This window comes from Pseudactinotalea suaedae, from assembly GCF_009733815.1.
GTDB lineage: Bacteria > Actinomycetota > Actinomycetes > Actinomycetales > Beutenbergiaceae > Pseudactinotalea > Pseudactinotalea suaedae.
The window spans coordinates 225,611-686,983 of the sequence record NZ_WNXY01000001.1; the positions used below are offsets into that span (position 1 = coordinate 225,611).

General features: G+C 71.7%; 412 protein-coding genes, 6 tRNA genes, 3 rRNA genes, 2 pseudogenes and 1 riboswitch (1 of these 424 running past the window's edge). Of the genes and pseudogenes, 288 read left to right on the plus strand and 135 right to left on the minus strand.

The features are described from left to right. Together nhaA and GPA04_RS01095 are read right to left on the minus strand one after the other, a co-directional pair. On the minus strand, positions 1-97 hold the start of the coding sequence (nhaA, locus tag GPA04_RS01090) for a Na+/H+ antiporter NhaA (protein ID WP_156221457.1). It extends 1,745 nt beyond the left edge of the window; 97 of the gene's 1,842 nt are visible here — the first part of the coding sequence; the start codon lies at positions 95-97; the stop codon falls past the left edge of the window. Between the two features lie 11 nt (positions 98-108). Further along, positions 109-1,200: a DNA polymerase domain-containing protein gene (locus GPA04_RS01095; protein ID WP_156221459.1), complete on the minus strand. Its 1,092-nt coding sequence runs from the start codon at positions 1,198-1,200 to the stop codon at positions 109-111. 51 nt (positions 1,201-1,251) lie between these two features. Between GPA04_RS01095 and GPA04_RS01100 the strand changes: the two genes are divergently transcribed. Next, positions 1,252-3,498 carry a DEAD/DEAH box helicase gene (locus GPA04_RS01100; RefSeq protein ID WP_156221461.1) on the plus strand — a complete coding sequence of 749 codons (2,247 nt, stop codon included), beginning with the start codon at positions 1,252-1,254 and terminating at the stop codon, positions 3,496-3,498. 96 nt (positions 3,499-3,594) lie between these two features. Here GPA04_RS01100 and GPA04_RS01105 read toward each other — a convergent pair whose 3' ends face one another. Continuing rightward, the gene (locus GPA04_RS01105) at positions 3,595-4,683 is read right to left on the minus strand and encodes an aminotransferase-like domain-containing protein (protein ID WP_156221463.1); all 1,089 of its coding nucleotides are present in this window, start codon (positions 4,681-4,683) and stop codon (positions 3,595-3,597) included. 61 nt (positions 4,684-4,744) lie between these two features. Continuing rightward, positions 4,745-5,455: a DedA family protein gene (locus GPA04_RS01110; protein ID WP_241680516.1), complete on the minus strand. Its 711-nt coding sequence runs from the start codon at positions 5,453-5,455 to the stop codon at positions 4,745-4,747. Positions 5,456-5,559: 104 nt separating this feature from the next. On the opposite strand from GPA04_RS01110, the gene GPA04_RS01115 reads away from it, so the two are divergent. The 9 genes from GPA04_RS01115 (at position 5,560) to GPA04_RS01155 (ending at position 15,215) form a co-directional block, all read left to right on the plus strand. Next, positions 5,560-5,718, plus strand: coding sequence for a ribbon-helix-helix domain-containing protein (locus GPA04_RS01115; RefSeq protein WP_156221465.1), 159 nt, complete (start codon positions 5,560-5,562; stop codon positions 5,716-5,718). Continuing rightward, the gene (locus tag GPA04_RS01120; protein ID WP_156221467.1) at positions 5,715-6,497 is read left to right on the plus strand and encodes a VOC family protein; all 783 of its coding nucleotides are present in this window, start codon (positions 5,715-5,717) and stop codon (positions 6,495-6,497) included. Before GPA04_RS01115 ends, GPA04_RS01120 begins: the two co-directional genes overlap by 4 nt. Positions 6,498-6,687: 190 nt before the next feature. Then, on the plus strand, positions 6,688-7,779 hold the full coding sequence (pheS, locus tag GPA04_RS01125; RefSeq protein ID WP_156221469.1) for a phenylalanine--tRNA ligase subunit alpha: 1,092 nt from the start codon (positions 6,688-6,690) through the stop codon (positions 7,777-7,779). After that, positions 7,779-10,376 (plus strand): phenylalanine--tRNA ligase subunit beta, encoded by a 2,598-nt coding sequence (gene pheT / locus GPA04_RS01130; protein WP_156221471.1) that lies wholly within the window; start codon positions 7,779-7,781, stop codon positions 10,374-10,376. Before pheS ends, pheT begins: the two co-directional genes overlap by 1 nt. Positions 10,377-10,473: 97 nt before the next feature. After that, positions 10,474-11,823 carry an acyltransferase family protein gene (locus GPA04_RS01135; protein ID WP_156221473.1) on the plus strand — a complete coding sequence of 450 codons (1,350 nt, stop codon included), beginning with the start codon at positions 10,474-10,476 and terminating at the stop codon, positions 11,821-11,823. Next, positions 11,820-13,109: a sensor histidine kinase gene (locus GPA04_RS01140; RefSeq protein ID WP_156221475.1), complete on the plus strand. Its 1,290-nt coding sequence runs from the start codon at positions 11,820-11,822 to the stop codon at positions 13,107-13,109. The genes GPA04_RS01135 and GPA04_RS01140 overlap by 4 nt, the downstream gene beginning before the upstream one ends. A gap of 32 nt (positions 13,110-13,141) precedes the next feature. After that, positions 13,142-13,789, plus strand: coding sequence for a response regulator transcription factor (locus tag GPA04_RS01145; RefSeq protein ID WP_156221477.1), 648 nt, complete (start codon positions 13,142-13,144; stop codon positions 13,787-13,789). Positions 13,790-13,818: 29 nt separating this feature from the next. Further along, complete coding sequence (locus GPA04_RS01150; protein ID WP_156221479.1) at positions 13,819-14,613, plus strand: maleylpyruvate isomerase family mycothiol-dependent enzyme; 795 nt, start codon at positions 13,819-13,821, stop codon at positions 14,611-14,613. Between the two features lie 77 nt (positions 14,614-14,690). Further along, a complete protein-coding gene (locus GPA04_RS01155; RefSeq protein ID WP_156221481.1) occupies positions 14,691-15,215 on the plus strand; it encodes a flavodoxin domain-containing protein in 525 nt (174 codons plus the stop codon). Here the strand turns inward: GPA04_RS01155 and GPA04_RS01160 are convergent. After that, a complete protein-coding gene (locus GPA04_RS01160; RefSeq protein ID WP_156221484.1) occupies positions 15,182-16,168 on the minus strand; it encodes a quinone oxidoreductase family protein in 987 nt (328 codons plus the stop codon). The genes GPA04_RS01155 and GPA04_RS01160 overlap by 34 nt on opposite strands. Positions 16,169-16,222: 54 nt before the next feature. On the opposite strand from GPA04_RS01160, the gene GPA04_RS01165 reads away from it, so the two are divergent. After that, positions 16,223-17,758, plus strand: coding sequence for a gluconokinase (locus GPA04_RS01165; RefSeq protein WP_156221486.1), 1,536 nt, complete (start codon positions 16,223-16,225; stop codon positions 17,756-17,758). On the opposite strand, the gene def is transcribed toward GPA04_RS01165, so the two are convergent. Then, positions 17,724-18,392, minus strand: coding sequence for a peptide deformylase (gene def, locus GPA04_RS01170; RefSeq protein WP_241680517.1), 669 nt, complete (start codon positions 18,390-18,392; stop codon positions 17,724-17,726). The two genes, GPA04_RS01165 and def, sit on opposite strands and share 35 nt — an antisense overlap. Before the next feature lie 82 nt (positions 18,393-18,474). Between def and argC the strand changes: the two genes are divergently transcribed. The 13 genes from argC to rrf all read left to right on the plus strand — a co-directional run bounded on the left by argC (position 18,475) and on the right by rrf (position 34,561). Beyond that, positions 18,475-19,560 carry an N-acetyl-gamma-glutamyl-phosphate reductase gene (gene argC, locus GPA04_RS01175; protein ID WP_206674076.1) on the plus strand — a complete coding sequence of 362 codons (1,086 nt, stop codon included), beginning with the start codon at positions 18,475-18,477 and terminating at the stop codon, positions 19,558-19,560. A gap of 13 nt (positions 19,561-19,573) precedes the next feature. Beyond that, the gene (gene argJ, locus GPA04_RS01180; protein ID WP_156221490.1) at positions 19,574-20,737 is read left to right on the plus strand and encodes a bifunctional glutamate N-acetyltransferase/amino-acid acetyltransferase ArgJ; all 1,164 of its coding nucleotides are present in this window, start codon (positions 19,574-19,576) and stop codon (positions 20,735-20,737) included. Next, positions 20,734-21,684, plus strand: a complete 951-nt coding sequence (argB, locus tag GPA04_RS01185) for an acetylglutamate kinase (RefSeq protein ID WP_156221492.1) — start codon at positions 20,734-20,736, stop codon at positions 21,682-21,684. Before argJ ends, argB begins: the two co-directional genes overlap by 4 nt. After that, positions 21,681-22,952 (plus strand): acetylornithine transaminase, encoded by a 1,272-nt coding sequence (locus GPA04_RS01190; protein ID WP_156221494.1) that lies wholly within the window; start codon positions 21,681-21,683, stop codon positions 22,950-22,952. The genes argB and GPA04_RS01190 overlap by 4 nt, the downstream gene beginning before the upstream one ends. Continuing rightward, positions 22,949-23,899 carry an ornithine carbamoyltransferase gene (gene argF / locus GPA04_RS01195; protein WP_156221496.1) on the plus strand — a complete coding sequence of 317 codons (951 nt, stop codon included), beginning with the start codon at positions 22,949-22,951 and terminating at the stop codon, positions 23,897-23,899. The genes GPA04_RS01190 and argF overlap by 4 nt, the downstream gene beginning before the upstream one ends. 64 nt (positions 23,900-23,963) lie before the next feature. Then, positions 23,964-24,497 (plus strand): arginine repressor, encoded by a 534-nt coding sequence (locus GPA04_RS01200; protein ID WP_156221498.1) that lies wholly within the window; start codon positions 23,964-23,966, stop codon positions 24,495-24,497. Then, positions 24,494-25,924 carry an argininosuccinate lyase gene (gene argH, locus GPA04_RS01205; protein ID WP_156221500.1) on the plus strand — a complete coding sequence of 477 codons (1,431 nt, stop codon included), beginning with the start codon at positions 24,494-24,496 and terminating at the stop codon, positions 25,922-25,924. The genes GPA04_RS01200 and argH overlap by 4 nt, the downstream gene beginning before the upstream one ends. After that, complete coding sequence (locus GPA04_RS01210) at positions 25,924-26,544, plus strand: uridine kinase family protein (RefSeq protein WP_241680518.1); 621 nt, start codon at positions 25,924-25,926, stop codon at positions 26,542-26,544. The genes argH and GPA04_RS01210 overlap by 1 nt, the downstream gene beginning before the upstream one ends. Beyond that, complete coding sequence (locus tag GPA04_RS01215) at positions 26,535-27,170, plus strand: DNA-3-methyladenine glycosylase (protein WP_156221502.1); 636 nt, start codon at positions 26,535-26,537, stop codon at positions 27,168-27,170. Before GPA04_RS01210 ends, GPA04_RS01215 begins: the two co-directional genes overlap by 10 nt. A gap of 57 nt (positions 27,171-27,227) precedes the next feature. Continuing rightward, positions 27,228-28,493: a tyrosine--tRNA ligase gene (gene tyrS / locus GPA04_RS01220; protein ID WP_156221503.1), complete on the plus strand. Its 1,266-nt coding sequence runs from the start codon at positions 27,228-27,230 to the stop codon at positions 28,491-28,493. 818 nt (positions 28,494-29,311) lie between these two features. Next, positions 29,312-30,837 (plus strand): 16S ribosomal RNA (locus tag GPA04_RS01225). 409 nt (positions 30,838-31,246) lie between these two features. Beyond that, a 23S ribosomal RNA gene (locus GPA04_RS01230) occupies positions 31,247-34,367 on the plus strand. A gap of 77 nt (positions 34,368-34,444) precedes the next feature. Next, positions 34,445-34,561, plus strand: a 5S ribosomal RNA gene (rrf, locus tag GPA04_RS01235). The 16S, 23S and 5S rRNA genes sit together here, the layout of an rRNA operon. 447 nt (positions 34,562-35,008) lie before the next feature. On the opposite strand, the gene GPA04_RS01240 is transcribed toward rrf, so the two are convergent. Beyond that, positions 35,009-35,239, minus strand: coding sequence for a hypothetical protein (locus tag GPA04_RS01240; RefSeq protein WP_156221505.1), 231 nt, complete (start codon positions 35,237-35,239; stop codon positions 35,009-35,011). A gap of 651 nt (positions 35,240-35,890) precedes the next feature. Here GPA04_RS01240 and GPA04_RS01245 point away from each other — a divergent pair. The 13 genes from GPA04_RS01245 to GPA04_RS01305 are packed head-to-tail and all read left to right on the plus strand — an operon-like array spanning position 35,891 to position 49,248. Further along, positions 35,891-36,430 (plus strand): hypothetical protein, encoded by a 540-nt coding sequence (locus GPA04_RS01245; protein ID WP_156221507.1) that lies wholly within the window; start codon positions 35,891-35,893, stop codon positions 36,428-36,430. Next, the gene (locus GPA04_RS01250; protein ID WP_156221516.1) at positions 36,427-37,506 is read left to right on the plus strand and encodes an HAD-IIA family hydrolase; all 1,080 of its coding nucleotides are present in this window, start codon (positions 36,427-36,429) and stop codon (positions 37,504-37,506) included. Before GPA04_RS01245 ends, GPA04_RS01250 begins: the two co-directional genes overlap by 4 nt. 24 nt (positions 37,507-37,530) lie before the next feature. Then, entirely contained in the window at positions 37,531-37,680 is a 150-nt protein-coding gene (locus GPA04_RS01255) for a hypothetical protein (RefSeq protein ID WP_156221518.1), read from the plus strand. After that, positions 37,680-38,504, plus strand: coding sequence for a TlyA family RNA methyltransferase (locus GPA04_RS01260; RefSeq protein ID WP_156221527.1), 825 nt, complete (start codon positions 37,680-37,682; stop codon positions 38,502-38,504). Before GPA04_RS01255 ends, GPA04_RS01260 begins: the two co-directional genes overlap by 1 nt. Beyond that, complete coding sequence (locus GPA04_RS01265) at positions 38,501-39,340, plus strand: NAD kinase (protein WP_156221529.1); 840 nt, start codon at positions 38,501-38,503, stop codon at positions 39,338-39,340. Before GPA04_RS01260 ends, GPA04_RS01265 begins: the two co-directional genes overlap by 4 nt. Further along, positions 39,337-41,058 carry a DNA repair protein RecN gene (recN, locus tag GPA04_RS01270; protein WP_156221531.1) on the plus strand — a complete coding sequence of 574 codons (1,722 nt, stop codon included), beginning with the start codon at positions 39,337-39,339 and terminating at the stop codon, positions 41,056-41,058. Before GPA04_RS01265 ends, recN begins: the two co-directional genes overlap by 4 nt. Before the next feature lie 5 nt (positions 41,059-41,063). Beyond that, positions 41,064-42,257 (plus strand): putative cytokinetic ring protein SteA, encoded by a 1,194-nt coding sequence (gene steA, locus GPA04_RS01275; RefSeq protein ID WP_156221533.1) that lies wholly within the window; start codon positions 41,064-41,066, stop codon positions 42,255-42,257. A gap of 40 nt (positions 42,258-42,297) precedes the next feature. Next, a complete protein-coding gene (locus GPA04_RS01280; RefSeq protein ID WP_156221535.1) occupies positions 42,298-43,356 on the plus strand; it encodes a copper transporter in 1,059 nt (352 codons plus the stop codon). Continuing rightward, positions 43,353-44,189 carry a hypothetical protein gene (locus tag GPA04_RS01285; protein WP_156221537.1) on the plus strand — a complete coding sequence of 279 codons (837 nt, stop codon included), beginning with the start codon at positions 43,353-43,355 and terminating at the stop codon, positions 44,187-44,189. The genes GPA04_RS01280 and GPA04_RS01285 overlap by 4 nt, the downstream gene beginning before the upstream one ends. Further along, complete coding sequence (gene murJ / locus GPA04_RS01290; RefSeq protein WP_162458488.1) at positions 44,186-45,829, plus strand: murein biosynthesis integral membrane protein MurJ; 1,644 nt, start codon at positions 44,186-44,188, stop codon at positions 45,827-45,829. Before GPA04_RS01285 ends, murJ begins: the two co-directional genes overlap by 4 nt. Continuing rightward, a complete protein-coding gene (locus GPA04_RS01295; protein WP_156221541.1) occupies positions 45,822-46,913 on the plus strand; it encodes a glycosyltransferase family 4 protein in 1,092 nt (363 codons plus the stop codon). Before murJ ends, GPA04_RS01295 begins: the two co-directional genes overlap by 8 nt. 6 nt (positions 46,914-46,919) lie before the next feature. After that, positions 46,920-48,638 carry a CTP synthase gene (pyrG, locus tag GPA04_RS01300; protein ID WP_156221543.1) on the plus strand — a complete coding sequence of 573 codons (1,719 nt, stop codon included), beginning with the start codon at positions 46,920-46,922 and terminating at the stop codon, positions 48,636-48,638. Continuing rightward, positions 48,631-49,248: an NUDIX domain-containing protein gene (locus tag GPA04_RS01305; protein WP_156221545.1), complete on the plus strand. Its 618-nt coding sequence runs from the start codon at positions 48,631-48,633 to the stop codon at positions 49,246-49,248. The genes pyrG and GPA04_RS01305 overlap by 8 nt, the downstream gene beginning before the upstream one ends. On the opposite strand, the gene GPA04_RS01310 is transcribed toward GPA04_RS01305, so the two are convergent. Beyond that, positions 49,194-50,213, minus strand: coding sequence for a COX15/CtaA family protein (locus tag GPA04_RS01310; RefSeq protein ID WP_162458489.1), 1,020 nt, complete (start codon positions 50,211-50,213; stop codon positions 49,194-49,196). The genes GPA04_RS01305 and GPA04_RS01310 overlap by 55 nt on opposite strands. A gap of 174 nt (positions 50,214-50,387) precedes the next feature. On the opposite strand from GPA04_RS01310, the gene GPA04_RS01315 reads away from it, so the two are divergent. The 8 genes from GPA04_RS01315 to GPA04_RS01350 all read left to right on the plus strand — a co-directional run bounded on the left by GPA04_RS01315 (position 50,388) and on the right by GPA04_RS01350 (position 57,095). Further along, positions 50,388-51,089: a helix-turn-helix transcriptional regulator gene (locus GPA04_RS01315; protein ID WP_156221549.1), complete on the plus strand. Its 702-nt coding sequence runs from the start codon at positions 50,388-50,390 to the stop codon at positions 51,087-51,089. A gap of 68 nt (positions 51,090-51,157) precedes the next feature. Then, the gene (sufB, locus tag GPA04_RS01320; RefSeq protein WP_156222345.1) at positions 51,158-52,564 is read left to right on the plus strand and encodes a Fe-S cluster assembly protein SufB; all 1,407 of its coding nucleotides are present in this window, start codon (positions 51,158-51,160) and stop codon (positions 52,562-52,564) included. After that, positions 52,564-53,805: a Fe-S cluster assembly protein SufD gene (gene sufD, locus GPA04_RS01325; RefSeq protein WP_156221551.1), complete on the plus strand. Its 1,242-nt coding sequence runs from the start codon at positions 52,564-52,566 to the stop codon at positions 53,803-53,805. Before sufB ends, sufD begins: the two co-directional genes overlap by 1 nt. Further along, positions 53,802-54,140 carry a non-heme iron oxygenase ferredoxin subunit gene (locus GPA04_RS01330; protein ID WP_156221553.1) on the plus strand — a complete coding sequence of 113 codons (339 nt, stop codon included), beginning with the start codon at positions 53,802-53,804 and terminating at the stop codon, positions 54,138-54,140. The genes sufD and GPA04_RS01330 overlap by 4 nt, the downstream gene beginning before the upstream one ends. A 14-nt stretch (positions 54,141-54,154) precedes the next feature. After that, the gene (gene sufC / locus GPA04_RS01335) at positions 54,155-54,910 is read left to right on the plus strand and encodes a Fe-S cluster assembly ATPase SufC (protein WP_156221555.1); all 756 of its coding nucleotides are present in this window, start codon (positions 54,155-54,157) and stop codon (positions 54,908-54,910) included. A gap of 1 nt (position 54,911) precedes the next feature. After that, positions 54,912-56,240, plus strand: coding sequence for a SufS family cysteine desulfurase (locus GPA04_RS01340; protein WP_156221557.1), 1,329 nt, complete (start codon positions 54,912-54,914; stop codon positions 56,238-56,240). Beyond that, the gene (gene sufU / locus GPA04_RS01345; RefSeq protein ID WP_241680519.1) at positions 56,237-56,719 is read left to right on the plus strand and encodes a Fe-S cluster assembly sulfur transfer protein SufU; all 483 of its coding nucleotides are present in this window, start codon (positions 56,237-56,239) and stop codon (positions 56,717-56,719) included. Before GPA04_RS01340 ends, sufU begins: the two co-directional genes overlap by 4 nt. 4 nt (positions 56,720-56,723) lie before the next feature. After that, on the plus strand, positions 56,724-57,095 hold the full coding sequence (locus GPA04_RS01350; protein ID WP_156221559.1) for a metal-sulfur cluster assembly factor: 372 nt from the start codon (positions 56,724-56,726) through the stop codon (positions 57,093-57,095). 232 nt (positions 57,096-57,327) lie between these two features. Here GPA04_RS01350 and GPA04_RS01355 read toward each other — a convergent pair whose 3' ends face one another. Together GPA04_RS01355 and ypfJ are read right to left on the minus strand one after the other, a co-directional pair. Continuing rightward, positions 57,328-58,107, minus strand: coding sequence for a DUF4282 domain-containing protein (locus GPA04_RS01355; RefSeq protein ID WP_156221561.1), 780 nt, complete (start codon positions 58,105-58,107; stop codon positions 57,328-57,330). 44 nt (positions 58,108-58,151) lie between these two features. Next, entirely contained in the window at positions 58,152-59,030 is an 879-nt protein-coding gene (ypfJ, locus tag GPA04_RS01360) for a KPN_02809 family neutral zinc metallopeptidase (RefSeq protein ID WP_156221564.1), read from the minus strand. A gap of 83 nt (positions 59,031-59,113) precedes the next feature. Here ypfJ and GPA04_RS01365 point away from each other — a divergent pair, with 83 nt between their 5' ends. After that, positions 59,114-60,712 (plus strand): ABC-F family ATP-binding cassette domain-containing protein, encoded by a 1,599-nt coding sequence (locus GPA04_RS01365; RefSeq protein ID WP_156221566.1) that lies wholly within the window; start codon positions 59,114-59,116, stop codon positions 60,710-60,712. On the opposite strand, the gene GPA04_RS01370 is transcribed toward GPA04_RS01365, so the two are convergent. Genes GPA04_RS01370 through GPA04_RS01380 form a run of 3 tightly spaced genes read right to left on the minus strand, consistent with a single transcriptional unit; the run spans position 60,685 to position 62,044 of the window. After that, positions 60,685-61,563 (minus strand): SURF1 family protein, encoded by an 879-nt coding sequence (locus GPA04_RS01370; protein WP_156221568.1) that lies wholly within the window; start codon positions 61,561-61,563, stop codon positions 60,685-60,687. The two genes, GPA04_RS01365 and GPA04_RS01370, sit on opposite strands and share 28 nt — an antisense overlap. Further along, on the minus strand, positions 61,560-61,763 hold the full coding sequence (locus GPA04_RS01375; protein WP_156221570.1) for a hypothetical protein: 204 nt from the start codon (positions 61,761-61,763) through the stop codon (positions 61,560-61,562). Before GPA04_RS01375 ends, GPA04_RS01370 begins: the two co-directional genes overlap by 4 nt. Next, on the minus strand, positions 61,760-62,044 hold the full coding sequence (locus tag GPA04_RS01380; protein ID WP_156221572.1) for a DUF3099 domain-containing protein: 285 nt from the start codon (positions 62,042-62,044) through the stop codon (positions 61,760-61,762). Before GPA04_RS01380 ends, GPA04_RS01375 begins: the two co-directional genes overlap by 4 nt. A 97-nt stretch (positions 62,045-62,141) precedes the next feature. Between GPA04_RS01380 and fabG the strand changes: the two genes are divergently transcribed. The 3 genes from fabG to GPA04_RS01395 are packed head-to-tail and all read left to right on the plus strand — an operon-like array spanning position 62,142 to position 64,200. Then, on the plus strand, positions 62,142-62,879 hold the full coding sequence (gene fabG, locus GPA04_RS01385; protein WP_194238918.1) for a 3-oxoacyl-ACP reductase FabG: 738 nt from the start codon (positions 62,142-62,144) through the stop codon (positions 62,877-62,879). A gap of 32 nt (positions 62,880-62,911) precedes the next feature. Continuing rightward, complete coding sequence (fabI, locus tag GPA04_RS01390) at positions 62,912-63,679, plus strand: enoyl-ACP reductase FabI (protein ID WP_156221574.1); 768 nt, start codon at positions 62,912-62,914, stop codon at positions 63,677-63,679. After that, the gene (locus tag GPA04_RS01395) at positions 63,679-64,200 is read left to right on the plus strand and encodes a SixA phosphatase family protein (RefSeq protein ID WP_156221576.1); all 522 of its coding nucleotides are present in this window, start codon (positions 63,679-63,681) and stop codon (positions 64,198-64,200) included. The genes fabI and GPA04_RS01395 overlap by 1 nt, the downstream gene beginning before the upstream one ends. Before the next feature lie 18 nt (positions 64,201-64,218). Here the strand turns inward: GPA04_RS01395 and serB are convergent, their stop codons facing one another. Both serB and glgC read right to left on the minus strand, forming a co-directional pair. After that, positions 64,219-64,857 (minus strand): phosphoserine phosphatase SerB, encoded by a 639-nt coding sequence (gene serB, locus GPA04_RS01400; protein ID WP_277754263.1) that lies wholly within the window; start codon positions 64,855-64,857, stop codon positions 64,219-64,221. Next, positions 64,854-66,098 carry a glucose-1-phosphate adenylyltransferase gene (gene glgC / locus GPA04_RS01405; RefSeq protein ID WP_156221578.1) on the minus strand — a complete coding sequence of 415 codons (1,245 nt, stop codon included), beginning with the start codon at positions 66,096-66,098 and terminating at the stop codon, positions 64,854-64,856. The genes serB and glgC overlap by 4 nt, the downstream gene beginning before the upstream one ends. A gap of 71 nt (positions 66,099-66,169) precedes the next feature. Here glgC and glgA point away from each other — a divergent pair, with 71 nt between their 5' ends. Next, entirely contained in the window at positions 66,170-67,366 is a 1,197-nt protein-coding gene (gene glgA / locus GPA04_RS01410; protein WP_156221580.1) for a glycogen synthase, read from the plus strand. Between the two features lie 80 nt (positions 67,367-67,446). Here the strand turns inward: glgA and GPA04_RS01415 are convergent, their stop codons facing one another. Continuing rightward, on the minus strand, positions 67,447-68,205 hold the full coding sequence (locus GPA04_RS01415; protein WP_156221582.1) for an Rv1486c family protein: 759 nt from the start codon (positions 68,203-68,205) through the stop codon (positions 67,447-67,449). A gap of 42 nt (positions 68,206-68,247) precedes the next feature. On the opposite strand from GPA04_RS01415, the gene GPA04_RS01420 reads away from it, so the two are divergent. The 5 genes from GPA04_RS01420 (at position 68,248) to GPA04_RS01440 (ending at position 72,977) form a co-directional block, all read left to right on the plus strand. After that, on the plus strand, positions 68,248-69,045 hold the full coding sequence (locus GPA04_RS01420) for an ABC transporter ATP-binding protein (RefSeq protein ID WP_156221583.1): 798 nt from the start codon (positions 68,248-68,250) through the stop codon (positions 69,043-69,045). A gap of 62 nt (positions 69,046-69,107) precedes the next feature. Beyond that, positions 69,108-69,584 carry an NfeD family protein gene (locus tag GPA04_RS01425; protein WP_156221585.1) on the plus strand — a complete coding sequence of 159 codons (477 nt, stop codon included), beginning with the start codon at positions 69,108-69,110 and terminating at the stop codon, positions 69,582-69,584. 53 nt (positions 69,585-69,637) lie between these two features. Further along, positions 69,638-70,804 carry an SPFH domain-containing protein gene (locus tag GPA04_RS01430; RefSeq protein ID WP_156221587.1) on the plus strand — a complete coding sequence of 389 codons (1,167 nt, stop codon included), beginning with the start codon at positions 69,638-69,640 and terminating at the stop codon, positions 70,802-70,804. Positions 70,805-70,944: 140 nt separating this feature from the next. Further along, on the plus strand, positions 70,945-72,117 hold the full coding sequence (locus GPA04_RS01435) for a glycosyltransferase family 4 protein (protein WP_156221589.1): 1,173 nt from the start codon (positions 70,945-70,947) through the stop codon (positions 72,115-72,117). A 41-nt stretch (positions 72,118-72,158) separates the two neighbouring features. Next, on the plus strand, positions 72,159-72,977 hold the full coding sequence (locus GPA04_RS01440) for a TrmH family RNA methyltransferase (protein WP_156221591.1): 819 nt from the start codon (positions 72,159-72,161) through the stop codon (positions 72,975-72,977). A gap of 1 nt (position 72,978) precedes the next feature. Here GPA04_RS01440 and GPA04_RS01445 read toward each other — a convergent pair whose 3' ends face one another. After that, a complete protein-coding gene (locus GPA04_RS01445; protein WP_156221593.1) occupies positions 72,979-73,362 on the minus strand; it encodes a VOC family protein in 384 nt (127 codons plus the stop codon). A gap of 66 nt (positions 73,363-73,428) precedes the next feature. Between GPA04_RS01445 and GPA04_RS01450 the strand changes: the two genes are divergently transcribed. Together GPA04_RS01450 and GPA04_RS01455 are read left to right on the plus strand one after the other, a co-directional pair. Beyond that, entirely contained in the window at positions 73,429-74,403 is a 975-nt protein-coding gene (locus GPA04_RS01450) for a 5'-3' exonuclease (RefSeq protein WP_241680520.1), read from the plus strand. Positions 74,404-74,413: 10 nt separating this feature from the next. Next, positions 74,414-75,028 (plus strand): GyrI-like domain-containing protein, encoded by a 615-nt coding sequence (locus tag GPA04_RS01455; protein ID WP_156221595.1) that lies wholly within the window; start codon positions 74,414-74,416, stop codon positions 75,026-75,028. Here GPA04_RS01455 and GPA04_RS01460 read toward each other — a convergent pair whose 3' ends face one another. Further along, positions 75,029-75,586, minus strand: a complete 558-nt coding sequence (locus GPA04_RS01460) for a YbaK/EbsC family protein (RefSeq protein ID WP_156221597.1) — start codon at positions 75,584-75,586, stop codon at positions 75,029-75,031. A 166-nt stretch (positions 75,587-75,752) separates the two neighbouring features. Between GPA04_RS01460 and imuA' the strand changes: the two genes are divergently transcribed. Together imuA' and GPA04_RS01470 are read left to right on the plus strand one after the other, a co-directional pair. Beyond that, positions 75,753-76,577: a DnaE2-dependent mutagenesis accessory factor ImuA' gene (imuA', locus tag GPA04_RS01465; protein ID WP_156221599.1), complete on the plus strand. Its 825-nt coding sequence runs from the start codon at positions 75,753-75,755 to the stop codon at positions 76,575-76,577. Next, entirely contained in the window at positions 76,577-78,193 is a 1,617-nt protein-coding gene (locus GPA04_RS01470; RefSeq protein ID WP_156221601.1) for a DNA polymerase Y family protein, read from the plus strand. Before imuA' ends, GPA04_RS01470 begins: the two co-directional genes overlap by 1 nt. Positions 78,194-78,277: 84 nt before the next feature. Here the strand turns inward: GPA04_RS01470 and GPA04_RS01475 are convergent, their stop codons facing one another. Then, complete coding sequence (locus GPA04_RS01475; protein WP_206674077.1) at positions 78,278-78,967, minus strand: phosphotransferase; 690 nt, start codon at positions 78,965-78,967, stop codon at positions 78,278-78,280. Between the two features lie 136 nt (positions 78,968-79,103). Here GPA04_RS01475 and GPA04_RS21605 point away from each other — a divergent pair, with 136 nt between their 5' ends. Further along, positions 79,104-81,143 carry an HNH endonuclease signature motif containing protein gene (locus GPA04_RS21605; RefSeq protein ID WP_194238919.1) on the plus strand — a complete coding sequence of 680 codons (2,040 nt, stop codon included), beginning with the start codon at positions 79,104-79,106 and terminating at the stop codon, positions 81,141-81,143. Between the two features lie 381 nt (positions 81,144-81,524). Here the strand turns inward: GPA04_RS21605 and GPA04_RS21270 are convergent, their stop codons facing one another. Genes GPA04_RS21270 through GPA04_RS01495 form a run of 4 tightly spaced genes read right to left on the minus strand, consistent with a single transcriptional unit; the run spans position 81,525 to position 85,197 of the window. Continuing rightward, a complete protein-coding gene (locus GPA04_RS21270; RefSeq protein ID WP_241680521.1) occupies positions 81,525-82,145 on the minus strand; it encodes an ATP-binding domain-containing protein in 621 nt (206 codons plus the stop codon). Further along, a complete protein-coding gene (locus GPA04_RS21275; protein WP_241680522.1) occupies positions 82,139-83,209 on the minus strand; it encodes a nuclease-related domain-containing protein in 1,071 nt (356 codons plus the stop codon). Before GPA04_RS21275 ends, GPA04_RS21270 begins: the two co-directional genes overlap by 7 nt. Before the next feature lie 45 nt (positions 83,210-83,254). Next, the gene (locus GPA04_RS01490; RefSeq protein ID WP_156221607.1) at positions 83,255-84,427 is read right to left on the minus strand and encodes a winged helix DNA-binding domain-containing protein; all 1,173 of its coding nucleotides are present in this window, start codon (positions 84,425-84,427) and stop codon (positions 83,255-83,257) included. Next, positions 84,424-85,197, minus strand: a complete 774-nt coding sequence (locus GPA04_RS01495) for a DUF1345 domain-containing protein (RefSeq protein WP_156221609.1) — start codon at positions 85,195-85,197, stop codon at positions 84,424-84,426. The genes GPA04_RS01490 and GPA04_RS01495 overlap by 4 nt, the downstream gene beginning before the upstream one ends. A gap of 74 nt (positions 85,198-85,271) precedes the next feature. Between GPA04_RS01495 and GPA04_RS01500 the strand changes: the two genes are divergently transcribed. The 3 genes from GPA04_RS01500 to GPA04_RS01510 all read left to right on the plus strand — a co-directional run bounded on the left by GPA04_RS01500 (position 85,272) and on the right by GPA04_RS01510 (position 87,499). After that, on the plus strand, positions 85,272-86,186 hold the full coding sequence (locus GPA04_RS01500) for a siderophore-interacting protein (RefSeq protein WP_156221612.1): 915 nt from the start codon (positions 85,272-85,274) through the stop codon (positions 86,184-86,186). Between the two features lie 102 nt (positions 86,187-86,288). Continuing rightward, positions 86,289-86,879: a ClpP family protease gene (locus GPA04_RS01505; protein ID WP_156221613.1), complete on the plus strand. Its 591-nt coding sequence runs from the start codon at positions 86,289-86,291 to the stop codon at positions 86,877-86,879. Further along, on the plus strand, positions 86,879-87,499 hold the full coding sequence (locus tag GPA04_RS01510; protein WP_241680523.1) for a ClpP family protease: 621 nt from the start codon (positions 86,879-86,881) through the stop codon (positions 87,497-87,499). The genes GPA04_RS01505 and GPA04_RS01510 overlap by 1 nt, the downstream gene beginning before the upstream one ends. A gap of 3 nt (positions 87,500-87,502) precedes the next feature. Here the strand turns inward: GPA04_RS01510 and GPA04_RS01515 are convergent, their stop codons facing one another. The 4 genes from GPA04_RS01515 to GPA04_RS01530 form a co-directional block, all read right to left on the minus strand. Further along, the gene (locus GPA04_RS01515) at positions 87,503-87,823 is read right to left on the minus strand and encodes a helix-turn-helix domain-containing protein (protein WP_156221615.1); all 321 of its coding nucleotides are present in this window, start codon (positions 87,821-87,823) and stop codon (positions 87,503-87,505) included. Between the two features lie 87 nt (positions 87,824-87,910). After that, the gene (locus tag GPA04_RS01520; RefSeq protein WP_156221618.1) at positions 87,911-88,981 is read right to left on the minus strand and encodes a Gfo/Idh/MocA family oxidoreductase; all 1,071 of its coding nucleotides are present in this window, start codon (positions 88,979-88,981) and stop codon (positions 87,911-87,913) included. 31 nt (positions 88,982-89,012) lie between these two features. Further along, a complete protein-coding gene (locus GPA04_RS01525) occupies positions 89,013-90,191 on the minus strand; it encodes a multidrug effflux MFS transporter (protein WP_162458490.1) in 1,179 nt (392 codons plus the stop codon). 67 nt (positions 90,192-90,258) lie between these two features. Then, complete coding sequence (locus GPA04_RS01530) at positions 90,259-91,578, minus strand: ADP-ribosylglycohydrolase family protein (RefSeq protein WP_206674078.1); 1,320 nt, start codon at positions 91,576-91,578, stop codon at positions 90,259-90,261. A gap of 164 nt (positions 91,579-91,742) precedes the next feature. On the opposite strand from GPA04_RS01530, the gene GPA04_RS01535 reads away from it, so the two are divergent. Further along, complete coding sequence (locus GPA04_RS01535; RefSeq protein ID WP_162458491.1) at positions 91,743-92,462, plus strand: FadR/GntR family transcriptional regulator; 720 nt, start codon at positions 91,743-91,745, stop codon at positions 92,460-92,462. A gap of 6 nt (positions 92,463-92,468) precedes the next feature. Here the strand turns inward: GPA04_RS01535 and GPA04_RS01540 are convergent, their stop codons facing one another. The 3 genes from GPA04_RS01540 to GPA04_RS01550 all read right to left on the minus strand — a co-directional run bounded on the left by GPA04_RS01540 (position 92,469) and on the right by GPA04_RS01550 (position 96,367). Beyond that, positions 92,469-94,541: a Gfo/Idh/MocA family oxidoreductase gene (locus GPA04_RS01540; protein ID WP_156221624.1), complete on the minus strand. Its 2,073-nt coding sequence runs from the start codon at positions 94,539-94,541 to the stop codon at positions 92,469-92,471. A 78-nt stretch (positions 94,542-94,619) separates the two neighbouring features. Further along, entirely contained in the window at positions 94,620-95,477 is an 858-nt protein-coding gene (locus tag GPA04_RS01545; protein WP_156221626.1) for a phytanoyl-CoA dioxygenase family protein, read from the minus strand. Between the two features lie 86 nt (positions 95,478-95,563). Then, on the minus strand, positions 95,564-96,367 hold the full coding sequence (locus GPA04_RS01550) for a helix-turn-helix transcriptional regulator (protein ID WP_156221628.1): 804 nt from the start codon (positions 96,365-96,367) through the stop codon (positions 95,564-95,566). 11 nt (positions 96,368-96,378) lie between these two features. Here GPA04_RS01550 and GPA04_RS01555 point away from each other — a divergent pair, with 11 nt between their 5' ends. The 7 genes from GPA04_RS01555 (at position 96,379) to GPA04_RS01585 (ending at position 104,487) form a co-directional block, all read left to right on the plus strand. Then, a complete protein-coding gene (locus GPA04_RS01555; RefSeq protein ID WP_156221630.1) occupies positions 96,379-97,893 on the plus strand; it encodes an enolase-like domain-containing protein in 1,515 nt (504 codons plus the stop codon). A gap of 65 nt (positions 97,894-97,958) precedes the next feature. Further along, on the plus strand, positions 97,959-99,014 hold the full coding sequence (locus GPA04_RS01560; RefSeq protein WP_156221632.1) for a dihydrodipicolinate synthase family protein: 1,056 nt from the start codon (positions 97,959-97,961) through the stop codon (positions 99,012-99,014). Between the two features lie 34 nt (positions 99,015-99,048). Continuing rightward, positions 99,049-100,098, plus strand: a complete 1,050-nt coding sequence (locus tag GPA04_RS01565; protein WP_156221634.1) for an NAD-dependent epimerase/dehydratase family protein — start codon at positions 99,049-99,051, stop codon at positions 100,096-100,098. Then, a complete protein-coding gene (locus tag GPA04_RS01570; protein WP_241680524.1) occupies positions 100,098-101,276 on the plus strand; it encodes a CaiB/BaiF CoA transferase family protein in 1,179 nt (392 codons plus the stop codon). The genes GPA04_RS01565 and GPA04_RS01570 overlap by 1 nt, the downstream gene beginning before the upstream one ends. Continuing rightward, the gene (locus GPA04_RS01575; protein ID WP_156221636.1) at positions 101,273-102,064 is read left to right on the plus strand and encodes an enoyl-CoA hydratase/isomerase family protein; all 792 of its coding nucleotides are present in this window, start codon (positions 101,273-101,275) and stop codon (positions 102,062-102,064) included. Before GPA04_RS01570 ends, GPA04_RS01575 begins: the two co-directional genes overlap by 4 nt. Before the next feature lie 3 nt (positions 102,065-102,067). Beyond that, positions 102,068-103,450: an FAD-dependent oxidoreductase gene (locus GPA04_RS01580; RefSeq protein WP_156221638.1), complete on the plus strand. Its 1,383-nt coding sequence runs from the start codon at positions 102,068-102,070 to the stop codon at positions 103,448-103,450. A gap of 23 nt (positions 103,451-103,473) precedes the next feature. Then, positions 103,474-104,487 carry a LacI family DNA-binding transcriptional regulator gene (locus GPA04_RS01585; RefSeq protein ID WP_156221640.1) on the plus strand — a complete coding sequence of 338 codons (1,014 nt, stop codon included), beginning with the start codon at positions 103,474-103,476 and terminating at the stop codon, positions 104,485-104,487. Here the strand turns inward: GPA04_RS01585 and GPA04_RS01590 are convergent. The 11 genes from GPA04_RS01590 to GPA04_RS01640 form a co-directional block, all read right to left on the minus strand. Continuing rightward, positions 104,459-105,370, minus strand: a complete 912-nt coding sequence (locus GPA04_RS01590) for a DUF6807 family protein (RefSeq protein WP_156221642.1) — start codon at positions 105,368-105,370, stop codon at positions 104,459-104,461. The genes GPA04_RS01585 and GPA04_RS01590 overlap by 29 nt on opposite strands. After that, the gene (locus GPA04_RS01595) at positions 105,370-106,464 is read right to left on the minus strand and encodes a Gfo/Idh/MocA family protein (protein ID WP_162458492.1); all 1,095 of its coding nucleotides are present in this window, start codon (positions 106,462-106,464) and stop codon (positions 105,370-105,372) included. The genes GPA04_RS01590 and GPA04_RS01595 overlap by 1 nt, the downstream gene beginning before the upstream one ends. Positions 106,465-106,466: 2 nt before the next feature. Beyond that, positions 106,467-108,335, minus strand: a complete 1,869-nt coding sequence (locus GPA04_RS01600; RefSeq protein WP_156221646.1) for a hypothetical protein — start codon at positions 108,333-108,335, stop codon at positions 106,467-106,469. Further along, complete coding sequence (locus GPA04_RS01605; RefSeq protein WP_156221648.1) at positions 108,332-109,279, minus strand: beta propeller repeat protein; 948 nt, start codon at positions 109,277-109,279, stop codon at positions 108,332-108,334. Before GPA04_RS01605 ends, GPA04_RS01600 begins: the two co-directional genes overlap by 4 nt. Further along, the gene (locus tag GPA04_RS01610; RefSeq protein WP_156221650.1) at positions 109,276-111,408 is read right to left on the minus strand and encodes a heparinase II/III domain-containing protein; all 2,133 of its coding nucleotides are present in this window, start codon (positions 111,406-111,408) and stop codon (positions 109,276-109,278) included. Before GPA04_RS01610 ends, GPA04_RS01605 begins: the two co-directional genes overlap by 4 nt. A 77-nt stretch (positions 111,409-111,485) precedes the next feature. After that, positions 111,486-113,129: an extracellular solute-binding protein gene (locus GPA04_RS01615; RefSeq protein WP_156221652.1), complete on the minus strand. Its 1,644-nt coding sequence runs from the start codon at positions 113,127-113,129 to the stop codon at positions 111,486-111,488. Positions 113,130-113,223: 94 nt separating this feature from the next. Next, positions 113,224-114,069 (minus strand): carbohydrate ABC transporter permease, encoded by an 846-nt coding sequence (locus GPA04_RS01620; RefSeq protein WP_241680525.1) that lies wholly within the window; start codon positions 114,067-114,069, stop codon positions 113,224-113,226. A gap of 82 nt (positions 114,070-114,151) precedes the next feature. Next, positions 114,152-115,171: an ABC transporter permease gene (locus tag GPA04_RS01625; RefSeq protein ID WP_156221656.1), complete on the minus strand. Its 1,020-nt coding sequence runs from the start codon at positions 115,169-115,171 to the stop codon at positions 114,152-114,154. Positions 115,172-115,278: 107 nt separating this feature from the next. Further along, complete coding sequence (locus tag GPA04_RS01630) at positions 115,279-117,663, minus strand: alpha-L-rhamnosidase (protein WP_156221658.1); 2,385 nt, start codon at positions 117,661-117,663, stop codon at positions 115,279-115,281. A 57-nt stretch (positions 117,664-117,720) separates the two neighbouring features. Then, positions 117,721-118,425: a PIG-L deacetylase family protein gene (locus GPA04_RS01635; RefSeq protein WP_156221660.1), complete on the minus strand. Its 705-nt coding sequence runs from the start codon at positions 118,423-118,425 to the stop codon at positions 117,721-117,723. After that, a complete protein-coding gene (locus tag GPA04_RS01640; RefSeq protein ID WP_156221662.1) occupies positions 118,422-119,591 on the minus strand; it encodes a mandelate racemase/muconate lactonizing enzyme family protein in 1,170 nt (389 codons plus the stop codon). Before GPA04_RS01640 ends, GPA04_RS01635 begins: the two co-directional genes overlap by 4 nt. Before the next feature lie 129 nt (positions 119,592-119,720). Between GPA04_RS01640 and GPA04_RS01645 the strand changes: the two genes are divergently transcribed. Genes GPA04_RS01645 through GPA04_RS01680 form a run of 8 tightly spaced genes read left to right on the plus strand, consistent with a single transcriptional unit; the run spans position 119,721 to position 129,840 of the window. Continuing rightward, positions 119,721-120,701 (plus strand): carbohydrate ABC transporter permease, encoded by a 981-nt coding sequence (locus tag GPA04_RS01645; RefSeq protein ID WP_241680526.1) that lies wholly within the window; start codon positions 119,721-119,723, stop codon positions 120,699-120,701. Beyond that, a complete protein-coding gene (locus GPA04_RS01650; protein ID WP_156221666.1) occupies positions 120,698-121,567 on the plus strand; it encodes a carbohydrate ABC transporter permease in 870 nt (289 codons plus the stop codon). The genes GPA04_RS01645 and GPA04_RS01650 overlap by 4 nt, the downstream gene beginning before the upstream one ends. A 22-nt stretch (positions 121,568-121,589) precedes the next feature. Further along, positions 121,590-123,716 carry a DUF6259 domain-containing protein gene (locus GPA04_RS01655; RefSeq protein WP_156221668.1) on the plus strand — a complete coding sequence of 709 codons (2,127 nt, stop codon included), beginning with the start codon at positions 121,590-121,592 and terminating at the stop codon, positions 123,714-123,716. After that, positions 123,703-125,886: a DUF6259 domain-containing protein gene (locus GPA04_RS01660; protein WP_156221670.1), complete on the plus strand. Its 2,184-nt coding sequence runs from the start codon at positions 123,703-123,705 to the stop codon at positions 125,884-125,886. The genes GPA04_RS01655 and GPA04_RS01660 overlap by 14 nt, the downstream gene beginning before the upstream one ends. 11 nt (positions 125,887-125,897) lie before the next feature. Next, the gene (locus GPA04_RS01665) at positions 125,898-127,268 is read left to right on the plus strand and encodes an ABC transporter substrate-binding protein (protein ID WP_156221672.1); all 1,371 of its coding nucleotides are present in this window, start codon (positions 125,898-125,900) and stop codon (positions 127,266-127,268) included. 34 nt (positions 127,269-127,302) lie between these two features. Continuing rightward, positions 127,303-128,448, plus strand: coding sequence for a mandelate racemase/muconate lactonizing enzyme family protein (locus tag GPA04_RS01670; protein WP_156221674.1), 1,146 nt, complete (start codon positions 127,303-127,305; stop codon positions 128,446-128,448). Further along, the gene (locus tag GPA04_RS01675; RefSeq protein WP_156221676.1) at positions 128,445-129,101 is read left to right on the plus strand and encodes an RraA family protein; all 657 of its coding nucleotides are present in this window, start codon (positions 128,445-128,447) and stop codon (positions 129,099-129,101) included. The genes GPA04_RS01670 and GPA04_RS01675 overlap by 4 nt, the downstream gene beginning before the upstream one ends. Before the next feature lie 49 nt (positions 129,102-129,150). After that, a complete protein-coding gene (locus GPA04_RS01680) occupies positions 129,151-129,840 on the plus strand; it encodes a GntR family transcriptional regulator (protein ID WP_162458493.1) in 690 nt (229 codons plus the stop codon). Positions 129,841-129,860: 20 nt separating this feature from the next. Here the strand turns inward: GPA04_RS01680 and GPA04_RS01685 are convergent, their stop codons facing one another. Together GPA04_RS01685 and GPA04_RS01690 are read right to left on the minus strand one after the other, a co-directional pair. Continuing rightward, positions 129,861-130,724 carry an aldose epimerase family protein gene (locus tag GPA04_RS01685; RefSeq protein WP_156221680.1) on the minus strand — a complete coding sequence of 288 codons (864 nt, stop codon included), beginning with the start codon at positions 130,722-130,724 and terminating at the stop codon, positions 129,861-129,863. Continuing rightward, positions 130,721-131,752 (minus strand): zinc-dependent alcohol dehydrogenase, encoded by a 1,032-nt coding sequence (locus tag GPA04_RS01690; RefSeq protein WP_162458494.1) that lies wholly within the window; start codon positions 131,750-131,752, stop codon positions 130,721-130,723. Before GPA04_RS01690 ends, GPA04_RS01685 begins: the two co-directional genes overlap by 4 nt. Before the next feature lie 57 nt (positions 131,753-131,809). On the opposite strand from GPA04_RS01690, the gene GPA04_RS01695 reads away from it, so the two are divergent. Genes GPA04_RS01695 through GPA04_RS01715 form a run of 5 tightly spaced genes read left to right on the plus strand, consistent with a single transcriptional unit; the run spans position 131,810 to position 138,420 of the window. Continuing rightward, positions 131,810-132,733: a C-terminal binding protein gene (locus tag GPA04_RS01695; protein WP_156221684.1), complete on the plus strand. Its 924-nt coding sequence runs from the start codon at positions 131,810-131,812 to the stop codon at positions 132,731-132,733. A gap of 55 nt (positions 132,734-132,788) precedes the next feature. Continuing rightward, a complete protein-coding gene (locus GPA04_RS01700) occupies positions 132,789-133,565 on the plus strand; it encodes an MBL fold metallo-hydrolase (RefSeq protein WP_156221686.1) in 777 nt (258 codons plus the stop codon). Continuing rightward, entirely contained in the window at positions 133,562-134,344 is a 783-nt protein-coding gene (locus GPA04_RS01705; protein WP_156221688.1) for an SDR family oxidoreductase, read from the plus strand. Before GPA04_RS01700 ends, GPA04_RS01705 begins: the two co-directional genes overlap by 4 nt. Continuing rightward, complete coding sequence (locus tag GPA04_RS01710) at positions 134,344-135,096, plus strand: SDR family NAD(P)-dependent oxidoreductase (RefSeq protein ID WP_156221690.1); 753 nt, start codon at positions 134,344-134,346, stop codon at positions 135,094-135,096. The genes GPA04_RS01705 and GPA04_RS01710 overlap by 1 nt, the downstream gene beginning before the upstream one ends. Positions 135,097-135,138: 42 nt before the next feature. Next, positions 135,139-138,420, plus strand: a complete 3,282-nt coding sequence (locus tag GPA04_RS01715; protein ID WP_156221692.1) for an error-prone DNA polymerase — start codon at positions 135,139-135,141, stop codon at positions 138,418-138,420. On the opposite strand, the gene GPA04_RS01720 is transcribed toward GPA04_RS01715, so the two are convergent. The 9 genes from GPA04_RS01720 to GPA04_RS01760 form a co-directional block, all read right to left on the minus strand. After that, entirely contained in the window at positions 138,380-138,889 is a 510-nt protein-coding gene (locus tag GPA04_RS01720; protein WP_156221694.1) for a hypothetical protein, read from the minus strand. The two genes, GPA04_RS01715 and GPA04_RS01720, sit on opposite strands and share 41 nt — an antisense overlap. Positions 138,890-138,894: 5 nt before the next feature. Continuing rightward, positions 138,895-139,986: a 3-deoxy-7-phosphoheptulonate synthase gene (locus GPA04_RS01725; protein ID WP_156221696.1), complete on the minus strand. Its 1,092-nt coding sequence runs from the start codon at positions 139,984-139,986 to the stop codon at positions 138,895-138,897. A gap of 163 nt (positions 139,987-140,149) precedes the next feature. Further along, a complete protein-coding gene (locus tag GPA04_RS01730) occupies positions 140,150-140,803 on the minus strand; it encodes a spermidine synthase (RefSeq protein ID WP_156221698.1) in 654 nt (217 codons plus the stop codon). 4 nt (positions 140,804-140,807) lie between these two features. Further along, complete coding sequence (locus GPA04_RS01735; protein ID WP_241680527.1) at positions 140,808-142,112, minus strand: AI-2E family transporter; 1,305 nt, start codon at positions 142,110-142,112, stop codon at positions 140,808-140,810. 44 nt (positions 142,113-142,156) lie between these two features. Next, on the minus strand, positions 142,157-143,119 hold the full coding sequence (locus GPA04_RS01740; RefSeq protein WP_162458495.1) for an aminoglycoside phosphotransferase family protein: 963 nt from the start codon (positions 143,117-143,119) through the stop codon (positions 142,157-142,159). Between the two features lie 10 nt (positions 143,120-143,129). Next, positions 143,130-143,603, minus strand: a complete 474-nt coding sequence (locus tag GPA04_RS01745; RefSeq protein WP_156221702.1) for a tRNA (cytidine(34)-2'-O)-methyltransferase — start codon at positions 143,601-143,603, stop codon at positions 143,130-143,132. 20 nt (positions 143,604-143,623) lie between these two features. Further along, the gene (locus GPA04_RS01750) at positions 143,624-144,781 is read right to left on the minus strand and encodes an AAA family ATPase (RefSeq protein WP_156221704.1); all 1,158 of its coding nucleotides are present in this window, start codon (positions 144,779-144,781) and stop codon (positions 143,624-143,626) included. Positions 144,782-144,863: 82 nt separating this feature from the next. After that, entirely contained in the window at positions 144,864-147,428 is a 2,565-nt protein-coding gene (locus tag GPA04_RS01755; protein WP_241680528.1) for a polysaccharide lyase family 8 super-sandwich domain-containing protein, read from the minus strand. Next, a complete protein-coding gene (locus tag GPA04_RS01760) occupies positions 147,425-148,690 on the minus strand; it encodes a YihY/virulence factor BrkB family protein (RefSeq protein WP_162458496.1) in 1,266 nt (421 codons plus the stop codon). The genes GPA04_RS01755 and GPA04_RS01760 overlap by 4 nt, the downstream gene beginning before the upstream one ends. 111 nt (positions 148,691-148,801) lie before the next feature. On the opposite strand from GPA04_RS01760, the gene GPA04_RS01765 reads away from it, so the two are divergent. The 4 genes from GPA04_RS01765 (at position 148,802) to GPA04_RS01780 (ending at position 152,592) form a co-directional block, all read left to right on the plus strand. Next, positions 148,802-150,373, plus strand: coding sequence for a molybdopterin-dependent oxidoreductase (locus tag GPA04_RS01765; protein WP_156221708.1), 1,572 nt, complete (start codon positions 148,802-148,804; stop codon positions 150,371-150,373). Between the two features lie 78 nt (positions 150,374-150,451). Continuing rightward, a complete protein-coding gene (locus GPA04_RS01770) occupies positions 150,452-151,111 on the plus strand; it encodes a fasciclin domain-containing protein (RefSeq protein WP_206674079.1) in 660 nt (219 codons plus the stop codon). Positions 151,112-151,150: 39 nt separating this feature from the next. Continuing rightward, complete coding sequence (sigK, locus tag GPA04_RS01775) at positions 151,151-151,771, plus strand: ECF RNA polymerase sigma factor SigK (RefSeq protein WP_156221711.1); 621 nt, start codon at positions 151,151-151,153, stop codon at positions 151,769-151,771. Continuing rightward, a complete protein-coding gene (locus tag GPA04_RS01780) occupies positions 151,768-152,592 on the plus strand; it encodes an anti-sigma factor (RefSeq protein WP_156221713.1) in 825 nt (274 codons plus the stop codon). The genes sigK and GPA04_RS01780 overlap by 4 nt, the downstream gene beginning before the upstream one ends. A gap of 25 nt (positions 152,593-152,617) precedes the next feature. Here the strand turns inward: GPA04_RS01780 and GPA04_RS01785 are convergent, their stop codons facing one another. The 3 genes from GPA04_RS01785 to GPA04_RS01795 all read right to left on the minus strand — a co-directional run bounded on the left by GPA04_RS01785 (position 152,618) and on the right by GPA04_RS01795 (position 155,655). Next, on the minus strand, positions 152,618-153,928 hold the full coding sequence (locus tag GPA04_RS01785; protein WP_156221715.1) for a coiled-coil domain-containing protein: 1,311 nt from the start codon (positions 153,926-153,928) through the stop codon (positions 152,618-152,620). Positions 153,929-154,015: 87 nt separating this feature from the next. Continuing rightward, entirely contained in the window at positions 154,016-155,161 is a 1,146-nt protein-coding gene (locus GPA04_RS01790; RefSeq protein ID WP_241680529.1) for an ADP-ribosylglycohydrolase family protein, read from the minus strand. 338 nt (positions 155,162-155,499) lie between these two features. Further along, a complete protein-coding gene (locus GPA04_RS01795) occupies positions 155,500-155,655 on the minus strand; it encodes a hypothetical protein (protein WP_156221717.1) in 156 nt (51 codons plus the stop codon). 116 nt (positions 155,656-155,771) lie between these two features. On the opposite strand from GPA04_RS01795, the gene GPA04_RS01800 reads away from it, so the two are divergent. Both GPA04_RS01800 and GPA04_RS01805 read left to right on the plus strand, forming a co-directional pair. Beyond that, positions 155,772-158,699: an AfsR/SARP family transcriptional regulator gene (locus tag GPA04_RS01800; protein WP_156221719.1), complete on the plus strand. Its 2,928-nt coding sequence runs from the start codon at positions 155,772-155,774 to the stop codon at positions 158,697-158,699. A gap of 78 nt (positions 158,700-158,777) precedes the next feature. Beyond that, entirely contained in the window at positions 158,778-160,064 is a 1,287-nt protein-coding gene (locus GPA04_RS01805; protein ID WP_156221721.1) for a S1 family peptidase, read from the plus strand. Positions 160,065-160,348: 284 nt separating this feature from the next. On the opposite strand, the gene GPA04_RS01810 is transcribed toward GPA04_RS01805, so the two are convergent. Both GPA04_RS01810 and GPA04_RS21420 read right to left on the minus strand, forming a co-directional pair. Beyond that, positions 160,349-160,433, minus strand: a tRNA-Leu gene (locus GPA04_RS01810). Positions 160,434-160,567: 134 nt separating this feature from the next. Further along, entirely contained in the window at positions 160,568-163,396 is a 2,829-nt protein-coding gene (locus GPA04_RS21420; RefSeq protein ID WP_156221723.1) for a S8 family serine peptidase, read from the minus strand. A gap of 356 nt (positions 163,397-163,752) precedes the next feature. On the opposite strand from GPA04_RS21420, the gene GPA04_RS01820 reads away from it, so the two are divergent. Continuing rightward, the gene (locus GPA04_RS01820; protein ID WP_156221725.1) at positions 163,753-165,822 is read left to right on the plus strand and encodes a M3 family metallopeptidase; all 2,070 of its coding nucleotides are present in this window, start codon (positions 163,753-163,755) and stop codon (positions 165,820-165,822) included. After that, complete coding sequence (locus tag GPA04_RS01825; protein ID WP_156221727.1) at positions 165,819-167,135, plus strand: M20/M25/M40 family metallo-hydrolase; 1,317 nt, start codon at positions 165,819-165,821, stop codon at positions 167,133-167,135. The genes GPA04_RS01820 and GPA04_RS01825 overlap by 4 nt, the downstream gene beginning before the upstream one ends. 15 nt (positions 167,136-167,150) lie before the next feature. Here the strand turns inward: GPA04_RS01825 and GPA04_RS01830 are convergent, their stop codons facing one another. Next, positions 167,151-167,363, minus strand: a complete 213-nt coding sequence (locus GPA04_RS01830; protein ID WP_156221729.1) for a DUF5703 family protein — start codon at positions 167,361-167,363, stop codon at positions 167,151-167,153. 55 nt (positions 167,364-167,418) lie between these two features. Between GPA04_RS01830 and GPA04_RS01835 the strand changes: the two genes are divergently transcribed. Beyond that, entirely contained in the window at positions 167,419-167,712 is a 294-nt protein-coding gene (locus GPA04_RS01835; protein ID WP_156221731.1) for a DNA primase, read from the plus strand. Positions 167,713-167,715: 3 nt separating this feature from the next. On the opposite strand, the gene GPA04_RS01840 is transcribed toward GPA04_RS01835, so the two are convergent. After that, positions 167,716-168,654 (minus strand): aldo/keto reductase, encoded by a 939-nt coding sequence (locus GPA04_RS01840; RefSeq protein WP_156221733.1) that lies wholly within the window; start codon positions 168,652-168,654, stop codon positions 167,716-167,718. On the opposite strand from GPA04_RS01840, the gene GPA04_RS01845 reads away from it, so the two are divergent. Then, positions 168,653-169,525, plus strand: coding sequence for an undecaprenyl-diphosphate phosphatase (locus tag GPA04_RS01845; protein WP_436277894.1), 873 nt, complete (start codon positions 168,653-168,655; stop codon positions 169,523-169,525). The genes GPA04_RS01840 and GPA04_RS01845 overlap by 2 nt on opposite strands. Before the next feature lie 43 nt (positions 169,526-169,568). Further along, positions 169,569-170,780 carry a cysteine--1-D-myo-inosityl 2-amino-2-deoxy-alpha-D-glucopyranoside ligase gene (gene mshC / locus GPA04_RS01850; RefSeq protein WP_156221737.1) on the plus strand — a complete coding sequence of 404 codons (1,212 nt, stop codon included), beginning with the start codon at positions 169,569-169,571 and terminating at the stop codon, positions 170,778-170,780. A gap of 143 nt (positions 170,781-170,923) precedes the next feature. Here the strand turns inward: mshC and GPA04_RS01855 are convergent, their stop codons facing one another. Next, positions 170,924-171,736, minus strand: coding sequence for a PAC2 family protein (locus GPA04_RS01855; RefSeq protein ID WP_156222369.1), 813 nt, complete (start codon positions 171,734-171,736; stop codon positions 170,924-170,926). Between the two features lie 123 nt (positions 171,737-171,859). Between GPA04_RS01855 and GPA04_RS01860 the strand changes: the two genes are divergently transcribed. The 11 genes from GPA04_RS01860 (at position 171,860) to hisF (ending at position 183,112) form a co-directional block, all read left to right on the plus strand. Further along, positions 171,860-172,537 (plus strand): HAD family hydrolase, encoded by a 678-nt coding sequence (locus GPA04_RS01860; protein WP_241680530.1) that lies wholly within the window; start codon positions 171,860-171,862, stop codon positions 172,535-172,537. Beyond that, positions 172,530-173,627, plus strand: coding sequence for a site-2 protease family protein (locus GPA04_RS01865; protein ID WP_156221740.1), 1,098 nt, complete (start codon positions 172,530-172,532; stop codon positions 173,625-173,627). Before GPA04_RS01860 ends, GPA04_RS01865 begins: the two co-directional genes overlap by 8 nt. Before the next feature lie 73 nt (positions 173,628-173,700). Beyond that, a complete protein-coding gene (locus tag GPA04_RS01870) occupies positions 173,701-174,711 on the plus strand; it encodes a tRNA (adenine-N1)-methyltransferase (protein ID WP_156222373.1) in 1,011 nt (336 codons plus the stop codon). Positions 174,712-174,726: 15 nt separating this feature from the next. Beyond that, complete coding sequence (gene arc, locus GPA04_RS01875) at positions 174,727-176,400, plus strand: proteasome ATPase (protein WP_156221749.1); 1,674 nt, start codon at positions 174,727-174,729, stop codon at positions 176,398-176,400. Positions 176,401-176,523: 123 nt separating this feature from the next. Next, the gene (dop, locus tag GPA04_RS01880; protein ID WP_156221751.1) at positions 176,524-178,128 is read left to right on the plus strand and encodes a depupylase/deamidase Dop; all 1,605 of its coding nucleotides are present in this window, start codon (positions 176,524-176,526) and stop codon (positions 178,126-178,128) included. Positions 178,129-178,219: 91 nt separating this feature from the next. Further along, complete coding sequence (locus GPA04_RS01885; RefSeq protein ID WP_156221753.1) at positions 178,220-178,411, plus strand: ubiquitin-like protein Pup; 192 nt, start codon at positions 178,220-178,222, stop codon at positions 178,409-178,411. Between the two features lie 58 nt (positions 178,412-178,469). Continuing rightward, positions 178,470-179,312 (plus strand): proteasome subunit beta, encoded by an 843-nt coding sequence (prcB, locus tag GPA04_RS01890; protein ID WP_156221755.1) that lies wholly within the window; start codon positions 178,470-178,472, stop codon positions 179,310-179,312. Continuing rightward, positions 179,309-180,007 (plus strand): proteasome subunit alpha, encoded by a 699-nt coding sequence (gene prcA, locus GPA04_RS01895; RefSeq protein WP_156221758.1) that lies wholly within the window; start codon positions 179,309-179,311, stop codon positions 180,005-180,007. Before prcB ends, prcA begins: the two co-directional genes overlap by 4 nt. Further along, a complete protein-coding gene (pafA, locus tag GPA04_RS01900; RefSeq protein ID WP_156221760.1) occupies positions 180,004-181,413 on the plus strand; it encodes a Pup--protein ligase in 1,410 nt (469 codons plus the stop codon). Before prcA ends, pafA begins: the two co-directional genes overlap by 4 nt. Positions 181,414-181,445: 32 nt before the next feature. Then, positions 181,446-182,342 carry an FKBP-type peptidyl-prolyl cis-trans isomerase gene (locus tag GPA04_RS01905; protein ID WP_156221762.1) on the plus strand — a complete coding sequence of 299 codons (897 nt, stop codon included), beginning with the start codon at positions 181,446-181,448 and terminating at the stop codon, positions 182,340-182,342. Further along, positions 182,339-183,112 carry an imidazole glycerol phosphate synthase subunit HisF gene (gene hisF / locus GPA04_RS01910; protein ID WP_156221764.1) on the plus strand — a complete coding sequence of 258 codons (774 nt, stop codon included), beginning with the start codon at positions 182,339-182,341 and terminating at the stop codon, positions 183,110-183,112. Before GPA04_RS01905 ends, hisF begins: the two co-directional genes overlap by 4 nt. Before the next feature lie 10 nt (positions 183,113-183,122). Here the strand turns inward: hisF and GPA04_RS01915 are convergent, their stop codons facing one another. Further along, positions 183,123-183,746 (minus strand): TIGR03085 family metal-binding protein, encoded by a 624-nt coding sequence (locus GPA04_RS01915; protein ID WP_156221766.1) that lies wholly within the window; start codon positions 183,744-183,746, stop codon positions 183,123-183,125. A 24-nt stretch (positions 183,747-183,770) separates the two neighbouring features. On the opposite strand from GPA04_RS01915, the gene GPA04_RS01920 reads away from it, so the two are divergent. The 21 genes from GPA04_RS01920 to GPA04_RS02020 all read left to right on the plus strand — a co-directional run bounded on the left by GPA04_RS01920 (position 183,771) and on the right by GPA04_RS02020 (position 208,645). Then, positions 183,771-185,558 carry an ABC transporter ATP-binding protein gene (locus tag GPA04_RS01920; protein ID WP_241680531.1) on the plus strand — a complete coding sequence of 596 codons (1,788 nt, stop codon included), beginning with the start codon at positions 183,771-183,773 and terminating at the stop codon, positions 185,556-185,558. Positions 185,559-185,677: 119 nt separating this feature from the next. Continuing rightward, entirely contained in the window at positions 185,678-187,471 is a 1,794-nt protein-coding gene (locus GPA04_RS01925; protein ID WP_241680532.1) for an ABC transporter ATP-binding protein, read from the plus strand. A gap of 28 nt (positions 187,472-187,499) precedes the next feature. After that, positions 187,500-187,868, plus strand: a complete 369-nt coding sequence (hisI, locus tag GPA04_RS01930; protein ID WP_156221770.1) for a phosphoribosyl-AMP cyclohydrolase — start codon at positions 187,500-187,502, stop codon at positions 187,866-187,868. 2 nt (positions 187,869-187,870) lie between these two features. Further along, complete coding sequence (locus tag GPA04_RS01935; RefSeq protein WP_156222377.1) at positions 187,871-189,463, plus strand: anthranilate synthase component I; 1,593 nt, start codon at positions 187,871-187,873, stop codon at positions 189,461-189,463. Next, entirely contained in the window at positions 189,460-190,053 is a 594-nt protein-coding gene (locus GPA04_RS01940; protein ID WP_156221772.1) for a Trp biosynthesis-associated membrane protein, read from the plus strand. The genes GPA04_RS01935 and GPA04_RS01940 overlap by 4 nt, the downstream gene beginning before the upstream one ends. Positions 190,054-190,069: 16 nt before the next feature. Continuing rightward, complete coding sequence (locus GPA04_RS01945; RefSeq protein WP_241680533.1) at positions 190,070-190,381, plus strand: HGxxPAAW family protein; 312 nt, start codon at positions 190,070-190,072, stop codon at positions 190,379-190,381. 3 nt (positions 190,382-190,384) lie between these two features. Further along, a complete protein-coding gene (locus GPA04_RS01950) occupies positions 190,385-190,978 on the plus strand; it encodes a DUF4190 domain-containing protein (RefSeq protein WP_156221774.1) in 594 nt (197 codons plus the stop codon). Further along, on the plus strand, positions 190,975-191,385 hold the full coding sequence (locus GPA04_RS01955; RefSeq protein ID WP_156221777.1) for a DUF2752 domain-containing protein: 411 nt from the start codon (positions 190,975-190,977) through the stop codon (positions 191,383-191,385). Before GPA04_RS01950 ends, GPA04_RS01955 begins: the two co-directional genes overlap by 4 nt. Positions 191,386-191,520: 135 nt before the next feature. Further along, positions 191,521-192,333 (plus strand): indole-3-glycerol phosphate synthase TrpC, encoded by an 813-nt coding sequence (gene trpC / locus GPA04_RS01960; protein WP_156221779.1) that lies wholly within the window; start codon positions 191,521-191,523, stop codon positions 192,331-192,333. After that, positions 192,330-193,628 (plus strand): tryptophan synthase subunit beta, encoded by a 1,299-nt coding sequence (gene trpB, locus GPA04_RS01965; RefSeq protein WP_194238920.1) that lies wholly within the window; start codon positions 192,330-192,332, stop codon positions 193,626-193,628. Before trpC ends, trpB begins: the two co-directional genes overlap by 4 nt. Continuing rightward, complete coding sequence (gene trpA / locus GPA04_RS01970; protein ID WP_156221781.1) at positions 193,625-194,440, plus strand: tryptophan synthase subunit alpha; 816 nt, start codon at positions 193,625-193,627, stop codon at positions 194,438-194,440. The genes trpB and trpA overlap by 4 nt, the downstream gene beginning before the upstream one ends. Further along, positions 194,437-195,447: a prolipoprotein diacylglyceryl transferase gene (gene lgt, locus GPA04_RS01975; protein ID WP_156221783.1), complete on the plus strand. Its 1,011-nt coding sequence runs from the start codon at positions 194,437-194,439 to the stop codon at positions 195,445-195,447. The genes trpA and lgt overlap by 4 nt, the downstream gene beginning before the upstream one ends. A gap of 110 nt (positions 195,448-195,557) precedes the next feature. Next, positions 195,558-200,132, plus strand: coding sequence for a glutamate synthase large subunit (gene gltB / locus GPA04_RS01980; protein ID WP_156221785.1), 4,575 nt, complete (start codon positions 195,558-195,560; stop codon positions 200,130-200,132). Beyond that, positions 200,125-201,594 (plus strand): glutamate synthase subunit beta, encoded by a 1,470-nt coding sequence (locus GPA04_RS01985; protein WP_156221787.1) that lies wholly within the window; start codon positions 200,125-200,127, stop codon positions 201,592-201,594. The genes gltB and GPA04_RS01985 overlap by 8 nt, the downstream gene beginning before the upstream one ends. Positions 201,595-201,637: 43 nt before the next feature. Beyond that, entirely contained in the window at positions 201,638-203,062 is a 1,425-nt protein-coding gene (pyk, locus tag GPA04_RS01990) for a pyruvate kinase (protein ID WP_156221789.1), read from the plus strand. Positions 203,063-203,139: 77 nt separating this feature from the next. Next, positions 203,140-203,817 (plus strand): hypothetical protein, encoded by a 678-nt coding sequence (locus GPA04_RS01995; protein ID WP_156221791.1) that lies wholly within the window; start codon positions 203,140-203,142, stop codon positions 203,815-203,817. Further along, positions 203,810-204,508, plus strand: coding sequence for a hypothetical protein (locus GPA04_RS02000; RefSeq protein WP_156221793.1), 699 nt, complete (start codon positions 203,810-203,812; stop codon positions 204,506-204,508). Before GPA04_RS01995 ends, GPA04_RS02000 begins: the two co-directional genes overlap by 8 nt. Then, a complete protein-coding gene (locus GPA04_RS02005; protein WP_156221795.1) occupies positions 204,501-205,196 on the plus strand; it encodes a hypothetical protein in 696 nt (231 codons plus the stop codon). Before GPA04_RS02000 ends, GPA04_RS02005 begins: the two co-directional genes overlap by 8 nt. A 77-nt stretch (positions 205,197-205,273) precedes the next feature. Then, the gene (locus GPA04_RS02010) at positions 205,274-206,080 is read left to right on the plus strand and encodes a siderophore-interacting protein (RefSeq protein ID WP_156221797.1); all 807 of its coding nucleotides are present in this window, start codon (positions 205,274-205,276) and stop codon (positions 206,078-206,080) included. Between the two features lie 53 nt (positions 206,081-206,133). Beyond that, positions 206,134-207,561, plus strand: a complete 1,428-nt coding sequence (locus GPA04_RS02015; protein ID WP_156221799.1) for a coiled-coil domain-containing protein — start codon at positions 206,134-206,136, stop codon at positions 207,559-207,561. Beyond that, entirely contained in the window at positions 207,554-208,645 is a 1,092-nt protein-coding gene (locus tag GPA04_RS02020; protein ID WP_156221801.1) for a DivIVA domain-containing protein, read from the plus strand. Before GPA04_RS02015 ends, GPA04_RS02020 begins: the two co-directional genes overlap by 8 nt. A 10-nt stretch (positions 208,646-208,655) precedes the next feature. Here the strand turns inward: GPA04_RS02020 and GPA04_RS02025 are convergent, their stop codons facing one another. Together GPA04_RS02025 and GPA04_RS02030 are read right to left on the minus strand one after the other, a co-directional pair. Continuing rightward, positions 208,656-209,363, minus strand: coding sequence for a glycerophosphodiester phosphodiesterase (locus GPA04_RS02025; RefSeq protein ID WP_162458497.1), 708 nt, complete (start codon positions 209,361-209,363; stop codon positions 208,656-208,658). A gap of 199 nt (positions 209,364-209,562) precedes the next feature. Beyond that, positions 209,563-209,636, minus strand: a tRNA-Leu gene (locus GPA04_RS02030). A 140-nt stretch (positions 209,637-209,776) separates the two neighbouring features. Here GPA04_RS02030 and GPA04_RS02035 point away from each other — a divergent pair. The 5 genes from GPA04_RS02035 to GPA04_RS02055 all read left to right on the plus strand — a co-directional run bounded on the left by GPA04_RS02035 (position 209,777) and on the right by GPA04_RS02055 (position 214,741). Then, a complete protein-coding gene (locus GPA04_RS02035; RefSeq protein ID WP_156221805.1) occupies positions 209,777-210,460 on the plus strand; it encodes an ANTAR domain-containing response regulator in 684 nt (227 codons plus the stop codon). A gap of 123 nt (positions 210,461-210,583) precedes the next feature. Continuing rightward, a complete protein-coding gene (locus GPA04_RS02040; protein WP_156221807.1) occupies positions 210,584-211,159 on the plus strand; it encodes a GNAT family N-acetyltransferase in 576 nt (191 codons plus the stop codon). Between the two features lie 350 nt (positions 211,160-211,509). Continuing rightward, positions 211,510-212,790, plus strand: a complete 1,281-nt coding sequence (locus tag GPA04_RS02045; protein WP_156221809.1) for a quaternary amine ABC transporter ATP-binding protein — start codon at positions 211,510-211,512, stop codon at positions 212,788-212,790. Further along, positions 212,787-213,746, plus strand: a complete 960-nt coding sequence (locus tag GPA04_RS02050; protein WP_156221811.1) for an ABC transporter permease — start codon at positions 212,787-212,789, stop codon at positions 213,744-213,746. The genes GPA04_RS02045 and GPA04_RS02050 overlap by 4 nt, the downstream gene beginning before the upstream one ends. A 50-nt stretch (positions 213,747-213,796) precedes the next feature. Next, positions 213,797-214,741, plus strand: a complete 945-nt coding sequence (locus tag GPA04_RS02055) for a glycine betaine ABC transporter substrate-binding protein (protein ID WP_194238921.1) — start codon at positions 213,797-213,799, stop codon at positions 214,739-214,741. 70 nt (positions 214,742-214,811) lie between these two features. Here the strand turns inward: GPA04_RS02055 and GPA04_RS02060 are convergent, their stop codons facing one another. Further along, the gene (locus GPA04_RS02060) at positions 214,812-215,246 is read right to left on the minus strand and encodes a hotdog fold thioesterase (protein ID WP_156221813.1); all 435 of its coding nucleotides are present in this window, start codon (positions 215,244-215,246) and stop codon (positions 214,812-214,814) included. Positions 215,247-215,312: 66 nt separating this feature from the next. Here GPA04_RS02060 and polA point away from each other — a divergent pair, with 66 nt between their 5' ends. Further along, positions 215,313-217,934, plus strand: coding sequence for a DNA polymerase I (gene polA / locus GPA04_RS02065; RefSeq protein ID WP_241680568.1), 2,622 nt, complete (start codon positions 215,313-215,315; stop codon positions 217,932-217,934). 2 nt (positions 217,935-217,936) lie between these two features. Here the strand turns inward: polA and GPA04_RS02070 are convergent, their stop codons facing one another. After that, the gene (locus tag GPA04_RS02070) at positions 217,937-218,770 is read right to left on the minus strand and encodes a class I SAM-dependent methyltransferase (protein ID WP_241680534.1); all 834 of its coding nucleotides are present in this window, start codon (positions 218,768-218,770) and stop codon (positions 217,937-217,939) included. Positions 218,771-218,845: 75 nt separating this feature from the next. Here GPA04_RS02070 and GPA04_RS02075 point away from each other — a divergent pair, with 75 nt between their 5' ends. From GPA04_RS02075 to coaE, 7 genes are all read left to right on the plus strand, one after another. Next, positions 218,846-219,211 (plus strand): hypothetical protein, encoded by a 366-nt coding sequence (locus GPA04_RS02075; protein ID WP_156221819.1) that lies wholly within the window; start codon positions 218,846-218,848, stop codon positions 219,209-219,211. A gap of 26 nt (positions 219,212-219,237) precedes the next feature. Beyond that, the gene (locus tag GPA04_RS02080) at positions 219,238-220,029 is read left to right on the plus strand and encodes an alpha/beta fold hydrolase (protein ID WP_156221821.1); all 792 of its coding nucleotides are present in this window, start codon (positions 219,238-219,240) and stop codon (positions 220,027-220,029) included. Further along, positions 220,026-220,313: a hypothetical protein gene (locus GPA04_RS02085; RefSeq protein ID WP_156221823.1), complete on the plus strand. Its 288-nt coding sequence runs from the start codon at positions 220,026-220,028 to the stop codon at positions 220,311-220,313. Before GPA04_RS02080 ends, GPA04_RS02085 begins: the two co-directional genes overlap by 4 nt. Positions 220,314-220,531: 218 nt before the next feature. Continuing rightward, the gene (gene rpsA / locus GPA04_RS02090; protein WP_156221825.1) at positions 220,532-222,013 is read left to right on the plus strand and encodes a 30S ribosomal protein S1; all 1,482 of its coding nucleotides are present in this window, start codon (positions 220,532-220,534) and stop codon (positions 222,011-222,013) included. 147 nt (positions 222,014-222,160) lie between these two features. Beyond that, positions 222,161-222,787, plus strand: a complete 627-nt coding sequence (locus GPA04_RS02095; protein ID WP_156221827.1) for a pyroglutamyl-peptidase I — start codon at positions 222,161-222,163, stop codon at positions 222,785-222,787. Positions 222,788-222,897: 110 nt separating this feature from the next. After that, positions 222,898-224,562: a phosphoenolpyruvate--protein phosphotransferase gene (gene ptsP / locus GPA04_RS02100; protein ID WP_156221829.1), complete on the plus strand. Its 1,665-nt coding sequence runs from the start codon at positions 222,898-222,900 to the stop codon at positions 224,560-224,562. Positions 224,563-224,626: 64 nt separating this feature from the next. After that, positions 224,627-225,556 (plus strand): dephospho-CoA kinase, encoded by a 930-nt coding sequence (gene coaE, locus GPA04_RS02105; protein WP_156221831.1) that lies wholly within the window; start codon positions 224,627-224,629, stop codon positions 225,554-225,556. 9 nt (positions 225,557-225,565) lie between these two features. Here coaE and GPA04_RS02110 read toward each other — a convergent pair whose 3' ends face one another. The 3 genes from GPA04_RS02110 to GPA04_RS02120 form a co-directional block, all read right to left on the minus strand. Continuing rightward, positions 225,566-225,991 (minus strand): OsmC family peroxiredoxin, encoded by a 426-nt coding sequence (locus GPA04_RS02110; protein WP_156221833.1) that lies wholly within the window; start codon positions 225,989-225,991, stop codon positions 225,566-225,568. Positions 225,992-226,053: 62 nt separating this feature from the next. Further along, positions 226,054-226,728, minus strand: a complete 675-nt coding sequence (locus GPA04_RS02115; protein WP_156221835.1) for an alpha/beta hydrolase — start codon at positions 226,726-226,728, stop codon at positions 226,054-226,056. Between the two features lie 48 nt (positions 226,729-226,776). Further along, a complete protein-coding gene (locus GPA04_RS02120) occupies positions 226,777-227,154 on the minus strand; it encodes a nuclear transport factor 2 family protein (protein ID WP_156221837.1) in 378 nt (125 codons plus the stop codon). A gap of 99 nt (positions 227,155-227,253) precedes the next feature. On the opposite strand from GPA04_RS02120, the gene uvrB reads away from it, so the two are divergent. Beyond that, complete coding sequence (gene uvrB, locus GPA04_RS02125; RefSeq protein ID WP_156221839.1) at positions 227,254-229,353, plus strand: excinuclease ABC subunit UvrB; 2,100 nt, start codon at positions 227,254-227,256, stop codon at positions 229,351-229,353. Here uvrB and GPA04_RS02130 read toward each other — a convergent pair. Next, positions 229,339-230,331, minus strand: coding sequence for an N-acetylglucosamine kinase (locus GPA04_RS02130; protein ID WP_162458498.1), 993 nt, complete (start codon positions 230,329-230,331; stop codon positions 229,339-229,341). The genes uvrB and GPA04_RS02130 overlap by 15 nt on opposite strands. Before the next feature lie 90 nt (positions 230,332-230,421). On the opposite strand from GPA04_RS02130, the gene GPA04_RS02135 reads away from it, so the two are divergent. The 8 genes from GPA04_RS02135 to GPA04_RS02170 all read left to right on the plus strand — a co-directional run bounded on the left by GPA04_RS02135 (position 230,422) and on the right by GPA04_RS02170 (position 238,074). Beyond that, complete coding sequence (locus tag GPA04_RS02135) at positions 230,422-231,333, plus strand: MurR/RpiR family transcriptional regulator (protein ID WP_241680535.1); 912 nt, start codon at positions 230,422-230,424, stop codon at positions 231,331-231,333. Beyond that, the gene (locus tag GPA04_RS02140) at positions 231,330-232,103 is read left to right on the plus strand and encodes a sugar isomerase domain-containing protein (RefSeq protein ID WP_156221844.1); all 774 of its coding nucleotides are present in this window, start codon (positions 231,330-231,332) and stop codon (positions 232,101-232,103) included. Before GPA04_RS02135 ends, GPA04_RS02140 begins: the two co-directional genes overlap by 4 nt. 59 nt (positions 232,104-232,162) lie before the next feature. Continuing rightward, positions 232,163-233,584 (plus strand): N-acetylglucosamine/diacetylchitobiose ABC transporter substrate-binding protein, encoded by a 1,422-nt coding sequence (gene ngcE, locus GPA04_RS02145; protein ID WP_156221846.1) that lies wholly within the window; start codon positions 232,163-232,165, stop codon positions 233,582-233,584. Next, positions 233,581-234,558: a carbohydrate ABC transporter permease gene (locus tag GPA04_RS02150; protein ID WP_156221848.1), complete on the plus strand. Its 978-nt coding sequence runs from the start codon at positions 233,581-233,583 to the stop codon at positions 234,556-234,558. The genes ngcE and GPA04_RS02150 overlap by 4 nt, the downstream gene beginning before the upstream one ends. After that, on the plus strand, positions 234,558-235,430 hold the full coding sequence (locus tag GPA04_RS02155; protein WP_156221850.1) for a carbohydrate ABC transporter permease: 873 nt from the start codon (positions 234,558-234,560) through the stop codon (positions 235,428-235,430). The genes GPA04_RS02150 and GPA04_RS02155 overlap by 1 nt, the downstream gene beginning before the upstream one ends. A gap of 156 nt (positions 235,431-235,586) precedes the next feature. After that, positions 235,587-236,384, plus strand: coding sequence for an isocitrate lyase/PEP mutase family protein (locus GPA04_RS02160; protein WP_156221852.1), 798 nt, complete (start codon positions 235,587-235,589; stop codon positions 236,382-236,384). 8 nt (positions 236,385-236,392) lie between these two features. Next, positions 236,393-236,752 (plus strand): TraR/DksA family transcriptional regulator, encoded by a 360-nt coding sequence (locus GPA04_RS02165; protein ID WP_156221854.1) that lies wholly within the window; start codon positions 236,393-236,395, stop codon positions 236,750-236,752. Between the two features lie 212 nt (positions 236,753-236,964). Further along, the gene (locus GPA04_RS02170) at positions 236,965-238,074 is read left to right on the plus strand and encodes a TerC family protein (protein ID WP_156221855.1); all 1,110 of its coding nucleotides are present in this window, start codon (positions 236,965-236,967) and stop codon (positions 238,072-238,074) included. A gap of 33 nt (positions 238,075-238,107) precedes the next feature. Here the strand turns inward: GPA04_RS02170 and GPA04_RS02175 are convergent, their stop codons facing one another. Beyond that, positions 238,108-238,767 carry an MBL fold metallo-hydrolase gene (locus GPA04_RS02175; protein WP_156221857.1) on the minus strand — a complete coding sequence of 220 codons (660 nt, stop codon included), beginning with the start codon at positions 238,765-238,767 and terminating at the stop codon, positions 238,108-238,110. Positions 238,768-238,894: 127 nt separating this feature from the next. On the opposite strand from GPA04_RS02175, the gene uvrA reads away from it, so the two are divergent. Then, positions 238,895-241,849: an excinuclease ABC subunit UvrA gene (gene uvrA / locus GPA04_RS02180; protein ID WP_436277895.1), complete on the plus strand. Its 2,955-nt coding sequence runs from the start codon at positions 238,895-238,897 to the stop codon at positions 241,847-241,849. Positions 241,850-241,904: 55 nt separating this feature from the next. On the opposite strand, the gene GPA04_RS02185 is transcribed toward uvrA, so the two are convergent. Continuing rightward, positions 241,905-242,387: an OsmC family protein gene (locus GPA04_RS02185; protein WP_156221859.1), complete on the minus strand. Its 483-nt coding sequence runs from the start codon at positions 242,385-242,387 to the stop codon at positions 241,905-241,907. A gap of 77 nt (positions 242,388-242,464) precedes the next feature. On the opposite strand from GPA04_RS02185, the gene uvrC reads away from it, so the two are divergent. From uvrC to GPA04_RS02235, 10 genes are all read left to right on the plus strand, one after another. Next, positions 242,465-244,474 (plus strand): excinuclease ABC subunit UvrC, encoded by a 2,010-nt coding sequence (gene uvrC / locus GPA04_RS02190; protein ID WP_156221861.1) that lies wholly within the window; start codon positions 242,465-242,467, stop codon positions 244,472-244,474. Further along, complete coding sequence (rapZ, locus tag GPA04_RS02195; RefSeq protein ID WP_156221863.1) at positions 244,467-245,432, plus strand: RNase adapter RapZ; 966 nt, start codon at positions 244,467-244,469, stop codon at positions 245,430-245,432. Before uvrC ends, rapZ begins: the two co-directional genes overlap by 8 nt. Beyond that, positions 245,429-246,436: a gluconeogenesis factor YvcK family protein gene (locus GPA04_RS02200; RefSeq protein WP_241680536.1), complete on the plus strand. Its 1,008-nt coding sequence runs from the start codon at positions 245,429-245,431 to the stop codon at positions 246,434-246,436. The genes rapZ and GPA04_RS02200 overlap by 4 nt, the downstream gene beginning before the upstream one ends. 17 nt (positions 246,437-246,453) lie before the next feature. After that, the gene (gene whiA / locus GPA04_RS02205; RefSeq protein ID WP_156221866.1) at positions 246,454-247,437 is read left to right on the plus strand and encodes a DNA-binding protein WhiA; all 984 of its coding nucleotides are present in this window, start codon (positions 246,454-246,456) and stop codon (positions 247,435-247,437) included. 204 nt (positions 247,438-247,641) lie between these two features. Further along, positions 247,642-248,646, plus strand: coding sequence for a type I glyceraldehyde-3-phosphate dehydrogenase (gene gap, locus GPA04_RS02210; RefSeq protein WP_156221868.1), 1,005 nt, complete (start codon positions 247,642-247,644; stop codon positions 248,644-248,646). 116 nt (positions 248,647-248,762) lie between these two features. Next, complete coding sequence (locus tag GPA04_RS02215; protein WP_156221870.1) at positions 248,763-249,965, plus strand: phosphoglycerate kinase; 1,203 nt, start codon at positions 248,763-248,765, stop codon at positions 249,963-249,965. A 5-nt stretch (positions 249,966-249,970) separates the two neighbouring features. Further along, positions 249,971-250,786: a triose-phosphate isomerase gene (gene tpiA / locus GPA04_RS02220; RefSeq protein WP_156221872.1), complete on the plus strand. Its 816-nt coding sequence runs from the start codon at positions 249,971-249,973 to the stop codon at positions 250,784-250,786. A 101-nt stretch (positions 250,787-250,887) separates the two neighbouring features. Next, a complete protein-coding gene (secG, locus tag GPA04_RS02225) occupies positions 250,888-251,133 on the plus strand; it encodes a preprotein translocase subunit SecG (RefSeq protein ID WP_156221874.1) in 246 nt (81 codons plus the stop codon). A 30-nt stretch (positions 251,134-251,163) separates the two neighbouring features. Continuing rightward, the gene (locus GPA04_RS02230) at positions 251,164-251,511 is read left to right on the plus strand and encodes an RNA polymerase-binding protein RbpA (RefSeq protein WP_156221876.1); all 348 of its coding nucleotides are present in this window, start codon (positions 251,164-251,166) and stop codon (positions 251,509-251,511) included. Positions 251,512-251,566: 55 nt separating this feature from the next. Next, positions 251,567-252,301: a DUF6882 domain-containing protein gene (locus tag GPA04_RS02235; RefSeq protein ID WP_156221878.1), complete on the plus strand. Its 735-nt coding sequence runs from the start codon at positions 251,567-251,569 to the stop codon at positions 252,299-252,301. Between the two features lie 36 nt (positions 252,302-252,337). Here GPA04_RS02235 and pgl read toward each other — a convergent pair whose 3' ends face one another. From pgl to tkt, 5 genes are read right to left on the minus strand one after another with little or no spacing between them, the layout of a single operon-like run. Further along, positions 252,338-253,126, minus strand: a complete 789-nt coding sequence (pgl, locus tag GPA04_RS02240) for a 6-phosphogluconolactonase (protein WP_156221880.1) — start codon at positions 253,124-253,126, stop codon at positions 252,338-252,340. Further along, complete coding sequence (locus tag GPA04_RS02245; RefSeq protein WP_156221881.1) at positions 253,123-254,049, minus strand: glucose-6-phosphate dehydrogenase assembly protein OpcA; 927 nt, start codon at positions 254,047-254,049, stop codon at positions 253,123-253,125. The genes pgl and GPA04_RS02245 overlap by 4 nt, the downstream gene beginning before the upstream one ends. Then, the gene (gene zwf / locus GPA04_RS02250) at positions 254,046-255,584 is read right to left on the minus strand and encodes a glucose-6-phosphate dehydrogenase (RefSeq protein WP_156221883.1); all 1,539 of its coding nucleotides are present in this window, start codon (positions 255,582-255,584) and stop codon (positions 254,046-254,048) included. Before zwf ends, GPA04_RS02245 begins: the two co-directional genes overlap by 4 nt. After that, entirely contained in the window at positions 255,584-256,705 is a 1,122-nt protein-coding gene (gene tal / locus GPA04_RS02255; RefSeq protein WP_156221885.1) for a transaldolase, read from the minus strand. The genes zwf and tal overlap by 1 nt, the downstream gene beginning before the upstream one ends. A gap of 11 nt (positions 256,706-256,716) precedes the next feature. After that, positions 256,717-258,921, minus strand: a complete 2,205-nt coding sequence (gene tkt, locus GPA04_RS02260; protein WP_156221887.1) for a transketolase — start codon at positions 258,919-258,921, stop codon at positions 256,717-256,719. 333 nt (positions 258,922-259,254) lie between these two features. On the opposite strand from tkt, the gene GPA04_RS02265 reads away from it, so the two are divergent. From GPA04_RS02265 to GPA04_RS02310, 10 genes are read left to right on the plus strand one after another with little or no spacing between them, the layout of a single operon-like run. Continuing rightward, complete coding sequence (locus tag GPA04_RS02265) at positions 259,255-260,109, plus strand: heme o synthase (protein ID WP_436277896.1); 855 nt, start codon at positions 259,255-259,257, stop codon at positions 260,107-260,109. A 2-nt stretch (positions 260,110-260,111) separates the two neighbouring features. Further along, positions 260,112-261,035: a site-specific tyrosine recombinase XerD gene (gene xerD, locus GPA04_RS02270; RefSeq protein WP_156221889.1), complete on the plus strand. Its 924-nt coding sequence runs from the start codon at positions 260,112-260,114 to the stop codon at positions 261,033-261,035. Between the two features lie 10 nt (positions 261,036-261,045). Beyond that, positions 261,046-261,894: a ParA family protein gene (locus GPA04_RS02275; RefSeq protein WP_156221891.1), complete on the plus strand. Its 849-nt coding sequence runs from the start codon at positions 261,046-261,048 to the stop codon at positions 261,892-261,894. Next, positions 261,878-262,795 carry a segregation and condensation protein A gene (locus GPA04_RS02280; protein ID WP_156221893.1) on the plus strand — a complete coding sequence of 306 codons (918 nt, stop codon included), beginning with the start codon at positions 261,878-261,880 and terminating at the stop codon, positions 262,793-262,795. Before GPA04_RS02275 ends, GPA04_RS02280 begins: the two co-directional genes overlap by 17 nt. Further along, a complete protein-coding gene (gene scpB, locus GPA04_RS02285; protein WP_156221895.1) occupies positions 262,792-263,472 on the plus strand; it encodes an SMC-Scp complex subunit ScpB in 681 nt (226 codons plus the stop codon). The genes GPA04_RS02280 and scpB overlap by 4 nt, the downstream gene beginning before the upstream one ends. Positions 263,473-263,482: 10 nt before the next feature. Continuing rightward, positions 263,483-264,223, plus strand: coding sequence for a pseudouridine synthase (locus GPA04_RS02290; protein ID WP_156221897.1), 741 nt, complete (start codon positions 263,483-263,485; stop codon positions 264,221-264,223). Positions 264,224-264,257: 34 nt separating this feature from the next. Then, positions 264,258-264,944, plus strand: coding sequence for an MSMEG_4193 family putative phosphomutase (locus GPA04_RS02295; RefSeq protein ID WP_156221899.1), 687 nt, complete (start codon positions 264,258-264,260; stop codon positions 264,942-264,944). Between the two features lie 9 nt (positions 264,945-264,953). After that, a complete protein-coding gene (locus GPA04_RS02300; protein ID WP_156221901.1) occupies positions 264,954-265,502 on the plus strand; it encodes a DUF3090 domain-containing protein in 549 nt (182 codons plus the stop codon). Beyond that, entirely contained in the window at positions 265,499-266,284 is a 786-nt protein-coding gene (locus GPA04_RS02305) for an SCO1664 family protein (protein ID WP_241680538.1), read from the plus strand. Before GPA04_RS02300 ends, GPA04_RS02305 begins: the two co-directional genes overlap by 4 nt. 34 nt (positions 266,285-266,318) lie before the next feature. Continuing rightward, complete coding sequence (locus GPA04_RS02310) at positions 266,319-267,329, plus strand: DUF2332 domain-containing protein (RefSeq protein WP_156221905.1); 1,011 nt, start codon at positions 266,319-266,321, stop codon at positions 267,327-267,329. Positions 267,330-267,345: 16 nt separating this feature from the next. On the opposite strand, the gene sepH is transcribed toward GPA04_RS02310, so the two are convergent. Beyond that, a complete protein-coding gene (gene sepH, locus GPA04_RS02315; protein ID WP_156221907.1) occupies positions 267,346-268,545 on the minus strand; it encodes a septation protein SepH in 1,200 nt (399 codons plus the stop codon). A 278-nt stretch (positions 268,546-268,823) separates the two neighbouring features. Here sepH and GPA04_RS02320 point away from each other — a divergent pair, with 278 nt between their 5' ends. After that, on the plus strand, positions 268,824-269,123 hold the full coding sequence (locus GPA04_RS02320; protein ID WP_156221908.1) for a DUF4193 domain-containing protein: 300 nt from the start codon (positions 268,824-268,826) through the stop codon (positions 269,121-269,123). Here GPA04_RS02320 and GPA04_RS02325 read toward each other — a convergent pair. Next, on the minus strand, positions 269,078-269,578 hold the full coding sequence (locus GPA04_RS02325) for a DUF3093 domain-containing protein (protein ID WP_156221910.1): 501 nt from the start codon (positions 269,576-269,578) through the stop codon (positions 269,078-269,080). The two genes, GPA04_RS02320 and GPA04_RS02325, sit on opposite strands and share 46 nt — an antisense overlap. 78 nt (positions 269,579-269,656) lie before the next feature. Between GPA04_RS02325 and dut the strand changes: the two genes are divergently transcribed. The 4 genes and pseudogenes from dut to GPA04_RS02345 form a co-directional block, all read left to right on the plus strand. After that, on the plus strand, positions 269,657-270,133 hold the full coding sequence (dut, locus tag GPA04_RS02330; protein WP_156222391.1) for a dUTP diphosphatase: 477 nt from the start codon (positions 269,657-269,659) through the stop codon (positions 270,131-270,133). Further along, positions 270,130-270,837, plus strand: coding sequence for a DUF3710 domain-containing protein (locus tag GPA04_RS02335; RefSeq protein ID WP_156221912.1), 708 nt, complete (start codon positions 270,130-270,132; stop codon positions 270,835-270,837). Before dut ends, GPA04_RS02335 begins: the two co-directional genes overlap by 4 nt. A gap of 3 nt (positions 270,838-270,840) precedes the next feature. Next, positions 270,841-271,215 carry an OB-fold nucleic acid binding domain-containing protein gene (locus tag GPA04_RS02340; RefSeq protein WP_156221914.1) on the plus strand — a complete coding sequence of 125 codons (375 nt, stop codon included), beginning with the start codon at positions 270,841-270,843 and terminating at the stop codon, positions 271,213-271,215. Between the two features lie 98 nt (positions 271,216-271,313). After that, positions 271,314-271,781: pseudogene (locus tag GPA04_RS02345) on the plus strand (DUF3159 domain-containing protein); the annotation flags it as partial. 4 nt (positions 271,782-271,785) lie between these two features. Here the strand turns inward: GPA04_RS02345 and GPA04_RS02350 are convergent. Both GPA04_RS02350 and GPA04_RS02355 read right to left on the minus strand, forming a co-directional pair. Then, positions 271,786-272,520, minus strand: coding sequence for a potassium channel family protein (locus GPA04_RS02350; protein ID WP_156221916.1), 735 nt, complete (start codon positions 272,518-272,520; stop codon positions 271,786-271,788). 7 nt (positions 272,521-272,527) lie between these two features. After that, positions 272,528-273,181, minus strand: a complete 654-nt coding sequence (locus GPA04_RS02355; RefSeq protein ID WP_156222393.1) for a potassium channel family protein — start codon at positions 273,179-273,181, stop codon at positions 272,528-272,530. 71 nt (positions 273,182-273,252) lie between these two features. Between GPA04_RS02355 and GPA04_RS02360 the strand changes: the two genes are divergently transcribed. The 5 genes from GPA04_RS02360 (at position 273,253) to GPA04_RS02380 (ending at position 283,738) form a co-directional block, all read left to right on the plus strand. Further along, positions 273,253-275,295, plus strand: a complete 2,043-nt coding sequence (locus GPA04_RS02360) for an APC family permease (RefSeq protein ID WP_156221918.1) — start codon at positions 273,253-273,255, stop codon at positions 275,293-275,295. Beyond that, positions 275,285-276,496 carry a class I SAM-dependent RNA methyltransferase gene (locus GPA04_RS02365; RefSeq protein WP_156221919.1) on the plus strand — a complete coding sequence of 404 codons (1,212 nt, stop codon included), beginning with the start codon at positions 275,285-275,287 and terminating at the stop codon, positions 276,494-276,496. Before GPA04_RS02360 ends, GPA04_RS02365 begins: the two co-directional genes overlap by 11 nt. A 407-nt stretch (positions 276,497-276,903) precedes the next feature. Next, the gene (locus GPA04_RS02370; RefSeq protein ID WP_156221921.1) at positions 276,904-279,318 is read left to right on the plus strand and encodes an HAD-IC family P-type ATPase; all 2,415 of its coding nucleotides are present in this window, start codon (positions 276,904-276,906) and stop codon (positions 279,316-279,318) included. Positions 279,319-279,494: 176 nt separating this feature from the next. Continuing rightward, positions 279,495-282,320, plus strand: a complete 2,826-nt coding sequence (locus GPA04_RS02375; RefSeq protein WP_156221924.1) for an aconitate hydratase — start codon at positions 279,495-279,497, stop codon at positions 282,318-282,320. A 56-nt stretch (positions 282,321-282,376) separates the two neighbouring features. Then, on the plus strand, positions 282,377-283,738 hold the full coding sequence (locus GPA04_RS02380; protein WP_156221926.1) for an MFS transporter: 1,362 nt from the start codon (positions 282,377-282,379) through the stop codon (positions 283,736-283,738). Here the strand turns inward: GPA04_RS02380 and GPA04_RS02385 are convergent. The 4 genes from GPA04_RS02385 to GPA04_RS02400 are packed head-to-tail and all read right to left on the minus strand — an operon-like array spanning position 283,731 to position 289,134. After that, positions 283,731-284,729 carry a zinc-binding dehydrogenase gene (locus GPA04_RS02385; protein ID WP_156221928.1) on the minus strand — a complete coding sequence of 333 codons (999 nt, stop codon included), beginning with the start codon at positions 284,727-284,729 and terminating at the stop codon, positions 283,731-283,733. The two genes, GPA04_RS02380 and GPA04_RS02385, sit on opposite strands and share 8 nt — an antisense overlap. Positions 284,730-284,759: 30 nt before the next feature. Continuing rightward, on the minus strand, positions 284,760-285,689 hold the full coding sequence (locus GPA04_RS02390; RefSeq protein ID WP_156221930.1) for a TIGR01777 family oxidoreductase: 930 nt from the start codon (positions 285,687-285,689) through the stop codon (positions 284,760-284,762). Further along, positions 285,686-287,677 carry a S9 family peptidase gene (locus GPA04_RS02395; protein ID WP_206674081.1) on the minus strand — a complete coding sequence of 664 codons (1,992 nt, stop codon included), beginning with the start codon at positions 287,675-287,677 and terminating at the stop codon, positions 285,686-285,688. The genes GPA04_RS02390 and GPA04_RS02395 overlap by 4 nt, the downstream gene beginning before the upstream one ends. Then, positions 287,674-289,134, minus strand: a complete 1,461-nt coding sequence (locus tag GPA04_RS02400) for a GuaB1 family IMP dehydrogenase-related protein (protein ID WP_156221932.1) — start codon at positions 289,132-289,134, stop codon at positions 287,674-287,676. The genes GPA04_RS02395 and GPA04_RS02400 overlap by 4 nt, the downstream gene beginning before the upstream one ends. 67 nt (positions 289,135-289,201) lie before the next feature. Here GPA04_RS02400 and GPA04_RS02405 point away from each other — a divergent pair, with 67 nt between their 5' ends. After that, positions 289,202-291,310 carry an acyltransferase family protein gene (locus GPA04_RS02405; protein WP_162458499.1) on the plus strand — a complete coding sequence of 703 codons (2,109 nt, stop codon included), beginning with the start codon at positions 289,202-289,204 and terminating at the stop codon, positions 291,308-291,310. A 9-nt stretch (positions 291,311-291,319) separates the two neighbouring features. Here GPA04_RS02405 and GPA04_RS02410 read toward each other — a convergent pair whose 3' ends face one another. From GPA04_RS02410 to GPA04_RS02425, 4 genes are read right to left on the minus strand one after another with little or no spacing between them, the layout of a single operon-like run. Next, positions 291,320-292,174: a carbohydrate ABC transporter permease gene (locus GPA04_RS02410; protein WP_156221937.1), complete on the minus strand. Its 855-nt coding sequence runs from the start codon at positions 292,172-292,174 to the stop codon at positions 291,320-291,322. Between the two features lies 1 nt (position 292,175). Then, complete coding sequence (locus tag GPA04_RS02415) at positions 292,176-293,303, minus strand: carbohydrate ABC transporter permease (RefSeq protein WP_156221939.1); 1,128 nt, start codon at positions 293,301-293,303, stop codon at positions 292,176-292,178. A gap of 5 nt (positions 293,304-293,308) precedes the next feature. Further along, positions 293,309-294,580 (minus strand): extracellular solute-binding protein, encoded by a 1,272-nt coding sequence (locus GPA04_RS02420; RefSeq protein ID WP_156221941.1) that lies wholly within the window; start codon positions 294,578-294,580, stop codon positions 293,309-293,311. Continuing rightward, the gene (locus tag GPA04_RS02425; RefSeq protein WP_156221943.1) at positions 294,577-295,626 is read right to left on the minus strand and encodes a LacI family DNA-binding transcriptional regulator; all 1,050 of its coding nucleotides are present in this window, start codon (positions 295,624-295,626) and stop codon (positions 294,577-294,579) included. The genes GPA04_RS02420 and GPA04_RS02425 overlap by 4 nt, the downstream gene beginning before the upstream one ends. 106 nt (positions 295,627-295,732) lie before the next feature. Between GPA04_RS02425 and GPA04_RS02430 the strand changes: the two genes are divergently transcribed. The 3 genes from GPA04_RS02430 to GPA04_RS02440 all read left to right on the plus strand — a co-directional run bounded on the left by GPA04_RS02430 (position 295,733) and on the right by GPA04_RS02440 (position 301,076). Then, positions 295,733-297,772, plus strand: a complete 2,040-nt coding sequence (locus GPA04_RS02430) for a glycogen debranching N-terminal domain-containing protein (RefSeq protein ID WP_156221945.1) — start codon at positions 295,733-295,735, stop codon at positions 297,770-297,772. Between the two features lie 109 nt (positions 297,773-297,881). Beyond that, complete coding sequence (dxs, locus tag GPA04_RS02435; protein WP_156221947.1) at positions 297,882-299,774, plus strand: 1-deoxy-D-xylulose-5-phosphate synthase; 1,893 nt, start codon at positions 297,882-297,884, stop codon at positions 299,772-299,774. A gap of 27 nt (positions 299,775-299,801) precedes the next feature. Beyond that, on the plus strand, positions 299,802-301,076 hold the full coding sequence (locus GPA04_RS02440) for an MFS transporter (RefSeq protein WP_156221949.1): 1,275 nt from the start codon (positions 299,802-299,804) through the stop codon (positions 301,074-301,076). Between the two features lie 12 nt (positions 301,077-301,088). On the opposite strand, the gene GPA04_RS02445 is transcribed toward GPA04_RS02440, so the two are convergent. Genes GPA04_RS02445 through GPA04_RS02460 form a run of 4 tightly spaced genes read right to left on the minus strand, consistent with a single transcriptional unit; the run spans position 301,089 to position 306,294 of the window. Next, positions 301,089-303,167, minus strand: a complete 2,079-nt coding sequence (locus tag GPA04_RS02445) for a 3-hydroxyacyl-CoA dehydrogenase NAD-binding domain-containing protein (protein ID WP_156221951.1) — start codon at positions 303,165-303,167, stop codon at positions 301,089-301,091. Continuing rightward, entirely contained in the window at positions 303,164-304,372 is a 1,209-nt protein-coding gene (locus GPA04_RS02450) for a thiolase family protein (RefSeq protein ID WP_156221953.1), read from the minus strand. The genes GPA04_RS02445 and GPA04_RS02450 overlap by 4 nt, the downstream gene beginning before the upstream one ends. Before the next feature lie 30 nt (positions 304,373-304,402). After that, positions 304,403-305,692, minus strand: a complete 1,290-nt coding sequence (locus GPA04_RS02455; RefSeq protein ID WP_156221955.1) for an HRDC domain-containing protein — start codon at positions 305,690-305,692, stop codon at positions 304,403-304,405. Further along, entirely contained in the window at positions 305,689-306,294 is a 606-nt protein-coding gene (locus tag GPA04_RS02460; RefSeq protein WP_156221958.1) for a DUF3000 domain-containing protein, read from the minus strand. Before GPA04_RS02460 ends, GPA04_RS02455 begins: the two co-directional genes overlap by 4 nt. A gap of 89 nt (positions 306,295-306,383) precedes the next feature. Here GPA04_RS02460 and GPA04_RS02465 point away from each other — a divergent pair, with 89 nt between their 5' ends. Further along, positions 306,384-307,628 carry a carboxylate--amine ligase gene (locus GPA04_RS02465; RefSeq protein ID WP_156221960.1) on the plus strand — a complete coding sequence of 415 codons (1,245 nt, stop codon included), beginning with the start codon at positions 306,384-306,386 and terminating at the stop codon, positions 307,626-307,628. A gap of 6 nt (positions 307,629-307,634) precedes the next feature. Here GPA04_RS02465 and GPA04_RS02470 read toward each other — a convergent pair whose 3' ends face one another. The 6 genes from GPA04_RS02470 to GPA04_RS02495 all read right to left on the minus strand — a co-directional run bounded on the left by GPA04_RS02470 (position 307,635) and on the right by GPA04_RS02495 (position 311,502). Continuing rightward, a complete protein-coding gene (locus GPA04_RS02470; protein WP_156221962.1) occupies positions 307,635-308,114 on the minus strand; it encodes a hypothetical protein in 480 nt (159 codons plus the stop codon). Positions 308,115-308,156: 42 nt separating this feature from the next. After that, on the minus strand, positions 308,157-309,449 hold the full coding sequence (gene codB / locus GPA04_RS02475) for a cytosine permease (protein ID WP_156221964.1): 1,293 nt from the start codon (positions 309,447-309,449) through the stop codon (positions 308,157-308,159). Beyond that, the gene (locus tag GPA04_RS02480; protein WP_277754269.1) at positions 309,446-309,904 is read right to left on the minus strand and encodes a nucleoside deaminase; all 459 of its coding nucleotides are present in this window, start codon (positions 309,902-309,904) and stop codon (positions 309,446-309,448) included. Before GPA04_RS02480 ends, codB begins: the two co-directional genes overlap by 4 nt. 64 nt (positions 309,905-309,968) lie before the next feature. Then, positions 309,969-310,901: a GNAT family N-acetyltransferase gene (locus tag GPA04_RS02485; RefSeq protein WP_156221966.1), complete on the minus strand. Its 933-nt coding sequence runs from the start codon at positions 310,899-310,901 to the stop codon at positions 309,969-309,971. Next, positions 310,901-311,068 (minus strand): hypothetical protein, encoded by a 168-nt coding sequence (locus GPA04_RS02490; RefSeq protein ID WP_156221968.1) that lies wholly within the window; start codon positions 311,066-311,068, stop codon positions 310,901-310,903. Before GPA04_RS02490 ends, GPA04_RS02485 begins: the two co-directional genes overlap by 1 nt. Further along, on the minus strand, positions 311,065-311,502 hold the full coding sequence (locus tag GPA04_RS02495) for an HIT family protein (RefSeq protein ID WP_156221970.1): 438 nt from the start codon (positions 311,500-311,502) through the stop codon (positions 311,065-311,067). Before GPA04_RS02495 ends, GPA04_RS02490 begins: the two co-directional genes overlap by 4 nt. Before the next feature lie 36 nt (positions 311,503-311,538). On the opposite strand from GPA04_RS02495, the gene GPA04_RS02500 reads away from it, so the two are divergent. Together GPA04_RS02500 and GPA04_RS02505 are read left to right on the plus strand one after the other, a co-directional pair. Beyond that, a complete protein-coding gene (locus GPA04_RS02500; RefSeq protein ID WP_156221972.1) occupies positions 311,539-312,093 on the plus strand; it encodes a DUF1697 domain-containing protein in 555 nt (184 codons plus the stop codon). Next, on the plus strand, positions 312,090-313,193 hold the full coding sequence (locus GPA04_RS02505) for a DNA glycosylase AlkZ-like family protein (RefSeq protein ID WP_156221974.1): 1,104 nt from the start codon (positions 312,090-312,092) through the stop codon (positions 313,191-313,193). The genes GPA04_RS02500 and GPA04_RS02505 overlap by 4 nt, the downstream gene beginning before the upstream one ends. A gap of 3 nt (positions 313,194-313,196) precedes the next feature. Here the strand turns inward: GPA04_RS02505 and treZ are convergent, their stop codons facing one another. Next, positions 313,197-314,954: a malto-oligosyltrehalose trehalohydrolase gene (gene treZ, locus GPA04_RS02510; RefSeq protein WP_156221976.1), complete on the minus strand. Its 1,758-nt coding sequence runs from the start codon at positions 314,952-314,954 to the stop codon at positions 313,197-313,199. Positions 314,955-314,992: 38 nt separating this feature from the next. Between treZ and GPA04_RS02515 the strand changes: the two genes are divergently transcribed. Continuing rightward, positions 314,993-315,994, plus strand: a complete 1,002-nt coding sequence (locus GPA04_RS02515; protein WP_156221978.1) for a phosphotransferase enzyme family protein — start codon at positions 314,993-314,995, stop codon at positions 315,992-315,994. Between the two features lie 220 nt (positions 315,995-316,214). On the opposite strand, the gene GPA04_RS02520 is transcribed toward GPA04_RS02515, so the two are convergent. Both GPA04_RS02520 and GPA04_RS02525 read right to left on the minus strand, forming a co-directional pair. Beyond that, the gene (locus GPA04_RS02520; RefSeq protein ID WP_156221980.1) at positions 316,215-318,020 is read right to left on the minus strand and encodes an HNH endonuclease signature motif containing protein; all 1,806 of its coding nucleotides are present in this window, start codon (positions 318,018-318,020) and stop codon (positions 316,215-316,217) included. Positions 318,021-318,123: 103 nt separating this feature from the next. Beyond that, positions 318,124-318,609, minus strand: coding sequence for a GNAT family acetyltransferase (locus GPA04_RS02525; RefSeq protein ID WP_156221982.1), 486 nt, complete (start codon positions 318,607-318,609; stop codon positions 318,124-318,126). A gap of 74 nt (positions 318,610-318,683) precedes the next feature. Between GPA04_RS02525 and GPA04_RS02530 the strand changes: the two genes are divergently transcribed. Beyond that, on the plus strand, positions 318,684-319,310 hold the full coding sequence (locus tag GPA04_RS02530) for a hemerythrin domain-containing protein (RefSeq protein ID WP_241680540.1): 627 nt from the start codon (positions 318,684-318,686) through the stop codon (positions 319,308-319,310). Between the two features lie 109 nt (positions 319,311-319,419). Here GPA04_RS02530 and GPA04_RS02535 read toward each other — a convergent pair whose 3' ends face one another. Genes GPA04_RS02535 through GPA04_RS02555 form a run of 5 tightly spaced genes read right to left on the minus strand, consistent with a single transcriptional unit; the run spans position 319,420 to position 328,056 of the window. After that, a complete protein-coding gene (locus GPA04_RS02535; protein ID WP_156221986.1) occupies positions 319,420-320,271 on the minus strand; it encodes a phosphotransferase family protein in 852 nt (283 codons plus the stop codon). Between the two features lie 10 nt (positions 320,272-320,281). Then, complete coding sequence (gene treY / locus GPA04_RS02540) at positions 320,282-322,744, minus strand: malto-oligosyltrehalose synthase (RefSeq protein ID WP_156221988.1); 2,463 nt, start codon at positions 322,742-322,744, stop codon at positions 320,282-320,284. A 1-nt stretch (position 322,745) separates the two neighbouring features. Further along, on the minus strand, positions 322,746-325,022 hold the full coding sequence (gene glgX, locus GPA04_RS02545; protein WP_156221990.1) for a glycogen debranching protein GlgX: 2,277 nt from the start codon (positions 325,020-325,022) through the stop codon (positions 322,746-322,748). Between the two features lie 16 nt (positions 325,023-325,038). Beyond that, positions 325,039-325,929, minus strand: a complete 891-nt coding sequence (fdhD, locus tag GPA04_RS02550; RefSeq protein ID WP_156221992.1) for a formate dehydrogenase accessory sulfurtransferase FdhD — start codon at positions 325,927-325,929, stop codon at positions 325,039-325,041. Between the two features lie 18 nt (positions 325,930-325,947). Next, positions 325,948-328,056, minus strand: coding sequence for a HelD family protein (locus GPA04_RS02555; protein ID WP_156221994.1), 2,109 nt, complete (start codon positions 328,054-328,056; stop codon positions 325,948-325,950). A gap of 122 nt (positions 328,057-328,178) precedes the next feature. Between GPA04_RS02555 and GPA04_RS02560 the strand changes: the two genes are divergently transcribed. Further along, positions 328,179-330,479, plus strand: a complete 2,301-nt coding sequence (locus GPA04_RS02560) for an FdhF/YdeP family oxidoreductase (protein ID WP_156221996.1) — start codon at positions 328,179-328,181, stop codon at positions 330,477-330,479. A 19-nt stretch (positions 330,480-330,498) separates the two neighbouring features. On the opposite strand, the gene GPA04_RS02565 is transcribed toward GPA04_RS02560, so the two are convergent. The 4 genes from GPA04_RS02565 to GPA04_RS02580 all read right to left on the minus strand — a co-directional run bounded on the left by GPA04_RS02565 (position 330,499) and on the right by GPA04_RS02580 (position 333,000). Continuing rightward, positions 330,499-332,694: a DEAD/DEAH box helicase gene (locus GPA04_RS02565; protein ID WP_156221998.1), complete on the minus strand. Its 2,196-nt coding sequence runs from the start codon at positions 332,692-332,694 to the stop codon at positions 330,499-330,501. Between the two features lie 57 nt (positions 332,695-332,751). Next, positions 332,752-332,823 (minus strand) — tRNA-Val (locus GPA04_RS02570). Between the two features lie 5 nt (positions 332,824-332,828). Continuing rightward, positions 332,829-332,899, minus strand: a tRNA-Cys gene (locus GPA04_RS02575). A 29-nt stretch (positions 332,900-332,928) separates the two neighbouring features. Next, positions 332,929-333,000 (minus strand) — tRNA-Gly (locus tag GPA04_RS02580). 143 nt (positions 333,001-333,143) lie between these two features. On the opposite strand from GPA04_RS02580, the gene GPA04_RS02585 reads away from it, so the two are divergent. Both GPA04_RS02585 and GPA04_RS02590 read left to right on the plus strand, forming a co-directional pair. Then, positions 333,144-334,190 (plus strand): chorismate-binding protein, encoded by a 1,047-nt coding sequence (locus tag GPA04_RS02585; protein ID WP_241680542.1) that lies wholly within the window; start codon positions 333,144-333,146, stop codon positions 334,188-334,190. Positions 334,191-334,208: 18 nt separating this feature from the next. Further along, complete coding sequence (locus tag GPA04_RS02590; RefSeq protein WP_156222000.1) at positions 334,209-335,054, plus strand: aminotransferase class IV; 846 nt, start codon at positions 334,209-334,211, stop codon at positions 335,052-335,054. Between the two features lie 40 nt (positions 335,055-335,094). Here the strand turns inward: GPA04_RS02590 and GPA04_RS02595 are convergent, their stop codons facing one another. Then, on the minus strand, positions 335,095-335,826 hold the full coding sequence (locus GPA04_RS02595; RefSeq protein WP_156222002.1) for a dienelactone hydrolase family protein: 732 nt from the start codon (positions 335,824-335,826) through the stop codon (positions 335,095-335,097). 198 nt (positions 335,827-336,024) lie between these two features. Further along, positions 336,025-336,996: a phosphotransferase enzyme family protein gene (locus GPA04_RS02600; RefSeq protein ID WP_156222004.1), complete on the minus strand. Its 972-nt coding sequence runs from the start codon at positions 336,994-336,996 to the stop codon at positions 336,025-336,027. A 100-nt stretch (positions 336,997-337,096) separates the two neighbouring features. Here GPA04_RS02600 and GPA04_RS02605 point away from each other — a divergent pair. The 21 genes from GPA04_RS02605 to GPA04_RS02705 all read left to right on the plus strand — a co-directional run bounded on the left by GPA04_RS02605 (position 337,097) and on the right by GPA04_RS02705 (position 357,875). Further along, positions 337,097-337,171, plus strand: a tRNA-Val gene (locus GPA04_RS02605). A gap of 95 nt (positions 337,172-337,266) precedes the next feature. Further along, complete coding sequence (locus GPA04_RS02610; RefSeq protein WP_156222006.1) at positions 337,267-338,319, plus strand: zinc-binding dehydrogenase; 1,053 nt, start codon at positions 337,267-337,269, stop codon at positions 338,317-338,319. 10 nt (positions 338,320-338,329) lie between these two features. Beyond that, positions 338,330-338,827 carry a GNAT family N-acetyltransferase gene (locus GPA04_RS02615; RefSeq protein ID WP_206674083.1) on the plus strand — a complete coding sequence of 166 codons (498 nt, stop codon included), beginning with the start codon at positions 338,330-338,332 and terminating at the stop codon, positions 338,825-338,827. Between the two features lie 88 nt (positions 338,828-338,915). Then, a complete protein-coding gene (thrS, locus tag GPA04_RS02620; RefSeq protein WP_156222008.1) occupies positions 338,916-340,934 on the plus strand; it encodes a threonine--tRNA ligase in 2,019 nt (672 codons plus the stop codon). Next, a complete protein-coding gene (locus GPA04_RS02625; protein WP_241680543.1) occupies positions 340,931-341,497 on the plus strand; it encodes an HIT family protein in 567 nt (188 codons plus the stop codon). The genes thrS and GPA04_RS02625 overlap by 4 nt, the downstream gene beginning before the upstream one ends. 2 nt (positions 341,498-341,499) lie before the next feature. Continuing rightward, positions 341,500-342,135 (plus strand): phosphatidylinositol phosphate synthase, encoded by a 636-nt coding sequence (gene pgsA / locus GPA04_RS02630; protein WP_156222010.1) that lies wholly within the window; start codon positions 341,500-341,502, stop codon positions 342,133-342,135. Further along, positions 342,132-343,094, plus strand: a complete 963-nt coding sequence (locus tag GPA04_RS02635) for a phosphatidylinositol mannoside acyltransferase (protein ID WP_156222012.1) — start codon at positions 342,132-342,134, stop codon at positions 343,092-343,094. Before pgsA ends, GPA04_RS02635 begins: the two co-directional genes overlap by 4 nt. Continuing rightward, on the plus strand, positions 343,091-344,254 hold the full coding sequence (locus GPA04_RS02640; RefSeq protein ID WP_241680544.1) for a glycosyltransferase family 4 protein: 1,164 nt from the start codon (positions 343,091-343,093) through the stop codon (positions 344,252-344,254). Before GPA04_RS02635 ends, GPA04_RS02640 begins: the two co-directional genes overlap by 4 nt. Positions 344,255-344,264: 10 nt before the next feature. Further along, a complete protein-coding gene (locus tag GPA04_RS02645; RefSeq protein ID WP_156222014.1) occupies positions 344,265-344,831 on the plus strand; it encodes a hypothetical protein in 567 nt (188 codons plus the stop codon). Between the two features lie 43 nt (positions 344,832-344,874). After that, complete coding sequence (locus tag GPA04_RS02650) at positions 344,875-346,143, plus strand: PrsW family intramembrane metalloprotease (protein ID WP_156222016.1); 1,269 nt, start codon at positions 344,875-344,877, stop codon at positions 346,141-346,143. 57 nt (positions 346,144-346,200) lie between these two features. After that, positions 346,201-347,109 carry a pyridoxal 5'-phosphate synthase lyase subunit PdxS gene (pdxS, locus tag GPA04_RS02655; protein WP_156222018.1) on the plus strand — a complete coding sequence of 303 codons (909 nt, stop codon included), beginning with the start codon at positions 346,201-346,203 and terminating at the stop codon, positions 347,107-347,109. Beyond that, complete coding sequence (locus GPA04_RS02660) at positions 347,106-347,675, plus strand: NUDIX hydrolase (RefSeq protein WP_241680545.1); 570 nt, start codon at positions 347,106-347,108, stop codon at positions 347,673-347,675. The genes pdxS and GPA04_RS02660 overlap by 4 nt, the downstream gene beginning before the upstream one ends. Then, positions 347,672-348,292: a pyridoxal 5'-phosphate synthase glutaminase subunit PdxT gene (gene pdxT, locus GPA04_RS02665; RefSeq protein WP_156222022.1), complete on the plus strand. Its 621-nt coding sequence runs from the start codon at positions 347,672-347,674 to the stop codon at positions 348,290-348,292. The genes GPA04_RS02660 and pdxT overlap by 4 nt, the downstream gene beginning before the upstream one ends. A gap of 55 nt (positions 348,293-348,347) precedes the next feature. After that, complete coding sequence (locus tag GPA04_RS02670) at positions 348,348-349,118, plus strand: YebC/PmpR family DNA-binding transcriptional regulator (protein WP_156222024.1); 771 nt, start codon at positions 348,348-348,350, stop codon at positions 349,116-349,118. Positions 349,119-349,510: 392 nt separating this feature from the next. Further along, the gene (gene ruvC / locus GPA04_RS02675) at positions 349,511-350,101 is read left to right on the plus strand and encodes a crossover junction endodeoxyribonuclease RuvC (protein WP_156222407.1); all 591 of its coding nucleotides are present in this window, start codon (positions 349,511-349,513) and stop codon (positions 350,099-350,101) included. Between the two features lie 71 nt (positions 350,102-350,172). Next, complete coding sequence (ruvA, locus tag GPA04_RS02680; protein ID WP_156222026.1) at positions 350,173-350,781, plus strand: Holliday junction branch migration protein RuvA; 609 nt, start codon at positions 350,173-350,175, stop codon at positions 350,779-350,781. Continuing rightward, a complete protein-coding gene (gene ruvB / locus GPA04_RS02685) occupies positions 350,774-351,835 on the plus strand; it encodes a Holliday junction branch migration DNA helicase RuvB (RefSeq protein WP_156222028.1) in 1,062 nt (353 codons plus the stop codon). Before ruvA ends, ruvB begins: the two co-directional genes overlap by 8 nt. Before the next feature lie 75 nt (positions 351,836-351,910). Further along, positions 351,911-352,306, plus strand: coding sequence for a preprotein translocase subunit YajC (yajC, locus tag GPA04_RS02690; protein WP_156222030.1), 396 nt, complete (start codon positions 351,911-351,913; stop codon positions 352,304-352,306). A gap of 43 nt (positions 352,307-352,349) precedes the next feature. Further along, entirely contained in the window at positions 352,350-354,398 is a 2,049-nt protein-coding gene (gene secD, locus GPA04_RS02695; RefSeq protein ID WP_156222032.1) for a protein translocase subunit SecD, read from the plus strand. Further along, positions 354,398-355,501: a protein translocase subunit SecF gene (secF, locus tag GPA04_RS02700; protein ID WP_156222034.1), complete on the plus strand. Its 1,104-nt coding sequence runs from the start codon at positions 354,398-354,400 to the stop codon at positions 355,499-355,501. Before secD ends, secF begins: the two co-directional genes overlap by 1 nt. A 25-nt stretch (positions 355,502-355,526) precedes the next feature. After that, complete coding sequence (locus GPA04_RS02705; protein WP_156222036.1) at positions 355,527-357,875, plus strand: RelA/SpoT family protein; 2,349 nt, start codon at positions 355,527-355,529, stop codon at positions 357,873-357,875. A gap of 28 nt (positions 357,876-357,903) precedes the next feature. On the opposite strand, the gene GPA04_RS02710 is transcribed toward GPA04_RS02705, so the two are convergent. Both GPA04_RS02710 and GPA04_RS02715 read right to left on the minus strand, forming a co-directional pair. Further along, positions 357,904-359,541, minus strand: coding sequence for a DUF349 domain-containing protein (locus GPA04_RS02710; RefSeq protein ID WP_241680546.1), 1,638 nt, complete (start codon positions 359,539-359,541; stop codon positions 357,904-357,906). Beyond that, entirely contained in the window at positions 359,538-360,326 is a 789-nt protein-coding gene (locus GPA04_RS02715; RefSeq protein WP_156222038.1) for a peptidylprolyl isomerase, read from the minus strand. Before GPA04_RS02715 ends, GPA04_RS02710 begins: the two co-directional genes overlap by 4 nt. Before the next feature lie 213 nt (positions 360,327-360,539). Here GPA04_RS02715 and hisS point away from each other — a divergent pair, with 213 nt between their 5' ends. Next, on the plus strand, positions 360,540-361,889 hold the full coding sequence (gene hisS / locus GPA04_RS02720) for a histidine--tRNA ligase (RefSeq protein ID WP_156222040.1): 1,350 nt from the start codon (positions 360,540-360,542) through the stop codon (positions 361,887-361,889). Here the strand turns inward: hisS and GPA04_RS02725 are convergent. Then, positions 361,886-363,664, minus strand: a complete 1,779-nt coding sequence (locus GPA04_RS02725) for a DEAD/DEAH box helicase (protein WP_241680547.1) — start codon at positions 363,662-363,664, stop codon at positions 361,886-361,888. The two genes, hisS and GPA04_RS02725, sit on opposite strands and share 4 nt — an antisense overlap. Positions 363,665-363,821: 157 nt before the next feature. Further along, entirely contained in the window at positions 363,822-364,532 is a 711-nt protein-coding gene (locus GPA04_RS02730) for an aspartate/glutamate racemase family protein (protein WP_156222043.1), read from the minus strand. A gap of 82 nt (positions 364,533-364,614) precedes the next feature. Between GPA04_RS02730 and GPA04_RS02735 the strand changes: the two genes are divergently transcribed. The 5 genes from GPA04_RS02735 to GPA04_RS02755 all read left to right on the plus strand — a co-directional run bounded on the left by GPA04_RS02735 (position 364,615) and on the right by GPA04_RS02755 (position 371,510). Then, positions 364,615-365,514: a LysR family transcriptional regulator gene (locus GPA04_RS02735; RefSeq protein ID WP_156222045.1), complete on the plus strand. Its 900-nt coding sequence runs from the start codon at positions 364,615-364,617 to the stop codon at positions 365,512-365,514. An 8-nt stretch (positions 365,515-365,522) separates the two neighbouring features. Further along, a complete protein-coding gene (locus GPA04_RS02740; RefSeq protein WP_162458500.1) occupies positions 365,523-367,211 on the plus strand; it encodes a GTPase domain-containing protein in 1,689 nt (562 codons plus the stop codon). Then, positions 367,208-368,905 carry a GTPase gene (locus GPA04_RS02745; protein WP_156222049.1) on the plus strand — a complete coding sequence of 566 codons (1,698 nt, stop codon included), beginning with the start codon at positions 367,208-367,210 and terminating at the stop codon, positions 368,903-368,905. Before GPA04_RS02740 ends, GPA04_RS02745 begins: the two co-directional genes overlap by 4 nt. A gap of 80 nt (positions 368,906-368,985) precedes the next feature. Further along, positions 368,986-370,800, plus strand: a complete 1,815-nt coding sequence (gene aspS / locus GPA04_RS02750) for an aspartate--tRNA ligase (protein ID WP_156222051.1) — start codon at positions 368,986-368,988, stop codon at positions 370,798-370,800. Then, on the plus strand, positions 370,797-371,510 hold the full coding sequence (locus GPA04_RS02755; RefSeq protein ID WP_206674084.1) for a GNAT family N-acetyltransferase: 714 nt from the start codon (positions 370,797-370,799) through the stop codon (positions 371,508-371,510). The genes aspS and GPA04_RS02755 overlap by 4 nt, the downstream gene beginning before the upstream one ends. Positions 371,511-371,579: 69 nt before the next feature. Here GPA04_RS02755 and GPA04_RS02760 read toward each other — a convergent pair whose 3' ends face one another. Beyond that, entirely contained in the window at positions 371,580-373,847 is a 2,268-nt protein-coding gene (locus GPA04_RS02760) for an MMPL family transporter (RefSeq protein WP_241680548.1), read from the minus strand. Positions 373,848-373,898: 51 nt separating this feature from the next. Between GPA04_RS02760 and ligD the strand changes: the two genes are divergently transcribed. Together ligD and GPA04_RS02770 are read left to right on the plus strand one after the other, a co-directional pair. Further along, positions 373,899-374,855 (plus strand): non-homologous end-joining DNA ligase, encoded by a 957-nt coding sequence (gene ligD, locus GPA04_RS02765; protein WP_156222054.1) that lies wholly within the window; start codon positions 373,899-373,901, stop codon positions 374,853-374,855. Positions 374,856-374,939: 84 nt separating this feature from the next. Then, positions 374,940-375,305, plus strand: coding sequence for a VOC family protein (locus tag GPA04_RS02770; protein WP_156222055.1), 366 nt, complete (start codon positions 374,940-374,942; stop codon positions 375,303-375,305). 30 nt (positions 375,306-375,335) lie between these two features. On the opposite strand, the gene GPA04_RS02775 is transcribed toward GPA04_RS02770, so the two are convergent. The 3 genes from GPA04_RS02775 to GPA04_RS02785 are packed head-to-tail and all read right to left on the minus strand — an operon-like array spanning position 375,336 to position 377,975. After that, positions 375,336-376,019: a DUF4166 domain-containing protein gene (locus tag GPA04_RS02775; RefSeq protein WP_156222057.1), complete on the minus strand. Its 684-nt coding sequence runs from the start codon at positions 376,017-376,019 to the stop codon at positions 375,336-375,338. After that, positions 376,016-376,777, minus strand: coding sequence for a hypothetical protein (locus GPA04_RS02780; RefSeq protein ID WP_206674085.1), 762 nt, complete (start codon positions 376,775-376,777; stop codon positions 376,016-376,018). Before GPA04_RS02780 ends, GPA04_RS02775 begins: the two co-directional genes overlap by 4 nt. A gap of 4 nt (positions 376,778-376,781) precedes the next feature. After that, a complete protein-coding gene (locus GPA04_RS02785; RefSeq protein ID WP_156222059.1) occupies positions 376,782-377,975 on the minus strand; it encodes an MFS transporter in 1,194 nt (397 codons plus the stop codon). A gap of 61 nt (positions 377,976-378,036) precedes the next feature. Here GPA04_RS02785 and GPA04_RS02790 point away from each other — a divergent pair, with 61 nt between their 5' ends. The 37 genes and pseudogenes from GPA04_RS02790 to GPA04_RS02965 all read left to right on the plus strand — a co-directional run bounded on the left by GPA04_RS02790 (position 378,037) and on the right by GPA04_RS02965 (position 415,237). Next, complete coding sequence (locus GPA04_RS02790) at positions 378,037-379,395, plus strand: replication-associated recombination protein A (protein WP_156222061.1); 1,359 nt, start codon at positions 378,037-378,039, stop codon at positions 379,393-379,395. Between the two features lie 68 nt (positions 379,396-379,463). Then, positions 379,464-379,763 (plus strand): hypothetical protein, encoded by a 300-nt coding sequence (locus tag GPA04_RS02795; protein ID WP_156222063.1) that lies wholly within the window; start codon positions 379,464-379,466, stop codon positions 379,761-379,763. A 167-nt stretch (positions 379,764-379,930) separates the two neighbouring features. Beyond that, positions 379,931-380,560 carry a 30S ribosomal protein S4 gene (gene rpsD, locus GPA04_RS02800; protein WP_156222066.1) on the plus strand — a complete coding sequence of 210 codons (630 nt, stop codon included), beginning with the start codon at positions 379,931-379,933 and terminating at the stop codon, positions 380,558-380,560. 140 nt (positions 380,561-380,700) lie between these two features. Continuing rightward, positions 380,701-381,069, plus strand: coding sequence for a DUF948 domain-containing protein (locus tag GPA04_RS02805; protein ID WP_156222068.1), 369 nt, complete (start codon positions 380,701-380,703; stop codon positions 381,067-381,069). Next, positions 381,066-381,410, plus strand: a complete 345-nt coding sequence (locus GPA04_RS02810) for a hypothetical protein (protein WP_156222070.1) — start codon at positions 381,066-381,068, stop codon at positions 381,408-381,410. Before GPA04_RS02805 ends, GPA04_RS02810 begins: the two co-directional genes overlap by 4 nt. A 5-nt stretch (positions 381,411-381,415) precedes the next feature. Then, positions 381,416-384,106, plus strand: a complete 2,691-nt coding sequence (gene alaS / locus GPA04_RS02815) for an alanine--tRNA ligase (RefSeq protein WP_156222072.1) — start codon at positions 381,416-381,418, stop codon at positions 384,104-384,106. Then, a complete protein-coding gene (ruvX, locus tag GPA04_RS02820) occupies positions 384,099-384,599 on the plus strand; it encodes a Holliday junction resolvase RuvX (RefSeq protein ID WP_206674086.1) in 501 nt (166 codons plus the stop codon). The genes alaS and ruvX overlap by 8 nt, the downstream gene beginning before the upstream one ends. Further along, entirely contained in the window at positions 384,596-385,756 is a 1,161-nt protein-coding gene (gene mltG, locus GPA04_RS02825; RefSeq protein WP_156222074.1) for an endolytic transglycosylase MltG, read from the plus strand. The genes ruvX and mltG (GPA04_RS02825) overlap by 4 nt, the downstream gene beginning before the upstream one ends. 2 nt (positions 385,757-385,758) lie before the next feature. Then, positions 385,759-386,910 carry an endolytic transglycosylase MltG gene (gene mltG, locus GPA04_RS02830; RefSeq protein ID WP_156222076.1) on the plus strand — a complete coding sequence of 384 codons (1,152 nt, stop codon included), beginning with the start codon at positions 385,759-385,761 and terminating at the stop codon, positions 386,908-386,910. 1 nt (position 386,911) lies between these two features. Further along, a complete protein-coding gene (locus tag GPA04_RS02835; protein ID WP_156222078.1) occupies positions 386,912-387,775 on the plus strand; it encodes a shikimate dehydrogenase in 864 nt (287 codons plus the stop codon). Beyond that, positions 387,772-388,419: a prepilin peptidase gene (locus GPA04_RS02840; protein WP_156222080.1), complete on the plus strand. Its 648-nt coding sequence runs from the start codon at positions 387,772-387,774 to the stop codon at positions 388,417-388,419. The genes GPA04_RS02835 and GPA04_RS02840 overlap by 4 nt, the downstream gene beginning before the upstream one ends. A 42-nt stretch (positions 388,420-388,461) precedes the next feature. After that, positions 388,462-389,679, plus strand: coding sequence for a chorismate synthase (gene aroC / locus GPA04_RS02845; protein WP_156222082.1), 1,218 nt, complete (start codon positions 388,462-388,464; stop codon positions 389,677-389,679). Beyond that, positions 389,676-390,206, plus strand: coding sequence for a shikimate kinase (locus GPA04_RS02850; protein ID WP_156222084.1), 531 nt, complete (start codon positions 389,676-389,678; stop codon positions 390,204-390,206). Before aroC ends, GPA04_RS02850 begins: the two co-directional genes overlap by 4 nt. Further along, the gene (gene aroB, locus GPA04_RS02855; protein WP_156222086.1) at positions 390,203-391,279 is read left to right on the plus strand and encodes a 3-dehydroquinate synthase; all 1,077 of its coding nucleotides are present in this window, start codon (positions 390,203-390,205) and stop codon (positions 391,277-391,279) included. The genes GPA04_RS02850 and aroB overlap by 4 nt, the downstream gene beginning before the upstream one ends. A 4-nt stretch (positions 391,280-391,283) precedes the next feature. Beyond that, on the plus strand, positions 391,284-391,730 hold the full coding sequence (locus tag GPA04_RS02860; protein WP_156222087.1) for a type II 3-dehydroquinate dehydratase: 447 nt from the start codon (positions 391,284-391,286) through the stop codon (positions 391,728-391,730). Between the two features lie 59 nt (positions 391,731-391,789). Further along, complete coding sequence (gene efp / locus GPA04_RS02865) at positions 391,790-392,347, plus strand: elongation factor P (protein ID WP_156222089.1); 558 nt, start codon at positions 391,790-391,792, stop codon at positions 392,345-392,347. Between the two features lie 33 nt (positions 392,348-392,380). Continuing rightward, positions 392,381-392,821: a transcription antitermination factor NusB gene (nusB, locus tag GPA04_RS02870; protein WP_156222091.1), complete on the plus strand. Its 441-nt coding sequence runs from the start codon at positions 392,381-392,383 to the stop codon at positions 392,819-392,821. A 49-nt stretch (positions 392,822-392,870) separates the two neighbouring features. Then, entirely contained in the window at positions 392,871-394,226 is a 1,356-nt protein-coding gene (locus GPA04_RS02875; RefSeq protein WP_241680549.1) for an MFS transporter, read from the plus strand. 125 nt (positions 394,227-394,351) lie between these two features. Next, the gene (locus tag GPA04_RS02880; RefSeq protein WP_156222094.1) at positions 394,352-395,635 is read left to right on the plus strand and encodes a zinc-ribbon domain-containing protein; all 1,284 of its coding nucleotides are present in this window, start codon (positions 394,352-394,354) and stop codon (positions 395,633-395,635) included. Then, on the plus strand, positions 395,632-396,702 hold the full coding sequence (locus tag GPA04_RS21125; RefSeq protein ID WP_156222096.1) for a PT domain-containing protein: 1,071 nt from the start codon (positions 395,632-395,634) through the stop codon (positions 396,700-396,702). The genes GPA04_RS02880 and GPA04_RS21125 overlap by 4 nt, the downstream gene beginning before the upstream one ends. A 72-nt stretch (positions 396,703-396,774) precedes the next feature. Then, positions 396,775-398,160, plus strand: coding sequence for a pyridoxal phosphate-dependent decarboxylase family protein (locus GPA04_RS02890; protein WP_156222098.1), 1,386 nt, complete (start codon positions 396,775-396,777; stop codon positions 398,158-398,160). Positions 398,161-398,213: 53 nt separating this feature from the next. After that, positions 398,214-399,392 (plus strand): hypothetical protein, encoded by a 1,179-nt coding sequence (locus GPA04_RS02895; RefSeq protein ID WP_156222100.1) that lies wholly within the window; start codon positions 398,214-398,216, stop codon positions 399,390-399,392. A gap of 63 nt (positions 399,393-399,455) precedes the next feature. Then, positions 399,456-400,043 carry a bifunctional pyr operon transcriptional regulator/uracil phosphoribosyltransferase PyrR gene (gene pyrR, locus GPA04_RS02900; RefSeq protein WP_156222102.1) on the plus strand — a complete coding sequence of 196 codons (588 nt, stop codon included), beginning with the start codon at positions 399,456-399,458 and terminating at the stop codon, positions 400,041-400,043. Beyond that, positions 400,043-401,014, plus strand: a complete 972-nt coding sequence (locus tag GPA04_RS02905) for an aspartate carbamoyltransferase catalytic subunit (RefSeq protein WP_156222104.1) — start codon at positions 400,043-400,045, stop codon at positions 401,012-401,014. The genes pyrR and GPA04_RS02905 overlap by 1 nt, the downstream gene beginning before the upstream one ends. After that, complete coding sequence (locus GPA04_RS02910; protein ID WP_156222106.1) at positions 401,014-402,393, plus strand: dihydroorotase; 1,380 nt, start codon at positions 401,014-401,016, stop codon at positions 402,391-402,393. Before GPA04_RS02905 ends, GPA04_RS02910 begins: the two co-directional genes overlap by 1 nt. Further along, positions 402,390-402,854, plus strand: coding sequence for a PH-like domain-containing protein (locus tag GPA04_RS02915; protein WP_156222108.1), 465 nt, complete (start codon positions 402,390-402,392; stop codon positions 402,852-402,854). Before GPA04_RS02910 ends, GPA04_RS02915 begins: the two co-directional genes overlap by 4 nt. Continuing rightward, on the plus strand, positions 402,854-404,035 hold the full coding sequence (carA, locus tag GPA04_RS02920; protein WP_156222110.1) for a glutamine-hydrolyzing carbamoyl-phosphate synthase small subunit: 1,182 nt from the start codon (positions 402,854-402,856) through the stop codon (positions 404,033-404,035). Before GPA04_RS02915 ends, carA begins: the two co-directional genes overlap by 1 nt. Beyond that, positions 404,035-407,376: a carbamoyl-phosphate synthase large subunit gene (gene carB / locus GPA04_RS02925; protein ID WP_156222112.1), complete on the plus strand. Its 3,342-nt coding sequence runs from the start codon at positions 404,035-404,037 to the stop codon at positions 407,374-407,376. Before carA ends, carB begins: the two co-directional genes overlap by 1 nt. After that, positions 407,373-408,242, plus strand: a complete 870-nt coding sequence (pyrF, locus tag GPA04_RS02930) for an orotidine-5'-phosphate decarboxylase (RefSeq protein ID WP_156222114.1) — start codon at positions 407,373-407,375, stop codon at positions 408,240-408,242. The genes carB and pyrF overlap by 4 nt, the downstream gene beginning before the upstream one ends. Before the next feature lie 99 nt (positions 408,243-408,341). Further along, complete coding sequence (gene mihF / locus GPA04_RS02935; RefSeq protein WP_156222115.1) at positions 408,342-408,653, plus strand: integration host factor, actinobacterial type; 312 nt, start codon at positions 408,342-408,344, stop codon at positions 408,651-408,653. Further along, positions 408,646-409,239 (plus strand): guanylate kinase, encoded by a 594-nt coding sequence (gene gmk, locus GPA04_RS02940; RefSeq protein ID WP_156222117.1) that lies wholly within the window; start codon positions 408,646-408,648, stop codon positions 409,237-409,239. Before mihF ends, gmk begins: the two co-directional genes overlap by 8 nt. A 92-nt stretch (positions 409,240-409,331) precedes the next feature. After that, positions 409,332-409,595, plus strand: a complete 264-nt coding sequence (gene rpoZ, locus GPA04_RS02945; protein WP_156222119.1) for a DNA-directed RNA polymerase subunit omega — start codon at positions 409,332-409,334, stop codon at positions 409,593-409,595. Positions 409,596-409,621: 26 nt separating this feature from the next. Beyond that, a complete protein-coding gene (gene coaBC, locus GPA04_RS02950) occupies positions 409,622-410,881 on the plus strand; it encodes a bifunctional phosphopantothenoylcysteine decarboxylase/phosphopantothenate--cysteine ligase CoaBC (RefSeq protein WP_156222121.1) in 1,260 nt (419 codons plus the stop codon). Next, positions 410,878-412,083 (plus strand): methionine adenosyltransferase, encoded by a 1,206-nt coding sequence (gene metK, locus GPA04_RS02955; RefSeq protein WP_156222122.1) that lies wholly within the window; start codon positions 410,878-410,880, stop codon positions 412,081-412,083. Before coaBC ends, metK begins: the two co-directional genes overlap by 4 nt. Positions 412,084-412,093: 10 nt before the next feature. After that, on the plus strand, positions 412,094-414,112 hold the full coding sequence (locus GPA04_RS02960; RefSeq protein WP_156222125.1) for a primosomal protein N': 2,019 nt from the start codon (positions 412,094-412,096) through the stop codon (positions 414,110-414,112). A gap of 252 nt (positions 414,113-414,364) precedes the next feature. Beyond that, positions 414,365-414,457 (plus strand): annotated as a pseudogene (locus GPA04_RS21480) (hypothetical protein); the annotation flags it as partial. Between the two features lie 141 nt (positions 414,458-414,598). Continuing rightward, a complete protein-coding gene (locus GPA04_RS02965; RefSeq protein ID WP_241680550.1) occupies positions 414,599-415,237 on the plus strand; it encodes a DUF559 domain-containing protein in 639 nt (212 codons plus the stop codon). Between the two features lie 113 nt (positions 415,238-415,350). Here GPA04_RS02965 and GPA04_RS02970 read toward each other — a convergent pair whose 3' ends face one another. The 6 genes from GPA04_RS02970 to GPA04_RS02995 all read right to left on the minus strand — a co-directional run bounded on the left by GPA04_RS02970 (position 415,351) and on the right by GPA04_RS02995 (position 424,059). Continuing rightward, complete coding sequence (locus GPA04_RS02970) at positions 415,351-417,339, minus strand: beta-galactosidase (RefSeq protein WP_156222129.1); 1,989 nt, start codon at positions 417,337-417,339, stop codon at positions 415,351-415,353. Continuing rightward, positions 417,336-418,052 (minus strand): YesL family protein, encoded by a 717-nt coding sequence (locus GPA04_RS02975; RefSeq protein ID WP_156222131.1) that lies wholly within the window; start codon positions 418,050-418,052, stop codon positions 417,336-417,338. The genes GPA04_RS02970 and GPA04_RS02975 overlap by 4 nt, the downstream gene beginning before the upstream one ends. A 21-nt stretch (positions 418,053-418,073) precedes the next feature. After that, entirely contained in the window at positions 418,074-419,759 is a 1,686-nt protein-coding gene (locus GPA04_RS02980; protein WP_156222133.1) for an ABC transporter substrate-binding protein, read from the minus strand. Positions 419,760-419,822: 63 nt separating this feature from the next. Then, a complete protein-coding gene (locus tag GPA04_RS02985; protein ID WP_436277897.1) occupies positions 419,823-420,749 on the minus strand; it encodes a carbohydrate ABC transporter permease in 927 nt (308 codons plus the stop codon). After that, positions 420,743-421,744: an ABC transporter permease gene (locus GPA04_RS02990; RefSeq protein WP_156222135.1), complete on the minus strand. Its 1,002-nt coding sequence runs from the start codon at positions 421,742-421,744 to the stop codon at positions 420,743-420,745. The genes GPA04_RS02985 and GPA04_RS02990 overlap by 7 nt, the downstream gene beginning before the upstream one ends. Then, positions 421,741-424,059, minus strand: coding sequence for a beta-xylosidase/alpha-l-arabinosidase (locus GPA04_RS02995; protein WP_156222137.1), 2,319 nt, complete (start codon positions 424,057-424,059; stop codon positions 421,741-421,743). The genes GPA04_RS02990 and GPA04_RS02995 overlap by 4 nt, the downstream gene beginning before the upstream one ends. A 207-nt stretch (positions 424,060-424,266) precedes the next feature. Here GPA04_RS02995 and GPA04_RS03000 point away from each other — a divergent pair, with 207 nt between their 5' ends. From GPA04_RS03000 to GPA04_RS03025, 6 genes are read left to right on the plus strand one after another with little or no spacing between them, the layout of a single operon-like run. Continuing rightward, positions 424,267-425,289, plus strand: coding sequence for a LacI family DNA-binding transcriptional regulator (locus GPA04_RS03000; RefSeq protein ID WP_156222138.1), 1,023 nt, complete (start codon positions 424,267-424,269; stop codon positions 425,287-425,289). Between the two features lie 27 nt (positions 425,290-425,316). Continuing rightward, positions 425,317-425,964: an HAD family hydrolase gene (locus tag GPA04_RS03005; RefSeq protein ID WP_156222140.1), complete on the plus strand. Its 648-nt coding sequence runs from the start codon at positions 425,317-425,319 to the stop codon at positions 425,962-425,964. Positions 425,965-425,974: 10 nt separating this feature from the next. Continuing rightward, entirely contained in the window at positions 425,975-426,928 is a 954-nt protein-coding gene (fmt, locus tag GPA04_RS03010) for a methionyl-tRNA formyltransferase (RefSeq protein ID WP_156222142.1), read from the plus strand. Next, positions 426,921-428,390: an RsmB/NOP family class I SAM-dependent RNA methyltransferase gene (locus GPA04_RS03015; RefSeq protein WP_156222165.1), complete on the plus strand. Its 1,470-nt coding sequence runs from the start codon at positions 426,921-426,923 to the stop codon at positions 428,388-428,390. Before fmt ends, GPA04_RS03015 begins: the two co-directional genes overlap by 8 nt. 23 nt (positions 428,391-428,413) lie before the next feature. Beyond that, entirely contained in the window at positions 428,414-429,088 is a 675-nt protein-coding gene (gene rpe / locus GPA04_RS03020; protein WP_206674087.1) for a ribulose-phosphate 3-epimerase, read from the plus strand. Beyond that, entirely contained in the window at positions 429,085-429,960 is an 876-nt protein-coding gene (locus GPA04_RS03025; protein WP_156222167.1) for an oxygenase MpaB family protein, read from the plus strand. Before rpe ends, GPA04_RS03025 begins: the two co-directional genes overlap by 4 nt. Positions 429,961-430,015: 55 nt before the next feature. Here GPA04_RS03025 and GPA04_RS21290 read toward each other — a convergent pair whose 3' ends face one another. Beyond that, the gene (locus GPA04_RS21290; RefSeq protein ID WP_194238922.1) at positions 430,016-431,782 is read right to left on the minus strand and encodes a hypothetical protein; all 1,767 of its coding nucleotides are present in this window, start codon (positions 431,780-431,782) and stop codon (positions 430,016-430,018) included. Positions 431,783-431,863: 81 nt separating this feature from the next. Further along, positions 431,864-433,051, minus strand: coding sequence for a hypothetical protein (locus tag GPA04_RS03035; RefSeq protein WP_156222169.1), 1,188 nt, complete (start codon positions 433,049-433,051; stop codon positions 431,864-431,866). A 158-nt stretch (positions 433,052-433,209) separates the two neighbouring features. Next, positions 433,210-433,353: riboswitch (FMN riboswitch) on the plus strand. A gap of 91 nt (positions 433,354-433,444) precedes the next feature. On the opposite strand from GPA04_RS03035, the gene GPA04_RS03040 reads away from it, so the two are divergent. From GPA04_RS03040 to GPA04_RS03060, 5 genes are read left to right on the plus strand one after another with little or no spacing between them, the layout of a single operon-like run. Next, complete coding sequence (locus tag GPA04_RS03040; RefSeq protein ID WP_156222171.1) at positions 433,445-434,206, plus strand: ABC transporter permease; 762 nt, start codon at positions 433,445-433,447, stop codon at positions 434,204-434,206. Next, positions 434,197-435,201: an ABC transporter substrate-binding protein gene (locus GPA04_RS03045; RefSeq protein WP_156222173.1), complete on the plus strand. Its 1,005-nt coding sequence runs from the start codon at positions 434,197-434,199 to the stop codon at positions 435,199-435,201. Before GPA04_RS03040 ends, GPA04_RS03045 begins: the two co-directional genes overlap by 10 nt. 38 nt (positions 435,202-435,239) lie before the next feature. Continuing rightward, positions 435,240-435,503, plus strand: a complete 264-nt coding sequence (locus tag GPA04_RS03050) for a phosphoribosyl-ATP diphosphatase (protein WP_156222175.1) — start codon at positions 435,240-435,242, stop codon at positions 435,501-435,503. A gap of 17 nt (positions 435,504-435,520) precedes the next feature. Further along, positions 435,521-436,363, plus strand: coding sequence for an ATP phosphoribosyltransferase (gene hisG, locus GPA04_RS03055; protein WP_156222177.1), 843 nt, complete (start codon positions 435,521-435,523; stop codon positions 436,361-436,363). A gap of 6 nt (positions 436,364-436,369) precedes the next feature. Further along, positions 436,370-436,822, plus strand: coding sequence for a PH domain-containing protein (locus tag GPA04_RS03060; RefSeq protein WP_156222179.1), 453 nt, complete (start codon positions 436,370-436,372; stop codon positions 436,820-436,822). Positions 436,823-436,837: 15 nt separating this feature from the next. Here the strand turns inward: GPA04_RS03060 and GPA04_RS03065 are convergent, their stop codons facing one another. Further along, positions 436,838-437,173, minus strand: coding sequence for a GroES family chaperonin (locus GPA04_RS03065; protein ID WP_241680551.1), 336 nt, complete (start codon positions 437,171-437,173; stop codon positions 436,838-436,840). An 11-nt stretch (positions 437,174-437,184) separates the two neighbouring features. Then, on the minus strand, positions 437,185-438,252 hold the full coding sequence (locus tag GPA04_RS03070; RefSeq protein WP_206674088.1) for a DUF3866 family protein: 1,068 nt from the start codon (positions 438,250-438,252) through the stop codon (positions 437,185-437,187). Between the two features lie 136 nt (positions 438,253-438,388). Here GPA04_RS03070 and GPA04_RS03075 point away from each other — a divergent pair, with 136 nt between their 5' ends. From GPA04_RS03075 to GPA04_RS03115, 9 genes are all read left to right on the plus strand, one after another. Further along, the gene (locus GPA04_RS03075; RefSeq protein ID WP_156222185.1) at positions 438,389-439,354 is read left to right on the plus strand and encodes a helix-turn-helix transcriptional regulator; all 966 of its coding nucleotides are present in this window, start codon (positions 438,389-438,391) and stop codon (positions 439,352-439,354) included. After that, positions 439,351-440,322, plus strand: a complete 972-nt coding sequence (locus GPA04_RS03080) for a helix-turn-helix transcriptional regulator (protein ID WP_156222187.1) — start codon at positions 439,351-439,353, stop codon at positions 440,320-440,322. Before GPA04_RS03075 ends, GPA04_RS03080 begins: the two co-directional genes overlap by 4 nt. A 25-nt stretch (positions 440,323-440,347) precedes the next feature. Then, positions 440,348-440,689: a hypothetical protein gene (locus GPA04_RS03085; protein ID WP_156222189.1), complete on the plus strand. Its 342-nt coding sequence runs from the start codon at positions 440,348-440,350 to the stop codon at positions 440,687-440,689. A gap of 98 nt (positions 440,690-440,787) precedes the next feature. Next, the gene (gene tatA, locus GPA04_RS03090; RefSeq protein WP_156222191.1) at positions 440,788-441,084 is read left to right on the plus strand and encodes a Sec-independent protein translocase subunit TatA; all 297 of its coding nucleotides are present in this window, start codon (positions 440,788-440,790) and stop codon (positions 441,082-441,084) included. A gap of 6 nt (positions 441,085-441,090) precedes the next feature. Next, a complete protein-coding gene (gene tatC / locus GPA04_RS03095; RefSeq protein ID WP_241680552.1) occupies positions 441,091-441,981 on the plus strand; it encodes a twin-arginine translocase subunit TatC in 891 nt (296 codons plus the stop codon). 7 nt (positions 441,982-441,988) lie between these two features. Beyond that, positions 441,989-442,915: a diacylglycerol/lipid kinase family protein gene (locus tag GPA04_RS03100; protein ID WP_156222193.1), complete on the plus strand. Its 927-nt coding sequence runs from the start codon at positions 441,989-441,991 to the stop codon at positions 442,913-442,915. Positions 442,916-442,919: 4 nt separating this feature from the next. Further along, positions 442,920-445,685, plus strand: coding sequence for a DEAD/DEAH box helicase (locus GPA04_RS03105; RefSeq protein ID WP_156222195.1), 2,766 nt, complete (start codon positions 442,920-442,922; stop codon positions 445,683-445,685). Between the two features lie 745 nt (positions 445,686-446,430). Further along, positions 446,431-447,999, plus strand: coding sequence for an apolipoprotein N-acyltransferase (gene lnt, locus GPA04_RS03110; RefSeq protein WP_241680553.1), 1,569 nt, complete (start codon positions 446,431-446,433; stop codon positions 447,997-447,999). Continuing rightward, complete coding sequence (locus GPA04_RS03115; protein ID WP_156222197.1) at positions 447,996-448,763, plus strand: polyprenol monophosphomannose synthase; 768 nt, start codon at positions 447,996-447,998, stop codon at positions 448,761-448,763. The genes lnt and GPA04_RS03115 overlap by 4 nt, the downstream gene beginning before the upstream one ends. Here the strand turns inward: GPA04_RS03115 and GPA04_RS03120 are convergent. Further along, on the minus strand, positions 448,739-449,086 hold the full coding sequence (locus GPA04_RS03120) for an RNA polymerase-binding protein RbpA (protein WP_156222199.1): 348 nt from the start codon (positions 449,084-449,086) through the stop codon (positions 448,739-448,741). The genes GPA04_RS03115 and GPA04_RS03120 overlap by 25 nt on opposite strands. 175 nt (positions 449,087-449,261) lie before the next feature. Here GPA04_RS03120 and GPA04_RS03125 point away from each other — a divergent pair, with 175 nt between their 5' ends. Further along, entirely contained in the window at positions 449,262-450,206 is a 945-nt protein-coding gene (locus tag GPA04_RS03125) for an aldo/keto reductase (protein ID WP_156222432.1), read from the plus strand. Here the strand turns inward: GPA04_RS03125 and GPA04_RS03130 are convergent. Both GPA04_RS03130 and GPA04_RS03135 read right to left on the minus strand, forming a co-directional pair. Continuing rightward, a complete protein-coding gene (locus GPA04_RS03130; protein ID WP_156222201.1) occupies positions 450,190-451,173 on the minus strand; it encodes a helix-turn-helix transcriptional regulator in 984 nt (327 codons plus the stop codon). The two genes, GPA04_RS03125 and GPA04_RS03130, sit on opposite strands and share 17 nt — an antisense overlap. A gap of 45 nt (positions 451,174-451,218) precedes the next feature. Beyond that, the gene (locus GPA04_RS03135; RefSeq protein WP_156222203.1) at positions 451,219-451,776 is read right to left on the minus strand and encodes a mycothiol transferase; all 558 of its coding nucleotides are present in this window, start codon (positions 451,774-451,776) and stop codon (positions 451,219-451,221) included. 67 nt (positions 451,777-451,843) lie between these two features. Between GPA04_RS03135 and GPA04_RS03140 the strand changes: the two genes are divergently transcribed. The 8 genes from GPA04_RS03140 (at position 451,844) to GPA04_RS03175 (ending at position 458,196) form a co-directional block, all read left to right on the plus strand. After that, entirely contained in the window at positions 451,844-452,284 is a 441-nt protein-coding gene (locus GPA04_RS03140) for a helix-turn-helix transcriptional regulator (RefSeq protein ID WP_156222205.1), read from the plus strand. Between the two features lie 10 nt (positions 452,285-452,294). Beyond that, positions 452,295-452,702: a VOC family protein gene (locus tag GPA04_RS03145; protein WP_156222207.1), complete on the plus strand. Its 408-nt coding sequence runs from the start codon at positions 452,295-452,297 to the stop codon at positions 452,700-452,702. Then, the gene (locus GPA04_RS03150) at positions 452,699-453,172 is read left to right on the plus strand and encodes a pyridoxamine 5'-phosphate oxidase family protein (RefSeq protein WP_156222209.1); all 474 of its coding nucleotides are present in this window, start codon (positions 452,699-452,701) and stop codon (positions 453,170-453,172) included. The genes GPA04_RS03145 and GPA04_RS03150 overlap by 4 nt, the downstream gene beginning before the upstream one ends. After that, positions 453,169-455,565, plus strand: a complete 2,397-nt coding sequence (locus GPA04_RS03155) for an ATP-binding cassette domain-containing protein (RefSeq protein WP_156222211.1) — start codon at positions 453,169-453,171, stop codon at positions 455,563-455,565. Before GPA04_RS03150 ends, GPA04_RS03155 begins: the two co-directional genes overlap by 4 nt. A gap of 10 nt (positions 455,566-455,575) precedes the next feature. Further along, positions 455,576-456,097 carry a glycine cleavage system transcriptional repressor gene (locus tag GPA04_RS03160; RefSeq protein ID WP_156222213.1) on the plus strand — a complete coding sequence of 174 codons (522 nt, stop codon included), beginning with the start codon at positions 455,576-455,578 and terminating at the stop codon, positions 456,095-456,097. After that, positions 456,094-456,564 carry a hypothetical protein gene (locus tag GPA04_RS03165; protein WP_156222215.1) on the plus strand — a complete coding sequence of 157 codons (471 nt, stop codon included), beginning with the start codon at positions 456,094-456,096 and terminating at the stop codon, positions 456,562-456,564. The genes GPA04_RS03160 and GPA04_RS03165 overlap by 4 nt, the downstream gene beginning before the upstream one ends. A 74-nt stretch (positions 456,565-456,638) precedes the next feature. Then, a complete protein-coding gene (locus GPA04_RS03170) occupies positions 456,639-457,463 on the plus strand; it encodes an NAD-dependent epimerase/dehydratase family protein (protein WP_156222218.1) in 825 nt (274 codons plus the stop codon). Between the two features lie 130 nt (positions 457,464-457,593). After that, positions 457,594-458,196, plus strand: a complete 603-nt coding sequence (locus tag GPA04_RS03175) for a hypothetical protein (protein WP_156222220.1) — start codon at positions 457,594-457,596, stop codon at positions 458,194-458,196. 442 nt (positions 458,197-458,638) lie between these two features. Here GPA04_RS03175 and GPA04_RS03180 read toward each other — a convergent pair whose 3' ends face one another. Further along, entirely contained in the window at positions 458,639-459,202 is a 564-nt protein-coding gene (locus tag GPA04_RS03180) for a dihydrofolate reductase family protein (RefSeq protein WP_156222222.1), read from the minus strand. Between the two features lie 187 nt (positions 459,203-459,389). On the opposite strand from GPA04_RS03180, the gene GPA04_RS03185 reads away from it, so the two are divergent. Continuing rightward, positions 459,390-460,289, plus strand: coding sequence for a PfkB family carbohydrate kinase (locus tag GPA04_RS03185; protein WP_156222224.1), 900 nt, complete (start codon positions 459,390-459,392; stop codon positions 460,287-460,289). Positions 460,290-460,326: 37 nt separating this feature from the next. Here the strand turns inward: GPA04_RS03185 and GPA04_RS03190 are convergent, their stop codons facing one another. Further along, positions 460,327-461,340, minus strand: coding sequence for an acyltransferase family protein (locus GPA04_RS03190; RefSeq protein WP_156222225.1), 1,014 nt, complete (start codon positions 461,338-461,340; stop codon positions 460,327-460,329). Between the last annotated feature and the right edge of the window lie 33 nt (positions 461,341-461,373).

The following is a 461,373-nucleotide window of genomic DNA, read 5'->3' on the forward strand; positions in this document are numbered from 1 at the left end:
CGATCAGCGCGAACCCCGCGAGCAGCAGCGCGGCCCCGGTCTCGGTGCGCAGGCGATCGATCAGTGCGGTGAGCCAGTCGGGACGGTTCTCGTGCACGCGCGGCGGTCCTAGTCCTCGATCCGGTTGCCGTCGGCGTCCCAGTGAGCCGCGACCTTCTTGCTCGGCTGCACCCGTGGAGGCTCGCCGGGCATCTTCGGGTAGTCCGGTGGAAAGTTCAGCTCGCCTCCCGGGAGGCTCTCCCAGAGGTCGAGCAACGGCTCCAACGCGTGGGCCACGTCGTCCATTCCGGCCCACGGGTCGCCGTCCGCCATCCGGTCCGGGACGGTCAGGATGTTGAGGTCGCGCGGGTCGCTCTCCTCGGCGAGCTGCTCCCACGTGAGCGGCGTGCTGACCGGCGCGCCCGGCTTGGCCCGCAGGCTCCACGCGCTCGCGATCGTGCGGTCACGGTTGTTCTGGTTGAAGTCGACGAAGATCCTGCTGCCCCGCTCCTCCTTCCACCACGCGACGGTGACGCCGTCGTCGCGGCGCTCCAGCTCGCGGCCGAACCCGATCGCTGCGTGACGGACGTCCTCGAAGGTGTAGCGCGGCTCGATCCGCACGTAGATGTGGATGCCGCGGTTGCCGCTGGTCTTGACGTACCCGCGCATCCCCAGCTCCTCCAGCAGCTCGCGCGCCACCGCGGCCACCCGCTGCGCGTCGGCGAAGTCGGTGCCCGGCTGCGGGTCGAGGTCGAGGCGGAGCTCGTCGGGGTGGTCGACGTCGGGGCGCCGCACCGGCCAGGGGTGGAAGGTCAGCGTGCCCATCTGGGCCGCCCACACCAGGGCCGCGGGCTCGGTGGGGCACAGCTCGTCGGCCGGGCGGCCGCTGGGGAACGTGATCCGCGCGGTCTCGATGAAGTCCGGCGCACCCTTCGGGAGCCGCTTCTGGTAGAAGCCGTCCGCGTCGCGATCCTGCGGTCCGACGGCCAGCCGCATGCCCTCGCGCCAGCCGCTCGGCCAGCGCTCCATCGCGGTGGGCCGTTCGCCGATCGAGCGCATGAACGCCTCACCCATGGTGGCGACGTACTGGCACACCTCGAGCTTGGTGATGGCAGGCGTGCGGTCGGTGGGCTCGTAGATCACCCGGTCCGGGCTGGTGACCCGCACGTCACGATCGCCGTCGGGTCCCGTGACGGTGAGCACCTGCGCTTGCGAGGCCATGAAGCGGAGCCTAGTGAACACAGTCCCACGACGCTCCTGCATGATGGGCCGATGGCGACCGCCCACGGACGCAGCCCCCACCGGAAGGCCGCCGCCACCCTCGCGCAGGCGCGGGCCGTCGTCGCCGCGGCCGACGAGGTCGCTCGGCTCGCGGACGAGCTCGCGGCCGCGCCCGAGCGGGCGCGGGAGCAGGTACGCGCCGCGTTCGTGGACTCGCGCGAGGAGCGGGTGCTCGCCCAGCTCGACGGCGTCCCCGTCGGGTCCCTTCGCGACGTCACCCGGGAGCGGCTCAGGATCGGGACGTTGTCGTCCGCCGGGGTGGCCGGCGTCGGCGAGGTGATCCGGCTCGGCCAGCGGGGCCTGGAGGCGCTCGACGGCATCGGCCCGCAGACCGCCACCCATCTGCTGGCCGCGGCGGAGCAGGTGGCGGCGGCCATGCGGACCTCGATCCGGTTCCGCATCGAGATGGACCCCAGCGACCCGATCGCCACCCGGTTGCTGCAGACCCTCTACACGCTCGACCAGGCGACCGCCGCGACCGAGCGTCACACCGAGACGATCGTGCGGGTCCGCTCCGGCCACGACCGGGTGCGCGAGCACGCGGGAGAGCTGACCGGGCGGTTCCGGCGGCTGCTCTCCTGGGGTGAGCGCCGCCGTCGGGCTGAGACCGCCGTCCAGACGCTCGCCGGTCTCACCGACCTCGCGAGGCAGGTCGGGCTCGTCGAGGACGCCACCCTGGTGACCGGGCTGCTCGAGGTGCCGATGCACCCGATCGAGGTCTGGGAGGACTTCCGGGTCCGGTCGATCGCGTACTACGCGCTGCTCGAGACGGTCGCACCGACGCAGCGCGACCACTCGGCGGCCGAGGGCCACCTGCCCGCCGGGCTCGTGGAACGGGTGGAGCGACAGCCGCTGGACACCTCGCTGCTGACGGCCTCGCTGCGCGGCTACCAGGCGTTCGGGGCGAGGTTCGCGCTCGCCCAGCGGCGGGTGGTGATCGGTGACGAGATGGGACTCGGGAAGACCGTGCAGGCGATCGCGACGATCGCGCACCTGGTGGCGCAGGGCGCGCGGCACGCGCTCGTGGTGTGCCCCGCGAGCGTGCTGGCCGGCTGGGTCCGGGAGGTGAGCGCGCACTCGAGCCTCGCCGTGCACCTGGTGCACGGTGCGGACCGCGAGGAGGCGGCCCTCCGCTGGCGCGAGGAGGGCGGCGTCGCCGTGGTCTCCTACACGGGGCTGTGGTGGCACGAGCGCGACATGGGCACGCCCGAGGTGCTGGTGGTCGACGAGGCGCACTACGTCAAGAACCCGCGGACCAACCGGGCGCGCGCCGTCGAGCGGCTCGCGGCACGGGTGCCCCATGTGCTGTTCCTGACCGGGACGGTGATGGAGAACCGGGTCGAGGAGTTCGGGAACCTGGTCTCCTACCTGCAGCCGGAGCTCGCCCACCAACTGCACGAGAGCGCCGCCGCGCTGCGTCTGGCCGATGCGGCGGCGTTCCGCCGCACCGTCGCGCCCGTGTACCTGCGCCGCAACGCCGAGGACGTCCTCGAGGAGCTGCCGGAGCTGGTGCAGGTCGAGGAGTGGGAGGAGTTCACGGAGGCCGACGGCGCCGCGTACCGTCGCGCGGTCGCGTCCGGTTCCTTCATGGGGATGCGCCGGGCGGCCTTCGCCGTGGAGCGGCCCGGCCAGTCCTCCAAGGTCGAGCGGCTGGTCGAGATCGTGTCCGAGGCTGTCGAGAACCATCGCAAGGTGGTGGTGTTCTCGTTCTTCCGGGATGTCATCGACATGGTGGTGCGGGCGCTCGGCGAGATGGCGATCGGGCCGCTGACCGGCTCGGTGCCGCCCGAGCAGCGGCAGCGGGTCATCGATGCGTTCACGACGTCGGAGCGTGCGCTCGCGCTCGTGTGCCAGATCGACGTCGGGGGAGTGGGCATCAACCTGCAGGCCGGCTCGATCGTGATCCTGTGCGAGCCGCAGACCAAGCCCACCACGGAGGCGCAGGCGATCGCGCGCGCCCACCGGATGGGGCAGGTCGAGACGGTGCAGGTGCACCGGCTGCTCGTGGTCGACACCGTGGACGAGCACCTGATGCGCATCCTCGACACCAAGCGGCAGCTCTTCGACGCCTACGCCCGCCGGTCGGCCCTCGCCGAGGAGGTGGCCGGCGCCGTCGACGTCTCCGAGGCCGAGCTCGCACGTCGGATCGTCGACGCCGAGCAGACACGGCTGCTCGTCGACCCGCACGTCCTCTCGACCGAGGACGCCCCGGTCGAGGACCAGCCCGCGAGCGGTTGAGGTGACCCGCAGAGGTCGTCCACGACGCCCCCGGAAAGCGCTATGGGGTGATCTGAGGCCACCAGGTGGACCGAGATCACCCCACAGCGACCAGCCTCAGAGCGAGCGGTAGGCCTCCGCGAGGCGGGTGACGCCCTCGGAGATCTGTGACGTGGTGACCCCGGAGTAGGCCAGCCGCAGGTGGTGCCTGGCGTCGTCGAGGAGGAAGTCGCTGCCCTTGACGACGGCGAGGCCGCGCTGGGCGCAGGCGTCGAACAGCGCGTCGCCGTCGGTGCCCTCGGGGAAGGTCAGCCACAGGAAGTAGCCGCCCTCGGGGTCGACGAACTCCACCTCGGGCAGCTCGGCCCGCAGCCCCTCGGACAGCACGCGGGCTCGCTCGGCGAGCGCGGCCTTGACCGTCTCGATCGAGGTCTCGTAGGAGCCGCCGCGCACGAAGGCGTTGACGATCGACTGGCTGACCATGCTCGGCGAGATGTAGGTGCTGGTGGCCAGCGCGGCGACCTTGCCGATCAGCTCGGTGGAACCGACCAGGTAGCCGACGCGGATGCCGGGGCACACGGTCTTGGAGAACGAGCTCGCGTAGACGACCTCGCCGTCGGACTGCTCGAACATCGTGGGCAGCCGGTCGCCGGTGAAGCGCAGCTCCACGTACGGGTCGTCCTCGAAGATCGTGAAGCCACGCTCGCGCGCCAGCGCGACCAGCTGCGTGCGCTTGTCGGCGGACAACGAGTAGCCGGCCGGGTTGTGGAAGTTCGGGATGAGGTGCGCGAGCGTCGGGGTGACACCCGAGTCGAGGACGGCACGGACGCCGTCGACCGACACGCCGTCGGGCTCGATGTCGACCGCGTGCAGGTCTGCACCGAGCGAGCGGAGCGAGCCGAGGGTGCGGTCGTAGGAGGGGCGTTCCACGATCACCGCGTCGCCGGCGCCCACGAGGGTGCTGAAGAGGAACGCGTCGGCCTGCATCGACCCGTTGGTCACCAGCACCTGGTTCTCGGCGACCCCGTGCCGCTCGGCGATCCAGGAGCGCAGCGGCAGGTAGCCCACCGACGTGCCGTAGGCGAACGACCCGGCGGGGTCGTCGGTGAACGCGCGGTCCGCGGCGGACTTCAGGCCCTCGACGTCGATGATGTCGAGCGACGGGGCGCCACGGGCGAACGAGATCGGTGCGGGTTCAGCGGCCATGGGGAACAGCCTAGGGAACCCGGCTCATGCGTGCGCTGTGGCGTCCACCACGCGGATCCCCTCAGACCTCCGGCTGCGAGCGGGCCTCACCCTCGCGTCGACGGCGGGCGTTGCGCCGCAGCCGGACGGCCACGAACCACACGATCAGCAGCCCGATGACCACGAGCACGGCGTTGGAGATGATCCCCGACCACTGCTCGAGCGTGGGCTTGATCAACGGACCGAACGCGAACCCGAGCCCGATCCAGATCGCGTTCCACACGAGCGACCCGACGAAGGTGTAGAGGCTGAAGCGGGCGAGCGGCATCCGCTCGATACCGGCCGGGATCGAGATGAAGGAGCGCACGAGCGGGATGCACCGGCCGCCGAGCACCGCGATCGCGCCGTACCGGTTGAAGAATGACTCGGCCTTGTCGAAGTCCTCGCCGTCCATGAGGGGCAGCCGGTCGATGATCCGCCGGGTCCGGTCCCGCCCGAGCGCTGCTCCGATCGCGTACCAGCCCCAGGCGCCGACCAGGCCACCGATCGTCGCGGCGATCACGGCGCCGATGACGTTCATGCGGCCGTCGTAGGCCAGGAAGCCCGCCCCGGGGAGCACGGCCTCCGAGGGCATCGGGGGAAAGAACGTCTCGATGAGGAGTGCGATGCCGACGCCGACCTCGCCCAGGGTCTCCATCAGGGAGAGCACCCATCCGATGAAGCCCTCGTATCCGGCGTCGGGGTCGACCTCGGCGCTCGTCATGGCGGCGAGCGGGTCGGCAGTCGTGCGCATGGGGCCACACGCTACGGGGCGGCGGAGGTGTTGCCCACGAGGCTGGCCGCCCGCTGCCGTGGGGGACATCCCGATGCCGCTTGCTAGGCTGCTAGCATCACGGCATGGTGGCCAAGGCCCAGTTCAACGTCTATCTGCCCCCGGAGCTCGTGCGGGGGATCAAGCACCGCGCCATCGACGAGGGCGTCAGCCTCTCGGCGCTGGTCGAGAAGGTGCTGACCGGGTATCTCGCGAGCACCACGGCGAACGAGGACGAGCGATGAGGGTCGTGATCCGTCCGATCCGGTACACGTCGGCGATCGCGGACACGCGCGCATGGGCGATCGCGCTCGGGATGACCCCGCTGGTCGAGACCGAGGACTGGCAGGTGCTGGCCGCAGGTGCAGGGCGGCTCGCACTCCACCGCGTGCCCGCGGGGAACCCGCTCGACGGCGTCACCACGCTGGCGGTCGAGACCGACGATCTCGATGCGCTCGAGCACCGCTGGCGCGGTGCGGGACTGCGCACCCGTCGCACCGAGGAGGGCGGGATCCCGCTGGTCTTCGCGAGCACCCCGTTCGACGGCGAGATCGCGGCCGGTGAGCTCTCTCCCGGTCCGGTCGAGCCGCCGCGTGAGGCCGAGCTCGTGATGATGCCGATGCTCACCACCCCCGACGTGCCCGCCGCGACCGACTGGTTCACCGCCGGCGGGCTCCCGGGCCTGCGACGTCGTATCAGCAGCGAGCGCGGCGGCTGGACCGATCTCGAGATGGAGGGCGGCGGGGGACTGGTCGCCATCCACGCGACCGGCAACCTGGAGGCGGACCCGCCGGCCACCGCCCCGGTGGACCCGCGCTCGGGGACCCGGGAGGTGGCGGTCTGGTGCTCGTTCGAGCATCCCGACGTCGACGCGTTGCTCGAGCGTGTCCGCGCGGCAGGCCTCGACGACGCACGCGTGCACGACGAGGCGTACAACCGCACCCTGATCACGGTGGCACCCGATGGCGACCAGGTGTGGGTCAACGGGGAGATGGCCGACCTGTACGGCTACCGGCGCGGCTGACCGGACGGCGGATCGGCGGGACTGCCGCCGGACCGGGCGCATCTGGCAGACTGACCTCATGCACGCGATGCGATTTAGCAGGCCCGCTCCGGGCCTGCGCGTGCGCTGATCACAGACACCGGCTCTCACGCGTGTCGGCCCGAGCGGGCTCTCCGTCACTGTGCCCCCGCTCGATCCCAGGAAGGTTCGCATGTCCGACAGCCATGACCACGCAGGAGCCCCGGTCCCGTCACCGCTGGACGCCGACGGCGTCGCGGCAGCACTCGAGGCGGCGCTCGCCGCCGTCGGTGGCGCGGCCGATCTCGACGACCTCAAGCAGGTCCGTATCGCCCACACGGGTGAGCGCAGCCCGCTGGCGCTGGCCAACCGCGCCATCGGCGGGCTCGCAGCCGCCGACAAGGCCACGGCAGGCAAGCTGGTCGGCCAGGCCCGCGGCCGGCTGAACGGCGCGATCGCCGCTCGCCAGTCGCAGCTCGAGGCGCAGCGCGACGCCGCGGTGCTGCTGACGGAGGCGGTCGACCTGACCGCGCCCGTGCAGCGTTCTCGTGCCGGCGCGCGGCACCCGCTCGACACCCTGATGGACCGCATCGCCGACTTCTTCACCTCGATGGGGTGGGAGATCGCCGAAGGCCCCGAGGTCGAGCACGAGTGGTTCAACTTCGACGCCCTCAACTTCAAGCCGGACCACCCGGCCCGGCAGATGCAGGACACGTTCTACGTGCAGGGCGACGGCTCGGACGAGGACGCCGACAGCGCCCATCTCGTCCTGCGCACCCACACCTCCCCGGTCCAGGCACGGACGCTGCTGGAGCGCGGGGTCCCGGTCTACATCGCCTGCCCCGGCAAGGTGTTCCGCACCGACGAGCTCGACGCCACCCACACGCCGGTGTTCCACCAGGTGGAGGGGCTCGCCGTGGACAAGGGTCTGACGATGGCCCACCTGACCGGGACGCTGGACCACTTCGCGCGTGCGATGTTCGGTCCGGAGGCGAAGACCCGGCTGCGCCCGAGCTACTTCCCCTTCACCGAGCCCAGCGCCGAGATGGATCTGTGGTTCCCGCAGAAGAAGGGTGGACCGGGCTGGATCGAGTGGGGTGGCTGCGGCATGGTCAACCCCAACGTGCTGCGCGCGTGCGGGATCGACCCCGAGATCTACACCGGGTTCGCGTTCGGCATGGGCATCGAGCGCACGCTGATGCTGCAGCACGGCATCGAGGACATGCACGACATGGTCGAGGCCGACGCGCGTTTCTCCCTCGGTCTCGCAGGAGGTCAGATCTGATGCCGTACGTCCCCATCGAGTGGTTGCGCGAGCACGTCGAGGTCCCTGAGGGCACGACGGCGGAGGGCCTCGCGTCCGACCTCGTCCGGGTGGGTCTGGAGGAGGAGGCGATCGATCGCTCCGCCGCCGTCACCGGCCCGCTGGTCGTCGGTCGCGTTCTCGAGGTCACCCCCGAGCCGCAGAAGAACGGCAAGACGATCAACTGGTGCCGGGTCGACGTCGGGCCCGAGCACAACGAGCACGACGAGGCCACGGGCCGCGGCAGCAGAGGCATCGTGTGCGGCGCCCACAACTTCGGCGTCGGCGACTCGGTCGTCGTCGCGCTCCCGGGTGCGGTGCTGCCCGGCGACTTCGCGATCGCGGCCCGCAAGACCTACGGGCACGTGAGCGACGGCATGATCTGCAGCCAGAGCGAGCTCGGTCTGGGCGAGGACCACTCCGGCATCATCGTGCTCGACGACCCACCCGCACCCGGCACCGACGCGATCGCGCTGCTCGGGCTGGGCGAGGAGGTCCTCGAGATCAACGTCACGCCCGACCGCGGCTACTGCTTCTCGATGCGCGGCGTCGCGCGCGAGTACGCGCACTCCACGGGTGCACCGTTCACCGACCGTGCGCTCGAGCTGGGTGCCAGGGTGCCGGTGCCGACCGACTCCGGTTTCGCCGTCGAGATCTCCGACGACGCGCCGATCCGGGGCAACGCCGGAGCCGACCGGTTCGTCGCGCGCATCGTGCGCGGCGTGGACGCGACCGCAGCCTCGCCCGCGTGGCTGAGCAAGCGGCTGCGCCAGGCCGGCATGCGGCCGATCTCGCTCGCCGTCGACGTCACGAACTACGTGATGCTCGACCTCGGGCAGCCGCTGCACGCCTACGACCTGGGCACCCTGCACGCCCCGATCGTGGTGCGGCGGGCGAAGCCGGGGGAGCGGATGACGACGCTCGACGACGTCGACCGTTCCCTCGACGTCGAGGACCTGCTGATCACCGACTCGCCCGAGGGCAACCTCGGATCGCGACCGATCGGGATCGCCGGTGTGATGGGTGGTCTGGACACCGAGGTGGGCGAGCAGACCACGGACATCCTCATCGAGGCCGCCCACTTCGACCCGATCTCGATCGCCCGCACCGCACGGCGGCACAAGCTGCCGAGCGAGGCGTCCAAGCGGTTCGAGCGCGGCGTCGACAACCGGCTGCAGGCGGTGGCCGCGCAGCGGGTGGTCGACCTGCTCGTCGAGCTGGGCGGCGGCACGGCCGACGAGAGCGCCGTCACCGATGTCGACCGCACGAGCGCGCCGTCGGCGATCGGTTTCGACCCGCAGCAGGCCAGCCGGCTGGTCGGGGTGCGGTACAGCAACCAGGAGGTCGTCGAGACCCTCCGCAGCCTGGGTGCCACAGTCGAGGAGCCGGCGGAGGAGAACGGCGAGAGCACCGGCAGGCACGCCGCGAGCACCGGGCGGGTGCTGGTGATCCCGCCGAGCTGGCGGCCCGACCTCACCGAGCCTGCCGACCTGGTCGAGGAGGTCGTGCGGCTGCGCGGCTACGACGCGGTGCCGTCGGTGCTGCCCGCCGCCCCCGCCGGCCGCGGCCTGACCGTGCGTCAGCTGCGGCGCCGTCGGGTGGCGGACCTGCTCGCCGACTCCGGCCTGGTCCAGGTGCTGACGTACCCGTTCATCCCCGAGGGCCGCCACGACCAGCTCGGGCTGCCCGCGGAGGACCCGCGGCGCCAGGCGATCCGGCTCGTCAACCCGCTCGCCCAGGACGCGCCGTTCCTGCGGACCTCGCTGCTGCACACGCTCCTGGAGGCCGCCGTCCGCAACGTCGGGCGCGGGATGACGGACGTCGCGATCTACGAGATCGGCTCGGTCACGCGGCCGGCCGGCCCGCTCGGCTCCTCGCCGCTGCCGCCGCCCGCCGCGCTGCCCGACCCGGTCACGCTGGAGCAGATCCGCGCCGCCGTGCCGCCGCAGCCGCTGCGGCTCGCCGCGGTGCTCGTGGGTGCGGCATCGGCGGCGGGCCCGGGCGCCGAGGCGCGTGCCTACGACGCGGCCGACGCCGTCGCCCTCGTGCGCGACGTCGCCCGCGCGGTCGGTGCCGACATCCGTGTCGGCAACGACCCGCAGCACGCCCCGTGGCACCCCGGCCGGTGCGCGCGCATCAGCACGGCCGACGGCGTCCTGGTGGGTCACGCCGGTGAGCTTGCACCGCGGGTGGTCACCGAGCTCGGGCTGCCGGCCCGCGCCGTCGCGCTCGAGATCGATCTCGACGTGCTCCTCGCGGCCGCCCCCGAGACACCCCGCCAGGTCGCGGGCCTCTCGACGGCCCCGGCGGCCAAGGAGGACATCGCGCTCGTGGTGCCGGTCGACGTCCCCGCGGGTGACGTCCTCGACCTGGTGACCGAGGCGGCCGGTGCGCTCGCCGAGGAGGTCCGCCTCTTCGACGTCTACACGGGCGCGAACCTGCCCGAGGGCACCCGGTCGCTCGCGTTCGCGCTCCGGCTGCGTGGCGAGCGCACGCTCACCGGTGAGGACACCGCGGCGGTGCGGGACGCCGTCGTCACGGCGGCCGCGGCGAGGTTCGGCGCGACCCTGCGCGGCTGAGGCGTGGATGACCCCGCTCCCGGGTAGGGACATCCCCACCGCACGTTGACCGGCAGGCGCCCTGGGGCGGTCGCGGCGTTCTCGCGAGGCTGGGGTCATGGTCACGATCGCACCCGCCCGCCCCGTCCTGGGCGCGCCCGCAGCACCCGCCCAACCGCTCGCTGCGAGGGCGGGTGCGCCACCGCGCGACCGGTTCCTCGACCTGGTCCGCATCGCCGCGATGGTGCTGGTGGTCGCCCAGCACTGGCTGATGCCGATCCTGGCGGTCGACGGCGGAGCGATCGTTCTCGAACGAGCGAACGTCCTCGAGAGCGTGTGGCCGGCGACGTGGGTGACGCAGGTGATGCCGCTGGTGTTCTTCGCCTCCGGTGCGGCGACCGTGCTGAGCCTGCGAGGCGGTGCCACGGCGGACCGGGGCTGGGTCTCGAGGCGGCTGGTGCGGCTGGTCGGCGGTGTCATCGTGCTCGCCGGCGTGTGGCTGCCGTTGCCCGCGGTGCTGCTGGCCTCCGGGCTCGACCCGGAGGTGGTCAGCACGGGCGGTCGGCTGATCGGTGGGCTGCTGTGGTTCCTGGTGGTGCTGGTGATCCTCACCGCGTTGACCCCGGCGCTGCTGCGGCTGGCCGACCGCTTCCGAGGCGCTGAGGTCGGCGTGCTCGCGGTGGCCGCGGTCGCCGTGGACGTGCTGCGGTTCGGGCTCGGATGGTCCTACGTCGGCTATCTCAACGCGGTGTTCGTGTGGGCGGCGGTGTACGTGATCGGCATCCACCACGCCCGCGGCCGCATGGGCCGGCTGCGGGGCGGCCGTGCGGCCCTGGTCGGCGTGCTCGGGTTCGGTGTGCTCGGCGCCGCCGTGGCGCTCGGTCCGTACCCGCCCGCGATGATCGGGCTGCCCGGCACCGCGGTCTCGAACATGAACCCGCCCTCGGCGGCGCTGCTGGCGCTCGCGATCGGCCAGATCGCGGTGCTGCTCGCGGCGCGAGGGACGCTGACGCGACTGGCGAACCGGCCGCGTGTGGCCCGGTTCGTCGACACCTGGGCGCCACGCACGATGGCCGTGTACCTGTGGCACACGCCGGCCGTCGTGCTGGTCGCGGCGACCGTGGTCGGGCTGGGCCTGCCGGGCTTCGCGGTCGGCAGCACCGGCTGGTGGCTGAGCGTGCCGGTGTGGGTCGCGGCCGCCGCGGCGGTGCTGACGCTGTGCGTCGGCCTGTTCGGATCGATCGCGCTGCGCAGCGGCGACGACGTGGCGCCTGCCCGGCTGGTGGCCGGCGGCGTGCTGGTCGGTGCCGGGGTGCTGGTGCTCACGGTCGCGGGCTTCGACCCGGCCCGGTTGTCCGATCTCCTCGGGCCGTTGCTCGGCACCTGGGCGCTGGTGTCCGGCGCGCTGCTGCTGGGCGCCCGGCCGGCTGGCGCGGGGATGCTCCGAGCAGGCAGGGTGGTCCGATGAGCACCGACGAGACGCGGCAGCCTCGGCGCGGGTTGCGCGCCGCCTACGCGCGGTCGGCCCGCGACACCGGGTTCCTGCTCACCCAGCTGCCGGTCGCGATCGCCGGCTTCGTGCTGCTCGTGCTCGCGCTGAGCCTCGGCATCCCGCTGAGCATCCTCGTGATCGGGATCGCGGTGCTCGCGGGCTTCCTGGCCGCCGTGAACGGGATCGGGGAGTTCACACGCGAGCGGCTGCGTCGGCTCGGCCACCACCTCGAGGAGGGGAGCCGCCCGGCCCCGCCCACGACGGGGTCGTGGCTGCGCCGCTCGGTGCGTCGGCTTCGCCACGGCCAGAGCTGGATGGACATGCTCCGGGCCTTGCTGGACTTCCCGCTCTCGATCACCACGTTCGTGCTCGCGATCGTGTGGTGGGTCGTGGGCGCCTCCGGCATCGTCTACTGGTTCTGGAGCCGCTACCTGCCCGACGAGCCCGACATGCGCGGCCTCGCCTGGTTGCTCGGCCTCGACGGCGTGGTCGCCGAGTGGCTGCTGCACCTCGTGCTCGGGTTCCTCATGCTGCTGACCGCGCCGTGGGTGATCCGCGGCCTGGTCGCGGTCCATGTGGGTCTGGAGCGGTTCGCGCTGCTCGCCAGCCGCCCGGCCAGGCTGCGGACGAGGATCGATGACCTGACCGCGAGCCGAGCCGCCGTCGTCGACTCCGAGGCGCACTCGCTGCGACGCATCGAGAGAGACCTCCACGACGGCCCGCAGCAACGGCTGGTCCGCACCACGATGGACGTGCAGACCGCGTTGCGGCGGATCGATGCCGGCGACCCCGAGGCCGCCAGGGAGCACCTGCAGTCGGCGCTCGACCAGGTCGAGTCGGGCCTGGGTGAGCTGCGCACGCTCTCGCGCGGGATCGCGCCGCCGGTCCTCGCGGACCGCGGGCTGGCGGCCGCGATCGGCTCGCTCGCCGGCCAGAGCCCGATCCGGACACAGACCGACGTGGCGATCCCGGCCGAGCGGCGGCTGGCGCTGGCGCGCGAGACGGCGGCCTACTTCGTGGTCTCGGAGGCGCTCGCCAACGCGGGCAAGCACAGCGGCGCGACGCTCGTCCAGATCCACGTCGACGAGACGAGCGCGGGCACGCTGCGGGTCCGGGTCAGCGACAACGGTCGCGGTGGCGCCCACCTCGGCAAGGGGCACGGCCTGATCGGGCTGGTCGACCGCCTCCGGGGTGTCGACGGCACCCTCGAGGTCATCAGCCCGGAGGGCGGCGGCACCACGGTCCACGCCCTGATCCCGTGACCGAGCCCGTGAGGCCGTACGCTTCCATCTCGATGCGTGTCGTGCTGGCGGAGGACTCCCTGCTGCTGCGGGAAGGACTCGTCCGGCTGCTCGCGGAGGCCGGCTGCGAGGTCGTCGCGGCGGTCGAGGACGGCGAGGCGGCGGTGGCCGCCGTGGCCGAGCACCGACCCGATGTCGCGGTCCTGGACGTGCGCATGCCGCCGACCTTCACCGACGAGGGGTTGCGCGCCGCCGTCACGATTCGGGCGGACTTCCCGCAGACGGCGGTGCTCGTGCTCTCGCAGTACGTGGAGCAGTCCTATGCCTCGGACCTGTTGGCGACCGGGGCGGGCGTGGGGTACCTCCTGAAGGATCGTGTGGCGAAGCTGGACGACCTGGCGGACGCGCTGCGCCGACTGGTCGACGGCGGCACGGTCCTGGATCCCGTGGTGGTGTCCCAGCTGTTCTCCGGCCGCCGTGCCCGGCCGCTGCAGCGCCTGACCGAGCGTGAGCGCGAGGTGCTGGAGCTGATGGCACAGGGCCGCACGAACGCCGCGATCGGTCGGGCGCTGGTGATCACGCCGAAGTCGGTGGAGAAGCACATCAGCTCGATCCTCGACAAGCTCGACCTGCCGCCGTCGGAGGACGACCACCGCCGGGTGCTGGCCGTCATCACGTGGCTCGACGACCCGCAGACGTAGCTGTCGGAGACGGTGGGTAGCCTCGGGCGATGGACAGGATCCAGGTGATCGCCCAGGAGTCGGACCGGCTGGCGGAGGTCCTCGCGCAGACCGACCCCGCGGCCCGCGTGCCCACGTGTCCGGACTGGGATGCGGCGGCTCTGCTCTGGCACGTCACGGGCGTGCACCGGTTCTGGGCCGACGTGCTCGCGCAGGACCCGCAGACCGAGGCCGAGGTCGGCGCGCTGGAGCAGGGCGGCTCCGAGCCACCCGGCTCGATCGCCGAGATCGTGCCGCTGCGCGCGGCCGCCACCGCCGATCTGCTGGCCCAGCTGCGCACGCTGCCCGATGACGCACCGCGCTGGTCGTGGTGGGAGCCGGACCAGACCGTGGGCTTCACCCGGCGGATGCAGACCTACGAGGCCACGATGCACCGCATCGACGCCGAGCTCACGGCCGGGGTGCCGGTCGGCCCGGTCGCCGCGGGTGTCGCGGCGGGAGCGATCGACCACTGCGTCGACGTCCTGTGGGCGTGGAAGCCCGACTGGGCGGAGGAGGAACAGCTCGCGATCGTCGAGCTGGTCGCCACCGACACCGATCAGCGCTGGCTGGTCGAGATCGGCCACTGGTTCGGTACCGGGCCGGAGTCCGGCAACGCGTTCGACATGGCGATGGCGGTCCGCGCCGGCGAGGGCGCCACCGGAGCGGCCACGATCTCCGGCCCGGCCGCTCAGCTGAGCCGGTGGGCCTGGGGCAGGCATCCCGAGGCCGGCGCGATCGCGATCGAGGGCACCGCCGACGCGCGCACCGCGATCGCGCGTCTCATCGAGCAGGGGATCCAATAGCCGAGCTCCTCGTCGCCCGGTCCGGTCCGGGACCTCGGTCCCAGACTCGGCGTCTCAAGGTCGTCGATGCTGGTCGCATGCGAGTTCTGGTGATCACGGCGTCCAAGCACGGCAGCACGCGACAGGTCGGCGAGGTGATCGCCGCACGCATCGGCGCGGGCGGCCACGACGTGCTCACGCGCGACGCCGAGCTGGTGGGCGAGGCGGACCTGGTGCTGGCCGAGGCCGTGGTGCTCGGCTCGGCGATCTACGGCGCTCGGCCGCTGTCGTCGGCGACGGCGCTGGCCACGCGTCTCGCCGAGGAGGTCACGGGACCGGTGTGGCTGTTCGCCGTCGGCCTCAAGAGCGTGACCCGCGACCCGTTGCGGCCGGCCGCCACCCGACCCAACCACGGCGGCTTCCGCTCCGGTGCGGTCCCGGTGTTCGGCGGTGTCGTCGACGACGCAGGTCTCAGCAGGGCCGAGCGCGCGCTGATCGGTGCCCTGGGGGCGAGCGGGCGCGACGCGCGCGACCTCGAGCTGGTCGGCGCCTGGGCCGATGCGGTCGCGCTGCAGGTCACGGCGGCCGCTCAGGGCAGCAGCAGCACCTTGCCGGTGGTCTGACGGCCCTCGAGCGCGCGGTGCGCGTGCTCGGCGTCGGCGAGCGGGAAGGTGGCACCGACACGGAGGTCGACGACGCCCTCGGTCACCCAGGCGGAGACCTGTGACCAGCGTCGTGCTCGCTCGTCCGGGTCGGACACGTAGTGGAACATCGTCGGGCGGGTCAGGAACACCGAGCCGGCACGGTTGAGCCGCTGCGGGTCGAACGGGGGCACCGGTCCGCTGGCCCCGCCGAACAGCACGAGCGTGCCGCGGGTGCGCAGCGACGCCAGGCTGCCGTCGAAGGTGCTCTTGCCGACGCCGTCGTAGACCACGTGCACGCCGGCACCACCGGTCAGGTCACGGACGGTCGCGGGCAGCTCGGTGGTGATGTCGTCGAAGCCGTCGTATCGGATCACGTCGGCGGCACCGGCCTCGCGGGAGAGTGCCTCCTTCTCCGCGGTGGAGACGGTCGTGATGACGCGTGCGCCCCGGTGCGCCGCGACCTGGGTCAGCAGCAGTCCGATGCCGCCGGCGCCCGCGGTCAGCAGGACGTCCTGCCCGGGCCGCAGGTCGAAGGCGCCGTCGACCAGCATGCTCACCGTGAGGCCCTGGAGCGGCAGCGCCGCGGCCGTCCGCAGGTCGAGCCCCGCCGGGATCGGGAGCGCCTGCGCCGCCTCGAGGAGCACTCGCTCGGCGTAGGAGCCGGTCACCGACGAGGTCCACGCGACCTGGTCACCCACCCGGAGCGCGGTCACGTCGGCCGCGACGGCGACCACCTCGCCGGCACCCTCGCCCCCCGGGCGGAACGGGTGCTCGACGGGATAGACGCCGCTGCGCTGGTAGGTCTCGATGAAGTTGAGGCCGATCGCTGCCGGCGCCACCACCACCTGCCCGGGGCCGGGCTCCGGCTCGGCCACCTCGACCACCTGCAGCTGCTCGGGCCCGCCGGCCTCCGAGACCTCGATCGCACGCATGGCGCCACGATAGCGACGGCGGGCGCTCGGCCGCCCGATTGCTAGCCTCGGGGCGTGCCCGTCAGCCCTGCCGATCTCGTCCTTGCCGTCGACGTCGGCACCACGGCCACCAAGGTCACCGCGTTCGCGGTCGACGGGACGCCGGTCGCGGCGGCCGAGCACGGCTACCCGCTGCACGCCCCCCAGCCCGGCCACGCCGAGCAGGACCCCGAGGAGATCCTCGGCGCCGCGGTGACCGCGCTGGCCGACGTCGTGGCCCAGGTCGGCGCGGTGCGCGTGGCCGGACTGGCGTTCAGCGCCGCGATGCACACCCTGATGGCGCTCGACGGCGAGGGTCGCCCGCTCACGGCGCTCACCTCGTGGGCCGACACCCGGGCCGAGCCGCAGGCGGACCGGCTGCGGGCGGACCCGAGCGGGCTCGCGCTGCACCGGCGGACCGGGACGCCGGTGCACTCGATGTCGCCGCTGCCACGGCTGCTGTGGTTCGCCGAGCACGAGCCCGGGCTCTGCGCACGGGCGAGCCGCTGGTGCGGCATCAAGGAGTACTTGCTGCTGCGGTTGTGCGGCGCGTGGGTCATGGACCACTCGATCGCGTCCGCGGCCGGCCTGATGAACCTCGAGGCGCTCGACTGGGACCAGGAGGCGCTGCAGCTCGCGACGATCGAGCCGACGCAGCTGCCCGCGCTGGTGCCCACCACGCACGTGGAGACGCTGACGGCCGCGGCCGCTCGAGACCTCGGGCTGCCCGCGGGCACGCCCGTCGTCGTCGGCGGCGGCGACGGACCGCTGGCCAACCTGGGTGTCGGCGCCGTCCGGCCCGGGATGGCAGCCTGCTCGCTCGGCACCTCGGGGGCGCTGCGGGTGGTCGTCGACCGCCCCGCCGTCGACCCGCAGGGACGCGTGTTCTGCTACGCGCTGGCGCCCGGGCTCTGGGTGGTGGGTGGTGCCATCAACAACGGTGGCATCGTGATGCGCTGGGCCCTGGAGTCGCTGGCCCCGGATCTCGGACCGGGTGCCGAGGAGGACCTGCTGGCGCTCGCCGCGCAGGTGCCGCCCGGGAGCAGCGGGCTGCTGATGGTGCCGTCGCTGCTGAGCGAGCGCGCACCGCGCTGGACCTCCCTCGCCCGCGGCAGCTACGTGGGGCTCACGCGCGAGCACCGCCGCGAGCACATGGTCCGCGCCGCGATCGAGGGCGTCGCGCTCCAGCTCGCGCTCGTGCTGGAGTCGATGCGCGCCACCGGCCTCGAGGTGCGTGAGGTCCGGGCGACCGGGGGAGTGATGCGCAGCGAGCTGTGGCAGCAGCTGCTGGCCGACGCGTTCGACATGCCGATCGACCTGCCGCAGGGGCAGCAGGGATCGGGCTACGGCGCCGCGATCCTCGGCATGGCGGCGCTGGGCCTCATCGACACGATCGCGGACGCCGCCACGCCGCCGGTGGTCCGGTCGGTGCCGCCGGCGCCGGACGCGGCCGCCGTCTATGCGGCGCTCCGGCCGATCTTCAGCGGTCTCGACGACGCGCTGGCCCCGACGTTCGCCGCCCTCCGGCGGGCCGACCTCAGCGCGCGAGCGGTGGTTCGGCCGGGTACGTGACGGGCTCCAGTCCCATCTGCTCGGCCAGCCTGGTGCGACGCCTGACGACCTTGTCGCGGAGCTCGAGCATCTCGGCGAGGACCCGCTTGCGCTCACGCTTGGCGAGCAGGTCGATGTAGAGGCGGCCGTTGGTGTGGTCGGTCTCGTGCTGCAGGCAGCGTGCGAAGTAGCCGCTGCCCTCGAGGCGCAGCGGCGTGCCCTCGATGTCGAAGCCCGTCACCACCACGCCGCTGGGCCGGTAGAGCTCGGCGCCCGGTCCGGGCACCGACAGGCAGCCCTCCTCGTGCTCGTTGGTGCCGGCCTCGAGCAGCACCTCGACCACCGGGTTGCAGATGTGGCCCACGTGCCGGCTGTCGTTGTCGGAGTCGGGAAGGTCGTAGACGAACAGCCGCAGATCGACGCCCACCTGGTTCGCGGCCAGCCCCACGCCCTCGGCGACCGCCATGGTGGCGAACATGTCGTCCACCAGCGTGCGCAGCTCGTCGCTGCCGAACATCTCCTCGGGGACCTCGGCGTTGCGCCGGTGCAGCACATCCTCACCGACCTCGGTCACGCGCAGGACCTTGCCACGCTCGGTCTCCGGAGGGACTTCGGGGTAGTCGGCGGTCTCGACACCCTGGACGAACGTTCGCATGCCGAACATCTTTCCAGCCCGGCGAGCAGGTGATGAACACTGGTTGCGCACGGGCGGCCAGGGCGTATGTATAGTTATGCGGGTGCCTGTAAGTGTTGCGATCGCCGGCTCCTCCGGCTATGCCGGCGGCGAGGTGCTCCGGCTGCTGCTCGACCATCCCGAGGTCACGGTGGGCGCGCTCACCGCGTTCACCAACGCCGGGGAGTCGGTGCTCGCGGCGCATCCGCACCTGGCTGCCCATCCTTCTCTCGCGGGCCGCACCTTCACCAGCACCTCGGCCGCCGAGCTCGCCGGGCACGACGTCGTCGTGCTGGCGCTGCCGCACGGCGCCTCGGGCGCGATCGCGGCCGAGCTCGAGGCGATCTCCGGCGCCACCGGCCCGCTCCTTCTCGACTGCGGTGCCGACCACCGTCTCGTCGACCCTGCCGCCTGGCAGGAGTACTACGGCTCCGAGCACGCCGGGACGTGGACCTACGGCCTGCCCGAGCTGATCGTCGCCGATCAGCCCGACGCGGCGATCACCAGGCAGCGCGAGCGGCTCACCGGTGCGACCCGGATCGCGGTGCCCGGCTGCAACGTCACCGCCGTCACGCTCGGCATGCAGCCCGGAGTCGCGGCCGGGCTGGTCGATCCCACCGACCTGGTCGCTGTGCTCGCCGTCGGCTACTCGGGCGCCGGCAAGGCCGCCAAGACGCACCTGCTCGCCTCCGAGGCCTCCGGCAGCGCGGTGCCCTACGCCGTGGGCGGCAGCCACCGGCACATCCCCGAGATCGCGCAGAACCTCACCGTGGCCGGTGCCGCCGGGGTGCGGATCTCCTTCACGCCGGTGCTGGTGCCGATGTCGCGAGGGATCCTCGCCACGACGACGGCGCCGCTCGCCGAGGGCGTCGACCCCGCCTCGGTGCGCGGGGCATGGGAGGCGTTCTACGAGGACGAGCCCTTCGTGCACGTCCTTCCCGAGGGGCAGTGGCCCACGAGCGGCGCGACGACGGGCGCCAACTCGGCGCTGGTCCAGGTCGCCCTCGACGCCAAAGCCGGCCGGGTGGTGACCGTCTGCGCGCTCGACAACCTCGTCAAGGGCACCGCCGGTGCGGCGATCCAGTCGATGAACCTCGCCCTCGGCCTTCCTGAGACCCTGGGACTGCCGACGACGGCGATCGCCCCGTGAGAGGACCACATCCGTGACCGTCACCTCCCCCCGCGGCTTCCGCGCCGCCGGGGTCACCGCGGGCCTCAAGGCCTCGGGCAGGCCTGACCTCGCGCTCGTGGTCAACGACGGACCCGACCACGTCGCCGCAGCCGTGTTCACGACCAACCGCGTGGTCGGTCACCCGGTCATCTGGTCGCGCCAGGCGGTCTCGGACGGCGTCGCGCACGCCGTCGTCCTCAACTCCGGCGGCGCCAACGTCTGCACGGGACCGGAGGGCTTCCTCGACACCCACCGCACGGCGGAGGCCGTGGCGGAGGCGCTCCAGGTGTCCGCGGCCGACGTGCTCGTCGCCTCGACCGGTCTGATCGGGGAACGGCTCCCCATCCAGGCGCTGCTCACCGGTGTCGCCCCGCTGGTCGAGGCCCTGTCGCCCGACGGCGGTGGCGCCGCCGCGGAGGCGATCATGACCACCGACACCGTGCCCAAGCAGGCGCACGTCGAACGTGCGGGCTGGTCGGTCGGCGGCATCGCCAAGGGTGCCGGCATGCTCGCACCCGCGCTGGCGACGATGCTGGTGGTGCTGACCACCGACGCGCAGGTCGACGCCGCGACGGCCGACCGTGCGCTCCGAGCCGCCACCCGGGTCACCTTCGACCGCGTGGACTCCGACGGCGCGATGTCGACCTCCGACACCGTGGTGCTGCTCGCCTCCGGCGCGAGCGGCGTCACGCCGACTGCGCAGGAGCTCACCGACGCCGTCACCGAGGTCTGCGCCGAGCTCGCGCGGGCGCTGGTCGCCGACGCCGAGGGCGCCTCGCACGACATCGCGGTCGAGGTGAGGCGAGCGGACAGTGAGGAGGCCGCCGTCGCGGTGGCGCGCGCCGTCACCCGCTCGGCGCTGGTCAAGACCGCGATCTTCGGCAACGACCCGAACTGGGGACGCATCCTCGCCCAGGTCGGCACCGTCCCGGTCGAGGTGGCCGCGTTCGAGGCCGACGCCATCGACGTCACCATCAACGGCGTCATGGTCTGCCGGGCGGGCGGTGCGCACGAGCCGCGCGACGCCGTCGACCTCGCGGGCAGCCGCGAGGTGCGCATCCTCATCGATCTGCACGCCGGGGACCACTCCGCGACCGTGTGGACCAACGACCTCACGCACGACTACGTCCACGAGAACAGCGCCTACTCCACATGAGCGAACCGACCGGCACCGTGCCCGACGACTTCTACTTCAACACCGAGACCGACCTCTTCCCGCACCAGAAGGCGGAGGTGATGATCCAGGCCCTGCCGTGGCTCGAGCGGTTCGCCGGTGCGATCGTCGTGGTCAAGTTCGGTGGCAACGCGATGATCGACGCCGAGCTGGAGCGCGCGTTCGCCGAGGACATCCGGTTCTTCCGCTACGCCGGGCTCAAGCCCGTGGTCGTGCACGGCGGTGGCCCGCAGATCAGCGAGATGCTCAAGCGCCTCGACATCGCGAGCGAGTTCCGTGGCGGGCTGCGCGTCACCACACCCGAGTCGATGGACATCGTCCGGATGGTGCTGACCGGCCAGGTGCAGCGCAAGCTGGTCAACCTGCTCAACTCCACCGAGGCCCTCGCCGTCGGGATGTCCGGCGAGGACGCCGGCCTCCTCGGTGCCCGGCGCCGCACCGCGCTCGTGGACGGCGAGCAGGTCGACGTCGGGCTCGTGGGTGACGTGGTGCGGGTCAACGCGCACGTGCTCCAGGGGATCCTCGACGCCGGCCGCATCCCGGTGGTCTCGACCATCGCGCCCGACGTCGACAACCCCGGCGACGTCCTCAACGTCAACGCGGACACGGCGGCGGCCGCGATCGCCGTCGCGCTGCGCGCCAAGAAGCTCGTGGTGCTCACCGACGTCGAGGGCCTCTATCTCGACTGGCCGGACCGGTCCTCGCTGGTGCGCAGGATCGTCGCCGCCGACCTCGAGCAGCTGCTGCCGAGCCTGGAGGCCGGCATGGTCCCCAAGATGGAGGCCTGCCTGCGTGCGGTCCGCGGCGGCGTGCCGCGCGCGCACATCGTCGACGGTCGTCAGCCCCACTCGCTGCTGCTGGAGATCTTCACCAGCGACGGTGTCGGCACCATGGTCAGCCCCGAGCAGCCCGAAGGCAGCGAGTCATGACGGAGATCCTCACCAGCACCGGGGCGGGCTCGGAGATGGTCTGGGAAGCACGCTACGCGGGCGCCCTGATGAACACCTTCGGACCGCCGCAGCGCGTGCTCGTGCGCGGCGAGGGCTGCTACGTGTGGGACGCCGACGGCACCCGCTACCTGGACCTGCTCGGCGGGATCGCCGTCAACACCCTCGGGCACGCCCACCCCACGCTGACCGGCGCGATCGGCGCCCAGCTCAACACGCTCGGGCACATCTCGAACTTCTTCGCCTCGCCGACCCAGATCGCGCTCGCCGAGCGGCTGCTGGAGCTGGTCGTGCCCGACGGTGCGCCCGATGGATCGCGCGTGTTCTTCACCAACTCCGGCACGGAGGCGCTCGAGGCTGCCGTCAAGCTCGCCCGCAAGCACGGCGGTGCGCAGCGGCCCCGGATCCTCGCGCTGGAGGGGGCGTTCCACGGCCGCTCGCTCGGCGCGCTGTCGCTGACGCACAAGGCCGCGTACAAGGACCCGTTCGGGCAGCTGCCGGTGGATGTGGCGCACCTGGCGTTCGGCGACGTCGCCGCCCTGGAGCGGGCGTTCGAGGAGCAGGGGAGCGCGATCGCCGCCCTCGTGCTCGAACCCGTGCAGGGCGAGGCCGGCGTGCGGCCGCTGCCTCCCGGCTACCTCCGGCGTGCCCGCGAGCTGACCACCGAGCACGGGGCGCTGCTGATCCTCGACGAGGTGCAGTCCGGCATGGGTCGCACCGGCATGTGGATGGCCCATCACCAGCCCGACGTCGGTGGCGGAGTCGACGCGGTCGTCCCCGACGTCGTGGCCCTCGCGAAGGGGCTGGGCGGCGGCTTCCCGATCGGGGCGCTCGTCGCGATCGGTGACGGGCCGGCGACCACGCTGACCCCGGGCACCCACGGCACGACGTTCGGTGGCAACCCGGTGGCGGCGGCGGCGGGGCTCGCGACGATCCACGTGATCGAGCGTGACGGCCTGCTCGGCGCCGTCACCGAACGTGGCCAGTACCTGCGCTCGGCGATCGAGGCGCTGGGCCACCCGCTCGTGAGCGGCGCCCGCGGTCTCGGGCTGCTGATCGCGATCGAGCTGACCGCCGCGATCTCGGCGGAGGTCGCCACGGCGCTGATGGCGGCCGGCTACATCGTCAACGCCGTCACGCCCACGGCGATCCGGCTCGCCCCGCCCTACATCCTGAGCCAGGCGCAGGCGGAGGCGTTCGTCGCCGACCTGCCCGCGATCCTCGACTCGACCTCGGAGGTGCCCCTGTGACCCGCGAACCGCTCCGACACTTCCTCGCCGACGACGATCTCAGCTCGGCGGAGCAGCGCGAGGTGCTCGAGCTGGCGGCGGCGCTCAAGGCCGACCGCTTCGCCGCGCGCCCGCTGGCCGGCCCGCGCTCGGTCGCGATCATCTTCGACAAGCCCACGCTGCGGACCCAGGTCTCGTTCACGGCGGGGGTGAGCGAGCTCGGTGGCTACCCGATGCTGGTCGATGGCGGTCTCGCCAAGATCGGCGTGCGGGAGTCGGTCGCCGACGTCGCGCGCGTGCTGGGCCGGCAGGTCGCGGCGATCGTCTGGCGCACCTACGAGCAGGCCAAGATCGAGGAGATGGCCGCGCACGCCGGGGTCCCGGTGGTCAACGCCCTCACCGACGACTACCACCCGTGCCAGGGCCTCGCCGACCTGCTGACGATCGCCGAGCACACCGGTGGGTTCGCCGCGCAGGGGCCGGCCCTCGCCGGCCGCTCGCTGGCCTACGTCGGCGACGGCGCGAACAACATGGCGCACACGTACCTGCTCGCCGGGGCGCGCGCGGGCATGGACGTCCGGATCGGCGCACCCGAGGGCTACCAGCCCGACCCGGCGATCGTCGCGCGCGCCGAGGCGATCGCGGCCGCGACCGGCGGCCGGATCACGCTGACGACCGACCCGGGCACCGCCGTCGAGGCCGCGAGCGCGGTCGTCACCGACACCTGGGTGTCGATGGGCCACGAGGCCCAGGCCACCGAGCGTGAGACCCCGTTCCTGCCCTACCAGGTGAACGCGCCGCTGGTCGCGCTCGCCGCACCCGGCGCCCCGGTGCTCCACTGCCTGCCCGCCTACCGCGGCAAGGAGATCACCGCCGACGTCATCGACGGCCCCCAGTCCGTGGTCTGGGACGAGGCGGAGAACCGCCTCCACGCGCAGAAGGCGATCCTCACGTGGTTGCTCGGATGAGCTCGCACCACGGCGCTCTCCTGCTCTGCTGCGCTCGTCGCGACGGCTGCGCGGGGACGCCGCGATGAGTGCGCCTGCGACCAAGCCGGCCCGGCACGCGCTGATCCGGCGGGTGGTCGCGAACCACGCGATCCACTCCCAGGCGGACCTGCTCGACACGCTGGCGGCCGAGGGTGTCAGCGTCACCCAGGCGACGCTCTCGCGCGACCTGGAGGAGCTGCGCGCGCACAAGGTGCGCACCGCCGACGGCTCGCTGCAGTACGCGCTGCCGTCCGAGGGCACCACGGCGACGCCGGCGAGCGGGGCGGGTGCCGAGCAGCTCGCGGCCCGGCTGACGCGGCTGTGCGGTGAGCTGTTGGTCCGCGCCGACGCCTCCGCGAACATCGTGGTGCTCCGGACCCCGCCCGGCGCGGCCCAGTTCCTGGCCTCGGCGATCGACGAGTCCGTGCTTCCCTCGGTGCTGGGCACGATCGCCGGGGACGACACCGTGCTGGTGGTCACGGCCGACGTCGACGGCGGTGCGAGCACCGCGGCGCGGTTCCTCGAGCTCGCTCAGGGCGGCCGCGGCCAGGCAGACGACCAAGGAGAACCCGCATGACCGACCAGACCCCCGCACCCGAGCGCGTCAGCCTGTGGGGTGGCCGGTTCGCCGGCGGACCCGCCGACGCGCTGGCGGCGCTGAGCGCCTCGACGCACTTCGACTGGCGGCTCGCCCGCCACGACATCGCCGGGTCCCGTGCCCACGCACGCGTGCTGCACGGCGCCGAGCTGCTCACCGACGACGAGCTCGCGGGCATGCTGGCGGCGCTGGAGCAGCTCGACCGGGACGTGAGCTCGGGCGCGTTCGTCGCCGATGCGGCGGACGAGGACGTGCACACCGCGCTGGAGCGCGGTCTGATCGAGCGCGCGGGAGCCGAGCTGGGCGGCAAGCTGCGCGCCGGGCGGTCACGCAACGACCAGATCGCGACGCTCGTGCGGATGTACCTGCGGGAGGAGACGCGGCTGCTGATCGGGCTGGTGCTGGACGTCGTCGACGCGCTCTGCGACCAGGCGGCTGCGCACCCCGAGGCCCCGATGCCGGGGCGTACCCACCTGCAGCACGCGCAGCCGGTGCTGCTCGCGCACAGCCTGCTGGCGCACGCCTGGCCCTTGCTGCGCGACGTCGACCGGTTGCGGGACTGGGATGCACGGGCGGCCCTCTCGCCCTACGGCTCGGGCGCGCTGGCCGGGTCCTCGCTGGGGCTCGACCCGGCGGCCGTCGCCGCCGAGCTCGGGTTCGACGGTCCGGTGCCCAACTCGATCGACGGCACCGCGGCGCGCGATGTCGTCGCGGAGTTCTCCTTCGTCGCCGCGATGATCGGGGTCGACCTGTCCCGGCTCGCCGAAGAGGTCATCCTGTGGGCGACGCGGGAGTTCTCCTTCGTCACGCTCGACGACGCCTACTCGACCGGGTCGAGCATCATGCCGCAGAAGAAGAACCCGGACGTGGCCGAGCTGACCCGCGGCAAGGCCGGCCGGCTGATCGGTGACCTGACCGGTCTCCTCGCCACCCTCAAGGGCCTCCCGCTGGCCTACAACCGCGACCTGCAGGAGGACAAGGAGCCGGTCTTCGACGCTGTCGACACGCTGTCGCTGGTGCTGCCCGCCGTCGCCGGGATGGTCGCGACGCTGCGGTTCCACGAGGAGAGGATGTCCGCCCTGGCAGGTCAGGGCTTCTCCCTCGCCACGGACATCGCCGAGTGGCTGGTGCGGCAGGGTGTCCCGTTCCGGGTCGCCCACGAGGTCGCCGGCTCCTGCGTGCGCGCGTGCGAGGAGCACGACCCCCAGATCGAGCTGCACGAGCTGAGCGACGCCGAGCTGGCAGGGATCCACCCGGCCCTGACGCCGCAGGTCCGCGAGGTCCTCACGGTTGCCGGCTCGCTCGCCTCCCGTGACGCGGTCGGTGGCACCGCGCCGGTGCGGGTGGCCGAGCAGCTCGCAGCCGCACGTGCGGTCGTGGCGCGCGAGCGCGACGCGCTCGGTTGATGACGGTCGGTCCCGACGGCGACCGCGACCCGGTCGTGGTGCGCGCCGCCGAGGCGGTGCTCGCCCATGCGTTGCGCAGCGGTGCGTCGTGCGGCGACGTCGCCGTCGTGATCATCGACGGGCCGGCGGGGTCCGGGAAGACGACCGTGGCGGCCCGGGTCGAGGACGCGGCGCGAGCCCGAGGCCTGAGCTGCGCAGTCGTCCACATGGACGACCTGTACGAGGGCTGGGAGGGCATGCGCCGGGGCGGCGAGGCGGCCACCCGGGTGCTGCGTGCGCTGGCGTCGGGTGAGCCGGCGAGCTATCGGCGCTACCACTGGGTCGCCGAGCGCTACGTCGAGACGGTGCCCGTGCCGCCGGTCGACCTCCTCGTCATCGAGGGCGTGGGGAGCGCGCGGCTGGAGCACCTGGACCTCGTCAGCACGCTGGTGTGGGTCGAGGAGCCCGACCCGCAGGAGCGGTTGCGCCGCGGTATCGCCCGCGACGGTGCTCAGGTCGAGACGCACTGGCGGCGGTGGATGGTCGAGGAGGCCGAGCTCTTCGCCGAGGTCGGCACCCGCGAGCGCGCCGATGTCCACCTCGACGGGCTCGGCACCCTCACCGAGAGCGCGTGCTCGTGATCGACCTGAACCGCCGCGCTCTCGCGGTCGCGCCCGATCTGCTGGGCGCGCGGCTGACCTCGACGATCGGTGGCGAGCAGGTCACGGTCCGGGTCGTGGAGGTGGAGGCGTACGAAGGCACCGACGACCCCGCCTCGCACGCCTACCGCGGCGAACGCCCCCGCAACCGGGTGATGTTCGGGCCTGCCGGGCACCTGTACGTGTACCGGCACCTGGGTCTGCACCACTGCGCGAACGTCGTGGTGGGTCCTGCGGGGACGGCCTCGGCCGTGCTGCTGCGCGGGGCCGAGGTGGTCGAGGGCGTCGACGTCGCCTGGCGCCGGCGCCTGGCCGGCGGTGTGTGCCGCACCGAGCGCGACCTCGCGCGCGGACCTGCCCGGCTCGCCGTCGTCCTGGGGCTGACCCGAGAGCACGACGGCGTCACGCTCGGCCACGAGCCAGGCGCTGCTCAGCTCTGGCTCGAGCCGGCGACGTCGAGGACGGAGCAGGTCGCCACCGGTCCCCGCGTCGGCATCGCCGGCGCCGGTGAGGACGCCGCCTCGTGGCCGTGGCGGTTCTGGCTGGCCGGGCACCCGTGCGTCTCGGGCTCGGTGCGGGCCGCGGGAGGCGGTACGGGCCGCCGATAGGCTCGGCCCTGGGCATGGTGCCCACCGGGCGAACGCCCGTGACCGCAAGGAACACACGTGACCGAGATCCTCGACGAGCTCCGCTGGCGCGGGCTCATCGCCCAGTCCACTGACGCGGAGGCGCTGGCCGACGCACTGGCGGCGGGATCGGTCACCTATTACTGCGGCTTCGACCCCACCGGTCCGAGCCTGCACCACGGGCACCTGGTGCAGCTGATCCTGATGCGGCACCTGCAGCGCGCCGGCCATCGACCGCTCGCCCTCGTCGGGGGTGCCACGGGCATGATCGGCGACCCGCGGATGTCGGGCGAGCGCACGCTCAACGACAAGGAGACCGTCGCCGGCTGGACCGAGCGGTTGCGGGCGCAGATCGAGCCCTTCCTGGAGTTCGAGGGACCCAACGCCGCGGTGATGGTGAACAACCTGGACTGGACCGCCGAGCTCAGCGCCATCGACCTGCTGCGCGACATCGGCAAGCACTACCGCCTGGGCACGATGCTCGCCAAGGACACGGTGGCGCGGCGGCTGGAGTCGGAGGAGGGCATCTCCTTCACCGAGTTCAGCTACCAGCTGCTGCAGGGCAACGACTACCTGGAGCTGTTCCGACGCCACGGCTGCACCCTGCAGACCGGTGGCAACGACCAGTGGGGCAACCTGCTCTCCGGCGTCGAGCTGATCCGCAAGAGCGAAGGCGTCGGCGTGCACGTGCTGACCACCCCGCTGATCACCAAGGCCGACGGCACCAAGTTCGGCAAGACCGAGGGCGGTGCGGTCTGGCTCGCGCCCGACATGATGAGCCCGTACGCGTTCTTCCAGTTCTGGCTCAACACCGCCGACGACGACGTGGCCCGGTACCTCAGGGTGCTCACGTTCCTGTCGCGGGAACGGATCGAGGAGCTGGAGGCAGCGGTCGCGGAGCGGCCGCAGGCTCGCGAGGCGCAGCGGGTGCTGGCCGAGGAGGTCACGACCCTGGTGCACGGGCCCGAGGCCTACCAGCGGGTGGAGGCGGCGTCGGCGGCGCTGTTCGGGAGGGGCGACCTGCGCGACCTCGACGAGTCGACCCTGGCCGACGCCGTGGCGGAGGTACCCCGGGGACAGGTCCTGCCGGGGGAGTCCACGATCGTCGACGCGTTGCTGGCGACGGGGCTCTGCTCGAGCAGGAACGAGGCGCGTCGTGCCGTGGCTGATGGGGGCGCCTACCTGAACAACAACAAGGTCACCGATCCCGAGAAGGTTCTCGAGACCGGCGACCTGCTGGCCGGTGGGGTCGCCCTCGTCCGGCGAGGCCGGCGCAACCTCGCGGTCGCGACCACCCGGGCCTGACCACCGCCACGGTCCGGACCGCCGGAGCGGGCGGGGGCTCGTCACCCGGCACCACGGCACAGCAGCACAGCAGCACCGCAGCACGGCGCTCAACGGCGCCCGAGATGTCCCTGAGTGTGACCCAGGTCGCACAGGACGTTTCGGGCGCCGTCGCCGTTCCAGGGCCCGCACGGCGGGCACGCGAACCGGGCCGTGTGAGGGCGTCGCGGACGTTGTCGCAGGTCAGAGGCCTGCAGCAGGTCGAGTCGGCCCGGTCTGGACGCGGCGACACGCCCGAGATGAGGGCGATTTGACCGTACGGGGCGATGCCCGTAATGTTTCACCTCGTTGCGCCCCACAGGGGAGGAACGGACGGCCTCAGTCTTGAGGCCCGGCCGGTCCCCGAAGTGGAACAACGATCGGATCCACAAGGTCCAGGATCGAGCCCATGAGGCACGACCAGGACCCGGACAGGATCCCAGCCTTGGAGCTGAGCTTCAGCTCGAAGACAAGGCGGACGATACCAGCAGAGCTGGAGAAGCCGCCGAGTTGACGAGCGGGATGCGGATGATCTAAGGTAGAGAGGTTGCCCCAGCAAAGGCCTAGCGGCCGGCGGTGGTGCGCGTCCGCTCCTTGAGAACTCAACAGTGTGTCAAAAATCGATGCCAAATAAACCCTGACGGGTTTGGCTCGGACCGGCAGCATGCCGGCGAGAACCAGATTCCTGAAGGATTACATTGGACGAATGGAAACGCCAAGTTTCTGTTCTGCCAAGATCGAAACCGGCTCTTCGGAGTCGCTTCGTAATGTCGAACTGCCTTCGGGCAGCTCAATGAACATCAACGGAGAGTTTGATCCTGGCTCAGGACGAACGCTGGCGGCGTGCTTAAAACATGCAAGTCGAACGGTGACACTCCGAGCTTGCTCGGAGTTGATCAGTGGCGAACGGGTGAGTAACACGTGAGTAACCTGCCCTGGACTCTGGAATAACCTCGGGAAACCGAAGCTAATACCGGATACGAGACGTACAGGCATCTGTAACGTCTGGAAAGATTTATCGGTCCAGGATGGACTCGCGGCCTATCAGCTTGTTGGCGGGGTAACGGCCCACCAAGGCGACGACGGGTAGCCGGCCTGAGAGGGTGACCGGCCACACTGGGACTGAGACACGGCCCAGACTCCTACGGGAGGCAGCAGTTGGGAATATTGCACAATGGGCGCAAGCCTGATGCAGCGACGCCGCGTGAGGGATGACGGCCTTCGGGTTGTAAACCTCTTTCAGCAGGGAAGAAGCGAAAGTGACGGTACCTGCAGAAGAAGCACCGGCTAACTACGTGCCAGCAGCCGCGGTAATACGTAGGGTGCAAGCGTTGTCCGGAATTATTGGGCGTAAAGAGCTCGTAGGCGGTTTGTCGCGTCTGCTGTGAAATCCCGAGGCTCAACCTCGGGCCTGCAGTGGGTACGGGCAAACTAGAGTGTGGTAGGGGAGACTGGAATTCCTGGTGTAGCGGTGGAATGCGCAGATATCAGGAGGAACACCGATGGCGAAGGCAGGTCTCTGGGCCACTACTGACGCTGAGGAGCGAAAGCATGGGGAGCGAACAGGATTAGATACCCTGGTAGTCCATGCCGTAAACGTTGGGAACTAGGTGTGGGGCTCGTTCCACGAGTTCCGTGCCGCAGCAAACGCATTAAGTTCCCCGCCTGGGGAGTACGGCCGCAAGGCTAAAACTCAAAGGAATTGACGGGGGCCCGCACAAGCGGCGGAGCATGCTGATTAATTCGATGCAACGCGAAGAACCTTACCAAGGCTTGACATATACCGAAAACTCATGGAGACATGGGGTCCGCAAGGGCGGTATACAGGTGGTGCATGGTTGTCGTCAGCTCGTGTCGTGAGATGTTGGGTTAAGTCCCGCAACGAGCGCAACCCTCGTCCTATGTTGCCAGCGCGTAATGGCGGGGACTCATAGGAGACTGCCGGGGTCAACTCGGAGGAAGGTGGGGATGAGGTCAAATCATCATGCCCCTTATGTCTTGGGCTTCAAGCATGCTACAATGGCCGGTACAAAGGGCTGCGATACCGCAAGGTGGAGCGAATCCCAAAAAGCCGGTCTCAGTTCGGATTGGGGTCTGCAACTCGACCCCATGAAGTCGGAGTCGCTAGTAATCGCAGATCAGCAACGCTGCGGTGAATACGTTCTCGGGCCTTGTACACACCGCCCGTCACGTCATGAAAGTCGGTAACACCCGAAGCCAGTGGCCCAACCCGTAAGGGAGGGAGCTGTCGAAGGTGGGATTGGCGATTGGGACGAAGTCGTAACAAGGTAGCCGTACCGGAAGGTGCGGCTGGATCACCTCCTTTCTAAGGAGCAACTGGCGCTGGGTGGCTCTCGAGCCGGCAGCGTCCAGGCCCACTACTCAGGCGAATGTTCTGAGGTGGAGCTCATGGGTGGAACATCGATTAGTTGGCGGCGCGTGACCGCGTCGGTTCAGTACTACCCCTCGGGGTATGGAACAGCCGGACGGCGCGCATCGCCTGACACACTGTTGGGTCCTGAGGGAACGGGCTTCGCCCCGCACCTCGGGTCCACGCCTCTGGAGCCGCTCGATGAGTGGTGACAGAGAGGCCGACCAGCTCGGCCGGCGTGGATGCGAACTACTTCGGTCCGTCACGACCAGTCGAACCGCCCCGGTCGGGGTAGGCGCTGGTACGCACGGAACCGCCCGTAGCTTGAGAACTGCACAGTGGACGCGAGCATCTTTGATTTTTGTGGCAAGTTAATAAGAGCAATCGGTGGATGCCTTGGCATCAGGAGCCGAAGAAGGACGTAGCAGCCTGCGATAAGCCTCGGGGAGTCGGCAAGCGGACCGTGATCCGAGGATTTCCGAATGGGGAAACCCAGCTAGAGTCATGTCTAGTTACCCTCGTCTGAACACATAGGGCGAGTGGAGGGAACGTGGGGAAGTGAAACATCTCAGTACCCACAGGAAGAGATATTCCGTGAGTAGTGGCGAGCGAAAGCGGAACAGGCCAAACCATATGCGTGTGATAGCCGGCAGGCGTTGCGCATGTGGGGTTGTGGGACTCATTAGTTTCTACTGCCGTGGAAGCAGAGAGTCAGAAAGTCTCGTGATAGTCGAACGGCATTGAAAGGCCGAGCACAGAGGGTGCCACTCCCGTAGACGAAATCGCGTGACCTCTCAATGAGGATCCCAAGTAGCACGGGGCCCGAGAAATCCCGTGTGAATCCGCCAAGACCACTTGGTAAGCCTAAATACTACCTGATGACCGATAGCGGACAAGTACCGTGAGGGAAAGGTGAAAAGTACCCCGGGAGGGGAGTGAAATAGTACCTGAAACCGATTGCTTACAACCCGTCGGAGCCTCCATAGCAGGGGTGACGGCGTGCCTTTTGAAGAATGAGCCTGCGAGTTAGTGGTACGTGGCGAGGTTAACCCGTGAGGGGAAGCCGTAGCGAAAGCGAGTCCGAACAGGGCGAATCAGTCGCGTGCTCTAGACCCGAAGCGGAGTGATCTATCCATGGCCAGGTTGAAGCGCGGGTAAGACCGCGTGGAGGACCGAACCGACCTAGGTTGAAAACTGGGCGGATGAGCTGTGGATAGGGGTGAAAGGCCAATCAAACTCCGTGATAGCTGGTTCTCCCCGAAATGCATTTAGGTGCAGCGTCACGTGTTTCTTACCGGAGGTAGAGCTACTGGATGGCCAATGGGCCCTACAAGGTTACTGACGTCAACCAAACTCCGAATGCCGGTAAGTGAGAGCGTGGCAGTGAGACTGCGGGCGATAAGGTTCGTAGTCGAGAGGGAAACAGCCCAGACCACCAACTAAGGCCCCAAAGCGTATGCTAAGTGGAAAAGGATGTGAAGTTGCACAGACAACCAGGAGGTTGGCTTAGAAGCAGCCACCCTTGAAAGAGTGCGTAATAGCTCACTGGTCAAGTGATTTTGCGCCGACAATGTAACGGGGCTCAAGCATACCGCCGAAGTTGTGGCATTCATATATTTGCTAGGTCGCCGGCCTTGAGCTGGTGATCCAGGCGTATGGATGGGTAGGGGAGCGTCGTGTGGCGAGTGAAGCGGCGGAGTGATCCAGCCGTGGACGCCACACGAGTGAGAATGCAGGCATGAGTAGCGAATGACGGGTGAGAAACCCGTCCGCCGAATGACCAAGGGTTCCAGGGCCAGGCTAATCCGCCCTGGGTAAGTCGGGACCTAAGGCGAGGCCGACAGGCGTAGTCGATGGACAACGGGTTGATATTCCCGTACCGGCGAAGAACCGCCCATACCGAATCCGGTGATGCTAAGCGCCTGAAGCTTCCATGGTCTCCTTCGGGAGGCACCGGAAGTGGAACGCGCGACCCGAACCGGTAGTAGGTAAGCGTATTAACAGGGGTGACGCAAGAAGGTAGCCCAGCGTGTCTTATGGCTTGGCACGTCCAAGGCTGTAGGGCGAGGTGTAGGCAAATCCGCACCTCATGAAGCCTGAGAGCTGATGGTGACAGCGAATGCTGGATGATTGGGTGATCCTATGCTGCCAAGAAAAGCCCCGGCGCGAGGTTCTAGCCGCCCGTACCCTAAACCGACTCAGGTGGTCAGGTAGAGAATACTAAGGCGATCGAGAGAATCGTGGTTAAGGAACTCGGCAAAATGCCCCCGTAACTTCGGGAGAAGGGGGGCCTGAGGCGTGAACACACTTGCTGTGGGAGCGTTTGAAGGCCGCAGAGACCAGGGAGAAGCGACTGTTTACTAAAAACACAGGTCCGTGCGAAGTTGCAAAACGATGTATACGGACTGACGCCTGCCCAGTGCTGGAAGGTTAAGAGGACGGGTTAGCCGTAAGGCGAAGCTCAGAATTTAAGCCCCAGTAAACGGCGGTGGTAACTATAACCATCCTAAGGTAGCGAAATTCCTTGTCGGGTAAGTTCCGACCTGCACGAATGGCGTAACGACTTCTCCGCTGTCTCAACCGCGAACTCGGCGAAATTGCATTACGAGTAAAGATGCTCGTTACGCGCAGCAGGACGGAAAGACCCCGGGACCTTTACTATAGCTTGGTATTGGTATTCGGTACGGCTTGTGTAGGATAGGTGGGAGACTGTGAAGCGGGCACGCCAGTGTCTGTGGAGTCAACGTTGAAATACCACTCTGGTCGTTCTGAATATCTAACCTCGGTCCGTAATCCGGATCAGGGACATTGCCTGGTGGGTAGTTTAACTGGGGCGGTTGCCTCCTAAAATGTAACGGAGGCGCTCAAAGGTTCCCTCAACCTGGTTGGTAATCAGGTTTCGAGTGTAAGTGCACAAGGGAGCTTGACTGTGAGACTGACAAGTCGAGCAGGGACGAAAGTCGGAACTAGTGACCCGATGGTGGCTCGTGGAAGCGCCATCGCTCAACGGATAAAAGGTACCCCGGGGATAACAGGCTGATCTTGCCCAAGAGTCCATATCGACGGCATGGTTTGGCACCTCGATGTCGGCTCGTCGCATCCTGGGGCTGGAGTCGGTCCCAAGGGTTGGGCTGTTCGCCCATTAAAGCGGTACGCGAGCTGGGTTTAGAACGTCGTGAGACAGTTCGGTCCCTATCCGCTGCGCGCGTTGGAAATTTGAGAAGGGCTGTCCTTAGTACGAGAGGACCGGGACGGACTAACCTCTGGTGTGCCAGTTGTCCTGCCAAGGGCACGGCTGGTTGGCTACGTTGGGAAGGGATAACCGCTGAAAGCATCTAAGCGGGAAGCCTGCTTCAAGATGAGATTTCCATGGGGCTTGCCCCGAGAGGCTCCCAGTAGACTACTGGGTTGATAGGCCGGATGTGGAAGTGGGGACTAAAGACCCATGAAGCTGACCGGTACTAATATGCCGATGACTTACCACATACATACTTCTGAGTATGCTGCGTCCACTGTGCGGTTCCCGAGATACGGTCGGAAACCGATGACATCTCCATAGAGTTACGGCGGCCATAGCGAGGGGGAAACGCCCGGCTCCATTCCGAACCCGGAAGCTAAGCCCCTCTGCGCCGATGGTACTGCGTGGGAGACTGCGTGGGAGAGTAGGTCACCGCCGGACATCCTTTCGACAAAGGCCGCCCCTTCCGGGGCGGCCTTTGTTGTTTGTCTAGGCTGTTCTTGGCGCGATCCAGCGCCGCCCGAGTCGAGGAGTCCACGCGTGCCGTCCGAATCAGAAGAAGCTCCGCGCTCGCGCGAGCAGCGGAACGACCGCAACGACCGCCCCGCGCGTCGTGAGACCCGCGACGGCGCGGGAGGCAAGCAACGCCCTGCGCAAGGCGCGCCCCGATCGGGGTCGCCGCGCAGCGGCAAGGCGGAAGGCCGTGCGTATGGTGCCGGCGCTCCGCGTCAGGACCGCGGTGCGCGCCCGGATCGCCAGGACCCGCGCAACGACGGCCCCGCCCGCGGCGGCACCAGCTCGCCATGGGGCGGGCGCCCCGCGCGTGCTGACGGCGGCAGCTCATCCCGGGGTGATCGGCCCGAGCGCCGGGATGCCGGCGGCAGCGCCTCACGTGGTGAGCGTTCGTACCGGGGTGATCGGCCCGAGCGCCGTGACTCCGGCGGTGGCGCTTCCCGTGGTGAGCGTCCGTACCGCGGCGATCGGCCCGAGCGCCGGGACTCCGGCGGTGGCGCTTCCCGTGGTGAGCGTTCGTACCGGGGTGATCGGCCCGAGCGCCGTGACTCCGGCGGTGGCGCTTCCCGTGGTGAGCGTCCGTACCGCGGCGATCGGCCCGAGCACCGTGACGCCGGTGGTGGCGCCTCACGTGGTGCGCGCCCGTACCAGAATGACCGGCCCGAGCAGCGTGACGTCGGCGACCGTCCGGATCGCTCTGGCGGAGCACGCCCGGATCGTCGTGACGACGCCACGGGCGGTTCTCGCCCCTATCGCGGCGACAGCCCAGATCGACGCACGGGCGGGGCGCGACCTCCTCGCGCCGACGGCCCGGACCGCAGGGGCTCCGGTCAACGGCCCGACCGCGGCGACCGCCCTGCGCGCCGCGACGCTGGTGACCGTCCCTACCGGGGCGCGGGTGAGCGCACGGAGCGTCGTGACGGGCCCGGTGCGCCACGTGGTGACCGTCCGTACCGTGGCGGCAGCGACCGCCCGGACAGCCGTGGTTCCGGAGATCGCCCGTACCGCGGCAGCGGCGACCGTCAGGACCGCGGCGAGGCCCGGGGCGGGAGCCCCCGAGGTGGTGCTCGCCCCGATGACCGCAGCGGCGGATCGTTCGAACGCGACGACTACCTGCGTCGCCCTCCGCGTCCGGACCGCCCGCCGGAGCCCGAGGTCCCGGAGGACCTGGCTCCGCAGGAGCTCGACCGCCAGGCTCGTACCCGCCTGCGGACGCTCTCGAAGGAGAACTCCGACCGTGTCGCCCAGCACCTCGTGATGGCCGGCCGACTGATCGACGAGGACCCCGAGCTCGCCTACGAGCACGCCCAGGCAGCCGCCCGGCGGGCCGGACGCGTCGACGTGGTCCGCGAGGCGGCCGCGCTCACCGCTTATGCCACCGGCCGCTTCGGCGAGGCGTTGCGTGAGTTCCGGACCGTGCGTCGCCTCTCAGGCGTGGACGCGCACCGTGCGCTGGAGGCCGACTGCGAACGCGGTCTCGGGCGTCCGGACCGCGCCCTCGCGCTCATCGCGGAGGCACCTCCCCAGCTCTCGCCCGACGAGCGAGCCGAGCTGGCCATCGTCGAGGCGGGCGCCCGCACCGACCTCGGAGAGCTCGAGGCCGCCCTGTCGGTCCTGGACCACGTGCGCAGCACGGCGCTCGCGGCCGAGACCGTCGAACGCATCGACGAGGTGCGTCACGACGTCCTCGTGGCGCTCGGCCGGGCCGAACCACGTGAAGAGCCTGGCGCTGATGACGAGGACGACGAGCCCGACGAGGACGTGCTGGAGATCGACGATCTGAGCGAGGACGCATGACCGGGCTCCTGCTCCCGCTCGAGCAAGCACCTGCCGTCGCCTTCGACGTCGCCCTGCTCGACCTGGACGGCGTGGTTTACCGCGGACCCACCGCGGTCCCGCACGCACCGGAGGCGATCGCCGCAGCCCGTGCGAGCGGGCTCGGCGCGATGTACGTCACCAACAACGCCAACCGCCCGCCGTCCACTGTCGCAGACCATCTCACCGAGATCGGCGTCCCCGCCGCACCGGAGGACGTCACGACCGCCGCGCAGGCGGCCGCAGGCCTCGTGGCCGCGGAGCACCCGCGCGGCACCCGCGTGCTCGTCGTCGGCGGCACCGGGCTCCGGCAGGCCGTCGAGGCCGAGGGGCTCGTGGTCGTCGATTCCGCCGACGACGAGCCCGCGGTCGTCGTGCAGGGCTTCGCACCCGACGTCGGGTGGACTCAGCTCACCGAGGCGCTGCTGGCGATCAACGCGGGCGCCGAGCACATCGCCAGCAATCTCGACGCCACGCTGCCCATGGAGCGGGGCGTGGCGATCGGCAACGGCTCGCTCGTCGCCGCCGTCGTCAACGCGACCGGACGGGCTCCGCGGTCGACCGGCAAGCCGCAGCCCGCGATCTTCCAGCAGGCCGCCGCCCGTGCCGGCGCGCAGCGCCCCATCGTCGTCGGTGACAGGCTCGACACGGACCTCGAGGGCGCACGCGCCGCGGGATACCCGGGTATGCACGTCCTGACCGGCGTCGACCTCGGGGGAGCGCTGCTCACGTGCGTCCCGGCACAGCGCCCCACGCAGTTGGCGCACGACCTGCGCGGCCTGCTCGAGCCGCACCCCGCCGTCGAGCCGGACGGCGACTGGTGGCGCTGTCGTGAGGCGGCCGCCAGGTTCGACCACGACACCGGCTCGGTGATCGTGCGCCGTGGTGCGGCGGACCTCGTCCTGGCCGACGACGTGGAGATCGACCTCGACGAGCTGCGAGCGGCGTGCGTCGCGGCATGGGCGGCGGCGGACGACGCCGGTCGACCCACGCTGCTCGCGGCACGTCCCCAGATCCGCGTCCGTCCGCCTGCGGAGGATGTCGGCGCGATAGCGTGACCTGAGGCGCCCGGAAGGAACGACATGTCGCAGGAGCAGGTCCACACCGACGAGGTCGACGCTGCCCTGGCGGCGCTCGAGCAGCTCGACGACTCGATTCCCCTGGCAGCGCACGCGGATGCGTTCGAGCGCGCTCACGAGATGCTGCAGCGCCGTCTGGAGGACGCGCAGTAGTGGTCCGTCGTGTCCGCCTCGACGCCGAGCTCGTCCGTCGTGGACTCGCTCGGTCCCGCCAGCACGCCGGCGAGCTGATCGCTGCCGGCCGGGTGAGCGTCAGCGGCACGGTCGCGAGCAAGCCCGCCACCCAGGTCGACACCTCGCGGCCGGTGCTGGTCCGTGAGGATCCCGACGAGCCCGGCTACGCGAGCCGTGGCGGTCACAAGCTCGCCGGCGCCCTCGACGGCCTGGGCGACGCGGCTCCACGCGTCAGCGGCCGCCGCGCCCTCGATGCCGGTGCGTCCACGGGCGGCTTCACCGACGTGCTGCTGCGCCGCGGTGCCGCGCACGTCGTCGCTGTCGACGTCGGATACGGACAGCTGGTGTGGGAGCTGCAGAACGACCCGCGCGTCACCGTCATGGACCGCACCAACGTGCGGACCCTGGACCGGGACGCGATCGATCCCCCCGTCGAGCTGGTCGTGGGGGACCTGTCGTTCATCTCGCTGGGGCTCGTGCTGCCCGCTCTCGCCGGTGTGACCACGGCCGATGCCGATCTGCTGCTGATGGTGAAGCCGCAGTTCGAGGTCGGCAAGGAGCGGCTCGGTGCCGGTGGTGTCGTCCGCGACCCGGAGCTGCACGTCGATGCCGTGCTCGGTGTCGTTGCGGCCGCCGAGGCGCTCGGGCTGGGCCTGCACGCCTCGGTCGCCAGCCCGCTGCCGGGCCCCAGCGGCAACGTCGAGTACTTCATCCACCTGCGCCACGAGCCCGGGGTCGCCGACCCCGAGGCCGTGGTCCGTCACGCGGTCGCTCTCGGCCCGGCTGAGGGGGCTGCGTCATGACACGCCGGATCCTGCTCCAGGTCCATCCGACCCGCCCGGAGGCCCAGGAGGCCGCCGCGCTGATCGGCGCCGAGCTGCGCCGCAACGGCATCACCCCGATCTCCGAGGACGAGATCGACGGCGACGACGTCGAGCTGAGCATCGTGCTCGGAGGGGACGGCACCATCCTGCGTGCCGCCGAGGTGACCCGCGGCCGGCGCACCCCGCTCGTCGGTGTCAACCTCGGGCACGTCGGGTTCCTGGCGGAGTCCGAGGTCGAGGAGGCGGCCGACGTCGTGCGCCGCGCCGTGTCGCGCGACTACACCGTCGAGGAACGCATGACGCTGGACGTCACCGTCACGCTCCCCGACGGCACCGTGCACTCCAGCTGGGCGATCAACGAGGCGAGCGTCGAGAGGGACGACCGTTCCCGCATGCTCGAGGTCGCCGTCGGCATCGACGGCCGCGGCCTGTCGACCTTCGGGTGCGACGGCGTCGTGCTGGCCACCCCGACCGGTTCGACCGCCTACGCCTTCTCGGCGGGGGGACCGGTGGTGTGGCCGGACGTCGAGGCGATGCTGGTGGTGCCGATCAGCGCGCACGCCCTGTTCGCCCGACCGCTCGTGGTGGCGCCGACCTCGACGATGGCCGTCGAGGTGCTCGCGCGCAGCTTCTCCGGCGCGCAGGTCTGGTGCGACGGCCGGCGCCGCATCGACGCGCCGCCCGGCTCGCAGATCGAGGTCGTGCGCGGTGCCGAGCCGGTGCGCCTGGCGCGGCTGCACACAGCACCCTTCACCGACCGGCTGGTCCGCAAGTTCGACCTCCCGGTCTCCGGGTGGCGGGGCGGTGGCTCGTGATCCGCGAGCTCCGCCTCACCGATCTCGGCGTGATCGCCGACGCGACGATCGTGCTCGGCGAGGGGCTCACGGCCATCACGGGTGAGACCGGTGCCGGCAAGACGATGCTGCTGACCGGTCTCGGGCTCCTGCTCGGCGGCCGCGCCGATCCCGCGACCGTGCGTCCCCAGGCCAAGCAGGCCGCCGTCGAGGGCCGGCTGGTGCCGACTCCCGCCGCGCTCCGCATCGCGGAGGATGCCGGGGCCATGCTCGACGACGGCGAGCTCGTCGTGGTCCGGACCGTCGCCGCCGAGGGCCGGTCCCGGGCACACCTGGGCGGCCGCTCGGTGCCGATGGGCGTGCTCGCCGAGATCGGCGCGGAGATGGTCACGGTGCACGGCCAGTCGGACCAGGTCCGGCTGCGCGCGCCCGCCCACCAGCGTGCGGCGCTCGACTCCTACGCGGGCGACGAGCAGACGGCAGCGCTCGCGGAGCTGGTGCGCGCGCACGAGCGACGCCGCGAGCTCGACCTCGAGCTCGAGCGCTGGGACTCCGAGGTGGCCGCACGAGCCGCCGAGCTGCAACGGCTCGAGGCGGCGCTCGAGCGCATCGACGCGGTGCAACCGGTCGCCGGTGAGCTGGAGGACCTGCGCAGCGAGACCGAACGGCTCGACAACGTCGAGCTGCTGCTCGAGGCCGCGGCAGCAGCCCGTTCGGCTCTCGACGGTGACGACGACGGCAGCACCGCCGGCGCGATGCTCGCGCTCGACGCCGCCCGCCGCGCGCTCGAGAGCGGGGCGGAGCACGATGCGACCCTGCGGGAGTGGGCGCTTCGCGTGGGGGAGGCGATCCACCTGCTCAACGACGTGGTCGCCGAGACCGGCTCGTACGTGGCCTCCCTGGAGGTCGACCCGCAGCGACTGGCCGCGGTGCACGAGCGCCGCGCCGCCCTCACCGACCTGGTCCGCAGCTACGGCGGCGCAGCGGACGAGCCCGACCCGGTGCTGCCGGTGCTCGCGTTCGCCGAGCAGGCACGCGCCCGTGTCCTCGAGCTCACCGCGCCCGGCTCCGGTCGGGAGGCGCTGGAGCGGCGTGCCGCCGAGGCACGCGCGGCGGAGGAGGCCGCAGCCGCGGTGGTGACCGAGAACCGTCGCCGCGCGGCCGAGGGGCTCTGCGTCCAGGTCGACGCCGAGCTCGACGGGCTGGCGATGCGCGGCGCTCGGCTGCACGTCGAGCTGATCGGTCGGGCCGAGATCGGACCGACCGGGGCCGAGGACGTCGAGCTCCGGCTGCAGCCCCACCCGGACGCGCCCGCACGCCCGATCGCCAAGGGTGCCTCGGGCGGCGAGCTGTCCCGCATCATGCTGGCCCTCGAGGTCGCGCTCGCCGGCCGCCGTGCCGAGGCCGGGACGCTGCCGGTGTTCGTGTTCGACGAGGTCGACTCCGGCGTCGGCGGACGTGCGGCGACCGAGGTCGGCAGGAGGCTCGCCGATCTCGCCCAGCACACCCAGGTCGTCGTCGTCACCCACCTGGCCCAGGTGGCGGCCTTCGCCGACACGCACCTGGTGGTCAGCAAGGGCAGCGACGGCGACCGCGTCGCCACCACTGTGCACGAGGTGGCGGGCGAGGACCGCGAGGGGGAGCTCGCGAGGATGCTCTCAGGAGAGGAGTCGGAGACCGCGCGCAGGCACGCAGCAGAGCTCCTGCAGCGGCCCGAACGCGCCGACGTGCGACGATAGCGGCGATGCGCCCGCTGCTGAATCGCCGTCAGCGCGCCCGGGAGGAGGAGGACTCCGCTCTCGGGCGAGTCCGCGTCGACCCCTCCACGAAGACGCTGACCAAGCGGCTCCACGCCGGCGACATCGCCGTGATCGACCACCTCGACATCGACCGGGTCTCCGCGGAGGCGCTCGTGCGGGTCGGTCCGGCCGCCGTGCTGAACGCCGCTCGCTCGATCTCGGGCCGGTACCCGAACCTCGGCCCGGACATCCTCGTCTCCGCGGGCATCCCGCTGATCGACGACCTCGGCCCCCAGGTGATGGAGCTGGCCGAGGGGACGCGTGTCCGCATCGACGAAGGCACCGTCTACACGGCCGAGGGGTCGGTGATCGCCGAGGGCACCCGCCAGACCGAGGACACGATCGCCAGGGACATGGCGAAGGCGCGGGAAGGGCTGTCCGAGCAGATCGAGGCCTTCGCCGCGAACACGATGGACTACATCCGGCACGAGCGTGAGCTCCTCCTGGACGGCGTCGGGGTCCCCGACATCCGCACCGAGATCGCCGGCCGGCACGTGCTGATCGTGGTCCGCGGGTACTCCTACAAGGAGGACCTCGCCATGCTCAAGCCCTACATCCGGGAGTACCGGCCGCTGCTGATCGGCGTCGACGGCGGAGCGGACGCGATCCTCGATGCCGGCCTCAGGCTGGACATGATCGTCGGCGACATGGACTCGGTGTCCGACAAGGCGCTCACCTCGGGTGCCGAGATCGTGGTGCACGCCTATCGCGACGGTCGCGCCCCCGGGCACGACCGCGTGGAGCAGCTCGGGGTGGAGTCCGTGGTGTTCCCGGCCACCGGGACCAGCGAGGACGTCGCCATGCTCCTCGCCGACGACAAGGGCGCCGAGCTCATCGTCGCCGTCGGCACCCACGAGACCCTCGTCGAGTTCCTCGACAAGGGCCGCAGCGGCATGGCCTCGACCTTCCTCACCCGGCTGCGGGTGGGCGGCAAGCTCATCGACGCCAAGGGCGTCTCGCGGCTGTACGAGCACCGTGTCTCGAGCGTGCAGGTCGGCCTGCTGGTGCTGGCGGGCGCCGCTGCGATCATGACGGCGCTCGCGGTGACGCCGGCCGGTCGAGCGCTCTTCGCCGTCGTGCTGGCACGTCTCGACGACCTGCTGTCCTGGTTCCGTAGCCTCGTCGAGGCGATCTTCTGACGGCGGTGCTCGCGCCGCCGCCACAACCGTACGAGGGCCCATGATCGACTTCCGCTATCACATCGTCTCGCTGATCGCCGTGTTCCTGGCGCTCGCGGTCGGTGTCGTGCTCGGCGCCGGCCCCCTCCAGGGGTCCATCGGTGACCAGCTGACCGAGCAGATCGAGAACCTCCGTCAGGAGAAGGAAGACCTCCGCGTGGAGCTCGAGCGGTCGCAGGCGCTCTCGGGTGACCTCGCGGTGTTCGTCGACGGCACCTCGCAGCAGCTGCTGGCCGGCGCGCTGGCCGACGTCGACGTCGCGGTCATCGAGACCGCGGGTGCCGCGGGCGCCGTCACCGGAGCGCTGCTCGACCGGATCGAGCAGGCCGGCGGCACCGTCGTCGGCCACGTGGCGCTGACGCCGCGCTGGACCGACGCGGCCGACGCGCCCGTGCGCGACGAGACCGCCGAGATGGTGGTCGAGCAGATGGCCGCGCCGCCCCCCGCCGAGACCGCGAACTCCCAGGTGCTCGGCATGGCGCTCGGGCAGGCGCTCACCCAGCGCGACCCGCTGAGCAGCGAGAGCTTCACCACCGGTGCGCTCGAGCTCTACACGACGTTCCGTGACGCCGACCTCGTCGGTGAGGTCGTCGCGCCGACGGGCCCCGCGGACGTGGTGCTGGTGGTCGCTCCGGCCGCGGTCCCGGGTGCCGAGCCGGACGCGTCCGTGCAGGGGATCAACGTCGACACCGTCACCGGCCTGGCCGGCACCGACACGGTCGTGGCCGGGACCGACACCGAGGAGTCCGACCTCCTCGACGCGATCCGCGGGGACGCCGAGGCCGCGGAGGCCGTGAGCACGGTCGACAGCGCCGATCTGATCAGCGGCCAGGTCACCGCACCGCTCGTGCTCGCCGCGCTCGCTCGCGGCGCTGCCGTCGACCACTACGGCACCGGGGAGAGCACCAGTGCTGTGATCCCCACGCTGCCACCCCTCGACGACCCCGACGACGGGACCGGGACCGGAGCCGACACCTCGACCGAGGACGCCACCGAGGAGACGGCCGAGAGCACCACCGAGGAGACGACCGAGAGCACCACCGAGGAGACGACGCCATGAACCGAGTCGCCGTCGGCCTGCTGGCGGCCGCCGTGACCGCGGGCACTGCAGCGGTGCTCCGCTCCCGCCCACCGGCGGGTCCGGCGCGCTGGAAGCGGACCAACTTCCGTGGCCGGGAGGTCGACCTGCTCGGTGGCGTCGCAGCCGCGGGAGGTGCGGTGGCCGGTGCGGTCTCGGCGGGCGGCGCAGCCGGCGCCGGTGCCGCGCTCGTGGCCGCGACGGGAGGCGTGCTCGGCGCCATCGACGACGCGGACACCACCTCGGCGTCGAAGGGGCTGCGCGGCCACCTGGCCGCGCTGCGCGACGGTGAGGTCACCACAGGACTGCTCAAGCTGGTCGGGATCTCGACGTCCGCGCTCGCCGCGGCCGGGATCGCCACCGGCTTCGGACGACGAGGAGGCTCCGCGGGCAGCGTGCCGGCACGCGCCGCCGACGTCGCCGCCTCGGGCGTGCTGATCGCCGGCACGGCCAACCTCGTCAACCTCTTCGACCTGCGCCCCGGGCGTGCGCTCAAGCTCGTCGGCCTGGTCTGCGCGCCGCTGACCGCGGTGCCCGGTGCGACCGGCCGCGTCGCCGCCGCGGGCCTCGGCACGCTGGCCGCGGCCTGGGAGTCGGACCTCGCCGAGGAGACGATGCTCGGTGACGCCGGTGCCAACGCGCTGGGAGCGATCGCGGGGACAGCGCTCGCGCTGGCGCCGGTGGCGCGGGTGCGGTACGTGGCGACCGGGGTCGTCGTCGCGCTCGTGCTGCTGAGCGAGAAGATCAGCTTCTCCCGCGTCATCGGCGCGACCGGATGGTTGCGCGCGATCGACGACTGGCAGCGGGCAGAGTGACCCTGAGAGGGCTGCGCAACCGACCCGTCCTGGCGGGTGTCGCGGGCGCCGCCGGTGTGATCGCCGTGCTGACGGTGCTCTCGCGGCTGCTCGGCTTCGGTCGCTGGATGGCGCAGTCGGCCACGGTGGGGCCGACCGCCACCGGTGACGCCTACGCGGCAGCCAACCTGCTGCCGAACGTCCTCTACGAGGTCGTCGCGGGTGGTGCGCTCGCGGGTGTGGTGGTGCCGCTGCTCGCCGCCCCCATCGCGAAGAAGCTGCGCGACCAGGTCGACGACGTCGCGTCCGCGCTGCTGACGTGGGCGCTGCTGGTCCTCGTGCCGGTCGGGCTCGCGGTCGCGCTGCTCGCACGCCCGATCGCGCAGCTGCTGCCGGTGCCGGGCGGTGCGGACGCCGCCGCCATCGACGACGTCACGACGTACTTCCTCATCGTGTTCTCGCCGCAGGTGCCGCTGTACGGCATCGGGGTGGTGCTCACCGGCGTGCTGCAGGCGCACCGACGGTTCCTCGCGCCGGCGATCGCGCCGATCGCCTCGACGCTCGTGGTGATCGTCAGCTACGTCCTGTTCGGACAGCTCGCCCAGGGCCTGCAGGAGGATCCGGGTGGGTTGTCCGACGCCGCGCTCGCCGCCCTCGCCTGGGGCACGACCGCGGGCGTGGCCGCGCTCAGCCTCCCGCTGCTGCTCGTGGTGCGCCGGGCCGGCGTGCGGCTGCGGCCGCGGCTGACGTTCCCGCCGGGGGTCGCCAGGCGTCTGCGCAGCCTCGCCGCGGCCGGCATCGGCGGCGTCCTGGCGCAGCAGATCGCCGCCGTGGTGGTGATGCTGCTGGCGCGCCGCGGTGGCGTGGCCGGCACGTTCAACGTCTTCCAGTACACGCAGGCGGTGTACCTGCTCCCGTACGCCGTGCTCGCCGTCCCGCTGGTGACGGTCTTCCAGCCGCGTCTGGCCGAGCTGTCCGACGGCGGTGTGGGGACCGGTCTGGCGCGTCTGGCCGAGCGGTCCACCCGGACGGTGCTCGCCGCCGGCCTGTTCGGTGCCGGCCTGCTGGCGGCGGTGGCTCCCGCGGCGCACGAGGCGTTCGGCGTGCTGTCCGCCGGTTCCGGGCCCGACCCGGTGCCCGGCATGGGCACAGCCCTGACGTGGATGGCGCCCGGCGTCGTGGGTCTGGGTCTGCTGCTGCACGCGGGCCGGATGCTGCTGGCCCTGGACCGCACCCGTGCGACGGTGGTCGCCACCGCGACGGCCTGGCTGGCGACCGCCCTCGCCGCCGCCGTGGCGGTGCGGCTGCTGGCGCCGGAGGGCAACGACGGTGTCGCCACCCTCACGGGGCTGTCGCTGGCCCACAGCGTGGGCATGACGCTGGGTGGGCTCGTGGTGCTGCTGATCCTGCGGCGCATCATGCCCGCTGGCTTCCTCCGCGGCTTCGTGCGCACCCTGGCGGTGGGGACCGGTACGGCGGTCGCCGGGGGGCTGGTCGGCCGCCTCGGCGTGGACGCCGTCCTCCAGCTCGGCGAGGACTCGCTCGTGGTGGCGGTGATGGCGGCCCTGCTCGGCGCCGTCGTGGTGACGTTGACGACGTTCCTCGGCATCCGGACCTTCGATCGTGCGATCCTGGCGAGCGTGAGAAGCGCACATGGGTGAACCGACCGCAGCCGAGCAGCTGCGCGTGCTGCAGGTGGCGGGCAGCGCCAGCGGCGGCACCCGGAGCCACGTGCGTGAGCTCGCGGCCGGTCTGGCGCTCGACCACCGGGTGGTCCTCGCTGCGCCCGGGGACGTCGCTCGGCCCTGGATACCCGGGGTGCGCTCGCGGCTGGTGGAGATCACCGATCGGCCTCGCCCGCAGGACGCGGCCGCGGTCTCGAAGCTGCGCGAGCTCGGCCGCCGCGCCGACGTGGTGCACGCCCACGGCTTGCGCGCCGGTGCCCTGGCCGCGCTCGCGCTCACCGGTCTCTCGACGCCGCTGGTCGTGACCCTGCACAACCTGCCGGTCGGCGGTCCGGCGGTGCAGGCGATGGCGGCCGGGCTCGAACGGCTCGTCGCAGGACGGGCTGCCGCGGTGCTGGCGGTCTCCGGGGACGTCGTCGACCACATGCGGGGCATGGGAGGCAAACGGGTCGAACGGGCCCTGATCCCCGCGCCGGTGCGGGTGTCGGCCCCGCTGGACCGCGCGGCCCTGGAGATCGGGGACGCGCCGCTGGTCGTCACGGTGGCCCGGCTCGCGCCGCAGAAGGGCCTCGACCTGCTCCTCGACGCGGCCGGGCTGCTCGATGACCGGGTACCGGGCGTGATCTGGGTCGTCGCGGGGGACGGGCCACGCCACGACGAGCTGCACCGGGTCATCGAGGACGAGGCCCTGCCGGTGCGGCTGCTGGGCAGGCGGGAGGACGTCCCCGCGCTGCTGGGTGCTGCCGACGTGGTCGTCAGCACGGCCGAGTGGGAGGGGCAGCCGGTGTGGCTGCAGGAGGCGCTGCACGTCGGCGCGCCGATCGTCGCCACCGATGTGGGGGGCACCCGCGAGGTGACCGGCGCCGCCGCACGCCTGGTCCCCTACGGTGACGCAGACCTCCTCGTGGCGCAGATCGCGGCCGTGCTGCGGGAGCCGCGCGTGCAGGAGGGGCTGCGCGTCGCTGCCCGGGAACGTGCCGCTGAGCTGCCTCGCGCGCACGACGCGTTGGCACAAGTCCTCGGGGTGTACCGATCGGTGCTCCCGTCCCTGCTAGTGTGAAAGCCCGTGGTCACCTCTTCTGAGCGGCGCCCCGGCCGCCACAGCCCCCGGCACATCTTCGTCACCGGCGGTGTGGCCTCGTCCCTGGGCAAAGGCCTGACGGCCTCGAGCCTCGGTCATCTGCTCCGCGCACGCGGGCTGCGGGTGACGATGCAGAAGCTCGACCCGTACCTCAACGTGGATCCCGGGACGATGAACCCGTTCCAGCACGGCGAGGTCTTCGTCACCGAGGACGGCGCCGAGACCGACCTCGACATCGGTCACTACGAGCGGTTCCTCGACGTGAACCTCGACGCGGGCGCGAACGTGACGACCGGCGTCGTCTACTCGTCCGTGATCGCCAAGGAGCGGCGGGGGGAGTACCTCGGCGACACCGTCCAGGTCATCCCGCACATCACCGACGAGATCAAGGCGCGCATGCGCGCCCAGGCGACCCCCGCCGTCGGCAGGGCGCCGGACGTGATCATCACCGAGGTCGGCGGCACGGTCGGCGACATCGAGAGCCAGCCGTTCCTCGAGGCCGCCCGCCAGGTGCGCCAGGACGTCGGGCGCGACAACGTGTTCTTCGTCCACGTCTCGCTGGTGCCCTACCTCGGCCCGAGCGGTGAGCTCAAGACCAAGCCGACGCAGCACTCGGTCGCCGCGCTGCGCAGCATCGGCATCCAGCCCGACGCGATCGTCTGCCGCGCCGACCGGGACATCCCCGAGTCGGTCAAGGCCAAGATCGCCGCCATGTGCGACGTCGACCGCGACGCGGTCATCACGTGCGTGGACGCACCGAGCATCTACGACATCCCCAAGGTGCTGCACACCGAGGGCCTCGACGCCTACGTGATCCGCCGCCTCGACCTGCCGTTCCGCGACGTCGAGTGGGACACCTGGCACACGCTGCTGGAGCGGGTGCATCACCCCGCCGACGAGGTCGAGATCGCCCTGGTCGGCAAGTACATCGACCTGCCGGACGCCTACCTCTCGGTCACCGAGGCGCTGCGCGCGGGCGGGTTCGCGACCAACACGCGCGTCAAGATCCGCTGGGTCCCCTCCGACGACTGCGACACCGAGCAGGGTGCCCGCAAGGCGCTGGCCGGAGTCGACGGCGTCCTGATCCCGGGTGGCTTCGGGGTGCGCGGCATCGAGGGCAAGCTGGGTGCGTTGCGCTGGGCCCGCGAGCAGCAGGTCCCCACGCTGGGCATCTGCCTGGGTCTGCAGTGCATGGTGATCGAGTTCGCGCGCAACGTGCTCGGGCTCACCAAGGCGTCCTCGACCGAGTTCGACCCGGAGACACCGGACCCGCTGGTGGCGACCATGGCCGAGCAGCTTGCGATCGTCGGCGGCGACGGCGACATGGGCGGCACGATGCGGCTCGGCCGTTACGAGGCCGTCCTGGAGCCCGGCTCGCTGGTCGCCGAGACCTACGGCGCCGAAAAGGTCAGCGAGCGCCACCGGCACCGCTACGAGGTCAACAACAGCTACCGCGACGACCTCGAGGCCGCGGGCCTGAAGATCTCCGGCCGGTCGCCCGACTCCTCGCTGGTGGAGTTCGTCGAGCTCGATCGCGAGCAGCACCCGTACTACGTGTCCACGCAGGCGCACCCGGAGTTCAAGTCGCGCCCCACGCGTGCGCACCCGCTGTTCCGCGGGCTGGTGGGTGCCGCCCTCGACCGGCAGCGCGAGTCCCGCCTGCTCGAGGTGCCGCCGCCCGCGCACGAGCGCACCGATGACTGAGTCGCCGCGCGACGAGGCGGCGGCGCTGCCGATCACGGCGTCCGACGTGCTGCACGCCGGCAGGGTGTTCGACCTCGTGACCGAGGACGTCGACCTGGGCGGGGGTGGCACGGTCACGCGCGAGTTCGTGCGGCACCCGGGCGCGGTCGCGATCGTCGCGCTCGACGACCACGAGCGGGTGCTCTTGATCCGGCAGTACCGACACCCGGTGCGCTCCTACCTGTGGGAGGTCCCGGCGGGGCTGCTGGACGTGCCGGGGGAGCCGCTGGTCGGCGCCGCCCGGCGCGAGCTGGCCGAGGAGGCCGACCTCACCGCCGGCTCCTGGCACACCCTGGCCGACTACTACACCAGCCCCGGAGGGTCCGACGAGAGGCTACGGGTGTTCCTGGCGCGCGACCTCGACGAGGTGCCGGCGGACTCGCGGTTCGAGCGCGCCGAGGAAGAGCTCGACATGCCGAGCACCTGGGTGCCGCTCGCCGAGGCCGTCGCCCTGGTCCAGTCGGGCGCGCTGCACAACCCGAGCGCCGTCGTCGGGATCCTGGCGGCCTCCGCCGCTCAGGCCGGCGGCTGGGCGGGGCTGCGCCCCGCCGACGCGCCCTGGGCGCCCTGACCGACCGGAGCAGCCTCGACCTGGTGCTCGCGCAGCGTCAGCATCGTGCGTGTGGTCGCGACGATGAGGAGCGCGGCACCCAGCATGTGGGCGCCGACGAGGATCTCGGGCAGCCCGGTGAAGAACTGCACGTAGCCGATGACGCCCTGCAGCAGCGTGACGAGGAGCAGGACCAGGGTCCAGCGGCGCACGTCCGGCAGGGCCGGCCGCGCCCGCACCGCCGCGACGATGGTGGCGGCGAGCGCGGCGAGGAACACCCAGACGGCGACCGCGTGCGCGCGAGCGACCAGATAGGGGTCGACGGCGAACCGGTAGCCGATCTCGTCGTCGCCCGAGTGCGGGCCTGCCCCGGTGACCACCACCCCGAGGACCACGACGACGCCGGCGAGCACCGCCGTCGTCCACGCCAGCCGACGCAACCAGGGTGAGCCGACCGGCTGGGTGGGGGAGTCGGGCTCGAACCAGGTGACGGCGAGCACGGTGGACAGCACCAGCAGCGCGGCCGAGATCAGGAAGTGCGAGCCGACGACCGCCGGGTGCAGATCCATCCACACCGAGACGCCGCCGATCAGCCCCTGCAGCACCACGACGGCGATGACCGCGTAGGACATCGTGCGCAGGCGCCGGGAGCGGCCCAGCCGGCGCACCGCGAGCGTCATCAGCACGGCGAGCGAGATGCCCACCAGACCCAGCAGCACCCCGACCAACCGGTTGCCGTACTCGACGAAGACGTGGAACTCCAGCTCCTCGTGGAAGACCGGCGTGAAGCTGCCGGGCTCGCACTGCGGCCACGTGGAGCAACCGAGGCCCGATCCGGTCAGCCGGACGGCGCCGCCGGTGACGATGATCAGCACCTGTCCGATGAGGTTCGCCAGCACCGCGACGCCGGTCCAGCGGTGCAGCGGGGTGCTCGACGGGCGGCGCAGATCGCCGGCGGAGGTGCGGTGGTCGACGGCTGCGGGCACGGCTCTACGGTAGCCCGCGGACGCGCCCGGACCGGTCAGGGAACGGCACGCGTGACGTAGCCCACTTAGGCCCGCCTTGCTTGCGAGAACTAATTAGGCAACGGACAATGTTGTGTAAATACCAGGGCATGCGTGAACCGCGCTGCCCGGTGACCTGAGGCGAGAGGAGGAGCGATGACGACGCCCGTGCCCCACGCCGAGATCGACGAGATCACCGACGACGCCACCACGCGCGACCGTGTGCTGCGCCTGATCGTCGAGCTCGGCCCGATCAGCGCCGCCGAGCTGGCCCGCCGGCTCAACCTGACATCCGCCGCCGTGCGGCGCCACCTGACCACGCTCCAGGGCGAGGGCCAGGTCGAGGCGCGTGACGACGTCCCGCTCGCCAAGCGTGGCCGTGGCCGCCCGGCCCGCAAGTACGTCGGCGCCGCGTCGGCGCACGCGCAGCTCGGCACCGCGTACGCGCAGGCGGCGCTCGCCGCGTTGGCGCAGATCAAGAACCAGCTCGGCGAGGACGGCATCGAAGCCTTCGCCGAGGCGCGCTCGGACGAGATGATCGCCCGGTACGCCCCGGCGATGTCCGAGGCCGGCGACGACCTCAGCGCTCGAGCCGAGACGCTCGCTCACCTGCTCGCTGCGGATGGCTACGCTGCGACAGCCCGACCGGTACCTGGCGGCATCGCCGTCCAGGTCTGTCAGGGCCACTGCCCCGTGCTGCACGTCGCGGAGGCTCACCACCAGCTGTGCGAGGCGGAGACCCGTGCGTTCTCCGAGCTCCTCGGTGTGCACGTGCAGCGGTTGGCCACCCTGGCCAGCGGCAAGCACGTCTGCACCACGCACATTCCCGTGAAGATCCCGATTCGGAAGGATGCCTGATGGCTATCGAGCCCCAGACGATTCCAGATGTCAGGCCAGGCACAACGGCTGACGAGCTGCCGACGCAGATGTCTCAGGAGGAGACGATCGCGTCGATCGGCAACTACAACTTCGGTTGGCACGACACCGACACCTTCGGTGCCACCGCTCAGCGCGGCCTGTCCGAGGAGGTGGTGCGCAACATCTCCACGCTCAAGAACGAGTCGGAGTGGATGCTGAACCTGCGCCTCAAGGCGCTGAAGATGTTCGAGCGCAAGCCGATGCCGAGCTGGGGCGCCGACCTCAGCGGTATCGACTTCGACAACATCAAGTACTTCGTGCGCACCACGGAGAAGCAGGCCGCCAGCTGGGAGGACCTGCCCGAGGACATCAAGAACACCTACGACCGGCTCGGTATCCCGGAGGCGGAGAAGCAGCGTCTCGTGGCGGGCGTCGCCGCCCAGTACGAGTCCGAGGTGGTCTACCACCAGATCAACGAGGAGCTCGAGAAGCAGGGTGTCATCTTCATGGACACCGACACCGGTCTGCGTGAGCACCCGGAGCTGTTCGAGGAGTACTTCGGCACCGTGATCCCCGGCGGCGACAACAAGTTCGCCGCGCTCAACTCCGCGGTGTGGTCGGGTGGCTCGTTCGTCTACGTGCCCCCGGGCGTCCACGTCGAGATCCCGCTGCAGGCCTACTTCCGGATCAACACCGAGAACATGGGCCAGTTCGAGCGCACGCTGATCATCGCCGACGAGGGCTCCTACGTGCACTACGTCGAGGGCTGCACCGCCCCGATCTACTCCAGCGACTCGCTGCACTCGGCGGTCGTGGAGATCGTCGTCAAGAAGAACGCCCGCGTGCGGTACACGACCATCCAGAACTGGTCGAACAACGTCTACAACCTCGTGACCAAGCGCTCCACCGTCGCCGAGGGCGGCACCATGGAGTGGATCGACGGCAACATCGGTTCCAAGGTGACGATGAAGTACCCGGCGGTCTACCTCATGGGTGAGCACGCACGCGGCGAGACGCTCTCGATCGCGTTCGCCGGCGAGGGCCAGCACCAGGACACCGGCTCGAAGATGGTGCACATGGCGCCGAAGACGTCGAGCTCGATCGTGTCCAAGTCGGTCGCCCGCGGCGGTGGCCGTGCGTCCTACCGCGGCCTGGTCCAGGTGCTCGAGGGTGCCGAGGGCAGCAAGTCGAACGTGCTCTGCGACGCCCTGCTCGTCGACACGATCTCCCGGTCCGACACCTACCCCTACGTCGACGTCCGCGAGGACGACGTCGAGATGGGCCACGAGGCCACGGTCTCGAAGGTGAGTGCCGACCAGCTGTTCTACCTCATGTCCCGAGGCATGACCGAGACCGAGGCGATGGCCATGATCGTGCGCGGGTTCGTCGAGCCCATCGCGCGCGAGCTGCCCATGGAGTACGCCCTCGAGCTCAACCGCCTCATCGAGCTCCAGATGGAAGGTGCCGTCGGCTGATGACCGCCGAAGCAACGCAACCCACGACCACCTCGACCGACCACTCGAGGGCCACAGCCGACGAGGCCCACAGCCACGGCCCCCAGCCTGCGGCCCCCGGCGCCAGCTACGCCGACCGGTTCGCCTCGGCCGACCCCGCGGCGTTCGAGGTCCCCACCGGCCGCGAGGAGGAGTGGCGGTTCACGCCGCTGCGCCGCCTGCGCGGCCTGCTCGAGGACGCGCCGCTGGGTGCCGGCGGCATCCGCGTGGACATCCAGGCAACCGAGGGCTTCACGGCCGAGCAGCGGCCCGTGGAGGCCAGCGACCGCGGCGCCTCGGGCTACGTGCCGATCGACCGCGTCAGCGCCCGCGTCTGGGCGGCGACGGCGGTGGCCACGGTGATCGACGTGCCCGCCGAGGCGGAGATCGCCGAGCCGATCGTCATCACCGTCACCGGTGAGGGCGGGCAGACCGCGACCGCGGGGCACACCCTGATCCGGGTCGGTCCGCACGCTCGTGCGACGGTCGTGACGTTCTTCGAGGGCAGCGCGACGCTGGCCGAGAACGTCGAGATCGTCGTCGGCGACGGCGCCTCCCTGACCGTGGTGACCTACCAGGACTGGGCGCGCGACGCCGTCCACCACAGCAACGCCCACGCGGTGATCGGGCGTGACGCCGAGCTCAAGCACGTCTCGGTCTCGTTCGGCGGCGACCTCGTGCGTCACGACACCACGGCGGTCTACGACGGCCCCGGCGGCTCGGTCGAGCTGCTCGGTCTGTACTTCGCCGACGCCGGCCAGCACATCGAGCACCGGCTCTTCGTCGACCACAACGAGCCCCAGACCCGCAGCAACGTGCTCTACAAGGGCGCGCTGCAGGGCCAGGACGCGCACTCGGTCTGGATCGGCAACGTGCTGATCCGCCAGGAGGCCGAGGGCATCGACACCTACGAGCTCAACCGCAACCTGCTGCTCACCGACGGTGCGCGCGCCGACTCGGTGCCGAACCTGGAGATCGAGACCGGTGAGATCGAGGGTGCCGGTCACGCCTCGGCGACCGGTCGCTTCGACGACGAGCAGCTCTTCTACCTGCGCTCGCGCGGCATCCCGGAGGCAGCGGCACGTCGCCTCGTGCTGCGCGGCTTCTTCGCCGACATGATCAACAAGATCGGCGTCCCCGTGGTGGCGGAGCGGATGCTCGCTGCCATCGAGGTCGAGCTCGAGGTCGCGATGGCGGGCGAGCTCGAGTCGGAGTCCGCATGACCGCGCAGGTCGTCGCCGAGCGCGACGATCTCGAGCCTGGCGAGACCTTGAGACTCGAGCTCGACGCCGCCGACGGCTCGCTGGTCGAGGTCGCGCTCGTGCGCGCCGAGGACGGCGAGTACTACGCGATCGGCGACGTGTGCACGCACGGCCAGGTCTCCCTCTCCGAGGGGGAGGTCGACGGCACCTCGATCGAGTGCTGGCTGCACGGCTCCACCTTCGATTTGAAGACCGGGCAGCCGGAGAGCCTGCCCGCGATCCGGCCGGTCCCCACCTACCCCGTCTCCTACGACGGCGACCAGGTGCTCATTGACATTGATCGCATCGTTCCGTGAAAGAAGACCTCCCTATGTCGAACCTGACCATCTCCGACCTGCACGTCACCGTGGAGACCCCCGAGGGTCCCAAGCAGATCCTGCGCGGCGTCGACCTGTCGATCAACAGCGGTGAGACCCACGCCATCATGGGCCCCAACGGCTCCGGCAAGTCCACCCTGGCCTACTCGATCGCCGGCCACCCCAAGTACGAGGTCACCTCGGGCTCGGTGAAGCTCGACGGCGAAGAGGTGCTCGAGATGAGCGTGGACGAGCGCGCCCGCGCCGGCCTGTTCCTCGCGATGCAGTACCCCGTCGAGGTCCCGGGTGTCTCGGTCTCCAACTTCCTGCGCACCGCGAAGACCGCGATCGACGGCAAGGCGCCCGCGCTGCGCTCGTGGGTCGGCGACGTCCGCGGCGCCATGGACGCCCTGCGGATCGATCAGACCTTCGCCGAGCGCAACGTCAACGAGGGCTTCTCCGGCGGCGAGAAGAAGCGCCACGAGATCCTCCAGATGGAGCTGCTCCGGCCGATCTTCGCGATCCTGGACGAGACCGACTCGGGCCTGGACGTCGACGCGCTGCGGATCGTCTCCGAGGGCGTCAACCGCGTCAAGGAGGCCACCGACGTCGGCGTCATGCTGATCACGCACTACACGCGGATCCTGCGCTACATCAAGCCGGACTTCGTGCACGTGTTCGTCGACGGCAAGATCGCCGAGCAGGGCGGGCCCGAGCTCGCCGAGCAGCTCGAGGCCGAGGGCTACGACCGGTTCCTCGTCAAGGCCTGAGATGGCCCCAGTCACGGGCACGACGGCCACCGCCGTCGACACCGGAGGTCACACGCTGACCGCCGCCGAGCTGGCGGCGGTCCGCGCGGACTTCCCGCTGCTCGAACGGACCGTGCGTGACGGCCGGCCGCTCGTCTACCTCGACACCGCGGCGACGTCGCAGAAGCCCCAGTGCGTCCTGGACGCCGAGCAGGACTTCTACGAGCGGCGCAACGCCGCGGTGCACCGCGGCGCGCACGCGCTCGCCGAGGAGGCCACCGAGGCCTACGAGGCCGCACGGGCCGCCGTCGCCGACCTCGTCGGGGTCGACGCCGGTGAGATCGTCTGGACGAAGAACGCCACCGAGGGCATCAACCTCGTGGCCTACGCCATCTCGAACGCGACCCTGGGTCGAGGCGGCGCGGCCGCTGAGCGGCTGCGGCTGCGCGCCGGCGACGAGATCGTGGTCACCGAGGCCGAGCACCACGCGAACCTGGTGCCGTGGCAGGAGCTCTGCGCTCGCACCGGCGCCACGCTGCGCTGGCTGGGCCTGACCGACGACGGCCGCATCGATCTCGACACCCTGCCCGTCATCAACGAGCGGACCCGGGTGGTCGCGTTCACGCACGCCTCGAACGTCACCGGGGCGATCAGCCCGGTCGGACCGATCGTCGCGGCTGCCCGCGCGGTCGGCGCGCTCGTGGTGCTCGACGCCTGCCAGTCGGTCCCGCACCTGCCGGTCGACCTGCGCGCGCTCGACGTCGACTTCGCCGCGTTCTCCGGGCACAAGATGCTCGGCCCCACGGGCGTCGGCACGCTGTACGGGCGCCGCGAGCTGCTCGAGGCGATGCCACCGGTGCTGACCGGCGGCTCGATGGTCGAGGTCGTCACGATGGCCGAGACCACGTACATGCCGCCGCCGCAGCGGTTCGAGGCCGGCACGCAGATGGTCGCCCAGACGATCGGGCTCCACGCCGCCGTCGGGTACCTCGCCGAGCTCGGGCTGGACGGGGTCGCCGCCCACGAGGCCGAGCTGGGGGAGCGGATGCTCGCCGGGATCGCGGAGATCCCGGACGTGCGCGTGCTCGGGCCCGCCGACGGCGCGGACCGGCTCGCGACCGTGGCGTTCGCCGTCGAGGGAGTGCACCCGCACGACGTCGGCCAGTTCCTCGACGACGCCGGTATCGCGGTGCGGGTGGGTCACCACTGCGCGCAGCCGCTGCACCGCCGCCTCGGGGTGGCGAGCTCGGCGCGCGCCTCGGCCGGGATCTACACGACGCCCGACGACGTCGACGCGTTCCTGGCCACCCTCGCCCGGGTGCGTCCGTTCTTCGTGGAGGGTCGAGCATGAGCTCGACGAGCAGCGGTGCGATGGAGCAGCTGTACCAGCAGCTGATCCTGGACCACGCGCGGGAGCGGCACGGGTACGGGCTGCGGGATGCCGCCGACCCGAGCCGGGTGGGGGAGTCGTTCCAGGTCAACCCCACGTGCGGTGACGAGGTACGGCTCCGCGTGGAGCTCAGCCCGGACAGCGGCGCCGTGTCCGACCTGTCGTGGGAGGGCATCGGCTGCTCGATCTCGCAGGCCTCCACCTCGGTGCTGAGCGACCTGGTGATCGGGGCGCAGGTCAGCGACGTGGTCGCGACCTCGGACCGGTTCTCGGAGCTGATGCAGAGCCGCGGTGCGGGCCTGGGCGAGGAGGCCGAGGACGCGCTCGGCGACGCTGCGGCGTTCGCGGGAGTCTCGAAGTACCCGGCGCGCGTCAAGTGCGCGCTGCTGGGATGGATGGCGCTGCGTGATGCGTTGATCAAGGTGAGCAAGGGAGAATGAGGACATGAGCGAGAACACCGAGGCCCCCGTGGTCGGGGCCGCCCCGTCCGAGCCCGCCACCACGGCGGTGGCGGACGTCTCCGACGTCGAGGAGGCGCTGCGCGACGTCATCGACCCCGAGCTCGGCATCAACGTCGTGGACCTCGGGCTCGTGTACGGCGTCCACATGGAGCCCGACGGCGAGGCGGTCATCGACATGACGCTCACCTCGGCCGCGTGCCCGCTGACCGACGTCATCGAGGACCAGGCGGCCAGCGCCCTCGAGGGGCTGACGAACGGTCAGCGCATCAACTGGGTCTGGATGCCGCCGTGGGGCCCGGATAAGATCACCGAGGACGGCCGCCAGCAGCTCCGCGCGCTCGGCTTCAACGTCTGAGGCACGGCCGGGCCGACGTTCGCCGGACCGGCGGGAAGAACTCGTCGCCGGTCAGGGCGGCAACCGGTTGCCCGGGCCGTGCCGTCGCGATGGGCGACGACTTCTGCCCGCGCGGTCGGCGCGGCGGACCGACCGGGCGCGGCGTCAAACCGACCAGGCGCGCCGCACCGACCCACAGACCGACGCCCCGACCGTCAGACCGAGGCACCGACCGCCCTGGGACCGAGCCGTGCTACCCGTTCGTGTCGGCGTCGCTGCGCTCACGCAGCACGCGCACGTCGGTCGCGGTCCGGACGCTGGCGAGAGCCTGCTCCAGGCCGACCCGCAGCAGCAGGATGAAGAGCAGGCCGGGGATCCAGCCGAGGATCAGCGCGAGGATCCCGAGGATCGGTCCCGGTCCGTCGCTGCCGAAGCTGCTCGTGGCCGCTCCTGCCGCGAACCCGGCGATGACGTAGAGCAGCCACACCAGCACCGTCAGCACCACGCCGATGATGTAGACGACCTTGACGATGCCGGGCGTCGCGTAGGAGCCGAACGAGAAGTCGAACGCCGCCTTCAGCGGGTTCGCATCCCGCGGTGACTGCTGGCCGCCGCCCCAGGGAGCTGCGGGCGGCTGCTGGCTGAAGCCGCCGCCCTGCGGGTACCCCTGCTGCTGCTGGCCGTAGCCACCGGGGCTCTGCTGGCTCTGCTGTCCCCACGGTTGCTGCTGGGCCGGCGGATTCTGCTGGCCGAAGCTCTGCGTGGGCTGACCGAAGGGCTGGGTCTGCGGGGACTGCTGCGGCGCGCCGTAACCGGCGGGCGGCTGCTGCGGCGCGGACGCACCACCGAAGCCCGGCGGCGCGAACGGCGGCTGCCCGGGCTGCCCGGCCTGCTCCGAGGGCTGCTGTCCTTGCGGCGCAGCGGAAGCAGCACCACCGCCGGACCGGTTCGTGTCCTCGACGTCGCCCTCGTTGGCGGGCTGGCGCATGCGGGTCTGGAACTCGTCGGGCTCCGGCGGCACGTTGGTGGTCATGGGTCGATCATGGCAAACAATCGCCGTGACCGATACGCAACGAGCTAGACGTCCGCTCCCGCGGCAAAGGTGTCGCACGCGTCAGGGCCGTTCTCGTACCCCTGCAGGAACCACTGCTGCCGCGACTCCGAGCTGCCGTGGGTCCACTGCTCGGGGTTGACGCTGCCGCCCTGCGAGGACTGGATGTGGTCGTCGCCGACCGTGGCCGCGGCGTCCATCGCGCTCGCGAGCTGCTCCTGCGTGAACGGCTCCAGGAGCTGCACCCCCGACGCGTCCTCGGTGGACTGCGCGTTCTGCGCCCAGGCACCCGCGAAGCAGTCCGCCTGGAGCTCCAGACGCACCCCGTCGGAGGTCGGCCCGGTGTCGGACCGGTCGATCCGGTCCATCGTGCCGGAGAGGTTCTGGATGTGGTGACCCCACTCGTGGGCGACGACGTACATCTCGGCGAGCGGGCCGCCGTCGGCTCCCAGCTCTCCGGTGAGCACCTCGAAGAACGCGGTGTCCAGGTAGATGCTCTGGTCCGGCGGGCAGTAGAACGGGCCCATGGCGCTCGACGCCGCCCCGCACCCGGTCTGCCACCTCCCGCTCTGCAGGGACATCCCGGGCGAGGCGTACTGGCCACCGAGGCGGGGGAAGGCATCGACCCAGTAGTCGTCGAGCGAGGTGTAGGCACCGACCATGCGGCAGTCCACGTCGGCGTTGGCGTCGGCCCCGGTCTCGCAGCCCTCGATCGTGCTCTCCTCGCCGCCGGATCCGGCCGCGGGTTCGGTGGCCGGTGCGAGACCGGTGAGGTCGACACCGAACAGCTGCGAGACCAGGAACAGGATCAGCAGCGTGCCGCCACCGACCGCGACGCCGGTGCCGCCGCGGCCGCCGCGCCTGACCTTGCTGGAGTCCAGTCGCGCGCGGTCGTTGAAGGTCATGGCGGCAGGGTAGACCGGGGACCGACCGGCGAGGCGGGAAATCGTGTCAGCCGCTCCGTCAGGGTCACCTAGACTTGTTCCACGTGATCACGGCACGGGACCTCGAGCTGCGCATCGGCGCGCGCCAGCTGCTCCAGCCGAGCACGTTCCGGATCGACTCCGGCATGCGAATCGGCCTGGTGGGTCGCAACGGTGCCGGCAAGACCACGCTGACCAAGGTGCTGGCCGGGGAGGGGCAGGCGAGCGCCGGCACACTCACCCGCACCGGGTCGGTCGGCTACCTGCCGCAGGACCCCCGTACCGGCGACCTGGACGTGCTCGCACGCGACCGGGTGCTCTCGGCTCGTTCGCTCGACGACGTGCTGCGCCGGATCCGGGTGGCCGAGGAGCAGATGGCCAGCGAGGACGAGGCCGTCCGCGAGAAGGCGATGGACCGCTACACCCGGCTCGACGCCGAGTTCGCCGCGCAGGGCGGCTGGGCCGCCGAGAGCGAGGCCGCGCGGATCACCTCGAACCTCGGGCTGCCGACACGCGTGCTCGACCAGCCGCTGCGCACCCTGTCCGGTGGCCAGCGGCGGCGCGTCGAGCTCGCCCGGATCTTGTTCAGCGACGCCGAGACGCTGCTGCTCGACGAGCCGACCAACCACCTCGACGCCGACTCGATCGTGTGGCTGCGCGACTACCTGGCGAGCTATCACGGCGGCTTCGTGGTCATCAGCCACGACACCGACCTGCTGCGCGCGACCGTCAACATGGTGTTCCACCTCGACGCGAACCGTTCCGAGCTCGACATCTACAACCTCGGCTGGGACGCCTACCTCGCGCAGCGTGAGACGGACGAGCGGCGCCGCAAGCGCGAGCGCGCCAACGCCGAGAAGAAGGCGTCGACGTTGATGGCGCAGGCCGAGAAGATGCGCGCCAAGGCCACCAAGGCCGTCGCCGCGCAGAACATGATCCGGCGCGCCGAGCGGATGCTGGCGGGGCTGGAGGGCGAGCGCGTGGTCGACCGCGTGGCCAAGCTGCGGTTCCCGGATCCCGCGCCGTGCGGCAAGACGCCGCTGCAGGCCCGTGGGCTGAGCAAGAGCTACGGGTCGCAGGAGGTGTTCACCGACGTCGACCTCGCGATCGATCGGGGCAGCAAGGTCGTGGTGCTCGGGCTCAACGGCGCCGGCAAGACGACGCTGCTGCGGATCCTCGGTGGTGTCGAGGCCTCGGACACCGGTGAGATCCTCCCCGGTCACGGCCTCAAGATCGGCTACTACGCGCAGGAGCACGAGACCCTCGACATGTCCCGCACCGTCGTCGAGAACCTGCGCACCGCGGCGCCGGACCTCACCGACACCCAGGTCCGTGGCGTGCTCGGCTCGTTCCTGTTCTCCGGGGACGACGCCGAGAAGCCCGCCCGCGTGCTCTCCGGCGGTGAGAAGACCCGGCTCGCGCTGGCGGTCCTCGTGGTCTCGGCCGCGAACGTGCTGCTGCTCGACGAGCCGACCAACAACCTCGACCCGGCCAGCCGGGAGGAGATCCTGGGTGCCCTGCGCGGCTTCAGCGGCGCCGTCGTGCTGGTGACGCACGACGAGGGCGCGGTCGAGGCGCTGCAGCCCGAGCGGGTGCTGCTGCTCCCGGACGGCGACGAGGACCTCTGGAACGCCTCCTACACCGAGCTGGTGTCGCTGGCCTGAGCGGCTTGCGCGGCGTCGATCTCGGCGTCCTCGACGTCGGCATCGGTGCGTCGGCGCCGGCGCCGCCGGGCGGCGCCCGGCACCCCGGCCTCGCGGTCCAGCGCGGCGCGCTCGCGCCGTGCCATCACGCCGAAGCCGACGAAGGCGAGCAGCCCGAACGTCCACCACTGCATCGCATAGGACAGGTTGGAGCGGTAGTTCGGCGACGGCACAGGGATCGGGGTGGGCGGGTTGGCCGTCGTCGGGCTCTCGCTGACCACCCAGGCGTAGCTGTTCGAGACCAGCGTGCCGGACACCCCGTCGGGTGCGGCGGCGTCCAGGACCTGACCGGGATCGATCACGAACACCTGACCCGAGACGGGGTCGCGCGTGCTGGCCGCCTCCGCTGGGCGCAGCCGGAGCACCAGGTCGATCTCGCCGGAGGGGAGCTCGAGACGATCGGCCGGGTCGCGGAAGGCATCGGTCGGGTAGGAGCCGCGGTCGACCACCAGCAGCCACTTCTCAGCCTCGGGACCCTCGACGGCGAGGACAGCGAGCGCGTGGTCGGCCGGGCCGCGCTCGACGCCGCGCTGGGGCAGGACGACAGGCGCGCCGACGTAGCGGCCGGTGACGGTGACGGCGCGCCACTCCAGGTCGTCACCGACCTCGGTCGTCGTGGCGGGGAGCAGGTCGGTCAGCGGCACCGGAGCCTGCGTGCTGTTCGTCTCGACGCGGGCGATCGCCTCGGCCCGGTACTCGTGGCGGCTGAGCTGCCAGAACCCCAGGGTCACGCAGATCGCCGCGATCACGACCGTGAGCACGGCGATGCCGAGCCAGCGGCGCGTGCGCAGGAAGGTGTAGCCGCGGCTCATCCGGGCGGCAGCTCGGACGTGGGGATCGTGTCGCGCAGGAAGGACCGGGCGGCCAGGAAGTTCTCGAGGTGCTGACGGTGGTCGTCGCAGGCGAGCCACACCTTGCGGCGCTCCGCGGTGTGCAGCTTCGGGTTGTTCCACCGGAGCGCCCATTGGGCCTGTGCTCGGCAGCCCTTGGAGCTGCAGACGAGGTCGGTCACGGCGCGTCGCGCTCCTGGGGTGCCGCCGGCAGCGCACGTTCGTCGATGTAGGAGGAGGGTGCGGACCTGCGCTCCGAACCGGCGTTGGCGATGATCACGGCGAACATCGGCAGGATCACGGCCGCAGCGACCAGGGCCCAGCGCAACCAGCCGTCGGCGAAGAACGCCCCGACGAACGCGGCGATCCGGATCCCCATCATGATGAGGTAGGTGCGCGTGCGGTCGTGGCTCTGGGCGCTCTGGCTTCGCCCCGCCGAGGTGATCGCATGGACTTCCGTCACCTGGACCACATTACGCCTGCTCGAGCGTCCGCCTATCCTGACCAGCGGGCCAAGACCGGGTGAAACCGGGCAACCGAAGACCTGGGAGGAAGCACACGTGACCGACGCCTCAGCAGCAGGCACCCCGCACGAGGCGCGCGTCGTCGTCGTCACCGGGGCGACCCGGGGGATCGGGCGAGCGATCGCCGAGCGGTTCGTCGCCGCGGGTGAGAAGGTCGCCACGATCTATCGGGGTGGCGACCTGCCCGAGGGTGTCTTCGGCGCGGTCGCGGACCTGCGCGACAGCGCCGCCGTCGACGCCGCCTTCGGTGAGATCGAGGCCGAGCTCGGTCCGGTGCAGGTGCTGGTCGCCAACGCGGGCGTCACGAAGGACACGCTCCTGATGCGGATGTCCGACGAGGACTTCGCCGAGGTCCTGGACGTCAACCTGACCGGCACCTTCCGCTGCGTGCGGCGCGTCACCAAGGGCATGGTCCGGGCACGCTACGGTCGGATCGTGCTCATCTCCTCCGTCGTCGGCCTGTACGGGTCGCCCGGACAGGTGAACTACGCGGCCTCCAAGTCCGCGCTCGTCGGTATGGCGCGGTCCGTCACGCGTGAGCTGGGTGGGCGCGGCATCACCTGCAACGTCGTCTCACCCGGGTACATCGACACCGCGATGACGGCGGAGCTCCCCGAGGCCACGAAGGACAAGTACAAGGCGGCCATCCCGGCCGGCCGGTTCGCCCAGCCCGGGGAGGTGGCGGCCGCGGTGGAGTTCGTCGCGTCCGATGCCGCCGCCTACATCAGCGGTGCCGTCATCCCTGTCGACGGCGGCCTCGGCATGGGTCACTGAGGACCCGGACACCCAACAAGAAGGAGACCCGAGTGGGCCTGCTCGAAGGCAAGCGCATCCTCGTCACCGGCGTGCTCGTGGAGAGCTCGTTCGCGTTCCACGTCGCCCGGCTGGCGCAGCAGGAGGGCGCGACCGTGGTGCTGACCAGCTTCGGCAAGGCCTACCGGCTCACGCAGGTGATCTCCCGGCGGCTGCCCGTCGAGGCGCCCGTGGTCCACCTGGACGTGAACTCCGCCGAGGACCTCGACGCGCTCGCCGAGCGCGTCAAGGAGCACGTGGACGGGCTCGACGGCGTGGTGCACTCGATCGGGTTCGCGCCGCAGAGCGTCATGGGCGGCAACTTCCTCGCCGGGGAGTGGGAGGACGTCGCGGTCGCGCTCCAGACGTCGGCCTACTCGCTCAAGGCTCTCGCGGTCGCGGCGAGGCCGTTGATGCACGCGGGTTCCTCGGTCGTGGGGCTGACGTTCGACGCTCGCTACGCGTGGCCGGTCTACGACTGGATGGGTGTGGCGAAGGCGGCGTTCGAGGCGACCAGCCGCTACCTGGCGCGCGACCTCGGCCCGGACGGCATCCGCTGCAACCTCGTCTCCGCCGGCCCGGTGCGCAGCACCGCCGCCAAGTCGATCCCCGGCTTCGAGAAGATGGAGAGCGTCTGGTCCGAGCGCGCGCCGCTCGGCTGGGACGTCAACGACCCGGAGCCGAGCGCGCGGGCGGTCGTGGCGCTGCTGAGCGACTGGTTCCCCGCGACCACGGGTGAGGTCGTGCACGTCGACGGCGGCGTGCACGCGATGGGGCAGTAGTGACCGGGGCGGGTGCGCGCACGCTCGTGCTGCTGCGGCACGCCAAGGCCGGCGCCAGGGATGCGCCGGACCACGAGCGCGAGCTCGCCGCCGCGGGCCGGGCGCAGGCTCCGCTGGTCGCGGGTCGCCTGCGTGCCCAGGGCTGGTCGCCGCAGGTGGTGCTGTGCTCGACCGCGACGCGCACCCGGCAGACCTGGGAGCTCGTGGCAGGCGAGCTGCCCGAGCCGACCACGGACGTCCGCTACCTCGACGTCCTCTACGGCGCCGACCTCGGTGACGTCCTGGCCGAGATCGGGGAGGTTCCGGACGAGATCACCGATGTCCTCGTCGTCGGGCACGAGCCCACGATGTCGGCGACGGCGGCCCATCTGGCCGGGCCGGACTCGGACCCTTCCGCACTCGCGCTCGTGCGGGTCGGGGTACCGACGGCGGCCCTGTCGTTCCTGGAGACCGAGGCCCGCTGGTCCGAGCTGCGTCGCGGAGCCGCCACCCTCACAGCGGTGCTCACCTCGCCCCACTGAGCGCTCCGACGCCAGCCGTCAGAGGTGCCTGAGCACCTCGTCGAGGCGTGGGCCTGGCAGGGCGAGGTCGGCGGCCGCCGCGACCACGGGCTTGGCCGCGAACGCGACCCCGAGACCGGCTGCGGCGATCATGTCGAGGTCGTTCGCGCCGTCGCCGATCGCGATGGTGTCCTCGAGCGGGATCCCGACGGCGGCGGCCAGGTCGATGAGGAACCTCGCCTTGGTGGCCCGATCGACGATCGGGCCGTGGACGCGCCCGGTCAGCTCGCCGTCGGCGGTCTCCAGGCGGTTGGCCTGGACCCGCGCGAGCGGGAGATCGGCCACGAGGGGGTCGATGATCTCGTGGAAGCCGCCCGAGACCAGACCCACGGGCCAGTCCCGCTCGGCGAAGGCGGCGACGAGCTCCGCGGCCCCGGGCGTCAGCTCGACCTGGGCGCGCACGGCGTCGAGGGTCTCGACCGGCAGCCCCGCGAGGGTGGCGACGCGCTCGGTCAGCGACGCCGCGAAGTCGAGCTCGCCCTGCATGGCGCGCTCGGTGATGACCGCGACCCTGTCCTGGCTGCCCGCGTACGCCGCGAGCAGATCGATCTGCTCAGCGGTGATGAAGGTGGAGTCGACGTCCATCACCAGCAGACGCCGACGTGCTGCCTCGGTCACGCCTTGGTGACCCGCGTGCCCTTGGGGACCACCGTGATGCCGGAGTCCGTGACCGTGAAGCCGCGGGAGCGGTCCAGCTCGGGGTCCGTGCCCACGCTCGCGCCCTCCTCGATCACGACGAGCTTGTCGACGATCGCGCGGCACACCTGGGCGTGACGGTGCACGACGACGCCGTCCATCAGCACCGAGCTCTCGACGTCGGCCCACGAGTTCACGCGGACGTCCGGAGACAGCACCGACCCCTTGACGTCACCGCCCGAGACCACCACCCCGGGGGAGATGATCGAGTCGGTCGCCCGGCCCACGCGGTCGCCCACGGCGTGCACGAACTTCGCCGGTGGCAGCCCGGTGTAGCCGGTGTGGACCGGCCAGTCGTCGTTGTACAGGTTGAAGACGGGCTCGACCGCGATGAGGTCCATGTTCGCGTCGTAGTAGGAGTCGAGCGTCCCCACGTCGCGCCAGTAGTCGCGGTCACGGTCGGTCGACCCGGGCACGTCGTTGTGGATGAAGTCGTACAGGCCGGCCTGCCCCTTGTCGACGAAGAAGGGGACGATGTCGCCACCCATGTCGTGCTTGGAGGCGGGGTTCTTGGAGTCCTGCGTGACGGCGTCGATCATCGCGTCGGCGTTCATCACGTAGTTGCCCATCGAGGCCAGCACCTCCTCGGGGGAGTCCGCCAGCCCCTGCGGGTCTTCCGGCTTCTCGAGGAACGCGGCGATCCGCGCGGGGTCGTCGGGGCTGGCAGCGACCACCCCGAACTGGTTCGCCAGCGAGATCGGCTGCCGGATGCCCGCCACGGTGAGCTCGGCGCCGGAGTCGATGTGCGCCTCGACCATCTGGGAGAAGTCCATCCGGTACACGTGGTCCGCCCCGACCACGACGACGATGTCGGGCCGCTCGTCGTGCAGGAGGTTGAGCGACTGGTAGATCGCGTCGGCCGAGCCCAGGAACCAGTTCTTGCCGACACGCTGCTGGGCCGGCACCGGCGCCACGTAGTTGCCCAGCATGCGCGACATCTGCCACGTCTTCGCGATGTGTCTGTCCATCGAGTGCGACTTGTACTGCGTCAGCACGACCACCCGGAGGTAGCCCGCGTTGACCACGTTGGAGAGCGCGAAGTCGACGAGGCGGTAGATGCCACCGAACGGCACGGCGGGCTTGGCCCGATCCTGGGTGAGCGGCATCAGCCGCTTGCCCTCGCCGCCCGCGAGCACGATCGCCAGAACTCGTGGTGCTGCCATAGCGGTCACCCTAGGCTGCACGGAGGGCCCTGGAGCACCAAATCGGTGTTCTGACCAACGAAGGAACGTGAATGCGCGTCGACCTGCTGACCCGGGAGTACCCCCCACACGTGTACGGCGGTGCGGGCGTGCACGTCACCGAGCTCGCACGGGTGCTGCGCGCCCACGCCGACGTGCGGGTGCGGTGCTTCGACGGCCCGCGTGACGGCGAGGAGGGGGTCACCGGGTACAGCGAGCCGGCCGGTCTGAGCGGGGCCAACGCCGCGCTGCGCACGCTCGGTGTCGACCTCGAGATCGCCGCCGACGTGGCCGGCGCCGACGTGCTGCACTCCCACACCTGGTACGCCAACATGGCCGGGCACCTCGGCGGCCTGCTGCACGACGTCCCGCACATCGTGAGCGCGCACAGCCTCGAGCCGCTGCGGCCCTGGAAGGCGGAGCAGCTCGGCGGCGGGTACGCGATCTCGTCCTGGGCGGAGAAGACCGCCTACGAGGGCGCCGCGCGGGTGATCGCGGTCAGCGCCGGCATGCGCGAGGACATCCTGCGCTCCTACCCGAGCCTGGACCCCGACGACGTCGTGGTGGTCCACAACGGCATCGACCTCACCGGGTGGCAGCGCCCCGACGAGGAGGTCGTCGAGCGGGTCGCGCAGCGGTTCGGCGTCGACCGGAGCCGACCGACCGTGATCTTCGTCGGCCGCATCACGCGCCAGAAGGGCCTGCCCTATCTGTTGCGCGCCGTCGAGCAGCTGCCCCCGGACGTGCAGCTGATCATGTGCGCGGGCGCACCCGACACCCCGGAGATCGCCGAGGAGGTCTCGACGGCGTTCCTCGGGTTGCGTGAGCACCGCACCGGGGTGATCTGGATCGAGGAGATGCTGCCGCGCGAGCAGCTCACCGCGCTGCTGGCCGCCTCGACGGCGTTCGTCTGCCCCAGCGTGTACGAGCCCCTCGGCATCGTGAACCTCGAGGCGATGGCGGTGGGGCTCCCGGTCGTGGCGTCCGCCACCGGCGGGATCCCCGAGGTCGTGGTCGACGGCGTGACCGGCACCCTGGTGCCTGTCGAGCAGCTCACCGACGGCACCGGCACGCCGGTGCACCCGGAGACGTACGTGTCCGATCTCGCCGCGGCCCTGACCGCGATGGTCGCCGACCCCGAGCGAGCCCAGCGGCTCGGGCAGGCCGGCCGCCAGCGCGCCGCCGACCACTTCTCGTGGGAGTCGATCGCCGAGCGGACCCTCGAGGTCTACCGCGGCGTCCTGTCCTGACCTGTGCACCGACGATCCGGCGCCTGGCGACGGGCCGGGGCGGGCGGGGTCCGCGAGGTGCGGCGTGGCCGTCCCGGGGGTCAGTGGGCGAAGGTGCTCGCTGCGGACATCGCATGGCGCGAGGCACTGGCGACGTGCCGGAGCGCGGCCTGGCGCTGGTCGGCGGCGAAGAGGGTGACGGCGGCGCCGTCGTCGGCCATCGCGAGCTCGGCGATCGCCTCGAGGCGGGCGGCGCGCACCAGCAGGTCGCTGCGGCGCGGGTCGAGGCGGGGCGGCAGCTGGTGCGAGATCTCCGCCGGGACCGCGGACGAGGCCAGCTCGGCGATCTCCTCGGCGGCGTCGGGCCGCCATCGGGCGACATCCATCGACTCCAGCGCGTCGACCGCGATGACCAGGGCCTCGGCGAGCATCCGCCGGGCGTCGCCGAGGGAGACCGGGACGATGGCGGCCTGCGCGGTGTGCACCTGCCAGCGCACCATCGCGCCCGGTTCGAGGGCGGACCCGAACGCGACCACATCGGGCACGGCCACCAACGCCTGTGCGCCCGCTCCGCCGTCGACCACGACGCACTCGCCCGCGTCCATGGCGGCGATGCCGACCGGACCGGTCAGGCCGACCGGTTCGTGGGGCACCGGCAGCGCGCTGAACACGGTGCCGCTGACGCTGTGCTGCAGGGAGAGGCGATCGAGCAGAGCGCCGAGCGGGGCGTCGTCGTCGGTGCGGTGCGGTTCGTCGGTGCCCGTGATCGCGTCGACGGCCCTCGGGATCCAGGACTCGCCGTCGTCCGCGCAGCCGACCCACAGGGCCGCCACGACACTCCGAGGCAGGGACACGCTCACCGGGTCCCAGGCTAGCGCCGAGTGGGACTAGTTTTGATACCCATGGGAGACGTTCTGGACTTGACCGAGGTGACCGTACGCCGGGGGTCCACGGTGATCCTGGACAAGGTCTCCTGGTCGGTGTCCGAGGGCGAGCGCTGGGTGGTGCTCGGCGCCAACGGTGCCGGCAAGACGACGCTGATGCAGATCGCTGCCGCGCGCATGCACCCCACCTCGGGCACCGCCGACATCCTGGGCGAGCGGATGGGTCGCGTCGACGTGTTCGAGCTGCGGCCGCGGATCGGGCTGGCCAGCGCCGCGCTGGCGGACCGGATCCCGGGCGGCGAGATCGTGCTCGACGTGGTGCTCACGGCCTCCTACGGCGTCACCGGTCGGTGGCGTGAGAGCTACGACCCGATGGACGTGGCTCGCGCACGGGACCTGCTCGCGGCGTTCGGCGTCGAGCGGTTCGCGGACCGGACGTTCGGAACCCTCTCGGAGGGGGAGCGCAAGCGCGTCCAGATCGCCCGGGCCTTGATGACCGACCCCGAGCTGCTGATCCTCGACGAGCCGGCGGCAGGGCTGGACCTCGGCGGGCGCGAGGAGCTGGTCGCGGCGCTGTCGGAGCTCGCGAACTACCCGTTGGCACCGGTGCTGGTGCTGATCACCCACCATGTGGAAGAGGTCCCGCCCGGCTTCACCGACGCCCTGCTGATGCGCGACGGCGGTGTCGTCGCTGCCGGAGCGCTCGACCGGGTGATGACCCCGCAGAACCTCTCCGCCACGTTCGGGCTCGACCTTCTGGTGTCGCGTCATGAGGGCCGGTTCGCCGCACGCGCGATGACCCGTCGGCGTCTTTAGGCGGTCTTTACCTCGGTTCGACCATTAGACTGGGCATCTGGACCTGACGACGGGAGATCCTCATGGGCTGGTTGTGGTGGTTCGGCCTCGCACTGGTGCTGGGCGTCATCGAGCTGTTGACCGTGGACCTGACGTTCCTCATGCTCGCCGGTGGAGCCGCTGCCGGCGGTCTGGCCGGCGCCCTGGGTGCCCCGTTCTGGGTCCAGATCATCGTCGCGGTGATCGTCGCGGTGCTGCTGCTGGTCCTCGTGCGACCGATGGCGGTCGACAAGCTCCGCAAGAGCACCCCGGAGGCGGTCACGAACGTGCGGGCGCACGTGGGCCGCACGGCCACGGTCATCAGCGACGTCACCGAGCGCTCGGGCCGCGTCAAGCTCGAGGGCGAGGTGTGGTCGGCGCGCACCGCGGCGCCGGGCCAGATGCTGGCCGCCGGCACCACAGCCGTGGTGATGAGCATCGACGGCGCGACCGCGATCGTCGCCCCGCAGGTGCAGGACCAGCCCCACCAGCCCTACGGTCAGCCAGGCCCGGGCTACTGACCTTCTGACATTCTCGATTCGACCACGACAGCTACATCAGGGAGAGATCACGCATGGAACCAGGTCAGGTGATTGGAGTCATCGTCCTCATCCTCGTGGCGATCTTCGCCATCGTCGCCATCAGGCGAGCGGTGCGGATCGTTCCGCAGGCTGTGGCGTTGATCGTGGAGCGGCTGGGTCGCTACCAGAACACGCTCTACGCGGGTCTGCACTTCCTGATCCCGTTCATCGACCGCGTGCGTGCCGGCGTCGACCTTCGTGAGCAGGTCGTCTCGTTCGCGCCGCAGCCCGTGATCACCTCCGACAACCTCGTGGTGAGCATCGACACGGTCATCTACTTCCAGGTCACCGACCCGAAGGCGGCGACCTATGAGATCGCCAACTACATCACCGGTATCGAGCAGCTGACGGTCACCACGCTGCGTAACGTGATCGGCTCGATGGACCTCGAGCAGACGCTGACCAGCCGTGACCAGATCAACGGGCAGCTGCGCGGTGTGCTCGACGAGGCGACCGGCCGCTGGGGCATCCGCGTCAACCGTGTCGAGCTGAAGGCGATCGACCCGCCGGCGAGCGTGCAGGGCTCCATGGAGCAGCAGATGCGCGCCGAGCGTGACCGCCGCGCGGCCATCCTCACCGCCGAGGGTGTCAAGCAGTCCCAGATCCTCACGGCCGAGGGTGAGAAGCAGTCCTCGATCCTTCGTGCCGAGGGTCAGGCACAGGCAGCGATCCTGCGGGCGCAGGGTGAGTCGCGCGCGATCCTCCAGGTGTTCGACGCGATCCACCGCGGCGACGCCGACCCCAAGCTGCTGGCCTACCAGTACCTGCAGATGCTGCCGCAGATCGCGAACGGCTCGGCCTCGAAGCTCTGGGTCATCCCGACCGAGTTCACGGCGGCGCTGGGCTCGATCGCCGGTGCGTTCGGCGGCCAGACGCCGCCCCCGGCGTTCTCGGCTCGGGACGGCGAGCGGGAGTCGATGGTCGAGGACGTCGAGGGTCTCGACATCGACCTGCCCGAGACCTCGCTCCAGGATCCCTCCGAGGCGCTCCGCGAGGCGCGTACCCAGGTCGACGAGGCCCAGGCCGAGGCCGGCAGCGCGGGTGATGCCTCCGGCATGCCGTTCTCCCGGTCCGCCGAGGCGGGCCAGACGCCGCAGGGGCAGCCGCCGTCGGCGCCTCCGCCGCAGCAGCCGTGGCAGCAGGGCCCGACTCAGGGCTGAGCGCCGCACAGGTAGGACGGCGTCGACACGCTCGACGCCACACCGACGGGCCTGGGTTCCTTCTGGAGCCCGGGCCCGTCGGTCGCTGCCGACGGTGTCGAGCCAGGGCCGGCAGCAGACGCCCCGGCTAGAGTGGATGCGTGCGGATCGCTGTTGTCGCAGAGTCGTTCCTCCCGCAGGCGAACGGCGTCACGGTCACCGTGATGCGACTCCTCGACTACCTGGCGGAGCGAGGGGACGAGGTGCTCGTGCTCGCGCCCACGCCCGGGCGCGGCAAGGACACCGTCGCCTCGTACGCCGGCGCCGAGGTGCGGCACTTCAAGGCGGTCCCGCTGCCGGGGTACGCCGAGCTCCGGCTCTCCACGCCGCTCGTGCGCACGCTCGAGGAGCACCTGCGCTACTTCTCACCGGACGTGGTGCACCTGGCGGCGCCGTTCGTGCTGGGGTGGCAGGCGATCGGTGCCGCCCAGTCGCTGGGCCTGCCGAGCGTGGCGGTCTACCAGACCGAGGCGCCGACCTACGCGCGGCGCTACAAGGTCAAGCAGCTCGAGCCGCTGCTGTGGAAGCGGGTCACCGACATCCACCGCCGCGCGACCCTGTCGCTGGCACCGAGCACCTACGCGTGCCAGCAGCTGATCGACCGCGGCGTGCACCGCGTCGCCGTGTGGCCGCACGGGGTCGACCGCGAGCTGTTCTCGCCGCGGAACCGGGACGAGGCGCTGCGGATGACCGTGGCCCGCCCGGGCGAGGTCCTGGTGGGGTACGTCGGGCGGCTGGCGCGCGAGAAGCAGGTCGAGGACCTCTCGGGGCTGCAGTCGCTCAAGGGTGTGAGATTGATCGTCGCAGGCGACGGCCCTCGGCGCGACAAGATCGCCAAGGTGCTGAGCAAGGCCACGTTCACGGGCCACCTCGGCGGGACCGACCTCACGCGGCTGCTGGCCAGCCTCGACGTGTTCGTCCACACCGGTGAGATGGACACCTTCGCTCAGACCATCCAGGAGGCGAAGGCCAGCGGGGTCCCGGTGATCGCTCCCGCCCGCGGCGGACCCATCGACCTGATCGAGCACGGCGTCACCGGGTTCCTCTACAAGCCGGGCGACCTCGGCTCCATGCGGCGCCACGTGAAGCAGCTGGTCGACGACCCGGGCCTGCGACAGCTGATGGGGGAGGCCGCGCGCAGCTCGACCGAGAACCGGACCTGGGACGCGGTCAACGAGCAGGTGACCGTGCACTACCGGAACGCGATCCAGTTCGCGGCCGGTGACGTCGTGGCCGGGACGCTGGCACCTCGACGGCGGCTGCTCACCCGGTAGCCGCTCGGCGGGCCGCCGTCGGCCGACTAGGGTGACCACCCGTGCCGATCGTTCGCCTCGAGAACCCCGATGACGAGCGGGTCGCCGACTACACCCGACTGACCGACGTCGTGCTGCGGTCCAAGCACGAGCCGAGCAAGGGCCTCTACATCGCGGAGTCCTCCACCGTGATCCGCCGCGCGATCGCGGCGGGGCACCGGCCGCGGTCCTTCCTGATGGCGCCCCGCTGGCTGGAGAGCCTGCAGGACCTCCTCGAGGAGGTCGGCGCGGGCGAGCACGGCGACATCCCCGTGTACGTCGCCGACGAGCAGATCCTGTCGGAGCTGACCGGGTTCCACCTGCACCGCGGCGCGCTGGCGGCGATGCACCGTCCGGCGCTGGCGCCGGTGTCCGAGGTGGTGGCCGGCGCGCGCCGGGTCGTGATCCTCGAGGACATCGTCGATCACACGAACGTGGGGGCGGCGTTCCGGTCGGCCGCGGCGCTGGGTGTGGACGCGGTGCTGGTGACGCCGCGGTGCGGCGACCCGCTGTACCGGCGCAGCGTCCGTGTCTCGATGGGCACGGTGTTCCAGGTGCCGTGGACCCGGATCGATCCGTGGCCGGGAGGTCTGGAGGAGCTGCGCGCGCTGGGGTTCGCCACCGCCGCCCTCGCGCTCACCGAGGACGCGGTCACGCTCGACGACGTCGCATCGGACCCGCCGCAGCGGCTCGCCTGGGTGCTCGGTACCGAGGGCGACGGGCTGACGCGCGGCGCCGTCGAGGCGGCCGACATGGTCGTGCGCATCCCGATGGCCGGCGGCGTCGACTCTCTCAACGTCGCCGCTGCCGCCGCCGTGGCGTTCTGGGCCACGAAGGTCTGACTCAGCTCGAGGGCGGGTGCTCGGCCACGCAGAACAGGTTGCCCTCCGGGTCCGACAGGGTGGACCACTGCACCCAGGGCACCTCGTCGAGGACGTCCCATCGGTGCGTGGCGCCGAGCGCGACCAACCGAGCGACCTCCTGCTCGCGACTGCCCCACGGGACGGTCAGGTCCATGTGCTGCGACTGACGATCGGGGCGCGGCTCCGAACGGCGCGCGAAGGCCATCGGGACACCACCCGGCTCGCGGGCGGCGACGAACGTGAAGTCGGGATCCTCGCCGCCGATCGTGCCGCCGAGCGCCTCGGCCCAGAACCGGGCGAGCCTGACCGGGTCGTCTGCCTGCACGGTGACGGCGCCGAGGGTGATCGATGTCGAGGTGCTCATGCCCGGAACGCTAGAGCAGGGCACCGACACGGTGCTCGCGTCGGTGCTCGCGGCTAGCGTGTGAGGGTGACCATCCCACCGGATCCTGCACCGCGGCAGCAGCGGCTGCTCCTCCTCGACACCGCATCCTTGTACTTCCGCGCCTTCTTCGGCGTCCCCGACACGATCACGGCTCCTGACGGGACGCCCGTCAACGCCGTCCGGGGGCTCCTCGACTTCATCGCCCGGCTGGCGAGCGAGTACCAGCCGACGCATCTCGTGTGCTGCTGGGACGACGACTGGCGCCCCCAGTGGCGCGTCGACCTCGTGCCCTCCTACAAGCAGCACCGGGTCGAGGAGGTGGTGCCCGGGGCTGCCCCTGACGTCGAGGTCGTGCCGGACCCGCTCGAGGTGCAGATCCCGGTCATCCTCGCCGTCCTGGAGGCGTTGGGCCTGGCCGTGGTGGGGGCACCCGAGGCGGAGGCTGACGACGTCATCGGCACCCTCGCCACCGATGCCGGCATGCCGGTCGACATCGTCACGGGGGACCGGGACCTGTTCCAGCTCGTCGACGACGACGCCGAGGTCCGGGTGCTGTACACGGCGCGAGGGGTGGGCAAGCACGAGAAGGTGACGGACGCCGTCGTGCTGGAGAAGTACGGGGTCCACGCGAACCAGTACGCCGATTTCGCGACGATGCGCGGCGACGCCTCCGACGGGCTTCCCGGAGTGGCCGGGGTCGGCGACAAGACGGCGTCGTCGCTGCTCAGCGCCCATGGTGACCTGGCGAGGATCAGGGCCGCCGCAGCTGATCCGTCTGTCGCGATGGCTGCCGGACTTCGTTCCAAGATCAACGCGGCGTCCGACTACCTGGACGTCGCGCCCGAGGTCGTGGCGGTGCGGCGTCACCTCGACCTGGGGGTGGGACTCGCCGACCTCGTGGTGCCGGGCGGTGACGAGGACCACCCGCTGCCCCGAGCACCCGAGTCGCTGGTCGAGCTGGTCGACAGGTGGGGCCTCGACAGCTCGGTGCAGCGGGTGCTGGCCGCGTTCACCCGGTGAGGAGCCTGCCGTGGAGAAGGTCGACCTGAAGAAGGAGCTCGCCGTCTACACGGCGCGTCGAGGTGAGTTCGAGGTGGTCGAGATCCCCGATCTGCAGTACCTGATGATCGATGGGCATGGCGACCCGAACACCTCGCAGCAGTACGCCGATGCGCTCGCCTCGCTGTACCCGCTGGCCTACAAGCTGAAGTTCTTCAGCAAGCGTGAGCTGGGCCGTGACTACACGGTGATGCCGTTGGAGGCGCTGTGGTGGGCGGAGGACATGGCGGCCTTCACGAGCGGTCGCGACAAGTCGCGGTGGGACTGGACGGCGATGATCCTGGTCCCGGACTGGCTCACCGCTGAGCACGTCGAGATCGCGCGGAAGGCTGCGGCGGCCGGCGATGCGCCGGCGCTGGATCTCGTGCGGCTCGAGACGCTGGTCGAAGGCGTGTGCGTGCAGACCCTGCACGTCGGCTCCTACGACGACGAGGGCCCGGTGCTGCAGGAGATGCATGAAGGATTCATCCCGAGCCAGGGGTTGCAGATGGTCGGCAAGCACCACGAGATCTACCTGAGCGACGCACGTCGCACCGCACCGGAGAAGCTGAAGACGATCCTGCGGCAGCCCGTGGCGCCTGCCTGATCAGCGGCCGAGGTCCTCCACGATCTCCGCGTCCGTGAGGAGGACGAGCGCGCTGCCCGGCAGCACGAGCTTGGAGCCGCGGATCCCGGACCCGATGACGATGTGCTCGGCGTCTGCGAGGGTGGCGTCGACCATCACGCGGTAACGCTCGGGAAGTCCCAACGGGGTGATGCCGCCGTACTCCATGCCGGAGTCGGCGACCGCTGTGTCCATCGGCAGGAACGACGCCTTGCGCACGTCGAGCCGCTTGCGCACGGTCGTGTTGACGTCCGCGCGGGTGGTCGCGCGCACCACGCACGCCGCGACCCGCTCCTCGCCGCCCCGGCTGCCGGCGACGAGCACGCAGTTGCCCGAGATCTCCAGCGTGAGGTCATAGGCCTCGGTCATCGCCGCGGTGTCGGCGAGACCGGGGTCGATCGCGGTCACCAGGACCGCTCGAGCGGCCCGCTCGTTGTCACCGCCCTGCTCGACGGCGGTCCGGAGCCTCGTGCTGACCGGTGCGGCCATGAGGTCGGGCTGATCGAGCGCTGGGGTCCAGTCGAGAGTTCCGAGACGCATGGTTGCCACGGTAGGGCAGGCGGCAGCAGGTGTGCCGTCCCGGACACCGGCTCGTTGACACCGGCGTCGCCTCGGTGTTCCAATAGAACGTCCGTTCGAACATAGGTTCGGGCTCGATGTCAGTGGTCAGCTCTACCGTCGGCGAGACGTAGGCAGGAGGTGTGTGATGCGGGAAGCCGTGCGGCAGGAGAGCGCGAGGGAGCGCGAGCGGAGTCGAGAGGCTCGTCTCGCCGCGGCCCAGCGGGCGTTGGCCACGGCCGAGGCCAGCACGGGGCTGCGGCAGCGGCTCACGGGCGTCACCACGCTCGCGAGCGCGGCGAGCGGACCGGTCCCGCCGCCGTCGAGCACGGTTCCTCCGGAGCTGTTGCTGCCGTTGCCGGCCGGCGTGGAGACGTTGTTGCCCTGGGGTGGGCTGCGGCGAGGGAGCGCGATCCAGGTGTCGGGGTCGAGGTCGGTGCTGCTGGCGCTGGCCGCAGCGGCCGCGAACGCGCCTGGGCTGGACCTCTGGTGCGCGGTGGTGGCGATGCCTGATGTGGGGCTGGCGGCCGCCGCGGAGGCCGGGCTCGACCTGAACCGCACCGTGGTGGTGCCGAAGCCGGGTCCGGACGCCCCCGCGGTGCTGGGTGCCCTGATCGATGGCTTCGATGTCGTGGTCCTCGGCCGCTGCCCCGCACTCACCGACGCGGACCGCCGCAGCGCAGGTCACCGGCTGCGGCACCGGGAGGCGGTGCTGCTGTCCGGTGACGTGTGGCCGGGTGCGCACGCGGTGCTGGAGGTGGGGGAGCGGTCGTGGTTCGGTGTCGGGGCAGGCGATGGCGTGCTGACCGGTCGGGAGGCCACGATCACCGGCTACGCGCGCGGCCTCGGTCAACCGCGTCAGGTCCGGGTCCGGATGGGGGCCGACGGCGACCTGGCGCCGATCGGTGTGGATGCTCGCCTCTCGCAGGGTGAGGGCGAGATCCACGAGCTCGACCTGGCGAGGGCGGGCTGATGAGCGCGTTGGTCGCGGCACCGTTGCCGGAGGAGCCGCCGGCGCGCGACGGGGCCGAGCAGGCCACCCGGCTCGCGGTGCTGTGGGTACCGGACTGGCCGGTGGCGGCCGCGGTGGCGGAGGGTCTGGCGCAGGCCCACGAACCGGTGGCGCTGCACGATGGCCGAGGTCTGGTGGCGGTCTCGGCGCGCGCGAGGGCGGAGGGCGTGCGCCGCGGGATGCGGCGCCGCAGCGCTCAGGGACTGTGCCCGGAGCTGGTGCTGATCAATGCCGATGAGGGGCGTGACGTGCGCGCCTTCGAACCGGTGATGCAGGCGCTGGAGAGCGTCGTCCCGGAGTCGAACCTGCTGCGGCCCGGTGTCGCGGTGCTGCCGGCGCGAGGGGCGAGTCGCTACCTGGGTTCGGAGGACGCGCTGGCGGAGGCGCTCGTGGGGGCGGCGGCCGAGTCCGGTGTGGAGGCCCAGGTCGGCATCGCCGATGGGATGCTGATGGCGATGCTGGCGGCGCGTTCGTCGGAGCAGGTGCCGCTCGGGCGGTCGGCGGAGCGGCTCGCCGGGTGCGACGTGCGGGACCTGGTGCACGTGGCCACCACACGGGACTCGCGCGCCCGGATGGTGGATCTGGTGGACCTGTTCCGGCGGTTGGGACTGGTCACGCTGGGCGATCTGGCGCGGTTGCGGACAGCGCAGGTGGGGCCACGCTTCGGTGCGTGGGGTTTGCAGGCGCACCGGTTGGCACGCGGGTTGGACGCGCAGCCGCCGCGGGTGCGGCGGGCCGAGCCGGACGTGGTGGTGCAGGCCGATCTGGACCCGCCCGCACATCGGATCGACGCGGCAGCGTTCGCCGCGCGGCGGCTGGCGGAAGAGCTGCAGACGGCCATGATGCGGCGCGGTGTGGTGTGCGCACGGCTGCGGGTGCAGGCGCGCACGGAGGATGGCGGGGCGCTGGAGCGCACCTGGCGGCTCGATGGTGGCGCGCTCACCGCCGTCGAGCTCACCGACCGGGTGCGGTGGCAGCTGGAGGGCTGGCTGTCCGGGCGCAGCGGGCAGCGACCCAGCGCACCCGTGACGGCGCTGGAGCTCGCCGCGGAAGAGGTCAGCCCCGCCGCTGTCGCCTCCGACGGCTTGTGGGGTCGGGTGGGGCGCGGGCAGGCGCAGGCGGGGAGGGCGGCGCTGCGGGTGCAAGGGCTGATCGGGGCGGATGCGGTGCTGAGCCCCGTGCTGCAGGGCGGCAGGTCGCCCCGGGACCGGGTGCGGTTGGTGTCGTGGGGTGACGAGCCGGTCGCGCTGCGGGATCCGAAGGCGCCGTGGCCGGGGCAGATTCCCTCGCCGCTCCCTGCGACCGTGCCGACCTCGCCGATGCCGGCCAAGGTCCTCGACGACGACGGCCGCCCCGTCACCGTGGGCGAGCGCGGCGTGCTGCACGGCATGCCGGCGATGGTGGAGGTGAACAAGCGCGCTCGCGAGGTCACCGGCTGGGCCGGTCCGTGGCCGGTCCACGAGCGCTGGTGGGCCGGCGGTCGGCCCCGCACCTATGTGCAGGTCGTGTGCGGTGAGGCCGCGCTGCTCCTTGCCGGTGAAGGCGAGTCGTGGTGGGTGGAGGGCATGTATGACTGAGCGTCCTGACCAGGACAAGGCGCCGCTGCGTGCAAGATGACGACTGAGCGTCCTGACCAGCAAGCACATGGGCGCCGCTGCGTCCTAGCCGATGGCGAGCGAGCGCACCAGCGCGACGGCGTCACCCAGCCGGGCCCGCTCGGCCTCGCTCTGATAGCGGTCGCTTCGACGGAGCTCCTCCACGTCGTCGAGATGGGGCGCGAACGGCGTCGCGGTGCTCCGCGCGAACGAGGCGAGGAGCGCGGTGAGCTGCTCAGGAAGCCGCGCGGTGACGTCGTCGGACGGTGCCGAACCGAGCGCGGAGTCGGCGACGATCTCCGGGTAGGTGGCGACCTGGGCGAGGATCAGCGCGGTCATCGCGACGTCGAGTCCAGGTGCCCCCGTGCGCGCGTTGGGCCAGTCGATGACGACGGGCCCGCGTGAGCTCATCAGCACGTTGAAGGGGTGCAGGTCCAGGTGCAGCAGCGGCTGCCCACCCGGCCACGGGAGCCGGTGCAGATCGTCATGAAGCCGCGCCAGCAGGGCGCCGCCCTCGACCGGGTCGAGGTCGCCCTGGAGCAGCTGGGTGGCCATGGTGGGACCGTCGATGCGCTCCATCACGAGATCGGGTCCCGTCACCGACTCGACAGCAGGCACGGGAAAGCCGAGCCGTGCGAGGTCACGCATGAGGACACCTTCGGCCTCGGCGGAGCGGCCGTCGCGGTAGCGGCGCAGCACGAGCCCGTCGCCGTAGCCGAACACGTCCGCGTCGCGGCCGCCGGCGAGGATCTGCATGTCGATCACGCTATCCCAGCGTGCGGGGACGTCGAGGTGCCGATCGGCACCTCGGCCGTCACCAAGAGGATGGGCCTTCATCGACGGGAAACCGCCGCAGACGGCCGATGTCGGACCTCACCTCTACCGTGGAAACATGTTCGAGCCGGCCGGTGACGAGGTGCCCGCTGAGGGTGCGGCCGCCAGCATGCACGGAGCACCAGGCGCGGATGGCGGCAGCCCGGAGAGCGTCGCGGATGGTTCATCGAGCGAGCCGAACGGACCGAGCGAGCCGAACGGGGTGTGGGCGGAGCACGACTGGACCGATGTGCCGGTGCTTCCTGCGTCCGATGAGCCCCCGCCGGGTTGGCAGCCGGAGCGCGGCTGGCTGGACGATCTCGAGTATCCGCAGCTGGGGCCGGTGTCCTGGCTGGAGCAGCTGCAGCCCTCGGCACACCTGATGCGCGAGCTCGAGGAGCTACCAGCAGACCTGGTGGACTCGGATGAGGATGCCGTCGAGATGGTCGCTCACTGGGCGCGGCTCGAGAGCTACTGCGCCCTGCGCAAGCGGGAGGCGGCCGCAGCGTTGGCGCGCCGCGTCGTGATGTCCGATGGTCTGGCGACGCTGAAGAGTCTGGGGGTCCGGTCCGGTGAGCCGAACATCGCCGGTGACGAGCTCGCGCTCAGGCTCGGCATCGGGCGGCGGGCCGCACAGACGCTCGTGCGCTCCGGCCGGGCGTTCCGTGGGGTGGGGATCCCGACCGCCGAGGCGCTCGCCGCTGGCGAGATCGACGCGACGAAGGCCGATCTGATCGTCGCGGGCGTCGAAGACCTCGAGCCCGACGCCGCGCTCGATGTTCAGTACGAGGTGCTCGCGACGGCACCGCACGTGCCGTCCGGGCGATTGCGACGCGCCCTGGCGACAGCGCGCGCCGCGGTCGACCCGGCGCACTACGAGCAGCGCTGCCAGGCAGCGGCGGCCAAGCGTCGCGTCGATCGTCCGCGCGTGCTCCCCGACGGCATGGCGAGCCTGTACGCCGTCATGCCGGCTGTCGAGACGACGCAGCTGTACCGAGCGATCGATGCCGCTGCTCGATCGGCCAAGACCGTCGGCGATCCGCGCTCGCTCGATCAGCTTCGCGCTGACGCCCTCGCGCTCATGGGCACTGCCGCGATCCAGACCGGGTGGATCGGTGCATGTCGACGTCCGCACGCGGATGGTGCCGAGGCGGCCGGCACCTTGGGCACCGACGATCCGTCCCAAGCCTCCGATGCTGCCGGTCCACCGCGTCCCGTCGATCCTGATCACCGTGACCGTGAGGGGGTTCAGGGCTCTCCACCGCAGGAGGTCACCCCCGAGTGCGTGATGCGCGTCGGCGTGATCGGCGGGGTCTCGGCGCACGTGCGAGTGGTGATCCCGCTGACGACGGCGATGGGCGGCCTCGACAGGGCAGGACCAGGAGCCGACGGAGCGCATCACAACGGAGCTCCTGACAACCGGGCTCCTGACAGCCGGGCTCCTGACAGCCGGGCTCCTGACAGCCGGCCTCCTGACGACCGGCCTCCCGACGACCGGGCTCCTGACGACCGGGCTCCTGACAATCCAGCTCTTGATGATCCGGTGCCTGATGCCCCGGCTGTCGACAACTCAGCTCCAGACAACAACGTGGGCCCTGCCAGTCCAGCTCCTGACGATCCCGCTCCTGACGCCGGAGCTCATGAACCTGCCCAGCTGGAGGGTTACGGCCCCATCCCCGGGTCGGTCGCACGTGCACTGGCGGCTGGTGGACCGTGGGCGCGCATGGTCACCGACCCGCTCGACCGCACCGTGCTCGAGGTCAGCCGCGACGTCTACGAACCGCCACCGGCCATGGCCGCCCTGGTCCGTGCGCGCGAGCCCGAGTGCGTGCATCCCGCGTGCAGCGTGTCGTCGGACGGGTGCGACCTCCACCACAGGATTCCCTGGCCGGTCGGGCTGACCTGCGTCGCCAATCTCGACCCGGGCTGCCGTCGCGACCACGTGCTCCTCACGCATGGCGGATGGAGCTACGTCACCGATGCTGATGGCCGCCGCACCTGGACCACCGCTGCCGGACTCGTCTACGTCGAGGATGCGAACGGCAACCTCACGCGGCGCAAGCCGAAGCGCCCGGGGGAGCCGCGACGCCCCCATGACGACGGCCCACCGCCCTTCTGACCTCGGATGCGCACAAGGCTCAAGGGACGGCGGCCCGGCCCCGCTCGAGGGGCAAGGGGGCCGCGGGGCGGTCCTTGGTGGCCCGCGTCGGGGTGGACGTGGCCTGCGGCGCAGTGCGGAAATCGTCGTGCTCGCCGGGCTTGGCGAATCGCGCGTCCAGCGAACGCAGAGTCTTGCGCGAACTGGTGAGCCCGGGTCCACCAGGCCGGGCTTGAACCGGGTGCTGGTAGGTCGATTGCCGGAACCCGCTCTCTCGCGAGCGCGCCTCTGGGTGGACGTGGTGTCGTGTTGGCGGCTTGGTGAGCCGCAAGTCCGGCGAACGTCTGGCCTCTGCGTGGAACCCGCGAGCCCCGGGGGCCAGGCCGGGCCAGGGACCGGCTTCTAGGTGAGGCCGATACCTAGCCGCTTGGCGACCTCGTCGCCACCCACTGCCCGGATCACCTCGGGCTCGCCGACCACCACGAGCAGGTCGGTCGCCCGTGACATCCCGACGTAGAGGCGCTCCCTGGAGCGTTCGCGTGAGCCGTCGTCGTTGACGCAGAGCACCACGACCCGGCGCTCCAGCCCCTTGCACCCCAGGACGTGGCCGTAGAAGACGTCGTCGGTGTCCCAGAACGTCTGCCAGTACGCCTCTTGGTCGCCGTCGCCGGCGCGTTCGACCTGCACCGGGTGCCGCTTGCCCGTGGTCAGCAGGCACACGTGCTCCTGGGGCCAGTCCTTCTCCAGCAGCCGCTCGACCTCGTCGTCGGCGACGCCGAGGGCGTCGGCCGGGGAGGCCGGCACGAACCGGACCGCCGGCCCCTCACTGCCGCGGGCGCGCATCCGGGACGGCGCCAGCGGTGCGAAAGCGTCGAGGATCTGCCTCGTGTTGCGCAGGTTGTGGTAAAGAACCAGCGGCACCAACGGGACCGGCGGCTCGCCGTACCGGGCGAACAGCCGCTGGTTCTCGTCGGAGTACACGTACAGCCCGCCGCTGTCCTCGTCGCGCAGAGCCTTCAGCACCGGGGTCCACCACGAGTCCGCGAGTCCTGCGCCTCGTCCACCACGATCGAGTCGTACCGCTTGGAGGCGGGCAGCTCCGCGGCGAGCCGCGCCATCTCGACCGGCAGCTCGGTCTCCCAGAAGTCGCTGTCCTGACGTGTGCCGGTGGGAGCACCCCACTGGGTCCCGAACTCGTGGAACGTGCCCACGAAGGCCGGCCGCTCCCTCCAGCTCCACGCCTTCACCACCCGCTTCAGGTGCTGCGCCAGGCCGATCGAGTAGCACAGCAGCGCCACGCGCTCGCCCGATCGGCCGCCGCCCCCGCGGGTCAGCTCCTTCGCCTGCTGCAGCGCCAGCACGGTCTTCCCGGAACCGGCACCGCCGCGGACCTCCACCCGCCGCAGCAGTCGCGTGGCACCCAGCAGCACCGCCTGCTCCATGGTGAGCTGATCGGCCACCGCCGCGCGTTCCTCCGAGTCGGACAGCGGGTCCTCGACCATCACACGCGGCCGGGTCAGGATCTCGGCGACGACGTCCAGGTCGTCGCCGTACGGCAGCTCGGTGCCGGCATGCCGGGTGCGGTCGAGCTGATCGGCGAGCCGGGCCGCCAGCTGGTCCTGATCACCACGGTCGTGCAGCATCCAGCGCTGCAGGTCCGACAGGTCGAAGTCGGGCCCGAACTCGGTGAAGGGCGTCACGACGCCGTGCGCCCAGGGCAGCTGCGGTCGCGAACCCCAGCGGGGATCCATGCGCACCCGGTGCCGCGCCGCGTACATCGCGCTCCGGATCTGCTCCACCGGATCGATCGACGAGATCCGACCCCTGTGGGTCATCGACCAGCCGTGCTCCGCGCGCCACCCGATGCCTGCACCCTTCACCTCGAGCGCGATCACGCCACGGCGGGGGAGCAGCACCAGGAAGTCGATCTCGTGGTTCTTCTCCTCCTCGCTGAGGCGGAGGTTCCCGATCAGGTGGGCATCGTCAGGCAGCTGGGCCCTCAGGCGGTCCCACACCTCCCGTTCGGACGCGGTGCCCAGCTTCGGCTCAGCCGGCCACACCCGCGGACCGCTGCGCTCGTCGTCCATGGATTCCCCTCGCCTCGGTGCCAACCTAGGGGGAGGCGCCGACACTCAGCCGCGTTCGAGCGTCACGTCGGCGATCTCCCACTGCATCACCGCAGCCGCGCTCGCCACGGCGCGCTCCAGATCCGCCGCCGCGGGTGCAGCCACACCCGGGAACGTCGTCACGAGAAACCGTCGCGACCGGCCTGAGCCCTCAGCTCTCCACCACCCGGCGATCCGCCCGTGGTGCAGCAGCGGCGGGAGCACGAGACCGTTCTTCTGGTTCCACAGGATCGCGTGCTGCTCGGGCGTGATGAACCGCTCCCGCGCGCGCGGGTCGTAGCCGCACATCAGCGCGTCGAACTCCGGGAGCAGACGAACCCCGACGTCACCGACCGGGCGACGAACGCCGTCGGCCACGTCCCAGTAGTCCCGGCCGTCAGGGCCGGATCGGACGCTCAGTCGGTGCTCCAGCCGCGCGAGCGCCGCATCGACCTCCCGCAGCCCGACGCCGGCCCACCATGCCACGTCGTGGCGGCTGGCCGGTCCGTGGCTGCGTAGGTGCAGGAGCACGACGGCGGCCATCGCCTCCTCGTGCGTGCTCGCCCTGAGCGCGGCGAGCCTGGCGGTGTCCTCGTGCCCGGCGTCGGCGAGAGCGGCACCCACCCACCGGTACGCCGGTCGGGTCTGTCCGTCCCAGCCTCCGGCGACCGGTCGTCGGATCAACCCGCCGTGCCCGAACGCCAGGTAGCGACCAAGGGGCTGCCCGAGCTGGTCGGTCGGCTGCTCGCCCCGCTGCTCGAGCCAGGAGCGCAGGTGCGCGGCGAGCTCGTCGACCTCGCGCCAGGCCGGTGTCGCGAACTCCTCGATCCCGTCCCAGACCTCCTCCAGGGTGGTCTTCTCGAGCCTCAGGGTGCGCGCCCACATGGCGCGCTGACCCACGCGGGTGGCGCGTTCCAGCGCGACGTGGTGCTCCGCCGTCGAGGTGTGGACGGTGCCGCGGATCGAGCTGCCACGCACGAGCACGTGTCGTTCGTAGGCCTCGGTGAGGGTCGCGGGGGTCACGCCGGGCAACCTGGCCGCGATCCCGAGGAAGGCCGACCGCGCCGTCTGGGTCTGCAGCGGCCCGATCCTGCTCATGAGATCGCTCACGGCAGCGACGCCGCGGCCGCGTACTGGTGGGAACTGCCGCGCCAGGCTCGACCGGCGCAGCTGGTCCCACGTGTAGGCGCGGGTGCTCATCCGCTCGTCAGCAGCAACGAGATGACCATGCCGACGATCACCGTGTTGAAGACGAACGCGATCAGGCTCTGCGACAGCACCTGCCCACGCAGCTCGGTGGTGCGGACACCGACATCGGTGGTCCCGAAGGTCGCCTGGATACCCGCGGCGAGATAGAAGTAGTCGAGCAACCTGTTCGGGCGTTCCCCGGGGAACTCCAGGCCCCCGCGGGTCAGATCCACGCGGGCGTAGTGAACGGCGTAGGTCACGGCCACGCTGAACCACGCCGTGCCGACCATCACCAGCGCGATCACGAACGCCAGCGGCAGCTCGCGCAACGCCGGCCGCATCACCAGGGCCACGACCGCGACCAGCGCGAAGATCGCGATCGACGTCGACCAGCTCGAGGGACCCACGCCCACGACCCAGCGGAACAACGTCCCGTCGCGACGCTTGTCGTACTTGAGCCAGCTCGGGTCGGCCGTGATGGCGACGCGGAAGTCGTCGCCTCGCAGGCCGCGGTACGCGAGCCAGGTCAGCACCATGTGAGCGAGCGTGAACGCCGCCCACACCATCACGGGCAGCAGCAGGGCCGCGCCGGGCAGGTCCTCCCTGGCCAGCTCGCGGAACGGTTCATAGCTGTTGACCAGGACGCGCTGCACCGTGAGCGATGTCACGACGGCGATCAGGACCGTGATGGCGACGCGCCGGTTCTCCGACAGCAACCAGATGGTGCGCGGCAGGTCGGGGGCCTCGGGCTCGCTCTCACCTGCGTCTTCGGATCTCGTCACCCCCGTGAGATTAGTCGGCAGGTGTGACGTACCTCTCTGGCCAAAATTGGTGAGGCAAGGCTAGCCTTATTCCGATGACAGCGACCCTGACCCGTACCGTCCAGCCCTGGCGGCTGTTCCGTACCACGGTCTCACGTGTGCAGCGCCTCAGCTCGAGCTTCCTGCGGATCACGTTCGCCGGTCCCGAGCTCATGGCGCTCGGCGACGACCGAGACGACCAGCGTGTCAAGGTCATCCTGCCCGCGCCCGACGGGTCGCTCGACGTCGGTGACGCCGATGGTCTCAGCTGGTACCAGGAGCTGATGGGCCGGGATGCGGCCAGCCGCAACGCGGTGCGCACCTACACCTCCCGCCACGTGCGTGCCGAGCAGGGCGAGGTCGACGTCGACTTCGTGCTCCACGGCGACGAGGGACCCGCCTCGCGCTGGGCCACGACCGCCACGGTGGGTGACGAGATCATCCTCTGCGGCCCGAACCTCGCGCACGGCGGCCCCTACGGTGGCACCAGCTTCAAGCCGGCACCGGGAACGGACCGGTTCCTCCTGGTCGCCGACGAGACCGCCGTACCGGCTGCGCTCGCGATTCTCGAGGGCCTGCCTGCGCACGCGATGGGCGCTGCCCTGCTCGAGGTCCCGCACGCCGACGACATGCTGCCGGTATCGGCCCCGCCCGGCGTGCAGGTGCGTTGGCTCGCCCGCGAGGACGCCGCCCACGGCGCGTTGCTCGAGCCCGCGGTCGGCAACCTGCTGCAGCTGTGGCTGGGTGACCGCCACGGCGCCGACAGCAGCGAGGTCGAGCTCCCCGTGGACCCCGACGGCTACCTCTGGGACGTGCCCGAGCAGACCGTGAGCGGCGAGTTCTACGCCTGGCTGGCCGGGGAGGCGGGAGTCGTCACCCGGCTGCGCCGGACCCTGGTGCGCGAGCACGGCGTCGACCGTCGCTCGGTCGCCTTCATGGGCTACTGGCGAGCCGGGCGCGCCGAGGGCTGACCTCCTGACCTCACTCTGCCCAGGGCAGATCTGCTGCGGGCAGCATGAGGTGAGATCCGCCGTCGGGCGGGTTCATGGTGGTTCCGACGAGAGGAAACCACCATGGCAAATCTGGACGACAGACTGATCGAGAACCTCATGCAGCACCGCATCCTGGTGCTCGCGCAGCAGGTCGACGACGACATCGCGCGGCGGCTGACCAGCCAGTTGCTGCTGCTCGCGGCGGAGGACCCGCGAGCCGACATCGCGCTGCTGATCAACTCCCCGGGCGGCTCGGTCTCCGCGGGACTGGGGATCTACGACACGATGCGCATGATCGGCAACGACGTGGTGACGGTCGCGACCGGGCTCGCGGCCAGCATGGGGCAGTTCCTGCTCTCGGCCGGCACGCCGGGCAAGCGGTACGCCCAACCCCATGCGAGGGTGCTCATGCACCAGGGGTCGGCAGGGCTGCAGGGCTCGCCGATCGACATCGCCATCCAGGCCGAGAACCTCGAGCACACCAACGCCGTGATGACGGCCCTGACGGCGGAGCACACCGGCCAGAGCGTCGAGACGATCCACCGCGACTCCGACCGCGACCGCTGGTTCACCGCCGAGGAGGCGCTGGCGTACGGGTTCGTGGACGCGATCGCCGACGGACCGGACGTGCTGCGGCTGGCCGCGCGGCGCCGGGCGGGGGTGCTGGCCTGATGTCGACCACCATGACGGCCAGCTACACGATCCCGAGCGTGGTGGAGACCACCGCGCAGGGGCAGCGGGCCTCCGACGTCTACTCGCGGCTGCTGTCGGATCGCATCGTCTTCCTCGGGACCGAGATCGACGACGGGGTCGCGAACACGATCATCGCGCAGCTGATCCATCTCGAGTCGGCCGACCCGGAGCGGGAGATCTCGCTCTACCTCAACTCCCCGGGCGGATCCGTCACGGCGAGCCTGGCGATCTACGACACGATGCAGTTCGTGCGCGCACCGGTCTCGACGATCTGCGTGGGGCAGGCGGCGTCGACGGCGGCGATGCTGCTGGCGGCGGGGGAGCCGGGTCGGCGTGGCATGCTGCCGCACGCGCGGGTGCTGCTGCACCCGCCGGAGGTCGGCGGCCGGGGCACGCTGCCCGACCTCCGGCTGGCCGCCAAAGAAGTGGCACGCACCCGGGCGCAGCTGGAGGAGATCCTCGCGCGGCACACCGGGCGGCCGGTCGAGCAGATCGCCGACGAGGTCAGTCGCGACCTGGTGCTGCCGGCCGAGCAGGCGCGGGCGTACGGCGTCGTCGACGAGGTGATCGGGAGCAGGAAGCTGCTGCCCGCGGTCTGAATCTCAGGCGGCGAGCAGGACCGGACCCGAGGGGCGGGCCGAGGTGGCTGGGCCGGCGGGCGCGCTCATCGGCTCGGTGAGCTCGGCGACCCGGTTCGCCAGGGTGCTCAGATCGAGGTCGAGCGCGCCGAGGGCCGCTTCGAGGATCTCCGACGACGGCTCCTTGCGTCCGCGCTCGACCTCGCTCAGGTACTGGGTCGAGATCCCGGCGGCCGCGGCGACATCTCCCTGGGTACGCTCCTGCGCCAGTCGCTCGCGCCGCAGCTCGTGCCCGACGGCCTCGCGCCAGAGCAAGGACCTCGGGAATGCGATGACGTCACCCATGAGGGAAACCTAGAGCGATCGGGGTGGCCGCGCCCGCGTGTTCGTCAGGGGCGAACGGCATCCGGGGCTCGAGGGGCGGGCAGCTTCCTACGGCGCCCACGACTGCCGGGACGTTTGGACCTTCTCACCCGTCGTGGCGGCCCGCTGGATCATCAGGTCCAGGTACCGGTCCTGTGCCGCCTCGGCGAGCGAGTACGGCGCCGGGCCACCGCGGGCGTAGGAGCCGATGGCCTCCAGGATGCGCGCCATGGCGATCTCGTCCTCCGCGAGGCGGGCCCGCAGGTAGGGGTTGGTGAACGGCCACCGGCCCTCGAAGGTGTATCCGCGCAGGAACATCCCCTCGTGGTTGCCCGGGCCGCCGGCTGCCACTCGCTCGAGGCGAGAGACCATCGGGGTGCGGGCGTCCAGGAAGCGCCGGACGACGGTGTCGCGGAGCTCGCCCGCGGTGCCGCGGATCAGCATGCTGGGCGAGCGCCCCCAGCTGCGGACCTGCTGGTCGTCGAAGTCGACGGCGCCGTGGCGGTCACCGAAGTCGAGCCAGGCCAGCGTGCGAACGCCGTCGACCATCCTGTCCTCGGTCGGATCGCCGTAGCGGCTGGGCCCGAGCCGGACGGGGGAGGGCACCGTGGTCGCGGTGACCTCGGCGTCCTCGAAACCGATCCGCAACGCCCGACGCAGCACGCTGACCCCGTGATAGCCGTGGGAGATCGAGGCCTGCGCCTGGGTGACCGTGCCGAGCAGCCCTTCGCGTGCGATCGAGAGCTGTGCCGACAGCAACGGCTCCAGGTGGTACTGCTCGGCCACCTGGATCCTCAGCCCGTCACGCTCGAGCGCACAGAGCGCCTCGAGCTCGGCGACGTCGACGCCGGGCGGGGTCTCGGCCAGCACGACAGGGCCGCGATCCTTGAGCTCGGCGATCACCTCGGCGCTCGCCGACCCGCGCACCGCCACGACGACGACGTCCACGGCCTCCAGGTCCGCGTCGGCGACCGACCGCCAGGTGGGGACACCGTGCTCAGCGGTGAACTCCGCGGCTCGATCCGGGTCGCGGACCACCGCACCCACGAGCCGTAGCGTGTCAGGGACGGCGGCGATCACCCGCGCGAACGTGTGCGAGCGGTAGCCGGAACCGATGAGCGCGACCTGGGTGGCTGTCATGGAACCATGATGCGGGCACCGGACGGCGTTCTCATCCGGTGCTCCCCAGGTGAGGGCGCACCCGCAGGTGGAACACCAGCGCGCCTGCGAGCACCGCCACGAGCATGACGGAGGCCATCGCGACCACCCCGGTGGATCCGAACATGCCAGCCACCGGCGCGACGACGGCGGCCATCACCAGCGTCGCTGCGCCGGGAAGGGCAGTGGCTGCACCGGCGGCGTCGCCGAGGCGCTCCAGTGACAGGTGGGTGATGTGCGGAGTCATCACGCCAGCGGCCAGGTAGAGCAGGGCGATCGGAATCATGACGCCGAGCAGCCCGAGAGCGCCGGTCATGGCCGACACCCACAGCAGCGTCGTGACCACCACGACGGCCGCCAGGGCCAGACCGACCACGCGTCCACCCGACACCTGCGCGCGGATCCGTGACCCGAGCTGCACACCGACCCAGCCACACAGAGCGTTGATTCCGAAGGCCAGCCCATACTCAGCCTCGGTCAGCCCCCAGACCGACTGAAACACGAACGGAGACGTCGTGATGTAGGTCCAGGCCGCCCCGCCCCAGACGAAGATGGTCACCAGGGTCAGTCCGACGTACCGCCGGTCGCGCAGCACGTACCGGTAGCCGGCGATCACGCGTGATCGGCCGACCGTGCGCCGGCGGACGATCGGCCCCTCGGGCACCCAGAGCACGTAGGCCGCCGATGCCGCGACCGTGAGCGCCCCGATGACCACGAACAGCCCACGCCAGCTCATGACGCTCAGCAGCAGGCCGCCGACCGTCGGAGCCAGCACGGGGACCGCCGCCGTCACCGCGAGCACGTGCCCGATCGCCTTGATGAACGCCGCGCCCTGGTAGAGGTCTCGCACCGTCGCGGTAGCCACCACCACCCCCGCGGCGCACGCCACCCCCTGCACCACGCGTGCCGCCACCAGGACGGTGACGTCGGGGGCCGCCGCGCACACCAGCGCCGTGAGCATCAGCACGGCGTTGGCGATCAGCAGCGGGCGCCGCCGCCCGAAGCGGTCGGTCACCGGACCGAGCACCAGCTGGCCCACGGCGAAACCGATCAACGTACCGGTGAGCGTCGCCTGCACCCAGGTCTCGCTCGCTCCCAGCTCTTGCCCGATCCTCGGGAAGGCCGAGATGTACAGGTCGATCGACAGGGAACCCAGAGCGGCGACCGAGGCGAGGCTGAAGAGCACCCGCATCGCGTGTTCCGGCTGCACCTGCTCGCCGGCGCGGGCAGGAGCGCCCGCACGGGCTGGGGGAGGTTCCTCAGGCGCCATCGTCGGCGACCGCTCTCGTCCGCCGGGCGAGCTCGGTCACGGAGATCTCGTCGTAGCCGAACACCGCGGACCGGACCCGGTCTCCGATCGGCTCCCACCAGTGCGACTCGATCCCGGCGGTGCCGTGCAGGATCCCGGCCACCGAGCCAGATGTCGCCCCGTTGGAGTCCGTGTCGAGCCCGCCCAGCACGGTGAGCGCGATCGATCGAGTGAAACTGCCCTCGCCATGCAGGAGAGCCGCCGCGATCACGGCCACGTTGTTGACCGCATGCACCCAGTGGTACCCCGCCCACCGCTCGTCCACCTCGGTGAGCGTCTCGTCCCACGAGCGCCCGGCGTCGAACGCGCCGACCACGTGATCGAGAGCGACGGCGGTCCGGCTTCCCTGGGGCACGTAGCACCTTGCCTGGTCCAGCGCCTCGCGCGCCGTGGCGGAGGTGAAGGCTGCCGCCACCAGTGCTGCCGCCCACTGCTCGGCGTAGATGCCATTCGCGATGTGTGACACCCGTGCGTCGCGGTAGGCCAGCTCTGCAGCGCGACGAGGGTCGCCCGGGGTGACGTAGCCGAAGACGTCGGCCCGGATCAGCGCGCCGATCCACTCACGGAACGGGTTGTCGGGGATGGCCGAGCCCGGAGGGCGCACGCCGTTGACGAGGTTCTTGTAGGCCTTCCGCTCGGCCGTGTAGGTCTGCTCGTAGGGGAGCAGGTGCAGCCACTGCTTGGCGACGTCGTCGGAGGTGAAGCCCAGGCCGTAGCGCTCCAGCACGTGCAGGTTGAGGATCGTGTAGTCGACGTCGTCGTCGCGGGAGGAACCGTCGATCGAGCCGAGCGTCGTCTCGGCCCAGTTGTCGGCGCGCAGCTCGTACCGCTCCCGCAGGTGCGCGGGCGCGGGGAAGTAGTCGGAGAGCGGCTCGGCGCCTGCGTCCCTCACGTAGTCACGCAGCCGCTCCCGCGTCCAGTACACGCCCTCCTCGACCGGCTTGCCCAACATGTTGCCGATCACCCGACCGCGCCAGCCCGCGAGCAGCCTGTCGTCGTAGTCCTGCGGACGCGGCGAGACCCCCCGGTGATCGGAGGGCCACAGCGCGGCGATCTCCTCCAGGTCGGAGGGCTCGTTCAGCGCGCTCGGTGCGGCCGCGCACTCTGCCTGGGCGCGGTCCAGCAGTGCCCGGAGGGTCTCGTCGTGGGCGCCGCCGGCGCCGCCCTCAGCCTGCGCGAGCGCGGCACGCAACGTCGTGGTGTCGTAACCCGTCTGATCCTGCTGATCGAGCTCGTGGGTGATGAGCACCCGAAGATCGTCGTAGTCCACTGACCCTCCTTGGTCTGCCTCCCGGACCCGGTGGCCGGGCAGCACGATGCCCGACGCTACACAGCGTCAGTGGGCCTGCGCAATCGAATGCGCATCATCAGTATCGCCGAGTTTCGGGGCGCGGTTTGAGGCGGAGGCCGGAGAGCGGCCACTACGATGCGATGGTGGTCGACCGCAGCTCTCTCACCGATCAGACGGCCAGCGCCCTCGTCGACTACATCCGCGGCCACGGACTCGTCGAGGGCGATCCGCTCCCGCCGATCGATCAGATCTCCGCCTCGCTCGGCGTCAGCCGCACGGTGGCCCGCGAGGCGGTCGCCGAGCTCTCCGCGCAGGGGCTGCTGCTCAGGCGGCAGGGCTCAGGGACTACGGTCGCGGTGCCCGGCGCCGCGCAGCTGAGCCGGATCTTCGCCATGCGCTCGCTCGTGACCGATCTGGGCGCGCCGGTCGTGCAGGAGTTCCGCACCGCCATAGAGCTCGCGGCCGTCCGGCTCGCCGCCAGTCGCATCAGCGACGACGAGCTCGACGCGCTCAAGGAGCGGCTGGGCGACCTGGAGTCGGCCCGCGAGCTCGCCGACCTCTTCGACGCGGACGTCGCCTTCCACCAGGCGATCGCCGACGCCAGCGGGAACGACCTGCTCCGGGTGGCGCTGGCATCGCTGACGCCGCTGCTCCACGAGCACCGCAGCGCCACCTGGGACGGATGGAAGCGGCGCGGCCGCGACCTCCGTGAGGGAGTCGCTCAGCATCGGCGCATCTTCGAGGCGCTGCAGCAGCGGGACGTCGACGCCGCGATCACCGCGATGTCCGACCACCTCGACCAGGCGAGTTCCAGCATCGTGGCCCACGGCGAGAGTCGGCGGGGTCCCCGCGCCGGGGACTGACTCCCGTCAGTTGCCGGCGACCTGCTGGAGCTCGGCGGGGTACTCGACGCCGAGATCGCGGCGCGCTGCGTCGAGCACGCGCATGATGTCCATGCTCGCTTCCGGCGTGAGGCACGGGCTGATCCGTTCGCCGGCATCCACCAGGCGCTGCATCTCGACCATCTCGTGGGTGAAGCCGGTGAAAGGGTCGGGCGAGACGAACTCTTCGACGACCTCGTTCGCACGGTTCACCCGGACGAAGGACGACGGCGCGTAGAAGTTGCGCGCGATGTCGATCCGGCCCGCGGTCCCCAGCACGGAGGCGGAGACCGGCCCGGGCGCGTTGCTCGCCGTGTGGGCGATGCCGCAGGCGCCTGCAGCATCGCGCACGACGACGGTCGCCTGCGCGTCGACCCCCGTCGACCTGAGCGAGCCGGTCGCGCTCACGGTGACCGGTGGGCCGAGCAGGTCCAGCACGAAGGCGATCGGGTAGACACCGAGATCGAGCAGGGCGCCGCCGCCGAGGTCGGGATTGTTGATCCGGTGCAGCGGGTCGTCGGTCAGTGCCTGGCTGTGGTCGGCGATCACGGAGACGAGCGCGCCGATGTGTCCCGCGCCGACGATCTCGCGGATGCGCCGCATCATCGGCAGATACCGGCTCCACATGCCGTCGAGCGCGATCAGCCCGCGCGCCGCGGCTCGCTCGTGGATCAGCTCGGCTTCGGCTGCGTTGACGGCGATCGGCTTCTCGACGAGCACGTGCTTGCCGGCGTCGAGCGCGAGGAGGGCGTGCTCGGCGTGCCATGTGTGAGGTGTGGCCACGTAGACGGCATCGACACGGTCGTCCGTCACCAGCTCCTCGTAGGAGCTGTGGACGACGGCGACCCCGTGGCTCGCCGCGTACGCGCGGCCGCGCTCGGGCGAGCGCGAGCCGACCGCCGAGATCGTGATGCCGGCATGCCGGGCGGCGCGGCCGAATGTTCCCGCGACGTACCCCGCCCCGAGGACGCCCCATCGGATCCCTGTGCTCACGTCCGGTCTCCCTGCTCCTGCCGCGCTTCGGCGACGTTCATGTGGTGGCCCAGGGCGTGCCCGGGACCCCTGACGACGGGTGAACACCATGGGAAGGACCTCAGCCACCGGGGGCCCGTCCTCACCGTCGAGGCGTTCCAGCACCCGCGCACCGGCCCGGGCGCCCATCGCGGTGGCGTCGATCGCGACGACCGACACGCCGAGCAGCTCGGTGACGGCGGTGTCGTCGAACGCCCGCACGGCGATTCGTTCCTCCGGGTGCCGGCGCCCGTGCGCGAGCAGCGCATGCAGGACGCCGTCGGCGATCAGGTTGTTGAGCGCGATGACGGAGTCGGGGCGCTCGGACCGTGCCAACATCTCCTCGGTGAGCTGGCTCGCGCGCGCGGCGTCGTGCGCACCCGAGCGGATCCAGCGCGCGTCATGGACCCCCGCGCGCACCAGAGCCGCCTCGCAGGCGGCGAGCCTGGTCTGAGCGGTGGCGGCCTGCGGGATGTCAGCGACGACGGCGATCCTGCGGCACCCCGCGGCAAGCAGGTCCTCGACCAGCATGACGGCGCCCCGCACATCGTCTGCCACCAGCGAGTCGACGGCCAGATGGGCGGCGGGGCGGTCCAGGGCCAGGATCACCGTGCCGAGCTCGGTGTCCGAGCGCAGGTACGACTGGTCGCCACCCGTGGGGACGAGCACGAGAGCCTGCACCCGGCGTCCGATCATGTTCTCGGCGACCGCCCGCTCCAGGGCAGGATCCTCCCCGGTCGAGGCGATCACCAGCTCCAGGCCGCGTCGCCGCAGCACCTGTTCGCAACCGGCGGCGATCTGCGAGTAGAACGGGTTCGCGAGATCGGCGATCGCGAGTCCGACCGATCGCGAGACCGCACCCGAGCGGAGCTCCCGTGCGAGCCTGTTCGGGCGGAAGTGGAGTCGTCGTGCCGCTGCCAGCACCCGCTCGCGCGTGTCCTCCGAGACGTGCGCGCTGTCGGTGAAGACACGGGAGACGCTCTTGGCGCTCACCCCGGCCAGCGCGGCGACGTGCGCCAGCGTCGAACGTGACGGGGCTGGTTCGCGCACGGCGTCCTCGCATCGTGGAACGGATCAGGAGATGTCCACGTTGACACTAGTGTGCGCACACGATTGTTCACCAGTGCGTCAGCACTCGGCGTCGGCGCCTTCTGGCCCGAACACCATCAGCCTCTCGGCATCGGAGGTTCGGACGGCGTCGCGGCGCAGGTAGTGGAACTGCAGCGCGCGCCGCCGCGTGCTCGTGACGTTCGCCGGGGTGCCGTGGTGCAGCAGCCCGTCGAAGAAGAGCGCGGCGCCGGGCGGCAAGGGGACGACGACGTCACGCGCCGTCGGGACCTTGCTGTCGCAGATCTGCCAGTCGCGCCGTCGTACGTGGGGGATGGGGCCCTCGAGGTGCGATCCCGGGATGACGTGCATGCAGCCGTTCGCCGGCGTGGCCTCGTCCAGCGCGATCCAGACCCCGACGATCGGGGTCTCCAGGCTCAGTGCGAAGAACGCCTTGTCCTGGTGCCACGGCTTCTCGCGACCACCGCCTGGAGGCTTGAGCAGCGCCATGTCCTGGAAGAGCACGACGTCGTCGGTGCCCAGGATCGCCCGGACCGGGCCGAGGACCTGCTCGGATGCTGCGACCTGCCGCAGCCGCTCGTCGGCGTGGACGAATCGCTGCAGCTTGCGGACGACGTCGAGCTGCTCGTCGGCCTCGAGCTGGGCCAGGCGCTCGTGCGCGAAGGCCTCCAGCTGGATGTCCACGCCCTCGGGCCGCCTGGCGGCCAGCTCGGCGAGGCCGTGGACGGCGTCCCGCACCTGGGCGGGCGAGATCACATCGGCCATGGCGAGGAACCCGAGATCTCGATACTCGCCGATCATGCGGTGATCCAGTGCGGTGCTCGACGGCAGCAGCGTGGCCGGCGTGTCATCGCGATAGAGCCCGCTGTCGTACTCCCCGCCCTCGTCGTCGGTGCGGGTGTTGGTCATCGTGGTCATGGCGAGTCCTCGTGCCGATGGGGTGATGCCCACACGCTAGGACGGCCGCTGACGCGCGGTCGATGGCGCGAGCGCCCGCAAAGGTGTCACGAGTGACGGAACGAGCGCGGAGATCGACCGAAGCGGGCACTGAACTGCTTGCTCAGCAGCACATGGTCGCCGTAACCGAGCATCTGGGCGATCCTGGTGATCGGGATATCGGTCTCGCCGACGAGCACGCGGGCTCGCTGGAGCCTCGACTCGAGCACGTAGTCGCGGAACGTCATGCCGTGATGGGTGCGGAACAGGGGCGCGAGATCCCGAGCGGTCACCCCGATCGCAGCGGCCACCTCCACGCCCGAGTGCCGCCGCGACGGGTCGGCGTCGACGATCGCGGCTGCGCGCTGCGCCAGTCGTGCGTCGGCCGCCGCGGCTCCGCTCAGCCGCGCGGGCAGCGCGTAGATCGCGGACACGAGCTGCATGAGCAGCGCCCTCGACCGGAGCGTGCGCATCGGTGCGCTTCCCTGCATGGTGCGGACCAGCGCTCCGAGAGCCGACGCCGCCTGGCCGCCCAGCTCGACGTGGTGCACGCGAGCAGGAAGCAGATCGGGCGGTATCACCACCGGACGGCCCGTGTGATCGAGCACCGCGAAGTGGCAGAACGTGACGCTGACCGGGTCGCTCTCGTCCTGCTCGATGCGGCCGTGGTCGCCGGGCCGCAGCAGCAGCAGCGTGCCCGGCGCCAGCTCGACCGGGTGCTCGCCGTCGAGCACGGCCCGGCCGCGACCGCCGCGGACCATCCACACGTCGAAGTCCCGCAGCCGCGGCCGCCACGCCCAGCCGGGCAACGGCTCGTGCAGCCCGCACCGGTCGGAAGGCACGAGTCGGCGCTCGCCGAGCCATCGATCCACACGTTGTGCATGTGTCGTCAACGACGCCGGGTTCACGGGCTCAGTATGCCGACCTGTACGGTCCCGGGGCAGGCGGGCAGACGCCCGTCGTCGCGCAGGCAGAGGAGCCGACCATCTTCGTCATCGACAGGGTTCAGGCGTTCGTCGCACCGGTGGCCACCCGGTTGCCGTTCCGGTACGGCATCGCCGAGATGACCAACGCTCCGCACGTACTGGTCCGCGTGGACCTGCACGACGGCGCCACCACCGTGACCGGCCACGCCAGCGAGCACCTGCCGCCGAAATGGTTCGTCAAGGATGCTGCGCTGCCGTTCCAGGACGAGGTCGTGCAGCTGAGCGAAGCGATCCTCGCGGCGGCGGCGCATGCCCACGGTCTGCGAGCGGAGACGCCGTTCGACCTCGCGCTCGACCTCGATGAACGGCAGCGGGACTGGGCCAGGCGGCTCGGCGTCAGCGGTCTCGTGGCGGGCCTGGGGACCGCACTAATCGAGCGCGCGATCATCGACGCCGCCTGCCGCGGGCTGGGTCGGCCGTTCTGGGACGCGCTGGAGAGCGGGGCGCTGGGTCTCGACGCCGCGCGCGTGCACCCCGAGCTCGTGGGGCGACCACCGCGTCCGGTGCGGCGCGCCGCCCACATCGGCATCCGCCACACCGTCGGACTCGGCGACCCCCTCACGGACGCCGAGATCGTGGACGACCCCGATGACACCCTTCCCGTCAGCGTGCAGGGCGCGGTGCGGCGGCATGGTCTGCAGTGGCTGAAGCTCAAGACCGTGGGCGACATCGAGGCCGATGTCGAGCGGATCCGTCGTGTCGAGGAGATCTGCGCAGCGGAGGGCGTCCGTCCCGCATTCACGATCGACGGCAACGAGTCGATGCGCAGCGGTGACGACCTGGTGACCTGGCTGCAGGGCCTGCGGAACGCCCCGGCACTCGAGGGTGTCCTCGACCGGCTTGTCGCGGTCGAGCAGCCGCTGCACCGTTCGGTCGCGCTGTCGCGCGAGGTCACGCCGGCTCTGGAGCGCGCGGTCCGCATCGCCCCGGTGATCATCGACGAGTCGGACGAGGATCTGCACGCCGTCCGACGCGCGATGGACCTCGGGTACTCGGGTGGCACCTACAAGGGCTGCAAGGGCGTGTTCCGCGGTCTGGCGAACGCGGCGCTGATCGCCGCGCGGGGGGAGCGACGGCGCACTGTGCTGACCGCCGAGGACCTGTGCACGATCCCACCGCTGACCGTCGGCCAGGATCTGGTGGTCTGTGCCGCCATGGGTCTGAGCCACGTCGAGCGCAACGGTCACCACTACTTCGGCCGACTGGCACCGCTGGGCGCCGATGTCGACGAGCAGGCGGTGCTGGCTCACCCCGACGTCTACGCCGTCGAGGCCGGCCGGGTCCGGCTGCAGATCCGTGACGGCGGCGTCTCGCTCCGCACGCTGGGGGCCGCTCCGTTCGGGTACGGCGGGACGATCGACGACACGGGGATGGACACGCTGACCCCGGCGAGAGCAGCCGCACTGGCCTGAGCATGCACAATCGGTTGCGCACCGATGATCTTTCGTGGTTCAATCGCGGCCCGAGGAGGCTGTCGATGACGACGACGATCGAACCCGCGCCAGGGCTGCAGGTGCTGCGTGACGGCGCCGTTCTGCCTGCGCACCCATTGGCGCTGACGGCCGACCGCACGCTGGACGAGCGCCGCCAGCGTGCGCTGACCCGGTACTACCTCGACGCGGGCGCCGGCGGGATCGCGATCGGGGTGCACACCACCCAGTTCGGCATCCGTGCCGCCGGGTTGTACCGCCCCGTCCTGGAGCTGGCGGCGACGACGGCGCGCGAGTGGGCCGAGCGGCCCGTCGCGCTGGTCGCGGGCGTCGCGGGCCAGACGGCGCAGGCGGTCGCCGAGGCGGAGGTGGCGCACGAGCTGGGCTACACCGCCGCGCTTCTCAACATCGCGGCGTGGCGGGACCGTGACGAGGCCGCCGTCCTCGACCACGTGCGAACGGTCGCCGAGGTGCTCCCGCTGGTGGGCTTCGCCCTGCTGCCCGAGGTCGGGGGCTTTCATCTGTCCCGGCAGTTCTGGTACGAGCTGGCGGGTGTCGAGCGCGTCGTCGCGATCAAGATGGCGCCCTTCGACCGCTACCGCACGGTGGACATCGTGCGCGGCGTGTTCGACGCCGGAGCCGAGGACCGCATCACCCTGTACACCGGCAACGACGACCACATCGTGCTCGATCTGCTGCAGCCCTTCCGCTTCCGGCGCGGCGCCGAGACGGTCGACGTGCGTGTGCGCGGTGGTCTGCTGGGTCACTGGAGCGTCTGGACGCGCCGCGCCGTCGAGCTGTTCGAGCTGCTCCGTGCCGACGGCCAAGGAGAGTCCGTGCCACGTGACCTGCTCGCGCTCGACGCCGCCGTCACCGATGCCAACGCCGCCGTCTACGACGCCCGCAACGCCCTTGCCGGCTGCATCCCCGGGTGCCACGAGGTGCTCCGTCGGCAGGGCCTGCTCGAGGGCACCTGGTGCCTCGACGAGCGTGAGCGCCTCTCACCCGGTCAGCTCGAGGAGATCGACCGGGTCTACGAGATCTACCCCGAGCTGACCGACGACGACTTCGTCGCCGCCGGGCTCGACCGCTGGCTCGCCTGAGCCGGCCCGGAACACGAGATTGGACCTCGCCTCGATGAGCCCACGCCTGCTGACCTTCGACGACCTCCCGGCGAGCTTCGCCGACGTCGACGATCTCGAGGAGTTCATGTCCCGGCCCACCGCGGAGACCGTCGCCGAGCTCGCCGCGCTCGAGGGTGACGTCATCGTGCTCGGGGTGGCCGGGAAGATGGGTGTCGGGCTCGCGACCCTGGTCAAGCGCGCGGCACCCGGTAAGCGGGTGGTCGGGGTCGCCCGGTTCAGCGAGGAGGGGGTGCAGCAACGGCTCGAGGATGCGGGCGTCGAGACCATCGTGGCCGACCTGCTGGACCCTGACGCCGTCGAGGCCCTCCCGAAGCTGCCGAACGTGCTCTACATGGCCGGTCTGAAGTTCGACGGCTCCGGTCGTGAGGACCTGCTGTGGGCGATGAACACGCTCGTGCCCTCCTACGTCGGCCGGGCGTTCCGGAACTCACGGATCGTGGCGCTGTCGACCATCCACGTGTACCCGTGGAGCGACCCGCGCCAGGGCGGCGTGGATGAGGAGACGCCTCCGACCGCACGACCGGGGGAGTATGCGAACTCGGTGGTCGGGCGTGAGCGGGTCTTCCAGTACCTGTCGCGCCGCCACGGGACGCCGGGGAGGATCGTGCGCTTCGTGTACGCGATCGACATGCGGTACGGCGTGATGCAGGAGGTCGCGACGTGGGTGCGCGACGGCGTGCCGATCCCGCTCGCGACCGGCAACATCAACGTCCAGTGGCAGGGCGATGCGATCAACGCGTTCGCCCGCCTCCTCACCCGCGTCGAGACGCCCACCACCCCGATCAACATCGGAGGGCCCGAGAACATCTCGATCCGGCGCCTGGCGCAGACGTTCGGTCGGTTGCTCGGCGTCGAGCCGGTCTTCGAGGGCACCGAGAGCGACCTGGCGCTGCTGGTGAACTGCGACCGCGCCCTGGCCGAGCTCGGCAACCCCGTGGTACCGGTCGAGCGGATGACCGCCTGGGTGGCCGACTGGGTGGCGCGGGATCAGCCGACCTACGGCAAGCCCAGCAAGTTCCAGGTCCGGAACGGGATCTTCTGATGGCGTCCATGTTGGAGGGGATCCGCGTCGTCAGCTTCACCCACTTCCTCCAGGGCCCCTCGGCCTGCCAGCTGCTCGCCGACCTCGGTGCGGACGTCATCAAGATCGAGCCCGCCGGCGGTGCGTTCGAGCGGAGCTGGACCGGCCCGGGCCGGTTCCTCGACGGCTACTCGCCCTTCTTCGCGCTCGCGAACCGCAATGTCCGCAGCATCGTCGCCGACCTCAAGCGCCCCGAGGCGCTCGAGGTGGTCCGGCGCCTCATCGAGGGCGCCGACGTGCTCGTCGAGAGCTTCCGACCCGGCACCATGGAGCGGCTGGGGCTGGGATACGAGGAGCTCTCGGCCCGCAACCCTCGGTTGGTGTACACCTCCTTGTCGGGGTACGGCTCCGACGGTCCCTACAAGGACATGCCGGGCCAGGACGTGCTCGTGCAGGCACTCTCCGGACTGGCGGCGGCGACCGGCCGCGCCGACCAGCCGCCGACGCCGGTCGGTGCCTGCGTCGTCGATCAGCACGCCGCCGTGCTCGGCGCGTTCGGGATCCTCGCCGCGCTCCACGGGCGCGAGCGCACCGGCGTGGGCACCAAGGTCGAGTCCAACCTCCTCAACGCTGCGCTGGACCTCCAGATCGAGCCACTGGCGTATCGGCTCAACGGATTCGAGCCGCAGCGATCGAGTACTGGTGTGTCCTCGCCCTTCTACACCGCGCCCTACGGTGTCTTCGCCACCTCCGACGGCTATCTCTGCATCTCGTTGACCAGCCCGGACCGGCTCGCAGCCGTTCTCGAGGACGACTGGTTCACCCAGATCGGCCCGGACGAGGCCTACGACCGGCGCGACGAGCTCAACGCGCGGGTGGCTGATCATCTGCGTGGCCGTAGCAGCGGAGACTGGAGCCAGCACTTCGCCGCCAGCAAGATGTGGTTCGCGCCGGTGCAGGACTACGACCAGGTGCTCGCCGATCCGCAGGTGCTGCACAACGACAGCATCGACTCCTTCCACGACGAGCGGGCCGGCGAGGTGCGGGTGCTCAAGCACCCGGTCCGCTACGGCGGCGTGCGTCCCGGCGTGCGAACCCCGCCCCCCGGGCTCGGGGAGCACACCGAGGCGGTGCTGGCGGAGCTCGGTTACGACGCGGACACGATCGCGGAGCTCCAGGAGCAGGGAGCGATGGCATGACGACTCAGACGGCCGACGGTCTGGTCCAGACCGTGCGCGAGGGCCGGGTGCTCGCGATCGAGCTCGCACGACCCGCGGCGCGCAACGCGATCTCGGCGGCGATGCTGCAGGTGCTGCTCGAGGCCGTCGACGAGGCAGCGGCCGAGGGCGTCGCGGTGGTCACGCTGACGGGAGCCGGCCCGGCGTTCTGCGCGGGTGCCGACATCCGGTCCTACCGGGACGCAGACGCGGACCCCGCCGCGCTACGGGAGTTCACGGCCGCCGCCGGCCGGCTCTGCGACGCGTTGGAGCAGCTGGATGCGGTCGTGGTGGCCGGGGTGCACGGAGCGTGCCTGGGCGGTGGTTTCGAGCTCGCGCTCAGCGCCGACCTCGTCATCGCGGCCGACGACGCCCGGTTCGGTCTGCCCGAGGTCCGTCTCGGGCTGATCCCAGGCTGGGGTGGCACGCAGCGGCTCACGCGTGCCGTCGGACCGAACCTGGCACGATCGATGATCCTGCGGGCGCACCAGATCGACGCCGAGACGGCGCACCGGGTGGGGTTGGTCAGCCAGGTCGTGCCCGCAGCCGCGCTGCGATCGACGATGACAGAGCTCGCGCACGAGCTGGCGTCAGGCCCCACCCGCGCCCTGGTCGCGGCCACACGTGCGATCCGCGCGGCTGCCGCCGTCTCCGCGAGCGGCATGCAGCTCGAGCGTGAGGAGCTGCTGGCCCTCTTCGGGACGAGGGACGGCATGGAGGGCGTCGCTGCCTTCACCGAGCGCCGTCCGCCCAGGTTCGTCGGTGCCTGAACGATGAGCCTGCCGCAGCACACCTCGCCCCACCTCGCCACGTGGCAGCTGGAGCAACGCTTCGCGCCCGACCACGGCCTTCCGGTGCTGGCCGACGTCGACGTGCTCGTCGCCGGCGCCGGTGCCGCGGGAGTGGCGGCAGCGGTCACGGCAGCCGAGTCCGGGTGCAGCGTGGTCGTCGTCGAGCGTTACGGGTTCGCGGGTGGTGCCGCGGTGGCCGGGATGTCGGGGACCATCTGCGGCATGTACCTGGCGTCCCGCGACGCCGACCGCCCGACGGCGGTCGTCGGCGGCTTCACGCGCCGGTTCGCCGACGAGCTGGCACGCCGGGGCGGGCTGACGCCGCCCCAGCGCTACGGGCTGACCTGGACCAGCGCGCACGACCCGCTGATGTGGCGCGAGAGCGCCGACGACCTCATGACCGCTGCCGGGGTACGCATCCTCTACCACTGCGCCGTGGTCGGTGTGATCCTCGACGGCGACCGGTACCTGGGTGTCGTCGTCGACTCGAACGCAGGGCGGGTCGCCATCCACGCACGCTGCACGGTCGACGCGTCCGGGGACGGGTCGGTGGTGGCACGGGCGGGCGGCCGCTATGCCTTCGGGGCGGAGGGTCGGATCCAGAACCCGACCATGTTCTTCCGGCTGGGGAACGTGGACACCGAGAGGTTCTGGGCGGCGTACGGCGAGGACACCATCTGTCCGCCCGAGGTCACCGCCGCGATCGCGAGCGCGCGCGAGCAGGGTGCGGACCTGCCGCGCGAGAAGATCTGGGTCTTCCGCACCACCCGACCGGGTGAGCTGCTCGTCAACGCGACCCGGCTGACGGCGGCCGACGGACGCGTGCTCAACGTCATCGATCCGGAGGACTTCACGATCGCCGAGGTGGCGGGGCGGCGTCAGGTGCGCGAGTACGAGCGCTTCCTGGTGGCAACCCTGCCCGGCTGCGCCGAGGCGTTCGTCGTCGACACCGGTGTGGAGGCCGGGATCCGGCAGACGCGGAGCATCGCTGCACGCGAGACGCTGCGCAACGACGACGTCGTCTCCTGCCGCAAACGTGACGACGGGATCGCGCGCTCACCCTGGCCGATCGAGCTCCACGACGGCACTCGGCCTCGGCTGCACTGGCTGCTCGACGACTGGTACGACGTGCCCTACGCCAGCCTCGTGCCCGAGCGGGGTGAGGGGATCATCGTCGCGGGCCGGTGCCTGGGCGCCGAGCACGAGGCTCTCGCATCGGCGCGCGTGACCGCGCAGTGCTTCGAGTACGGTCACGCGGCCGGCCACGCCGCAGCGATCTCGCTCCGGACCGGAGCGGACCTCGCCGACGTCGACGTCGACGAGATCCGTGCACGCATGACGGAGCGGGGGAGCCTCCTCGCGTGATCGAATCGGTAGCATCTCGGCCCATGGTCCGGCTTCGCGACGTCGCAGCGCGGGCGGGTGTCTCGTTGTCGGTCGCCTCGCGGGCGTTGACGAAGGACGCTGCCGCCCGCATCAGTGACGAGACGCGGGCGCGGGTCGAACAGGCCGCGGCTGAGCTGAACTACGTCCCCGACCACCGTGCGCGTGCGCTGCGGCTGTCGCGCTCGGGCGCCATCGCCCTGGTGGTGCCCGAGGTCAACAACGCCCTGTTCGCTGCGGTGCACGCCGGCGTGCACGCGGTCTGCACCCCGCGGCAGATCTCGGTGCTGCTCGGTCAGATCGACCCCTCCGACCTCGGCCAGGGCGCCGCCCTGTCCAGCCTGATCGGCAACGGGAGGGTCGACGGCGTCGTGCTGCAGCGCTCCGAGCAGTTCTCCGACGATGACGTCAGCGAGGTCATCGACGTCGACGTCCCTGTGATCCTCTTCAACTCCTCGCTGCCCACCCACATCGGTTCGGTCGCGCTGGACGACCGCGCAGCGGTGCAGGTCGCCGTCGAGCACCTGACGTCGCTCGGCCACCGGGACGTCGCCTACATCGGTGGCCCCGCCCGGCACGACGCGGCGTTCCGCCGCCGCGCCGCTTTCGACCAGCTGGCAGCCACCGGCGGCCTGCGTACCCTCCCGGAGTGGGACGTGCCCGGCGGCTGGGACGCACCGGCGGGTCATGCCGCCATGACCGCGCTGCTGCAGGCGAGCACGCGGCCGACGGCAGTGCTGGTCGCGAACATCAATGCCGCCGTCGGGGTGCTCGCCGCCGCCGCGGCCCAGGGCGTCACGGTGCCGCGCGACCTCTCGGTCATCGCCGTCCACGACACCTGGATCGGTGCCTACACCTGCCCGGCGCTGACCACCGTGCTGCTGCCGATGGAGGAGGCCGGGGTGCGTGCGGCGACGATGCTGCTCGACCATCTCGAGGGCGGTGCGCTCGAGGACGTCGTGGTGGCAGCGCCCGCCCCCGCCCTGGTGCTCAGGGACTCGACGGCGCCCCCTCGTTGAGCAGCCGCCTCACGGCATCGGGGCGGTGGTGGCCGTCGAGAAGCGCGAGCCGGTGCTGGAATCGGAGCTCGCCGTCGACCGGGACGGTCAGCCCCTCGTCGTAGGCGACGGCCCAGCAGATCGCGGCGAACGGCTCGAACCGGTGCAGCCAGGAACGGGTGCCGGGCGTCGGGCCGTCCCGGAACGCGGTCCCGATCGTCACCGGTGCGCCGTCGGCCATCCGGCCGTGCACCACCATGGTGTCGGAGCGGCCACCGGACTCGCTGACGTCGGTGCCCTCCTCGCCTATCACCCCCACGAGGGTGAAGCCCTCCTGCAGCCGGAGGAAGAGGCCACCGTAACCGCCGTCGGGCCGACCGTTCTGCGCGGGCGTCTGCAGCGAGACCGCAGCTCCGGTCGCGCTGCGCAGGGTGGTGTCGAGGTCGATCACCAGCGCCGGGTCGTCGGTGAGAGCGACCTGCCACGAGCGTGACTCGCTCAGGAGCGGCTCACCGTTCATGCCGTCCCAGCGCAGCTCCTCGGACACGCCGGCGCGTTCGCCCGCATCGGGTTGCGACCAGCCCAGGTGGGTGATGACGCCGTGGTTGTCGACAGGCTGGTAGCCCTGCTCCGGGCTGAGGTACGTGCCCCCACCCCACAGGTTGTGGTCATCGACACGGGGCATGGCGAACTCCAGCCCGTGGTGCCAGGGGTGGTCCTCCGGTCCGAACCCGGTGACCACCACCCCGGCCGGGGTGCGCAGGGGGTGCACGTGCGGCTTCGGCGTGTCGGCGGCGGCGATGCCGCGACCGGTCGCGAACGTGGCGAGCTCGCCCGCGCCGCCGTGAAGTCGGAGGCTGCCGTCGGCGTCCTGCTGCCAGGTCAGTCCGGTCTGCTTGTGCATCACGCCAGCACCTCCTGGACGGCGCGGCCGTGAAGGGCGGCGTAGAAGGGGTCACCGGCGACGATCTCGCCACGGTCGACGAAACGGCCGGTCGCCGACGACTTGTACAGCGCGGTGATGAGCTCGAGCGTGCGTCGTGACTCTGTTGTGGTGAGCTCTGGCTGACGGCCCTCTCGCCACGCTGCGAGCAGCTCGGCGAGCTGGGCGCGATGCCCGTTGACGCTCATCTCCGCCTCGGCCTCCGGGAACTCCGGGTGCGGCGCGGGGGCGCCGGCCGCGTCGGTTGTGCTGACGCTCCACTCCGACAGCAGCGGGAGGTAGAGCGAGCGCAGCGTCGCGGTCGCTTGCGAGGCGACCACCTGCACGGTGGTGGCCGGCTCGTGGGACAGCACGGTCGTCACGATGCTCCCGATCCCCCCGCCGGGGAACTGGATGGTGGCCACGCTGGCGTCCTCGACCTCGATCGGGCGCTCGAGCGTCCGGGCGACTCCGCTGACACGGTCCCACTCGCCACCCATCAGCCACAGCAGGAGATCGATCGCGTGATAGGCCTGCGTCGTGGTGGAGCCACCGAACTCGGTCGCGTAGCGGCCGCGCCACGGGGCGTCCCAGTACTCGGGGCCGCGGTACCAGGTGGTGTGCGAGATGCCGAGCAGCGGTCGGCCCCAACGGCCGTCGTGCAGATGACGCCGCACCTGTGCCGAGCCGCCCGCGTACCGGAACTGCGACACGGTGACGCACCACCGACCCGTCTCGACCTCGGTCTGCGCGATCCGGTCGGCCTCGGCGAGCGACCCGGTGAGCGGCTTCTCGCAGTACACCCAGGCCCCTGCTCGCATCGACCGCACCGCGCCGTCGGCGTGCAGGTGAGGAGGTGTCGCGAGCACCACGAGGTCGGGGGAGAGCGCGAGGGCCTCGTCGAGGTCGGCGAACGCCGCGCACCCGAACTGCTCGCCGGCGAGGGTGCGTCGCTCGACGTCGGGGTCGACGACGCCGATGAGCTCGCACTCCTCGGGCAGGGCGGCGATCGCCGGGAGGTGGGCGGTGACGCCGATCCCTCCTGCGCCGACGACGACGACACGGGCTCGGGACATGGTCATCCTCTTCTCGGCCCGCGGTCGCGGGCAGGTTCGGTCGGAGCGGGCTGGGGCACGCGCGGTGCTGCCTGCCCGTGGTCGTGGTCCTGGGTGGTGAGCGAGGCGAAGTCCAGCACGCGTTCCAGGTCACCGTGCCGGATGCTCACCCGTCCCGACCCCAGCGTGCTGGTCATGTGGGTGCCCTCGAAGAGCTGCCAGGAGGACGGGTCGTCGGCGGCGCCCTCGATCAGGGTGGCGCGACCGTGCTCGGCCTCGATGCGCCGGTTCCGCAGCGTGGTCATGCGCACCCAGGGGCGGGGCTCGACACCGTGCTCGAAGGCGCAGGCGTCGACCGCGTCGGCGAACGCCTCGAGGCTCTCGTGGTCGGAGGCGCGCGCGACCTGGACCACCGTTCCGGTGCGGCGGTGGCGTGTGACCAGAAGCCGGCTCTCGGTCTCACGCGCCGAGGCGGGATCCCAGGGCGTCGGCCACGTCCGGTGCGGTGCGACGTCGTACGGGGTCAGCACCCGGAGCGCGACGAAGGCGTCCCCACCCCGGCCGACCAGCCACCCGGTCGGTGTCGTCGTGACATCGCGCAGGTCCTTGGACAGGAAGGTGTTGACGTGCGGGTGCGGGGAGTCCTCGGGGATCGCGTACAGGGCGACGACGGTGTCGAGGTCCTGCGAGACCTCCTCGTAGGGGGAGACGCCGATCAGCTTGTCGGGCTCGAGGTAGGAGGGCTTGCCCTCGAACGGGATGCTCAGCGCCATCGGCTCGGGCGGGCTGCTGAAGAACTTCTGCAGGACGGCGCCGCTGTGGTGCGGATGCGTCGAGAACAGCGTGGGGTGCATCCCGCGGGGGTCGGTCTCGTGCCACGTGACGTCCCAGGCGTGGCCCTGGATGGCGTCGGAGAGCCCGCCCTGGGTGGACCCGACGGCGTACTCGGGCCTCAGGTACTGCGTCTTGCAGACCGAGCGGAACTCGACGTCGCTGCCCCTCAGCATCCGCCGCGAGCGGGCGCGGTCGCGCTGCAACCGCTCGGCGGGCGGTGACACCGCGATCCGCCGGATCACCTCCGGAGGACGGTAGGTGTGTGCGAGCTGCGCGAGCGCTGTGCCCCACCAGTCGTCCAGGCTCGAGGGGGGATGCGTGGTCCCGAAGAGCAGCCAGGAGTACAGCGAGGCCATCGCGCTCCACCGCTCGACGACCGAGACGTCGTCGGTCCGGGAGTTCGGACCGCGCAGCACACCGTGCAGGCTGACGGTCGCGAGCTCGGCGAAGAGGAAGTCGAGCATCATGCGGGCCGCGTCGGCGACCTCCGGCTCGCGTGCCCACGCCACCAGCATCAGCAAGGGGACCGCGTACTCGGCGACGTAGTGCGTCGGGTTGTACTCGGACTGCCCCAGTCGCGTCGCGCCATGGATCCAGACCCCGAGCCACTCCTTGGCCTCGGCCATGTTCTCGGCCGAGGTGAGCCCGTTGTTCCAGCTCATCCGGTCGTCGTCGTACTCCTGAGCGGCCAGGTACAGGGACGCGTGGTAGAGCACCCAGTGGTTCTCGGTGTCACCGCGCTGCTGCCGGACGGTCTCCCACGAGCGGGCGATCCGGTCCAGGGTGTCCGGCGCGAGGTGCTGGCGTGCACCGTACGTCAGCATGACGAGCGGCATCATCCAGAACGGCCCGGTACCCGGGTGCTCGAGGTTGGTGATGACCGCCGCGTTGCACGCGTCGACGTCGCGACCTGCGCGCAGCAGCATCGCCACCTCGGCCAGGTTGGCCCCGGCGATGTCGGCGTCGTCGGGGAACCGGCGCGCCGTCGCCTCGACGAGCACTTCGAGTCGATCCTCGTAGCTGGTGCTCGACCAGTCCTGCCGGTCCTGCGTGCTCATGCTGACACCCCGATCACGAAGGCCCGGACCTCGGACCCTGCCATGCCGCCGTGCTCCCAGCTGAGCCCCAGGTCGGTCGAGGTGTGGAGCCCGCTCCCGTAGGTCGCGAGGAACAGCGCACCGCTGCGGGGCTCGACTCCGACCCGATGTGCGCGCACGGGACCGGGGAGGTCGGGCCGGCTCTGTCGCCAGCGCTCGCCGCCGTCCTCGCTCAGCCAGAGCCCGTGGTCGTGGTCGACGACGGCGACCAGACCGCGGTGCACCTCCGCGGTCGTGACGTCGTACAGCGTGCTCGTGGGGCCCGGCAAGGACACCTGCCGCCAGCGCTCACCGGCGTCGTCGGAGCGCCAGAGCCCGTCCTGCTCGGTCGTGGCGAACCAGCGCTCGCGCACCAGGGCGTCCTGGACGACGGCCGTGGTCGTCGCCCTGGTCGGCACCCGCAGCCACCAGCGACGACCGGCGTCGCGGGTGGCGTAGAGACCGGACTCGCAGGCCGCGAAGGCGAACCCCGGTCGATCGCGATCGACCGCCACCGCCTGGGTGTAGCGGCCACGCACCGGCAGCCCGTCCTCACGCCGGGTCCAGGTCCGTCCGCCGTCCGGGGAGTGCCCGATGCCGTCCGGCAGGGCGAGGTAGACCTCGTCGGGTCGGCTCGGGTCGAGCGCCAGACCGCGGGCGTCGGTGAAGCGCCACGAGTTCATGATCCGCCAGCTCGCGCCGCGGTCCTGGCTTCGCCACATGCCGTTCTGCGCGCTCGTCACGACGACAGCAGGGTCGCGAGGATCGATGACGAGGCCGGTGATCGTGGTGTCGTCGGCGCCCCAGTGGCGCCAACGCGTAGCCGCGGCGTCGTAGCGGTAGGTGCCGCTGAGGAACGCCGCCTGGGCGCCGACGACGTAGTGCTGCGTGCGATTGACGCACATGTGGAGCTCGGGCGTGCTCATCGGCCTGCCTTGCTGTGGTCGGGGACCGCGATGTCGACCAGCCAGGGCCGCAGCAGCACCTGCAGAGGGGCGCCGGTCCGCCCACCGTCGCTACGCACCGTGGTCCCCGGCACCTCGTCGCTGCAGCCACGCAGCTCCCAGCACTCGACGCCGTCGCCCAGCGTGACCACGATCCTGCCGTCAGGTACCGTGCTGACGTCCTGGACCGCCCCGCCGGAGTCGATGACGGTGACGAACGTGGTCTCCTCGGCGGCGGCCGACCGGAGCACCATCGTCTGCTCCTCGTCGAGGTGCGCGCCGGGGCACTCGGTCACCAGCGTGCGGCTGCCCGGGGGGTCGAGAGCCCAGAGTCGCGTGGTCACGCCGTCGACGGTCCAGCTGCCCTGCCAGGGTCCCGCCGGCAGCTCACGCACCGAACGAAGGTAGTCGCGCTGGGTGTCGCCGAGAGGCTGCCAGTCGGAGGACTCGAGCGGTGAGGACGCCGTCGTCAGCTCGCCACGCAGCCGCCAGCCCAGGTCGACCCGGGCGCGCGAGGGCACCCGGGTCGAGACGATGTCGACGAGGTAGCCGTGCTGTGACCACAGCACCACCCGCCGCATGCCGGCGTCCTCGTACTCGGGCGGGAAGGGCAGCCGCGGCTCGTGCAGCCAGGAGCCGGCGTCGGCGCGGTCGAGGTCGGACCAGGTCACCCCCGCGTCGAGCACCGCCGCGGCGCCCGGGCGTGCGGCATGGGGCGCGGAGAGCAGCGTCCCAGCCGCGGGCGGCTGCGAGAGCCCGGCGATCGTGGCCGTGTTGTGCGAGAGCGTCTGCCGGATCCACGGGCCCTGCAGCGGGGAGTTGTAGGCGGGGGAGCCCAGGTCCGGTGCCACCCGGACGCCGCGCACGTGGAGGTCGAGCTGCAGCTTGTCAGGATGTCCGTGACCACCGCCGTGCGGGCCGAACTTGAGCAGCAACGAGCGGTCGTCATCGGCGAGCACCGCGTATCCGCTGGCCTCGTGGACGCCGCGGGTCGGCGGCAAGGGGTGCGACCCGTTCAGCAGCTCGGGCGCAGGGCCATGGCTGAGCGCCTCCGGGTCCGTGCGAGGGACACCGGCGCCGTAGAGCGCCCCGAGCAGCGCCAGCACCGAGTCCGAGCTCCAGATCGTCCACGCCAGCTCGTACAGCGGGGTGTACTGGGCCACCCCGTTGGTCTCGGAGATGTCGAACCAGCCGTCGTTGAGCGCCGCCAGGCTGAGATCGGGCCGCAGCATCGTCAGCGGGGTGTCGACCATGGCGCGCACGCGTGCGGAGTCCACGAGAGCCGGGTGCGACCGGCGAAGCGCGCGGCATGCCAGCGCGACGGCGGTCAGCATGTAGAAGTGGTAGTGGGGCGACCCCTCGGACCACCAGCCGTCCTCGCGGATGCCCGCGTCCAGCTGGGCCTGCAGGCCGTACGGCCCCGTGATCGCGGCGGCCACCAGATCGTCACGTCCGGCCACGGCCGCGAGGTTGATCTGGCTCGCGAGGTGCCAGCACTCGATGTTGTGGATCTTGCCCATCAGCTCGCCCGTGACCTGGTCGAGGACCTGGCCGAGCAAGGTGTCGGCGGTCGAGCGCTCGGCGTCGCTCAGCGCCGGGCGCAGGTCGTCGACGAGCCGGGCGAGCTTGATCCCCCAGACCGACTCCTCCAGGGCGGTGCCGTGCACGCGTCCCAGCCCCACGATGCTCCCGTGCGGCTCGATCAGCGGGTAGCGGGCGGCGTACGCCTCCAGCACGTCGACGGCGAGCCGTCGGCAGCGCTCGTCACCGTTCGCCAGCCAGACCTCGGCGCACGCGAGCGCACCCTCGATGGCCTCGTTGCTGAGCCGGCTGCGCCAGGCGGCGTCCATGTGATCGCCCACGACGTTCTCGCCGTCGACGGGGCATCGGTGCTCATCCGGACGCGAGGCGTCGAAGCCCAGCGGCACCGAGTGCGTGGGGCAGTGGTAGTGGTGACCCCAACCGCCGCCCTCGGACGGGGGCAGCAACCGATCCCGGAGGGCGCGCTCGGCGCGGTCGGTGAGGGTGCCCCAGGCTTCGGCGAACGCAGGGTCGGTGTGTCGGGTCGTGAGCCGGTGGATCTCGTCGGGCGTGCGGAGGAGTCGGGGCATGGTCCTGAGGTGTCGGTCCGGTCATGGACGAGCCAGCCGGGTGACGCTGTGGGCGCCACCCGGCTGGTCGGGCGAGATCAGGAGGCGTTCTGCAGCGCCTCGGTGAGCTCGTCGCACATCTGGGTGCCACCGCCGCTGAGGTAGTTCTCGACCGCGCCGTCCCAGTCGCTGACCGGCTTGCGACCCGACACGATGTCGAGGCTGACCGCCAGGATCTCGGCCTCCAGCGCCGGCCCGTCACCGGAGCGGGTCTCGGAGTACAGACCGTACGCCGGGTCGGTCGCCGCGTTCTCGGTGAGCTGCTTCTGGTGCTCCTGCATCCGCTTGACCTCCTCGCCGAGGCCGGTGTAGTAGAGGTGCGCGGGACCGTCGATCAGGTACGCCTGACCCACGGCCGCCTCCGGTGCGGTCGCGGTGTCGGGGACCGGCACGCCGTCCTCCCAGTTGTAGTGGACACCTTCGACGCCGAACTTGCGGAAGAGGAACTCGGTGGTGCCGAACGGTGTCGCGAGGAAGTTCGCGATGTTGAGGATCGTCGGGATGCGCGCCGGGTCGGCGTTCGAGATCGCCGACAGGATGTTGTTGGGCTCGCCCAGCTGAGCCATGCCCTGCCCGTCGCCCTCCCAGTCGGGGATCTGCAGCATGTTGAGGTTGCCGGCCGGGACGCCGAGGCTGAAGAAGAAGCCTAGGAATCCTGAGTAGGTGTCCCACGTCATCGCTGTCTGCCCGGCGACGAGCCACTGCTTGCTCTGGTTGGCGTGCTGACCGATCGCGTCCGGGATCACCAGGCCCGAGGCGTACAGGTCACGCGCCGCCTCCAGCGCCTCCTTCTGCCCCTCGTGCGTGTACGCCGAGGTGAAGGTGCCGTTCTCCTCGATGAAGTAACGCGGGATCGAGAGCATCGAGCGCAGGTAGTCGAGCGGGTTCGCACCGATCGCCCAGCGCGTGCCGTCGGTCTTGGTCAGCTCGACGCACATCGAGCGGAACTCCTCGTAGCTGGAGGGGCTCGCGGGGACGCCGACCTCGTCGAAGATGTCCTGACGGTTGGTCATCACCCACGTGGAGGTCAGGCCGCGCGGGATGGGCAACGTCATGATCTTGCCGTCGAAGATGCAGCCCTTCCACGAGTCCGACGGGATGTTGGCCAAGGCCGGGTAGTCGTTGATCGCGTCGCCGGCCAGGTGCTCGGTGAGGTCGGCCGCGGCGGCGTCGAGCAGCTGGCCCATGCCGGCGTACTGGAACGGGATGGGGAACATGTCCGGCAGGTCCCCGGAGGCCAGCAGCGTGGGGAACTTGGTGGCGTAGTCCGGCGTGAGGGACAGGATCGGCTCGTAGGGGCTGCCGAGCTGCTCCTCCAGCGCCTGCCAGAACCGGTTCTGGTCGCGTCCGGGCACGTTCTCGTGCACGAACGACCACACCTTGAAGGGCTGTCCGTCGCCGGGGGTGTCGCTGAGCATCTGGATCGGCTCGGGGAACGTGGTCGACCCTGAGGTGAACCGACCGACCTCGCCCGGCAGGTCGTAGGTGACACCCTCCCAGGGCGTGTAGGTCGGCATCACCGAGCCGCCGCCCCCGCCGGTGCCGCCGCCACCACCGCCGCCACCACCGCCACCTGTGCTCCCACCGCTGCCGGGCTGGGAGCAGGCGGCGACGGTGGTCGCCGTCAAGGCGCCTGCGAACCCGGCGAGAACGGAGCGACGGCTGATCGAGTGACGCGTCATGAGGGTGAACCTCTCTCTCGGTGGTGTGCCGATGTCAGCGTTGACAGTCGGCGCTAGGGGTGGTCTCAACTGCTGGGGTGAACGGATCTGGGGGTCAGCCCTTGACAGCTCCGGTGAGCATGCCCTTGGCGAAGTTCTTCTGCAGGAAGGGGTAGACGATGAGGATCGGGACGATGGAGATGACGAGGATGGCCATCGCCAGGGACGAGGGCGCAGCCATCTGCTCGATGAGGGAGACGTCGAGCGTGGTGAACTGCGAGTCGTCCACGACGAACGACCGCACGATCATCTGCAGCGGCCACTTGGTCGTGTCGTTGATGTAGATGAGCGCGTTGAAGAAGGCGTTCCAGTAGCCGACGGCGTAGAACAGCCCGATCACGGACAGCGAGGCGCGTGAGAGCGGGAGCACGATCATCGTGAGGATCCGGCGCTCACCCGCACCGTCGATCTTGGCGGCGTCGAAGAGCTCCTCGGGGATGCCCAGGAAGAAGGCGCGCAGCACGATGACGTTGAACCCGCTGACGGCGGTCGGGAGGATCAGCGACCAGATCGAGTCGATGAGTCCGACCTGCTTGACCACCAGGAACGTCGGGATGATGCCGGGGGCGAAGAACAGCGTGACGAGCACCGTCCAGAGCATCGCGCCGCGACCGCGCAGACCCGGTCGGGCCAGGGCGTAGGCGAGCATCGCGGAGGCCGTCAGCGAGATGAGCGTCCCGACGACGGTGACGAAGGCGGAGATCCACATCGCACGCGTGACCGCGCCGCCCTCGAGAACCTGCACATAGGCCTGGAAGGAGAGGGTCTCGGGCCACAGCACGATGCCGCCGCTGGCGTTGACCTGCGAGCGGGGCGCGAGCGAGGTCGAGACGATCGACAGGAACGGGATCAGCACCAGCAGCGAGACGCCCAGGAGCGCGATGCCGTTCATGATGCGCATCGGCATCGACGGTGCCGGTTGGCCGTTGTCCAGGACCGGGCGACGGCGTTGCTGGTTCACGGGCCGCGTGGGCCGGGCTGCGTCAGTGTGAGACACGTCGGTACACACCGTCCTCTCCGAAGATGTGGGCGACCTTGTTGGCCCCGAGCACGATCGCGACCGAGATGATCGACTTCATCAGGCCGACGGCCGCCGCCATGCCCCAGTCGCCACCGATGAGGCCGTTGTTGTAGACGTAGGTGTCGAGGACCTCGGAGGCGTCTCGCCCGACGGCGTTCTGCTGCAGGATGATCTGCTCGAAGCCCACGCTGAGTGCGTTGCCCAGCTTGAGGATCAAGAGCATGATCACGATCCCCTTCAGACCGGGCATCGTGATGTGCCACAGCTGCCGCATCCGGCTCGCGCCGTCCACGGAAGCCGCCTCGTAGAGGTTGCGGTCGATCTGGGCGAGTGCGGCGAAGAACAGGATCGCCGCCCAGCCGGCGTCCTTCCAGATCACCTGGGCGGTCACCAGGCTGATGAACAGGTCCGGGTTCGTCATGATCTCGAGGGGCCTGCCTCCGGTGGCCCGCAGGATGTGGTTGATCACCCCGGCTGCCCCGAAGACCTCCTGGAACACGGCGACGACGATCACCCAGGAGAGGAAGTGCGGCATGTACACGATCGCCTGCACGGTCTGCCGGAGCCGCTGCGACATCATGCTGTTGAGCATCAGCGCGAGCACCAGCGGGGCCGGGAACACCAGCACCACCTGCACGAACGTGATGATCAGGGTGTTGGTCAGTGCCCGGTAGAAGTCCTGGTCGGCCAGCGCATCGGTGAAGTTCTCCCACCCGACCCAGGGGGACTCGAGGATCCCGATGAAAGGCAGGTAGGACTTGAAGGCGATGATGTTGCCCAGCAGCGGCACGTAGTGGAACAGCACCAGCAGGAGCAGCCCCGGGAGCGCGAAGAGGTACAGCACCGAGGATGGTCGCGTGATCGTGCTGGTGCGCTTGCGCGACCGCGCGGGTGGCCTGGTGCCGGCGCTCCACGCCGCGGGCGCGTCGGGGCCGGGGAGCTGTTCCTGCTCCGGTGGGGATGTCGTGCTGGGCGATGTCATCGTTGACCTACTCCTTGGGGACGACGTGATTCAAGCACCGTCTGTCACGAAGCGCAACCGATTGTTCATCGCGCCTGGTCACAGGTCGGTCACAGCCCGATCGACCGTCAGCACCACCCGGGGACAGCAGGAGCCGAGGGCGGTACCCAGCCCGGTGACCAGGGTGCGACGATCTCGTGGTCGCCGGCGGGAAGCTCGAGCAGCGGCCACGGGTCGGGTGAGAGCACGCGGGCGTGACGGGCGTCGATGGCGTCCGGTTCCGTCGTCGGGACGGCCACCCGGCACCCGGCGGGTGAGGTGACCCGGAGCTGGATCGATTCCCCGTCCGTGCGCCAGGCGCTCGCCAGCCGACCGGCCGGGCTGAGCCGCTCCGCGGCGGCCTGCGTCAGGGCGGCACCGGGGTAGGGGCGGATCGTCACGTCGTCCCAGCCGATGACGCCGGGCCGTAGCCCCGCCACGTACTCGTGCAGCCACTCGGCGACCGAGCCGAGCGCGTAGTGGTTGAGCGAGTTCATGAACGGCGTCTGGAACCCGACGTCCTCCCGCCAGCCGTCCCATCGCTCCCAGATGGTCGTCGCGCCGCGGTCGACGGCGTACAGCCACGAGGGGTAGTCGCGCCGCAGCAGCAGCGCGTAGGCCACGTCGAGCGACCCCGTCTCGCTCAGCGCCGGTAGCAGGAACCGGGTGCCGTGGATCCCGGTGGTGAGCGCCGTGCCGTTGCCGGTGACCGCCTCTCGGAGGCGTGCTCCCAGCTCCGCCCGCGTGGGGTCGTCGACCAGCCGGCCCATGATGGCCATGGCCAGCACGGTCTGGCTGCCTCGCCCCGGGCCGCCGGCCAGCAGCGCCTCGGCGAACGGGTCGCGGATGGCGGCGGCGGAGGCGCTCCAGCGCTCGACGTCGTCCGCCCGGTCCAGAGCCCGGGCCGCGGCCGTCATGGCGTCAGCGCAGAGCGCCCAGTGCGCCGTCGCGAACAGCGCCTTGTCCGTCGGGTCGTCGAGGTTCAACCAGTCTCCGTAGCTGCGGCTGAGCGCGCGCGACCGGTAGTGGTCCGGGTTGTTCCGCTCCAGGTGGTCCATGAACGCGGACATCGCGGGATAGTGCGCCTCGAGGGTGGCCCGCGGCCCGCCGTACCGGTGATGGCGCCAGGGCACCAGCACCCCGGCGTCAGCCCAGGCCGGCGCTCCTTCGGCGTCGACGACGACTCGCGGGGCGACGTCGGGAAACGCGCCGTTGGGGTGCTGCCCGTCGCGGACGTCGACGAACCAGGAGGCCAGGTAGTCATCCATGTCCAGGCTGAAGAGCATCGTGGCGCTGATGGCGCTCGCGTCGCCCATCCATCCCAGCCGCTCGTCGCGCTGCGGGCAGTCCGTGGGAGCGCCGACCAGGTTGTTCCGAATGGTGCGGAGCACGTTGTCGTGCAGCGTGTTCACCGTCTGGTCGCTGCAGCTGAAGCTCCCGACGGTGCTCACGCGGGGCCCGATGACCAGGCCGCTGACGTCGTCCGGCGTCACGGTGCCCGGGTACCCCACGATCTCGACGTACCTGAAGCCGTGGAACGTGAACTCGGGATCGAACACCCACTCGGTGTCCGTGATGACCGCGATGTCGTGCGCCAGCGCTGCGCGCAGGTTCTCCGTGTACAGGGTGCCGTCGCCGTTCAGCGCCTCGCCGTGGCGCAGGTGGATGTGGGCACCTGCGGGCCGTGCGGCGCTCGCCGCGGGGATCCTGAGGCGGACGCGGCCGACGATGTTGACGCCGAGGTCGATGAGTGTGGTGCCGGGCGCGATCGTGGTGATCGCCGTAGGCGTGAGGACGTCGGTGACGACGAGGTCCGGCGCGACCTGCGGCTCGAAGCGTGCCGACGGTGGGTCCGTCACCACCGCGGGAACGGCGCCCGGCTGGTCGGCCGCGGGGTCGTGCCAGCCCGCCGGTTCGCGGCGTGGGTCGGTCATCTGGCCGAGCATCGGGTCGGCATGGAGTGTGCCTCCGTCGCTGACCACCCAGCCATCGTCGGTGACGTGGCGGATGACCGCTCCGTCCGCGGTGCGCATCTCGAGCTCGCCGATGACGCTGGTGTGCTCGCCGTAGTGTCGCGCGCGTCGCCCGGCGTCCATCCCGAGGAACCCGGAGAACCAACCGGGTCCGAGCTCGACGGACCAGACCTGGGGCCCGGGTGCGAGGTGGGCGGTGACGTCCACCGTCCGGTAGGTGATCCGGTGGTGGTAGTCGGTCCAGCCGGGGGCGAGCTGGACGTCGTCGACCCGGCGTCCACCCAGACGAGCGACATAGACCCCGCGCGCGCTCATGCGCAGCGTGGCGGACACGAGCTGCTCGGGGATCTCCACGACGCGGCGCAGCAGCAGCGCCGGTTCGCCGGAGATGAGCGCCATCGGGGTGTCCTGCGGTCCCGATCGCGGGTCGAACTCGGGCACGTAGAGCGGGTCTCGCCCGATCCACCGCGCGCTCGGGTCCAGGGGGTGGGGGGAGCTCACGTGAGGGTCCTGTCTGCTAAGTGGGGTGCGACGGTGGTGGGTCGGTTGCTGTCCTGCTCAGGGGAGCAGCCGGTAGTCGGCCACGAAGCCTTGGATCTGGTAGCCGACGAAACCCTCGGCGTAGCGGGTACCGGACTGCAAGCCACGGAGGCGGGACAGCACCATCGAGGCCTCGGCGAAGTCATCCTCGAAGAACTCTCCCATCCACGCGCGCTGGCTCACGTGGGTGTTGATGAGGCTCGCCTTCTGCTCGGCGTGCTCGCTGATGTCGACGTAGGCCTCCGGGTCGAACCGCAGACCGGCGGCGATGTCCCAGAAGAACAACGAGGGCGCCTTGGTGATCGGGGGCACGTCCGACGGATGCAGGTTGCCGCCGAGCGAGAGCATGAGGTCCGCGACCAGCTTGCCCGTGACCGCGTGGTCGGTGCTCATGTCCCAGGGCGGGTTGGTGAGGATCACGTCCGGGTTCGCCCAGCGGATCGCGGAGCGCACCGCACGCCGCGTCTGCGGGGTGTCGTGAAGGCCCTGGTCGTCGAAGCGGAGGAACCGCACCTCCGCGTCGTAACCGCGGGCGGCGACCAGCTGCTCCGCCTCGCGGGTGGCGGCGACCTCGGCGGTGGTGGGGATGACGTTTGAGCCGGCGTTCCCGCTCGTGGTGAGCGCCAGGAAGATCCGGTGCCCGGCTGCCCGGTACCTGAGTAGCGTTCCCGAGCAGAAGCACTCGATGTCGTCGGGGTGCGCGCCGACGGCGAGGATGTTCATGCGTCAGTCCGATCGGGTCGTCCGAGGGTGGTCTGAGGAAACCGCGCCAGCGCATCGGTGTCGAGGGTGATCCCGAGGCCGGAACCGGCGGGGATCGCGAGCATCCCGTCGGGTTCGAGCGACATCGTGCCGTCGAGGAGCTCGGTCATGTAGTCGCCGGAGTCGACGTACTCGATCTGCCGGCAGTGCGGCAGCGCGGAGGCCAGCTGGAGGTCGGCGGCGAGCCCGACGACGTTGTTCCAGCCGTGCGGCACGTACTCGAGACCGGCGTCGTGCGAGGCCCAGCCGATCCGCCGTGCCTCCGACAGCCCGCCCACCTTGGTGGTGTCGGGCTGCACGACGTCGAGGCACCGGTCGGCGATGAGGCGGCGGTAGGACTGGCGGCGCGTCAGCACCTCACCCGTGGCGATGCGGACGGGGGAGTGCATGCGCAGCGTGCGATAGCCGTCGAGGTCGTCCGGGTCCAACGGCTCCTCGAACCAGTAGACGTCGTGGTCGGCGAGCAGCTGCGCGGTCCGGCGCGCCCAGGCGTGCCGGTGGGGCCAGAAGGCGGCGCTCCCCCCGGCGTCGATCATCAGCCGTCCGTCGCCGACGGCGTCCCGCGCCACCCGGACCAACCTCTCGTCGGTCGCGACCGACTCCCACCCGAACGGCTGCCAGCCGAGCTTCACGTCGAGGTAGCCCTTCTCCCGTGCTGCCGTGACGACGTCCCACGTGTGCTCGGCGGTGCCGAAGGGGAGCGAGGCGTAGGGGCGCACCCGGTCCCGGTAGCGACCGCCCATGAGAACGCCGATCGGTTGTCCGCACACTTTGCCCCACAGGTCCCAGAGCGCGATGTTGACGGCGCTGATCACCGTGGTCAGCGCGCCGCCGCGGCCCTGCCAGTACGCACGCTGGTGCAGCTGCTCGGTACGCCGCTCCGGCTCGTCCACGCTGGTGCCGATGAACCACGGGGCGAGCAGCTCCATCGCGGCCGCCGCCAACCCGAGACTGGTGTACGCAGCTCCGTAACCGACCAGCCCGTCACCCGTCTCGAGGACCAGCAGCGTCTGCCGGCTCTCCTGCTCGTGCACGTCGTCACCCCAGGCGGCGCCCGTGTCGCGGCCCTGCAGGCCGATCAGCCGGGCGCCGATGATCGTGACGTCGGAGCCCGTCGCGGTGTCCATGCGGCTGACCGTAGGGAGCCCACCTACAGATTGTCAACCATACGATGTGTGGTGAGTCAGACACCTGATTGTTGACAAACCTGAGGTCCGGGTCTACGTTCGGCGCACCGATCGTCGATGGGAGCGTCCGTGGCCGTTGTCGCAACACCGCCCGAGCGCCGACCCGCGTCCGGACCGGACGGCGCGAGCACCGAGCCGAGGCCTGCGTCCCGGCGAGAGCGGCCGCGCGGGCTGGCACGCATCGAGGCTCGCAACAGCTACCTGTTCATGCTGCCCGCGGTGCTCGGATTCCTGCTCTTCACGCTCGGCCCCATGATCTTCAGCCTCGTCATGAGCTTCATGGACTACGGCGTCATCACCGCGCCGCAGTGGGTCGGCCTCGACAACTGGCGACGGGCGCTGTTCGAGGACCCGCTGGTCTGGCAGTCGCTGCGGGTCACCCTCTACTACGCGGTCGGCTCGGTCGTGCTCACCTCGGTGCTGGCGTTCCTGGTGGCGCTCCTGATGAACCAGCCGATCGTCGGGCAACGCGTGTTCCGCACCATCTACTACATGCCCTCCGTCATCAGCGGCGTGCCGGTCGCGATCCTGTGGACCTGGATCTTCAACCCGACGATCGGCGTGATCAACACCGCGTTGCGCTGGGTCGGCATCGAGGGGCCGCGGTGGCTCACCTCGCCGGAGTGGGTGATCCCCGCACTGATCCTGATGTCGAGCTGGAGCATCGGCGGCGCGATGGTCATCTACCTCGCCGGGTTGCAGGGCGTCCCGAACGAGCTCTACGAGGCCGCGCAGCTGGACGGCGCGGGCGCGGTGCGCCGAACCCTCAGCATCACGCTGCCGATGGTCTCTCCGGTCATCTTCTTCAACCTCGTGATGAGCATCATCGGCTCGCTCCAGGTCTTCACCCAGGCCTATGTGATGACCGAGGGCGGCCCGATCAACTCGAGCCTGTTCGCCGTGCTCTACATCTACCGCAACGCCTTCTTCTACTTCCAGATGGGCTATGGCAGCACGCTCGCCTGGATCCTCTTCCTCGTCATCGGTCTGCTGACACTGCTGGTCTTCCGTTCCCAGCGGATCTGGGTGCACGAGGAGGCGCAGTCGTGACCGACGTGCTGGAACGGCCGCGGGTCACCGGTCGCCGACGCTGGACCGCGGGCAGGGTGGTCGCGCAGCTGATCGTGCTCCTCGGAGCCGCGATCATCCTCGTCCCGTTCCTGTGGATGCTGCGCACCGCGGTCATGCCCCTGGAGGATCTCTTCAGACTTCCCGTCCAGTGGCTGCCGACCACGGTCGAGTGGAGCAACTTCGCCGAGGCGTGGGTGCGTGGCAAGGTCGGTCGCTACGCGCTCAACAGCTTCATCGTCGCCGGGCTGGCCACCCTCGGGACCGTGGTGACCGCCTCAATCAGTGCCTACGGGTTCGCCTACCTGCGCTCGCGGTGGCGCTCGGCGCTCTTCGCGATGGTGCTGAGCGGCCTGATGATCCCCGGCATCGTGACGCTCGTCCCGACCTACGTGATCTTCCGCGAGCTCGGCTGGCTCAACACCTGGATGCCGCTCATCGCACCGTCGTGGTTCGGTGGCGGCGCCTTCAGCGTGTTCCTTCTCCGCCAGTTCTTCCGCACCATCCCGCGGGAGCTGCGCGAGGCGGCCACGCTCGACGGCGCCAGCGAGCTCCGCATCTACGCGCGCGTGATCGCGCCGCTGGCGATGCCGGCGCACGCCGCCGTCGCGATCTTCAGCTTCCTCGGGGTGTGGAACGACCTCTTCGGGCCGCTCATCTACATCAACGACGATGCGTTGCAGCTGCTCCCCGTGGGCCTGGCGGCCTTCCCCAACCCCCAGGGCGTCACGGCGTGGAACCTCATGATGGCCGGCGCCCTGATGGGGATGCTGCCGTGTCTCGTCCTGTTCTTCCTATTCCAGCGCTACTTCATCCAGGGCATCGTGACCTCCGGTCTGCGGGGCTGAGACCGTGAGAGAGCAGAACCTGATGACCGCACCGATCAGGATGGTCAACGAGGTCGTCGCGGTGGACCTCGACGAGCGCGGGGCCGTGCTGCAGCTGACCGATGCGCGGACCGGCAGCCCCGTCCGGGGTTCCGCGGTTCCCGCCGACAGCTGGAAGCTCGTCACCCTGACCGACGGATACCCCGTGCGGCACATCCGGGGACGTGACCAGGTGCCCGACGCCGTCGAGCGCGACGCGGACCAAGTCACCTTCCGCTACGACGCCGTCGAGCACGACGGCGAGCGGCTGGATATCCGGGTGGCGTACACCGTGCAGCTCGTCCAGGACGAGGTCCGGTTCTCGATGGAGATCGGCAACGGCGGCCGGTTCCGCATCCGGGAGGTCTGGTGCCCGGTGCTCACCGGCCTGGACGGCGCCTGGGGGCGAGCGCTCGACGCCCCAGCCGCCGACCTCTCGATGACGACGAGCAACTGGCAGCAGCCCGACGTGCTGCACCAGCCGCTGGCTCGGCAGGAGTTCACCTTCAACGTCGACGTGCTCGCCGAGGTCGCCCACTACCGCTACCCACGGCAGCTGAAGATGCAGTGGCTCGACCTCTCCGGCCCCGACCGCGGGTTGCTGCTCTACGTGCGCGACGCCGGCCTGACGACCACCAGCTTCCGGATCGAGAAGTACCCACCGGAGTTCGGTGACTTCACCGGCGCGCACCACTACCCGGAGGGGACCGAGCGTCACCTCACGGCCGCCGTGCAGCGACTGACCTCGATCGACCCGGGGGAGACCTGGCAGGGAGCACCGGTCGTGCTGCATCCCCACGACGGCGACTGGCACGCCGCCGCCAGCCGCTACCGCGCGTGGGCCAGGTCCGCCTACACGTGGTGCGACCGTCCGGACTGGCTGCAGGGGTTCACGGGCTTCCAGCACCTGCTGGGCAAGACCCACCTCAACGAGACCTACTTCACCTTCGACCGGTTCGCCGAGACGTTCGCGCAGACCCAGCCGCGCGACGGCATCAACGTCCTGATGACCTACGGGCACGAGCACCGCGGCTGCGAGAGCGCCGACTTCGACATCCAGCCGGCTCAGTCGCTGGGCGGCTCGGAGGGCTTCGCCGAGCTGGCGCGGCGGGTGCACGCGCAGGGCGGCCGGGTGATGATCATGACCCATCGGCATGCTGCGCTGGCGACCGACGACCCGGCGACCGCGCTGTTCGCCGACTGGTTCGTGGTGACGCGCGAGGGTATGCCGCGTCAGGAGATCTGGCCCAAGACATCGCTGGAGTCCTACGGCCGCTCCATGCTGCGCACCTACGAGGCGACCGGTCCGATCTGGCAGCGCGTGTGCGCGTTCTCCGACTCCTGGTGGGAGACGTTCCTCGACCAGCTGCTGCAGCTGATCGACCTCGGCCTCGACGGCGTGCAGATGGATCTCATGGTGGACGAGGGGCCGATCTGCTACGCCACCGGTCACGGGCACAAGGCGGGTGCCCCGGAGGAGCAGCTGCGCAAGCTGGGGGAGCGCCTGGCCTGGTTGCGGCAGCGCGTCCAGGAGGTCAACCCGGACTTCACTCTCATGGGTGAGGAGTTCTCCGACTGGCTCTACCAGTACCTCGACGTGTCCTTCAGCCGCTACCCCGAGGCGTACGACGACCGGGGCACCCCGACCGGGGCGCGCATCTTCCGGTACGCGCTGCCTGAGCTGCTCGAGACGTGCTCGGTCGGCGCCTTCGCCTACGACCAGCTCAGCAAGGCGGTGATGACCGGTCGCGGCTTCGGCGTCGAGGTGCTGCTGATCAAGCGACCCATCCTCGACGACCCCGCGTTCCATCGCGCCATCGCCGAGGCCAACGCGCTGCGCATCGGCCTCGCCGACCTGCTGATGAGCGGCGGCTTCCAGGACACCGACGGCCTCAGCATCGAGGGGCGGGTCGAGCACGGCGTCCATCGGAGCGCGGCAGGCGTGGCCGTCGTCGTCGCCAACGTCACCGACCAGCCGCAGAGTTTCACGATCGAGCCGGGACGGCTGCCCGCCGCGCAGCTGCACCGACCGGGTGAGCCGCCGACGTCCTGGTCGAGCGGCCCGGTCGACCTCGAGCCCCACAGCTTCTGTGTCCTCACCATCAGGGAGCACGCCGATGTACCGGCCTGAGCGGATGACGCCGATCGAGATCGACGGCACCCCGGCGCAGCCGCCGGTCACCACGACCCTGCGTGCCGAGGGCATCGCGGTCGACCTCGACCGACGCGGCAGCGTGGTGCAGCTGACGAACCTGGCCAACGGCCGCACGGCGCGCGCCGACCACGAGCTGCCCGAGAGCTGGAAGCTCGTCGTGCAGTCCGACGGCTACCCGATCTGGCACGTGTGGGGATCCGACCAGGTGCCGCGCGAGGTCGTCGTCACCGAGACGACGGCGCGCTACCACTACGACCGGGTGGTGGCACGGGAGTCGGCCACGGCGCCCGCCACCACCTGGGTACCGATCGCCGTCACCTACGAGGTCCTGCTCGACGGCGACGAGGCGAGCTTCCGGCTGCACGTCGGGAACGAGCACAGCCACCGGGTCCGCGAGGTCTGGTGCCCGGTGCTGACGGCGCTGCAGGCCTGGGGGCAACCGGGGGAGGACCGTGCCGACCTGGTCACCAGCAACGCGGCGCAGCCGGACGTGCTGCACCACCGCCTCGCCGACCAGGAGTACATCTTCAACTCCGAGGTGCTGCTGGAGACCGCGCACTACACCTACCCGCGCAAGCTCAAGAGCCAGTGGCTCGACTACAGCGGGCCGGAGGACGGCCTGATGTTCTGGGTCGCCGACACCAGCCTCACCACGACCAGCTTCCGGGTGGAGAAGGCGCCGGCGGAGTTCGGTGACTTCACCGGGGTGCACCATCTGCCACCGGGTACACCGCACTACCTCAACATCGCGATCCAGCGACTGGTCGCGATCGACCAGGGCCAGGAATGGGAGGGCGAGACGACCCGTGTCCGCGCCCACCTCGGCGACTGGCACGCCGCGGCAGACCGCTACCGCTCGTGGGCGCGGGCCACCTTCAGCTGGCCGACCCGGCCCGCGTGGATGGCGGAGTTCACCGGGTTCCAGCACCTGCTCGCGAAGACCCACCTCGACGAGCGCTTCCACACCTTCGACGAGCTCGCCGCGATCATGGAGCAGACCTACCCGGTCGACGGCGTCGACGTGCTGATGGTCTACGGGCACGAGCACCGAGGAGCGGAGAGCGCCGACTCCGACATCCAGCCGGCCGACGACCTCGGCGGCGCGGCGGGCTTCGCGCGGATGTGCGAACGCGTCCACGCCGTCGGGGGCCGCGTCGTCGTGATGACCCATCGGCAGAGCTGCCTCGCCACAGATGACCCGCAAGCAGCACGCTTCGAACCGTGGGTTGTCGTCGACCGCGAGGGCACGCCGCGGCAGGAGGTGTGGCCCAAGACCACGCTGGAGTCGTTCTCCGAGTCCATGCTGCGCACCTACGAGGCAACCGGTCCGATCTGGCAGCGGATCTGCCCCTTCAGCGACGACTGGTGGGAAACCTTCACCGAGGAGCTGCGCAGCCTCGCACGCCTCGGGCTCGACGGCGTCCAGATGGACCTGCTCTGCGACGAGGCGCCGATCTGCTACGCCGACCACCACGGCCACACCCCCGGTGCCCCCGAGGAGCAGCTGCGCCGGCTGGACACCCGGCTGGCGGCCCTGCGCTCGCGGATGCAGGTCGAGTTCCCCGATTTCGTCCTGGCCGGTGAAGAGGTCCCGGACTGGATGCACCAGCACCTCGACTTCGCCTACGGGCGGCACTTCGACCCGCACAGCGCGCGCATCCAGGCGTACACGCTGCCAGAGCTGCTCGAGACCTGCGCCGTGGGAGCTTGGGGGTACGACCAGATCGGGAAGGCCGTGATGACCGCCCGCCCGGTCGACGTCGAGACCTGGTTCCTGCGTCGGCCGGTCTCCGCCGACCCCGCGTTCCACGCCTACCTCGCCGCGGCGCTGAAGCTGCGTCGAGAGCTGGCCGAGCACCTGGATCCCCACGACTTTCGTGACCATCACGGGATCGAGGTGACGGGCGACGTCGAGCACGCCGTCTTCGTCTCGCAGCACGGCACCGCCGTCGTGCTGCACAACAGCGGCGACGAACCGGTCGCGGCGCACCTGCCTGCCTGGGACTCCCGGGACCTGCTCGTGCACGCCCCGCAGTCGCCGCCTGCCCGGGTGCACGGATCCGCACCGATCCTGCTGGCCCCGCACCGGTTCGTCGTCGCACTCCGCGCCGTCTCGGACCATCCCTCCCCCTCGCACCACCAGTGAAAGGTCCTCCGATGGCGAAGAACACACGGCACGCCCTGTCCCGGCGCGGCTTCCTGCTCGGGTCCGGCGCGCTCGCCGGATCCCTGACCTTGGCTGCATGCGGCCCCAACGCCGACCCGCCCGCTGGCGGCGCCTCGTCGGGCTCGGGGGAGCTGGAGTTCCTGTGGCGCAACCTCGAGCCCGAGGAGCCCGTGCTCAAGGAGCTCATCGCCCAGTTCATGTCCGAGAACGAGGGCATCACGGTCAACGAGACCTACGTGCCGATCGACGGCTACGACCAGCGGGTCGACCTGCTGATCGCCGGCGGCACGCCACCCGCCGTCTGGGGATCGCTCTACAACCGCGGGTTGCGCTACTACGCCTCCCGTGACCAGATGACTCCGCTGGACGACTACGTGGCCGACAGCTCGATCGACCTCGGCGACTACACCGAGGCCGCGATCGAGCTCAGCACCTGGGACGGCCAGCTGCTGAGCGTGCCGAACGAGGCGCTCACGGTCGCGCTCGTCTACAACAAGACGATGTTCGAGGAGGCGGGTGTCCCGCTGCCGCCGAAGGACTGGGGCGACAGGTCCTGGACCTGGGACGCGTTCCTGGAGGCCGCGCAGGCGCTCACCCAGGGCACTGACCAGTTCGGGTTCCAGGGCTGGCAGGACCCGCGATACGAGCTCGCGAACTTCGGCGTCAACCTCTGGGACGACGAGGGTGATGTCACGGGCTACCCGACCGAGCTCAACACCAGCCCCGAGCTCATCGAGGCCATCCAGTTCATGGGCGATCTCATCAACCGCCACAAGGTGCAGCCGGACGCCTCCCAGACGGAGGCGCTCGCCAGCCAAGGGCTTCCCGACCTCTTCGTCTCCGGCACGTTCGGCATGAAGGTCACGTTCATGGGCGCGATCGCCACGTACGCGACGATCGAGGACTTCGAGTGGGGCATCGCCGCGATCCCGGCTCCGGTCAGCCTGCCGCGGCGTGGCTACCAGTACCTCGGCAACCTGGCGATCCCGCTCAACCAGCCCGATGAGCAGGCCGCCTTCCGGCTTCTCGAGTTCCTGGCGTCCGCCGAGTCCCAGGCGAGATTCCCGATCGCGGCCCAGAACTGGATGTCGTCCAAGCTGTCGCTGGCCGGGGACTGGACGAGCACGGTCAGCGCCGCGACCGGTGTGCCGGCCGAGGAGCTCGCCGTGTTCCAGGAGTCGCAGGCCGTCAGCAAGCCGGCCTTCGGCGCGTACGCCGTCGAGTGGCAGCAGCTCTGGGACACGGTCTACCAGCCCCAGATCGAGTCGGTCACCCTGGGTCGCGCGACCGCGGCCGAGGCGGTGGCAGCCATGCAGGAACCGTTCGACCGGGTCGTCGCCAACAGTGGCGGCGGGTCCTAGGCAACTTCCTCGACAGGTCGCAGAACGGAGCAGCATGCGCATCACCGGCGTCGTCACCATCCCCCTCGTGGGGCACACACCCGCCTCCGGGTGGGTGCACGAGACCGACCTCGACACCAACATCCAGACGATCGTCGTCGTGACCGACGACGAGGGTCGGCTGGGCTACGGCGGGGTCTACACCAGCCAGGCGCTGGTCGAGGCGGCGCTGGACCTGGTCAGGCCGTGGTTGCTCGGGCGGGACGTCGACTCGCCCGAGCACACCACCGATCACCTGGACACCATGCTGTTCTGGCAGGGTCGCGGAGGCGCGGTCGGCCACGCGCTCTCCGGGCTGGACATCGCGCTCTGGGACCTCTGGGGCAAGATCCAGGGCGTCTCGGTCTCGACCCTGCTGGGTGGCCGCTACCGCGAGCGGGTGCGGCCCTACGCCTCCCTGCTGTTCGACCCGCCCGAGCAGCTCGAGCAGCGGCTCGAGGCCGTGCTGGCGCTCGGCTACCGCGCGATGAAGATCGGCTGGAAGCCCTTCGGCCGCCTCGACCACGCGACCGACGAGGAGCTGGTGCGGACGGCCCGACGGGTCGTCGGGCCCGACATCGAGCTCATGATCGACGCCGGCGCCAGCGAGCAGGCGTGGCCCCACGGCCGGGCCTGGGCCATCCGGACCGCCCGGATGCTCGCCGATCACGACATCGCGTGGTTCGAGGAGGCGCTCCCTCCCGACGACGTCGAGGGGTATCGGTTGCTGCGTGAGGCCTCGCCCGTGCCGATCGCCACCGGGGAGGTCCTCGTCGGCAGGCGCGCGTTCGCGGCCCTGCTCGACCGGAGCGCCGTCGACATCATCCAGCCCGACACCACCAAGTGCGGTGGGCTGTCCGAGGCCCGCAAGATCGGGTGGATGGCGGAGGACGCGGGGGTGCAGATGGTCTCGCACGGCTGGAACAACGCCGTCGGGCTGACCGCCGACCTGCACCTGGCGAGCGCCCGCCCGCTCGGGACGCTCGTGGAGTACGTGACGCCGTCGGCGTACATCGACGGCCTGCTCGCCTCGCCTCCCGCCCTCGATCACGACGGCATGCTCGCGGTGCCCGACGGCCCCGGTCTCGGTGTGGAGCTCGATCCGGAGGCGCTCGCGTTCTACGCGGCCGCATCGCCCTACCCGGGGCTGGTGACCCGATGACGGAGGTTGCCGTGGACCTGGAGATCATCCGCACCGAGCTGGGGTCGGCGGTCGTCGGTGACGTGCTCGACCGGCTCGGGCACCGGCACCGGTTCCTGCCGCCCGAGGTGCAACCGCTGGACCGCTCCATGACGGTCGCCGGCTGGGCGATGCCGGTGCTCATCGGCGATGTCTTCGGCGAGCCTGCCGAGCCCTTCGGACGACTGACCGAGGCGCTCGACGACCTGCACCAGGACGACATCTACCTGGCCCGGAGCGGTCGGCTCGCCTGCGCGGCGTGGGGGGAGCTGCTCACCGCGACGGCACGCGTGCGCGGCGCCGCCGGGGCCGTCATCGACGGCTACCACCGCGACACCCGCGGCGTCCTCGCCCAGTCGTGGCCGGTGTTCTCGCGCGGCGCCTACGCCCAGGACGCCGGGGCGCGCGCCGCGGTGCTGGACTTCCGCGTGCCGATCGAGATCGAGGGCGTGGCGGTGACTCCCGGCGACCTGCTGGTCGGCGATGCCGACGGCGTCGTCGTCGTGCCTGCCGAGGTGGTCCCCGAGGTCGTCGAGGCTGCGCTCGAGAAGGTCCGTGCCGAGCGTGAGGTGCGGCGAGAGATCGAGGCGGGGATGACGAGCACCGAGGCCTACCGACGCTACGGGGTGCTCTGAGATGCCCGGTTCCGAGGTCCGCCGACCGCCTGTGCCTAGACTCACCGGCATGCTGCGCGACTCGGGTGACGGCGCCCTGCCACGCCTGGGTCAGGGTGGCCCCGTCGGTGTCCGAGCACTGCGCGACCAGGTGGCCGCGGTGGTGCGGGAGCAGATCATCAGCGGTGAGCTGCCACCCGGCGTGCGGCTGCGCGAGCAGGAGCTGAGCGACCGGCACCAGGTCAGCCGCGGGCCGCTCCGCGAGGCGCTCCGGCAGCTCGAGGTCGAGGGTCTTGTCCGCTCCGAGCCCTACCGGGGCTCGGTGGTGACCCAGATCGACACCTTGACCGTGCACGAGGTCCTGATGCCGGTCCGGGTGGTGCTCGAGATCTGCGGGTTCCGGCACGCGCGCGCGCACCTCGACGAGGCGGCCGCCGCCGACCTGGGAGCGCACCTGGCGCGGATGGCCGAGGCTGCGCGCCGGGGCGACACGCAGGCCGTGGTCGAGCTCGACGTCGACTTCCACCGTGCCGTCATGCAGCTGTCCGGGATGGCCGAGGCGTCGCGCCTGTGGGAGTCGCTGTCCGGCTCGATCCGCCGCTTCTTTTACACGACGACACAGCACTCGGCGCAGTACCTCAACGACAGCGTCGTCGACCACCAGCGGTTGCTCGACGCGCTGCGGGACGCACCGCCGGAGGAGCTCGAGAGCCTCGTGCGCTCGCACATCCTCGACGTCCCCGGCTACCCGCAGCGCTGAGCCCCCCGGTGCCGCCTCACTCAGGCGGGCGCCACCTCGAGCTCGATCGTCCAGCTCAGCGGCCGCCCGGGGACGAGCTCGGTGGCGCGATGCTGCTCGATGGCGACGTCGAGCGCGTCGACGTACCCCGTCGACGGCTCGATCGCGATGGTCGGCTCGTTGCTGAACGCGGCCGCGTCGAACCAGATCCCGAGATAGGGCGTCTCAGGCCCCATCCGCACGGTGAGACGCCGCGGGCCACGGATCAGGCTCACGCTCGTGGCGGCCCGCTCCGGTGGCACGTTCCACTTCCGGTAGCCGCCTCGGACCACGGTGTCGATCTCCGCCAGGTCAGGCGTGAACGGCACCCGCGGCAACCCGGGCTCGAGGACCTCGACGACCTCCTCGACCGGTTCTCCGAGCTCCACCCTCGCCCCGGGTGGAGCGACCAGCTGCGGGTGGGCGGCCCAGAGGAACGGGACCACATCGGTGAGCGCCTGCGCCTCGTACTCGATCCGCGCGCCGGCGTCGGTCGGCAGCACGCGTCGTCGGAACCGGTAGCCGAGGGACGTCCCGTCGGCCTCGAGCCCGTCGCCACCCGCGCGGAACCGTGCGGTCCACAGGTCGCCGTGGTCCGGTATCGGCCGGCCGCCCACGGTGCAGGGATGGGTCGACGGCGCGCACTCGTCCCAGCCGCACATCTCCGCGTCGACGAAGACGGCGCCGGGTGCCGCCGGCGGTGACAACGCACCTGCCGGCTGGCACAGCCACTCGCCTCCCTCCCGGTCGCGCAGCGAGACGATCTTGCCGCCGCGCTCCGGCGAGATCAGGACCGTCAGCGCGCCGCCGGTGACCGCCTGGACCTGCTCGCCGTGCCAGCTCGCGCGACCCGGGTCGCTGCTCATCGGTGCGCGGCCACGGGCTCGTTCGTGTCCGTGAAACAGATGAGCACCTTGCCCGCGGGCGGCGCGGGGGAGGCGAGCCAGTCGAAGGTCGCCGCGCTCTCCTCGGGGCTGACGACGGTCGAGACGAGCGTGGCCGCCTGCTGGGGTCGCGTCGTCAGCACGTCGACCGCCCGCCGCAGGTCGGTGGGCGTGTAGCAGTAGCTGCCGTGAAGGCTCCGTTCCCCGGTGGTGAGCGCGAAGGCGTCGATCGTCACCTGCTGGCTGTGCAGCCCGATGACCACGGTGCGCGAGCCCCGGCGCGTCGTGCTCAGCGCGGCGGCGTAGGTGGCGGGGTGGCCGACCGCGTCGATCACCAGATCTGTCGGGGCGCCCGCTCCGGTCGAACCGGGGTCGAACGGAAGGGCGCCGAGGTCGGTGCACAGCCGTCTCCGGTCTGCGTTGGGCTCGCTGATGAGGACCCGAGCCTGCGGCTCGAGCACCGACAGCGCGAGCACGACAGACTGCCCGATCGGTCCGCCACCCAGCACGGCGACGACCTCGCCGCGCTGCGGGCGTCCGAGCTCGATGGCGTGCACGGCGACCGCGAGCGGCTCGACGAGCGCGGCCAGGCGCAGCGACAGCGCCGCCGGGAGGGCGACCAGGTTCCCGGCCGGGACGATCACGACGTCGGCGTAGGCACCGGGGGAGGACGGGGTCACCCCGATGACGGACTGGTCGGGGCACTGCTGGGCCTGGCCGCGCAGGCACGCACCGCACGCACCGCATCCGACGAGGGGATTGATCACGACGCGGTCGCCGATGCTCACCCCGACCACGTCCGCCGCGGTGGAGAGCACGACCCCGGACGCCTCGTGGCCCATGACCTGTCCCGATCGCCGTCGTCCGTTGGACCCGGTGTAGCCGTGGATGTCTGTGCCGCAGATGCCGCTGTAGGCGACCGCGACGGCGACGCAGCCGGCGGGCGGGTGCGGCTCCTCCTCGTGATGGAGGGTGAGGCGGCCGAAGTCTTCGAGAACCAGGGATCGCACGCCGTCTCCAACCTGTATGGTGATACTACGAATATACCGTAGTGCGACGGGAGTGACATGGCGGTCGTAGCGATCACCGACACCGATCTGGGAGACGGGTCGATCGAGCGAGAGATCCTCGGGGACCACACCCTCCGGTTGCTGCACGCCCAGCACGCCGACGACATCCGGGAGCAGGCTCAGGACGCCGACGCCCTGCTCGTCCAGTGGTTGCCGGTCGACGCCGCCACCATGGATGCGCTGCCGCGGCTGCGCGCCATCGTCCGCTACGGCATCGGCATGGACAACCTCGACCTGGACGCCGCCGCTGCGCGCTCGATCACGGTCGCCAACGTCCCCGACTACTGCCTGCGCGAGGTCACCGCGCACACGGTCGCGCTCGTGCTGGCGCACGCCCGCCGGCTCCGCCCGCTGACCGACTCGGTGCGAGCGGGCTCCTGGACCGTTGCCGAGATCGACGCGCCGTTCGCCCCTGCCGACGACCCCGTCGGCGTCGTGGGGCTCGGTCGGATCGGGCTCATGGTCGCGCACCAGCTCGCCGCGCTCGGGCACCCGGTGCTCGCGTGGGACCCCTACCTCAGCTCATGGCCGGACGGGGTGGAGCAGGTGAGCGACGTCGTCGAGCTGGCCGGCCGGGTGCACCACCTGACCCTGCACGCCCCGCTGACGCCGGAGTCGGCGGCCATGATCGATGCGCGCGTTCTGACCGCGCTCGGACCTGCGGGCCATCTCGTCAACACCTCGCGCGGCGGGCTCGTGAACGAGAGCGAGCTGCTCGCGTCGCTGGAGTCCGGGGCGCTCGGGTCCGCCTCGCTCGACGTGCTGACCGTCGAGCCGCCCACGGGCGACGTGCTCGGACGGCTGCGCAGTCACCCGCGCGTGCAGATGACGCCGCACGCCGCGTACTACTCGGCGGCGTCGAAGATCAACCTGCAGCGGCGGGCCGCGCAGATCATGGCCGACCTGCTCGCGGCCCGCTGAGACCGACCACCGCGCACCCGCATCGGCCAGACTGGTCGGAAGGAGAGGAGTCCCCATGAGTGCCGTCCACACGGTGCGTCTGCTCGACGTCGGACGGGCGGAGGTGCCCGGCCCCGAGCTGTTCTGGATGAAGGACTTCGACCGCTGGTACGAGCTGTGCTTCCAGGTCGCCGTCGTCGAGGGTCCGCAGAGCCTCGTGCTGGTCAACACCGGGCCGGCGCAGGACCTGGGCCCGATGAACGCGGGCTGGACGTCGTTCCTCGGTGAGCGGGCCGCGATGCGCAGCCGCCCCGGGATGTTCCTGCTCGACCAGCTGGCGGGTCTCGGCATCGCGCCGGACGACGTCACGCACGTGGTCCTGACGCCGCTGCAGCTGTACACGATCTCCAACGTGCTGGCGTTCCCGCGGGCCGAGATCTGCCTGAGCCGCTTGGGCTGGGAGCACTTCCACAACGGTCCGGCGCTGCTGCACGACGCCCGTCGCACCTCGATACCCGACGAGATCCTGGTGCCGCTGGTGACGACGGAACGGCACCGGGTGCGGCTGCTGGGGCGCGAGGACGAGATCGTCCCCGGCGTGCGGAGCTGGTGGTCCCTGACCCATCACCGCGCCTCGCTCAACCTCGACGTCGACACCGAGGCCGGGGTGGTCGCGCTGTCGGACAGCTATTTCTGGCTCCAGAACGTCGTCGAGAACCACCCGATCGGGATCAGCGAGAGCATCTGGGAGGCCTTCAGCACCTACGAGCGGGTGCGCCGGACCGCCGACGTGGTGCTGCCGCTCTACGACCCCGCGAACTTCGAACGCTTCCCGGGTGGAGGGGTGGCATGAGCGAGCGCATCGCGATCGTGACGGGAGGCGCGAACGGGATCGGCCGCGCGATCGCCCTCGAGCTGGCGGCCGCGGGTGGTGTCGTCGCCGTGCTGGACCGCGAGGCCGAGGCCGCTGCCGCGGTCGCCGCCGAGATCGGCGGCCGCAGCATCGCGCTGCCGCTCGACGTCTCCGACAGCGAGGCGTGCCGGTCCACGGTCGCCGAGGTCCACCGGCGCTTCGGCCGCATCGACCACCTCGTGAACTCGGCCGGCAGCTTCATCGCCGCCGGCCAGCACGCCACCGACGCGGACTGGGATCGGATCCTGGCGGTCAACGTGCGCGGCTGCGCCACCATGGTCGCCGCCGTCGCCCCCCTCATGGCTGCCGGCGGCGGTGGCGCGATCGTCAACATCGGAAGCGTGTCCGCCAAGGTCGCGCAGGCGGGCCGCTGGACCTACAACGCGACCAAGGGTGCTATCACCACCCTCACGAAGTGCCAGGCGCTCGATCTCGCTGCCGACGGCATCCGGGTCAACGTCGTGCAGCCCGGATGGGTCTGGACCCGGGAGGTGGAGCGTGCCGCCGGTGGTGACCGGGAGCGCTGGGAGCCGGTGTGGGGCCGCTACGCCATGCTGCGACGACTGGCCGACCCCTGGGAGATCGCCCGACCGACCGCCTTCCTCCTCGGTGAGGGCGCCTCCTTCATCACCGGTGCCGAGATCCCCGTCGACGGTGGCTACCTCGCGCTGGGTCCCGAAGGGCTGGGCGAGACGGCCGCCTTCGCGGGCTCGGACTGATGACGGCGCCCGCGCGTGCCCTCGTCACCGGCGCCGGGTCGGGGATCGGGCGAGCTGTCGCGCTCGCGCTCGCCGATCGCTACGACGTCGTGCTTCTCGATCGCAGCCCCGAGGTGGCCGAGGCCGCCGAGCTGGTCCGCTCGCGAGGTGGCGCCGCCGATGCCGTGCAGGTCGACGTCGGTGACGCCGCGGCGATGACCGCCGCTTTCGCCGAGCTGCTGACCGACCCGCGTCCCTTGCGGTGCGCGGTCGCCTGTGCCGGCGTGCAGCTCATGGATCGCGACGCGCCGGTCGGCGAGCTGCCGCTCGAGGTCTGGGACGCCACGATCCGGACGAACCTCTCCGGGATCTTCCTCACCATGCGTCACGCGCTGCCGGCGATCGTGGCGGCCGGAGGTGGCTCGGTCGTCGTCGTGGGGTCCCCGAACGGCCTCTTCGGCTACGAGCCGTGGTGCACGGCCTACAGCGCCAGCAAGGCCGGCACCCACGGGCTGGCGCGCGCGATGGCGGTTGAGCACGCCAAGGACGGCGTCCGGGTCAACGTCGTCGTGCCCGGGTTCATCGACACGCCGATGAACGCCTCGGTGCTCAACGACGGCGCGGCCACGGCGGCGGCGTCGGCGCAGATCCCGCTCGGTCGCCCGGGCCGGCCGGACGAGGTTGCGGACGCCGTGGCCTTCCTGTGCAGCCCGGCGGCGTCCTACATCACCGGCTCCTACCTGTTCGTCGACGGGGGTCTGACCGCATCCTGAACCGGTTGATGATCGCCGCGGACATCCGTCATACTCGAACGCATGTTCGACGAGTCGAGGGGTGCGACGCACCCGGGGTACGCCGAGCTGCACGCCCACTCGGCGTTCAGCTTCCTCGACGGAGCGAGCCAGCCCGAGGAGCTGGTGGTGGAGGCCGTGGGGCGCGGGCTGTCCGGGCTGGCGCTGACGGACCACGACGGGTTCTACGGCGTCGTGCGCTTCGCGGAGGCTGCGCGCGGCCTCGGGCTGCCCAGCATCTTCGGGTCCGAGCTCACCATGGGCCAGGAGCACCTGCTCGTGCTCGCCCGGGGTCCGGAGGGCTACCGGCGGCTCTCGCGCGCCATCGCGACCGCGCACCTCGCCACCGGTCGCAAGGGCGAGGCGGACTATCGCCTCGATGAGCTGGCCGAGCACGCCGAAGGTCACTGGACCGTGCTCACCGGCTGCCGGCAGGGTGCCGTGCGCCGCGCGCTGGAGCCGACTCCGGGCGCCTGGGACGTCCCCGCAGCGCGCGCCGAGCTGGAGCTGCTGATCGAGGCGTTCGGCAGGCAGAACGTGGTCGTCGAGGTCACCGACCGGGGGTTGCCGCTCGATGCCGCCCGCAGCCAGGTGCTGGTCGATCTCGCGCACGCGGCCGGGGTCACGGCGGTCGCCACCGGGAACGTCCACTGCGCCGCGCCCCGGGACCAGCCGCTCGCCGACACCCTGGCCGCCGTGCACGCCCGCAGCAGCCTCGACCAGCTCGACGGGTGGCTGCCGCCCACCGCGAAGCACATCCGCTCGCCGCAGGAGATGGCGCACGTGCACCGCCGCCACCCGCGGCTGCTCACCGCCAGCCTCGAGATCGCCGAGCAGTGCGCCTTCGACCTCGAGCTCGTCGCCCCCGAGCTGCCGCCGCACCCGGTGCCCGCCGGCCACACCGAGGCCACCTGGCTGCGGCACCTCACCGAGGTCGGCGCGGCCGAGCGCTACGGCCCTCGCCACGCCGAGCGCCAGCCCGGCGCCTACGCGATGATCGAGCACGAGCTCGGCATCATCGAACGGCTCGGCTTCCCCGGCTACTTCCTCATCGTCGGTGAGATCGTCGACTTCTGCCGCCGCAACGGCATCCTCTGCCAGGGCCGGGGCAGCGCGGCCAACTCGGCCGTCTGCTACGCGCTCGGCATCACCGCCGTCGACGCCGTGCAGCACAAGCTCCTCTTCGAACGCTTCCTCTCCGAGGGCCGCCGGGGCTACCCCGACATCGACGTCGACATCGAGTCCCGGCGCCGTGAGGAGGTCATCCAGTTCGTCTACGAACGTTACGGACGCCGGCACGCCGCCCAGGTGGCGAACGTCATCTCCTACCGGCCCCGCTCCGCCGTCCGCGATGCCGCCAAGGCGTTCGGCTACGACATCGGCCAGCAGGACGCCTGGTCGAAGGGCATCGAACGCTGGGGCTCGCTGCGCCCACACGAGCCCCGCCCCGACGGCGAGCAGCCGCCCTCGCCCGAACGCCTCAGCGAGCAGGAGCGGCTGCGCCGTGACGGGCCCTGGACCCCCAGCGCGGAGGTCGATGCCGCCGCGACCGGCGACACCGACGACATCCCGGTCCATGTCGTCGACATGGCCGAGCAGATGCTGCGGCTGCCACGCCACCTCGGCATCCACTCGGGCGGCATGGTGCTGTGCAAGGGCCCGGTGATCGACGTCTGCCCCGTCGAGTGGGCCACCATGCCGGGCCGCACCGTGCTGCAGTGGGACAAGGACGACTGCGCCGACGCCGGACTCGTCAAGTTCGACCTCCTCGGCCTCGGCATGCTGACCGCGCTGCGGCTGGCCTTCACCTGGGTGAAGGAGATCGAGGGGATCGAGGTGGACCTCCACTCGATCCCGCAGGAGGACCCGGCGGTCTACGACCTGCTGTGCGCCGCCGACACGGTGGGCGTGTTCCAGGTGGAGTCCCGCGCCCAGATGGCCACGCTGCCGCGGCTGCGGCCACGCCGGTTCTACGACATCGTCGTCGAGGTCGCGCTCATCCGCCCCGGCCCGATCCAGGGGCAGAGCGTGCACCCCTTCATCAACCGCAAGAACGGGCGTGAGCCCATCACCTACCTGCACCCGCTGCTGGAGCCGGCGCTGGAGAAGACGCTCGGGGTGCCGCTGTTCCAGGAGCAGCTGATGCAGATCGCGATCGACGTCGCCGGCTTCTCACCCGGTGAGGCCGACCAGCTGCGCCGGGCGATGGGCTCCAAGCGTTCGATGGAGCGCATGGAGGCGCTGCACCAGCGCCTGCTCGACGGCATGGCCGAGCGCGGCATCGGGCCCGACATCGGCGAGCAGATCTTCGACAAGCTGAAGGCGTTCGCCGACTTCGGCTTCCCGGAGTCGCACGCCTTCTCGTTCGCCTACCTCGTCTACGCCAGCTCATGGTTGAAGGTCCATCACCCCGAGGCCTTCTACGCCGGTCTGCTCGCCGCCCAGCCGATGGGGTTCTACTCACCGGCCTCGCTCGTCGCGGACGCCACCCGTCGAGGGGTCCGGGTCGAGCGGGCGGACGTCGCCCTCTCGCAGGTCCAGGCCTGCGTCCAGCGAGTTGATGAAGGCACAGGCGGCGGCTCCCTCGTGGTCCGGCTCGGGCTCGCACCGGTGCGGGGCATCGGTGAGAAGAGCGCCGAGCGGCTGGTCGCTGCTCGGGAGCGGGCACCGTTCGCGGATGTCGCCGACCTCTCGCGTCGGGTGGGTCTCTCGGCCGCGCAGCTGGAGTCGCTGGCCACCGCGGGTGCGCTGGCCAGCTTCGACCACACCCGCCGCGAGGCGCTGTGGCTCGCGGGCGCCCTGGCGGGGGAGAGTGGACGGCGTCATGGAGCCTTCGTGCAGGAGCCGCTGCCGTTCACCGCGGTGGGGCTGGAGGTCCCGGAGCTCCCGGTGATGGACCCGCTCACCCAGGCTGTCGCCGATGTGTGGGCCACCGGGCTGTCCACCGACTCCTTCCCCACCCAGTTCCGGCGCGCCGATCTCGACGCTGCCGGGGTGCTGACGATCGCGCAGGTACCGGGAGCAGGACCAGGCGCCCGGGTACGCGTCGCGGGTGTGGTCACCCATCGACAGCGACCGGCGACCGCCCGCGGTGTCACGTTCCTGTCGCTGGAGGACGAGACCGGTCTGCTCAACGTCATCTGCTCGGCCGGGGTGTGGGGCCGCCACCGCAAGGCCGCGCGCGGCAGCGCCGCGCTCGTGATCCGGGGCACCGTCGAGCACGCGGACGGCGTCACGAACCTCATGGCCGAACGGATCGAGCCGCTCAGCCTCCGGGTGCCGAGCCGGTCCCGGGACTTCCAGTGACCGGGCCGGTGGCGAACCAGTCCCGCATCGGGACCAGGTTCGTGATCGGGGCGAACAGGTCGAGCGTGCCGTAGTCCACGACGAACCCGGTCACGCCGCTGCCGGCCATCGACGCCGCCCAGTCGGCGGCAGCGGGCAGCGGCACCGTGAGCACGAGTCCTGCCTCGTCCCCGCTGAGACCGTTCGCCATCCCGGCGGTGCGTGCGCGAGCCGCGGTGGTGAACGCCAGCACGAGCGGGCCCTGCTGGTGCGCGATCGCATACGGGCGCGGGCTCTGCGGCTCGCCGCGCGCGATGAACAGCCAGTGCTTCAGCCCGTAGACGGCGCGCCACACCGCATCCATGGCACCGGCATCCTGCGGGGCCGCGCGCAAGGCCGCGGCGCGGCGGTCGATCTCGGCCACCACCTCCGGCGCGGGATCGATGCTCGAGATCGGCTGGCCGGGCTGCGGGTCGTTCGACGCGGTCATGCGTCTCAGCGTGTCACAGCGGCGGCGAGGTGCTCGAGCACCTCGACCGTGGTGTCCCACCCCAGGCACGCGTCGGTGACGCTCTGCCCGTAGGTGAGCGCCGGGTGCCCGGGCCGCGGGTCGAGGCGCTGGGCACCGCCCACGAGGAAGCTCTCGAGCATCACACCCGCGAGCACGGGCGCACCGGCGGCGCGCTCGGCCGCCACCTGCTCGGCGATCTCGTGCGCCACCACCGCCTGTCGCCGGTGGTCCTTGCCGCTGTTGCCGTGGCTGGCGTCGACCATCACACGCGCGGGCATACCGGCGGCGCGCAGCCGCTCCGCAGCGGCCTGCACGTGAGCGGCCGAGTAGTTCGGTCCGCTGCTCGAGCCGCGCAGGATGACGTGCGTGTCCGGGTTGCCGGACGTGCGCACGAGCGCCGCCCGCCCCTGCGGGTCGATCCCGAGGAACGACTGCGCGGACCCGGCCGCGGTGCACCCGTCGAGAGCTACGTCGAGGCTGCCGTCGGTGCCGTTCTTGAACCCGATCGGCATCGACAGCCCCGAGGCGAGCTGTCGATGGATCTGGCTCTCCGCCGTCCGGGCCCCGATCGCGCCCCAGCTGATCAGGTCCGCGAGGTACTGCGGGCTGATCGGCTCCAGGAACTCGGTCGCGGTGGGCAGCCCGAGGTCGACCACGTCACGCAGGAACTCACGTGCCCGGTGCAGGCCGGTGGCGATGTCGTGGCTGCCGTCCAGGTGCGGGTCGTTGACCAGCCCCTTCCAGCCGATGGTGGTCCGTGGCTTCTCGAAGTAGGTCCGCATCACCACGAGCAGGCGGTCGTCGAGCCGCTGCGCCACGGTGGCCAGCCGGCGCGCGTACTCCAGACCCGCCTCGGTGTCGTGGATCGAGCACGGACCGACGATCACCAGCAACCGGTCGTCGGTCCCGAGCAGGGCGGCGCGCACAGCCTCGCGAGAGCGAGCGACGCGGCGGAGCGCGGTGTCGTCGGCGGGCAGCTGGTCCAGCAGCTCGGCCGGGCTGGGCAGCGGCTCGATCTCGGCGACGTGCAGGTCCGAGGTGCGGGCGGCGGCTCGGGTCAGCGCAGACAGGGACATGGGGTCCTTCCCGGCGGACCCAGCAGAGCCCGCCTGTGGCGGCGGCGGGCAGAAGAGGACGTCTCTGCCCGGTGGCTCTGGGGGTGTCGTGGCGTCAGTGCGCGGTCGGCCCCTCCAGAGCCACCACGAAATAGCGCCAACGACGATCGGTCACGCTGTGAGGCTACCGCGTGGCGGCGTACACCCAGTACTCCTCGTCACGATGTGAGAGCTGTACCGGTACCCGGACAATCCGGACCTGCCCGATCGTGGTGCGCAGCTCCCGCTCGAGGGTGTGCGCCGGATGGGCGCTCCACACCACCAGCATCCCTCCCGGCGCGAGCGCACGGCGGGCGAGTGCGAGCCCACCACGGTCGTACAGCGCGCGGTTGGACAGGTGCACGAGCTGGTCGGGTCCGTTGTCGACGTCGAGAAGCACGACGTCGTAGCTCGCCCGTGCGGCCGCGCCCAGATGGGCGAGGACGTCGGTCACGTGAACGCTCAGGCGTGCGTCCGCGAGCAGGTCCGGTCCGTGCGGGACCGTGCCGTCCGCCAACCAGTCGACGACGGCCTGCTCGATCTCGACCACGTCGACGTGCTCGACGCGCGGGTCCGCCAGCAGCTCGGCGGTGGTGTACCCCAGCCCCAGACCACCGACGAGGACACGGAACGGCCTGGCTGAGCGCTCCAGGGCCACGCGTGCGAGCGCTCGTTCGCTCGTCGTCTGCTCGGTGTCCATGACGAAGACGCCGTTGACACGCAGCTCGAGCACGCCGTCCGCGCGGGTGGACAGGACGAGCTCACCGCGGGCAGAGACCGCCCGTGCCACGGTGCTCATGCCGTCAGTCCTTGCTGGACATCTGGTCGCGGGCAGCGATGACCTTCATCTTGATCGCGGACATCTCGTCGGTGTTCATCGGAGGGTCGAGATGGCGCAGCTTGGCGTACACGGCCCAGATCACGGCGACGATCGGGATGATGATGACGGCGCCCAGGATGCCCGCCACCAGGGTTCCCGACGTCACCGAGAGCGCCACCGCCACCGGGTGCAGCGAGACCTGCTTGCCCATGATCAAGGGCGTCAGCACGTGGCCCTCGAACTGCCCGATCAGCGCGATGCCGATACCCACGACGACCGCGATCAACGGCCCCTGCGTGGCCAGGGCCACAATCATCGCGACGACCATCGCGGCCGGGGCGCCGACCAGCGGGATGAACGCACCGATGAACACCAGCACCGCCAGCGGTGCCGCCAGCGGCACCTGGAGGGCGGTCAGGATGATCGCGGCGAGGATGCCGTCGGCGAGCGCGACCAGGACCGTGCCACGGGCGAACCCGGAGAACGTGTACCAGGCGACCTCACCGCCGATGACCCACGACTCACGCACGCGCGCCGGGAGCTGGTTGATGAACCACTCCCACATCTGTGAGCCGCGCGCGAGGAAGAACACCGTGCAGAACGTCGCGATCGCCAGGATCGCGAACACCTCGAACAGCGAACCTGCCCCCTCGGCCGCTCCGGTCGCGGCCCGGTTGATGAGGTCCTGCTGATTCTCCTCGATCCACTGCTCGCCCTGGGCGATCCACTCCTGGATCTGGTCGCTCGTGACCGTCAGGCCGAAGGGGAGGTGCTCGAGCTGGCTCAGCAGGTCCTGGATCCCGGCGCTGAACTCGACCGACAGGTTCTGCCACTGCCCGCGCACCGACTGCACCACGAACGTGACGATGCCGCCCATGACAAGGATCGAGGCGAGCATCGAGGCCACCACGGCGAGCGGGCGGGGTATCCAGCGGTCGAGCAGGTTGACCAGCGGACGCAGCACCGAGGCGAACACCAGCGCCAGGAACACCGCCACGAACACGAGCTGGATGCGGGCCGTGGCATACACCAGGACCACCACGACCGCGAGGATCACCAGCAGCCGCCACGAGACCCCGGCGGCCCTGCGCATCCAACGCGGAGCGCCGTCGCCGTTCTCCTCCAGGCGCATGTGGCCCTCGGGGAGCCGCCGCACCCGCGGCGCACCACCGCGCGAGGGCGGACGCGTGGTGACCGGGCGCGGGAGGCGCCGCTCGTCGGGCTGCGGGACAGCGGTCGTGCTGGGGGCGGCACGAGACGCGCGACGCAGGATCGCCGGCATCTTCATCTCGTCAGTGTGCCTCAGCGGTCTCGTCCCGGTAACGATCTGGGTCAGGCAGGTCCGAGCGTGTCGGCGATGTCGGCCCAGGTCTGCGCCTCCGCGAGCTGCACGAGAGCAGCCGCCTGTCGCTCGGGTGTCGGCCACGTCTCCAGCTGCCACAGCACCGACTCGACGGTGCGGGCCAGACCCCACAGGGCGACGCGCTGCGGCGGCAGCCCCAGGGCCTGGCTCGACCGGAGCAGCCGCGGGAGCAGCACGGCCTGCGGGTCCGGGTGGCCGAACGGGTCGTCGATCTGGTTCAGCACGGGCCACAGCTCGTAGGCCGGGTCACCGAGCATCGGCTTGGGGTCGATCGCCAGCCAGTGCGGCGTTCCGGGGTCGTCGAGGAGGATGTTCCCGGGGTTGAGGTCGCCGTGCAGCAGCACGGTGGGGGCGTCGTCGCCCGCGAACGCCCGGAGCTGCTCGATCCCGCGGGAGACGATCGCCACCCGGTCTCCCAGCAGCGACATCCAGCGGCTGGCGCGCTCGGAGGCGAGCGTGACCCAGTAGTGAGCGACCTCCCGCAGGATCGGCACGCCCAGGTCGGCGATCGGAGCCCGATGCAGGTTCGCGAGGACGCCGACGCAGGCGTCGATCTGCTGCTCCGGGCTACCCGGGGTGGCGAGCAGGGTCGTGCCGGGATGCGCGCGACGCAGCAGCAGCGCCCAGTCCTCGGCGTCGTGAGCGAGCAGCTCGACGGCGGCCGAGCCGCGCCACATCCCGAGCGCGACCGCCTCGTAGCGGGCCTCCTCGTGCGGAAAGCTGATCTTGAGCACCACGGGCGTGCCGTCGGCCATGGTGGCGGGCGCGGTCCAGGAGGCGGTGCCCACGCCGAACGGCTCACCGACCTGCAGCTGCCACCGGTGCGCGGCCCGCTGCACCAGCGTGGGCACGGTGCTCAGCCACGCGGCGCCCGCCGCGGTCGAGGCGGCACCACCGGGTTGGGTCAGGACAGCGGGGATGTTCACCTGCACGATCACCACGTTATCCGGGCGCGGCGTAGCCGTGCTGTCGCCAGGCCTCGTAGACCGCGAGGGCCGCCGAGTTCGACAGGTTGAGCGAGCGGATACCGGGAAGCATCGGAATCTTGACCCTCTCGGTCACCCGCGTGTCGTCGAGCACGTCATCCGGCAGCCCGTCCGGCTCCGGGCCGAGCAGCAGTGCGTCACCGGGCTGGTAGGCGATCTCGTGGAAGTTCGTGGTGGCTCGGCCCGTGAACGCGTAGACCCGGCCGGTGCCGTGCTCGGCCAGGTGCGTCAGCGTGTCCTCCCAGTCAGGGTGCACGACGACGTTCGCCAGGTCGTGGTAGTCCAGGCCGGCTCGGCGGAGCTTGGCGTCGGTGAGGTCGAAACCCAGGGGCTCGACCAGGTGCAGCGTGCAGCCGGTCGCGGCGACCATCCGGATCGCGTTGCCGGTGTTCGGCGGGATCCTCGGCTCGTAGAAGACGACGTGGAACATGGGGGCGCGCTCCGCTCTCGTTACCGCTTCGGCCAGGACCAGGAGGGGCGGGACAGCATGCCCTGGCCGGCGACCCGGGTCTCGCCGAGCTCCTTGACCAGCTCGATCCGCGTGACGTCGTCGCCCAGGGCGCTCGCGAGCGGTGCGGAGTGCGTGACCAGCACGATCTGGGTGTGCTCGGAGGCCGCGCGCACCATGGCGGCGAGCGGTCCGAGCAGGTCGGGGTGCAGCGAGGTCTCGGGCTCGTTGAGCACGAACAGCTGCGGCGGGCGGGGGCTGAGCAGCGCCGCGGCCAGCAGCAGGAAGCGCAGCGTGCCGTCGGAGAGCTCGTCGGCGCGCAGCGGCCGCAGCATCCCAGGCTGGCGCAGCAGCAGCGTGAACCGGCCGTTCTCCGCCTCGACCTGCAGGCTCGAGCCGTCGAAAGCCGCGTCGACGGCCTCGGCGAGCGTGTCGCCGCGCCCGATCTCGCTGATCGTCGCGATCGCAGCAGCCAGGTCGGAGCCGTCACCGGCCAGCACCGGGGTCCGGGTGCCCACGGCGGTGGCACGCGCGGGGGCGTGGGAGTCGGTGCGGAGGTGGTCGTAGAAGCGCCATCCACGCATCTGCTCGCGCAGTGTCAGCAGCTCGGGCGCTCGGGCGGGGTCGGCGAGCTCGGACAGCATCGAGGAGTAGCTGGGCAACCCGTGGGTCAGGCCTTCCCACCCGGCGTCGGTGCGCGTGGTGACGACCGGCCCGTGCCGCTGGGCCAGCATCGAGGCGGGCCGAGGAGCAGGACCGCTCCAGACGTGCTCGGCCTTGATCTCGGGGTCGAGCTCGAAGCGGGTGGGCACGTCACGCTGGGGCAGTCCGAGATCCATCGCGTAGCCGAGGGAGTCGGATGCGAACCCGATCTGCAGGCGCACCGGACCGGTCCGTCGGGTGCCCTGCACCGGGACCTCACCGCGGCGCATCGAGCCGGAGATCGTCTCGGGTCCGGCCCACAGCGTCGAGGGAAGGCCGCCCTCGCGTGCGAGCGCCGCGACCGCCTCACCACGCGAGGCGTCCGCGAGCAGCCGCAGCGCCCGGTACAGGCTCGACTTGCCGGTGCCGTTCGCGCCGGTGACCACCGTGACCCGGCCCAGCTCCACGACGACGTCACGGAGCGACCGGTAGCCGGAGATCGCGAGCGTGGTGAGCACGGTGGTCAACCTACTGGGGGACACAGACAGCCCAGGGGGCCGGCCAACCCAGGCGCGTGGCGGCCCAGGCTGCGCAGCGCACTCAGCGGCGGCGCAGGCTGATCTCGACCGACCGGCCGTAGAGGCCACGCACGTCGACCGTGAGCTCGGAGCCGCGCTCGTGCCGGGCCTCGCGGCAGCGGCGGTCGCTCGCGACCCGGTACCGGCGCGGCAACCGCAGCCTCACCTGGGAACGCTGCGTCGTCGGGTCCGCGACCGCGACGCTCAGGCCTTCCCGTGTCGGGCGGAGCAGCACGCTGGCCGGGCCCTCGACCGCGACCTCCCGCGACCGGTGCCAGCCTGAGGTGAACGTGTTGATCCCGACGAGCCCGGAGCTGCGGTCGGCCACCGCCTGGATCGTCGTGGAGTTCTCCCGCACGCTCACCGAGGGTCGTGCCGCGAGCGAGGCCTCGTCGGCACCGGGGTGGATCGACCACGCGAAGGTCCCGGGCCGGTCACCGGCGGGCACCCGCGCCGTCAGCGAGAACACCTCGCTCTCGACGCGCGTGTCGGGGTTGCTGGTGCGGACGCTGCGGCGGCTCGCGCTCACGCGGTCCAGTCCCACCTGCACCTGCGGGGCCGTCAGCAGCCGGTACCCGATGCTGTGGTCGCCGTCGCGCTGCAGCAGCCACCTCAGCCGCGCCGACCCGGCGCCCGACCACGGCCGGCCGTCGGTCTGCTCGCCCACGACGACGGCCGCGCCGGTCCGGCGCCGGTCGAGCGTGAGAAGCACGTCGCGTCCCTCCTCGTCGCCGACACCGGCTGCGAGCAGCACCACGCCGTCGTCGAGGAAGAACCAGCTGCGCACCGCGCGGGCGTTGGCCCAGGTGCGCAGGTCCTCGGGCAGCAGCCCACGCTGGGAGTCGCGGTGCGCGACGTCGTCGGAGAGCACCATCGATGCGCTGCCGACGTCCCCCAGCACCGCGCCGCCCGAGTGGGGGTGGGTTCCGGTCGGGAAGTACACGTAGGTGTTCTGCGACTCCGAGGACGACGTGAACTCCAGCGGGTGGTCCGGGTTCTCGTACCAGGCACGGTTGTACAGCTCCGGGACCGTCAGCCTCTCCTCGTCCGGCGCGATGAGTCCAGGGAGACCCTGGGCCGGATGGAGCACGAGGCCGTCGACGCCGTGCACGCTCGCGTGGTCCTGGTCGGTCAGGTACAGCTGGTGGACACCCTCGCCCTGGAACCAGCTCCGGAGGTTCTCCGAGCTCATGTACTCGTACTTGCTGATCCGGTCCGAGGACCGCGAGAGCGTGAAGGTCCACCCCGGCCGGCGGTGCACGCTGCGCTCCATCGCGGCGAAGTGGTGGTGCGCCGTGGCAGCGACGGCGTCGGCACCCACCAGGCCGTCGTCGGCCAGGATCGCCGTCGCGAGCGCGATGCTGGGGGGCGACACCATCCGCGCCGGATCCGTCGCCGAGGTCTCCAGGAGGTGCTTGGCGTAGGGCCGGAGCCACTCGACAGCGGGTGCGTGCTGGGTGAGGGCCACCACGGCCTCCGCGACGGTGGCCACGTCGGTGTACCCGGTCGCGGTGCGCGAGACGGCGCGACCCTTGACGGCCTCCATCATCCATCCCTGCGCGACCAGCGGGGCGAACCCGCGCTGGACCCAGGTCAGCACCGTGTCGACGAGCGCGCCGTCGTCACCCCAGGCGGTGCCGCGCAGCACACCCAGGGTCTGCATGACGCGCGTCAGCAGCGCCCGCCCGTAGGAGCCGGTGTAGGCGACCGAGTGGTGCTGGATGAAGGAGCCGTCGGCGTAGTAGCCGTCGGTGACGCCGTGCTGGAGGTTGTACGGGTCGACGGTCGCGAACACCGTGCGCTGGTCGGTCAGCGCCTTGGAGATCCGTTCGGCATCTCCCGTCAGGGCGCCCTGGAGCACACGGTTGCCGGTGATGTCGGCGAGGTTGGCGCCGGTGTGGAACCGCGAGTCGAGGTCGACGTCGCCGTCCTCGCCGTTGAGCAGGAACGCGTCCATCGCGCTCACGCACCGCTGCACCAGCTCGGGGTCGACCGAGTCGCGCGTGAGCACGAGCGTGCGGGTCACCGTGGTGGGGATGCCGATCTCCCACTGGAACCAGTTGCCGTAGTATCCGGCGTCCACGTCGGCGTAGTGCTCCGACTGCAGCCGCTCGAGCGTGGCGATCGCACGGTTCGTGACCTCGGCGTCGCCGAAGAGCGGCGAGGTCGGGGTGGCGGTCGCGAGCGCGATCTCGGAGACGTAGGTGAACGCGCGCGCGAGGGCGGCCTCGTCGCTGCCGAGGGTCAGGCCCGCGAAGATCTCGTCACCGGTCGCGCGGTCGAGCAGGTCGAGCCGGCTGCGCGCGTTCGCGGTGATCACCTCGACCTTCGCCGCCACCGCGGGCGTCCCGTTGATGTCCGGGGTTCCGGCCAGCAACGTCGTCGCGTTGGCCAGCAACGCCTCGGCGTCCTCGGGTCCCACCGGTGGTGCGGCAGCAGCAGGCAGCGTGACCGCGCCTCCCACGACGGTGGCCAGCCCGACGGCGGGCATGGTGGCGAGCAAGGTTCGGCGCGTGACGCTCACGTGTTCTCTCTCCCCGAGGACGGCGGTCTCCAGCAGGTTAACGAGCGCCTGCGCCAGAGTCATCCAGCAGCTGTCAGCTTGGCGGCGCCATCCGGCGAATCCTCACGCTCCGCATCCAGCTCGGCGTTGACGATCCCGCCGAGCAGCACCGCGATGCTGGCCAGCCAGAGCCACAGCACCCCGGCGAGGACGAGGCTGAGCATCTGCGCGGCGGCCTGCACCACGACGGCGTTGGCGGCGTCGGCCGAGAGGGGGTTCGGGGCGAACGCGCGCACGTAGACCGCGAAGCCCGCGGAGACCGCCAGCAGCCCGGCGGACCCGACCACCGCGCCCGGCAGGCAGGTGAGCCAGTGGTGGTTCGCGTTCGGCGCGTAGCGGTACAGGAACGTCAGGAACAGCATCCCCAGGCCCAGCGCGACCGGCCAGCGCAGCACCTCCCAGGACACCCGGAACACCTCACCCAGCCCGAGCGCCTCGGCCAGCACGTCGCCACCGCCGAGCAACGGCCCGACGACCACGAGAAGCGCGATCGTGAGCAGCGTGACCAGGGCAGCGACCGTGAACACCAGGCCGAGCAGGAACTGGGCCACCACGTTGCGCCTGGCCGTGACCCGGTAGGCGTCGTCGAGGGCGCGCACGGCCGCGCGGAACACCCGGCTCGCGAGGTAGAGCGTGATCAGCAACGCCCCGATCGCCACCGAGGCCCGGCCCTCGTCGAGCAGCCCGTCGACCAGCGGCGCGAGGATGTCGCCGGCGACCTGCTCGGCGAAGATCGTCGTCAGCCCGTCGACGATCGAGGTGCGGATCTCCTCGACCTGCTCGTCCCCGAGCAACCTGCGCAGGAACCCCAGGCTCGAGCCGAGCGCCGTCGAGATGGGGACCAGCGAGATCAATGCGTAGTAGCTCATCTCGGCTGCCAGCCCGGTGACGCGCACGTCGGAGGCGCGCGCCACCGACCGCGCCACGACCGCGACGACGTTCCAGCGACCCACCCGCCACGGCACCGCATCGGCCCCGGCGATCACCCGCTCCCGCATCGAGGCCAGCCGGCTGAGGGCCTCGCTGGAACCCACCCTGGCGGCGAGTCGTCCCAGGATCCAGCCCGTCAGCAGGATCGCCGCAGCTCCCAGCACGAGCGTGACGCCAGCCGCGATCGCCGCCCGCGCCACGCCCGGCGTGGTGTCGGCGAGCGCCACCACGGCCGCGGTGGCGGCCAGCGCCATGAGCGCCGTCGACGCCGGTGGCGGCATCCGCCTCCGCACCCACGGCACCCGCCGCGCCGCCACGGCCCCGGCGAGGGCGACGAGAACGGCCGTGACCAGCATGACGGCCAAGGCTAGTCGCGCCGGGGTCACGGCCACGGTGGGCGGGGGACCCATCCGCTGAGGCGTCGGCTGCGAACCACCGATGTGACAGCAGACCCAGCACACACGCCCGTGCCCCGATGGCTGAGCGCCGGCTTCGGGGTGGTGAGCGCAGCGGCAGGGATCGGCGTGGCGCACGTCGTGGCAGCGCTGACCGTGCCGGCGGCGTCGCCGCTGCTGGCGGTCGGGTCGATCGCGATCGACGCCGCTCCGACGCCGGTCAAGGAGTGGGCGGTGCGGACCTTCGGCACCGCGGACAAGCCGCTGCTGCTGGGTGGCATCGCCGTGGTGCTGGTGCTGGCCACGGCGGCGATCGGGCTCGGCGCTGCCCGGCACCGATGGGTCGGCCTGGTGGGGATGGTTGCGCTCGCCGGCGTCTCGGGGGCGGCAGCCCTGGTCCGCATCCCGGGGCCGCTGGCGGTGCTGCCCGCACTCGTGGCGGCGCTGGTCGCCGCGGGTCTGCTGCTCGTGCTGGCGCGCGTCGGGAGCGGGTCGGGGCGCTCACCGGCGTCGGCGCCGGAACCGCCACCGCCATCACCTCTGGACGGCCCGCACGTGCGATCCGGGCGGTTCCGCCCGGGTCGTCGCGGCGTGCTGCTGGGCGGACCGGCGCTGATCGCCGCCGCCGGTGTCGGAGGAGGCACGCTGCTGTCCTCGCTGCGCACGAGCGACGCGGCGGTGGGGCGCGACCAGGAGCTGCCCGAGCCGGTGAGCGCCGCCGCACCGTTGCCGGACGGCGTCCAGATCGACCTCGACGGCGTCACGCCGTTCGTCACACCGCTCTCGGACTTCTACCGGGTCGACATCGCGTTGAGCACCCCACGCATCGACGCGGCGACCTGGTCGTTGCCGATCGACGGGCTCGTCGAGAGCCCGGTCACGCTCAGCTACGCCGATCTGCTCGAGATGCCGATGGTCGAGCGGTGGATCACCCTCAGCTGCGTCTCCAACCCGGTCGGCGGGCCCTACGTCAGCACGGGTCGTTGGCTGGGTGTCCCGCTGGCCGACCTGCTGGACATGGTGGGCGTGGACGCGGAGGCGGAGCAGCTGTTCGCGCGGGGAGCCGACGGGTTCAGCTGCAGCATCCCGCTCGACGTCGTGCGCGACGGCAGGGACGCCATGCTCGCCATCGGCGTCAACGGCGAGCAGCTCCCGCTCGAGCGCGGCTTCCCCGCGCGGCTGATCGTGCCGGGCCTGTTCGGGTTCGTCTCCGCCGCCAAGTGGCTGACCGGCCTCACGCTCTCCACCTACGACGCCGACGTCGCCTACTGGACCGAGCGCGGGTGGGCGACGGACGCCCCCGCGCTCACCCAGACGCGCATCGACGTGCCACGCGGGCTCGAGACCGTGGCCGCCGGTGAGGTCACGATCGCGGGGATGGCCTGGGCACAGCACCGCGGCATCTCCCGTGTCGAGGTGAGCATCGACCAGGGGCAGTGGCAGGAGGCCGAGCTCGCCGCCGACGCCGGTGACGACCTCTGGCGCGCGTGGAGCCATGTCTGGGAGAGCACCGGGGCCGGCCGCCACGACGTCCAGGTGCGCAGCACCGACCGCACGGGCGAGGTGCAGCCGGAGGAGCGCACGGACCCCTTCCCCGACGGTGCTCGTGGATGGCACTCGATCGCGTTCGTCGTGGAGGAGTGACCAATCCGCTCGCGCCCGCGCTCCGAACACCACCTGTACAGACCAACCCGGTCGCGTGACACCCATGAGGAGAACATCGTGAAGATCCGATCCATCGCCCCAGCACTCCTGCTGGCATCCGCGCTCGCCCTCACTGCCTGCAGCGGTGGCGGAGCCGAGGAGGGCACCGGTGCTCCCGAGGGCACCGACGAGGCCACCACCGAGTCCGACACCGGCATGGGCGAGGAGGAGATGACCGACGACGCAGCCGCGATGTCCGAGCCGTTCGGGCCCGCCTGCGCGGACGTCCCCGCGGACGGCGCGGGCAGCTTCGACGGCATGTCGCAGGACCCGGTGGCCACGGCCGCGAGCAACAACCCGGAGCTGTCGACGCTCGTCGAGCTCGTGGGCCTCGCCGGACTCGGCGACACCCTGAACAACACGGACGACATCACGGTCTTCGCACCGGCGAACGCGGCGTTCGCGGCCCTGCCGGCCGAGACGGTCGAGGCGGTGCAGGCCGACCCCGAGGGGCTGCTGACCACCGTGCTGACCTACCACGTCGTCCCCGGCCGCATCGCTCCGGAGGACCTGGCCGGCACCGTCACCACGCTGCAGGGCGCCGAGCTCACCATCGAGGGTTCCGGTGAGGACTTCATGGTGGGTGCCGACGGCGCCGCGGTCGTGTGCGGCAACGTCCAGACCGCCAACGCCACGGTGTACATCCTCGACGGCGTGCTGATGCCGCCGAGCGAGTGATCGACGCCTAACCTGAGCGCACCTGACCGAAGGGACCAGATGGCGCCCCGATCGACGTCGGCGCCGGGGGAGCGAGAGCCCCTCGGCGCCGACGCGGCACCCGACCACGACCCCACGGCGCGGCTGATCTTCCTGATGCGCCGCAGCGCGCGCGGGGACGAGCAGGCGTTCGCGGAGCTGTACGACCTGACCTCCTCGCGTCTGTACGGACTGGTGATCAGGGTCGTGCGCGACCCCGCGCAGGCTGCCGAGGTCACGCAGGACTGCTACCTGCAGATCTGGCAGAACGCGGCCCGGTTCGACCCGGACCGGGGGAGCGTGCTGGGGTGGATGCTCACCCTGGCGCACCGCCGCGCGGTCGACCGGGTGCGCTCCGCCCAGTCGACCGTGGAGCGCGACCGCCGCTACGCCGTCCAGGAGCTCCAGGAGGTCCCCGACGTCAGCGAGGCTGTCGTCGACCGGCTGGAGGCCGAACGGGTCCGCAAGGCGCTCGGCGGACTGACGACGATGCAGAGGGAGGCGATCGAGCTGGCCTACTACGGCGGCTACACGCACACCGAGGTCGCCGGCCTGCTGGACATCCCGCTCGGCACGGCCAAGACCCGGGTGCGGGACGGACTGATCCGGTTGCGGGACTTCTTCGAGGGTGATCGACGATGAGGATGGACGACGAGTCCGTGCACGCGCTGACGGGCGCCTATGTCCTCGACGCGCTGACCGTGGACGAGCAGGTCGCGTTCGAGCGGCACCTCGCCGCCTGCGAGGACTGCCGTGCGGAGGTCCGCTCGCTGCGCGACGCCGTGGTGCGGCTCCCCGAGGTCAGCGCGATGACACCGCCCCCCGAGCTGCGCGCCTCGGTGCTCGCCGCGATCTCCACGGTGCGCCCGCTGCCGCCGCTGCCCGAGCAGACCGAGCGCGAGGAAGAACCCCTCAGCTCATCGGTGACACCGCCCGACGCCGCCCCCGTGAGCCTCGACCGACGACGGCGCGCGAGGTCGGCGAGGCGCGCTGACCGGTGGCAGCTGGTGGCAGCCGCGGCCTGTGTCGTCGCGCTGGCCGGGGTCCTGTGGGGCGCGTTGCGGATGCCGGACGCCGAGCTCGGCCGTGAGGTCGCCGTCGTCGAGGACGAGGGCCGGACGCAGATGACGGCGCTGCTGGAGGCACCCGATCTGCGGGTCTACGCGGCCGAGGGTGCCGAGGGCATGCGCGGCACGGTGCTGATGTCGGACGAGGTGGGCTCCGCCGTCGTGCTCCTCCAGGACCTTCCGGACCTGGGTGACGACGAGGTGTTCCAGGCGTGGTCGATCGCGGGCGCGGCGCCTGCCGACGCCGGCGTGTTCAGGAGCGGCGACGGCTCGGCCACCGTGGTTCTCGACGGCGACGTGCTGGCGGCCGAGGTCGTCGCGCTCACGATCGAGCCGACGGGCGGGTCGCCCGCACCCACCGGCGACATCCTGATCCAGGTACCGGTCGCGGGCTAGTACGGCGGGTGACGGCCGGCGACGGTCAGTCGAAGTCCATGTCGAAGTCGTCGAGGATGCCGCCGAGCATCATGCCGCCCAGCACACCGCCGAGCACGCCACCGAGGCCGCCGCCCGGTGCGCGGACGGGACCGCCCCAGTCACCGACGCCCGCCTGCCAGGGGTCCTGGTGGGAGGCAGCCACGTCACGCTCGGCCGCAGCGGCGGCCTCGGCGGCCAGGTCGGCGGCCTGCCGCACCTGCGCCAGAGCGGTGTGCGAGTCCGTCACCTCGGTGACGCCGTCGAGCAACCGCTGGGCCTGGGCGAGCCGGGTCCGCGCGTCTGGCCCGACGATGCCCGGGTGGTCGGCGACCAGCGCGCGCGCCAGGGCGACCTGGCGGTCGGCGTCGGCGAGGGCGGCCACCAGATGCGCGCGGAGGCGCTCCTGATCGGGTCGGCTGCGGCGCTCGTGCACCAACGCCTCGAGGGCGCCGTTCGCGGCGCGCAACCTGCTCAGCGTGGTGAACGGGTCGGCAGCCGCGCGTGCCGCGGACGCCTCACCGATGGCGCGTTCCAGGGCGGTGACCGCCTCGGTGATCTCCTCGTCCGGGGTGGCGGCCAGCAGCTGCCGCGCCTCGGTGACATCGGCGCGGGAGTCGGCCAGCACGGCGGCGAGCGTCGACTGGGCGTGCACGGTCTCGACCTCGAAGTCGGTCACCGCGTCGAGCAGGTCGACCGCACGGCGCACGCTGTCGGAGGCCACCTGGATCGCCTTGGTGGCCTCCTCGCCGCGCCCGCCCTCGTGGCGGCGCTCGGCCAGCGCGAGGCTCCGCTCGGCGAACCCGAGCAACGCCTCCGCCTGCTCGGGGTTCTCGGCGACGGCGAGCACCGCCTCCTGGCTGTAGCTGCCGGTCAGGTTCTCGGTGACCGTCCGTGCCTCGGCGATGCGGCCGCGGACGTCGGCGACCTCCGCGCGCAACCGGGCGATGGTCGCCGGCGCCTCGTGCAGAGCGGCGCGGCGGGCCGCGAACGCGCCGACGGGCTGGCGGAGCAGCCGCTCCACCTCGGCGGTGGCGGCAAGCACGGCCGCTTCGAGCTGCTGCCGCTGCTGCGGGGTCTCCTGCACGTCGTCCAGGAGCAGGGCGTGCAGCCGGAAGGCCTCCTGCAGCTGCCGCTGGGCCGCGCTCAGCGCGGACCCGAGCTCACGGGTCGAGGCGTCGCCGAACTCCGCGGTGGCGTACCCGAGCTCGTCGGTGGCGCGGCGCACGGTCTCGTCGGCGCGGACCAGCGCCGCACCCACCTCGGGTGAGACCTCGGCGGGCTGCTCCTGCCGGCGTCCGAAGATGCCACCGAACATCGTGCGCTCCTCACCATCGGGTCAGGGAACTCAGTATGCGTGGTGATGACGACGTCCCGCCGCGCGTGGTCGCCCGTCCGAGCGCATTCACCATCCTGGATAGCGCTCTGTCCACCGGGTGATCGGACCGTGGTCGCCGTGCAGCCTGGCGCCGGCGGTGAGCTCGTAGATCAGGTCGTCGGCCAGGCTGAGGATCGTGCCTCGGCCCTCGACCTCGAACGCCAGCTCGGGGGGCAGCGCCGTCTCACCGTGCAGCGCGCCGAGGATGTTGCCGCAGATCGCGCCGGTGGAGTCGCTGTCACCGGAGTGGGTCACCGCGAGCGCCAACGCATCGAGCATCTCGTCCGGTCCCGGGTGGGCGAGCGCGGCGTAGATCGCCATCGCCAGCGCCTCCTCGGCGACCCAGCCGCCGCCGAGCGAGGTGATCGCGGCTGCGCTCGGCGCCTCCTGGGCAGCCTCGGCGGCGCGCTCGATGGCCAGGACGCACTCCTCGTGGTGGTCCTGCTCGCGGAGCAGCCGCACCGTTGTGTCGACGGCGTCCGGGAGCTCCTGACCGCGCACGATGGCCCCGACGAGGACGGCCAGGGCGCCGGAGGCGAGCTGTCCCGTGGGATGGCCGTGCGTGTATCCGGCAGCCTCGGCGGCCGTCTCGAGCTGCCACGGCAGCGAGTCCCAGACCCACGGCGGCATCAGCCCGAAAGGCGCGCTCCGCATGACACCACCGCAGCCCTTGGAGTCGTTGCGCGCCGGCTCGCCGAACCGCTCGAGCTTGCGCCGCCCGCCGCGCGGACCCTCCAGCGCGGACAGGCACGTGTTGCCCGGCGCTCGGCGCGAGTAGAGCCAGCGCTCGGTGACGAGCCACCCGTCCCGTTCGCCGTCCGGGCCGCTCTGGAGCTGGGTGTCGAGCCAGCGGTCGTAGGCGTGGTGGAGGACGGCGACGGTGAACCCGAGGCCCCTGTCCCGGCGGACCGCCCCACGGATGATGCCCTCGACCGTGAACAGGGTCATCTGCGTGTCGTCGGTGATCCGGCCGTAGGTGTGCGTGCCGTCGACATCCTCGGGCACGTACTGCCGGACACCCGCCGGCCCGCACGCGGCCTGGATCCGCTCGAGGTCCCAGAACTCGACAGGTCCGCCGAGCGCGTCGCCGATCGCACCGCCGAGCAAGCACCCGCGCACCCGCGACCGGTACGCCTCGACCTGATCACGCTCAGGCGCGCTGGCTGTCGTCACGATCGTCCCCCCGTCGCTGAGCGCCACCGACAGATGGAGATCGACGGCGGCCGCACACACCTGAGTCGCGACACCCTGCCGGTGTCGCGACCCACGATATGCGGTGTGTCCGAGGGGACCTGAATCCCCGCGCGTCGATCTCGCGGTCACACCACGCAGGGACGCTCGACCGCGGGCACCGGAGGACCGCCCACGGTCGCGTCACACGAGATCGGCATCCGGACGCATCGGTCTTGACGCACAGCAGCGCAGGGAACGGTGCGTGACCTCGAGCTGGCGCCCGCCATCCCGACCTCGGGCGACGTCAGGCGTGCATGGCGACGCGCCGCACACGACCGTCAGGGCGCGCGGAAACCTGCCTCGACGACGGTCGTGTCGCCGTCGCCGGTGGCCAGCACGTCGGTGGCGACCTGTGCGACCACGCCCGCGTAGAGCAGCAGCAGGGCGAGCACGAGGGCGACGAGGTGGTGGGTGTGGTTGCCGGTGGTGCGCATCGCTTCTCTCCTTGTCTCGGCGGGTCCCGCGACCCGATGACGACCAGGCTGCTCGGAGGCGCTGAAGACGCACTGAAGGTGGGCGCGGGTGAGGCGTCCGCGGCTAGCCTGAGCCCGTGGTACGCGTCCGGCTGCTGGGGCCGGTCGGCGTCGAGGCCGACCGTCCCGTCGCTGTGGGAGGTGGCCGCCAGCTGGCGCTGCTGGCCATGCTCGCGCTGCACACACCGCCGCGCCGGACCGACGAGCAGATCGTCGAAGGCCTCTGGGGAGACGATCCGCCGGCGTCGGCACGCAACGCGGTCCAGGTGTACGTGTCCGGGTTGCGCAAGGCGCTCGCCGGCAGCGAGGTGGAGATCGTCCGTAGCGGGGAGGGCTACGCCCTGGCCGGCGGGCCGCTCGAGGTCGACGCGGTCGCGTTCGAGACCGCCACCGCCCAGGGCCGCGCCGCGCTGCGGGCGGGTGCGGCCGCGTCGGCGGTCGCGCACCTCACGCAGGGCACCTCGCTGTGGGCCGGGGAACCGCTCGACGGCGTCGGCGACCTGCCGTTCGCCGTGCCCGCCCGGCAGCACCTCACGGCCGCGCGTCGGACCGCGACGGTCGAGCTCGCGACCGCGCTGCTGCGCTGCGGCCGCTACGACGACGCCGTCGACCTCGCGGAGCGGCTGCTGGAAGAGCACCCTTTCGACGAGCGCGCCTGGGTCGCCCTGACGACCGGCCACTACTGGGCGGGCCGGCAGGACGAGGCGCTGGCCTCGTGCCGGAGGGCGCGCGACACCCTGGCGGAGGAGCTGGGCGTCGACCCCGGTCCCGCGCTGGCCGCGGTCGAGCAGCAGGTGCTGCGCCACGAGCTGCCGGATCCGGCGGCGGCCCAGGAGCAGCCGGCGGCCTCCGCCGAGGCGCCTGCCGCACCCGTCCCGTTGCCGCCGCTGCCCGACCACGTCGTCGGCCGAGCCGAAGCGCTCGACGACGTAGCCGCCCTGCTCGTCGACGCCCGCCTCGTCACGCTGCTGGGCATCGGAGGCATCGGCAAGACGACGCTCGCCGTCGCGCTCGCGCACCGCCTCCGCGACGAGGGGCGGGAGGTCGCCGTGTGCGAGCTCGGCACCGAGACCCGCGCGGCGTCGGCACTCGAGGCCGTGTGCCGCACCCTCGGGCTGCCGGCGGACGAGGACCCCGTCGACGCGATCGCGGCCGCCGCGCCCGAGGTCCTCGTCCTTGACAACCTCGAGCAGATCGACGGTCTCGCGCCCGCGCTGGACCGGCTGCTCACCGCGGCCCCCTCGGTGAGGGTCGTCGCCACCAGCCGACGGCCGCTCAGGATCGGTGGCGAGCACCAGTTCCGGGTGACACCGCTGACCAGCGCGGGGGCGCTGGGGTCCTCGCCCGCGGAGGCGCTGCTTCGGGCCCGCGCGCGGCGTGTCCGCTCCGGGGTCGACGGTGATCCCGAGGGCGTCCGACGCCTCGTCGAGCTCCTCGACGGGATCCCGCTCGCCATCGAGCTCGCGGTCGCGCGGCTGCGCAGCCAGACCCCCGCGCAGCTGGCCGACCGGCTGTCGAGGCGCCACTCGGCTGTGCTCGACCTTGCCGACGCCTCCGGCCGCCCCGCGCGCCAGGTCTCGCTGCGCGCCGTTCTCGAGTGGGCCACCGAGGCCACCGGCGAGACGGCGCGGACCGCGCTCGCCGCGCTCGCCTGGTCCGACGGCTGGGTGGCGCTCGGGACGCTCGAGAGCGTCCTCGAACGGGCGCACCCCGGAGCCGACATGGTCGACGCCCTCGACGAGCTCGTCGACCACGGGTTGCTCCCGCCCCCGGAGGACGACCGTGCCCGGCTGCCGGTTCCGGTGCGGGAGCTGGTGAGAGCACGGGGCACGACCGACCCGGGCGTCGTCCCCGTCCTCGTGCGACTGGCCGAGGAGTGCGGATCCCAGCTCGCCGGCGCCGGCGCAGCTCGCGCGCTCGAGCGACTGAGCTCGGACGCGGATGCGCTCGTCACCCTCGTCAACCGCGCGGCGGAGACCGGCGCCCACCTCGCCGATGCCGCCCGCGTGCTGATCGACCTGCGCCGCTTCTGGCTGCTGACCTCCAGGCTCCCCGACGTCCGTCGCTGGGTGGCCGGCATCCGCAGTCATGCCGGGCTCGACGACGTCACCGACGCCCGGCTACGCATCCTCGACGGCACGATCGGCCAGTGGTTGGGTCAGCCGGACGCCGGCGGGGTGCTCGAGCAGGCTCTCACCGACAGCGACCAGCTGGGGGTCCGCGCCGACACCCTGAGCGTCGGCGGTTGGTGCAACCTCGCCGCCGACGCAGCCGTCCATGGCCACGCCGAACGTGCTCACACCGCCGTCGTCCGAGCCGGCGCGGAGGCCGAGACCACCGGCGACGCCGACCTCGTCGCGATGACGTACGACCTGCAGGCCTTCGTGGCGAGCCAGCTCGGCGACCACGAGCTGGCGGCGCGGGCGGGTCTGGCCGGTCTCGCACGCGCTCGTGTCTCCGCGGACGACCTCGTGGTGCTCGAGCGACTGACCGGGCTCTCGGAGGCCCTGGCCGAGCTCGGGCGCGACGACGAGGCGCTCACCCTCGCGCGTGAGGCTTTCGACCGGATGGCCACGCTGCCCCCGTCGCCGACGACGACGGCCGCCTTGGCCGTGATCGGCCTCATCGAGACCGAGACCGAGACGGGCGACGTGCTGACCGGTGCCGGGCTGGTCCTCGAGGCGCTGCGTGGCTGCCGGGACCGCTGGCCGTCGGAACCGATGACGGCGTCGCTCCTGCTGGTGCTGTCCGCGGTCCGGGCGCGGCTCGGCGATGACCTGGAGGCGGCACGGCTGCTCGGGGCGTCGCGCGCGGTCGGCGAGCGTGCCGGCGCCGAGCCGAGCCCGCTGGAACAGACCCGCCTCGGTCGTCTCGTGGTGGCGGCGCGCGAGCGGGCGGGCGAGACGTGGCCGCTGCACGTCGCGCGCGGTGCCGCGGACCCCGACCGCGTGATCGCCGAGCTGCTCGCGTCGCTCGAGACGCCGCAGTCGAGGACCGGGGCCTAAGCGGCTCTTAAGCGTGTGTCGGGAGGCTGCTCCGTATCCCGCCGCGACCCGTGGCGGACGGATCTCTGGGAGACTGCCATGACCACCACCGGACTGCGCCCCGTCCTCGGTGCCGCCCTCGCCATCGTCGCCGTCACGGCGACGGCCTCGACTGCTGCCGCCGACACCGTCCCCGACGTCAACACCTCGATCGTGTGGATCGCGACCACGTTCGACGCCGTCGTCGAGGTCCCGTGGGGCGACGGCACCACCACGACCCACGAGACCTCCGCAGTCAGCTACTGCACGGGCTTCTTCGTCAGCGACGAAGGCGAGATCGCGACCGCCGGCCACTGCGTGGAGACCGCGCGCTCGCACGAGGTGTACGCGATCGCCACCGTGCTCGACGCGCTCGCCAACGAGGGCTACGACGTGACAGGGCTGACCGCCGCGGACCTCGAGTGGGACGTGTCGTTCTCCGATCCCACGGTCATGGTCGGTCAGCCGCTCGGCATCCCGGACGGTGTGTTCAGCGGTGAGTCGATGATCGTCGCGCAGCTCGTCGATCACCAGCCCTTCGGGCGTGGCGACAACGCGCTGCTCCGGGTGGCCGACCTCACCGGCACCCAGGCGCTCGCGATCAGCGCCACCACCCCGGTGGTCGGCGACCAGATCGTCTCGATCGGCTTCCCGGGCAGCGTGCAGCGCGTCTCCGACGTGCAGCGGCAGCTGCCGTCCTACAAGACCGGAAGCGTCAGCTCGCGGCAGTACTCCGGGCAGGGCGTCCCGGCGACCGAGATCGACGCCGCGGTGTCGCAGGGCATGTCCGGCGGCCCGACGATCAACCTCACCGGCGAGGTCGTGGGCGTCAACTCCTTCGGCATCACCGGCGAGAGCCAGTCGTTCAACTTCATCACCGACACCGAGACGCTGCGCGACTTCCTCACGCGCAACGGCGTCGACCTCGGCGCCACCGCCGCCCCCGGCGGCAGCGAGCCGACCGGTGACACCGGTGAGGCGGTGCCGGTCCCGCTCGAGGGCGAGGATGCGCCGGCACAGACCTCGGAGGGGAGCACGGCGCCGTTCGTGCTCGCGCTCGCCGGGCTCCTGCTGGCCGCGCTGGTGACGACCGCGGTCGTCCTCGGCCGGTCACGCTCGCACCGCCACCAGCCCGCCGCGCCCTTCGGCCCGACCAGTCAGGGCCTCGGCCACACGCCCGGTCAGGGCTTCCCGACCGGCCAGGCGACGCCGAGCACCACCGCTCCGCAGCCGTTCCCGGGTACCACGCCGTCGTTCCCGGCCCCGGACCAGCCGGGCGCGTGGTGGCCGGCGCCGGTCGAGACGCAGCCGCAGCCGGGTGCCGGCGCGACGACGCGGGTCCCATGACGACAGACCGACCGGCTGCGCCCGGATCGCCCTCGAGCGGTCCGGGCGCAGCCGCGTGCCGGGTTCTCCATGGCGCCGCCGGTCAGGGGTGTGCCGCGCAGCTCGGCCACCGCCTCGGCGACCAGTGGGCCGCGACGCACCGCCCACTCGAGCACGACGGCGGCCCGTGGCTCGGCGGCAGCACGGCGCTGACCTTCTGCGGCCAGTGCGGTCAAGGGCTGGCGCCCTCGCTCAGTGGCGCCACGCGCCTGACGAATACGTGGAGCTCCGCCGGTCCAGTCGAGTGTCCGAGGGGGGACTTGAACCCCCACGCCCGTTAAGGGCACTAGCACCTCAAGCTAGCGCGTCTGCCATTTCCGCCACCCGGACAGGTGGTCGTCCCGGGCTCGTGAGAACCGCAGGACAACGCCGGAAAAGATACCACGCGAACGGGGGTACGCCCGCATGCGACGAGGCCCGCCCGGCAACCTGCCGGGCGGGCCTCGTCACCGTTCACCCAGGGATCAGCAGATCCCGAGGACCTTGCAGATGATCTTCGCCAGGAGCTTGCCGAGCAGCTTGATCAGCTTCTCGAGCGGTGTCTCCTGCGGGTTGCCGTCGCCGTCACGGTCCACCGTGAAGGCAGGCGAGGTGTAGGTCTCCACGTCGTCGGCGTTCTCCCGGTCACCCAGGGCGTTCAGCACCGACAGCACGAGGACGTAGTCGCCATCCGGCACAGCCCGGTCCCGGTCGTTGTGGTTCCGGGTGCCGTCCCAGGTGTAGGGGACGAACACGTTCGGGCCACCGCCGGTGCGACCGACGTGGTCGACGTCCAGGTAGTTGAAGAACCGCGGGTGCACCGGGTCGCCCCGGGTGCCGTCGGGGTTCGCCTTGTAGACGTCGATCCTCAGGTTGGACACCGGAGCGTCCAGGTGGGCGAGGATCGTCGGCACGTCGCCGTCGGCCATCGAGTAGACGGTGCCCGCCTCCACGAGGTCCCACGACCCGTTCATCGTGCAGTCCACCCCGACGACGCGGTCGCACGCCGTCAGCGAGGCCAGCACCGGGAACCCGTAGTCGCCCGGCGTGAGCACCGGCAGCGACTGGTAGTCGCCCGCGAAGCCCGCGTACGGGATCGAGATCCGCTCCTCGCCGCTGATCAGGTAGACGTAGCCGCCGTACTGAGCCAGGTCGAAGTCGGCGGACGGGCTGATCGTCACGTCGAAGGTCTCGGTGTGGCCCGGGTTCACCGTGACCGAGGCCGGGGCCTCGACGGTCGACTCCGCGTAGTAGAAGCCCGGCACGTCGGCAGAGTCGCCGTCGGCAGGGTTCTGACCCGTGGTGATCGCGTCCTCGAACGTGATGTCGTACGTCACCGGTGCGGTGCCGCCGTTGGTCACGCTGACCGAGGTGGTGACCGGTCCGCCCTGGCTCTCACCGAGCGACAGCTTGCTCGGCGAGACCGCGGTGGTGGCGAGGATCGCGTCATCGATGTCGAGCATGCCGGCGCCCTGGTGGTTCACCGGCTCCAGCAGCCCGATCTCGTTGTTCAGCGCCCACAGCGTCGGGTCGGCGCTGTTGAGCAGCGCGTCCCGCACCTGTGCCGGCTCCGAGTCCGCGTGCGCCTGCAGGTACAGGGCTGCTGCACCGGCCACGTGCGGCGCCGCCATCGAGGTACCCGAGTTGGAGCCGTATCCGCCCTGCTCGACCGGGACGGTCGACCAGATCGAGCCACCCGGGGCGCCGATGTCCGGCTTCAGGGACAGGTCAGCGGCCAGCCCGTAGGAGCTGAAGGAGCTGATCAGCCCGCCGGTCGGGTTGGGAGCCTGCGCGGTCTCCTCGGTCCAGACCAGCTCGGCGCCGTCGGCGTCGGTCGCGCTGGCGTGGATCGCCAAACCGTCCTCGAGGTCGATGAAGACGACCGGGATCGTGATCTCGACCTCGCCCTCGACCGTGGGGTTGAGCAGACCGGGGACGTTGTTGTAGATGATCGCCGCTGCCGCGCCGGCCTCCTGGGCGTGGAGCGCCTTCTCGTAGAAGCTGCTGCCGATCACACCCTCCGGGCAGGCGCCTCGCTGGATCAGCACCGCGGTGCCCGTGAGGTCGGCCTCGATGCCCGCGCAGGAACGACCCGCGTCGGTACCAGGGTCGCCGGCCACGGTGATCGGGAGGCTGCCCGACGTGGGCGGCGTCGGCGATCCCGATGCCGGCTGGTAGACGATCAGCTCGTCGTCGACCGAGACCGCGGCACCGGTCAGCGTCGTGTTGTCGTAGGACGCCACGCCGATGACCTTCTCGCCGACGCCCGGGGCGCCGGAGGCGTACAGACCGAGGTCGCCCTCGTTGCCGATCGAGGCGACCATGACGACGCCGGCGTCGACCAGGTTGTCGCTGCCGACCGCCGTCGGGTACTGCGGCCACGAGGAGAACGCCGACCCGATCGACTGGTTGACGACATCCATGCCATCGGCGAGCGCCCGCTCCATCGCGGCGAGCATGATGTCCGACGTGGTCGAGCCCGTGCAGCCGAACACCCGGTAGGCGCCGAGCTGGGCGTCGGGAGCGACACCACGGACGCCACCCTCAGCAGGGTCGCCGCTCGCACCGACGATGCCCGCCACGTGCGTGCCGTGACCCTCGCAGTCGTCAGGGTCGGCATCCGGCTGGGGGACCGGCTGCCAGTCGGGGGAGCTGTCGTCGGCGTTGAAGTCGTCGCCCACGAAGTCGTGACCGGCCACCACCCGGTCGTTGGGGAAGTTGGCCGGGTCGTCGGTGCCGGTGCCGCCCAGATCGGGGTGGTCGTAGTCGATGCCGGTGTCGATCACGCCGACGCGGATGCCCTCACCGGTGAAACCGAGCTCGCTCTGCGCGACGTCCGCACCGGTCATGCCCAGCGCCGTGATCATGTCCGGCACCGTGGGCGGCGGGCTGGTCGGAGCCTGCACCTCGAGCACCGGGTAGATCGCCACGACGTTCTCGGCCGTGCTCAGCGCGGCGGCGTCCTCGTCGCTCGCGTCGACCGCGAGGCCGTTCCACAGCGTGGTGAAGGTCTGTCGGATGTCGACCTCGACCTCGAGCTCCTCCACCGACTCCTCGAACGCGTCCTGGCTGCCCGCGATCGACGCGCTGCTGCCGCCCTGCGTGGTCGGGTCGCCCTCGAGCTGCACGAACCAGGCACCCGTGGGCGAGGTGGCGGCCGGCATGAAGGTGTCGGTGACACCGCTGGCGCCGTGATCGTCGGCACCTCCAAGGTCGGTGACGTCCGCGGTGTCCGCGGTCGCACCGGTCATCGTCGCCAACGAGGCCGCCAGGAGCGCAGCCGCGCTGCCGACGGTGATCGTGGCTCGTCGCACCGGATGGCGACGTCTGTCTCGAGCGACTCGACTCATCAAGGGGTCTCCTCTTCCTGTGGCGGGGCTGGCGTCGTCGGCAAGCACCCCCCAAGAATGTAGGCGACATGTGACAGTCGTGTGAACACGATCACAGAAGCAATTTCGGATCTCGCGACAGGAAAGGTGTCAGCCCCGGCGCCGTGAGGCACCGGGGCTGACCGCGCGACGGTCGTTCGGAGGGGGGCCGACGACTCATCGCAGCGCGGCCTCGAGATCCCGAGGGGGACGGGAAAGTCTCGGCCGCTCGGCATGCTACCCCCTCACCGGTGGCGCCCGCACGCCTCCGACGCTGGTCATCATCGGCCAGAATGGCCGGGATGAACACCTCCTCGCAGACCACCCCACTGCCGCGCCTTCACGCCGGCCTCCCCGACTTCCCGGCGCTGTCGCTGGAGCAGATGCGCAGCGCGGTGCTCGCCGCGATGGCGGACCAGCGAGCGCTCTGGGAGCAGATCGCGACCGAGGACGCAGCGCCCTCGATCGCCTCGACGCTGGAACGCCTGGAACGGGCACGGGGGCCGCTGCGCCACGCCTACTGGCCGCTGTACACGCTCGCGAACTCGGCCGCCGACGACGAGATCCGCGCCGTGGAGACCGAGCTGGCCCCGAAGATGACCGAGCACCGGGACGCCCTCTACCTCGACAAGCGGATCTTCGAGCGGCTGCGCACCCTCAGCGAGACCCTGCCCGAGGACACCGACGCCGAGACCCGATGGCTGCTGCACCGGTACCTGCAGGACTTCGAGCGTGCCGGCATCACCCTCGACGACGAGGCAGCCGGCCGACTGCGCGCGCTCAACTCGGCGATCAGCGCAGCGGAGACCGAGTTCTCCCAGCGCGCCGCTGCCGGCATGGCGGCAGCGGCCGTGCCGGTCACCGACGAGGCCCTGCTCGAGGGCCTCAGCGAGGAGACGGTGTCCGGGCTGCGTCGCTCGGCGGCCGATCGAGGCAGCGACGGCGCACTCGTCACCTTCATCCTCCCCACGGCGCAGCCGCTCGTGACGCAGAGCCCTCACCGGCTGCTGCGCGAGCAGATCCAGCGCTCCTCGCTGGCACGGGGCTGGGGCGCAGACGCCGCCACCGACACCCGCGAGCTCGTGCTGCGGCTGGCCCGGCTGCGTGCCGAGCGCGCCCAGCTGCTCGGCTACCCGCACCACGCGGCCTACGTCGCGGCGGGTGGCACCGCCCAGTCCACCGACGCGGTCAGCGCGATGCTCACCCAGCTGGCCGCACCCGCGGTGCGCAACGCCCGCGCCGAGGCGGCCGAGCTCCAGGCCGCGCTGTCGGCCGATCACCCCGGGGAGAGCCTGCAGGCCTGGGACTGGGGCTACTACGCCGACCGCGTGCGCGCGGAGCGGTACCAGGTCGACCAGGCCGCGCTGCGGCCCTACCTCGAGCTCGAGAACGTCGTCCAGCGCGGCGTCTTCCTCGCAGCCGAGCGGCTCTACGGGCTCACCTTCACCGAGCGGCCCGACCTGCCGGGCTACGCCGACGGCGTGCGCGTCTTCGCGGTCACCCGCCCCGACGGCACGCCCGGTGGGCTGTTCGTGGCCGACTACTACGCGCGTGCGGGCAAGCGCGGCGGTGCGTGGATGCACTCGCTGTCCGAGCAGTCCCACCTCACCGGCGAGCTCCCGGTCGTCGTCAACAACCTCAACATCACCCAGCCGGCCGCCGGCGAGCCGACGCTGCTGACCTGGGACGAGGTGAACACGGCGTTCCACGAGTTCGGCCACGCCCTGCACGGCCTGCTCTCGGACGTCACCTACCCCTCGCTGTCGGGGACGGCGGTGCCGCGCGACTTCGTGGAGTACCCGTCGCAGGTGAACGAGATGTGGGCCACCCACCCCGAGATCCTCGCCAGCTACGCCCGCCACCACCGCACGGGCGAGCCGCTGCCCGAGGCGCTGCTGGACGCGCTGCTCGCCTCGCAGTCCGACGGCGAGGGGTTCCGCACCACCGAGTTCCTCGCCGCCGCGCTGCTCGACCAGGCGTGGCACACCCTCGCCCCCGACGACGTCCCGACCGACGTCGACGACGTCCTCGCCTTCGAGGAGCGCGCCCTGACCGCCGCGGGCGTCGCGCTCGCTGAGGTCCCGCCGCGCTACCGCACCACCTACTTCAACCACGCCTTCGGCGGGGGCTACGACGCCGGCTACTACTCCTACATCTGGAGCGAGGTCCTCGACGCCGACACCGTGGAGTGGTTCGGCACCGAAGCCGCTCGGGACGGTGACGGCGGGCTGAACCGCGAGGCGGGTGACCGGTTCGCCGAGGCGCTGCTCGCGCGCGGCCACTCGCGCGACCCGCTCGAGTCCTACCGCGACCTGCGCGGACGTGACGCCGACATCCAACCCCTGCTCCGCCGTCGAAAGCTGGACTCATGACCGCGCACATCTCCCCGGAGGCCGACGCGGTCCGGATCTGCCGCGAGCTGATCCGGATCGACTCCTCGAACTACGGCGACGACTCCGGACCGGGGGAGCGGGCCGCGGCCGAGAAGGTCATGGAGCTGCTGACCGAGGTCGGCTACGACCCCACCTACGTGGAGTCGCGCCCGACCCGCGGGACGGTGCTGCTGCGCATCCCCGGCGCCGACCCCACCCGGCCGGCCCTGGTGGTGCACGGGCACACCGACGTGGTCCCGGCGCAGGCCAGCGACTGGAAGATGGACCCGTTCGGCGGGGACGAGATGGACGGCATGATCTGGGGCCGCGGCGCCGTGGACATGAAGGACATGGACGCGATGATCCTGGCGGTGCTCCGGGACATGAAGACCAGCGGCTGGCAGCCCTCCCGCGACCTGGTGGTCGCGTTCTTCGCCGACGAGGAGGCCGGCGGCAAGCTCGGTGCGGGCTGGGTCGTCGAGCACCACCCCGAGTGGTTCGAGGGCGCGACCGAGGCGATCAGCGAGGTCGGTGGCTTCAGCATCGAGATCGACGGCCGTCGCACCTACCTGCTGCAGACCGCCGAGAAGGGCATCGCGTGGCTGCGGCTCGTCGCCGACGGCACCGCCGGGCACGGCTCCCAGGTCAACACCGACAACGCCGTGACGAGGCTCGCCGAGGCGGTCGCCCGGATCGGCCGGCACCGCTTCGAGACCTCGCTCGGCACCACCGTGACGGCGTTCCTCACCGGCGTCGCCGACCTCACCGGCAAGCGTTTCGACCCCGACGACCCCAGCACGGTCGACGACCTGGTCGCCGCGCTCGGCCCGATGAGCAAGTTCGTCGGCTCGACCACCGCGAACTACGCCAACCCGACCCAGCTCGACGCCGGCTACAAGGCCAACGTCGTCCCCGGGCAGGCGAGCGCCGCCGTCGACGTCCGGTTCCTGCCCGGGGCCGAGGAGGACGTGATGGCCACGATCCGCGAGCTCGCGGGCGAGGGCGTGCGGGTCGAGGACATCCACCGCGACATCGCGCTCGAGGTGCCGTTCACCGGCGATCTCGTCGACGCCATGGTGGCCTCGCTCGACGCCGAGGACCCGGGTGCGAACGTGCTGCCCTACATGCTCTCCGGCGGCACCGACAACAAGTCGCTCGCACGCCTGGGGATCACCGGGTACGGGTTCGCGCCGCTGCGGCTGCCTCCGGAGCTCGACTTCGCCGGGATGTTCCACGGGGTCGACGAGCGGGTGCCCGTGGAGTCGGTCGAGTTCGGCGTGCGGGTGCTGCGGCGGTTCCTGCAGAGCTGCTGAGCGCCACAGCCGACCTCAGAGGGTGGACCGCACCCGGATGATCCGCCGGCGCAGCCAGACCTTGCGGCTGCCCCCGACGTACAGGCAATGGCGGGCGAGCTCCCACTTGCCGTACTCGGCCTCCTCGGTCAGGAGCCTGCGCACCTCGTTGCGGGTGGTCGTCCGGGGGAGCGTGAGCACCTTGACCTCGTAGGACGACGGCGGGCGCGTGTGGTCGGAACGCGACATGGCGCTCACTGTATAGGGCTGTCACCACCTCTCGCGTAGCGCTACGTTTACGCCCATGGCCACCGATCCGAGTGCAGCGCTCGAGACGCTGATAGCAGCGTTCCGCTCCCACCTTGCCGCGGCCACGGCCGAGCAAGACCCCGATGCCGACACGGTGCTGGACGCCGCCGCGCTGCTCGCCGACGCGTTCGAGACCTACGACGACGCGCTGTACGAGGAGACCGGCGTCGACACGCCGTTCTACCTCGACGACGACTCCGACGAGGACGACGACGAGGACGACTTCGCGGACGACGACGACGCCGACGAGGACGAGGACGACGCCGACGAGGACCTCGAGCAGACCTGACCCTCAGCGGCGCCCGGCAGGCTGGGTGATGTCGTCCAGGGCGTCACGGATCTCGTCGGGCAGGTCCAGGTCGGCCGCAGCCAGCGCGCCGCGCAGCTGAGCGGGCGTACGAGCGCCGACGACGACGCTGCTCACCACGGGCGCGTCGCGCGCCCAGGCCAGGGCGACCTCGACCGGTGCCCGGCTGAGCCCGTCGGCTGCGGTCGCGAGCGCCTCGACGACGCTGCGGGCGTACGCCGTCAGGTACGGCTCGACGAAGCCACGCAGGTGCGGTGAGGCGGCACGGGAGTCGGCCGGGACCGAGTGCCGGTACTTGGCCGACAGCACGCCACGCCCGAGCGGCGACCAGCCGACGACACCGACCCCGAGGGCCTGCGCCGCGTCCATGAGCTCCACCTCGGCCGAGCGGTTGAGCAGGGAGTACTCGGTCTGCGCGCACGCCAGGCCGACGCCGTGCTCGAGCAGCGTGGCGACCTGGGCCACCTGCCAGGCGGCGTGGTTGGCGAGCCCGACGTAGCGGACCTTGCCGGAGGACACGGCGTGCGCGAGCGTGTCCGCGACCTCGGGCACCGGGGTGCCGGGGTCAGGTGCCTGCACGAGCCACACGTCGAGGTGATCGGTGCCGAGCCGCCGCAGCGTCTCCTCCAGCGAGCTGAGCAGCGCTCGCCGCGAGGCGTCGAGCCGCCCGTCGACGACCCCCGACCGGGCCGAGAGCACCACGTCGTCGCGGTGGACCTCGTTCTGCAGCAGCCCGCCGATGATGTCGAGCGCACCGCCGTCGGAGTAGGTGGCGGCGGTGTCCACCAGCGAGCCGCCGGCGTCGAGGAAGATCCTCAGCTGCTCGGCCGCCTCGTGCTCGTCAGTGTCGCGGCCCCAGGTCATCGTGCCCAGCCCCACTGCCGACACGCGCAACCCCGTGCGACCCAACCGCCTCAGCTCCATGGCGATCAGGTTAGTGTTGCCGCCCGTGTCCTTCTTCGACGCGGTGATCCTCGGCCTGATCCAGGGCCTCACGGAATTCCTGCCCATCTCCTCGAGCGCGCACCTGCGGATCGTCGGTGAGCTGCTCGGTGCCGACCCCGGTGCCTCGTTCAGCGCGATCACCCAGATCGGCACCGAGGCAGCGGTGGTGCTGTACTTCCGCCGCGACATCGCCCGCATCATCAGCCACTGGGTCAAGTCGCTGCCGGTCGGCCCCTGGGCCAAGCAGGTGCCCTCCACCGATCCCGACGCCCGCATGGGGTGGTACGTCATCGTCGGCTCGATCCCGATCGTGGTGCTGGGGCTGCTGTTCCAGGACCAGATCGAGCACGCGCTGCGCAACCTGTGGATCACGGCGGCCGTGCTGGCCGGCTTCGCGCTGATCCTGGGCTGGGCGGACAGGGTCGGCGCCAAGACCAAGACGCTGACCGAGCTCACCTGGCGGGACGGCATCCTGTTCGGGCTCGCGCAGGCGCTCGCGCTGATCCCCGGCGTGTCGCGCTCCGGTGGCACGATCACCGCCGGGCTGCTGCTCGGGTACACGCGGGAGGCGGCGGCCCGCTACTCGTTCCTGCTCGCCGTCCCCGCGGTACTGGGCTCGGGGTTCTACCAGCTGTTCAAGAGCGGCTTCAGCGGCGGTGAGGCCGGGCTGCCGGCGACCGTGATCGCCACCCTCGTCGCGTTCGGGGTGGGGTACGTCGTCATCATCGCGTTCCTCAAGATCGTCTCGACCTACTCCTACAAGGGGTTCGTCTGGTACCGGGTCGGGCTGGCCGCGCTGGTCGTCGTGCTGCTGCTCACCGGTGTGCTGCAGGCGATGCCGCCCGCCTAGGCACCCGGTCCAGGGGGCCGTCAGGTCCGGCTACGCTCGTGGCGTGCAGAGCTGGAACGCCCCTGAGGTGCCGACGATCGAGGGTCAGGGCATCGTTCCCCGGGTCCATGACACCGCCTCCGGAGGGCTCCGCGAGCTGTCCGGCGTCGGCGGCCGCGTCGGGATGTACGTGTGCGGCATCACGCCCTACGACTCGACGCACCTGGGTCACGCGGCCACGTACGTCGCCTTCGACACCCTCAACCGGGCCTGGCGCGACGCCGGTCTCGACGTGACCTACGTGCAGAACGTCACCGATGTCGACGACCCGCTGCTCGAGCGGGCCGAGGACACCGGTGTCGACTGGCGCGAGCTGGCCTCCTCGGAGATCGAGAAGTTCCGCGGCGACATGGCGGGCCTGCGGGTGATCCCGCCCGCGCACTACGTCAGCGTGGTGGACTCGGTCGACCTCGTGGTGACCGCGGTGTCGGAGATGCTGCGCACCGGCTCCGCCTACGTCGTGGGCGACGACGTGTACGCCGACCTCGCCGCCGACGCCCTGGTGGGCAGCATCGGCCACCTCGACGACGCGGAGATGGACACCCTCTTCGCCGAGCGCGGCGGCGACCCCGACACACCGGGCAAGCGCCACCCGCGCGACCCGCTGCTGTGGCGCGGACGGCGCGAGGGTGAGCCCTCCTGGCCAGGCGGTGACCTGGGTGAGGGCCGGCCCGGCTGGCACATCGAGTGCGCCGCGATCGCCCGGGACCATCTCGACATCCCGATGACCGTGCAGGGCGGCGGCTACGACCTGGTCTACCCCCACCACGAGATGTCCACCTCGCACCTGCGCGAGGTGACCGGCCGCCAGCACCCCGCCGAGGCGTTCGTGCACACCGGGCTGGTCGGCTACCAGGGTCACAAGATGAGCAAGTCCCGGGGCAACCTGGTGTTCGTCAGCCAGCTCGCTGCCGACGGCATCCCCGCCGACGTCGTGCGCCTCGTGCTGCTCGCCCAGCACTACCGGACCGACTGGGAGTACTCGAGCGCTCAGCTGGGCGCGGCTGCGCGCCGCTGGCAGCGGTGGCAGGACGCCGCGCACCTGGCGCGGGACACCGACGAGTCGGCCACGATCGCCGCGCTGCGCGCCGCGATCGCCGACGACCTCAACACCCCGGCCGCGGTCGCGATCGTGGACGCCTGGGCTGCGCGCCCCGGCCGTGGCCGAGCCGTGATCGCCGCTGTCTCTGCCCTGCTGGGCGTCGAGATCGGCTGACGCCGAACCGGCGCGCGGCTCCAGCGGGTGCAACACATCCGTCGCCACCTGCCGCCATCAGGGCCAGATCGCCGTGATCGGACTATCTGGCGACGGTTTCGTTGCACGAGCGCGCCGACGCCGGCGCCCACACCCGCAGCGGGTCAGCCGTTGTCCCTGCCGCGACGGCGCAGGTAGCGCTCGAACTCGCGCGCGATCGCCTCGCCGCTGGCCTCGGGGAGGTCGGCGGTGTCCTTCGCCTCCTCGAGCTGCTGCACGTACTCGGCGATCTCCGGGTCCTCGGCGGCGAGCTCGTCGACGCCGCGCTGCCAGGCGTCGGCGTCCTCGGCCAGGTCTCCCGTGGGGACCGGCTCGCCCAGCACCTCCTCGAGGCCGGCCAGCAGCGCGAGCGTGGCCTTGGGTGAGGGCGGCTGCGCCACGTAGTGGGGGACGGCGGCCCACACCGACAGCGTGTGCATGCCGCGCTCGGCCGCCAGGTGGCCGAGCACGCCCACGATGCCGGTCGGGCCCTCGTAGTCGCTGCCCTCGATCCCGAGCAGCGCCTGCACCTGCGGGTCGTCGGAGCTGGTCTGCACCGGGATCGGGCGGGTGTGGGGCGCGTCCGCGAGCAGCGCGCCCACCGTCACGACCGTGCCGACCCGCAGCTCCTCGGCAGCGTCCAGCAGCTCGTTGCAGTAGCTGCGCCACCGCATCGACGGCTCGGTGCCCTGGGCGAGCACCACGCTGCGACCCAGCACCGGGCTCAGCGCGATCGAGACCGTGGTCTGGGGCCACTCGAGCGTGCGGCGGCCATCGGCGTCCCTGCTCGAGACCGGGCGGTTGACCTGGAAGTCGTGGTACGGCTCCGGGTCGAGCGCGCGGACCTCGCGCGCCCGCCAGGCCCGCGCCAGGGCGGCGACGGCCGACGACGCGGCGGAGCCGGCGTCGTTCCAGCCCTCGAACGCCGCGATCATCATCGCGGGAGGGAGATCGGGACGCTCTGCGGCGTGACGAGGTGTGGTCACGGCTCCAGCCTAGATCGTGGGAGATATACCCTGAGCAGGCACATCGCCCGGCACCCACCTGGAGCCTGAAATATCGTGACGCTCGCCGCTGTCCTCTGGGACATGGACGGGACCCTTGTCGACTCCGAGCCGTACTGGCTGTCAGCCGAGAAGGAGCTGGTCACCGCGGCAGGGGCGACCTGGAACCCGGCGATCCTGCCGCTCATGATCGGGCAGTCGCTCGAGCACAGTGCCGCGCTGCTGCAGGAGTGGTTCGGCATCACGCTGTCAATCCAGGAGATCGTCGACACCCTGATCGACGCCGTGCTGGACCGGATGGCGACGCTCGGCGTGCCGTGGCGGCCCGGGGCCCGTGAGCTCCTCGTCGAGCTCCACGAGGCCGGTGTGCCGTGCGCGCTCGTGACGATGTCGTGGAAGCGCATGGTCGACGTGGTGCTCGACCAGCTCCCCGACGGCATCTTCGCCACCGTGGTCACCGGCGACGCCGTGACGCGCGGCAAGCCGCACCCCGAGCCCTACCTGACGGCGGCCGCGAACCTGGGCGTCGACGTCGCCTCGTGCGTCGCCATCGAGGACTCGACCCCTGGCGTCGCCTCCGCGGAGGCCGCCGGTGCCCGGGTGCTCGCGGTCGAGGCGCACGTCCCGCTGCCGGCCGCGCCCGGCCGCAGCCGCATGACGACGCTGGCCGGGGTCGGTGCCGCCGATCTGGAGAAGATCGCCGCCGGCGGCGTCGTGGACCTCATCGGTGCGTAGGTCCGGGTTACGGGTCGGCGCGATCCGTGGCGTCCCGATCTACCTCACGCCCGGCTGGGCGCTCATCACCGTCGTCCTCATGGTGGTGTTCACGCCGACCGTGGCCCGCGTGCTCGGCCTCGACCTGGTGCCCGCCGCGCTGGTGGCGGCCGGCATCCCGCTGCTGCTGGCGCTCAGCGTGCTCGCCCACGAGCTCGCGCACGGGCTGACGGCGCAGCGGCTCGGCATCCCCGTCCGGGAGTACGTGCTGTCGTTGTGGGGCGGTCACACCTCGTTCCACGACGAGATCGCCCGGCCCGGCGCGTCCGCCCTGGTGGCCGTCGTGGGGCCCGCCACCAACGGGGTGCTGGCGCTGGTGTTCACCGCGACCAGCTCGGCCACCTCCTCACCGGCGACCTCGCTGGTGCTGTCGGCGGTGGCGTTCACCAACGTGTTCGTGGCGGTCTTCAACGCGATCCCGGCGCTGCCGATGGACGGTGGCCGCCTCCTCGAGGCGCTGGTGTGGAAGGTGCGCGACGACCGCGACCTGGGCACCCTGGTCGCCGCCCGGGTGGGTCAGGTCGTCGCCGTCCTCGTCGGCCTGACCGGCGTGTACCTCGGCGCCCTCACCGGGTCCCAGAACTGGATCACGCTGATCTGGGGTCTGCTGCTCGCCTCGGTGCTCTGGCAGGGCGCTGCCGCCAACGCGCGCCTGGCCACCGCACGCCGCGCCACCCGCGACGTCGACCTGATGGCCTGGGCCGTCCCGGTCGCCGTGCTGGACCAGGACGCGCCGATCCCGGCGCTGCGCGGGGTCGACGGCGGAACGATCGTGCTGCTCTCGGGTCCCGATGGTCGGCCGGTCGCCTGGGTCCAGCCCGCGGCGGTGCAGTCGGTACCGCCGGAGGCGATCGCCACCACGCCGCTGGCGGCCGTGGCTGCGCGACTTCCCGCCGAGGCGCTGCTGCTCACCCACCAGGGCTCGGCCGCGGTGGGTCAGCTCGCCCGCGCTGCCCGGGCGGGCGCGAGGTTCGTGGTGCTGGTCGGGCTGGACGGGCGGGCGCTCGCCGCGGTCGACGTGCTCGACGCCAGCCGGCGGCTGCCGCGCTGAGCGGCGTGGACGTCGGGGCACCGGCTGGTTCCTACACTTGCCCCTCGTGACCACAGCCCCCATCGGTGCCCAGATGCGCCGCGGACCGTTCCGGAACGGCGAGCGCGTCCAGCTCACCGACCCCAAGGGGCGGTTGACCACGATGACGCTCGGCGTCGGCAACACCTTCCACACGCACAAGGGATCGTTCGCCCACGACGAGCTGATCGGCGCGCCCGAGGGCACGGTGATCTCGACGAGCGGGGGAGTGGAGTACCTGGCGCTGCGCCCGCTGCTCGCCGACTACGTGCTCTCGATGCCCCGCGGTGCCGCGGTCATCTACCCCAAGGACGCCGCCCAGATCGTCACGCAGGCCGACATCTACCCCGGCGCCCGGGTGGTCGAGGCGGGCGTGGGGTCCGGCGCGCTGACGCTCTCGCTGCTGCGCGCGGTCGGTGAGGGCGGCTCGCTGCTGAGCATCGAGCGCCGCGAGGACTTCGCCGAGATCGCCCGCGGCAACGTCCAGACCTTCTTCGGCGGCGACCACCCGGCGTGGGAGCTGCGCACCGGTGACCTGCAGGACGTGCTGCCGGGCGCCGTCGAGGCCGGCTCGGTCGACCGGGTGGTGCTCGACATGCTGGCGCCGTGGGAGTGCTTCGAGGCGGTCGAGCACGCGCTCGCCCCCGGCGGTGTGCTGCTGGCCTATCTCGCGACCACCACCCAGCTGTCCCGGTTCGCCGAGGACGCCAAGGACCGCGGCAGCTGGACCGAGCCGGTCGCGTGGGAGTCGATGGTGCGCGGCTGGCACCTCGAGGGCCTGTCGGTGCGCCCGGACCACCGGATGGTCGCCCACACGGGATTCCTGGTGACCACACGCAAGATGGCGCCTGGCGTGAACGCGCCGATCCGCCGTCGTCGGCCCGCCCCGGGGGCCTACAGCGAACCGGTCAACGACTTCGAGACGGCCGACCTCGCCGCCGACGTCGGCGAGCGCGGCGTGTCCGCCAAGAAGGTCCGGCGGGTGCTGCGCGCGCACGAGGCCGATCGCTCCAGGCGGGCCGAGCCCGCCGACGGCGAGACGGCTGCGCCCGACCCGCAGGACTGACCTATCGTTGAGGACATGACGGAGCAGGTCCCAGGCAGGGTCGGTGGCGGTGGCCGCGACGCCGAGAAGCGGCTGGTCGACCTGCAGGCCAAGAACGAGCGGCTCGTCTCCGCCCTGACGGCCGCCCGCACCCAGATGGTCGAGCTGCGCGCCCAGCTCGAGGAGATGACCAGGCCCCCGGGCTCCTACGCGGTGTTCGTGCGCGCGCACGAGGACCGCTCGGTCGACGTGATGTCCTCGGGACGCAAGCTGCGGGTCGGGACCTCGCCGAGCGTCGCGATCGACGAGCTCCGACCGGGGCAGGAGGTCCAGCTCAACGAGGCGATGACCGTGGTCGGCGCCGGCGCGTACGAGCCGGTCGGCGAGCTGGTCACCGTCAAGGAGGTGCTCGACGAGGAGCGGGTGCTCGCCGTCGGGCGGGCCGACGAGGAGCGCGTGCTGCGGCTCTCGGGGCCGCTCGCGCAGGCCGGTGTCCGCGTGGGCGACGCGCTCACGGTGGACACCCGCACCGGATTCACGTTCGAGCGGATCCCGCGCTCCGACGTCGAGGACCTCATGCTCGAGGAGGTGCCCGACGTCGAGTACTCCGACATCGGCGGCCTCGCCGCCCAGATCGAGCAGATCCGCGACGCCGTCGAGCTGCCGTTCCTGCACCCCGACCTGTTCCGCGAGCACGGGCTCAAGCCGCCGAAGGGCCTGCTGCTCTACGGCCCGCCCGGGTGCGGCAAGACGCTGATCGCCAAGGCGGTCGCGACCTCGCTCGCGGCGACCGCGCTCGCGAAGCGGGCCGAGTCCGAGGGCGCCCTCGAGCCCGACACGACCGGCAGGCCGAAGAGCTACTTCCTCAACATCAAGGGCCCTGAGCTCCTGAACAAGTTCGTCGGCGAGACCGAGCGACACATCCGCCTGATCTTCTCCCGTGCGCGGGAGAAGGCCTCCCAGGGCATCCCCGTGGTCGTGTTCTTCGACGAGATGGAGTCGCTCTTCCGCACCCGGGGGACCGGGGTGAGCTCCGACGTCGAGACCACGATCGTGCCCCAGCTGCTCAGCGAGATCGACGGCGTCGAGCGCCTCGAGAACGTCATCGTGATCGGCGCCTCGAACCGTGAGGACATGATCGACCCGGCGATCCTGCGCCCCGGGCGCCTCGACGTGAAGATCAAGATCGAACGGCCCGACGCCGAGTCGGCGCGCGACATCTTCGCCAAGTACCTCACGGCGGACCTGCCGATCCACCCCGACGACCTGGCCGAGCACGACGGCGACCCCCAGGCCGCCGTGGAGGCGATGATCGAGCGCGTGGTCGGGCGGATGTACGCCGAGGACCCCGAGAACCAGTTCCTCGAGGTCACCTATGCCAGCGGGGACAAGGAGGTCCTGTACTTCAAGGACTTCAGCTCCGGCGCGATGATCGCCAACATCGTGGACCGCGCCAAGAAGAACGCGATCAAGGACCTGCTGGCGACCGGTGTGCGCGGCATCCGCGTCGAGCACATGCTCGACGCCTGCCTCGCCGAGTTCCACGAGAACGAGGACCTGCCCAACACCACCAACCCCGACGACTGGGCCCGCGTGTCCGGCAAGAAGGGGGAGCGGATCGTCTTCATCCGCACGATCGTGCAGCACAAGGGCGCCTCGGAGTCCGGCCGCACGATCGAGAACGTCTCCCAGACCGGTCAGTACCTGTAGCGACGCGCTTCGGGGTCGTTCCGGGCCACCCGCTGGACCGCCGTCACCCCAGAGCGCTTTCCCGCGGGCGAGGTGCGTGACCAGGTGCGGACCTCGACCGGGTGCGCACCTAGGGTTGAGCCCGTGACTGTGCGACGCATCATGGGCATCGAGACGGAGTACGGGATCCTCGGGGTCCGCGACCCCGGTGCCAACCCGATGATGCTCAGCGCGCAGGTGGTGACCGCGTACGCGAACGAGGGGGTCGCGGGCGGTGCCCGCGCGCGCTGGGACTACGCCGACGAGGACCCGCTGCGGGACGCGCGGGGCTGGCGGCTGGACCGCAGCGCCGCCCACCCGAGCCAGCTCACCGACGACGAGAGCAGCCCCGCACCGGACGGCGGGTGGAGCGTCACGCAGCGGCAGCGGCCTGCCCCGGACCCCGAGCAGGGTGTCGTCTCCAACGTGATCCTGCCCAACGGTGCCCGGTTCTACGTGGACCACGCCCACCCCGAGTACTCGGGGCCGGAGGTGACCAACCCGCGTGACGCGGTCGTCTGGGACCGCGCTGGCGACGAGATCCTGCTGCGCAGCTCGCGGCTGCTGGCCCAGATCCCCGGCATGCCGGAGGTCGCGCTCTACAAGAACAACGCCGACGGCAAGGGCGCCAGCTACGGCACGCACGAGAACTACCTGATGGACCGTGCGGTGCCGTTCACCGACATCGTGACGATGCTGACGCCGTTCCTGGTGACCCGGCCGGTGTTCGCCGGCGCGGGGCGGGTCGGGCTGGGGCAGCGCGGCGAGCGTGCCGGGTTCCAGCTGACCCAGCGCGCGGACTACCTCGAGGCCGAGGTCGGGCTCGAGACCACGCTGCGGCGACCCATCATCAACACCCGTGACGAGCCGCACGCCGACTCGGAGCGGTTCCGGCGGCTGCACGTGATCGTCGGCGACGCCAACCTGCTCGAGGTGGCGACCTACCTCAAGCTGGGGACCACGGCGCTGGTGCTGTGGCTGCTGGAGCACACCGGGGTGCCGTGGGAGCTGGACTCGCTCGCGCTCGCCGACCCCGTCCGGGCCGCGCACGAGGTCAGCCACGACCTGAGCCTGTCCGCACCCCTGGACCTCGCCGACGGGCGCACCATGACCGCGCTGGCGATCCAGCGCGTGTACGCCGAGACCGTGGCCGCCGCTCTCGAGGAGGGCGCCACCACGGGGGAGGCGCCCGACGGCGTGACCGCCGACGTCGTGCGTCGCTGGATCGACCTGCTCGACCGGCTGGGGACCGACCCCGCCGGCTGCGCACGCGAGGTCGAGTGGCTCGCCAAGCTCCGCGTGCTCGAGGGCATGCGTCGCCGCGACCAGATCGGCTGGGACCACCCGCGCATCGCGGCGCTGGACCTGCAGTGGTCCGACCTGCGCCCCGAGCGGAGCGTCTACCGCAAGCTCGCGGCCGCCGGCGCGGTGGAGCTGCTGGTCACCGAGGCCGAGGTCGAGCGGGCGATCGCGCATGCACCGACCGACACGCGTGCCTACTTCCGTGGCGAGTGCATCCGCCGCTACCCCGAGGCGATCGCCTCGGCCAACTGGGACGCCGTGGTGTTCGACGTCAGCGGCCAGCGCCACCTCCAGCGGGTGCCGATGCCCGACCCGCACCGCGGCACGGTCGACCACGTCGGCGAGCTGCTGGCCAGCCACACCGACGCGGCCTCGCTGCTCGCGGCGTTGTCCGGACCGGCCACGTAGCGGTGCCGCTGCTGCCGCTCGTGAGCGGCAGGAGCAGGCACCACACACACGACTAGGATCGAACCCGAGCACCACACCAGGAGGAGCCAGCGTGTCGTCGCAGCAGTTCGAGAACCGTCAGAACCCCGACCCGCCGGACGACGAGACGCCGCCGCCGCCCAAGGCAGCCGCCGCGTCCGCCAACGAGGCGGAGGTGGACTCCCTGCTCGCGGAGATCGACGACGTCCTCGAGACCAACGCCGAGACCTTCGTGCGTGGCTTCGTGCAGAAGGGCGGCCAGTGATCACCGCTCCGAGCACGTCCGTGCTGCGCCCCTCCGCACGCCTCTGCGGGGACCCCGAGTGAGCGGTGTCGACCCCGGCGGCCGCCTCCCCGCCGCGTTCACCACGCCCGGGAGCGCCTCGTTCACCGAGTTCCTCGCCTCGTACGCGCCCGACCTGCTGCCCGGCCGGCGGCAGGACCTGAGCGGGACCGAGTCGCTCGCGCACGTGAGCCCGCACGCGACCACGATCGTGGCGCTCACCTACGCCGGCGGCATCGTGATGGCCGGTGACCGCCGCGCGACCATGGGCACCCAGATCGCGCACCGTCAGATCGAGAAGGTGTTCCCGGCCGACGACTTCTCCGCGATCGGGATCGCCGGCACCGCCGGCCTCGCGGTCGAGCTGGTGCGGCTGTTCCAGCTCGAGCTTGAGCACTTCGAGAAGATCGAGGGCTCCCGGCTCTCGCTCGAGGGCAAGGCCAACCGGCTCGCCACCATGGTCCGGTCCAACCTCAGCCTCGCGATCCAGGGCCTCGCCGCCATCCCGCTGTTCGGCGGCTACGACCTGCAGCGCCAGATCGGCCGGATCTTCTCCTACGACGTCGTCGGCGGCCGTTACGAGGAGCAGGACCACCACAGCGTCGGCTCCGGCTCGGTGTATGCGCGCGGCTCGCTGAAGAAGCTCTGGAGCCACGGCCTCGACGCCGACGAGGCGGTCCAGGTCGCGCTGCACGCGCTGGTCGACGCCGCCGACGAGGACTCCGCCACCGGTGGTCCCGACGCGATCCGCGGCATCTACCCGATCGTCGCCCGTGTCGACGCCGACGGCTACGAGGCGATCACCGCGGCCGACCTCGCCCGGTACACCGAGGTCATCGCCGCGCGACGCACCGCCAGCCCCGAGCGCGGAGGCGCCTCATGACCTCCTCGTTCTACGTCTCGCCCGAGCAGCTGATGAAGGACCGGGCCGACTTCGCACGCAAGGGCATCGCGCGAGGTCGCTCCGTCGTCGTGCTCGGCTACGAGGGCGGCATCGCGTTCGCGACCGAGAACCCCTCCCGGGCGCTGCACAAGATCAGCGAGATCTACGACCGGATCGCGTTCGCCGCGGTCGGCAAGTACAACGAGTTCGAGAACCTGCGGGTCGCGGGCGTGCGCTACGCCGACATGCGCGGCTACTCCTACGACCGCATCGACGTCACCGCGCGAGGCCTGGCCAACGCCTACGCGCAGACGCTCGGCGCGGTGTTCACGACCGAGTCCAAGCCGCTCGAGGTCGAGCTCGCCGTGACCGAGGTGGGGATCACGCAGGAGCAGGACCAGATCTACCGGCTCTCCTACGACGGCTCCGTCACCGACGAGCCCGGCCGGGTCGTCATGGGCGGTGACGCCGAGCGCCTCGGCGCGATCGTGGACGCCGCCTGGCGGCCGGGGCTGACGCTCACCGAGGCGATGCAGCTCGCGGTCAGCACGCTCGGCACCGCCGAGGACGGCAGCGTCCGCGCCATCGAGGCGAGCGCCCTGGAGGCGGCGGTGCTCGACCGGACCCGCAGCCGCCGTGCGTTCCGGCGCCTCGACGCCGACGCCCTCGCCGCGGTGCTGGCGGACGAGGGGTGATCCGGCGCATCTTCGGGCTCGAGACCGAGTTCGGGGTCACCTGCGCGGCGCCGGAGGGTCGCGGGCTCTCCGCCGAGGAGGTCGCGCGCTACCTGTTCCGCAAGGTCGTCGCCTGGGGGCGCTCGAGCAACGTGTTCCTCGGCAACGGCTCGCGCCTGTACCTCGACGTCGGCTCGCACCCGGAGTACGCGACCGCCGAGTGCGACGACCTCGCCCAGCTCGTCGCGCACGACAAGGCGGGCGAGCGCATCCTGCAGGGGCTGGTCACGGACGCGCAGGCTCGGCTCGACGCCGACGGCGTCCCCGGCAAGATCCACCTGTTCAAGAACAACCTCGACTCCGCGGGCAACTCCTACGGCTGCCACGAGAACTACCTGATCCGCCGGCGCGCCGACTTCGCCCGCACCGCCGAGGTGCTGGTGCCGTTCCTCATCACGCGGCAGATCCTCACCGGTGCCGGGCACGTGCTCGTCACCTCGCGCGGTCCGCAGTACACCTTCTCCCAGCGCGCGGACCACCTCTGGGAGGCCACGAGCTCGGCCACCACCCGGTCGCGCCCGATCATCAACACCCGCGACGAGCCGCACGCCGACGCCGAGGAGTACCGGCGCCTGCACGTGATCTCCGGCGACTCCTCGATGTCGCAGACCACCACGATGCTCAAGGTCGGCATGACCGACCTGGTGCTGCGGATGCTCGAGGCCGGCGCGACGTTCCGTGACTACTCGCTGGAGAACCCGGTCCGGGCGATCCGGGAGATCAGCCACGACCTCACCGGCACGGCGGCCGTGCCGCTGGCGCGGGGGGAGCGGATCAGCGCGCTCCAGATGCAGACCTCCTACCTCGAGCGGGTACGCGACTTCGTGGACGGCTCCGACGAGCACGGGCCGCACGACGCGTGGGTGCTCGACCTGTGGGAGCGGGGCCTTACCGCCCTCGCGTCGGGCGACCTGACGGCCGTGGAGACCGAGCTCGACTGGGTGATCAAGAAGCGGCTGATCGATCGCTACCGCAGCAGCCACGACGTCCCGCTGTCGGACCCGCGGATCCGTCGTCTCGACCTGGCCTACCACGACATCTCCCCGACCGACGGGCTGTTCGCACGGCTGCAGGAGCGCGGCCTCGCGGCCACCGTGGTCGACGAGGCGAGCATCGCGACCGCCGTCGACGTCCCGCCCCAGACGACCCGGGCACGGCTGCGCGGCGACTTCGTCCGCGCCGCCACCGCGCGGCGACGTGACTTCACGGTCGACTGGGTGCACCTCAAGGTCAACGACCAGGCAGGCCGCACGGTGCTGTGCAAGGACCCCTTCCGCAGCGTCGACCCCAGGGTCGACCGGCTGATCGCCGGGCTCGAGTCGGGGGAGCCCACCGGTCCGGTCGGCGAGCCGCTCACGGGTCTCTGACCTCTCATCTGACCCCCGTAGGATCCGAGGCCATGCCCGCGACGCTTCCGCGCCCTGCCCTGCGCGCCCTGGCAGCGCTGCTCGCGCTGCTGGTCGTCGTGGTGCTGGCGGGTTGTCGGCAGGACCCACCGCCGGAGGACCCGACCGACGGCGTCGAGGTCGCCGGTGAGGTCGGCCGGCGCCCGATGGTGAGCCTCGAGGTGCCGTTGCAGATCACCGAGGTGATCACGCGCGAGCTGGTCACCGGCGCCGGTGAGGCGCTCGCGGAGGGGGACGCGGTGATGCTCAGCTACATCGCGTACGACGCGATCACCGGCGAGGTCGTCGAGGACTCCTACGGTGCGCCGCCGCGGATCCTGCTGCTCACCGAGGACGAGGCGGGCACCCTCTACGAGGAGCTGCTGGGCCGTACCGAGGGCACCCGGCTGCTCCGGCTGGAGCCGGGCACGATGACCGTGCCGGACCCGGTGGTCATCGTCTACGACATCCTTCCCACCGAGGCGGTCGGCACCCCGCTGGAGGCGCCGGCGGCGCTGCCGCAGGTGGCGACCGTCGACGACGGCACCCCGACGATCACGCTCCCCGAGAGCTCGCCGCCCAACTCGCTGACCATCGCCCAGCTCGTCCGCGGCGAAGGGCCGCAGGTGCAGGCCGGTGAGTCCGTGACGGTGCGGTACGTGCAGATGGCGTGGTCGACGGGGGAGATCCTCGAGAGCACCTGGGGTCCCGGGTCGGTCCCGGTGACGATCCCGCTGGTCGACCGGATCCCGGGGCTGCAGGACGGCCTGGTCGACGCCGCCGTGGGCTCCCGCGTGCTGCTCGTGGTGCCGCCGGCGCAGGCCGACGGCACCGACACCATGGTGTTCGTCGTCGACGTGCTGGCCGTCACCTCCCAGGCCGAGGCCACTCCGGAAGGATCGGGTTCATGACCGTGGCGATCAGGGTGATCCCCTGCCTCGACGTCGACGGCGGTCGCGTCGTCAAGGGTGTCAACTTCGTCGACCTGGGCGACGTGGGCGACCCCGTCGAGATGGCGCACCTCTACGACACCGAGGGTGCCGACGAGCTCACGTTCCTCGACATCAGCGCCTCCTCCGACGGCCGCGCCACCACCCTGGAGGTGGTCGGCCGGACCGCCGAGGAGGTCTTCGTACCGCTCACGGTGGGGGGTGGCGTGCGCTCGGCCGAGGACGTCGCCACGCTGCTGCGCGCCGGCGCCGACAAGGTCGGTGTCAACACGGCGGCGGTCGAGCGGCCGGCTCTGATCGGGGAGATCAGCCGCCGGTTCGGTGCCCAGGTGCTGGTGCTCTCGGTCGACGCGCGCCGGGTCCGCCCCGGCGACGAGCCGACCCCCTCCGGGTACGAGGTGACGACCCACGGCGGCCGCCGCGGCACCGGGCGGGACGCCATCGAGTGGGTGAGCCACGCCGCCGAGGCCGGCGTGGGCGAGATCCTGCTGAACTCGATCGACACCGACGGCACCAAGGACGGCTTCGACCTGGAGATGATCGCGGCCGTGCGCGCCGCCGTCGACGTGCCGCTCATCGCCAGCGGCGGCGCCGGCAAGGCCGAGCACTTCGTCGCGGCGGTGCGCGCCGGCGCGGACGCCGTGCTCGCCGCGAGCGTGTTCCACTTCGGCTGGATGCGCGTCGGCGAGGTCAAGGACGCACTCCGCGAGGCCGGTTTCCCGGTCCGCTGAGGCCGCGCGGTCAGAACGCGGCGGTGAAGCTGCCGATCGCGGCGTCCGAACCGAGGAGCTCGACGTCGGCGGCGCGCCGGCGGCCCGAGGCCACCAGCGCGAGCTCCACGGGGCTGCCGACGACCGCGACCGAGTCCTCGGCGCGCTTGACCACGCGCCGCCGCCCACCCGGGACCGCCAGCACCACGCCGACGCCCAGGCCACGCATCGTCATCCGGGCCATCTGCGCGACGGCGTCGAACAGCGTGTCGCTGTGCTCGGCCGGCAGCGTGCGCGCCGGGACCGGCCCGGCGCCGCGGCGGACGTCCTCGTGGTGGACCACGTACTCGACCGTGTTCGTCAGCCGGCCCATCGGGCCGTCCATCAGTGCCATCGGGCTCAGCCGCGCGACCGGCGAGGCGAACCGCTCGACCAGCGCCTGGTAGGCGCTGCGGTCCCTCGCCTGCTCGCTCAGCTCGGCGAACACGCTGCCCTCGTCCTCGTTGAACGTGCGCCACGGCTGGTGCCGCCGCAGGTACAGGTGGACGAGCAGGTGCCGGACCTCCCAGCCCTCGCACAGCGTCGGCGCGAGGGCATCCGCCCCCCGCAGCGTCGCCTCGAGGTGCTGCCGCTCGACCAGGTCCCATCGCGTCATGCCGCCACCCTAGGATGGATCGTCGTGTATGCCCTCCCCGGTGGCGCCGTCCGCCGCTCGCTGCTGCTGATCGGCAGGGGTATCCGATCCCAGCCGAAGACCTTCGCCCTCGCGATCGGGGCCAGCGCGCTCTGGGGGCTGGCGTTCGTGGCCGTCGGCTGGCTGCTGGGGCGGCTGACCGACGACGTCGTGGTGCCGGCACTGACCGGTGAGGAGCTCGGCACCAGCAGGATCGTGGGAGCCGGTCTCGTGCTGCTGGGCCTCGCGGTCACCACCGCCGTGACGGTCGCCGGGAGGCGGATCTGGGCCGGCATCGGCGCGGTCGACGTGCAGGCGGGTCACCGCCGCCTCGTCACGCGCCAGTACCTGCGGCTGCCGATGTCCTGGCACCGCTCCCACCCGACCGGTCAGCTGCTCTCCAACGCGAACTCCGACGCCGAGAGCGCCGGCTACGTCTTCATGCCGCTGCCGTTCGCGCTCGGGGTCATCGTCATGGTGATCGGCGCGACGGCGGCGATGTTCGCCTCCGACGTGGTGCTCGGCTTCATCGGGCTGACGGTGCTGCCGCTCGTGCTGGCCGTCAACGCCGTCTACCGACGGTGGATGACGCCGGCGATCACCCAGGTGCAGGCCGAGCGCGCGGAGGTCTCGGACGTCGCGCACGAGAGCTTCGAGGCAGCCACCATCGTCAAGTCCCTCGGCACCGAGCAGATCGAGGAGGACCGCTTCACCGAGGTGACGCACCGGTTGCGGGAGGCGAACGTCCGTGTCGGAAGGATCCGGTCGGTGTTCGACCCGGTGATCGACCTGATGCCCGCGCTGGCCACGCTCGCCGTGCTCGTGGTCGGCGTGCACCGGGTCTCCTCGGGCGACGCGCTCACCGGTGACGTGATCACCGCCTCCTACCTGCTGACGATCCTCACCTTCCCGGTGCGCGCGATCGGGTTCGTGCTCGGCGACCTGCCGCGCTCGCTGGTGGGCCACGACCGCATCTCCCGCGTGATCGATGCGCGCGGCTACCTCGAGCCGGGCGACGTCGACCTGAGCGGTACCGGTGGGCTGCACCTGGAGACCGAGCACGTCCGGCTCGAGGTCGGCCGGGGTGCCGAGGCCCGGCTGCTGCTCCAGGACGTCAGCCTGGTCGTGCCGCCCGGTGGCACCCTCGCCGTGGTCGGCTCGACCGGTGCGGGCAAGTCCACCCTCGTGGACGTGCTGCTGCGCATGACCGACGCCACCGAGGGGGTGGTCCGCTACGACGGTGTCGACGTGCGCGCGCTCTCGGAGGCCTCGCGCACCGCGGCGGCCGCCCTGGTGGCGCAGACGGCGTTCGTGTTCGAGGACACCGTCCGCTCCAACATCACCCTCGCCGACCCCGGCGCCAGCCCCATCACCGACGAGCAGGTCTGGGAGGCGCTGCGGCTGGCGCGCGCCGACGCCTTCATCCGCGAGCTGCCGGGCGGGCTGGACGAGGTCCTGGGGGAGCGCGGCACCTCGCTGTCGGGAGGCCAGCGGCAGCGGATCGCGATCGCCCGCGCCCTGGTGCGGCAGCCGCGGCTGCTCGTGCTCGACGACGCCACCTCCGCCGTCGACCCCCAGGTCGAGCAGGCGATCCTGGCGAACCTGCGTGAGCAGGCGTGCACGGTCGTCGTCATCGCCTACCGCAACGCGACCATCGCGCTCGCCGACCGGGTGCTGCACCTGGAGGCCGGCCGCGTCGTCGACGTGGGCACGCACGCCGAGCTGCTCGCCCGCGACCCCGGCTACGCCGAGATCGTCACCGCCTACGCACGCGACCGGGAGCAGAGGGCATGAGCGCACCAGGGAGTGAGGACCGGAGCGGAGCGAGGACCGGAGCGAGCGTCGGTGCGCGACCGGCGGGACAGAGCGCACCAGGGAGTGAGGACCGGAGCGGAGCGAGGACCGGAGCGAGCGTGAGTGCGCGACCGGCTGGACAGAGCACACGCATCGAGGCCACGTCCGACCTCGGGGTGTTCGGCACGCTCCGCGAGGGGCTGCGGCTGTCGCCGGCGATCACCCGCGGCATCGGCATCACCCTCCTGCTGGCGGTCGTGGCCACGGTCGGCAGGCTCGTGGTGCCGTTCACGGTCCAGCAGGCCACCGACCGGGGCATCGTCGGCGACGCCGACCCGGACCTGGTGCTCCGGATGTGCGCGATCGCCGCGGGCGTGCTGCTGGTCACCGGCGTCGCGACCTCGTGGGTGAACGTGCGGCTGTTCACGGCCACGGAGGCCGGGCTCGCGCAGCTGCGCATCCGCGCGTTCCGGCACGTCCACGACCTCTCGGTGCTCACGCAGAACACCGAGCGGCGCGGGTCGCTGGTCTCGCGCGTGACCAGCGACGTCGACACCATCTCGATGTTCGTGCAGTGGGGCGGGATCATGCTGATCCTGTCGATGCTGCAGATCCTCGGCGCCACCATCGCGATGCTGTTCTACTCCTGGCAGCTCACGCTCGTCGTGTGGCTGGTGTTCCTGCCGATGCTGGTGCTGGCCCCCCGCGGGCAACGGCTCCTCAACGGTGCCTACGGGCAGGTCCGCGCGCGTGTCGGCGGGATGCTCGCGGCGATCTCGGAGGCGGTCGTGGGCGCCCAGACCATCCGCGCCTACGGCTCCGGAGCCCGGGTGCTGGGACGCATCCACCAGGCGATCACCGCGCACCGGGACGCGGCCGTCAAGGCGCAGGTGTACTCCTCGCTGGCGTTCTCCACCGGCACCCTGCTCTCCGGCGTCGCGCTCGCCGCCGTGGTCACGCTCGGCACGATGCTGGGGCTGGCCGGCCAGATCACCGTCGGCGGGCTGCTGGCGTTCCTGTTCCTGGTCCAGATCTTCACCGGGCCGGTGCAGTCGGCCACCGAGGTCCTCAACGAGATGCAGAACGCGGTCGCCGGCTGGCGCCGGGTCATCTCGGTGGTGCACACGCCGATCGACGTCGAGGACCCGGAGCGGCCCGTCGACCTCGGGCCGCGACACCCGGCGTCGATCTCGTTCTCGGGCGTCGGCTTCGCCTACCCGGACGGCCCGCCCGTGCTCCAGGACGTCGATCTCGAGATCCCCGCCGGCTCGCGGGTCGCGATCGTCGGCGAGACCGGGTCCGGCAAGACGACGCTGGCGCGGCTGGTCACCCGGTTCGCCGACCCGCAGCGCGGCACCGTCTGCATCGACGGCGTCGACCTGCGCGACGTCCGGCTCAGCGACCTGCGGGGGCGCGTCGTCGTCGTCCCGCAGGAGGGTTTCCTGTTCACCGGCACGGTCGCGGACAACGTCGGCTACGGACGCCGGCGGGCCTCGCGCGAGCGGATCGAGGAGGCGGTGGCCGAGCTCGGCCTGAGCGCCTGGGTGGCGAGCCTGCCGCAGGGGCTCGACACCGACGTCGGGCAGCGCGGCGAGTCGCTCTCGGCCGGCGAGCGCCAGCTGGTCGCGATCATGCGTGCCTACCTGGCCGACGCGGACGTCCTCGTCCTCGACGAGGCGACCTCCGCCGTCGACCCGGCCACGGAGTCGCGCATCACCAGGGCGCTGGTCGGCCTGACCGCGGGACGCACCTCGATCGCGATCGCCCACCGGCTGTCAACAGCAGAGGCCGCCGACATGGTCGTCGTCGTGGACGCCGGCCGGGTCGTCGAGGTCGGTCCGCACGCCGAGCTGGTCGCGCAGGGCGGCCGGTACGCCCGCCTGCACGCCTCCTGGGTGGTCCAGAGTGGTTGAGCCGCGCACGCGTGGCAGGATCGTCGGCGTGCCGCTCGATGACGCGATCGCCGATCGCCTGCGCCGTGATGACAACGGTCTGGTCTGCGTGGTCGTCCAGGACGACCACGACGACCGCGTGCTGATGGTCGCCTGGATGGACGACGAGGCGCTCAGGAGGACCCTGACGACCGGGCGCGTGACCTACTGGTCCCGCTCGCGCCAGGAGTACTGGCGCAAGGGGGACACCTCCGGTCACCTGCAGCTGGTGCGCAGCGTCGAGATCGACTGCGACGGCGACGCGCTGCTGCTCCGCGTCGAGCAGGTCGGCCCCGCCTGCCACACCGGGACCCGCTCGTGCTTCGACGCCGGCGGTGCGCTGCCCGCGGTGCGCGGCGAGCTCGGGAGCATGGCGTGAGCGTGTCGGACCCCGCAGCGCTGCACGTCGGCTGGGGCGAGCTCTGGCCCGAGCTGCCCGCGTTCACCGCGCTGGCGCGCGAGCGCCGCGTCATCCCCGTGGTCCGGCGGCTGCTGGCCGACGACGTCACCCCCGTCGGGCTGTACCGGCGCCTCACGCAGGGGCGGGTCGGCACGTTCGTGCTCGAGTCCGCCGAGTCCGACGGCACCTGGGGCCAGTGGTCCTTCATCGGGGTCACCGCGCGGGCCGGGCTGGTCTCCCGGCCCGACGGCGACGCGAGCTGGTGGGGCGACGTCCCGTCGTCGGTCCGCACCGAGGGCGACGTGCTCGAGGTGCTCGCCGAGGCGCTCGCGAGCCTGCACACGCCGCAGGTGGCGGGCCTGCCACCGTTGACCGGCGGGTTCGTCGGCGCGCTGGGCTGGGACGTGATCCATCACTGGGAGCCCACGCTGCCGCGACGGGCGCCCTCGGAGCACGAGCAGCCGGACGTCGGCCTGGTGCTGATCGGCGACATGGTCGCCGTGGACCACCGCAACGGCAGCCTGTGGCTGATCGCGAACGCGTTCGTCGAGCCCGCCGCCGGTCGCGACCCCGACGAGGAGCAGCTGCACGAGCTCTACCGCGACGCCGTGGCCCGGATCGAAGCGATGGTCGCCGCGCTCGCGGAGCCCGCCGAGCACGTGCTGGGCGTCCTCGACACCGGTGCGCCCGAGCCCGAGGTCAAGCACCGCACCGCGCACCTGGAGTACACCGACGCCGTGCGCACCTCGAAGCAGGCGATCGTCGACGGCGAGGTGTTCCAGGTCGTCCTCAGCCAGCGGTTCGACGTCGACTGCCCCGCCGACCCGCTCGACGTCTACCGGGTGCTCCGCACGGTCAACCCCAGCCCGTACATGTACCTCGTGCACCTGCCCGGCTCCGCGACCCCGGACGGCGGCGCGAGCAGCTACCACGTGGTCGGGTCCAGCCCGGAGACCCTGGTCAAGGTGGCCGGCAGGCAGGTGACGAGCTTTCCGATCGCCGGATCGCGCCCGCGCGGTGCCAGCCCCGCGGAGGACAAGGAGCTCGCCGAGGAGCTGCTGGTCGACCCCAAGGAACGCGCCGAGCACCTCATGCTCGTGGACCTCGCCCGCAACGATCTCGGCAAGGTCTGCCTGCCGGGGACCGTCGCCGTGGTCGAGCTCATGGAGATCAAGCGGTTCAGCCACATCATGCACATGTCCTCCACGGTCACCGGCGAGCTGCGACCCGAGGCCACCGCGCTGGAGGCGTTCACCGCGACCTTCCCCGCGGGAACCCTCTCAGGAGCACCCAAGCCGCGCGCGATCGCGCTGATCGACGAGCTCGAACCGGCGCGCAGGGGCATCTACGGAGGCGTCGTCGGCTACTTCGACCTCGCCGGCGACATGGACACCGCTATCGCGATCCGCACCGCCGTGATCGCCGACGGCCGCGCCACCGTGCAGGCCGGCGGCGGGTTGGTGGCCGACTCCGACCCCGAGACCGAGTACATCGAGACCCGCAACAAGGCAGCCGCTGCGCTGCGGGCGATCCGGATCGCCTCGACGCTCGCCTCGGCCGGCGCGCCGCGATGAGAGGCAGGCTCGGACGGGGGCGCGCGGTCGCCGTCGTCGTCCTGCTCGGGCTCGCGCTCTTCGGGCTGACGCTGCCCACCTGGGCGAGCGCCCTCGCGCCCACCACGGTCAGCACCGAGGCGGTCGCCGTCGGGGGCGCCGAGGCCGCTCCCGGTGTCGCGAGCGCGGGGCTGGTGGTGCTCGTGTCCGGTCTCGTGCTCGCCCTGGCCGGCAGGGTCGCGCGCGTGCTCGCCGTCGTCGGCGTGATCGCCGGGGGAGCGCTCGCGGGGGTCTCCGCCGCGCTGTTCCTCGCCGATCCCGAGCGTGGCGTGCTCGCCGCGGCCGCCGAGGTCAGCGGGGTGCCGCAGATCGACGGCGAGGTCGCGGTCGCCCCGTGGCCCACGATCGCCCTCGCGGTCGCCGTGGTGGCCGTGCTCGCCGGCGTCGCGCTGCCGTTCCTGGCGGGCTCCTGGCAACGGGTCGGTCGCCGCTACGAACGGGGCTCGCAGGCGGCGGCACCGGCGCCGGGCGGGCAGCCGCGAACACCCCGCGGACAGGCCATGGACGACTGGGACGCACTGAGTCGCGGAGACGATCCCTCTAGCAGGTAACCGGTAGGCTGCTGGCGTGGAGCGTGAGACCGTGATCGTGCGTCAGGTGAATGGTGAGGTCATCGAGGAGCCGGTCGGGCTGCCGAGGATGGCTGCCTACCCGAACGAGGGCAAGACCCTCGCCGCCTGGACCCTCACCTGGGTCGTCAGCATCGGTGGTGTCGTCGTCGCGGTCGGCATGGCGCTGGCGCTGATCCCGCTGCTGATCGCCGGTATCGCTGTCATCGTGCTGGGCATCGTCGCCAGCGCGATCCTGCGTCGGATGGGGCACGGCCAGCCGCGCTCACCCATGGCCCGGCAGGCCCAGGAAGACGACGAGACCGTCTGATCGATGTCCTACGGCTCCGCACCTCCGCCGAGCGGCGGCGTCAACCCCTACGGTGAGCAGCCCGAGGGCGGTTCGTCCTCGAACCCCCGCCCCGGCACCCCGCCACCGGCTCCGGGTGCGCAGCCCTGGCAGACGCCCACCGACGTGCCCGTCTACGGGACGCCGCCCACGGACGCGCCGACGCCTCCGAGCTACGGCACACCGCCCGCAGGACCGGGCTACGGCACCCCGCCTCCGGGTCAGGGCTACCCCGGCCCGGCGGCCGGCTACTCGCCCTACACCGCGGCCGGCGGCTACCCCGGCGCGCCCGGCGCACCCGGGTACGGCGGGTGGATCAGCAGCTCGCTGGACAACGGCAAGGGCACCGGCGCGCTCGTCATGGGGATCCTGAGCATCGTGCTGTGCTTCGGGTCGCTGCTCGGCATCGGTCTGGGCATCGGCGCGATCCTCATGGGTATCCAGGGCCGGAGGGCAGCCGATGCCGGCACGGCCAGCAACCGGGGCGTGGCGACGGCGGGCGTGGTGCTCGGCAGCATCGGTGTCGGCCTCAGCGTGCTCAGCTCGCTCAGCTATCTGACGCAGCTCGCGCAGGTGTGACGACGAGAGCCGGGACCCGTCGCGGTGTCGGTACGCCGCTGCTCGTCGGCGGTGTGCTCGCCGCGGCGACGCTCGTGGTCGCGCTGCGCGACCCGCACGAGGGCGGCTACCCGCTCTGCCCGCTGCTGGCCCTGACCGGCTACGCGTGCGCCGGCTGCGGCGGTCTGCGCGCCGCGCACGACCTGGCCACCGGCGACCTCGTCGGAGCCTGGTCGATGAACCCGCTGCTGACGATCGCGATGCCGGTCGTCGCGGTGCTGTGGCTGGTGTGGCTGGTGCGGGCCGCGACCGACCGGCCCGCCTGGAGCCCACCGACCTGGGTCTGGGTGAGCGCGCTGGGCGTCGCGCTCGCGTTCTCGGTGCTGCGCAACGTGCCCGCGCTCCAGGGCGTGCTCGGCCCCGTCTGAGGCGCCGCCGTCCGCCCTGCGTCGTGCCGCCCGGCCGTGGTACGGCGTCTGCGTGGATCCAACTAGCATGGTCGACGTGGCGAGCATGAGGAGCGAATCAGGCAGGGTAGGCCGGACGGGCAGGGCAGGCACTGTATGACCGTGCTCGAGGACATCGTCGCCGGGGTTCGTGAGGACCTCGCCGGCCGTGAGGCTGCGGTACCGCTCGCCGAGATGCGCTCGCGCGCAGCCGACCAACCGCCCGCACGCGACGCGATCACCGCGCTCCGCAGCGACGACGCCGTCAAGGTCATCGCCGAGGTGAAGCGGTCGAGCCCGTCGAAGGGGCCGCTCGCCGACATCCCCGACCCGGCTGCGCTCGCCCGCGAGTACCAGGCCGGCGGTGCCGCGATGATCAGCGTGCTCACCGAGGAGCGCCGTTTCGGTGGCTCGCTCGCCGACCTGGCCGCCGTGCGTGCCGTCGTCGACGTCCCGGTGCTGCGCAAGGACTTCGTCGTCACGCCGTACCAGGTGTTCGAGGCCCGCGCCCACGGAGCCGACGTGGTGCTGCTGATCGTCGCCGCGCTCGAGCAGCCGGTGCTGACCGGGCTGATCGAGCGGGTCGTCTCGCTCGGGATGACGCCGCTGGTCGAGGCGCACACCGAGGAGGAGGTCGACCGCGCGCTCGAGGCCGGCGCCCGCGTCATCGGCATCAACGCACGCAACCTGCACACGCTCGAGGTCGACCGCGAGACGTTCTCGGTGCTGGCGCCGCGCGTGCCGCCCGGCGTGGTCATCGTGGCCGAGTCCGGCGTCCGCGGTCCTCACGACGTCCTGGACTACGCCCGCTGGGGTGCGCACGCCGTGCTCGTGGGGGAGGCGCTGGTGACCACCGGCGACCCTCGCGGAGCGACCTCCGACATGGTCGCGGCCGGGGCGCACCCGGCGCTGCGGTCCGTGCGCCCGTGACCGCCGAGCACGGCGGCAGCGCGCCGCTGCGGTCGGCGACCGGGCCCTACTTCGGCGAGTTCGGCGGCCGGTTCGTGGCCGAGGCCCTGATCGCGGCGCTCGACGACCTCTCGGTCGCCTGGGACAAGGCCCGCGTGGACCCGACGTTCGCGCTCGAGCTGTCCGCGCTCGCGCGCGACTACACCGGGCGCCCCTCGCCGATCACCGAGGTGCCGCGGTTCGCGCGCAGCGCGGGCGGCGTGCGGGTGGTGCTCAAGCGCGAGGACCTCAATCACACCGGCTCCCACAAGATCAACAACGTGCTCGGTCAGGCGTTGCTGACGAAGCGGATCGGCAAGTCCCGCGTCATCGCCGAGACCGGCGCCGGCCAGCACGGCGTCGCGACCGCGACAGCGGCGGCGCTGTTCGGGCTCGAGTGCACGATCTACATGGGCGAGGAGGACACCCGCCGGCAGGCGCTGAACGTGGCACGGATGCGGCTGCTCGGCGCCGAGGTGGTCCCGGTGACGGCGGGTTCGCGCACCCTGAAGGATGCCATCAACGAGGCGTTCCGCGACTGGGTGACCAACGTGGAGACCACCAACTACGTGTTCGGCACGGTGGCCGGTCCGCATCCGTTCCCCGCCCTGGTGCGCGACCTGCAGAAGGTCATCGGCGAGGAGGCCCGCCAGCAGATGCTGGACCGGTTCGGCGAGCTGCCGACCGCCGTGGTCGCGTGCGTGGGTGGCGGCTCGAACGCGATGGGGATCTTCCACGCGTTCCTCGACGACCCCGATGTCGCGCTGCTCGGCTGCGAGGCGGCCGGCGACGGCGTCGACACCGACCGGCACGCCGCCACGATCTCCAAGGGCAGCCCCGGTGTGCTGCACGGTGCGAAGAGCTACCTGCTGCAGGACGAGGACGGCCAGACGATCGAGTCGCACTCGATCAGCGCCGGGCTCGACTACCCGGGCGTGGGCCCCGAGCACTCCTGGCTCGCCGACCTCGGTCGCGCGACCTATCGCGGCATCTCCGACGCCGAGGCGATGGAGGCGTTCGCGCTGCTCTCGCGCACCGAGGGCATCATCCCGGCGATCGAGTCGGCGCACGCCCTCGCGGGCGCCATGGTGCTCGGCCGCGAGCTCGTCGAGGGCGGCGCCGACCCTCAGGACGTCACGCTGCTGGTCAGCCTGTCGGGACGCGGTGACAAGGACGTCGAGACGGCGATCGACTGGTTCGGGCTGACCGGCAACGGCGGACCCGGCCTGCGAGGCGCCGACGACGCCGACGCCGCCGACGAGCGGGTGGGCGAGTGAGCCAGCCACGCAGGACCGCCGGCGCGGCCATCGACGACGCCCGCGCGCAGGGTCGCTCGGCGCTCGTCGTCTACCTGCCGGTCGGTTTCCCCGACGTCGACAGCTCGATCGCCGCGGCCCGCGCCGCCGTCGAGGCCGGGGCCGACATCATCGAGCTCGGGCTCCCGTACTCCGACCCCGGCATGGACGGGCCGGTCGTGGCGGCCGCGGCGCAGCAGGCCCTCGACGGCGGGGTGCGCACCTCCGACGTGCTCCGCGCCGTGCGGGAGGTCGCCGCCACCGGTGCCGCGACGCTGGTGATGACGTACTACAACCCCGTGCTGCGGTACGGCGTCGCACGCTTCGCGCACGATCTCGCGGCAGCCGGCGGCGCCGGCCTCATCACGCCCGACCTGATCCCGGACGAGGCGGGGGAGTGGGCCGCTGCCGCGGACGAGCACGGCCTCGACAAGATCTTCCTCGTCGCACCCAGCTCGACCACCGAGCGGCTGGCGATGACGTCGGAGGCGTCGCGCGGTTTCGTCTACGCTGCCTCCACGATGGGTGTCACAGGAGTGCGGTCGGCCGTCGGCAGCGGTGCCGAGGCGCTGGTCCGGCGCACCCGTGACGCGGGTGCCGAACGGGTCTGCGTCGGCATCGGGGTCTCCACCGCCGCCCAGGCCGCGGAGATCGCGGCGTTCGCCGACGGCGTCATCGTCGGGTCGGCAGCGGTCCGCGCCCTCGGCAGCGCGCCGGGGGACGCCGGCATCGACGCGCTGCGCACGCTCGTGACCGATCTTCGGCGAGGCGTCGAGAGCGAGGAGAGCGCGTGACCGGGATCCCGAGCCCGGCCGTCGGCGTCTGGTACCTCGGACCCCTCCCGATCCGCGCCTACGCGGTCGCGATCCTCGCCGGGATCGTCGTCGCGACACTGATCGCCGGCAAGCGCTACCGGGCCCGTGGCGGCCCCGAGGGTGCGCTGCTCGACGCGGTGATGTGGGCCGTGCCGTTCGGGATCATCGGCGCCCGGATCTACCACGTGATCTCCTCTCCGGACCGCTACTTCGGTCCCGACGGCAACCTCGCGCTCGCGCTGCGCATCTGGGAGGGCGGCCTCGGCATCTGGGGCGCGATCCCCGCCGGCGCCCTCGGCGCGTGGATCTCGCTGCGACGCTCGGGGCTGCGGCTCCCGCCGCTCGCCGACTCGATCGCCCCGGCGCTGCTCGTCGCGCAGGCGATCGGTCGTCTCGGCAACTACTTCAACCAGGAGCTCTTCGGCGCCCCGACCACGTTGCCCTGGGGGCTGCAGATCGACCAGGCGCACCTGCGTGCGCAGGGCCTCGACCATCCCGAGGGCACCCTGTTCCACCCGACGTTCCTGTACGAGCTGCTGTGGTGCCTGGCGATGGCCGCCGTGCTGATCTACGTCGATCGCCGGTTCCGGCTGCGCCACGGCCGGGTGTTCTGGCTGTACGTGGCGCTCTACACGCTCGGCCGGCTCTGGATCGAGATGCTGCGCATCGACGAGGCCGAGCTGGTCCTGGGGCTGCGGGTCAACGTGTGGGTCTCGATCCTCGTGCTGCTCGCCGCGCTCACGGCGTTCGTCGTCATCGGCCGGCGCACCCGCGGCGTCGAGGACCCGATCTGGGTCCCCGGCCGCGAGCCGGCGGAAGCCGACACCGACGGGCACCCCGCCGACGACCCCGAGTCCGATCACGAGTCGGACGAGGCGGACCAGTCACAGGCTCCCGACGACCCGGTCGAGCCCGACGACCCCGTGGACGACGACGCCGCCGACACCGTCCACGCTGACAAGCGCACATCGCCGCAGGTGGACTGACACGACGTCAGCATCACGCATGTCGCTATCCTGACCAGGCATCACGGGCCGATGACGTCCCTCGCCAGTACAACGGCTGCGACCCCCGTCGCAGTGGGAGGACGGACCCGATGAGCATGACCGAGAACCAGGCGTTCCCGTTCAGCGCCCACCCGCCGGCGCAGGGCCTCTACGACCCGCGCAACGAGCACGACGCCTGCGGCGTCGCGTTCGTCGCGACCCTGCGCGGCACGCCGGGGCGCGACATCGTCGACGCCGGCCTCACGGCGCTGCTCAACCTCGACCACCGCGGCGCCGTCGGGTCGGAGGAGAACTCCGGCGACGGCGCCGGCATCCTCACCCAGGTGCCGGACGCGTTCGTGCGCGACGTCGTCGACGCCGACCTCCCGGCACCGGGGCGGTACGCGATCGGCCTGTGCTTCCTTCCCACCGAGCCGGCGGCGCAGGAGGCCGCGATGCGCGGCATCGGCGACATCGTGGCCGAGGAGGGCCTGGACCTGCTCGCCTGGCGCGACGTCCCCGTCGCCGCCGACCTCGTGGGACCGACCGCTCGCGCGTGCATGCCGAGCTTCAAGCAGCTCGTGGTGGCGGGTCGGGACCAGGCGCTGGAGGGCATCGACCTCGACCGCCGTGCCTACCGGGTCCGCAAGCGTTGCGAGCGCGCCCTCGGCGTCTACTTCGCGTCGCTGTCCTCGCGGACCCTGGTCTACAAGGGCATGCTCACCACGAAGCAGCTCGAACCGTTCTTCCCCGACCTCTCGGACCCGCGCTTCGCGACCGAGATCGCGCTGGTGCACTCCCGGTTCTCGACCAACACCTTCCCGTCGTGGCCGCTGGCGCACCCGTTCCGGCTGGTCGCCCACAACGGCGAGATCAACACCGTGCGCGGGAACCGGAACTGGATGGCGGCCCGGCAGGGGATGCTGTCCTCCGAGCTGCTGGGTGACGTCACCGACCTGCTGCCGATCTGCAGCGAGGCCGAGAGCGACTCCGCGAGCTTCGACGAGGTGCTCGAGCTGCTGCACCTGGGTGGCCGCTCGCTGCCCCACGCGGTGCTGATGATGATTCCGGAGGCGTGGGAGAACCACGCCACCATGACGCCCGAGCGGCGCGCGTTCTACGAGTTCAACTCCACGATCATGGAGCCCTGGGACGGTCCGGCGGCGATGTGCTTCACCGACGGCCGCTACATCGGCGCCGTGCTCGACCGCAACGGGCTGCGCCCGGGGAGGTTCTGGATCACCGAGGACGGCCTCGTCGTGCTCGCCTCCGAGTCCGGCGTCCTCGACATCCCGCCGGAGAAGATCGCCCGGAAGGGCCGCCTCGCGCCGGGCCGGATGTTCCTCGTCGACACCGGCATCGGCCGCGTCCTCGAGGACTCCGAGATCAAGTCCGAGCTCGCCGCGCGGCTTCCCTACGCGCGGATGCTGGCCGACAACATGGTGCGGCTGGACGACCTGCCGCAGCGCGAGCACGTGGCCCACTCGCGCAGCTCGGTGCTGCGCCGGCAGCAGACCTTCGGCTACTCGGAGGAGGAGCTGCGCATCCTGCTGCGGCCGATGGCCGCCGCCGGTATCGAGGCACTCGGCTCGATGGGCACGGACACCCCTGTCGCGGTGCTGTCCTCGCGGCCGCGGCTGCTGTTCGACTACTTCACGCAGCTGTTCGCGCAGGTCACGAACCCGCCGCTGGACGCGATCCGCGAGGAGCTCGTCACCTCGCTCGGTGGCGCCATCGGGCCCGAGCCGAACCTGCTGGTCGACGACGAGGCGCACGCGCGCAAGCTCGTGATCCCGTTCCCGACCATCGACAACGACCAGCTCGCCAAGATCAAGCACATCCACCGCACGGTCGCGGCCGGCAAGAACTTCTCCGCCGTGACGATCAAGGGTCTGTACCCGGTCGCGGGTGGTGCGGCCGCGCTCGAGCGGCGTCTGGAGGAGATCTTCGCCGAGGTCGACGACGCGATCGCGCGGGGCGTCAGCTTCATCGTGCTCTCGGACCGCGACTCCGACCACGAGCTCGCGCCGATCCCGTCGCTGCTGCTGACCGCCGCGGTCCACCACCACACCCTCAAGCGTCAGAACCGCACGCAGATCTCCCTGCTCGTCGAGGCGGGCGACGTGCGCGAGGTGCACCACGTGGCGCTGCTGATCGGGTACGGCGCCGCGTGCGTGAACCCCTATCTCGCGATGGAGAGCGTCGAGGAGCTGGTGCACTCCGGCGTCGTCACCGGGGTCACCCCCGAGAAGGCGGTCAGCAACCTCATCAAGGCGCTCGGCAAGGGCGTGCTCAAGGTGATGAGCAAGATGGGGATCTCGACCGTCGCCTCCTACCGTGGCGCGCAGGTGTTCCAGGCGCTCGGTCTGTCCCACGAGCTGGTCGAGCGGTACTTCACCGCCACCCCGACGCCGCTCGGCGGGGTCGGGCTCGACGTCATCGCGGCCGAGGTCGCCGCTCGCCACGCGAGCGCCTACCCCAAGAGCGGCATCCCCGCCGCGCACCGGCGGCTCGAGGTCGGCGGCGAGTACCAGTGGCGGCGCGAGGGCGACCCGCACCTGTTCGACCCGGAGACGGTGTTCCGGCTGCAGCACTCCACCCGGAACCGCCGCTACGACGTCTTCCGCGACTACACCAGCCGCGTCGACGCGCAGAGCAAGCGGCTGATGACGCTGCGCGGGCTGTTCGCCTTCAAGGAGGGCGTGCGCGAGCCGATCCCCGTCGAGGAGGTCGAACCGGTCAGCGAGATCGTCAAGAGGTTCTCCACCGGCGCGATGAGCTACGGCTCGATCTCGCAGGAGGCCCACGAGACGCTCGCCGTGGCGATGAACATGCTCGGTGGCAAGTCGAACACCGGCGAGGGTGGCGAGGACACCGACCGGCTGCACGACCCGCGTCGCCGCAGCGCGATCAAGCAGGTCGCCTCCGGGCGGTTCGGCGTCACCTCGGACTACCTGGTCAACGCCGACGACCTGCAGATCAAGATGGCGCAGGGCGCCAAGCCGGGTGAGGGCGGTCAGCTCCCCGGCGGCAAGGTCTACCCCTGGGTCGCGAAGACCCGGCACGCCACCCCCGGCGTGGGCCTGATCTCGCCGCCGCCGCACCACGACATCTACTCGATCGAGGACATCGCCCAGCTGATCCACGACCTCAAGAACGCGAACCCGCAGGCGCGGGTCCACGTCAAGCTGGTCTCGGAGGTCGGCGTGGGCACCGTCGCGGCCGGGGTCTCGAAGGCTCACTCGGACGTCGTGCTGATCTCGGGGCACGACGGCGGCACGGGCGCGAGCCCGTTGACCTCGCTCAAGCACGCGGGCGCGCCGTGGGAGATCGGTCTCGCCGAGACGCAGCAGACGCTGGTGCTCAACAACCTCCGCGACCGCATCGTGGTCCAGACCGACGGCCAGCTGAAGACCGGCCGGGACGTCGTGATCGCGGCGCTGCTCGGCGCGGAGGAGTTCGGCTTCGCCACGGCACCGCTCGTGGTGTCCGGCTGCATCATGATGCGGGTCTGCCACCTCGACACCTGCCCGGTGGGTGTGGCCACCCAGAACCCCGAGCTGCGCTCCCGGTTCTCGGGCAAGCCGGAGTTCGTGGTCACGTTCTTCGAGTTCATCGCCGAGGAGGTGCGCAGCTACCTCGCCCAGCTCGGGTTCCGCTCGATCGAGGAGGCGGTGGGCGCCGTCGAGATGCTCGACACCCAGGCGGCCGTCGACCACTGGAAGGCCTCCGGGCTCGACCTCAGCCCGATCCTGGCCAAGGTCGAGCTGCCGCCGGGTTCGGCGCCGCACCAGGTGCGCGGCCAGGAGCACGGCCTCGAGCGCGCGCTGGACAACACGCTGATCGCGCAGGCCGGCCCCGCCCTCGAGCGCGGCGAGCCCGTGCAGATCAGCGAGCGCGTCCGCAACGTCAACCGCACGGTCGGCACGATGCTCGGGTCCGAGGTGACCAAGCGCTACGGCGCCGACGGGCTCCCCGACGGCACGATCGACGTCGCGCTGACCGGTTCGGCGGGGCAGTCCTTCGGCGCGTTCCTGCCGCGGGGGATCACGCTGCGGCTGCACGGCGACGCCAACGACTACGTCGGCAAGGGCCTGTCCGGCGGACGCATCGTCGTGCGGCCCGAGCGCAGCGCGGTGTTCGCGCCGAGCCAGAACGTCATCGCCGGCAACGTGATCGCCTACGGCGCGACCTCCGGCGAGGTGTACCTGCGCGGCGTCGTCGGAGAGCGGTTCGCGGTGCGCAACTCCGGAGCCACGCTGGTCGTCGAGGGGGTGGGTGACCACGGCTGCGAGTACATGACCGGCGGCACCGTCATCGTGCTCGGCCCGACCGGGCGCAACTTCGGCGCCGGCATGTCGGGCGGCACCGCGTACGTCCTGGACCTGGACGCCTCGCTGGTCAACGGCCCGGCCGTCGCCTCCGGCGAGCTCAGCCTCGAGACGCCCGAGGACGACGACATCGCGGTGATCGCCACCCTGCTCCGCGACCACCACCGCCACACCGACTCGCGCATCGCCGGCGAGCTCGCGGCGGACCCCGAGGCGATCCGCAGCCGGTTCACCCGGCTGCGACCGCCTGCCTACGCACGTGTGACCGCGCTGCTCGCGCAGGCCGACGCCGATGGTGTCGACGTGGCCGAGCCGCAGGTCTGGAACCGCATCCTGGAGGCGACCCATGGCTGACCCGAAGGGCTTCCTGAAGACCAGGGACCGTGAGCTGCCCGCGCGGCGACCGGTACCGATCCGGCTGCAGGACTGGCGCGAGGTCTACGAGCACCGCCCCGAGGACGGGCCCGCGCTGGCCCGCCAGGCGGGGCGCTGCATGGACTGCGGCATCCCGTTCTGCCACAACGGCTGCCCGCTCGGCAACCTCATCCCGGAGTGGAACGACCTGGCCCGGCTCGGTCGCTGGGAGGACGCGATCGAGCGCCTGCACGCCACGAACAACTTCCCCGAGTTCACCGGCCGGCTCTGCCCGGCGCCGTGCGAGACCTCGTGCGTGCTGGGGATCAACCAGCCCCCGGTGACGATCAAGAACATCGAGGTCTCGATCGCCGACACCGCGTTCGCGGAGGGGCTCGTCGAGCCGCAGGTTCCGGGGCGGCTGACCAACGCCACGGTCGCGGTCATCGGCTCGGGCCCCGCGGGGCTCGCGGCCGCGCAGCAGCTGACCCGCGTCGGTCACACCGTCGCGGTGTTCGAGCGTGACGACGCGATCGGTGGGCTGCTCCGCTACGGGATCCCCGAGTTCAAGATGGAGAAGTCGGTCCTGGACCGCCGGCTCGCCCAGATGGAGGCCGAGGGCACCCGCTTCCGCCCGGGCGTCGCGGTCGGTTTCGACGAGGGCACCACCGGCACCGACCTGCTCGAGCGGTACGACGCCGTCGTGCTCGCGATGGGGGCGACCGTGCGACGGGAGCTGCCGGTGCCCGGGTGCGACCTCGACGGGATCCACCAGGCGATGGAGTACCTGCCCCAGGGCAACCGCGCGGCGCTGGGCGAGGAGGTTCCCGGCCAGATCTCGGCCGAGGGCAAGGACGTCGTCATCATCGGCGGCGGCGACACCGGAGCCGACTGCCTGGGGACCGCGCTGCGCCAGGGTGCGCGCAGCGTCACCCAGCTCGAGATCATGCCGCGGCCGGGCGAGGACCGCCCCGAGGGGCAGCCGTGGCCGACCTACCCGATGATCTACCGGGTCGCGAGCGCGCACGAGGAGGGCGGCGAGCGCGTGTACGCGACCTCGACCGCGCAGTTCGTCGGGGACGAGTCCGGCCGGGTCGCCGAGCTGCACGTGACCGAGGTCGACTTCGTCGACGGCCGCCCGTCGCCCGTCGCGGGCACCGAGCGCGTCATCCCGGCCCAGCTGGTGCTGCTGGCGATGGGCTTCACGAGCGTCGAGACCGACGGCGTCGTGTCCCAGCTCGGGCTCGAGGTCGATCAGCGCGGCCGGATCGTGCGCGACCGGCAGTTCGCCACCAACGTCCCGGGGGTCTTCGTCGCTGGCGACGCCGGCCGCGGCCAGAGCCTGATCGTCTGGGCCATCGCCGAGGGTCGGTCGGCGGCTGCCGCCGTCGATTCCTACCTCCGCGGGAACACCGAGTTGCCGGCTCCCATCGAGCCGACGACGATGTCCATCGCCGTCTGAGCAGACGTCCGATCCGTTACTGATTTCTCATTAGGGTTGAAGCATGCGTAGAGCCAAGATCGTCTGCACGTTGGGTCCGGCGACCGAGAGCACGGAGATGATCCAAGCACTCGTCGACGCCGGTATGGACGTCGCCAGGATCAACAGGAGCCACGGCGAGGCCGAGCAGCACGCCCTCGTCATCGAGCGGGTGCGGGCGGCGGCGCAGGCCTCGGGTCGCGCGGTCGCGATCCTCGTGGACCTGCAGGGTCCGAAGATCCGGCTCGGCCGGTTCGTCGAGGGCAAGCACTACCTCGCCGAGGGCGACACCTTCACGATCACCACCGAGGACGTGCCGGGCACCAAGGAGCTGGTGTCGACGACGTTCAAGGGCCTCCCCGGCGACGTCGCGCCCGGCGACATGATCCTCATCGACGACGGTCGCGTCGCGGTGCGCGTCACCGCGGTGGAGGGACCGCGCGTGGTCACGCGCGTCGAGGTCGCCGGACCGGTGTCGAACAACAAGGGCCTCAACCTCCCCGGCGTCGCGGTCAACGTGCCCGCCCTGAGCGAGAAGGACGCCGAGGACCTGCGCTGGGCGCTGGCGCTGCGCGCGGACTTCATCGCGCTCTCCTTCGTGCGCTCGGCCGCGGACTACGACGACGTCCGCGTGATCATGGACGAGGAGGGCTGCCGCGTCCCGGTGATCGCGAAGATCGAGAAGCCGCAGGCGGTCGACAACCTGCAGGAGATCATCGCGGCGTTCGACGGCATCATGGTCGCCCGCGGCGACCTCGGCGTCGAGCTGCCGCTCGAAGAGGTCCCGCTGGTGCAGAAGACCGCGATCGAGATGGCGCAGCGCAACGCCAAGCCGGTCATCGTGGCCACGCAGGTGCTGGAGTCGATGATCTCCGCGCCCCGTCCGACACGCGCGGAGGCCTCCGACTGCGCGAACGCGGTCCTGGACGGTGCCGACGCGGTGATGCTCTCCGGTGAGACCAGCGTGGGGGACTTCCCGATCGAGTGCGTGCGCACGATGGCGCGCATCATCGAGAACACCGAGGAGCACGGCCTGGAGCGGGTCACCCGGGTGACGGTGCCGCCGCACACCAGGGGCGGCGTCATGACCCGCGCGGCCAAGCAGATCGCGGAGTCGCTCGAGGTCAAGTACGTCGCCTGCTTCACCCAGTCCGGTGACAGCGCCCGCCGCATGGCGCGGCTGCGCTCGGCGATCCCGCTGCTCGCGTTCACACCGGTCCCCGAGGTCCGCAACCAGCTCGCGCTCACCTGGGGCGTGCAGTCGTTCATCGTGCCGCAGGTCAAGCACACGGACGACATGGTCGCCCAGATGGACCAGGTGGTGCAGGACTCCGGGCTCGCCGACGTCGGCGACCCGGTCGTCGTGGTGGCCGGTCTGCCCCCGGGTGTGGCGGGCAGCACGAACTCGATCCGGTTGCACGCCATCGGCGAGCAGATCGTCCACGACTGACCGGCTGAGGGGTACCCGGACGCGCAGGGGCGATCTGCCCGTCCGGGGTCCGGTCCAGCTGTGTTAGACATCTGCGCATGGGGCACCGACGAAAGCTCGCGCTGGTCGCGGCCGCACTGACGCTCGCGCTGGCCGGCTGCGGCACCAGCGGCGACGGCGGCGAGGGGTCGACCGAGGGCGGGTCCGGCGACGCGACCTCGGCCGAGGCGCCGACCTCGATCGACCCGGCGCTGCTGGACTGCGGCGACCCTGCGAACCAGGACCCGACCGTGCAGCTCTCGGACGACGAGCTCAGCACCGCGACCTGGGCGATGCCGGAGGGTTTCGTCGAGACGTTCAAGTACTCCGAGGACCGTCCCGTCGAGCACATCGAGTCCTTCTGGGCCGCCGAGCCGGCCCAGGACGCGGTCCCGCTCAACGTGCTGGCCGTCGTCGTCTACTCGGGTCTGAGCTGGGGCGAGGACATCGATCAGTGCGGCCGCGTGCCGACCACCGCGATCGACGAGCGGCTGGCCTCCTACCGCGAGGGCAGCGGGGCCGAGCCGATCGGCGATCTCGTCGAGGTCGAGGTCAGCGGGATGCCGGCCGTGCAGCAGGAGGTCGCGCTGCCCGAGTACTCCTACCGGGGGTACTGGGTCTTCGGTCGCAACCAGCTGATCCACCTGTACTGCCAGTGGACCTCGGACGCCGAGAAGGACCGGGTCCTCGCCGGCTGCGACGCGCTCGTCGCCTCGCTCGAGGTCACCGGTGGGTAGCCGGCAACGCAAGCACCCGGTCGTGGGCGCCCTGATCGCCCTCGCGGTGCTGGCAGGGTGCGCGTTCCCCGGTGGCGGGGGAGAGGACCCGACCGACGGTGCGAGCACGTCAGCCTCCGGCGAGAGCGCCACGATGCCGACCGAGGTGCCGTCCTGGTTGCTGGAGTGCGGGCAGGAGGACAAGGGCGACCGCGACCAGGATCTGCAGCTGACGACGCTCGACCTGACCCAGGCCACCTGGACCATGCCTGCGGGATTCGCGGCCGCGAGCGGCTACGTCGAGGACAACCCGGTCGAGACCCTGCACAGCGAGTGGGTCGCGGAGCCGACCGCCCCCCCGCTGCCCAGCCTCAACGTGATCAACGTCGTGATCTACACCGGCGTGGACTGGGCCGACCTGGCCGACGGCTGCGGTCGCGTGCCGCTCGAGGCGGTCGAGGAGAAGCTCGCCCGGTACCGCGACCAGATCGGGGCGCAGCCGCTGGGGGAGGCGCAGATGACCACGCTGGCCGGGTTGCCGGCCATCGGCCAGGAGATCGGGCTCTCCAGCTACGACTACACGGGCTACTGGCTCTTCAGCGAGAGCCAGTTGCTGCACCTGTACTGCCAGTGGACCGACGAGGCTCACCGCGTCACGATCCTCGCCGGCTGCGACGCGCTGGCGGCGTCGGTGACGGTGCCCGGTGCCTAGTCGCACCGTCGCGGCTGCCGTCGCGGTGCTGCTCGCCGGTCTGCTGACGGTCGGCGGGTGCGGCCTCGCCGACGGCGACGACGAGCCGGGCGTCGGGGGCGAGCGCACCACACCCGAGCCCGACCGGAGCGCGACGATGCCCACCGAGGTGCCGTCGTGGTTGCTGGAGTGCGGGGCCGAGGACGACAAGGAGCGGGACACCGAGCTGCAGCTCGCCGCCATCGACCTCACCACCGCGACCTGGTCGATGCCCGCGGGCTTCACCGCCTCGACGAGCTATGTCGAGGACAACCCGGTCGAGGCGCTGCACTCGACGTGGTACGCGGTGCCGACCCAGCCTGCGCAGCCGACGCTGAACGTGATCCAGGTGGTCATCTACACCGGTCTCGACTGGGACGGGCTCGCCGACGGGTGCGGCCGCGTGCCGCTGGCTGCGATCGAGGAGAAGCTCGCGCAGTACCGCGAGCAGATCGGCGCCGAGCCGCTGGGCGAGGCCGAGATGACGACGCTGGCGGGGCACCCCGCCATCCACCAGGACATCGGGCTGTCCCGGTACTCCTACACCGGGTGGTGGCTGTTCAGCGAGACGCAGCTGCTGCACCTGTACTGCCAGTGGACGCCCGACGGCGACCGCGCCGTGATCGAGCGCGGCTGCGACGACCTCGTGTCCAGCCTCCAGGTCGGCTGAGCAGCCCGACCCGCGGACGCGAACGCCGCCGTCCTCCGCGACCGGTTAGGTTTGCCTAACCACGAGGAGAGGAAACGATGGCAGACGTACGAGGGCGCGGCGGGCGACCCCAGACCGTGCTCGAGGTGATCCGGACGCAGCGGCTGACGCCGCACCTGATGCGGGTGGTCGCCGGCGGGCCGGGGTTCGCCTCGTTCCAGAACAACGCGTGCACCGACCGCTACGTCAAGCTCCTGTTCGTCGAGCCGTCCCACGCGCTGGAGCCGCCCTACGACCTCGAGCAGCTGCGCGCCGAGCGCCCGGAGGCGCTCCCGCGGATGCGGACGTACACGGTGCGGTGGGTCGACACCGAGGCCCAGGAGCTGGCGATCGACTTCGTGCTCCACGGCGACGACGGCGTGGCCGGCCCGTGGGCCGCACGCGCCCGCCCCGGCGACCAGCTCGTCCTGTCCGGGCCGGGCGGCGGCTACGCACCCGACCCCGCGGCCGACCGGCACCTGCTGGTGGGCGACCTGTCGGCCCAGCCGGCGATCGCCGCGGCGCTGGAGGCCATGCCGGCGGACGCCGTCGGCCACGCGGTGATCCAGGTCGAGGACGAGAGCGACGTCGTCGAGCTCGCCCACCCCGACGGGGTCCATCTCACGTGGGTGCGCGAACGCGGCGAGCAGGCACTGCTCGCCGCCGTGCAGGCGCTCGCCTGGCCCGAGGGCGACGTCCAGGCGTTCGTCCACGGCGAGCGCGGCAGCGTCAAGCTGCTGCGCCGCTACCTCAGCGAGGAGCGGGACCTCGACCGGGCCCGGCTGTCGATCTCGGCGTACTGGGCGCAAGGACGGGTCGAGGATCAGTTCCAGGCCGAGAAGCGCGAGCCCGTCGGGCAGATCTGAGACGTGGCTGCCGCCCTCGCCAGGTCCTGGTCGACGTGACTACAGTTGCTCGTGTGACCGGGACTCAGGACGGTACGGCTGGCGTGGGCGATGTGCATCGCCACGCCGTCGAGATCCTGCAGACCGCCCAGGAGCACGCCGACCGGTTGCGCGCCGAGGCAGCCGAGGCGGCTGCCGCGCAGGCGCGTGAGCTCGCCGAGCAGCGCCGTGCGGAGCAGGAGAGCTACGACGCCGCAGCCGCGGCACGCCGCGATGCCGAGCTCGATCGGAGCGCGGCCGCGACGACGCTCGCAGCCGCGCGCGAGGACGCGACGCAGGCGCTGGCGGACGCGGCGGACCAGGCCGCGATCGTCACCTCGACGGCGGAACGCACCGCTGCCGCCGCGGTCGCTGACGCGCGCGCCGAGGCCGAGCGGCTGGTCGCCGACGCCACCGCCCGCGCGGAGGCGATGATCGCGGGGGCGACCCGCGAGGTGGAGCGCGAGCGCGCCGAGCACGACGCCGAGCTGGCCGAGCTCGCGCGCACCACGCACGAGGGCCTGGACCAGGCACGAGGTCAGGCCGAGCAGGCCGTGCGCGCCGCCCATCGCACCGCGCAGGAACGGCTCGCGAGCGCCGATGCCGACGCCGACCGGGTCCGCTCCGAGGCGGCCGCCGAGCACCAGCGGCTGCTGCAGGAGGCCACCGGGGTGCTCGCCGACCACCGGCGCCGTGGCGAGGAGCTGCTCGCGGACGCCACCGCGCAACGGGATCGCGCGCTGGCCGACGCGCAGGCCGAGGCCGAGGCGATCCTCACCGAGGCGCAGGATCACCTCGCGTGGGCGAAGGGCACGGTGGCGGCCCTGCTCAGCGGCGCCCAGGCCGAGGCCGACGCGAGCCGCCGCCGCACCGCCTCGGAGCTGGCGGCGCACACGCGGGCGGTCCGGACCCGGCTCTCGCTGATCCTCGCCCGCTCCTCGCACCGGGTGCGGCAGCAGCTCGCCGACGCCCACGCAGCCGCCGAGGAGACCACCTCGCGCGCGCTGGCCCTGGTCCGCGTCGCCGACTCCGACGCCGCAGCGACCCGCAGCAGGGCGGAGGACGACGCCCGGGCCATCCTGGAACGTGCCGGCGCCGAGGCGGCCGAGAAGGTCAGCCGGGCCGATCAGCGGCTCGCCGACGCCGCCGACGGCGCACGCCTCGTGCGCGAGCGGACCGCGAGCGATCTCGAACGGATGCAGCGCGAGACCTACGCCGAGACGGCGAAGGTGCGGGCCGAGGCGGTCCAGCTGCTCGACGACGCGCGCCGTGAGTCCCAGCAGCTGCGCGAGGAGGCCGCCCAGGTCCTCGCCGTGGCGCGCGAGGAGGTCGCGACGCTACGAGCCCGTCGCGACGCGATCACCTCCGAGCTCGGCGATCTCGCCGGAGTCATCGAAGCCTTGTCCGTGCCGGAGCAACCCGAGCAGGCGGACTCATCCACCCGAGGAGCCATGAATGTCTGAGACTGCTTTCCGTACCGTGCTGCGCGGTTACGAGCCCACCGAGGTCGACCGTTACGTCGCCTCGCTCGAGGAGGCGACCGAGGCCGCACGGGTCGCCGCCGCGCAGCGCGCCGTCGAGCTCGAGAAGGCCCGTGCCCAGCACACCCAGACGCTCGACGAGACCGAGCAGCTCCGCCGGCGCGTGGCACGACTGGAGGAGAGCTCGCGCACGAGCGCTCCGCCGTCGTTCGCCGAGCTGGGGGAGCGGGTGGGCCAGATCCTGGCCCTGGCCCAGGAGGAGGCGGGAGCACTGCGCGCAGCGGCGCGCGAGGAGGCCGACCGCGTGCTGTCCGAGGCGCAGGCGAAGGCCGAGCGGGTGCTCTCCCAGGCGCAGGCGCACGCCGACGAGTCGCTCTCGCGGACCGATGGCGAGGTGGCCCGCCGGCTCGCAGATGCCCAGCGTCGCTCCGACGAGATCCTCGACGTCGCCGACCGTGAGGCCGCGGCCCGCCGCGAGGAGGCCGAGGCGGTCTACGAGCGCCAGCGCGCCCGCGCGGCCGCCGCCGCCACCGAGTTCGAGACCACGCTCGCGGAGCGCCGCGACAGCTCGGCCGCCGAGTTCGCTCGCGCGCTGGCGGCGCAGGACCAGAAGCTCGCCGCGGCCGAGGAGCGCCTCACCGCCGTCGAGAAGGAGGCCGAGACCCGCAAGACCGACTCCGAGCGCGAGGCCGAGGAGCGGCTCTCGAGCGCTCGGGCCGAGGCCGCGCGGATGGTGCAGGAGGCGCGTGAGATCGCCGAGAAGGTGCGGCGCGAGTCCGAGCGCGAGCTGGCTGCTGCCTCGCACCAGCGTGAGGCCATCACCGCACAGCTGTCCAACGTGCGTCAGATGCTCGCCACCATCGGTGGTGGTGCGCACGGCTCGATCCTCGACGCCGTGGTCCAGGAGGTGACGGAGGAGGCTCCCGCCGCCGCTGCCGGGCCGGCCGCACCTGCCGAGGAGGGCGACGAGGGCGAGGAGTCCGAGGACGCCGAGGCGAGCACCGAGCCCGAGGCGGACCCGGCCGAGATCTCCGGCGATCAGCCGCAGGACAAGCCCAGCTCCTGATCGTCGCGGGTCAGCGCAGCCAGCTCGCCACCTCGCCGGGGTCGTTGCACGAGATCTCGTCGACCCCGAGCGCGAGCGCCCGCTCGACCTCCTCGTGGGTGTTGACCGGCCACACGGTGACGAGGAGGCCGGCCTCGTGCAGCGATCGGACCGCCGTCTCGGTCAGGCCCTCCCAGCCGCAGTAGGCGACACTGCTCCCGAGCGCGCGCTGGCGCGCGTCCAGCCCCTCCTCGTACCGGTGGGTGATGAGGCCGCGCGGAACGCCGGGGAGCGCTGCGGCGAGCCGGCGCACGATCTCCTCGCTGAACGAGGACAGGACCAGTCTCGCGGCGGACTCGGGCAGGTCGGCCAGCAGCTCGACCAGCGGCTCGACCGCCAGCGGGTCCTTCACCTCGACCTGGATCGGTGCCTCGACGGCGGCCAGCACCTCGGGGAACGTGGGCACGCGCTCGCCGCCCGCGCTCAGGCCGGCGATCGCGGCCAGGTCGAGGTCGTTGACCGCTCCGGTGCCGTCGGTCGTGCGGTCGACCGTGGCGTCGTGCATGACGACGAGGGCACCGTCCGCCGACCGGTGCAGGTCGAGCTCGACGACTGCGGCGCCGTCGGCGATCGCGCGGCGGAACGAGCGGATCGTGTTCTCCGGCTCGACCGCGAGCGCGCCACGGTGGCCGGAGATGCGCGGCCGGGCCGCACGCTCGTCGGGGAGGGTCTGCGTCACGGTGGTGCTCCTTCTGTCGTGTCGGGCCTCGCTCCGAGGCGGCGAGCCCAGCAGGAAGTCGACCAGCAGATGGTGAACGAGACGCGTCCGGCAGGCGACCTGCGGCTGCCCGGCCCCGTGCCGGCTGACCGCGAGAACGGCAGTTTCCGCCGAGTGCGGCAGGCGCTGGCGGGTGTGACGGTGCGGTCACGTCACAGGGTGCCCCGGGTGGGATTCGAACCCACACTGGATGGTGTTTGAGACCACTGCCTCTGCCGGTTGGGCTACCGGGGCGCCGGGGAAACGGTAGCGCCTCGCGCGCACCGGGTGCGTCCACGGGCACGCCACCCGGCCGCGTCGCCCCGATCCGGGCCGCGCGTCGACGTGACGTTCCTCTCGCGTACACGGGGGCGCTGGACCATTACGCTACCCAGGTGACCGAAGCCAAGCCGAAGAAGACCGCGAAGGACTCCGAGCCGCTGCTCCTGGACCTCGACGAGGCCCTGCAGCGAGAGCCCGAGACCGAGCGCGAGCCGCGTGACCGCCGTACCGTCGTCGTCGCCGAGGACGAGCCGCTGATCCGCATGGACGTCGTCGAGACGCTCAACGAGGCGGGCTTCGACGTCGTCGGCGAGGCCGGTGACGGCGAGACGGCGGTCCGGCTCGCGACCGAGCTCGAGCCCGACATCGTGGTCATGGACGTCAAGATGCCCGTCCTCGACGGCATCACCGCCGCCGAGCGCATCACCAAGGCCCGGATCGCCCCGGTCGTGCTGCTGACCGCGTTCTCGCAGACCGAGCTCGTCGAGCGTGCCCGTGACGCCGGCGCCATGGCGTACGTCGTCAAGCCCTTCACGCCCGCCGACCTGCTGCCGGCACTGGAGATCGCGCTGCACCGCCACCGCGAGATCGCCGCGCTCGAGGCGGAGGTGGCCGACCTCACCGACCGGTTCGAGACCCGCAAGCGCGTCGACCGCGCCAAGGGCCTGCTGATGACGCGGATGGGTCTGTCGGAGCCGGAGGCCTTCCGCTGGATCCAGAAGACCTCGATGGACCGCCGGCTCACGATGCGTGAGGTCGCCGACGCCGTCATCGACCAGGTCGGCTCGGCCGACTGACTCTCCCCACGCCCCACCCCGGAGGCGTAGGGTGTGGCAGGTTCGCATCTCGGCTCAAGGAGGCAGACACGCGTGCGACACGGCCCGATCTCCAGATTGGCCCGACCCGAGGACTTGGCGCAGGTGGTCGAGCTCCTCAGACTGGCACGCGCGGACTCGCCCCTCGGACCACAGCTCTGCAGCCCTGACGCCGAGGCCCTCGGCGACCAGCTCGCCGCATGGTGCGGGATGCCGGGCGCCAGCCTCCTCGTGGCCGACCACGGCGACGACGCGATCGTCGGGGCGGCGCTCACGCAGCACGTCGACGTGAACCTGTTCTCCGATGTCGCCTTCCTCCAGCTCGAGGCCCTCTACGTCGACTCCGACCACCGCCGCCACGGCGTCGGGCGAGCGCTGATGGCGCTCGCCGCGCAGGTCGCGGCCGAGGGCGGCGCCACCCATGTGGTGACCATGCCGCTGACCGGCAGCCGGTCGGAGCAGCGATTCCTCTCCGGTCTGGGTTTTCAGCCCGCCGCCACCCGCCGCATCGCCGAGACGGCGGTGCTGCAGCGCCGGCTCGAGATCCTCGCCACCCCGCGGCGCTCGCGCGGCATCGACGAGCTGATCGCCCGCCGCCGTCGCTCGCGCGGGCTGCCGCCCACGCCCGCGCGCGGCATCGACCTGGGCAGCCGCGGCGCCGCTTCGCACGCGGGTCGCTGACGCCCGGACCATCGCCAGGTATGGGTCAGGTCACGATTGGCTAACGTTCCGACCTGGAGGTGAACAGGCCGCCAGCCGCATGATCGCGCGGCTCAGGCCTGATCGAGGGGGATCTGGCGCGGTCGCAGCCGCGGAATCGGTCCTGCTACGGTGCCAGAAGGCCCGCAACCGTGCTGTGCACGGAGCTGTCGGCGCCTAGTAAGCCCAGGCCGCGGCCGCCGCGTGACGGCGGGCGTATGGCGACCGGCGGCGGCATCGCTCGGAGCGATGCACGGCATGGATGAGCCCGCCCCGGAAGCCCGGACCGTGACCCAAGACCTTGATGCGCGCTGCGCCGAGGCACAGGAAACGTGACCGAGACAACCACCTCGCCGAGCACCTCTGCCTCGGCACCACCCCCGCACGAGAGCGCCCTCTCGGTGGACCGGCTGTACAAGGTCTTCGGCAAGGGCGGCCGCGACGCCATCGAGCTCCTCCGGCAGGGCGGTGACCGCAACGAGCTGCCCACCGGCACCACAGCCGCCGTCATCGACGCCAGCTTCGAGGTCGCCGTCGGCGAGATCTTCGTCGTCATGGGCCTGTCGGGCTCGGGCAAGTCGACCCTGATCCGCACCCTCAACGGCCTGCTCGAGCCGACCGCGGGCTCGGTGACGATCGGCACCGATCGGCTCGACGGGGCCAGCCCACGCGAGCTGCGCGAGATCCGGCGGAACCGGGTCTCGATGGTGTTCCAGCACTTCGCGCTGCTGCCGCACCGCACCGTGCTGGAGAACGCCGCCTACCCGCTCGAGCTGCGCGGGGTCCCCAAGGCCGAGCGGCTGGCACGCGCCGAGGAGTCCCTCGGCATGGTCGGCCTGGACGGCTGGGGACCGTACCTGCCCTCGGAGCTCTCCGGAGGCATGCGGCAGCGCGTCGGTCTGGCCCGAGCCCTGACCGCGGGCACGGACGTCCTCCTCATGGACGAGGCCTTCAGCGCGCTCGACCCGCTGATCCGCAAGGAGATGCAGGACCAGCTCCTCGAGCTCCAGGCCAAGGTCGGCATGACGATCGTGTTCATCACCCACGACCTCAACGAGGCGATGCGCCTGGGGGACCGGATCGCCATGATGCGCGACGGCCGGATCGTCCAGGTCGGCACCCCCGAGGAGATCCTCACCGACCCGGCCAACGACTACGTGGCGCAGTTCGTCGCCGAGGTCGACCGGGCCCGCGTGCTCACGGCGAGCTCGGTGATGGAGCGACCGGTCGCGGTCATCGGCCCCGAGGCCGGACCACGGACCGCCCACCGCCTGATGCGCGAGCACCAGACCTCCGCGCTGCTGGTGGTCAGCCGGGACCGCAAGGTCCAGGGGATCGTCTGGGAGGACGACGTCGCCGAGGCGCTGCGCCAGGGCAGCGACCGGCTTCCGCAGATGTCCCGCGACGTCGCTCGCGTCAGCCCCAACACCCAGCTCGCGGACCTGTTCGCCGAGTCCGCCTCGACCCGTGCGCCGCTGGCCGTCGTCGAGGAGAGCGGCGCGCTCGTGGGGCTGATCCCACGCGTCACGCTGCTGACGGCACTCGCCGACCCCGGCACCAACGGTGTCGACGCCGACGCAGAACCTCTCGAGACGACCGGAGGTGCCCGATGAGCTGGCTCCCGCACATCCCGCTCGGCGTCGGCGCCAGGGCGGTGGTCGACTGGATCAACACCTACCTCCCCGACCAGCTCGACTGGATCGCCGCGCGTTTCAACGACTCCGCCGGCGGGCTGACCACGTTCTTCCTGCTGTTCCACCCGCTGCTGGTCGCCGCGGTGCTCGGGCTGCTCGCAGCCTGGGTGCGCTCGATCTGGTTCGGGATCTTCGTGACGGCCGGTCTCGTGCTCACCATGAGCCTGGGGCTGTGGACCCAGACCATGCAGACCTTGTCGATGGTCGTGGTCGCCACGGTGATCGCGCTGGTCATCGGCATCCCGATCGGCATCCTCGCCGCCCGGAGCTCGGTGGTCAGCACGATCGTGCGACCGGTCCTGGACTTCCTGCAGACGATCCCGGCGCTGGTCTACCTCGTGCCGGTCGTGATCTTCTTCAGCATCGGCTTCGCCCCCGGCGTGGTCGCCACGATCGTGTTCGCGATCGCACCGGGGGTACGGCTCACCGAGCTCGCGATCCGGCAGGTCGACGCCGAGACCGTCGAGGCCGGCGAGGCGTTCGGGGGGACGCCGTGGCAGATCCTGCGCGGCATCCAGCTCCCGCTCGGGCTGCCCACCATCATGGCCGGCGTCAACCAGGTGATCATGCTCGCGCTGTCGATGGTCGTGATGGCCGGCTTCGTCGGCGCGCCCGGCCTCGGCAAGACCGTGACGGGTGCGTTCAGCCGGATCGACGTCGCCGTCGGGTTCGAGGCGGGCCTGGCGATCGTGATCCTCGCCATCTTCCTCGACCGGCTCACCGGCGCCTTCGGTCAGCCGACCCCGCACTCGCTGGGCGCGAAGGTGCGTGGCCGACGCCAGGCTGCCGCACAGGCCGCCGTGGCCGCGCAGGCCGCCGATCAGCAGGTCGACCAGGCCACGCGCGGCGCCCGCCCGGCGCGCTCCCACGCATGAGACCAGACCACCGACCATCGAACCAGGACCACTGGAGAGAAGGAGCACACATGAAGTCCCGTATCACGATCGGCCGCCGGCAGGCGGTTGCTCTGGGCGCAGCTGCGGCCCTCGGCCTCACGCTCGCGGCGTGCAACCCCGACAACGGCTCGGGCGGCGGCGACGCCGACACCACGAGCGCCGAGGGCGGTGACGGCGGCGACCGGGGCACGATCACGCTCGGGTACATCCCGTCGTGGACCGATGGTCTGAGCACGGCGTACCTGCTCGAGGCCAAGCTCGAGGAGGCCGGCTACACGGTCGAGCACGAGGAGCTCAACGAGGCGGGCGTGCTCTACACCGCGCTCGCGCAGGGCGACGTCGACATCTACCCCTCGGCCTGGCCCGAGGTCACGCACGCCTCGTACATGACCGAGTACGGCGACCAGATCGATGACCTGGCCACCTACTACGACAACGCCAAGCTGACGTTCGCCGTGCCCGAGTACAGCGAGATCACCTCGATCGAGCAGCTCCCGGACCACGTGGACGCCCTCGGCGGCCAGATCGTCGGCATCGAGCCGGGCGCCGGCCTGACCGAGGTGACGCAGAACAGCGTGATCCCGACCTACGGCCTGGACGCGGCGGGCTTCTCCCTGACCACCTCCTCGACCTCGGCGATGCTCGCCGAGCTCGAGGGCGCGATCGCCGCCGAGGAAGAGATCGTCGTCACGCTGTGGCGTCCGTTCTGGGCCAACGCCAGCTACCCGGTCCGCGACCTGGAGGACCCGGAGGGCGCTCTCGGTGAGTCCGAGGGTCTGCACTTCCTCGCGACCGGGGGCTTCGCCGAGGAGTTCCCGGAGGTCGCCGAGTGGATCGGCGAGATCCACCTCGACGACGAGCAGTACGGCGCGCTCGAGAGCTCGGTCGTCAACGACAACCCGGACGACCCGGCCGCCGGCGTCGCCGCGTGGCTCGAGCAGTACCCGGACGTCGTCGGCTCCCTCGAGGGCTGACACGCACGACAGCACGACGACGGCCGGACGACCTCCCAGGTTGTCCGGCCGTCGCCGTCCCGGCCTGCGGTCAGGTCCGCGCGTCGACGAGCATGCAGGTCAGTCGCGAGGTGCACACCCGGCGGGCCTGGTCGTCGGTGATCACGATCTCGTAGGTGGCGACCGAGCGCCCGAGGTGGACCGGCGTGGCCACACCCGACACGACGCCGTCGCGCATCGCCCGGTGGTGGGTGGCGTTGATCTCGATCCCGACGGCGGCCCGGCCGGTCCCGGCATGCAGGGTCGCCGCGATCGAGCCGAGCGTCTCGGCCAGCACGGCCGAGGCGCCGCCGTGCAGCAGCCCGGCGGGCTGCGTGTTGCCCCGGACCGGCATGGTGCCGACGGTGCGTTCGGCGCTCGCCTCGGTGACCTCGATCCCCATCCGCTCCAGCAGCGTGCCGGTGGGGTCGAACCGGTCGGCCGCCGCGGTGGCGGGCCTCGGGCTGGTCTCATCGATGTCGGACATGACGCCTAGGCTGGCACCGTGACGGCATCGGCGCGACCCCAGCTCCTCATCATCGACGGCCACTCGATGGCCTACCGGGCGTTCTTCGCACTTCCGGTCGAGAACTTCTCGACGACGACCGGGCAGCACACCAACGCCGTGTACGGGTTCACGTCGATGCTGATCAACCTGTTGCGGGACGTCGAACCCACGCACATCGTGGTGGCGTTCGACGTCAGCGGAGCGACCTTCCGCACCGACGCCTACGCCGAGTACAAGGCGAACCGGAGCGCCAGCCCCGAGGAGTTCCGCGGCCAGATCCCGCTGATCGAGCAGGTCCTGGAGGCGCTCTCTATCCCACGGATCGGCATCGAGGGCTACGAGGCCGACGACGTGCTCGCCACCCTGGCGCTGCAGGGCGGTGCCGCCGACATGGACGTGCTGATCTGCTCGGGCGACCGCGACACGTTCCAGCTCATCAACGACCGGGTGCAGGTGCTGTACCCGCGCAAGGGTGTCTCCGACCTGGCTCGGATGGATGCCGCCGCGGTCGAGGAGCGGTACGGCATCCCGCCGAGCAGCTACAGCGACCTCGCCGCGCTGGTCGGGGAGTCGAGCGACAACCTCCCGGGTGTGCCCAAGGTCGGCCCGAAGACGGCCGCGAAGTGGATCCTCAGCTACGGCGGCCTGGACGGCATCATCGCCAACGCGCCCGCGATCACCGGGGTCGCCGGGGAGAACCTGCGCAGCCACCTCGACCAGGTGATCGTCAACCGGCAGGTCAACCGGCTCCACACCGATGTGGTGCTGCCCGTGGAGCTGACCGATCTCGAGCGCAAGCCGTTCTCGCGCGAGAAGGTGCACCAGGTCTTCGACGCGCTCGAGTTCCGGATCCTGCGGGACCGGCTGTTCGCCATGACGCCGAGCGACGCCGAGACCGCCGAGGCGGAGCCGTTCGAGGTCGAGGTGACCAGGACCGGCGTCGCGGAGTGGCTCGCGACCCGCGCCGGCCGGCTGCTGGGCCTGGACGTGCGGGGCAGCGTGGCTCACGGCAGCGGGGACGCCTGGGGCGTGGCGCTCGCCGACGAGTCGGGCTCCGCGCTCGCGCTCGACCTCACCGACCTGGCGCCGGAGGACGAGGTCTCGCTCGCGGCCTGGCTCGCGGATCCGGCGCAGCCGAAGGCCGTGCACGATGCCAAGGCGGCGTGGCACTCGCTCGACGGACGCGGCCTCCCGCTCGCCGGGGTGGCGTTCGACACCGCGGTCGCCGAGTACCTCTGCCACCCCGACCAGCGCCTGTTCGCTCTCGACGACATCGCCGTGCGGCGGCTGCACAAGGAGATCGGCGGAACCGGCGCCGATGCCGGCGGGCAGCAGATGCTCAGCCTGGGCGGACCGGAGGAGGACGAGCTCGGCGCGATGCGTGCCGCCGCCGTGCGGGAGCTCGCCGATGTCATCGGGGAGGACCTCGAGGGCAGGGGCGGCACCGAGCTGCTCGCCGACGTCGAGCTTCCCGTCGTCGATGTGCTCGCGCGCATGGAGAAGGCGGGCATCGCCGCCGATGTCGACTACCTCACCGAGCTCGAGAAGCACTTCACCGCTGCCGTGGACGGCGCGGCGGGGGAGGCCTACGACGTCATCGGCCGCGAGGTGAACCTGTCCTCGCCGAAGCAGCTGCAGGAGATCCTGTTCGACCAGCTCGACATGCCGAAGACCCGCAAGACCAAGACCGGGTACACCACCGACGCCGATGCGCTGGCCGAGCTCTACGTCAAGACCGAGCACCCGTTCCTCCAGCACCTGCTGGCCCATCGCGACGCGATCCGGCTGCGCCAGACCGTGGAGGGGTTGCTGCGCACGGTGGCACCCGACGGGCGGATCCACACCACCTACAGCCAGACCATCGCGGCCACCGGGCGGCTGTCCTCCTCCGACCCGAACCTCCAGAACATCCCGATCCGGACGGAGGAGGGGAACCGGATCCGGGCCGCGTTCGTCGTCGGCGCGGGTTACGAGAGCCTGATGACGGCGGACTACAGCCAGATCGAGATGCGGATCATGGCGCACCTGTCCGGTGATGCCGGGCTCATCGAGGCGTTCCGCTCCGGCGAGGACCTGCACAGCTTCGTGGGCTCACGGGTCTTCGGTGTCGCGCCCGAGGAGGTCACGGCCGCGCAGCGCTCGAAGATCAAGGCGATGAGCTACGGGCTCGCCTACGGGCTCAGTGCCTTCGGCCTCTCCAACCAGCTGAAGATCTCCACCGGTGAGGCCAAGGCCCTGATGGAGGAGTACTTCGAGCGGTTCGGCGCCGTCCGGGGCTACCTCGACGACATCGTCGCCGAGGCCCGCGGCAACGGCTACACCGAGACCATCTTCGGGCGGCGCCGCTACCTTCCGGACCTGGTCAGCGACAACCGGCAACGGCGCGAGATGGCCGAGCGGATGGCGCTCAACGCCCCGATCCAGGGCAGCGCCGCCGACATCATCAAGGTGGCGATGATCAACGTCGACCGCGAGCTTCGCGAGCAGGGCATGGCCTCGCGGCTGCTGCTGCAGGTCCACGACGAGCTGGTGCTCGAGGTCGCACCCGGCGAGGCTGCGGCGGCCGAGGTGGTGCTGCGCGAGCAGATGGGCGCCGCGACGGCGCTGTCGGTGCCGTTGGACGTCTCCGTCGGTGTCGGCGCGTCCTGGCAGGACGCGGGGCACTGAGCTCAGGCGAGCGCCGCTGACACGATCAGCGTCCCCGGCAGCACGGCGCCACGCTCCGGACCCCAGCCGCCCCAGACCTCGCGGTTGTCCTCGGGCCATGCGGGTTCGAGCAGGTCACGAATCGCGAACCCGGCACGGACGACGTCACGCACGTGGTCGCCGATCGTGCGGTGGAACTCGGCGTAGATCGGTCGGTCCTGGGCATCGGTCTCGACGTAGGGCGTGCGATCGAAGTAGGACCGCACGGCGACCAGGCCCGCCGCTGTCGGGTCGTCCGGGAACGCCCATCGCAGCGGGTGCGTCACCGAGAACACCCACCGGCCGCCCGGTCGCAGCACGCGGGCGATCTCCCGGTGCACCGCGTCGGCGTCCGGGACGAACGGGATCGCGCCGAACGCGGTGAAGGCCACGTCGAACGAGCCGTCCTCGAACGGGAGCTCCCGGGCGTCGGCGACCTGGATCGGGACCGTGATCCCGGTGCGGCGGTCGAGCAGGGCCGCGGCCTCGACCATGCCAGGAGCCACGTCCGTGGCGACGGCGTCGACCCCCTGCGAGCGCAGCCACCGCGAGCACTGCGCGGCACCGGCCCCGACCTCGAGCACCCGCTCCCCGCGCAGCTGCTCGAGCGGACCCAACAGCTGCGCCTGTGACTCCCGGAGCCCCTCCGGGCACCAGCAGAAGTCGACGTCGCCGAGGAATGAGCCGTGCTCCTCCAGGTAGGCGGGAGCCTCGGCGCTCCACCAGCGACCGGTCGCCTGCGCTGCGGCGTCGCCGTCCACCTGACGGTAGCCGGCGCGGCTGAGCTCGGGCCGCCCTGCGCTGTCGTCCTGCTGCACGGCACCATCGTGACGCACCTTGTGCTGTCCGTCCGCACCGAGTTGTATGGAGTGGACCCGGCCAGAGGAGCGAACATGGCAGTGACACCGTTCGGGGACCTCCCGCTCGCCGACCGCGATCATGACTGGGACGGTGCTGCCGCCGTCGACAGGGTCCGGTCCTGGGCCGATGCGCAGGACGAGCCCAACGAGAAGTTCCGCCGCGCGTTCGTCTGGTACGACGCCGAGGAGAAGGAGAACTTCGGCTCCTACAAGCTGCCGGTCGCGGACGTCATCGACGGTCGGTTGCGAGCGGTTCCGCGCGCGGTGTTCGCGGCCGCAGCCGTGATGCAGGGCTCGCGAGGTGGCGTCGACATGCCGGCGAAGGACCGCGACAGGGTCCGCAGTCACCTCGCGAAGTACTACGCGAAGCTCGAGGAGACACCTCCCTGGGAGGACTGACCCGCACGCCCCGCTACCGTGGCCGGATGATCCACACGGTGACGGTCGGCGAGCAGGTCGACGGGGTCCCGACCGTCGTCTTCCTGCACGGGCTGTTCGGCCAGGGGCGCAACTTCCTGACGATCGCCAAGGGACTGCAGCCGGAGATGCGCGGCTTGCTGGTCGACCTGCCGAACCACGGCCGCTCCAGCTGGACGGAGACGGTCGATCTCGCGGCGATGGCCGACGAGGTCGCCGACACCGTGCGCACCGAGGCGGGCGGGCCGGTGCACGTGGTCGGTCACTCGCTCGGCGGCAAGGTCGCGATGCTGCTCGCGCTCCGGCACCCCGACCTGGTGGAGCGGCTCGTCGTCGTCGACATCGCGCCGGTGCCCAGCACCGACGTCTCCCAGTTCGAGCAGCTGCTCGGCGCCCTCGCCACGCTCGATCTCGCCTCCCTCTCCTCGCGCGGCGACGCCGACGAGCAGCTGCAGGAGCTGATCGGGGACACGACCGTGCGCGCGTTCCTGCTCCAGAACCTGCACCGCACCGAGCAGGGCTGGGCCTGGCGGGCCAACCTCACGCTGCTGCGCAGCTCGTTGGACGTGATCGGCAGCTTCCCGCAGACCGGCGAGGCGGTCTTCGAGAACCCCGTGCTCTGGGTGGTGGGCGAACGGTCGACCTACACCCGTGAGGAGGACGCGGAGGCGATGCGGGTGCTGTTCCCGCGGCTGCAGCGCGTGAGCGTCAAGGGCGCCGGGCACTGGGTGCACTCCGAGCAGCCCGCTGCCTTCCTGGCGACGGTGCGTGCGTTCCTCGCTGCTAGTCTCCGGCGGTGAGCGACGCCCCCCGAGACCCTTCCCAGCAGTCACAGACACCCTCACCGGCAGCCGGCCGCGCAGCCGAGAGCGGCGGTGACCGGCTGATCCGCGGGCTGAAGACCGCCGGGCTGGGCCTGCTGCTCGCCGTCGCCGGGATCGGCGCCATGGTCTACATGGGAAGCCAGGGCCTGACCGGCAGCGCCGCGTTCGCCGCGGTGGGCTTGCTCCTGGTCGGGGCCTTCTTCCTGCTCAAGGGAGCCGTGCTGGCCATCTGGGGCGCTGTCGCGCGCTCCCGGTCGTAGCGAGCGCCTGTCCGGCGCCCCGTGACCGGTCGGTGATCTGGGCCCGAAATGCTAGAATTTCGGGTTGGTGCGTCGTGTGCGCCCGTGCGTCGTCCCCGCGTGAGTGCGGGTGCGGTTGAGCGGCGGGGGCTCGAGGAGCACCACGGCCCCTCCGACGACCTCGGAACGGAGCCAGTCAGCATGTCCCAACTATCCCTGTCCGCAACGGAGTTCATCTCTTGACTATCACCGCCCCTTCGCGCACCGCACCGCAGGTCGCCGTCAACGACATCGGCTCGGAAGAAGACTTCCTCGCAGCCGTCGACGCGACCATCAAGTACTTCAACGACGGTGACATCGTCGAAGGCACCATCGTCAAGGTCGACCGTGACGAGGTCCTCCTCGACATCGGTTACAAGACCGAAGGCGTCATTCTTTCCCGCGAGCTGTCCATCAAGCACGACGTCGACCCGACCGAGGTCGTCAAGGTGGGTGAGCACGTCGAGGCTCTCGTTCTCCAGAAGGAGGACAAGGAGGGCCGGCTGCTGCTGTCCAAGAAGCGCGCGCAGTACGAGCGCGCCTGGGGCACGATCGAGACGATCAAGGAAGAGGATGGCGTCGTGACCGGCACCGTCATCGAGGTCGTCAAGGGCGGCCTGATCCTGGACATCGGCCTGCGCGGCTTCCTGCCGGCGTCGCTGGTGGAGATGCGCCGCGTGCGCGACCTGCAGCCCTACATCGGGCAGCAGATCGAGGCCAAGATCATCGAGCTCGACAAGAACCGCAACAACGTCGTGCTGTCGCGTCGTGCGTGGCTCGAGCAGACCCAGTCCGAGGTCCGCTCCACGTTCCTGCAGACCCTCGCCAAGGGCCAGGTCCGCAGCGGTGTGGTCTCCTCGATCGTCAACTTCGGTGCGTTCGTGGACCTCGGCGGCGTCGACGGGCTCGTGCACGTCTCCGAGCTCTCCTGGAAGCACATCGACCACCCGAACGAGGTCGTCGAGGTCGGTCAGGAGGTCACCGTCGAGGTTCTCGACGTCGACTTCGACCGCGAGCGGGTCTCGCTGTCGCTCAAGGCGACGCAGGAGGACCCGTGGCAGGCCTTCGCCCGCACCCACGCCATCGGGCAGGTCGTGCCGGGCAAGGTCACCAAGCTCGTCCCGTTCGGTGCGTTCGTGCGCGTCGAGGACGGCATCGAGGGCCTGGTGCACATCTCCGAGCTGGCCCAGCGCCACGTCGAGGTGCCCGAGCAGGTCGCCAAGGTCGACGACGAGGTGTTCGTCAAGGTCATCGACATCGACCTCGAGCGTCGCCGCATCTCCCTCTCGCTGAAGCAGGCGAACGAGGGGATCGACGCCGGAAGCGACGACTTCGACCCGTCGCTGTACGGCATGGCCGCGGAGTACGACGAGGCGGGGAACTACAAGTACCCCGAGGGCTTCGACCCCGAGACCAACGAGTGGCTCGAGGGCTTCGACGCCCAGCGCGAGGCCTGGGAGGCGCAGTACGCGACCGCCCACGCTCGCTGGGAGGCGCACAAGAAGCAGGTGGCTGCCGCTGCCGAGGCCGACAACGAGGCCTCGACCGGTGGCGGTTCCGGCGGTGCGTCCACGGCCGTCGCCGAGTCCGCGAGCTACAGCTCCGCGGCCCCGGAGACCTCCGGCACGCTCGCCTCGGACGAGGCGCTTGCCGCGCTTCGCGAGAAGCTGACCGGCAACTGAGCCCGAGCCTTCGGGCTCGAGCTGCACGTCGGCGGCCCGTCACCCTGTGGGGTGGCGGGCCGTTGCCATGTCGCCGCGTCCCCCTTGCGTCATACGCTCGGAGGTGACGGCGGCACCGAACGTATGACGCAACGAAGGGTGTGATCGGTGGTGGGATCGAGGGGTCCGGTGCGCACGGTGCTGCTGACCGCCTTCGAGCCCTTCGACGGCGCAGCGACCAACCCTTCGATGGCGGTGGTCGAGCGCGTGGCGTCGGCCTGGGACCGGCCCGAGCGGCTGCGCTGCGCGGTGCTGCCCGTCGCCTACACGCGAGCGCAGCAGGAGCTGGAATCGTTGCTGACGCAGGCCGTGCCCGACGTGGTGGTGGGCGTCGGGCTGGCCGGTGGCCGCGCCCGACCCGGCGTGGAGCGGCTCGCCGTCAACCTGCGGGATGCGAGGATCGCGGACAACGACGGCGCCCAGCCCGTCGACGAACCGGTGATCGACGGCGGCCCGCTCGCGCTGCTCACCTCGCTGCCGGTGCGGGCGACGGTGGCGCGGCTGCGCGCCGCCGGGCAGGACGTCGAGCTGTCGATGACGGCAGGCACGTTCGTGTGCAACGCGGTGTTCTACACCGCGGCCACCTGGGCGGGTGCGGACCCGGGGCGCCGTGCCGGATTCGTGCACGTGCCCGCGCACGGCGTCGACGACAGCGCGCACGTGGTGCGGGCGGTCATCGAGGACGCCCTGGACCTCGAGCGCGATCTCGCCGTCCCCACGGGCGCCACCGCCTGATCGGGCGGTGTGCGTGGTATCACAGGGCTCCTGCTGCTGAAGCGGCGGTTCTCGCGGCTCCCGCTCCCTACATTGGTCGGAATGTTCGGCAGCGGAAGGGCTCAGCGGCGATGACCACGACACTTCAGGGGACGCCGGTGGTTCCGGGCATCGGGTACGGCCCGGTCGTCAGGCCGGCGCCACGCCCCACGGTCTCGGGGATCGCCGCCGAGGTGCCCGAGGCGCGTCGTGAGGCCGAGCGTGACCGCTTCCGCACCGCCGTCACCGCCGTCGCCGCGCGGCTGGAGGAGCGCGCGGAGCGCGCCAGCGGTCAGGCCGCCGAGGTGCTGCGGACGACGGCCCTGATGGCGCAGGACCCCACGCTCGCGACCGCGGTCGAGGGGGCGATCGGCACCGGCACGCCCGCCGTGCAGGCGGTGGTCTCCGCGACCGAGCAGTTCACCACGATGTTCGCGACCGCCGGCGGTCTCATGGCCGAGCGCGTCACCGACCTCGAGGACATCCGCGACCGCGTCGTGTCCGCGCTGCTCGGGCTCCCCGAGCCCGGTGTGCCCGCGCCGGAGGTGCCGTCGGTGCTGCTGGCGGACGACCTCGCACCTGCGGACACCGCGTTGCTGGACCCCCAGGTGGTCGTCGCCCTGGCCACCCGGCTGGGCGGTCCCACGAGCCACACCGCGATCATCGCCCGCCAGCTCGGCATCCCGTGCGTGGTCGCCGTGACCGGGCTCGAGGACATCGCCGCCGGCACCATGGTGCTCGTCGACGGCGACACGGGCACCGTGGTCGCCGATCCCGACGAGGACGACGCCCTCGAGCAGGTCGGCGCCGCGAGTGCGCGGGCGGTGGAGGCCGCCCGGTGGCGGGGGAGAGGCCAGACGGCGGACGCTCACGCCGTCGACCTGATGGCGAACGTCGCCGACGGCGCCGCCGCTCGCGAGGCCGCCGCGGGCGTGGCCCAGGGCGTCGGGCTGTTCCGGACCGAGCTGGGATTCCTGTCGGCCTCGAGCGAGCCGAGCATCGCCCAGCAGACCGCGATCTACGCCGGTGTCATCGAGGCGTTCCCGGACGCGAAGGTCGTGGTCCGCACGCTGGACGCCGGCTCGGACAAGCCGCTCGTGTACGCGGGGCTGCCCGAGGAGGCCAACCCCGCCCTCGGCGTCCGCGGCCTGCGGATCGCCCTCGACGACCCGGGCATCCTCGACCGCCAGCTCGACGCGATCGCCGCCGCTGCCGAACGTTCGCACGGCCCGGTGTGGGTGATGGCGCCGATGGTCGCCACCGTGGCGGAGGCGGCCTTCTTCGCCGAACGGGTCCGCAGCCGTGGTCTCGTCCCCGGGGTGATGATCGAGGTGCCGGCGGCCGCCCTGCTCGCGGAGGCGCTGCTGGCCGAGGTCGACTTCGTCTCGATCGGCACCAACGACCTCACGCAGTACACGATGGCCGCGGACCGGCTCTCACCCTCGCTCGCGGTGCTGAGCGACCCGTGGCAGCCGGCCGTGCTGACGCTGGTCCGGCTGACCGCCGAGGCCGGCCAGCGGGTCGGCAAGCCTGTCGGCGTCTGCGGCGAGGCGGCCGCTGACCCGCTGCTGGCATGCGTGCTCGTGGGGCTGGGCGTGACCTCCCTGTCGGCCGCGGCAGCGGCCCTTCCCGCCGTCGGGGCCAGGCTCGCCGGGGTCACCCTGGCGACGTGCCAGGAGGCCGCCCAGGCGGCGCTGGCCACCACGGACCCGGCAGCGGCTCGTGAGGCCGCGCGTGCGATTCTCGACGCCGGCTGAGCCCTCCCGCGAGACGTCTCCGGACCTGCTTCGCAGCCGGTCCGGCGAGCCTTAGAGTGACGCCATGCTGCAGGTCGGTCTGACCGGCGGGATCGCTTCCGGGAAGTCGACCGTCGCCACCATCCTCGTCGAGCTCGGAGCGGTCCTCATCGACGCCGACCGGATCGCCCGCGACGTCGTCGAGCTCGGGACGCCCGGCCTGGAGGCCGTCAAGAGCGCGTTCGGCGAGGAGGTGCTGCGCCCGAACGGTGCCCTCGACCGGCAGAAGCTGGCGGAGCGTGTCTTCGACGACGACGCCGCCCTCCGTACCCTCAACGCCATCGTGCACCCGCTCGTCCGTGAGGAGACCCGGGCACGCGTGGCCCGGCTCCCTGCTGACGTCGTGGTGGTCCATGACGTGCCGCTGATCGTGGAGAACCACCTGGGTGCGCAGTACCACCTCGTGGTCGTCGTCGGCGCCTCGGAGGCGGTCAGGATCGAGCGAGCCGTGCAGCGCGGGCTCACCGAGTCACAGGCGCTGGCGCGCATCGCCGCGCAGGCCGACGACGTCCGCCGCCGCCGCGCCGCCGACGTCTGGGTCGACAACGAGGGCACCGAGGACGAGCTCCGCTCGGTCGTCGAGCTGCTCTGGCGAGCGCGGATCGTGCCGTTCGCCGAGAACCTCGCGGCGGGACGCTGGGCCGAGGCGGGGGAGCGGGTGGGTCATCGGGAGCCGGCACACGCCGCCCAGGCCGAACGTCTGGTCGCGCGGATCGAGCACTGCGCGCGGGCCGGGGGCGATCGCCTCGAGCGCGTCCGCTACCGGGAGCCGAAGGACGACGCCCGGATCGACGTCATCGAGCTGCGCGCGCGATCCCTCACCGGAGACCTGCCCGACGACGCACTGCTGCCCGCCGGCTTCGTCAAGGTGTCGCCGTTCGTCTTCGCCAGCGCCGACCCCGGCGGCCCCGCCGTGCTCAAGATCAAGCACGACGGGAAGCAGCCGAGCCGGTGACGCCTCGTCTCAGGCGAGCGTCGCGGTGAGACTGATCGGCACGGCCGCGAGCGCCGCGGACACCGGGCATCCGGTCTTCGTCTCCTCGGCGATGCGCTGGAAGTCGGCGTCCTGGATCCCCTCCACCGTCGCCGTCGAGGTGAGCGCGATCCCGGTGATGCCGGTCCCGGGGACGAAGCTGACCTCGGCCGTCGTCGAGATGGTGCTCGGGGGCGTGCCGTTCTCGGTGAGGCCGTGAGCGAGGGCCATCGAGAAGCAGGACGCGTGGGCGGCGCCGAGCAGCTCCTCGGGCGTCGTGGTGCCGCCACCGGGCTCGGTGCGTGCCTTCCAGGAGACGTCGAACGTGGCGACACCGGAGGTCTCGAGCGCCGTGGAGCCGGCGCCGGAGGCCAGATCCCCGTTCCAGGTCGTTGTTGCCTTCGACACAGCAGCCATGGGTCACTCCCTCAGATCGAACGTGCGGTCGTCACCATCCTGCCGCACATCAGCTCCGCCGGTCACGGGCCGAGCAGGTCGCTGAGGAAGCCCGCGACGTCCGCGGCCTCGTCGGCGGTGATGCCGTGGCCGGCGCCGGGGTAGCGGCGCTCGTCCACCCGGGTGTGGCCGGCGAGGAAGGTGCGCAGCCGGTCGGTCGCGGGCGTGGTGACGACCGGGTCCGCGGGGTCGTAGCCCCAGAGCACCGGCGGCCTGATCTGCGACAGCGCCTCGTCGCCGCCGACCAGTCCCGGCGCCACGAAACCCGAGAGCGCGACCGCGCCCGCGAACAGCTCGGGAGCGTGGCGCAGCAGCTGGACCGACATCGCCGCACCCTGCGAGAACCCCAGCAGCGCGACCGGACCGTGGCTGCGCGCCCGCGCCTGCGTGCGGTCCAGCCAGGTGAGCAGCCCGCGCGCGGCCGCGTTCACGATCTCCGGGTCGGCGCTGATCCCCTGCTGCAGCAGCGGCGGGAACCAGGCGAACCCCCGTCCAGGTGACCGGATCGGCAACGGGGCGCGCACGCTCGCGTACAGGAACGCGGGCGGCAGCGCGGGCACCAGTCCCGCAAGATCGTGCTCGTCGGCGCCCAGGCCGTGCAGCAGCACCACCAACGGCCGTGCGGCGATCGCGGCGTCGACGTCGGCCGCCGGCACCGACCACCGGGTCGCGGAGTCGTCGACCGCCAGCTCGCTCATGGGCCCATGATCTCGCGGACCCGACGGCGACGATGCGGCGCGGCCGGTTCAGCCCGGCTCGCCGGGCACGACGGTCTGCTGGTAGAGCGCGAGCCGCCAGCCGCCGTCGAGGCGTCGGTAGACGCTGGACATCAGCGCGTGGAACTCGGGCTCGTCGGCACGGGAGGCGCGGCCGGTGTAGACGAGGATCACGCCGTCGTCCCCGGCGTCGACGAGACGCTCGTCGGCGATCTCGTACCGGTCCCAGGTCGGCGCCTCGTCGAGCGAGGCGATCACGGCGGCCCGGTCCAGGACGAGTCCGTGCGCGAGGACCATCACGGCGTCCTCGGTCATCAGCTGCCCGTAGACCTCGGCGCCGTTGCCCCGGCAGAGGGACTCCCATCCCTGGTGCTCCAGCCGCAGCACCACCTCGATCGGCACGGTCATCGTTCTGTTCCCTTTCTCCGCGGTCACGATGCTCCTCGACGGTATCGCTGTGAGCGAGCACACGAGGAGATGTCGGTGGGGGGACGTAGCGTTGTCGTCATGCGTCCCGTCACCGATCTCCAGCGCACAGTCGCCCCCTTCGAGGTCGTCTCCGACTACACCCCGTCCGGTGACCAGCCGACGGCGATCGCCGAGCTCACCGAGCGGCTCCGCGCCGGCGAGAAGGACATCGTGCTCCTCGGTGCGACCGGCACCGGCAAGTCGGCCACCACGGCCTGGTTGATCGAGCAGGTCCAGCGCCCCACGTTGGTGATGGCGCCCAACAAGACCCTCGCGGCCCAGCTCGCCACCGAGTTCCGGGAGCTGCTGCCCAACAACGCCGTCGAGTACTTCGTCTCCTACTACGACTACTACCAGCCGGAGGCGTACGTCCCCTCGACCGACACCTACATCGAGAAGGACTCCTCGATCAACGACGAGGTGGAGCGACTGCGGCACTCGGCCACGAACTCGCTGCTCACCAGGCGTGACGTGATCGTGGTCGCCTCGGTGTCGTGCATCTACGGCCTGGGCACGCCGCAGGAGTACGTCGACCGGATGGTGCGGCTGCACGTGGGGCAGGAGATCGACCGCGATCAGCTGCTGCGCCGGTTCGTGCAGATGCAGTACCTGCGCAACGACATGGCGTTCACCCGCGGCACCTTTCGCGTGCGCGGCGACACGATCGAGATCATCCCGGTGTACGAGGAGCTCGCGATCCGGATCGAGATGTTCGGGGACGAGATCACCTCGATCGCCACGCTGCACCCGCTCACGGGCGACGTGATCCGGGAGGAGCAGGAGATGTTCCTGTTCCCCGCCACGCACTACGTCGCGGGCCCGGAGCGCATGGAGCGCGCGATCGCGGGGATCGAGGCCGAGCTCGCGGACCGGCTGGAGACCTTCGAGAAGCAGGGCAAGCTCCTCGAGGCGCAGCGGCTGCGGATGCGCACCACCTACGACATCGAGATGATGCGCCAGATCGGCAGCTGCTCGGGCATCGAGAACTACTCGATGCACATCGACGGCCGGCAGCCCGGCAGCGCCCCGCACACGCTCATCGACTACTTCCCCGAGGACTTCCTCCTCGTCATCGACGAGTCCCACGTGACGGTCCCGCAGATCGGTGCGATGTTCGAGGGCGACTTCTCCCGCAAGCGGATGCTGGTCGACCACGGGTTCCGGCTGCCTTCCGCCGTGGACAACCGGCCGCTCAAGTGGGAGGAGTTCCTCGACCGGATCGGGCAGACGGTCTACCTCTCGGCCACGCCGGGCAGCTACGAGCTCTCCGTCTCCGACGGCGTGGTCGAGCAGATCATCCGACCCACCGGTCTGGTGGACCCGGAGGTCGTGATCAAGCCGACCAAGGGGCAGATCGACGACCTGCTGCACGAGATCCGGGAACGTGCCGATCGGGACGAGCGTGTGCTGGTCACCACCCTCACCAAGAAGATGGCCGAGGACCTCACCGACTACTTCCTCGAGCGCGACGTGCGGGTGCGGTACCTGCACTCCGAGGTCGACACGCTGCGCCGGGTCGAGCTGCTGCGCGAGCTGCGCAGCGGCGTGTACGACGTGCTGGTCGGCATCAACCTGCTGCGCGAGGGCCTCGACCTGCCGGAGGTGTCGCTGGTCGCGATCCTCGACGCGGACAAGGAGGGCTTCCTGCGCTCGGAGACCTCGCTGATCCAGACGATCGGTCGTGCGGCGCGCAACGTCTCGGGCCAGGTCCACATGTACGCCGACACGATCACGCCGTCGATGAAGGCCGCGCTGGAGGAGACCGACCGACGCCGCCAGATCCAGGTCGACTACAACCGCGAGCACGGGATCGACCCCACGCCGCTGCGCAAGAAGATCGGCGACATCACCGACATGCTCGCCCGCGAGGATGTCGACACCGCCGAGCTGCTCGCCGGCGGCTACCGGCAGCAGGGCAAGGGTCGGAAGGCGCCGGTTCCCGCGCGCGGCGCAGCGGGGGACAAGGGCGCGCCCCGCAGGGGCGCGGCGGCCAGCGACCTCGCCGACCTGATCCAGGAGCTCTCCGGGCAGATGCACGCCGCCGCGGAGGAGCTCCAGTTCGAGGTCGCCGCACGGCTCCGCGACGAGATCCGGGACCTCAAGCGCGAGCTGCGTGAGATGACGTCAGCCACGGCGTGACGCGGTGGTCTCGGCCAGGCGGGCGAACACCGGCTGGTCCACCTCGACGCCCGCACGCCTGAGCGCGAGCACGCCGGACCCGACCAGGCCGTCGTCGACGCGGTGGACCGGCCCCGAGATCCCACCGGCTCGCACCGCGGCCACGACCGACTCGCGGACCCGCGGCTGGGTCGCGACGCCACCACCGACCACCAACGGGCCGGTGAGGTCGGGGGAGGCGACGTCGAGCACCAGCTGGGCCAGCGCCACCTCGGCCTCGGCGATGATCGCGGCGGCCACCTCGTCGTCGGGGTCGGCGAAGGCGAGCGGAGCCAGCGCGGCCAGCCGCAGCGGCGAGGCCAGGTAGACCGCCGAGACGAGATGGCCGAGCGCGGCCGGGCGGCCGTCGCCGTCGTGATCGGTGACGCGCTCGATCCCGAGCGTCTCGAGCACCGCGGGGGTGAGGGTGGTGGCCGGACCGCGTCGGTCGAGGTCGAGCGCGACGGCCCGCGCGACCTGGTGGCCGATCCAGAACCCGGAACCGCTGTCGCCGAGCAGCCACCCGAGGCCGTCCGCGGTCAGCTCGACCTCGCCGCCGCGCACACGCACCGCCGTCGACCCGGTGCCGGCGACCAGGGCGTACCCGTCGGGCTCGTGGGTGCCCGAGGTGAACATCGCCAGCAGGTCCGGCTCGACACGGGAGGGCGCCACCACCCCGAGGTGATCGAGCGTGGGGCGCAGCCACGCGGCGGCGCCACCGGCGATCGAGCCGCCCGCCATGGCCAGCGTGACGGCGGCGACCTCCTGGGCGGCCACGTCCGGCGCGTGGGCGAGCGCGCCCGCGATCGCGGTGCCGATCGCTCCGGCTGCGGCGTCGACGCCGTCGGAGACGGGGTTGCCCCGACCTCCGCGGCCGACCCCCAGACAGGTGCCGTCACCGGTCAACAACATGGCGCGGGTGGAGGTTCCACCGGCGTCGATGGCAAGAAGATGCAGCATTGTGATCATTCTGTGTCCTGGGTGCTCGACAACGAGCATCCTATGAGAATATATTTCACCCAACCCCCAATGGCGTGAGAGGGATTTTCAGTGATCGCGAGCTCGACCGAGATCGGCACCGCACTGCAGGTGTCGCAACAGGTCGAGTCTGCCCTGCCCCAGATGAGCGGCGCCATGCGGAAGATCGGGCGAGTGCTGCTGGGGGACCCCACGGCACCGCTGCGGATGGCGATCACCGAGCTCGCGCACCGCGCGGGGACCTCGCCCGCGACGGTCACCCGGTTCTGCCGCATGCTCGGCTACGACGGCTACGTCCAGTTCCGGGTCGCCGTGGCCACCGATGTGGGCCGCGCGCCCACCAGGATCGAGATCGGCACCGCGTTCCAGCCCTCCGACGAGCCCCGGGACGTGCTCCGCACGCTGCTGAGCGGCCACGTCAGCTCGTTGCAGTCGACGGCGAGCGGCATCGACCTGGAGGTCAGCGCTCGCATCGCCCACGCGATCGCGCACTGCCGGCAGGTCGACCTGTACGGCACCGGCGGCAGTGCCGTCGTCGCTCAGGAGATGGAGCACCGGTTCTTCCGGATCGGTGTCAACACCCATGCGTGGGCCGACGTGCACACGGGGCTGGCCAGCGCCTCGATGCTCGGCTCCTCCGACGTCGCCATCGGGATCTCGAACAGCGGCGAGACCGTCGAGACGATCGAGATGCTCGCCCGCGCCCGCGACGGCGGCGCGCTCACGGTCGCGATCACCAGCCACCGGAACACGCCGCTGGAGGCCGTCGCCGACGAGTGCCTCCTGGCGGCCGTCCCGAACCAGTACCTCCACCCGGCCGACCTGTCCACGAAGCACGCCCAGCTCCTCGTCCTCGACTTTATTTACATCCTCGTCATGCAAGAGGACTACGCAGGGGCAGTGGCGAAGCTCGACGTGTCGGCCGCGGCGGTCGCGACCCACCGAACCCTCGACACCCCCAAGCCCCAGGAGGCCATCGCATGACCCAGTCCACCCCCAGCGCAACCGCCGGCTTCGCCCAGGAGGTGAGCGGTCGGCTCGCGCAGCTCGCCGACACCGCTGCCTCCGGCGGCTTCGACGAGGCGATCGACCTCCTCGTCGCCTCGATCCGTGCCGGCGGCGTGATCCAGGCGTTCGGCACCGGCCACTCCGAGGCGTTCGCGATGGAGATCGCCGGACGCGCCGGCGGGCTGATCCCGGCGCACCGGATCGCGCTGCGGAACGTCGTGCTCCGCGGGTCGCGCACCGTCGACGACCTCGTCGGGGCCGATCTCGAGCGCGACGGCTCGGTCGTGTCCGAGCTGCTCGACCTCACCCAGCTCGACCCCGCCGACGTGTTCGTGATCGCGAGCAACTCCGGGGTCAACTCCTCGATCGTGGGCATGGCGCTGGCGGCCAAGGAGCGCGGCCACACGCTGATCGCCGTCACCAGCCTCGCCCACACCAACGCCGTCGAGCCCAAGCACCCCAGCGGGAAGCGGCTGGCCGAGGTCGCCGATGTCGTCATCGACAACCTCGCTCCCTATGGCGACGCCACCGTGACGGCCGGCGAGGGCGACACCGCCGTCTCCATCGGCGCGGTGTCCTCGCTCACGGCGGCCTACATCGCGCAGGTGCTCACGATCGGCGTCGTCACCTCGCTGATCGACGCCGGCGAGGTGCCTCCTGTGTACATCTCGGCGAACGTGCCCGGCGGGGACGAGCACAACGACGCCCTCACGGCCCGCTACGGCAGCCGCATCCAGTCCATCTGATCGACCATCCCGGCGGCTGCAACGAGCGCACCCGCCTGTTCCCTCTGAAAGGAAGCACCATGTCGGACTCCAGGTCCTCCTACACCCGCCGGAACGTCCTCCGCGGCGCGCTCTTCACGGCGGCCGCAGTGCCCTTCGGCCTCACCCTCGCCTCGTGCGCCACCGGCGGTGGCGGCGGTGACGACGAGACGACCGGTGGCGACGAGAGCAGTGCTCCCGCCGACGCCGACAACCCCTTCGGCATCGAAGAGGGATCCACCGTCGAGACCGTGATCTTCAACGGCGGCTACGGCGTCGACTACGTCGAGTTCGCCACCGCGATCTTCAACGAGATGTGGGGCGGCGAGGCCACGGTCGAGCCCACCACCGAGATCACCGCCGCGCTGCAGCCCCGCTTCGTCGCGGGCGAGCCGCCGGACCTGATCGACAACTCGGGCGCCCAGGCGATGGGCTTCGGGGCGATCCTGCCCCAGCTCGAGGACCTCACCGACGTCGTGGACGCCCCCAACCTCGAGGGCACCACGATCCGGGACACGCTGATCGCCCCCAATGTGCTGGACTCGGGGATGTACGACGGCAAGCTCGCCGCCATCAACTACGTCCTCACGGTCTACGCCGTCTGGTACTCGAAGAGCCTCTTCGACGCCAACGGCTGGACCGCCCCGACCACCTGGGCCGAGGCGCTCGAGCTCGGTGCCGCAGCTCAGGAGCAGGGCAAGTTCCTGTTCGCGTGGGGCAAGGAGGCCGCGACCTACTACCAGACCCTGGCCATCGACTCCGCCATCAAGCAGGGTGGCGACGAGGTCCGGCTCGCCCTCGAGAACCTCGAGGAGGGCTGCTGGTCCAAGCCCGCGGTCCAGTCCGTGTTCACGGCGATGAAGGAGATCGTCGACGCCGGTTACGTCAAGCCTGGCGGTTCCGGCACGTTCTTCACCGACGCGCAGGCCCAGTGGTCGCTGGACCAGGACGCGCTCCTGTACCCCTCGGGCTCGTGGATCGAGAACGAGATGAAGGACAACACCGCGGACGACTTCCAGATGATGGGCGTCCCGACCTTCGTCGTCGACGACAGCTCCGCGCTCCCGGCGACGGCGCTGCACTCCGAGGCCGGCGAGCCGTTCATCGTGCCGAGCGACGGCGCGAACGTGGCCGGTGGCAAGGAGGTGCTCCGGATCATGCTGTCGAACGAGGCGGCCACCAACTTCGCCAAGACGAAGCTGGCACCCACGGTCATCAAGGACACCGTCCCCGAGGACGGGTTCGGTTCGACCGCGCTGGTGTCCCAGGTCGAGATGCTCGGCGCCGCCGGGTCGGACACGTTCACCCACAAGTTCGTGGGGCTGTACGGGCTCAACCAGGCTCAGCTCGTCGTCTGGAACTCGTTCCTCGACGGCTCGAAGACCGTCGAGGCGCTCACCAGCGACCTCCAGGCGATCACCGACGAGGCTCGCAACACCCAGGAAGTCATCCCGGTCTCGTGACCGCACCCGTCACCGGCCCCGGCGTGTCCGGGCTCCGTTCAGGAGCCCGGGCACGCCGCAAGGCGCGTTGGACCTTCGACAACATCAGCTTCTTCCTGGTGTTTCTCGGGCTGCCGCTGGCGTTGTTCCTGCTGCTGGTGATCTGGCCGTTCATCCAGGCCGTGTTCTACTCGTTCACCGACTGGGGTGGGTTCACCCAGGAGTTCGACATCATCGGGCTCGCGAACTACGAGCGACTGCTCAACGACGCGACGTTCAAGACCGCGCTCGGCAACAACATCAAGCTCGCGATCGTCGTGCCGCTCGTGGTCATCGTGGTCGCGATGATCTTCGCGACGCTCGTCACCGTGGGCGGTCGTGGGATCGGTCAGACGGTCGGGGTCAGGAACTCCGGCTTCTACCGCGTGGTCTCGTTCTTCCCGTACGTCATCCCGGCCGTCGTCTCGGGCGTCATCTTCTCGAAGGTGTTCGACCCCTCGAACGGCCTGCTCAACGGCCTGCTGCCGGAGTTCCTGCGGCAGAACTGGCTCGGCCAGGTGAGCACGGCGCTGCCGGCGTCGATGTTCGTGATCATCTGGGGCGCCGTCGGCTTCTACATGCTGCTGTTCATCGCAGCGATCAAGGCCATCCCGGCCGAGACGTTCGAGGCCTCTCGGCTGGACGGGGCCGGCCGGCTGCGCACGATGTGGTCGATCACGCTGCCGAGCATCCGGGAGAACATCCAGACCGCGTGGATCTACCTCGGGATCGCAGCCCTGGACGCGTTCGTGTACATGCACGTGCTCAACAACTCGGGCGGGCCCGACAACACCACGCTCGTGATGCCGCAGTACCTGTTCCGGCTCGCCTTCAGCCAGAACCAGTTCGGCTACGCGAGCGCGGTCGGTGTGGCGATGGCGGTGGTGACGCTGGTCTTCGCCGGCGTGGTCTTCACCATCAACCGCCTCACCGGTGGAACGACGAGGAGCAACTGATGTCCGCAGTGCAGACCGACCTCCGCCGCCGCCGCGGCGGGCGGGACGACCTCGGGGTCACCATCTCCTCGCACGTGGTGCTGGGTGTGTGGTCGATCATCGTCGTGCTGCCGCTCGTCTGGGTGTTCATGTCGGCGTTCAAGTCGAACCGCGAGATCATCTCCGGCTCGCCGCTCTCGCTGCCCTCGGCGTGGGGCATCGAGAACTTCGTGGCCGCGTGGGTCGACGAGAAGCTGGGCCGCGCGCTGCTCAACACCACGATCGTGGTGCTGTGCGCGCTGGTGCTCGTCATGCTGCTCGGCGCCATGTGCGCCTACGTGCTGGCGCGTTTCGACTTCTTCGGACGCCGCGCGATCTACTACATGATGCTCGCCGGGCTGACGTTCCCGGTGTTCCTGGCGATCGTGCCGCTGTTCTTCGTGCTGCAGAGCATCGGTGTGCTGAACACGCTGCCAGGGCTGATCATCACGTACGTCGCGTTCGCGCTGCCGTTCACCGTGTTCTTCCTCTTCGCGTTCTTCCAGGGGCTCCCCGGTGAGATCTCCGAGGCGGCCTCGATCGACGGCGCGGGCAAGTGGCGCACGTTCTTCCAGGTGATGCTGCCGATGGCCACGAGCGGCATGGCCTCGGTCGCGATCTTCAACTTCCTGGGCCTGTGGAACCAGTACCTGCTGCCGGTGGCGCTGAACACCAAGCGCGACAACTGGGTGCTGTCGCAGGCGGTCGCCTCCTTCGTGTCCGGCGCCGGTTACCAGTCGCAGTACGGGCTGCTGTTCGCCGGGGTGGTCATCACGATCGTGCCGGTGCTGGTCGCCTACATCTTCTTCCAGCGTCAGCTGCAGGGGTCGGTCACGCAGGGGACCAACAAGTAGCACCACGCCGACGGCGCCGCTCTCCTCTCGGGGCGAGCGGCGCCGTCGTCGTCTCACACGTCGCGTCGGTCCGGGGGACACCGGGCTCGAGGTCCGGCCGGCGCACGCTGAGCCGGACCGCGACAGGGTCGGCCGTGCCGGGACTAGCCTGGCGCCATGACGAACCACCACGAGCCGCCCACCTCGCCCGCCGCCCGCGCCGACACCCTGCGCGCGCTGCACGCGGCCCCCGAGATCCTGCGCGTGGTCAACGTCTGGGACGTCGTCTCGGCGAAGGCGGTCCTCGAGCTGCCGCAGACGAGGGCGCTGGCCACGGCCGGCCACTCGATCGCGGCGAGCTTCGGCTACCCGGACGGCACCATCCCGCTCGAGGTCACGCTCGACATGGTGGGCCGCATCGTCGAGGCGGCCGGCTCCGTACCGGTGTCGGCCGATCTCGACAACGGGTACGACGACCCGGGGGAGACCACCCGCCGCGCGATCGGCGTCGGCATCGTCGGCGCCAACATCGAGGACCGGTTGCTGCCGCTCGCCGAGGCCGTCGCGCGCGTCGAGGCGGTCGTCGCGGCAGCGGAGGCGGAGGGCGTGCCGTTCGCGCTCAACGCCCGCACGGATGCCTTCGTCCGCGCACCCGAGCGACCCGCGTCCGAGTCCGTCGCCGACGCGATCGAGCGCGGCCGCGCCTATCTCGCGGCCGGTGCCGACATCGTCTTCGTCCCGGGCGTCCTCGACGCCGACGTGACCCGCAGGCTCGTCGAGGGGATCGGGGAGCGGAAGGTCAGCGTGATCGGGGTTCCCGGTGCACTGACCGCAGCCGAGTACGAGGCGCTCGGGATCGCCCGGATCTCCTACGGCCCGTTGACGCAGCGTGTCGCGCTGACCGCGCTGCAGGACGTCGCGGCGAGCCTGTACGCCGACGGCGTGATCCCGTCGTCGACCCGTGCGCTGAACTGACGCCTGTCGTGCTCGGTCCCGAGCTGGTCGCCGAGCTGCGCGAGGCGCTGCTCGCCCGGCGCCGCGACGCCGAACGCCGGCTGGCGGCGCTCGGCGGGCACTTCCGGGACATCGTCGACGCCTCCGCGAACTCCAACGCTGACGACGAGCACGACCCCGAGGGCGCGACGATCGCGTTCGAGCGCTCACAGGTCGACGCCCTCGCGCGCGACGCGCGGCAGGATCTCGAGGACGTCGCCGCCGCGCTCGTGCGCCTCGGCGACGGCCGGTACGGCACGTGCGAGGTGTGCGGCGGGCAGATCGCGGTCGAGCGGCTGCAGGTCAGGCCCACGGCGCGCACGTGCGTCGCCTGCGCCGCGCGTCGCTGAGTGCGCCTGCGGCCACGCACCTCGCGGTTGCGGGATCGTCCAGGATGTCGGGCTATGCTGCTTCGAGTTGGAGGGGAGTACCCCACAAGCGGTGGTGTCGTCATCACGGTCCTGTGACGAATCAGGCTCGGTGCCATCGGCCGAAGACCCTCGGGGTCCGCGGTGGGGGAGACCTCCGGTGATTGTGCTCTCGACACCGGAGGTTGTCTTTCATGGATGTGCCCTTGTGGCTGTGGATCATCACGGTCGGACTGATCGTCGTGATGCTGACCGTCGACTTCGTCGGCCACGTCCGCACCCCCCACGCCCCCTCGATCAAGGAAGCCGGCATCTGGTCGGCCGTGTACGTCGGGATCGCCGTCGTCTTCGGCGCCCTGGTCTGGTTCCTGTGGGACCACACGCACGGCGTGGCCTACTTCTCGGGCTACCTGCTGGAGAAGTCGCTGAGCCTGGACAACCTGTTCGTGTTCGTGCTGATCCTGGCCAGCTTCCGGGTGCCGCGCGAGTACCAGCAGAAGGTGCTGCTGATCGGCATCACGATCGCGCTGGTCATGCGCACCGTGTTCATCATCCTCGGCGTCGCGATCGTCGAGAACTTCTCCTGGGTGTTCTGGATCTTCGGCGCGTTCCTGCTCTACACCGCGTGGACACAGCTGCGACACGAGGAGAGTGACGAGGAGGACGTCAAGGAGAACCTCGCGCTGCGGGCCGTCCGCCGGATCTTCGCGACCACCGACAGCTATGAGGGCGACAAGATGGTCGTCCGCCGCGGCGGACGCCTGCTCCTGACACCGATGCTCGTGGTGATGATCGCGATCGGCAGCGCCGACCTGCTGTTCGCCGTGGACTCCATCCCCGCGATCTTCGGGGTCACCGAACAGCTCAGCGGCGCCTCCCAGGTCTACATCATCTTCGCCGCCAACGCGTTCTCGCTGCTGGGCCTGCGGCAGCTGTTCTTCCTGGTCGACGGGCTGCTCGACCGCCTCGTGTACCTCAACTACGGGCTGGCGGCGATCCTCGCGTTCATCGGGGTCAAGCTCGTCATCCACGCGATGCACACCAACGAGCTGTCCTGGATCAACGGCGGTGAGCACATCGAGGTGATCCCGGAGATCCCGGCACTGGTCTCGCTCGCGTTCATCATCGTGGCGCTGGCGATCACGGCGATCACCTCGCTGACGATCGGGGCCAGGCGTCACCCCCGCCCCGCCGTGGCGGAGGCCGCGTCCGAGGTCGCCGCCACGCACGAGCCCGGCGACCGCGACCAGCCCGCCGACCACGACCAGGCCGCCGCTCAGGACGAGCCGCACCGCCGCCCGTAGCCGAGCGAGGCCGTCAGGCCACCGACGCGCGGCTCACCAGCCGCGGGCGCGCCACTCCTCGAGCGCCGGGCGCTCGGCGCCCAAGGTCGTGCTGTCCCCGTGGCCGGGGTGGACGGCGGTCTCGTCCGGGTAGAGCGCGAAGAGTCGCGCCTCGACGTCGTCGAGCAGCGAGGTGAAGTCGCCCGGTGAGCCGGTCCTGCCGACGCCGCCGGGAAACAGCGAGTCGCCCGTCAGCAGCAGGGTGCCCGACCCGGTGCGCGCAGCGAGCGCCACCGAGCCCGGGGTGTGCCCGCGCAGCGCGATCACGTCGAGGTTGTGCGCGCCGAGCGCGATGGTGTCGCCGTGCACCAGCCGTCGGTCGACGGGGCTCGGCAGCGCGTCGGCGTCCTCGGAGCCCGCCAGCACCTGCGCGCCGGTGGCCGCGACCACGGCCGGGAGGGCGCGGTGGTGGTCCCAGTGCTGGTGGGTGGTGAGCACGGCGCTCAGCCCGCCGTCACCGTGCGCACGCACGAGCGCGAGGAGCGCCTCGGCGTCGTCGGCCGCGTCGACGAGCAGCTGCGCGCCGGTGGCGGGATCGGTCAGCAGGTAGGCGTTGTTGTCCTGGTCCGAGACGTTGAGCTTGTGCACCTCCAGCTCGGGGTCGCCGATCGCGAGCGCGGGTCCGTGGGGGTCGACATGGGCTGGTCCGGCCATGGGCGCCAGGCTACGGCCGCGCACCCGGCGGTGTGACGGAACCAACGATGATGCTGTGCGCGAACACACGCCGCGACACGCCGTCGAACGGATGTGCGAGGTCGGTGAGGCGACTTACCATGGCGAGGTGTCAGATTCTCTCGTCGTTCGTGGTGCCCGCGAGCACAACCTCCAGAACGTCAGCATCGAGCTCCCTCGAGACCAGCTGATCGTCTTCACCGGTCTGTCCGGCTCCGGCAAGTCGTCCCTCGCGTTCGACACGATCTTCGCCGAGGGGCAGCGCCGCTACGTGGAGTCGCTCAGCTCCTACGCGCGCCAGTTCCTCGGCCAGATGGACAAGCCCGATGTCGACTTCATCGAGGGCCTCTCGCCCGCGGTCTCGATCGACCAGAAGTCGACCAACCGCAACCCGCGGTCCACGGTCGGCACGATCACCGAGGTCTACGACTACCTGCGGCTGCTGTTCGCCCGGGCGGGCACCCAGCACTGCCCTGTGTGCGGCGAGCGGGTCACGGCGCAGACCCCGCAGCAGATCGTCGACCGCATCCGCGAGCTGCCCGAGCGGACCCGCTTCCAGGTGCTCGCGCCCGTGGTGCGCGGCCGCAAGGGCGAGTACTCCGAGCTGTTCCGCGACCTGCAGAGCCGCGGCTTCGCGCGTGCCCGGGTGGACGGCGAGGTCATCCAGCTGAGCGAGCCGCCCACGCTGGAGAAGAAGCTCAAGCACGACATCGAGGTCGTCGTCGACCGCCTCGTGGTGCGCGAGGGCATCAAGCAGCGCCTCACCGACTCGGTCGAGACCGCCCTCGGCCTGGCCGAGGGGCTCGTGGTCATCGAGCTGGTCGACGCCGATGCCGACGACCCCGAGCGCGAGCGCCGGTTCTCGGAGAAGCGCGCCTGCCCGAACGACCACACGCTCACGCTGGAGGAGGTCGAGCCGCGCACCTTCTCCTTCAACGCGCCCTACGGCGCGTGCCCCGAGTGCACCGGCATCGGCACGCGGCTCGAGGTCGACCCCGAGCTGGTGATCCAGGACGAGGACCTGTCGATCGCCGAGGGCGCCATCGCCCCGTGGGCGCAGGGCAGCAACCAGTACTTCGACCGGATCCTCGTGGCGCTGGGCGAGGAGCTCAACTTCTCCGTCGAGGTCCCGTGGCGTGCGCTGCCGCAGCGTGCGAAGGACGCGATCCTGCACGGCAAGGACCACAAGGTGCACGTCAAGTACCGCAACCGGTGGGGGCGCGAGCGCGCCTACACGACCGGTTTCGAGGGCGTCATCTCCTTCCTCGAGCGGCGTCACGCCGAGACCGACTCGGACTCCTCGCGGGAGAAGTACGAGGGCTACATGCGCGAGGTGCCCTGCCCCGTGTGTCGCGGCGCCCGGCTCAAGCCCGAGGTGCTCGCGGTCACGGTCGGCGGGATGTCGATCGCCGACGTGTGCTCGATGCCGATCTCCGGCGCGAAGGCTGCGCTCGAGGCGCTCGAGCTCGGCACCCGCGAGGCCGCGATCGCCGGCATGGTGCTCAAGGAGATTCACGCGCGGCTGGGGTTCCTGCTCGACGTCGGGCTCGACTACCTGTCGCTGTCCCGGCCCGCGGGCACGCTGTCGGGCGGCGAGGCGCAGCGCATCCGGCTCGCCACCCAGATCGGGTCCGGACTCGTCGGGGTGCTCTACGTGCTCGACGAGCCGAGCATCGGCCTGCACCAGCGCGACAACCGCCGCCTGATCGAGACGCTGACCCGGCTGCGCGACCTCGGCAACACGCTGATCGTCGTCGAGCACGACGAGGACACGATCCGCACCGCGGACTGGGTCGTCGACATCGGCCCGGGCGCCGGCGAGCTCGGCGGCCACATCGTGCATTCCGGTGACTACCAGGGGCTGCTCCAGGCGAAGGGGTCGCTGACCGGTGACTACCTCTCGGGCCGCCGCTCCATCCCGCTGCCCGCGGAGCGGCGCGAGCCCGCGCCGGACCGGTGGATCACGGTCGAGGGCGCCCGGGAGCACAACCTGCAGGACGTCACGGTCTCCTTCCCGCTCGGCTGCTTCGTCGCCGTCTCCGGGGTGTCCGGCTCGGGCAAGTCGACCCTGGTCAACGCGATCCTCTACAACGTGCTCGCGAACGAGCTGAACGGTGCGCGGCACGTGCCCGGTCGGCACAAGAGGGTGCACGGCCTGGAGCAGCTCGACAAGGTCGTCCACGTCGACCAGAGCCCGATCGGGCGCACGCCGCGCTCCAACCCGGCCACCTACACCGGCGTCTGGGACCACATGCGGAAGCTGTTCGCGCAGGCGCCCGAGGCGAAGGTGCGCGGCTACGGACCGGGGCGGTTCTCGTTCAACGTCAAGGGAGGCCGCTGCGAGGCCTGCTCGGGTGACGGCACGATCAAGATCGAGATGAACTTCCTGCCGGACGTGTACGTGCCGTGCGAGGTCTGCCAGGGCGCGCGCTACAACCGCGAGACGCTCGAGGTGCACTTCAAGGGCAAGACGGTCGCCGACGTGCTCGACATGCCGATCTCGGAGGCCGCGGAGTTCTTCGCCGCGGTGCCCGCGATCTCGCGGCACCTGAGCACGCTCGTCGAGGTCGGTCTGGGTTACGTGCGGCTCGGGCAGCCGGCTCCCACGCTCTCGGGTGGGGAGGCCCAGCGCGTCAAGCTGGCCAGCGAGCTGCAGAAGCGGTCCACCGGGCGCACGGTGTACGTGCTCGACGAGCCGACCACGGGTCTGCACTTCGAGGACATCCGCAAGCTGACCGGCGTGCTGCAGGGCCTGGTCGACAAGGGCAACACGGTCATCGTGATCGAGCACAACCTCGACGTCATCAAGAACGCCGACTGGATCATCGACATGGGGCCCGAGGGCGGCGACAAGGGCGGCACCGTGGTGGCAGAGGGCCCGCCGGAGCACGTCGCGTCGGTGGCCGCGAGCCACACCGGCCGGTTCATCGCGGAGATCCTGGAGCCCGGTCAGACGGCACCGACCAAGCAGGTCACCGAGGTCGCGGCGCTGGCACGCCCCAAGGCACGCTCGGCCCGCCGCGCCACCCGGGTGGCGAAGACCAAGGCCGCGCGCAGCGCCTGAGGTCTCCTCGCGCGGCGGCCCCGGCCGAGGGTCTGGGCCGGGCCGCCCGTGATCGCTAGCGGGGCGTGACGACCTCGGTGGTGAGCGGTGCGAGCCGCACGGGGAAGTTCACCGAGCGGGCGATGAAGCAGTGCGCGTGCGCGTCGAGGTGGATCTTCTCGATCACCGACTCCTCGACGTCGCCCTGCACGGTCAGCCGCGGGTGCAGGGTGACCTCGACGAACTGGCCCGCACCGGCCGACTCGACCCGCATGGTGCCGGTGGCCCGGTCGCTGTAGCCCACCACGACCACGCCTGCGCGCGCGGCCATGTGCAGCGCCCAGAGCATGTGGCACTGCGACAGCGACGCGACGAACAGGTCCTCGGGGCTGTGCCGCGAGGCGTCGCCGCGGAACGCCGGGTCGGCGGACCCGAGCAGCTGCGGCTTCCCCTCGATCGCGACCTCGTGGTCGCGGCTGTAGGAGGTGTAGCTCGCGGTCCCGTCGGACCCGGCCCCGGTCCAGGTGACGTTGACGGTGAAGTCGTGCAGCGCGCCCATGCATGGCTCCTTCCTCGTGCCTACTGGCACCGTAGCCGAGGCCGGCGTTGTCGGTCGGGCGAACTACCCTGGCCTGCATGGCGGATCCTCGTACCTATCGTCCGAAGGCGAGCGAGATCCCTACCCAGCCGGGCGTCTACCGGTTCCGCGACCCGCACGGTCGGGTGATCTACGTCGGCAAGGCGATCTCGCTGCGGCAGCGGCTCTCGTCCTACTTCGCCGACCTCGGAACGCTGCACCCACGCACCCGGCAGATGGTCACCACCGCGGCGGGTGTCGAGTGGACCGTGGTGAGCACCGAGGTCGAGGCGCTGCAGCTGGAGTACGCCTGGATCAAGGAGTTCGACCCCCGGTTCAACGTCAAGTACCGCGACGACAAGTCCTACCCGTTCCTGGCCGTCACCATGGGCGAGGAGTTCCCGCGGGTGCAGGTGATGCGCGGCAAGAAGCGCAAGGGGACGCGGTACTTCGGGCCGTACTCGCACGCGTGGGCCATCCGGGAGACCGTGGACCTGCTGCTGCGGGTGTTCCCGATCCGCTCCTGCTCGGCCGGGGTGTTCAAGCGTGCCGCCCAGAGCGGCCGGCCGTGTCTGCTCGGGTACATCGACAAGTGCAGCGCACCCTGTGTCGGGCGCATCGACCCCGAGGCGCACCGCGACCTCGCCGAGGACTTCTGCGCCTTCATGGCCGGGGACAGCGCCACCTACGTGCGGCGCCTCGAGGGCGAGATGAGAACGGCGGCGTCCGAGCTGGAGTTCGAGCGCGCCGCCCGGCTGCGCGACGACCTCGGCGCGCTGCGCAAGGTGCTGGACCGGAACGCCGTCGTGCTGCCCGAGCGCACCGATGCCGACATCTTCGCGATGGCCACCGACGAGCTCGAGGCGTCGGTCCAGGTGTTCCACGTCCGCGGTGGCCGGATCCGGGGCCAGCGCGGCTGGGTGACCGAGCGCGTCGAGGAGCTCAGCGACGGCGAGATGGTCGACCGGTTGCTGCTGCAGGTCTACGGCGACGCCGAGGCCGGGGACACCGACACGATCCCGCGCGAGGTGATCGTCCCGACCCTGCCTGACGACGTCGCCGACCTGGAGGCGCTGCTGAGCTCGGTCCGTGGCTCCCGCGTGGGCATCCGCATCGCGCAGCGCGGCGACAAGCGCGCCCTGGCCGAGACCGTGCACCGCAACGCCGAGCAGGCGCTCGCGCTCCACAAGACCAGGCGTGCGGGTGACCTCACGGCACGCTCGCTCGCGCTGGCCGAGCTGCAGGAACAGCTCGGGCTCTCGGAGTCGCCGCTGCGCATCGAGTGCTACGACATCTCGCACACCGGCGGCACCGAGCAGGTGGCGTCGATGGTCGTGTTCGAGGACGGGCTGCCCCGCAAGGGCGAGTACCGCCACTTCGTCGTGCGCGGCGAGAGCGGCGAGGGTGCCCGTGACGACACCGAGGCGATGTACGAGGTCCTCACGCGCCGGTTCCGCCGCTATCTCGTGGACGCCTCCGGGTCTCCCGATGAGACCGAGACCGAGCCGGAGCTCTCCGGGGCGGTCGTGCCCACCGAGGAGGAGCCGGGGCGGCGCCCCAAGCGGTTCGCGTACCCGCCCAACCTCGTGGTGGTCGACGGCGGGGCTCCCCAGGTCGCGGCGGCCCAGCGGGCCCTGGCGGACCTGGGCGTGGTCGACGTCGCGATCGTCGGGCTCGCGAAGCGGCTGGAGGAGGTCTGGCTGCCGGGGGAGGAGTTCCCGCTGGTGCTGCCGCGCACCTCCGAAGGGCTGTACCTGCTGCAGCGGGTGCGCGACGAGGCGCACAGGTTCGCGATCGCGCACCACCGCAAGCGCCGCGCGAAGCGGATGACGCGGTCCGAGCTCGAGGGCGTCCCCGGCCTCGGTCCCACGCGCCAGAGCGCGCTGCTGCGGGCCTTCGGGTCGGTGCGCAACCTCCGTGCCGCCAGCGTGGAGGAGATCGCGGCGGTCCCCGGCATCGGACCCAAGATGGCCGGCACGGTGGTCGAGGCGTTGTCTGCGGGCCAGCGCCGGGGACGAGATCCCGGGGCAGCCAGCGCGGATGTCGTGACATCCTCGACGCATGACTGACGCATCGCCCACGGACGAACCCGACGACGAGGCGCCGGCCACGGTGCCCGCAGGCATACCGCTGCTCGAGGAGCAGACCAAGGTGCCGGTCGGCGAGCGACCGGAGGTGATCATCGTCACCGGCATGTCGGGCGCGGGTCGCACGCGTGCCGCGGCGGTGCTCGAGGACCTCGACTGGTACGTCGTGGACAACCTGCCGCCCAAGATGCTGCTGGCCCTCGCGGGCATGCTGGCGCCGGGGGACGGCGGCGGCGTGAAGCGGCTCGCCGTCGTGCTCGACGTCCGCAGCCGCGAGTTCTTCGCCGACCTGATGCAGGTGCTGGACGATCTGCGCGCCCAGCGGATCGACTACCGGATCGTGTTCCTGGACGCCTCGGACGAGACGCTCGTGCGCCGGTTCGAGCAGGTGCGCCGGCCGCACCCGCTGCAGGGGGACGGCCGGATGCTCGACGGCATCCACCGGGAGCGCACGCTGCTGGAGCACGTGCGCGACCGTGCCGACGTCACGATCGACACCAGCAACCTGTCGGTGCACGATCTCGCGCGCGCGGTCCGCGAGGTCGTCGCGGTCGAGAGCGACAAGGGGCTGCGGCTGACGGTCGTCAGCTTCGGTTTCAAGTACGGCCTGCCCCTGGACGCCGATCACGTCGTCGACGTCCGGTTCCTCTCCAACCCGTACTGGGTGACCGAGCTGCGGCACCTGACCGGCAAGGACGAACCGGTGCGCGACTACGTCCTCGGGCTGCCCGGCGCGCGGCCGTTCATCGAGCGGTACCTGGAGGCGCTGGAGCCGATCCTGCCGGGCTACGTGCAGGAGCAGAAGCCGTACGTGACGATCGCGATCGGTTGCACCGGCGGCAAGCACCGCTCGGTCGCGCTGACCGAGGCGCTGGCCGCCGGGCTGCGCGAGCGCGGGTACGGCGCGACCACCATCCACCGGGACCTGGGGCGCGAGTGAGCGGCAGGTCCGGTTCGCGGCGTCGTAGCCGCAGGTCCTCACCGCTGGGCGTGGTCGCGCTCGGGGGAGGACACGGGCTGTCCGCGACCCTGCAGGCGCTGCGGCACGTCACCACCGACGTCACCGCCGTGGTCACGGTCGCCGACGACGGCGGGTCCTCGGGGCGCCTCCGCTCCGAGATGGACGTGCTGCCGCCGGGGGACCTGCGGATGGCGATCTCCGCGCTCTGCGAGAGCTCGGAGTGGGGCGAGACGTGGCGCGACATCCTGCAGCACCGCTTCCACACCGACGGCGACCTCGACGGCCACGCGCTGGGCAACCTGCTGCTGGTGGCGACCTGGGAGCTGCTGGGCGACACGGTCGCCGGCCTCGACCTGATCGGGCGGCTCCTGGGCGCCACCGGGCGCGTGCTGCCGATGGCGACGACACCGCTCGCGATCGAGGCGGACGTGGTGCAGCGGGACCGGCCCGACGCCCCGCCGATGGTGATCCGCGGGCAGAGCCGCGTCGCGGTCACCTCCGGGACGGTCGAACGGATCCGGTTGCAGCCGGAGGACGCCGAGGCGTGCCCCGAGGCCGTGGCGGCGATCGAGGCCGCGGACTGGGTGATCCTCGGCCCCGGGTCGTGGTTCACCTCGGTGATGCCGCACCTGCTGCTGCCTGGGATCCGCGACGCGCTGCACCAGACCCCGGCCCGGGTGGCGCTGACGCTCAACCTCGCGCAGCAGCCGGGGGAGACGGCGGGATACTCTGCTGCCGACCACCTGCGCTCGCTGCGCCACTACGCACCGGACCTCGGTGTCGACGTCGTCGTGGCGGATCCCTCGGCGATCGAGGATCTGGACGACGTGCTCGAGTGCGCGTCGAAGCTGGGGGCGCGGGTGCTGCTGCGGCAGGTGGGCGTCGGTGACGGCACGCCGCGGCACGACCCGCTGCGCTTGGCAGCGGCGTATCGGGATGCGTTCGAGGGGATCTTGGGAGACGTGGGAGAGAGCACCAGGTGAATGGCAGGATGTCGCTCATGTCGTTGACCGCCGACGTGAAGGACGAGCTCGCCCGGTTGCGCGTCGACAAGGTGTCGGCACGCAAGGCCGAGGTCGCGGCGACGTTGCGGTTCGCCGGCGGTCTCCACATCATCTCGGGCCGGATCGTCATCGAGGCCGAGCTGGACACCGGCATCGCCGCACGCCGGCTCCGGCTCGCGATCGCCGAGGTCTACGGGCACTCGAGCGATGTCATCGTCGTCTCCGGAGGCGCGCTGCGGCGCGGCAACCGGTACGTGGTGCGCGTCGTCAAGGATGGCGAGGCGCTCGCGCGCCAGACCGGCCTGCTCGACTCCCGCGGCCGCCCGGTCCGGGGGCTGCCGCCGCAGGTGGTCTCGGCGAGCCTCAACGACGCCGTCGCCGCGTGGCGCGGTGCGTTCCTCGCGCACGGCTCCCTCACCGAGCCCGGGCGCTCGGCAGCGCTCGAGGTGACCTGCCCCGGCCCGGAGGCGGCCCTGGCGCTTGTCGGCGCGGCGCGCCGGCTCGGCATCGCCGCGAAGGCTCGCGAGGTCCGTGGCGTCGACCGCGTCGTGATCCGCGACGGCGACGCGATCAGCGCGATGCTCACCCGGATGGGCGCGCACGATGCCGTGCTCGCCTGGGAGGAGCGGCGGATGCGCCGCGAGGTGAGGGGCACGGCCAACCGCCTCGCGAACTTCGACGACGCCAACCTGCGGCGCTCGGCGCAGGCCGCGGTGGCGGCCGGTGCCCGCGTGCAGCGGGCGTTCGAGATCCTCGGCGACGAGGTGCCGGAGCACCTGCAGCAGGCGGGCCGGCTGCGGCTCGAGCACAAGCAGGCGAGTCTCGAGGAGCTCGGCCAGCTGGCGGACCCGCCGCTGACCAAGGACGCCGTCGCCGGCCGGATCCGGCGGCTTCTCGCCATGGCCGACAAGAAGGCCGAGGACGACGGGATCCCGGACACCGAAGCCAGCCTCACCCAGGAGATGCTCGACAGCCTCTGAGGCATCGGCCCGTGAGGTGTCTCACGGACGACGGTCCCGGGTGATCACCGGCCAAGGCGGTGTAACGTGAGGGCCGCCGATGACGCCGTGGGTGCTTGGCGTCCGCGACGGATCGGACCCATGTCGCGAGGCGTGCCTCCCAGCCCGGGAAGCACGGCTGGCGAGCCAGATCGAACCGCGCGCGAGGCGCGCCAGGAGGACAACGTGACCATTCGCGTCGGAATCAACGGCTTCGGCCGCATCGGGCGGAACTTCTACCGGGCGGTCCTCGCCTCGGGCGCCGACATCGAGGTCGTCGGCGTGAACGACCTCACCGACAACAAGACGCTTGCGCACCTGCTCAAGTACGACACCGTGCTCGGCGTGCTGCCCAAGTCCGTCAGCCACGACGACGAGAACATCATCGTCGACGGCAAGCCGATCCGCGCCCTCGCCGAGCGCGACCCGGCGAACCTGCCCTGGGGCGAGCTCGGTGCGGACATCGTCATCGAGTCGACCGGCTTCTTCACCGACGCGTCCAAGGCGAAGGCTCACATCGACGGCGGCGCCAAGAAGGTCATCATCTCGGCCCCGGGCAAGAACGAGGACGCGACCTTCGTGCTCGGTGTCAACCACACCGACTACGACCCGGCCTCGCACCACATCATCTCCAACGCGTCGTGCACCACGAACTGCCTCGCCCCGCTGGCGAAGGCGCTCAACGACGCGATCGGCATCGAGCGTGGTCTCATGACCACGATCCACGCCTACACCGGTGACCAGAACCTGCAGGACGGTCCCCACAAGGACCTGCGTCGCGCCCGCGCGGCCGCGCAGAACATCGTGCCGACCACCACGGGCGCGGCCAAGGCCGTGGCGCTGGTGCTGCCGGAGCTCAAGGGCAAGCTCGACGGGTACGCGCTGCGCGTCCCGACGATCACCGGCTCGGCCACCGACCTGACCTTCACCGCCTCGCGCGAGGTCACGGTCGAGGAGGTCAACGCCGTGATGAAGGCGGCAGCCGAGGGCCCGATGGCCGGCACGCTGGAGTACACCGAGGACGAGATCGTCTCCTCGGACATCATCGGCAACCCGCACCAGAGCATCTTCGACGCGGGCCTGACCAAGGTCTCGGGCAACCTCGTCAAGGTCGTCTCCTGGTACGACAACGAGTGGGGCTACAGCAGCAGCCTCGTCAAGCTGACGCAGTACGTCGGCGACAAGCTCTGAGCGCATGACCGCCTCGCCCGCGCCGGCGTCCTGAAGGACCCGGCGCGGGCGATGCCACGCCCGGGGTGCTGAGCCGGGCGTCCGAACCCCCCGCCCCCACTCGTCAGGAGCCCCTCGTGAAGACGATCGCCGACCTCGGTGACCTGCGCGGCAAGCGCGTACTGGTCCGAGCCGACTTCAACGTGCCGCTCGACGGCACCACGATCACCGACGACGGCCGCATCCGTGCCGCGCTGCCGACCATCACGACCTTGCTCGACGGCGGGGCTCGCGTGGTCCTGACCGCCCACCTCGGCCGGCCCGCGGGCGAGGGTTTCGAGGAGAAGTACTCGCTCGCACCGGTGGCCGCGCGCCTCGGTGAGCTGCTCGACCAGCCGGTCGCGCTGGCCGAGGACCTCGTGGGTGAGTCGGCCAAGGCGACCGTCGCCGCGCTGGACGACGGCCAGGTCGCGCTCCTGGAGAACGTCCGCTTCGACAAGCGCGAGACCAGCAAGGACGCCGCCGAGCGCGAGTCGCTCGCCGCCGAGCTCGCCGCGCTGGCCGACGTCTTCGTCTCCGACGGCTTCGGTGTCGTGCACCGCAAGCAGGCCTCGGTCTATGACGTCGCGGACAACCTGCCCCACGCCGTCGGCGGTCTGGTGCGACGAGAGATCGAGGCCCTGCGGCGCGCGACCGAGGATCCTGCCCGCCCCTACGCCGTCGTGCTCGGCGGCGCCAAGGTCTCCGACAAGCTCGGCGTCATCGAGAACCTGCTGAGCAAGGCGGACCGGCTCCTCATCGGTGGCGGCATGGTCTTCACGTTCCTCGCGGCCCAGGGGCACGCGGTGGGCAAGTCGCTGCTCGAGGCGGACCAGATCGACGCCGTCAAGGGCTACCTCGCGACGGCGGCCGAGCGCGGCGTGCAGATCGTGCTCCCGACCGACGTCGTGGTCGCGCCGGAGTTCACGGCCGAGTCCCCGGCCACCGTGGTGGGCGTGGACGCCATCCCCGACGACGAGATCGGGCTCGACATCGGCCCCGAGTCGCAGCAGGCGTTCGCCGCGGCGCTCTCCGACGCGAGGACCATCGTCTGGAACGGCCCGATGGGGGTGTTCGAGTTCGACGCGTTCGCAGGCGGCACCCGTGCGGTCGCGCAGGGCATCATCGACGCGACCTCCGCAGGTGCGTTCAGCATCGTCGGGGGTGGCGACTCCGCGGCCGCGGTCCGCGTGCTCGGCTTCGACGAGGCCGGGTTCAGCCACATCTCGACCGGCGGCGGCGCGTCGCTGGAGTTTCTGGAGGGCAAGGACCTCCCCGGCATCTCGGTTCTGGAGGACTGACCACGATGGCAACGCAGCAGACGACCCGCACGCCCCTGATGGCGGGCAACTGGAAGATGAACCTCGACCACCTGCAGGCGACGCACCTGGTGCAGAAGCTCGCGTGGTCGCTCAAGGACGCCAAGCACGACTACGCCTCGGTCGAGGTCGTCGTGGTACCGCCGTTCACCGACCTCCGGTCGGTGCAGACGCTGGTCGACGCCGACAAGCTGGAGATCCGCTACGGCGCGCAGGACATCTCCGCGCACGCCAGCGGTGCCTACACCGGCGAGATCTCCGGGGCGATGCTGTCCCGCCTCGGCGTGAGCTACGCCGTCGTCGGTCACAGCGAGCGGCGCGAGCTCCACGACGAGAGCGACGCGCTGGTCTCGGCCAAGGCCAAGGCGGCGCTCGGCTCGGACATCACGCCGATCATCTGCGTCGGCGAGGGCCTCGAGGTTCGCAAGGCGGGCGAGCAGGTCTCCTACACGCTCGGTCAGGTCGAGGGTGCCTTCGCGGGTATCGACGCGGCCGCCGCGGCGCGTTGCGTGGTGGCCTACGAGCCCGTGTGGGCCATCGGCACCGGCGAGGTGGCCACGCCCGAGGACGCGCAGGAGGTGTGCGGCGCGATCCGCGACCAGCTCGGTCGGCTGTACGCCGACGCCTCGGTCGACGTCGCAGGGGCCGTGCGCGTGCTGTACGGCGGCTCGGTGAAGTCGGGCAACGTCGCCTCGATCATGGCGCAGCCCGACGTCGACGGCGCCCTGGTGGGCGGGGCGAGCCTCGACGCCGAGGAGTTCGCCTCGATCGTCCGCTACCAGTCGCACCAGGTCGGCCTCTGAGGAACGCTCCGTGGGCCTCGGCATCGGCAGCGGCCTCCGGAGGGTAAACTCATCCGGTCCCCAGGGTTCGGTATCCGAGGCTCGTCCGTTAGGAGTTGCGCGTGGGCGCACTGACCATCGTCCTGCAGGTGCTGCTGGTGATCACCAGCTTCCTGCTGATCATGACGATCCTGATGCACAAGGGCAAGGGTGGCGGCCTGTCGGACATGTTCGGCGGCGGCCTCTCGGCCAGCATCGGCAGCTCGGGTGTTGCCGAGCGCAACCTCAACCGGATCACCGTGGGGACCGCGATCGTCTGGATCGTCGTCATCGTGCTGCTGGGTCTCGTCCAGCGCGTCAGCCTGTAGTTCGCAGCATCAAGAGGGAGCGGTTCAGTCGTGGCAGGTGGTAGTGCGATCCGAGGTTCGCGTGTCGGTGCCGGTCCGATGGGAGAGGCCGAGCGCGGTGAGGCGGCGCCCCGGGTGTGGGTGTCCTACTGGTGCTCCGCCGGTCACGAGACGCGTCCGAGCTTCTCCGAGGAGCCGGGCATGGTCGTGCCCGAGAGCTGGGACTGCCCTCGTTGCGGGCTCCCGGCCGGTCAGGACAAGGAGAACCCTCCTGCGCCGCCCAAGAACGAGCCGTACAAGACCCACCTGGCGTACGTGAAGGAGCGTCGCTCGGACGCCGACGGCGCCGCCCTGCTCGACGAGGCGCTGGCCGCTCTCCGAGCCCGCCGCGGCGGCTGACCGCCCGGGCACACCTGCCCTGCCGAGCGATCGGCCGTGGTCGTAGCCTGACCGGGTGATCACACCCACAGGCATCCAGTCCGTCGCCGACCACGGCGCCCTGTACGCCGTGCTGGGGCAGCGGGTGCTGTCCGAGTACCTGGAGCAGCAGCTCGGCGAGTTCCGCTTCGACGTCGATCTCGCCGAGGGAACCCTCCGGTTCACCTCGACAGCCGACCCGAACCGGACGGTGGTGGCTCGCGCCCACGTCATCGCGAGCATCGCTCCTGGGCCTCGTTCGATCCTGTGGGGCTGGGCGCACCCCCAGACACCGGACACGACCGTGGCGGCGACGCTGCGCAGCCTCGGCGAGCGGCACGGCATCGGTGATCTCCTCTCCTCCGAGGTCGCCTTCACCACGGCCGCGCACGGCGACGAGCTCGGCGACGACATCGCCCAGCTGGCGCACACGATCGCGGCGGCCGCCGTCGAGGCCACGGGCATGACCCCGTACTACTCGGTGCCGTCGGGCGGCGGCAGCCGGTTCGTCTTCCTGCTCGAGGGGATCCCGCTCCGCCCGGTCGATCTCGCGATCGACGGCGCGGGCATCACGAGCGCTCTCATGGGGTCGGTGACGACCGACCAGCGGGCCGCCCTGCTCGGGCTCGCTCGCCACGCCGGGTTCGGCTCGACCGACGCACGCGAGGCCGTCGACATCACGGACCGGCGCGGCTCCAGGCTGACCTGCTCGTTCGACGAGCAGAACCGGCTCACCGGCCTGACGATGCACCTGGTGCCGCCGGAGGGGTAGCGGCCGCGGCCGGACCTCGGTCCGGGCCGGTGGACGTTAGCCCGTCGGCTGTCCCGCCGCGGCGGCATCGAGCAGCCACAGCGTGACGTCCTGGCCGCTCACCCGAGCGGCGGGGAGGTCGCTGCCGCCGCGCAGGACCGCATCCACAGCCTCCGCCTTGTCGGCTCCCGCGACCACGAACCAGACCTGCCGGGAGGCGTTGAGCACGGGCAGCGTCAACGACACCCTGGCCGGGGGCGGCTTGGGTGAGTCGGTCTCACCGACCGCGGCGACGTCCATCGCCTGCAGGCTCTGCTTGCCGGGGAACAGCGATGCCACGTGACCGTCCGGACCCACGCCCAGCAGCATGACGTCGAAGACCGGCCAGGGACCGCCGTCGCCGGCGTGGGAGGACAGGTCCGCACGGGCGAGCGTGAGCGCGGCGTCGAGGTCCGCTGCCTCGTCCGAGGCGGGCAGCGGGTGCACGTTCTCGGCGGGGATCGGCAGCGCGTCGATCAGGGCCGTGCGTGCCTGCTTCTCGTTGCGGTCGTCGTCGCCCGCGGGGACGAACCGCTCGTCGCCCCACCACAGGTGCACACCGGTCCAGTCCACGAGGTCGCGCAGCTCGGACCGCGCGACCTCGGCCAGCGTCCTGGTGCCCACGGTCCCGCCGGTCAGACACACGTGCACCGGTGTCCGCACCGCCTCGGCGTCCATCAGGGCGAGCAGCAGCCGCGCCGCGGTGGCACGGGCGACCGCGTCGGCGTCCGGGTGGACCACCACGGCCCTGTCGGCCCTGTCGGCGTGGTCGGCACTGCCGGCGCGTCCTGGCTGGTTCCCTGTCATGCCTCGACCACGACCTTCGGGAGCCCCTTGACCAGCGCGAGCTGGTACGCCTCGTCCGGGTCGAGCCGGCGCAGGTCCTCCATGAGGCAGTCCTCGAGCGGGCGCTTGGCCATGGCGACCCGCCGCACCGGCTGGTCGGGCTGCTCGATCGTGACGACGGCCCCGTTGACCGGGCGACGCATCGAGATCGTGCCGGTGCGACGCACGAGGTCGATGCCGTCCACGGCGGACGAACCGGGCACGTGCTCGAGCGTGACGGGCAGCTTCAGCGCGTGCGCGAGCCAACCGGCGAACAGGTGCGCCGAGGGTCGTGTCGTGCTCCCGTACACGCGCACCTCCCGCACGGTCTCGTACGGACGCTCGTCGAGCGCTGCCGCGACGACGCCGCGCCACAGCGTGGTGCGCGCCCAGCTGAGGTCGGTGTCACCCGGCGCGTACGTCTGGGCCATCTGGTGCAGCAGCTCGATCGGCGAGCTGCACTCGCCGACGTCGGAGATCCGGCGCTGCGCCATCCGGCCGAGCAGGTCGGCCGACATGTCCGCCGGCGGGTTCTTGGGCCACCACACGACGATGGGGGCGTCGGGCAGCAGCAACGGGGTCACGAGCGTGTCGACCTCGTTGCGGCCCGGTCCGCGCGGCTCGAGCACGACGACGTCGCTGGCGCCGGCGTCGGCACCCACGCGGATCTCGGCGTCCAGACCGGCGGCACGGCGGCCGTCGCCCGGGCGGACCACGATGACGCGGCACGGGTGCTCCATGCTCGCCTCGTTGGCGGCGCGGATCGCGTTCTCGATGTCGGCGCCGTCGGTGACGATGATGAGGGTCAGCACGCGGCCGAGCGCGACCGCGCCGCCCTCCTCACGCAGCCCGACCAGCCGGCTCGCGACGGCGGAGGCCGTCGTGTCCTTGAGCGAGATCTTCACGGCCGCCTCCAGGTCCGTCCGTCACGTGCCAGCATCTCGTCGGCCGACTCCGGCCCCCAGGTCCCGGGCCGGTACGGTTCCGGCGCGCCGCGCCGGGACCAGTACTCCAGGACGGGGTCGAGGATCTCCCAGGAGAGCTCCACCTCCCGCTGCCGCGGGAACAGCGGCGGGTCACCGAGCAGCACGTCGAGGATGAGCCGTTCGTAGGCCTCGGGGGAGGACTCGGTGAACGCGTGGCCGTAGCCGAAGTCCATCGTGACGTCGCGGACCTCCATCTGGGTGCCCGGCACCTTGGAGCCGAACCGGATCGTGACGCCCTCGTCGGGCTGCACACGGATCACGATCGCGTTGTGGCCGAGCTCCTGGGTGTCCTGCAGGTCGAAGGGCAGGTGCGGTGCCCGCTTGAAGACGACCGCGATCTCGGTGACGCGCCGACCCAGCCGCTTCCCGGTGCGGAGGTAGAACGGCACCCCGGCCCAGCGGCGGTTGTCGATGTCGACGCGGATCGCGGCGTAGGACTCGGTCGTCGAGGCCGGGTCCATGCCCTCCTCGTCGAGGAACCCGATGACCTCCTCGCCGCCCTGCCAGCCCGCCACGTACTGCCCGCGCGCGGTGTGGCGGCCCAGGTCGCGGGGGAGCCGGACGGCGGAGAGCACCTTCTCCTTCTCGTCACGGAGCGCACCGGCCTCGAACGAGGCGGGCTCCTCCATGGCGGTCAGGGCCAGCAGCTGCAGCAGGTGGTTCTGGATCACGTCGCGGGCAGCGCCGATGCCGTCGTAGTAGCCGGCCCTGCTGCCGATGCCGATGTCCTCGGCCATCGTGATCTGGACGTGGTCGACGTAGTTGGCGTTCCAGATCGGCTCGAACATCTGGTTGGCGAACCGCAGCGCCAGCAGGTTCTGGACGGTCTCCTTGCCCAGGTAGTGATCGATCCGGAACACGGCGTCGGCGGGGAACACCTCCGAGACCACACGGTCCAGCTCCTGCGCCGAGGCGAGGTCGTGCCCGAACGGCTTCTCGATGACGACGCGTCGCCAGCTGCCCTCGCGGGGCGAGGACAGCCCGACCTCGGCCAGCTGGGTGCACACGATCGGGAACTGGCCCGGCGGCACCGACAGGTAGAACGCGTGGTTGCCGCCGGTGCCGCGCTCCTCGTCGAGCTTCTCCACGGTGCGGGCGAGCCGCTTGAAGGCGGCGTCGTCACCGAACTCGCCGGAGACGAACCGGATGCCCTCCGCGAGCTGGTCCCAGACCTTCTCGTCGAAGGGCGTGCGCGCGTTCTCCTTGACCGCCTTGCGGACGATCGCGCAGAAGTCCTGGTCCGCCCAGTCACGACGCGCGAACCCGGTGAGCGCGAAGCCGGGGGGCAGCAGCCCCCGGTTCGCGAGGTCGTAGACCGCGGGCATCAGCTTGCGGCGCGCGAGGTCTCCGGTGACTCCGAAGATCACCAGCCCGGAGGGACCCGCGATCCGTGGCAACCGGCGGTCGCCGGGCTGGCGCAGCGGGTTGACCCCGTCAGCGATGCGTACGGGCATCAGTCCACCTGTCCACGAAGGCCGGCGCTCACGGTCTCGAGCAGCTCGCCCCAGCTCTTCTCGAACGAGGAGACGCCGCTGGTCTCCAGATCGGCCAGGATCTGCTCGAACGGGACCCCGAGCCGGGTGATGGCGTCCAGCGTCTCGCGCGCCTCGTCGTAGCTGCCCCGGACCACGTCCTCGCCGGTCGCCGGCGAGTGGTCCGCGACGGCCTCGAGCGTGGCCCGCGGCATCGTGCTCACCACGCCGGACGTGACGAGCTCGTCGACGTACTTGGTGTCGGCGAAGCCGGGGTCCTTGGTGCCGGTGGAGGCCCACAGCGGCCGCTGCGGGTTCGCCCCTTCCAGCGAGGCGAACCGGGGCGTGCTGAAGATCTCCTCGTGGATCTCGTAGGCGAGCCGCGCGTTGGCCACCGCGGCCTTGCCGCGCAGGGCCGCTGCCTGCGCGCCACCGATCTCGTCCAGCGCGGGATCGACCTTGGCGTCGATGCGGGACAGGAACAACGAGGCGACCGAGCGGATCGTGCTCAGGTCGACACCGGTCGCCGCTGCCCGCTCGAGCCCGTCCACGTAGGCCTGCGCGACCGCCCGGTACCGGTCGAGGCTGAAGATCAGCGTGACGTTGACGCTGATGCCGGCACCGATCGCCTCGGTGATCGCGGGCAGCCCCTCCGGGGTGGCCGGGATCTTGATCATGACGTTGGGACGGTCGACCGTGCGCCACAGCCAGCTCGCGGCCGCGATCGTGCCCTCGGTGTCGTGCGCCAGCCGCGGGTCGACCTCGATCGAGACCCGGCCGTCCTGGCCGCCCGACGCCTCGTACACGGCGGAGAACAGGTCGCACGCGGTGCGCACGTCATCGGTCGTCAGCCGGAGCACGGCGTCGTCGACGTCGGCACCCGCGGCACGCAGCTCCTCGAGCTGGGCGTCGTAGGCCTCGCCCTCGGACATCGCGGTCGCGAAGATCGTCGGGTTGGTGGTCACCCCGACGACGTGCCGCTCCGCGATCAGGGCAGCGAGCTCCCCGCTGCGCAGCGCCTGGCGTGACAGGTCGTCCAGCCAGACCGAGACACCCGCCGCGCTGATCCTCGCGAGGGCGTCGGTGTTCGTGCTCTCACTCATCGTGCTTCCTCTCAGGCCTGCTGGTCGCCGGTCCCGGTGTCGTGGGGCACCGGGGCGTGGCCGGGGGCGGCGCCACCCGCGGCAGCCGCGATCGACTCGCGGGCTGCGGCCACGACGGCCTCGGGGGTGAAGCCGAACTCCCGGAACAGCGTCTTCGCGTCGGCCGAGGCACCGAAGTGCTCGAGCGAGACCGCCCGGCCGGCGTCGCCCAGGTAGCGGTACCAGGGCATCGCGATCCCGGCCTCGACGCTGACGCGGGCCCGCACGGCAGCCGGCAGCACCGACTCGCGGTAGTCCGCGTCCTGCTCGTCGAACCACTCCAGGCAGGGTGCGGACACCACCCGAGCACCGACGCCGTCGGCCTCGAGCTGCTCGCGGGCAGCGACCGCGTACTGCACCTCGGAGCCGGTCGCGACGAGGATGACGTCGGGCGTCTCGGTGGAGGAGTCCAGCAGCACGTAGGCGCCGCGGGCGAGGCCGTCGGGCTCGGCGAAGCCGTCGGTGCCGCGGGGGAAGGTCGGCACGGCCTGGCGGGTCAGCACCAGCCCGATCGGGCCGTCGGTGCGCTCGAGCGTGGCCTTCCAGGCGGCCGCGGTCTCGTTCGCGTCAGCAGGGCGCACCACGGCCAGTCCCGGGATGGCCCGGCAGGCGGCCAGGTGCTCGACCGGCTGGTGCGTGGGGCCGTCCTCGCCGAGCCCGACCGAGTCGTGCGTCCAGACGTAGATCGGCGCCACACCCTGCAGGGCCGCCAGCCGCACGGCCGGACGCATGTAGTCGCTGAACGTGAAGAATGTGCCGCCATAGGCGCGGGTGAGCCCGTTCGAGGCGATGCCGTTGAGGATCGCCCCCATGCCGAACTCACGGATGCCGAAGTGGAGCGTGCGGCCGTAGAGGTTGCCGGTGAACTCCTCCGAGGAGTGCTCCGGCGGCAGGAACGACGGCTCGCCCTTCATCGTGGTGTTGTTCGAGCCGGCGAGGTCGGCGGAGCCACCCCAGAGCTCGGGCAGCACCGGAGCCAGCGCCGAGAGCACGTTGCCGGAGGCGGCGCGGGTGGCGAGGTCCTTGCCGACCTCGAACGTGGGCAACGCGTCGGACCAGCTCTCGGGGAGCTCGCCCGCGCGCAGCCTCTCGAGCAGGGCCGCACGCTCGGGCTCCCGCTCGGCCCAGGCCGCGAGGTCGGCGTCCCACGCCTCGTGGGCGGCGCGACCGCGGTCGCGGAGCTCGCGGGTGCGTGCCAGCACGTCGGGCTCGACGGCGAAGGTGCGCTCCGGGTCGAACCCGAGCGCCTCCTTGAGGCCGCGGACCTCGTCGGTGCCGAGCTTGTTGCCGTGGGCGTTGTGGCTGTCCTGCATCGTGGGCGCGGGCCAGGCGATGATCGTGCGCAGCCGGATGAAGCTGGGCTGAGCCGTGTTCTCGCGTGCGGCGGCCAGCGCCGCGTGCAGCGCGTCGACGTTCTCCTGGTACCCGCCGTCGCTGATCCAGTCGACGGTCTGGGTGTGCCAGCCGTACGCCTCGTAACGGGCGACGACATCCTCGGTGAACGCGATCGAGGTGTGGCCCTCGATCGTGATCCGGTTGTCGTCCCAGATGACGACGAGGTTTCCCAGCTGCTGGGTGCCCGCGAGCGAGGCGGTCTCGGAGGAGACGCCTTCCTGCAGGCAGCCCTCGCCGACGATCGAGTACACGTGGTGGTCGAACGGCGAGGTGCCGGCGGCCGCGTCCGGGTCCAGCAGCCCGCGCACGCGTCGCTGCGCCATCGCCATGCCGACCGCCATGGCCACGCCCTGCCCGAGCGGGCCGGTGGTGGCCTCGACACCGTCGGTGTGGTGGAACTCCGGGTGTCCCGGCGTCAGCGATCCCCAGGTGCGCAGCGCCTGCAGGTCCTCGAGCTCGAGCCCGAAGCCACCCAGGTAGAGCTGCACGTACTGCAGCAGGCAGGCGTGGCCGGCCGACAGCACGAACCGGTCCCGTCCCAGCCATCGGGTGTCGTTGGGGTCCACCCGCATCTCGTTCTGGTAGAGCAGGTACGCCAGCGGCGCCAGGCTGATCGCGGTGCCGGGGTGGCCGTTGCCGACCTTCTCGACGGCGTCGGCGGCGAGAACTCGCGCCGTGTCCACCGCCTTGAGGTCGAGGTCCGTCCAGCCGACCTCCGTGGCGATGGCGGCCTGTGCATGAGCTCCGGTCTCGGTCACGCTTCCTCTTCCCGCCCAGATCATGGGCTGCTCGCTCGCACGCCGGCGCTGCCGGCACTCCTGCTCGAGGTTAGTCGTCGTGCCGCCCGGCCGGGGTGCTGTCTCAGATCGTGTGGGAAGCCCGCGAGCGCCTCGACCCGATCGGGTGCGCGGACGGCCTAGACTGGCCCCGAGCTCGTCCGCCTGCTCGAGGCGGTGCCGGTCGGGCGCAGTCGACGAGCGCGAAGGACCGGAGTGGCACAGACCGAGGCGAGCAGCGGGGCGATGCCCTCGGGGGTGAGTCAGCAGGCGAGTCAGCGGGGCCCGGTTCCGCGGCCGGAACAGCCGCGCACGATCCGGCGCCGTGTCGGTGCCTTCGTGGCGCTCACGAAGCCGCGCATCATCGAGCTGCTGCTCATCACGACCGTCCCGACGATGATCCTGGCCGCTGACGGCTGGCCCGGTACCTGGCTGATGATCGCCACGGTGATCGGCGGCACGCTCGCGGCCGGGAGCGCGAACGCCTTCAACATGTGGTGGGACCGCGACATCGACGCGGTGATGAACCGGACCAAGAACCGGCCGCTGGTCACGGGTGAGGTGAGCCCGGTGCAGGCCGTGGTGTTCGCCTCGCTGCTGGCGGTCGCCTCGGTGCTGTGGCTCGGGCTGGTCGTCAACTGGTTCGCCGCCTGGCTGGCGCTGGCCGCGAACGTCATGTACTCGATCGGCTACACGATGCTGCTGAAGCGGCACACGTCGCAGAACATCGTGTGGGGCGGTGCCGCGGGGTGCATGCCGGTGCTGATCGGCTGGGCCGCCGTGACCGGTCGGCTCGACTGGGCGCCGGTGCTGCTGTTCGGCATCATTTTCTTCTGGACGCCGCCGCACTACTGGCCGCTGTCGATGAAGTTCAAGAAGGACTACGCCGCGGCCGGGGTGCCGATGCTGCCGGTCGTCGCCAACAACACCACGGTGGCGAAGCAGATCATCGTCTACGCCGCGGCCATGGTCGCCTGCACGCTGGGTCTCGTCCCGGTCGCGGGTCTGGGCTGGTTCTACGCCGCGGTCGCCGTGATCGCCGGTGCCTGGTTCCTCACGGTCTGCATCCGGCTCTACCGCCGCGCGGCCTCCGGGGTGCGCAAGATCGAGGCGATGTCGGTCTTCCACGGGTCGATCACGTATCTGACGATCGTGTTCGTCGCGGTCGCGATCGACCCGTTCCTGCCCTTCTGACGATGAGGCCGCCGGAGGCGCTCGCGCAGTACCTTGCCCACCTCGGGGTGGAACGCGGCCTGTCGGAGCACACGCTGGCGGCGTACCGCCGCGACCTGGAGCGCTACGTGAGCTTCCTGCTCGAGCGCGGCATCGACGACCTGGGCGCCGTCACGGAGGCCGATGTGGCCGCCTACGTCGAGGCGCTCCGGTCGGGCTCCGACGGCCGATCGGCGCTCTCGACGTCGTCGACGAACCGGGCCGTGGTCGCGGTGCGCGGCTGGCACCGGTTCGAGGTCCGGGAGGGCAGGGCGTCCAACGACCCGGCGGCCGCGGTCCGCCCGGCCGGTGCCACCAAGCGGCTGCCGAAGGCGATCTCGGTCGACGACGTGGAACGGCTGCTCGCGGGTGCGTCCGCGGCCGAGGGCGTGCTCGGGCTGCGCGACCGCGCGCTGGTCGAGGTGCTCTACGGCACCGGCGCGCGCATCAGCGAGGCGATCGGGCTCACGGTGGACGACGTGGACCTGGACCGCGCCGCGCCGTCGATCCATCTGTTCGGCAAGGGACGCAAGGAGCGTGTCGTCCCGGTGGGCAGCTATGCGATCGAGGCGCTCGAGGCCTACCTGGTCCGGGGCCGGCCGGTGCTCGCCGGGCACGGGCGCGGCAACGCCGCGCTGTTCCTCAACCAGCGCGGGAACCCGTTGTCGCGCCAGAGCGCGTGGGCGGTGCTGCAGGACGCGGCCGCCCGAGCCAAGATCGTCACGCACATCTCGCCCCACACGCTCCGCCACTCCTACGCCACGCACCTGCTGGCCGGCGGTGCCGACGTCCGCGTGGTCCAGGAGCTGCTGGGGCACGCCTCGGTGACGACGACGCAGATCTACACCCTGGTCACGCCGGACACGCTCCGCGAGGTGTACGCCGCGAGCCACCCGCGTGCACTGTAAGTTGGGCCCGATGAGCACCACCGAGGACATCGACGGGGACGCGGCACGCGACTTCCCGGTCCCGGCGCCGCTGTCCTCGCACGGCCCTGCGCGCATCATCGCGATGTGCAACCAGAAGGGCGGCGTCGGCAAGACGACGACCACGATCAACCTCGGTGCCGCGCTGGCCAGCTACGGCCGCCGGGTGCTGCTGGTCGACTTCGACCCGCAGGGGGCAGCCTCGGCCGGGCTCGGGGTCAACGCCCACGAGCTCGACGCGACGATCTACACCGAGCTGATGAAGCAGCGTCCCGACGTCCGCGAGATCATTCAGACCACCTCGATCGAGGGCCTCGACCTCGCACCGGCCAACATCGACCTGTCGGCGGCCGAGGTGCAGCTGGTCAACGAGGTCGCGCGCGAGCAGGTGCTGAGCCGCGTGCTGCGCTCGGTCACCGACGACTACGACGTCGTCCTCATCGACTGCCAGCCGTCGCTGGGGCTGCTCACCGTGAACGCGCTGACCGCCGCCCACGGCGTGATCATCCCGCTGGAGACCGAGTTCTTCGCGCTCCGCGGTGTGGCGCTGCTGGTCGAGACGATCGACAAGGTGCGCGACCGGCTGAACCCGCGGCTGCAGACCGACGGCATCCTCGCCACCATGTACGACGCGCGCACGCTGCACTCGCGGGAGGTCCTCGCGCGGGTCCGTGAGGCCTTCGGGGACCAGGTGTTCTCGACCGTGATCGCGCGCACCGTGAAGTTCCCCGACGCCTCGGTGGCGACCGAGTCGATCCTCACCTACGCGCCGAACCACGCCGGTGCCTACGCCTACAAGAAGCTCGCACGCGAGCTGATCGCCCGTGGTGAAGCCGCCTGAGGCGGCGCAGTCCGCTGCTGAACCGGTGATCGACGCACCGGTCGTCGAGGCCGAGGCAGCGGTCGAGCTGACGCGCCCCGGCCGCTTCGAGGTGAACCTCGAGAACTTCACGGGACCGTTCGACCTGCTGCTCTCCCTGATCGCCAAGCACCAGATGGACGTCACCGAGGTGGCGTTGGCGGTGGTGACCGACGAGTTCATCTCCTTCATCCGCGGTCAGAAGGACTGGGACCTGTCCCAGGCGAGCGAGTTCCTCGTGATCGCGGCAACCCTGCTGGACCTCAAGGCCGCTCGGCTGCTGCCCGGTACCAGCACCGACGAGATCGAGGACCTGGAGCTGCTCGAGGCGCGCGACCTGCTGTTCGCGCGGCTGCTGCAGTACCGGGCCTACAAGCAGGTCGCTGCCCACCTGGGCGCCGAGTGGGAGCGCCACGGCCGCGCCCACCCCCGCTCGGTCGCGCTCGAGCCGCAGCTGGCGGCGCTGCTCCCCGAGCTCGTGCTGCAGATCGGTCCCGAGGACCTCGCACGGCTCGCAGCCGGTGCGTTGGCACCGAAGGCGGCCGCCGACGGCGTCGACATCTCGCACCTGCACGCACCGGCGGTCAGCGTGCGGGACCAGGCGGCCATGATCGTGGACAGGCTGCGCCGCGAGCACGCGGTGACGTTCCGGGGGCTGACCTCGGACGCGGGTGCGCTCAACGTCGTGGTCGCGCGCTTCCTCGCGCTGCTGGAGCTGTTCCGGGAGGGCGCCGTCTCGTTCGACCAGGCGAGCGCGCTGTCCGAGCTGACGATCCGCTGGACCGGGAGCAGCACCGGCGAGATCGACGTCGCCGACGACTACGACGACGACGCAGGCGCGCCGCCGCCGACACGTCCCGCTGACCAGGTGGAGGCACCATGACCGAGACCGAGACCGACACCACGAACGAGCCGCAGCAGGCGCCCGAGCCGCAGCAGGCACCCGAGCGCGAGACGGATCTCGCTGCCGCCGCCCGCGTGCTCGACGAGCCGGGCGGGCTGCCGGCCGCGCTGGAGGCGATCCTCATGGTCGCGGACACCCCGGTGCCGACCACCCAGCTGGCGACCGTCCTGGCCCGCCCCGAGGCGGAGATCGAGCGTGCCCTCGCCGAGCTGGTGGCCGGGTACGAGAGCGAGCACCGCGGGTTCGTGCTGCGCGAGCAGGGCGGTGGCTGGCGGTACTACTCCCACCCGACGTTCGCTCCCGTGGTCGACGCGTTCGTGCTCGACGGCCAGACCGCGCGTCTCACCCAGGCCTCCCTCGAGACGCTCGCGGTGATCGCGTACCGGCAACCCATCTCGCGCGGCCGGATCGCAGCGATCCGTGGCGTCAACGTCGACGGCGTGGTGCGCACGCTGGCCTCGCGCGGTCTGATCGAGGAGGCCGGGCAGGACCCGGACGGCGGAGCCAACCTCTACCGGACGAGCTCCTACTTCCTCGAGCGTCTCGGGCTGCGCAACCTCGACGAGCTGCCACCGCTCGCGCCCTACCTGCCCGAGCTCGACGAGCTCGACGGCATCGACGAGAACCACGAGCCGGGCCGCGTGCCCGGGACCTAGGAGAGCTCCCATGGACGTGCACGACCCAGCCGGCGTACGGCTGCAGAAGGTCCTCGCGACCGCCGGCTTCGGCTCGCGCCGGGCCTGCGAGGGCATCATCGAGGCCGGGCGGGTCACGGTCGACGGCGAACCCGTGCGCGAGCTGGGCACCCGGGTCGACCCGCGCACCGCCGTCATCCACGTCGACGGCCTGCGGGTCCAGCTGGACGACACGGTCGTGACGATCGCGCTGCACAAGCCGGCCGGGGTGTACTCGACGATGTCCGACGAGCAGGGTCGGCCCGACCTGTCCGCGTACGTGGCGGACCGGACCGAGCGACTCTTCCACGTGGGCAGGCTCGACGCCGAGACCGAGGGCCTGATCCTGCTCACGAACGACGGCGAGCTGGCGCACCGCTTGACCCACCCCTCGTTCGAGGTGCCGAAGACCTACGTCGCGAACGTCGAGGGCCGCGTGGCCAAGGGCCTGGGCCGGGAGCTGGCGCAGGGGATCGAGCTCGAGGACGGGCCGGTCGCCGTCGACAGGTTCACCGTGCTGGAGACCGCGCCGAACGCGTCGCTGGTCGAGCTGACCCTGCACGAGGGCCGCAACCACATCGTGCGGCGCCTCCTCGAGGAGGTCGGCCACCCGGTGACGCGGCTGCTGCGCACGTCGATCGGCCCGATCCGCCTCGGGCACCTCAAGGCCGGTCGCACGCGGGCGATCGAGGGCACCGAGCTGGGGCGGCTGATGTCGGCCGTGGGCCTGTGACACCGACGACGAGCGGCGGGGGAGAGGCCACCTGATGGCGACGCTCCTGCTGGTCCGCCACGGACGGACCACCGCGAACGCGAGCGGCACGCTCGCCGGGCGCACGCCCGGCGTGGAGCTGGACGAGCTCGGCAGGCAGCAGGCCGGTGAGGCCGGCGCGCGGCTGGCCCGGCTGCGGCTCGCCGACCTGGTCAGCAGCCCGCTCGACCGGTGCCGCCAGACCGCCACCGCGCTGCTCGCCCAGCAGCCCCACGACGGTGCGCGCGAGGTCCTCGTCGAGGACGGCCTGAGCGAGTGCGACTACGGCGACTGGCAGGGCCGTTCGATCGCGGACCTGGCCAAGGAGCCGCTGTGGGCCGTGGTGCAGAGCCAGCCGGCGGCCGTCACCTTCCCGGGCGGGGAGTCGCTGGCCGCGATGCAGGCGCGCGCGGTCGCGGCGGTGCGCGGCCACGACGCCCGGATCGCGGCGGCCGCCGGTCCGCACGCGGTGTGGGCGGCCGTCAGCCACGGCGACATCATCAAGGCGGTCCTCGCCGACGCCCTCGGCATGCACCTCGACCTGTTCCAACGCCTCGACGTGCACCCGGCGTCGGTCTCGATCGTGCACTACGGCGCGGCGCGGCCCTCCGTGCTCGGCGTCAACACGGTCGCGGGCGACCTGTCGTGGCTCGGCGCCGCTCCGGGTGAGACGGTGGGCGGCGGCGCCGGAGCAGCCGACTAATCTGGAGTCATGGCTGCGATCGTCCACGGCTTCGACTGGCCGGACCGGTTCGTCACGGGCACCGTGGGGGAGCCGGGCGCGCGCACGTTCTACCTGCAGGCGCAGGAGGGCAAGCGCGTCGTCAGCGTGGCGCTGGAGAAGCAGCAGTCCGCGGCCCTGGCCGACGGCGTGGACGCCGTGCTCGACCAGCTGATGACCGAGGACGACAACCGCTACTCGATCCCCGACGCCGCTCCTGACGGGCTCGCCGACGACGACCCGCTCGCCGACCCGGTCGAGGAGGAGTTCCGGGTGGGCGAGATGCGGCTCGCCTGGGACCCGTCGACCGCGCAGGTGGTGATCCAGGCGTCCCGGCTGCTCCTGGACGAGGACGGCACCGTCGTCGAGGAGGACGAGCCCGGCGAGGTGCTCGTGGTGCGACTGCCCGTGGGTGCGGCGCGCGCCTTCGCGGCACGCACCCGCACGGTCGTCACGCAGGGGCGGCCGCTGTGCCCGATATGCGAGGAGCCGATGGATCCGGACGGGCACGTCTGCCCCGTGGCGGACGGACTGGAGTGACCTCGGTCGAGGAGCTGACCGGCGAGCCGGTCGCAGGACCCCTCGAGCTCGTCGGCCGGATCACGACCGCGTCGAACGCGACCTTCCTCGCCCGGATCGGTGAGGTGCAGGTCGTCTACAAGCCCGTGGCCGGAGAGCGCCCGCTGTGGGACTTCCCCGACGCCACGCTCGCGCGGCGGGAGGTGGCCACCTACCTGCTCTCCGAGGTGCTCGGCTGGCGCGTCGTCCCGCCGACGTGGATGCGTGACGGGCCCTTCGGGCAGGGCATGGTCCAGCTGTGGCAGGAGCCGGAGGGACCGGTGCAGCCCGCGGTCGTGCTGCTGCCCGCCCAGGAGGAGGTCCCGGACGGCTGGTGCCACGTGCTCGACGGCCTCGACGAGAACGAGCAGGTGGTCTCGCTGCTCCACGAGGACTCACCGCAGCTGCGCAGGATGGCGGTCCTCGACGTGCTCAGCAACAACGCCGACCGCAAGGGTGGCCACGTCCTGGAGATGAGCGACGGGCACCGCTACGGCGTCGACCACGGCGTCACGTTCAACACCGAGCCGCGGCTGCGGACGATCCTGTGGGGATGGGTGGGGCAGCCGCTGGAGGCGGCCGAGCTCGAGGGCGTCGAACGGGTCCGCGACGCGCTCGAGGGCGATCTCGGAGCGGCGCTGGCAGCGCTGCTCGAGGACCAGGAGGTCGATGCCTGCCGGGCACGCGCCGACCGGCTGCTGACCACCGCGGTGTTCCCCGAGCCCGAGGGTGAGATGCCCGCGATCCCGTGGCCGCCGCTGTGACGGTGCACGCCGCGAGGATGCGGAGGGCGCGCTGATGGAGGTCGACGCCACGGACGTCGCGGGCCTGTACCGGCGGTTCGCCGAGGTCGAGGCGCGCGGGTCGTCGCCGACCTACGAGGCGCTCTGCCTCGCGGTCGCCGAGCACACGGGCGTGGTGGCGTTCCTGGAGCGGCTGCCGCGCGGGAAGCGGCAGCCCAACCTGCTGCTCGGCGCGCTGCGCTGGCTCGGCATCGACGTCGCCGACGCCGGGTCGGCGCTCGCGCGCGTGAGCGAGCGCCCCGAAGAGGTGGCCGACGTCATGCTGGCGCGCTCGACGCAGACCAACGAGCCCGCCCGCTGCGCGGTGCTGCTCCCGGCGCTCGCACTGCTCCCCGAGCCGCTCGCGCTGCTCGAGGTCGGCGCCAGCGCGGGCCTGTGCCTGCGCTACGACGCCTACGCCTACGCCTATCGCGACTCCCAGCGCGGAGCGGTGCACGTCGGGACCCGGTCCGCGGACCCCGACTCGGGTGAGGCTGCCTTGACCCTGCCGTGCACGACCACGGGGTCGCCCCCGCTGCCGGCGCGGGTGCCGCGCATCGCTGCTCGGCTGGGTCTCGACGCGAACCCGCTGGACCCCGGCGACGCCGACGTCGGCCGCTGGCTTCGCTGCCTGGTGTGGCCGGAGCACACCGAGCGGGCGGAACGCCTCGACGCGGCGCTGCGGTCGGCAGCGGCCGACCCACCGCGCGTCGTGCGCGGGCTGGCGCCGCAGGACGTGCCGACGGCGGCCGCCCAGCTCCGCGCGGCGGCCCCGGACGCCACCCTGGTGATCGTGCACAGCGCGACGGTCGCCTACCTCGATCCCGGGCAGCGCCGCGCGTTCGCGGCGACCTGCCGCGAGGTGGGCGCTCACCGGATCGGGCTCGAGGGCGCAGGACCCACGGCCGACCTCGGGGTGCCGATCCCGCCGGGGGAGCACGGTGGCCGGTTCCTGCTCAGCGTCGACGACGCCGTTCTCGGTCACGCCGACCCGCACGGGCGCGACCTCGTCTGGACCGCCCCTTAGGTTCGCAACCCTCGGGCTACTGGTCGCTGCGCGCGCCGAACACGATCTCGTCCCAGCTGGGCACGCTCGTGCGACGGTTCTTCTGCGAGCGGCGTGCGGGCCGCTCCCGGACCACGGTGGCGTCGGTGGCCTCGTCGGGCTGGGAGGCGGCGGGGTGAGCGCCGTCGAGGGTCTCCTCAGGCGCGTCGTCCGTGCCGGGACCCTCCTGATCGGGGTCGTCGTCGTGCGTCGCGGCGCCGGCGACCCCATGAGGCTCCTCGTCCCACAGCGCCGGCGTGTGGGGTGCGGGCGTCAGCACGGTGGGCTTGCGGGGGCCGGCCGCGGCCGGACCGTCCTCGAGGTCGTCGTCGGCCGCGTCGTCATCGGCGAGGACCTGCGCCGCGAGGGCGTCGTCGTCGATCTCCAGGCGCTGACGTACGCCGCGCGCGGCGCTCAGCTCGTCGAGCAGGGCCTCGGTGTCGGTGTCGTCGCCCTGGGGGACGTCGACGGGCTCCGGCTCGGCAGGCTCGGCCGGCTCGACGGGCCGGAGACCACGCGGACGGGTGTCACGGATCACCGCGTCGACCGCAGCGAGTGCGGGCGCCACGTCGGCATCGGTCTCGACGTCGTACAGCCGGGCGCCGCGGACGGCGCTGAGGTGCCTGCGCGGGGTGCCCGGGCCCAGATCGGTCTCCGAGAGCCACCGGCTCTCGTCGTCGACCGCGACGGCGCTGCCGGCGGCCAGGTCGACCTGCCAGGTGGCCTCGCGCTCCCGGTCGCCCGCGACGAACCGCGCGACGACCTCCCAGGGCTCGGCGCCACGCCGCCGCGCGTCCCAGCCGATCTGCTGGCTGGGTACGCCGCGCGCCGCGAGCCGGTCCACCACGAGGTCGCCCAGCGTCGGAGACCCGGCCTCACGCCCCAGGGGGAGTGCGCGGGCGCGCTGCACGACGTGCTCACGCTCGGCGAGGGCAGGGCCCTCGTAGCGGCGCACCTGCTCGATCGGCACACCGGCGTCGGCTGCGATCTCCTCGGCGGAGGCACCCGCCCGGACCATGGCCTGGATGTCGCGCGGACGCAGTCCCTCCGAACGGATCTGCTCCAGCTGCGGGCGGTCGCGGCGCACCGCGGCCCGCAACGCGTCATCGATGAGCAGGCGGTGCCGCTGCCCCTCCTCGTCGACGAGCACGATGTGCTCGCCGTCGGCATGGATACCGACGAGCTCGAGCTCAGCCATGACACCTCCCAGGACAGACCACTACGACGAGACTGCCACGCCCGGAGCCGCGATCTGCCGATTCGACCCGGTGTGGCGGAGTGTGCTGGGCAGCCGGGATCCGGCCGCCCGGTGGTCCGCTCGCGATCGGGTGTGCAATCCGGCGCCCGATGGTGCACAATCCCAACGCCTGCCTACGGGAACATTCCGGACCGCAGTGCGTTGTACCCGCGTACGGCGTTCCCGACACGCCGTGACAATTCCACAGAACTCCGACGACGAGGACCGACGAGAACCCTATGGCGACCGACTACGACGCCCCGCGCAAGACCGATGAAGAGCTCTCCGAGGACTCGCTCGAGGAGCTCAAGGCGCGCCGTGCCGAGAAGAACTCGGGGACTGTCGACGAGGATGAGACCGAGGCCGCAGAAGGCTTCGAGCTCCCCGGCGCCGACCTCTCGGGTGAAGAGCTCAGCGTGCGCGTGCTGCCGCGACAGGCAGACGAGTTCACCTGTTCGCGCTGCTTCCTGGTGCACCACCGCAGCCAGCTGGCCTACGAAGAGGGCGGCCAGCCCGTCTGCTCGGAGTGCGCCGCCTGACCTTCCTGATCCACGGCGTCGCGGCACCTGATCAAGGCGCCCGCGAGGTCGGCAGGGTGACGGGTCGACACCACCCAGTACGGGGTGGTGTCGGCTTCGTCACGTACCTCCACACGGACCGCGGTCCGTATCCACGACCGCTGCAGCAGCCACGCGTCGGCGCGCAGCTCCGGGCCGAGCGCCGCGCGGGTCGCGCCCGCGTCCAACGCCTCGATCTCGCCCAGATGCTCGGCCTCGAGGAACGCCTTGCCCGCGCGCAGGCCCGCAGGCCCCACCGTGATCTCCGGCTGGGTCCGCAGCAGCGCCAGCACGACGGCGACCGCCACGGCGATCGCGACGCCGGCCGCCAGCCCGATGCCCAGCGGGAACAGGCTCGCCCCGGCCATGAACGCCCCCACCGGTGGCAGGAGCCACATCGCGGCCGACGGGCTCAGCCGTTCGCGGTAGGTGCTCACCCCACCAGGGTGCCAGGTCCGGGCACGCCCGCGCGACGGCGGCCCCGGCGGTGCACGGACCGTAGGATCGATCAGGTGATCGACTCCGAGCCCGTCCAGGTGCTGGTGCACCGACTCGACCGTGAGCTGCCCATGCCCGGCTACGCCCACCCCGGTGACGCCGGGCTCGACCTGGTGGCGCGTGCCGACATCACGCTGGCGCCGGGCGGGCGGGCCGCTGTCGCCACCGGTGTGGCGATCGCGCTGCCGGCCGGCTACGTCGGCCTCGTGCACCCGCGCTCGGGGCTCGCGCGCAAGCACGGTGTCACCGTGCTCAACGCGCCCGGCACCGTCGACGCCGGCTACCGGGGCGAGATCGTCGTGATCCTCGTCAACACCGATCCCGCCGAGCCGTTCACGGTCCGGCGCGGCGACCGGGTCGCGCAGCTGGTGGTGCAGCAGGTGGCGGTGGCCGACCTGATCGAGGTCGGAGTGCTGCCGGGCAGCGATCGCGGCGAGGGAGGATTCGGCTCCACCGGTGGGTTCGGGGCCGCGACAGGGGAGGCACGAGCATGAGGTGGTTCTCGCGCAAGGGCGGCGAGAAGGACGCCCCCACCGAGGACGTCACGACCGACGTCGAGACCGACGAGACCGCAGGCCCGGACGGCCGCGGCCCCTGGGACGTCGAGGAGATCCCCGAGGTCGGTGACCGCGTCGACCTCGGCGCGCTCCGGATCCCGGTCCGGCCGGGGATGCAGGTCCGGATGGAGCTCGAGCGCAAGAGCCGCCGGATCGTGGCCGTGAACCTGGGGCTCGAGGGATCGGCGCTGCAGCTGCAGGCGTTCGCGGCGCCGCGCTCGGCAGGTCTGTGGGAGGAGCTGCGTGAGGAGATCGCGGGCACGATCACGAAGCAGGGCGGCTCCGCCGAGGAGCAGGACGGCCCGTTCGGCGCCGAGCTGCTCGCACGGCTGCCGGTCCGCACGCCGGACGGGCGCAGCGGCCACCGCCCCGCCAGGTTCATCGGGATCGACGGGCCGCGCTGGTTCGTCCGCGGCGTCCTGACCGGCAAGGCCGCCGTCGACGAGGACGCGGCCGCCGCGATGGAGGACGTGCTCGCCGACGTGGTGGTCGTCCGCGGGCACGAGGCGCGCGCACCCCGCGACCTGCTGGCTCTCCACATGCCGGGCAAGCCGGGCCAGGAGGTGCCCGCGGCGACCGCCGCTCGCCCCAGCATCGACCTCGGCGGCCCGCGCGGGCCCGAGATCACCGAGGTGCGCTGAGCCGTGGCACGCGCCTGGAAGGAGCGCCTCCGACGTGCGCTCGCCTCGACGGACGAGCTCGAGGCCGACGACGAGATCCTCGAGGCGGCCCTGCACGGCACCGACCCGATCTCGCAGTGCCGGCCGCGTGAGAAGCACACCCTCTCGGGGGTGCTGCGCTCGGTCCGGTACGCGCCGCGCGATGCCCGCCCCGAGCTGGTGGCCGAGCTCTACGACGGCTCGGGCAGCATCGACCTCGTGTGGCTCGGCCGGCGCGACATCGCCGGGATCGAGCCGGGCCGCCGGTTGCTCGTGACGGGCCGCCTCAGCCAGGGGCCCTCGCACCTCGTGATCTACAACCCCGAGTACCGCCTGCTCGTGCCCGCGGCGGCCTCGTGACGGCGACCGAGCCCGAGGAGGGCGCCACCCAGCGCGGCGTGCGCCAGCTCGGCTCCGAGCAGTTCGACGGTCTGGAGGCCATCGGCGGCTGGCGCGGCATGATCGAGTCGGTCGCGCCCGGCCTGGTGTTCGTCGTCGTGTTCGTCGCGGTGCGGGAGATCATGCCCGCGGTGATCGCCTCGGTGGCGGTCGCGGTGGTCGCCACGATCGCACGGCTGCTCCAGCGCACGCCGATCACGCAGGCGGTCGGAGGGCTCCTCGGCGTCGGCATCGGAGCGATCTGGGCCTGGCGCAGCGGCGAGGCGCAGAACTTCTTCGCCTGGGGACTCATCACCAACGCGGTCTTCGCGCTCGGTGTCACGATCTCGATCCTGGCCCGCTGGCCGGTCGTGGGCGTGATCGTCGCGACCTTGTTTAGCAGGCCCACGACGTGGCGCGAGGACCCCGACCTGATGCGCCGGTACACGCTCGCCTCGTGGCTGTGGGTCGGCGCGTTCCTGCTGCGGCTGGCGGTGCAGGTGCCGCTCTACCTCGGCGGTGACACGGGCTGGCTGGGTGCTGCCCGGCTCGTCATGGGCCTTCCGCTGTGGGCGCTGGTGCTGTGGGTGACGTGGGTGCTGGTCTCGCCCCGGGGTCGGGGGCAGGACCGAGCAGCTCCTGCAGCTCCCGCAGATCAGCAGGATCCTCCGAGGAGCTGATCAGCAGCAGCTCGTCGCCGCCCTCGAGGGTGTCGTCGGGCGAGGGCGGGATCGGCCGGTCGCCGCGGATGATCGCGGCGAGCACGCTGTGGCTGGGCCAGTCGATCGCTGCCACGCGCTGACCCACCACGGGGGTGTCCTCGGCGAGCGTGATCTCGTACATGCTCGCGCCCGACTGGTGGAACGTGAAGATGCGCACCAGGTCACCGACCGTGACCGCCTCCTCGACGAGCGAGGTCATGATCCGCGGCGTCGAGACCGGCACGTCGACGCCCCAGGCGTCGTCGAACATCCACTCGTTCTTGGGGTTGTTCACGCGCGCGACGGTGCGCGGCACCGCGAACTCGGTCTTGGCGAGCAGCGAGACGACCAGGTTGACCTTGTCGTCGCCGGTCGCGGCGACCACGACGTCGCAGGTGTCCAGATGAGCCTGGTCGAGCGTCGAGACCTCGCACGCGTCGGCGAGCAGCCACTCGGCCTCGGCGACCGAGGACACCCGCATCGCCGCGGGCTCCTTGTCGATCAGCACCACCTCGTGACCGTGGTTGAGCAGCTCGCGGGCGATCGACCGGCCCACGCTGCCGGCGCCGGCGATGACGACTCTCATCAGCCGCTCACTCCTTCTCGACCGGGGGTCGCACCGCGAGCACCCGTTGGACGTCGTTGACGCGGGGGGTCTCGACGAGCATGTGGACGACGTCGCTCTCCTGGAGCAGCTCGTCGGGCGTCGGGATGTACCCCTCGCCCAGCCGCGTCAGGAACGCGACCCGGGCACGCGAGAGCCGCTGGATGTCACGCATCGAGGACCCCACCCAGCCCGGATGGGTATCCATCTCGCAGAGCCGCACCCGGCCGGAGGCGTCCGTGAACTCTGAGTCCGCACCGCGAGGGATCATGCGCCGCAGCACCTGGTCGGCGGTCCACCGCACGGTCGCGACCGTCGTGATCCCGAACCGCTGGTAGACCTCGGCCCGGCGCGGGTCGTAGATGCGAGCGACGACGTCGTTCACGCCGAACGTCTCGCGCACCACCCGGGCGGCGATGATGTTGGAGTTGTCGCCGGAGGAGACGGCGGCGAACGCGCGGGCGTCCTCGATGCCGGCCTGCACGAGCGCGTCCCGGTCGAAACCGAGCCCGGTCACGCGGCGGCCCTCGAAGTCGGGGGACAGGCGGCGGAAGGCGTCCGGGTTCTGGTCGATGATGCCGACCGAGTGCCCGTGCTCCTCGAGCGTCTGGGCCAGCGTCACGCCGACCCGACCGGCTCCCATGATCACGAAGTGCACGACTGCCGAACCTACACCCCGCCGGTCGCTCCCACCCGGGCGTAGCATCGGCAACCGTGCCCGACATCGTCGACGCCGTGAAGCGCGTCCTGGTGGGTCGCCCCGTCCGCAGCGAGAACCTGGGGGAGACCCTGCTGCCGAAGCGCGTGGCGTTCCCGGTCTTCTCCTCCGACGCGCTCTCGTCGGTGGCCTACGCGCCCGACGAGATCCTGCTGATGCTCTCGATCGCCGGGCTCGCGAGCTACGCGATCTCGCCCTGGGTGGGCCTGGCCGTCGTGGTCGTGCTGCTGACGGTGGTCGCCTCGTACCGCCAGACCGTGCGCGCCTACCCCTCGGGCGGTGGCGACTACGAGGTGGCGACCAAGAACCTGGGCGGCACCGCGGGTCTCACGGTCGGCAGCGCCCTGCTGGTCGACTACGTGCTCACGGTGGCCGTGTCGGTGTCCTCGGGGTCGCAGTACCTGGCGACCGTGCTCCCAGCCGCGCGCGGGCACGAGGCCGCGATCGCGATCGGGATCGTCGCGCTGCTCGCGCTGCTCAACCTGCGTGGCGTCCGGGAGTCGGGCCGAGGCTTCGCGCTCCCGGTCTACGTGTTCATGGCCGCGATGGGCGCGATGGCCCTCGCCGGCGGCGTGCAGTGGCTGTCCGGCTCGTTGGGCGCGGCAGAGTCCGCCGCCTTCGAGCTGACGGCGGAGCCCGGCTACGAGGAGGGTCTTGTCGGTCTCGCGGGCGCGTTCCTGGTGCTGCGCGCCTTCACCTCGGGCGCAGCGGCCCTCACCGGTGTCGAGGCGATCGCCAACGGGGTGCCGGCGTTCCAGCGCCCGAAGTCGAAGAACGCCGCGAGGACGCTGCTGCTCCTCGGTGCCGTCTCGACCTTCATGCTGACCACGGTGCTCGGGCTCGCGAGCGCGACCGGCGTCAGGTTCGTCGACGACCCGGCCACGCAGCTGCGGCTCGGCGGCGAGCCGGTCCCCGACGGCTACCAGCAGGACCCGGTGATCGGGCAGGTCGCGCAGACCGTGTTCGCGGGGTTCCCGCCGATGTTCTACGTGGTCACGGTGACCACCGGGCTGATCCTGCTGCTCGCCGCCAACACCGCGTTCAACGGCTTCCCGGTTCTCGGCAGCATCCTCGCCCGTGACGGCTTCCTGCCGCGTCAGCTGCACACGCGTGGCGACCGGCTCGCGTTCTCGAACGGCATCCTCATCCTGGCGTTCGCCGCGATCGTGCTCATCTGGGTCTTCGACGCGCGGGTGACGGCGCTGATCCAGCTCTACATCGTCGGCGTGTTCGTGTCCTTCACGCTCGGCCAGCTCGGCATGGTGCGGCACTGGAACCGTGAGCTCAACACCGAGTCGAGCACCCGCGAGCGGACCAGGATGAAGCGCTCCCGCGCGATCAACGGGTTCGGCTTCGCGCTCACGGCCGTGGTGCTGGTGGTGGTGCTGATCACCAAGACCGCACAGGGCGCCTGGATCACCATCGCGCTGATGGTGGTGCTGTTCGCGGTGATGCGCGGCATCCGGCGCCACTACGACCTCGTGGCGCAGGAGCTCACGCTCGCGACGCCGGAGGAGATCGAGGACGCCAAGGCGCTCCCGGCGCGCGTGCACGCCGTCGTGCTGGTCTCCAAGGTCCACAAGCCGACGATGCGCGCCCTCGCCTACGCGCGCGCGACCCGGCCCTCCACGCTGCAGGCGATCACGGTGGCCGTCGACCCCGAGGATGCGGCCCAGACGCGCGCGGCGTGGGATGCTGCGGGGATCCCGTTGCCGTTGACCGTGCTCGACTCCCCGTTCCGTGAGATCACACGGCCGGTGCTGGAGTACGTGCGGTCGTTGCGACGGAGCTCGCCACGTGATCTGGTGGTGGTGTATGTCCCGGAGTACGTCGTCGGTCATTGGTGGGAGCAGCTGTTGCACAACCAGAGCGCACTTCGCCTCAAGGGGCGGCTGCTGTTCACGCCCGGGGTCGTGATGGCCTCCGTGCCGTGGCAGCTGAACTCCTCGCGGGACGTGGCGCACACGCTCGCGGTCGGCGAGCCGGGCCAGCAGCCCGGCGACCTGCCGGGACCGGGGGCGGTGCGTCGTGGCCGATGACACCGGCGAGGACCTCGTCCTCGACGTCGGCCCTGCCGTGCACGGCGGCCACTGCCTGGCACGGCACGAGGGTCGTGTCGTGTTCGTCCGGCACGCGCTGCCGGGTGAGAAGGTCCGGGTCCGGCTGACCGAGCAGCGCCGTGAGGGGTACTGGCGCGGGGACGCCGTCGAGATCCTCGACGCCTCGCCCGACAGGGTGCCGAGCATCTGGCCCGAGGCGGGTCCCGGCGGGGTCGGAGGTGGCGAGCTCGCCCACGTCGCGATCGAGGCACAGCGCCGCTGGAAGCGTGACGTGCTGACGGACGCGTTGGTCCGCATCGGCAAGCTCGAGCCTCAGCACCCGCTGCTGGAGGAGCTCACGGTCGAGCCGGTACCGGGCGATCTCGACGGCCTCGGCACGCGCACCCGCATCGAGCTGACGGCCGATGCCGAAGGTCGCGCGGGCATGTACCGGCACCGCACGCACGAGGTGCTCGCGCTCCGCGAGATGCCGCTCGCCGTCCCCGAGATCAACGCCTTCGACCTGCTCTCCCGGAGCTGGCCGGCAGGTGCGCGCATCGACGCGGTCGCGCCGACCGAGGGTGAGCCGGCGGTGCTCGTCAACGGTCAGCCGTGGCGCGGCGGTCGCAGCCACGTGCGCGAGCAGGTCACCGTCGGCGACGTCACCTACCGGTACCGCCTCGCCGCCGCCGGGTTCTGGCAGATCCACCGCGGTGCCCCGGCGATGCTGGTGAGCGCGGTGCTCGAGGCCGCCGCGCTGCAGCCCGGCGACAGCGTCATCGACGCCTACTCCGGTGCCGGGCTCCTCAGCGTGCCGCTCGCGCACACGGTCGGGCCGGAGGGCCTGGTGCTCGCGGTCGAGTCCGACGACCAGGCCACCCGCGACGCCCGGCGCAACGCGCACGGCCTCGACCAGCTCGAGCTGCGCACCGGCCAGGTCGCCCGCACGCTCGCCGACATCGACAGACGACCGGACGTCGTCGTGCTCGACCCGCCGCGCGCGGGCGCGGGCGCCGACGTGCTGGACCGGCTCGCCGACCTCGGCGTCAGCAGGGTCGTCTACGTCGCGTGCGACCCGGCGGCGCTGGCCCGGGACGTGCGGATCGCGCTCGACCACGGTTACCGCCTCGAGTCGTTGCGCGGCTTCGACCTGTTCCCGCACACGCACCACGTCGAGGCGCTCGCGACGCTGGTCTGGTGACTCAGCCGCGGCGTCGCTGACGTCGCCGGCGGGAGGCGCGCGCCCACCGTGCGACGCACCGCGTCGAGAGGTGCTCGGTGTGCGCCCCGGGCTGCCCGACCGCGCGCGCCGTGTAGGCGCGCGTGACCTGGCAGCGGGTCGGCGCGGGACGGCTCGGCCCCCGTGGGTGCGTCATCGTCGCCCGTCGGCGGGGGTGGGGTGGGCCCGACCCCACCGCACCCCCGTGGCCGACGGGCTCGCCCACCGACGAGGACGACGGTGCGGGCGGAGCCGAGGCTGCGACGCCGTGACCATGTGTCCTCCTGCTGCCGATGTGACGTATCCCAGAGACGCGGGCGGACGCCCGTCATGACGCGCAGCCCGGTGTGATCTGCGTCACGGGGGCGTTCGGGCCATACGCTGCTGCCGTGCAGCCAGTCGCCGCAGTCGCCACAGCCGCCCCGCCGCCCGGGCTGACCTCAGCCGACGTCGCCGCGCGGGTGTCCGCCGGCAAGGTCAACGTCACCGACGACACGTCCTCGCGCAGCCTGGGGGAGATCCTCCGCGGGAACCTGTTCACGCTCTTCAACGCGATCCTCGGAACGGCCCTGGTGGTCGTGCTCGCGGTCGGGGCGTGGAAGGACGCGGTCTTCGGGTTCGTGCTGCTCTTCAACACGCTGATCGGTGCGGTCACCGAGTACCGCGCCAAGCGCACGCTCGACCGGCTCGCGATCCTCAACCAGTCCGAGGTCACCGTGATCCGGGACGGCGCCGAGCTCCGGGTGCCGATGCGTGAGGTCGTGCTCGACGAGGTGATGCGCCTGACCCTGGGCGACCAGGTCCCCGCGGACGGCGAGGTGCTCACCTCCTCCGGGCTCGAGGTCGACGAGTCGATGCTCACCGGCGAGAGCGAGCCCGTCGACAAGGCGCCGGGAGATCCCGTGCTGTCCGGGTCGGCGGTGGTGGCGGGAGCTGCCGTGGTCCGCGCCACCAGGGTCGGGCAGGACGCCTACGCGCAGAAGCTCACCTCCCAGGTCAAGCAGTTCTCGCTCGTGGGGTCCGAGCTGCGCAACGGCATCAACAAGGTGCTCGTGGTGATCTCCTGGGTGATCGTCCCGATCGCGTTCCTGCTGTTCTGGAGCCAGATCCGCAACGAGGGCGGGTTCCAGGTCGCGTTCGCGGGGGACGGGTGGCGCGACGCCGTGGTGCAGGCGGTCGCCGGCATCGTCGGCATGGTCCCGGAAGGGCTGGTGCTGCTGACCTCGATCAACTTCGCGCTCGCCGCCGTCATCCTCGCCAGGCGCAGGGTGCTGATCCAGGAGCTGCCGGCCGTCGAGGTGCTCGCGCGCGTGGACGTGCTCTGCCTCGACAAGACCGGCACGATCACCGACGGCAGCGTCGAGCTCGACGAGCTGGTCGAGCTCGAGCCGGTGGCGGGGGCACGGGAGCTGCTCGCGGCCGTGGCGCGGGAGCCCGACGCCTCCCCGAGCGCCGCGGCGATCGCGCCCGGCCTCGCCGATGTCGCCACGGTGGCTCAGCAGGTCGTGGTCCCGTTCAGCTCGGCCCGCAAGTGGAGCGGGCACCGTGCCGAGTCGGGCACCTGGGTGCTCGGCGCACCCGAGGTGCTGCTCGCCTCACGAGCCGCCGACGACGGCGTGGTCACCCGGGTGCTCGAGCTCGCCACGAGCGGAGCTCGGGTGCTGCTGCTCGCTCACGTGCCGGGGGAGGAGCCGCTCGACCACCACAGCGTGCCCGAGGACCTGCGTCCGGCGCTGCTGGCGGTGCTGCGGGAACGGGTGCGGCCGGACGCCGCCGAGACGCTGGCGTACTTCGCGATGCAGGACGTCGAGGTCAAGGTGATCTCGGGCGACAACCCAGCCACGGTGGGCAGGATCGCCGACTCGGTCGGCCTGCAGGGCGGTGCCGGCATCGACGCGCGCACGTTGCCGAAGGACCGCGAGTCGCTGCGCGTGGCGATGCGGGAGGGACGGGTGTTCGGCCGCGTGAGCCCCGAGCAGAAGCGTGCCTTCGTGCACGCGCTGCAGGACGACGGTCGCACGGTCGCGATGACCGGTGACGGCGTCAACGACGCCCTGGCGCTCAAGGAGGCCGACCTCGGCATCGCGATGGGCAACGGTGCGGCCGCGACCAAGGCGGTCGCACGGGTGGTGCTGCTCGACGGGACGTTCTCCACGCTGCCCGGTGTGGTCGCCGAGGGGCGACGGGTGATCGCGAACATGGAGCGCGTCGCGGCGCTGTTCCTGACCAAGACGACGTACGCGGTGCTGCTCGCCGTCGTCGTCGCGCTGGTGGCGTGGCCCTACCCGTTCCTGCCCCGGCACCTCACCCTCGTCGGCGCGCTGACGATCGGGACCCCGGCCTTCTTCCTCGCGCTCGCGCCGAACAACCAGCGGTACCGGAAGGGCTTCCTCGACCGGGTGCTGCAGCTGGCGGTGCCGTGCGGGCTGATCTGCGGCTCCGGGGTGCTGGTGGTCTACGGCACGCTGCACCTGCGTGGCGAGACGCTCCAGGCGAGCACGGGTGCCACCCTGACGCTGATCCTGATGGCGCTCTGGCTGCTGGCGATCCTGGCGCGGCCGTGGAGCTGGTGGCGGCTCACCCTGGTCGCCGCCATGGCGCTCGGAGCGGTGCTCGCGGTCGGGATCCCGTTCGTTCGCGACTTCTTCGCCCTCGAGTGGCCCGCGGGCCCGACCGCGCAGCTGATCGTCGTCGTCGGGGTGATCGGCGCCGGACTCATCGAGCTGGTGTACCGGTTGCGCGAGCGCAGGTCGGCGCGGATCGGCACGTCGTCGGCGGATGGCGAGCCCGTCCCGGAACGATGAGCGGGTGGGCAGGTCACCTTCCGGGCGTCCGAAGAGGAGGACGCGCCGGGCGATCGATGACACCCTGGAGTCGACTGGCCTGATAAGATATCTCGATATCAAGATAAGTTCGGAAGTCGAGTCCTGCAGACGTGGCGAGCGACGCCGTCGGGCAGGAGCGACGGGATGGAGCAGCAGTGAGCGCGGTGAACAGCTTCGGTGCCAAGGGCACGCTCGAGGTCGGCGGCAAGAGCTACGAGATCTATCGGCTGGCAGCCGTCGAGGGGCTGGCGAAGCTGCCGTACTCCCTCAAGGTGCTGGCCGAGAACCTGCTCCGGACCGAGGACGGCGCGAACATCACGGCGGCGCACGTCGACGCGCTCGCGAGCTGGGACCCGTCGGCCGAGCCGAGCACGGAGATCCAGTTCACGCCCGCGCGTGTGGTGATGCAGGACTTCACCGGCGTGCCCTGCGTGGTCGACCTCGCCACCATGCGCGAGGCCGTGGCCGAGCTGGGCGGCGACGCCGCCTCGATCAACCCGCTGTCCCCGGCCGAGCTCGTGATCGACCACTCGGTCCAGATCGACGTGTTCGGCCGTTCCGACGCCTTCCAGCGCAACGTCGAGCTGGAGTACCAGCGCAACCACGAGCGTTACCAGTTCCTGCGCTGGGGCCAGACGGCGTTCGACGACTTCAAGGTCGTCCCCCCGGGCACCGGCATCGTGCACCAGGTCAACATCGAGTACCTGGCGCGGGTGGTCATGACCCGGGAGGTCGACGGCGTGCTGCGCGCCTACCCCGACACGCTCGTCGGCACCGACTCGCACACCACGATGGTCAACGGCCTCGGTGTGCTCGGCTGGGGCGTCGGTGGCATCGAGGCCGAAGCCGCGATGCTCGGGCAGCCCGTGTCGATGCTGATCCCGCGGGTGGTCGGGTTCGAGCTCAAGGGTGAGATCCCCTCCGGCGTCACCGCGACCGACGTGGTGCTGACGATCACGCAGATGCTCCGGCAGCACGGTGTGGTCGGCAAGTTCGTCGAGTTCTACGGCAAGGGCGTGGCCCAGGTGCCGCTCGCCAACCGCGCCACGATCGGCAACATGAGCCCCGAGTTCGGCTCGACGGCGGCGATGTTCCCGATCGACGACGTCACGCTGGACTACCTGCGCCTGACCGGTCGCGACGAGGCGCAGGTGGCGCTGGTCGAGGCCTACGCCAAGGAGCAGGGCATGTGGCTGGCGCCGGAGGCCGACGACTACGTCGAGCCGGCGTTCTCCGAGTACATCGAGCTCGACCTGTCCACGGTGGTGCCCTCGATCGCCGGGCCGAAGCGGCCGCAGGACCGCATCGCGCTGACGCGCGCGAAGGAGCAGTTCCGCGCCGACCTCGAGAACTACGTCGTCGACGGCAACGGCATCGAGAAGAGCCCGGTCGACAAGGAGCTCGCCGACACCTTCCCGGCCTCCGACGCACCGTCGCACGACGCCCATGAGGAGTCCTCGCCGCTGGGCCAGCCGGCGGCGTCGCCGGTCACGCAGTCCGCACGTGCCCACAAGCTGGTGGACGTGACGGCACCGGACGGGAGCACCTACCAGCTCGACCACGGGCGGGTGGCGATCGCATCGATCACCTCCTGCACCAACACCTCCAACCCCGAGGTGATGCTGGCCGCGGGTCTGCTCGCCAAGCGTGCGGTCGAGAAGGGTCTGCAGGTCAAGCCGTGGGTGAAGACCTCCATGGCGCCCGGATCGCAGGTCGTCACCAACTACTACAACAAGGCCGGCCTGTGGCCGTATCTGGAGAAGCTCGGCTATCACCTGGTCGGCTACGGCTGCACCACGTGCATCGGCAACTCCGGTCCGCTGCCCGACGAGGTCTCGCAGGTCGTCAACGAGCACGACCTCTCGGTCGTCTCGGTGCTCTCGGGCAACCGCAACTTCGAGGGCCGGATCAACCCGGACGTGAAGATGAACTACCTGGCCTCGCCTCCGCTGGTGATCGCCTACGCGCTGGCCGGCACGATGGACTTCGACTTCGCCGCCGAGCCGCTCGGCCACAGCGAGGACGGCACCCCGGTGTTCCTCGAGGACATCTGGCCCTCCCCGCAGGACGTGCAGGAGACGATCGCCTCCTCGATCAGCAAGGAGATGTTCACCTCCGACTACGCCGACGTGTTCGCCGGCGACGAGCACTGGCGCGGCCTGGACACCCCCGAGGGCGACACGTTCGCCTGGGACCCGGAGTCGACGTACGTGCGCAAGCCCCCGTACTTCGAGGGCATGACGATCGAGACCGCCCCGGTCACCGACATCGCGGGCGCGCGTGTGCTCGCCAAGCTCGGCGACTCGGTGACGACCGACCACATCTCGCCGGCCGGGTCGATCAAGCCCGACTCGCCCGCGGGGCGCTACCTCGCCGAGCACGGCGTGGAGCGTCGTGACTTCAACTCCTACGGTTCCCGCCGCGGCAACCACGAGGTGATGATCCGCGGCACCTTCGCCAACATCCGGCTGCGCAACCAGCTGCTGGAGAACGTCGAGGGCGGTTTCACCAAGAACCTCCTCACCGGTGAGCAGACCTCGATCTACGACGCGGCCCAAGCCTACGCCGAGGCCGGCATCCCGCTGGTCGTGCTCGGCGGCAAGGAGTACGGCTCGGGGTCCTCCCGCGACTGGGCGGCCAAGGGAACGGCGCTGCTCGGTGTCCGGGCCGTCATCACGGAGAGCTTCGAGCGGATCCACCGCAGCAACCTCATCGGCATGGGCGTGCTGCCGCTGCAGTTCCCGGCCGGGGAGTCCGCGGACTCCCTCGGGCTCGACGGCACCGAGACGTTCGACATCTCCGGCGTCACGGCGCTGAACGAGGGCACCACGCCGCGGACCGTGCACGTCACGGCCACCAAGGTCGACGGCACGGTGGTGGAGTTCGACGCGGACGTCCGCATCGACACCCCCGGAGAGGCCGACTACTACCGCAACGGCGGCATCCTCCAGTACGTGCTCCGGTCGCTGGTCGCCGCCTGAGCACGTCCGAGCACACCGGCGAGCCGGAGCTGCCCACCAGCTCCGGCCGCTGGGACGTGTTCCGTGACGGCCGTGGTCCGACCACGGCAGGCATCCTGCTCGTCATCACGGCGGTGGCGTTCGAGGGCATGGGCGTCGGCACCGCGATGCCGGACATCATGGCCGACGTCGGCACGCTCGAGACCTACGCGTGGCCGTTCGTGGCCTTCCTGGCCTCCTCGGTGCTGGCGACCGTGCTGGGTGGCCGCTGGGCGGATGCGCGCGGTCCCGCCGGACCGCTGGTCACCGGGGTCGCGGCGTTCGGCGTCGGGCTGGTCGCCGCCGGCACCGCCACGGCCCTGCCACAGCTGCTGGTCGGGCGCGCACTGCAGGGGCTGGGTGCGGGTTCGCTGACGGTCGCGGTGTTCGTGCTCGTCGCGCTGGCCTACCCGGTGCAGCTGCGGCCGGCGGTCTTCGGGTGGACCGCGACCGCCTGGGTGCTCCCGTCGCTGCTGGGACCGCCGGCTGCGGCGTACGTCACCGAGACGTGGTCCTGGCACTGGGTCTTCCTGGGCATCGTGCCGGTCGCGCTGCTGGCGCTGGTGATGATGTCGCGGGTGCTGCGGCGGCTGGGCTCCCAGCGCACCGATCGCGGGGACGGACCGCGGCCGGGCGGTCGCTGGTTGCTGGTCGCCGCACCGCTGGCAGCGGTCGGTGTCGCGGCCCTCAGCTGGGCCGGCGAGCGGCCCGGGCTCGCGGTGCTGCCCGTGGCGCTCGTGGCGCTGGCGGTGCTGATCCCGTCGGTGCTCCAGCTGGTGCCCGCCGGCACCCTGCTGGCCCGGCGCGGCGTCGCGTCCACGGTGCTGGCGCGCGGCCTGCTGGCCGGAACGTTCTTCGCGATGAACTCGTTCCTGCCGCTGATGCTGAACCGCCTCCACGACTGGTCGCTCACCGAAGCCGGCGCCGTGCTGATCGTGGGGTCGTTGGGCTGGTCCGCCGCCTCGACCTGGCAGGGCGGGCATCCGCTGCTGCCCCGCCACGTGCTCATGAGGGCGGCGTTCGGGCTGATCGCCCTCGGCATCGCGCTGGTGATCCCGGTGACGCTGGGATGGGTCAGCCCGTGGGTCGCGTTCGTGGCGCAAGCCCTGGCCGGCTTCGGCATGGGGCTGGGGATGCCCGCGGTCTCGCTGCTCGTGATGGGTCACTCCGCACCGGGCGAGGTCGGCTTCAACACGGCGGCCGCGCAGATCCTCGACGGTCTCGCGACCGCCCTGCTGATCGGCGTGGGCGGTGCGCTCACGGCGCTGCTCGGGCTGGAGGCGGGGCTGACGGCGTTGTATGCCGCGCTCGTGGTCATCGTGCTGCTGGGCTCGTTCGTGGCACCGCGCACCGCGCTCACGTCCGCGCCCGCGCACCTGGGCGCGCCCGAGATCAGCTGAGGCGGACGAGGACCTTCCCGGAGGCGTCGGAGTCGGCCGCGATCGCGAAGGCGTCCAGGATCTCCTCGAGCCCGCGCTCGTGGGTGACGACCTGCTCGATCGAGGGGGTCGCGGCCAGCATGGCGATCGCGTCGTCGATCTCGTCGTCGTAGCGGAACGTGCCGCGGAGCTGGATCTCCTTGGAGACGATCGGCGCGAGGTTGACCGGGCGGTCCTCGTTCGGCACGTTGCCCACCTGCACCACGACGCCCCCGGGGGCGCAGGCACGCAGCAGCGCGTGCAGCGTCTGAGGCAGTCCGGCGCACTCCAGGACCACGTCGAACCGCGACTCGGGGAGCGGGGTCTGCGCGACGTCGACCACCTCGGTCACGCCGAGTGCCCGCGCACGTGCGAGCGGCCCCGGGCGGACGTCCGTGCACCACACCTGCGCCGCACCCGCGGCGAGCGCGCCCGCGGCGGCCAGCAACCCGATCGGGCCGGATCCGGACACCAGCACCGAGCGACCCTGCACGCCGCCCGCGACCGTGATCGCGTGCAGCCCCACCGCGAGCGGTTCCACCAGGGCGGCGCGACGCAGCGGCAACGACGCCGGCAGCGGTCGTACCTGCTCGGTGGTGACGACCATGTGGTCGGACATCGCCCCCTGGGTGTGCGGTGACGTCGAGGCGCTGCCGAGGAAGGTCCCGCCGGGCCAGGTGGGTCGGGCGCCCGACGACGGCGGCCCCCACGTCGCGGGGTGCACGGTCACCGGCGTCCCGGGCGCGAACCGGCCCGAGGGATCCAGGTCGATCGTCCCCGACATCTCGTGCCCGGGGATCAGCGGCTCGACGATCCGGAAGATCCCGGCCGCGCCGTCGGAGAAGTAGTGGAGGTCGGACCCGCAGATCCCCACGTACGCGGGTCGGATCCGCACCTGGCCATGTCCCGGGACGGGTGTGGGGACCTCCTCGATCCGCAGGTCCTGCTTGCCGTGAATCCTCGCTGCGCGCACGAGCGCTGATCCTACTGACGACCGATGTCGCTATCCCAGCTGGACCGGCAGCAGCCCCGCTCGGGTCCGCGAGGCGATCTGCTGCAGGGCTTCGCGCAGCTCGGGGAAGCGGAACGTGAAGCCGTCCTCGAGGAGGACGCCGGGATGCACCCAGCGGCTCTTGAGCACGAGCTCAGGCTCGGTCCGGATCACCCGGCCGCCGAGCTCGAGCAGCCACCGCGGCTCCGGGATGCCGAACGGTGCTCCGAAGACCTCCCGCATCTGCGCCATCAGCTCGGCGTTGGTGACCGGGTTGGGCGTCGCGACGTTGACCGGGCCGGACCGGTCGGGGCTCGCGCACAGGTGGTCGATCGCGCGCGCGACGTCCTCGACGTGCACCCAGCTGAACATCTGGCCGCCGTCGCCCATCGGGCCGCCGAAGCCCATCCGGGTCAGGTTGATGATCGGGTTGATCGCGCCGCCGCCCGCCCCGAGCACGATCGACATGCGGAGCGCGACCGTGCGTACGTGGGCCGGCGCGCCCGCGAGCTCCCGCTCCCAGGCGCGAGCCACCTCCACGGAGAACCCGCTGCCCAGCTCGCCGTCGCGCTCGTCCTGCGGGCGATCCCGGGCGTCGCGGTAGATCGTGCCGGTGCTCGAGCTGATCCAGACCGGTGGCGCCGATGCCGTGAGGTGCAGCGCCCGGGCGAGCTGCGCCGTCGTCCGCACGCGCGAGGAGAAGATCAGATCGGCGTTGCGCTTGTTGTACCGGCAGCTGACCGAGCGTCCGGCCAGGTTGATGAGGACGTCGGCGCCCTCCAGCACCCGCGCGACCTCCGCGTCGTCACCCCAGCGCGCATCGGCTGCGGCACCCCGACCGATCGTCCGGACCTGCGTGCCGCGATGCCGCAGCCGGGCCGTGAGGTACCGGCCGATGTAGCCGGAGGCGCCCGCGACGACCGCCGTGCGGATCCGGCTCATGCGTCGAGGTCGACGTCGGGGACGTCGTCGGCGGGTTCGAATCCGAGCACCTGGCCGTAGAACGCGAGCTCGGTCTCGAGGGCGAGCGTGATCGCGTCCGCGCCGCGGAACCCGTGACCCTCGCCCGCGAGCTCGACGTAGGCGACGGGCACGCCGCGCTCCCGCAGCGCCGCGGCCATCCCGGTGGACTGCGCCGGCGGCACGACGCGGTCCTCCGAGCCCTGCAGCAGCAGCACCGGTGCCTGGATGCCCTCGACGTGCTGCAGCGGGGAGCGCTCCGCGTACACCGCTGCCGCCTCGGGGTAGGGCCCCACGAGCCTGTCCAGGTAGCGTGCCTCGAACTTGTGCGTCTCGGCGGCGAGCGCGGCGAGGTCGCCGATGCCGTAGCGCGAGGTCCCGGCCGCGAAGGTGTCGGTGAACGCGAGCGCGGCCAGCGTGGTGAAACCGCCGGCCGAACCGCCACGGATCGCCAGCCGGGCGCCGTCGGCACGGCCCGCCGCCGCCATGGCCGCGGCACCCGTGGCGCAGTCGGCGACGTCGACGATGCCCCACGCCTTCTCGAGCCGTTCGCGGTAGGCCCGGCCGTACCCGGTGGAGCCGCCGTAGTTGACGTCGAGCACCGCGAACCCGCGCGTGGTCCAGTACTGGGTGCCCGGTGCGAACCCGGGGCTCGTCGACGCGGTCGGGCCACCGTGGATCAGCACCAGCAGCGGCGGCAGCTCACCCTGGGGACCGGTGACGTCGGCCAGGGTGGGCGGGTAGTAGAACCCGTGGCCCTGCGCCCCGTCGGCCGCGGCCCACGAGACCGGCTCGGCCTCGCTGATGCTCGCCTCGTCGAGGGTCAGGCTGGTGGAGGAGGCGAGCACCGTCGTCGTGCCCTCCGCGAGCTCGAGCTCGACGACGGCGGCGGGTCGCCGTGGGTGCGAACCCACGAACACGACCCGGTCGGAGGCGGCGGCCATGGCGCCCTCGGGCGACCAGTCGCCGATCCAGGCCTCCAGCTCACCGTTGGCCAGCCGCATGGTGCCCAGCCGACGGCGCCCCTCCTCGACCCAGGACAGCACGAGGTGGTCGTCGTCGAGCACCGCGATCGTGCGGGGCCCGAACGCCCACTGCGGCGCGGAGAACTCGACCTGCGCCGGGTGGAGGTGACGGGTGCGCAGCTCGAGCCAGCCCTCGGGCCGGGCCAGCTCGGTGCGGTACAGGTTCCACCAGCCGGTGCGGTCGTCGACGTGGACGAGGTCACCGGCGGGGGTCCACACAGGCTCCTGCGCCGAGACGTCCGCGCCGCCCGCGACCGCGAGGGCGGGGGAGCGCAGCGTGCCTGCGGCGGTGAGCTCGCCGACCCGGACGGTCGAGCCGTCCCACGGCATGTTGGGGTGGTCCCACGTGACGAAGGCGAGATGGCGCCCGTCGGGGGACAGCCGGGGTGCGTTCACGAAGTCGGTCCCGGAGAACACGACCGCGACGTTCTCGCGGGACTGCGCCGCGCTGCCGTCGAGCGGGATGGCGACCAGCGTCGTCGTCGGGTCGGTCCGGAAGCCACCGGGCTCGCCGTGGTCCTCGGCGACGGCGTAGACCAGCCCCCGTTCGTCGTCGATCACCAGGTCGGCGTACCGGGCGCCGTCCGCCGGCGTGAGCGGGGTCGCCTCGGTGCCGTCGAGCGCGAACCGGTAGACCCGGTCGTCCTCCTTGCGCGAGGCCACGACCACGTCGGACCCGACGGCGAACGCACCGCCGCCGTACTCCTGGGCACGTGAGCGCACGTCGAAGGTGCCGCCGTCGGGTGCCTGCTCGGGCGAGACCCGCGACAGCGAGCCGGCGGCGTCGCGCCGCAGCAGCACGGTGCGTCCCTGCTCCGCGGCGCGGCCCTCGGTCCAGTAGGTGTCGCCGGCGAGGATCGCGACCTCGGACAGGCGCACGCTCGCACCGGCGAGGTCGGAGGCGAGCAGCGGGGACGGCCATGAGCCGTAGGGCAGCGTCGTCACGACCAGCCACCCGGCAACGGCCGGCCCTCCTCGTAGCCGGCCTGCGACTGGATGCCGACGACCGCCCTCTCCACGAACTCCTCGATCGTGCTGGCGCCCGCGTAGGTGCAGGCCGAGCGCAGCCCGGAGGTGATGTGGTCGAGCAGGTCCTCCACACCCGGCCGGTCGGGGTCGATGTACATCCGGGAGTGGGAGATCCCCTCCTCGTAGATGGCCTTGCGCGAGCGGTCGAAGGCTTCGGGCTCGCTGGAGGAGCGGGCGGCGACGGCACGCGCCGAGGCCATCCCGAAGCTCTCCTTGTACTGACGCCCGCCGGCGTCGGTGTGCAGGTCGCCCGGCGACTCGTAGGTGCCGGCGAACCACGATCCGATCATCACCTGGCTGGCGCCCGCGGCCACGGCGAGCGCGACGTCCCGCGGGTAGCGCACGCCGCCGTCGGCCCACACGTGCTTGCCGAGCTCGCGCGCCCGGGTGGCGCACTCGAGCACGGCTGAGAACTGCGGCCTCCCGACGGCGGTCATCATCCTCGTGGTGCACATCGCACCCGGTCCGACACCGACCTTGACGATGTCGGCGCCGGCCTCGACGAGGTCGGTGACGCCGTCGGCCGTGACGACGTTGCCGGCGACGACCGTGATGTCGGGTGCGACCGAGCGCACGGTGCGGAGCGCCTCGATCATCTTGGCCTGGTGGCCGTGCGCGGTGTCGACGACGAGGACGTCGGCGCCCGCCGCCAGCAGCCCTTCGGTGCGACCGGCGACGTCACCGTTGACGCCGATCGCCGCGGCGACGCGCAGCCGGCCGCCGTCGTCGAGCGCGGGTGCGTAGATCGAGGAGCGCAGCGCACCGAGGCGGGTCAGCACGCCGAGGTAACGGCCGTCGCCGTCGACCACCGGCGTGAATCGCCGGCGGTTCGCGTGCAGCTGGTTGAAGGCGTCCCGCAGCGCGGCGTCGCCGCCCCCGGCGATCACGTCGACCCCCAGGGTGGTGACGTCCCGCGACATCATGGTGCCGACCTGCGCGAACTGGTCCGCGCCCTCGCAGTCGCTGCGGGAGATCACGCCGACCGGCCGGTCGCCGTCGAGCACCACGGCGGCTCCGTGAGCGCGCTTGTGCAGCAGCGACAGCACGGTGTGCACGGTGTCGGCTGCGGTGACCGTGACGGCCGTCTCGAGCACGGGGTGGCGCGCCTTGACCCGCTGGATCGTGCGGCTGACCTCGGTGAGCGGGACGTCCTGCGGCAGCACCGCGATGCCGCCGCGGCGCGCCACCGTCTCCGCCATCCGGGCACCGGTCACGGCGGTCATGTTCGCGACCACCACCGGGATCGTGGACCCGGCGCCGTCGACCGGCGTGAGATCGACGTCGAACCGCGACGCGACCTCGGAGCGGGAAGGGACCAGGAAGACATCGGAGTAGGTCAGGTCGTGCGTGAGCTCTCCGGACAGGAACCGCATGGTGTCAGCCTATGTCCCAGCGGGTTTCGGGACGGCTGGCCAGGGCCGCGGGTTACCCTCGCATCCCGTGACGAGCGCCACGTCGACGGGACGCACCTTTCGGCCCGAGGTCCAGGGTCTGCGCGCCGTCGCGGTGGGCCTGGTCGTGCTCTACCACTTCTGGCCGCAGCGCCTCACGGGCGGGTTCGTCGGCGTCGACGTGTTCTTCGTGATCTCGGGCTTCCTCATCACCTCCCACCTGTTGCGCGAGGCGACCAGGGACGGCACGATCTCGCTGCGCGACTTCTGGGCGCGGCGCATCCGGCGGCTGCTGCCCGCCTCGCTGCTGGTGCTGGCGGTCTGCGCGGTGGCGGCGTACGTGTGGGTGTACCCGACGCAGTGGGGGAGCACCGCGCGGGCGCTGATCGCCAGCGCCCTGTACGTGCAGAACTGGGCCCTGGCCGCCGACTCGGTGGACTACCTCGCGCTGGGCACCGCCCCGACGATCGCGCAGCACTTCTGGTCGTTGTCGGTCGAGGAGCAGTTCTACGTGCTGTGGCCGCTGCTGCTCGTGGCCGGGCTCGCGCTGGCGCGCCGGTTCAGGCCGGGGACGCCGCCGGTCCGCACGGCCGCGATCGTCATCGCGGTGGTGGGGCTGGCGTCCTTCGCCGTGTCGGTCGTGATGACGGCGCGCGAGCCCGCCTGGGCGTACTTCGCGACACCGACACGGATCTGGGAGCTCGCCCTCGGTGCGGGTCTCGCGCTGCTGCCGGTCCGGCTGGTCCCGCGAGCGCGGGTCGTGCTCGGGTGGGCGGGAGTCGTCGCGATCGTGGGCAGCGCCGTGGTGCTCGACGGCGAGACGGCGTTCCCGGGCTGGGTCGCCGCGGTGCCGACGCTGGGCGCGGTGGCCGTGATCGCGGCCGGAGCGACCGGTTCCCGGGTCGGCGCCGACCGGTGGCTGAGCCTGCCACCTGCGACGTTCCTGGGAGACGTCTCCTACGCGGTGTACCTGTGGCACTGGCCGGTGGTGGTGATCGCGCCGCTGGCGCTGGCGCGGCAGCTGGGGTGGTCCGAGAAGATCGTCGCGATCCTGCTCGTGGTCCTGGTGTCGTGGGCCACCAAGGTCGGGGTCGAGGACCGGTTCCGGCGACCTCGGCCCCGGGCGTCGACCGCGCCCCGGCGCGCCGGCACCCGTCGCACCTTCGTCCTCGCGGGCGCGGGGATGGCCGTGGTGCTCGCGCTCGGCCTCGGGCTGCGGCTGCAGCAGGACCTGCGGGTCGCCGCTGCCGCCGAGGCGGCGGCAGCCCTGCCGGAGGAGTGCCTGGGACCCGGCGCGCTGGCCGATCCCGAGGCGTGCGGCGGTGTCATGGGCGAGGGTCTGCTGCTCGTCTCGCCGCCCGAGGCGGTGGCGCTGCAGAACGAGGAGCCGCCGGGCTCGGACTGCCAGCAGAACGGTCACGGGACCGCGGTCCTGACCTGCGCGGTCGGTTCGGCCGACGCCGACGCGCCGCTCGTCGTGGTGGTCGGTGACTCGCACGCCACCCAGTGGCTCCCCGCGTTCGACCGGCTGGGGCAGGAGCACGGCTTCCGCGTCGAGTCGTTCACCAAGTCGAGCTGTCCGCCCACGGCCGCAGCGCGGGTCGTCGACACCGAGGACGGTGACGCCGAGGCCGAGTCCTGCCGTGCCTGGCTCGCCGAGGTGGCGCGGGTGGTGGCGGCCGCGCAGCCGGACCTCGTGGTCGTGACCGCGTACTCCTCGGTCTACGGCTACCGGCCGCCGGCCGACGACCTGCTCGGCGCGGCGTCCGACCTCACGGAGGACGCCGCGGTCGACGGCTATGCGCTGCTCTGGCAGGGGTGGGTCGATCAGGGCATCGAGGTCGCCGCCATCGCCGCCGTACCCCGGACCCAGGGCGAGGTCGTGCCCGACTGCCTCGCGGGGCACCCGCGCGACTACGCGGCGTGCGCGACGCCACGCGCCGAGTCGCTGCCGCCCGACCCGCTGGTGGCGGCGGCCGAGCGGAGCGGCGTCGCCGTGGTCGACCTGACGGAGCAGTTCTGCGACGAGACGACCTGCTACCCGGTGGTCGGCAACGTGATCGTGTACCGGGACTACAGCCACCTGTCGGTGGAGTACGCACGCGCGCTAGCGCCCTACCTCGGCACCGCGCTCGACGGTCTCGTCCCGGTCGGGTGAGCGCGCCCCTCAGCCCTTCACGGCGCCGTCGGAGGTGCCCATGATCCGCTTCTGGAACACGAAGAAGAGGATCGCGACCGGGATCGTCATCAGCGCGGCTGCCCCCATCTTGAGCGGGTAGTCGGCAGAGGAGCCCAACGCTCCCGACGTCAGGGACGCCACGCCTCGGGTGAGGTTGAAGAGGTCGCGGTCGCTCGCCGCCACGATGAAGTGCGACAGCTCGTTCCAGGAGCCCTGGAAGCTGAGGATCGTGATCGTGATGAGAGCCGGTCGGGCCATCGGCAGCACGACCGACCAGAACACCCGGAACGGCCCGGCGCCGTCGATGCGTGCTGCCTCTTCCACCGAGGCGGGGATCGACTCGAAGTAGTTCTTCATGATGAACACACCGGCTGCGTCGACCAGCAGCGGCAGGATCAGCCCGGCGAAGGTGTTGTAGATGCCGAGCGTGTTGATCACGAGGAACTTCGGGATCAGCAGCACCACACCGGGTACCGCCATCACCGCCACCAGGCAGCTGAACACCAGCCCACGGCCGGGGAAGCGCAGGCGCGCGAGCGCATAGCCCGCGAGCGAGTTGAAGAACACCCGTCCCGCCGTCACGGCGAGGGTGACGACCACCGAGTTGCGGAACCAGAGCGGGTAGTCGGAGGAGCCGAACAACCGCTGGTAGGCGTCGACCGTCCACACCAGCGGCATGCCCAGAGGGTTCGCCACGGCGTCGGCGTTGCCCTTGAACGAGGTGAGCACCTGCACCACGAACGGGTAGATGTAGACGACGGCCAGGAGGACCAGCACCGCCATCGTGACGGCGGTGCCCAGCCGCGACCCCTGGCCGGCCCGGTGGGTCGTGGTCGCCGCCATGTCAGCGACCTCCCTGCGCATCGGCGGCGAGGGTGCCGTCGGAGAGCACGAAGCGCTTGCGTCGCGGCACGGTGTCCCGCTCTCGCAGCACCCATCGCTGGACCGCGGTCATGGCGACGATGATCGCGAACAGCACGAAGGCGATCGCGGCGCCCTGACCCCACCGGTTGCCGGTGAACGAGGTCTGGTAGGACAGGAACGCGGGCGTGAGCGTCGTCTTGCTCGGACCGCCCGCCTCGCCCGCGGTGTAGATCTGGTCGAACACCTGCCAGGTGCCGATCAGGCCCAGCGTGATCACGGTGAACAGCGTCGGCCGCAGCATCGGGACCGTGATGAGGCGGAAGCGCTGCCAGCCGCTGGCGCCGTCCATCACGCCCGCCTCCTCCACCTCGCCGCCGATGTTCTGCAGCGCGGCGATGAACAGCAGCATGAAGGTCCCCGACGTCGTGAAGATCGCCATGATGATGAAGACCGACATCGCCAGGCTCGGGCCGGCGAGCCAGTTCCACCAGGAGACGCCGAGGAGCGGGCTGCCCTGGAGCGCCACCGGCGCGGAGTCGACGCCCAGCCCGGCCAGCAGGATGTGGAGCACGCCGCGCGCGTCCTGGGTCCAGTTGGGACCGTCGACCCCGATCGTGGCGAGCAACCTGTTGACCGCGCCGGAAGCCGTGAAGAGGAAGAGGAACAGCGAGGTGATCGCCACCGTGCTCGTCACGGACGGGAAGTAGAAGGCGGTGCGGAAGAACCCGCGCGCCTGGAGGATCCGCCTGTTGACGAGCACGGCCAGCGTCAGGGACACGATGGTCTGCAGCGGCACGACGAGCATGACGTAGTAGACGTTGTTCCGCAGGGCGGTGCCGAAGTCCTGCCGTTGCAGCCCGGGGTCGCTGAGGATGGCTGCGTAGTTGTCGACGCCCACGAAGCCGGCAGCACCACCGAACGGGTTCCCTCGCCCGTTCCAGTCCGAGACGCTCACCCACGCCGCCATCGCGATCGGGATCACGAGGAACACACCGAGGATCACGATCACCGGGGTGATGAAGAGCCAGCCCGACAGCGCCTGGCCACCGCTCGCCGACCGGCGCGCGCCACCGGGACGCGGAGCGCGCCGGGGCTGGTCGTCGCTCATGACGCTCAGCCCAGCACTGCCTCGAGGTTGGCCTGCACGGCGGTGAGGATCGCCTGCGGGTCGGCGTCCTTCAGGCCCTGCAGCTGAGAGTTGAAGTCGCTGATGACATCGGCCGCTCCCTGCGCGACCGGCCCACCCTGCGCGTAGTCGGCACCGGCCAGGAACGCCGCCTGCTCGGGGAACTGCTCGGTCCACTCCTCGTTGACCGACTGCACCGACGGCATCACACCGAACGCGGCCGCGAACTCCATCTGCTGCTCGCTCGAGGTGAGGAAGCCGACCAGGTCGACCGCCCCCGCGGTGTTGCCGCCGTCCGCAGCCACGCCCCAGCAGTTGGTGAACTGCAGCGTGCCCTGACCGCCCGGGCCGGCTGGCAGCTCGACCACCCGGTAGCTGACGTCGGGGTAGTTGTTCGTCATCGCACCCACGATCCAGTTGCCCTCGATCACCATCGCGGCAGCACCGAGGCCGAGCGCCTCGCCACCCCAGCCGGCGTTGATGTCACCCGGGTACGCCAGGGTGCCGTCGGCGAGCATCTGCTGCACGTACTCGAGCGCAGCCAGGTTCTCCGGGGTGTCCACGGTGGCCTCGTTGCCCTCGGGGTTGGTGAGCCCACCACCCGCCTGGGCCATGAAGGTCCCGATGCGCTGCCACTCCGCACCGAAGGACAGGCCCACCTGGGTGTCGGTCGTCAGCTGCTGCGCGACGGCGCTCAGCTCCTCCCAGGTGGTCGGGATGTCGTCGTCGGTGAGGCCGGCGGCCTCCCACGCGTCGGTGTTGATCACGAGCCCCAGTGTCGAGAAGTCCTTCGGCGCGCAGTACGCCGTCCCCTCGTAGGTGAAGGACTGCAGCAGCACGGGGTAGAAGTCGTCGGCGTTCTCGAGCTGGTCGACGTAGGGGAGGAGCGACCCGTTGCTCGCGTACGAGGCGAGGTTGTCGGCGCCGAGGTAGAACACGTCCGGCGGGTCGTCCGCCGCGAAGCCCTGGCTGAGCTCCTGGGGGAGGTCGGTGGCCGCGACCACCTCGACCTCGGTGCCCGACTCGGCGCTCCAGGCAGCGGCGGCCGCCTGCACCGCCTGGGTCTCGGCGTCCCCCGACGAACCGATCAGCACCGTCAGCGCCTCGCCGTTGTCCTCGGCACCGTCGCCGGCACCGTTGTCACCGGCGTCGGTCTCGTCGTCGAAGCCACCGCCGCCACCGCAGGCGGCGAGGGTGAGAGCGGTCGCGGCTGCCAGCGCGATCGTGGCGGTGCGGCGCGTGGTCCGGGCTCTGCTCATGGCGTCCTCAGGCTTTCGTGGGTGGGAGAGGGTGTCGCAAGGGGGTGGCGAGCGGTGCCGCTCGAGGCGCGGACGATCAGCGCGGGTGCCAGCAGCACCTGGTGGGGCTCGGCCCGCGGGCGCAGCACGAGGTCGAGGCACCGGGCGGCCGCCTCGGCCAACGGCTGCCGCAGCGAGCTGAGCCCGAGCGGCTCGGCGACCGGTGCGTCGTCGAAGCCGACGATCGCGACGTCGGCACCGAGCTGAGCGGTGACCCGCAGCGCGGCGACCGCGACGGAGTCGGACACGCACACGAGCGCCGTCGGCCGGACGCGTTCCAGCAGCGCGCGCACCGGTGCTGCCGCAGCCTCCACGGAGTCGAGCGTCACCGCCTGCCAGTCGGCGATCTCGCCGGCGGTGCGGCCGCGCTCGGCGAGCGCCCGGGCCCAGCCGTCGCGGCGGTCGTCCCCGACGCCGGACCCGGTCGGCCACCCGATGAACGCGATCCGCACGTGCCCGGCCTCTGCGAGGTGCTCGACCGCGGCGCGGGTCCCGGCGGCGCCGTCGACGTCGACCCAGTGGTGGCTGACGTCCGGGTGGCCCCACGGGCGGCCGAAGGTCACGAAGGGGACGCCGTGCTCGGCGAGCCAGCTCGTGCGCGGATCGCCGTGGTGGGTGTGGGCGAGCACGAAGCCGTCGAGGTCGGAGCCGTCGAGAAGGTGGCGGTACTCCGAGATCTCCTCGGCGTCGGTGCCCGCGGTGAAGAGCATGATCCGGTAGCCCTCGCGCTGCGCCGCCTCGGTGAGCGCGTGCAGGAACGCGCTGTCGACCGGGTAGCGCGTGCCACCACCCGAGGGCGGCACGGCGAACCCGAGGACGTGCGAGCGTCGGGTCACGAGCTGGCGCGCCGCCGCGTGCGGGCGGTAGCCCAGCTCCGCGATGGCCTGCTCGACCCGCTGCTTGGTGGCCGCCTTGACGATGTCGGGCGAGTTGATGACGTTGGAGACGGTCTGGCGCGACACGCTGGCGCGCGCCGCCACGTGCTCCAGGGTCACCCGCGTGGTCACGTCACCGCCTCCTCGCGGTCGGGAGCACCCGGACTTGGAGCGCTCAAATCGATGCGGTTAGAGTGACCCCGCCCGACGCCGTTGTCAAGAGGATCAGAGAGCCACTGTGGAGCGACAACCGCTGCTGCACGACCGACTGGTGTGCCTGGCGGCGCCCACACAGGCCTGGTCCGGCCCGGACGGCCAGATCCGAGGCACAGCCGGAATCGACGGCGTCTATCACGCTGACGTCCGGGTGCTGTCGAGTGCCGTGCTCCAGGTGGACGGTGTCGAGCCGGAGCCGATCAGCGCCGCCACGAGCGGCGCCGGGAGCGTGCTGGTCAGCGCGGTCGCACGATCGCTGGACGACCCGGGCGCCGACCCGACCGTCAGGGTCGACCGGTGGCGTGAGGTCTCGCCCGGCGGCTTCGGGGAGCGGTTCGTGGTCAGCTGTGCCACGGCCGAGGCGGTGACCGCCCGCGTGCGGGTGCGGGTCGCTGCGGATCTCGCCGGGATGGACGACGTCAAGGCCGGTCGCACCGTGCCGGCCGCACCGGCACGGTCAGCCGGGGTGTCCGAGCTGAGCTGGCAGGCCGATGCCGTCACCGCGCTGCTGAACGCGCCCGGCGCCGTCCTCGACCTGACCGACCCGACCTCGCCGGTGCTGGCGTGGGAGGTCACGGCGCGCCCGGACGAGCCGGCAGCCGTCGGTTACGAGCTCACGGCGTCCGACGCGGGCGCGGTCGTGCGGGCCGCGTCCGGTCCTGCCTGGGCCACGCCGACCGTCTCGGGCCTGGACGACCGGCTCGCGATGCTGCTGACGCAGAGCCTGGAGGACCTGAGCGGTCTGGTCATGTCGGCGTCGACGACACCGCAGGAGAGGTTCGTCGCGGCGGGAGCGCCGTGGTTCTTCACGCTGTTCGGCCGTGACTCGCTCTGGACCGCGCGGATGATGCTGCCGCTGGGCACCGATCTGGCCGCCGGCACGCTCCGCACCCTCGCCGCGCTCCAGGGTGAGCGCGAGGATCCCGAGACGGCGGAGCAACCGGGCAAGATCGTGCACGAGGTCAGGCGCGCCGCGATCGACCTGGATGACGGGACCCGCCTGCCGCCGCGGTACTACGGGACCATCGACGCCACCCCGCTGTGGGTCTGCGTGCTGCACGACGCGTGGCGATGGGGGATGCCGGCCACCGAGGTCGAGGCGCTGCTGCCGCACGCCGAGCGCGCACTCGCCTGGATGGCCGACCACGCCGACCCGGACGGCGACGGATTCCTCGAGTACGTCGACGCGAGCGGGCGCGGGCTGGCCAACCAGGGCTGGAAGGACTCCGGCGACTCGATCCGCTGGCGGGACGGCAGCCTGGCCGAGGGCACGATCGCGCTGTGCGAGGTGCAGGCGTACGCGCACGAGGCCGCACGGGCGGGCGCCGACCTGCTCGAGGCGTTCGGTCGCCCGGGCGCGACCCGGTGGCGCGACTGGGCCGCCGCGATGCGCACCCGGTTCCGCGAGCAGTTCTGGGTCGAGGACGCCGAGGGCCCGTATCCGGCCATCGCGCTCGACGGCGAGAAGCGTGCGGTCGACGCCCTCACCTCCAACATCGGTCACCTCCTCGGCACCGGGCTGCTCGATCCCGACGAGGAGCGGCTCGTCGCGGACCGGCTCACCTCGACGCGGCTGTCCTCGGGTTTCGGTGTCCACACGCTGGCGCACGGCTCGGGCGGGTTCTGGCCGCTGCGCTACCACGGCGGCACCGTGTGGCCGCACGACACGGCGATCGCGATCACCGGGCTGGCGCGGGCGGGCCTGCCCGAGCACGCTCGCGATCTCGCCGAGCAGCTGCTGACGGCGGCACCCTCGTTCGGCTACCGGTTGCCCGAGCTGTTCTCGGGTGACCGCGCCGAGGACGTGAGGCGGCCGGCGCCCTACCCGGCCGCGTGCCGGCCGCAGGCGTGGACGGCCGCGTCGGCGGTCGCGCTGCTGGGGGTCGCCCTCGGGCTGCGGCCCGACGTCCCGGCGGGAACGCTGCGGGTCACGCCGACGGTAGCGGGACCGTTCGACGTCAGCGGGCTCCGCCTGGGACCGGACCCGCTCGACGTCGCGATGACGCGTGACGGTGAGCTGAGCGTCGCGACGTCGGCGAGCGTCGCCGTCGAGATCTCCTGAGGTTCTTCGCCGTTCCCGCTCAGCGGTGCGCCGAGGTGCACCGGCCGCGGACGTACGATGGGGGCTCGCGACCGCCGCAGGCCGGTGATCGAGGAGGGAGGGTCGCGACGTGGGAGAGCTGGACCGACTGACCTCGCTCGAGGAGCTCCGCAGCTGCGGACCTGCACGGCTCGAGCGGTTGGCCGCCGAGATCCGGGAGTTCCTCGTGAGCTCGGTCTCGCAGACTGGTGGCCACCTCGGTCCCAACCTCGGCGTCGTCGAGCTGACGATCGCGATGCACCGCGTGTTCAGCTCGCCGCGCGACACGATCGTCTTCGACACCGGTCACCAGTCCTACGTGCACAAGATCCTCACCGGGCGCACCGAGTTCGGCAGGCTGCGCAGGCGTGGCGGCCTCTCCGGGTACCCGAGCCGTGCGGAGTCCGACCACGACGTCGTCGAGAACTCCCATGCCTCGACGGCGATCTCGTGGGCCGACGGCATCGCCCGCGCCAACCACCTCGTGGGCCGCTCGGACCGGACCGTGGTCGCCGTGATCGGTGACGGCGCGCTCACCGGCGGCATGGCCTGGGAGGCGCTCAACAACCTCGCGACCTCCGAGGACCGCAGGCTCGTGATCGTGGTCAACGACAACGGCCGCTCGTACGCGCCGACGATCGGCGGCCTCGCGCGGCAGCTCGACGCGCTGCGGACCTCCCGCCCCTACGAGAAGGTGCTCGGCTGGGGCAAGAAGACGCTCCAGGGTGCCGGCGCCCCTGGTCAGCTGACCTACGAGGCGCTGCACGGGCTCAAGACCGGGCTGCGCGACGTGCTGCGCCCGCAGGGCATGTTCGAGGGCCTGGGCATCAAGTACGTCGGCCCCGTCGACGGGCACGACGTGCTCGCTGTCGAGGCGGCGCTGCGGAGCGCTCAGGCCTACGGCGGGCCGGTGATCGTGCACGCCATCACCGAGAAGGGCCGCGGCTACGTGCCGGCCGAGAGCGACGCGGTCGACCGCTTCCACGCCGTCGGCGTGATCCACCCCGAGACGGGGCTGCCGGTCGTGCCGTCACGGTTCGGGTGGACCGCGGTGTTCGCCGAGGAGATCCTCGACATCGCGCGGTCGCGCTCCGACGTCGTCGGTGTCACGGCCGCGATGCTCGCCCCGGTGGGCCTGGCCCCGCTGGCTGAGGAGATGCCCGACCGGGTCATCGACGTCGGGATCGCCGAGCAGCACGCGCTCACCGCCTCGGCCGGCATGGCCTTCGCCGGCCTGCACCCGGTGGTGGCGCTGTACGCCACGTTCCTGAACCGTGCCTTCGACCAGCTGCTGATGGACATCGCGCTGCACAAGGCCGGCGTGACCATCGTGCTGGACCGCGCCGGGATCACCGGCGAGGACGGCGCCTCCCACAACGGCATGTGGGACATGGCGCTGCTGCGCATCGTCCCCGGGCTGCGGCTGGCGGCACCGCGCGACGAGGCGACGCTGCGCCAGGAGCTGCGCGAGGCCGTCGCGATCAGCGACGCGCCGACGGTGATCCGCTACCCGAAGTCCTCGCTGCCCGAGCCGATCCCGGCGATCTCCCGGACCGGCGTGGTCGACGTGCTCGCCCGCACCGCCGGCGACGGCGACGCCCGGGTTCTCGTGGTGGGTGTCGGATCGTTCGTCCCCTGCGCGCTGGAGGTCGGCAAGCGGCTCGCCGACCAAGGGGTGGGCAGCGTCGTGGTGGATCCGCGCTGGGTCCTGCCGGTCCCGGCCGAGCTGGTCGAGATGGCCCGCGGCGCCGACCTCGTGGTCACGATCGAGGACGGGCTGGTGGCGAACGGTGTCGGCGCCGCCGTCCGGGAGGCGCTGATCGCCGCGCGCATCGACGTGCCGGTGCAGACGCACGGGATCCCGACGGCCTTCCTCGAGCACGCCTCGCGTGACGAGATCGTCGAGGACCTGGGACTGCGCGCCGCCGACGTGGCTCGCGAGGCTGCCGCCACCGTGGCCGCCCGCGTCGAGGTCCAGCACTGAGCGACCCCGCGCCACTAGGGTGCGGCCATGTCGCTGGGGACATCGGGTGCTGCGGGTGAGGTGACGCTCGGCGTCGAGCACGTGCCGGAGCAGGATCCGCCACGTGCGTGGGTCGGCGGGCTGACGCTGGCCAACCTGGCGGTGTTCGCGGGTCTGTACGGCCCGATCCAGGTGCTGATCGCGCTGCAGGCGCTCGAGATCGCACCGGACAGCAAGGAGTACGTGGTCGGGCTGGTGACCGCAGCCGGTGCGGTGGCTGCCACGCTGGGCAACCCGCTGGCGGGAGCCTTGTCCGACCGGACGCGCAGCCGGTTCGGGCGCCGTTGGCCGTGGGTCCTGGGCGGATCGGTCGTCGCGGTCCTCGGGCTGGTGACGCTGTCGCAGACCGCCTCGGTCGCGCTGATGGTGGTGGGGTGGGTCGTGACCCAGCTCGGTCTGAACGCGATCTACGCCGGGATCACCGCCTCGGTGGCCGATCAGGTGCCGGTCCGGCGCCGCGGCGAGGTCGGTGGCTGGCTGGGGATGGCGCAGACGCTCGGGCTCGTGCTCGGGACCGCGGTCGCGGTCATGGCGGGCGGTGTCACGGCCGGCTACCTGGCGTGCGCCGGTCTCGCGCTCGTGCTGGTCGTGCCGTTCCTGCTGGGCAGGCGCGACCTGCGCCTGGTCGGTGCGGTCCCCGCGTTCCGGCTGGGCGCGTTCCTCGCACGGTTCTGGGTCTCGCCCCGCACGCACCCGGACTTCGGCTGGGCGTGGCTCACCCGGTGGCTCGTCAACCTCGGCAACGCGATCGGGACGCTGTACCTGCTCTTCTACCTGCAGGACGCGGTGGGCCTGGCCGACCCTGCCGCCGGGGTGCTCACGCTCGTGGGCGTGTACGCCCTGTGCGTGGTGGCGACGGCGGTGCTGTCGGGCCGTTGGTCGGACCGGGTGGGACGCCGCAAGCCGTTCGTGGCGCTCTCGGCCGTGCTGTCGGGTCTCGGTGCCGGCGTGCTCGCGCTGTCCCAGACCTGGCCCGGTGCGATCGTCGGCGCCGCGATCTTCGGCGTCGCCTACGGGGTGTTCCTCTCGGTCGACTTCGCGCTGGTGACCCAGGTGCTGCCCTCGTCCGGGGACGCCGCCCGCGACCTGGGCGTCATCAACATCGCGGCCGCGCTCCCGCAGGTCGTGGCCCCGGTGCTCGCGGCGCCGCTCGTCGCGGCGTTCGCCTCCGTCAACGCCGGCTACGCGGCGCTGTACGCGCTCTCCGCCGCCGTCAGCATCCTCGGCGGTGTGCTCGTCGGCCGCATCCGTGGCGTGAGGTGAGCGCGGCCGCTCTCAGAGGGCGCCCGTGCGCTGCAGGTACGGCGTGATGCCACCGAGGTGGAACGGCCAACCGGCGCCGAGGATCATGCCGAGGTCGATGTCGGCGGTGTCGGTGACGACGCCCTCCGCCATCATCAGCCGCACCTCTTCGGCGAGGGCCTGCCGCACCCGGGCGAGGAGCTCGTCCGCACTCTCACCGTGGCCCGCCCGCGACCCGAAGTAGGACGCGATGGCCGGGTCCACCGGTGAGGTGGCGTCGGGGCGACCCTCGAAGGTGACGAACGGGGCGCCGTCCTCGACCATCCGGTCCAGACCGGGCGAGGTGGGGTACCGCTCGCCCAGGTTCTCCCGCAGCGTGTCGAGGACGTGCTTGGCGACAGCGGGGCCGACGAGCTGGAGCAGCTGGAACGGTCCCATCGGCAGCCCCAGCGGCCGCAGCGCCGCGTCGGCGGTGGCGACGTCGGTGCCGTCCTCGAGCGAGCCGAGCACCTCGCCCAGGAGTCGGACGAGCAGCCGGTTGACCACGAACCCGGGCCTGTCGGCCACCGCGATCGCGGACTTGCCGGACGCCTTGGCGACGGCGAACGCCGTCGCGTAGGCGGCGTCGTCGGTCCGCTCGGCCCGCACCACCTCGACGAGCGGCATCTGCGCGACCGGGTTGAAGAAGTGCAGGCCGACCACACGCTCGGGGTGCTGCAGGTCCGCCGCCATCGCGGTCACCGACAGCGCCGAGGTGTTGGTCGCCAGGATCGTCGCGGGGGAGATGACCTGCTCGAGCTCGGCGAACACCTGCTTCTTGACGTCGAGCTCCTCGAACACGGCCTCGATGACCAGGTCAGCGTGGGCGAGGTCGGCGAGGTCGACAGTCCCGGACACCAACGAGGTGATCCGGTTCGCCTCGTCGTCACCGATGCGACCCTGCTTCGTGAGCTTGGCGACCTCGGCCGCGACGAAGCCGAGGCCCCGCTCCACCCGGGCGTCGTCGAGGTCGCGCATGATCACCGGCACCTTCATGCGGCGTGCGAGCAGCAGCGCGAGCTGGCTCGCCATCAGACCGGCGCCGGCGATGCCGACGCTGCGGACCGGCCGCGCCTGATCGGCGGACGGCGCCCCGACCGGCCGCTTGGCACGGCTCGTCGTCAGGGTGAAGGCGTGCATGCTGGCCTTGAACTCCGGCGAGACCAGCAGCCTGGCGAGGGCGGCGTCCTCCGCCGCGAACGAGGCCTCGCGATCCCGCTGGGCCGAGAGCGTCAGCAGGTCCAGCGCCTCGTACGCGGCCGGTGCGGCGCCGTGCAGGCGGGCATCGACCATCGCGCGTGCACCCTCGACGACCGCCGTCCAGTGCGCGGCGGGCAACGGCTCGGGGCGGCTGATCTCGACCGCTCCGGTGAGCACCGACGCTGCCCATCGCAGCGACTCCGCGAGGAAGTCGGCAGGCTCCATGACCACGTCCATCAGACCCAGCTCGGCAGCAGCCGGGCCCGTGAGCTGCTTGTTGTTGCGGAGCGGGTTGGCGATGATCACCTCGAGCGCCTTCTCGATCCCGATCACCCCCGGCGCGAGGAACGTGCCGCCCCACCCGGGGATGAGTCCGAGCGCGACCTCGGGGAGCCCGAGGTTGCGCACCGAGGAGATCACCGTGCGGTAGGAGCACGCGAGCGCGAGCTCCATGCCGCCGCCCAGCGCGACGCCGCTGACGAACGCGAAGGTGGGTACCGGCGCGTCGAGCAGGGTCCGGTACGCGGCGTGGCCCTGCTGGGCGATCGTGAGAGCGTCCTGCTCGGTCTGGATGCTCGCGGCGCCCTTGAGGTCGGCGCCGGCGGCGAAGTGGAACGGCTTGCCGGTGATGCCGATCGCATGGATCTCGCCCGCGTGGGCACGCTCGACCAGGCCCTCGACGGCGGAGCGCAGCTCGGCGAGCCCGGCGGGACCGAGCGTGTTGGGCTTGGTGTGGTCCTCACCGTTGTCCAGGGTGATCAGCCCCAGCACGAGCGGTCCGGTGGCCGTCGCCGCGAACGGCGCCAGGTCGATGTCGCGGACGAGCGCGTGCGTCACGCGCTCGGCCGGAGGCTGGCTCGTCTGCTCGCTCATCGGTCCGTCTCCTTGCCGTAGTGGGGGTTCTCCCAGATCACGGTGCCGCCCTGGCCGAGACCCACGCACATGGTGGTGAGGCCGTAGCGGACCTGCGGCTGCTCGGCGAGCTGGCGCGCAAGCTGAAGCATCAGCCTGACGCCCGAGGCGGCGAGCGGGTGCCCCACCGCGATGGCGCCGCCGTAGGGGTTGACGCGCGGGTCGTCGTCGGCGATCCCGAACGCGTCGAGGAAGGCGAGCACCTGGACGGCGAACGCCTCGTTGATCTCGAACAGCCCGATGTCGTCGATCTCGAGGCCGGCGATCTCGAGGGCCTTCTGCGTCGCCGGGACCGGTCCGACGCCCATCACCTCGGGCTCGACGCCCGAGTACGCGTAGGACACCAGCCGCAGCTTGGGCTGCAGCCCGAGCTCGGCGGCCAGGTCGGCCGAGGTGAGCAGCGCGGCGGTGGCGCCGTCGGTGAGCGGGGACGAGGTCGCGGCCGTGACGCGGCCGCCGGCGCGGAACGGGGTCGACAGGCCCGCCATGCCCTCCACGGTGGTGCCCGGTCGGGGTGGCTCGTCGGCGGTCGCAAGGCCCCAGCCACGCTCGGGGTCGGCGACCGCGACCGGCACCAGGTCGGGGCTGATCTTGCCCGCGGCGAGCGCGGCGGCGTACTTGCGCTGCGACGCCGCGCCGTAGGCGTCCGCCCGCTCCCTGGTGAGCGCGGGGTAGCGGTCGTGCAGGTTCTCGGCGGTGGCACCCATGACGAGGGCGTCCGCGGAGACCAGGCGCTCGGCGATGAAGCGGGGGTTCGGCTCCATGCCGGCACCGAGCGGGTGCGCGCCCATGTGCTCGACGCCACCGGCGATCGCGGCGTCGAGCGCGCCGACGGCGATCTGGCCGGCGAGCAGGGTGGTCGTCGTCATGGCGCCGGCGCACATGCGGTCGAGGGCGAAGCCGGGGACCTGGCGGGGGAGTCCCGCGAGCATGCCCACGGTCCGGCCGAGCGTCAGTCCCTGGTCGCCGACCTGGCTGGTGGCGGCGATGCCGACGTCGCCGATGCGCTCGGGCGGCAGCCCCGGGTTGCGGCGCAGCAGGTCGCGCACGACCGCGACGGCGATGTCATCCGCACGCGTGTGGGCGTACAGGCCATCGGGCTTGGCGCGCCCGAACGGTGAGCGGACCGCGTCCACGAGAACCACGTCACGACCGAGCAGGGGCATCGTCGACTCCAAGAGTTGGTACCGGTAGTACTAGGTATCTTCTCCCGAGCCTACCTGGTCCGTCGACGGGACGGAATCCGGGTCGGCGAGGCCCGCGGCGAGACGTCCCGCGACCTGCTCGACCTGCCACGGACGCGCGCCGAGGGCCGTGAGGAACTCCCCGATGTGCTGCTCGTCGGCCGGCTGCGGCGGCGTCCAGGCGAGCCGTCGCTGGGAGTCCGGCGCCAGCAGGTTCTCCTGCGGCATCGCGATCTCGGCCGCGTGGTGGCGGATGACCGCCTTGACGACCTCCAGCCGTGCGGCAGCCTCCGGATCCCGCTCGCGCCAGGCTCGCGGCGCCGGGATGGCGTCGGGGTCGTGGGGCGGTCGCTTGGTCGGCAGCTCGGACTCGGGGAGCGCGAGCGCCCGCGCGATCGCCTCGTGCCAGGTTCGCAGCCGGCGGGCAGCCCCGCGGTGCTTGAACTCGCGCAGCCCGGCGAGCTGGGGCATCGTGCGGGGCTTGACCCGGCCGGCGGCGACCATCGCGTCGACCGAGAGGATCCGCCCCGGCGCGATGTCGGCCTCCTTCGCGACCTGTTCGCGTACCTGCCACAGCTCACGGACGACGGCGAGGCCGCGCTGGTCGCGGATCGCGTGGGCGCCCTTGCGCCAGGCCTCCGGGCGCGGGCCGGGCGGCGGGGCCAGCCGAACCATCTCGAACTCCTGGCGCGCCCACTCCAGCTTGCCGGCGGCCTCGAGCTTGGCCTCGAGGATGTCCCGGAGCTCGACCAGCACCTCGACGTCGAGTGCCGCGTACCGCAGGTAGGACTCCTTGAGCGGCCGCACCGACCAGTCCGCCGCCGAGTGCTCCTTGGCGAGGCTGAGCCCGAGCTCGGCCGCGACGATCGGACCGAGGCCCACGCGTTCGAGCCCGAGCAGGCGGCCGGCGAGCTCGGTGTCGAACAGGCTGCTCGGGAACATCCCGATCTCGGCGAGGCAGGGCAGGTCCTGGCTGGCGGCGTGCAGGACCCACTCGGTGTCCGCGAGCGCCTCGGACAGCGAGGACAGGTCGCCCAGCGGGATCGGGTCGATGAGCGCCGTCCCGGCACCCTCGCGCCGCAGCTGGACCAGGTAGGCCCGCTGCCCGTACCGGAACCCGGAGGCGCGCTCGGCGTCGACCGCGACCGGTCCGCTGCCGGCCGCGAACGACCGCACGGTCTCGGCGAGCGCCGCCGGCGTGTCGACCAGGTCGGGGACGCCGTCGGCAGGGACCAGCAGCGGCACGAGCGCAGGCGTGATCGGTTCCGACGGCGCGGTCGCCGTCTCCTCGGTGTCGGTCATCGGCGTCGGCTCAGCAGACTCACGTTGTCCGGGATCGGCGGCAGACCGCTGACCTGCGACAGCAGCAGCGCCCACGCCCGCAGGTGCGGCCCGAGGTCGGTGGTGCCCGGCGTCCAGGACGCGCGGACCTCGATCTCGACCTCGCCGTCGCGCAGCTCGAGCCCGCCGAAGGTCTCGGACAGCACGCGGGTGACGGTGCCGGACAGGGAGTGGTACTCGGCACCGCACTCCGCGAGGGCGTCGGTGAGCCACGCCCACCCGACCTCGCCGAGCAGGGGGTCCTGGGCGACCTCGGGCTCCATGCGCGCCCGACCCATCACGATGGCGCGGAACTCCCCGTTCCAGGCGTCCTGCCCCTCGGGGTCGTAGAGCACCACGAAGCGGCCGGAGCCGAGGATGTCCTCGGGCTCGCGCGTGCGGTTCACCTCGCCGGTGAGCGCCAGGGCGTACGGCGCGATGCGGGTGGGGGCGGGGACCTCTTCCAGGTGGAGCTCCGGCCGGAGCCGGTGTCCTCGCAGGCTCAGCAGCGCAGCCTCGAAGTCGGGAGGGGTGGCCGGGGTGCCGGCCTCACCTGGGCGAGGTGGCTGCTTGACGGAGTCCACAGCGACAGGCTATGTCGGCGCGCCGACGTGCGGGGCCGTGCCACGCCGGTGGCTCGGGCCGCGGCGCGCGGGCCACTAGTCTCGCGGCCATGCCGAACGAGGACTCCGTGCGCCCGATCGTGGTCGGTGGCGACATCGGCGCCTACGCCTCGGCGCGCGCGTTCCACGAGGCGTACGGGGTGCGCACCGTGGTGCTCGCCGGTGTCTCGGTCGGCCCGGTCGCGCACAGCGCGATCGTCGACCTGCGCGTCGTCGCGGGTCTGGACGACGACGAGGCGCTCGTCGCAGCGGTGCGGGCCGTGGCGGGCGAGCAGCCCGGCGTCCCGCACCTGGTGCTGGGCAGCGCCGACCACGCGGTGCTCGCGCTGGTGCGTGTGCGCGACCGGCTCGGTCCGGACGTCGTGGTGCCGTACACCGACGAGGCGACCATGGCGCGGGTGACCTCGAAGGCAGGTTTCAGCCGGTTGTGCACCGAGCTCGGCATCCCGCACCCGCGCACGTGGGTGGTGGCCGTGGGCACCGACAGCCACGACCTCGGCGACGGCGTGAGCTTTCCCGCCGTGGTCAAGGCGTCGTCGTCGGCGGAGTTCCACGAGGTCGAGTTCAGGGGCAAGCGGAAGGTGGCCTACGCCGCCGACGGCGCCGAGCTGACCGCGCTGCTGGACCGGATGGCCGCGGCCGGCTTCCACGGCGAGGTGGTCGTGCAGGAGATGGTCGTGGGTGACGACGAGGACATGGCCGCCGTCAACGCGTTCTGCGGCCCCGAGGGGGGTGTGCGGCTGCTGCTGTTCGGCCAGGTGCTGCTGGAGGAGGCCACCCCCAACGGGCTCGGCAACTCGGTCGCCCAGATCACCGGGTCGGGCACGGACGAGCACGCCGCCGAGGCGGTCGAGCACGCGCGGCTGCTGCTCACGCACCTGGGGTGGTCGGGTTTCGCCAACCTCGACCTCAAGCGCGATGCACGCGACGGCCGCTACCGGTTCTTCGAGCTCAACCCGCGCGTGGGCCGCAGCGGCTACGCGGTCACGGCTGCCGGCCACAACGTCGCCACCCTGTACGGCGACGCCTACGTGAAGGGCGACCGGTCGCCGTCGGGCGGGCCTGTCGTCAGCGAGAGCGAGCACCTGTTCACCGTGGTGCCGCTGGCGTTGCTGCGCCGCTACGTCTCGGCACCCACCTGGGTGCGGGTGCGTGAGCTGAGGCGCCGGGGCGCCGTCACCAACCCGTACTACTACGCGGTCGAGAAGAACCCGCGGCGCTGGCTCTACGTGGCCACCGCGATGGTGAACCAGTTCCGCAAGTTCGGTCGCTGGCACACCCCGCGAGCGCGCTGAGCAGGCTCAGCCGAGGAAGTTCGTGCCCGTGTAGAAGTGCAGCACGGGGACGCCGAGGGTCTCACGGGCGCGGGAGGCCCAGTCGGCGTGGAAGGTGTCCTCGACGGCGTGGGGCCGGGTCACGATGATGACCTCATCGGCGTCGGTGTTGGTGACCGCCTGCGTCAGAGCGGGCAGCGGGTCGTCCTCGACGACGTTCCCCACGACCGTGGCTCCGGCGCCCTCGAGCGCGGTCAGCGTGTCCTGCAGCGCGGCGCCGGCCTCCTGGCGAGCCTCGTCGGCGGTCTCCTTGTCGGTGATCGCCTCCCACGCCTCCTTGAGCTCGAACAGGCTCAGGTGGTCGATGATGTCGGTGATCACGTTGCGCTCGGTGTCCGCAGGCACGAGGACGGTGATGTCGAGCGGCTCCTCGCCGTGCAGCGTCCGGATGTTCGCGACGTCGCTGGGCCGCAACGCTTCCTCGGTGAGCAGGATGATCGTCGGCATGCGGCGAGCATACTGGCGCACGCACACCCCGACGGGCCACCCCTAGGCGGGCCGAGCGGGCGCGGGGACCGGCCGGCGGCCGCGCTGCAGCAGCAGGATCAGGCCCGCGGACACCAGGATGCCGAGCAGCGGCGGGATGCCGACCTCGAGGGCACCGGTCACGTACGCCGCGACGCAGCCGGCGGCGTAGGCGAGGAGGCTGCGGGGCTCGAGCGCACGCAGGGTGTGGCCCTCGGGGACGCCCGCGCGCCAGCGGCAGAAGTAGTCCGCGATGATGACGCCGCCGAGCGGTGGGATGAAGGTGCCGAGCAGCCCCAGGTAGGTCACGAGGTTGTTCTGCACGCCCGTCAGCGCCAGCACGGTGCCGATGACGGCGCCGCCGATGATGAAGGGTGCCTTGCTCGGCCGGTTCAGCAGCTCGGCGCCCGCGACGCCGAAGGCGTACGCGGTGTCGGCGTTGGAGGTCCACAGGTTCCCGAAGAGCAGGAACACGCCCCAGCCGACCAGGCCCAGGTTGAACAGCACGAGGATGAAGTCGGCCTCACCGCTGGTCAGCGCGCCGATCGCGCCGAAGACGATCATGGTGCCGTTGCCGAGGAGGAAGGCGAGCACGCACGCGATCACCGCGCCGCGGCCGGACCGCGCGAACCGGGTCCAGTTCGGCGCCTGCGTCCCGGCGGAGGCGAAGGTCCCGACCACGGTCGTGATCGCGGTCGCGACGCTCATCGTCGCGACCGGCTCGATCGCGGCGAGCGCGTCGAGGCCGCCCGCCTCGGTCACCGATCGCACCGCGACCCAGACGGCCAGCACCAGCACCAGCGGGGTCGCCACCAACGACGCCCAGTACATGCCGTGGTACCCGTAGAGCGCGGTGACGCACATGAGCGCGCTCGTGATGATCATGATCGCCGCGCGGGGTGCGAACGTCTCCCATCCGGCGGCCTGCGCAGTGAGGTCACCGATGGTGCCGATGACGACGCCGTACCAGCCGATCTGGGTGCCGCCGAGGAGCACCGAGGCGAGCTTGGACCCGCGCGAGCCGAAGCTGCGGCGGGCCATCACCACCGTCGTCAGCCCGGACCGCGCCCCCACGTAGCCCATGAGGGCGACGTAGCCGCCGAGGATCGCGGACCCGGTGAGCACGACGCCGAGCAGCTGCCAGAACGGGAACGCGGGGCCGATCGTGGCACCGGCCAGCATCGTCGGCGTGAACACCGTGAAGCCGACGAGCACGACGACGAGCGAGAGCGTCGTGCGCCGGGCGTGGCTCGGCACCGGCGTCACCGGGTAGTCCTTGTCGATCGGCTCGGGAGCCTCGACCACGGTGCCGGTCATGCCTCCTCCCCGATGTCCTCGGCCCAGAGCTCGGGACGCTCGGTGATCATCCGCTGCATCAGCTCGACGCACCGCTGGTCATCGAGCACCGTGAGCTCGATCCCGTGGCTGCGGAGCCAGTCCTCGGACGTGGAGAACGTGCTGTTCTCGCCGATGACGATCCGGGGGATCTCGTACAGGACCGCCGTGCCGGCGCACATGTAGCAGGGGGAGAGCGTGGTGTAGAGGACGCTGCTGCGGTACACGGACGCCGGCAGCCGACCCGCGTTCTCGAGGCAGTCCGTCTCGCCGTGGCGGATCGCGCTGCCGAGCTGCACCCGCCGGTTGCGACCGACCGCCAGCACCTCACCCCGATGGACGAGCACGGCACCGATCGGGATGCCGCCCTCGTCCCACCCGATCTGCGCCTGCTGGAGCGCCAGCTCCATGAAACGGGCGTCGTCGTCGCTGCTCACTCGTGCCTCCCGCGGGTGGTGTGCTGGTCTCGGGGAAGCGTAGTGAGGCGATGTCTCGAACCTGTTACGCGACGTCGCGGACGTACCGGGAGATCGTCCGCACCGGTGCGAACCCGACCGAGGCGTAGAGCCGGTCCGCCCCTGTCGGACTGGTCGAGTCCACCTCGAGCTCGACGACGGCGAAGCTCGCCTCGCGCGCCGCGCGGAGCGTGCCCATCAGCACCGCGCGTGCGAGGCCGCGTCCACGCGCCTGCCGGCGTGTGCCGAGCAGCTCGATGTGGGCGACGCCCGGCTGCGGCTCGCTGACCAGGGCGTACGCCAGGACGGTGCCGTGCTCGTCGGTGACGACCCTGCCGATGTCGTGCCGCGACGTCGAGGAGGACATCCACTGGGCCCAGGCGTCCTCCGCGATAGGGCTGGCGTTGCGATGGTCGCGGAACGCGTCGTTGTGCGCGTCGCGCGTGGCCACCTGGAGGTCGGCGTCGAGGGGGACCGCGGCCGTCTGCTCGCCCGGGTCCTGCCACGCCGGGAGGTCGACCTCCATCGTGATGAAGGCGTTGTCGGGCGCGTAGCCGGTCAGCTCCAGCAGCCTCTGCGTGGCCGAGCCCGGGGTGCCACCGGCGGTGCGGAGCCGTACCGGGAGGCCGGGCAGCCGTTCCTGCGCCAGCGCGGTGCCGCGGTGTTCCAGCCACGTCAGCAGGTCGCGGCCGATGCCACGTCCTCGATGCTGGGGGTGGACGTCGCCGCTGAACCCGACGAGCGCTCGTCCCTCGACCGGCTGCTCCGAGACCCAGGTGGTTCCGGCCGCCACGAGCTCGCCCTCGTCCCACACGCCCACGCTGTCGGTCGCAGGGTCGAACCGCGGCGCGTCGAGCCGCTCGGCGACCGAGGTCTCCGGCACGGGCCTGCCGGTGCCGTCGGCGGCGACCGCCGCGTTGACCAGGGCGGTGAGCGCGGGGGCGTCGTGTCGGGCCAGCGCGCGCCACGCCAGCGGCATCAGGCGGGTGCCTTGCCGAGGTCGATCGTGCGCGAGCGCTCGACGCGCAGCGTGATCAGGGCGTCGTCCTGGAGCCCGGGCCCGGCCGCGTGGGCGGAGATGGCCTCGGCCCCCAGGTAGCGGGCGGCGATCGCCTCGCGCTCCTCGGTGGTCATGGACACGCTCATGGTCGGTCTCCGTTCTCCGGGACGTGGGTGTGGCCGTGGGCGCGCAACCGGTCTCGGAGCCGGACCGCGGCGTCGTCCATGTCGGCGTCGGGGACGTCGGTCATCACCTGAGCCACGTCGAAGTCGGCTGCGCTGCGGCTGGGCCACACGTGCACGTGGGCGTGCGGGATCTCGTACCCCTCGATCAGCAGGCCGATCCGCTCCGCGTCGAACTCCTCCCGCTGAGCCACCCCGATGAGGCGGGCGACCTCGAACAGGTGAGCAGCGACGTCGGGCTCGAGGTCGACCCATTGGTCGACCTCCGCGCGCGGCACCACCATCGCGTGCCCGAGCTGGAGCGGGCCGATCGTCAGGAAGGCGACGCACACGTCGTCGGACCAGACGAACCTGCCGGGGATCTCGCCGTCGATGATGCGGGTGAACAACGTGGTCATAGGGCCACGGTAGCCATCGGGTGCGACGATGAGGAGATGCCGAGGTACGTCGCGCTGCTGCGGGGGATCAACGTGGGTGGGGTGCGCGTCGCGATGGCGGATCTGCGCGCCTCGCTGGAGGGGCTCGGTTACGACGACGTCGCGACCTACGTGCAGTCCGGCAACGCGACGTTCACCACTGCGGGGGACCCGGAGGCGCTCGCGCACGAGATCCAGGAGGCGGTCACCGAGCGGTGCGGGGTGACCACCACCGTGATCGTGCTGACCGACGCGGAGTGGGACCGGCTCGTCCTCGACAACCCGTACCCGGACGAGACCGACGGCACCAAGCTCCACGCCGTGATCGCCCCGCGCGCGTTCACGCCGGAGGAGGTGCGAGCCGCGCAGGAGATACGGGACGCCGTCCGGGAGACGGGTTCGACCGACGACCTGACGGTGGTGGGACGCGTGCTGTACCTGCACCTGCCGAACGGGATGGGGCGCAGCACGCTCGCCGAGAAGCTCGGCCGGTCACGCGCCGCAGGGCAGCGGGACGCGACGGCGCGCAACTGGCGGACCGTGCTCGCGCTGCAAGCTCGGCTGCGCGGATGACGGTGGAGCTCGACGCTGGTGCGGCGCTGGGCTGGCGGGCGGCACAGCACGCGCTCGGCGGCGCCGCTGCCACCGGGGTCGTGGGGATCGCCGAGCGCGTGGTCGCGACGCGGGCCTGGCCGCCCGAGGTGGCGGAGCTGGCGTTCGCGATCCGGCAGGCGGAGCCGGACCGGGGAGCTGTCGGCCGTGCACTCGAGGCCGGCGAGCTGGTGCAGAGCTACGCCTTCCGCGGCGGGTCCTACGTGTTCACCCCGGCGGTCGCGGCGGTGCTGCTGGCGGTGCGGACCGCGAGCCGCGTGTGGGAGACGCGGCGGTGGCAGAGGCAGATCGGCCACGAGATCGAGGACTGGGAGCCGCTGCGCTCGGCGGTCCGCGAGCGGCTGGCGGACGGGCCGGCCACCCGCGCGGAGATCGCGGCTCACCTGAGCCGGTCGGCGTCGTTGGCGCACCTCGCCGACACCGCTGCCAGCGGCAGCGGTTCCGACAGCCTCTACAAGCCGCTGCACTGGTGGGGCGACATCGCGTTCGGACCGCCGCGCGAGGGCGTGTCGACGTTCCGGCTGCTGCGCGACGACCCGCGCTGGCCGGGATCGCTCGACGTGGACGACGCCGGGCGGGAGGCAGTGCGCTTGTACCTGCGGGCCTACGGCCCGGCGACGGCGGCGAACCTGCAGTACTGGCTCGGCGAGGGGCTCAGCGCACCGAGACGCCGGCTGACGGGGTGGCTCGAGGATCTCGCAGCCGAGGTCACCGAGGTCGACGTGGACGGCGTCGAGATATTCGTGCTCTCGAGCACCCTGGACGACATCCGGGCCGCCGCGCCGACCTCGGCGATCAGCCTGCTGCCCGGCCATGACCCGTGGGTGCTCGGTCCGGGCACGGCCGACCCCCGGATCGTCGCCCCGCAGCGGCGTGCGTTGCTCTCCAGCGGCCGGGCCACGGTGCTGCGAGGCGGGTTCGTGGTCGGCACCTGGCGGCGGGCCGGTCAGCTGGTCGCGGTGGAGTGGTTCGACGAGGCCGGAGCCGTCCCGAGGGCAGCGCTGGAGGACGCGGTGCGGCAGCTCGGGCGCGCTTGCGGCAGCGAGCTCAGCCTGCGCTGAGGATCAGCGCCGCGCCAGCACGAGGACGTCGTGCGCCGCGAGCGACAGCGGGCCGTCGTCGACCTGCTCGCCGCGGGGCTCCCAGGAGGCGAGCACCACGCGTTCGCCGGGCTCCGGGAGCGCGACCTGCTGGGGGTGGTCGGCGCCGTTGACGACGACGTCGACGTCACCGCGGTGCAGCACGAGCCAGCCGGCCTCGGTGTCGGCCGTGATGCGCAGGCTGGCGGCGGAGCCGTCGCGGAGCTCGGGCCGCAGCCGGCGCAGCGCCGCGAGCGCCTTCACCCATGCGAGATGGCGCGCCTGCTCCGGTCGTGCCTGCTCGTCCCAGTCGAGGCGGCTGTCCGTGAAGGTCGACTCGGCCTGCGGGTCGGGGCCGGTGGCATCGGGGCCGTAGATCGCGTCCCACCCGTGCTCGCCGAACTCGCGGGCGCGGCCCTCCCGGACGGCCTCGGCCAGCTCGGGGTCGTCGAAGTCGGTGAAGAACTGGAAGGGCGTCCGCGCGGCCCACTCCTCACCCATGAAGAGCATGGGCGTGAACGGGGTGGTCAGCAGCAGGGCCGCGCCGATCGCGGCCTGCCCGGGCGTGATCCGCTCGGGCGGGCGGTCGCCCAGACCGCGGTTGCCCACCTGGTCGTGGGTCGAGGTCGAGACGACGAAGTGGTGGCGGTCGACGTCGTCAGGCACCGGCGCGCCCCAGACCTTGCCGCGGAAGGAGGAGAAGGTGCCGTTGTGGACGAACACCTGCTGCAGCGCGGACACGAGAGTCTCGAGCGAGCCGAAGTCGGTGTAGTAGCCGTGCTGCTCGCCGGTGAGGTAGGCGTGGATGGCGTGGTGGACGTCGTCGTCCCACTGAGCCGTCATGCCCAGACCACCCTGCGAGACCGGCGTGACCATGGTGACGTCGTTGAGATCCGACTCCGCGATGAGGCCCAAGGGGCGACCGAGACGCTCGGCGAGCTCCGCCGTCGCCCGGGAGAGCTCGGCGAGCACGTGGGTGGGGGAGTCGTCGCGGAGCTCGTGCACGGCGTCGAGACGGAGCGCGTCGAGGTGGAAGTCGCGGAACCACCGCAGCGCGTTCTCGATGATGAAGGCACGCACGTGCTCGGAGCCGGGCTGGTCGAGGTTGACGGCGGCGCCCCACGGGGTGTGGTGGGCCTCGGTGAAGTAGGGCCCGAAGACGCCGAGGTAGTTGCCGGTGGGGCCGAGGTGGTTGTAGACCACGTCGAGGCAGACGCCCAGGTCGCGGGCGTGGGCGGCGTCGACGAATCGCTGCAGGGCGGCGGGGCCGCCGTAGGCGTCGTGGACGGCGTAGAGATCGACGCCGTCGTAACCCCAGCCACGGTTCCCCGGGAAGGCCGCCACGGGCATCAGTTGGACGATGTCGACGCCGAGCTCGGCGAGGTGGTCGAGCCGCTCGATCGCGGCGTCGAGGGTGCCCTCGGGGGTGAAGGTGCCGATGTGGAGCTCGTAGATGAGGGCACCGTGCACCTCGACGCCCGCCCAGTCGGTGTCCTGCCATGCATGGACGGCGGGGTCGAAGGTGCGAGAGGGCCCGTCCACACCGTGAGGCTGGTGCGCGCTGCGGGGATCCGGGTAGGGTCCTTCGCCGTCGACGACGAACGCGTAGTCGGTGCCGGCAGGAAGGCCGGGGGTGTGCTCCCACCAGCCGTCGACGGCGGTCAGCGGGGTGGCGGTGTCATCGACGGTGATCTCGACGGACGTTGCGCTGGGCGCCCAGACGCGGATCGGGAGAGTGCTCATCGTGCTCGACGGTACCCACTCGGGAGGAGACCAAACGCATGGATGAGGGGGTGATGCGGGCGATCGAGGCCTGCTACCCGCTCCACGTCGTCGCGCTGAGCCGCGTGGACGCCGGCACGGCGTCCGACAACTTCGTGGTGTCGAGCGACGCCGGAGAGCGGTGGTTCGCCAAGGTCTACCGGGCTGGCGCGGACATCGAGGCGGCGGAGGGCGCGATCGCGCTGTCGAGCTTCGCTCGCGCCGGGGGTTCGCGGGTCCCGGCGGTGCACCTGACCGGGGGTGGTGAGGTCGTCGCGCGGGCGGCCGGGGTCGCGCTGTCCTTGTGGGAGCTCGTCGACGACGCCGTGACGGCCGAGGGCGGACTCGTGGGGCAGCGGTGGAAGTCGGTCGGCCGTGAGGTCGGGCTGCTGCACCGCCGGCTCGCTTTGCATCCGGTCGGGGCGCCGGCGCTGCGTCCGGCCTCGGCGTTCGTCGACCTCGCGGCGGCCGCTGGAGCCTACGACCGGCTGATCGCGGCGTACCGCCGCGGCGGCACCGCGGATCCGTACCAGGAGTGGGCGCTCGAGGCTGCGACGGTGCGGCGCGGCCTGCTCCCCGAGGTCGGCGCCCTGCTCGAGCGACTGCCCGAGCTGACCGTGCAGGTGGTCCACGGCGATCTGGCGGCGCCGAACGTGCTGCTGCGCGGCGACGACGTCGCGGCGATCATCGACTTCCAGCCTCCGCGTCCTGCGTACCTGGCGTGGGAGATCGCTCGCATCGCCTGCGATCCGCGGACGGTCGTCGCCGACGACTCCTGGATCGAGTCCCTACCTCTGCTGCTTGACGCCTACCGAGAGGCATATCCAGCAGTCCGCGACGAGGATCTCGACGCGGTGGTGGCCTTGGGATGCGCGTACACGCTGGCGTCCACCTATCCGCTCGCCGAACCCCTCGTCGCTCCTGCGGTGGTCCGGTCGGAGCACGCCGAGATGAGCCTGCAGCGCTACGGGCGCGCTCGCCACGACGCTGCGCTCCTGATGCTGGAGCACCTCGGGACGTAGGTGCGTCGTGAGACTCCGCGGGCGACTCTGCCCGGCGCTGCGCGTGGGTTCGGCAAGCCGCGAAGCGAAGGTTTGATCAGCGCGGTGGATCGGAGATGCAGCGGATTGGCGTAGGAGCGCAGCAGCAGTGCAGCAGCGGCTCAGCGCAGCAGCGCGTGGCGGGGGCAACAGGGATGAGCGGAGGAGTGCACGCCGGGGCTGGTGGTTCAGGCGCAGCGAGTCAGCCGGTGTTGATGAGGCCGTAGGTGTACTCGTGCTCGGACTCGGTGAGCGGGTCGGTGTCGTGCCAGGGGTCCCAGCTCGGTGACCAGTTCTTGACGCCGGTTCTGATGTCGCCGTCGGGTGCGGCCGGCGGGTCGGTGCTCGAACGGTCGTCGCGTGCAGTGCTGGACCGGTCACGGTTCGCGGTGCTGGACTGGTCAGCGGGTGTGCGGGTGCGAGTGTCGTCCGCGCACGCGGGGCTGGATGCGTCGAGGCCTCGGGCTGTGAAGATGCCGTTGAGTGTTCGGGTGATGCCGTTGCTGACGAGGTAGATGGCGCCGGCGGGTGAGGCCCAGATCCACAGGCCTGGTGCGGGTTCGACGACGCGCCAGCGGCCTTGGTCTTTGGCGCGGTGGTGCTTGCGGCACAGCCGGTGGGTGTTGCTGGAGCGGGTGGCGCCGTTGCTGGCGGCGGGGAGCTGGTGGTCGACGTCGCCGGCGCGGGCGCGGCGGTGGCAGTGCGGGAAGGTGCAGTAGCCGGCGTTCAGCAGTGCGAGCTGTTCCTTCAGCCGGGGTGGGGCGACGTAGCCGGTGTAGGTGAGCTCCTCGGCCAGGTCCAGCACCGGGCGGACAGTCACGTTGGCGTGGCCCACGATCTGGCGGGCCTGTTCCTTGGTCAGGACACCGGCGTTCTCCTCGCACCAGGTCCCTGATCCGCGGTCCAGGTGCACGTACAGCACCGTGGAGGTCAGCTTCGCAAACTTCTCCAGCACGCCCGTGGGCAGGCCAGCGATACCCGCCGCACCCTGATCCTGTCCCACCGCGGTCGGTGGCGCTGGGTTCGATGCCGCCGCGGTCGGTGCAATCGAGGCCGGCGCTGCTGGCGCTCTGGCGGTGGCGACCGCGGCGGCCGCTCCCGCGGAAGCGGCACTCATGGGTGGGTCCTGACCAGGGCGATCTGCGCCCGCCATCACGGTGTCGGGATCTGCCGTCCAGAGCGGTGCGGGCTGGGTGGGGTCGGGGTGGGGCGGCTGGTGGGTGCGTAGGTCGGAGAGGGCTTGCAGGAGTGCGGGGTCGGCCAGCAACGCCAGCGCGACCGCGCGGAGCACCGGCTTGGGGCGGGTGTCACCGACCTGGGTCAGCCAGCCGGCGACCTCATTCAGACGCCGGTCCAGCCGGGCCGCGTCAGCGGTCGTGAGGCGGGCGGCCAGGTCGGTCGCGCCCGGCGCCTCGTGGGTGACCTGCACGTACAGGGATTCCGCGACCCGGCGTTGGGCCTCGGCCTCACTGTCCGGACCCCGCACGGTGGCCACGGCCTGGTCGATCACGGTTCGGAGCCGGCTCATCGGCACCAGCGCCGCCATCGGCTCCGGCCCCCGCCCACTCTGCCGTGGTCGGAGCAGCCGTTCCTGCACCAGTTCGGCCTGCGCCGCGGTGAGGTCGCGGGTGCGGCGGGCGATCACCCTGGCCCGTCCCATGGACAGCACGCCCGAGCGGACCGAGACGGCCACCCGCCGCAACCGGTAGGCCAGGTCCAGCACATCGGCGCACAACAGGGTCGCTGCGGGCTGGGTCAATCCCAACGCGGCCGCGATCTCACAGACCGCGAATTCCGGCACCAGCGGCGTCCCGGACCCGCCGAGCTGGATCGCCTGCTCCGCGCCGGGTCGCAACCACACCGGCGGCTCCCAGGCATCGGCGACCTCACCCAGGTACTGGGCCAGGTGATCGAGCTGGACACCTTCCATCCGGGTCACCTCACGACCGGCCGCGACGGCAGCGCGTAGCGCCCCGTCACCGGTCAGACCCAGAGGCAGAACATCCATACTGAAAGTAGATCACCGACCACCGACAACACCCCCGTCAGACCCGGAATCATGCGGATACAGGCCTGGTAGGTGCCACGCGACCAGCAGATCGGCGAGATAATCAGGCGCCCGCCCGCCGTCGGGCTTCCAGCTCGGGATCGAGGAATCTCCCCAGGACGACGACGCCCTGGTTCGAGTAGCCCAACGACTCGTAGAAGCCGATCGCTGCCTCGTTCCCGTCCCGCACCATCAGCTGGATCTTCGGTGCTCCACGCTCTCTCAGCCACTCCTCGGCGGCCCTCACGAGAGCTCTGCCCAGACCCTCGCCCCGTCGGTCGGGCGTGACCGCGAGGTAGTACAGCCACCCCCGGTGCCCGTCGTGCCCGACCATCACGGTCCCCACGAGCGCACCGCCGTCGACCCCCGCGAGGATCGTGGAGGCATCGCCGTCCAGAGCGCGCGCCACGTCACCACGCGGTTCATTCCACGGGCGCACGAGACCGCATCGCGTCCACAGCGCCACCGCCAGATCCGCCTCGTCTGCTCGTAGCTGCCGGGTCTCCACACGTCGAGTGTGTCGCACCCGATTCGACTCCGCGCGATCCATCGCGGCCCTACGCTTCCTCCACCGGGGGCTCTCCAGCTCAGAGGAGGGGCGCGATGCCCTGCGACGTCAGCGGAATGATCGATATCCACCGCACCTTCAAGGCCGGGTTCGGCGAGGCCGGCACGCTCGTGGCGGGAGTGCGTGACGGCGACGCCGCCCACGCGAGCGTTGTCGCCGCCCACCTCAACAGCCTCTCGGCCGGCCTCCACAGCCATCACGAGTACGAGGACGGGTCCATGTGGGAGCCCGTCACCCAGCGCCTGCCTGCGTGCGCGCTCCACGTCGAGCGGATGAAGGAGCAGCACGCCGAGATGCTGATCTTCCTCAACGACCTCGACTCGGCTCTTCCGCCCTGGCGTGCGAGCGGGCGCGGCGCGGACGCCGAGCCGATCCTCCGGGCCTTGTCGAGCATCAACCAGTGCCTGGCCGTGCACCTCCCGGACGAGGAGAAGACCGTCGTGCCCGCGCTGGCGGAGGCGATGACCCAGAAGGAGATGGACGCTGCCGGCGAGCACGGTCGCAGGTCCGTGCCGAAGGGCCAGGCCTTCCCCTTCCTCGGCATGATCCTGGCCGCCCAGCCCGACGGCGGTGCCACCTGGCTGCGCACCCATATGCCGTTGCCCGGTCGGCTGGCCTGGCGACTGATCGGCCAGAAGCAGTACCAGGCAAACCGACAGGCCCTCGAGCACGGCGTGGACTGAGCCGCGGCTTCTCGCCCCACCCGGGCCTGAGCCGACTGGAGCACAGCCTCGCTCCGTCAGGGCTCAGGGCATCAGGCGACGGCGACGCGCGTGCCTCCGGAAGGGATCCTTACGCGTCCACCGTCCCCGCTCGAACCCTGCGAGCAAAGTTGCCCAGGGCGTGGTCACGGAGCTGCTCGGAGCCACGCAGGTGCGCCGCCGCAGCCACCTGCAGCGCAAGGGTGCCCCGGTAGGTCACAGCACGCGCGACCGCAGCGGCAGGTGCGATCTCACGCACAGCGGCCGCCCCGTAGAACCCCACCAACGGGGCCAGATCGATCACCTGATCGTCCAGGCATGAGTGGTCGACGTCGATGAGACCGGTCACGCGGCCAGGACCGGCTGAGCGGGCCGTCCAGAGCAGGTTGTGCGGACCCAGGTCGCCATGGACCAGGACCGCGGCACCATCAACCGGAAGCGCCACCATCGCCTCAACGATGCGAACAGCGACCGAGGCGACTCCGGCGTCGTCGTGCCGCGCCAGCCGGGGGACGAGTTCCTCGCGGACGATCTCGGGAAACGTGGCGCCGCCGCACCACGTGCGTGCGGCGGGTAGCCGGATCCGAGAGACGTCCACGTCGCGCAACGCTGCCAGGACGTCGGCGACGACTCCGCGTGCTGCCGACCACGGGACCTCCGTGGCGGGTTGCCCAGGCAACCGGCTGACCAGGTAGCCGCTCCGCCCCTCGCCGGAGCGCACCTCGCTCAGCAGCGCTGGCACCGTCACCGGTAGACCGAGGTGCTGCCACACCTGCCATGACGCGTGCTCGGTCTCCGCCTCGACGGGTGCACCGTCCGCCACGACCCTCGCCACCACGTCATCGCCGAGAACGATGTCGTGAAAGGCGCCATGGGCCAGCTCGGCGGTATCCCACGAGTGCTCGGGGAACCGCTGTCGGACCCACTCGAGCACCCCGGGCACGAGCTCAGCCCTACAACGCCTCGAGGACGGCGACGGGGGAGTCGGAGAGCAGGTCGCTGAGCATCACGTTGCCGCCGTCGTGCTCGTGACCGCTCACCACGTCGCGCCAGCGCCCCTCGGGCAGCACCACGGCGTGGGAGGCCCAACCACCGGATGCTGCCAGGGCGACCGGCAGCCGGGTGACGACCGTGCAGACGCGGGGAGCGTCGTCGAGCGTGCGCATGAACGCGACGGCGTGCCCCGTGGTCGTCGGCAGCGCCGCGTAGCCGGCGCGAGCGCCCACGAACGCCTCGGGGACCGAGCGCCGCAGGCGCAGCAGCGCGGCGACCAGCCGCAGCTTCTCCTCGCCGAGATCGGCGGGCCGCTGCCCGGCGTCGAGCCGTGCGAGCGCCTCCGCCAACGGAGCGACGTCGACCGGGCCGCGGTTGTCCGGGTCGACGAGGCCGATCCTCGTCGTCTCGGTGCCCTGGTAGAGGTCCGCGACCCCGGGCATCGTGAGCTGCAGCGCCTTCGTGACCAGGATCGCCGTCCGCACCGGTTCGGCTGTGCGTCGCACCCAGGTGGTCATCAGCTCGGCGACAGCCTCGTCGAGCAGCAGCGCGGACACGAACGCCGTCAGCGCCTCCTCACGGGCCTCGTCGGGCGCGGTCCACGTGGTCCAGCCCTTCGCCTCGCGGCTCGCCTTGACGAGATAGCCGGACAACCGGTCCGCAGCGAGCGGTCCGTCGCTCGTCCAGGTCCCGGCCAGCGTCTGCCAGAGCAGGTTCTCGGTCCGCCCGTCCAGCTCGGGCCGGTAGGACTCGGTGACCGAACGCAGCGCGGTGACCTGCTCACGCCAGGCCGACCCCAGCTGCGACAGCACGCCGATCCGGGCACGGACGTCCTCGCCGCGCTTGCTGTCGTGCGTGGAGGAGTTCGTCATCGTGGCCGGGTGGCTCAGCTGCAGCGAGTGCGCGAACGCGTGCAGGTCGTCCGGGGCGATCGCGAACTTCTGCGGTGCACCGCCCACCTCGCACAGGCTGGTCAGGTGCGTCCACCGGTAGAACGCGGTGTCTTCGACGCCCTTGGCCATCACCGCGCCGCACACCTGCTGGAAGCGCACGATGATCTCGTCGCGCCGCGGCTGCAACCGGCGACCCGCGCTGCCGGCCTCGCGCCCCAGCACGAGGTCGACCACGAGGTCGAGCGTCTCGCCACGCTCGGCGTCGAGGTGGACGCGCGCGTGCTCGGCCATCTCGGTCACCAGCCCGACGCTCTGCGCCGGCGCCGGCTCACCCGGCACCACGTAGGCCCGGTAGCGGTCGCACGCCACCACGAGCTCGCGCACGCACTCCCGGATCGCCGTCAGCGTGTGGTCGCGCAGCCGCACGTCCGCGCGGCACTCGTCGGCGATCACGTGGCTGAGCCGCTCCACCTCCGCGGCGAGCGAGCCCGTGGCGATCTCCCGCTTGGACTGCTCGACGACGGCGTCCAGGCCCCCGAACGCGTCGCCGCTGATCGTGGTCATCACCCCGGCGAGCTCGGCGGCACCGGCAGGGTCGATCTGGACCTGCCCGATGCGCCACGCCGTGTCGTAGCCGGTGGTCCCGGCCGTGGGCCAGTCGCCGGGCAGCGTCTCGTCGGGCTCGAGGATCTTCTCGGCGACCGTCCACGCGCCGCCCGTGGCTTCGTCGAGCCAGCGGAAGTACCCCCGCGGGTCGGCGAGCCCGTCCGGGTGATCGACCCGCAGCCCGTCGACCAGTCCCTGCTCCACGAGCTCGACGACCAAGCGGTGGGTCGCGTCGAAGACCTCGCGCCGCTCCACCCGGATCGCGACGAGCGTCCCGACGTCGAAGAAGCGCCGGTAGTTGAGCTCCTCGTCGGCGACCTTCCAGTACGCCAGCCGGTAGTGCTGCCGGTCCACCAGCTCGGCGATCGGGAGGTGCTCGGTGCCCGCCCGCACGGGCAGCATGTGGTCGAAGTAGCGCAGCACGTACCCCGAGCCACCCTCGGGCACCTCGGCGGGCGCCGGCTCCAGCGTCAGCTCGCCGTCGGCGAGCACCGCACCGATCCGCCGTCCCAGGACCGGCATCAGCACCGGACCGACGGCCAGGTCGACGTCGAACCAGCTCGCGTGGGGCGAGTCCGGTCCGTCGGCGAGCACCGACCACAGCGCCCGGTTCAGGTAGGCGGGCGTGGGCGCAGCCATGTGGTTGGGGACGATGTCAAGGACGATCCCCATGCCGTGCTCCCGGGCGTCGGCCACCAGCCGCTCGAGCCCGGCGCGCCCGCCCATGACCTCGCTGATCCGGTCGTGGTCGACGACGTCGTAGCCGTGCGTCGACCCGGGCGCCGCAGCCAGGATGGGGGACAGGTACAGGTCCGTGACGCCCAGCGCCTCGAGGTACGGCAGCCGCTCGCGCGCGTCGTCGAAGCTGAGGTCCGGCCCGAGCTGCAGCCGGTACGTCGAGACGGGGTTGCGTCGGTCCGCCACGTCAGGCTCCCTGGCCCGGCGTGGTCGGCGCCTCCGGCGTCTGGCTCGCCGGGTTCTCGATCGAGGTCGTCCCGTGTGCGTTCGTACCGCGCGACGACGTCGGTGCGACCGCCCGGTCGGGGGACAGGAGCGGGTCCTGCGGCGGCCGGGACAGCACCGTGATGCTGCGCGCGGTCACGGGGACCGCGGCCTCCGCCGCGTACTCCTCGGCGTGCTCGGCCTCCCGGTCGGTGCTCAGCACCACGTGCCAGGTGGTGCCGTAGCTCGCCTCCGGCAGCGCGAACGTGAGGTCGGAGGCGTCGGCGTTGATGAGCAGCAGGAAGGAGTCGTCCACGACCCGGCGGCCGCGGTCGTCAGGCTCGTCGATCGCCTCGCCGTTGATGAAGACGGCGACCGACTTCGCGTACCAGGTGTTCCATGCCTCGGCATCCATCGGGTCACCCGTGAGGTCGAGCCACGCGATGTCGGGCAGGTCCGGCAGCCCTTCGGTGTGCGAGCTGGAGCCGTTGAAGAAGCGGCGCCGCCGCAGCACCGGGTGATCGCGTCGCAGCTCGATCAGCGAGCGCGTGAACTCCAGCAGGTCGCGCTGGTCCTCGTCCAGGTCCCAGCTCATCCACGAGATCTCGCTGTCCTGGGCGTAGGTGTTGTTGTTACCACCCTGCGTCCGGCCCAGCTCGTCGCCGTGAAGGATCATCGGCACGCCCTGCGAGAGCAGCAGCGTGGTCAGGAAGTTGCGCTGCTGGCGCGCGCGCAGCGCGGTGATCTCGGGGTCGTCGGTCGGGCCCTCGACGCCGCTGTTCCACGACCGGTTGTGCGACTCGCCGTCGTTGCCACCCTCGCCGTTGGCCTCGTTGTGCTTCTCGTTGTAGGAGACGAGGTCGCGCAACGTGAAGCCGTCGTGCGCCGTCACGAAGTTGATCGACGCGATCGGCGTGCGCCCGGTGTGCTCGTACAGGTCCGATGACCCGGTGATCCGGCTCGCGAACTCGCCGAGCGTGGAGGGCTCGCCGCGCCAGAAGTCCCGCACCGTGTCGCGGTACGCGCCGTTCCACTCGGTCCACAGGGGCGGGAAGCCGCCCACCTGGTAGCCGCCCGGCCCGAGGTCCCACGGCTCGGCGATCAGCTTGACCTGCGACACGACCGGGTCCTGGTGCACGAGGTCGAAGAACGCGCTCAGCCGGTCGACCTCGTGGAACTGGCGCGCGAGCGTGGCCGCGAGGTCGAAGCGGAAGCCGTCGACGTGCATCTCGGTCACCCAGTACCGCAGCGAGTCCATGATCAGCTGCAGCACGTTCGGGCTGCGCATCAGCAGCGAGTTGCCGGTCCCGGTGGTGTCGAAGTAGTGCGCCTGGTCCTCGTCGACCAGCCGGTAGTACGCCGCGTTGTCGATGCCTCGGAAGGACAGCGTGGGTCCGAGGTGGTTGCCCTCGGCGGTGTGGTTGTAGACGACGTCGAGGATGACCTCGATGTCGGCCTCGTGCAGGGCCTTGACCATGCCCTTGAACTCCTGCACCTGCTCGCCGCGGGTGCCGTAGGCCGCGTACTCGTTGTGAGGAGCGAAGAAGCCGATCGTGTTGTAGCCCCAGTAGTTGCGCTGCCCGCGCTCCTGCAGGTGCGGGTCCTGCACGAACTGGTGCACGGGCATCAGCTCGATGGCCGTGATGCCCAGCTCCTGGAGGTGCTGGATCATCGCGGGGTGCCCCAGCGCGGCGTAGGTGCCGCGGATCTCCTCCGGGATCTCGGGGTGCAGCTTCGACATGCCGCGCACGTGGGCCTCGTAGATCACGGTGTTCGCGTAGTCGTGGTTCGGCGGCCGGTCGTGGCCCCAGTCGAAGAACGGCGTGGTGACCACCGACGTCATCGTGTGGGGGAGCGAGTCGTCCTCGTTCAGCCCCTCCGCGGAGATGGCTGCGGTCGGGTCGTCGAAACGGTACGAGAACAGGGACTCGTCGCCGTCGATCTGCCCGTCGATCGCGCGGGCGTACGGGTCGAGCAGCAGCTTGGCCGGGTTGCAGCGGTGACCGTTCGCGGGGTCGTAGGGCCCGTGCACGCGGAAGCCGTACCGCTGCCCGGGACCGATGCCCGGCAGGTAGGCGTGGAACACGTGCGCGTCGACCTCGGTCAGCTCGATGCGGCGCTCGGTCGGGGTGCCGTCCTCGCCGTCGTCGACCAGGCAGAGCTCGACGGCGTCGGCGACGTAGGAGAACAACGCGAAGTTGGTCCCGCTGCCGTCGTAGGTCGCACCGAGGGGGTAGGGGTGTCCGGGCCAGGTCTGCATGAGCGTAAGGATCGCATCAGGATGCGTCGTTCTGGGAACGATCTCCCTCCGCCGGCGGTGCGGATGGGCCCGTCGTGACCGAGATCACTCGATCGGGTCGGCTGTAGACCGACAGGCTCTCGGTGCGGGAGAACGCGACCAGGGTCATGCCGACCTCCTGGGCCAGCTCCACGGCGGCGGCGCTCGGTGCGCTGACGGCGGCGATCACGGCCACCCCGGCCATCGACGCCTTCTGGACCAGCTCGTACGACAGCCGCCCGGAGACCTGCAGCACCGCACGGCGCAGCGGTACCTGCCCCTCGCGCAGCGCCCACCCCAGCACCTTGTCGACGGCGTTGTGCCGACCCACGTCCTCGCGCACGCACAGCAGGCGCCCGTCACGGTCGAACAAGCCCGCCGCGTGGAAGCCGCCGGTGCGATCGAAGAGCTGCTGGGAGCCACGCAGCACACCGGGCAGGCCGAGCAGCACCCCGAGCGGCACCTCCAACGTGATGTCGGCGACCGGGAAGCTCGACGCGCGCGCCACCGCCTCCATGGACGAGGTCCCGCAGATCCCGCAGGATCCCGAGACGTACACCGCGCGTTCGCGCCGCGCCGGCGCCCGCGCGCCGGCCCCACGATCGAGCGCGGCGTCGATCGTGTTGTAGTCGAGCAGCCCACCGGCCTGGACCCCGGGCCCGTAGGTGACGCGCCGGACCTGGTCGGCGTGGGTGATCATGCCCTCGGCCAGCAGCAGGCCGTGCACGAGGTCGACGTCGCCGCCCGGTGTGCGCATGGTGACCAGCCACTGCTCGCCGTCGACCCGGATCTCCAGCGGCTCCTCGCCGGCGAGCGTGTCAGGCCGGCTCGTCGACGTGCCGTCGGCGCGCATCCGCACCGCGGGCGATCGACGCGTGGTCCTGGCCATCCCTGGTGTCTACCACGGTCAGCCCACGTGGACCTGGAGCAGTGCCTGCGTGCACCGGGTGACCGCCACGTACAGGGCGTTCCACCCGCGCGGCTCGTCGGCGATCCCCGCAGGGTCGACGACCACGCACGCATCCCACTCCAGTCCCTTCGCCTCGAGCGCCGAGACCACCGGGAGCCCCGGCAGCACGGCGCGCAGCGGGTCGAGGTGCGCGGGGGCGGCCACGACCCCGACGCTGCCGTTGGCGTACTCCCGCTCCCAGGCAGCGACCTCGGCCGCCACCAGGCCGACGAGACCAGCGGGCGCGACCGTCACCTCGCGCGGCTCTCGGCCGGATGACCGCACCGCTCGCGGCGGCTCGTTGCTGCTCCCGGCGCGGTCGAGGATCGGCGGCACCAGCGCCATCACCTCGCGGGGCGTGCGGTAGCAGATCGACAGGTCAGCCCGGCGCCAGCGGTCGCCGAGCGCGGGGGAGAGGGCACCCTCCCAGTCGGTGTGCCGGTGCGGCGCCTCGGTCTGGTCGATGTCCCCGACGGCGGTGAGCGAGCCGGTGGGACAGCGTCGCCTCACCATGTGCCACTGCATCGCGGACAGCTCCTGCGCCTCGTCGATGACCACGTGGCCGTAGGTCCACCCGTGGTCGGCCGAGGCGCGCGCCGCCAGGAACGGCGCCGCGTCGTCGACCGCGACATCTGCCGTCCCGATCAGCGCCGTGACCGCGCCGAGCAGCGGGATGTCGCTCGGTGCCAGTCCCGCGGGCTCGGCCACCACGGCGGTGACCTCCGCCGCGGTCAGCCCGCGTGCCGCGCGGCCCAGCGTCGGAGCGTCGTGCAGCAGCGCCTGCAGCACCGCCCGCGGGGCGGGCTCGGGCCACCATCGCTCCAGCGCCGCGCGCACCCGGGTGTCGCTTTCGACCCGGACCCGCAGGTCCTCGATGTCCGCCTCGGAGAGCTCGCCGTCGACCTGGCTGCTGCTGGCTCCGGTGCGCACCGCACGGTCGTCGGAGCGCGCGAGTGCGGAGTCGACGCTGCCGAGGATGTCCTCGAAGCCCTCCTCCACCGTGCTCAGCAGCGTGGTCGTCCGCTCGACCACGGCGTCGACCAGCGCGTCGTGCAGGGCCGCGAAGGCGAGCCCGCGCGCCGCGAGCAGGCTGCGGTCACCGGCGAGCGAGGACCGGAGCGCGGCGGCGACGCGAGCCTGGGAGATCTCGTACCGCTCGCCGTCGAGCACCAGCACGAGGTCCGCGGCGGCGGGCACCAGGCTGCGGACGTGGCCCACGATCGCGTCCCACCACAGGGCGCGGCCCTTGATCTCGGCGAGCACCCGGGACTCGGACCGCTCGACGGCGGCGCCCGGAACCAACGCGTCGCAGGTCGTCGACACCACGGCGGTCTCACCCAGGGCGGGCAGCACCTGCTCCACGTAGCGCAGGAACCGCCGCGAGGGTCCCAGCAGCAGCACGCCCCGGCGAGCGATGCCCGGCTGGGCGAACAACAGGTAGGCGATGCGGTGCAGCGCCACGACCGTCTTGCCGGTGCCGGGCCCGCCCTGGACCACCAGCGGAGCGTCCGCGGGTGCGCGCACGATCGCGTCCTGCTCGCGCTGCAGGGTCGCGACGGCCGTGCCCATCCGGCCGGTGCGGCGCTCGTCGAGCGCGGACAGCAGTGCCGCCTCGCCCACCAGCCCACCGGCCGAGCCGTCGCGCGTGAGGTCCTCGTCGTCGACACCGATCACCCGCGCACCCTCGGTGCGGATGTGACGGCGGCGGACCAGGCCCTGCGGTTCCAGCGCGGTCGCGGTGTAGAACGGCCGGGCCGCCTCGGCGCGCCAGTCCAGGACGAGGGGCTCACCGCCGTCGGCGCGCGGCACACCGATCCGGCCGATCCGGTGCGTGGCGGCGTCCACGGTGTCGATCCGCCCCAGCACCAGGCCGTGGTCGGCCTCGGTCAGGGCACGCAGCCGGGCGGCGAGCAGCGCTCGGCGGTGCTGGTCGGTCCGGTCCTGGACAGGCGCGCGCAGCTGGGTGCGCAGCTCCGCGAGCAGGTCGCGGCGGCGGCGATCGGCGAGATCGAGGAAGTCCTGCTCCTCGCGAAGGGCGTTCACGGTGGCATCGGTGGTCTCAGGCACGGGTCTCCGTTCGCAGGGGACGCCCAGCGCCCGAGGGCAGCTGCGCGATGGGCCGAGGTGCCAACGCCCGGCGCCGCGCGGGTGTTCCCACCACAAGCTGCCCGGGGGGCTAGATTCGAGACGTGAGCCGGGCACCCAGGAGCGGGATCGACGAGTCGGAGCTCGAGGTCGTCGAGCCGGAGGTCACCAGCGTCGGGCTGCCCGCCGTCACGCACGCGATGCAGGTGGCGCTGACCCAGATGGGACCGGTGCGCACCGCGCAGACGCTGCTGCGGGTCAACCAGAAGCACGGGTTCGACTGCCCCGGCTGCGCCTGGCCGGACCCCGAGCACCGCAGCCCGGCCGAGTTCTGCGAGAACGGCGCCAAGGCGGTCGCCGAGGAGGCGACGACGCGGCTCGTGACCCCGGAGTTCTTCGCCCGGCACAGCCTCGCCGACCTGGCACGGCAGGACGACTTCTGGCTCGGTCAGCAGGGTCGGATCACCCATCCGATGGTGTTCGACGACGGCGCCACCCACTACCGACCGATCACCTGGGACGACGCGTTCACCCTGATCGCCGACGAGCTGGAGGCGCTGGACAGTCCGGACCAGGCGGTGTTCTACACCTCGGGCCGCACCTCCAACGAGGCGGCGTTCTCCTACCAGCTGATGGTGCGCGGCTACGGCACCAACAACCTGCCGGACTGCTCGAACATGTGCCACGAGTCCTCGGGGGCGGCGCTCACGGCGAGCATCGGCGTCGGCAAGGGTTCGGTGTCGTTGCAGGACATCTACGACGCCAAGCTGATCGTGGTCGCCGGTCAGAACCCGGGCACCAACCACCCGCGCATGCTGGGGGCGCTGGCCAAGGCGAAGCGCCGCGGCGCGCGCGTCGTCTCGGTCAACCCGCTGCCGGAGGCCGGGCTGATCGAGTTCAAGGACCCGCAGTCGCCGCTCGGTCTCGCCGGACGCGGTGAGAAGCTCTCCGACCTCCACCTGCCGATCCGCCTCGGCGGCGACCTCGGGTTGTTCCTCGGCATCGCGAAGCACCTGCTGGAGCGCGACGAGGAGTCCTCGGAGGTGCTCGACCGGGACTTCCTCGAGCGGTACTGCGACGGCCTGGAGCCCTACCTCGCACACCTGCGCACCGTGCCCTGGGACGAGATCCGGACGGCGACCGGGCTCACCGAGGCCCAGGTCCGCGAGCTCGGTGAGGAGTTCGTCCGCTCGCCGGCGACCATCGTCTGCTGGGCGATGGGCCTGACGCAGCACGAGCACGCCGTCGCCATGATCGCGGAGATCGCGAACGTGCTGCTGCTGCAGGGCAACATCGGCCGACCCGGCGCGGGTGTGTGCCCGGTGCGTGGCCACTCCAACGTGCAGGGCGACCGGACCATGGGCATCTTCGAGCGGATGCCGGAGCGCTTCCACGACCGCCTCGACGCCGAGTTCGGGTTCGCGTCACCGCGCGACCACGGGTACGACACCGTGCAGGCGATCCGCGCCATGCGCGACGGCAAGGTCGGGGTGTTCATGGCGATGGGGGGCAACTTCCTGCGCGCCACCCCGGACACCGACGTCACCGAGGCGGCGACCCGCCGGTGCCGGCTCACGGTGCAGGTCTCCACCAAGCTGAACCGCTCGCACGTGGTCACCGGGCGGCGCGCGCTGATCCTGCCCGCGCTGGGCCGCACCGATGCCGACGTTCAGGCGAGCGGTCCGCAACGGGTCAGCGTGGAGGACTCGATGTCCGCCGTGCACGCCTCGGTGGGTCGGCTCACGCCGCCCTCGCCTCACGTGCGCAGCGAGGTCGCGATCGTGGCCGGGATCGCGCAGCAGCTGTTCGCGCGGGAGAAGGCAGCGACGCGCGGCCCGGTGCTCGACTGGGCGGCGCTGCAGGGGGACTACCGGCTGATCCGGCGCCACATCGAGGCCGTGGTCGACGGGTTCGAGGACTACGAGTCCAGGCTCGACCAGCCGACAGGCTTCGTGCTGCCGCACCCGCCGCGCGACAGCCGCTCCTTCCCGACGCCGTCGGGCCGCGCCCAGCTGCAGGTCAACCAGCTCACCTACCCGGCCCTTCCCGAGGGACGGGTGCTGCTGCAGACGCTGCGCAGCCACGACCAGTACAACACCACGATCTACGGCGACAGCGACCGGTACCGCGGCATCCACCACGGCCGCCGCGTGGTCCTCGTCAACCCGCTCGACATCGAGCGGCTGGGTGTGGCCGACGGCCAGGTCGTCGACCTCGTGTCTGAGTGGCGCGACGGCGTGGAGCGCCGCGCGGAGCGGTTCCGTGTCGTCGCCTACCCGACGGCGGTCGGGTGCGCTGCGGCGTACTACCCGGAGACCAACGTGCTGGTGCCGCTGGACTCGGTGGCCAAGGGGAGCAACACACCCACCTCGAAGTCCGTCGTCGTGCGTCTCGAGCCTCGGTGAGCGGACCGCGCCAGCGGGGCTAGCGGGTCAGTGCCTCGCGCATGAGGTGGACCAGCGCGTCGAGCTGGACCGAGGTCGTCGAGACGATCTCGGTGTCGTCGCCGTCGAGAGCGCGGGCCGCGAGGCCCTGCTTGGCGTCGATGAGCTCGGCGATCTTGGTGTCGATCGTGTGCGCGGCGAGGATCCGCCACGCCGTGACCGGCTGCTCCTGACCGATGCGGTGCACGCGGTCGATCGCCTGACCCTGCTCGGCCGCCGTCCAGGACAGCTCGGCGAGCACGACGTTGGACGCCGAGTGCAGGTTGATCCCCACCCCGGCCGCGGTCAGCGAGCACACCGCCACGGCGACCTCGGGGTCGTTCGCGAACGCGTCGATCGCCTTCTGACGTGCCGAGGAGGTCTGCTCGCCGCGGATCGAGACGGTCTTCAGACCGGCCTCCGCCAGGTGCCGCTCCGCGGTGTCCATGACGTCGATGTGCTTGGCGAAGAACACGACCTTGCCCACCGAGCGCGCCAGCTGGGCGGTGTAGTCGGTGGCGAGGGTCGCCTTGGCCTGACCGATGCGGCGCACCATCGTGAAGACGTTCTCGCCGCCGCCGCTGGCGTTGCGCGAGGACTCGAGCTCCGCCGTCGCGACCGACCGCATGATGTCGAGATCGGGCTCGAAGGGCTCGGCCTCGCCGCCGTGACGGGTCTCCCACAGCCGGTGGTACCGCTGCGCGAGCCGGGCACCGAGCTCGCGCTCGGCCTGCCGGATCGAACGACCGAGGTCGTCGTCGAGCTCGACGGGCAGGTCCGCGATCCGGCGCGCCGGCAGGTCCTGGGCGACCTCCGACTTGAGCCGTCGCACGATGCCCATCGAGATCACCGCGGCGCGCGCCTCGGGGTAGAAGCCGCGGTCCGCGGGCGTGAGCCCGATCGCCTCGAGCTTGCGCATCAGCGCGGGCGCGGGCTGGTTGTCCTCGACCCAGCCGAGGAACTTCCAGATCGCGTGGAAGTCCTCGACGTCGTTGATCAGCGGCGTACCGGTCAGCGCCATCAGCAGCGGGTTGCCACCGGGGCTCGTCTGCCGGATCTGCTCGGCGAGCGCGAGCACGTGCTGGCTGCGCTGCGAGGAGAGGTTCTTGATGAAGTGGGCCTCGTCGACGACCATCGACCGGAAGCCGAACCGCATCAGCCACGACAGGTGGCGGTCGAGGATCTCGTAGTTGACCACGAAGACGTCCGCGAACGCGTCCATCGTGTCGCCGTCGCCGTGGATCACCGTGACCTTGCGCGACGGCGTCCACTGCTCGACCTCGCGGGCCCAGTTGATCTTGACGACGTTGGGCACGACGGCGAGCAGCGGGAACGCGCCGGCGACCGAGGCCGCCAGGATCGACTGGGCGGTCTTGCCGAGGCCGGGCTCGTCGGCGAGCAGGAAGGTGCGGTGACCTCGGCGTACGGCCTCGAGCAGCTCGACCTGGTGCGGCATCAGCTCACGGCCGCGCGGGGAGAAGTGCTCGAAGCGGGGGAGCGGCGGCAGGTCCATGGTGGCCGCGCCACCGCCGGCGCCCTGCTCGAACGAGCGGTACAGCGGCTCCATCAGGTCCCAGCCGCTGAGGCGGCCGGTCAGCGGGCGCTCGGGGGCCTGGATGGCGGGTGCCAGGAACGGGGTCGCCTTGAGCCGGCGCTTGACCGAGGGCGGCACGACCTGACGGTCGGCCAGCGCCGCGGGGACCACCGTGGGGCGGCTGATCTGCGGAGCCTTGATCTCCATCTCCTCGGGCGACAACTGGGCGCCGGAGTCGAGGAGCCAGTCCAGGCGCATGCGCTGCGCGGCGGGCCCGGGCGTGGTGGCGGGGTCGAGCAGCGTCAGCAGCGAGGTGTCCCGCGCCGCGGTGCGGGCCAGGATCGTCGCGACGCCGTCCAGGCGCTTGAGCAGCTCGGTGCGGGCCGCCGTCGAGAGGTTCGTGTCCGACTTGACGCGGGCACGCTCCTCACGGACCAGCAGCGCGATCACCTGGAAGCGGGTGCGGTTGGTCGGTCCGACCTTGCCGCGGGCAGCCTTAGCCTCGACCTCACGCACCTTGCGGGCGAGGATCGGGATGATGGGCGCGGCGTCGTCGCCGCGCGCGGCGCGGCGATCGAGCAGGCGGGCCTGGGATGAGCCGTTGGGCAAGATGTCTCCACTATGCCGGGCCACGTCCGCCCGACAGCACTGTGGCGCGCACATGAACGGCGCGCGGGTGGGTCGCTGCCGGTGAGCTGAGAGCTCGTCTTCCTAGCAGTGTGGGCGATACTGGGATCGAACCAGTGACCTCTTCCGTGTCAGGGAAGCGCGCTACCGCTGCGCCAATCGCCCGTGCGAGGTGGGTACGGGATTCGAACCCGTGTATACGGCTTTGCAGGCCGCTGCCTCGCCACTCGGCCAACCCACCAGGTGTGCCCTGCTGGGCCGCCGATTTCGAGCGGATGACGGGATTCGAACCCGCGACCCTCACCTTGGCAAGGTGATGCTCTACCACTGAGCCACATCCGCGTGCGTCACCGGGCGGGTTTCCCCTCTCGGTGGTGCGGCGTCGACTTTAGCCCACGTATCGCGGCGTCGTCCAACCGGGCCCGGCGGCGTGTTGCCAGGTGGACGTCGGGCGGGCACCAGTCGCGGCTGACTAGCGTGGCGGCGTGACCATCGCCCCACGCGTGCCGCGTGCCTGGTTCCGTGGTGTGCGGGCCGAGCGGGTGCTCGAGCACGTGGATCTGCGTGAGCAGCCCGACGCGTTGTCCGGTGGCGGCTGGTGGGTCGTGGTCGCCGAGTTCGACGGGCCGTGGCACGCCTGGCGGTTCGCCGAGGTCCGCGCCACCGACGAGGTCACGCGCGGTCCGGAGCGATGGCACGGGCCGCCACGGGACGCGTGGCGAACATCACTCTCGCGGCAGCAGTACGTCGCGGCGGTGCAGCGGGTCCGCGCCGACATCGCCGAGGGCGAGGTCTACCAGGCGAACATCTGCCGCGTGCTCGCGGCGCCGGTGCCGGTGCGGCCCGACCCCGTGGGTCTGGCCGTGCGGCTCGCGACCGGCAACCCGGCGCCCTACGCGGCGCTGATCGACATCCCCGCCGGAGGCGTCGCCGGCCCAGGCTCGTGGGTCGTGAGCGCCTCGCCCGAGCTCTCGCTCGAGGTCGCCGACGGCATCGTCAGCTCCGGGCCGATCAAGGGCACCGCGGCGACGCCGTCGGGTCTGCTGCCCAAGGACCGTGCCGAGAACGTGATGATCACCGACCTGGTGCGCAACGACCTCCAGCGTGTGTGCGTCCCGGGCACGGTCGAGGTGACCGACCTGCTGGCGGTCGAGGAGCACCCCGGCCTGGTCCACCTGGTCTCGCGGGTGCGAGGTCGCCTGCTCGACGGCGGCCCGACCGGCTGGGCGCCGCTGCTCGCCGCCGCCCACCCGCCCGGTTCGGTCTCCGGGGCACCGAAGTCGTCGGCGCTGCGGATCATCGACGAGCTCGAGACCGCGCCGCGCGGTCCCTACTGCGGTCAGATCGGATGGATCGACGCCGACCGCGGCCGGGCACGCCTCGCGGTCGGCATCCGCACCTTCTGGTGGGCCGACGGCGAGCTGAGGTTCGGGACCGGCGCCGGCATCACCTGGGGGAGCGACCCCGACCAGGAGTGGGCCGAGACCGAGCTGAAGGCCGCCCGGCTGGTGTCGTTGGCGTCGCAGGCCTGAACGGGGCAGGCTGGCGTCATGAGCGACCTCCTGCTGTACGTCGACGGCGAGTTCCACGACCCGCGCACGCCGCTGCTGTCCGCGCTCGACCACGGCGTCACGGTCGGCGACGGCGTGTTTGAGACCTGCGAGCTGCTCGACGGGCGCACGTTCGCGCTGACGCGGCACCTGCGGCGGCTGGAGCGGTCGGCACGGGGCCTGGGTCTGGACGCACCCGACGAGGACCGGGTGCGGGAGGCGATCGCCGCCGTCGAGCAGCGGTGGCGGGACCAGGGCGGCCGACTCGGCCGGCTCCGCATCACGTGGACCGCGGGCTACGGGCCGTTGGGCTCGGACCGCAGCGGTGCGGACGGCACGCTGATCGTGGCGGCCGGCAGCGCCCGCGCGCCGGGTCCGGTGCGGGTGGCGGTGGTGCCGTGGGTGCGGAACGAGCGGTCGCCGATCGCAGGACTCAAGACGACCTCCTACGCGGAGAACGTGGTGGCGCTGGCGCACGCGAAAGAGCGAGGCGCCGGTGAGGCGATCTTCGCGAACACGCGCGGCGAGCTGTGCGAGGGCACGGGCACCAACGTCTTCCTCGAGGTCGACGGCGCGTTCGTGACGCCGCCGCTGGACTCGGGCTGCCTCGCGGGCGTGACGCGTGCGCTCGTGCTGGAGTGGGCCGCCGACGCCGGTATCGAGGTCCGCGAGGAGGCGCGGCCCTTGGCCGCCATCCACGAGAGCGCGCACGCGGCGCTGACCTCCAGCACCCGCGGCATGACCCCGATCGTCGCGGTCGACGACCGCGAGATGGAGCCCGGTCCGCTCACGCTCGCGATGGCCGAGGAGTTCGACCGGCGCAGCCGGGAGGAGATCGACCCGTAAGGCGGACGGGTGACCGGGCCGCGATCCCGGATCGACCCGATCAGGACCCTGCCGTCAGGTGCCGCGCGAAGAACCGAGCCGCGTCGTCGCCGGCGAACGCAGGGACGCCGGCATGGCCCCCCATGTTGGCCTGCAGGGTCTTCTCCCGCGAGCCGAAGGCGTCGAACAGATCCAGCGCCGCCTGCCGGTCGTTCCCCTCGTCGTCCCACTGCAGCAGCACGTGCAGGGGGATCGTGATTCGGCGTGCTTCGCCGAGCATGACCGCGGGAACGAAGCTCCCGGCGAAGAGCCCGGCCGCCGCGATGCGTGGCTCGACGAGCGCGAGGCGGATGCCGATGGCGATCGGTCCGCCGGAGAAGCCGACCGGGCCGCTCACATCGGGCAGCGCGAGGAGCGCGTCGAGCACCGTCTGCCACTCCGGGACCGCCCGTTCGACGAGGGGCAGCACCAGCCGGTCGACGATCGCGCCGACCGGTTCACCGGCCGCGAGGGCGCGGCGCAGATCAGCGCGCGCGTGCTCGGCGCCGGCCATGCGGGGCCGCTCACCGCCGCCAGGAAGCTCGATGGCAGCCGTCGCGAAACCGTCTGCCGCGGCGCGCACGGCCCGAGCCACCAGTCGCGGGTACATGCTGCCGAGCCCGCCGGGGTGGCCCATGAGGATCAATGGCGCCGGCTGGGTCGGCGGCGTCCACAGGATGCCGGGGATCTCGCCGACGGCGAAGGCGCGCTCGCCGACACCGTGCTCGAGATGGCGGTGTGAGAGGAGGTGCATGGTCGTACCTTTCGGGAGTGCTCGAGGGCGGCGCTCCGGGACGACCTATCGCCCGACCGTGTCCTCGCAGCGGAGCACCCATGTCGATCCCGTCATGGGAATCACCTCCTCGTCGCGTCTCACGGCTCGGCGAGGCTAGCGACGCCGAGGCGGCCGATGCACAGCGTTTTCTCGGGTCCGCCGCGGCCGGTGCGAACCTCAGACGCTCTGCTCGACCGCGGCGGCCCAGCCCGCGGGGTCGTCCCCGGCGGGGATCTGGGTGAGGCCGAACCACAGCCGCAGCGCCTCGGACCAGCCGTGCTCGGCGTCGGTGAGCGGGACGACGCCGCCGTAGCCGTCGAGGAAGGCACGCTGCGCCGCCAGGGGTGCCGGGGGCCAGCGCCGGAACTCGGTCGCCAGCAGCACCGCGCCGAGGGAGACCTCCGCCGTGCGGTGGCGGACGCTGACCTCGTCGAAGTCGAGCAGCGCCGCCACCTGGTGGTCGCGCACCAGCACGTTCGCGCCGCGGACGTCACCGTGCCCGAGCTGGGGCGGGACGTCGAGGTCGGGCAGGGTCTCGAGGAGGTCGCCCAGGCGGGCGCACGCCCGCGGCGCCCGTGCCTCGGGCAGGGACTCCCGGCCGGAGGCGATGTGCTCACGCAGGTCGCCGGTGATCTCGCGAGGACCATGGCCGAACGGCGCGGGGTCGACCGCCGCGAGCGCGACGTGCAGCCTGCCCACGACCTCGCCGGTGGCACCGACGGCGGTGACGTCGTCGACGTCCAGGAGGTCGCCGTCGATCATCGGGTGCACGGCGACCGAGAGCGGGCGATCGGACTCGACCACGCGACGGCGCCGACCGTCCAGCGCCGGCAGCGGTGCCGCCACGGGGAGGCCGTCGGCCTCGAGGTCGCCGACCAGCGCCGCGATGTCGTCGAGCCGCGCGAAACCTGGCACGAAGGAAGAGACCTTGACGACCACGGTGGCGTCCTCGGTGTGCACCCAGGCGAGAGCGTTGACGTCGCTGATCAGGATGCGTTCGACGCCGGCGGCGCGCAGGCCCCACCCCGAGAGCAGCGCGGCGGAGAGCCACCGGGTCGCGCTGTCGAGATCGGCGAGACCGAAGCGCTCGACCAGCGCCGTCGTCGGGTCGGTGGGCTCCCAGAGCATGGCAAGACCAGGCGCGAACATGCACCGAGGTTAATCAGAGGCGACCGAGTGGTGCGTTCGGAGCGGGTCCGCACCGCTGGTAGCATCGGTGCTCGCCCGGAAGGGCACCGAGCACGGACTCGGGCGATTGGCTCAGTGGTAGAGCGCCTCGTTCACACCGAGGAGGTCACTGGTTCGAACCCAGTATCGCCCACCACCAGAACGGCCCCGCAGGGGGCCGTTCGTCGTTTCCGGGCCTGGGTGCTGGCCTCCGGTTCTCGTGCACACCGCCTCGGTCCCTAGGCTGGCGAGGTGCGCGCACTCGTCTACGACCACCACCGGGGGCCGGTGACGGTGCGCGAGGTGCCGGAGCCCGAGGTCCCGGCGGGCGGTGTGGTCGTCGAGGTCCGGGCCACCGGTCTGTGCCGCAGCGACTGGCACGCCTGGGTCGGGCACGAGGACGTCCCGCTGCCGCACATCGGCGGTCACGAGCTGGCCGGCGTCGTGGTCGAGGTGGGCGAGGGCGTCGAGGCGTGGGCGCCCGGGGACCGCGTGACGACACCGTTCGTCGAGGGGTGCGGTCGCTGCGCGTGGTGCGCGGGCGGCAACGCGCAGGTGTGCCCGTACCAGCAGCAGCCCGGGTTCACGCACGCGGGCTCGTTCGCCGAGCGGGTCGCGCTGCACGCCGCGGACACCAATCTCGTCCGGGTCCCCGACGGCGTGGCTCTCGAGGCGGCGGCCGCACTCGGGTGCCGGTTCGCGACGGCGTATCGCGCGCTGGTCGCGCGCGCCCGGGTGCAGCCGGGGGAGTGGGTCAGCGTGATCGGGGCCGGTGGCGTGGGCCTCTCGGCCGTGATGATCGCGACCGCGCTGGGGGCGCGGGTCGTCGCCATCGACCCCACCCCGGCGGCCCTGCTGCTGGCGCGCGAGCTCGGCGCCGAGCAGACCATCGACGCCGACGGTGACGGCAAGGCCGACGACGTCGCTGCCCGGCTCCAGGAGCTCACCGGTGGCGGTGCGCACGTGGCGGTCGACGCCGTCGGGAGCGAGCGCGCCGCGAGCACGGCGATCCGCAGCCTGCGCCGCCGCGGTCGCCACGTCCAGATCGGCCTGCTGCCGGCGCTCGAGGGACACCCTCGGCTCCCGATGGACCGCGTGATCGCCTGGGAGCTCGACGTGCTCGGCAGCCATGGCATGTCCGCGGCCGACTACCCGGAGATGCTGCGACTCGTCGCCGCGGGGACCCTCGACCCGTCCAGGCTGGTCGAGCGTGTCGTCACCCTCCAGGAGGCGGCGGTCCTGCTCCCCGCCATGGACACGGCAGCACCGGTCGGGATGACGGTGATCGACCCCCGTCGGCTCTAGGGTCACCTCCGTGCCACCGTCACTCGTCCGCGACGCGACCGCCGCCGACATCCCGAGCATGGCAGCGATCTACGACGAGCAGGTGCTCACCGCGATCACCACGTTCGACATCGAGCCCCTCGGTATGAGCGTCCTCACCCGCCTGGTCGAGGGTGCGGCCAGCCCGATCCTCGTGGTCGAGGACGAGGGGCGTGTGCTCGGCTACGCCTACGCCGGCTCGTTCCGCCCGCGGCCGGCCTACCGCGCCACGCGTGAGGTCAGCATCTATCTGGACGCGGCGGCGCGCGGCCGCGGGATCGGGCGGGACCTGTACTCCGCGCTGCTCGCGCGGCTGGACTCCGACCCGGACGTGCACACGGTGCTCGCGGTGGTCGCGCTGCCCAACGACGCCAGCGAGCGGCTGCACCGCGGCCTCGGGTTCGAGCGCGCCGCGCTGCTGCGCGAGGTGGGGCACAAGCTCGGTCGGTGGATCGACGTCGCGATGTACCAGCGGACCAGCCCGTCCTGACGAGCGCGCCGGCGCGCGTCGGGGCGAGGGGCCGGTTCGCGCTGACTACGATCGGTACTCGTCCCGTTCCCTCGACGAAAGCGTCGCCGTGCCTGAGCTCTCCCTGTCCGTCGCCGGTGCCCAGCAGTCGGTCGCCGCGGGCACGACCGGGACGGACCTGTTCGGCTCGGACCGGGCCGTCGTCGCCGTCCGGGTCGATGGTGAGCTGCGCGACCTCGACGTCGTCCTCGACGGCGCCCAGGCCGTCGAGCCGGTCACCATCGACTCCCCGGACGGGCTGAGCATCCTGCGCCACTCGACCGCGCACGTGCTCGCGCAGGCCGTGCAGCAGGTCAACCCCGACGCCAAGCTCGGCATCGGCCCGCCGATCACCGACGGCTTCTACTACGACTTCGACGTCGAGACCCCGTTCCAGCCCGAGGACCTCAAGAAGCTCGAGAAGGCGATGCAGCGCATCGTCAACACCGGCCAGCGGTTCCGCCGTCGGGTGGTGACCGAGGAGGAGGCGCGTGCCGAGCTCGCGGGCGAGCCCTACAAGCTCGAGCTGGTCGGGCTCAAGGGATCGGGAGCGGCCGAGGGCGCCGCGGAGGGCGCGAGCGCCGAGATCGGCGCGGGCGAGCTGACGATCTACGACAACGTCGCCCGGGACCGCGAGGGCAACGAGGTCGTGGCCTGGAAGGACCTGTGCCGCGGCCCGCACCTGCCGACCACCAAGCTGATCGGCAACGGCTTCCAGCTCATGCGCAGCGCCGCGGCGTACTGGCGCGGCAGCGAGAAGAACCCGCAGCTGCAGCGCGTCTACGGCACCGCGTGGCCCACCAAGGACGAGCTGCGCGCGTACACGGAGCGGCTCGCCGAGGCCGAGCGCCGCGACCACCGCCGCCTGGGCACCGAGCTCGACCTGTTCTCCTTCCCGGACGAGATCGGTTCCGGGCTGCCGGTGTTCCACCCCAAGGGCGCGATGATCCGGATGGAGATGGAGGACTACTCGCGCCGGCGTCACATCGCCTCCGGGTACTCCTTCGCGTCGAGCCCGCACATCACCAAGGCGAAGCTGTTCGAGGTCTCCGGGCACCTGGACTGGTACGCCGACGGCATGTACCCGCCGATGCGGGTGGACGAGGAGCGCGACGCCGACGGCACCCTCCGCCGTCAGGGGCAGGACTACTACCTCAAGCCCATGAACTGCCCGATGCACAACCTGATCTTCGACGCCCGGGGACGCTCCTACCGCGAGCTTCCGCTGCGGCTGTTCGAGTTCGGCACCGTGTACCGGTACGAGAAGTCCGGCGTGGTGCACGGCATGACCCGCGCCCGCGGCTTCACGCAGGACGACGCGCACATCTACTGCACCCGCGAGCAGATGCGCGACGAGCTCGCCTCCCTGCTGACTTTCGTGCTCGACCTGCTGCGCGACTACGGTCTGAACGACTTCTACCTCGAGCTGTCCACCCGCAACCCGGAGAAGTCGGTCGGTGACGACGCCACCTGGGCGGAAGCCACCGCCGTGCTGGAGGAGGTCGCGCTCGCCTCGGGCCTCGACCTCGTCCCCGACCCGGGCGGCGCGGCGTTCTACGGTCCGAAGATCTCGGTGCAGGCACGGGATGCGATCGGGCGGACCTGGCAGCTGTCGACCATCCAGCTCGACTTCAACCTGCCCGAGCGGTTCGAGCTGGAGTACACCGCAGCGGACGGCTCCCGCCAGCGCCCGGTGATGATCCACCGCGCCCTGTTCGGCTCCATCGAGCGCTTCTTCGCGATCCTTCTCGAGCACTACGCGGGTGCGATGCCGCCGTGGCTGGCCCCGGTGCAGGTGCTCGCGGTCCCGGTGGCGGAGCCGTTCAACGACTACCTGGAGGACGTCGTCGCGCAGCTGCGGGCTGCCGGTGTCCGCGCCGAGCTGGACGACTCCGACGACCGCTTCAACAAGAAGATCCGCAACGCCACCACGCAGAAGGTCCCCTTCGTCCTGATCGCCGGTGGCGACGACGCCGAGGCCGGCGCGGTCTCGTTCCGGTTCCGTGACGGCTCCCAGCGCAACGGGGTCCCGATCAGCGAGGCCGTGACGATCGTGCGCGACGCGATCGCGGACCGGGTGCAGGTGTGACCGAGGAGGACCCGACCACGGCAGGCGCGCTCCCGCCGTCGGGCTTCCCCCGGGAGCCCGACGGCTACGAGCGCCTGTGGACCCCGCACCGGATGGTCTACGTGGACGGCCCCGAGAAGGTCGTCAGCACCTCCGAGCGGGACTGCCCGTTCTGCTCCGGCCCGCGGGGGGCGGACGCCGACGCGCTGATCGTGCACCGAGGCGTGACGTGCTTCGTCGCGCTCAACCTCTACCCCTACAACCCCGGTCACCTGCTGATCTGCCCCTACCGCCACGTGCCCGACCTCGTGAGCATGTCGACGGCGGAGCGAGCCGAGTCGATCGAGCTCGTCACCACGGGCATCGAGGTGCTGCGTGCGACCAAGCGACCCACCGGCTTCAACACCGGCATGAACACCGGGTCCGGCGCAGGTGCGGGTATCGCCGGGCACGCGCACCTGCACGTCGTGCCCCGCTGGGACGGCGACGCCAACTTCCTCCCGATCATCGGCCGCACCAAGGCGGTCCCGGAGCTGCTCGGCCACACGCGCGAGCAGCTCGCCGCCGCCTGGCCGGGGGAGTAGCCGTGGTCCTCGGCAACCGCGGTCGCGGAGTCTCCAGCGCCCTCTTCGGGCCGCTGGCACGACTGCTCGTCAGGCTCAAGGTCTCCCCGGACGTGGTCACGTTCGCGGGGACCCTCGCGGTGATCGCCGCCTCGCTGACCCTGCTGCCGACGGCGCACCTCACCGTGGGAGCGCTGGTGCTCGGCGTGTTCGTGCTCACCGACTCGATCGACGGGATCATGGCCCGGCTCGTGCACGGTGAGGAACCACGACCGTACGGCGAGTTCCTCGACTCGACGCTCGACCGGTTCTCCGACGGCGCGATCTTCGCGGGGCTGACGCTGTACTTCGTCGGCCACACCACGGGCAGCACCCAGACCTGGGGCGTGGCGACGGCGGTGGCGTGCCTGGCGCTCGGCGGCCTCGTCTCGTACGCGCGCGCCAAGGCGCAGGCGCTGGGGGTGGTCGCCAAGGTGGGCATCGCCGAGCGAGCCGATCGGCTGATCGTTGCGCTCGCTGCGACGTTGCTCGTCGGGCTGGGGCTGCCCGTGCTGGTGCTGGTCGTCGCCCTGGCGCTGCTGGCCGCCGCCAGCCTGGTCACGGTGGGCCAACGCATGGTGCTCGTGCGCCGTGCGCTCGTCGACGGGAGAACCGCATGAACGCCGGCTCGCTGTTCCTGCTCGCCTGGCGCGTGGTGCCGCGGCTGCCTGGCGCGCTCGTCCGCGGCATCTTCGACGCCGTCGCCGTCATCGCGCACGCGGCCCGGATCGGCGGCGTGAAGCAGCTCGAGCGGAACCTGGAACGGCTGCGGCCCGACCTGCAGGGTCGTGCGTTGCGGCGCATGTCGCGTCGAGGCATGCGCTCGTACATGCGCTACTACGCCGAGTCCTTCCAGCTCCCCGGTCTCACCGAGGAGCAGATCGCGGCACGGGTCCGCGCGGTCGGGCACGAGCCCATGCTCGCGCTGATCGAGAGCGGGCAGGCCACGGTCGGCGCGCTGACCCACAGCGGCAACTGGGACCTCGCGGGTGCCTGGTTCGTCAAGCGGTACTCGCCGGTGCTCACGGTGGCGGAGACCCTCGAGCCCGAAGAGCTGTTCCGGCAGTTCGTCGAGTTCCGCGAGGGGCTGGGGCTGCGGATCGTCCCCTTCGCCAAGGGCACCGGTGTGTTCCGCCGGCTGCTGACCGGGATGCGCAAGCCGGTCTCGTTCGTGCCGCTGCTCGCCGACCGCGACCTCAGCCGCGACGGGCTGGAGGTCGACGCCGCGGGCCACCCGATGCGGGTGGCGCCCGGTCCGGCGGCGCTCGCCCTGGCCGCCCGAGCCGCGCTGTACTCGGTGCACATCCACTACGAGCGCCTGCACGGCGACCGGCGCCGGCGCGCGGGCAGTCCCTGGGGCATCGTCATCGACTTCCAGGGACCGATCGAGGCGCCCGAGCTGCCGCAGCGCGAGGCGATCGCCGCGATGACGCAGCGCTGGGTGGACCTCCAGGTCGCGCGCATCCAGCAGTACCCGCAGGACTGGCACATGCTGCAGAAGGTCTTCTCCGACGACCTCGACGCCGACCGGCTGGCGCGCGCGAGCGCCGGCGCGATCGCGACGGACGAGAGCGGGTGAAGACGTTGCGTGTGGGCCTGCTGACCCCCTACGCATGGGACGTGCCGGGTGGCGTCAACTACCACGTCCGCGACCTCGCGGAGAACCTGATGGCCCGCGGGCACCACGTCCAGGTGCTGGCGCCCTCCGACGACGAGAGCGACCTGCCGCCGTACGTGACCTCGGCCGGCGGCACGGTGCCCGTCAACTACAACGGCTCGACGGCGCGGGTCGCGTTCGGCCCGCTCGTCTCCAGGCGGGTGGAGACGTGGCTCAGGGACGGGGCGCACGACGTGGTGCACATCCACGAGCCGATCGTTCCGAGCGTCGGCCTGATCGCGCTGCGGGCTGCCACCGCTCCCGTGGTGGGCACCTTCCACTCCTCGCAGGAGCGGTCCCGGGCGATGATCATCGCCAACCCGTTCCTGCAGCCGGGGCTGGAGCGCATCAGCGCCCGGATCGCCGTCTCCGAAGCCGCCCGACGCACGGTCGTCGAGCACCTCGGGGGCGACGCCGTCGTCATCCCCAACGGCGTCGAGGTGGACCGGTTCGCGAACGCGAGCCCCGACCCACGCTGGCAGGGCAGCGCCGAGGCGCCCACGATCGGGTTCCTCGGGCGGCTCGACGAGCCGCGCAAGGGCCTGCAGGTCCTTCTCGGCGCGGTGACGGCGGTGCGCCGGCAGAGCCCCGGTGCGCGGTTCCTGGTCGCCGGTCGCGGCGACATCGACGACGCGCTCCGCGACGCGGGGCTGCCGCGCGACGCCGTCGAGTACCTGGGGGAGATCAGCGAGTCGGACAAGCTGGCGCTGTTCGCCTCGCTCGACCTGTACGTGGCACCGCAGATCGGGGGAGAGTCGTTCGGCATCGTGCTCGTCGAGGCGATGAGCGGCGGCGCGGGTGTGATCTCGAGCGATCTGGTGGCGTTCAGGGCCGTGCTCGACGACGGCGCCTCGGGCCGGATCTTCCGCACGGGCGACTCCGCCGACCTCGCCCGGGTGCTCATCGAGGCGATCGAGCAGCCCGAGGAGACCGAGCGGCTCCGGCGGTACGCACGGACCGCCGTCGGCCGGTTCGACTGGGGCACGGTCGCCTCCCGCGTGCTGGATGTCTACGCGATGGTGACCGCGGCCCCGAGCGACCACCGCGGTCTTCTCGAGCGGATCTTCCGAGGCAGGCGATGAGGGGCACCCGGTGAGCGGCGCCGAGATGGCGCTGATCGCGATCGGCGTCGTCGCGATCGTCGGTCTGGTGCTGGTCAACCTCGCGCAGCGGGTCGACCGGCTGCACCGCCGGGTCATCAGCTCGCGAGCGGTGCTCGAGGCCCAGCTCGTCCGGCGCGCGGAGACCGCAGGCAACCTCGCCCGGACCGGTCGTCTCGACGCGGCCTCCACCTTGATCGTGGCGGAAGCCGCCTGGAACGCCGCGGTGCAGGCACCGCGGCTGGTCGGCGGCGCCAGCGACCTCGCCGACACCGGCATGGAGCGCGGCCTCGTCGAGTCCGAGCTCACGATCGACCTGCGGGCTGCGCTCGGTGACGCCGAGGACCTGACCGCGCTGCGCGCCGACCCCGTCGCGGCCGCGCCGCTGGCGGACCTCGAGCAGGCCGCCTACCGGGCACAGCTCGCGCGCAGGTTCCACAACGACGCCGTCGTGGCCACCCAGCGGCTGCGGCAGAACCCGCTGGTCAGGGTGTTCCACCTGGCGGGGCGGGCCGCGATGCCCGTGACGTTCGAGATGGACGACGACGTCTTCCGCTGATTCCTCCGCGAACGGCGCCGCCACTGGCCCTAGAGTGTGGGCCATGTCGCGCCCTGAACCCGAGGCTGGTACGCCGGCGCTCACGTACCCGCAGGCCTACAGACCAGGCGGTTTCGCCCCCTCTCCTGCCGAGCTGGGATCGATGAACGCGGCGATGGCGCCGCCCCCGAACACCACCGGTCCGATCGACCAGGTGTGGGTGGGCGACCAGAAGATCAGCAACCGGCCGATCCTCTACATCACCCTGATCGCCGCCAGTGTGATCGCGATGATCGCCGTGATCGTCATCGTCATGCGCGGTGCCGGTGTGGGGCCGACGACCGCAGGTTTCGTGCTCGCCCTGATCCCGCTGACCATCGTGCTCGCGGGTGTGCTGTGGCTCGACCGGTGGGAGCCGGAGCCGAAGCTGCTGCTGCTGACCGCCCTCCTCTGGGGCGCCGGCGTGTCGACGCTGAGCTCGCTGTTCGTCAACACCGCCGCACGCCAGTGGTTCTTCGAGTCCACCGGCGACGCCCAGCAGGCGACGACGCTGAGCGCCGTCGTCGTCGCCCCGGTCGTCGAAGAGCTGTTCAAGGGCATCGGCGTGCTGCTGCTGTTCCTGCTGCGCCGCCAGCACTTCGACGGACCGGTCGACGGCGTCGTGTACGCCGCCACGGTCGCCGCCGGCTTCGCGTTCACCGAGAACATCCTCTACTTCGCGCAGAACGCCGAGTTCGTCTGGGCGGTGTTCGTGGTGCGCGGCCTGCTCTCGCCGTTCGCGCACCTGATCTTCACCGCCTGCATCGGTATCGCGATCGGGATGGCGGCACGGTCCCGCAAGACGACGACGGTGCTGTTCGCGTTCCCGGTGGGTCTCGTGGGCGCCATGGGGCTGCACGCGCTCTGGAACGGCAGCTCGATGCTCGGCAACTTCTTCGTGCTGTTCCTCGTCATCCAGCTGCCGCTGTTCATCGCGGTGGTCGTGCTGATGGCCTGGCTGCGGCGGCAGGAGGCCGAGGTCGTCCGCGCGCGCCTGGGCGAGTACGCCCAGGCCGGTTGGTTCGCGCCCCACGAGGTCCACATGCTGGCCTCGATGCGGATGCGATCCCAGGCGCGGGCGTGGGCCGCCCGGTACGGCGAGCGGGCCAAGCAGTCGATGAAGGAGTTCCAGCGGGACGCGACGTCGTTGGCGTACCTGCGGCAGCGCCAGCTGACCGGGAGGGCGGACCTGCGGGCCTCGCAGAGCGAGCACGAGCTCCTCAACGAGATCCAGAAGGACCGCCGTACGTTCACGATGTCGGCGCAGGGAGTCGTCGGCCAGCCGCGGCTCTAGACTGAGGTGCCTGCCGATCGCGCAGGCCTCCGTCCCAGCGTCATCGAGGTCTGAAACGTGTCCGAGGACCAGCCCACCCCCACGCCCCAGCTCGGCACCGCACGCGTCAAGCGCGGCATGGCCGAGATGCTCAAGGGCGGCGTCATCATGGACGTCGTCACGGCCGACCAGGCCAAGATCGCCGAGGACGCGGGCGCCGTGGCCGTGATGGCGCTCGAGCGGGTCCCCGCGGACATCCGCGCCCAGGGTGGCGTCTCCCGGATGAGCGACCCCGACATGATCGACGGCATCATCGCGGCCGTCTCGATCCCGGTGATGGCCAAGGCACGCATCGGTCACTTCGTCGAGGCGCAGGTGCTCCAGAGCCTGGGCGTCGACTACATCGACGAGTCCGAGGTGCTGACCCCCGCGGACTACGCGAACCACATCGACAAGTGGGCCTTCACCGCGCCGTTCGTGTGCGGCGCCACCAACCTCGGTGAGGCCCTGCGCCGGATCACCGAGGGCGCCGCGATGATCCGCTCCAAGGGTGAGGCCGGCACCGGGGACGTCTCCAACGCCACCACCCACATGCGGACGATCCGGGCCGAGATCAAGCGCCTGGGCTCGCTCCCCGAGGACGAGCTCTACGTGGCCGCCAAGGAGCTCCAGGCACCGTACGACCTCGTCGTCGAGATCGCGCGCACCGGCAAGCTGCCGGTCGTGCTGTTCACCGCGGGCGGCATCGCCACGCCGGCGGACGCGGCCATGATGATGCAGCTCGGCGCCGAGGGCGTGTTCGTGGGATCGGGCATCTTCAAGTCCGGCAACCCCGCGGAGCGGGCCGCCGCGATCGTGCAGGCCACCACGTTCTACGACGACCCCGACGTGATCGCCAAGGTCTCTCGCGGCCTCGGCGAGGCGATGGTCGGCATCAACGTCGACGAGATCCCGCAGCCGCACCGGCTCGCCGAGCGCGGCTGGTGAGCTCGGAAGGCTCGCTGGGACCCGAGTGGGTCAGGAGTCCCGAGGACGGGCGCTACTTCCGCCGGGCGGCACGGGTGCTGCTCCTGGACGAGCAGGATCGGGTGCTGCTCGTGCGCGGGCACGACGTCGACCGGCCCGAGCGGTCCTGGTGGTTCACGGTCGGCGGCGGCATCGACGCCGGCGAGACGCCCACCCAGGCCGCCGTGCGTGAGCTCGCGGAGGAGACGGGGCTGCGCATCGCGGAGACCGACCTCATCGGTCCGGTGCTCACGCGGGAGGCGGTCTTCGACTTCGAGGCCGAGCACGTCCGCCAGGACGAGGTCTTCTACTACGCACGCATCCGGGACGCCGGTGAGGTCACCCGGGAGGGCTGGACCGACGTCGAGCGCTCGTTCATGGACGACATCACGTGGTGGTCGCTCGCCGACCTCCGGCAGGTCGACATCGAGGTCTTCCCGCACGAGCTGGCCGACGTGCTCGAGACGGTGATCACCGGGTGGGACGGCACCGTCCGCCACCTCGGTCTGCAGGACGACGACACGCCCGGCGAGGCTGTGCCCCGGTGACCGGACCGACGATCGGGGTGCTCGCGCTGCAGGGTGACGTCCGCGAGCACGCTGCGGCGCTGCAGGCCTGCGGCGCCCGCACCACGCTGGTGCGACGCGCCGGCGAGCTGGCCGCCGTCGACGGCCTCGTCCTCCCGGGCGGGGAGTCGACCACGATCGACAAGCTGCTGCGCCGGTTCGAGCTGATGGAGCCGCTGCGGGAACGGATCGCCGCAGGGCTGCCGGTGTACGGCTCGTGCGCCGGCATGATCCTGCTCGCGGACCGCATCACCGGGGGCACGCACGACCAGCAGACGGTCGGCGGGCTCGACGTGCTGGTGCGGCGCAACGCCTTCGGCCGCCAGGTGGACTCCTTCGAGGAGCGGCTCCACGCACCGGCGCTCGGCGCCGGCCCGGACGAGCCGCCGATGACCGCCGTGTTCATCCGCGCACCCTGGGTGGACGAGGTCGGGGAGGACGTCGAGATCCTCGCGACGGTCTCGACCGGCCCCGAGGCAGGTAGGATCGCCGCCGTCCGTCAGGGCGCACTCATGGCGACCGCCTTCCACCCGGAGATCAGTGCGGACCACAGGGTTCACCAGGCCTTCGTGGCCATGGTGATCGCCGAGACCACCTGAGCGCGGCACCCGCGCACTCGCAAGGCAAGCAAGCAAACCAGGAGCGGAGCTCACCATGTCCGGTCACTCCAAGTGGGCGACGACCAAGCACAAGAAGGCCGTGATCGACGCCAAGCGCGGCAAGCTGTTCGCGCGGCTGATCAAGAACATCGAGGTCGCCGGCCGTACCGGCGGCGGCGACCCCGCCGGCAACCCGACGCTGTTCGACGCCATCCAGAAGGCCAAGAAGGCTTCGGTTCCCGCCGACAACATCGACCGCGCGGTCAAGCGTGGCTCCGGTGCCGAGGCCGGCGGCGCCGACTACCAGACGATCATGTACGAGGGGTACGCCTCCGGCGGCGTCGCGGTGCTCGTCGAGTGCCTCACGGACAACAAGAACCGCGCCGCCTCCGACGTGCGCGTCGCCTTCACCCGCAACGGCGGCTCGCTGGCCGACCCGGGCAGCGTCTCCTACCTGTTCAACCGCAAGGGCGTCGTGCTCGTGCCCAAGAAGGCGGCCGACGGCCCGGACCTCGACGAGGAGACCGTGCTCGACGCCGTCCTCGACGCCGGCGCCGAAGAGGTCAACGACCTCGGCGACAGCTTCGAGGTCATCAGCGAGGCCGGTGACCTGATCGGTGTGCGCACCGCGCTCCAGGACGCCGGTATCGAGTACGACTCCGCCGAGGCGCAGTTCGTGCCCTCGATGGAGGTCGAGGTCGACGTCGACGGGGCGCGCAACGTGATGCGCCTCATCGACGCGCTCGAGGACAGCGACGACGTGCAGAACGTGTGGGCGAACTTCGACGCCTCCGACGAGGTCATGGCGGCGCTCGAGGAGGAGTGACGCCCCTGATCGTCCATGGCTGGGGCGCCGGCTGACCAAGAATTCCTGTGCGCGAGGCGACCATCCGCGCGTCTTCGCTCCTTCGTCGCTCTCGCCGCGCTCCCGCCAGGCCCATCCAGCCTCGCGCACAGGAATTCTTGCTCTCCGGCTTCGTGGTGGGGTCGCCTCGGGGGGCGGGTCGATGGCGTTTTGGCGTCACTGGCTTGCAGGGCGGTACCTGAGCCGCGGACGAGGGGCGCGACCACGGAGGTGAGCCGCCTCACCACGGTGCCGACGCCGTCGTCCGCAGCGGCTTGAAGGCGACCCGGCGGTCAGGGCGAGGTAGGAGTGTCGGTCCACGAGTGTCGGTGGCGGGGGAGTGGCGGCGTGGCTGAGACGCTGGGTCGGTGAGCGTGCGGATCCTTGGTGTCGACCCCGGGTTGACCCGGTGCGGCATCGGCGTCATCGAGGCGTTGCCCGGACGCACGGTGCGCCTGGTCGCCGTCGACGTGATCCGCACGGCCGCCGACATGGCGCCCGAGCGGCGGCTGCTGCAGATCGCCCAGGCGTTCGAGGAGTGGATCGAGCGGTACCGGCCGGACGCGGTCGCCGTCGAGCGGGTGTTCGCCCAGCACAACGTGCGGACCGTGACCGGCACCTCGCAGGTGGCCGGGCTCGCCATGGTGGCCGCGACGCGTGTCTCGGTCCCGGTCGCGCTGCACACGCCCAGCGAGGTCAAGGCCGCGGTGACCGGGAGCGGTCGCGCCGAGAAGGCGCAGGTCCAGGAGATGGTGCGCCGCATCCTCGGGCTCGAGGAAGCGCCCTCGCCCGCCGACGCCGCCGACGCCCTCGCGATCGCGATCACCCACGGGTGGCGTGGTTCCGCCACCGTGGTCCCGATGCCGGGGGTGCAGGGGCAGACCGCCGCCCAGCGGGCGTGGGCGGAGGCCGCCGCCGGGACCGCCGCCCGGGCGCAGGCGGCGCGCCGTCGCCTCGCTCGCTGAGCCTCGCGTTACGCTGTCGCACAGATGTTCGGCTGCGGAAGGTGCTGGAGGATGGTCGGGAGGATGACGCGGTGATCGCGCACGTCCGAGGAGTGGTCGAGCACATCGGGCTCGACAGCGCGGTGATCGACGTCCACGGTGTCGGGCACCGCGTCCATGCGACCCCCGCGACGCTGGCGACGCTGCGGCACGGCGCGACCGCGACGCTCGCCACGTCGCTGGTGGTCCGGGAGGACTCGATGACGTTGTTCGGGTTCGCCGAGGCCGACGAGCGCGACGTCTTCGAGACGCTGCAGACCGTCAGCGGCGTCGGCCCGCGGCTCGCGCTGGCGATGCTCGCCGTGCACAGCCCCGACGGACTGCGCCAGGCCGTCGCCTCCGAGGACCACAAGACCCTGGTCAAGGTGCCCGGCATCGGTGAGAAGGGCGCCAAGCGCATCGTCCTCGAGCTCGGCGACCGCCTCGGCCCCGCGCTGGCCGGCGCCACGCCGAGCAGCGGCTCGACCTCGCGGAGCAGCCGCGCGGACGTCGTGGCCGCGCTGACCGGACTGGGCTGGGCTCTCAAGCAGGCCGAGGCCGCCACCGACGAGATCCTCGAGAGCGGCACGGTCGAGGTCTCCGACACCGGCGCCGTGCTGCGCTCGGCGCTCCAGCTGCTCGGCGGTGCCCGCCGTGGCTGAGCGCGACGGGCTCGAGGACCTCGACGCCGAGCTGGGCGAGGACCGGCTCGTCGACGCCCAGGCCGACGACGGCGACCGCGCGGTCGACGCCGCGCTGCGGCCGCGCCGGCTCACCGAGTTCGTCGGCCAACGGGTGGTGCGCGACCAGCTCTCGCTCGTGCTCGACGCCGCGACCGCCCGCCGTCAGCCCCCTGACCACGTGCTGCTCTCCGGGCCGCCCGGTCTGGGCAAGACCACGCTCGCGATGATCGTGGCGGCCGAGGTGCAGGGTGCACTGCGGCTCACCTCCGGGCCGGCCGTCCAGCACGCGGGCGACCTCGCCGCGATCCTGTCCTCGATCGCCGAGGGGGACGTGCTCTTCATCGACGAGATCCACCGCCTGGCCCGACCGGCCGAGGAGATGCTCTACCTCGCGATGGAGGACTTCCGTGTCGACGTGATCGTGGGCAAGGGCCCGGGAGCGACGGCGATCCCGCTGCAGCTGCCGCCCTTCACCGTGGTCGGCGCGACCACGCGGGCAGGGCTGCTGCCCGCGCCGCTGCGCGACCGGTTCGGCTTCACCGCACACCTCGACTTCTACTCCGCCGACGAGCTCGAGCGCGTGCTGCACCGCTCGGCCGAGCTGCTGGAGATCGAGCTGGAGGGGAGCGCGGCGGCGGAGATTGCCTCCCGCTCACGCGGCACCCCGCGCATCGCCAACAGGCTGCTGCGGCGCGTGCAGGACTGGGCGGAGGTCCGCGGCGACGGCCGGGCGGACCTTGCCGCCGCCCGTGCCGCGCTCACGGTGTTCGAGGTCGACGAGCGCGGGCTCGACCGCCTGGACCGGATGGTGCTGCGCGCGCTGTGCGAGCGCTTCGGGGGCGGCCCCACCGGGGTGTCGACGCTCGCGGTCGCCGTGGGCGAGGAGCCCGAGACCATCGAGTCGGTCGCCGAGCCGTTCCTGGTCCGGGAAGGGCTGATGGCCCGCACGCCGCGCGGTCGGGTCGCCACGGACGCCGGGTTCGCCCACCTCGGCCTGACGCCGCCCGGCCCGCAAGCACCGCTCTGGAGCTGAGCGCGCCTCGGCCCGTGCGCGGAGTGCTGTGACGTAGACTCGCCCGCAGCCCTGGCCTCCCGCGGACGGACTTTGATGAACGACGGCAGCAGCACCACCTTCCTCCTGATCTTCATGGGGCTCGCGATCGTCGCGATGCTCTTCATGAGCAGCCGGGCCCGCAAGCGGCAGGCGGAGGCGACGTCGTTCCGCTCCACGCTGCAGCCGGGCCAGCGGGTCATGACGACCTCGGGCATGTTCGGCACCGTCGTCGCCGTCGACGGCGACAAGGTCACGATCAGCACCCTCGGCGGGCAGGAGTCCGAGTGGCTGCTGGTGGCCATCGCCAAGCTCGTCGAGGACGAGCCCGCGGCTGACGACGACGAGCTCGCCGCGACCGACGGTACGGGCGCCGGGCTCCAGGACGAGGCCGCGCCCCCGACCGACCTCGGCACCAACCCCCTGCCCCCGCGGGACGACACCGCCCGCTGACCGTGCGCGCGCTCCGGCGCGCCTGCTCGAGAGTTGACCCGCAGTGGCTACACGTAGCTCGTCGTCAGCAGCGCGCCCCGCGCGCACGCTGATCCTCCTGATCGTGCTCATCGGCGCGGTCTTCGGCAGCCTCGCTGCCGGCGTGCGCTGGTCCGACGCGTCCTGGACGCCGAACCTCGCCCTCGACCTCGAGGGCGGCACGCAGATCATCCTGGAGCCGCAGGTCGACAACGGCGCGGAGATCACCGACCGCGACATCGAGCAGGCCATCGAGGTGATCCGCCAGCGCGTGGACTCCTCGGGTGTCTCCGAGGCGGAGATCACCAGCCAGGGCGGCCAGAACATCGTGGTCGCGCTCCCCGGAGAGCCTGACGAGGCCACGCTCGACCTGGTGCGCCAGAGCGCGCAGATGCGCTTCCGGGTGCTGCTCGTCGAGGACGCCCCGAACCCGGTCGACCCGGCGATGGCCACGCCCACCGACCCGACCGAGGTCCCGACCGGCGGCCCCACCGAGGAGCCGACCGACGGCGCCACCGAGGAGCCGACCGAACCCGCCGACGGCAGCACCGACGGCGCCGGCGTCGTGGGGTCCAACCCCGGCGGCGGCACCAGCATGATGCGGCCCGCGCAGACCGACACCCCGACGGACGAGGCGACCGACACCCCGACGGAGCCGGACACCGACGAGGCCACCGAGGCGCCGGCGGACGAGCCGACCGAGGACGCCACGCAGGACGCGACCCCGCCCACGCGCGAGGAGATCGAGGCCGCGGCGTTCACGCTGGCCGACTCCGACCAGGACGGCGAGCTCTCCACCGAGCCCGCGACCGAGCCCACCAGCGCCAGCGACCAGGCCTGGATCACCGAGCAGGTCGCCTACGACTTCTACGTCCTGGACTGCACCGATCCCGCCAACCGGATCGGCGGCGGCGGAGACGACCCCGACGCGCCGCTCGTCACCTGCTCGCAGGACGGCACCGCGAAGTACATCCTCGGGCCCTCCGAGCTCGAGGGGACCGACATCGCCAGCGCGAGCTCGGGGCTGCGGACCAACGACCAGGGCCAGGTGCTCCGCGACTACGCGGTCTTCCTGGAGTTCACCAACGCCGGTGGGCGGATCTTCAGCGACGTGACCGCGCGGCTCGCCGGCCTGGCCGCCACCGGGCAGAACCGGTTCGCGATCGTGCTCGACACGCTGGTGATCTCCTCGCCGAGCGTCGACGAGCAGATCCCCAACGGCCAGGCGTCGATCACCGGCGGCCAGGGCAGCGGCTTCACGCAGGAGACGTCGGCGACGCTCGCCAACCAGCTGAGCTTCGGTGCGCTGCCGATCAACTTCACCGTGCAGTCCGAGGAGCAGATCTCGGCGACGCTCGGTTCCGAGCAGCTGCAGCGCGGTCTGCTCGCCGGTCTGATCGGCCTCGTGCTGGTGGTGCTCTACTCGCTCGCGCAGTACCGCGGGCTCGCGCTCGTCACGGTCGCCAGCCTCATCGTCGCCGGCTTGCTGACCTACGGCGTCATCTCGGTGCTGTCCTGGGTGCAGGGCTATCGGCTGTCGCTGCCGGGTGTGGCGGGTCTGATCGTCGCGATCGGTATCACGGCAGACTCCTTCGTCGTCTACTTCGAACGCATCCGCGACGAGGTGCGTGAGGGGCGCCGCCTCGACGTCGCCGTCGAGCAGGGGTGGAAGCGCGCCCGCCGCACGATCCTGGCCTCCGACGCCGTGAACCTGCTCGCCGCCGCCGTGCTCTACTTCCTCGCGGTCGGTGGCGTCCGAGGCTTCGCCTTCACGCTGGGCCTCACCACCCTGATCGACCTCGCGGTGGTGTTCTGCTTCACCCACCCGATGATGCAGCTGCTGGTCCGCACCACGTTCTTCGGTCAGGGTCACAAGCTCTCCGGGCTCGATCCGCGGCACCTGGGCTCCACGGTCGCACCGGTCTACCGCGGTCGTGGGTCCTTCCGCTCACCCGCGGAGCGGGAACCGCGTCCGGCAGGCGGCACGATCGCCGAGCGGCGCGCGGCCGCCGCCAAGGCGCACGACGCCGATGACGACGCCGATCTCGTCGGCTCCAGCAAGGAGGAGCGCTGATGGCCAGCTTCGCCCAGCTCGGCAACGAGCTCTACACCGGCAAGCGCAGCTTCGACATCATCGGTCACCGGCGCCGGTGGTTCGCGATCAGCTTCGCGCTGCTCGCCCTGTCGGTGGTGCTGCTCTTCGCCCGCGGCATCAACCCCGGGATCGAGTTCCGCGGTGGCTCCGAGTTCACGGTCTCCGGCACCTCGATCACCGATCAGCAGCCGGCGCACGACGCGCTCGCGTCGATCGCCCCGTCGCAGGCCGCTCGCGTCTCCACGGTCGGCAACAGCGCGATCCGGGTGCAGACGGAGCAGCTGACGGACGAGGAGACCTCCGAGCTGCGTGAGCTGCTGGCCGCCGCCTACGAGGTGGACGTCGCCGACGTGACCGCCTCGTTCGTGGGCCCCACCTGGGGCCAGAGCGTGACCAACAAGGCGCTGCAGGGCCTGGTGATCTTCCTGGTCCTGGTCTCGATCGTGATGGCCGTCTACTTCCGACGATGGACCATGGCCGCGGCCGCACTGATCGCGCTGCTCCACGACCTCGTCATCACGGTGGGTCTGTACGCCGGCGTCGGCTTCGAGGTGACGCCGGCGACCGTCATCGGGTTCCTGACGATCCTCGGCTACTCGCTGTACGACACCGTCGTGGTGTTCGACAAGGTGCGAGAGAACACCGAAGGCCTGCACGAGCAGACCCGGTACACCTACGCCGAGGCATCCAACCTCGCGGTGAACCAGACCTTGGTCCGCTCGATCAACACCTCGGTGCTCGCCGTGCTGCCGGTCGGTTCGATCCTCTTCGTGGGTGCGTTCCTGCTCGGCGCCGGCACCTTGCGCGACATCGCGCTCGCGCTGTTCATCGGCATGATCGTCTCGACCCTGTCCTCGGTCTTCATCGCAGCCCCGATGGAGGTCGTGCTCCGCACCCGCGATCCCGCGATCCGCGCCCACACCGAGAAGGTGCTCGAGGCGCGCCGACGCCGGCTGGCGGAGGCCGAGACGCAGGGCGAGGACGCCACCGAGCTGGTGGGGGCCGCGCGCGTGGGCGGTCTGCGGGCAGGCGGGCACCTGGGCCAGGCTGCGCTGCCCCGGCGCAGGCGCGGGAAGAAGTAGCCCGAGCGGCGCCTAAGATCGGTCCATGGCCGAGGAGACCGCAGTCGGCGCCACGAGCGAGCAGGGAGCCCAGACGGGTTCGCGTGTTCGTTCTGCGCTGGTCTGGCTCGGCTCGCGCGGTGCGCACTCCTCCTCGCCGGCGATCGAGCCGGTGGTCCGTGCGGTGCGCGCCAACCACCCGCGCGCCGAGACGGCGATCCTCGAACGCGCCTACGTCGTCGCCGAGCAGGCCCACCGAGGTCAGCTCCGCAAGAGCGGCGATCCCTACATCACCCACCCGGTCGCCGTCGCGACCATCCTGGCCGAGCTGGGCATGACGCCGCCCACGTTGGCGGCGGCGCTGCTGCACGACACGGTCGAGGACACCAGCTACTCGCTGGACGCGCTGCGCACCGACTTCGGCGACGAGGTCGCCGCGCTGGTCGACGGCGTCACCAAGCTCGACAAGGTGACCTACGGCGACGCCGCGCAGGCCGAGACGGTCCGCAAGATGGTCGTCGCGATGGCCCGCGACATCCGGGTGCTGGTGATCAAGCTCGCCGACCGGCTGCACAACGCCCGCACCTGGAAGTACGTCTCGGCGAGCTCGGCGGCCAAGAAGGCGCGGGAGACGCTCGAGATCTACGCCCCGCTCGCGCACAGGCTCGGCATGAACACGATCAAGTGGGAGCTCGAGGACCTGTCGTTCGCGACCCTCTACCCCAAGGTCTACGACGAGATCGTGCACCTGGTCGCCGAGCGCGCCCCGGCGCGCGAGGAGTACCTCGGGCAGGTCCGCGACCTCGTGCTCGACGACCTCAAGACCGCCAAGATCAAGGCGACGGTGACGGGCCGGCCGAAGCACTACTACTCGATCTACCAGAAGATGATCGTGCGCGGCCGCGACTTCACCGACATCTACGACCTCGTGGGGCTGCGGGTGCTCGTGGACTCGGTCCGCGACTGCTACGCCTCTCTCGGCGTGGTCCACAACCACTGGAACCCTGTTCCGGGCCGGTTCAAGGACTACATCGCGATGCCGAAGTTCAACATGTACCAGTCGCTGCACACCACGGTCATCGGCCCCGGCGGCAAGCCGGTCGAGATCCAGATCCGCAGCCACGACATGCACCGGCGTGCCGAGTACGGCGTGGCCGCGCACTGGAAGTACAAGGAGACCACCAAGGCGAACCCCCGCGGTGCGGCACCGGACACACGCGACGACTCGATGCCCTGGCTCCGGCAGCTGATCGACTGGCAGCAGGAGACCGCCGACCCGGGGGAGTTCCTCGACTCGCTGCGCTTCGAGATGCAGGGCGCCGAGGTCTACGTGTTCACGCCCAAGGGTGACGTGCAGGCGCTGCCCGCCGGCTCCACGCCGATCGACTTCGCCTACGCGGTCCACACCGAGGTCGGGCACCGGACCGTGGGCGCGCGCGTCAACGGACGCCTGGTGCCGCTGGAGTCGGTGCTGCAGAACGGTGACACGGTCGAGGTCTTCACCTCCAAGGCCGAGAGCGCCGGGCCGAGCCAGGACTGGCTCTCGTTCGTCACGTCCCCGCGGGCCCGCAACAAGATCCGGCAGTGGTTCACCAAGGAGCGCCGCGAGGAGGCCATCGAGGCCGGTCGCACCCTGATCGCCAAGCAGCTCCGCAAGCAGAACCTGCCGATCCAGCGGATCCTGTCCCACGACACCCTCGTGGCGCTGGCGGACGAGATGCGCTACGCGGACGTCTCGGCCCTGTACGCCGCGGTCGGCGAGGGCCACGTGTCGGCCGCGAACGTGGTGCAGCGGCTGGTGGCGACGCTGGGTGGCGAGTCCGGCACCGAGGAGGACCTCGCCGAGGCCACGCTGCCCGGTCGGCCCAGCCCGCGCGCGCGGCAGGGCAGCCCGGCGATCGTCGTCAAGGGCATGGACGGCGGGGACACGCTCACCAAGCTCGCCCGCTGCTGCACGCCCGTGCCTGGCGACGAGATCATCGGGTTCGTCACGCGTGGGTCCGGGATCTCGGTGCACCGGACCGACTGCGCGAACGTCGAGTCGCTGCAGCAGCAGCCCGAGCGGATCGTCGACGTCGAGTGGGCCAAGGACGTCAGCTCGATGTTCCTCGTGCAGATCCAGGTGGAGGCGCTCGATCGCAACGGGCTGCTCTCCGACGTGACCAAGGTGCTCTCGGACAACCACGTCAACATCCTGTCGGCCAACGTCGCCACCACGCGCGACCGGGTGGCGATCTCGCGGTTCGTGTTCGAGATGGCCGAGCCGAACCATCTCGGCCACGTCCTCAAGTCGGTCCGTCAGATCGACGGCGTGTTCGACGTCTTCCGCCTCACGGGTGCGCGCAACCAGGCCGACCACCTCGTCGCCGAGACCGACGACGACGAGGTGGACTGAGCGGGTTCGACCCGCCCGGACCGGTCGCTCAGCTGTGGTCGTCGGCGGCGCGCAGCGCTGAGGCAAGGAAGGCTCGCTGGGCCTCCAGGGCCTCGCGAGCGGCGCGGATCTTGCCCTCGTTGCCGGTGCGCTCGGCCTTCGCGAGGTCGTCCTCGAGACGCTCGATCGAGGCCTCGAGCTGCGCCGCGAAGCCCTCGGCACGGGCGCGCTTGCCGGGGTTCGAGCTGCGCCACTGCGAGTCCTCCGCGGAACGGATCGCCTGCTCGACCGCACGCATCCGGGCCTCAGTGCGCTGCATGGCGTCGCGCGGGACCTTGCCCGCCGCCTCCCAGCGGTCCTGAAGCTTGTGCAGGGCGGCCTTGGCCGACTTGACGTCGGTCACGGGCAGCAGGGCCTCCGCCTCGGCGAGGATGCCGTTCTTGACCTCGAGGTTGGCGGCGTACGTCGCGTCGGTCTGGGCGTTGTCGGCCTTGCGGGCCTCGAAGAACACGTCCTGAGCGGCACGGAACCGTGCCCACAGCGCGTCGTCCTCCTTGCGCGAGGCGCGCCCTGAGCGCTTCCACTCGTCCATGAGATCGCGGTACGCCGCTGAGGTCGCACCCCAGTCGGTCGAGGTCTGCAGCGCCTCGGCGCGGGCGATCAGCGCCTCCTTGGCGGCCTTGGCCTGCTTGTGCTGGGCGTCGAGCTCGGAGAAGTGGCTGCGCCGGTTGCGGTCGAACGTGCCCCGCGCCTTGGCGAACCGCTTCCAGAGCGCCTCCTCCTCCTTGCGGTCCAGGCGAACGCCGGAGCGCTGCGCGGTCTTCCACGTCTCCAGCAGGGTGCGGAGCTCCTCGCCCTGTGTCTTCCACTGCACGCGTGCCGGGTCCATCGCGGCGAGCTGTTCGGCTCGCTCGACGATCGCCGTGCGCTCGGCCAGCGCCTTCGCCCGGGCGGCCTCCCGCTCGGCGGCGAGCGCGTGCTTGCGCTCGGTCGCCTTGTCGGTCAGGGTCGCGAGCCGTGCCCGGAGGCCGGGCAGGTCGCCGACCGCGGCCGGCTCCCCGAGCGCCGACGTCAGGTTGGCGACCGTCGTGTCGATGTCGCGACCGTTGAGCTGCGGCAGCCGCGCCTCGAACAGCGTGACCTGGGCCTCGAGATCGAGGTAGCGGCGGATGTAGAGGAGCATCGCCTCCTCGGCCGGCGCGTCGGGGAACTGGCCGACGACGCGTTCGCCATCGGTGTCCGTGACGTACACGTTGCCCTCGCCGTCGACGCGGCCGAACTGTGCCGCCGCGGTGACCAGCGCCGGGTCCAGCGGTGCCTCGGACGAGGCTGCCGTGGCTGCGGCGCCGGCCGGAGCGGCGGGCGCGGCAGCACCGGCGGCCGCCGGCGCTGCGGGACCGGCACGCCGGATCGCGCTGGGCTTGGGTGCCGGGCCGGGGCGCGGGGCCGGGCTCGGTGCGGGCGCGGGCTCCGGGGTGGCCTCGGTGGCCTGCTCGGGCTCCGGGGTGGCCTCGGCGGTCTCCTCGGGCTCCGGGGTGGCCTCGGCGGTCTCCTCCGGGGCCGGCATGACCTCAGCGGCCTCCTCGGCGGGTGAAGGCGCTGCGAGCGCTGCGCGCGGCTCCACGGGGAGCGGACCGGCCATCGACCGGATCACGCTCTCGTGCTGGGCGTCCACTTGCTCGGTCACGCGACCTCCACACCGGTGATGATGACGTCGACGGCGGGCCGACCATCCGTTCCGCCGTCCAGGGTTCCTGCGGCGCCGATCTGCTGCAGGATGTCCAGGCCTCCGGTGATCTCTCCGAAGACCGAGTAGCCGCCTGCCGCGTCGGACGGCAGCGGCACGTCGGCGAAGACCAGGAAGAACTGCGAGCCCATGCTCTCGCCGTCGCCACCGACACGGGCCATCGCCACCGTGCCTGCCGGGTACACGTCGTCCTCGGGGGCGTTCTCGACCGGACCCCAGGCGTAGCCGGGGCCGCCCTGGCCGGTGGCGGTCGGGTCGCCGCACTGCAGCAGCGACGCGGGCAGCAGCCGGTGGCACGCGGTGCCGTCGTAGAAGCCGTTCTGCGCGAGGAACACGAAGTTCGCCACGGCCTGCGGGGCGTCGGCGCCGTGCAGCACCATCGTCACGTCGCCGACGTTGGTCGTGATCGTGACGTCCCAGTCCTGGCCGAGCGAGTCGGTGGCCGGCGGGGCCGCCTCGTACTGCTCGGGGTTGGTGGTGGGCAGCGGAGCAGGCGCGGCAGGGTCGGTGGCCGCGTCGGAGGTCGTGGGTGGCGTCGGCGTCTGCGCAGCGTCCTGGCCGGCGCGGTTGGCGAAGAACAACCCGCCCAGCAGCACGCCGAACCCCAGCACCGTGCAGACGATGACGACCAACCGCTCTCGGCGCAGCCGAGCGTTCCTCGCGGCTCGCGCAGCCTGCTTCTGGTAGCGGCGGCGCGCGTAGTCGCGCTCGCGCTTGCTCGGCACGTGACCTCCTCGCCGGCGCCCGCTCCCGGGCGCGCACATGGGTCTGGCAGCCGCCGAAACCCGCCCACAGTGTAGGCAAAGCCACAGCAGCGAGCGCCGCCTGGCCACCATGTGGAGGTCACGGTGTGGTCACAACCCACCCGGTCGCGGGCCGGATGCGCGCCTCGCGGCGGTGGATCTGGGCAGCCGTGCGCGGATGGAATGATGCTCGGCATGGCTCGAGTCGCACCGCTGTCCGGTTTCCCCGAGTGGCTCCCCGGGGGCCGCGTGGTCGAGGAGCACGTGCTCGACGTGATGACGTCGACCTTCCAGCTGTACGGATACGCCGGCCTGCAGACCCGCGCCGTCGAGCCGGTGGAGTCGCTGCTCAGCAAGGGCGAGACGTCCAAGGAGATCTACCTGCTGCGCCGGCTGCAGGCCACCGATGACGAGGCGGGGGAGTCCCAGCTCGGCCTCCACTTCGACCTCACGGTCCCGTTCGCACGCTACGTCGCCGAGAACTCCGGCAAGCTCACGTTCCCGTTCAAGCGGTACCAGGTGCAGCAGGTGTGGCGCGGGGAGCGGCCGCAGGACGGCCGGTTCCGCGAGTTCACGCAGGCCGACATCGACGTGGTCGCGCCCGGCGAGCTGCCGGCGCACTACGAGGTCGAGGTCCCGGTGGTGATGGCGGCCGCCTTCGAGCGGCTCCGCGAGATCGGTGTCCCGCCGGTGCGGATCTCGGTCAACAACCGGCGGGTGGCCCAGGGGTTCTACGAGGGCATCGGGATCGCCGATGTCGACGGCACCCTCCGGGTGATCGACAAGCTCGACAAGATCGGCCCCGACCGGGTGGTCACCGCGCTGCAGACCGAGGTCGGTGCCACGGAGCAGCAGGCGCGTGCCTGCCTCGAGCTCGCCTCGATCACCGCGACCGACGCCTCGGTGGCGGACCAGGTGCTGGCGCTGGGCGTGCGGAACCCGCTGCTGGAGCAGGGCCTGCACGAGCTCGTCGCACTGGTCGAGGGAGCGGCCGCGCAGGTGCCGGGCGTCGTCGTCGCCGATCTCGCGATCGCGCGCGGGCTCGACTACTACACCGGCAGCGTCTACGAGACGACCCTGCTCGGTCACGAGAACCTGGGATCGATCTGCTCGGGCGGTCGCTACGACTCGCTGGTCGACGACGGCACGCACACCTACCCGGGCGTCGGCATGTCGCTGGGCGTCAGCCGCCTGGTCTCACGGCTGCTCCGCGAGAGCATCGTCCGCCCCACGCGCGCGGTCCCGACGGCGGTGCTCGTCGCGGTCGTCGACGAGGACACCCGGGTCCGCAGCGACGACGTCGCGCGCCGGCTCCGTGCCCGTGGCATCGCCACCGAGGTCGCCCCGGTCGCGGCCAAGTTCGGCAAGCAGATCCGGCACGCCGACCGCCGCGACATCCCGTTCGTGTGGTTCCCCTCGACCGCCGACGAACCCGGAGACGGCGAGGTCAAGGACATCCGCAGCGGCGAGCAGGTCGCGGCGGACGCCGGCACCTGGACGCCGCCGGAGGCGGACCTGCGTCCGCAGGTGGTGCCGGGAGGCTAGTCGCGGGGGCGGCGAGGCCCGCTGTGGCGGCTCGTCCGACCCGGGCGACCGCCGTCGGGCCTGATCTTGAGGGTCTGGCCCGCGACGCGGGCCGTGCCGATGCGACGGGTGTTCTCGGGCGAGATCGGCGCCGAGATCTCCACCAGCGAGAACGAGGAGAAGATCTCGATCTTGCCGACGTCGGACCCGCGCAGGCCACCCTCACCGGTCAGCGCACCGACGATCGCGTTGGGGCGCGCGCCGTGGTTGCGTCCGACATCGACGCGGTAGACCGTGCCTGAACCGCGGCCGCGGCCGTGCTCACCACGGCTGGGGGCGTGCTGCTTGAAGCCGCCACGCTCGTGGTCGCGCTCCTTCTCGTGCTGGCGCGCTCCGCGTGCCGGCGGGCCGTCGTCGAAGGACGTCTCGTGCGCACGCATCTCGTCGCGCTCCTCGCGCGGCTGCGGTCCGGTGTCGCCCACGCCGAGCGCGAGCAGCGCGGCGGAGACGTCGAGCGGGTCCGTGCCGGACTGCGCGAGCATGATCGAGATCCGCTCGCGGTACAGGTCGAGGCGGCCGCGCTCGAGGCGCTCCGGCAGCTGCGCGAGCAGCGTGTCGGCGCGGTGCGCGCTGACCTCGACCGGGGTCGGGATCGTCACCTCGGTGACCTTGGCATGGGTGGCGCGCTCGATCGCCGTGAGCCGGTAGCGCTCCTTGGGGGTGAGGAACATCAGCGCGGTGCCGGTGCGACCGGCCCGACCGGTGCGGCCGATGCGGTGCACGTAGGCCTCGGTCTCGCGAGGCACGTCGTAGTTGACGACCAGGCCGATGCGGTCGACGTCGAGCCCGCGGGCCGCCACGTCGGTCGCGACCAGCACGCTCAGGTTGCCGCTGCGGAGCCGGCTGACGATGCGCTCGCGCTCGGCCTGCGCCACGTCACCGCTGATCGTCGCGGCGTTGATGCCCCGGGAGACGAGCTCGGCTCCGAGGTCCTCGGCGATCTGTCGGGTGCGCACGAACACGATCGTGGCGTCGGCCTCGGTGGTGGCGAGCACCCGGATCAGGGCGCCGGTCTTGTGCCGCATCGGCACGATGGCGTAGGTCTGGTTGATCGAGGTGGTCGTCGGCGCCGACGGCGTGGTGGCGACCTCGACCGGGTCGGTCATGTGGGTGCGCGCGACCCTGCGGATCTCGCTGGGCATGGTGGCCGAGAAGAGCGCCGTCTGGCGGGTCGGCGGGGTGCCCTCGAGGATCGTGGCGACCTCCTCGGCGAAACCCATCCGCAGCATCTCGTCGGCCTCGTCGAGGACCAGGGTCTGGATCGTCGAGGTGTCGAAGGCGCCACGGTTGATGAGGTCGATCACGCGACCGGGGGTCCCGACGACCACGTCGACGCCCTCGGTCAGCTGTCGCAGCTGCGGCCCGAACGGGGCGCCGCCGTAGATGGCCAGCACGCGCACCCGCAGCGGCGCCATCGTGCGCAGCGCCTCGCTGACCTGCAGCGCGAGCTCGCGCGTGGGGGTCAGGACCAGGGCCTGGACCCCGCTGGCGCCCGGCTGGAGCCGCGCCAGCAGCGGCAGCCCGAAGGCGGCCGTCTTGCCGGTGCCCGTCTGGGCGACGCCGACGAGGTCGCGGCCCTCGAGCAGGGCGGGGATCGACGCGGCCTGGACCTCCGTGGGGGTCTCGAAGCCGAGGCGGACGATCCGCTCGAGCACGGCCTCGGGGAGGCCGAGGTCGGCGAAGGTCGCCGTCGGGGGAGCGGAGTCCTCGGGGGAGAGGTCGGGGTCAGCGGACACCGACGACACGGACGAGGCAGAAGACAGAGAAGACACAGCGGCAGGCTTTCATCGAGGAGCTCGCCGGAGGGCCGTGGACGCGACATACGAGAGCGCGTTGGTGACGGGGAGAGGCGAGTGCGGCGCGGCCACGTGAAGGACCGCAGGAAGGGCCAGTCTACGCGGCAGGCTCTCCCGTGTCGCCCAGGATGAATGTGACGGCCGCCTCAGCGTGGACCCGCATCGAGTCCAGCAGCGGGACGTCGACGTCGCCCTGGCGCACCAGCAGCTCGATCTCGGTGCAGCCGAGCACCACGGCATCGGCACCGCGCTCGTGGAGTGCGCCGATCATGCCGGCGAACCTCAGGCGTGAGCGCTCCGTCACGACGCCCTGGGTCAGCTCGTCGAAGATCACGCGGTCGGCCTCGGCCCGATCCTGCTCGTCGGGGACGACGACGGCGAGCCCGCGCTCGCGCAACCGGCCGGTGTAGAAGTCCTCCTCCATGACCCGGCGCGTGCCGATCACGCCGAGCGTGCGCCAGCCCTCGGCGTGGGCGCGGTCCGCGATCGCGTCGGCGATGTGCAGCAGCGGGATGCCGATCGCCGTCTCGACGGCGGGGGCGACCCGGTGCATGAGGTTGGTGCAGATCATCACGGCTTCGGCGCCGCCGGCCTCGCAGCGGCGTGCCGCGGCTCCCAGGAGCTCACCGGCACGGTCCCAGTCGTCGGCCAGCTGGCAGCTCCGGACCTCGGCGAAGTCCAGCGACTGCAGCGCGATCGGTGCCGAGGAGTGCCCGCCGCGTGCCGCCTGCACGCCTTCGTTGATGACGCGGTAGTACTCCAGCGTCGAGTACCAGCTCATGCCTCCGACCAGTCCCACCGTGCGCATGTCTCCATCTCACCGGACCACCCGGCTCAAAGGAACCCACGAACTTCTGTGGGCTCCCATTAGCTGCGATTATGGTGGCGCGATGGATCCCCGCCGTGTGCTGATCTTCCGGGACGTCGTCCGGGCAGGCTCGATCAGTGCCGCGGCCCGGGAGCTGGGATGGACCCAGCCGGCGGTGAGCCAGCATCTGCGTGCGCTGGAGCGCAGCGCCGGGTGCTCGCTGCTGGTGCGGACCTCCACCGGGGTCGAGCTGACCGAGCCGGGCCGGGTGCTGCTCGCCCGCGCCGACGAGCTGGCGACGCAGCTGCACATGGCAGGAGAGGAGCTGGCCGAGCTCACCGCGCTGCGACGCGGGCGGGTGCGGCTGGCCGCCTATCCCTCGGCAGCCGCCACCGTGGTGCCCGACGCCCTCGCGCGGCTCCGGCAGGACCACCCCGCCATCGACGTCGAGCTCACCGAGGCCGAGCCGCCGCAGGCCCGCCGGTTGCTCGGCTCGGGCGACGTTGACGTCGCCCTGGTCTTCGACTACGAGTCCGACCCCGACGTCGCCGAGCTCGAGTGGTCCCCGCTGGGCGAGGAGCCGGTGCTGCTCGTGCTGCCGGCCGCTCACCCCCTCGCCGAGGGCGGCGCCACGATGGCCGGGATGGCGGACGAGGACTGGATCGTCGGGTGCGAGCAGTGCCGCGCCCACGCGGTGGGGCGTTGCGCCGCCGCCGGGTTCACGCCCCGGGTGCGACACGTCACCGACGACTACGTGGTGGTGCAGAAGCTCGTCGCCGCCGGCCTGGGTGTCACGATGCTGCCCCGCTCGGCGCTCGAGGCCTACCGGCACCCCGAGGTGCGGGCGGTCGCCGGCTTCGGTTCGCGCCGGTACGGCACCCTCCACCACCGCGGTGCTCGCACCGTGCCCGCCACCGCCGCTGTGCTGCGCGAGCTCGAACGGGCCGAACGGCACCGGTCCGCGGCGCCCCGCCTGGCATGATCGCGACCATGGAGACGGAGCTCGCGGACCTGCGCGCCGCCGTCGCCGGGGCCCGGTACCCGCTGGGTGCGGCAGGCGCGGAGCAGGCCCGCGCGCTGCGGAGCGCGCTGCTGAACCAGCTCGACGACTACATCGTCCCCCGCTACGCCCAGCTCGACGCGCCGCTGCTCGCCGTCGTCGGCGGATCCACAGGCGCCGGGAAGTCGACGCTGGTCAACGCGCTCGTCGGAGCCACCGTGACCCGGCCGGGTGCGCTGCGCCCGACCACCCGCGACCCTGTGCTCATCCACCACCCGGCCGACGAGCGCTGGTTCGCCGACCAACGGATCCTGCCCGGGCTCCCACGGGTCCAGGGCGGCCACGGGCTACCTCTCGACGCCACCGAGGCGGCACCGGGCTCGGCCCTGCGGCTGGTGGCCCACGAGGGCGTGCGGCAGGGGCTCGGGCTGCTCGACGCACCCGACGTCGACTCGGTGGTGGACAGCAACCGCCACCTCGCCGCGCAGCTGCTCGCGGCAGCGGACCTGTGGGTCTTCGTCACGACCGCGAACCGCTACGCCGACGCCGTGCCGTGGGCGTTGCTGCGCGGCGCGTCCGAGCGTGACGTCGTGGTCGCCATCGTGCTCGACCGCATCCCGTGGGACGTGCTGGAGGAGGTCGCGTACGACCTGCACCAGATGCTCGGCAAGGAAGGGCTGGCGAACGCGCCGCTGTTCCTGCTGCAGGAGCAGGTGCTCGACGACGGCGGGCAGCTGCCGGAGGGCGCCGTCGCGGACCTGCGCCGCTGGCTCGACTCGCTCACCAGCGATGCGGCCTCGCGCGCCGAGGTGGTGCGCCGCACCCTCGCCGGCGCCACCCGCCACGCCGCCGAGGAGGCGTACGTGCTCGCGGCGGCGGTGGCCGCGCAGGCCGCGACGCGCGCCGAGCTGCGGCACCGTGTGGAGGCCGCCTTCACCGGCAACGCGGTCGCCGAGGCGCTCGGCGACGGGTCGCTGCTGCGCGGTGAGGTGCTGGCGCGGTGGCAGGACTTCATCGGGACCGGCGAGTTCTTCCGCAACCTCGAGGCCCGCGTCGGTCGCATCCGCGACAAGGTCAGTGCGTTCATCACGGGCCGGCCACCACCCGAGGTGGAGGTGCAGCAGGCGATCGGTGACGGCCTGCACGCGGTGCTGGTGGCGGAGGCGGACGCGGCCGCCGAGCGCGCGCAGCAGGGGCTGCTCGCGGACGGAGCCGGTCGCGCCCTCCTCGCCGGCCGCAGCTGGGATCGTGCGACCGAGGGCTTCTCCGACCGCGCCGCGACCACGATCCGCGACTGGCAGAACTTCATCATCGACCTCGTCCGGACCGAGGGGCAGGGCAAGCGCACCAGCGCACGCGTGCTGGCGTTCGGTGTCAACGGCGTCGGCGTGGTGCTGATGATCCTGGCGTTCTCGGCCACCGGTGGACTCATGGGCGCCGAGATCGCGATCGCGGGCGGCACCGCGGTGCTCGCGCAGCGGCTGCTCGAGGCGATCTTCGGTGAGGACGGCGTGCGCCGGCTGGCGCTGACGGCCCGCGAAGACCTGCTCGCCCGCGTCGACCGGCTGCTGGAGTCCGAGAAGCGCCGCTTCCTCGACCTGCTCTCCGACGAGGGCACGGGCGCGGACGAGCTCCGCGCCGCCGCGGACGCCGTGCTGCGTCAGGTGTCCGCCGCATGAGGGCGAAGCACCGCGCCGACCTGAGCACACGCCTGGAGGGGTTGCGCCAGGCGGTGCGGTCCCTCGAGGAGATGCCGCCCGGCGCGGTCGGGCCGACCGCCGCCCTCGACCGCGCCCGTGAGGTGCTCGCCAACGTGGGGCGGCGCCGCGAGCTGTCCGCGGCGCACACCGTCGTCGCCCTCGCCGGCGCCACCGGCAGCGGCAAGTCGTCGCTGCTCAACGCGCTCGCCGGCGTCGAGCTCGCCGCACCGGGAGCACGACGTCCGACGACGTCGCACCCGCTCGCCGTGATCTGGCCGGGTCGCGGTGTGGACGCCGACGCCGCGCGGCCGCTGCTCGACTGGCTGGAGGTCGACCGCCGCCACGAGGTCGGGACGGGACCGGGCGCCTGGTCCGAGGGCGCCGACGTCGCCGGTCTGGTGCTGCTCGACCTTCCCGACATCGACTCGGTCAACCCCGATCACCGCCGCCGCGCGGAGCGGCTCGCCAAGACCGTCGACGTGCTCGTCTGGGTGCTGGACCCCCAGAAGTACGCCGACGACGTCGTGCACACCCAGTTCCTGCGCCCGATGGCCCGCCACGCCGAGGTGACCCTGGTGCTCCTCAACCAGATCGACCGGCTGGCCGAGGCCGACCGCGCGCCGGTGCTGGCGGATCTTCGGGAGCGCCTCCTCGAGGACGGTCTGCGCGCCGCAGGCGTGCTCGGTGTCTCCGCCCGCACCGGCGAGGGCCTCGACGAGGTCCGACGCGCGATCGCGCGGCTCGTCCAGCGCCGCCGTGCCGCCGAGGCGAGGCTGGCCGCCGACGTCGCGACCATGGCCGACGGCCTCGACGAGGCGTACCACGTGGACGCCGTCCCCGCGCTGCCCGCGACCGCCGAGCGTCGCCTGCTGTCAGCGCTGTCCGCCGCGGCCGGCGTCGACCGTGTCGCTGACGCGGTGGGCGCCTCGTTCCGGCTGCGCGCACGCAAGCGCACCGGGTGGCCGCTCGTGCGCTGGGTCGGCCGCTTCCGTGCGGACCCGCTGCGGCGCCTGCACCTGGATCGCGCTCCCGCCGCCGACGAGGAGGGCCGACCGGTCCTGACCTCGTCCTCGATCCCGCAGGCCTCGCCGGTGCAGCGCGCCCAGGTCCACACAGCGCTGCGGGCCAGCGGTGACGCCGCGGCCACGGGCTCCGACGAGCCGTGGCGCAGCTACATCCGCGGCGCCGCCACCGATGCCGCAGCGACGCTCCCGGACGAGCTCGATCAGGCGGTGGTCCGCACCGAGCTGTCCGGACGCGAGGACCCCGGGTGGTTCGGCCTGATCGGGGCGCTGCAGTGGCTCGTGTTCGCCGCGTTCCTGGCCGGGGCGCTCTGGCTCGGCGCCTACGCCGTGCTCGGCTACCTGCGCATCGAGGCCACCTGGGTGCCGCAGGTCGGACCGGTGCCCGCGGACCCGCCGCTACCGGGGTTCCCCGCGATCCCCTGGCCGACTGCGCTGCTGGTCGGGGGAGCGGTGCTGGGCATCCTCGTGGCGCTGCTGTCGGGCCTGTGCGCGCGGCTGGGGGCCAGGCGCAGGTCGGCGCGCACGCGCGCTGCGCTCCGCCGCTCGGTGTCGGAGACCGCGCACCGCACCGTGCTGGTCCCCGTGGCCGAGCGTGTCGCGCGCGCACGGGCGTTCGCCGACGGGATTGCGCTGGCGCAGGGCAAGTAGGATCGGCGGGCGCGTCGTGCCCGGCTGACGACGACGCTCATCTGCGCCCTGCCCACGTTCCGCGAAGGGAATCTCTGCTCGTGCTCCGAACCCACTACGCCGGCGCTCTGCGCCTCGGCGACATCGGCACCACCGTCACCTTGACCGGGTGGGTGGACCGTCGCCGCGATCACGGCGGCGTGGCGTTCGTGGACCTGCGGGACAGCTCGGGCATCGCCCAGGTCGTCATCCGTGACGAGGAGGTCGCCCACCCGTTGCGCTCCGAGTTCGTGCTGCAGGTCACGGGCACGGTCGGCCGGCGACCCGAGGGCAACGAGAACCCGTCCCTGGCCACCGGTGAGGTCGAGGTGGTCGCGACCGACGTCGTCGTGCTCAACAGCGCGGCCGCGCTGCCGTTCCAGGTCTCCACCGGTGCGTCCGAGGAGTCGGGCGTGGTCGGCGAGGAGACCCGCCTCAAGTACCGCTACCTCGACCTGCGGCGTCCTGCTCCGGCGCACGCCATCCGGCTGCGTGCCAAGGTCAACCAGGCGGCCCGGCGGGTCCTGGACGACCAGGGGTTCATCGAGGTCGAGACCCCCACGCTGACCCGGTCGACGCCGGAGGGCGCCCGCGACTTCCTCGTGCCGGCACGGCTGGCGCCCGGGTCCTGGTACGCGCTGCCGCAGAGCCCTCAGCTGTTCAAGCAGCTCCTCATGGTCGGCGGCCTCGAGCGGTACTACCAGATCGCCCGCTGCTACCGCGACGAGGACTTCCGCGCCGACCGGCAGCCGGAGTTCACGCAGCTGGACGTCGAGATGAGCTTCGTCGATCAGGACGACGTCATCGAGGTCGCCGAAGAGGTGCTGGTCGCGCTCTGGCAGCTGATCGACGTCGAGATCCCGCGTCCGATCGCTCGGATGACCTACGCCGAGGCGATGACGCGGTACGGGACCGACAAGCCGGACCTGCGCTTCGCCGTCGAGCTCGTGGACCTGACCGAGTACTTCGCCGACACCCCGTTCCGGGTGTTCCAGGCGCCCTACGTGGGTGCGGTCGTGATGCCGGGCGGCGCCGACCAGCCGCGTCGCACCCTGGACGCCTGGCAGGACTTCGCGAAGCAGCGCGGCCACCGTGGTCTGGCCTACGTGCTCGTGGGCGCCGACGGCGAGCTCACCGGACCGGTCGCCAAGAACCTGTCCGAGGCCGAGCGTGCCGGTCTCGTGGCGGCCGCCGGGGCCCAGCCGGGCGACTGCATCTTCTTCGCCGCGGGTGCGGCGTCCGGTGCGCGCGCGCTGCTGGGCGCGGTGCGCCTGGAGATCGGCCGCCGCTGCGGTCTGATCGACGAGAGCGCATGGGCGTTCGTGTGGGTCGTCGACGCGCCGCTCTTCAAGCCGGTGGGGGAGGACGACGACGTCGCCGTCGGCGGCGGCGCGTGGACCGCGACCCACCACGCGTTCACCTCGCCCAACCCGGACTGGATCGACCGGTTCGAGGAGGACCCGGCGAACGCGCTGTCCTACGCCTACGACATCGTGTGCAACGGCAACGAGATCGGCGGCGGCTCGATCCGTATCCACCGGCGCGACGTGCAGCAGCGGATCTTCGCGATCATGGGGCTGGGCGAGGAGGAGGCGCAGGAGAAGTTCGGCTTCCTGCTCGACGCCTTCGCCTACGGCGCGCCGCCGCACGGCGGGATCGCGTTCGGCTGGGACAGGATCGTGATGCTGCTCGCCGGCGAGCCCTCGTTGCGCGAGGTGATCGCGTTCCCGAAGTCCGGCGGCGGCTACGACCCGCTGACCCAGGCACCGGCACCGATCACGCCCGAGCAGCGCAAGGAGGCGGGTGTCGACGCCAAGCCGAGGTCGGCTGAGAAGGCGCCCGCCGAGACCGCAGCCGGCTCGCCTCCGGAGGCGTGAGCACCGTCCCTGCCGAGTGGCTCGCTCATCCGCTGGTGCGGGTGAGCGAGCCGACCTGGCGGCAGCCTGTCGTCGCGACCGCGCCGGGGGCGTTGCTCGTGACCACGGTCACCGACGCCCCAGGGCGGCGCGCCGCGCTGGGTCTGGGCGACGCCGTCGAGCTCGCCGGTCTGGCCGGGGCGCTGGACGACGATCTCGCCGTGCTCACGCTGCCTCCCGAGGCGTGGGAGGCGATGACGCCGGAGACGCTCAGCCGGCTCGCGCTGCCCCAACGGGCGAGGTGGGAGTGGATGGTGACGCACGAGGCCCCGCCGGAGCACCCCGGCGAGAGCGGGGTGCGGCAGGTCGACCTCGAACGGGAGCGCGAGGACCTGGCGGCGCTGCAGCGCCGCGCCCTCCCGAACACCTACACCAGCCTCGACCGACCCGACATGCGCTGGTTCGGGTGGTACGACCCCGACGGCGGGCTGCGCGCCATGGCGGGCGCGGGCGACTGGGTGCACGAGGTGCACCTCGGGTCGGTCGCGACCGACGAGCAGTGGCGCGGCCGCGGCATCGGAGCCGCCCTGACGGCCACGATCACCCGTCGTGGCCTGGCCGCGACCGGTCAGGTCAGCCTGGGCGTCTACACCGACAACACCCGCGCCATCGCCCTCTACCGCCGGCTCGGTTTCGCCGTCGCGTACTCCGCGGACTCGCGGCGCCCCTGACCGCCGCGTCGGGCACCGACCTCGACGGCGTGCCCCGTCTCCGTGACGACGCGCGCGCCGCCGGGGCGGTCAGTGGTCGATGCCGAACCGTCGGTGCAGCCGTCGCAGCGGCCCAGGGGCCCACCAGTTGGCGCGGCCGAGCATCGTCATCGTGGCGGGCACGAGCAGCATCCGCACGAGGGTGGCGTCGAGCAGCACCGTGAAGGCGAGCGCGAACCCCACCTGCTTGATGATGAGCATCTCGCCGGTCATGAAGCCGCCGAACACCACGATCATGACGAGACCGGCCGAGGTGATGATGCGCCCGGTGCGCTGCAACCCGTTGCGGACCGCGGTGTCGTTGTCCTCGCCGGCGTCCCACTGCTCCTTGATGCGGGCGAGCAGGAACACCTCGTAGTCCATCGCGAGCCCGAACCCGAACGCCGCGGCCATCGCGACGACGTAGGACTCCAGGCCACCGGTCGAGGTGAAGCCCAGCACGTCCTCGAGGTGTCCTTCGGCGAACACCCACGCCGTGACCCCGAGGCCGGCGGCGAGGGAGAGGGTGTTGACGAGGAGTGCCTTGAGGGGGATGAGCAGGGACCCGGTCATGAGGAACAGCAGCACGAAGATCGCGAGCACCACCAGCGCGGCCGCGTACGGCGCGCCCTCGACCATCGAGTCGACGAAGTCGAGCTGGGAGGCCGCCTGGCCGATCACCCAGTACTCGCCGAGGTCGGCGCCCGCGGCGTCGCGCAGGTCGCGGATCGCGCTGACCGCCTCGGTCGCGGTCGGTCCGCCGGCGTCCTCGGTGGCGAGCCGGACACCGAGCACCGAGTACCGCTCGTCGACCTCCTGAGGAGGATCGATCCCGGTCACGTTCTCGACCGCGGCGATCGCCTCGGCCACCTCGACGGCGGAGGCCGCCTCGACGACGACGCTCACCGGGGGAGCGGCGAGGGCGGGATAGCTGTCCTGGACCAAGGTCAGGAAGGTGCGCTGATCCGAGCCCTCGGGCACGAGCTCGATCGTCGAGTTCCGCAGGTGGACGCCCGCGAGCGGGCTGGCCATCAGCACCAGCAGCGCCGTGCTCACGAGCACGACGATCCACGGGCGCTTCTGGGTGTGCGTCGCCAGTCGCGAGAAGAAGCCGTGCTCGGGTGCCACGTCACCGAGGCGTGCGATCACCGCACGGATCCCCGGGATCCTGCTGAGCAGCCCCGGCCGGGTGAGCCTGCGGCCGAACAGCGCGATGAGCGCCGGGACCAGCGACATCGCGGTCGTGACCGCGATCAGCACCACCGACAGCCCGGCGGCGCCGACGGCCCTGAGGATGTCGGCCCGCATCACCATCAGCCCGGCGACGCAGATCGCAACGGTGAGGCCCGAGAACGCGACCGTGCGTCCCGCCGTCGACATCGTGCGGATCAGCGCGGTGCGGACCAGCTCGTCCTTGCCGCGCCGGTGCGTGCTGCGGCTGCGCCGGGTAGGCGCGGCCTCGGCCTGCGCCATCGCCGCCCGGATCTCCTCCCGGTACCGGGAGACGATCAGCAGCCCGTAGTCGATCGAGAGTCCCAGCGCCATTACGGTCACGACGTTGACGACCGCCGAGTCCAGGTCGAGCCAGAAGGAGAAGGCGTAGAGCGCCCCGAGACCGCCGGCGATCGAGGCGACCGCTCCGAAGATCGGGATCCCGGCGGCGAGGAAGCCGCCGAAGACGACCACCATGATCAGCAGGGACAGCGGCAGCGCGACCAACTCCCCACGCTGGAGGTCGCGCTCGAGCTGCCCGACGATCTCCTCGGTGATCAGGTGGGAGCCGGAGACCAGGCCAGCGGTGTCGCCGCCGATGTCGGCGGGGAGCTCGCGGAGCAGGTCGACGACCTGCTCGCGGGCGTCGGCCTCGGTCTGCTCGGCCAGGTCGGGCTCGAGCGTGACGGTGACGACGAAGCCGTCGCCCTCGGTGGACAGCAGGGCCGCGGCGGCCGGGTCCTCGAGCCCACCGGGCACCTGGAACGGGTCCATCACCGAGAGCACGCCCTCGACGCCCTGAGCGTTGGGACGGAAGGCGTTCAGCGAGCGCTGCACCTGCGCGAGCGCCTCGCCGTCGGTCATGTCGATATCGGTCAGCGCGAGCGTGATCGACTCACCGCTCGTGGCGGCGTCGTCGACGATCTGAGACCCGGCCAGGCTCTCCGATCCCGGCACGGTCGGCTCGCCCGAGTGCAGGCGGTCGAACAGCCCCTGACCGGTGACGCCGACCACGGAGATCGCGAGCCAGGTCGCCGCCAGCACCAGCCAGACGAGCACGATGAGCAAGGGTCGGCGCGCGGCGGCGGCACCCAGACGGCGGAACACGGCGGTCAGTCTCTCAGGTGCTGCAGGCCGGTCCGCACCTAGGCTGGTGAGGTGGCCACCGCCAAGACCCCGCCGGTCGAGATCGAGGTCGGTCCGCACACGGTGCGGCTGACCTCGCCCGACCGGGTGTACTTCCCCGAGACCGGTGCGACGAAGCTCGACCTCGCCCAGTACTACCTCGCCGTGGGCGACGGCATCGTCAACGCGCTGCGCGAGCGGCCGTGCATGCTGCACCGGTTCCCCTCCGGACTGGCGGGGGACAAGGTCCACCAGAAGCGCGTGCCCGCCGGCGCACCGCCCTGGCTGGAGACCGTGGAGGTGTTCTTCCCGCGCTACTCGCGCACCGCCGACGAGCTCTGCGTCACCGACCTCGCGCACGTGATCTGGGCTGTGCAGATGTCCACGGTCGAGTTCCATCCTTGGAACAGCCGCCGCGCCGACGTCGAGAAGCCGGACGAGTGGCGGATCGACCTCGACCCGGGGGACGAGTGCGACTACGACAGGGTCCGCCGCGTCGCGCACGTGGCGCACGAGGTCCTCGAGGAGCTCGGCGCGGTCGGCTACCCCAAGACCTCGGGCGGCTCGGGCTTGCACGTCTACGTGCGGATCCCGCCCGAGCACGGCTTCCAGGACGTGCGTCGCGCCGCGCTGGCGTTCGCGCGCGAGGTCGAGCGGCGCGCGGCCGACGACGTGACCACCGCGTGGTGGCGCAAGGACCGCGACCCCGCGCTGGTGTTCGTCGACTACAACCAGAACACCCGCGACCACACGATCGCCTCGGCGTACTCGGTGCGGGGCGTCCCCGACGCACGTGTGTCCACCCCGATCCGGTGGGACGAGATCGACGACGCCGACCCGCGCGACCTCACGATCGCGACCGTGCCGGCGCGGTACGCCGAGATCGGCGACCTGCACGCCGACATCGACGACCACGTCTTCGATCTCGCGCCGTTGCTGGAGTGGGCGGAGCGCGACGAGCGCGAGGGCGAGCCACCTCCGCAGGAGTGAGAGCGGGCACCTGTCGAATCGCCACCCGCTCACGCGTCATGGTGGTGAGCCCGGAGGGTCCGGGCACGAGGAGAGGACCACGACATGGCACGTCCCACGGTGGGGTTCTGGGAGCTGCGGGTCACCGACGTCGAGCGTGCGAGCGCGTTCTACGGCGAGGTGTTCGGCCTGGTGGCCAGCCCGTTCGGTGAGTACGTGATGCTCAGCACGGCCGACGGCGCCCCGATCGCCGGGCTGGAGCAGGTCGAGGAGGCGCCGCCCTCCGACGGCTTCTTACGCCCGACCTTCGACTCGGACGACCTCGAGGCGGACCTGGCCGCCGTCGAGGCCGCGGGTGGGTCGGTCATCGTGCCGCGCTCGGTCGTCAGCGAGGAGTACGGCTGGTGGGCTGCCGTGGCTGACCCGTTCGGGAACCGGCTGCAGCTCTCGACCAGCAAACCTGTCGGCTAGTGGTGTGAGCAGGTGCGGCGAGGATGATCCTCAGGGACGCCGCTCCTCACGCAGTGGCTTGACCGATGCCGGCACGCCCTCGCCGTCGGGGCCCACCTCCGGCCAGCGGCACGCGAAGGTTCCCGCGTACCCGAACAGCGGACCGAGCACCGGGTTGCTGACCTCGACGCGGATCCGGAAGCGGCCGACCGCCTCGTCGTAGCTCTCGTGCAGCTCGGCGGTACCCGTGAGCACCGCGGGGAACCGGAACCGGAGCGGGCCCTCGTAGAAGCGCTGCTCGTGGCTACGGATCACCAGGCCGCCGCCCTCGGTCACCTCGAACGTGAGGTCGGTCGCGAGGTGCTGGTGGGTCCCGAGGTAGTCCACGAGCACGTCCCTGCGGCGGTCGTAGACCATCGTTGCGTCGAAGCGCGCCCGCCGCCGCGGGAGCTCGAAGGTCCGCACGAAGCTGACCGTCTCCCGGCCGATCGTGTCGCGGTAGGGATAGTTCTCGATCGTGAACGGCACGTCACGCCCGCTCACGGGCACGAGGATGTTGCGCCAGCTGCCCAGCCACAGGAACGGGCGCACCCAGTCCCGGGTGCGCCACACGTGGTCCATCGTGCCGGTCCCGACACATCCGTAGCCCGCCGCGACCGCGACCCCGAACCGGCGTCGCATCATCGGGTGCAGCCGGTCGAAGTCCGGGCCGAGCGCCCGCGCAAAGATGCTCATGGTCGGTCTTTCCTCCTCGCGCCCACCTGGGTGATGGTGACAGGCGGTGGGGCGGCTGCACCGGACAGGGGCCGGCGGCGGCACCGCGCCGCTCGTGGCACGCCGGCCGGCGCGGGGAGCAGCAGCACGAGAGCCGTCGTGGTGGCGGTCGCGAGCACGTACGCGACTCGCCCGCGCCGGCGGGCCAGGTGCGCCGCGCCGAGCACGGCAGCAGCCCGCGTGGCGACGTCGAGGAAGGCGAGCGTCCGCGAGCGTTCTGGAGTCTGGTCACACTCGGCCCACAGCCGCAGCGCGTCGAAGCTCCACGCGGTCGCCCAGCCGATCAGGGGTCGCACGACCCGGTCGGGCACGCTGCCCCAGCCAGGCTCGTAGTCGTACCCGGTGAGGAACCTGACGGCAGTGCCGTGCGCACCTCTGACGGGCACATAGCGCCAGTAGCCGCGACCCGGGCCGAGCGGTGACAGCGCACCGTCGCGTTCCCAGCCGAGCGCGGAGGTGCGGGTGCCGTCGGGACGCTCGCGCTCGCCGAGCGAGCGGCCTGTGCCGGTGATCGTGAGCCCGGGCAGCACCCGCACGGAGTATCGGAACTCCTGCGGCCGCCCCGGGTCGGGCCGCGGGACGTGCCGGATCGACGTGAACCGCAGGTCCCAGCGGACGTGCAGGTCCGGCTCCTGGGTGAGGTGCCACACGGTGTCCAGCGGTGCACGAACGATGGTCTCGACGTAGATCGGGTCGCCGCGCCCGCCCCTGCGTCTCACACGTTCATCCTGGCACCCGCGTGACGGCCGGCCGGCTCGGCACGCTGAGCGCACCGAGGACGGCGACGGCCGCGGCGACGGCGAGCGCGAGGAACCGCCCGCCGGTGGCCTCGGTGAGCAGGCCCGCCGCGCTGGGGCCGATCGCCGAACCCACGCCGCGCGCCATGGCGTACGCGCCGAGCACCAGACCGATCGTGCGCACGTCGACGAGCTCGGCGGTGTAGACGCTCTCGAGCGTCGTGAACATCCCGACGGCGACGCCCGCCAGCACCGCGAACAGCAGGGCGACGAGCACGTGACCGGACACGACCAGCAGCAACGACGCCAGGCCGATCAGCACCAGGCTGCCGCGGAACAGCGGCCGCGCTCCCACGCGGCCCACCAGCCAGGGCAGCGGCAGCCGCCCGACGAACTGGAAGACCCCGCGCAGGCCCGCGAACGCCGAGGCGGTCGCCAGCGCCAGCCCCGCGGTGACCATGGCCGGGACCTGGTAGAGGAACAGCACCGAGCACGTCACCCCGCCGCACGCTGCCGTGACCAGCAGCCGCCGCACCACCGGGTCCCGCCAGGCGGCGAGCAGCCCGGCGACCAGCCCGAGTCGCGGCGGGGCGGCGCCGGTGGGGACCGGTACCACCAGACCGGCGACGGTGAAGATCACCACGACCGCCCCACCCGCGGCGCCCATCGCCCCACGCCAGCCCCACTGGTGCGCGGCGAGCGCCATCAGCGGCAGGAACACCGGGCTGGCGAAGGCTCCCCAGAGGGTGTTGACCGTGATCGCCCGGGTGCGGTCGGCCGGTGCCAGGCGGGCGATGCTGGCGTGCACGGCGGTGTAGTAGCCGGCCGCCCCGACGACGCACTGGGTCGCGATCGCCCCGGCCACGAAGACCGGCGGTGCTGTCGCGGTCGCCGTCACCGCGGTGCCCGCAGCGACGCCGACGGCTGCGGCGAGGAACACCACGCGTGGACCGTGGGCGTCGATCACCCGCCCGGTCAGCACCGCACCCACGCCGCTGGCGAGCATGCCGAGCCCGTACGTCGTCGTCAGGGCCGCCTCCGACCAACCCTCCTCGGCCACGATCGGCGACACCAGGACGCCGTAGCCGTAGAACCACGACCCGAACGCGATCACGACGACGAGGCCGAAGACGACCGTGAGCGACAGCGGCAACCGCTGCGGTCCGGGTGGGGGTGGCATCGCCGCGATCCTTGCAGACCACCCGGACCGGGCGAGGCGCGCGGGTGCCTAGGCTGAGGGGGTGGACCTGTTCGAGGCGGCTTCGACCGACGACTCCGGCGTGCCGGCCGTCGACCGGTCGGCACCCCTCGCGGTGCGGATGCGGCCCGCGACGGCGGACGAGGTGGTCGGGCAGGGACATCTGCTCGAGCCCGGGTCGCCGCTGCGGCGGCTGATCGCGGAACCGGAGCAGGGTGGCCTGCCGCCGTCGTCGGTGATCCTGTGGGGCCCGCCGGGCACCGGCAAGACCACGCTGGCCTATCTGGTGGCGCACGCCTCCGGGCGCCGCTTCACCGAGCTCTCAGCGGTGACCGCGGGCGTCAAGGACGTGCGCGCGGTCATCGAGGAGGCACGCCGCAGGCTCTCGCTCGGCGGTGGTGAGACCGTCCTGTTCATCGACGAGGTGCACCGGTTCTCCAAGACCCAGCAGGACGCGCTGCTGCCCGCCGTCGAGAACCGCTGGGTCACGCTGATGGCCGCCACCACCGAGAACCCCAGCTTCTCGGTCATCTCACCGCTGCTGTCCCGCTCGATCATGCTGACCCTGCGCCCGCTCACGACGGCGGACCTCGCCGCCCTCGTGGAGCGTGCCCTGGTCGACGAGCGTGGCCTGGCCGGCCGGGTCGACATCGACGACGAGGCCCGCGAGCAGCTGCTGCGGCTCGCCGGCGGCGATGCGCGCAAGACGCTCACGATCCTCGAGGCCGCCGCCGGCACCACGCTCGAGGTCGGTGACACGACGATCACCACGGAGGCGGTCTCCCGGGCGATCGACGTCGCCGCGGTGCGCTACGACCGCGCCGGCGACCAGCACTACGACGTCATCAGCGCGTTCATCAAGTCGATGCGCGGCAGCGACGTCGACGCCTCGTTGCACTACCTCGCGCGCATGGTCGTCGCGGGCGAGGACCCCCGCTTCATCGCCCGCCGGGTGGTCATCGCCGCCTCCGAGGACGTCGGCATGGCCGACCCCACAGCACTGCAGACGGCGATCGCCGCCGCGGAGGCGGTCGCCCTGATCGGGATGCCGGAGGCGCGGATCATCCTGGCCCAGGCGGTGGTGCACGTGGCGACCGCCCCGAAGTCGAACGCGTCCTACCTGGGGATCGGCAAGGCGATCGCCGATGTCGAGGCCGGTCGGATCGGCACGGTCCCCGCCCACCTCCGGGACGCGCACTACGCGGGCGCGGAACGGCTGGGCCACGGCGCCGGCTACCAGTACTCGCACGACGCCCCGCACGCCGTCGCCCCCCAGCAGTACCTGCCCGACGACCTGGCGGGCGCCCGCTACTACCAGCCCAGCGACCGGGGCTACGAGCGCGGGATATCCGACCGGCTCGGCAAGATCCGCGAGATCCTGGGTCGTGCGGGCGGCTCCTAGCCCTCGATGGGCAGCTCTTCCCTGATCGATGGCGTGCCCTCGGAGCCGAGCGATGCCATGGTGGGCGCATGGACACCACCGGACTGATCGTGCTCCTCGTGATCGTCGTGGTCATCAGCCTGCTCTGGCGCCTCTTCCGCGGGGACTCCGGCTACGACGACACCGGCAGCGGCTACCGCCGCAACCGCAACCGCAGCAGCGGCGGCTGGGGCGGGTCCCGCTCGCGAGGCTCCAGCGGTTCCTCCAGCGGGGGCAAGCGCCGCTCCTCGATCAGCCGGAGCAGCCGCCGGACCTCGTCCAGCTCACGCCGCAGCGGGGGTAGCTCTCGGCGCAGCAGCAGCCGCGGCATGGGGAAGGGTCGTCGTTGAGCGTGCGCTAGACTGTCGTGGTTTGTCCGTCCGGCGTCATGCCGGGCCGACACCCTGGGGTCTTAGCCGACCGGACGATGTACCTGCGTCCGTGGAGTTGACCCCGCGCCCCGCCTCGGTGGCGGGAGCGTGACGTAGCAGTTCCACGACAGGAAGAGAAAACCCGCATGCCCGCATCGTCCGATCGCACGCGCCGTCAGGTGCGTCTGTCCAGGTCGCTCGGCCTGGCCCTCACGCCCAAGGCCGTGAAGTACTTCGAGAAGCGTCCCTACCCCCCGGGTGAGCACGGCCGTGCGCGCCGTCGCAACGAGTCCGACTACGCGGTGCGTCTGAAGGAGAAGCAGCGTCTGCGCGCCCAGTACGGGCTCCGCGAGGTCCAGCTCCGCCGCGCCTTCGACGAGGCCCGCCGTGAGCCGCACCTGACCGGTGAGTCGCTGGTCGAGCTGCTCGAGATGCGTCTCGACGCCCTCGTGCTGCGCGCCGGTTTCGGCCGCACCATCGCCCAGGCCCGCCAGGCCGTGACGCACCGTCACATCCTCGTCGACGGCCAGATCGTCGACCGCCCCTCCTTCCGCGTGAAGCCGGGCCAGGTCGTGCAGGTCAAGCCGCGCAGCCAGACGACGGTGCCGTTCCAGGTCGCCGCCGCAGGCGCGCACCGCGACGTGCTGCCCAACCTGCCCCCGTACCTGGACGTCGACCTCGAGAAGCTCCGCTTCCAGCTCGTGCGCCGCCCCAAGCGCGCCGAGGTCCCCGTCACGTGCGAGGTCCAGCTAGTCGTCGAGCACTACTCGCGCTGACGTCAGCGAACGCAGACCGCTTGCGCCGTCGGTAGGCTCGGCATCCGCCGGACCGACCGGCGGCGCAACTGCATCTCCAGGACCTCCTGGCACCTCCAGGATCTCCTGAGCCGGTTCCAGGACCTTCGGGAAGGACTCGCATGAACATCGGTGACGTCGCTGGTCTGATCGCAGCGATCGCGTTCGTGCTGCTCGTCGGGGCGCTCGCCGTGCCGCTGATCAAGCTGGGCAAGGTGCTGGACGAGACTCGCGAGAGCCTCAAGCAGGTCACCGAGCACACGTTGCCGGTCATCGACGAGGCGGCGGTCACGATCTCGACCACCAACGGCCAGCTCGCCAAGGTCGACACCGTGACGACCGCCGCGGCCGAGACCTCGCAGAACGTCTCGGCGCTGACGTCGCTGATCTCGGCGACCGTGGGGACCCCGCTGATCAAGGTCGCCGCGTTCTCGATGGCGGTGCGCGGGCTGTTCAGCCGCTCCGGCGAGGACAAGGCGGACCGCTCATGAAGCGGCTGCTGTGGATCGGTGTGGGCGTCGCCGTCACGGTCGTGGTGCTGCAGCAGGTGTCGCGGCTGAACAACCGCGTCAACGGCGTCGCGGCCGCGGTCAGCCCGGCCGGCATCGCCGCCTCGATCGGCTCGCTGGCCGAGAACGTCTCGGCGCTCGGCACCCAGCTCCGCGAGTCGATGGCCCAGAACGAGGAGGCGCTCCGCAACGCGCTGCTGCCCGACGAGCAGACCCTGGCCCAGGCCCGCGAGAGCAGGGCTGCGCACCGCGCTCGCCGACCCCACGCCGTCGAGGGTGAGACCGACGAGGTCTTTCCCGACGACGGAACCGACTACTTCTAGGAATCATGCGCACCGCAGAGATCCGTCAGCGTTGGCTGACCTACTTCGCCGACCGCGACCACACGATCGTGCCCAGCGCGCCGTTGGTCTCTCCGGACCCCTCGATCCTGTTCACGATCGCCGGGATGGTGCCGTTCATCCCCTACATCGTGGGGACCGAGCAGGCGCCGTGGCCGCGCGCCGTCAGCGTGCAGAAGTGCATCCGCACCAACGACATCGAGAACGTCGGCAAGACCACCCGCCACGGCACGTTCTTCCAGATGTGCGGGAACTTCTCCTTCGGTGACTACTTCAAGCGCGAGTCGATCCGCTTCTCCTGGGACCTGAGCACCAGCGCCGTCGCCGATGGCGGCTACGGGCTTGACGGCGACCGGATCTGGGTGACGATCTGGGAGCACGACCAGGAGGCCTGGGACGCGCTCGCTGAGATCGGTGTCGACCCCAAGCACGTGGTGCGGCTGCCCAAGGAGGAGAACTTCTGGGACACCGGCCAGCCTGGCCCGGCCGGACCCTGCGCGGAGTTCCACTACGACCGCGGGCCGCAGTACGGCCCAGAGGCCGTGGGCGGCTCCGTCGACCCGGGTGGCGATCGCTACCTGGAGTACTACAACAACGTCTTCGACGAGTTCCTGCGTGGCGAGGGCACGGGCAAGGACTACCCCCTGCTCGGCGAGCTCGACCAGAAGTCGATCGACACCGGCCTCGGTCTGGAGCGGTTGGCGTTCCTGCTGCAGGACCGCGAGAACATGTTCGAGATCGACGAGACGTTCCCGGTCATCCAGACCGTCGAAGAGCTCAGCGGCTCGCGCTACCGCCTCGGCGAGAACTCCACCGACACCGATCAGGTTCGGATGCGCGTCGTGGCCGACCACGTCCGGTCGGCGCTCATGCTGATCGGCGACGGCGTGCGGCCCGGCAACGACGGGCGCGGCTACGTGCTGCGGCGGCTGATCCGCCGCGCGGTGCGCTCGATGCGCCTGCTCGGTGTCGACGAGCCGACGCTGCCGCACCTGTTGCCCGTCTCCAAGGACGCCATGAAGGAGTCCTACCCCGAGCTCGAGGCGAACTTCGCGACGATCTCGCAGGTCGCCTACGAGGAGGAGAACGCGTTCCGCCGCACCCTCGTGTCCGGGACGACGATCCTCGACACGGCGGTCGCGCGTGCCAAGGGCGGCTCCGCGACCCCGGTGCTCGGCGGCGCCGAGGCGTTCGCGCTGCACGACACCTACGGCTTCCCGATCGACCTCACCCTCGAGATGGCGTCCGAGCAGGGCGTGTCCGTGGACGAGGAGGGCTTCCGTGCGCTGATGGCGCAGCAGCGGCAGCGGGCGCGCGCCGATGCGATCGCCAAGAAGACCGGTCACGTCGACGCGACCGTGTACCAGGACGTGCTCGCGAAGCTCGGCGGCCCCGACCGGTTCCTCGGCTACACCGAGGACACCGCGCAGGTCCGCCTCGTGGGGCTCCTGGTCGACGGCGTCCCGGCACCGGTCGCGCAGGCGCCGGCCGACGTCGAGGTCATCCTCGACCAGACACCGTTCTACGCCGAGGCGGGCGGTCAGCTCGCCGACCACGGCACGATCGGCTTCACCGGCGGTGCGCTGGTCGACGTCGGGGACGTGCAGTCCCCGGTCAGGGGTCTGCACGTGCACCGCGGCCGCCTGGTCGAGGGCACGCTCACGCTCGACGAGACGGGTGTGGCGACGATCGACACCGACCGTCGGATCGCGATCGCTCGCGCGCACACCGCCACGCACATGGTGCACAAGGCGCTGCACGAGTTCCTGGGCGAGCAGGCGACGCAGGCCGGTTCGGAGAACGCGCCGTCCCGGCTGCGGTTCGACTTCCGTCACGGCAGCTCGGTGCCGTCGTCGGTGCTGTCCGAGGTCGAGGGCAGGGTGAACGCCCAGCTTGCCGAGAACCTCGACGTCACCGACCAGATCATGGACATCGACGAGGCCCGTGCGGCGGGCGCGATGGCGCTGTTCGGCGAGAAGTACGGCCGCAACGTGCGCGTGGTCTCCATCGGCGGTGACTGGAGCAAGGAGCTGTGCGCGGGCACCCACGTGGACCGCACCGGTCGCCTCGGCCTGGTCACCGTGCTGGGCGAGGCCTCGATCGGCTCGGGCGTGCGACGCATCGACGCGCTGGTCGGTGAGGGCGCCTACGGCTACGCGGCGAAGGAGCACGCGCTCGTGAGCCAGCTCTCCCAGCTCGTCGGAGCACGGGGTGAGGAGCTGCCCGAGCGCATCTCCGGGCTGCTCGGCAGGCTCAAGGAGGCGGAGAAGCAGCTGGCCGAGGTGCGACAGGGACAGCTGCTGGCGAACGCCGGTCAGCTCGCGGCGGCGGCCCGTGACATCAACGGCGTCCGCGCCGTGCTGCAGCACGTCGGTGACATCGCCTCGGCGGACGACCTGCGCACGCTGGTGCTCGACCTGCGCGAGCGCCTCGGGCAGGACGGTGCCACCGTGGTCGCGCTGACCGGGGTGGCGGGGGAGCGCCCGGTGGTCGTGGTCGCCACCAACGAGGCGGCTCGTGGCGCCGGCGTCAAGGCGGGCGCGCTCGTGCGGGCGGCGGCGAAGGTGCTCGGCGGCGGTGGCGGCGGCAAGGACGACATCGCGCAGGGTGGCGGCACCGACGCGGCTGCGGTCGAGCCGGCTCTCACCGCGCTGGCGGACGAGCTGGCGCGTGCCTGAGGTTCAGGTGCGGCGCGGCGTCCGCATCGGTCTCGACATCGGGACCGTGCGGATCGGCGTCGCTCGGAGCGACCCGTCCGGACTGCTCGCGACCCCGGTGGCCACGCTGCAGCGCAGCCGACGCGAGGACCAGGTCGCCGAGATCACCGAGATCGTGCGTGAGGCGGAGGCGATCGAGGTCGTCGTCGGACTGCCGCGCAGCCTCTCGGGTGCGGAAGGGCGGGCCGCGCAGGAGGTCCTGGCGTACGCTTCGACACTGGCACACGCGGTGCGACCGGTCCCCGTGCGCCTGGTGGACGAACGGCTGACGACCGTGACGGCGCACCAGGCGCTCACCCGCTCAGGGCGGAGCGGGCGCACCCAGCGGCAGGTGGTCGACCAGGTCGCCGCCGTGCTTATCCTGCAGAACGCACTCGATACCGAACGGAGCACCGGCTCTCCGGCTGGAGAACCGATCGAGACCGACCGAGGGGGAGAAGAGGAGATCCCGTGACGGATCTGTTCCGCGAGTCCGACCCCGACGTCGGCCACGAGAGCGAACCGGCTGCGGACGGGCGATCGTCCAGCGCCCGGTCGCAGCGACGGCGCCGCGCCAAGCGCGCGGCGCAGCGGCGACGCACGCTGTTCACCTTCATCGCGATGATCGCGGCTCTGGGCATCCTCGTGGCGGGCGCCCTGATCTTCCTGCGGCCGCTGCTCAGCGGCGGCGGCAGCTCCACACCCTCGGGTCCGACCGACTACCCCGGTCCCGGGTCGGGCTCGGTGACGATCGTGGTCAGCCCTGGTGACAGCGGTGCGGCGATCGGGCAGACCCTGGTCGACGCCGACGTCGTAGCCAGCGTGGACGCCTTCGTCGCGGCCTACAGCGCCAACACGGCCGCGGCGGGCATCCAGCCGGGCAGCTACAACCTGATGCTCCAGATGCGCGCCGTCGACGCCGTGTCCGCGCTGCTCGACCCGGCCAGTCGCGCCGACGCCAGCATCACGGTCCCCGAGGGCTGGCGGGCGACGCAGATCTACGCCCAGCTCGCGGAGAACATGGAGGTCGACGCCGCCGAGGTCGAGGCCGCCGCGGCCGAGCTGACACTGCCCGAGGAGGCACAGGGCGTCGAGGGCTGGTTGTTCCCCTCGACCTACACGATCGCTCCCGACGCCACGCCTGCGACCGTGCTGCAGGCGATGGTCGACACCACCGTGCAGGTGCTCGAACGCAACGAGATCCCGCGGGAGTCCTGGCACGACGTCATCGTCACGGCGTCGATCGTCGAGCGCGAGGTCGCGCGCGACGAGGACCGCGAGAACGTGGCGCAGGTGATCGAGAACAGGCTCGCCTCGTGCGACGGCACCGGGCGGCTCGGCATGGACAGCACCCTGGTCTACGAGCTCGACAAGCCCGCGAGCGAGATCACGCAGACCGAGTGGGGCACGGCGAGCGAGTACAACACGCGTCAGGTGACGGGGTTGCCGCCGACGGCGATCGCATCGCCTGGCGAGGCGTCGATCCTGGCGGCCGCCAACCCGCCCGACGGCGACTACTGCTACTTCGTCACCGTCAACCTCGACACCGGGGAGACCAAGTTCACCGGTGACTACGAGGAGTTCCAGGTGTTCCGGGAGGAGTACCAGGAGTGGCGGGACGCCAACCGCTGAGCATGGATTCACCCCCGAGCGAGACGACCGGCACCGCCACGCGCAGCGCCAGCAGACGGCAGGCCCACCGACGCCGCAACCTCACGGTCCTCGGCGTCCTTATCGTGGCGCTGGCGCTGCTGGTGGGCGGCGCATGGCGGCTGGTGCTGCCGCTGTTCCAGGAGGCGGGCGAGGAGCCGATCACCGACTACAGCGGACCGGGCAGCGGCTCGGTGGCCGTGGTGGTCACCGACCCCGCGCCGGATGCGATCGCCGCGGTCCTGGACCAGGCCGACGTCGTCGCGACCGCCGAGGCGTTCGTGGCCGCCTACGAGGAGAACGACCGCGCCTCGGCGATCCAGCCCGGCAGCTACACGCTGACGCAGCAGATGCGGGCGGCCGACGCCGTGCTGGCGCTGCTGGACCCCGCGAACCGCGCCGACCGGACGCTGACGATCCCTCCGGGCTGGCGGGTGCAGCAGATCGTGGCGAAGATCGCCGAGGTCATGGGGGTGCCGGTCGCCGACGTGAGCGCGGCGCTGGCCGCCATCCCGCTGCCCGAGGGTGCCGTCGGCGGGATCGAGGGGTGGTTGTACGCCCAGGCCTACTCGATCGCCCCCGACGACACGGTCGAGGCGGTGCTGCAGCGCATGGTCGACCGCACCGTCGAGGTGCTGGACGAGCTCGAGGTGCCGGTCGCCGACCGCGGCAGGCTCGTGATCCGCGCCTCGATCGTCGAGGCCGAGGTGACCGACGTCGAGGACCGCGGCCGGGTGGCCCGCGTGCTCACCAACCGGCTCGAGGGGTGCGCGGACGTCGGGCCGCTGCTGCAGATGAACTCGACCGTCGCCTACGGTCTGGACAAGGCCGTCACCGACCTGACGCTCGACGACCTCACGAACACCGAGACGCCCTTCAACACCTACGTGGTCGAAGGGCTGCCTCCGACGGCGATCAACTCGCCCAGCATCACCTCGCTGGAGGCCGCGCTCGCGCCGCCCGACGGCTCCTGGTGCTACTTCGTCACGGTGAACCCCGAGACCGGCGAGACGCTGTTCACCGACGACCCCGCCGAGCACGAGCAGAATCGCGCCCGCTACCGCGAGTGGCTCGAGGCCTGGCGCGAGCAGCAGTCCGCAGCGGCCGAGGACCCGACCACCGAGGGGGAGGGCTGAGGTGGTCGCACCCACGCAGCGCCGCGCCGCGGTGCTCGGGCACCCGGTCGCGCACTCGCTGTCACCGGTGCTGCACCGCACGGCCTACCGGGAGCTCGGGCTCGAGGACTGGAGCTACGACCTGCACGACGTCGACGAGCCCGAGCTCGCCGACTTCCTGAGCAGCCGTGGCCCCGAGTGGGTGGGCCTGTCGCTGACGATGCCGCTCAAGCAGGCCGCGCTGCGCTGCGTCGACGTGGTCCAACCGCTGGCCGACGCCGTCGGCGCCGTCAACACGGTGCTGTTCCAGCCCGGCGGGCTGCTGGTCGGCGCGAACACCGACGTCTACGGCCTGGTGCAGGCGCTGCGGGAGGCGACCCCTCGACCCGCTTCCGGCGGTCACAGCCGCGGCGTCATCGTGGGCGGCGGTGCGACCGCGGCGTCGGCCGTCGCCGCCCTCGGCGAGCTGGGCATCCACCGCCCGGCGGTGCTGGTGCGCAGCATCGGGCGCGCCGGCACCGTGCTGCGGGCGGCCGCGACGATGGGTGTCGAGCCCGAGCTGGTCGCGCTGGGGACCGACCGCGCCGCCGGGCTGCTCCGCGACGCCGAGATCGTCATCAGCACCGTCCCGAGCGGCGGCTCCGACGCGCTCGCGCCGCTCGTCGCGGACCTGACCCTGGACGCGGCACAGGTGCTGATCGACGTCGTCTACGAGGGGTGGCCCACGCCGTTGCCCGCGCAGTGGCTCGCCTCGGGCGGGTCGGTCTCGCCGGGGTACCTCATGCTGCTCCACCAGGCCTGCGAGCAGGTGCGCCTGTTCACGGGCCGGCCCGCGCCGTTGGAGGCGATGCGCGCGGCGCTGCTCGCCGCCGTCGAGACAGCATGAGCCCGGAGATCGCCGCCGCCACGGCCGTGGTCGCGGCGGTCGCCGGTGCGCTCGTGCCCGCCCGCAGGCTCGTGCGCGGCGGCCCCGGTCGCTGGACCTCGCCGGTGCTGGTGGCGACGCTGGCGGCGCTCGGCGGCGCCGGGGCCGCGCTGCTCGCGGGCTCCTGGGTCGAGCTCGTCACGTTCGCCCTGCTGGCGCTGGGATGCGCGGTGCTGGTGGCCGTCGACCTCGACAGCCACCGGCTCCCCGACGTGCTCGTGCTCCCCACCGCCGTGGCGCTCGTGGGCGGCCTGGCCGTGGCCGCCGCGACCACCGACACCTGGCCCGACTTCGGCCGGGCGCTGCTGGGTGGGCTGGCGCTGGGGGTCGGGTTCCTCACGATGGCGCTGATCTCGCCCCGCGCGCTCGGTCTCGGGGACGTCAAGCTCGCGGCACTGCTCGGGATCTTCCTGGGCTGGTTCGGGTGGTCGGCGGTGCTCGCGGGCGTCGTGGCGACCTTCCTCCTCGGCGGCGTCGCTGCGCTGCTGCTCCTCGTGCTCACACGCGCCAGCCGTTCCACGGCGCTCGCGTTCGGCCCGTGGCTCGTGCTCGGAGCCGCCGTCGGTGCGGTCCTGGTGAGCACCGGCGCGACGCCCACACCCTGAACGCCACGAGGAGCGCCCTCGGCAGCGTGTCAGGATGACGACATGCTCAGATGGTTGACGGCCGGGGAGTCGCACGGCCCGGCGCTCGTGGGCATCCTCGAGGGGATGCCGGCCGGGGTCCTCGTCACGACCGGCGACGTGCAGGCCGCGCTCGCCCGACGTCGTCTCGGTCACGGCCGCGGCGCCCGGCAGAAGTTCGAGCAGGACGCGCTGCGGATCCTCGGTGGTGTCCGGCACGGGTTGACGCAGGGCGGTCCGATCGCCCTGGAGATCGGCAACTCCGAGTGGCCCAAGTGGGAGACCGTGATGGCGGCGGACCCGGTGCCCACCGACGCCCTCACCGTCGACGCCGGCACCGGCGACGAACGTGAGCAGGCGCGCAACCGCCCGCTGACGCGACCGCGCCCCGGCCACGCCGACCTGGTCGGCATGGTCAAGCACCACCTCGACGACGCCCGTCCGGTCCTCGAGCGCGCCTCGGCGCGGGAGACCGCCACGCGGGTCGCGCTCGGCTCGGTCGCCGCTGCGCTGCTGGAGCAGGCCGCAGGGGTGCGACTGGTGTCCCACGTCGTCGCCGTCGGGCCCGTCTCGACCCCCGAGGACGCCCCGCTCCCTGGCCCCGACGACGTGGCCTCCCTCGACGCCGACCCGATCCGCTCCTTCCACCCCCCGACCTCGGAGGCGATGGTCGCCGAGATCGACGCGGCCAAGAAGGACGGCGACACCCTCGGCGGTGTGGTCGAGGTCCTCGCCTACGGGGTCCCGCCGGGCCTCGGCTCGTACGTGCACGGCGACCGTCGGCTCGACGCACGGCTCGCCGGAGCCCTCATGGGCATCCAGGCGATCAAGGGCGTCGAGGTCGGCGACGGGTTCCGTACCGCTGCCCGCCGTGGCAGCCAGGCGCACGACGAGATCGAGCGGGACGCCGAGGGCCGCGTCCGGCGCCGCACCAACCGTGCCGGCGGTGTCGAGGGCGGCATGAGCAACGGCGAGATCGTCAAGGTCCGTGCCGCGCTCAAGCCGATCTCCACGGTGCCGAGGGCGCTCGCCACCATCGACGTCGCCAGCGGCGAGGCCGCCACCGCGCTGCACCAGCGTTCCGACACCTGTGCCGCAGCCCCCGCCGCCGTGATCGCCGAGGCCATGGTGGCGCTCGTGCTCGCCGAGGCGCTCGTGGAGAAGTTCGGCGGCGACAGCCTCACCGAGATCAAGCGCAACATCGAGGGCTACCTGGCCGCGATCCCGGAGGCCATGGCATGACATCGAACCCGAGCGCGCAGCCCGGACCCGCCGTGATCGTCATCGGGCTCCCCGGCGCCGGCAAGTCGACCGTCGGGCAGCTGCTCGCCGACGCGCTCGGCGTCGGCTTCCGCGACACCGACGCCGATGTGGAGGCCGCCGCGGGGGAGTCGATCTCCGACATCTTCCTCACGCACGGCGAGGAGCGGTTCCGCGCTCTCGAACGGGCAGCGGTGGTGGCTGCCCTGGCCGAGCACGACGGCGTGCTGGCCCTGGGTGGCGGCGCGATCCTCGACGCCCACACGCAGGCCGACCTCGCAGGGCACCGGGTGGTGCACCTGCAGGTCTCGCTGGCGGCGGCCTCGCCCCGCGTCGGGCTCTCGGCGGCACGGCCGTTGCTGGTGGGAAGCCCGCGCAAGCAGTGGCTCGAGCTCGCCGAGGCGCGCCGCCCGGTCTACACCGCGCTCGCCCAGGTCACGGTCGACACCGACGGGAAGACCCCCGAGGAGGTCGTCGAGCAGGTGCTCCTCGGGCTGGGGGAGCGGTGACGACGAGGATCCCGGTGCGTGCCGAGCGCGACTACGACGTCGTCGTCGGCACCGACCTGGGCGAGGAGCTGCTGCCGCTGGTCGGAGACCGGGTGCGCCGCGTGCTGCTGATGCACGCCGCACCGCTCGGCGCCGCGGCGGCCACGCTCACGCAGCGGCTCGAGACCGCCGGCTACGAGGTCGTCGCCGTCGAGGTTCCCGACGGGGAGGACGCCAAGACCGCCGCGATGCTCACCCGCTGCTGGGACACCCTCGGCGAGGCAGCGTTCGGGCGCGAGGACGTGATCGTCGGCATGGGGGGCGGCGCCACCACCGATCTCGCCGGCTTCGTCGCCGCCACCTGGCTGCGTGGGGTCCGCATCATCCAGATCCCGACGACGCTGCTCGCCATGGTCGATGCCGCCGTCGGCGGCAAGACCGGGATCAACACCGCCGCAGGCAAGAACCTCGTCGGGGCGTTCCACTCGCCGTCGAGCGTGCTCTGCGACCTGGGCACGCTGCGGACGCTGCCGCGCCCCGATCTCGTGGCCGGGCTGGCGGAGGTCATCAAGTGCGGGTTCATCGCGGACCCCGAGATCCTCGCGATCGTCGACCGCGCCACCGCCGCCGTGACCGACCCGACCTCCGACGAGCTGGCGGAGCTCGTGCGGCGCGCGATCCAGGTGAAGGCCGACGTGGTCGCCGCCGACCTGCGTGAGTCGCACCTGCGGGAGATCCTCAACTACGGGCACACCTTCGGCCACGCGATCGAGCACACCGAGCACTACCGCTGGCGTCACGGCGAGGCGGTGAGCGTCGGCATGGTCTACGTCGCCGAGCTCGCGCGCCTGGCGGGCCGGCTCGACGCCGATGTCGTCGCGCAGCACCGTGACCTGCTCGGGCGGGTGGGGCTGCCGCTGGGCTACCCGGGCGGCCGCTGGTCGCAGCTGCACGAGGCGATGCGCCGCGACAAGAAGACCCGGGGCGACCGGCTGCGGTTCGTGGTGCTGGACGGCGTCGCCGAGCCGGGCCGGCTCGAGGGTCCCGAGCCCGAGCTGCTCGTCGAGGCGTACGCGGCGATCACCCTAGGCTGAGCCCGTGACTGACGTCCTGGTCCTCAACGGCCCCAACCTCGGCAGGCTCGGCACCCGCGAGCCCGACGTCTACGGCGCGCTCGACGCGCCCACCCTGGCCGCGACCATCGCGACCTGGGGGAGCGAGCTCGGTCTCGCCGTCGAGGTCCGTCAGACCGACGACGAGGCGACGCTGGTCGGGTGGCTCCACGCCGCCGTCGACGCCCGCCAGGACGTGGTGCTCAACCCGGCCGCGTTCACGCACTACTCCTACGCCTTGCGTGACGCCGTGGCACAGGTCACCCGGGACGGGCTGCGGCTCGTCGAGGTCCATCTGACCAACCCGGCCAGCCGCGAGCGGTTCCGGCACACCTCGGTCGTGGCCGGTGTGGCCACCGGAACGATCGCCGGCTTCGGTGCGGACTCCTACCGGCTGGCGCTGCAGGCCCTGGCAGGTCGGCCGCCCGCCTGACACCCGTTACCCTGAGGGCCGCAGATTTGACGGCTTCACGGACTCAGGACGGAATGCGCGTGGCAACGACCAACGACCTCAAGAACGGCACGGTTCTCAACATCGACGGACAGCTCTGGTCCGTCGTGGAGTTCCAGCACGTCAAGCCCGGCAAGGGCCCCGCCTTCGTGCGGACCAAGCTCAAGGGCGTGACGAACGGCAAGGTCGTGGCGAAGACCTTCAACGCGGGCGTCAAGGTCGAGACCGCGAACGTCGACCGCCGCGACTACCAGTACCTCTACAACGACGGCGAAGGCTTCGTCTTCATGGACGTGAGCGACTACGAGCAGGTGACGATCGCTCCCGAGATCGTGGACACCGCCGCGAACTTCCTCCTCGAGGGTCAGCAGGTCATCGTGGCGATGCACGAGGGCACGCCGCTGTACGTCGAGCTGCCCGCCTCGGTGGTCATGGAGATCACCTACACCGAGCCGGGTCTGCAGGGCGACCGCTCCTCGGCCGGCACCAAGCCCGCCACGATCGAGACTGGCTACCAGATCCAGGTGCCGCTGTTCCTCGAGCAGGGCACCAAGGTCAAGGTCGACACCCGTTCCGGCGACTACCTCGGCCGGGCCTGAGGGCTCGGACGAGACGCAGAGAGGCCGGTTCAGGTGGGTGCACGTACCAAGGCGCGCAAGCGCGCGCTCGACGTCGTCTACGAGGCGGACCAGCGCGCCCTCAACACCGGTGACGCCCTGGTCCGCACCATCCAGGCCGTGCTCGCCGAGCGCGTGCTGCAGCCTGGCACCCAGACCTCGCTGCCCGAGTACTCGGTGACGATCGTCGAAGGGGTCGCGGCGCGGCTCGCCTCGATCGACGAGGCGCTCAGCACCTACTCCCAGGGCTGGACGCTGAGCAGGATGCCCGCCGTCGACCGCGCGTTGCTGCGCGTGGGCACCTGGGAGCTCCTCTACAACGACGAGGTGCCGGACGCGGTCGCGATCGACGAGGCCGTCGAGCTCGCGCGTGAGCTCTCGACCGACGACTCGCCGACGTTCGTCAACGGTCTCCTCGGCCGACTCGCTACCCTCAAGCCCACGCTGCTCGACTGACCGAGCAGGAGGTCCAGGCAGGTCGGGGCAGAACATGGCGACGCGGCCGGTGAGCACCACGGGCGTGCCCGCGGCCCCGCCGCGACGGGCCGTGGTCGGGTACGCGCTCGGCTCCGTCGGCACCGGCGGCTTCGGCACACTGCCCGGGCTGGTGCTCGCGTACTACCTGACCGACACCCTCGGGGTGATGGCCGGGCTGGCCGGGCTCGCGGTGACGGTCCCGAAGATCTGGGACGTCCTCGTCGACCCGATCATCGGCCGGGCGAGCGACGCGAGCGCCCGACGGCGGGGGTCGCGCCGGGCGTTCCTCCTCGCCGGGGCGGTCGCGCTCCCGGTCTGCTTCGCCCTGCTGTTCGCCGTCCCGGGCGGGCTGCACGGCTGGGCGGCGGCGCTGTGGGTCGTGGTCGCGTTCGTGCTGGCGACCACCGCGTTCTCGCTGTTCCAGGTGCCCTACATCGCGCTGCCTGCCGAGCTGGCAGGAACCCCGGCGGCCCGGACCCGGCTGGTCGCGCCACGCATCGCGGTCCTCGCCGTCGCCATCCTCGCCTTCGGTGCCGGCGGCCCCGAGCTGCGCGAGGCGTTCGGTGGCGGCCGGGACGGCTATCTCGCCATGGGCGTCATCACCGGGCTGGTGATCGGAATCGGCATGGTGCTGGCCGCGGTCCTGACCACCCGACGAGGCGAGCGTGCGGCGCCCGCCGTGGTGCCGACCCACCGGACCGACGGCGGCCTGGTGGCTGCCGTGGCAGCGTTGCGCGAGTCACGGCCGCTACGCCTGCTGCTGCTCACCTTCGTGCTGCAGGCGCTGGCCACCGGGGCGATGCTCGGAGCGGCGCAGTACGTCGCGACCTACACCCTCGGTGACGAGAGCGCGTTGACCGTGCTGTTCGCGGCGCTCGTCGCGCCCGCCCTGCTGGTGATGCCGCTCGCGCGCCGCGTCGCCGACCGGATCGGCAAGCGCCGGGCGCTGCTGGGATCGACCGCGTTGTTCGTCGTCGCGACGGCTGCGCTGGTCCTCGCGCGCCCCGCACCCGGGCCCTGGGTGTTCGTGTGCGTGGGGCTGGCCGGGGTGGCCTACGCCGGCATGCAGCTCTACCCCTTGGCGATGCTGCCCGACGTGATCGCCGCCGACGCGGCCGCGCGGGGCAAGGACCGTGCCGGCGTGATCGCCGGCGTGTGGACCTCGGGGGAGACGGCGGGGCTCGCGCTCGGACCGGCGCTCGTGCTCGGCGTGCTGGCGCTGACCGGCTTCGTCTCCCGGACCACACCGGACGTCGTGACCCAGCCGGCGTCGGCGCTGTGGGGAGTGGTGGTGACGTTCAGCCTGGTACCGGCCCTGCTGGCGCTGGCCTCGTTGGTCCCGCTGGCGCGCTTCGCCCTCGCCGAGGCCGCGGAAGGTTCCTGACGACACGGGTAGTTCGAACGTTGCGCGGATCTGTCGGCTCCGCCACGATGAGCGCGTGCCCGGGCGTCCCCGGGTCACGACGCCCGTCGTAGCCCACGTCGGCTCCGCCCTTCGCAGGAGATCGCATGGAATGCCCGCAGTGTCATACGCCGCTCCCTGATGTCGCCCACTACTGCCATCGGTGCGGCAAGGACGTCATCAGCTCGACGGACTCGCGCCAGCAGCACTTCGCCGTGAAGCCGGACGAGCCGGTCGCCTCCTTCGCGATCGTCTCCACGATCATGCCGCGAGGCGCCGGTCAGCGCGGCCAGACCTACCGGATCGCGCTCGTGATCGCTCTGGTCATCGCGCTGCTCGCGGCCTGCTTCGGCGCCGTGCCGCTGGCGGTGCTGGTGGCGGCGTTCGCGATCCCGGTCGTCTACATCGTGTACCTGTACGACGTGAACCTGTGGGACGACAACCCGGTCCAGGTGACCGTGATGGCGTTCGTGCTCACGTTCGTGCTCGGTCTCGGGTTCACGGCGCTGTGGTTCCTGGGCATCGGTACCGGAAGTGCCGATGGCTCCGGAGCCGGTGAGGCAGCCTCGAGCAGCAGCGTCGACGTGAGCGGCTTGCTCGTCGCGGCCCTGCTCGTCCCGATCGTCGGCGAGCTCATCCGGCAGATCGGCCCGGTCTTCCTCGCCAGCCGACCCCGCTTCGACGACCTCCTCGACGGCGCCAGCTTCGGTGTCATCTCGGGTGTCGCGTTCGCCACCGCCGACACGCTCGTGCGGCACTGGCCGCTGCTCGTGGGCGGCTTCACGCGCGAGGTCGATCCCGGGCTGTGGATGTCGCTGATCTTCCTCGAGGGCTTCGTCAAGCCGCTCCTGATCGGTACCGCCTCCGGCATCGCCTGCGCGGAGTTCTCCGGCCTGGGTCGCGGGTACGACGGCTTCTCGCCGCGCTACGTCCGCGGCGTGGTCGAGGCCATCCTCGCGAACGTCCTCTACTTCGGTGGCATCCACCTGTTCAGCAACCTCGAGGACGCCACGCTCAGCGTGGTCGTCAGCATCATCTGGGGCCTGCTGATCCTGGGGGTCCTCGTGATCCGGATGCGTCGCATCCTGCACGTCGCCCTGCTGGAGGCGGCGCTGGAGTCCGCTCAGGCCGAGGTCGCCGGGGCACCGGTGCCGCAGGCCGAGCAGGAGTTCTGCTCCCAGTGCGAGATGCCGATGATCCTCGGATCCTCCTTCTGCAGCGCGTGCGGCGCCAGCGCGCGTGCGCGCGGCAAGGTGCACTCGCACGCCGGTGCGCCGCTTGCCGGACCGCCGGCGCCGGCCGCATCCGGACCCGGTGATCCGCCAGCACCCGCCGGGCCGGGCTCCGCGGGTGGCGGCACCGTGACGAGCACCGAGGGGGAGCAGAAGTGAGCGACCAGGGACAGCAGCCGGGATTCGGCTCGCCGGAGCAGCCGCAGCAGCCCCAGCAGCCGCCGGCACAGCCCGGTTACGGGCCTCCGCAGGGCCAGCCCGGGTACGTGGCGCCGCAGCAGGGGATGCCTCAGCCGGGCTACCCGCAGCAGGGAGCGCCGCCCCAGGGTTACCCGCAGCAGGGTGCACCGCAGGGCCAGCCGGGCTACCCGCAGCAGCAGCCCGGCTACGGGGCACCGCAGGGCCAGCCGGGTTACGGCGCGCCGCAGCAGGGGTTCCCGCAGCAGGGTTACCCGCAGCAGCAGGGTTACGGCGGCTACCCCCCGGGTGGCTACGGCGGCGGCGGCCACCCGCAGCCGCCGAAGAAGAGCAACGGAGCCGTGATCGGTCTGGCGATCGGTGCGCTCGTGCTCGTGGTGCTGCTGGTCTTCGGCATCACCCGTCTGGTGGGTGGTGGCGGTGACGAGGATCCCACCATCGGCCCGACCGAGGGCACCACGGCGCCGCCGACCGACGACCCCACCGATGACCCGACGGATGACCCGACGGACGACCCGACCGACGAGCCCACGGACGACCCGACCGACGACCCGACCGACGAGCCCACGGACCCGCCGGGGAACGCCATCGTGATCGACCACGGCGTCTCGGTCGTGCCCGCGGCCGGATGGTCGCAGTCGGAGTCCGGTGACGGCTTCGTGGTTCTCGAGGACGGCGAGTCGGTCTTCTACGGCGAGGCGTTCATCCCGGACGGGACGATCCTCGCCAGCGATCTGGCCGACAGCTACATCGCCCAGCTGACGGCGGAGGCGACCGATCCCACGATCGGCGAGGTCTCCGCCGTCGACGTGGGCGCCGACTTCGACGCGGTCCAGCAGAGCGCCCAGTGGACGATCTCCGACTCCAGCGGTTCGTACCTCTACCAGGTCACCACCACGGTGATCGTGCGCCAGTCCGACGGTCTGGTGACGCTGTCGACGGTCTTCTTCTTCCCGGAGATGGTCGACACGGACGCGCTCGGTGAGGCGTACGGGGAGATGGCGGCCTCGATCCTGTCGACCATGTGAGGTCATGACCGCCCTCGTCCGGGCCACGGTGCGCCGTCACCGTGGCCCGGACGTGTGCCAGGGTGGTGCGCCATGAGCGCCGGGAGCGAGATCCTCGACCAGCTCCGTGGGCTGCGAGCCGCGGACCCGCCCACGCACGGCGGCCGGGTGCTGTCCTACGTCTACGACAGCGGCCGCCCGGATCTCGACGAGCTCGCACAGCGAGCGGCGGCCCTGTTCCTGCCCGTCAACGGCCTGGACCCGACGACCTTCACCTCGGTGGCGACCCTGGAGCGGGACCTGGTGCGGTTCGTGCGGGACACGTTGCGCGGCGGACCTGAGGTCGTCGGCTCGGTGACGTCGGGAGGCACCGAGTCGTGCCTGCTCGCCGTCAAGTCCGCGCGTGACCGGGCACGGGCGGCGAGCTCCTCGCTGCAGCGTCCGGTTCTCGTGATGCCGACGACGGCGCACCCGGCCTTCCGCAAGGCCGCCACCTATCTCGGGCTCACGCTGGTCGAGGTCCCGGTGGAGGTCGACGGCGCGGTCGACGCCGCGCGCTTCCTCGACGCTGTCGACCAGCACCGCGACGACCTCGCCCTCGCCGTCGTCAGCGCCCCGAGCTATCCGACGGGAACCCTCGACCCGGTGGAGCCGATCGCCGCCGGCTGCGCCGAGCGGGGTGTCGACCTGCACGTCGACGCCTGCATCGGCGGCCTGGTGCTGCCGTGGTGGCCGCACCCGGTCCCGGCCTGGGACTTCGCCGTACCCGGCGTGACCTCGATCTCGGCGGACCTCCACAAGTACGGCTACGCCCCCAAGGGTGCCTCGGTCGTGCTCTACCGGGGTCGGGACCGGCACCTCGCGCAGTACTTCGCCACCGCGTCCTGGCCCGGCTACCCCGTGGTGAACCCCACCGTGCTCGGCAGCCGGTCGGCGACCGCTCTCGCCGCCGCGTGGGCGGTGACGCAGGCGCTCGGGGTGAGCGGCTACACCGAGCTCGTGGCGCGGACGGCGGAGGCGACGAGCAGGCTCCGTCGGGTGGTCGAGCAGATCGACGGTCTGAGGGTTCTCGGCACCCCGACCGGTCCGCTGCTGGCGCTGACGTCGGCAGGGGAGCGGGGCGTGGACCCGTTCCTGCTGGTCGACGAGGTCCGCGCACGGGGCTTCCTGCTGCAGAGCCAACCTGCGTTCACCCAGCCCGACGGCACCGTGCTGCCGCGGTCCGCGCACGCGACGATCACCCCGGTCTCGCTCGGCGTGGTCGACGAGCTGGGCGCCGCGATCGCCGCCGCGGCGGATCAGGTCCGTGGGGCGCGGCCGCCGCAGCCGGATCTGGCGTTGGTCGCGCAGGTCGCCGAGACCGGGCTGCCGGACCGGCTCGCCGGGGTGATGGCGACGCTCGAGGCGCTGCCGCGCGATCAGGCGCCCGCGCTGCTGGCGCAGCTGCTCGCCGCGGTGATCGACCCGGACCGGAGCTGACGTTCCTCTGACATCATTCGTCCGACCCGCCTCAGCGCTCGAGAAGGACACCGATGTTCCGACGCTTGCTCGTCCTCGCCAGCCTTCTCGCCGCGGCACTGGGCATGTCGCTCGCGACCGCGCCCACGGCTGCCGCCGCGCCCGAGGACGTCACCATCACCGCGCCGGGCCCCGATGGGGATGACACCACGCCGCTGATCACGGGTACGGCGGACCCGACGTATCCCGTGCGTCTGTTCGTCGATGAGGTCGAGGTGGCCGAGCTCAGCGTCACCGACGAGGGCAGCTGGCAGCACCAGATCGCCGAGCCGCTGGCTCGCGGCACCACCGTCGCCATCAGCGTGCGGGTGTTTGACGAGTCCGGCACCGTCACGTTCGCCAGGGCGGACTCGTGGTACTACGTCTGGCCCGAGGCGGTGACAGTCACGATCAGCTCGCCGGCCGATGGCACGCTCGTCGGGACGTCGGTGACCTTGACCGGGACCTGGTCGCGGGGGCAGGACCTGTTCGTCGCGGTCGACGGCGTGCTCACCGACGCATCGTTGGCGATATCCAGCGATGACGGCCTTTCCTGGTTCGCGTCGCTCCCTGAGCACGGCTTGCCCGACGGCCCGCACGAGTTCCAGGTCGTCGGCGTGGACGAGGTCGGCCGGCCGATCGCCTCCAACACGGTCACCCTGATCGTGGACGGCACCGACCCCGATCCGCCGGTCGTGACCTCGCCGGCACCCGGGAGCACGGTGCGTAGCCTCGACTTCTCCTTCGCGGGCACCGGCACCGCGGGCAACCAGATCGAGGTGATCTTCGCGAGCTCGGGGTTCGCCGCCGGCGAGACCGTGACGGTCCGCGAGGACGGCACCTGGACGGCCCCCGTCAACGACGACCCCTCCCAGCCGGGCAACTCCTCGCTGTGGCTCAACCTGTCATCCCGCACGCTCGAGCTGTATGTCGTGGAGACGGATGCCGCCGGCAACTCCTCGTTCATCGAGTACTCGTTCGTCCTCGATCTGAGCGAGCCGACCACGGCCCCGCCAGCGGAGGTCGATCCCACCGATGACGCCACCGAGGACGAGGGCATCCCTCCCGTGCCCGAGGTCACGACGTCGCCAGCACCTGCGCCCGCTGCCCAGCTCGCTGCCACCGGCCCATACGACGTGCGACTGCTCCTGGTCGGCCTCGGGCTCGTGCTCGGCGGGCTGGCGGTGCGCCGGCGGGCCTCCGCCGTCCGGTAGGGTCGAGCCCGGCAACCACCACCTTTAAGCCCGTCCTGTGAGGCGGGGAAGGAGGATCGCCGGATGACTTCTGGCACCCCCGCGCGCTCGGCCACCGAACGCGTCGTCCTCGACTCGAGCGACATCGCACGCGCGCTGACGCGCATCGCCCACGAGATCATCGAGCGCAACAACGGCTCCGCCGGTCTCGTGCTGCTCGGGATCCCCACCCGGGGCGCCGACCTGGCCCGCCGGCTCGGCGAGCGCGTGCTGCAGGCCGACGGCCGCGACGACCCCGCCGAGACCCTGGTGGGGACGCTCGACATCACGCTGCACCGTGACGACCTGCGCCGCCACCCGGTACGCCCCATCGAGCCGACCACGATCCCCGCGAGCGGCATCGACGACAAGGTCGTCGTGCTGGTCGACGACGTGCTGTTCTCCGGCCGGACCGTGCGGGCCGCCCTCGACGCGATCTCCGACGTCGGGCGTCCCCGTGCCATCCAGCTCGCCGTCCTGGTCGACCGCGGCCACCGGGAGCTGCCCATCCGGGCGGACTACGTGGGCAAGAACCTCCCGACGGCGGCTGCCGAGCACGTGCGGGTACGCCTCGCCGAGGTGGACGGCGTCGACGAGGTCGCGATCGGTCGCAGCACGGGGGAGGAGAGCTGATGCGACACCTGCTCTCGGCCAAGGACCTGAGCCGCGAGGAAGCGGTCGCGATCCTCGACACCGCCGCCACGATGGCAGCCACGCAGCAGCGCGAGATCAAGAAGCTCCCGCCGCTGCGCGGCAAGACGGTCGTCAACCTGTTCTTCGAGGACTCGACCCGCACGCGGATCTCGTTCGAGGCGGCCGCCAAGCGGCTCTCCGCGGACGTCATCAACTTCTCCGCCAAGGGCTCCAGCGTCTCCAAGGGCGAGTCGCTCAAGGACACCGCACAGACGTTGCAGGCCATGGGCGCCGATGGCGTGATCATCCGGCACCCCGCCTCGGGTGCCCCGTTCCGCCTCGCCACCTCGGGATGGATCGACACCCCGGTGATCAACGCCGGTGACGGCAAGCACCAGCACCCCACGCAGGCGCTGCTCGACGCGTACACGATGCGACGCAACCTGCGCGGGGACGACGCGATCGGCTCCGACCTCGGCGGGGTGCGGGTCCTCGTGGTCGGCGACGTGCTGCACTCCCGGGTGGCACGGTCGAACGTCGATCTCCTGCACACCCTCGGCGCCACGGTCACCCTGGTCAGCCCGCCCACGCTGCTCCCGGTCGGCGTCGAGAGATGGCCGTGCGCGGTGTCCTACGACCTGGACGGCGCGATCGCGCAGGGCGCCGACGCGATCATGATGCTGCGTGTGCAGCGGGAGCGGATGAGTGCGGCCGGGGGCGGGTTCTTCCCCTCGCCGCAGGAGTACTCCCGCAAGTTCGGGCTCGACCGCAACCGGCTGGCCGCGCTCGGGCCGGACGCGCTCGTCATGCACCCCGGGCCGATGAACCGCGGCCTGGAGATCTCGGCCGAGGCGGCCGACTCCGCCCAGGCCGTGATCCTGGAGCAGGTGACGAACGGTGTCGCGGTCCGCATGGCCGTGCTCTACATGCTTCTCGGAGGGTCCGAGGGCGCCACCGGAGGGACTGCCTGATGAGTGCACCTGCGAGCAAGGACCGGAGCGGAGCGAGCGTCGCTGCGCCAGCACGGGGCACGAGCGAGTACCTGATCCTGGGCGCCACCCTTCCGGACGGCTCCACCACGGACCTGCTCCTGCGCGACGGCGTCATCGCCGCGACCGGTGCCGAGGCCACGTCCGCGCGTGACAGCGGCGTGAGCACGATCGACGCCACCGGGTTGGTCGTCCTGCCCGGCCTGGTCGACCTGCACACGCACCTGCGCGAGCCGGGCCGCGAGGACGCCGAGACCGTGTGGTCCGGTACCCGCGCCGCCGCGCTGGGTGGCTTCACCTGCGTGCACGCGATGGCGAACACCCAGCCGGTCGCCGACACCGCCGGCGTCGTGGAGCAGGTGTGGCGGCTGGGCCGCGACGCGGGTTGGGTGGACGTACGCCCCGTCGGCGCGGTCACGGTCGGGCTGGGCGGCGAGCGCCTCGCCGAGCTGGGCGCGATGGCCGACTCGGCCGCGACCGTCCGCGTGTTCTCCGACGACGGCGTGTGCGTGGACGACCCGGTTCTCATGCGTCGCGCTCTCGAGTACGTGAAGGCGTTCGACGGCGTGATCGCCCAGCACGCGCAGGAGCCGCGGCTGACCTCCGGTGCGGTCATGAACGAGGGCGTGGTCTCCGCCGAGCTCGGGCTGACCGGCTGGCCGGCGGTCGCGGAGGAGTCGATCATCGCTCGCGACGTGCTGCTCGCCGAGCACGTGGGCTCGCGCGTGCACATCTGCCACCTGTCGACGGCGGGCAGCGTCGACATCGTGCGCTGGGCCAAGGCCCGCGGCATCCAGGTGACCGCCGAGGTGACGCCGCACCACCTGCTGCTCACGGACGAGGCCGTGCGCGGCTACGACCCGCAGTTCAAGGTCAACCCGCCGCTGCGCACGGCGCAGGACGTGCTCGCGGTCCGGCAGGGTCTCGCGGACGGGACGATCGACATCGTCGCCACCGACCACGCCCCGCACCCCAGCGAGGACAAGGACTGCGAGTTCGACGTGGCCGCCTTCGGGATGACCGGTCTGGAGACCGCGCTGTCGGTCGTGATCGAGTCGATGGTGCTGGCCGACGACGTCGAGTTCGGCTGGGAGGACGTCGCCCGCACCATGTCGAGCGCACCGGCCGCGATCGGCCGGGTGCACGACCAAGGGCGACCGGTCGCCGTCGGCGAACCCGCCCACCTGACGCTGGTCGACCCGGGGTCACGCTGGCCGGTGGTGCCGCGCGAGCTGCTCACCGCGAGCGACAACACCCCGTTCGCCGGACGCGAGCTGCCCGGCCGGGTGGTCGCGACGTTCTACGGCGGCCGTGCGACCGTCCTCGACGCCACCCCGATCCCGATCGAGGGCCTCGCATGAGGTTCGTCTGGATCGGCCTGGCCGTGATCGTGATCGGGCTGCTGGTGTTCTCGTTGCTCCGGCGCACCGCCCTGGCGCCCGCGCCCAAGGAGGGACCGAACCTGCCCCCGCTGCCCAAGGTCCCGGCGGGCGGTGCCGACCACGGCCTCGAGACCACCTACGTGGTGACGAGCATCAAGGGCGCCCACGACCAGCGCGTGATCTCCCGCGGCCTCGACAAACGGGGCACCGCGATCGCCGCCGTCCGCACCGACGGCGTGCTGATCGACCGCCGCAGGGCCAGCACGCTGTTCATCCCGACCGTGAAGCTGGACGGCGTGCGCACCACCTCCTCGCTCGTGATCGTGCAGTGGACGCACGGCGGCTACGAGCTCGAGACCGGGCTGCGCATGCGCAACGACGCCGAGCGCGACCGCCTCCACGACCGCGTGACCGCTCTGATCGAGAACCAAGGAGCCTGATGACCACCACCGCACCGCAGACCGCACTGGTCGTCCTCGAGGACGGCTACGTGCTGCGTGGACGCGCCTACGGCGCGCGCGGCGCCGCCTTGGGCGAGATCGTCTTCTCGACCGGCATGACCGGCTACCAGGAGACGCTGACCGACCCCTCCTACCACCGCCAGATCGTCGTGATGACGGCCCCGCACATCGGCAACACCGGCGTGAACGACGAGGACCCCGAGTCCCGCCGGATCTGGGTGGCCGGCTACATCGTGCGCGACCCCACCCGGCGCGCGTCGAGCTGGCGCTCCCGGCGCGAGCTGGAGGAGGAGCTGGCGGAGCAGGGCGTCGTCGGCATCTGCGACATCGACACCCGGGCCCTGACCCGGCACCTGCGGGACCGGGGCGTGATGCGCGCCGGCATCTTCTCCGGCGACGCGCTCCCCACCCTGCCCGGCAGCCACGGCGACGCCGAGCTGCTCGAGCAGGTGCGGTCCGCGCCCGCGATGGCCGGTGCCGACCTGGCACGGGAGGTGACCACCACGGAGAACTACGTGGTCCCGCCGTCCGGCGAGTTCGAGGGCAAGGAGCCGCTCGCCCGGGTGGCCGCCGTCGACCTCGGCATCAAGGAGATGACGCCGCAGCGGCTCGCCGAGCGAGGTGTCGAGGTGCACGTGCTGCCCTCGACGTCCAGCATCGAGGACGTCCTGGCTGTCGATCCCGACGGGGTGTTCTTCTCCAACGGCCCCGGCGACCCGGAGGCCTCGGTCCACGAGGTCGCCCTGCTCCGCGAGGTGCTGGACCGCAAGGTCCCCTACTTCGGCATCTGCTTCGGCAACCAGATCCTCGGCCGTGCGCTCGGGCTGGGCACCTACAAGCTGGCGTTCGGTCACCGTGGCGTCAACCAGCCGGTCAAGGACCTGGTCACCGGCAAGGTCGAGATCACCTCCCACAACCACGGGTTCGCCGTCGACGCCCCGATCGGGGACCCGGTCACCACCCCCTTCGACGACGGCCGGTACGGCCGGGTCGTGGTCTCGCACGTCGGGCTCAACGACGGCGTGGTCGAGGGGCTGCGGTGCCTGGACATCCCCGCCTTCTCCGTGCAGTACCACCCCGAGGCCGCCGCCGGCCCGCACGACGCCGCCTACCTGTTCGACCGTTTCGTCGACCTCATCTCCGGAAAGAGCGCCAGCTGATGCCCCGCCGCACCGACATCTCCAGCGTCCTCGTCATCGGCTCCGGCCCCATCGTCATCGGCCAGGCCGCCGAGTTCGACTACTCGGGAACCCAGGCGTGCCGGGTGCTGCGCGAGGAAGGGCTGCGCGTCATCCTCGTCAACTCCAACCCGGCGACGATCATGACCGACCCGGAGTTCGCCGACGCGACCTACGTCGAGCCGATCACCCCCGATGTCATCGAGTCGATCATCGCCAAGGAGCGCCCCGACGCGCTGCTGCCGACCCTGGGCGGGCAGACCGCGCTGAACGCGGCCATCGCGATGCACGAGCGCGGTGTCCTCGAGCGTTACGACGTCGAGCTGATCGGCGCGAACATCGAGGCGATCAACCTCGCCGAGGACCGCGACCAGTTCAAGGGCGTCGTCGAGCGCTGCGGCGCCGAGTCCGCACGCTCGGCGATCTGCCACTCGATGGCCGACTGCCTCGAAGCCGTGCAGGACCTCGGCTACCCGGTCGTGGTGCGGCCCTCCTTCACGATGGGCGGCCTCGGCTCGGGCATCGCGTTCGACGAGGCCCAGCTGCACCAGATCGCCGGTCAGGGGTTGCACTACTCGCCGACCACCGAGGTGCTCCTGGAGGAGTCGATCCTCGGCTGGAAGGAGTACGAGCTCGAGCTGATGCGCGACAAGTCGGACAACGTCGTGGTGGTGTGCTCGATCGAGAACGTCGACCCGGTCGGTGTGCACACCGGCGACTCGATCACGGTCGCACCGGCGCTCACCCTGACCGACCGCGAGTACCAGAAGCTGCGCGACGTCGGCATCGCCGTCATCCGCGAGGTGGGCGTCGACACCGGTGGCTGCAACATCCAGTTTGCGGTGCACCCCGAGACCGGCCGGGTCGTGGTCATCGAGATGAACCCGCGCGTCTCGCGCTCCTCCGCGCTGGCCTCGAAGGCGACCGGGTTCCCGATCGCCAAGATCGCGGCACGGCTGGCGATCGGGTACACCCTCGACGAGATCCCCAATGACATCACCGGCTCCACCCCCGCGAGCTTCGAGCCCACGCTGGACTACGTCGTCGTCAAGGTCCCGCGGTTCGCGTTCGAGAAGTTCCCCGCCGCGGACCCCACGCTGACCACGACGATGAAGAGCGTCGGCGAGGCGATGGCCCTCGGGCGCAACTTCACCGAGGCGCTGCAGAAGGCGCTTCGCTCGATCGACACCGCGAGCAGCTCGTTCCACTGGAAGGGTGAGGCGCCTGACGCCGAGACCACCGCGGCGCTGATCGAGTCGATCAGCACGCCCACCGAGCACCGGCTGCTGGACCTGCAGCAGGCGATCCGCGGCGGGGCCACGCTGGAGGAGCTGACCGGCGCGACCGGGATCGACCCGTGGTTCGTGGATCAGCTGATGCTGCTGCAGGAGGTCGCCCGCGACATCGAGCAGGCGCCGACGCTCGACGTCGAGACGCTTCGGGCCGCCAAGCGGCACGGGTTCTCCGACACCCAGATCGCCGAGATCCGTGGGCTCGGCGAGCAGACGGTCCTGGAGATGCGGCACGCCTACGGGCTGCGACCGGTGTACAAGACGGTCGACACCTGCGCGGCCGAGTTCGAGGCGCGCACGCCGTACCACTACTCGAGCTACGACGCCGAGACCGAGGTGCAGCCGCGCGAGCGGCCCGCGGTGCTGATCCTCGGGTCCGGTCCGAACCGGATCGGGCAGGGGATCGAGTTCGACTACTCGTGCGTGCACGCCACGCTCGCGCTGCGCGGCGAGTACGAGACCGTGATGATCAACTGCAACCCCGAGACGGTCTCGACCGACTACGACACCGCGGACCGGCTCTACTTCGAGCCGCTGACGTTCGAGGACGTGTACGAGGTCTACCGCGCCGAGCTCGAGGTGGGTCCCGTCGCCGGTGTGATCGTGCAGCTGGGTGGCCAGACGCCGCTCTCGCTCGCGGCGCGGCTCGCGGCTGCCGGTGTGCCGATCTGGGGCACCCCGCCCGACGCGATCGACGCCGCCGAGGACCGCGGGCTCTTCGGTCAGGTGCTGATGGGTGCCGGGCTGCCCGCGCCGGCGTTCGGCACGGCGATCTCGCTGCCCCAGGCCCGCGAGATCGCGGACCGGGTGGGCTACCCGGTGCTGGTGCGACCCAGCTACGTGCTCGGCGGGCGCGGCATGGAGATCGTGTACGACGACGCCCAGCTGGTCGACTACATCAGCCGCGCCACCGGGGTGGCGGCCGACGCCGCCGGCGCCCCGACCGTCCTGCCCGCCCCGGTGCTCGTCGACCGGTTCCTGGACCAGGCGATCGAGATCGACGTCGACGCCCTGTACGACGGCCACGAGCTGTTCCTCGGCGGTGTCATGGAGCACATCGAGGAGGCCGGCATCCACTCCGGTGACTCCGCGTGCGTGCTGCCGCCGGTCACGCTCTCGGACGCGATGGTCGCCCGGATCCGCACCTCGACCGAGGCGATCGCCGCCGGCGTCGGGGTCCGTGGCCTGATCAACATCCAGTACGCGTTGTCCTCGGACGTGCTGTACGTGCTCGAGGCCAACCCGCGCGCGAGCCGCACGGTGCCGTTCGTCTCCAAGGCGACCGGGGTGCCGCTGGCGAAGGCGGCGGCGCTGCTGATGTCGGGGATGAGCATCGCCGACCTCCGGGCTGCCGGCCACCTGCCCGAGCTCGACGCCTCGACGTCCGACCCGGACGCCCCGATCGCCGTCAAGGAGGCGGTGCTGCCCTTCAAGCGGTTCCGCACCCCGGCCGGCACCGTGGTGGACACCGTGCTCGGGCCGGAGATGCGCTCGACCGGTGAGGTGATGGGGTACGACGTCGACTTCCCGCTCGCCTTCGCGAAGTCGCAGGCGGCCGCGTTCGGCGGGCTGCCCAGCGAGGGCACGGTGTTCGTCTCGGTCGCGGACCGCGACAAGCGCTCGGTGATCCTGCCCACGGCCCGGCTCGTGGAGCTGGGGTTCCGGATCGTCGCGACCGGAGGCACGGCGAGCGTGCTCCGCCGCAACGGCATCGAGGCCGCCGTCGTCCGCAAGGGCTACGAGGGGCGAGGGCCGAACGGCGAGCCGACGGTCGTCGACCTCATCAACGCGGGTGAGATCGACATGGTCGTCAACACCCCCGGGAGCAAGGGCACCCGCGCCGACGGCTACGACATCCGGGCCGCCACCACCGCGGCCGACCGCGCGATCATCACCACGATGCAGCAGCTGAGCGCCGCGGTACAGGCGATCGAGGCCGTGCGGCGGGGGCCCTTCGAGGTGATCTCGTTGCAGGAGCACGACCGGGCGCGCGAGCGTCGGCTGGCCGAGCCGGCCGGCGCCGGCTCATGAGCACGATCGTGCCCTTCGGCACCCGGCTGGCCGACGCCATGGACAGCCACGGGCCGCTGTGCGTGGGGATCGACCCGCACCCGGGGCTCGTGCGCGAGTGGGGGCTGCCTGACGGCGTGGCCGGGCTCCGAGAGTTCGCGCTGCGGACGCTCGAGGCCGTCGGCCCCCACGTCGCCGCCGTGAAGCCGCAGGCGGCGTTCTACGAGCGCTGGGGGAGTGCGGGCTTCGCGGTGCTCGAGGAGCTGATCGCCGGCTGCCGGGCCGCCGGGGTGCTGTGCATCGTCGACGCCAAGCGTGGTGACATCGGGTCGACGATGAACGGCTACGCCGACGCGTTCCTCGGCAAGGACTCACCTCTGGCCGGGGACTGCGTGACCCTGTCGCCCTACCTCGGCTACGGCTCGCTGGCGCCGGCGATCGCCGAGGCGCGCGCGACCGGGCGGGGCGTGCTGGTGCTCGCGCTGACCTCGAACCCCGAGGGGGCCGAGGTGCAGCACGCCAGGACCGCGGCGGGCACGAGCGTGGCGGCGGCGATCGCCGCGCACGCGTCCGCCGACAACGCCCAGGACCTGGCCGGCGGCGCCCGGCTGGGCACGGTCGGGCTCGTCACCGGTGCCACGATCGGGTCCGCACCGACCGACGTCGGTGCCGACCTGGCCGCGGTACGGGGCCCGCTGCTGGCCCCCGGTCTGGGGGAGCAGGGCGGCCGCCCGGAGGACCTCGAGGCCACGTTCGGCGCCGCCGTCGGGGCCGTGCTCGCCAGCGCCTCCCGCAGCGTGCTGCGGGCCGGCCCGGACCCTGCGGCGCTCGGGGAGGCGGCCAGGCGGCTCGCCGCCGAGCTCGCTGCGGCCACCGGTCGGGCGTAGGTTCGCCTTCCCAGAACCTGTCGCGCAGCTGCTGCGGTTGCCGCACCGCTCGCGCGTCGCTAGGTTGCCATGCAAGCGTCCCCAACCCGAGGTGAGATCGTGGCCCTCCCCAACCTCACGCCCGAGCAGCGCGCTGCTGCGCTCGAGAAGGCTGCCGAAGCTCGTGCCGTCCGTGCGGAGGTCAAGAACCGCCTCAAGTACTCGGGCGGCAAGCTCTCCGAGGTGATCGAGCAGGGCAAGACCGACGACGCGATCGGCAAGCTCAAGGTGCTGTCGCTGCTGGAGTCGCTGCCCGGCGTGGGGCGCGTGACCGCCAAGTCGATCATGACCGAGATCGGGATCTCCGAGTCCCGCCGTGTCCGCGGCCTGGGGCCGCACCAGATCGCCAAGCTGGTCGAGCAGTTTGGCTGAGCCGGCTCCCACGGGCCGGCCCATCACGCCTGCGCGGCTGACGGTCCTGGCCGGCCCGACCGCCGTGGGCAAGGGAACCGTCTCGGCTGACATCCGCGCCCGCTACCCCGAAATCTGGTTGTCGGTCTCGGCCACCACCCGGCCGCCGCGTCCCGGCGAGATCGACGGCGTCCACTACCTGTTCATCTCGCCCGAGACGTTCGCCGACATGGTGGCGCGCGGCGACTTCCTCGAGCACGCGGTGGTGCACGGCCGGCACCACTACGGGACGCCGCGCGGCCCGGTGGACGCGTGCCTGGCCCAGGGCCGACCGGCGCTGCTGGAGATCGACCTGCAGGGCGCGCGACAGGTGCGCACCACGATGCCGGAGGCACGGTTCGTGTTCCTCGCCCCACCCACCTGGGAGGAGCTCGTGCGGCGGCTGATCGGCCGCGGCACCGAGGACGACGAGGAGCGCGCCCGACGGCTCGCCACCGCCAAGATCGAGATGGCGGCGCAGTCGGAGTTCGACCACACGATCGTCAACGACGACGTGACACGCGCCACGGACGAGCTGGTCGCCCTCATCTCGGGGGAATCCGGGTAGACTGGCCGTTGGCCACTTGGCTGAGCCCGCCGTGCCCACGGCACCGACCCCGCGGTGCGGGCTCGCCGCCACCACGACTGTGAGGTCTTGACATGTCCGGAACCGTTGCCGCCCCTGAAGGCATCACCGACCCGCCGATCGACAAGCTGCTCGAGTCGGTCGACTCCAAGTACGCCCTGGTGATCTGGTCCTCCAAGCGGGCCCGGCAGATCAACGCCTACTACGCGCAGCTCAACGAGGGCCTGCTCGAGTACGTGGGTCCGCTCGTCGAGACCGAGCCGCAGGAGAAGCCGCTGTCGATCGCGATGCGCGAGATCTCCTCCGGGCTGCTGACCGTCGAGCCCGAAGAGGACTGAGACCGAGCAGTCGGAGGGGGATCAGCGTGCGCGTCGTCCTCGGCGTCGCGGGCGGCATCGCCGCCTACAAGTCCGCCCTCCTGCTGCGCCTGCTGCGTGAAGCAGGCCACGAGGTCCGTGTCGTCCCGACGACGGCGGCCCTGGAGTTCGTGGGCGTCCCCACCTGGGAGGCCCTCTCCGGCCAGCCGGTGACCGCCTCGGTCTTCGACGGCACCGACACGGTCGAGCACGTCCGCATCGGCCGGCAGGCCGACCTGGTGATCGTCGCCCCGGCGACCGCCGACCTGATGGCCCGAGCCGCCGCGGGAATGGCGAACGACCTGCTGACCGCGACGCTGCTGACCGTCACGTGCCCGGTGCTGATGGCACCGGCGATGCATACCGAGATGTGGCAGCACCCGGCCACGGCCGCGAACGTCGCGACGCTGCGCGGTCGCGGCACGCACGTGATGGAGCCCGAGGTCGGCCGGCTCACCGGAGCCGACACCGGTCCTGGGCGGCTCCCGGAGCCCGAGGCGATCGCCGCCGCGGCCCTCGCCCTGGTCGAGCAGCCCGAGCGCACCGCCGACCTCGCCGGCCGCCGCGTCGTCGTGAGCGCCGGCGGCACCAGGGAACCGCTCGACCCGGTGCGCTTCCTGGGCAACCGCTCCTCGGGTCGGCAGGGCGTCGCGATCGCCGCCGAGGCCGCCGCGCGCGGCGCCGACGTGACGCTGGTCGCGGCGAACGTGGACGCGGCGTTGCTGCCCCCCGACGTCGAGATCGTCCCGGTCGAGAGCACCGCGGACCTGCAGGCCGCCATGCGCGAGCGCGCCGGCCGCGCGGACGTGCTGGTGATGGCAGCGGCCGTCGCCGACTACCGGCCCGCCACCGTCGCGGAGGCCAAGGTGAAGAAGTCGGGGGACGGCCTCGTCATCGACCTCGTCGAGAACCCCGACATCCTCGCCGGGCTCGCACGTGAGGCCCGCCCGGAGCAGGTGGTCGTCGGGTTCGCGGCCGAGACCGGCGACGCCGCCGGCTCCGTGCTCGAGCACGGCCGCGCCAAGGCTCGCCACAAGGGTGCTGACCTGCTCGCCGTCAACCAGGTCGGCAACGGGAGCGGCTTCGGGGACGTGCCCAACGCCGTCGTGATCCTCGACCGCCAGGGCGCGGTCGTCGGCGAGGTCGAGGGAACCAAGGCCGACGTCGCGCGCGGCCTGGTGGACGCCGTCGGGGCGCTGCTCGACACCCGGGCGGCGGTGGACGTGCCCAGCGAGCTGTCGGCGGGCGCGACTACGCTGCCCGGGTGAGTACGCGCCTCTTCACGTCCGAGTCGGTCACCGAGGGACACCCCGACAAGATCTGCGACAAGATCTCGGACTCGATCCTCGACGCCATGCTCAGCGACGACCCGCATGCGCGCGTCGCGGTCGAGACGATGGTCACGACCGGTCTCGTGCACGTGGCGGGTGAGGTGACCACCAACGGCTACGTCGAGATCCCTCGGATCGTCCGCGATGTCGTGACCGGGATCGGGTACACCTCCTCGCGGGTCGGGTTCGACGGCGACTCCTGCGGCGTCTCGATCTCGATCGGGCAGCAGTCCGGCGACATCGCCGCCGGCGTCGACTTCTCGCTCGAGTCGCGGCACGACACCGATGGCCGCGACCCCTACGACATGCAGGGCGCCGGCGACCAAGGGCTGATGTTCGGCTACGCCACCGACGAGACGCCGCAGCTGATGCCGCTGCCGGTGCTGCTGGCGCACCGGCTCTCCGAGCGGCTCACCATGGTCCGCAAGCAGGGGATCATCAGCCACCTCAGGCCCGACGGCAAGACCCAGGTGACGATCGCCTACGAGGGCGACCGCCCCGTCGGGGTGCACACGGTCGTGATGTCCGCCCAGCACGACGAGGACGTCGAGGTGCAGCGCACGCTCGCGCCCGCGCTGCGCGCCGAGGTGATCGAGCCGGTGCTGGCCGAGATCGCGGCGCAGGTGGGGCTGGACGCCAGCGCACCCGACCTGATCATCAACCCGACGGGACTGTTCGTCATCGGCGGCCCGATGGGTGACGCCGGGCTGACCGGCCGCAAGATCATCGTCGACACCTACGGCGGCATGGCCCGGCACGGCGGCGGTGCGTTCAGCGGCAAGGACCCCTCGAAGGTCGACCGCTCCGCCAGCTACGCGATGCGCTGGGTCGCGAAGAACGTCGTGGCCGCCGGCCTGGCCCGGCGGTGCGAGGTGCAGGTCAGCTACGCGATCGGCCGGGCGCACCCGATCGCGCTCTACGTCGAGACCTTCGGTACCGAGACGGTGCCCAACGAGGCGATCGCGGCCGCGATCAGCGAGGTGTTCGACCTCCGCCCCGCCGCCATCATCGCCGCGCTCGACCTGCTCCGCCCGATCTACGCGCTCACGTCCAACTACGGGCACTTCGGGCGCGAGCTGCCGGAGTTCACCTGGGAGCGGACCGACCGCGCGGACGCGCTGCGGGCCGCGGTGCGCTGACAGAGCGCCGGTGGCCGAACAACCCAGCCTCCTCGACCCGCGCTCGGAGCCGACGCGGGTCAGCACGTGGGCGAGCGTCGCGCAGGTGCTGGTCGACGTGCCGCTGCCGCACCTGGACAGGCCGTTCGACTACGGCATCCCCGAGAGCCTCGAGGACCAGGTGCGGGTGGGGGTGCGGGTCAAGGTCCGCTTCGCCGGCCGGGAACGCGACGGCTGGGTGATCGGCCGTACCGCTGCGAGCACCCACCACGGTGATTTGGCGCCTGTTCGCCGCGTGGTCTCGACGGTGCCGGTGCTGGCCCCGGAGGTGCTGCGCCTGGCGCGCTCGGTGGCGCAGACCTACGCCGGGACCACGACCGACGTGCTCAGGCTGGCCATCCCGCCCCGGCACGCGAGCGCCGAGGCAGCCGTGCTGGCTGCGGAGCCCGAGGAACGGACCGAGCTGCACGAGGGGCTGTTCGCTGAGAGCGAACACGGCGGTGCGTGGGACGCCTATCCCGGAGGACCGGCGTTTCTGCGGCGCCTGGCGACCGGGTCGTCGCCGCGAGCTGTCTGGTCGGCGTTGCCGGCACCCGAGGGTGGGCCGCAGTGGCCGGAGGCGATCGTGGCCGCGGTGCGCGCGGTGCGCTCATCCGGCCGCGGCGCGCTGGTGATCGTGCCGGACGCGCGCGACGTGGTGCTCATGGAGCAGGCGCTGCTGGACGCCGAGGTGGACCACGTGGTGCTGACCGCCGAGCAGGGTCGCTCGGCGCGCTACCGGCGGTTCCTGCTCGCGCTGCTCGGACGGGTGGGCGTGGTGGTCGGGACGCGCTCGGCGGCGCTGACGCCGGTCCGGAATCTCGGGCTGGTGGTCTGCTGGGACGAGGGCGACGACCTGTACGCCGAGCCCAGGGCGCCCTACCCGCACGCCCGCGAGGTGCTGGTGATGCGGGCGGAGCAGCAGGGGGCTGCGGCGCTGCTGGGTGGCTACGCCCGCACGCCCGCGGCCGAGCAGCTGGTCTCCGACGGCTGGGCGCGCTCGCTGGTCGCTCCCCGGGACCAGGTACGGACGCGGACGCCGCGGGTGGTGGTGCCCTCCGACGTCGACCTGGCCCGCGAGGGCGACGCGGCGGCGGCACGGTTCCCGCGCCCGGCCTGGGAGCTGGTGCGGCGTGCACTCGTCTCGGGGCCGGTGCTCGTGCAGGTGCCACGGGCGGGCTACCTCCCGGTCGTCGCGTGCGCGCGGTGCCGGACGCCCGCGCGGTGCGCCCACTGCCACGGGCCGTTGGGGCTGCCGTCGGGTGATGCGCCGCCCTCGTGCCGGTGGTGCGGCCGGCGTGCGAACGGCTGGCACTGCCAGGAGTGCGGCGCCGACCGGGTCCGAGCGGTCCGGTTCGGGTCGGGCCGGACCGCCGAAGAGCTGGGGCGCGCGTTCCCTGGCACGCCCGTGACCTCCTCCGGAAGGGACGGCGGCGTCGTCGACGCGGTCGACGGCAAGCCGCGTCTGGTGGTCTCGACGCCGGGCGCCGAGCCCATCGCGGAGGGCGGGTATGCCGCGGCGGTGCTGCTGGACGGCGCGGTGATGGCTGCACGCGAGGATCTCGACGCCTCCGTGGAGGCGCTGCGGCGCTGGTTCAACGCGGCCGCGCTGGTGCGCCCCGACGGCGAGGTGATGCTGCTCGGACAGCCACCCGCCGCCCCCGCGCAGGCACTGCTGCGGTGGGACCCGGTCGGGTACGCCCAGCGCGAGCTGGGCGAGCGTGCGGAGCTGAGGTTCCCGCCGTCGGCGAGGCTGGCGAGCATCACGGGGGAGTGGGCGGCGGTGCGCGGCCTGCTGCAGCGCGCCGAGCTGCCGACCGCGGCCGAGGTCCTGGGCCCCCAGCCGGTGCTCGGCGAGGACGGTGAGGAGCGCGCCCACGCCATCGTGCGGGTGCCGCGCGCCGACGCCGCGGCCCTGTCCGCCGCCCTCAAGGCTGCCGCTGCCGTGGGCAGCGCACGCAAGGACCCCGCCGCCCGCACCCAGATCGATCCCTCCGCCCTCACCCCCTGACCGCTTTCAACACGATTCCGTCCACCTCCCGGTTTCAACACGATTCCGTCCACCTCCCGGTTTCAACACGATTCCGTCCACCTCCCGGTTTCAACACGATTCCGTCCACCTCCCGGTTTCAACACGATTCCGGACGCTCGCTCGTCGTCCACAGGTACTGCCTGATGCACATGTATCCACAGCAGGGGTGACCCGCCCGAGCGAAGAACACGCGACCTCGCGTGGGATCGTCGGATGGAGATCCGTCGACTCATGTCTGTTGCTGCCGACACCCACGGCGTCATCACCGCCGAGATGGCCACTCGGGCGGGGGTGTCCCGGAGTCGGTTCGGTCGGCTGCGACGGGCTGGGCGGCTCCAGCATGTGTGCGGTGTTGGCTACGTTCTCGGCACGCGTGCGCCAACCGTCCGGCAGCGGGCCGTCGCGGCTCGGCTGACGTGGCCGGACTCGATCGTCTGCTTTCGCACCGCAGCAGTCCTCCATGGCATGCCGATCGTCGACGACGGCGCGACCCATGTCCTCGTTCCGGACGGGCGCCGCTCGATGAAGGGCCTGGTGGCGCACCACTGGAGCATCCGCCCGGTACAGGTCGACGACCACGGGACGTGGGCGGTCACGGACCGGCTCACCACGCTTGCCGATGTGCTGGGACGACTTCCGAACACGGAGGCCTGGGGACGTTTTGCCTGGCTGGTGACGCGCGACCTCATCACCTCCACCGAGCTGCGGGCGCAGCTCGCCGAGCGGACGCATCTCTACGGTGTCGTGCGCTTGCGCGCGATGGCGGCGGCACTCGACCGCGGCGCCGTGAGCCTGGCCGAGGTCGAGCTGCACGACCTCCTGAGGAAACGCGGCTTCACCGGGTGGCTCGGAAACGCCAAGATCTTCCGACGCAACCGCATCGTCGCGAGAGCAGACATCCTCTTCGTGGAGTCTCGCGTGATCATCGAGTACGACGGTCGCCTGGCCCATCCCCAGACGCGCTCGGCCGAGGACCGGCGTCGTGACCGGCTGCTGCGCAGCCTCGGCTACCACGTCATCCACGTGCGGTGGGAACGGCTGATGTTCACGCCCCAGGCGCTGCTCGCCGAGCTCGAGGCGGCGCTTCTCAGCCGAGCCGCGTGAGCACCGCGCAGGGATCGCGTCGAAACCGGACCGTGGACAGAACCGTGTTGAAACCGGGAGGTGGACGGAATCGTGTTGAAACCGGTGGGTGGACGGAATCGTGTTGAAACCGGTCAGGTGCGGAAGCCGGCGGAGGTGCGGAGCAGGGTCGTGGGGGAGGAGTCGGGGTCGAGCCGCTGGATCTCCACCGTGGTGGCGGCGTGGTCGAGCAGGAAGCGGATGTGGCCGCGCTCGCCGATCCGGTCGACCACCTCGAGATCGGGATCGTCCGGGTGCGGCCCCACGAGGTCGTGGCGCTCCAGCACCTGGCGCACGATCCGGTCCAGCCCAGCGGCTCCGAGATCGGTGCCGATGTACCAGGCCTCGCCCAGGCCCACCCGGTGGCGCGTGACGGCGGCGCGGCCGGCGTAGAAGTCGTCGTCGTAGGTACCCACGACCTCGGCGCCCTCCGGCACCAGTACCTCGAACACGAGCGAGGCGGGTGCGGTGAGCCGTTCGGTCTGGAGCTCGAGGGTGACCGAGTTGTCCTCACCCGGTCCCGCGGAGTCGGTCTCCTCGACGCGGACGCCGAACACGTCGCCGAACGGTCCCGGCGCATCCATGAGGAAGGCGCGCGCGCTCTCGTCGGCCCTGCCCGCCCAGAACGAGGTCAGCACCGTCCCGCCACGCTCGACGACGGCGCGGAGCCGGTCGGCGATGTCGCCCTTGACCACGTGCAGGGCGGGTGCGAGCACCACGTCGTAGTCGCTCAGGTCCGCGGTGCACGGGACCACGTCGACGGCGGCGTTCGCACGCCACAACGCGCCGTAGTAGCCCAGCACCACCGCCAGATAGCTGACATGCCGGTTGAAGCCATCGGTCATCTCGGTGGTCCACCAGGAGTCCCAGTCGAAGATCACCGCGGTCCTGGCCGGGGTCCGGGCGCCCAGCACCGCATCTCCGAGGTCGGTCAGCTGGGCACCGAGCTCGGCGATCTCGCGGAACGCCCTCGTGTCGGTGCGGCCCGCGTGGTCCAGCACCGCGCCGTGGTACTTCTCGCACGCCCCCTGCGACTGCCGCATCTGGAAGTACAGCACCGCGTCGGCACCGTGCGCGACCGCCTGCCACGACCACAGCCCGAGCACGCCGGGCCGCTTCACCGAGTTGACGTCGCGACTCGCGGTGATCGTGGGGGTCTGCTCCATGACCCAGAACGGAGACCCACCCCTGAGGCCACGCATCAGGGCGTGGCTGAACGCCATCCGGACCTCCTGACGCCGCCCCGGCGGGTAGTTGTCCCAGGTCGCGAGGTCCAGGTGCGGGGCCCACCGGTGGTAGTCGATGGGCCGGAACGGGCCCATGAAGTTCGTCGTGACCGGCGTCGTGGCGTCGTGGCGGCGGATCTGCTCCTTCTCCGCCACGAAGTTGGCCAGCAGCGCGTCCGACATGAACCGCCGGTAGTCGAGCGTGATGCCCTGGAAGGCGGTGTGGTTGGGCCCGCGCCAGTGCTCGCTGAGCGCGTTGGGCGGCACGATCTGCTCCCAGGCGGTGAACAGGTGCGACCAGAACATGGTGTTCCACGCCTGGTTCAGGGCGTCGAGGGTGCCGTACCGCGTACGCAGCCAGACCCGGAACGCCGCCGCGCAGCTCTCGCAGTAGCAGGAGCCGTCCGGACCGCCGTACTCGTTGGCCACGTGCCAGGCGATCAGCCCAGGCGTCCCCGCGTAACGGGCCGCGATCCGTTCGGCGATCGCGGCGGAGAACCGCTGGTACGCCGGCGCGCTCGGGCAGTGGTTGTGCCGCTGCCCGTAGCTGTGCCGTCTGCCCTCGAAGTCGGTCCGGTTGACCTCCGGGTACTCGTGGGAGAGCCAGGGCGGCATCGCGCCGGTCGGCGTGGCGAGCACGATCGAGCGGCCACCCGCGACGGCGCGCTCGACGATGGCGTCCAGCGTCGTGAAGTCGTAGCTGTCCTCGGCGGGCTGCACGTGCGCCCAGCCGAACACCCCGACGGTGAGGGTGTCGATCGCCGCGAGGTCGAAGGCCGCGTAGTCCTCCTCCCAGACCTCGCGGGGCCACTGCTCGGGGTTGTAGTCGCCGCCGTAGCGGATCCTCGGCGTGGTCACGGAGCCGATGCCTGCCCTTCGAGGGTGAACTGGTCGCGGACGAGATCGATGACCGGGCGCTCGTGGTGCAGCAGCCACCGAGCCAGAACCCCGACGAGGGCGAGCAGCGCCGCCTCGTTCGTGATCCAGACCAGCCCGACGGCGCAGATCACCATGGCCAGGAGCGCCACCGTGGCCCGGGGTACTCGGAAGAGTGTGAAGGCGGCAAGCCGCCACAGGTCACGGGTGCGGAAGGCGAACATGGTCGCCAGCACCGTGACGCGGATGCCGATCAGGGTCGTGACCCCGGCGATGCCCAGCAACAACCAGGCGTATCCCGGACCGATGCCCGCGCCGCCGATGTTGACCACGGTGACGGACACGATCCCGACGACCACGAGCCCGGGTGCCACCGCGCGCAGCACGTCGACCGCGTTCCGGCGCCAGCCCCTCCAGAAGGCGGACCAGGGCTCGGGGTGAACGGTGCGTGCCTCGTCACGCCAGGCGGCCAACGCAGCCGAGAGCGCGGCAGCAACCGACCCGGTGAGCAGCACGATCAGCAGGACGGCCAGGCCCTCCCACGGCAGCAGGAGCGCACCTGCTGCCGCGGGAAGGCTGGCGAGCACACATCCGAGGCTGATCGCGGCGTACCGGTGCAGCACCACGCTCGCTCGACCGAGGGGCCCTCGGCCGAGCTCGCCGGGCAACGGTTCGGCGCTCGTCACGGACGTCATGCTGTCACGCTCCGCGATCGGTCACGCCTCGCGCAGCGAGTTGTTGAACTTCTCGAGGTAGCCGGACATGCCAGCGGACTCCAGCTCGCCGACGTAGGAGTCCCAGTCGTCGAAGGAACGCTGCCCGAGGATGAAGGCGGCCGTCGCCTGGTAGCAGGCATCCTTGAGCGCGGTCTGCTGCAGCGCCACCTGCTCCTGGTCGAGCTCGTTCAGCAGGAAGCCGGGGCCGAGATCCACGGGGTCCTTCTCGTTCATCTTGGCCCGGAACTCCACCACCTCCTCGCGCAGCATCGAGTCGAGGAGATCCTGCGTGGAACCGTGCGCCGGCATGAAGACACCGTTGTGGTAGCCGTAGTCGGTGTTGAGCATCTGAGGTGCTCCTGGGTTGAGACCGTTGATGTCGATGTCGGGCATCAGCTCACGGGTACCGTCGGCGGCACGGGTGAAGGTCTCGCCCTCGACACCCCACTTCGCGAACTCCAGGCCCTCGTCGGAGAAGTACAACCAGTCCAGGAACTGCAGCATCGCGACGAAGTCCTCGCGATCCAGCGCGGTCGAGGAGAGCGCGATACCGGACTCGAACCGCGTGTTGTCGACGAAGTTCCCCGCGGGGCCGGCCGGGACGATGATCTGGCGGAGCGCAGCATCGCTGTTCCCGGCCTGGACCAGGTTGTCCCGGTAGGTCAGGATCTCCTGGTCGTTCGACCCGATCACCGCCGAGCGCCCGTTGGTGAGCTTCTGGATGGCCGCGTCGTCATCCTGCGTGATCGACTCGGGATCCATCAGCCCCTCCTGCACGAGGCTGGCGTAGAACTCCAGCAGCTGCCGGTAGCCGTCCATCGCTCCCGTGAACTCGTAGGCGCTGCCGTTCCACACGGTGCCGTCCCCGAACCCCCATCCGGCGCGGACGCCGAAGTTCGGTGCCGAGGCGTTGAGACTGGCCTCCATCGGGCCGCCGGAGTTCCAGCGGTCGGAGAGCACGTAGTCGAGGTCGGGGGAGGCGGCCTTGACCTCGCGCATCTGGTCGCGGAACTCGTCGAAGGTCGCGGGGTCGGAGTCCAGGCCGGCGGCCTGCCAGAGGTCTTCCCGGATGGCGAACGTGTAGGTCGGCTTGGCGCTCTCCTGGAGCCCGGGCAGCACGTAGTACTCGCCGTCGATCTGGCGCGTGCGGTCGAGGTCGGCCTGCAGGCCCCACGCCTCCACCTTGGCCCGGAAGTTGGGCATGTGCTCGATGTACTTCGAGACCGGCAGCAGCGCGCCGCTGGGCACGAACTGGTCCAGCGTCCCGGCGTACGCCTGCGTGATGACCGTGGGCGCATCCCCTGCCGCGATCAGCAGGCTGCGGCGGTCCTCGAAGTCCGAGAGCGGGACCGAGGTGAAGTCGAACGTGACGTTGTTGGTCTCGTCGACGTGCGTGAAGAAGGACCAGTCGTCCTTGAGCGGGTAGTTCGGGTGGTCGCGGTAGAGCATGTTGAACGTCAGCGGCGTCGTCGCGACGAAGGTCGTGCCGACGTCGTAGTCCTCCATCGCGCCGACCATCTTGTCGCTGAGGTCGACGTCCTCGTCCCCACCGCCGCCACCGCCGCCGCCTCCGACGTCGCCGGTGTCGCAGGCAGCGAGGGTGAGGCCGAACGGGACTGCTGCGGCGGTGATCAGGGCGCCGCGCAGCACGTTGCGGCGGCTGAGGGTGTTGCGGGTGTCGCTCATGAGGGTTACTCCTTGCGTCGTTGCGGGGGCGAGCGGGTGGTCTGGGGTGCGAGTCAGGTCGGGTCAGCCCTTGACGGAGCCGAGCATCACGCCGGACACGAAGTAGCGCTGGATGAAGGGGTAGACGCAGATGATCGGCAGCACGGTGAGCACCATCGTCACGGCCTGCACGTTGGAGGCGATCTGCACGTTGTCCGTGCCCATGTCCTCCATGGACGTCGCGGCTGCGAGCAGGTTGCGGAGGTAGATCGTCACCGGGTAGAGCTCGGCCTTGTCCATGTAGAGGAAGGCAGCGAACCAGGAGTTCCAGAACGAGACGGCGTAGAACAGCACCATGGTCGCGAGCACCGCCTTGCTCAACGGCAGCACGATACGAGCGAAGACGCCGTAGGTCGACAGCCCGTCGATCGAGGCGGCTTCCTCCAGGTCGGGAGGGAAGTTCTCGAAGAAGGACTTCATGATCAGCAGGTTGAAGACGCTGATCGCGTTCGGGATGACGATCGCCCAGATCGAGTTCTTGAAGCCGAGCGAGTTGATCAGCAGGTAGTTGGGGATCAGGCCACCGCTGAAGAACATCGTGAAGACCGCGATGCCGACGAAGAACGACCTGCCCTTCAGGTGCTTCTTCGCCAGGGCGTAGGCGAACGTGGTCGTCATCGCCATCGCGATCACGGTCGCCACCACGGTGTACACCACGGTGTTGCGGTAGTTGATCCAGAACATGTCGTCGCTCATCACGGCGGCGAACGTGGTGATGTTGAAGCCACGCGGGATGAGGTTGACCTGGCCGGCGGCGATCGCGCCCTCGGACGAGAACGCCTTGGCCACCAGGTTGACGAAGGGGTAGAGCGTGACGACGCAGACCAGGGCGAGGAAGGCGCCGTTGGCGTACTTGAAGACCTTGTAGCCGGTGGTCTCCTTGATCGTCCGCATCGAGTTGCGCACGGCCGCCAGGTCGGGGACGTGAGCGGTCGGGTCGGTGGTCACCACAGCGAGCTCCCTACGAGGCGACGCGAGATCGCGTTGGCGGACAGGACCAGAGTGAGGCCGATGATCGCCTCGAAGAGGCCGATCGCGGTCGAGTACGAATAGCTGCCCGAGGCGATGCCGACCCGGTAGAGGTAGGTCGAGATGACGTCAGCCGTGGGGTAGAGCAGCGGGTTGTAGAGCAGCAGGATCTTCTCGAACCCCACCGCCAGGAACGAGCCGATGTTGAGGATCAGCAGCACCATCATCGTCGGCCGGATCCCTGGGAGCGTGATGTGCCACGTCTGCTGCCAGCGGTTGGCACCGTCGATGCGCGCGGCCTCGTACAGCTGGTCGTCGATCGTGGTGAGCGCGGCGAGGTAGAGGATCGTTCCCCACCCGACGGTCTGCCAGATCTCCGATCCCACGTAGATGGTGCGGAACCAGTCGGGCATCTGCATGAACGAGATGGCGTCGCTGCCCACGGCGCGGATGATCTGGTTGATCGTGCCGTCGAGCGAGGTCAGCTGCAGCACGATGCCGGCCACGATGACGATCGACATGAAGTGCGGCAGGTAGGTGATCGTCTGCACGGCCCGCTTGAAGCGGCGCGACCGGACCTCGTTCAGCAGCAGCGCCAGCACGATCGGCAGCGGGAACACGATGAGGAGGGTGAGCGCCCCCAGGATCAGGGTGTTGCTGAAGACGCGCCAGAACGTGGGGTCGTTCCAGAACATCTCGAAGTAGTAGAAGCCCACCCAGTAGTCGCCGAAGAGCGAGCCACCCGGTCGGAACCTGCGGAAGGCGATGATGTTCCCGGCCATCGGCAGGTAGCGGAAGATGACGAGGAACACGACCGGCAGGATCAGGAAGGTGTAGAGCCGCCAGTCCTTGCGCAGCGCGTCACGCCAGCTCTGCCCGCTGCGACGACGACGACGCCGTTCCTTGATCGGTGGCGCGACGGTCTCGAGCCCGCTGGTGTTGCGGGAGCTCGCGTCGATGGTCAGGTCGGTGGTCATCGTCCCTCCACACGTGCGGTGGTGCGCAGCCGTCGGTCCCCGCCGAGGGTGCGCTCCGTGCCGACGAGTCGCAGCGGCAGCGTGGCCACCACGTCCTCGCTCGAGCGGGACAGCCGGAGCTCCACGTCGCCCGGTTCGACGATGCGGTCACCTCGGCGTCCCGTGAAGCTCGTCATGTCGGCAGGTACCTCGAACGTGACCGTCGAGGACTCACCGGGTTCCAGCGGCACCCGGGCGAACCCGATCAACCTGTTCTCGGGTCGCGTCACCTGCGCGGCGCGGTCGTGCAGGTACAGCTGCACGACCTCGGCGCCGTCTCGGCTCCCGGTGTTGCGGACGGTGACGCTGACCTCGACGACGCCGTCGACATGCCAGTCGGTGACGTCGTTCACGACCTGGGCGCCGCTCCACTCGAAGCTCGTGTAGCTCAGGCCGTGCCCGAACGCGTAGGCGGGGGTGGGGTCGATGTTGCTGACGGGGGAGCGCCGGCCCAGCGGCGGGTTGAGGTAGGTCGAGGGCTGCGCCCCTGCCTCGCGCGGCAGCGAGAGCGGGAGCCTGCCCGAGGGTGCGATCTCACCGGTGAGGATCTCGGCGATCGCCTCGCCGCCCTGCTGCCCGGGGAAGAAGGCCTGGACGATGCCGGCGACGCCGTCGAGCAGACCGCCCAGGGCGTAGGGCCGCCCGGTGAGCAGGACGACCACGACCGGCGTGCCGGTCGCCACCAGTGCCTCGATCAGCTCCGCCTGCACGCCCGGGAGACGGAGGTCGGTCGCGTCGCAGCCTTCACCCGAGGTGCCACGACCGAACAGGCCGGCGCGGTCACCGACGGCGACCACGCAGACCTCGGCGTCGGCGGCGAGAGCGACCGCCTCGGCGAACCCGGACGTGTCGGGGTCCATGACGTCGCACCCCCGCGCATACCTGACGTCGGTGCGCCCGGCCAGCGCCTCACGAACCGTGGGGATCTCGACGCCCACCTCGGCACCGAAACGGACACCGACGTGCGCCGGGAAGGAGTAGCAACCGAGCATCGCGTAGGGGTCGTCGGCGAGCGGACCCACCAGCGCGACCGACCCGCCGGCGGCCAGCGGCAGCACGTGGTCGCGGTTCTCGACCAGCACGACGGCCTGACGGGCCAGGCGCAGCGCGAGCTCGACACCGGTCGGGTCGTCGAGAACCACCGGACCCGTCACCTCGGGCGACCAGTCGCCGTCGAGCAGCCCCAGCTCGGCCTTCTGCGTCAGCACCCGCAGCGCTGCGCGATCGACCAGGTCCTCGGAGACCCGGCCCTCGCGCACCTCGGCGAGCAGCGGCCCGACATAGGCGTCACCGGAGGGGAGCTCCACATCGACGCCCGCGCGCAGCGCTGCGCCGGCAGCCTCACCCGTGGTCGCAGCGACCCGGTGCTGGGTCTCCAGGAACCGCACGCCGAAGTAGTCGGCCACGACGACCCCGTCGAAGCCCCACTCGCCGCGCAGGAGGTCGGTCAGCAGCTCGTCGTTGGCTGCTGCGGGGACGCCGTCGATCTCGGAGTAGGAGTGCATCACCGACCGGACACGCCCCTCGCGCACGGCCATCTCGAACGGCGGGAGGATGACGTCGGCCAGCTCGCGGGGACCCATGCTCACCGGTGCGAGGTTCCGGCCGGCACGGGAGGCGGAGTAGCCGGCGAAGTGCTTGAGCGTCGCGACGATGCCGGTGCTCTGCAGGCCCTTCACGTAGGCGGTCCCGATCGTGCCCACGAGGTAGGGGTCCTCGCCGATCGTCTCCTCGACGCGCCCCCAGCGGTAGTCACGGGTCACGTCGAGCACGGGAGCCAGACCCTGGTGGATCCCCGCGGCGCGCATGGTGGCACCGATCTGGGTGGCCATCTCCTCGACGAGCTCGGGGTCGAAGGTGGCGCCCCAGGACGGCGGAACCGGGTAGCAGGTGGCCTGCCACGCGGCGAATCCGGCCAGGCACTCCTCGTGAACGAGGGCGGGGATGCCGAAGCGGTTCGCCGCCATGATCTGCCGCTGCGCGGAGGCGAGCGCTCGGGCACCGACCTCGGGTGCCACCGGGCTGGTGCCGAAGGGGCGGGTCAGCTGACCCAGGCCGCCCTCGATGGCCCTGTCCCAGTCGACGTCGCCGGTCATCTTCGACTGCTGGGGCGCGACGTCGCCCTCGGCACTGGAGTTCACCCAGAGCCCGACGAGCTGGGAGAGCTTCTCCTCCAGCGTCATCTCGGCCAGCAGCAGCGCAGCGCGCTCAGCGGGTGAGCGGTGCTGGTCGTGCCACGGGCTGCTCGTGGCGATGCCCTGCGTGCTGGACGCCATCGGACTCCTTCGTCGGCGAGCACGACACCGTGCTCGATCTTCGCAACTATCGACGTCAGCGCCGATAGTCACCGAAAGTAGCCATCGGAGCGAGCCACGTCAAGCCCCCGGGCACGGGCGCCACGAACGGCGCGCCACCGGCCACCGGTGCTAACCTCCGTCGAAAGTTGCGACGCCGCCGCGCCGCCCAGGTGGATGGAGTGCCTCATGACGGACAAGGCCGTCGTGCCGACCCGCGCGACGATCGGCGTGATCGCCGAAGAGGCGGGTGTGTCGGTGCCGACCGTCTCGAAGGTGCTCAACGGCCGGCCGGACGTCTCGGCGCAGACCCGCGAGCGCGTGGAGACCGTGCTCGCACGACACAGCTACCGGCGGCGCAGCCGCGGGCCTGCCCGCAGCGGGCCGCCGTTGATCGACCTGTGCTTCCACGAGCTCGGCACCGAGTGGGGCCTGGAGATCATCCAGGGCGTCGAACGAGCGGCGTCGGACCTCGGGGTCGGCGTGGTGCTGACCGAGCTGGGTGGCAAGCACCGCCCGGAGCAGGAGTGGCTCGACGCCGTGCTGGCGAGGCGTCCGCTGGGCGTGCTGCTCGTGATGTCGAGCCTCAGCGCCGCGCAGCGGCATCAGCTGGAGTCCCGTTCGATCCCGTTCGTGGTGATCGACACCGAGGGTGAGCCCCCGAAGGACGTGCCGACCGTCGGGTCGAACAACTGGAACGGCGGCTTCGCCGCGACGCAGCACCTGCTCGAGCTCGGGCACCGGCGGATCGGCATGATCTCGGGGCCCGACGACGTGCTCTGCTCGCGTGCGCGGGTCGACGGATACCGCTCCGCCCACGCCGAGGCGGGTGTTCCGTACGACCCCCAGCTGGTCCGCTGGGGCAACTTCGACGCCGGCAAGGGATACGTGCACGGCCGGGACCTGATGATGCTGCCCGACAGGCCGACCGCCGTCTTCGCCGGATCCGACGTGCAGGCGCTCGGCGTGATGCGCGCAGCCCGCGAGCTCGAGCTCCGCATCCCCGAGGACCTGTCGGTCGTCGGCTACGACAACCTGCCGCTGACCGAGTGGCTCGGGATCACCACGATCGAGCAGCCGCTGCGGGCGATGGCCCGCACCGCCACCCAGATGCTCGTGGCGCTCGCTCGGGGCGAGGAGCCACCGCTGCGCCGCGTCGACCTCGCGACGCGACTCGTGACGCGAGAGACCACCGCCGCACCGCTCGCCTGAGCCCCGGACTGTGATGAGGTGGGCTCCGTGACTTCTGAGACCTCGCTCACGACCGTCGTGCTCGACCTGGGCAACGTGCTGATCGGATGGGACCCGCGCCGCATCTGGTCGCGGACGCTGTCCGAGGAGGAGATCGAGACGTTCCTGACGGAGTCGGGCTTCGTCGAGCTCAACCACGCGATGGACGGCGGACGCACGTACGCCGACGCGCGTGCCGAGATGTCCGCGCGCGCGCCGCATCACGTGACGACTCTGGACGCCTACTGGCACGCGTTCCCCGAGGCGCTGATCGGCCCGGTCCCCGGCACCGCCGAGCTGGTGTCCGAGCTCGCCGACCTCGGGATCCGGCTGCTCGGCCTGACCAACTGGTCGGCCGAGACGATCCACCACGCCCCGGCCGCTGCGCCGGCGATCGCGATGCTCGAGGACCTGCTGGTCTCGGGCCACGAGGGTCTCGCGAAGCCCGACCCTGCCATCTTCGAGCTCCTGATCGAGCGCTACGACCTCGTGCCCGAGCAGACGTTGTTCGTCGACGACGTCGCCGCCAACGTCGAGGCCGCCCGCTCGGTGGGTCTGCACGCCCATCTGTTCACCGGTGCCGAGGGTCTCCGCGGCGAGCTGCGGTCGCACGGTGTCGAGGTCGCGATGGCGCCCGCCGGCGTCGAGCCTTCCTAGACTGCTCGACGTGCGTGTGCTGTTCGCGGGGACTCCCGCCGTCGCGGTCCCTGCCCTGGAGGCGCTGCTGGCCTCCGACCACGAGGTCGTGGGTGTGCTCACACGACCCCCTGCACCGGTGGGCCGCAGGCGCGTGCTGACGCCGAGCCCCGTGCACGAGCGTGCCGAGCGCGCCGGCCTCCGGGTGGTGACGTCGAGCCGGCCGCACGCCGAGGAGACGCTGGCGCAGCTGCGCGACCTCGACATCGAGGTGGCCGCCGTGGTGGCCTACGGGGCGCTGCTGCGCGAGCCCGCGCTGTCGCTGCCGCCGCACGGCTGGATCAACCTGCACTTCTCGTTGCTGCCGGCGTGGCGCGGGGCCGCACCCGTGCAGCACGCGCTCATGGCCGGTGACGAGGTCACCGGCGCCTCGACGTTCCAGATCGAGGCGGGGCTGGACACGGGACCGGTGCTGGGCACGATGACCGAGACGATCACGCCGACCGACACCGCCGGGACGTTGCTGGACCGGCTCGCCCACGCGGGAGCGCCGCTGCTGGTCTCGACGCTCGACGCGATCGCGAACGGCAGCGCCCAGCCGCAACCACAGCCCTCCGACGGCGTCTCGCTGGCGCCGCAGATCACGTCAGCGGACGCCGAGATCGACTGGCGGCTCCCGAGCCACGTCGTCGACCGCCGCATCCGCGGCCTGACGCCGGCGCCCGGCGCCTGGACCACCCACCATGGCGAACGCTTCAAGATCGGCCCGGTGATCCCCACCATGCTGCGCATCTTCGTCCCGCCCGGCGCCGTCATGGCGAACGGCGACGGCGGCGTGCTGGTCGGCACCGCCAGCGCCCCCGTGCGGCTGACCCAGATCGCCCCGCCGGGCAAGCCCTGGATGGACGCCACCGCGTGGGCCCGGGGTGCCCGGCTCGCGGACGGGTGGCGGTTCGACGTCGCGGAGGAGGTGACCGATGCCTGAGCAGCCTCGACGACCCGGCGGTCGCGGCCGAGGGCCTCGCCGCGAGGACCGGCAGCGCTCCCAGAGCCGGCCGAGCGAGCGCGCCCGTGGGGCGGACCCGGCACGCCGCGCCGCGTTCGACACGCTGCGTGCGGTCGCCGAGTCCGACTCCTATGCGAACCTCGTGCTCCCACCGATGCTCACCGAGCGCGGGATCCGCGGCCGCGACGCCGCCTTCGCCACCGAGCTCACCTACGGCACCTTGCGCCTGCAGGGCCGGTACGACGCGATCCTCGCGCTGGCGGGCAGACGGGACCCGCAGGGCCTGGATGCGCCCCTGCTCGACGTGCTCCGTCTCGGTGCGCACCAGCTGCTCGGGATGAGGGTGCCGGACCACGCGGCCGTCTCGGAGACCGTCGGGCTCGCCCGGTCGGTGTGCGGCGCAGGCCCCAGTCAGCTGGCGAACGCCGTGCTGCGACGGGTCGCCGAGCGCGACCTGGACGGGTGGCTGGCCGAGATCACGGCCGGGACCGAGGATCCCACCGAGCGCCTGGCGCTCACCAGCTCGCACCCGGGGTGGATCGTCCGGGCGATGCGGCAGTCGCTGGCGATGACGCTTGCCGGCGCCGACGACCTGGAGGACCTGCTGGCGGCCGACAACGCCGCACCGGCCGTGACGATCGCCGTCCGGCCCGGTCTCGCCGAGCGGGGCGACGTGCCCGAGGACGCCGCGCCCGGCGCCTACGCGAGCACGGCGCGCGTGCTCGCCGGCGGCGACCCGGGTGCGCTGGCCTCGGTGCGCACCGGCCGTGTCGGCGTCCAGGACGAGGGGAGCCAGCTCGTGGCGCTCGCTCTCGCGGCCGCACCGCTCGAGGGCTCGGACTCGCGGTGGTTGGACCTGTGCGCAGGTCCGGGCGGCAAGGCCGCCCTGCTGGCTGCGCTGCTGGGCGAGCGGGCGCCCGACGGCGTCCTGGTCGCCAACGAGGTCTCGCCCCACCGGGCGCGGCTGGTCGAGCAGGCTGTCGCTGCGGCGACCGACGTCGTCGACGTCCAGGTCCGGGTCGGTGACGGCCGTGAGCTCGGCGACCTCGAGCCCGAGCGCTACGACCGGGTCCTGGTCGACGCGCCGTGCACGGGTCTCGGCGCGCTCCGCCGTCGGCCCGAGTCGCGGTGGCGGCGCCAGCCTGCCGACCTCGCCGGGCTCAGCCCGCTCCAGCGTGACCTGCTGGACTCGGCGATCGCGGCGACCCGGCTCGGTGGGCTGATCGCCTACGTGACCTGCTCGCCGCACCTGGCCGAGACGCGACTGGTGGTCGAGGACGTCACCCGGAAGGCGGCCGTCGAGGTGCTGGACGCCACGGCTGTGCTCGCCGAGATCTCGCTCAGTGAGGTGTCGGGGCAAGAGGGCCCGTTCGTCCAGCTGTGGCCGCACCGGCACGGCACCGATGCCATGTTCCTGGCGCTGCTGCGGCGCACCGGCTGATTCTCGCTGGGTAGGCTCGCCTCGTGCCCACGCCGCCCATCCTGATCTCGCCGAGCGTGCTCGACTCGGACCTGTCGAGGCTCTCCGAGGAGGTCGAGCGGATCACCTCGGCCGATCTCGTGCACCTCGACATCATGGACAACCACTTCGTGCCGAACCTGACGTTCGGGCTGCCGGTGGTGCAGCGGTTGCTCGAGCACACCTCCATGCGCGCCGACGTGCACCTGATGATCGAGAACCCCGACACCTGGGCTCCCGCGTACGCCGAGGCCGGCGCGGCGTCGGTGACGTTCCACGCCGAGGCCTCCCGCGCTCCGGTCAAGCTGGCCCGTGAGCTGCGCGCCAAGGGTGCGCGTGCGGGCATCGCGCTGCGGCCTGCGACCGGTGTGGAGCCGTTCCTGGACCTGCTGCCCGAGCTCGACATGGTGCTGGTGATGACGGTCGAGCCGGGTTTCGGTGGCCAGGCCTTCATCGACGGCGTGCTCCCGAAGATCCGACGCGCCCGCGCCGCGATCGACGAGCTCGACGCCGACATCTGGATCCAGGTCGACGGCGGCGTGACGCGCGAGACGATCGGACGTGCCGCCTCTGCCGGCGCGAACGTGTTCGTGGCCGGCTCTGCGGTCTACCGGGCGGAGGACCCTGCCGCCGAGATCGCGTCGCTGCGCGAGCTCGCGTTGGCGGCGTGGTCGGCATGAGCGTGCTCGGGCCGGTCAGGCAGCGTCTCGGTGACGCCATCTTCGAGCGGGTGGCGGGAGCCGACGGCGAGCGCCAGCGCGACCGGATCCATCTGACGCCGGGGCCGCGGTGGTTCCCGCCCGGCTCTCCGATCGTGCGGGTGCACGGCGACCACTCGATGTACATCGGCGGGATCCGCGCCCTGCTCGTGCAGAGCATGCACCCCGTGGCGATGCGGGCGGTGTCCGAGCACTCCGGGTTCCGCGGCGACATGTGGGGCCGACTGGCACGGACCAGCACGTTCCTGGCGGTGACGACGTTCGGCGCCGAGCGGCACGCCGAGCAGGCGGTCAACGCCGTCCGCGCGATCCACGACCGGCTCGGCGGCGTGACCGACGAGGGCATCCCGTACCAGGTCTCCGACCCGCACCTGCTCGCGTGGGTGCACGTGGCCGAGGTGGAGAGCTTCCTGCTGGCGCACCGGGTGTACGGGCGTCAGCCGCTCCCGGCCCCGGAGCGTGACCGATACCTGGAGCAGACCGCTGTCGTGGCGCGCAAGCTCGGCGTGCTGGCACCACCGACGACCGAGGCGGAGCTGCGGGAGGTGCTGGCCGGCTATCGCGCCGAGCTGCGGGGGACCGCCGCTGCGCACGAGGCTGTCGAGGTGCTGCTGCGTCGCCCCGACCTGCCGGCAGCCGTGCGTCCGGCGTACCGGGCGCTGGCCGATGCCGCGATCGCGTTGCTCCCGCCGTGGATGCGTGCGGAGCTGGGTCTCTCGGCTCCGCGGCCGTTGCTCGAGCGCACCGTGGGCAGGGCCATCGGTGGCGGTCTCGTGGCGACGATCCGGTGGGCGACCCAGCCGCAGCAAGGCGCCCGACACAGCACGGGCTGACAGACAGGTGGAAGCGGCGCCGCGCCCCCCGAACGCGGCGCCGCTGCCCTCACCCTCAGCGGCGGCTGAGCGACCTCACCCGCAGGAGCACCAGGCCCGCCAGCATGGCGAGTCCGGCGAGCAGGAGACCGGTCAGGTCGCCCGCCCCTGTCTCCGGCAGCGGCTCGGTGTTACCGGAACCGTCCGCCGGGACGTTCAGCGCCGGCGGGTCCATGGGGACCGTCCGGCCAGGACCGCCCGGCGTACCGGGGCCACCGGGAGCGCCGGGGGTGCCGGCGTCACCAGGAGTACCTGGGTCGCCAGGAGTGCCCGGGTCGCCCGGGTCACCGGGGTCGCCCGGGTCGCCCGGGTCACCGGGGTCGCCCGGGTCGCCCGGGTCACCGGGGTCGCCCGGGTCGCCCGGGTCACCGGGGTCGCCCGGGTCACCGGGGTCACCGGGGTCGCCCGGGTCACCAGGAACGGCGGCCGTCGCACAGGCTGCCGCGGCGTCGCCCAGCAGTCCGACCGAGAGGCAGGAGACGTCGACCGGGACGGTCACCGGGAGGTTGATCCCGATACCGCCGGTCGCCCCCGGATCCACTCCGGCACCCGGCGTCGCAGCCGGGCTGGCGCAGGCGGCGCCCGCGTCACCGAGAACGCCCGCAGCGATGCACGAGACGTTCACCGGCACCGTCACGGGAGCGCTGACGCCCAGCCCGTCCGTGGTGGCGGCGGGCCCCGAGGGACCGGGGATACCGGCCGCGGGTGCGGCCGGCTCCGTGGACTCCACCGCAGCGTCCCCGAGGACGCCGGCGGCGATGTTGCCGATCGTGACCGGAACGGTCACGGGAGCCTCGACGTCGATGCCGTCGGTGCTGCCGGCACCAGCCGGCGCAGTCCCGGGGGACGGCGCAGCGGCCGGCTCCGTGGACTCCACCGACGCGTCTCCGAGGACCCCGGCGGCGATGTTGCCGATCGTGAGCGGAACGGTCACGGGAGCCTCGACGTCGATGCCGTCGGTGCTGCCCGTCTCAGCCGGCGCGGCCCCGGAGGACGGCGCAGCGGCCGGCTCCGTGGACTCCACCGACGCGTCTCCGAGGACCCCGGCGGCGATGTTGCCGATCGTGACCGGAACGGTCACGGGAGCCTCGACGTCGATGCCGTCGGTGCTGCCGGCACCAGCCGGCGCAGTCCCGGGGGACGGCGCAGCGGCCGGCTCCGTGTCCTCCACCGCAGCGTCTCCGAGGACGCCGGCGGCGATGTTGCCGATCGTGACCGGAACGGTCACGGGAGCCTCGACGTCGATGCCGTCGGTGCTGCCCGCCTCAGCCGGTGCGGCCCCGGAGGACGGCGCAGCGGCCGGCTCCGTGGACTCCACCGACGCGTCCCCGAGGACACCCAGCGCGACGTCGGAGACGTCCACCGGGATGGTCACCGGAACCTCGACATCGATGCCGTCGGCACTGCTGCCGGAACCGGCAGGAGTGTCGCCGATGGCGAGCTCAGCGTCCGCCTCCGAGGACATCACCCACGGGTCCCCGAGGGTCGTTGCGGTCTCGGCGGGTGCCGCGGGCTCGGCCACGTCCGCCGGTTCGGACTCCACCGTGGCGTCACCGAGCAGCCCGAGGGCCACGTCGTCGACCGCTGCGCTGACGTCCACCGGGACGTCGACCGAGATGTCGGGCAGCGCCTGGGTGACCTCGCCGAGAGGCAGGTCGACCGAGACGTCGAGTCCGAGGCCGAGGACGTCGTCCTGGGCGGCGTGGGCCGCACCGGCCCCGACGGCCAGGAGGCCGCCTGTGACGAGCGCCGTCTGCAGCGCGCGCCGAACGAATGGATGCATGACTGATCTCTTTCCTGACTGAGTGGGTTGGCGCAGGTGCGCCGTGGGCACGTGCCGTGCGCGAGGCACGGCAGGGCCCGCTCAGCCAGGGGAGACAGGAACCTCGAAGAAGGTGGCCGTGCGCGACGCACGCGCCTCGAGATCGGCGGCGCGCCAGACGGCGGCAGGAACGACCGCGGCGGTGATGATCATGGCGGCCATCTCGGGTGCGCCGGCGCTACGCGCTGCCGCGGCGCCCGAGGCGCTGGCCGGCAACGAGCCGCTCGACGGCTCGTGAGCCGGTGTGGACGAGCCGTCCTGGGGTGCCTCACCCAGAGAGCCGGCGCCGGACGACGGCGATGCTGTCGTGCCGTTCGCTCCTGGAAGGGCTGGCGCGGCAGAGCTCGTCCCGGGCGCCTGATCGTCCGGCCGGTCGGGCGCGGGACCGCTCGAGGCAACGGGACCGGGTGGGACCGGTGGTGCCGTGACAGCAGGCACGTCCCGGTCAGCAGGTACGTGGGCAGCGGCACCCGGATCGGCGACGCCGGGCAGCTCGGGCGAGAGCGGATCGGTGACCGGGTCGAGACCGTCGGTCACCGGGTCGAGAACGCCGGTCACGGGGTCGAGTACGCCGGTCACGGGGTCGAGTACGCCGGTCACCGGGTCAAGAACGCCGATCACCGGGTCCAGCGGCGCGGTGACGGTCCCGACCAGGTCGGTGACCGGTGCCAGCACACCGGCGATCGGCGTGATCGCGGGGCTGGCTGCCTCGACCACGGAGGCCACCGGCGCCAGCACCTCCTCGACGACGGGAACCGCGACGGGCGCGACGACGTCGTCGACCACCGGAGCCACGACGCCGTCCACCACGGGTGAGACCACGTCCTGCACGACGGGCGCGACCGGGGTGACGATCTCCTCCACGACGGGCGCCACCGGGGCGACGACCTCCTCCACGACCGGCGCCACCGGGGCGACGACCTCCTCCACGACCGGCGCCACGGGCGCCGCGACCTCGCTCACCACAGGGGCGACGACCTCGTCGACGACCGGCGCGACGACCTCCTCCACCACCGGCGTGACCACGCCGTCGGTCACGGGGGAGAGGACCTGGTCGAGCGTGCTGGTCAGCGGGTCCACGAGGCCGTCGAGCGGGCCGGCCTCGGCATCGGCGGCGGACGCGGTGGCGATCACCAGCCCGACACCCACGGCGCCACCGACGAGGAGCGCACGCCGCACGAGCGAGCGCGCCACAGCGCCGCTCCAGTGCGACCGATGCGCTTCCGCCATCGCCACAGCTCCGTCCCCCGACACCTGCGTTGTGCCACGGATCACAAGATCGCGTGACCTTTCAACCATAGCGGGTGTGCGGTCCGCCCGCCATCCTTCGGGACAGGACATCCCGGCGGGGTCGGGCGCGCGAGACGTACTAGAGTGCTCTCGAGCTTGACGTGCTCCGGGGTCGGTGTAATTCCGAACCGGCGGTGACAGTCCGCGACCCGGCAGTGCTCGTCCACCCGGACGGGCAGTGGCGGTTGACCTGGTGAAACTCCAGGACCGACGGTGAAAGTCCGGATGGGAGGAAGCACGCGGCGGGAGCGGCCCCCTGGGTCGCGCCGTCGTCAGGTGGGTGCTGGTGCACCCCTCTCACCCCGGAGATCGCCGGGGGAGAGGACGATCACGATGGCCGGTCAGGCCTCCTCGGTCGCTGCACGTCGCGGTCTCGTGGCGCCCTTCGCCCTCGGCGCGGCGCTCGTGGTGCTGTGGGCGTTGACGTCCGTGGCCCTCGGGCCTGCTCTGGTGCCCTCGCCGTCGGAGCTCGCGGTCCGGCTCGTCGCCGAGATCGCTGCCGGTGACATCCTGACGGCGGCCGGCGAGACCTTCGGGGTGAGCGCCCTCGGGTGTCTTCTCGGGCTCGCGATCGCGCTGCCGCTCGGCTACCTGCTGGCCCACTCCCGGACGGCGACCGCGGCGCTCGGGCCCTACCTCGCGGCGTCCCAGGCGATCCCTGCCGTGGCCTTCGCGCCCCTGCTCGTGCTGTGGTTCGGGTACGGCGCGCTGCCGAAGGCGCTGCTGTGCGCCTTGCTGGTCTTCTTCCCGATCCTGCTCAACACCGTGCTGGGGCTGTCCACGCTCGACCGTGACGTCGTCGACGCAGCGCGTGTCGACGGCGCCGACCGGTGGCGCCTGCTGGTGCACATCGAGGGCCCGATGGCGCTGCCCGCGGTCCTCACCGGCATCCGCAACGGCTTCGTGCTGTCGGTGACGGGCGCCGTCGTCGGCGAGTTCGTCATGGGTGGCGCCGGTCTGGGTGAGCTGCTCTCGATCTTCCGTGATCGCGTCGACACCGCAGGCATGGTGGCGACGCTCTTGGTACTGGCGGCCCTGGCGGTCGCCATCAACCTGGCCGTGCGCGGCCTGGAAAGGATGGTCCGATGGTGGTGACGCGACGACGTGCCCTCATGCTTGCCGCGGCGGTGGGAGCCGGCCTGATGACGGCGGGCTGCACCGATCCGCGGCCGGGAGCCCCGGACGCGAAGGTGACGATCGGCTTGACGTACGTGCCCAACGTGCAGTTCGCGCCGTTCTACCTCGCAGCCCAGCAGGGCTACTTCGCCGAGGCGGGCGTCGACGTCGCGCTGCGCCACCACGGGGAGTCGGAGGATCTGTTCGGAGCCCTGAGCGCCGGGCGGGAGCAGATCGTCGTGGCCGGTGGCGACGAGATGCTGCAGGCGCGCTCCCAGGACGTCGACGTCATCAGCGTCGCCACCCTGTACCAGAGCTACCCGGTCACGATGATCGTCCCGGCGGGCAGCGACATCACCGCGCCCGAGCAGCTGGCCGGACGCACCATCGGCATCCCCGGCCCCTATGGCGAGACCTACTTCGGGCTGCTCGCGATGCTCGACGCCGCCGGCCTCACCGAGGCCGATGTCACGGTCGCCAGCATCGGGTACACCCAGCAGGCGGCGCTCTCCGGCGGTCACGTCGACGCCGTGATGGGCTTCGTCAACAACGACGTGCCTCAGTTCCAGGCGACCGGGCTGGCCGTGACTCCGGTGAGCATCGGGGACGTGCCGCTCGTCGGCATCGGGCTCGGCACCACCAGCCGCGTCGCCACCCAGAACGGCGGGGCGCTGCGCGGGGTCATCGAGGCGGTCGGGCGCGCGGTCGCCGACATCGCCGCGGACCCGAACCTGGCCGTCGAGGCCGCCGTCGAGGAGATCCCCGGCACCGTGACCGAGGAGCAGCGCGTCATCATGGCGGCCGTGGCCGAGGCGACCGTGCCGCTGTACGGCGATCTCAGCGGCACCTGGGGTCTGCAGGACGAGACCCGCTGGAGCGCGATGGCCCCAGCCATGCTCGAGCTGGGACTGATCGCGGCCGCCGTGCCGGCCGAGGAGGCCTTCACCAACGAGTTCGTCGCGCCGGTGGACTGATCCGAGAGGCGTCGGTGACGAAGGTAGGCTGACCGGCCGTGAAGACGTTCGACGAGCTGTTCGCAGAGCTGGCACGCAAGGCCGAGGAGCGACCCGCCGGTTCCGGCACGGTCGCGGAGCTCGACGCCGGCGTCCATGCGATCGGCAAGAAGATCGTGGAAGAGGCCGCCGAGGTGTGGATGGCGGCCGAGCACGAGGGCCAGGAGCAGACAGCGCTGGAGATCTCCCAGCTGCTGTACCACCTGCAGGTCCTCATGCTCTCGCGCGGGCTGACGCTCGCCGACGTCTACAAGCACCTGTGACCACCGAGGAGCCCCCGATGCTGCGCGTCGCCGTCCCCAACAAGGGCTCGCTGGCCGAGCCGGCCAGCGAGATGCTCCGGGAGGCCGGCTACCGGCAGCGCCGTGACGGCCGCGAGCTCGTGCTCGTGGACGAGGCCAACGACGTCGAGTTCTTCTTCCTGCGTCCGCGCGACATCGCGGTGTACGTCGGGTCCGGGACCGTCAACGCCGGGATCACGGGGCGCGACCTGCTGCTGGACTCCGACGTCGACGCGGTGGAGCACCGCGCGCTGGGGTTCGCGCAGTCGACGTTCCGCTACGCCGGTCCCGCCGGTGAGATCACCCGCCTCGAGCAGATCGCGGGCAAGCGGGTCGCGACCTCCTACCCGGTGCTCGTCGGCAACCACCTGCGCGAGCGCGGCGTCGAGGCCGAGGTGGTCCGGCTCGACGGCGCGATCGAGTCCACGGTGCGGCTCGGGGTCGCGGACCTCGTCGCCGACGTCGTCGAGACCGGCTCCACGCTGCGGGCGGCGGGCCTGGAGGTGTTCGGCGACCCGATCCTGCAGTCCGAGGCCGTGCTGATCCGTCCCGCCGGCGCCGAGCACCCGGGCCTGGCGATCCTCGACCGGCGGGTGCACGGCGTGCAGGTGGCGCGCCGATACGTGCTGATGGACTACGACGTGCCGGAGTCGGCCGTCGAGCGCGCAGTCGCGATCACGCCGGGTCTGGAGTCGCCGACCGTCTCGCCATTGCGCACCTCCGGGTGGGTGGCCGTGCGATCCATGGTCGAGCGCGACATCACCAACCAGGTGATGGACCGGCTGTACGAGGTCGGCGCGCGAGCCATCCTCGTCACGTCGATCGACGCCTGCCGTCTCTAGATCCCCATGCCGACGGCGGAGCGGGTCTTTCGACCGCGGTTCACCGTGGTCGTGTGCGTGGTGATCTCGCTGGCCTTCGTGGCAGGCGCCGCGTTCCTGCTGCTGACCCTGGCGGGTCTGGAGAGCGACCACACCGCCGACGCGCTGGCGATCGTGATCATCACGGTGATCGCGGTCCTGACGTGCTGGGTGCTCGGGCGGCCACGCGCCGTCGCGGACCGTGAGGGCATCGCGGTGCGCAACCCGATTCTGAGCCGGTACGTCGCCTGGGAGGAGATCGTGGCGGTGCGGTTCGGTCGTCACGACCCCTGGGTGCTGCTCGACCTCGCCGACGGCTCGTCACACCCGGTGCTGGCTGTCCAGGCCGCCGACGGCGCACGGGCGCGGCGCGACGCCGACTGGCTGCGCCGGCGTGTGGCGGCGCACGAGGGACAGGAACCGCCGGCCGCCGAGCGCTGACCCGGGGGAGCGCTGCTAGAGGTACAGCCCGGTCGAGACCTCGACGCGGGCGGCGGCCACGGCGTGGAGGTCCTTCTCGCGCAGGATCACATAGGTCTCGCCCTGGATCTCGACCTCGTGCTGCTGCTCCTCGCCGAACAGCACCTGGTCACCGACCTTCACGGTCCGCACGTGCGGACCGACGCCGAGCACCGCGGCCCAGTGCAGCCGGTGCGCCATCTGCGCCGTGGCCGGGATGACGAGACCAGCCGCTGACTTCCGCTCGGCATCGTCGGTGGACAGCTGCACGAGCACGCGGTCGTGCAGCATCATGATCGGGAGCTTCCCGGGGGGAGTCGTCGGCGCAGCCACGAGAACCCAACCTACGCCAGCGAGGCGGCATAGGCACCGGCCGCCGCGGCCGCGAGGAACGGCGTCGGGTCCTCGGCGAGGCCGCGCCCCATCGTGGACAACGGCACGGGGGATCCTCGGAGGGCCTCGGCGAGCCCGTCGACGGCGGTGCTCACCAGGGTGTGTCGCTCACCGAGCGCCTCGGCCTGGCTCTCGACGAGGGCGCCGAGGTCGCCGCCCAGCTCGGGGACGACGACGTCGGCCCGTGCCAGCGCGACGCGGCCGTAGGCGGTCAGGCTGTGGTGGGAGATGCCGCGGTGGCGCTCACGAGGGTCGGCGGCTGAGACCCGCAGGCTCGCGACCGGGCGGCCGCCCAGCGTCGCGACCGCGTTGATCGCATCGCCGGCGGCCACGCCGGAGAAGCCCCACCGGGTCCCGGTGCCGAGGTTGCCCGGTCCCTGGGCGACCACGACCACGTCGGCCTCGAGCACGAGCCGTGCCGCCAGCAACCCGGAGTGCAACGAGACGGCCTCGACGTCGCCGCCGAAGGCCTGCCCGACGGTGACCGATGCGTGCAGCCAGCCGGCCTCACGCAACCCGGCGACAGCGCGCGAGAACCACAGGGGCAAGGCTCCGCCGTCGGTCATCACGTAGACGACCCGCGCGCCCGGGCGCCGGCTGCGCACACCCGCGACGACGGCGGGCAGCGCCGAGTGCAGATCGGCGACGACCACGGGCAGCCCACCGAGGTCGTCGGCGTCACGGAGGAGGTCGTGCTGCTCGGACTCCTGCTCGTCGGCGCCGAGCACGAGCGTCTGCAGCGGTGTGTAGCGCGCTTTCACGAGGTGGCCGGGCGCGGGCGGAGGATCGGCGGGCAACCGGTCCGGCAGCGCGACGACGAAGCCGTAGCCGCCGGTGCCCAGCCCGCGCTGCAGCGCGGCCGTGGTGACCAGGACCCGGTCGCCGGGCCGCGGGTCGCCCACCAGCTCGGGGTAGGCGAGCGCCCGCACCGGCACCTGGTCGATCGTCACCACGAGCTCCTGTGCTCCCGGCCACGACGCGCCGACCTCGGCCACGATCCCTTCACGCCAGATGATCACGCCAGCGACCCTAGTCACCCGGCGACCACCGGCCTCCCTGGACGTGCGGTGACAGACCTGCAAGCGGGTCTGAGGTCCGGGACGCGCACCGGCGGCGTGAAGCAGCGCGCGCGATGCGCGCGCTAGCGTTGCGGACATGAGCGAGCGGGTCGATGCGGCGGAGCGGATGCTCGACCTCGTCATCGCGCTCTCGCACACGCGGCACCGGATGACCAAGTCGGAGATCCGCGCGAAGGTGCACGGCTACGGCACCAACAGCTCCACCGAGGCGTTCGAGAGGATGTTCGAGCGCGACAAGGAGCACCTGCGCGATCTCGGCATCCCCATCGTCACGCTGACCGACGCGGTCCACGAGGACGAGATCGGCTACCGCATCGACACGGCCGCCTACTCGTTGCCGCCGATCGACCTCACCCCGGCGCAGATGGGTGTGCTCTCGCTCGCGGCCGAGGTCTGGCAGGACTCGGCGTTCGCCGGGTCGGCTCGGCGCGGGCTCACCAAGCTGAAGGCTGTCGCGGGCAGCTCGACCACGGCGGCGCCCGGCGTGGCGCTGCGCGTCCGCGGCCCCGACCCGGCGATGAGCGACCTGATCGAGGCGATCGCCGAGCGTGTGCCCGTGCGGTTCACCTATCGCGCGGCGTACAGCGGCGAGACCACGGTGCGTGAGGTGGAGCCGTGGCGGGTGCACGCACGCGACCGCGGCTGGTACCTGGTCGGGTATGACCGGGACCGGCAGGCGCAGCGTTCGTTCCGGACCTCCCGCATCGTCGGCAAGGTGCAACGGGTGGGGGAGCCCGGCTCGGTCACCATCCCCGAGCACCGCCCGCCGACGCCGGAGCGCGTGTTCCACACACCGGTCCGGCTCGCGATCCGACCCGAGAGCGCCGCCGCGCTCCGTGCGCGCGGATCGGTCGTCGACTCGATCGAGGGCCCCACGGGGGCGCGCGACGTCGTCGCCCTGGACGTGAGCGACGTCGAGCACGTCGCCGACGAGGTGGCCGGCTACGGGCACTCGGTGCTCGTGCTCGACCCGCCCGAGCTGCGCGAGGCGGTGCTCGCCCGGCTCCGCGCCGTCGCGGCGCTGGGAGGTGCGCGATCGTGATCGAGTCCGCTCCCGACCGGTTGACCCGGATGCTCTCGATGGTCGCCTACCTGCGTGACAACCCCGCCGTGCCCGTCGCCGAGGTGGCCGAGCACTTCCGGATCAGTCCGGAGCAGGTGATCGCCGACGTCAACACGCTGTGGGTGTCGGGGACCCCCGGCTACATGCACGGTGACCTCATCGACTTCTCCGGCGACGACCTCGAGCACGGCGTCATCACGCTGCTGGACTCGCGCGACATGGACCGGCCGCTGCGGCTCTCGCCCGGCGAGGCGGTCGCGCTGCTCGTGGCCCTGCAGTCGCTCTCGCTCGCGTTCGACCACGGCGAGGACGCCTCCCTGGTCGACGAGACGATCGCGGTGCTGCGGGCCGCCGCGGGCGACGCCGCGAAGGCGGCCGACGCCGTGGAGGTGGCCGCACCGCGGCGCGACGTCGACGCACGCGCCGAGCGGATCCGGGCCGCGCTCAGCACGGGGCGCCGGTTGCACCTGCGGTACGTCTCGGCCTCGGACCAGACCACCGAGCGCGACGTCGACCCGCTGCAGCTGCTGACCGACGCCACACGGTGGTTCCTGGTCGCCTGGTGCCACCGCGCCCAGGGTGTGCGGCAGTTCCGGGTGGACCGCATCCTCGACGTGCAGGTCCTCGACGTCGCCGCAGACCCGCACCCGGACGTGCAGCTCACCGGACGCCCGGAGCCCGACACCGCGCAGGCGGCGCAGGTGCGGCTGGAGCTGAGCAGCCGGGCGCGCTGGTTCGCCGAACAGCTTCCCGGCGCCACGATCACCGAGCTCGACGACGGCTGGCTCGAGCTGACGATCGGGGTGGTGGATCTGGCCTGGCTCGACAACGTCGTGATGGCCCTCGGCGCCGAGGTGCGTGCGATCGAGCCGCCCGAGGTCGCCCGCCGCGTGAGCTCGCGCGCCCAGGCGGGCCTCGACGCCTACGCAGAGCTCGGACTGATCTAGCACGGCCGGCCACTAGGCTGGTCGCGTGATCTGGTTCGCGGTGTGGACGGTGCTGGTGCTCGCCACCATCGCCGGTGCCGTGCTGCTCGGGCTCCGGTTGTGGCGATCCGGCAAGGCGCTGCTGAAGCAGCTGGAGGCGACCGGTGAGGTCATGGACCGGCTGCAGACGCGGGTCGAGGAGCTCGAGGCCGCGCGCGTTCCCGAGCCGGTGTTCACGCCGTCGCTGCTGGCCACCGAGGAGCAGCGGGAGCGCTGGCGAACGATCCGGCAGGCCAACCGCGACACGCGGGCGGCGCGGCGCGCCGTCCGGCGCGGCCTGACCTACAAGCGTTGGGATGCGGTGCTCAGCACCTCGCCTCGTCGCTGAGGGCGCGACCCGCGACCCCTCGCTGGGCGTGAGCGGACGCCTACCGGGTTCGCGTCGCCTAGACTGACATGAAGCAACTCACTCGAAGCGGAGACATCATGCGTCTGCAGGCCTGGCACGCGATCGTGCTGCTCGTCGTGATCCTGCTGGTGTTCGGCGCCAGTCGGCTTCCCGACATCACCCGCAACGTCGGTCGATCGATGAAGATCTTCAAGGAAGAGGTCCGGGACCTCCGCGACGACGGCGACACCGTCAAGGACGCGGTCAACCCGACCCCGGAGATCAACAACACGACCGAGACACCGGTCAACACCATCACCACCGACGCTCAGCACGGGGTGACCCAGCCCGGCGGCAGCAGGCCGTCCGACGTTCCTCCCAGCCCCGGCCGGTAAGTGCCCGTGGCCCGTGAACAAGGGTCGCGGAAGAACAACCCCGAGGCGCGGATGGCGCTGGCGGAGCACCTGCGGGAGCTTCGCCGCCGGGTCATCTTCGCGACCGCAGGGATCCTGATCGGTGGGATCGTCGGCTGGATCCTGTACAACCCCAACACGATCGGGCCGATCGGTCTCCCCGGCGGCAGCACGCTGGGACCGATCGAGATCGTCGGCGTGTTCGAGGCGCTGCAGCGACCGATCGAGGAGCTGCAGGCGGTTCGACCCGAGCTCGTCACCCTGAACTTCCAGGGCATCGGCACGGCGTTCGACATGCAGCTCCGGATCGCGCTGTTCACCGGGCTGCTGCTCAGCTCGCCGTGGTGGATCTACCAGATCCTGGCGTTCATCACCCCCGGCCTGACCAAGAACGAGCGCAAGTACACGTTCGGTTTCATGGGCGTGGCCGTCCCGTTGTTCGCCACCGGCGCGATCCTGGCCTGGAGCGTGCTGCCCAAGGCGCTCGAGGTGCTGATCGGCTCGTTCACGCCCGACAACACCACGAACCTCCTCGCGGCGGACATCTACCTCAAGTTCGTCATGCAGTTCGTCCTCGCGTTCGGCATCGCCTTCCTGCTCCCGCTGGTGATGGTGGCCCTGAACTTCATGGGCGTCGTCAAGGCCGGACTGTGGCTCAAGGGCTGGCGCTGGGCGATCGTGGGCATCTTCACCTTCTGCGCCTTCGCCACACCGAACCCGGAGCCGACGGCCATGATCTTCATGGCGTTGCCGATCGTGGCGCTGTACTTCATCGCGGTCTACGTCTGCCACGTCCACGACAAGCGGGCCGCCAAGCGGCGCGCCCAGGAGGACGCCGAGCTCGCCGCAGCCGACGACGCGTCCACCGCGAACGCCTGAGCCCCCGATGGCCAGACTGGGCGTCGTCGTCAACCCTGCCGCGAACGGCAACCGTGGAAGCCTCCCGGGAACCGGGGTGCTGCGTGAGCTGGAGGCCGCCGGCCACGACGTCGTCGACCTGTCCGCCGAGGCCGCGGACGAGGCACAGCAGCGGGCCCACGCGGCGTGCGCCGCTGAGTCCGGACAGCTCGACGCGCTGATCGTGGTGGGCGGCGACGGCATGGTGCACCTCGGCGTCAACGCGGTCGCCGGCACCGACGTGCCGCTCGGCATCGTCGCGATCGGCAGCGGAAACGACTTCGCGCGCGCCGTGGGGCTGCCGGCGCACAACGGCCTCGACGCGCTACGTGCGCTCGAACGTGCCCTCGAGGCGGGGCCCCGGCGCGTGGACGTGCTCCGGTCCACGGGTGCGTTCGGCACGATCCGCACCGCGTGCGTGGTCTCCGTGGGCCTGGACGCCGCCGTCAACGCCCTCGCCAACAGCTACCGGTTCCCGCCCGGCGGCGGCAAGTACATCCGCGCCGCGCTGACCGAGCTGCGCGGCTTCAAGCCCTACGGCTACACGATCACGATCGACGGCGAGCGTCGCGAGATGCCCGGCACGCTGGTGGCCGTGGCGAACAGCCGCTACTTCGGCGGCGGCATGCAGATCGCGCCGAACGCGCAGATCGACGACGGTCTGGCCGACGTCGTGCTCGCCGGCGCGCTCACGCCGTGGCAGGCGACACGGATCTTCCCGCGCCTGTACGAGGGTTCCCACGTGCATCACCCCGCGGTCGAGATCATCCGCGCCAAGGAGGTCGTCGTCGAGCCGCTGGCGCCGCACCCGCAGCCGCCCGAGGCCTACGGCGACGGTGAGCGCATCGGGGCTGTCCCGATGCGGATCGCCGTCGAGCCGGGTGCGCTGCAGCTCCTCGCGCCCCACGTACGCTGACGACATGTCGTCACCTGCCGAGCGTTACGCGGCGGCGATGCGCCGACAGGCGCACGAACGCACCGAGCTCGCCCAGTTCGCGGGCACTCTCGAGTTCGAGCTCGACACCTTCCAGGTCGACGCCTGCCGCGCCGTCGAGGACGGTCGTGGGGTGCTGGTGGCCGCACCCACCGGAGCGGGCAAGACCGTGGTGGGGGAGTTCGCCGTCCACCTCGCGCTGACGCAGGGGCGCAAAGCCTTCTACACCACGCCGATCAAGGCGCTGAGCAACCAGAAGTACCAGGACCTCGTGCGACGCCACGGCGCCGCGTCCGTGGGGCTGCTGACAGGCGACACGGCGATCAACGGCGACGCCCCGGTGGTCGTGATGACCACCGAGGTGCTCCGCAACATGCTCTACGGCGGCTCCCCGGCGCTGGACGGTCTCGGGTTCGTGGTGATGGACGAGGTGCACTACCTCGCCGACCGTTTCCGCGGCCCCGTGTGGGAGGAGGTGATCCTGCACCTCTCGCTCGACGTGCAGGTGATCTCGCTGTCGGCGACGGTCTCGAACGCCGAGGAGTTCGGCGACTGGCTCTCCGAGGTGCGCGGCGAGTGCGCCGTGGTGGTCTCCGAGCACCGGCCGGTGCCGTTGTGGCAGCACGTCATGGTGGGCGCCGACCTGCACGACCTCTACTCCGGTGACGTCGACCCCACCCGTCCGGGTGTGACGCCGCCGATCTCGCACGACCTCGTCGAGGCCATCCGTGCGCTCGAGCGCTCCGGTGACCGGCGCCGCGGCGGCCGGGACACGCGCGGTCGTGGCCGTGGCCGCTACCAGCAGCGGCAGCCGATCGTGCGGCCACCCGCCCGTGGGGTCGTCGTCGACCGGCTCGACCGCGCCGGGCTACTGCCGGCCATCGTGTTCATCTTCTCCCGGGCCGGCTGCGATGCCGCCGTGGCCCAGGTGGTGCACTCGGGCGTGCGTCTGACCACGCCCGCGGAGCGGCACCAGATCGCCGACATCATCGCCGAGCGCACCGCGGCGCTGCCGCCCGAGGACCTCGACGTGCTCGGCTTCGACGCGTGGGAGCACGCCCTGCTCTCGGGCGTGGCCGCGCACCACGCCGGGCTGCTGCCGGTCTTCAAGGAGACCGTGGAGGCGTTGTTCACGCAGGGCCTGGTCAAGGTCGTGTTCGCCACCGAGACGCTCGCGCTGGGTATCAACATGCCGGCGCGCTCGGTCGTGCTCGAGAAGCTCGTCAAGTGGGACGGCAGCGGCCACGCCGCGATCACGGCGGGCGAGTACACCCAGCTGACCGGCCGCGCTGGGCGACGCGGCATCGACGTCGAGGGTCACGCCGTCGTGCTCTACGCCTCCGGGCTCGACCCGGTCGCGCTGGCCGGTCTCGCGTCCCGCCGCACCTACCCGTTGCGCTCCTCGTTCCGCCCGACCTACAACATGGCGGTCAACCTCATCGCCTCCGTGGGCTGGGAGCGGGCGCGGGAGGTGCTGGAGACCTCCTTCGCGCAGTTTCAGGCCGACCGTGCCGTCGTCGGGCTGGCGCGGCAGGCACGCAACCACAGCGAGGCCCTGGAGGGCTACGCGGACGCGATGCGGTGCCACCTGGGCGACTTCGGCGAGTACATGGAGCTGCGCCGCTCGATCTCCGACCTCGAGTCCGAGCTCTCGCGGGTCCGTTCGCGCGCGCAGCGTGAGGCGGTCGCCAGCACGATCGCCTCGCTCAGCCGGGGCGACGTCGTCCAGCTCCCCAGCGGGCGCAGGTCCGGTTTCGCGGTCGTCCTCGAGCCCCCGACGGCGGCCGGCTTGGACGGCGGGTCCGTCACGGTGCTCACGGGCGAGGGCCAGGTCCGGCGCCTCGTCGGCGCCGAGGTCCCGTACGGGACCCGGTCGGTGACGAGGGTCAAGATCCCCAAGGCGTTCAGCGGGCGCCGTCCGAAGGACCGGCGCGACCTGGTCTCCTCGATGCGGAACGCGCTCGGCGCCCTCGCCGAGGCGCGGCCCGAGCGGGGGCGGCGTCCTCCCGCCGTGGGGGAGGACCGCCTCACCGAGCTCAAGGCCGCGCTGCGCGCCCACCCGTGTCACGGCTGCGCCGACCGCGAGGAGCACGCGCGCTGGGCGCATCGCTACTTCAAGCTGCGCGACGAGCACGAGGCGCTGCTCCGGCGCATCGACGGCCGGACGTCGTCGATCGCCCGCGAGTTCGACAAGGTCTGCGGCGTGCTCGCCGAGCTGGGCTACCTGGCCGGTTCCGGTCCCGAGACCACGGTGACCGAGCACGGGGAGTGGCTGCGACGCGTCTACTCCGAGCAGGACCTGCTGGTGGTCGAGGCGTTGCGCACCGGGCTCTGGGACGACCTGGACCCCGCCGGACTCGCCGCGGTGGTGGCCGCCGTGCTGTACGAGTCGCGCTCTGACGAGCTGACGCCACGGCCACGCCTGAAGAGCCGCGTGGTGGCGCAGGCCGTGGACGCCACCGAGGTGCTGGCGCGCGATCTCGCTGTCGTCGAGGCCGAGGCCGGGCTCAACCCGCGATCTCCGCTGGATCTCGGACTGGTGGCCGCGGTGGACCGGTGGGCGCGCGGCGCCCACCTCGACGAGGTGATCGACTCCGACCTCGCCGCCGGCGACTTCGTGCGCTGGGCCAAGCAGGTCATCGACCTGCTGGACCAGCTGAGCGACGCGGCGCCGTCGAGCTCGCTCCAGGACACCGCTCATCGCGCGGTCCGTGCAGTCCGGCGCGGGATCGTCGCGCTCGGGACCGTCTGAGCCCCACCTTCTCGCGCGCGGCGGTGGGACTTGAGCCCACCGGTTGCACGTGGCGGTGAGACAGGACCCACCGGTTGCACGTGGCGGTGAGACAGGGCCCACCGGTTGCACGCGGCGGTGGGACAGGGCCCACCAGTTGCACGCGGCGGTGAGACAGGGCCCACCAGTTGCACGCGGCGGTGAGATAGGGCCCACCAGTTGCACGCGGCGGTGAGATAGGGCCCACCGGTCGCACGCGGCGGTGAGATACGGCCCACCGGTTGCAGGCGGCGGTGAGATAGGGCCCATCGGGGGCACCCGCGTGGGCGCTACGTCACCGCCGCCACCCCGGCGTGGGCGCTAAGTTACCGCCGCTACCCGGGCGTGGGCGCTAAGTCACCGCCGCTGCCCACTGCGGCCGCTGCGTCGGCGACGCTCTCGGCCTCAGGCGTCGCCGCGCCGGCCGCAGACACACCGGCGACACGCCGGAGTCGTCGAGAAATGCCGCAACTGGTCTCAGAGCGCTGACCTGCGCGAACGCCCGTGACCTGCGATGACGCATGCTTGGCGGCACTGCCGAACGTCGGTATGTTCGCTCCCTGTACTGCTGCAGGGGGAGAACCTCCGCGCAGTCACCGACCAGGCCCGCGCGTTCACTAGAAAACGGGGCCCCGAGACCGGGGCAGCGGACCGAAGGACGTGCGGGCCGGTCGGTGCCAGCGGGGGAGCGGCCGGTCGGTGCCGGCGAGGAACGTATCCTGGGCCGGTGCCTCAGCTCCAGCCGCGACGACTCACGACCGCGGCGGTGGCGATCGTGGGCGGTCTGCTCACCGACACGGCCTTTCCGCAGCGCAGCTGGTGGCCGATGGCCATCATCGGCGTCGCGCTGCTCGTGCTGGCCCTGCGCCGGGACTCCGCCCGGTGGGCCGCCGCCGTTGGCTTCCTCTGGGGCATCTCGTTCTTCCTGCCCCACATCTGGTGGGCCAACGAAGCGGTGGGCGTGATCCCATGGATCGCCCTGTCCGTCGCCGAGGCCGGCATCGTCGCCGCCACCTGCGCCGCGTGGGTGTGGGTCCGACGAGGGACGTTGCTGCAGCGGCTCGTGCTCGGGCAGGCCGCGGTGTTCGGCGTCGTCTGGGCGGTGGGGGAGCAGCTTCGTCAGGTCTGGCCGTTCGGGGGCTTCCCCTGGGGCAGGCTCGCGTTCTCGCAGACCGACTCACCGTTGCTCAGGCTGGCCTCCCTGGGTGGCGCACCGCTGGTGTCCGCCGTCGTGGCCGCGCTCGGTCTGCTGCTCGCGAGCGTCGCGGTGACGCTGCGACAGGCGGACACCGTGCGCCTCATCGGTGCTCCCGCCGCGGTGGCCGCGGTGCTCGGGCTCAGCCTCCTGGTGCCGCTGGGCACGCACGGCTCCGCCGGGCAGCTGCGCGTCGGCGCGGTGCAGGGCAACGTCGCCGAGCCTGGGCTGGGTGCGTTCGCCAACGCCTACGAGGTGCTCAACAACCACGTGAGCGGTACCGAGCAGCTCGCCGAGGACGTCGGCGCCGGCGGTGTCGATCTGGTCGTCTGGCCCGAGAACTCCTCCGACTACAACCCGCGCGCCTACGAGGACGCGCGGGTGCTGGTCGAGCAGGCGGTCGCGGCTGTCGGGGTGCCGCTGCTGTTCGGCACGGACCGGTACGTCGAGGCCGGCGACGAGCCCGGCGCCGTCGACGAGCGGTACAACGACATGGTGCTGTGGCTGCCCGGGGAGGGTCCGGTCGAGGCCTACTCCAAGCAGATCCCTGCCGCGTTCGCCGAGTACATCCCGATGCGCGAGGTCGCTCGGATCTTCTCCTCCGCCGTCGACCTTGTCGGGACCGACATGGCCCGCGGGACCGAGATCGCGGTCGTGGACGTGCCGGTCGCCACGCTCGAGCGCGACGTCCCGGTGGGCACGATCATCTGCTTCGAGGTGGCCTACGACGCGCTGATCCGGGAGTCGGTGGTCGGTGGCGCCGAGGTGCTGTTCGTCCCGACGAACAACGCCTCCTTCGGCTACTCGGCCGAGTCGGAGCAGCAGCTGGCGATGTCGCGGTTCCGCGCGGTCGAGCACGGCCGTGCCACCATCCAGATCTCGACCGTGGGTGTGAGCGGGGTGATCGCGCCCAACGGTGTGGTGCTGGAGACCACCGAGCTGTTCACGGCCGACCAGCTCGTGGCGACGGTGCCGCTGCGGACCGAGCTCACGATCAGCGACCGGCTGGGTGACGCCCCGGTCGTAGCATTCACCCTGTTCACGGTGCTGGCGCTGCTCACCGGTATCGCCACCGCACCACGGCGGAAGCGTCGCCGATGAGGACGCTCGTCATCATGCCGACCTACAACGAGCGGGATGCGCTGCCGACGACGCTCGCGCACCTGCGGGCGACGATTCCCGGTGTCGACGTGCTCGTCGTCGACGACAGCTCGCCCGACGGCACCGGCGTCTGGGCCGACGGCGCTGCCGCCTCCGACCCGCAGGTCGAGGTGCTGCACCGCGCGGGCAAGGAAGGGCTCGGCCGCGCCTACCTGGACGGCTTCCGCTGGGCGCTGGCACAGGGCTACGACGCCGTCGTCGAGATGGATGCCGACGGCTCGCACCGCGCGGAGGACCTGCCCGCGCTGCTGGCGGCCGCTGCTGCGGACCCCGCGCCCGATCTCGTGATCGGGTCGCGCTGGGTACCCGGGGGCGCGGTCGTGAACTGGCCGTGGACCCGCCAGCTCATCAGCAAGCTGGGCACGGGCTACGCCCGGCTCGCGCTGCGGCTGAGCGTGCGGGACGCGACCGCCGGGTTCCGGGTCTACCCGGCGCGCACGTTGCGCCGGCTGCCGCTGGAACAGGTCGAGTCGCAGGGCTACTGCTTCCAGATCGACATGACCTGGCGCGTGGAACGGGCGCGGGGGCGTGTCGTGGAGGTCCCGATCACGTTCGTGGAACGTACCCAGGGGACATCAAAGATGAGCCGGGCGATCGCCGTGGAGGCGATCACCCGGCTCACCGAGTGGGGTCTTGACGACCGTCGACGCCGGATCAAGCTCCGGGTCCGTCGGTTGGTTCAGGCGCTTCGGCGCCGCGCCTGACCGCTGCGCAGCAGCGCGAGGCGCTCGTCGAGAAGCTCTTCGAGCTCACCGACGGTGCGGCGCTCGAGCAGCATGTCCCAGTGGGTGCGCTGCTTCTTGGTCGCCTTGGGCTCGGGGCGCGTCGCGTCACGCAGCAGCGCCTCACCGCCGCCGGGTGCCTCCCAGACAGCGGGGACATCTGCCTCAGCGCTGAACGGAATGACGATGACCCGGCCATCGGGGCAGTCGTAGACTGCCTCGATCCGAGGGGCGAACTCGACGCCGACCTCGGTCTCCAGGCTGTTCGCACCGATCTTCATCCCTCGCAGGGAACGTTCGGCCATGGTCTCCTCCTTCGCGTACGTGCAGGCGCGGGTGGTGCTGCGTCCGTACTCTTCATCTCAACGGATCATCATCCAGTGGTGTTCCGCGCGGCTGGTGAAGGTGCTGTGAAGCCTTGCGGGTGCGGGTGCGCAGATATGCCCGTCCGGCCGCCACAGATACGCTGGCCGGGTGCAGATGACCTACCGCCAGCTCGGCCGTTCCGGACTTACCGTCTCTACCGTGGGGCTGGGGTGCAACGCCTTCGGCACCACCATACTTCCCGACGACGTCCCCGCCGTGGTCGATGCGGCGTTGGAGGCCGGGATCACACTGTTCGACACCGCTGACGTCTACGGCGGCGAGCCCGGCATGAGCGAGCAGCTGCTCGGCAAGGCTCTGGGCTCCAGGCGCGACGCCGTGGTGGTGGCTACCAAGTTCGGCATGGACATGCGCGGCGCGAACGGACCCGACTGGGGCGTGCGGGGCTCCCGCCGCTACATCCGCACCGCCGTCGAGGCGTCGTTGCGTCGGCTGGGGACCGATCACATCGACCTGTACCAGATGCACCGGTACGACGACGCGACCCCGTTGGAGGAGACGCTGGCGGCGCTGCACGAGCTCGTGCTCGAGGGCAAGGTCCGTTACCTGGGGTCGTCGAACTTCACCGGCTGGCAGATCGTGGACGCGGACTGGATCGCCCGCACCGCCGGCGGCAGCCCGATGATCTCCGTGCAGAACGCCTACTCGCTGCTGGAGCGCGGCGTCGAGTCCGAGGTGATCCCCGCCGCCGAGCACGTCGGCGCCGGGATGCTGCCGTACTTCCCGCTGGCTTCCGGTCTGCTGACCGGCAAGTACCGCCGTGGTGAGGCGGCGCCGGAAGGCACCCGCCTCACGCAGCGCCCCGAGCGGCTCGAGGCCGCCAACTTCGACGTGATCGAGGCGATCCGCGCCTTCGCCGAGCAGCGCGAGGTGCCGATGGCGACGGTGGCGATCGGTTACCTCGCGGCGCAGGACGTCGTGGGATCGGTGATCAGTGGCGCGTCCCGGCCCGAGCAGGTGCGGTCGAACGCCGCTGCGCTGGAGTGGGAGCCGACCGAGGCCGACCTGGCCGAGCTCGACGAGATCACGACGGCTCGCTAGCAGCGTCGGAGACGTCCGCGCGCTGCGGGGCCGCGGCCGCGGCTGCCAGCAGTCGCTCTCCGAGCCTGCGCAGCTGGTCGGCGACCTCGGGAGGTGTGATCACCCGGAACGGCGCACCGATCTCAGCCAGCTTGACGGCGTACCAGTCGGGTGTGCTGGTGCTGCCGAGCAGCCGGGTGGTGCCGTCGGGCAGCTGCTCGAGCCGGCCGAGCTGGCGGGGGACCCACCAGCGCACCCGCTCCGCGGGCGCCTCGATGATCACCTCGACGGCGAGCTGCCAGCCCTCCGAGAGGTGCTCCTCGACGGCCGCCAGCAGGTCGAGCTCCTCAGGGGGCTCGAACGACTCCGCCAGCGGGTGGACCGACTCGATCCGGTCGACCCGATAGAGCCGACGAGCCTGACGGTCACGGGACCAGCAGAGCACGTACCAGTAGCCCCGGCGCGGGACCACACCCCAGGGGTCGATCTCGGTGGCGAAGGAGTGCTCGGCGCAGTAGCGGATGCGCACGGCGTGCCGTGCGCCCACCGCCTCCACCAGCTGGGCCACGACGGCGCCGTCCACCTCGGGGCCGGCCGGGGGAGTGGGTACGAGGGCCCGGACGCCGTCGACCGCACCGGCGAGCGAGGCCGGAAGCACGCGGGTGAGCTTGTCGAGAGCTCGTCCGGCCGCGTCGTCGCGTCCGTGCCGGCTCTCGACGGCGGCCATCGTCAGCCCCAGCGCCTCGGACATCGTGAACCGCAGCGGCGCCGGGCGGGCGCCCCGCCCGATCTGGTAGCCGCCGTAGCGACCCGGGGCCGACTCGACCGGGATGTCCGCCTCGCGCAGGATCGCGACGTAGCGTCGCGCGGCGCGGTCGCTCACCCCGAGCCTGTCGCCGAGGTCGGCAGCCGTGATGCCGGGGCGGTCCTGGATGAGCGCGAACGCCAGCAGGGCGCGGGAGGTCGGGCTGTCGCCGTCGAGACCCATCAGGGCAGGCTAGAGGAGGCGCGGAGCCGGGTGGAAGGCCACGCGCTAGATGCGCCAGGCCGGCGGCGGGTCCTCGCCGACCCGGCCGTCGATCGCCTCGCGGATGATGTCGGCGTGCCCGGTGTGCCGGCTGTACTCCTCGAGGAGGTCGAACGCCAGCCTGCGCAGGCTCACGACGAAGCCGTCGTCGGCGCCCCAGGCGATCTGCTGCTCGAGACCGCCGTCGGCGACCGCCTCGGCGATCCGGGTGCGTGCGCGAGCCACGGCGTCGTCCCAGAGCGCGTAGAGCTGCTCGGCGCCGAGACCGGTCGTGTCGAACGTGAAGGCCTTGGGGTCGCCGTCGTACGACGCCATGCCCGACCACGGCGGGCCGTACGGCGCACCCGAGAGGTTCGGTCCCCACTTCTCGTCCTCGACGCACGCGAGGTGCTTGAGCAGCCCGCCGAGGGTGAGGCTGGAGGCCGCCACGGTGCGGTTGAGCGCGGCCTCGTCGAGGCCGTCGGCCTTCCAGCGAAAGGTCGCACGCTGCCGCTCGAGGGCGCCGAGCAGGTGCTCGATCTCGGAGCCGTCGAAGGGTGGTTCCCACGCAGGTGTCGCTGTCATGGAGCGAGGCTAGGGAGTACCGCGGACGAGCGGCTTCCGCATACCGGGGAAGTGGCAGGATGGCGCCATGGCCAGCCGACCGGACGCGGATCGACTGCGCGAGCTGAAGCTGCTGCGCCAGGTGCGGGACCGGATCGACCGCGACTACCGCGAGCCGCTGGACGTCCCCGCGCTCGCCGGCTGCGTGCACATGTCGGCCGGGCACCTGAGCCGGCGGTTCAAGCAGGAGTACGGCGAGTCCCCCTACTCCTACCTGATGACCCGCCGCATCGAACGCGCGATGACCCTGCTGCGCCGGGGCGACCTGTCGGTGACCGAGGTGTGCTTCGCCGTCGGGTCCTCGTCCCTGGGGACCTTCAGCACGAGGTTCACCGAGCTCGTGGGGATGCCGCCGAGCACCTACCGGGACCGGGCCAAGGAGGAGCTGCGCGGGCTCCCGTCGATGGTCGTCAAGAGGGTGGCCAGACCGATCAGGAATCGAGAAGCGCCACCGAGGCCGACGGCCTAGCGTGAACGCCATGGCGATCACCCTGCACACCACGTTCCTGCCGCACGACGACCCGGAGGCCGCGAAGGCCTTCTACCGCGACCTCCTCGGCTTCGAGGTGCGCCAGGAGGTCGGCTACAACGACATGCACTGGATCACGGTGGGCCCGCCGGATCAGCACGACGTCAACATCGTGCTGTACCCGCCCGGCGCCGACCCGGCGATCAGCGACGACGAGCGCCGCACGATCACGGAGATGATGGCGAAGGGCACGTTCGCCAGCATGCTGCTGGCGAGCGACGACCTCGACGCGACCTTCGCGACCCTCGAGGCCGGCGGCGCCGAGATCCTCCAGGAGCCGGCCGACCAGGACTGGGGCGTGCGTGACTGCGCCGTGCGCGACCCCGCCGGCAACACGCTCCGCATCCAGCAGCGGTGAGCGGGGCTGCGGACCGGCGCAGCGGAGCGCAACGGCGCCGTGACGTCGAGGGCCGGCTCCTCGCGGACAACGACGCCTGGGTGGCGACCGCGAGCCCGGACGGCGAGCCCCACCTGGTGCCGCTGTCCTACCACTGGGACGGTGCCACCCTGCTGCTCGCGACGCCCGCCGACAGTCCGACCGGTCGCAATCTCGAACGGGGCGGCACCGTGCGACTCGCGCTCGGGCACACCCGCGACGTCTGCCTCGTGGACGGTACGGTCGAGACCCTGACGATGGCAGCGGTGCCGCGCGAGCGTGCCGACGCCTTCGCCGCCCACACCGGGTTCGACCCCCGTAACCTCACCACCCCCTACCACTGGTACCGCGTGACACCACGCCGGGTGCAGGCCTGGCGCGAGGAGAACGAGCTCGCCGGGCGCGAGCTGATGCGCGATGGCCGGTGGATCGTCCCGACAGGAGCCGCATGAGCACCACCGCCGACAGCCACGACCTGATCAGGGTCAGGGGTGCGAGGGAGAACAACCTCAAGGACATCAGCGTCGAGATCCCCAAGCGCCGGCTGACGGTCTTCACCGGGGTGTCGGGCTCGGGGAAGAGCTCGCTGGTGTTCGACACCATCGCGGCCGAGTCCAAGCGCCTGATCGACGAGACCTACCCGGCCTTCGTGCAGGGCTTCATGCCGACCCTCGCGCGACCCGACGTCGACGTGCTGGAAGGGCTGACGCCGGCGATCATCGTGGACCAGGAGCGGCTGGGTGCCAACCCTCGGTCGACCGTGGGCACGGTCACCGACGCGAACGCGCTGCTCCGCATCCTCTTCAGCCGGGTGGGGGAGCCGAGCATCGGCTCGCCGAACGCCTACTCCTTCAACGTGCCGTCCGTCAGCGCGAGCGGCGCCATCACGGTGCAGCGCGGCGGCAAGACGATCTCGGAGAAGGCATCCTTCAACCAGCTCGGTGGCATGTGCCCGAAGTGCGAGGGACGCGGCTCGGTCTCCGACTTCGACCTGACGGCGCTGTACGACGAGAACAAGTCGATCGCCGAGGGCGCCCTCACGATCCCCGGTTACGGTCCGGGGACCTGGTACGCGCGGATGTTCGAGCACTCCGAGTTCTTCCCGGGGGACAAGCCGATCAAGAGCTTCACCAAGCGGCAGCTGCACGACCTGCTCTACAAGGAGCCCACGAAGGTCAAGGCCGAGGGCATCAACATCACCTTCGAGGGCTTGATCCCGCGGATCCAGAAGTCGTTCCTGTCCAAGGACGTGGAGGCGATGCAGCCGCACGTGCGGCGGTTCGTCGAGAGCGCCATCACGTTCGGGACCTGCCAGGAGTGCGGCGGGACGCGGCTGGCGCCGGAGGCACGGTCCTCGAAGATCAAGGACAAGAACATCGCCGACCTGTGCGCGATGCAGATCACCGACCTGGCCGAGTGGGTGCGGCAGCTGGACGAGCCCCGCTACGACGCGGTGGCGCCGCTGCTGGGAGCCCTGAGCGACCTGCTGGACTCGTTCGTGGCGATCGGGCTGGGATACCTCTCGCTGGAGCGGTCGTCGGGATCGCTGTCCGGGGGAGAGGCGCAGCGGACGAAGATGATCCGGCACCTCGGGTCGGCGCTGACCGACGTGACGTACGTCTTCGACGAGCCCACGATCGGCCTGCACCCGCACGACATCGCTCGCATGAACGATCTGCTGCTGCAGCTGCGTGACAAGGGCAACACGGTGCTGGTGGTCGAGCACAAGCCCGAGACCATCGCGATCGGCGACCACGTGGTCGACCTGGGGCCGGGCGCGGGGACCGCCGGGGGAGAGGTGATGTTCACCGGCAGCGTGGCCGGGCTGCGTTCCAGCGACACCGTGACCGGCAAGCACCTCGACGACAGGGCGAGGTTGAAGGACGCGGTGCGCTCCGCCGTCGGGCAGATCGAGGTGCGCGGGGCGAGCGGGAACAACCTGAAGGATGTCGACGTCGACATCCCGCTGGGCGTGCTGGTGGCGATCACGGGCGTGGCCGGGTCGGGGAAGAGCTCGTTGATCGGGGGTTCGGTCGCCGGGCGTGACGGCGTCGCGGTGATCGACCAGCGCGGCATCAAGGGCTCCCGGCGGAGCAACCCGGCCACCTACACGGGGCTGCTGGAGCCGATCCGCAAGGCGTTCGCGAAGGCGAACGGGGTGAAGCCGGCGCTGTTCAGCGCGAACTCCGAGGGTGCCTGCCCGGTGTGCAACGGTGCCGGCACGATCGAGACGGACCTCGGTCCGATGGCAAGTGTCACCACGACGTGCGAGGAGTGCGGCGGTCGGCGGTTCCAGGCCGCGGTGCTGGAGTACACCTTCGGCGAGAAGAACATCGCCGAGGTGCTCGAGATGCCGGTGACCGAGGCGCACGCCTACTTCTCCGAGGGTGAGGCCCAGACCCCCGCCGCGACGAAGATCCTGGAGCGGCTGGCCGACGTCGGGCTGGGCTACCTCACGCTGGGGCAGGCGCTGAACACGCTGTCCGGCGGCGAGCGCCAGCGGTTGAAGCTGGCCACGCAGATGGGGGAGAAGGGCGCCGACGTCTACGTGCTCGACGAGCCCACCACGGGACTGCACCTGGCGGACGTCGAGGCGCTGCTCGGACTGCTGGACCGGCTCGTCGACTCCGGCAGGTCGGTCATCGTGATCGAGCACCACCAGGCCGTGATGGCGCACGCCGACTGGATCATCGACCTCGGTCCCGGCGCAGGGCACGACGGCGGGGCCATCGTGTTCGAGGGAACGCCGGCCGATCTCGTGGCCCAGCGGGCGACGCTGACGGGGGAGCACCTGGCGGACTACGTGAGCTTGGAGCAGCCCTCGGCCAGCACGGCCCTGGGCTAGCGTGACGCCCATGACGCAACTGGTGCTCACCGCTGTCGGGGACGACCGGGAGGGACTGGTGTCGGCGCTGTCCCGAGCCGTCGAGGATCACGGTGGCAACTGGCTCGACAGCCAGCTGGCCAGGCTGGCCGGCAAGTTCGCCGGCATCGTGCTCGTCGAGGTGCCGGACGCAAACGTCGCTGCCTTCACCGACGCGACCGCGGGACTCCTGGACCAGCTCGGCTGGAAGGTCGACGTCAACCCGGCAGGCGCCGGGGGAGCGGCAGGGAGGGAGGTGCAGGTGCATCTCGTGGGACTGGACCGCCCGGGCATGGTCCGGCAGGTGAGCTCGGCACTGGCGGCGCGACGCGTGAGCATCCGCGACTTCCGGTCGTGGACGCAGAACGCACCGCAGGGCGGTGGCCTGCTCTTCGAGGCCGAGGCAGTCGTGACGTTGCCGACCGGTGTCGACGTCGAAACGGTACGAGCGGCACTGGAGCCGATCGCGGACGAGCTGATGGTGGACCTCGATCTCGCCGAGCCGGCGAGTTGACCAACGACAGCGCCGAGCCGTCGCTTCTCGAAGACTTCCTCTCCGAGGACACCCGTCGGGTCCTGCACGCGACGTGGGAGGTCGTCCGCACACGCGACGGCGCATTGCTCGACCCGCTCGTCGCCGCACTGCCCAGGATCCGGCGTGCCACCGATCGCCTGGACCTCGGAGGTGCGTTGCACTCGAACCGCGTCAGTCTCGAGCACGCCCTGGACAAGATCGAGAGCTATCGGGACAAGTCCTGCTGGTGCGCCAGCTACCCAGGCCTGTCCTTCTACGAGCCACCCAAGGAAGAGCGAGCCGGGCACGTCCGGATCCTCGCGACGAGCGAGCCCGGCTGGTCCATGACGTTCCACTGCGCGTGCGCGCTCTGCGGCCAGGAGTTCGACGTCGAGCAGGGTGACTACCACTACACGTGGTGGAAGTGGGTGCCCCGGGGTGTGAAGCGGCGGCGGCGCACGACGTAGCTGCGGAATGCGGAAACCAGACCCGGCCGGTGATCCAGCTTCATCCACCAGCGTCTGAGCGGCAGACTGGGGCCATGAGTCGTAGACGTGTCCTGCTCACTGGTGCCACCGGGTACGTCGCCGGGCAGCTGCTGCCCGTGCTGCGCGAGCGCTATGACCTGACGATGGTCGACGTCCGCGACACCGACAGGGACGGGCGTCCGGTCGAGGGTGTGCAGCTGGTCGACCTGTTGGCCGCGGACGAGGATGAACTGCGAGGGCTGTTCGAGGGCGTCGAGGTGATCGTGCACGCCGGGTACGCCCGTGCGGAAGGCGCCCCGAGCTATGCCGCCGAGCGGCGCAATCTCGACATGACGGCCCGCGTGTTCGAGGCTGCCCAGCTGGCCGGGGTGCGGCGGGTCGTGGTCACCAGCACCAACCAGGCCTCCAAGTGGTACGAGCAGCCGTGGAAGGCCGGCCGCATCGATCGGGTGGACCCGTACGACTACCCGCGGCCCGACACGTTCTACGGCTGGGCCAAGGCTGCGTACGAGTCGCTCGGGTTCCTCTACGCCAGCGGCGGCGCCGGACCGGTCGTGGAGAACGTCCACGTGCGGATCGTCTGCCCGCGGCCGATCCGTGCGGAGGACTTCATCGATCGTCCGACCGTGGACTACCTGCGCGACATCACCGGCTGGGTCTCCGAGCGCGACCTGCAGCAGCTCTACGTCCGCTGCATCGAGGCAGAGTCGGTCGACGACGAGCACGGCGTCCCGTTCCAGATCTTCTACGGCGTCTCGGGCAACGCCCGCACCTTCTGGTCGATCGCCAACGCACGCCGGGTCATCGGCTACGAACCCCAGGACGACTCCGAGATCGCATTCGCCGACGAGATCGCCGCCCGGACTCACCAGAGCTGACGTCTCTCACCGGCGGCGAGAACTCATGCGCGGCTGAGCGTGAAGAGTGACAAGTCGGGCCCATCCCGTCACGATGTGTCGAGCAGATGTAGCGATGCCACCGCGCCGCCTGACAGTCTAGGTTGAGCTCATGAGGAGTGTGCGTGGCTCGGGGTTCACATGGCGCGCGATCGTGCCCGCCTTGACCGCTGGCATCGTTTCGGCGAATCGCCGCGACAGTCAGCCTGAGCGCTGGTCGTCTCCTGTTGCTTCTGTCGCGCCAGGCCGTCGCCGTGATGAAGGTAGTCACTCTCGCCAGCGACACCGCTTTCCCACGGCTGCGCTCGTCATGGCGATATTCGGGATCGCCATGATGTCTTCGTGTGCTTTCCCCAGCCACGACCTCACTGTTGATGTGTTCTCTGGCCGAGACAATCCGACCGTCGAAGTCGAGCGATCGACGTGGGACGATCTGGAGGAACTGGCGTCCAGCAACGAAACTACGCCGATCAGCAGCCAAGAGTCGTCACTCCTCGTTCCGGCGCTCGGTTTTCGTGGATACACCGCCGAGATCACCCTCGACGCTGACACCCATTCCTCTATACGACTGAGCCGCGATGTGTTGGTGGTTGAAACCAACGACACCTTTCACCAACTCACAGGGATTCACGTGTCGGAACTCTTCGAAACCGTGACCGCTGAGATCGATGATCAGGTGAGTGACGACGTGCTCGAGGCAATCCGGGAGTCGTAGACCGATCGGTCCGAGGTGACTGCAAACCGACGTCAGTCGACGATCACACAGGCCGAAGGACTCATATGGCGGTCGGCGGCCTGCTGCCGTCGCTATCGGGGTTTGCCTCGACGCGACCGAGGCCACCAAGGACTCCCGTCCACCTCAGGCATCCGCGCCGACCAGCGTCTGGAGAGTGACCTCGACAAGCGCCTCGGCCAGGCTCGCGAGCGAGCCCTAGCCGGAACGCCGATAATGGACATTATGTCATTCCAGCTGCGAGAACCGCTCCCCGCTGGGCGTTGCCTACTCCCCGGGATCTGACGAGCATCCCAGCCTTCACCGACGGTTCCGCCCGCGGAGCACGCAAGCCAGTCCCGCGCGACAGTCGCTCTCGAGCCGGCGGTCTTCGCCGTCGTGCAGGACCTCGGTACACGACCGCGCTGATCGACCCTGCGGGCTCTCAGCGCCTGGTCTCGTACCTGGTCAGCAGGACCCCGCCGGGAAACGCCCGGGTCTCGACCAGCGTCAGGTTCACCCAGCTGTCCAGAGCCGTGAAGAACGGCAGGCCCCGACCCACCAGAACCGGATGCGTGACGACGACGTACTCATCGATCAGCCCGGCCCGCATCGCCGCTGCCGCGAGCGTGGCGCCGCCGATGTCCATGGCGCCGCCGTCGCCGGTCTTGAGCCGGCGGATCTCGGTGACGGCGTCCTCGGCGATCGAACGGGTGTTCCAGTCGGTCGTGCTGACCGTCGACGAGAACAGCACCTTCGGCATGTCCCGCCAGCGGCGAGAGAACTGGATGTGCGCCGGCGTCGCTCCAGGGTGCCGGTCGGCGGTCGGCCAGTGCGCGCTCATGCCCTCCCACAACCTGCGCCCGTACAGCGCGAGGCTCGTCTCCCCCACCCGCTCGGACCACCAGTCGAACAGCTCGTCACTCGACACGCCCCAGGTGAGGTCGCCACCGGGCGCGGCGACGTAGCCGTCCAGGCTGGCGCTCATGGCGTAGGTCAGTCTCCGCATGGTTCAGTCTCCGTGATGTCGCTTCCGGGTGGCGCACCATGGTGGCGCCCCTCCCCCAGGTGACGAGCGCGGACCGGGGAAATCGACAGGGTGCGACATCGGCGCCGCGGCTGCGGCTGTGCCACGCTGCTGTGATGACGCGCGCACAGGGACAACCGACGGTCCGCCGCTGGCGGGGCGACGCGCGATGACCGCCGTCCTGGTGGCCGGTGCCATCGCGCGCGACCTCGTGCTGCACGTCGCCGACCTCCCTGACGACGGCGGCTCGGCTGACGTGCTGTCCCGTACCGAGGTCCTGGGCGGCAAGGGCGCGAACCAGGCCGTCGGTCTGCGGCAGCTCGGCGCGGGCCGGGTCGTCCTGCTCGGCGTCACGGGCGCCGACCGGGTCGGCGAGGAGATGCTCGCCGCTGCTGCCCGCGACGGCATCGACGTCGGTCCGGTGGCGCGCCGCGGGACCACCGCGCTGCTGGTCGATGTGGTGGCCGACGGCGGGAGCCGTCGCCTCCTCGAAGACGTACCCGAGGAGTCGCTGCTGACGACGGACGACGTGCGACACCAGGTGACCCAGGGACTTCTCGACGACGTCGACGCCATCTGCCTGCAGCTGCAGCAGCCGGCCGAGTCGATGGTCGAGCTGGGCCTGGCCGGGCATGCGCGTGACGCGTTGTTGGTCGCGGACGGAGCCACGCCCGAGCGATACCGGGACGATCTGCTGGACCTGGTCGACGTCGTCCGCGCTGATGCCCGGGAGGCGTCCTCCTGGACGGACGGCGAGGTGGACGGTCTCGACTCGGCGCGCGCGGCGGCCCGGCAGATGCTTGCTTGGCGGCCGCGGCTGGTCGCGCTGGCGCTGCCGGACGGCGGGGACCTGGTGGCCTGGGAGGGCGGTGACGAGGTGCTCCCCTGGCCCGACGTCGACGTCGTCGACCCGACGGGTGGTGGTGACGCCTTCGTCGCAGGCCTGGTCACCGCTCTCCGGGCGGGGCAGAGCCCGCGCCAGGCGGGCCGGCTCGCCTCCCGCGCCGCCGCATCGACCGTGCAACGTCTGGGTGGACGGCCCGACCTGGAGGCGATCCGGGTGGGGTGAGCGCCGCGGCACGCACCCCACCGCGGCCGCGGGTCCGTCAGGTCGGCAGATCCGCGCGCGCGTCACGGCGCTGCAGCCGCGGCCTGTCCCAGAGCCAGGTGAGACCGCGTGCCAGCCGGTGCACCGCCAGCGAGACCAGCACCGCGAGCACCGTCAGCAGCACGGGCAGGGCGAGGTTGAACACCCGCCACGCGGCCACCTGGGCAGCGACGGGAGCGAGAAGCAGGCACACGCCCAGGATCACGTAGAAGTGCAGGAGGTAGACCCCGAGCGTGCGCCGGCCCAGCGCCCGGAGCCAGTCCAGCGCGGCGACACGGCTCAGCGTGACCGCGAGGGCACACCCGCCCAGCACGGCCAACGCCGCCAGCGTGAGCCGAACGAACGGTGCACCGATCACGCCGTGCGCGGCGACCAGCGCCGCGGCGCCCCCGTAGAGCCCGAGCGCCAGGAGCGGGTGCCACCACCGCACCCGCGGCGCGAGCGCGCACACGCCAGGCCCGAGGTGCACCGCGACCAGGAACCACACGAAGCCCCGACCCATGCGGTCGACCGCACCGTTGGCGGCGTCGAGCAGGCCGACGTCGAACGCCACCGCGAGCAGGGCGGCGAGGCTGATCTGGACCGCCACCGGAAGCCGGCGCAGACCCCAGGCCGCCAGCAGGTACAGCGCCAGTGCGTACACGTACCAGGTGTTCTGGTTCGGTGAGACGAGCATGAGGAGGAGCTCTTCCGGCCGCTGGCTCACCCTGCTGGTGCCCAGCGGCGGCGCCGCGTAGAAGACCGCGAACCAGAGCACGCTCCAGAGGACGAACAGCCACAGCAGTCGCGCCACCCGGGTCCGCCACAGCTCGCGCAGCGATCGCCGCAGCACCGGCGCCGCGAACAACCCCGAGGTGAAGAAGAACAACGGCATCCGGAACGTGTCGAGCAGCGCCGCGAAGCCTCGCCAGTCCTGCACCAGCCCGAGGTTGGCCGGGAACACGACGGCGTGGAACCCCACCACGAGGACGATCGCGATCCCCTTCGCGACGTCGACCCAGTCCTCCCGCACGTCGGCAGCATGCCAGCCCCTGCTGGCGCGCCG

Excerpts from the sequence above, each read along its gene's own strand:
- GPA04_RS01095 (WP_156221459.1), bottom strand. The coding sequence starts at position 1,200 with ATGGCCTCGCAAGCGCAGGTGCTCACCGTCACGGGACCCGACGGCGAT.
- GPA04_RS01100 (WP_156221461.1), top strand. The coding sequence starts at position 1,252 with ATGGCGACCGCCCACGGACGCAGCCCCCACCGGAAGGCCGCCGCCACC.
- GPA04_RS01105 (WP_156221463.1), bottom strand. The coding sequence starts at position 4,683 with ATGGCCGCTGAACCCGCACCGATCTCGTTCGCCCGTGGCGCCCCGTCG.
- GPA04_RS01110 (WP_241680516.1), bottom strand. The coding sequence starts at position 5,455 with ATGCGCACGACTGCCGACCCGCTCGCCGCCATGACGAGCGCCGAGGTC.
- GPA04_RS01115 (WP_156221465.1), top strand. The coding sequence starts at position 5,560 with ATGGTGGCCAAGGCCCAGTTCAACGTCTATCTGCCCCCGGAGCTCGTG.
- GPA04_RS01120 (WP_156221467.1), top strand. The coding sequence starts at position 5,715 with ATGAGGGTCGTGATCCGTCCGATCCGGTACACGTCGGCGATCGCGGAC.
- pheS (WP_156221469.1), top strand. The coding sequence starts at position 6,688 with ATGTCCGACAGCCATGACCACGCAGGAGCCCCGGTCCCGTCACCGCTG.
- pheT (WP_156221471.1), top strand. The coding sequence starts at position 7,779 with ATGCCGTACGTCCCCATCGAGTGGTTGCGCGAGCACGTCGAGGTCCCT.
- GPA04_RS01135 (WP_156221473.1), top strand. The coding sequence starts at position 10,474 with ATGGTCACGATCGCACCCGCCCGCCCCGTCCTGGGCGCGCCCGCAGCA.
- GPA04_RS01140 (WP_156221475.1), top strand. The coding sequence starts at position 11,820 with ATGAGCACCGACGAGACGCGGCAGCCTCGGCGCGGGTTGCGCGCCGCC.
- GPA04_RS01145 (WP_156221477.1), top strand. The coding sequence starts at position 13,142 with ATGCGTGTCGTGCTGGCGGAGGACTCCCTGCTGCTGCGGGAAGGACTC.
- GPA04_RS01150 (WP_156221479.1), top strand. The coding sequence starts at position 13,819 with ATGGACAGGATCCAGGTGATCGCCCAGGAGTCGGACCGGCTGGCGGAG.
- GPA04_RS01155 (WP_156221481.1), top strand. The coding sequence starts at position 14,691 with ATGCGAGTTCTGGTGATCACGGCGTCCAAGCACGGCAGCACGCGACAG.
- GPA04_RS01160 (WP_156221484.1), bottom strand. The coding sequence starts at position 16,168 with ATGCGTGCGATCGAGGTCTCGGAGGCCGGCGGGCCCGAGCAGCTGCAG.
- def (WP_241680517.1), bottom strand. The coding sequence starts at position 18,392 with ATGCGAACGTTCGTCCAGGGTGTCGAGACCGCCGACTACCCCGAAGTC.
- argB (WP_156221492.1), top strand. The coding sequence starts at position 20,734 with ATGAGCGAACCGACCGGCACCGTGCCCGACGACTTCTACTTCAACACC.
- GPA04_RS01190 (WP_156221494.1), top strand. The coding sequence starts at position 21,681 with ATGACGGAGATCCTCACCAGCACCGGGGCGGGCTCGGAGATGGTCTGG.
- GPA04_RS01200 (WP_156221498.1), top strand. The coding sequence starts at position 23,964 with ATGAGTGCGCCTGCGACCAAGCCGGCCCGGCACGCGCTGATCCGGCGG.
- argH (WP_156221500.1), top strand. The coding sequence starts at position 24,494 with ATGACCGACCAGACCCCCGCACCCGAGCGCGTCAGCCTGTGGGGTGGC.
- GPA04_RS01210 (WP_241680518.1), top strand. The coding sequence starts at position 25,924 with ATGACGGTCGGTCCCGACGGCGACCGCGACCCGGTCGTGGTGCGCGCC.
- GPA04_RS01245 (WP_156221507.1), top strand. The coding sequence starts at position 35,891 with ATGGCCGGCCGACTGATCGACGAGGACCCCGAGCTCGCCTACGAGCAC.
- GPA04_RS01250 (WP_156221516.1), top strand. The coding sequence starts at position 36,427 with ATGACCGGGCTCCTGCTCCCGCTCGAGCAAGCACCTGCCGTCGCCTTC.
- GPA04_RS01255 (WP_156221518.1), top strand. The coding sequence starts at position 37,531 with ATGTCGCAGGAGCAGGTCCACACCGACGAGGTCGACGCTGCCCTGGCG.
- GPA04_RS01265 (WP_156221529.1), top strand. The coding sequence starts at position 38,501 with ATGACACGCCGGATCCTGCTCCAGGTCCATCCGACCCGCCCGGAGGCC.
- steA (WP_156221533.1), top strand. The coding sequence starts at position 41,064 with ATGCGCCCGCTGCTGAATCGCCGTCAGCGCGCCCGGGAGGAGGAGGAC.
- GPA04_RS01280 (WP_156221535.1), top strand. The coding sequence starts at position 42,298 with ATGATCGACTTCCGCTATCACATCGTCTCGCTGATCGCCGTGTTCCTG.
- GPA04_RS01285 (WP_156221537.1), top strand. The coding sequence starts at position 43,353 with ATGAACCGAGTCGCCGTCGGCCTGCTGGCGGCCGCCGTGACCGCGGGC.
- GPA04_RS01295 (WP_156221541.1), top strand. The coding sequence starts at position 45,822 with ATGGGTGAACCGACCGCAGCCGAGCAGCTGCGCGTGCTGCAGGTGGCG.
- GPA04_RS01305 (WP_156221545.1), top strand. The coding sequence starts at position 48,631 with ATGACTGAGTCGCCGCGCGACGAGGCGGCGGCGCTGCCGATCACGGCG.
- GPA04_RS01315 (WP_156221549.1), top strand. The coding sequence starts at position 50,388 with ATGACGACGCCCGTGCCCCACGCCGAGATCGACGAGATCACCGACGAC.
- sufB (WP_156222345.1), top strand. The coding sequence starts at position 51,158 with ATGTCTCAGGAGGAGACGATCGCGTCGATCGGCAACTACAACTTCGGT.
- sufD (WP_156221551.1), top strand. The coding sequence starts at position 52,564 with ATGACCGCCGAAGCAACGCAACCCACGACCACCTCGACCGACCACTCG.
- GPA04_RS01330 (WP_156221553.1), top strand. The coding sequence starts at position 53,802 with ATGACCGCGCAGGTCGTCGCCGAGCGCGACGATCTCGAGCCTGGCGAG.
- sufC (WP_156221555.1), top strand. The coding sequence starts at position 54,155 with ATGTCGAACCTGACCATCTCCGACCTGCACGTCACCGTGGAGACCCCC.
- GPA04_RS01340 (WP_156221557.1), top strand. The coding sequence starts at position 54,912 with ATGGCCCCAGTCACGGGCACGACGGCCACCGCCGTCGACACCGGAGGT.
- sufU (WP_241680519.1), top strand. The coding sequence starts at position 56,237 with ATGAGCTCGACGAGCAGCGGTGCGATGGAGCAGCTGTACCAGCAGCTG.
- GPA04_RS01350 (WP_156221559.1), top strand. The coding sequence starts at position 56,724 with ATGAGCGAGAACACCGAGGCCCCCGTGGTCGGGGCCGCCCCGTCCGAG.
- GPA04_RS01355 (WP_156221561.1), bottom strand. The coding sequence starts at position 58,107 with ATGACCACCAACGTGCCGCCGGAGCCCGACGAGTTCCAGACCCGCATG.
- ypfJ (WP_156221564.1), bottom strand. The coding sequence starts at position 59,030 with ATGACCTTCAACGACCGCGCGCGACTGGACTCCAGCAAGGTCAGGCGC.
- GPA04_RS01370 (WP_156221568.1), bottom strand. The coding sequence starts at position 61,563 with ATGAGCCGCGGCTACACCTTCCTGCGCACGCGCCGCTGGCTCGGCATC.
- glgC (WP_156221578.1), bottom strand. The coding sequence starts at position 66,098 with ATGGCAGCACCACGAGTTCTGGCGATCGTGCTCGCGGGCGGCGAGGGC.
- glgA (WP_156221580.1), top strand. The coding sequence starts at position 66,170 with ATGCGCGTCGACCTGCTGACCCGGGAGTACCCCCCACACGTGTACGGC.
- GPA04_RS01420 (WP_156221583.1), top strand. The coding sequence starts at position 68,248 with ATGGGAGACGTTCTGGACTTGACCGAGGTGACCGTACGCCGGGGGTCC.
- GPA04_RS01425 (WP_156221585.1), top strand. The coding sequence starts at position 69,108 with ATGGGCTGGTTGTGGTGGTTCGGCCTCGCACTGGTGCTGGGCGTCATC.
- GPA04_RS01430 (WP_156221587.1), top strand. The coding sequence starts at position 69,638 with ATGGAACCAGGTCAGGTGATTGGAGTCATCGTCCTCATCCTCGTGGCG.
- GPA04_RS01445 (WP_156221593.1), bottom strand. The coding sequence starts at position 73,362 with ATGAGCACCTCGACATCGATCACCCTCGGCGCCGTCACCGTGCAGGCA.
- GPA04_RS01460 (WP_156221597.1), bottom strand. The coding sequence starts at position 75,586 with ATGCGTCTCGGAACTCTCGACTGGACCCCAGCGCTCGATCAGCCCGAC.
- imuA' (WP_156221599.1), top strand. The coding sequence starts at position 75,753 with ATGCGGGAAGCCGTGCGGCAGGAGAGCGCGAGGGAGCGCGAGCGGAGT.
- GPA04_RS01470 (WP_156221601.1), top strand. The coding sequence starts at position 76,577 with ATGAGCGCGTTGGTCGCGGCACCGTTGCCGGAGGAGCCGCCGGCGCGC.
- GPA04_RS01475 (WP_206674077.1), bottom strand. The coding sequence starts at position 78,967 with ATGCAGATCCTCGCCGGCGGCCGCGACGCGGACGTGTTCGGCTACGGC.
- GPA04_RS21605 (WP_194238919.1), top strand. The coding sequence starts at position 79,104 with ATGTTCGAGCCGGCCGGTGACGAGGTGCCCGCTGAGGGTGCGGCCGCC.
- GPA04_RS21275 (WP_241680522.1), bottom strand. The coding sequence starts at position 83,209 with ATGGACGACGAGCGCAGCGGTCCGCGGGTGTGGCCGGCTGAGCCGAAG.
- GPA04_RS01490 (WP_156221607.1), bottom strand. The coding sequence starts at position 84,427 with ATGAGCACCCGCGCCTACACGTGGGACCAGCTGCGCCGGTCGAGCCTG.
- GPA04_RS01500 (WP_156221612.1), top strand. The coding sequence starts at position 85,272 with ATGACAGCGACCCTGACCCGTACCGTCCAGCCCTGGCGGCTGTTCCGT.
- GPA04_RS01505 (WP_156221613.1), top strand. The coding sequence starts at position 86,289 with ATGGCAAATCTGGACGACAGACTGATCGAGAACCTCATGCAGCACCGC.
- GPA04_RS01510 (WP_241680523.1), top strand. The coding sequence starts at position 86,879 with ATGTCGACCACCATGACGGCCAGCTACACGATCCCGAGCGTGGTGGAG.
- GPA04_RS01515 (WP_156221615.1), bottom strand. The coding sequence starts at position 87,823 with ATGGGTGACGTCATCGCATTCCCGAGGTCCTTGCTCTGGCGCGAGGCC.
- GPA04_RS01520 (WP_156221618.1), bottom strand. The coding sequence starts at position 88,981 with ATGACAGCCACCCAGGTCGCGCTCATCGGTTCCGGCTACCGCTCGCAC.
- GPA04_RS01525 (WP_162458490.1), bottom strand. The coding sequence starts at position 90,191 with ATGCGGGTGCTCTTCAGCCTCGCCTCGGTCGCCGCTCTGGGTTCCCTG.
- GPA04_RS01545 (WP_156221626.1), bottom strand. The coding sequence starts at position 95,477 with ATGACCACGATGACCAACACCCGCACCGACGACGAGGGCGGGGAGTAC.
- GPA04_RS01560 (WP_156221632.1), top strand. The coding sequence starts at position 97,959 with ATGACGACGACGATCGAACCCGCGCCAGGGCTGCAGGTGCTGCGTGAC.
- GPA04_RS01565 (WP_156221634.1), top strand. The coding sequence starts at position 99,049 with ATGAGCCCACGCCTGCTGACCTTCGACGACCTCCCGGCGAGCTTCGCC.
- GPA04_RS01570 (WP_241680524.1), top strand. The coding sequence starts at position 100,098 with ATGGCGTCCATGTTGGAGGGGATCCGCGTCGTCAGCTTCACCCACTTC.
- GPA04_RS01575 (WP_156221636.1), top strand. The coding sequence starts at position 101,273 with ATGACGACTCAGACGGCCGACGGTCTGGTCCAGACCGTGCGCGAGGGC.
- GPA04_RS01580 (WP_156221638.1), top strand. The coding sequence starts at position 102,068 with ATGAGCCTGCCGCAGCACACCTCGCCCCACCTCGCCACGTGGCAGCTG.
- GPA04_RS01585 (WP_156221640.1), top strand. The coding sequence starts at position 103,474 with ATGGTCCGGCTTCGCGACGTCGCAGCGCGGGCGGGTGTCTCGTTGTCG.
- GPA04_RS01590 (WP_156221642.1), bottom strand. The coding sequence starts at position 105,370 with ATGCACAAGCAGACCGGACTGACCTGGCAGCAGGACGCCGACGGCAGC.
- GPA04_RS01595 (WP_162458492.1), bottom strand. The coding sequence starts at position 106,464 with ATGTCCCGAGCCCGTGTCGTCGTCGTCGGCGCAGGAGGGATCGGCGTC.
- GPA04_RS01600 (WP_156221646.1), bottom strand. The coding sequence starts at position 108,335 with ATGAGCACGCAGGACCGGCAGGACTGGTCGAGCACCAGCTACGAGGAT.
- GPA04_RS01605 (WP_156221648.1), bottom strand. The coding sequence starts at position 109,279 with ATGAGCACGCCCGAGCTCCACATGTGCGTCAATCGCACGCAGCACTAC.
- GPA04_RS01610 (WP_156221650.1), bottom strand. The coding sequence starts at position 111,408 with ATGCCCCGACTCCTCCGCACGCCCGACGAGATCCACCGGCTCACGACC.
- GPA04_RS01615 (WP_156221652.1), bottom strand. The coding sequence starts at position 113,129 with ATGACGCGTCACTCGATCAGCCGTCGCTCCGTTCTCGCCGGGTTCGCA.
- GPA04_RS01620 (WP_241680525.1), bottom strand. The coding sequence starts at position 114,069 with ATGCGCATCATGAACGGCATCGCGCTCCTGGGCGTCTCGCTGCTGGTG.
- GPA04_RS01625 (WP_156221656.1), bottom strand. The coding sequence starts at position 115,171 with ATGACATCGCCCAGCACGACATCCCCACCGGAGCAGGAACAGCTCCCC.
- GPA04_RS01635 (WP_156221660.1), bottom strand. The coding sequence starts at position 118,425 with ATGAACATCCTCGCCGTCGGCGCGCACCCCGACGACATCGAGTGCTTC.
- GPA04_RS01640 (WP_156221662.1), bottom strand. The coding sequence starts at position 119,591 with ATGGACACCGCGACGGGCTCCGACGTCACGATCATCGGCGCCCGGCTG.
- GPA04_RS01655 (WP_156221668.1), top strand. The coding sequence starts at position 121,590 with ATGACCGCACCGATCAGGATGGTCAACGAGGTCGTCGCGGTGGACCTC.
- GPA04_RS01660 (WP_156221670.1), top strand. The coding sequence starts at position 123,703 with ATGTACCGGCCTGAGCGGATGACGCCGATCGAGATCGACGGCACCCCG.
- GPA04_RS01665 (WP_156221672.1), top strand. The coding sequence starts at position 125,898 with ATGGCGAAGAACACACGGCACGCCCTGTCCCGGCGCGGCTTCCTGCTC.
- GPA04_RS01670 (WP_156221674.1), top strand. The coding sequence starts at position 127,303 with ATGCGCATCACCGGCGTCGTCACCATCCCCCTCGTGGGGCACACACCC.
- GPA04_RS01675 (WP_156221676.1), top strand. The coding sequence starts at position 128,445 with ATGACGGAGGTTGCCGTGGACCTGGAGATCATCCGCACCGAGCTGGGG.
- GPA04_RS01680 (WP_162458493.1), top strand. The coding sequence starts at position 129,151 with ATGCTGCGCGACTCGGGTGACGGCGCCCTGCCACGCCTGGGTCAGGGT.
- GPA04_RS01685 (WP_156221680.1), bottom strand. The coding sequence starts at position 130,724 with ATGAGCAGCGACCCGGGTCGCGCGAGCTGGCACGGCGAGCAGGTCCAG.
- GPA04_RS01695 (WP_156221684.1), top strand. The coding sequence starts at position 131,810 with ATGGCGGTCGTAGCGATCACCGACACCGATCTGGGAGACGGGTCGATC.
- GPA04_RS01700 (WP_156221686.1), top strand. The coding sequence starts at position 132,789 with ATGAGTGCCGTCCACACGGTGCGTCTGCTCGACGTCGGACGGGCGGAG.
- GPA04_RS01705 (WP_156221688.1), top strand. The coding sequence starts at position 133,562 with ATGAGCGAGCGCATCGCGATCGTGACGGGAGGCGCGAACGGGATCGGC.
- GPA04_RS01710 (WP_156221690.1), top strand. The coding sequence starts at position 134,344 with ATGACGGCGCCCGCGCGTGCCCTCGTCACCGGCGCCGGGTCGGGGATC.
- GPA04_RS01715 (WP_156221692.1), top strand. The coding sequence starts at position 135,139 with ATGTTCGACGAGTCGAGGGGTGCGACGCACCCGGGGTACGCCGAGCTG.
- GPA04_RS01720 (WP_156221694.1), bottom strand. The coding sequence starts at position 138,889 with ATGACCGCGTCGAACGACCCGCAGCCCGGCCAGCCGATCTCGAGCATC.
- GPA04_RS01725 (WP_156221696.1), bottom strand. The coding sequence starts at position 139,986 with ATGTCCCTGTCTGCGCTGACCCGAGCCGCCGCCCGCACCTCGGACCTG.
- GPA04_RS01730 (WP_156221698.1), bottom strand. The coding sequence starts at position 140,803 with ATGAGCACCGTGGCACGGGCGGTCTCTGCCCGCGGTGAGCTCGTCCTG.
- GPA04_RS01735 (WP_241680527.1), bottom strand. The coding sequence starts at position 142,112 with ATGAAGATGCCGGCGATCCTGCGTCGCGCGTCTCGTGCCGCCCCCAGC.
- GPA04_RS01745 (WP_156221702.1), bottom strand. The coding sequence starts at position 143,603 with ATGTTCCACGTCGTCTTCTACGAGCCGAGGATCCCGCCGAACACCGGC.
- GPA04_RS01755 (WP_241680528.1), bottom strand. The coding sequence starts at position 147,428 with ATGACTCTGGCGCAGGCGCTCGTTAACCTGCTGGAGACCGCCGTCCTC.
- GPA04_RS01760 (WP_162458496.1), bottom strand. The coding sequence starts at position 148,690 with ATGCTGGTCACGGCCGTTCTCGTCGCCCTCGCCGGGGCCGTGGCGGCG.
- sigK (WP_156221711.1), top strand. The coding sequence starts at position 151,151 with ATGGCGCCCCGATCGACGTCGGCGCCGGGGGAGCGAGAGCCCCTCGGC.
- GPA04_RS01780 (WP_156221713.1), top strand. The coding sequence starts at position 151,768 with ATGAGGATGGACGACGAGTCCGTGCACGCGCTGACGGGCGCCTATGTC.
- GPA04_RS01785 (WP_156221715.1), bottom strand. The coding sequence starts at position 153,928 with ATGTTCGGTGGCATCTTCGGACGCCGGCAGGAGCAGCCCGCCGAGGTC.
- GPA04_RS01795 (WP_156221717.1), bottom strand. The coding sequence starts at position 155,655 with ATGCGCACCACCGGCAACCACACCCACCACCTCGTCGCCCTCGTGCTC.
- GPA04_RS01805 (WP_156221721.1), top strand. The coding sequence starts at position 158,778 with ATGACCACCACCGGACTGCGCCCCGTCCTCGGTGCCGCCCTCGCCATC.
- GPA04_RS01820 (WP_156221725.1), top strand. The coding sequence starts at position 163,753 with ATGAACACCTCCTCGCAGACCACCCCACTGCCGCGCCTTCACGCCGGC.
- GPA04_RS01825 (WP_156221727.1), top strand. The coding sequence starts at position 165,819 with ATGACCGCGCACATCTCCCCGGAGGCCGACGCGGTCCGGATCTGCCGC.
- GPA04_RS01830 (WP_156221729.1), bottom strand. The coding sequence starts at position 167,363 with ATGTCGCGTTCCGACCACACGCGCCCGCCGTCGTCCTACGAGGTCAAG.
- GPA04_RS01835 (WP_156221731.1), top strand. The coding sequence starts at position 167,419 with ATGGCCACCGATCCGAGTGCAGCGCTCGAGACGCTGATAGCAGCGTTC.
- GPA04_RS01845 (WP_436277894.1), top strand. The coding sequence starts at position 168,653 with ATGGCGATCAGGTTAGTGTTGCCGCCCGTGTCCTTCTTCGACGCGGTG.
- GPA04_RS01840 (WP_156221733.1), bottom strand. The coding sequence starts at position 168,654 with ATGGAGCTGAGGCGGTTGGGTCGCACGGGGTTGCGCGTGTCGGCAGTG.
- GPA04_RS01855 (WP_156222369.1), bottom strand. The coding sequence starts at position 171,736 with ATGATGATCGCGGCGTTCGAGGGCTGGAACGACGCCGGCTCCGCCGCG.
- GPA04_RS01870 (WP_156222373.1), top strand. The coding sequence starts at position 173,701 with ATGCGCCGCGGACCGTTCCGGAACGGCGAGCGCGTCCAGCTCACCGAC.
- arc (WP_156221749.1), top strand. The coding sequence starts at position 174,727 with ATGACGGAGCAGGTCCCAGGCAGGGTCGGTGGCGGTGGCCGCGACGCC.
- prcA (WP_156221758.1), top strand. The coding sequence starts at position 179,309 with ATGACCTCCTCGTTCTACGTCTCGCCCGAGCAGCTGATGAAGGACCGG.
- GPA04_RS01905 (WP_156221762.1), top strand. The coding sequence starts at position 181,446 with ATGCCCGCGACGCTTCCGCGCCCTGCCCTGCGCGCCCTGGCAGCGCTG.
- hisF (WP_156221764.1), top strand. The coding sequence starts at position 182,339 with ATGACCGTGGCGATCAGGGTGATCCCCTGCCTCGACGTCGACGGCGGT.
- GPA04_RS01915 (WP_156221766.1), bottom strand. The coding sequence starts at position 183,746 with ATGACGCGATGGGACCTGGTCGAGCGGCAGCACCTCGAGGCGACGCTG.
- GPA04_RS01940 (WP_156221772.1), top strand. The coding sequence starts at position 189,460 with ATGAGAGGCAGGCTCGGACGGGGGCGCGCGGTCGCCGTCGTCGTCCTG.
- GPA04_RS01950 (WP_156221774.1), top strand. The coding sequence starts at position 190,385 with ATGTCCTACGGCTCCGCACCTCCGCCGAGCGGCGGCGTCAACCCCTAC.
- trpC (WP_156221779.1), top strand. The coding sequence starts at position 191,521 with ATGACCGTGCTCGAGGACATCGTCGCCGGGGTTCGTGAGGACCTCGCC.
- gltB (WP_156221785.1), top strand. The coding sequence starts at position 195,558 with ATGAGCATGACCGAGAACCAGGCGTTCCCGTTCAGCGCCCACCCGCCG.
- GPA04_RS01985 (WP_156221787.1), top strand. The coding sequence starts at position 200,125 with ATGGCTGACCCGAAGGGCTTCCTGAAGACCAGGGACCGTGAGCTGCCC.
- pyk (WP_156221789.1), top strand. The coding sequence starts at position 201,638 with ATGCGTAGAGCCAAGATCGTCTGCACGTTGGGTCCGGCGACCGAGAGC.
- GPA04_RS01995 (WP_156221791.1), top strand. The coding sequence starts at position 203,140 with ATGGGGCACCGACGAAAGCTCGCGCTGGTCGCGGCCGCACTGACGCTC.
- GPA04_RS02010 (WP_156221797.1), top strand. The coding sequence starts at position 205,274 with ATGGCAGACGTACGAGGGCGCGGCGGGCGACCCCAGACCGTGCTCGAG.
- GPA04_RS02020 (WP_156221801.1), top strand. The coding sequence starts at position 207,554 with ATGTCTGAGACTGCTTTCCGTACCGTGCTGCGCGGTTACGAGCCCACC.
- GPA04_RS02050 (WP_156221811.1), top strand. The coding sequence starts at position 212,787 with ATGAGCTGGCTCCCGCACATCCCGCTCGGCGTCGGCGCCAGGGCGGTG.
- GPA04_RS02055 (WP_194238921.1), top strand. The coding sequence starts at position 213,797 with ATGAAGTCCCGTATCACGATCGGCCGCCGGCAGGCGGTTGCTCTGGGC.
- GPA04_RS02060 (WP_156221813.1), bottom strand. The coding sequence starts at position 215,246 with ATGTCCGACATCGATGAGACCAGCCCGAGGCCCGCCACCGCGGCGGCC.
- polA (WP_241680568.1), top strand. The coding sequence starts at position 215,313 with ATGGCCTACCGGGCGTTCTTCGCACTTCCGGTCGAGAACTTCTCGACG.
- GPA04_RS02075 (WP_156221819.1), top strand. The coding sequence starts at position 218,846 with ATGGCAGTGACACCGTTCGGGGACCTCCCGCTCGCCGACCGCGATCAT.
- GPA04_RS02080 (WP_156221821.1), top strand. The coding sequence starts at position 219,238 with ATGATCCACACGGTGACGGTCGGCGAGCAGGTCGACGGGGTCCCGACC.
- ptsP (WP_156221829.1), top strand. The coding sequence starts at position 222,898 with ATGACCACGACACTTCAGGGGACGCCGGTGGTTCCGGGCATCGGGTAC.
- coaE (WP_156221831.1), top strand. The coding sequence starts at position 224,627 with ATGCTGCAGGTCGGTCTGACCGGCGGGATCGCTTCCGGGAAGTCGACC.
- GPA04_RS02110 (WP_156221833.1), bottom strand. The coding sequence starts at position 225,991 with ATGGCTGCTGTGTCGAAGGCAACAACGACCTGGAACGGGGATCTGGCC.
- GPA04_RS02115 (WP_156221835.1), bottom strand. The coding sequence starts at position 226,728 with ATGAGCGAGCTGGCGGTCGACGACTCCGCGACCCGGTGGTCGGTGCCG.
- GPA04_RS02120 (WP_156221837.1), bottom strand. The coding sequence starts at position 227,154 with ATGACCGTGCCGATCGAGGTGGTGCTGCGGCTGGAGCACCAGGGATGG.
- uvrB (WP_156221839.1), top strand. The coding sequence starts at position 227,254 with ATGCGTCCCGTCACCGATCTCCAGCGCACAGTCGCCCCCTTCGAGGTC.
- GPA04_RS02130 (WP_162458498.1), bottom strand. The coding sequence starts at position 230,331 with ATGCTGCATCTTCTTGCCATCGACGCCGGTGGAACCTCCACCCGCGCC.
- GPA04_RS02140 (WP_156221844.1), top strand. The coding sequence starts at position 231,330 with ATGACCCAGTCCACCCCCAGCGCAACCGCCGGCTTCGCCCAGGAGGTG.
- ngcE (WP_156221846.1), top strand. The coding sequence starts at position 232,163 with ATGTCGGACTCCAGGTCCTCCTACACCCGCCGGAACGTCCTCCGCGGC.
- GPA04_RS02155 (WP_156221850.1), top strand. The coding sequence starts at position 234,558 with ATGTCCGCAGTGCAGACCGACCTCCGCCGCCGCCGCGGCGGGCGGGAC.
- GPA04_RS02160 (WP_156221852.1), top strand. The coding sequence starts at position 235,587 with ATGACGAACCACCACGAGCCGCCCACCTCGCCCGCCGCCCGCGCCGAC.
- GPA04_RS02170 (WP_156221855.1), top strand. The coding sequence starts at position 236,965 with ATGGATGTGCCCTTGTGGCTGTGGATCATCACGGTCGGACTGATCGTC.
- GPA04_RS02175 (WP_156221857.1), bottom strand. The coding sequence starts at position 238,767 with ATGGCCGGACCAGCCCATGTCGACCCCCACGGACCCGCGCTCGCGATC.
- GPA04_RS02185 (WP_156221859.1), bottom strand. The coding sequence starts at position 242,387 with ATGGGCGCGCTGCACGACTTCACCGTCAACGTCACCTGGACCGGGGCC.
- uvrC (WP_156221861.1), top strand. The coding sequence starts at position 242,465 with ATGGCGGATCCTCGTACCTATCGTCCGAAGGCGAGCGAGATCCCTACC.
- rapZ (WP_156221863.1), top strand. The coding sequence starts at position 244,467 with ATGACTGACGCATCGCCCACGGACGAACCCGACGACGAGGCGCCGGCC.
- whiA (WP_156221866.1), top strand. The coding sequence starts at position 246,454 with ATGTCGTTGACCGCCGACGTGAAGGACGAGCTCGCCCGGTTGCGCGTC.
- tpiA (WP_156221872.1), top strand. The coding sequence starts at position 249,971 with ATGGCAACGCAGCAGACGACCCGCACGCCCCTGATGGCGGGCAACTGG.
- pgl (WP_156221880.1), bottom strand. The coding sequence starts at position 253,126 with ATGACAGGGAACCAGCCAGGACGCGCCGGCAGTGCCGACCACGCCGAC.
- zwf (WP_156221883.1), bottom strand. The coding sequence starts at position 255,584 with ATGCCCGTACGCATCGCTGACGGGGTCAACCCGCTGCGCCAGCCCGGC.
- tal (WP_156221885.1), bottom strand. The coding sequence starts at position 256,705 with ATGAGTGAGAGCACGAACACCGACGCCCTCGCGAGGATCAGCGCGGCG.
- tkt (WP_156221887.1), bottom strand. The coding sequence starts at position 258,921 with ATGATCTGGGCGGGAAGAGGAAGCGTGACCGAGACCGGAGCTCATGCA.
- xerD (WP_156221889.1), top strand. The coding sequence starts at position 260,112 with ATGAGGCCGCCGGAGGCGCTCGCGCAGTACCTTGCCCACCTCGGGGTG.
- GPA04_RS02275 (WP_156221891.1), top strand. The coding sequence starts at position 261,046 with ATGAGCACCACCGAGGACATCGACGGGGACGCGGCACGCGACTTCCCG.
- scpB (WP_156221895.1), top strand. The coding sequence starts at position 262,792 with ATGACCGAGACCGAGACCGACACCACGAACGAGCCGCAGCAGGCGCCC.
- GPA04_RS02290 (WP_156221897.1), top strand. The coding sequence starts at position 263,483 with ATGGACGTGCACGACCCAGCCGGCGTACGGCTGCAGAAGGTCCTCGCG.
- GPA04_RS02295 (WP_156221899.1), top strand. The coding sequence starts at position 264,258 with ATGGCGACGCTCCTGCTGGTCCGCCACGGACGGACCACCGCGAACGCG.
- GPA04_RS02300 (WP_156221901.1), top strand. The coding sequence starts at position 264,954 with ATGGCTGCGATCGTCCACGGCTTCGACTGGCCGGACCGGTTCGTCACG.
- GPA04_RS02310 (WP_156221905.1), top strand. The coding sequence starts at position 266,319 with ATGGAGGTCGACGCCACGGACGTCGCGGGCCTGTACCGGCGGTTCGCC.
- sepH (WP_156221907.1), bottom strand. The coding sequence starts at position 268,545 with ATGGCTGAGCTCGAGCTCGTCGGTATCCATGCCGACGGCGAGCACATC.
- GPA04_RS02320 (WP_156221908.1), top strand. The coding sequence starts at position 268,824 with ATGGCGACCGACTACGACGCCCCGCGCAAGACCGATGAAGAGCTCTCC.
- GPA04_RS02335 (WP_156221912.1), top strand. The coding sequence starts at position 270,130 with ATGAGGTGGTTCTCGCGCAAGGGCGGCGAGAAGGACGCCCCCACCGAG.
- GPA04_RS02350 (WP_156221916.1), bottom strand. The coding sequence starts at position 272,520 with ATGAGAGTCGTCATCGCCGGCGCCGGCAGCGTGGGCCGGTCGATCGCC.
- GPA04_RS02355 (WP_156222393.1), bottom strand. The coding sequence starts at position 273,181 with ATGGGAGCCGGTCGGGTCGGCGTGACGCTGGCCCAGACGCTCGAGGAG.
- GPA04_RS02390 (WP_156221930.1), bottom strand. The coding sequence starts at position 285,689 with ATGAGCCGGATCCGCACGGCGGTCGTCGCGGGCGCCTCCGGCTACATC.
- GPA04_RS02400 (WP_156221932.1), bottom strand. The coding sequence starts at position 289,134 with ATGCGGTTCCTGTCCGGAGAGCTCACGCACGACCTGACCTACTCCGAT.
- GPA04_RS02410 (WP_156221937.1), bottom strand. The coding sequence starts at position 292,174 with ATGGCGGCGACCACGACCCACCGGGCCGGCCAGGGGTCGCGGCTGGGC.
- GPA04_RS02415 (WP_156221939.1), bottom strand. The coding sequence starts at position 293,303 with ATGAGCGACGACCAGCCCCGGCGCGCTCCGCGTCCCGGTGGCGCGCGC.
- GPA04_RS02420 (WP_156221941.1), bottom strand. The coding sequence starts at position 294,580 with ATGAGCAGAGCCCGGACCACGCGCCGCACCGCCACGATCGCGCTGGCA.
- GPA04_RS02440 (WP_156221949.1), top strand. The coding sequence starts at position 299,802 with ATGTCGCTGGGGACATCGGGTGCTGCGGGTGAGGTGACGCTCGGCGTC.
- GPA04_RS02445 (WP_156221951.1), bottom strand. The coding sequence starts at position 303,167 with ATGAGCGAGCAGACGAGCCAGCCTCCGGCCGAGCGCGTGACGCACGCG.
- GPA04_RS02450 (WP_156221953.1), bottom strand. The coding sequence starts at position 304,372 with ATGCCCCTGCTCGGTCGTGACGTGGTTCTCGTGGACGCGGTCCGCTCA.
- GPA04_RS02455 (WP_156221955.1), bottom strand. The coding sequence starts at position 305,692 with ATGACCGACACCGAGGAGACGGCGACCGCGCCGTCGGAACCGATCACG.
- GPA04_RS02465 (WP_156221960.1), top strand. The coding sequence starts at position 306,384 with ATGCCGAACGAGGACTCCGTGCGCCCGATCGTGGTCGGTGGCGACATC.
- GPA04_RS02470 (WP_156221962.1), bottom strand. The coding sequence starts at position 308,114 with ATGCCGACGATCATCCTGCTCACCGAGGAAGCGTTGCGGCCCAGCGAC.
- codB (WP_156221964.1), bottom strand. The coding sequence starts at position 309,449 with ATGACCGGCACCGTGGTCGAGGCTCCCGAGCCGATCGACAAGGACTAC.
- GPA04_RS02485 (WP_156221966.1), bottom strand. The coding sequence starts at position 310,901 with ATGCCGCTGGCGTGGCGCGCGCTGGCCCGACACGACGCCCCCGCGCTC.
- GPA04_RS02490 (WP_156221968.1), bottom strand. The coding sequence starts at position 311,068 with ATGAGCGTGTCCATGACCACCGAGGAGCGCGAGGCGATCGCCGCCCGC.
- GPA04_RS02495 (WP_156221970.1), bottom strand. The coding sequence starts at position 311,502 with ATGACCACGTTGTTCACCCGCATCATCGACGGCGAGATCCCCGGCAGG.
- GPA04_RS02500 (WP_156221972.1), top strand. The coding sequence starts at position 311,539 with ATGCCGAGGTACGTCGCGCTGCTGCGGGGGATCAACGTGGGTGGGGTG.
- GPA04_RS02505 (WP_156221974.1), top strand. The coding sequence starts at position 312,090 with ATGACGGTGGAGCTCGACGCTGGTGCGGCGCTGGGCTGGCGGGCGGCA.
- treZ (WP_156221976.1), bottom strand. The coding sequence starts at position 314,954 with ATGAGCACTCTCCCGATCCGCGTCTGGGCGCCCAGCGCAACGTCCGTC.
- GPA04_RS02515 (WP_156221978.1), top strand. The coding sequence starts at position 314,993 with ATGGATGAGGGGGTGATGCGGGCGATCGAGGCCTGCTACCCGCTCCAC.
- GPA04_RS02520 (WP_156221980.1), bottom strand. The coding sequence starts at position 318,020 with ATGGATGTTCTGCCTCTGGGTCTGACCGGTGACGGGGCGCTACGCGCT.
- GPA04_RS02525 (WP_156221982.1), bottom strand. The coding sequence starts at position 318,609 with ATGGATCGCGCGGAGTCGAATCGGGTGCGACACACTCGACGTGTGGAG.
- GPA04_RS02530 (WP_241680540.1), top strand. The coding sequence starts at position 318,684 with ATGATCGATATCCACCGCACCTTCAAGGCCGGGTTCGGCGAGGCCGGC.
- glgX (WP_156221990.1), bottom strand. The coding sequence starts at position 325,022 with ATGCAGACCTGGCCCGGACACCCCTACCCCCTCGGTGCGACCTACGAC.
- fdhD (WP_156221992.1), bottom strand. The coding sequence starts at position 325,929 with ATGGCCAGGACCACGCGTCGATCGCCCGCGGTGCGGATGCGCGCCGAC.
- GPA04_RS02565 (WP_156221998.1), bottom strand. The coding sequence starts at position 332,694 with ATGTGCGCGCCACAGTGCTGTCGGGCGGACGTGGCCCGGCATAGTGGA.
- GPA04_RS02590 (WP_156222000.1), top strand. The coding sequence starts at position 334,209 with ATGAGCGACCTCCTGCTGTACGTCGACGGCGAGTTCCACGACCCGCGC.
- GPA04_RS02595 (WP_156222002.1), bottom strand. The coding sequence starts at position 335,826 with ATGCACCTCCTCTCACACCGCCATCTCGAGCACGGTGTCGGCGAGCGC.
- GPA04_RS02600 (WP_156222004.1), bottom strand. The coding sequence starts at position 336,996 with ATGTTCGCGCCTGGTCTTGCCATGCTCTGGGAGCCCACCGACCCGACG.
- GPA04_RS02635 (WP_156222012.1), top strand. The coding sequence starts at position 342,132 with ATGAACGCCGGCTCGCTGTTCCTGCTCGCCTGGCGCGTGGTGCCGCGG.
- GPA04_RS02650 (WP_156222016.1), top strand. The coding sequence starts at position 344,875 with ATGTCGCGCCCTGAACCCGAGGCTGGTACGCCGGCGCTCACGTACCCG.
- GPA04_RS02670 (WP_156222024.1), top strand. The coding sequence starts at position 348,348 with ATGTCCGGTCACTCCAAGTGGGCGACGACCAAGCACAAGAAGGCCGTG.
- yajC (WP_156222030.1), top strand. The coding sequence starts at position 351,911 with ATGAACGACGGCAGCAGCACCACCTTCCTCCTGATCTTCATGGGGCTC.
- secF (WP_156222034.1), top strand. The coding sequence starts at position 354,398 with ATGGCCAGCTTCGCCCAGCTCGGCAACGAGCTCTACACCGGCAAGCGC.
- GPA04_RS02705 (WP_156222036.1), top strand. The coding sequence starts at position 355,527 with ATGGCCGAGGAGACCGCAGTCGGCGCCACGAGCGAGCAGGGAGCCCAG.
- hisS (WP_156222040.1), top strand. The coding sequence starts at position 360,540 with ATGGCTCGAGTCGCACCGCTGTCCGGTTTCCCCGAGTGGCTCCCCGGG.
- GPA04_RS02730 (WP_156222043.1), bottom strand. The coding sequence starts at position 364,532 with ATGCGCACGGTGGGACTGGTCGGAGGCATGAGCTGGTACTCGACGCTG.
- GPA04_RS02735 (WP_156222045.1), top strand. The coding sequence starts at position 364,615 with ATGGATCCCCGCCGTGTGCTGATCTTCCGGGACGTCGTCCGGGCAGGC.
- GPA04_RS02740 (WP_162458500.1), top strand. The coding sequence starts at position 365,523 with ATGGAGACGGAGCTCGCGGACCTGCGCGCCGCCGTCGCCGGGGCCCGG.
- GPA04_RS02745 (WP_156222049.1), top strand. The coding sequence starts at position 367,208 with ATGAGGGCGAAGCACCGCGCCGACCTGAGCACACGCCTGGAGGGGTTG.
- GPA04_RS02770 (WP_156222055.1), top strand. The coding sequence starts at position 374,940 with ATGGCACGTCCCACGGTGGGGTTCTGGGAGCTGCGGGTCACCGACGTC.
- GPA04_RS02775 (WP_156222057.1), bottom strand. The coding sequence starts at position 376,019 with ATGAGCATCTTTGCGCGGGCGCTCGGCCCGGACTTCGACCGGCTGCAC.
- GPA04_RS02785 (WP_156222059.1), bottom strand. The coding sequence starts at position 377,975 with ATGCCACCCCCACCCGGACCGCAGCGGTTGCCGCTGTCGCTCACGGTC.
- GPA04_RS02795 (WP_156222063.1), top strand. The coding sequence starts at position 379,464 with ATGGACACCACCGGACTGATCGTGCTCCTCGTGATCGTCGTGGTCATC.
- rpsD (WP_156222066.1), top strand. The coding sequence starts at position 379,931 with ATGCCCGCATCGTCCGATCGCACGCGCCGTCAGGTGCGTCTGTCCAGG.
- GPA04_RS02805 (WP_156222068.1), top strand. The coding sequence starts at position 380,701 with ATGAACATCGGTGACGTCGCTGGTCTGATCGCAGCGATCGCGTTCGTG.
- GPA04_RS02810 (WP_156222070.1), top strand. The coding sequence starts at position 381,066 with ATGAAGCGGCTGCTGTGGATCGGTGTGGGCGTCGCCGTCACGGTCGTG.
- alaS (WP_156222072.1), top strand. The coding sequence starts at position 381,416 with ATGCGCACCGCAGAGATCCGTCAGCGTTGGCTGACCTACTTCGCCGAC.
- mltG (WP_156222076.1), top strand. The coding sequence starts at position 385,759 with ATGGATTCACCCCCGAGCGAGACGACCGGCACCGCCACGCGCAGCGCC.
- GPA04_RS02840 (WP_156222080.1), top strand. The coding sequence starts at position 387,772 with ATGAGCCCGGAGATCGCCGCCGCCACGGCCGTGGTCGCGGCGGTCGCC.
- aroC (WP_156222082.1), top strand. The coding sequence starts at position 388,462 with ATGCTCAGATGGTTGACGGCCGGGGAGTCGCACGGCCCGGCGCTCGTG.
- GPA04_RS02850 (WP_156222084.1), top strand. The coding sequence starts at position 389,676 with ATGACATCGAACCCGAGCGCGCAGCCCGGACCCGCCGTGATCGTCATC.
- GPA04_RS02880 (WP_156222094.1), top strand. The coding sequence starts at position 394,352 with ATGGAATGCCCGCAGTGTCATACGCCGCTCCCTGATGTCGCCCACTAC.
- GPA04_RS02890 (WP_156222098.1), top strand. The coding sequence starts at position 396,775 with ATGAGCGCCGGGAGCGAGATCCTCGACCAGCTCCGTGGGCTGCGAGCC.
- GPA04_RS02895 (WP_156222100.1), top strand. The coding sequence starts at position 398,214 with ATGTTCCGACGCTTGCTCGTCCTCGCCAGCCTTCTCGCCGCGGCACTG.
- pyrR (WP_156222102.1), top strand. The coding sequence starts at position 399,456 with ATGACTTCTGGCACCCCCGCGCGCTCGGCCACCGAACGCGTCGTCCTC.
- GPA04_RS02905 (WP_156222104.1), top strand. The coding sequence starts at position 400,043 with ATGCGACACCTGCTCTCGGCCAAGGACCTGAGCCGCGAGGAAGCGGTC.
- GPA04_RS02910 (WP_156222106.1), top strand. The coding sequence starts at position 401,014 with ATGAGTGCACCTGCGAGCAAGGACCGGAGCGGAGCGAGCGTCGCTGCG.
- GPA04_RS02915 (WP_156222108.1), top strand. The coding sequence starts at position 402,390 with ATGAGGTTCGTCTGGATCGGCCTGGCCGTGATCGTGATCGGGCTGCTG.
- carA (WP_156222110.1), top strand. The coding sequence starts at position 402,854 with ATGACCACCACCGCACCGCAGACCGCACTGGTCGTCCTCGAGGACGGC.
- carB (WP_156222112.1), top strand. The coding sequence starts at position 404,035 with ATGCCCCGCCGCACCGACATCTCCAGCGTCCTCGTCATCGGCTCCGGC.
- pyrF (WP_156222114.1), top strand. The coding sequence starts at position 407,373 with ATGAGCACGATCGTGCCCTTCGGCACCCGGCTGGCCGACGCCATGGAC.
- rpoZ (WP_156222119.1), top strand. The coding sequence starts at position 409,332 with ATGTCCGGAACCGTTGCCGCCCCTGAAGGCATCACCGACCCGCCGATC.
- GPA04_RS02965 (WP_241680550.1), top strand. The coding sequence starts at position 414,599 with ATGCCGATCGTCGACGACGGCGCGACCCATGTCCTCGTTCCGGACGGG.
- GPA04_RS02975 (WP_156222131.1), bottom strand. The coding sequence starts at position 418,052 with ATGACGTCCGTGACGAGCGCCGAACCGTTGCCCGGCGAGCTCGGCCGA.
- GPA04_RS02980 (WP_156222133.1), bottom strand. The coding sequence starts at position 419,759 with ATGAGCGACACCCGCAACACCCTCAGCCGCCGCAACGTGCTGCGCGGC.
- GPA04_RS02990 (WP_156222135.1), bottom strand. The coding sequence starts at position 421,744 with ATGACCACCGACCTGACCATCGACGCGAGCTCCCGCAACACCAGCGGG.
- GPA04_RS02995 (WP_156222137.1), bottom strand. The coding sequence starts at position 424,059 with ATGGCGTCCAGCACGCAGGGCATCGCCACGAGCAGCCCGTGGCACGAC.
- GPA04_RS03000 (WP_156222138.1), top strand. The coding sequence starts at position 424,267 with ATGACGGACAAGGCCGTCGTGCCGACCCGCGCGACGATCGGCGTGATC.
- GPA04_RS03015 (WP_156222165.1), top strand. The coding sequence starts at position 426,921 with ATGCCTGAGCAGCCTCGACGACCCGGCGGTCGCGGCCGAGGGCCTCGC.
- GPA04_RS03025 (WP_156222167.1), top strand. The coding sequence starts at position 429,085 with ATGAGCGTGCTCGGGCCGGTCAGGCAGCGTCTCGGTGACGCCATCTTC.
- GPA04_RS21290 (WP_194238922.1), bottom strand. The coding sequence starts at position 431,782 with ATGCATCCATTCGTTCGGCGCGCGCTGCAGACGGCGCTCGTCACAGGC.
- GPA04_RS03035 (WP_156222169.1), bottom strand. The coding sequence starts at position 433,051 with ATGGCGGAAGCGCATCGGTCGCACTGGAGCGGCGCTGTGGCGCGCTCG.
- GPA04_RS03040 (WP_156222171.1), top strand. The coding sequence starts at position 433,445 with ATGGCCGGTCAGGCCTCCTCGGTCGCTGCACGTCGCGGTCTCGTGGCG.
- GPA04_RS03045 (WP_156222173.1), top strand. The coding sequence starts at position 434,197 with ATGGTGGTGACGCGACGACGTGCCCTCATGCTTGCCGCGGCGGTGGGA.
- hisG (WP_156222177.1), top strand. The coding sequence starts at position 435,521 with ATGCTGCGCGTCGCCGTCCCCAACAAGGGCTCGCTGGCCGAGCCGGCC.
- GPA04_RS03060 (WP_156222179.1), top strand. The coding sequence starts at position 436,370 with ATGCCGACGGCGGAGCGGGTCTTTCGACCGCGGTTCACCGTGGTCGTG.
- GPA04_RS03075 (WP_156222185.1), top strand. The coding sequence starts at position 438,389 with ATGAGCGAGCGGGTCGATGCGGCGGAGCGGATGCTCGACCTCGTCATC.
- tatA (WP_156222191.1), top strand. The coding sequence starts at position 440,788 with ATGCGTCTGCAGGCCTGGCACGCGATCGTGCTGCTCGTCGTGATCCTG.
- GPA04_RS03100 (WP_156222193.1), top strand. The coding sequence starts at position 441,989 with ATGGCCAGACTGGGCGTCGTCGTCAACCCTGCCGCGAACGGCAACCGT.
- GPA04_RS03105 (WP_156222195.1), top strand. The coding sequence starts at position 442,920 with ATGTCGTCACCTGCCGAGCGTTACGCGGCGGCGATGCGCCGACAGGCG.
- GPA04_RS03115 (WP_156222197.1), top strand. The coding sequence starts at position 447,996 with ATGAGGACGCTCGTCATCATGCCGACCTACAACGAGCGGGATGCGCTG.
- GPA04_RS03120 (WP_156222199.1), bottom strand. The coding sequence starts at position 449,086 with ATGGCCGAACGTTCCCTGCGAGGGATGAAGATCGGTGCGAACAGCCTG.
- GPA04_RS03125 (WP_156222432.1), top strand. The coding sequence starts at position 449,262 with ATGACCTACCGCCAGCTCGGCCGTTCCGGACTTACCGTCTCTACCGTG.
- GPA04_RS03130 (WP_156222201.1), bottom strand. The coding sequence starts at position 451,173 with ATGGGTCTCGACGGCGACAGCCCGACCTCCCGCGCCCTGCTGGCGTTC.
- GPA04_RS03135 (WP_156222203.1), bottom strand. The coding sequence starts at position 451,776 with ATGACAGCGACACCTGCGTGGGAACCACCCTTCGACGGCTCCGAGATC.
- GPA04_RS03140 (WP_156222205.1), top strand. The coding sequence starts at position 451,844 with ATGGCCAGCCGACCGGACGCGGATCGACTGCGCGAGCTGAAGCTGCTG.
- GPA04_RS03145 (WP_156222207.1), top strand. The coding sequence starts at position 452,295 with ATGGCGATCACCCTGCACACCACGTTCCTGCCGCACGACGACCCGGAG.
- GPA04_RS03155 (WP_156222211.1), top strand. The coding sequence starts at position 453,169 with ATGAGCACCACCGCCGACAGCCACGACCTGATCAGGGTCAGGGGTGCG.
- GPA04_RS03160 (WP_156222213.1), top strand. The coding sequence starts at position 455,576 with ATGACGCAACTGGTGCTCACCGCTGTCGGGGACGACCGGGAGGGACTG.
- GPA04_RS03170 (WP_156222218.1), top strand. The coding sequence starts at position 456,639 with ATGAGTCGTAGACGTGTCCTGCTCACTGGTGCCACCGGGTACGTCGCC.
- GPA04_RS03175 (WP_156222220.1), top strand. The coding sequence starts at position 457,594 with ATGAGGAGTGTGCGTGGCTCGGGGTTCACATGGCGCGCGATCGTGCCC.
- GPA04_RS03180 (WP_156222222.1), bottom strand. The coding sequence starts at position 459,202 with ATGCGGAGACTGACCTACGCCATGAGCGCCAGCCTGGACGGCTACGTC.
- GPA04_RS03185 (WP_156222224.1), top strand. The coding sequence starts at position 459,390 with ATGACCGCCGTCCTGGTGGCCGGTGCCATCGCGCGCGACCTCGTGCTG.